The organism is Saccharopolyspora indica (assembly GCF_027853965.1).
GTDB classification, from domain to species: domain Bacteria; phylum Actinomycetota; class Actinomycetes; order Mycobacteriales; family Pseudonocardiaceae; genus Saccharopolyspora; species Saccharopolyspora indica.
On the sequence record NZ_JAQGLB010000002.1, the window covers coordinates 1 to 455,118 of the forward strand.

Annotated in this window: 427 protein-coding genes, 4 tRNA genes, 1 pseudogene and 4 riboswitches (1 of these 436 only partly in view); of the genes and pseudogenes, 278 read left to right on the forward strand and 154 right to left on the reverse strand. The window is 70.9% G+C overall.

The features are described from left to right. Positions 1-121 precede the first annotated feature (121 nt). From OU416_RS03835 to hutI, 3 genes are read left to right on the forward strand one after another with little or no spacing between them, the layout of a single operon-like run. The gene (locus OU416_RS03835; protein ID WP_270925417.1) at positions 122-1,324 is read left to right on the forward strand and encodes an allantoate amidohydrolase; all 1,203 of its coding nucleotides are present in this window, start codon (positions 122-124) and stop codon (positions 1,322-1,324) included. A 3-nt stretch (positions 1,325-1,327) separates the two neighbouring features. Then, positions 1,328-2,650 (forward strand): formimidoylglutamate deiminase, encoded by a 1,323-nt coding sequence (locus OU416_RS03840; protein WP_270925418.1) that lies wholly within the window; start codon positions 1,328-1,330, stop codon positions 2,648-2,650. 2 nt (positions 2,651-2,652) lie between these two features. Beyond that, positions 2,653-3,810, forward strand: coding sequence for an imidazolonepropionase (gene hutI, locus OU416_RS03845; protein ID WP_270925419.1), 1,158 nt, complete (start codon positions 2,653-2,655; stop codon positions 3,808-3,810). A 44-nt stretch (positions 3,811-3,854) separates the two neighbouring features. Here hutI and OU416_RS03850 read toward each other — a convergent pair whose 3' ends face one another. Next, positions 3,855-4,709: a hypothetical protein gene (locus OU416_RS03850; protein ID WP_270925420.1), complete on the reverse strand. Its 855-nt coding sequence runs from the start codon at positions 4,707-4,709 to the stop codon at positions 3,855-3,857. 169 nt (positions 4,710-4,878) lie between these two features. On the opposite strand from OU416_RS03850, the gene OU416_RS03855 reads away from it, so the two are divergent. After that, positions 4,879-5,844, forward strand: a complete 966-nt coding sequence (locus OU416_RS03855; RefSeq protein ID WP_270925421.1) for a zinc-binding dehydrogenase — start codon at positions 4,879-4,881, stop codon at positions 5,842-5,844. A gap of 101 nt (positions 5,845-5,945) precedes the next feature. On the opposite strand, the gene OU416_RS03860 is transcribed toward OU416_RS03855, so the two are convergent. Further along, on the reverse strand, positions 5,946-6,845 hold the full coding sequence (locus tag OU416_RS03860) for a LysR family transcriptional regulator (RefSeq protein ID WP_270925422.1): 900 nt from the start codon (positions 6,843-6,845) through the stop codon (positions 5,946-5,948). A gap of 86 nt (positions 6,846-6,931) precedes the next feature. Here OU416_RS03860 and OU416_RS03865 point away from each other — a divergent pair, with 86 nt between their 5' ends. From OU416_RS03865 to OU416_RS03875, 3 genes are all read left to right on the forward strand, one after another. Then, positions 6,932-7,282, forward strand: coding sequence for a DoxX family protein (locus OU416_RS03865; RefSeq protein ID WP_270925423.1), 351 nt, complete (start codon positions 6,932-6,934; stop codon positions 7,280-7,282). Positions 7,283-7,680: 398 nt separating this feature from the next. Then, positions 7,681-8,109, forward strand: coding sequence for a GreA/GreB family elongation factor (locus OU416_RS03870; protein WP_270925424.1), 429 nt, complete (start codon positions 7,681-7,683; stop codon positions 8,107-8,109). Then, on the forward strand, positions 8,106-8,795 hold the full coding sequence (locus OU416_RS03875; RefSeq protein ID WP_270925425.1) for a DUF1028 domain-containing protein: 690 nt from the start codon (positions 8,106-8,108) through the stop codon (positions 8,793-8,795). Before OU416_RS03870 ends, OU416_RS03875 begins: the two co-directional genes overlap by 4 nt. Position 8,796: 1 nt before the next feature. Here the strand turns inward: OU416_RS03875 and OU416_RS03880 are convergent, their stop codons facing one another. Genes OU416_RS03880 through tdh form a run of 3 tightly spaced genes read right to left on the reverse strand, consistent with a single transcriptional unit; the run spans position 8,797 to position 11,920 of the window. After that, positions 8,797-9,696: a LysR family transcriptional regulator gene (locus OU416_RS03880; protein WP_270925426.1), complete on the reverse strand. Its 900-nt coding sequence runs from the start codon at positions 9,694-9,696 to the stop codon at positions 8,797-8,799. Then, positions 9,693-10,880 (reverse strand): glycine C-acetyltransferase, encoded by a 1,188-nt coding sequence (locus OU416_RS03885; protein ID WP_270925427.1) that lies wholly within the window; start codon positions 10,878-10,880, stop codon positions 9,693-9,695. The genes OU416_RS03880 and OU416_RS03885 overlap by 4 nt, the downstream gene beginning before the upstream one ends. Continuing rightward, the gene (gene tdh / locus OU416_RS03890) at positions 10,880-11,920 is read right to left on the reverse strand and encodes an L-threonine 3-dehydrogenase (RefSeq protein WP_270925428.1); all 1,041 of its coding nucleotides are present in this window, start codon (positions 11,918-11,920) and stop codon (positions 10,880-10,882) included. The genes OU416_RS03885 and tdh overlap by 1 nt, the downstream gene beginning before the upstream one ends. Positions 11,921-12,185: 265 nt before the next feature. Here tdh and OU416_RS03895 point away from each other — a divergent pair, with 265 nt between their 5' ends. Continuing rightward, complete coding sequence (locus OU416_RS03895; RefSeq protein WP_270925429.1) at positions 12,186-12,809, forward strand: antibiotic biosynthesis monooxygenase; 624 nt, start codon at positions 12,186-12,188, stop codon at positions 12,807-12,809. Positions 12,810-13,005: 196 nt separating this feature from the next. Here the strand turns inward: OU416_RS03895 and OU416_RS03900 are convergent, their stop codons facing one another. The 9 genes from OU416_RS03900 to OU416_RS03940 all read right to left on the reverse strand — a co-directional run bounded on the left by OU416_RS03900 (position 13,006) and on the right by OU416_RS03940 (position 28,394). After that, a complete protein-coding gene (locus OU416_RS03900) occupies positions 13,006-13,551 on the reverse strand; it encodes a dihydrofolate reductase family protein (RefSeq protein ID WP_270925430.1) in 546 nt (181 codons plus the stop codon). 286 nt (positions 13,552-13,837) lie between these two features. Then, entirely contained in the window at positions 13,838-14,014 is a 177-nt protein-coding gene (locus tag OU416_RS03905; protein ID WP_093157878.1) for a DUF6104 family protein, read from the reverse strand. 262 nt (positions 14,015-14,276) lie between these two features. Then, positions 14,277-17,897 carry a multifunctional oxoglutarate decarboxylase/oxoglutarate dehydrogenase thiamine pyrophosphate-binding subunit/dihydrolipoyllysine-residue succinyltransferase subunit gene (locus tag OU416_RS03910; protein WP_372907213.1) on the reverse strand — a complete coding sequence of 1,207 codons (3,621 nt, stop codon included), beginning with the start codon at positions 17,895-17,897 and terminating at the stop codon, positions 14,277-14,279. A gap of 636 nt (positions 17,898-18,533) precedes the next feature. Continuing rightward, positions 18,534-22,244 (reverse strand): ABC transporter ATP-binding protein, encoded by a 3,711-nt coding sequence (locus OU416_RS03915; protein WP_270925432.1) that lies wholly within the window; start codon positions 22,242-22,244, stop codon positions 18,534-18,536. 142 nt (positions 22,245-22,386) lie between these two features. Then, the gene (locus OU416_RS03920) at positions 22,387-23,241 is read right to left on the reverse strand and encodes an ABC transporter permease (protein ID WP_270925433.1); all 855 of its coding nucleotides are present in this window, start codon (positions 23,239-23,241) and stop codon (positions 22,387-22,389) included. Continuing rightward, positions 23,241-24,239 (reverse strand): ABC transporter ATP-binding protein, encoded by a 999-nt coding sequence (locus tag OU416_RS03925; protein ID WP_270925434.1) that lies wholly within the window; start codon positions 24,237-24,239, stop codon positions 23,241-23,243. The genes OU416_RS03920 and OU416_RS03925 overlap by 1 nt, the downstream gene beginning before the upstream one ends. Before the next feature lie 107 nt (positions 24,240-24,346). Then, the gene (locus OU416_RS03930; RefSeq protein ID WP_270925435.1) at positions 24,347-24,877 is read right to left on the reverse strand and encodes a hypothetical protein; all 531 of its coding nucleotides are present in this window, start codon (positions 24,875-24,877) and stop codon (positions 24,347-24,349) included. A 584-nt stretch (positions 24,878-25,461) separates the two neighbouring features. Continuing rightward, positions 25,462-26,577, reverse strand: coding sequence for an alanine dehydrogenase (gene ald, locus OU416_RS03935; protein WP_270925436.1), 1,116 nt, complete (start codon positions 26,575-26,577; stop codon positions 25,462-25,464). 263 nt (positions 26,578-26,840) lie between these two features. Beyond that, positions 26,841-28,394: a PucR family transcriptional regulator gene (locus tag OU416_RS03940; protein ID WP_270925437.1), complete on the reverse strand. Its 1,554-nt coding sequence runs from the start codon at positions 28,392-28,394 to the stop codon at positions 26,841-26,843. A gap of 110 nt (positions 28,395-28,504) precedes the next feature. Further along, positions 28,505-28,599, forward strand: a riboswitch (glycine riboswitch). Further along, positions 28,600-28,697: riboswitch (glycine riboswitch) on the forward strand. Between the two features lie 54 nt (positions 28,698-28,751). Between OU416_RS03940 and gcvH the strand changes: the two genes are divergently transcribed. Together gcvH and OU416_RS03950 are read left to right on the forward strand one after the other, a co-directional pair. After that, positions 28,752-29,123 (forward strand): glycine cleavage system protein GcvH, encoded by a 372-nt coding sequence (gene gcvH, locus OU416_RS03945; protein WP_270925438.1) that lies wholly within the window; start codon positions 28,752-28,754, stop codon positions 29,121-29,123. 28 nt (positions 29,124-29,151) lie between these two features. Then, positions 29,152-30,504, forward strand: coding sequence for an L-serine ammonia-lyase (locus OU416_RS03950; protein WP_270925439.1), 1,353 nt, complete (start codon positions 29,152-29,154; stop codon positions 30,502-30,504). A gap of 111 nt (positions 30,505-30,615) precedes the next feature. On the opposite strand, the gene OU416_RS03955 is transcribed toward OU416_RS03950, so the two are convergent. Together OU416_RS03955 and OU416_RS03960 are read right to left on the reverse strand one after the other, a co-directional pair. Continuing rightward, positions 30,616-30,933 carry a DMT family transporter gene (locus OU416_RS03955; RefSeq protein ID WP_270925440.1) on the reverse strand — a complete coding sequence of 106 codons (318 nt, stop codon included), beginning with the start codon at positions 30,931-30,933 and terminating at the stop codon, positions 30,616-30,618. A gap of 17 nt (positions 30,934-30,950) precedes the next feature. Next, complete coding sequence (locus OU416_RS03960; RefSeq protein WP_270925441.1) at positions 30,951-31,691, reverse strand: SDR family NAD(P)-dependent oxidoreductase; 741 nt, start codon at positions 31,689-31,691, stop codon at positions 30,951-30,953. Between the two features lie 118 nt (positions 31,692-31,809). On the opposite strand from OU416_RS03960, the gene OU416_RS03965 reads away from it, so the two are divergent. Further along, a complete protein-coding gene (locus OU416_RS03965) occupies positions 31,810-32,430 on the forward strand; it encodes a TetR/AcrR family transcriptional regulator (protein ID WP_270925442.1) in 621 nt (206 codons plus the stop codon). Positions 32,431-32,558: 128 nt separating this feature from the next. Here OU416_RS03965 and OU416_RS03970 read toward each other — a convergent pair whose 3' ends face one another. The 3 genes from OU416_RS03970 to OU416_RS03980 all read right to left on the reverse strand — a co-directional run bounded on the left by OU416_RS03970 (position 32,559) and on the right by OU416_RS03980 (position 33,758). Then, on the reverse strand, positions 32,559-32,891 hold the full coding sequence (locus OU416_RS03970; RefSeq protein ID WP_270925443.1) for a DUF202 domain-containing protein: 333 nt from the start codon (positions 32,889-32,891) through the stop codon (positions 32,559-32,561). A 2-nt stretch (positions 32,892-32,893) separates the two neighbouring features. Continuing rightward, complete coding sequence (locus OU416_RS03975) at positions 32,894-33,283, reverse strand: YidH family protein (protein ID WP_270925444.1); 390 nt, start codon at positions 33,281-33,283, stop codon at positions 32,894-32,896. Between the two features lie 64 nt (positions 33,284-33,347). Further along, entirely contained in the window at positions 33,348-33,758 is a 411-nt protein-coding gene (locus OU416_RS03980; RefSeq protein WP_270925445.1) for an SSI family serine proteinase inhibitor, read from the reverse strand. A 297-nt stretch (positions 33,759-34,055) separates the two neighbouring features. On the opposite strand from OU416_RS03980, the gene OU416_RS03985 reads away from it, so the two are divergent. After that, positions 34,056-35,363 carry an MFS transporter gene (locus tag OU416_RS03985; protein WP_270925446.1) on the forward strand — a complete coding sequence of 436 codons (1,308 nt, stop codon included), beginning with the start codon at positions 34,056-34,058 and terminating at the stop codon, positions 35,361-35,363. A 12-nt stretch (positions 35,364-35,375) separates the two neighbouring features. Here the strand turns inward: OU416_RS03985 and OU416_RS03990 are convergent, their stop codons facing one another. The 4 genes from OU416_RS03990 to OU416_RS04005 all read right to left on the reverse strand — a co-directional run bounded on the left by OU416_RS03990 (position 35,376) and on the right by OU416_RS04005 (position 39,049). Next, positions 35,376-35,732: a VOC family protein gene (locus tag OU416_RS03990; protein WP_270925447.1), complete on the reverse strand. Its 357-nt coding sequence runs from the start codon at positions 35,730-35,732 to the stop codon at positions 35,376-35,378. Between the two features lie 166 nt (positions 35,733-35,898). Then, a complete protein-coding gene (locus tag OU416_RS03995) occupies positions 35,899-37,605 on the reverse strand; it encodes an AMP-dependent synthetase/ligase (RefSeq protein WP_270925448.1) in 1,707 nt (568 codons plus the stop codon). 231 nt (positions 37,606-37,836) lie between these two features. Then, positions 37,837-38,553, reverse strand: a complete 717-nt coding sequence (locus OU416_RS04000; protein ID WP_270925449.1) for a MerR family transcriptional regulator — start codon at positions 38,551-38,553, stop codon at positions 37,837-37,839. A 169-nt stretch (positions 38,554-38,722) separates the two neighbouring features. Further along, positions 38,723-39,049 carry a DUF4190 domain-containing protein gene (locus OU416_RS04005; RefSeq protein WP_270925450.1) on the reverse strand — a complete coding sequence of 109 codons (327 nt, stop codon included), beginning with the start codon at positions 39,047-39,049 and terminating at the stop codon, positions 38,723-38,725. 219 nt (positions 39,050-39,268) lie between these two features. Between OU416_RS04005 and OU416_RS04010 the strand changes: the two genes are divergently transcribed. The 6 genes from OU416_RS04010 to OU416_RS04035 all read left to right on the forward strand — a co-directional run bounded on the left by OU416_RS04010 (position 39,269) and on the right by OU416_RS04035 (position 44,962). Further along, entirely contained in the window at positions 39,269-39,607 is a 339-nt protein-coding gene (locus tag OU416_RS04010; protein ID WP_270925451.1) for a hypothetical protein, read from the forward strand. Between the two features lie 153 nt (positions 39,608-39,760). Beyond that, positions 39,761-40,351 carry a hypothetical protein gene (locus OU416_RS04015; RefSeq protein ID WP_270925452.1) on the forward strand — a complete coding sequence of 197 codons (591 nt, stop codon included), beginning with the start codon at positions 39,761-39,763 and terminating at the stop codon, positions 40,349-40,351. Between the two features lie 79 nt (positions 40,352-40,430). Beyond that, a complete protein-coding gene (locus tag OU416_RS04020) occupies positions 40,431-41,561 on the forward strand; it encodes a CaiB/BaiF CoA transferase family protein (protein WP_270925453.1) in 1,131 nt (376 codons plus the stop codon). Between the two features lie 210 nt (positions 41,562-41,771). Next, the gene (locus tag OU416_RS04025) at positions 41,772-42,914 is read left to right on the forward strand and encodes an acyl-CoA dehydrogenase family protein (protein ID WP_270925454.1); all 1,143 of its coding nucleotides are present in this window, start codon (positions 41,772-41,774) and stop codon (positions 42,912-42,914) included. A gap of 62 nt (positions 42,915-42,976) precedes the next feature. Then, positions 42,977-44,119 carry an alkaline phosphatase family protein gene (locus OU416_RS04030; protein ID WP_270925455.1) on the forward strand — a complete coding sequence of 381 codons (1,143 nt, stop codon included), beginning with the start codon at positions 42,977-42,979 and terminating at the stop codon, positions 44,117-44,119. A gap of 3 nt (positions 44,120-44,122) precedes the next feature. After that, positions 44,123-44,962, forward strand: coding sequence for an oxygenase MpaB family protein (locus tag OU416_RS04035; RefSeq protein ID WP_270925456.1), 840 nt, complete (start codon positions 44,123-44,125; stop codon positions 44,960-44,962). A gap of 175 nt (positions 44,963-45,137) precedes the next feature. Here the strand turns inward: OU416_RS04035 and OU416_RS04040 are convergent, their stop codons facing one another. The 4 genes from OU416_RS04040 to OU416_RS04055 are packed head-to-tail and all read right to left on the reverse strand — an operon-like array spanning position 45,138 to position 48,005. Beyond that, positions 45,138-45,722: a hypothetical protein gene (locus OU416_RS04040; protein ID WP_270925457.1), complete on the reverse strand. Its 585-nt coding sequence runs from the start codon at positions 45,720-45,722 to the stop codon at positions 45,138-45,140. Continuing rightward, entirely contained in the window at positions 45,716-46,489 is a 774-nt protein-coding gene (locus OU416_RS04045) for a hypothetical protein (RefSeq protein WP_270925458.1), read from the reverse strand. Before OU416_RS04045 ends, OU416_RS04040 begins: the two co-directional genes overlap by 7 nt. 23 nt (positions 46,490-46,512) lie before the next feature. Further along, entirely contained in the window at positions 46,513-47,682 is a 1,170-nt protein-coding gene (locus tag OU416_RS04050; protein WP_270925459.1) for a WXG100 family type VII secretion target, read from the reverse strand. Next, entirely contained in the window at positions 47,679-48,005 is a 327-nt protein-coding gene (locus tag OU416_RS04055) for a hypothetical protein (protein WP_093157835.1), read from the reverse strand. Before OU416_RS04055 ends, OU416_RS04050 begins: the two co-directional genes overlap by 4 nt. A 585-nt stretch (positions 48,006-48,590) precedes the next feature. On the opposite strand from OU416_RS04055, the gene OU416_RS04060 reads away from it, so the two are divergent. The 4 genes from OU416_RS04060 (at position 48,591) to OU416_RS04075 (ending at position 53,214) form a co-directional block, all read left to right on the forward strand. After that, entirely contained in the window at positions 48,591-50,078 is a 1,488-nt protein-coding gene (locus tag OU416_RS04060) for an FAD-linked oxidase C-terminal domain-containing protein (RefSeq protein WP_270925460.1), read from the forward strand. Continuing rightward, positions 50,078-51,319 carry an FAD-binding oxidoreductase gene (locus tag OU416_RS04065; RefSeq protein WP_270925461.1) on the forward strand — a complete coding sequence of 414 codons (1,242 nt, stop codon included), beginning with the start codon at positions 50,078-50,080 and terminating at the stop codon, positions 51,317-51,319. Before OU416_RS04060 ends, OU416_RS04065 begins: the two co-directional genes overlap by 1 nt. Continuing rightward, on the forward strand, positions 51,319-52,632 hold the full coding sequence (locus OU416_RS04070) for a (Fe-S)-binding protein (protein ID WP_270925462.1): 1,314 nt from the start codon (positions 51,319-51,321) through the stop codon (positions 52,630-52,632). Before OU416_RS04065 ends, OU416_RS04070 begins: the two co-directional genes overlap by 1 nt. A gap of 114 nt (positions 52,633-52,746) precedes the next feature. Beyond that, positions 52,747-53,214, forward strand: coding sequence for an HIT family protein (locus OU416_RS04075; RefSeq protein WP_270925463.1), 468 nt, complete (start codon positions 52,747-52,749; stop codon positions 53,212-53,214). Between the two features lie 39 nt (positions 53,215-53,253). Here OU416_RS04075 and OU416_RS04080 read toward each other — a convergent pair whose 3' ends face one another. Next, positions 53,254-53,703 (reverse strand): hypothetical protein, encoded by a 450-nt coding sequence (locus OU416_RS04080; protein WP_270925464.1) that lies wholly within the window; start codon positions 53,701-53,703, stop codon positions 53,254-53,256. Between the two features lie 199 nt (positions 53,704-53,902). Here OU416_RS04080 and OU416_RS04085 point away from each other — a divergent pair, with 199 nt between their 5' ends. Continuing rightward, on the forward strand, positions 53,903-54,136 hold the full coding sequence (locus OU416_RS04085; protein WP_270925465.1) for a hypothetical protein: 234 nt from the start codon (positions 53,903-53,905) through the stop codon (positions 54,134-54,136). 139 nt (positions 54,137-54,275) lie between these two features. Here the strand turns inward: OU416_RS04085 and OU416_RS04090 are convergent, their stop codons facing one another. Then, a complete protein-coding gene (locus OU416_RS04090; protein ID WP_270925466.1) occupies positions 54,276-54,659 on the reverse strand; it encodes a MerR family transcriptional regulator in 384 nt (127 codons plus the stop codon). Between the two features lie 120 nt (positions 54,660-54,779). Between OU416_RS04090 and OU416_RS04095 the strand changes: the two genes are divergently transcribed. From OU416_RS04095 to OU416_RS04105, 3 genes are all read left to right on the forward strand, one after another. After that, on the forward strand, positions 54,780-55,679 hold the full coding sequence (locus OU416_RS04095; protein WP_270925467.1) for an alpha/beta hydrolase family protein: 900 nt from the start codon (positions 54,780-54,782) through the stop codon (positions 55,677-55,679). Between the two features lie 845 nt (positions 55,680-56,524). After that, complete coding sequence (locus tag OU416_RS04100; RefSeq protein WP_270925468.1) at positions 56,525-57,739, forward strand: acetyl-CoA C-acetyltransferase; 1,215 nt, start codon at positions 56,525-56,527, stop codon at positions 57,737-57,739. A 14-nt stretch (positions 57,740-57,753) separates the two neighbouring features. Beyond that, on the forward strand, positions 57,754-59,967 hold the full coding sequence (locus OU416_RS04105; protein WP_270925469.1) for a 3-hydroxyacyl-CoA dehydrogenase NAD-binding domain-containing protein: 2,214 nt from the start codon (positions 57,754-57,756) through the stop codon (positions 59,965-59,967). 34 nt (positions 59,968-60,001) lie between these two features. On the opposite strand, the gene OU416_RS04110 is transcribed toward OU416_RS04105, so the two are convergent. From OU416_RS04110 to OU416_RS04135, 6 genes and pseudogenes are all read right to left on the reverse strand, one after another. Further along, the gene (locus OU416_RS04110) at positions 60,002-60,538 is read right to left on the reverse strand and encodes an MFS transporter (RefSeq protein ID WP_270926098.1); all 537 of its coding nucleotides are present in this window, start codon (positions 60,536-60,538) and stop codon (positions 60,002-60,004) included. 67 nt (positions 60,539-60,605) lie between these two features. After that, positions 60,606-61,100 (reverse strand): annotated as a pseudogene (locus OU416_RS04115) (MFS transporter); the annotation flags it as partial. 432 nt (positions 61,101-61,532) lie between these two features. Next, on the reverse strand, positions 61,533-62,750 hold the full coding sequence (locus OU416_RS04120) for a cytochrome P450 (RefSeq protein WP_270925470.1): 1,218 nt from the start codon (positions 62,748-62,750) through the stop codon (positions 61,533-61,535). Between the two features lie 16 nt (positions 62,751-62,766). Further along, positions 62,767-64,125, reverse strand: coding sequence for an MFS transporter (locus OU416_RS04125; protein WP_270925471.1), 1,359 nt, complete (start codon positions 64,123-64,125; stop codon positions 62,767-62,769). Positions 64,126-64,613: 488 nt separating this feature from the next. Continuing rightward, a complete protein-coding gene (locus tag OU416_RS04130; RefSeq protein WP_270925472.1) occupies positions 64,614-65,453 on the reverse strand; it encodes a hypothetical protein in 840 nt (279 codons plus the stop codon). A 114-nt stretch (positions 65,454-65,567) separates the two neighbouring features. Next, positions 65,568-66,182 carry a TetR/AcrR family transcriptional regulator gene (locus OU416_RS04135; RefSeq protein ID WP_270925473.1) on the reverse strand — a complete coding sequence of 205 codons (615 nt, stop codon included), beginning with the start codon at positions 66,180-66,182 and terminating at the stop codon, positions 65,568-65,570. Between the two features lie 83 nt (positions 66,183-66,265). Here OU416_RS04135 and OU416_RS04140 point away from each other — a divergent pair, with 83 nt between their 5' ends. Then, positions 66,266-67,762 carry a flavin-containing monooxygenase gene (locus tag OU416_RS04140; RefSeq protein WP_270925474.1) on the forward strand — a complete coding sequence of 499 codons (1,497 nt, stop codon included), beginning with the start codon at positions 66,266-66,268 and terminating at the stop codon, positions 67,760-67,762. An 82-nt stretch (positions 67,763-67,844) separates the two neighbouring features. Further along, on the forward strand, positions 67,845-68,543 hold the full coding sequence (locus tag OU416_RS04145; RefSeq protein ID WP_270925475.1) for a DUF6319 family protein: 699 nt from the start codon (positions 67,845-67,847) through the stop codon (positions 68,541-68,543). Between the two features lie 270 nt (positions 68,544-68,813). Here the strand turns inward: OU416_RS04145 and OU416_RS04150 are convergent, their stop codons facing one another. Then, entirely contained in the window at positions 68,814-70,055 is a 1,242-nt protein-coding gene (locus tag OU416_RS04150) for a M14 family zinc carboxypeptidase (protein ID WP_270925476.1), read from the reverse strand. Positions 70,056-70,261: 206 nt separating this feature from the next. Between OU416_RS04150 and OU416_RS04155 the strand changes: the two genes are divergently transcribed. Next, the gene (locus OU416_RS04155) at positions 70,262-71,338 is read left to right on the forward strand and encodes an MFS transporter (RefSeq protein WP_270925477.1); all 1,077 of its coding nucleotides are present in this window, start codon (positions 70,262-70,264) and stop codon (positions 71,336-71,338) included. A gap of 282 nt (positions 71,339-71,620) precedes the next feature. Beyond that, entirely contained in the window at positions 71,621-72,031 is a 411-nt protein-coding gene (locus OU416_RS04160) for a hypothetical protein (RefSeq protein WP_334270986.1), read from the forward strand. On the opposite strand, the gene OU416_RS04165 is transcribed toward OU416_RS04160, so the two are convergent. After that, positions 72,024-72,401, reverse strand: coding sequence for a hypothetical protein (locus OU416_RS04165; protein ID WP_270925479.1), 378 nt, complete (start codon positions 72,399-72,401; stop codon positions 72,024-72,026). The two genes, OU416_RS04160 and OU416_RS04165, sit on opposite strands and share 8 nt — an antisense overlap. Before the next feature lie 277 nt (positions 72,402-72,678). Between OU416_RS04165 and OU416_RS04170 the strand changes: the two genes are divergently transcribed. The 5 genes from OU416_RS04170 (at position 72,679) to OU416_RS04190 (ending at position 78,937) form a co-directional block, all read left to right on the forward strand. Next, positions 72,679-74,781 (forward strand): transglycosylase domain-containing protein, encoded by a 2,103-nt coding sequence (locus OU416_RS04170; RefSeq protein WP_270925480.1) that lies wholly within the window; start codon positions 72,679-72,681, stop codon positions 74,779-74,781. A gap of 100 nt (positions 74,782-74,881) precedes the next feature. Beyond that, complete coding sequence (locus tag OU416_RS04175; RefSeq protein ID WP_270925481.1) at positions 74,882-75,928, forward strand: CPBP family intramembrane glutamic endopeptidase; 1,047 nt, start codon at positions 74,882-74,884, stop codon at positions 75,926-75,928. Positions 75,929-76,008: 80 nt separating this feature from the next. After that, the gene (locus OU416_RS04180) at positions 76,009-77,370 is read left to right on the forward strand and encodes a serine hydrolase domain-containing protein (protein WP_270925482.1); all 1,362 of its coding nucleotides are present in this window, start codon (positions 76,009-76,011) and stop codon (positions 77,368-77,370) included. A gap of 125 nt (positions 77,371-77,495) precedes the next feature. Next, the gene (gene arfB, locus OU416_RS04185) at positions 77,496-77,927 is read left to right on the forward strand and encodes an alternative ribosome rescue aminoacyl-tRNA hydrolase ArfB (protein WP_270925483.1); all 432 of its coding nucleotides are present in this window, start codon (positions 77,496-77,498) and stop codon (positions 77,925-77,927) included. 65 nt (positions 77,928-77,992) lie between these two features. Further along, on the forward strand, positions 77,993-78,937 hold the full coding sequence (locus OU416_RS04190) for a patatin-like phospholipase family protein (protein WP_270925484.1): 945 nt from the start codon (positions 77,993-77,995) through the stop codon (positions 78,935-78,937). A 57-nt stretch (positions 78,938-78,994) separates the two neighbouring features. Here the strand turns inward: OU416_RS04190 and OU416_RS04195 are convergent, their stop codons facing one another. The 3 genes from OU416_RS04195 to OU416_RS04205 all read right to left on the reverse strand — a co-directional run bounded on the left by OU416_RS04195 (position 78,995) and on the right by OU416_RS04205 (position 81,850). Next, positions 78,995-80,473, reverse strand: coding sequence for a sodium:solute symporter family protein (locus tag OU416_RS04195; protein ID WP_270925485.1), 1,479 nt, complete (start codon positions 80,471-80,473; stop codon positions 78,995-78,997). Then, entirely contained in the window at positions 80,470-80,697 is a 228-nt protein-coding gene (locus OU416_RS04200; protein WP_270925486.1) for a DUF3311 domain-containing protein, read from the reverse strand. Before OU416_RS04200 ends, OU416_RS04195 begins: the two co-directional genes overlap by 4 nt. Positions 80,698-81,193: 496 nt before the next feature. Further along, complete coding sequence (locus OU416_RS04205; RefSeq protein ID WP_270925487.1) at positions 81,194-81,850, reverse strand: hypothetical protein; 657 nt, start codon at positions 81,848-81,850, stop codon at positions 81,194-81,196. A 468-nt stretch (positions 81,851-82,318) separates the two neighbouring features. Here OU416_RS04205 and OU416_RS04210 point away from each other — a divergent pair, with 468 nt between their 5' ends. Beyond that, a complete protein-coding gene (locus OU416_RS04210) occupies positions 82,319-83,383 on the forward strand; it encodes a S1C family serine protease (protein ID WP_270925488.1) in 1,065 nt (354 codons plus the stop codon). Between the two features lie 61 nt (positions 83,384-83,444). Here OU416_RS04210 and OU416_RS04215 read toward each other — a convergent pair whose 3' ends face one another. From OU416_RS04215 to OU416_RS04230, 4 genes are all read right to left on the reverse strand, one after another. After that, complete coding sequence (locus OU416_RS04215; protein WP_093357111.1) at positions 83,445-84,050, reverse strand: GTP-binding protein; 606 nt, start codon at positions 84,048-84,050, stop codon at positions 83,445-83,447. Positions 84,051-84,119: 69 nt separating this feature from the next. Continuing rightward, the gene (locus tag OU416_RS40265; RefSeq protein WP_372907210.1) at positions 84,120-84,701 is read right to left on the reverse strand and encodes a DUF742 domain-containing protein; all 582 of its coding nucleotides are present in this window, start codon (positions 84,699-84,701) and stop codon (positions 84,120-84,122) included. A 7-nt stretch (positions 84,702-84,708) separates the two neighbouring features. After that, the gene (locus OU416_RS04225) at positions 84,709-85,149 is read right to left on the reverse strand and encodes a roadblock/LC7 domain-containing protein (RefSeq protein ID WP_093160007.1); all 441 of its coding nucleotides are present in this window, start codon (positions 85,147-85,149) and stop codon (positions 84,709-84,711) included. Positions 85,150-85,183: 34 nt separating this feature from the next. Then, positions 85,184-88,099, reverse strand: coding sequence for a sensor histidine kinase (locus tag OU416_RS04230; RefSeq protein ID WP_270925490.1), 2,916 nt, complete (start codon positions 88,097-88,099; stop codon positions 85,184-85,186). Between the two features lie 795 nt (positions 88,100-88,894). On the opposite strand from OU416_RS04230, the gene OU416_RS04235 reads away from it, so the two are divergent. The 4 genes from OU416_RS04235 to OU416_RS04250 all read left to right on the forward strand — a co-directional run bounded on the left by OU416_RS04235 (position 88,895) and on the right by OU416_RS04250 (position 92,376). Continuing rightward, a complete protein-coding gene (locus tag OU416_RS04235) occupies positions 88,895-89,299 on the forward strand; it encodes a DUF485 domain-containing protein (RefSeq protein WP_270925491.1) in 405 nt (134 codons plus the stop codon). Beyond that, the gene (locus OU416_RS04240) at positions 89,296-90,864 is read left to right on the forward strand and encodes a solute symporter family protein (RefSeq protein WP_270925492.1); all 1,569 of its coding nucleotides are present in this window, start codon (positions 89,296-89,298) and stop codon (positions 90,862-90,864) included. The genes OU416_RS04235 and OU416_RS04240 overlap by 4 nt, the downstream gene beginning before the upstream one ends. Positions 90,865-91,043: 179 nt before the next feature. Beyond that, complete coding sequence (locus tag OU416_RS04245; RefSeq protein ID WP_270925493.1) at positions 91,044-91,655, forward strand: TetR/AcrR family transcriptional regulator; 612 nt, start codon at positions 91,044-91,046, stop codon at positions 91,653-91,655. Positions 91,656-91,734: 79 nt separating this feature from the next. After that, positions 91,735-92,376: a hypothetical protein gene (locus tag OU416_RS04250; RefSeq protein ID WP_270925494.1), complete on the forward strand. Its 642-nt coding sequence runs from the start codon at positions 91,735-91,737 to the stop codon at positions 92,374-92,376. Here OU416_RS04250 and OU416_RS04255 read toward each other — a convergent pair. Beyond that, entirely contained in the window at positions 92,373-92,915 is a 543-nt protein-coding gene (locus tag OU416_RS04255) for a MarR family winged helix-turn-helix transcriptional regulator (protein ID WP_270925495.1), read from the reverse strand. The two genes, OU416_RS04250 and OU416_RS04255, sit on opposite strands and share 4 nt — an antisense overlap. A gap of 57 nt (positions 92,916-92,972) precedes the next feature. Here OU416_RS04255 and OU416_RS04260 point away from each other — a divergent pair, with 57 nt between their 5' ends. Further along, positions 92,973-93,692: an SDR family NAD(P)-dependent oxidoreductase gene (locus tag OU416_RS04260; protein ID WP_270925496.1), complete on the forward strand. Its 720-nt coding sequence runs from the start codon at positions 92,973-92,975 to the stop codon at positions 93,690-93,692. Between the two features lie 64 nt (positions 93,693-93,756). On the opposite strand, the gene OU416_RS04265 is transcribed toward OU416_RS04260, so the two are convergent. Next, positions 93,757-93,829: transfer RNA gene (locus OU416_RS04265), tRNA-Arg, on the reverse strand. A gap of 201 nt (positions 93,830-94,030) precedes the next feature. On the opposite strand from OU416_RS04265, the gene OU416_RS04270 reads away from it, so the two are divergent. After that, positions 94,031-94,948, forward strand: coding sequence for a cation diffusion facilitator family transporter (locus OU416_RS04270; RefSeq protein ID WP_270925497.1), 918 nt, complete (start codon positions 94,031-94,033; stop codon positions 94,946-94,948). 39 nt (positions 94,949-94,987) lie between these two features. Here OU416_RS04270 and OU416_RS04275 read toward each other — a convergent pair whose 3' ends face one another. After that, positions 94,988-95,641, reverse strand: coding sequence for a DUF305 domain-containing protein (locus OU416_RS04275; RefSeq protein ID WP_270925498.1), 654 nt, complete (start codon positions 95,639-95,641; stop codon positions 94,988-94,990). Further along, on the reverse strand, positions 95,638-96,426 hold the full coding sequence (locus OU416_RS04280; protein ID WP_270925499.1) for a DUF3105 domain-containing protein: 789 nt from the start codon (positions 96,424-96,426) through the stop codon (positions 95,638-95,640). The genes OU416_RS04275 and OU416_RS04280 overlap by 4 nt, the downstream gene beginning before the upstream one ends. 210 nt (positions 96,427-96,636) lie before the next feature. Between OU416_RS04280 and argS the strand changes: the two genes are divergently transcribed. The 6 genes from argS to rho all read left to right on the forward strand — a co-directional run bounded on the left by argS (position 96,637) and on the right by rho (position 105,675). Continuing rightward, positions 96,637-98,298 (forward strand): arginine--tRNA ligase, encoded by a 1,662-nt coding sequence (gene argS / locus OU416_RS04285; protein ID WP_270925500.1) that lies wholly within the window; start codon positions 96,637-96,639, stop codon positions 98,296-98,298. A 65-nt stretch (positions 98,299-98,363) separates the two neighbouring features. Next, positions 98,364-99,782 (forward strand): diaminopimelate decarboxylase, encoded by a 1,419-nt coding sequence (lysA, locus tag OU416_RS04290; protein WP_270925501.1) that lies wholly within the window; start codon positions 98,364-98,366, stop codon positions 99,780-99,782. Further along, entirely contained in the window at positions 99,783-101,087 is a 1,305-nt protein-coding gene (locus tag OU416_RS04295; protein ID WP_270925502.1) for a homoserine dehydrogenase, read from the forward strand. Next, positions 101,084-102,166 carry a threonine synthase gene (thrC, locus tag OU416_RS04300; RefSeq protein WP_270925503.1) on the forward strand — a complete coding sequence of 361 codons (1,083 nt, stop codon included), beginning with the start codon at positions 101,084-101,086 and terminating at the stop codon, positions 102,164-102,166. The genes OU416_RS04295 and thrC overlap by 4 nt, the downstream gene beginning before the upstream one ends. Continuing rightward, a complete protein-coding gene (gene thrB / locus OU416_RS04305) occupies positions 102,163-103,077 on the forward strand; it encodes a homoserine kinase (protein WP_270925504.1) in 915 nt (304 codons plus the stop codon). The genes thrC and thrB overlap by 4 nt, the downstream gene beginning before the upstream one ends. A 732-nt stretch (positions 103,078-103,809) precedes the next feature. Then, positions 103,810-105,675, forward strand: a complete 1,866-nt coding sequence (gene rho / locus OU416_RS04310) for a transcription termination factor Rho (protein WP_270925505.1) — start codon at positions 103,810-103,812, stop codon at positions 105,673-105,675. A 142-nt stretch (positions 105,676-105,817) separates the two neighbouring features. Here the strand turns inward: rho and OU416_RS04315 are convergent, their stop codons facing one another. Then, positions 105,818-106,219, reverse strand: coding sequence for a hypothetical protein (locus tag OU416_RS04315; protein ID WP_270925506.1), 402 nt, complete (start codon positions 106,217-106,219; stop codon positions 105,818-105,820). A gap of 267 nt (positions 106,220-106,486) precedes the next feature. Here OU416_RS04315 and rpmE point away from each other — a divergent pair, with 267 nt between their 5' ends. The 3 genes from rpmE to prmC all read left to right on the forward strand — a co-directional run bounded on the left by rpmE (position 106,487) and on the right by prmC (position 108,911). Further along, positions 106,487-106,699 (forward strand): 50S ribosomal protein L31, encoded by a 213-nt coding sequence (gene rpmE, locus OU416_RS04320; RefSeq protein WP_093159964.1) that lies wholly within the window; start codon positions 106,487-106,489, stop codon positions 106,697-106,699. Positions 106,700-106,793: 94 nt separating this feature from the next. Continuing rightward, on the forward strand, positions 106,794-107,861 hold the full coding sequence (prfA, locus tag OU416_RS04325; protein ID WP_270925507.1) for a peptide chain release factor 1: 1,068 nt from the start codon (positions 106,794-106,796) through the stop codon (positions 107,859-107,861). 177 nt (positions 107,862-108,038) lie between these two features. Further along, positions 108,039-108,911 (forward strand): peptide chain release factor N(5)-glutamine methyltransferase, encoded by an 873-nt coding sequence (prmC, locus tag OU416_RS04330; RefSeq protein WP_270925508.1) that lies wholly within the window; start codon positions 108,039-108,041, stop codon positions 108,909-108,911. A gap of 151 nt (positions 108,912-109,062) precedes the next feature. On the opposite strand, the gene OU416_RS04335 is transcribed toward prmC, so the two are convergent. Beyond that, on the reverse strand, positions 109,063-109,932 hold the full coding sequence (locus OU416_RS04335) for an alpha/beta fold hydrolase (RefSeq protein WP_270925509.1): 870 nt from the start codon (positions 109,930-109,932) through the stop codon (positions 109,063-109,065). Between the two features lie 196 nt (positions 109,933-110,128). Between OU416_RS04335 and OU416_RS04340 the strand changes: the two genes are divergently transcribed. The 12 genes from OU416_RS04340 to OU416_RS04395 all read left to right on the forward strand — a co-directional run bounded on the left by OU416_RS04340 (position 110,129) and on the right by OU416_RS04395 (position 120,524). Then, positions 110,129-110,779, forward strand: coding sequence for an L-threonylcarbamoyladenylate synthase (locus OU416_RS04340; RefSeq protein WP_270925510.1), 651 nt, complete (start codon positions 110,129-110,131; stop codon positions 110,777-110,779). A 254-nt stretch (positions 110,780-111,033) separates the two neighbouring features. After that, positions 111,034-112,197, forward strand: a complete 1,164-nt coding sequence (locus OU416_RS04345; RefSeq protein ID WP_270925511.1) for a glycosyltransferase family 4 protein — start codon at positions 111,034-111,036, stop codon at positions 112,195-112,197. Continuing rightward, entirely contained in the window at positions 112,197-112,631 is a 435-nt protein-coding gene (locus OU416_RS04350; protein ID WP_270925512.1) for a hypothetical protein, read from the forward strand. The genes OU416_RS04345 and OU416_RS04350 overlap by 1 nt, the downstream gene beginning before the upstream one ends. A gap of 303 nt (positions 112,632-112,934) precedes the next feature. After that, entirely contained in the window at positions 112,935-113,714 is a 780-nt protein-coding gene (atpB, locus tag OU416_RS04355) for a F0F1 ATP synthase subunit A (protein ID WP_270925513.1), read from the forward strand. A 59-nt stretch (positions 113,715-113,773) separates the two neighbouring features. After that, positions 113,774-114,025: an ATP synthase subunit c family protein gene (locus tag OU416_RS04360; protein ID WP_093159944.1), complete on the forward strand. Its 252-nt coding sequence runs from the start codon at positions 113,774-113,776 to the stop codon at positions 114,023-114,025. 31 nt (positions 114,026-114,056) lie between these two features. Next, the gene (locus OU416_RS04365) at positions 114,057-114,611 is read left to right on the forward strand and encodes a F0F1 ATP synthase subunit B (protein WP_093357191.1); all 555 of its coding nucleotides are present in this window, start codon (positions 114,057-114,059) and stop codon (positions 114,609-114,611) included. A gap of 21 nt (positions 114,612-114,632) precedes the next feature. After that, positions 114,633-115,463 (forward strand): F0F1 ATP synthase subunit delta, encoded by an 831-nt coding sequence (locus tag OU416_RS04370; RefSeq protein ID WP_270925514.1) that lies wholly within the window; start codon positions 114,633-114,635, stop codon positions 115,461-115,463. Positions 115,464-115,535: 72 nt separating this feature from the next. Then, the gene (gene atpA, locus OU416_RS04375; RefSeq protein ID WP_270925515.1) at positions 115,536-117,182 is read left to right on the forward strand and encodes a F0F1 ATP synthase subunit alpha; all 1,647 of its coding nucleotides are present in this window, start codon (positions 115,536-115,538) and stop codon (positions 117,180-117,182) included. 4 nt (positions 117,183-117,186) lie between these two features. Further along, entirely contained in the window at positions 117,187-118,116 is a 930-nt protein-coding gene (locus tag OU416_RS04380; RefSeq protein WP_270925516.1) for a F0F1 ATP synthase subunit gamma, read from the forward strand. 1 nt (position 118,117) lies between these two features. Then, complete coding sequence (gene atpD / locus OU416_RS04385; protein WP_270925517.1) at positions 118,118-119,551, forward strand: F0F1 ATP synthase subunit beta; 1,434 nt, start codon at positions 118,118-118,120, stop codon at positions 119,549-119,551. A gap of 160 nt (positions 119,552-119,711) precedes the next feature. After that, positions 119,712-120,077, forward strand: coding sequence for a F0F1 ATP synthase subunit epsilon (locus tag OU416_RS04390; protein ID WP_270925518.1), 366 nt, complete (start codon positions 119,712-119,714; stop codon positions 120,075-120,077). Between the two features lie 12 nt (positions 120,078-120,089). Further along, positions 120,090-120,524 (forward strand): DUF2550 domain-containing protein, encoded by a 435-nt coding sequence (locus tag OU416_RS04395; protein ID WP_270925519.1) that lies wholly within the window; start codon positions 120,090-120,092, stop codon positions 120,522-120,524. Between the two features lie 88 nt (positions 120,525-120,612). Here OU416_RS04395 and OU416_RS04400 read toward each other — a convergent pair whose 3' ends face one another. Beyond that, positions 120,613-121,512, reverse strand: coding sequence for a LysR family transcriptional regulator (locus tag OU416_RS04400; RefSeq protein WP_270925520.1), 900 nt, complete (start codon positions 121,510-121,512; stop codon positions 120,613-120,615). Positions 121,513-121,582: 70 nt separating this feature from the next. Here OU416_RS04400 and OU416_RS04405 point away from each other — a divergent pair, with 70 nt between their 5' ends. Together OU416_RS04405 and OU416_RS04410 are read left to right on the forward strand one after the other, a co-directional pair. Next, positions 121,583-122,059: a GNAT family N-acetyltransferase gene (locus tag OU416_RS04405; RefSeq protein ID WP_270925521.1), complete on the forward strand. Its 477-nt coding sequence runs from the start codon at positions 121,583-121,585 to the stop codon at positions 122,057-122,059. A gap of 29 nt (positions 122,060-122,088) precedes the next feature. Further along, complete coding sequence (locus OU416_RS04410; RefSeq protein WP_270925522.1) at positions 122,089-122,559, forward strand: GNAT family N-acetyltransferase; 471 nt, start codon at positions 122,089-122,091, stop codon at positions 122,557-122,559. Positions 122,560-122,580: 21 nt separating this feature from the next. On the opposite strand, the gene OU416_RS04415 is transcribed toward OU416_RS04410, so the two are convergent. Then, a complete protein-coding gene (locus OU416_RS04415) occupies positions 122,581-123,153 on the reverse strand; it encodes a cob(I)yrinic acid a,c-diamide adenosyltransferase (RefSeq protein ID WP_270925523.1) in 573 nt (190 codons plus the stop codon). Positions 123,154-123,280: 127 nt separating this feature from the next. Between OU416_RS04415 and murA the strand changes: the two genes are divergently transcribed. The 5 genes from murA to ehuA all read left to right on the forward strand — a co-directional run bounded on the left by murA (position 123,281) and on the right by ehuA (position 127,630). Beyond that, complete coding sequence (gene murA, locus OU416_RS04420) at positions 123,281-124,537, forward strand: UDP-N-acetylglucosamine 1-carboxyvinyltransferase (RefSeq protein WP_270925524.1); 1,257 nt, start codon at positions 123,281-123,283, stop codon at positions 124,535-124,537. Between the two features lie 90 nt (positions 124,538-124,627). Continuing rightward, the gene (gene ehuB, locus OU416_RS04425) at positions 124,628-125,518 is read left to right on the forward strand and encodes an ectoine/hydroxyectoine ABC transporter substrate-binding protein EhuB (protein WP_270925525.1); all 891 of its coding nucleotides are present in this window, start codon (positions 124,628-124,630) and stop codon (positions 125,516-125,518) included. 12 nt (positions 125,519-125,530) lie between these two features. Next, positions 125,531-126,214: an ectoine/hydroxyectoine ABC transporter permease subunit EhuC gene (gene ehuC / locus OU416_RS04430; protein ID WP_270925526.1), complete on the forward strand. Its 684-nt coding sequence runs from the start codon at positions 125,531-125,533 to the stop codon at positions 126,212-126,214. Continuing rightward, positions 126,211-126,861 (forward strand): ectoine/hydroxyectoine ABC transporter permease subunit EhuD, encoded by a 651-nt coding sequence (ehuD, locus tag OU416_RS04435; RefSeq protein WP_270925527.1) that lies wholly within the window; start codon positions 126,211-126,213, stop codon positions 126,859-126,861. The genes ehuC and ehuD overlap by 4 nt, the downstream gene beginning before the upstream one ends. A 4-nt stretch (positions 126,862-126,865) precedes the next feature. Then, the gene (gene ehuA, locus OU416_RS04440; protein WP_270926067.1) at positions 126,866-127,630 is read left to right on the forward strand and encodes an ectoine/hydroxyectoine ABC transporter ATP-binding protein EhuA; all 765 of its coding nucleotides are present in this window, start codon (positions 126,866-126,868) and stop codon (positions 127,628-127,630) included. A 10-nt stretch (positions 127,631-127,640) separates the two neighbouring features. Here ehuA and OU416_RS04445 read toward each other — a convergent pair whose 3' ends face one another. From OU416_RS04445 to OU416_RS04455, 3 genes are all read right to left on the reverse strand, one after another. After that, positions 127,641-128,180, reverse strand: a complete 540-nt coding sequence (locus OU416_RS04445; protein WP_270925528.1) for an NUDIX domain-containing protein — start codon at positions 128,178-128,180, stop codon at positions 127,641-127,643. A gap of 46 nt (positions 128,181-128,226) precedes the next feature. Beyond that, positions 128,227-129,615 carry an HNH endonuclease signature motif containing protein gene (locus OU416_RS04450; RefSeq protein ID WP_270925529.1) on the reverse strand — a complete coding sequence of 463 codons (1,389 nt, stop codon included), beginning with the start codon at positions 129,613-129,615 and terminating at the stop codon, positions 128,227-128,229. A gap of 199 nt (positions 129,616-129,814) precedes the next feature. Continuing rightward, positions 129,815-131,224, reverse strand: coding sequence for an amino acid permease (locus OU416_RS04455; RefSeq protein WP_270925530.1), 1,410 nt, complete (start codon positions 131,222-131,224; stop codon positions 129,815-129,817). A 111-nt stretch (positions 131,225-131,335) separates the two neighbouring features. Here OU416_RS04455 and nucS point away from each other — a divergent pair, with 111 nt between their 5' ends. Continuing rightward, complete coding sequence (gene nucS, locus OU416_RS04460) at positions 131,336-131,995, forward strand: endonuclease NucS (protein WP_093160101.1); 660 nt, start codon at positions 131,336-131,338, stop codon at positions 131,993-131,995. 219 nt (positions 131,996-132,214) lie between these two features. Here the strand turns inward: nucS and OU416_RS04465 are convergent, their stop codons facing one another. Beyond that, complete coding sequence (locus OU416_RS04465; protein WP_270925531.1) at positions 132,215-132,997, reverse strand: SDR family NAD(P)-dependent oxidoreductase; 783 nt, start codon at positions 132,995-132,997, stop codon at positions 132,215-132,217. Between the two features lie 105 nt (positions 132,998-133,102). On the opposite strand from OU416_RS04465, the gene OU416_RS04470 reads away from it, so the two are divergent. Further along, on the forward strand, positions 133,103-133,654 hold the full coding sequence (locus OU416_RS04470; protein WP_333779618.1) for a TetR/AcrR family transcriptional regulator: 552 nt from the start codon (positions 133,103-133,105) through the stop codon (positions 133,652-133,654). Between the two features lie 3 nt (positions 133,655-133,657). On the opposite strand, the gene OU416_RS04475 is transcribed toward OU416_RS04470, so the two are convergent. Beyond that, positions 133,658-133,846, reverse strand: coding sequence for a hypothetical protein (locus OU416_RS04475; protein WP_270925532.1), 189 nt, complete (start codon positions 133,844-133,846; stop codon positions 133,658-133,660). A gap of 254 nt (positions 133,847-134,100) precedes the next feature. Here OU416_RS04475 and OU416_RS04480 point away from each other — a divergent pair, with 254 nt between their 5' ends. The 10 genes from OU416_RS04480 (at position 134,101) to OU416_RS04525 (ending at position 143,403) form a co-directional block, all read left to right on the forward strand. Then, positions 134,101-135,783 (forward strand): sodium:solute symporter family protein, encoded by a 1,683-nt coding sequence (locus tag OU416_RS04480; protein ID WP_270926069.1) that lies wholly within the window; start codon positions 134,101-134,103, stop codon positions 135,781-135,783. 16 nt (positions 135,784-135,799) lie between these two features. Further along, entirely contained in the window at positions 135,800-136,060 is a 261-nt protein-coding gene (locus OU416_RS04485) for a hypothetical protein (protein ID WP_270925533.1), read from the forward strand. A 111-nt stretch (positions 136,061-136,171) separates the two neighbouring features. Beyond that, on the forward strand, positions 136,172-137,155 hold the full coding sequence (locus tag OU416_RS04490; RefSeq protein WP_270925534.1) for a hypothetical protein: 984 nt from the start codon (positions 136,172-136,174) through the stop codon (positions 137,153-137,155). Between the two features lie 73 nt (positions 137,156-137,228). Next, entirely contained in the window at positions 137,229-138,743 is a 1,515-nt protein-coding gene (locus OU416_RS04495) for an aldehyde dehydrogenase family protein (RefSeq protein WP_270925535.1), read from the forward strand. A gap of 139 nt (positions 138,744-138,882) precedes the next feature. Further along, entirely contained in the window at positions 138,883-139,878 is a 996-nt protein-coding gene (gene dhaK / locus OU416_RS04500) for a dihydroxyacetone kinase subunit DhaK (RefSeq protein ID WP_270925536.1), read from the forward strand. A 13-nt stretch (positions 139,879-139,891) separates the two neighbouring features. Further along, the gene (dhaL, locus tag OU416_RS04505; protein ID WP_270925537.1) at positions 139,892-140,527 is read left to right on the forward strand and encodes a dihydroxyacetone kinase subunit DhaL; all 636 of its coding nucleotides are present in this window, start codon (positions 139,892-139,894) and stop codon (positions 140,525-140,527) included. Further along, entirely contained in the window at positions 140,527-141,201 is a 675-nt protein-coding gene (gene dhaM / locus OU416_RS04510; protein WP_270925538.1) for a dihydroxyacetone kinase phosphoryl donor subunit DhaM, read from the forward strand. The genes dhaL and dhaM overlap by 1 nt, the downstream gene beginning before the upstream one ends. Before the next feature lie 104 nt (positions 141,202-141,305). Next, positions 141,306-142,277 (forward strand): DUF3558 domain-containing protein, encoded by a 972-nt coding sequence (locus OU416_RS04515; RefSeq protein ID WP_270925539.1) that lies wholly within the window; start codon positions 141,306-141,308, stop codon positions 142,275-142,277. A gap of 21 nt (positions 142,278-142,298) precedes the next feature. Beyond that, positions 142,299-142,607 (forward strand): hypothetical protein, encoded by a 309-nt coding sequence (locus OU416_RS04520; RefSeq protein ID WP_270925540.1) that lies wholly within the window; start codon positions 142,299-142,301, stop codon positions 142,605-142,607. A 46-nt stretch (positions 142,608-142,653) separates the two neighbouring features. After that, on the forward strand, positions 142,654-143,403 hold the full coding sequence (locus tag OU416_RS04525) for an alpha/beta hydrolase (RefSeq protein ID WP_270925541.1): 750 nt from the start codon (positions 142,654-142,656) through the stop codon (positions 143,401-143,403). 47 nt (positions 143,404-143,450) lie between these two features. Here OU416_RS04525 and OU416_RS04530 read toward each other — a convergent pair whose 3' ends face one another. Both OU416_RS04530 and OU416_RS04535 read right to left on the reverse strand, forming a co-directional pair. Continuing rightward, positions 143,451-143,966 carry a GNAT family N-acetyltransferase gene (locus tag OU416_RS04530; protein ID WP_270925542.1) on the reverse strand — a complete coding sequence of 172 codons (516 nt, stop codon included), beginning with the start codon at positions 143,964-143,966 and terminating at the stop codon, positions 143,451-143,453. Between the two features lie 79 nt (positions 143,967-144,045). Next, complete coding sequence (locus OU416_RS04535) at positions 144,046-144,564, reverse strand: GNAT family N-acetyltransferase (protein ID WP_270925543.1); 519 nt, start codon at positions 144,562-144,564, stop codon at positions 144,046-144,048. 175 nt (positions 144,565-144,739) lie between these two features. Here OU416_RS04535 and OU416_RS04540 point away from each other — a divergent pair, with 175 nt between their 5' ends. From OU416_RS04540 to OU416_RS04550, 3 genes are all read left to right on the forward strand, one after another. After that, on the forward strand, positions 144,740-145,492 hold the full coding sequence (locus OU416_RS04540) for a 3-hydroxybutyrate dehydrogenase (protein ID WP_270925544.1): 753 nt from the start codon (positions 144,740-144,742) through the stop codon (positions 145,490-145,492). 119 nt (positions 145,493-145,611) lie between these two features. Continuing rightward, a complete protein-coding gene (locus OU416_RS04545; RefSeq protein WP_270925545.1) occupies positions 145,612-146,949 on the forward strand; it encodes an MFS transporter in 1,338 nt (445 codons plus the stop codon). Further along, positions 146,912-148,735, forward strand: a complete 1,824-nt coding sequence (locus tag OU416_RS04550) for a helix-turn-helix domain-containing protein (protein ID WP_270925546.1) — start codon at positions 146,912-146,914, stop codon at positions 148,733-148,735. The genes OU416_RS04545 and OU416_RS04550 overlap by 38 nt, the downstream gene beginning before the upstream one ends. Here OU416_RS04550 and OU416_RS04555 read toward each other — a convergent pair. The 3 genes from OU416_RS04555 to OU416_RS04565 all read right to left on the reverse strand — a co-directional run bounded on the left by OU416_RS04555 (position 148,732) and on the right by OU416_RS04565 (position 150,725). Continuing rightward, complete coding sequence (locus OU416_RS04555) at positions 148,732-149,046, reverse strand: hypothetical protein (RefSeq protein ID WP_270925547.1); 315 nt, start codon at positions 149,044-149,046, stop codon at positions 148,732-148,734. The genes OU416_RS04550 and OU416_RS04555 overlap by 4 nt on opposite strands. 8 nt (positions 149,047-149,054) lie before the next feature. After that, positions 149,055-149,387, reverse strand: coding sequence for a gamma-glutamylcyclotransferase family protein (locus OU416_RS04560; RefSeq protein WP_093357620.1), 333 nt, complete (start codon positions 149,385-149,387; stop codon positions 149,055-149,057). A gap of 90 nt (positions 149,388-149,477) precedes the next feature. Next, the gene (locus tag OU416_RS04565; protein WP_372907147.1) at positions 149,478-150,725 is read right to left on the reverse strand and encodes a tannase/feruloyl esterase family alpha/beta hydrolase; all 1,248 of its coding nucleotides are present in this window, start codon (positions 150,723-150,725) and stop codon (positions 149,478-149,480) included. Positions 150,726-150,888: 163 nt separating this feature from the next. Between OU416_RS04565 and OU416_RS04570 the strand changes: the two genes are divergently transcribed. After that, on the forward strand, positions 150,889-151,851 hold the full coding sequence (locus tag OU416_RS04570; protein ID WP_270925548.1) for an extracellular catalytic domain type 1 short-chain-length polyhydroxyalkanoate depolymerase: 963 nt from the start codon (positions 150,889-150,891) through the stop codon (positions 151,849-151,851). Between the two features lie 78 nt (positions 151,852-151,929). Next, positions 151,930-152,742: an alpha/beta fold hydrolase gene (locus OU416_RS04575; protein ID WP_270925549.1), complete on the forward strand. Its 813-nt coding sequence runs from the start codon at positions 151,930-151,932 to the stop codon at positions 152,740-152,742. Here OU416_RS04575 and OU416_RS04580 read toward each other — a convergent pair. From OU416_RS04580 to OU416_RS04590, 3 genes are all read right to left on the reverse strand, one after another. After that, positions 152,739-152,915 carry a hypothetical protein gene (locus OU416_RS04580; RefSeq protein WP_270925550.1) on the reverse strand — a complete coding sequence of 59 codons (177 nt, stop codon included), beginning with the start codon at positions 152,913-152,915 and terminating at the stop codon, positions 152,739-152,741. The two genes, OU416_RS04575 and OU416_RS04580, sit on opposite strands and share 4 nt — an antisense overlap. Positions 152,916-153,003: 88 nt before the next feature. Further along, positions 153,004-153,825, reverse strand: coding sequence for a MerR family transcriptional regulator (locus OU416_RS04585; protein WP_270925551.1), 822 nt, complete (start codon positions 153,823-153,825; stop codon positions 153,004-153,006). Positions 153,826-153,872: 47 nt separating this feature from the next. Then, the gene (locus OU416_RS04590) at positions 153,873-154,352 is read right to left on the reverse strand and encodes an Lrp/AsnC family transcriptional regulator (RefSeq protein WP_270925552.1); all 480 of its coding nucleotides are present in this window, start codon (positions 154,350-154,352) and stop codon (positions 153,873-153,875) included. A gap of 105 nt (positions 154,353-154,457) precedes the next feature. On the opposite strand from OU416_RS04590, the gene OU416_RS04595 reads away from it, so the two are divergent. Then, positions 154,458-155,660, forward strand: a complete 1,203-nt coding sequence (locus OU416_RS04595) for an amino acid permease (RefSeq protein ID WP_270925553.1) — start codon at positions 154,458-154,460, stop codon at positions 155,658-155,660. 55 nt (positions 155,661-155,715) lie between these two features. Here the strand turns inward: OU416_RS04595 and OU416_RS04600 are convergent, their stop codons facing one another. Further along, on the reverse strand, positions 155,716-157,677 hold the full coding sequence (locus tag OU416_RS04600; RefSeq protein ID WP_270925554.1) for a M protein: 1,962 nt from the start codon (positions 157,675-157,677) through the stop codon (positions 155,716-155,718). Between the two features lie 336 nt (positions 157,678-158,013). On the opposite strand from OU416_RS04600, the gene OU416_RS04605 reads away from it, so the two are divergent. The 3 genes from OU416_RS04605 (at position 158,014) to OU416_RS04615 (ending at position 161,831) form a co-directional block, all read left to right on the forward strand. Next, on the forward strand, positions 158,014-158,412 hold the full coding sequence (locus OU416_RS04605) for an SPW repeat domain-containing protein (RefSeq protein WP_270925555.1): 399 nt from the start codon (positions 158,014-158,016) through the stop codon (positions 158,410-158,412). A gap of 298 nt (positions 158,413-158,710) precedes the next feature. Beyond that, complete coding sequence (locus OU416_RS04610) at positions 158,711-159,355, forward strand: TetR/AcrR family transcriptional regulator (RefSeq protein WP_270925556.1); 645 nt, start codon at positions 158,711-158,713, stop codon at positions 159,353-159,355. A gap of 88 nt (positions 159,356-159,443) precedes the next feature. Next, positions 159,444-161,831 (forward strand): penicillin acylase family protein, encoded by a 2,388-nt coding sequence (locus OU416_RS04615; RefSeq protein ID WP_333779619.1) that lies wholly within the window; start codon positions 159,444-159,446, stop codon positions 161,829-161,831. Between the two features lie 16 nt (positions 161,832-161,847). On the opposite strand, the gene OU416_RS04620 is transcribed toward OU416_RS04615, so the two are convergent. Continuing rightward, the gene (locus OU416_RS04620; RefSeq protein WP_270925557.1) at positions 161,848-162,312 is read right to left on the reverse strand and encodes a carboxymuconolactone decarboxylase family protein; all 465 of its coding nucleotides are present in this window, start codon (positions 162,310-162,312) and stop codon (positions 161,848-161,850) included. Positions 162,313-162,391: 79 nt separating this feature from the next. On the opposite strand from OU416_RS04620, the gene OU416_RS04625 reads away from it, so the two are divergent. Next, complete coding sequence (locus tag OU416_RS04625; RefSeq protein ID WP_270925558.1) at positions 162,392-163,261, forward strand: sigma-70 family RNA polymerase sigma factor; 870 nt, start codon at positions 162,392-162,394, stop codon at positions 163,259-163,261. A 237-nt stretch (positions 163,262-163,498) separates the two neighbouring features. Here the strand turns inward: OU416_RS04625 and mce are convergent, their stop codons facing one another. Continuing rightward, positions 163,499-163,945, reverse strand: coding sequence for a methylmalonyl-CoA epimerase (gene mce / locus OU416_RS04630; RefSeq protein ID WP_270925559.1), 447 nt, complete (start codon positions 163,943-163,945; stop codon positions 163,499-163,501). 130 nt (positions 163,946-164,075) lie between these two features. Here mce and OU416_RS04635 point away from each other — a divergent pair, with 130 nt between their 5' ends. The 3 genes from OU416_RS04635 to OU416_RS04645 all read left to right on the forward strand — a co-directional run bounded on the left by OU416_RS04635 (position 164,076) and on the right by OU416_RS04645 (position 167,413). Then, on the forward strand, positions 164,076-165,080 hold the full coding sequence (locus OU416_RS04635; RefSeq protein WP_270925560.1) for a hypothetical protein: 1,005 nt from the start codon (positions 164,076-164,078) through the stop codon (positions 165,078-165,080). Between the two features lie 236 nt (positions 165,081-165,316). Beyond that, the gene (locus OU416_RS04640; RefSeq protein ID WP_270925561.1) at positions 165,317-166,504 is read left to right on the forward strand and encodes an acetyl-CoA C-acetyltransferase; all 1,188 of its coding nucleotides are present in this window, start codon (positions 165,317-165,319) and stop codon (positions 166,502-166,504) included. Between the two features lie 144 nt (positions 166,505-166,648). Beyond that, complete coding sequence (locus tag OU416_RS04645; protein ID WP_270925562.1) at positions 166,649-167,413, forward strand: hypothetical protein; 765 nt, start codon at positions 166,649-166,651, stop codon at positions 167,411-167,413. Positions 167,414-167,598: 185 nt separating this feature from the next. Here OU416_RS04645 and OU416_RS04650 read toward each other — a convergent pair whose 3' ends face one another. The 8 genes from OU416_RS04650 to OU416_RS04685 form a co-directional block, all read right to left on the reverse strand. Continuing rightward, complete coding sequence (locus tag OU416_RS04650) at positions 167,599-168,918, reverse strand: DNA polymerase IV (protein WP_270925563.1); 1,320 nt, start codon at positions 168,916-168,918, stop codon at positions 167,599-167,601. 144 nt (positions 168,919-169,062) lie between these two features. Further along, on the reverse strand, positions 169,063-169,482 hold the full coding sequence (locus OU416_RS04655; RefSeq protein ID WP_270925564.1) for a TipAS antibiotic-recognition domain-containing protein: 420 nt from the start codon (positions 169,480-169,482) through the stop codon (positions 169,063-169,065). A gap of 169 nt (positions 169,483-169,651) precedes the next feature. Further along, positions 169,652-169,837, reverse strand: a complete 186-nt coding sequence (locus tag OU416_RS04660; protein WP_270925565.1) for a hypothetical protein — start codon at positions 169,835-169,837, stop codon at positions 169,652-169,654. A 113-nt stretch (positions 169,838-169,950) separates the two neighbouring features. Then, positions 169,951-170,928 (reverse strand): ABC transporter substrate-binding protein, encoded by a 978-nt coding sequence (locus tag OU416_RS04665; RefSeq protein WP_270925566.1) that lies wholly within the window; start codon positions 170,926-170,928, stop codon positions 169,951-169,953. A 39-nt stretch (positions 170,929-170,967) separates the two neighbouring features. After that, positions 170,968-172,011, reverse strand: coding sequence for an ABC transporter permease (locus OU416_RS04670; RefSeq protein WP_270925567.1), 1,044 nt, complete (start codon positions 172,009-172,011; stop codon positions 170,968-170,970). Next, a complete protein-coding gene (locus tag OU416_RS04675; RefSeq protein WP_270925568.1) occupies positions 172,011-172,775 on the reverse strand; it encodes an ATP-binding cassette domain-containing protein in 765 nt (254 codons plus the stop codon). The genes OU416_RS04670 and OU416_RS04675 overlap by 1 nt, the downstream gene beginning before the upstream one ends. Continuing rightward, complete coding sequence (locus OU416_RS04680) at positions 172,772-173,815, reverse strand: class I mannose-6-phosphate isomerase (protein WP_270925569.1); 1,044 nt, start codon at positions 173,813-173,815, stop codon at positions 172,772-172,774. The genes OU416_RS04675 and OU416_RS04680 overlap by 4 nt, the downstream gene beginning before the upstream one ends. Next, a complete protein-coding gene (locus tag OU416_RS04685; protein WP_270926072.1) occupies positions 173,812-174,786 on the reverse strand; it encodes a LacI family DNA-binding transcriptional regulator in 975 nt (324 codons plus the stop codon). The genes OU416_RS04680 and OU416_RS04685 overlap by 4 nt, the downstream gene beginning before the upstream one ends. Positions 174,787-175,225: 439 nt before the next feature. Between OU416_RS04685 and OU416_RS04690 the strand changes: the two genes are divergently transcribed. The 3 genes from OU416_RS04690 (at position 175,226) to OU416_RS04700 (ending at position 177,461) form a co-directional block, all read left to right on the forward strand. After that, positions 175,226-176,623 carry a glycoside hydrolase family 47 protein gene (locus OU416_RS04690; RefSeq protein ID WP_270925570.1) on the forward strand — a complete coding sequence of 466 codons (1,398 nt, stop codon included), beginning with the start codon at positions 175,226-175,228 and terminating at the stop codon, positions 176,621-176,623. A 96-nt stretch (positions 176,624-176,719) separates the two neighbouring features. Further along, the gene (gene cutA / locus OU416_RS04695) at positions 176,720-177,037 is read left to right on the forward strand and encodes a divalent-cation tolerance protein CutA (protein ID WP_270925571.1); all 318 of its coding nucleotides are present in this window, start codon (positions 176,720-176,722) and stop codon (positions 177,035-177,037) included. Between the two features lie 76 nt (positions 177,038-177,113). Next, entirely contained in the window at positions 177,114-177,461 is a 348-nt protein-coding gene (locus OU416_RS04700) for a DUF3817 domain-containing protein (RefSeq protein ID WP_372907146.1), read from the forward strand. Positions 177,462-177,495: 34 nt separating this feature from the next. On the opposite strand, the gene OU416_RS04705 is transcribed toward OU416_RS04700, so the two are convergent. Continuing rightward, the gene (locus OU416_RS04705) at positions 177,496-177,996 is read right to left on the reverse strand and encodes a MarR family winged helix-turn-helix transcriptional regulator (RefSeq protein WP_270925572.1); all 501 of its coding nucleotides are present in this window, start codon (positions 177,994-177,996) and stop codon (positions 177,496-177,498) included. Positions 177,997-178,993: 997 nt separating this feature from the next. On the opposite strand from OU416_RS04705, the gene OU416_RS04710 reads away from it, so the two are divergent. Then, on the forward strand, positions 178,994-179,182 hold the full coding sequence (locus tag OU416_RS04710) for a hypothetical protein (protein ID WP_270925573.1): 189 nt from the start codon (positions 178,994-178,996) through the stop codon (positions 179,180-179,182). Between the two features lie 534 nt (positions 179,183-179,716). After that, positions 179,717-180,019: an MTH1187 family thiamine-binding protein gene (locus OU416_RS04715; protein ID WP_270925574.1), complete on the forward strand. Its 303-nt coding sequence runs from the start codon at positions 179,717-179,719 to the stop codon at positions 180,017-180,019. A 77-nt stretch (positions 180,020-180,096) separates the two neighbouring features. On the opposite strand, the gene OU416_RS04720 is transcribed toward OU416_RS04715, so the two are convergent. Then, positions 180,097-180,348: a hypothetical protein gene (locus OU416_RS04720; protein ID WP_270925575.1), complete on the reverse strand. Its 252-nt coding sequence runs from the start codon at positions 180,346-180,348 to the stop codon at positions 180,097-180,099. A 281-nt stretch (positions 180,349-180,629) separates the two neighbouring features. Here OU416_RS04720 and OU416_RS04725 point away from each other — a divergent pair, with 281 nt between their 5' ends. Further along, positions 180,630-181,601 carry a tetratricopeptide repeat protein gene (locus OU416_RS04725; RefSeq protein ID WP_270925576.1) on the forward strand — a complete coding sequence of 324 codons (972 nt, stop codon included), beginning with the start codon at positions 180,630-180,632 and terminating at the stop codon, positions 181,599-181,601. A 60-nt stretch (positions 181,602-181,661) separates the two neighbouring features. Here the strand turns inward: OU416_RS04725 and OU416_RS04730 are convergent, their stop codons facing one another. The 3 genes from OU416_RS04730 to OU416_RS04740 form a co-directional block, all read right to left on the reverse strand. Continuing rightward, positions 181,662-182,369 carry a tyrosine-protein phosphatase gene (locus OU416_RS04730; RefSeq protein ID WP_270925577.1) on the reverse strand — a complete coding sequence of 236 codons (708 nt, stop codon included), beginning with the start codon at positions 182,367-182,369 and terminating at the stop codon, positions 181,662-181,664. Between the two features lie 92 nt (positions 182,370-182,461). Next, positions 182,462-183,934: a neutral zinc metallopeptidase gene (locus OU416_RS04735; protein ID WP_270925578.1), complete on the reverse strand. Its 1,473-nt coding sequence runs from the start codon at positions 183,932-183,934 to the stop codon at positions 182,462-182,464. A 197-nt stretch (positions 183,935-184,131) separates the two neighbouring features. Then, positions 184,132-185,307 (reverse strand): neutral zinc metallopeptidase, encoded by a 1,176-nt coding sequence (locus OU416_RS04740; protein ID WP_270925579.1) that lies wholly within the window; start codon positions 185,305-185,307, stop codon positions 184,132-184,134. Between the two features lie 77 nt (positions 185,308-185,384). Between OU416_RS04740 and glgP the strand changes: the two genes are divergently transcribed. Beyond that, positions 185,385-187,934 carry an alpha-glucan family phosphorylase gene (glgP, locus tag OU416_RS04745; RefSeq protein WP_270925580.1) on the forward strand — a complete coding sequence of 850 codons (2,550 nt, stop codon included), beginning with the start codon at positions 185,385-185,387 and terminating at the stop codon, positions 187,932-187,934. 47 nt (positions 187,935-187,981) lie between these two features. Here the strand turns inward: glgP and OU416_RS04750 are convergent, their stop codons facing one another. Further along, a complete protein-coding gene (locus OU416_RS04750; protein ID WP_270925581.1) occupies positions 187,982-189,172 on the reverse strand; it encodes a Cmx/CmrA family chloramphenicol efflux MFS transporter in 1,191 nt (396 codons plus the stop codon). A gap of 116 nt (positions 189,173-189,288) precedes the next feature. Between OU416_RS04750 and OU416_RS04755 the strand changes: the two genes are divergently transcribed. The 3 genes from OU416_RS04755 to OU416_RS04765 all read left to right on the forward strand — a co-directional run bounded on the left by OU416_RS04755 (position 189,289) and on the right by OU416_RS04765 (position 191,100). Then, the gene (locus OU416_RS04755) at positions 189,289-189,888 is read left to right on the forward strand and encodes a TetR/AcrR family transcriptional regulator (RefSeq protein ID WP_270925582.1); all 600 of its coding nucleotides are present in this window, start codon (positions 189,289-189,291) and stop codon (positions 189,886-189,888) included. Further along, positions 189,885-190,343: an NUDIX domain-containing protein gene (locus OU416_RS04760; protein ID WP_270925583.1), complete on the forward strand. Its 459-nt coding sequence runs from the start codon at positions 189,885-189,887 to the stop codon at positions 190,341-190,343. Before OU416_RS04755 ends, OU416_RS04760 begins: the two co-directional genes overlap by 4 nt. 91 nt (positions 190,344-190,434) lie before the next feature. After that, positions 190,435-191,100, forward strand: coding sequence for an HNH endonuclease (locus OU416_RS04765; RefSeq protein WP_270925584.1), 666 nt, complete (start codon positions 190,435-190,437; stop codon positions 191,098-191,100). 12 nt (positions 191,101-191,112) lie between these two features. Here the strand turns inward: OU416_RS04765 and OU416_RS04770 are convergent, their stop codons facing one another. Then, positions 191,113-192,051, reverse strand: a complete 939-nt coding sequence (locus OU416_RS04770) for a GlxA family transcriptional regulator (protein ID WP_270925585.1) — start codon at positions 192,049-192,051, stop codon at positions 191,113-191,115. 69 nt (positions 192,052-192,120) lie between these two features. Between OU416_RS04770 and OU416_RS04775 the strand changes: the two genes are divergently transcribed. Further along, positions 192,121-193,065: an NADP-dependent oxidoreductase gene (locus tag OU416_RS04775; protein WP_270925586.1), complete on the forward strand. Its 945-nt coding sequence runs from the start codon at positions 192,121-192,123 to the stop codon at positions 193,063-193,065. A 1-nt stretch (position 193,066) separates the two neighbouring features. On the opposite strand, the gene OU416_RS04780 is transcribed toward OU416_RS04775, so the two are convergent. From OU416_RS04780 to OU416_RS04790, 3 genes are all read right to left on the reverse strand, one after another. Next, positions 193,067-194,227: a tetratricopeptide repeat protein gene (locus OU416_RS04780; protein WP_270925587.1), complete on the reverse strand. Its 1,161-nt coding sequence runs from the start codon at positions 194,225-194,227 to the stop codon at positions 193,067-193,069. 383 nt (positions 194,228-194,610) lie between these two features. Beyond that, positions 194,611-195,039, reverse strand: coding sequence for a rhodanese-like domain-containing protein (locus tag OU416_RS04785; protein ID WP_270925588.1), 429 nt, complete (start codon positions 195,037-195,039; stop codon positions 194,611-194,613). Between the two features lie 134 nt (positions 195,040-195,173). Next, complete coding sequence (locus OU416_RS04790; RefSeq protein WP_270925589.1) at positions 195,174-195,791, reverse strand: cysteine dioxygenase; 618 nt, start codon at positions 195,789-195,791, stop codon at positions 195,174-195,176. Positions 195,792-196,282: 491 nt separating this feature from the next. Here OU416_RS04790 and OU416_RS04795 point away from each other — a divergent pair, with 491 nt between their 5' ends. Both OU416_RS04795 and OU416_RS04800 read left to right on the forward strand, forming a co-directional pair. Beyond that, on the forward strand, positions 196,283-197,050 hold the full coding sequence (locus tag OU416_RS04795; RefSeq protein WP_270926074.1) for an ABC transporter ATP-binding protein: 768 nt from the start codon (positions 196,283-196,285) through the stop codon (positions 197,048-197,050). A gap of 203 nt (positions 197,051-197,253) precedes the next feature. Further along, positions 197,254-198,036, forward strand: coding sequence for an enoyl-CoA hydratase/isomerase family protein (locus tag OU416_RS04800; RefSeq protein WP_270925590.1), 783 nt, complete (start codon positions 197,254-197,256; stop codon positions 198,034-198,036). 112 nt (positions 198,037-198,148) lie between these two features. On the opposite strand, the gene OU416_RS04805 is transcribed toward OU416_RS04800, so the two are convergent. Then, entirely contained in the window at positions 198,149-199,258 is a 1,110-nt protein-coding gene (locus OU416_RS04805; protein WP_270925591.1) for a serine hydrolase domain-containing protein, read from the reverse strand. Between the two features lie 224 nt (positions 199,259-199,482). Between OU416_RS04805 and OU416_RS04810 the strand changes: the two genes are divergently transcribed. Both OU416_RS04810 and hrpA read left to right on the forward strand, forming a co-directional pair. Then, the gene (locus OU416_RS04810; protein WP_270925592.1) at positions 199,483-200,448 is read left to right on the forward strand and encodes a GbsR/MarR family transcriptional regulator; all 966 of its coding nucleotides are present in this window, start codon (positions 199,483-199,485) and stop codon (positions 200,446-200,448) included. A 98-nt stretch (positions 200,449-200,546) separates the two neighbouring features. Then, positions 200,547-204,488 (forward strand): ATP-dependent RNA helicase HrpA, encoded by a 3,942-nt coding sequence (gene hrpA, locus OU416_RS04815; protein ID WP_270925593.1) that lies wholly within the window; start codon positions 200,547-200,549, stop codon positions 204,486-204,488. 357 nt (positions 204,489-204,845) lie between these two features. Here the strand turns inward: hrpA and OU416_RS04820 are convergent, their stop codons facing one another. Continuing rightward, positions 204,846-205,688, reverse strand: a complete 843-nt coding sequence (locus tag OU416_RS04820) for a DegV family protein (RefSeq protein WP_270925594.1) — start codon at positions 205,686-205,688, stop codon at positions 204,846-204,848. Between the two features lie 284 nt (positions 205,689-205,972). Here OU416_RS04820 and OU416_RS04825 point away from each other — a divergent pair, with 284 nt between their 5' ends. Together OU416_RS04825 and OU416_RS04830 are read left to right on the forward strand one after the other, a co-directional pair. Continuing rightward, complete coding sequence (locus tag OU416_RS04825) at positions 205,973-206,755, forward strand: electron transfer flavoprotein subunit beta/FixA family protein (protein ID WP_270925595.1); 783 nt, start codon at positions 205,973-205,975, stop codon at positions 206,753-206,755. Between the two features lie 34 nt (positions 206,756-206,789). Beyond that, the gene (locus tag OU416_RS04830; protein ID WP_270925596.1) at positions 206,790-207,740 is read left to right on the forward strand and encodes an electron transfer flavoprotein subunit alpha/FixB family protein; all 951 of its coding nucleotides are present in this window, start codon (positions 206,790-206,792) and stop codon (positions 207,738-207,740) included. A 55-nt stretch (positions 207,741-207,795) separates the two neighbouring features. Here OU416_RS04830 and rnhA read toward each other — a convergent pair whose 3' ends face one another. Next, positions 207,796-208,254 (reverse strand): ribonuclease HI, encoded by a 459-nt coding sequence (gene rnhA, locus OU416_RS04835; protein ID WP_270925597.1) that lies wholly within the window; start codon positions 208,252-208,254, stop codon positions 207,796-207,798. 233 nt (positions 208,255-208,487) lie between these two features. Between rnhA and OU416_RS04840 the strand changes: the two genes are divergently transcribed. The 6 genes from OU416_RS04840 (at position 208,488) to mnmA (ending at position 215,256) form a co-directional block, all read left to right on the forward strand. Beyond that, on the forward strand, positions 208,488-209,708 hold the full coding sequence (locus tag OU416_RS04840; protein WP_270925598.1) for a glycosyltransferase: 1,221 nt from the start codon (positions 208,488-208,490) through the stop codon (positions 209,706-209,708). 136 nt (positions 209,709-209,844) lie between these two features. Next, positions 209,845-210,609: a GNAT family N-acetyltransferase gene (locus OU416_RS04845; RefSeq protein WP_270925599.1), complete on the forward strand. Its 765-nt coding sequence runs from the start codon at positions 209,845-209,847 to the stop codon at positions 210,607-210,609. Between the two features lie 41 nt (positions 210,610-210,650). Further along, complete coding sequence (locus OU416_RS04850; RefSeq protein ID WP_270925600.1) at positions 210,651-211,445, forward strand: lysophospholipid acyltransferase family protein; 795 nt, start codon at positions 210,651-210,653, stop codon at positions 211,443-211,445. A 48-nt stretch (positions 211,446-211,493) separates the two neighbouring features. Beyond that, positions 211,494-212,885 (forward strand): MFS transporter, encoded by a 1,392-nt coding sequence (locus OU416_RS04855; RefSeq protein ID WP_270925601.1) that lies wholly within the window; start codon positions 211,494-211,496, stop codon positions 212,883-212,885. Positions 212,886-212,929: 44 nt separating this feature from the next. After that, a complete protein-coding gene (locus tag OU416_RS04860) occupies positions 212,930-214,165 on the forward strand; it encodes a cysteine desulfurase family protein (protein WP_270925602.1) in 1,236 nt (411 codons plus the stop codon). 2 nt (positions 214,166-214,167) lie between these two features. Next, entirely contained in the window at positions 214,168-215,256 is a 1,089-nt protein-coding gene (gene mnmA, locus OU416_RS04865) for a tRNA 2-thiouridine(34) synthase MnmA (protein ID WP_270925603.1), read from the forward strand. 153 nt (positions 215,257-215,409) lie between these two features. Here the strand turns inward: mnmA and OU416_RS04870 are convergent, their stop codons facing one another. Both OU416_RS04870 and OU416_RS04875 read right to left on the reverse strand, forming a co-directional pair. Then, a complete protein-coding gene (locus OU416_RS04870) occupies positions 215,410-216,240 on the reverse strand; it encodes an alpha/beta fold hydrolase (RefSeq protein WP_270925604.1) in 831 nt (276 codons plus the stop codon). Continuing rightward, complete coding sequence (locus OU416_RS04875) at positions 216,237-217,517, reverse strand: FAD-dependent monooxygenase (RefSeq protein ID WP_270925605.1); 1,281 nt, start codon at positions 217,515-217,517, stop codon at positions 216,237-216,239. Before OU416_RS04875 ends, OU416_RS04870 begins: the two co-directional genes overlap by 4 nt. Positions 217,518-217,657: 140 nt before the next feature. Between OU416_RS04875 and OU416_RS04880 the strand changes: the two genes are divergently transcribed. From OU416_RS04880 to OU416_RS04915, 8 genes are all read left to right on the forward strand, one after another. Beyond that, a complete protein-coding gene (locus OU416_RS04880) occupies positions 217,658-218,179 on the forward strand; it encodes a TetR/AcrR family transcriptional regulator (protein ID WP_270925606.1) in 522 nt (173 codons plus the stop codon). Between the two features lie 38 nt (positions 218,180-218,217). Further along, positions 218,218-218,997 (forward strand): alpha/beta fold hydrolase, encoded by a 780-nt coding sequence (locus OU416_RS04885; protein WP_270925607.1) that lies wholly within the window; start codon positions 218,218-218,220, stop codon positions 218,995-218,997. 32 nt (positions 218,998-219,029) lie between these two features. Further along, the gene (locus OU416_RS04890) at positions 219,030-220,562 is read left to right on the forward strand and encodes a fatty acyl-CoA synthetase (protein ID WP_270925608.1); all 1,533 of its coding nucleotides are present in this window, start codon (positions 219,030-219,032) and stop codon (positions 220,560-220,562) included. 182 nt (positions 220,563-220,744) lie between these two features. Continuing rightward, positions 220,745-221,773 carry a methionine synthase gene (locus OU416_RS04895; RefSeq protein ID WP_270925609.1) on the forward strand — a complete coding sequence of 343 codons (1,029 nt, stop codon included), beginning with the start codon at positions 220,745-220,747 and terminating at the stop codon, positions 221,771-221,773. A gap of 236 nt (positions 221,774-222,009) precedes the next feature. Beyond that, positions 222,010-223,017 carry a DUF6461 domain-containing protein gene (locus OU416_RS04900; RefSeq protein ID WP_270925610.1) on the forward strand — a complete coding sequence of 336 codons (1,008 nt, stop codon included), beginning with the start codon at positions 222,010-222,012 and terminating at the stop codon, positions 223,015-223,017. Positions 223,018-223,068: 51 nt separating this feature from the next. After that, the gene (locus tag OU416_RS04905; RefSeq protein ID WP_270925611.1) at positions 223,069-223,746 is read left to right on the forward strand and encodes a hypothetical protein; all 678 of its coding nucleotides are present in this window, start codon (positions 223,069-223,071) and stop codon (positions 223,744-223,746) included. A 144-nt stretch (positions 223,747-223,890) separates the two neighbouring features. Continuing rightward, complete coding sequence (ligA, locus tag OU416_RS04910) at positions 223,891-226,068, forward strand: NAD-dependent DNA ligase LigA (RefSeq protein ID WP_372907145.1); 2,178 nt, start codon at positions 223,891-223,893, stop codon at positions 226,066-226,068. Positions 226,069-226,105: 37 nt separating this feature from the next. Further along, a complete protein-coding gene (locus tag OU416_RS04915; RefSeq protein ID WP_270925612.1) occupies positions 226,106-226,594 on the forward strand; it encodes a GNAT family N-acetyltransferase in 489 nt (162 codons plus the stop codon). Between the two features lie 131 nt (positions 226,595-226,725). On the opposite strand, the gene OU416_RS04920 is transcribed toward OU416_RS04915, so the two are convergent. Then, a complete protein-coding gene (locus tag OU416_RS04920; protein ID WP_170210517.1) occupies positions 226,726-227,379 on the reverse strand; it encodes an ACT domain-containing protein in 654 nt (217 codons plus the stop codon). A 303-nt stretch (positions 227,380-227,682) separates the two neighbouring features. Here OU416_RS04920 and gatC point away from each other — a divergent pair, with 303 nt between their 5' ends. Genes gatC through gatB form a run of 4 tightly spaced genes read left to right on the forward strand, consistent with a single transcriptional unit; the run spans position 227,683 to position 231,186 of the window. Then, a complete protein-coding gene (gene gatC, locus OU416_RS04925) occupies positions 227,683-227,982 on the forward strand; it encodes an Asp-tRNA(Asn)/Glu-tRNA(Gln) amidotransferase subunit GatC (RefSeq protein WP_270925613.1) in 300 nt (99 codons plus the stop codon). Then, complete coding sequence (gene gatA, locus OU416_RS04930) at positions 227,982-229,490, forward strand: Asp-tRNA(Asn)/Glu-tRNA(Gln) amidotransferase subunit GatA (RefSeq protein WP_270925614.1); 1,509 nt, start codon at positions 227,982-227,984, stop codon at positions 229,488-229,490. Before gatC ends, gatA begins: the two co-directional genes overlap by 1 nt. After that, the gene (locus OU416_RS04935; protein ID WP_270925615.1) at positions 229,487-229,684 is read left to right on the forward strand and encodes a hypothetical protein; all 198 of its coding nucleotides are present in this window, start codon (positions 229,487-229,489) and stop codon (positions 229,682-229,684) included. The genes gatA and OU416_RS04935 overlap by 4 nt, the downstream gene beginning before the upstream one ends. Further along, a complete protein-coding gene (gene gatB / locus OU416_RS04940) occupies positions 229,681-231,186 on the forward strand; it encodes an Asp-tRNA(Asn)/Glu-tRNA(Gln) amidotransferase subunit GatB (RefSeq protein ID WP_270925616.1) in 1,506 nt (501 codons plus the stop codon). The genes OU416_RS04935 and gatB overlap by 4 nt, the downstream gene beginning before the upstream one ends. A 158-nt stretch (positions 231,187-231,344) precedes the next feature. Here gatB and OU416_RS04945 read toward each other — a convergent pair whose 3' ends face one another. Next, positions 231,345-232,754 carry an FAD-dependent monooxygenase gene (locus OU416_RS04945; protein ID WP_270925617.1) on the reverse strand — a complete coding sequence of 470 codons (1,410 nt, stop codon included), beginning with the start codon at positions 232,752-232,754 and terminating at the stop codon, positions 231,345-231,347. A gap of 85 nt (positions 232,755-232,839) precedes the next feature. Between OU416_RS04945 and OU416_RS04950 the strand changes: the two genes are divergently transcribed. Next, a complete protein-coding gene (locus tag OU416_RS04950) occupies positions 232,840-233,430 on the forward strand; it encodes a TetR/AcrR family transcriptional regulator (RefSeq protein ID WP_270925618.1) in 591 nt (196 codons plus the stop codon). Here the strand turns inward: OU416_RS04950 and OU416_RS04955 are convergent, their stop codons facing one another. Next, complete coding sequence (locus OU416_RS04955; protein WP_270925619.1) at positions 233,431-234,588, reverse strand: PQQ-dependent sugar dehydrogenase; 1,158 nt, start codon at positions 234,586-234,588, stop codon at positions 233,431-233,433. Between the two features lie 261 nt (positions 234,589-234,849). On the opposite strand from OU416_RS04955, the gene OU416_RS04960 reads away from it, so the two are divergent. Further along, positions 234,850-236,397, forward strand: a complete 1,548-nt coding sequence (locus OU416_RS04960; RefSeq protein WP_270925620.1) for a BCCT family transporter — start codon at positions 234,850-234,852, stop codon at positions 236,395-236,397. A 226-nt stretch (positions 236,398-236,623) separates the two neighbouring features. On the opposite strand, the gene OU416_RS04965 is transcribed toward OU416_RS04960, so the two are convergent. Beyond that, positions 236,624-237,550: an alpha/beta fold hydrolase gene (locus OU416_RS04965; protein WP_270925621.1), complete on the reverse strand. Its 927-nt coding sequence runs from the start codon at positions 237,548-237,550 to the stop codon at positions 236,624-236,626. A 110-nt stretch (positions 237,551-237,660) separates the two neighbouring features. Between OU416_RS04965 and OU416_RS04970 the strand changes: the two genes are divergently transcribed. Then, positions 237,661-238,410 carry a DoxX family protein gene (locus tag OU416_RS04970; protein WP_270925622.1) on the forward strand — a complete coding sequence of 250 codons (750 nt, stop codon included), beginning with the start codon at positions 237,661-237,663 and terminating at the stop codon, positions 238,408-238,410. 118 nt (positions 238,411-238,528) lie between these two features. Here OU416_RS04970 and OU416_RS04975 read toward each other — a convergent pair whose 3' ends face one another. From OU416_RS04975 to OU416_RS04990, 4 genes are all read right to left on the reverse strand, one after another. Then, positions 238,529-238,939 carry a hypothetical protein gene (locus tag OU416_RS04975; protein WP_270925623.1) on the reverse strand — a complete coding sequence of 137 codons (411 nt, stop codon included), beginning with the start codon at positions 238,937-238,939 and terminating at the stop codon, positions 238,529-238,531. Positions 238,940-239,004: 65 nt separating this feature from the next. Continuing rightward, complete coding sequence (locus OU416_RS04980; protein ID WP_270925624.1) at positions 239,005-240,054, reverse strand: RNA polymerase subunit sigma-70; 1,050 nt, start codon at positions 240,052-240,054, stop codon at positions 239,005-239,007. A 234-nt stretch (positions 240,055-240,288) separates the two neighbouring features. Next, positions 240,289-242,133, reverse strand: coding sequence for a dihydroxy-acid dehydratase (gene ilvD, locus OU416_RS04985; RefSeq protein WP_270925625.1), 1,845 nt, complete (start codon positions 242,131-242,133; stop codon positions 240,289-240,291). A 148-nt stretch (positions 242,134-242,281) separates the two neighbouring features. Continuing rightward, positions 242,282-242,752 (reverse strand): PH domain-containing protein, encoded by a 471-nt coding sequence (locus OU416_RS04990; RefSeq protein ID WP_270925626.1) that lies wholly within the window; start codon positions 242,750-242,752, stop codon positions 242,282-242,284. 395 nt (positions 242,753-243,147) lie between these two features. Between OU416_RS04990 and OU416_RS04995 the strand changes: the two genes are divergently transcribed. The 13 genes from OU416_RS04995 to OU416_RS05055 all read left to right on the forward strand — a co-directional run bounded on the left by OU416_RS04995 (position 243,148) and on the right by OU416_RS05055 (position 256,724). Beyond that, entirely contained in the window at positions 243,148-244,977 is a 1,830-nt protein-coding gene (locus OU416_RS04995) for an acetolactate synthase large subunit (RefSeq protein ID WP_270925627.1), read from the forward strand. A gap of 7 nt (positions 244,978-244,984) precedes the next feature. Beyond that, positions 244,985-245,491: an acetolactate synthase small subunit gene (gene ilvN, locus OU416_RS05000; protein WP_093146719.1), complete on the forward strand. Its 507-nt coding sequence runs from the start codon at positions 244,985-244,987 to the stop codon at positions 245,489-245,491. Positions 245,492-245,547: 56 nt separating this feature from the next. Continuing rightward, positions 245,548-246,543 carry a ketol-acid reductoisomerase gene (ilvC, locus tag OU416_RS05005; protein ID WP_270925628.1) on the forward strand — a complete coding sequence of 332 codons (996 nt, stop codon included), beginning with the start codon at positions 245,548-245,550 and terminating at the stop codon, positions 246,541-246,543. 174 nt (positions 246,544-246,717) lie between these two features. Next, positions 246,718-246,963: a DUF397 domain-containing protein gene (locus OU416_RS05010; RefSeq protein WP_270926076.1), complete on the forward strand. Its 246-nt coding sequence runs from the start codon at positions 246,718-246,720 to the stop codon at positions 246,961-246,963. Positions 246,964-247,269: 306 nt separating this feature from the next. After that, positions 247,270-248,865: a phosphoglycerate dehydrogenase gene (gene serA / locus OU416_RS05015; protein ID WP_270925629.1), complete on the forward strand. Its 1,596-nt coding sequence runs from the start codon at positions 247,270-247,272 to the stop codon at positions 248,863-248,865. Between the two features lie 294 nt (positions 248,866-249,159). Next, positions 249,160-250,203, forward strand: a complete 1,044-nt coding sequence (locus OU416_RS05020; protein ID WP_093146716.1) for a 3-isopropylmalate dehydrogenase — start codon at positions 249,160-249,162, stop codon at positions 250,201-250,203. 132 nt (positions 250,204-250,335) lie between these two features. Beyond that, complete coding sequence (locus OU416_RS05025) at positions 250,336-250,782, forward strand: SRPBCC domain-containing protein (RefSeq protein ID WP_270925630.1); 447 nt, start codon at positions 250,336-250,338, stop codon at positions 250,780-250,782. Further along, complete coding sequence (locus tag OU416_RS05030) at positions 250,779-251,099, forward strand: ArsR/SmtB family transcription factor (protein ID WP_270925631.1); 321 nt, start codon at positions 250,779-250,781, stop codon at positions 251,097-251,099. The genes OU416_RS05025 and OU416_RS05030 overlap by 4 nt, the downstream gene beginning before the upstream one ends. 232 nt (positions 251,100-251,331) lie before the next feature. Next, a complete protein-coding gene (cimA, locus tag OU416_RS05035; protein WP_270925632.1) occupies positions 251,332-252,963 on the forward strand; it encodes a citramalate synthase in 1,632 nt (543 codons plus the stop codon). Positions 252,964-253,100: 137 nt separating this feature from the next. Continuing rightward, entirely contained in the window at positions 253,101-253,883 is a 783-nt protein-coding gene (locus OU416_RS05040; RefSeq protein ID WP_270925633.1) for a fumarylacetoacetate hydrolase family protein, read from the forward strand. 125 nt (positions 253,884-254,008) lie between these two features. Continuing rightward, positions 254,009-254,602 carry a TetR/AcrR family transcriptional regulator gene (locus OU416_RS05045; RefSeq protein ID WP_270925634.1) on the forward strand — a complete coding sequence of 198 codons (594 nt, stop codon included), beginning with the start codon at positions 254,009-254,011 and terminating at the stop codon, positions 254,600-254,602. Beyond that, positions 254,599-255,759 (forward strand): FAD-dependent monooxygenase, encoded by a 1,161-nt coding sequence (locus tag OU416_RS05050; protein WP_270925635.1) that lies wholly within the window; start codon positions 254,599-254,601, stop codon positions 255,757-255,759. Before OU416_RS05045 ends, OU416_RS05050 begins: the two co-directional genes overlap by 4 nt. A 44-nt stretch (positions 255,760-255,803) precedes the next feature. Then, positions 255,804-256,724 (forward strand): SDR family oxidoreductase, encoded by a 921-nt coding sequence (locus OU416_RS05055; protein ID WP_270925636.1) that lies wholly within the window; start codon positions 255,804-255,806, stop codon positions 256,722-256,724. On the opposite strand, the gene OU416_RS05060 is transcribed toward OU416_RS05055, so the two are convergent. Further along, on the reverse strand, positions 256,679-257,908 hold the full coding sequence (locus OU416_RS05060) for an FAD-dependent oxidoreductase (protein ID WP_270925637.1): 1,230 nt from the start codon (positions 257,906-257,908) through the stop codon (positions 256,679-256,681). The two genes, OU416_RS05055 and OU416_RS05060, sit on opposite strands and share 46 nt — an antisense overlap. A 104-nt stretch (positions 257,909-258,012) precedes the next feature. On the opposite strand from OU416_RS05060, the gene gltX reads away from it, so the two are divergent. From gltX to OU416_RS05090, 6 genes are all read left to right on the forward strand, one after another. Next, positions 258,013-259,512, forward strand: coding sequence for a glutamate--tRNA ligase (gltX, locus tag OU416_RS05065; protein ID WP_270925638.1), 1,500 nt, complete (start codon positions 258,013-258,015; stop codon positions 259,510-259,512). 162 nt (positions 259,513-259,674) lie between these two features. Continuing rightward, the gene (locus OU416_RS05070) at positions 259,675-260,424 is read left to right on the forward strand and encodes an HAD family hydrolase (protein ID WP_270925639.1); all 750 of its coding nucleotides are present in this window, start codon (positions 259,675-259,677) and stop codon (positions 260,422-260,424) included. Positions 260,425-260,587: 163 nt separating this feature from the next. Continuing rightward, positions 260,588-260,659: transfer RNA gene (locus OU416_RS05075), tRNA-Gln, on the forward strand. Between the two features lie 64 nt (positions 260,660-260,723). Next, positions 260,724-260,796, forward strand: a tRNA-Glu gene (locus tag OU416_RS05080). A gap of 712 nt (positions 260,797-261,508) precedes the next feature. Further along, a tRNA-Glu gene (locus OU416_RS05085) sits at positions 261,509-261,584 on the forward strand. Between the two features lie 275 nt (positions 261,585-261,859). Next, entirely contained in the window at positions 261,860-262,267 is a 408-nt protein-coding gene (locus OU416_RS05090) for a hypothetical protein (RefSeq protein ID WP_270925640.1), read from the forward strand. 86 nt (positions 262,268-262,353) lie between these two features. On the opposite strand, the gene OU416_RS05095 is transcribed toward OU416_RS05090, so the two are convergent. Next, positions 262,354-263,055, reverse strand: a complete 702-nt coding sequence (locus OU416_RS05095) for an IclR family transcriptional regulator (protein WP_270925641.1) — start codon at positions 263,053-263,055, stop codon at positions 262,354-262,356. Positions 263,056-263,143: 88 nt separating this feature from the next. Between OU416_RS05095 and leuC the strand changes: the two genes are divergently transcribed. The 3 genes from leuC (at position 263,144) to OU416_RS05110 (ending at position 266,106) form a co-directional block, all read left to right on the forward strand. After that, positions 263,144-264,547 (forward strand): 3-isopropylmalate dehydratase large subunit, encoded by a 1,404-nt coding sequence (gene leuC, locus OU416_RS05100; RefSeq protein WP_270925642.1) that lies wholly within the window; start codon positions 263,144-263,146, stop codon positions 264,545-264,547. A 25-nt stretch (positions 264,548-264,572) separates the two neighbouring features. After that, a complete protein-coding gene (leuD, locus tag OU416_RS05105; RefSeq protein WP_270925643.1) occupies positions 264,573-265,175 on the forward strand; it encodes a 3-isopropylmalate dehydratase small subunit in 603 nt (200 codons plus the stop codon). 232 nt (positions 265,176-265,407) lie between these two features. Beyond that, a complete protein-coding gene (locus OU416_RS05110) occupies positions 265,408-266,106 on the forward strand; it encodes an HU family DNA-binding protein (protein WP_270925644.1) in 699 nt (232 codons plus the stop codon). 670 nt (positions 266,107-266,776) lie between these two features. Here OU416_RS05110 and OU416_RS05115 read toward each other — a convergent pair. The 3 genes from OU416_RS05115 to cofC all read right to left on the reverse strand — a co-directional run bounded on the left by OU416_RS05115 (position 266,777) and on the right by cofC (position 271,007). Beyond that, positions 266,777-267,760 carry an NUDIX hydrolase gene (locus OU416_RS05115; protein WP_270925645.1) on the reverse strand — a complete coding sequence of 328 codons (984 nt, stop codon included), beginning with the start codon at positions 267,758-267,760 and terminating at the stop codon, positions 266,777-266,779. A gap of 39 nt (positions 267,761-267,799) precedes the next feature. After that, entirely contained in the window at positions 267,800-270,088 is a 2,289-nt protein-coding gene (locus tag OU416_RS05120) for an RNA degradosome polyphosphate kinase (RefSeq protein ID WP_270925646.1), read from the reverse strand. 256 nt (positions 270,089-270,344) lie between these two features. Then, positions 270,345-271,007 (reverse strand): 2-phospho-L-lactate guanylyltransferase, encoded by a 663-nt coding sequence (gene cofC / locus OU416_RS05125; RefSeq protein WP_270925647.1) that lies wholly within the window; start codon positions 271,005-271,007, stop codon positions 270,345-270,347. A gap of 112 nt (positions 271,008-271,119) precedes the next feature. On the opposite strand from cofC, the gene OU416_RS05130 reads away from it, so the two are divergent. The 4 genes from OU416_RS05130 to OU416_RS05145 all read left to right on the forward strand — a co-directional run bounded on the left by OU416_RS05130 (position 271,120) and on the right by OU416_RS05145 (position 275,137). Next, positions 271,120-271,896 carry a lysophospholipid acyltransferase family protein gene (locus OU416_RS05130; RefSeq protein ID WP_270925648.1) on the forward strand — a complete coding sequence of 259 codons (777 nt, stop codon included), beginning with the start codon at positions 271,120-271,122 and terminating at the stop codon, positions 271,894-271,896. Further along, positions 271,883-272,890 (forward strand): NAD(P)H-dependent glycerol-3-phosphate dehydrogenase, encoded by a 1,008-nt coding sequence (locus OU416_RS05135; protein ID WP_270925649.1) that lies wholly within the window; start codon positions 271,883-271,885, stop codon positions 272,888-272,890. The genes OU416_RS05130 and OU416_RS05135 overlap by 14 nt, the downstream gene beginning before the upstream one ends. Before the next feature lie 130 nt (positions 272,891-273,020). Then, positions 273,021-274,121, forward strand: a complete 1,101-nt coding sequence (locus tag OU416_RS05140; protein WP_270925650.1) for a cystathionine gamma-lyase — start codon at positions 273,021-273,023, stop codon at positions 274,119-274,121. Positions 274,122-274,654: 533 nt separating this feature from the next. Beyond that, complete coding sequence (locus OU416_RS05145; protein WP_270925651.1) at positions 274,655-275,137, forward strand: cysteine dioxygenase; 483 nt, start codon at positions 274,655-274,657, stop codon at positions 275,135-275,137. Positions 275,138-275,155: 18 nt separating this feature from the next. Here OU416_RS05145 and OU416_RS05150 read toward each other — a convergent pair whose 3' ends face one another. Next, positions 275,156-275,569 (reverse strand): GNAT family N-acetyltransferase, encoded by a 414-nt coding sequence (locus tag OU416_RS05150; protein ID WP_270925652.1) that lies wholly within the window; start codon positions 275,567-275,569, stop codon positions 275,156-275,158. After that, the gene (locus OU416_RS05155; RefSeq protein ID WP_372907144.1) at positions 275,566-276,243 is read right to left on the reverse strand and encodes a pyridoxamine 5'-phosphate oxidase family protein; all 678 of its coding nucleotides are present in this window, start codon (positions 276,241-276,243) and stop codon (positions 275,566-275,568) included. Before OU416_RS05155 ends, OU416_RS05150 begins: the two co-directional genes overlap by 4 nt. 45 nt (positions 276,244-276,288) lie before the next feature. On the opposite strand from OU416_RS05155, the gene OU416_RS05160 reads away from it, so the two are divergent. Together OU416_RS05160 and OU416_RS05165 are read left to right on the forward strand one after the other, a co-directional pair. After that, on the forward strand, positions 276,289-277,695 hold the full coding sequence (locus OU416_RS05160) for an aminotransferase-like domain-containing protein (RefSeq protein ID WP_270925654.1): 1,407 nt from the start codon (positions 276,289-276,291) through the stop codon (positions 277,693-277,695). 253 nt (positions 277,696-277,948) lie between these two features. Next, on the forward strand, positions 277,949-279,040 hold the full coding sequence (locus tag OU416_RS05165; RefSeq protein WP_270925655.1) for a D-alanine--D-alanine ligase family protein: 1,092 nt from the start codon (positions 277,949-277,951) through the stop codon (positions 279,038-279,040). 49 nt (positions 279,041-279,089) lie between these two features. On the opposite strand, the gene OU416_RS05170 is transcribed toward OU416_RS05165, so the two are convergent. The 3 genes from OU416_RS05170 to OU416_RS05180 form a co-directional block, all read right to left on the reverse strand. After that, complete coding sequence (locus tag OU416_RS05170) at positions 279,090-279,800, reverse strand: metallophosphoesterase family protein (RefSeq protein ID WP_270925656.1); 711 nt, start codon at positions 279,798-279,800, stop codon at positions 279,090-279,092. Between the two features lie 35 nt (positions 279,801-279,835). Beyond that, positions 279,836-280,378, reverse strand: coding sequence for a DUF3515 domain-containing protein (locus OU416_RS05175; RefSeq protein WP_270925657.1), 543 nt, complete (start codon positions 280,376-280,378; stop codon positions 279,836-279,838). 162 nt (positions 280,379-280,540) lie between these two features. Then, on the reverse strand, positions 280,541-280,774 hold the full coding sequence (locus OU416_RS05180) for an Lrp/AsnC ligand binding domain-containing protein (protein WP_093146694.1): 234 nt from the start codon (positions 280,772-280,774) through the stop codon (positions 280,541-280,543). 97 nt (positions 280,775-280,871) lie between these two features. Here OU416_RS05180 and OU416_RS05185 point away from each other — a divergent pair, with 97 nt between their 5' ends. Then, a complete protein-coding gene (locus OU416_RS05185; protein WP_372907143.1) occupies positions 280,872-281,837 on the forward strand; it encodes a thiamine-phosphate kinase in 966 nt (321 codons plus the stop codon). Positions 281,838-282,080: 243 nt separating this feature from the next. On the opposite strand, the gene OU416_RS05190 is transcribed toward OU416_RS05185, so the two are convergent. Beyond that, positions 282,081-283,415, reverse strand: a complete 1,335-nt coding sequence (locus tag OU416_RS05190; protein ID WP_270925659.1) for an MFS transporter — start codon at positions 283,413-283,415, stop codon at positions 282,081-282,083. 373 nt (positions 283,416-283,788) lie between these two features. Between OU416_RS05190 and OU416_RS05195 the strand changes: the two genes are divergently transcribed. Both OU416_RS05195 and OU416_RS05200 read left to right on the forward strand, forming a co-directional pair. Beyond that, the gene (locus OU416_RS05195) at positions 283,789-284,463 is read left to right on the forward strand and encodes a uracil-DNA glycosylase (RefSeq protein WP_270925660.1); all 675 of its coding nucleotides are present in this window, start codon (positions 283,789-283,791) and stop codon (positions 284,461-284,463) included. Positions 284,464-284,561: 98 nt separating this feature from the next. After that, positions 284,562-285,146 (forward strand): Rv1733c family protein, encoded by a 585-nt coding sequence (locus tag OU416_RS05200; protein WP_270925661.1) that lies wholly within the window; start codon positions 284,562-284,564, stop codon positions 285,144-285,146. 63 nt (positions 285,147-285,209) lie between these two features. On the opposite strand, the gene rpmB is transcribed toward OU416_RS05200, so the two are convergent. Further along, positions 285,210-285,401: a 50S ribosomal protein L28 gene (gene rpmB / locus OU416_RS05205; RefSeq protein WP_093146689.1), complete on the reverse strand. Its 192-nt coding sequence runs from the start codon at positions 285,399-285,401 to the stop codon at positions 285,210-285,212. 493 nt (positions 285,402-285,894) lie between these two features. Between rpmB and OU416_RS05210 the strand changes: the two genes are divergently transcribed. The 7 genes from OU416_RS05210 (at position 285,895) to OU416_RS05240 (ending at position 296,672) form a co-directional block, all read left to right on the forward strand. Next, complete coding sequence (locus tag OU416_RS05210; RefSeq protein ID WP_270925662.1) at positions 285,895-287,451, forward strand: DAK2 domain-containing protein; 1,557 nt, start codon at positions 285,895-285,897, stop codon at positions 287,449-287,451. A 273-nt stretch (positions 287,452-287,724) separates the two neighbouring features. Further along, the gene (locus OU416_RS05215; RefSeq protein WP_270925663.1) at positions 287,725-288,072 is read left to right on the forward strand and encodes a GntR family transcriptional regulator; all 348 of its coding nucleotides are present in this window, start codon (positions 287,725-287,727) and stop codon (positions 288,070-288,072) included. 37 nt (positions 288,073-288,109) lie between these two features. Continuing rightward, a complete protein-coding gene (locus OU416_RS05220) occupies positions 288,110-289,063 on the forward strand; it encodes a DUF1648 domain-containing protein (RefSeq protein WP_270925664.1) in 954 nt (317 codons plus the stop codon). 10 nt (positions 289,064-289,073) lie between these two features. Further along, positions 289,074-289,958 carry a CPBP family intramembrane glutamic endopeptidase gene (locus tag OU416_RS05225; RefSeq protein WP_270925665.1) on the forward strand — a complete coding sequence of 295 codons (885 nt, stop codon included), beginning with the start codon at positions 289,074-289,076 and terminating at the stop codon, positions 289,956-289,958. 82 nt (positions 289,959-290,040) lie between these two features. Then, entirely contained in the window at positions 290,041-290,493 is a 453-nt protein-coding gene (locus OU416_RS05230) for a DUF1648 domain-containing protein (RefSeq protein ID WP_270925666.1), read from the forward strand. A 47-nt stretch (positions 290,494-290,540) separates the two neighbouring features. After that, on the forward strand, positions 290,541-292,778 hold the full coding sequence (gene recG, locus OU416_RS05235) for an ATP-dependent DNA helicase RecG (protein ID WP_270925667.1): 2,238 nt from the start codon (positions 290,541-290,543) through the stop codon (positions 292,776-292,778). Positions 292,779-293,294: 516 nt separating this feature from the next. Further along, positions 293,295-296,672 carry a pyruvate carboxylase gene (locus OU416_RS05240; protein WP_270925668.1) on the forward strand — a complete coding sequence of 1,126 codons (3,378 nt, stop codon included), beginning with the start codon at positions 293,295-293,297 and terminating at the stop codon, positions 296,670-296,672. Between the two features lie 52 nt (positions 296,673-296,724). Here OU416_RS05240 and OU416_RS05245 read toward each other — a convergent pair whose 3' ends face one another. Further along, positions 296,725-296,919, reverse strand: a complete 195-nt coding sequence (locus OU416_RS05245; RefSeq protein WP_270925669.1) for a hypothetical protein — start codon at positions 296,917-296,919, stop codon at positions 296,725-296,727. 140 nt (positions 296,920-297,059) lie between these two features. Here OU416_RS05245 and OU416_RS05250 point away from each other — a divergent pair, with 140 nt between their 5' ends. Then, positions 297,060-297,593, forward strand: coding sequence for a hypothetical protein (locus tag OU416_RS05250; RefSeq protein ID WP_270925670.1), 534 nt, complete (start codon positions 297,060-297,062; stop codon positions 297,591-297,593). Between the two features lie 34 nt (positions 297,594-297,627). Here OU416_RS05250 and OU416_RS05255 read toward each other — a convergent pair whose 3' ends face one another. Then, the gene (locus tag OU416_RS05255) at positions 297,628-299,679 is read right to left on the reverse strand and encodes a HelD family protein (protein ID WP_270925671.1); all 2,052 of its coding nucleotides are present in this window, start codon (positions 299,677-299,679) and stop codon (positions 297,628-297,630) included. A gap of 169 nt (positions 299,680-299,848) precedes the next feature. On the opposite strand from OU416_RS05255, the gene rsmD reads away from it, so the two are divergent. From rsmD to OU416_RS05315, 12 genes are all read left to right on the forward strand, one after another. Then, positions 299,849-300,403 carry a 16S rRNA (guanine(966)-N(2))-methyltransferase RsmD gene (gene rsmD / locus OU416_RS05260; RefSeq protein WP_270925672.1) on the forward strand — a complete coding sequence of 185 codons (555 nt, stop codon included), beginning with the start codon at positions 299,849-299,851 and terminating at the stop codon, positions 300,401-300,403. Positions 300,404-300,473: 70 nt separating this feature from the next. After that, positions 300,474-300,956 (forward strand): pantetheine-phosphate adenylyltransferase, encoded by a 483-nt coding sequence (gene coaD, locus OU416_RS05265; protein ID WP_270925673.1) that lies wholly within the window; start codon positions 300,474-300,476, stop codon positions 300,954-300,956. Positions 300,957-301,286: 330 nt separating this feature from the next. After that, complete coding sequence (locus OU416_RS05270) at positions 301,287-301,703, forward strand: ribonuclease domain-containing protein (RefSeq protein WP_093146676.1); 417 nt, start codon at positions 301,287-301,289, stop codon at positions 301,701-301,703. Between the two features lie 210 nt (positions 301,704-301,913). After that, complete coding sequence (locus OU416_RS05275) at positions 301,914-302,648, forward strand: DivIVA domain-containing protein (RefSeq protein ID WP_270925674.1); 735 nt, start codon at positions 301,914-301,916, stop codon at positions 302,646-302,648. 149 nt (positions 302,649-302,797) lie between these two features. After that, entirely contained in the window at positions 302,798-303,373 is a 576-nt protein-coding gene (locus OU416_RS05280) for a YceD family protein (RefSeq protein ID WP_270925675.1), read from the forward strand. Between the two features lie 2 nt (positions 303,374-303,375). Continuing rightward, a complete protein-coding gene (gene rpmF / locus OU416_RS05285; RefSeq protein WP_010305807.1) occupies positions 303,376-303,558 on the forward strand; it encodes a 50S ribosomal protein L32 in 183 nt (60 codons plus the stop codon). Between the two features lie 14 nt (positions 303,559-303,572). After that, positions 303,573-304,316, forward strand: coding sequence for a ribonuclease III (gene rnc, locus OU416_RS05290; RefSeq protein WP_270925676.1), 744 nt, complete (start codon positions 303,573-303,575; stop codon positions 304,314-304,316). Between the two features lie 156 nt (positions 304,317-304,472). Beyond that, positions 304,473-305,360 (forward strand): bifunctional DNA-formamidopyrimidine glycosylase/DNA-(apurinic or apyrimidinic site) lyase, encoded by an 888-nt coding sequence (mutM, locus tag OU416_RS05295; RefSeq protein WP_270925677.1) that lies wholly within the window; start codon positions 304,473-304,475, stop codon positions 305,358-305,360. A gap of 196 nt (positions 305,361-305,556) precedes the next feature. Next, the gene (locus OU416_RS05300) at positions 305,557-306,789 is read left to right on the forward strand and encodes a bifunctional glycosyltransferase family 2/GtrA family protein (RefSeq protein WP_270925678.1); all 1,233 of its coding nucleotides are present in this window, start codon (positions 305,557-305,559) and stop codon (positions 306,787-306,789) included. Further along, positions 306,786-308,786, forward strand: a complete 2,001-nt coding sequence (locus OU416_RS05305) for an ArnT family glycosyltransferase (protein WP_270925679.1) — start codon at positions 306,786-306,788, stop codon at positions 308,784-308,786. The genes OU416_RS05300 and OU416_RS05305 overlap by 4 nt, the downstream gene beginning before the upstream one ends. A 180-nt stretch (positions 308,787-308,966) precedes the next feature. Continuing rightward, entirely contained in the window at positions 308,967-309,671 is a 705-nt protein-coding gene (locus OU416_RS05310) for a response regulator transcription factor (protein WP_270925680.1), read from the forward strand. Further along, positions 309,668-311,110, forward strand: coding sequence for a sensor histidine kinase (locus OU416_RS05315; RefSeq protein WP_270925681.1), 1,443 nt, complete (start codon positions 309,668-309,670; stop codon positions 311,108-311,110). The genes OU416_RS05310 and OU416_RS05315 overlap by 4 nt, the downstream gene beginning before the upstream one ends. 81 nt (positions 311,111-311,191) lie before the next feature. On the opposite strand, the gene asnB is transcribed toward OU416_RS05315, so the two are convergent. Continuing rightward, positions 311,192-313,012 (reverse strand): asparagine synthase (glutamine-hydrolyzing), encoded by a 1,821-nt coding sequence (gene asnB / locus OU416_RS05320; RefSeq protein WP_270926077.1) that lies wholly within the window; start codon positions 313,010-313,012, stop codon positions 311,192-311,194. A 367-nt stretch (positions 313,013-313,379) separates the two neighbouring features. Here asnB and kdpF point away from each other — a divergent pair, with 367 nt between their 5' ends. The 6 genes from kdpF to OU416_RS05350 all read left to right on the forward strand — a co-directional run bounded on the left by kdpF (position 313,380) and on the right by OU416_RS05350 (position 321,203). Then, the gene (gene kdpF, locus OU416_RS05325; protein WP_093146669.1) at positions 313,380-313,475 is read left to right on the forward strand and encodes a K(+)-transporting ATPase subunit F; all 96 of its coding nucleotides are present in this window, start codon (positions 313,380-313,382) and stop codon (positions 313,473-313,475) included. Continuing rightward, a complete protein-coding gene (gene kdpA, locus OU416_RS05330) occupies positions 313,475-315,136 on the forward strand; it encodes a potassium-transporting ATPase subunit KdpA (protein ID WP_270925682.1) in 1,662 nt (553 codons plus the stop codon). The genes kdpF and kdpA overlap by 1 nt, the downstream gene beginning before the upstream one ends. Next, positions 315,133-317,202, forward strand: coding sequence for a potassium-transporting ATPase subunit KdpB (gene kdpB / locus OU416_RS05335; protein WP_270925683.1), 2,070 nt, complete (start codon positions 315,133-315,135; stop codon positions 317,200-317,202). The genes kdpA and kdpB overlap by 4 nt, the downstream gene beginning before the upstream one ends. Positions 317,203-317,243: 41 nt before the next feature. After that, positions 317,244-317,846, forward strand: a complete 603-nt coding sequence (locus OU416_RS05340; RefSeq protein WP_270925684.1) for a potassium-transporting ATPase subunit C — start codon at positions 317,244-317,246, stop codon at positions 317,844-317,846. 145 nt (positions 317,847-317,991) lie between these two features. Then, complete coding sequence (locus tag OU416_RS05345) at positions 317,992-320,526, forward strand: sensor histidine kinase (RefSeq protein WP_270925685.1); 2,535 nt, start codon at positions 317,992-317,994, stop codon at positions 320,524-320,526. After that, positions 320,523-321,203 carry a response regulator gene (locus OU416_RS05350; protein WP_093357472.1) on the forward strand — a complete coding sequence of 227 codons (681 nt, stop codon included), beginning with the start codon at positions 320,523-320,525 and terminating at the stop codon, positions 321,201-321,203. Before OU416_RS05345 ends, OU416_RS05350 begins: the two co-directional genes overlap by 4 nt. Before the next feature lie 167 nt (positions 321,204-321,370). On the opposite strand, the gene OU416_RS05355 is transcribed toward OU416_RS05350, so the two are convergent. From OU416_RS05355 to OU416_RS05370, 4 genes are read right to left on the reverse strand one after another with little or no spacing between them, the layout of a single operon-like run. Further along, positions 321,371-321,823 carry a hypothetical protein gene (locus tag OU416_RS05355; protein WP_270925686.1) on the reverse strand — a complete coding sequence of 151 codons (453 nt, stop codon included), beginning with the start codon at positions 321,821-321,823 and terminating at the stop codon, positions 321,371-321,373. 6 nt (positions 321,824-321,829) lie between these two features. Next, positions 321,830-323,326 carry a putative T7SS-secreted protein gene (locus OU416_RS05360; protein ID WP_270925687.1) on the reverse strand — a complete coding sequence of 499 codons (1,497 nt, stop codon included), beginning with the start codon at positions 323,324-323,326 and terminating at the stop codon, positions 321,830-321,832. After that, on the reverse strand, positions 323,326-323,670 hold the full coding sequence (locus tag OU416_RS05365; RefSeq protein WP_270925688.1) for a hypothetical protein: 345 nt from the start codon (positions 323,668-323,670) through the stop codon (positions 323,326-323,328). Before OU416_RS05365 ends, OU416_RS05360 begins: the two co-directional genes overlap by 1 nt. After that, positions 323,670-324,089, reverse strand: a complete 420-nt coding sequence (locus OU416_RS05370; protein WP_270925689.1) for an SseB family protein — start codon at positions 324,087-324,089, stop codon at positions 323,670-323,672. The genes OU416_RS05365 and OU416_RS05370 overlap by 1 nt, the downstream gene beginning before the upstream one ends. 556 nt (positions 324,090-324,645) lie before the next feature. Between OU416_RS05370 and OU416_RS05375 the strand changes: the two genes are divergently transcribed. From OU416_RS05375 to OU416_RS05395, 5 genes are read left to right on the forward strand one after another with little or no spacing between them, the layout of a single operon-like run. Beyond that, the gene (locus tag OU416_RS05375; protein WP_270925690.1) at positions 324,646-325,017 is read left to right on the forward strand and encodes a hypothetical protein; all 372 of its coding nucleotides are present in this window, start codon (positions 324,646-324,648) and stop codon (positions 325,015-325,017) included. Then, a complete protein-coding gene (locus tag OU416_RS05380) occupies positions 325,014-325,625 on the forward strand; it encodes a DUF3558 family protein (RefSeq protein WP_270925691.1) in 612 nt (203 codons plus the stop codon). Before OU416_RS05375 ends, OU416_RS05380 begins: the two co-directional genes overlap by 4 nt. 9 nt (positions 325,626-325,634) lie before the next feature. Further along, complete coding sequence (locus OU416_RS05385; RefSeq protein ID WP_270925692.1) at positions 325,635-326,912, forward strand: hypothetical protein; 1,278 nt, start codon at positions 325,635-325,637, stop codon at positions 326,910-326,912. A 1-nt stretch (position 326,913) separates the two neighbouring features. Then, entirely contained in the window at positions 326,914-327,714 is an 801-nt protein-coding gene (locus OU416_RS05390; RefSeq protein WP_270925693.1) for an ESX secretion-associated protein EspG, read from the forward strand. A gap of 57 nt (positions 327,715-327,771) precedes the next feature. Then, complete coding sequence (locus tag OU416_RS05395; RefSeq protein WP_270925694.1) at positions 327,772-328,392, forward strand: nucleoside/nucleotide kinase family protein; 621 nt, start codon at positions 327,772-327,774, stop codon at positions 328,390-328,392. A gap of 5 nt (positions 328,393-328,397) precedes the next feature. Here OU416_RS05395 and OU416_RS05400 read toward each other — a convergent pair whose 3' ends face one another. Both OU416_RS05400 and OU416_RS05405 read right to left on the reverse strand, forming a co-directional pair. Beyond that, positions 328,398-328,589, reverse strand: a complete 192-nt coding sequence (locus tag OU416_RS05400; protein WP_270925695.1) for a hypothetical protein — start codon at positions 328,587-328,589, stop codon at positions 328,398-328,400. After that, positions 328,586-329,068: a hypothetical protein gene (locus OU416_RS05405; RefSeq protein WP_270925696.1), complete on the reverse strand. Its 483-nt coding sequence runs from the start codon at positions 329,066-329,068 to the stop codon at positions 328,586-328,588. Before OU416_RS05405 ends, OU416_RS05400 begins: the two co-directional genes overlap by 4 nt. Positions 329,069-329,210: 142 nt before the next feature. Here OU416_RS05405 and OU416_RS05410 point away from each other — a divergent pair, with 142 nt between their 5' ends. Together OU416_RS05410 and smc are read left to right on the forward strand one after the other, a co-directional pair. Then, positions 329,211-329,504 (forward strand): acylphosphatase, encoded by a 294-nt coding sequence (locus OU416_RS05410; RefSeq protein ID WP_270925697.1) that lies wholly within the window; start codon positions 329,211-329,213, stop codon positions 329,502-329,504. A gap of 240 nt (positions 329,505-329,744) precedes the next feature. Then, positions 329,745-333,383: a chromosome segregation protein SMC gene (smc, locus tag OU416_RS05415; RefSeq protein ID WP_270925698.1), complete on the forward strand. Its 3,639-nt coding sequence runs from the start codon at positions 329,745-329,747 to the stop codon at positions 333,381-333,383. A 52-nt stretch (positions 333,384-333,435) separates the two neighbouring features. Here smc and OU416_RS05420 read toward each other — a convergent pair whose 3' ends face one another. Further along, positions 333,436-333,969 (reverse strand): RICIN domain-containing protein, encoded by a 534-nt coding sequence (locus OU416_RS05420; RefSeq protein ID WP_270925699.1) that lies wholly within the window; start codon positions 333,967-333,969, stop codon positions 333,436-333,438. Positions 333,970-334,197: 228 nt separating this feature from the next. Continuing rightward, a complete protein-coding gene (locus OU416_RS05425; RefSeq protein WP_270925700.1) occupies positions 334,198-334,482 on the reverse strand; it encodes a zf-HC2 domain-containing protein in 285 nt (94 codons plus the stop codon). A gap of 110 nt (positions 334,483-334,592) precedes the next feature. Between OU416_RS05425 and OU416_RS05430 the strand changes: the two genes are divergently transcribed. Next, complete coding sequence (locus OU416_RS05430) at positions 334,593-335,276, forward strand: hypothetical protein (protein WP_270925701.1); 684 nt, start codon at positions 334,593-334,595, stop codon at positions 335,274-335,276. 43 nt (positions 335,277-335,319) lie between these two features. On the opposite strand, the gene OU416_RS05435 is transcribed toward OU416_RS05430, so the two are convergent. Both OU416_RS05435 and OU416_RS05440 read right to left on the reverse strand, forming a co-directional pair. Beyond that, positions 335,320-336,822: a sodium:solute symporter gene (locus OU416_RS05435; RefSeq protein ID WP_270925702.1), complete on the reverse strand. Its 1,503-nt coding sequence runs from the start codon at positions 336,820-336,822 to the stop codon at positions 335,320-335,322. Positions 336,823-336,830: 8 nt separating this feature from the next. Further along, on the reverse strand, positions 336,831-338,003 hold the full coding sequence (locus tag OU416_RS05440; protein ID WP_270925703.1) for an anhydro-N-acetylmuramic acid kinase: 1,173 nt from the start codon (positions 338,001-338,003) through the stop codon (positions 336,831-336,833). 142 nt (positions 338,004-338,145) lie between these two features. Between OU416_RS05440 and ftsY the strand changes: the two genes are divergently transcribed. Continuing rightward, positions 338,146-339,606: a signal recognition particle-docking protein FtsY gene (gene ftsY, locus OU416_RS05445; RefSeq protein WP_270925704.1), complete on the forward strand. Its 1,461-nt coding sequence runs from the start codon at positions 338,146-338,148 to the stop codon at positions 339,604-339,606. Between the two features lie 162 nt (positions 339,607-339,768). On the opposite strand, the gene OU416_RS05450 is transcribed toward ftsY, so the two are convergent. Both OU416_RS05450 and OU416_RS05455 read right to left on the reverse strand, forming a co-directional pair. Further along, positions 339,769-340,767: a hypothetical protein gene (locus OU416_RS05450; RefSeq protein ID WP_270925705.1), complete on the reverse strand. Its 999-nt coding sequence runs from the start codon at positions 340,765-340,767 to the stop codon at positions 339,769-339,771. Next, entirely contained in the window at positions 340,733-341,449 is a 717-nt protein-coding gene (locus tag OU416_RS05455) for a hypothetical protein (protein WP_270925706.1), read from the reverse strand. The genes OU416_RS05450 and OU416_RS05455 overlap by 35 nt, the downstream gene beginning before the upstream one ends. A 208-nt stretch (positions 341,450-341,657) precedes the next feature. Between OU416_RS05455 and OU416_RS05460 the strand changes: the two genes are divergently transcribed. The 23 genes from OU416_RS05460 to whiG all read left to right on the forward strand — a co-directional run bounded on the left by OU416_RS05460 (position 341,658) and on the right by whiG (position 364,145). Next, complete coding sequence (locus OU416_RS05460) at positions 341,658-342,347, forward strand: FadR/GntR family transcriptional regulator (RefSeq protein WP_270925707.1); 690 nt, start codon at positions 341,658-341,660, stop codon at positions 342,345-342,347. Next, positions 342,344-343,561: a CynX/NimT family MFS transporter gene (locus tag OU416_RS05465; RefSeq protein ID WP_270925708.1), complete on the forward strand. Its 1,218-nt coding sequence runs from the start codon at positions 342,344-342,346 to the stop codon at positions 343,559-343,561. Before OU416_RS05460 ends, OU416_RS05465 begins: the two co-directional genes overlap by 4 nt. 338 nt (positions 343,562-343,899) lie before the next feature. Then, on the forward strand, positions 343,900-345,231 hold the full coding sequence (locus OU416_RS05470) for an ammonium transporter (RefSeq protein ID WP_270925709.1): 1,332 nt from the start codon (positions 343,900-343,902) through the stop codon (positions 345,229-345,231). Then, on the forward strand, positions 345,228-345,566 hold the full coding sequence (locus OU416_RS05475) for a P-II family nitrogen regulator (RefSeq protein ID WP_093146645.1): 339 nt from the start codon (positions 345,228-345,230) through the stop codon (positions 345,564-345,566). The genes OU416_RS05470 and OU416_RS05475 overlap by 4 nt, the downstream gene beginning before the upstream one ends. A gap of 510 nt (positions 345,567-346,076) precedes the next feature. Beyond that, positions 346,077-346,637, forward strand: coding sequence for an AAA family ATPase (locus tag OU416_RS05480; protein WP_270925710.1), 561 nt, complete (start codon positions 346,077-346,079; stop codon positions 346,635-346,637). Positions 346,638-346,933: 296 nt separating this feature from the next. Further along, positions 346,934-348,661: a DEAD/DEAH box helicase gene (locus OU416_RS05485; RefSeq protein ID WP_270925711.1), complete on the forward strand. Its 1,728-nt coding sequence runs from the start codon at positions 346,934-346,936 to the stop codon at positions 348,659-348,661. A 376-nt stretch (positions 348,662-349,037) separates the two neighbouring features. Further along, the gene (ffh, locus tag OU416_RS05490) at positions 349,038-350,591 is read left to right on the forward strand and encodes a signal recognition particle protein (RefSeq protein ID WP_270925712.1); all 1,554 of its coding nucleotides are present in this window, start codon (positions 349,038-349,040) and stop codon (positions 350,589-350,591) included. Beyond that, the gene (locus OU416_RS05495) at positions 350,588-351,664 is read left to right on the forward strand and encodes a metal-dependent hydrolase family protein (protein ID WP_270925713.1); all 1,077 of its coding nucleotides are present in this window, start codon (positions 350,588-350,590) and stop codon (positions 351,662-351,664) included. The genes ffh and OU416_RS05495 overlap by 4 nt, the downstream gene beginning before the upstream one ends. 91 nt (positions 351,665-351,755) lie before the next feature. After that, complete coding sequence (locus OU416_RS05500; RefSeq protein ID WP_333779620.1) at positions 351,756-352,547, forward strand: CPBP family intramembrane glutamic endopeptidase; 792 nt, start codon at positions 351,756-351,758, stop codon at positions 352,545-352,547. A 90-nt stretch (positions 352,548-352,637) separates the two neighbouring features. Then, the gene (locus OU416_RS05505) at positions 352,638-353,372 is read left to right on the forward strand and encodes a CPBP family intramembrane glutamic endopeptidase (RefSeq protein WP_270925714.1); all 735 of its coding nucleotides are present in this window, start codon (positions 352,638-352,640) and stop codon (positions 353,370-353,372) included. Positions 353,373-353,551: 179 nt separating this feature from the next. Next, on the forward strand, positions 353,552-353,992 hold the full coding sequence (rpsP, locus tag OU416_RS05510; RefSeq protein ID WP_270925715.1) for a 30S ribosomal protein S16: 441 nt from the start codon (positions 353,552-353,554) through the stop codon (positions 353,990-353,992). Beyond that, positions 353,989-354,228 carry an RNA-binding protein gene (locus OU416_RS05515; RefSeq protein WP_093146638.1) on the forward strand — a complete coding sequence of 80 codons (240 nt, stop codon included), beginning with the start codon at positions 353,989-353,991 and terminating at the stop codon, positions 354,226-354,228. The genes rpsP and OU416_RS05515 overlap by 4 nt, the downstream gene beginning before the upstream one ends. A gap of 5 nt (positions 354,229-354,233) precedes the next feature. Beyond that, complete coding sequence (gene rimM, locus OU416_RS05520) at positions 354,234-354,764, forward strand: ribosome maturation factor RimM (protein ID WP_270925716.1); 531 nt, start codon at positions 354,234-354,236, stop codon at positions 354,762-354,764. Between the two features lie 59 nt (positions 354,765-354,823). Continuing rightward, entirely contained in the window at positions 354,824-355,618 is a 795-nt protein-coding gene (gene trmD / locus OU416_RS05525; protein WP_270925717.1) for a tRNA (guanosine(37)-N1)-methyltransferase TrmD, read from the forward strand. A gap of 187 nt (positions 355,619-355,805) precedes the next feature. Then, positions 355,806-356,162 (forward strand): 50S ribosomal protein L19, encoded by a 357-nt coding sequence (gene rplS / locus OU416_RS05530; protein WP_093146635.1) that lies wholly within the window; start codon positions 355,806-355,808, stop codon positions 356,160-356,162. Positions 356,163-356,369: 207 nt separating this feature from the next. Beyond that, positions 356,370-357,272 (forward strand): signal peptidase I, encoded by a 903-nt coding sequence (gene lepB / locus OU416_RS05535; RefSeq protein WP_372907139.1) that lies wholly within the window; start codon positions 356,370-356,372, stop codon positions 357,270-357,272. 7 nt (positions 357,273-357,279) lie between these two features. Beyond that, positions 357,280-358,032: a ribonuclease HII gene (locus tag OU416_RS05540; RefSeq protein ID WP_270925719.1), complete on the forward strand. Its 753-nt coding sequence runs from the start codon at positions 357,280-357,282 to the stop codon at positions 358,030-358,032. 33 nt (positions 358,033-358,065) lie between these two features. Further along, positions 358,066-358,389 (forward strand): DUF2469 domain-containing protein, encoded by a 324-nt coding sequence (locus tag OU416_RS05545; RefSeq protein WP_009943624.1) that lies wholly within the window; start codon positions 358,066-358,068, stop codon positions 358,387-358,389. Positions 358,390-358,860: 471 nt separating this feature from the next. After that, positions 358,861-359,262 (forward strand): YraN family protein, encoded by a 402-nt coding sequence (locus tag OU416_RS05550; RefSeq protein WP_270925720.1) that lies wholly within the window; start codon positions 358,861-358,863, stop codon positions 359,260-359,262. 1 nt (position 359,263) lies between these two features. Next, positions 359,264-360,781: a YifB family Mg chelatase-like AAA ATPase gene (locus tag OU416_RS05555; protein ID WP_270925721.1), complete on the forward strand. Its 1,518-nt coding sequence runs from the start codon at positions 359,264-359,266 to the stop codon at positions 360,779-360,781. After that, on the forward strand, positions 360,781-361,938 hold the full coding sequence (gene dprA / locus OU416_RS05560) for a DNA-processing protein DprA (RefSeq protein WP_270925722.1): 1,158 nt from the start codon (positions 360,781-360,783) through the stop codon (positions 361,936-361,938). The genes OU416_RS05555 and dprA overlap by 1 nt, the downstream gene beginning before the upstream one ends. 307 nt (positions 361,939-362,245) lie before the next feature. Then, on the forward strand, positions 362,246-363,220 hold the full coding sequence (locus OU416_RS05565) for a tyrosine recombinase XerC (protein WP_270925723.1): 975 nt from the start codon (positions 362,246-362,248) through the stop codon (positions 363,218-363,220). Next, positions 363,195-364,145 carry an RNA polymerase sigma factor WhiG gene (gene whiG / locus OU416_RS05570; protein ID WP_270925724.1) on the forward strand — a complete coding sequence of 317 codons (951 nt, stop codon included), beginning with the start codon at positions 363,195-363,197 and terminating at the stop codon, positions 364,143-364,145. Before OU416_RS05565 ends, whiG begins: the two co-directional genes overlap by 26 nt. A gap of 80 nt (positions 364,146-364,225) precedes the next feature. Here whiG and OU416_RS05575 read toward each other — a convergent pair whose 3' ends face one another. After that, on the reverse strand, positions 364,226-364,768 hold the full coding sequence (locus tag OU416_RS05575) for a M23 family metallopeptidase (protein ID WP_270925725.1): 543 nt from the start codon (positions 364,766-364,768) through the stop codon (positions 364,226-364,228). Positions 364,769-365,170: 402 nt separating this feature from the next. Between OU416_RS05575 and rpsB the strand changes: the two genes are divergently transcribed. The 6 genes from rpsB to OU416_RS05605 all read left to right on the forward strand — a co-directional run bounded on the left by rpsB (position 365,171) and on the right by OU416_RS05605 (position 370,371). Next, positions 365,171-365,989, forward strand: coding sequence for a 30S ribosomal protein S2 (gene rpsB, locus OU416_RS05580; protein ID WP_093146628.1), 819 nt, complete (start codon positions 365,171-365,173; stop codon positions 365,987-365,989). 183 nt (positions 365,990-366,172) lie between these two features. Further along, entirely contained in the window at positions 366,173-366,988 is an 816-nt protein-coding gene (gene tsf, locus OU416_RS05585; protein ID WP_270925726.1) for a translation elongation factor Ts, read from the forward strand. Between the two features lie 268 nt (positions 366,989-367,256). After that, positions 367,257-368,006 carry a UMP kinase gene (pyrH, locus tag OU416_RS05590; RefSeq protein WP_093344558.1) on the forward strand — a complete coding sequence of 250 codons (750 nt, stop codon included), beginning with the start codon at positions 367,257-367,259 and terminating at the stop codon, positions 368,004-368,006. A 101-nt stretch (positions 368,007-368,107) separates the two neighbouring features. Beyond that, positions 368,108-368,665 (forward strand): ribosome recycling factor, encoded by a 558-nt coding sequence (gene frr / locus OU416_RS05595; RefSeq protein WP_270925727.1) that lies wholly within the window; start codon positions 368,108-368,110, stop codon positions 368,663-368,665. Positions 368,666-368,701: 36 nt separating this feature from the next. Next, positions 368,702-369,547, forward strand: coding sequence for a phosphatidate cytidylyltransferase (locus tag OU416_RS05600; protein ID WP_093146624.1), 846 nt, complete (start codon positions 368,702-368,704; stop codon positions 369,545-369,547). A 92-nt stretch (positions 369,548-369,639) separates the two neighbouring features. Then, complete coding sequence (locus OU416_RS05605) at positions 369,640-370,371, forward strand: class I SAM-dependent methyltransferase (protein WP_270925728.1); 732 nt, start codon at positions 369,640-369,642, stop codon at positions 370,369-370,371. 69 nt (positions 370,372-370,440) lie between these two features. Here the strand turns inward: OU416_RS05605 and OU416_RS05610 are convergent, their stop codons facing one another. Then, complete coding sequence (locus OU416_RS05610; RefSeq protein WP_270925729.1) at positions 370,441-371,205, reverse strand: VOC family protein; 765 nt, start codon at positions 371,203-371,205, stop codon at positions 370,441-370,443. Between the two features lie 377 nt (positions 371,206-371,582). Here OU416_RS05610 and OU416_RS05615 point away from each other — a divergent pair, with 377 nt between their 5' ends. Further along, complete coding sequence (locus tag OU416_RS05615) at positions 371,583-372,053, forward strand: hypothetical protein (RefSeq protein ID WP_270925730.1); 471 nt, start codon at positions 371,583-371,585, stop codon at positions 372,051-372,053. Here the strand turns inward: OU416_RS05615 and OU416_RS05620 are convergent. From OU416_RS05620 to OU416_RS05635, 4 genes are all read right to left on the reverse strand, one after another. Next, positions 372,030-372,707, reverse strand: a complete 678-nt coding sequence (locus OU416_RS05620; protein ID WP_372907140.1) for a metal-dependent transcriptional regulator — start codon at positions 372,705-372,707, stop codon at positions 372,030-372,032. The genes OU416_RS05615 and OU416_RS05620 overlap by 24 nt on opposite strands. A gap of 61 nt (positions 372,708-372,768) precedes the next feature. Then, on the reverse strand, positions 372,769-373,644 hold the full coding sequence (locus OU416_RS05625) for a metal ABC transporter permease (protein WP_270925732.1): 876 nt from the start codon (positions 373,642-373,644) through the stop codon (positions 372,769-372,771). Further along, positions 373,641-374,393 carry a metal ABC transporter ATP-binding protein gene (locus OU416_RS05630; RefSeq protein ID WP_270925733.1) on the reverse strand — a complete coding sequence of 251 codons (753 nt, stop codon included), beginning with the start codon at positions 374,391-374,393 and terminating at the stop codon, positions 373,641-373,643. The genes OU416_RS05625 and OU416_RS05630 overlap by 4 nt, the downstream gene beginning before the upstream one ends. Then, complete coding sequence (locus OU416_RS05635) at positions 374,390-375,313, reverse strand: metal ABC transporter substrate-binding protein (protein ID WP_270925734.1); 924 nt, start codon at positions 375,311-375,313, stop codon at positions 374,390-374,392. The genes OU416_RS05630 and OU416_RS05635 overlap by 4 nt, the downstream gene beginning before the upstream one ends. 70 nt (positions 375,314-375,383) lie before the next feature. On the opposite strand from OU416_RS05635, the gene rlmN reads away from it, so the two are divergent. Both rlmN and OU416_RS05645 read left to right on the forward strand, forming a co-directional pair. Next, the gene (rlmN, locus tag OU416_RS05640; RefSeq protein WP_270925735.1) at positions 375,384-376,496 is read left to right on the forward strand and encodes a 23S rRNA (adenine(2503)-C(2))-methyltransferase RlmN; all 1,113 of its coding nucleotides are present in this window, start codon (positions 375,384-375,386) and stop codon (positions 376,494-376,496) included. 53 nt (positions 376,497-376,549) lie between these two features. Continuing rightward, positions 376,550-377,242, forward strand: coding sequence for a toll/interleukin-1 receptor domain-containing protein (locus tag OU416_RS05645; RefSeq protein ID WP_270925736.1), 693 nt, complete (start codon positions 376,550-376,552; stop codon positions 377,240-377,242). 450 nt (positions 377,243-377,692) lie between these two features. Here the strand turns inward: OU416_RS05645 and OU416_RS05650 are convergent, their stop codons facing one another. The 4 genes from OU416_RS05650 to OU416_RS05665 all read right to left on the reverse strand — a co-directional run bounded on the left by OU416_RS05650 (position 377,693) and on the right by OU416_RS05665 (position 379,379). After that, complete coding sequence (locus OU416_RS05650; protein ID WP_270925737.1) at positions 377,693-377,863, reverse strand: AbrB/MazE/SpoVT family DNA-binding domain-containing protein; 171 nt, start codon at positions 377,861-377,863, stop codon at positions 377,693-377,695. 209 nt (positions 377,864-378,072) lie between these two features. Next, entirely contained in the window at positions 378,073-378,444 is a 372-nt protein-coding gene (locus OU416_RS05655; protein ID WP_270926079.1) for a type II toxin-antitoxin system VapC family toxin, read from the reverse strand. A gap of 5 nt (positions 378,445-378,449) precedes the next feature. After that, the gene (locus tag OU416_RS05660; RefSeq protein ID WP_270925738.1) at positions 378,450-378,755 is read right to left on the reverse strand and encodes an AbrB/MazE/SpoVT family DNA-binding domain-containing protein; all 306 of its coding nucleotides are present in this window, start codon (positions 378,753-378,755) and stop codon (positions 378,450-378,452) included. 141 nt (positions 378,756-378,896) lie between these two features. Then, positions 378,897-379,379: a MarR family winged helix-turn-helix transcriptional regulator gene (locus OU416_RS05665; protein ID WP_270925739.1), complete on the reverse strand. Its 483-nt coding sequence runs from the start codon at positions 379,377-379,379 to the stop codon at positions 378,897-378,899. 56 nt (positions 379,380-379,435) lie between these two features. On the opposite strand from OU416_RS05665, the gene OU416_RS05670 reads away from it, so the two are divergent. Together OU416_RS05670 and OU416_RS05675 are read left to right on the forward strand one after the other, a co-directional pair. Then, a complete protein-coding gene (locus tag OU416_RS05670) occupies positions 379,436-379,888 on the forward strand; it encodes an SRPBCC family protein (protein ID WP_270925740.1) in 453 nt (150 codons plus the stop codon). A 171-nt stretch (positions 379,889-380,059) separates the two neighbouring features. Further along, positions 380,060-380,908, forward strand: coding sequence for an LLM class flavin-dependent oxidoreductase (locus tag OU416_RS05675; protein ID WP_270925741.1), 849 nt, complete (start codon positions 380,060-380,062; stop codon positions 380,906-380,908). A gap of 36 nt (positions 380,909-380,944) precedes the next feature. Here the strand turns inward: OU416_RS05675 and gabT are convergent, their stop codons facing one another. Then, entirely contained in the window at positions 380,945-382,264 is a 1,320-nt protein-coding gene (gabT, locus tag OU416_RS05680; protein ID WP_270925742.1) for a 4-aminobutyrate--2-oxoglutarate transaminase, read from the reverse strand. A gap of 102 nt (positions 382,265-382,366) precedes the next feature. Beyond that, entirely contained in the window at positions 382,367-382,966 is a 600-nt protein-coding gene (locus OU416_RS05685) for a hypothetical protein (protein ID WP_270925743.1), read from the reverse strand. Between the two features lie 185 nt (positions 382,967-383,151). Between OU416_RS05685 and OU416_RS05690 the strand changes: the two genes are divergently transcribed. The 7 genes from OU416_RS05690 to OU416_RS05720 all read left to right on the forward strand — a co-directional run bounded on the left by OU416_RS05690 (position 383,152) and on the right by OU416_RS05720 (position 392,303). Continuing rightward, a complete protein-coding gene (locus OU416_RS05690; RefSeq protein WP_270925744.1) occupies positions 383,152-383,739 on the forward strand; it encodes a TetR/AcrR family transcriptional regulator in 588 nt (195 codons plus the stop codon). 87 nt (positions 383,740-383,826) lie between these two features. Beyond that, entirely contained in the window at positions 383,827-385,278 is a 1,452-nt protein-coding gene (locus OU416_RS05695) for a PucR family transcriptional regulator (RefSeq protein ID WP_270925745.1), read from the forward strand. 14 nt (positions 385,279-385,292) lie between these two features. Continuing rightward, the gene (locus OU416_RS05700; RefSeq protein WP_270925746.1) at positions 385,293-386,702 is read left to right on the forward strand and encodes a helix-turn-helix domain-containing protein; all 1,410 of its coding nucleotides are present in this window, start codon (positions 385,293-385,295) and stop codon (positions 386,700-386,702) included. Between the two features lie 494 nt (positions 386,703-387,196). Continuing rightward, positions 387,197-388,609 (forward strand): purine-cytosine permease family protein, encoded by a 1,413-nt coding sequence (locus tag OU416_RS05705; RefSeq protein WP_270925747.1) that lies wholly within the window; start codon positions 387,197-387,199, stop codon positions 388,607-388,609. Between the two features lie 24 nt (positions 388,610-388,633). Then, complete coding sequence (locus OU416_RS05710; RefSeq protein ID WP_270925748.1) at positions 388,634-389,926, forward strand: flavin monoamine oxidase family protein; 1,293 nt, start codon at positions 388,634-388,636, stop codon at positions 389,924-389,926. A gap of 11 nt (positions 389,927-389,937) precedes the next feature. Beyond that, positions 389,938-390,879 (forward strand): agmatinase, encoded by a 942-nt coding sequence (speB, locus tag OU416_RS05715; protein WP_270925749.1) that lies wholly within the window; start codon positions 389,938-389,940, stop codon positions 390,877-390,879. Next, the gene (locus OU416_RS05720) at positions 390,879-392,303 is read left to right on the forward strand and encodes a gamma-aminobutyraldehyde dehydrogenase (protein WP_270925750.1); all 1,425 of its coding nucleotides are present in this window, start codon (positions 390,879-390,881) and stop codon (positions 392,301-392,303) included. Before speB ends, OU416_RS05720 begins: the two co-directional genes overlap by 1 nt. 93 nt (positions 392,304-392,396) lie before the next feature. On the opposite strand, the gene OU416_RS05725 is transcribed toward OU416_RS05720, so the two are convergent. Further along, a complete protein-coding gene (locus OU416_RS05725) occupies positions 392,397-393,269 on the reverse strand; it encodes an NmrA family NAD(P)-binding protein (protein ID WP_270925751.1) in 873 nt (290 codons plus the stop codon). Between the two features lie 45 nt (positions 393,270-393,314). Here OU416_RS05725 and OU416_RS05730 point away from each other — a divergent pair, with 45 nt between their 5' ends. Together OU416_RS05730 and OU416_RS05735 are read left to right on the forward strand one after the other, a co-directional pair. Then, complete coding sequence (locus OU416_RS05730; protein WP_270925752.1) at positions 393,315-393,686, forward strand: MerR family transcriptional regulator; 372 nt, start codon at positions 393,315-393,317, stop codon at positions 393,684-393,686. Between the two features lie 104 nt (positions 393,687-393,790). After that, positions 393,791-395,224 (forward strand): aldehyde dehydrogenase family protein, encoded by a 1,434-nt coding sequence (locus tag OU416_RS05735; RefSeq protein ID WP_270925753.1) that lies wholly within the window; start codon positions 393,791-393,793, stop codon positions 395,222-395,224. Positions 395,225-395,378: 154 nt separating this feature from the next. Here the strand turns inward: OU416_RS05735 and OU416_RS05740 are convergent, their stop codons facing one another. Continuing rightward, on the reverse strand, positions 395,379-395,663 hold the full coding sequence (locus tag OU416_RS05740; RefSeq protein ID WP_270925754.1) for a DUF2631 domain-containing protein: 285 nt from the start codon (positions 395,661-395,663) through the stop codon (positions 395,379-395,381). A 186-nt stretch (positions 395,664-395,849) separates the two neighbouring features. Next, entirely contained in the window at positions 395,850-396,122 is a 273-nt protein-coding gene (locus tag OU416_RS05745; RefSeq protein ID WP_270925755.1) for a GlsB/YeaQ/YmgE family stress response membrane protein, read from the reverse strand. A gap of 97 nt (positions 396,123-396,219) precedes the next feature. On the opposite strand from OU416_RS05745, the gene dxr reads away from it, so the two are divergent. From dxr to OU416_RS05795, 10 genes are all read left to right on the forward strand, one after another. Beyond that, positions 396,220-397,461, forward strand: coding sequence for a 1-deoxy-D-xylulose-5-phosphate reductoisomerase (gene dxr / locus OU416_RS05750; RefSeq protein WP_270925756.1), 1,242 nt, complete (start codon positions 396,220-396,222; stop codon positions 397,459-397,461). Then, positions 397,462-398,745: a M50 family metallopeptidase gene (locus OU416_RS05755; protein ID WP_270925757.1), complete on the forward strand. Its 1,284-nt coding sequence runs from the start codon at positions 397,462-397,464 to the stop codon at positions 398,743-398,745. A 347-nt stretch (positions 398,746-399,092) separates the two neighbouring features. Then, positions 399,093-400,241 carry a flavodoxin-dependent (E)-4-hydroxy-3-methylbut-2-enyl-diphosphate synthase gene (ispG, locus tag OU416_RS05760; protein ID WP_270925758.1) on the forward strand — a complete coding sequence of 383 codons (1,149 nt, stop codon included), beginning with the start codon at positions 399,093-399,095 and terminating at the stop codon, positions 400,239-400,241. 156 nt (positions 400,242-400,397) lie between these two features. Then, positions 400,398-401,234, forward strand: coding sequence for a GNAT family N-acetyltransferase (locus OU416_RS05765; protein ID WP_270925759.1), 837 nt, complete (start codon positions 400,398-400,400; stop codon positions 401,232-401,234). A gap of 126 nt (positions 401,235-401,360) precedes the next feature. Continuing rightward, positions 401,361-403,148 carry a penicillin-binding transpeptidase domain-containing protein gene (locus OU416_RS05770; protein ID WP_270925760.1) on the forward strand — a complete coding sequence of 596 codons (1,788 nt, stop codon included), beginning with the start codon at positions 401,361-401,363 and terminating at the stop codon, positions 403,146-403,148. 56 nt (positions 403,149-403,204) lie between these two features. After that, positions 403,205-403,477: a type II toxin-antitoxin system Phd/YefM family antitoxin gene (locus OU416_RS05775; protein ID WP_270925761.1), complete on the forward strand. Its 273-nt coding sequence runs from the start codon at positions 403,205-403,207 to the stop codon at positions 403,475-403,477. After that, positions 403,474-403,869, forward strand: a complete 396-nt coding sequence (locus tag OU416_RS05780; RefSeq protein ID WP_270925762.1) for a type II toxin-antitoxin system VapC family toxin — start codon at positions 403,474-403,476, stop codon at positions 403,867-403,869. Before OU416_RS05775 ends, OU416_RS05780 begins: the two co-directional genes overlap by 4 nt. A 72-nt stretch (positions 403,870-403,941) precedes the next feature. Next, a complete protein-coding gene (gene map / locus OU416_RS05785; protein WP_270925763.1) occupies positions 403,942-404,799 on the forward strand; it encodes a type I methionyl aminopeptidase in 858 nt (285 codons plus the stop codon). A gap of 7 nt (positions 404,800-404,806) precedes the next feature. Further along, complete coding sequence (locus tag OU416_RS05790) at positions 404,807-406,327, forward strand: cobyric acid synthase (RefSeq protein ID WP_270925764.1); 1,521 nt, start codon at positions 404,807-404,809, stop codon at positions 406,325-406,327. 63 nt (positions 406,328-406,390) lie between these two features. Continuing rightward, a complete protein-coding gene (locus tag OU416_RS05795) occupies positions 406,391-406,636 on the forward strand; it encodes a type II toxin-antitoxin system Phd/YefM family antitoxin (protein ID WP_270925765.1) in 246 nt (81 codons plus the stop codon). 179 nt (positions 406,637-406,815) lie between these two features. Here OU416_RS05795 and OU416_RS05800 read toward each other — a convergent pair whose 3' ends face one another. After that, positions 406,816-407,523 carry a FadR/GntR family transcriptional regulator gene (locus tag OU416_RS05800; RefSeq protein WP_270925766.1) on the reverse strand — a complete coding sequence of 236 codons (708 nt, stop codon included), beginning with the start codon at positions 407,521-407,523 and terminating at the stop codon, positions 406,816-406,818. Between the two features lie 88 nt (positions 407,524-407,611). Between OU416_RS05800 and OU416_RS05805 the strand changes: the two genes are divergently transcribed. Then, positions 407,612-408,874 carry a CynX/NimT family MFS transporter gene (locus tag OU416_RS05805; protein ID WP_270925767.1) on the forward strand — a complete coding sequence of 421 codons (1,263 nt, stop codon included), beginning with the start codon at positions 407,612-407,614 and terminating at the stop codon, positions 408,872-408,874. 206 nt (positions 408,875-409,080) lie between these two features. On the opposite strand, the gene gdhA is transcribed toward OU416_RS05805, so the two are convergent. From gdhA to OU416_RS05825, 4 genes are all read right to left on the reverse strand, one after another. Beyond that, positions 409,081-410,421 (reverse strand): NADP-specific glutamate dehydrogenase, encoded by a 1,341-nt coding sequence (gene gdhA, locus OU416_RS05810; RefSeq protein ID WP_270926080.1) that lies wholly within the window; start codon positions 410,419-410,421, stop codon positions 409,081-409,083. 191 nt (positions 410,422-410,612) lie between these two features. Next, positions 410,613-412,010, reverse strand: coding sequence for a mycothione reductase (locus tag OU416_RS05815; protein WP_270925768.1), 1,398 nt, complete (start codon positions 412,008-412,010; stop codon positions 410,613-410,615). A 14-nt stretch (positions 412,011-412,024) separates the two neighbouring features. Next, a complete protein-coding gene (locus tag OU416_RS05820) occupies positions 412,025-413,041 on the reverse strand; it encodes a VanZ family protein (protein ID WP_270925769.1) in 1,017 nt (338 codons plus the stop codon). Positions 413,042-413,184: 143 nt separating this feature from the next. Then, positions 413,185-413,730 (reverse strand): YbhB/YbcL family Raf kinase inhibitor-like protein, encoded by a 546-nt coding sequence (locus OU416_RS05825; RefSeq protein WP_270925770.1) that lies wholly within the window; start codon positions 413,728-413,730, stop codon positions 413,185-413,187. 153 nt (positions 413,731-413,883) lie between these two features. On the opposite strand from OU416_RS05825, the gene OU416_RS05830 reads away from it, so the two are divergent. From OU416_RS05830 to OU416_RS05840, 3 genes are all read left to right on the forward strand, one after another. Further along, the gene (locus OU416_RS05830) at positions 413,884-414,876 is read left to right on the forward strand and encodes a sugar kinase (protein WP_270925771.1); all 993 of its coding nucleotides are present in this window, start codon (positions 413,884-413,886) and stop codon (positions 414,874-414,876) included. Between the two features lie 83 nt (positions 414,877-414,959). Then, positions 414,960-415,871, forward strand: coding sequence for an NAD(P)-dependent oxidoreductase (locus tag OU416_RS05835; protein WP_270925772.1), 912 nt, complete (start codon positions 414,960-414,962; stop codon positions 415,869-415,871). A gap of 382 nt (positions 415,872-416,253) precedes the next feature. Further along, positions 416,254-417,060, forward strand: coding sequence for a S1 family peptidase (locus OU416_RS05840; protein WP_270925773.1), 807 nt, complete (start codon positions 416,254-416,256; stop codon positions 417,058-417,060). A gap of 291 nt (positions 417,061-417,351) precedes the next feature. Here OU416_RS05840 and OU416_RS05845 read toward each other — a convergent pair whose 3' ends face one another. After that, positions 417,352-418,251, reverse strand: a complete 900-nt coding sequence (locus tag OU416_RS05845) for a LysR family transcriptional regulator (RefSeq protein ID WP_270925774.1) — start codon at positions 418,249-418,251, stop codon at positions 417,352-417,354. A gap of 130 nt (positions 418,252-418,381) precedes the next feature. Here OU416_RS05845 and OU416_RS05850 point away from each other — a divergent pair, with 130 nt between their 5' ends. Further along, positions 418,382-419,608, forward strand: a complete 1,227-nt coding sequence (locus OU416_RS05850; protein ID WP_270925775.1) for an MFS transporter — start codon at positions 418,382-418,384, stop codon at positions 419,606-419,608. Here the strand turns inward: OU416_RS05850 and OU416_RS05855 are convergent. Further along, entirely contained in the window at positions 419,522-420,154 is a 633-nt protein-coding gene (locus OU416_RS05855) for a LysE family translocator (RefSeq protein WP_270925776.1), read from the reverse strand. The two genes, OU416_RS05850 and OU416_RS05855, sit on opposite strands and share 87 nt — an antisense overlap. Before the next feature lie 287 nt (positions 420,155-420,441). Here OU416_RS05855 and OU416_RS05860 point away from each other — a divergent pair, with 287 nt between their 5' ends. The 3 genes from OU416_RS05860 (at position 420,442) to OU416_RS05870 (ending at position 422,567) form a co-directional block, all read left to right on the forward strand. Beyond that, positions 420,442-421,248 (forward strand): S1 family peptidase, encoded by an 807-nt coding sequence (locus tag OU416_RS05860; RefSeq protein WP_270925777.1) that lies wholly within the window; start codon positions 420,442-420,444, stop codon positions 421,246-421,248. A gap of 136 nt (positions 421,249-421,384) precedes the next feature. Then, complete coding sequence (locus tag OU416_RS05865) at positions 421,385-421,996, forward strand: DUF4291 domain-containing protein (protein WP_270925778.1); 612 nt, start codon at positions 421,385-421,387, stop codon at positions 421,994-421,996. Between the two features lie 103 nt (positions 421,997-422,099). After that, complete coding sequence (locus tag OU416_RS05870; RefSeq protein WP_270925779.1) at positions 422,100-422,567, forward strand: GNAT family N-acetyltransferase; 468 nt, start codon at positions 422,100-422,102, stop codon at positions 422,565-422,567. Positions 422,568-422,615: 48 nt separating this feature from the next. Here the strand turns inward: OU416_RS05870 and OU416_RS05875 are convergent, their stop codons facing one another. Next, the gene (locus OU416_RS05875) at positions 422,616-423,473 is read right to left on the reverse strand and encodes an SDR family NAD(P)-dependent oxidoreductase (protein WP_270925780.1); all 858 of its coding nucleotides are present in this window, start codon (positions 423,471-423,473) and stop codon (positions 422,616-422,618) included. On the opposite strand from OU416_RS05875, the gene OU416_RS05880 reads away from it, so the two are divergent. Both OU416_RS05880 and OU416_RS05885 read left to right on the forward strand, forming a co-directional pair. Further along, on the forward strand, positions 423,356-424,012 hold the full coding sequence (locus OU416_RS05880) for a LysR family substrate-binding domain-containing protein (protein WP_270925781.1): 657 nt from the start codon (positions 423,356-423,358) through the stop codon (positions 424,010-424,012). The genes OU416_RS05875 and OU416_RS05880 overlap by 118 nt on opposite strands. 53 nt (positions 424,013-424,065) lie before the next feature. Continuing rightward, a riboswitch (cobalamin riboswitch) is annotated at positions 424,066-424,234 on the forward strand. A 33-nt stretch (positions 424,235-424,267) separates the two neighbouring features. Next, a complete protein-coding gene (locus OU416_RS05885; protein ID WP_270925782.1) occupies positions 424,268-426,283 on the forward strand; it encodes a putative cobaltochelatase in 2,016 nt (671 codons plus the stop codon). A gap of 175 nt (positions 426,284-426,458) precedes the next feature. On the opposite strand, the gene OU416_RS05890 is transcribed toward OU416_RS05885, so the two are convergent. Continuing rightward, positions 426,459-427,616, reverse strand: a complete 1,158-nt coding sequence (locus OU416_RS05890) for an MFS transporter (RefSeq protein WP_270925783.1) — start codon at positions 427,614-427,616, stop codon at positions 426,459-426,461. Positions 427,617-427,866: 250 nt separating this feature from the next. On the opposite strand from OU416_RS05890, the gene OU416_RS05895 reads away from it, so the two are divergent. From OU416_RS05895 to OU416_RS05950, 12 genes are all read left to right on the forward strand, one after another. Then, positions 427,867-428,277: a hypothetical protein gene (locus tag OU416_RS05895; RefSeq protein WP_270925784.1), complete on the forward strand. Its 411-nt coding sequence runs from the start codon at positions 427,867-427,869 to the stop codon at positions 428,275-428,277. Positions 428,278-428,328: 51 nt separating this feature from the next. Next, positions 428,329-428,823, forward strand: a complete 495-nt coding sequence (locus OU416_RS05900) for a DUF3558 domain-containing protein (protein ID WP_270925785.1) — start codon at positions 428,329-428,331, stop codon at positions 428,821-428,823. A 38-nt stretch (positions 428,824-428,861) separates the two neighbouring features. Further along, positions 428,862-430,334, forward strand: a complete 1,473-nt coding sequence (locus OU416_RS05905) for a PPE domain-containing protein (protein ID WP_270925786.1) — start codon at positions 428,862-428,864, stop codon at positions 430,332-430,334. Positions 430,335-430,409: 75 nt separating this feature from the next. Continuing rightward, entirely contained in the window at positions 430,410-431,198 is a 789-nt protein-coding gene (locus tag OU416_RS05910) for an ESX secretion-associated protein EspG (protein ID WP_270925787.1), read from the forward strand. Positions 431,199-431,340: 142 nt separating this feature from the next. Beyond that, positions 431,341-431,955, forward strand: a complete 615-nt coding sequence (gene cobO / locus OU416_RS05915; protein ID WP_270925788.1) for a cob(I)yrinic acid a,c-diamide adenosyltransferase — start codon at positions 431,341-431,343, stop codon at positions 431,953-431,955. Next, a complete protein-coding gene (locus OU416_RS05920) occupies positions 431,949-433,298 on the forward strand; it encodes a cobyrinate a,c-diamide synthase (protein ID WP_270925789.1) in 1,350 nt (449 codons plus the stop codon). Before cobO ends, OU416_RS05920 begins: the two co-directional genes overlap by 7 nt. Positions 433,299-433,647: 349 nt before the next feature. After that, positions 433,648-434,868 carry a precorrin-4 C(11)-methyltransferase gene (gene cobM, locus OU416_RS05925; RefSeq protein ID WP_270925790.1) on the forward strand — a complete coding sequence of 407 codons (1,221 nt, stop codon included), beginning with the start codon at positions 433,648-433,650 and terminating at the stop codon, positions 434,866-434,868. A gap of 155 nt (positions 434,869-435,023) precedes the next feature. After that, complete coding sequence (gene cbiE / locus OU416_RS05930; protein ID WP_270925791.1) at positions 435,024-436,226, forward strand: precorrin-6y C5,15-methyltransferase (decarboxylating) subunit CbiE; 1,203 nt, start codon at positions 435,024-435,026, stop codon at positions 436,224-436,226. A gap of 68 nt (positions 436,227-436,294) precedes the next feature. Next, positions 436,295-438,040, forward strand: coding sequence for a precorrin-3B C(17)-methyltransferase (gene cobJ / locus OU416_RS05935; protein WP_270925792.1), 1,746 nt, complete (start codon positions 436,295-436,297; stop codon positions 438,038-438,040). A gap of 649 nt (positions 438,041-438,689) precedes the next feature. Next, positions 438,690-440,117: a pyridoxal-dependent decarboxylase gene (locus OU416_RS05940; RefSeq protein ID WP_270926081.1), complete on the forward strand. Its 1,428-nt coding sequence runs from the start codon at positions 438,690-438,692 to the stop codon at positions 440,115-440,117. Positions 440,118-440,758: 641 nt separating this feature from the next. Then, on the forward strand, positions 440,759-442,558 hold the full coding sequence (locus tag OU416_RS05945; RefSeq protein WP_270925793.1) for a sensor histidine kinase: 1,800 nt from the start codon (positions 440,759-440,761) through the stop codon (positions 442,556-442,558). Beyond that, entirely contained in the window at positions 442,543-443,184 is a 642-nt protein-coding gene (locus OU416_RS05950) for a response regulator (RefSeq protein ID WP_270925794.1), read from the forward strand. Before OU416_RS05945 ends, OU416_RS05950 begins: the two co-directional genes overlap by 16 nt. Before the next feature lie 119 nt (positions 443,185-443,303). On the opposite strand, the gene OU416_RS05955 is transcribed toward OU416_RS05950, so the two are convergent. Beyond that, positions 443,304-444,209, reverse strand: a complete 906-nt coding sequence (locus tag OU416_RS05955) for a DMT family transporter (protein ID WP_270925795.1) — start codon at positions 444,207-444,209, stop codon at positions 443,304-443,306. A 91-nt stretch (positions 444,210-444,300) separates the two neighbouring features. Between OU416_RS05955 and OU416_RS05960 the strand changes: the two genes are divergently transcribed. Beyond that, a complete protein-coding gene (locus OU416_RS05960) occupies positions 444,301-445,155 on the forward strand; it encodes a LysR substrate-binding domain-containing protein (protein WP_270925796.1) in 855 nt (284 codons plus the stop codon). Positions 445,156-445,338: 183 nt separating this feature from the next. Here the strand turns inward: OU416_RS05960 and OU416_RS05965 are convergent, their stop codons facing one another. Beyond that, positions 445,339-445,608 (reverse strand): DUF1876 domain-containing protein, encoded by a 270-nt coding sequence (locus tag OU416_RS05965; protein WP_093146567.1) that lies wholly within the window; start codon positions 445,606-445,608, stop codon positions 445,339-445,341. A gap of 713 nt (positions 445,609-446,321) precedes the next feature. Here OU416_RS05965 and cobA point away from each other — a divergent pair. Next, complete coding sequence (cobA, locus tag OU416_RS05970) at positions 446,322-447,536, forward strand: uroporphyrinogen-III C-methyltransferase (protein WP_270925797.1); 1,215 nt, start codon at positions 446,322-446,324, stop codon at positions 447,534-447,536. A 44-nt stretch (positions 447,537-447,580) separates the two neighbouring features. On the opposite strand, the gene OU416_RS05975 is transcribed toward cobA, so the two are convergent. Both OU416_RS05975 and cobN read right to left on the reverse strand, forming a co-directional pair. Further along, positions 447,581-449,377: a bifunctional metallophosphatase/5'-nucleotidase gene (locus OU416_RS05975; RefSeq protein WP_270925798.1), complete on the reverse strand. Its 1,797-nt coding sequence runs from the start codon at positions 449,375-449,377 to the stop codon at positions 447,581-447,583. A gap of 210 nt (positions 449,378-449,587) precedes the next feature. Continuing rightward, positions 449,588-453,199 carry a cobaltochelatase subunit CobN gene (cobN, locus tag OU416_RS05980; protein WP_270925799.1) on the reverse strand — a complete coding sequence of 1,204 codons (3,612 nt, stop codon included), beginning with the start codon at positions 453,197-453,199 and terminating at the stop codon, positions 449,588-449,590. Between the two features lie 113 nt (positions 453,200-453,312). Then, positions 453,313-453,434, reverse strand: a riboswitch (cobalamin riboswitch). A 348-nt stretch (positions 453,435-453,782) separates the two neighbouring features. Here cobN and OU416_RS05985 point away from each other — a divergent pair. Beyond that, positions 453,783-454,991, forward strand: coding sequence for a precorrin-3B synthase (locus tag OU416_RS05985; protein WP_270925800.1), 1,209 nt, complete (start codon positions 453,783-453,785; stop codon positions 454,989-454,991). A 26-nt stretch (positions 454,992-455,017) separates the two neighbouring features. Further along, a protein-coding gene (locus OU416_RS05990) for a precorrin-8X methylmutase (RefSeq protein ID WP_270926082.1) crosses the window boundary here: on the forward strand, positions 455,018-455,118 show its 5' portion. It continues 526 nt past the right edge of the window; only the first 101 of its 627 coding nucleotides appear in the window; the start codon lies at positions 455,018-455,020; the stop codon falls past the right edge of the window.

Consider the following 455,118-nt stretch of genomic DNA (forward strand, 5'->3'; position numbering starts at 1 on the left):
GGCTAACCCGACGCCGCCAGCCGGGCGGTGGTCGGGTGAGGGGCTGGTCAATTTCGTACGAAATTGACCAGCACCCGGGTGACGGAGCTCGTGGTTTCGGTGCGTTCAGGAAGGGGTCGAGGTGGTTTCACCAGGTGCGTTGTTGGCGGCGATCGACGGGGTCGGCGCGGACCGGCGGCGGGGCGGGTTCTCGCGGCACGTCTTCGACGACGCCGAGCGGCAGCTGCGCGAGTGGTTCGTCGAGCAGGCCGAGCGGCGGGGCCTGCGGGTCACCACCGACCGCAACGCCAACATCTGGGCGTGGTGGGGCGAGCCCGGTGACGACGCGGTCGTGACCGGCAGCCACCTCGACTCGGTGCCCGGCGGCGGTGCCTTCGACGGGCCGCTGGGCGTGGTCAGCTCGCTGAGCGCCGTGGACCTGTTGCAGGAACGGGGTTTCCGGCCGCGGCGACCGCTGGCGGTGGTGGTGTTCGCGGAGGAGGAAGGCGGCCGGTTCGGCGTTCCGTGCCTGGGTTCGCGGCTGCTGGCCGGGACCATCGACGCCGACCGGGCCCGCGCGCTGCGCGACCCGAGCGGCGTGACCTTCGCCGAGGCGATGAGCGCCGCTGGCGCGGACCCGTCCCTGGTGGGCCGCGACGAGGAGGCGCTGCGGCGCATCGGGCAGTTCGTCGAGCTGCACGTGGAGCAGGGGCGCGGGCTGATCGACCTGGACCGGCCGGTCGCGGTGGCCTCGTCGATCCTGTCGCACGGCAGGTGGCGGTTCCGGTTCAGCGGCCAGGGCAACCACGCGGGCGCCACGCTGCTGGCCGACCGGCGCGATCCGATGCTGCCCGCCGCGGAGCTGGTGGTGGCCGCGCGCCGGGCCGCTGGATCGGTCGCCGACGGCCGGGCGACGGTGGGCAGGCTGGTGCCGACGCCGGGCGGCACCAACGTGATCGCATCCACTGTGGACGTGTGGTTGGACGCGCGGTCGCCGCAGGACGCGGGAACCCGCTCGATGGTGGCGGACCTGACCGGTGCGGCGCACGAGCTCGCCGCCGCCGAGGGCTGCGAGGTGGAGGTCGTCGAGGAGTCCTACGGCGACACGGTGCACTTCGATGCCGCATTCCGCGACCAGCTCAGCGGGCTGCTGGACGGCGCACCGGCGCTGGCCACGGGAGCCGGGCACGACGCGGGCGTCCTCGCCGCCGAGGTCCCGACCGCGATGCTGTTCGTGCGCAACCCGACCGGCATCAGCCACGCACCCGAGGAGCACGCCGAGGACGACGACTGCACCGAAGGCGCGCACGCGCTCGCGCGCGTCCTGGAACACCTGGCGGGCTGAGCGATGACGACGTACTGGTGCGAATGGGCCTGGCTGCCGCAGGGGCCGCAGCCGGGCGTGCGGTTCGAGGTCGAGCGGGGCCGGATCACCGCGGTGGCGGTCGACGTCCCGGCGGGAGGCGCCGAGCAGCTGCCGGGGATGGTGCTGCCGGGCCTGGCCAACGCCCACTCGCACGCCTTCCACCGGGCGCTGCGCGGCTGGCACACCGGCGCGCGCGGCACCTTCTGGACCTGGCGCGAGCAGATGTACCAGGTCGCGGCGGCGCTGGAGCCGGACAGCTACTACCGGCTCGCGCGCGGGGTGTACGCGGAGATGGCGCTGGCCGGGATCACCTGCGTCGGCGAGTTCCACTACCTGCACCACGCCGCCGGCGGAACCCGCTACGCCGACGCGAACGCGATGGGCGAAGCGCTGGCGCAGGCCGCGCGGGACGTGGGGATCCGGCTGACGCTGCTGGACACCTGTTACCTGGCAGGCGGTTTCGGTCGTGAGCTGGAGGGCGTGCAGCTCCGGTTCTCCGACGGGGACGCGGCGGGCTGGATGTCCCGGGTGGATGAGTTCACTGTGGACGAACGGATTCGCCTCGGTGCCGCGGTGCACTCGGTGCGGGCGGTGCCGGACGCGGCGATCCCGGAAGTCACCGGCTGGGCGCGCGGCAGGCCGCTGCACGTCCACCTCTCCGAGCAGCGCGCGGAGAACGAGGCGTGCCTCGCCGCGCACGGCTGCACGCCGACGCAGCTGCTGGAGTCCCACGGCGCGCTCGGGCCGGACACCACCGCCGTGCACGCCACCCACCTGAGCGCGGGTGACGTGGCGCTGCTCGGCGGCAGCGGGACCGGGGTGTGCCTGTGCCTGACGACCGAAGCCGATCTGGCCGACGGCATCGGCCCCGCACCGGCGTTGCGGGTCGCCGGGAGCCGGTTGTCGATCGGCAGCGACGGGCACTCGGTGATCGACCCGTTCGCCGAGGTCCAGGCGATCGAGTCCTACCAGCGGCTGGCCACCGAGACCCGCGGCCACTTCGCCGCCGGCGAGCTGCTCGACGCGGCCGCCGAAGCCGGCCACCGCTCCCTCGGCTGGACCGACGCCGGTCGGCTGGAAGTCGGAGCCCGCGCCGACTTCGTCGCGATCGACCTCGGCTCGACGCGCCTGGCCGGTGCCGCGCCCGAAGCGGTCCCGGCCGTCGCGCGGGCCGATGACGTGCGAGAAGTGATCGCCGACGGCGAGCGCATCGTGCACGACCGGGCGCACCGCGCCGTCGACGCCGCGCGGGAGCTCCGCGACGCGATCGCCGACCTGCGAGTACTAGGAGCGAGGACCAGCTGACGATGGCAACCACTGTTATTACTGGAATCGGCGAGCTGACCACCAACGACGAGGCGCTCGGCACGCTCGCCGACGCCGCCCTGGTCCTGGACGGCGACCGCGTCGCCTGGGTCGGCCCGGTGGCCAACGCGCCCGACGCCGACGAGCGGATCGACGTGGCAGGCCGCGCGGTCCTGCCCGGCTGGGTCGACAGCCACACCCACCTGGTCTTCGCCGGAGACCGCACCGCCGAGTTCGCCGCCCGCATGGCGGGCCGGCCCTACCAGGCGGGCGGCATCGCGGTGACCGTCGACGCCACCCGCGCGGCCACCGACGAGGAACTGGCCGCGAACCTGCGCGCCCACCTCGACGAAGCCGCCGCCCAGGGCACCACCTGCGCGGAGACCAAGACCGGCTACGGCCTGACGGTGGCCGACGAACTGCGCTCGGCGAAGCTGGCCGCCGAAGCCGACGAGGTGACCTTCCTCGGCGCGCACCTGGTGCCGCCGGGCACCGACGCGGACAGCTACGTGGACCTGGTGTGCGGGGAGATGCTCGACGCGGTGGCCCCGCACGTGGGCTGGTGCGACGTCTTCTGCGAGCACGGCGCGTTCGACGCCGACCAGTCCCGGCGGGTGCTGGAAGCGGCCAAGGCGCGCGGCCTGGGGCTGCGCGTCCACGGCAACCAGCTCCGGCAGGGGCCGGGCGTGCAGCTGGCCGTCGAACTCGGCGCGGCGAGCGTGGACCACTGCACCTACCTGAGCGAGTCCGATGTGGACGCGCTGGCGGGGTCGGGAACGGTCGCGACGCTGCTCCCCGCGTGCGATCTGTCGACCCGCCAGCCGCTGCCGGACGCCCGAGCGCTGCTCGAAGCGGGCGCGACGGTGGCGCTGGCCTCCAACTGCAACCCGGGCTCGTCCTACACCTCGTCGATGGCCTACTGCGTGACCACGGCGGTCCTGCAGATGCGGATGACCGTCGAGGAAGCGGTGCGCGCGGCGACCTTGGGCGGCGCGAAGGCGCTGCGCCGCGACTCTGGCGACGGCGCGGTCGGCGTGCTGCGCGAAGGGGCCCGCGCGGATGTGCACGTGCTGGACGCGCCGAGCACGACTTGGCTCGCCTACCGCCCCGGCGTCCCGCTCACCCACGCGGTCTGGCGGAAGGGGCGGCGAATCCGCTGATCAGAGCGGGTGCGTGACAGGAAGGTTCCCATGCTCGCACGGCATCACGGCGTGCCCGCGGACCGCTTCCGCGGCGGTGCGGCGATGAAGGGCCAGCACGCGAGGGCGCCGAGGAAGAGCGGGGTGAGCGCCGTCCCGAGCGTCCCGTCCAGTTGCCGGATCCAGTCCGGCGGATCCGGGTGGTTGTTGAAGACCAGCGGAACCCGCCACCAGGCCAGCGGCAGCACGTAGAGCGCCTGGCTCACCGCGCCGAGCGCCAGCGCGACCCGGGCGCTTCGGGTCCGCAGGGCGAGGTCGACGGCGTCGTCGGGGCTGAACGATCGCGTCGCCGAGCACCACAGCACCACGGCGACGGCCAGCAGGCCGGCAGCGGTCGCCAGCAGCGGGACGGCGATCGGGATGTCGAGCCTGGTCGTCGAGTGGACGGACGAAGCGTTGACCTCGGCGAGGGTGGACGTCGCGAGCTGTTGCGCCGAGAGGTCGAAGATCGCGGTGACGAGCGTGGTCAGCAGCAGGAGGCCGTAGACCGCCAGGGCCCACCTCGGAACGAGCGCGAACAGCGGACGCGCAACGGGTGGAGCGTGCTTGCGCGTCGCCAGCAGTTCGGCGATCGCCGCTGCGAGCAGGAGCGCGGTCGGGATCGAGGTGAACCGGTACTGGTCGGTCCCGGTCATCACGTGGGTGATCCACATCATCGCGGGAACGAGGAGCGGGTAGCAGGCCCACCGCAGCCGCCGGTAGCGCAGGGCCGTCGCGACCTGGGCTTCCGACGGTTCGGGCACGCCCCACTTGGTCACGAGCTTGCGCGCGCCCCGGCGGTCGAACCAGTAGATGGCGGCGAGCACCAGGACGAACAAGCCGTGGGCCAGTGCGATCTTGAAGGCGGTCAGCAGGGTCAACGTGCCCCTCCTCGGTGGCGGTGCCCCGGTGAGGCTAGTGATCAACTCGGGTTCGCGGGGCCGTATCGGGTGATCTCGTGCCGCGGTGGCGAGAACCTCCGGGATCCCCTTGATCTCCAGTTAAGTCGAGGTTGAAAGCTGGTCTCACCTACGGAGGACGGAGTCGGAAATGCGTGCGGTGGAAGTGACCCGGTTCGGTGGCCCGGAAGTGCTGTCGGTGGTCGAGGCGGCCGCTCCGGAGCCGGGGCCGGGACAGGTGGTGGTGCGGATGTCCGCAGTGGACGTCCTGTTCCTCGACACCCAGCTGCGCGGCGGGTGGGGAGAGGACTTCTTCGGGTTCGAGCCGCCGTACGTGCCCGGTGACGGAGTGGCGGGCGAAGTGGTCGCCCTCGGGTCGGACGTCGACCCGTCCTGGCTGGGGCGGACGGTCGTCGCCAGCACCGGCAACAGCGGCACCTACGCCGAATTCGTCGCCGTGGACGAAGCAGCGCTGCTCGCCGTTCCGGACGGGTTGAAGGCGCGGGAAGCGGTATCGCTGCTGCACGACGGGGCCACCGCGGTGTGGCTGGCCGAAGCCGCCGGTATCCGGCCCGGCGACCGCGTCCTGGTCACGACGGCGGTCGGCGGGGCCGGATCGCTGCTGGTGCAGCTGGCGCGCGCCGCCGGCGCCCAGGTCGTCGGCCTGGCCCGGGGAGAGGTGAAGCTGGAGCTGGTGCGCTCGCTCGGCGCGGACGCGGTCGACTACACCGAGCCCGACTGGGTCGAGCAGGTGCGCGAGCTGGCCGGTGGTGGCGTCGACGTCGTGCTCGACGGCGCCGGTGGCCGGACCGGCAGCGATGCGTTCCGAGCGGTCAACGACGGTGCCCGGGTCTTCACCTACGGCGCGCCCGGCGGCGACTTCGCCGAGCACGACGAAGCGGAGGCCGAGCGGCGCGGGCTGACCGTGGTCGGACTGCTCGACAGGCAGCCGGACGTCGAGGGGCTGCGGGGGATGGCAGCGCGCGCACTGGCGGAAGCCGCGGCCGGGCGGATCAAGCCGACCATCGGCCGGACGTTCCCGCTGGAGCGCGCGGCGGAAGCACACGCCTCCGTCGAGTCCCGCGCCACGCCGGGCCGGACGCTCCTGCTCGCCTGACCGGCGCGAAACGCCTGGTCAGGGGTAGTGCATGACAGGAAGGTTCCCATGCTCGCAACCGGTCGGCGGTGACAGGAAGGTTCCCATGCTCGCGGCTCTGCTCAGCCGGTTCCGGGGGTGTGGTCCCGGCAGCAGCGGACGAAGTCCTGGACGACCGGGTTGGTGTCGTCGGCCGGTGCCCAGGCGACGCCGACCCGGCTCGGGCCGACACCGGTGACCGGGCGGTAGGTGACGCCGGGGCGCGCGTAGAAGCGGGCGGAGGATTCCGGGGCGAGCGCGACGCCGTAGCCGTTGGCGATCGCGCTGAGCCAGGCGTCGGGCTGGTCGGTGACGGCGCCGATGCGGACCGGGTGGCCGCCGCGTTCCTCCACGGCCAGCCAGTGGTCCCGCCACCAGCCGGTCTCCTCGGGAGCTGCCACGAACGGTTCGTCGCGCAGGTCGTGGAACGCGAGCTCCTCGCGCGCGGCGAGCGGATGCGTCGAGGGCAGCGCCACCCAGCGGGGTTCGGTGAGCAGGACCGCCACCCGCAGCGCCTCCTGGCCCGGGAACGGCAGTCGCAGCAGGGCCACGTCGACGTCCCCGTCGGCGAGCCCGGCGGTCGGGTTCGACCACGACGCCTGCCGCATGTCGACCCGCCAGCCGGGGCGGAGCCTGCCGAACGCCGCGACGATCTGCTGGGTCGCCTCGTTGGCCGCGCTGGCCAGGAAACCGACCCGCAGGACGCGCGCTTCCCGGCTGGCCGAGCTCCGCGTTTCCCGCAGCGCCTCGTCCCAGCTGGCCAGCAGCTCGGGCACCCGCGCGGCCAAGGCGCGGCCGGGCTCGGTGAGGGCCATGCCGGTGCGGGAGCGCGTGAACAGCTGAACGCCGAGCAGCGCCTCCAGCTGCTTGACCTGCTTGGTCAGCGCGGGTTGGGAGACGAACAGGAGCTCCGCGGCGCGGGTCAGGCTGCCCGCTTCCGCCACTGCGGCGAAGTAGCGCAGCAGCCGCGTGTCGACATCCATGCCACCAGGTTATAGATGCAGGTATTGGACGCAACCAGCGCTGGTGGCGAGGCTGGGGGAGTCAGCTGCTGCGGAGGAGGAATCCAGTGCTCACGGCCTACCTGATCGTCACGTCGATCACGATCCTGCTCAACGCCGGGATCGCAGCCGCCGATCTGGCCCGGGCGAAGTTCGTCCTCGCCACCTCGTCGGCCGTGCAGGTCCCCGCGTCGTGGCTCCCGATGCTCGGCTCGCTCAAAGCCGCGGGGGCGCTCGGTCTCCTGCTCGGACTGCTGGGCGTCCGGTTCCTCGGCACCGCCGCGGCGATCGGGCTCGTCCTGTTCTACATCGGCGCCGTCATCGCCCACGTGCGCGCCCGCAAGTACGCCACGATCGTCGGTCCCGGGCTCTTCCTGGGCTTGGCCGCCGCGACGCTCGCCCTCGGCCTCGCGTCGTGAACGGCGGTTCGCGCGCGCGAAAGCACAGACCGGCGCGGTGACGGCTGGGCGGAACGGACAATCTCGATCACGTTTTTGTTCGGAGTGGACAATGGGCGCGTCTCCCGGCTCGGCCATCCTCGGAGTGGAACGCCGGTGTCGATGCACGGGAGGGCTGGTCATGCTCGGCGATATCGCAGCTGTCCGTCGTGACCGCCGCGTGCCCGGCCGGTCGTTCGCGGCCGGCTGTCCCCGGCCGGTGCGGAGCCGCGGCTCGCGGGAAGCGAAAACCACCTCCCGCTGAGCGCCCCGCCGATTCCGGCACCGCGGACCGAACGCCGCGCTCCTCGCCCGAGCCGCTGCGATGAATCCGGGTGCGACGTCGGACTTGCCACCGAACGATCGAAACCGAGGAAACGATGACCACTGCTCAACCCCGCTGGCTGACCAAGGAAGCCCACGCCCGGTTGCGCGCGGAGCTCGACGACCTGCTCGCCCGCCGCACCGAGAACGAGGGCGAGGAAGAAGCCCAGCGGCGCGCCCGCATCCGGGAGATCCAGGAGCTGCTGCGCGACGCGGTGGTCGGCGAAGCGCCGCCGGACGACGGCATCGCCGAACCCGGCATGGTCCTCACGGTCCGCTTCGAGGACGGCGACACCGAGACGTTCCTGCTCGGCGCGCGCGGCGGAGCCGATGACGACCTCGACGTCTACTCACCGGAATCGCCGCTCGGCGCGGCGCTTTCCGGAGCCAAGCAGGGCGAGCGGCGCACCTACCCGGTCCCGAACGGCGGCACGGCGGAAGTGACGCTCGTGCGAGCCGTGCCCCACGGACAACACCGCAGGTGAACGGCCTGTACGCGGGCACGTTCTCGATCGCCGCCTACGACGTGGCCGCCGGCTGCGCAGGCATCGCGATCAGCACGCGAATGCCCGCGATCGGGTCGCTGGCAGTGCACGTGCGCGCTGATCGCGGTGCCGTCGCGACCCAGGCGCTGATCAACCCGCTGCTCGGCACCGACGGGCTGGAGCTGCTCCGCACGCACTCGGCCGAAGCGGCGTTGCACGCACTGCTCGCATCAGATCCGGGCGCGGACTCCCGGCAGGTCGCGGTCGTGGACCGGCACGGCCGCGCGGCCGCCCACACCGGCCCGGAAACCCACCCGTGGCGCGGCCACCGGGTGGGCCCGGGCTACGCCGTCGCCGGGAACACGCTGGTGGACGCGCGAACGGCGGACGCCATGGCCGAGCAGTTCGAGGCCACCGCGGGCGAACCGCTGCACGAGCGGCTGCTCTCCGCGCTCGAAGCAGGTCAGCGGGCCGGCGGCGACCGGCGCGGGAAGCAGAGCGCCGCGCTGCACGTCAACACCGGCGCGCCGCACCCGTACCTCGACCTGCGGGTGGACGACCACCCGGAACCGGTCGCCGAGCTGCGCCGGATCCACGGGGTCGCCGAACGCGAACTGCTGCCGTTCGTGGCAGCCCTGCCGACCAGGGAGAACCCGCTGGGCGAGTTCGAGCGCCTGCTCGGCTGACTCACCGCTCGCCGTGGTGCTCCAGCAGCGCGTCGAGCACCACGCGCACCAGCGGGTGCTCGTCCCGCCCGCACTGGACAGCGGCGAAGACCCGACGGGTCGGTGCCTTGCCCGCCACCGGCCGCGACACCGCGCCGAGATCACCGGAGATCGCCGTGCGCGGCACCAGCGCCACCCCGGTGCCCGCCGCCACCAGCGCCTCGACCGCGCGGAAGTCGTCGGAGGTGTGCGTGATGTCCGGGACGAAACCCGCGTTCTCGCAGCACACCTGCGCCACCGCGCGGCACGGGTTGCCCGGCAGCGGCGCGATCCACTCGGCCTCCCGCAACTCGCCCAGCGCCACCTCCGGCGCGCCCGCGAGCGCGTGATCGGCGGGGAGCACGACGTCGAACGGCTCGGCGTAGAGCGGGAAGCGGGTCACCCGGCGCGCATCGGCGTGCAGCGTGGAGGTGTACTCCATCGAGATCGCGATGTCGATCTCCCCGGCGAGCAGCATCATCAGGCTGTTGTGCGCCTCGGCATCGCGCACCAGCACCCGCACGTCCGGTGCGCGACCGCGCAGCGCCACGATCGCCGGGGCCACCACCTGCGTGATGGCCGAGGCGAACGAGGCCACCTCGACGGTGCCCGCGGTGCCCTCCGCGCACGCGGCGAGGCTCGCCTCCGCCCGCTCCAGCTCGGCCAGCACCGCCTTGGCGTGCTCCACCAGCAGCTCACCGGCGGCGGTCAGCCGGACCCGCCGCCCCTGGCGCACCAGGAGCGGCTGCCCGACCTCGTTCTCCAGCGCGGTCAGCTGCTGCGACACCGCCGACGGCGTCAGGTAGAGGCGCTCGGCCGCCGCGCGCACCGTGCCGTGGTCGGCGAGCGCGCGGAGGATCAGCAGCCGCCGCGGGTCAATCACCCGTCGATGCTATCCATCGCGGCACGGGCCGCGACGAACGCCGCCACCGCCCGCTCCACGTCAGCGGCGGTGTGCGCGGCCGACATCTGGGTGCGGATGCGCGCCTTGCCCTTGGGCACCACCGGGTAGGAGAACCCGATCACGTAGACGCCCTCGGCCAGCAGCAGGTCCGCCATCCGGGCCGCCTCGGCGGCGTCGCCGATCATCACCGGGATGATCGGGTGCTCGCCGGGCAGCAGGTCGAAGCCCTCCTCGGTCATCCGCCGCCGGAACAGCGCGCTGTTGTCCCGCAGCTGCTGCCGCAGCTCCGGCTGCGAGGCCACCAGGTCCAGCGCGGCCAGCGAGGCCGCCACGATCGACGGGGCCAGCGAGTTCGAGAACAGGTACGGCCGCGACCGCTGCCGCAGCAGCTCCACGATCTCCGCCCGCCCCGACACGTAGCCGCCGCTGGCGCCGCCGAGCGCCTTGCCGAGAGTGCCGGTCACGACGTCGACCTTGTCGGTCACCCCGAACAGCTCGGGCGTGCCCGCACCGCTCGGGCCGGTGAAGCCCACCGCGTGCGAGTCGTCCACCACGACCAGCGCCTGGTACTTCTCGGCCAGCGCGCAGATCTCGTCCAGCGGCGCCAGGTAGCCGTCCATCGAGAACACGCCGTCGGTGACGATCAGCTTGCGCCGCGCATCGGAGTTCTCCTGCAGCAGCCGCTCCAGATCGGCCATGTCCCGGTTGCGGTAGCGGCCGCGGCGGGCCTTGCACAGCCGGATGCCGTCGATGATGCTCGCGTGGTTGAGCTCGTCGGAGATCACCGCGTCCCGCTCGTCGAGCAGCGTCTCGAACAGCCCGCCGTTGGCGTCGAAGCACGAGCTGTACAGGATCGTGTCGTCGGTGCCCAGGAACTGCGACAACCGCCGCTCCAGCTCCTTGTGCGGGGCCTGCGTGCCGCAGATGAACCGCACCGAGGCCATCCCGAAGCCCCACTTCGACAGGGCCTGCTCGGCGGCGGCCAGCAGCGCGGGGTGGTCGGCCAGCCCCAGGTAGTTGTTCGCGCAGAAGTTCAGCACCTCCGCGTCGGCGACGCCCACCCGGGCGCTCTGCGGCGACTCCAGCACCCGCTCGTCCTTGTACAGGCCTGCCGCGCGGATCTCGTCCAGCTCGGCGCGCAGCCCATCGGCGATCGTGTACATCAGGCGGAACCCTTCGCTGTCCAGTCGAGGATGATCTTGCCGCAGCGGCCGCTGCGGGCGGTCTCGAACGCCTCGGCGTGCTCGGTGTAGGGGAAGCGGTGCGTGATCACCGGCGTCAGGTCCAGCCCCGACTCCAGCAGCACCGACATCGAGTACCAGGTCTCGAACATCTCGCGCCCGTAGATGCCCTTGACGGTGAGCATCTTCAGCACCACGGAGCTCCAGTCCACCGAGAACTCCGCGGCGGGCAGCCCCAGCATCGCGATCCGGCCGCCGTGCGACATGTTCGCCACGGTCTCCCGCAGCGCGTCGGGCTGACCGGAGACCTCCATCGCGACGTCGAAGCCCTCGCTCATGCCCAGCTGCTGCTGCGCGTCGGCGAGCCGCGTCGCGGAGACGTCCACCGCCAGGTCGACGCCGATCTTGCGGGCCAGCTCCAGCCGGTGCTCGCTGACGTCGGTGATCACCACGTGCCGCGCCCCGGCGTGCTTGGCCACCGCGGCGGCCATCAGCCCGATCGGCCCGGCGCCGGTGATCAGCACGTCCTCGCCGACGACCGGGAAGCTGAGCGCGGTGTGCACGGCGTTGCCGAACGGGTCGAAGATCGCCGCCACGTCGGGGTCGATCTCACCGCGGTGCACCCACACGTTCTGCTCCGGCAGCACCGCGAACTCGGCGAACGCCCCGTTGTGGTGCACGCCGAGACCCTTGGTGTGCGCGCACAGGTGCCTGCGGCCCGCCTGGCAGTTGCGGCACTTCCCGCACACGATGTGGCCCTCGCCGCTGACGAAGTCGCCGACCGCGGCCCGGGTGACGGCGCTGCCGGTGGCCACGACCTCCCCGGCGAACTCGTGACCGACCACCAGCGGCGTCGGCACGGTCCGGGCGGCCCAGTCGTCCCACGACGCGATGTGCAGGTCCGTCCCGCAGATCCCGGTGCGCACCACGCGCACCACGACGTCGTTGGGACCCGGCGTCGGGTCGGGGACCTCGGCCAGCTCCAAGCCCGGCGCGGGCGAGGTCTTCACCAGTGCGCGCACGGTTCCTCCGCTCTCGATGGCTGTGTCGCCAACGGAGTCTGGCCCGGCCCCGGCGGGCCGTCCATCTCGACTTTCTGCACTGGCTGGTTAGCAGCGCTGCACAGCGGCCGGGCGGGGCTGCGAGCATGGGAACCTTCCTGTCATCCGCGCGGCGGCCGTGCGAGCACGGGAACCTTCCTGTCACCCCGATTGCGGGCTTGACCTCCACCTAGCTGGAAGTCCGAAGATGGCCGGGCAACCCCTCGCCGATCACGCGGAGCGTCCGATGAAGCCTGACCACATCGTGTTGCCGGAAATCACCCGAACCGATGTCGGCACGATCCTGGTGAGCCCGTGGCTGGTGGGCACGCCGGAGCGGCAGCGCGACGCGGTGGACGCGACGATCGCGGAGTGGAAGGCCGCCCCGTGGCCGGACGCCTTCCTGTCGCTGAACTGCTTCGTGAGCCTGGACGGTGAATCCGTCCTGAACTACGCGCAGTGGACCGACGACGAAGCGCACCGCGAGTTCGTCCGCACCTACCGGCCGACCCTGGTGCGCGGCATCGACGAGGTGGTCCCGGGCATCGAACGGCCGGGACTGGTCAGGTACCGCCTGCGCGGCAGCGTCGTCGTCGGCGGGCCGGACGGCGAGGTCGTCGCGGTGTTCGTCTCGGACGCCGACGGGTTCGAGAACGCGGAGCGGCTGGTGGCCGAGGCCCAGGCCCGGCTCGGGACTCCACCGGGCCTGCGGGCGGCGCACTTCCACATCAGCACCGACGGCAGCCGGGTCCTGGTCTACGAGGAGTGGGCCGACGAGAGCAGCGCGGCCGCCAGCCCCAACCGCGGCCGGGGCGCGGCCGCCGGCAACCTGTACCGGCTCCGCCGCAGCCTCACCCGCCACCACCGGTGACGCGAGGATGGGAACCTTCCTGTCACACGACCCCGGGGGAGCGAGAGCAAGGGAACTTTCCTGTCACGGGCACGCCAGGGGCGCGGGCGGAAGCGCCGGCGCGCCGGGAGGTGCGAGCAAGGGAACTTTCCTGTCACTCGCGCATCGGCTGATGTGAGGATGGGAACCTTCCTGTCATCCCGCCCGCGGAGCCCGGTCAGGCAGGCCGGTAGACCAGCAGGACGTTGCCGGACCGGAAGGTCGTGGTCCGCAGGAGTTCGAGCTGGACCTGGCCGCCCAGCGTCGAGAACGCCGAGACGCCTTCGCCCAGCAGGACCGGGAACACGATCATGCGCAGCTCGTCGACCAGTCCGAGCTCGAGCAGTCTCGCGGTCAGCTGCACGCTGCCGAACAGCGCGATCTCCTTGCCCGGCCGGTCCTTCAGCGTCCTGATCGTTCCCGGGGCGTCGCGGGTCAGCGTGGTGTTGTTCCAGTCCGCCTGCTCGAGGGTCGAGGACGCCACGATCTTGGGCACGCTGTTCATGAACTCGATGACCTCGGCGTCGTCCTCGGTCGCGTTCGGCCAGTGGGCGGCCAGGTTCTCGTAGGTCTCGCGTCCGAGCACCAGCGTGTCGATGTGGGCGTGCTGCCGGTTGGCGAAGTCGAAGAACTCCTGGTCGACGTCGTAGAAGTCGAATTCCCCGTTGGTGCGCTTGTAGTAGCCGTCGAGGCTGATCTCGATGAACGAGATGAGCTTGCGCATCGAAGCGGTCTCCTGTCGTGCGGGCTGAGCTCCGGCGAAACTGATTGCAAAATGCAATCACTCGGGAGATTAGCAAGGGACCCGCGCGGAAGACAATCAATTCGGGCAGGCCGGACGATCAGTGCTCAGCGGCGGCTCTTGCCGGTTACGAGCCCGGACTCACCAACGACCAGCGCACCCTGCCGCGCCTCGACCTGCTCAGCCCGTCACCGGCCTGAAGCGGAAACGAGCCCCGGCCGCCACTCGCGTGGTCGGAACGGGGCTCATCCGGCAGCTGCTCGCGCTGTCACTCGTCGTCGGCGTCGTCGCGGGCGAGGAACGTGGCCAGCCGCTCGGTGGCGTCCTCGAACTCGGGGTTCTGGTCGACGAAGGCGCGCATCCGATCGGCTACCCACGACAAGGTGACCGAGTCGTCACCGCGACGGTCCTCAAGCTCCTCGATGCCGCGGTCGGTGAAGTACACCGCTTCCTCCTAGGGGTTTTCGCGTTCTGGCCGTGGAATCGGGGTGGCCAGAACAGCAGAGTACGAAACGCGAATCCGGGTGCGGCGCGGGGAACCGCACCGCACCCGGGTGAGGAGAAAGGTACCCATGCTCCCGCCGCGGGGATGCACCAGGCTCCGCGATCCGGTGCTGCGAGCATGGGAACCTTCCTGCCACCCGCGCCCCTGACGTGCGAAAACGGGCCGCCGGTTCCGAAGAACCGACGGCCCGTTCAGCCGTGGATCAGGCGAAGGCGTTGCGCACGACCTCGGCCTGCTCGACCTCGTGGACCTTGGCCATACCGGTGGCCGGGGCGGCCATCGGACGACGCGAGACCCGCTGGAGCTTGCCGACCAGCTGCGGGAACAGCTCCGGCAGCGCCAAGCCCAGGAACGGCCAGGCACCCTGGTTGGCCGGTTCCTCCTGGGTCCACCGGACCTCGGTGGCGTTCGGGTACCGCTCCAGCAGCGCACCCAGCTTGCGGTGCGGCAGCGGGTACAGCTGCTCCAGCCGGACGACAGCCGTGTCGGTGATGCCCTCCTTGTCGCGGTGCGCGGCCAGCTCGTAGTAGAGCTTGCCGGTGCACATCACGATCTTGCGGACGTTCGCCGGGTCCGGCTGCGCCGGGTCGTCGATCACCGAGGTGAACTTGCCCTCGGTGAAGTCCTCGACCGGGCTGGTCGCGGCCTTCAACCGCAGCATCGACTTCGGCGTGAACACCACCAGCGGGCGGTGGATGCCGTCCAGCGCGTGCCGCCGCAGCAGGTGGAAGTAGTTCGCCGGGGTCGACGGCATCGCGACCGTCATCGAGCCCTCGGCGCACAGCTGCAGCCAGCGCTCGATGCGGCCGGAGGTGTGGTCCGGGCCCTGGCCCTCGTGACCGTGCGGCAGCAGCATGACCACGTCGGAGCGCTGGCCCCACTTGGCCTCACCGGACGAGATGAACTCGTCGATGATCGACTGGGCGCCGTTGAAGAAGTCGCCGAACTGCGCCTCCCACAGCACCAGGGCGTCCGGGTTGGCCACCGAGTAGCCGTACTCGAAGCCCAGCGCCGCGAACTCCGACAGCGCCGAGTCGTACACCAGGTACTTCGCCTGGTCGTCCGACAGGTTCTGCAGCGGCGTGTACTCGGTGTTGTTCTTGCGGTCGATCAGCACCGAGTGCCGCTGGCCGAACGTGCCGCGGCGGCTGTCCTGACCGGTCAGCCGGACCCCGCGGCCCTCCATCACCAGCGAACCGAACGCCAGCAGCTCGCCGAACGCCCAGTCGATGCCGCCCTCGCGGCCCATCTTGGCGCGGCGCTCCAGCACCGGCTTGACCCGCGGGTGCGGGGTGAAGCCCTCGGGCAGGTCGATCTGCGCCTCGGCGATGCGCTCCAGGGTCTCCCGGGAGATCGCGGTCGCCAGGCCGCGCGGCACCTGCTGCTCGGACTCCACCGACGGGCTCGGCGTCGGCGGGTGCTTCTCCAGCTCGCGGACCTCGTTGAACACGTGCTCCAGCTGAGCGGCGTAGTCCTTCAGCGCCTTCTCGGCCTCTTCGACGGTCATGTCGCCGCGGCCGATCAGGGATTCGGTGTAGACCTTGCGGACGCTGCGCATCTTGTCGATCGCGTCGTACATCTTCGGCTGCGTCATCGACGGGTCGTCGCCCTCGTTGTGACCGCGGCGCCGGTAGCAGACCATGTCGATCACGACGTCCTTGCCGAACGCCTGGCGGTACTCCACGGCCAGCCGCGCGACCCACACGCAGGCCTCGGGGTCGTCACCGTTGACGTGGAAGACCGGCGCGCCGATCATCTTCGCCACGTCGGTGCAGTACTTGCTGGAGCGGGAGTGCTCCGGCGCGGTGGTGTAACCGACCTGGTTGTTGACGATCACGTGCACCGTGCCACCGGTGCGGTAGCCCCGCAGCAGCGACAGGTTCAGCGTCTCGGCCACCACGCCCTGGCCGGCGAAGGCGGCGTCGCCGTGCAGCAGCACCGGCACGACGGTGAAGCCCTCCTGGCCCTTGTCCAGGATGTCCTGCTTGGCGCGGACGATGCCCTCCAGCACCGGGTCCACGGCCTCCAGGTGCGACGGGTTGGAGGTCAGCGACACCTTGGTCTCGCCGTCGCCGAACATCCGGAAGTACTTGCCCTCGGCGCCGAGGTGGTACTTGACGTCACCGGAGCCGTGCGCCTGACCCGGGTCCAGGTTGCCCTCGAACTCCCGGAAGATCTGCGAGATCGGCTTGCCGACGATGTTGGCCAGCACGTTCAGCCGGCCGCGGTGCGGCATGCCGATGACGACCTCGTCGAGCTCGTGCGCCGCGGAGGTGTCCAGCACCGCGTCCAGCAGCGGCACCACGGTCTCCGCGCCCTCCAGCGAGAACCGCTTCTGCCCGACGTACTTGGTCTGCAGGAACGTCTCGAAGGCCTCGGCCGCGTTGAGCTTCGACAGGATGTACTTCTGCTCGGTCGGGTCCGGCTTGGTGTGCGGCTTCTCGACCCGCTGCTGCAGCCACTCGCGCTCGTCGGGCTCCAGGATGTGCATGTACTCCACGCCGACGGTGCGGCAGTAGGAGTCGCGCAGCACGCCCAGCACGTCGCGGAGCTTCATGTGCTCCTTGCCCGCGAACCCGCCGACGGCGAACTCCCGGTCCAGGTCCCACAGCGTCAGGCTGTGCGACAGGACGTCGAGGTCCTCGTGCCGCCGCTGCCGGTAGTTCAGCGGGTCGATGTCCGCCATCAGGTGACCGCGGGTGCGGTAGGCGTCGATCAGCTCCAGCACGCGGGCGGTCTTGTCGACCGCGCCCTCCGGGATGTCCTGCGTCCAGCGCACCGGCTCGTACGGGATGCGCAGGGAGGCGAAGATGTCGTCGTAGAACTTGTCCTCGCCCAGCAGCAGCTGGTGGACCTTGCGCAGGAAGTCGCCGGACTCCGCGCCCTGGATGACCCGGTGGTCGTAGGTGGACGTCAGCGTCACGATCTTGCTGATGCCCATGTCGACCAGGGCCTTCTCGCTGGCGCCCTGGAACTCGGCCGGGTAGTCCATCGCGCCGACGCCGATGATCGCGCTCTGGCCCTTGGTCAGCCGCGGCACCGAGTGGTTGGTGCCCGACGGGCCGGGGTTGGTCAGCGAGATCGTGGTGCCCGCGAAGTCGTCCGCGGTCAGCGCGTTGTTGCGGGCCTTGCGGATGATGTCCTCGTAGGCCTGCCAGAACTGGTGGAACGTCATGTCCTCGCAGCCCTTGATGGAGGCGACCACGAGGTTGCGCGACCCGTCCTTGCCCGGCAGGTCGATCGCCAGGCCCAGGTTGACGTGCTCCGGCGTGACGGCCGCGGGCTTGCCCTTGGCGTCCTCGCCGTAGTGGCGGTTCATGTTCGGGTAGTCCCGCACCGCCCGGATCAGCGCGTAGCCGATCAGGTGGGTGAAGGAGATCTTCCCGCCCTTGTTCCGCTTCAGGTGGTTGTTGATGACGATGCGGTTGTCGAACAGCAGCTTGGCCGGCACCGCGCGCACGCTCGTCGCGGTCGGCACGGTCAGCGACTGGTCCATGTTCTTGGCGATCGCAGCCGCCGCGCCGCGCAGCGTCTTGACCTCACCGCCGGCCTGCGGCTCCTTGACCGGAGCGGCCTTCGCGGCCTGCTGCGGCGACGGCTTGGGAGCAGCGGCCGGCTTGCTCGCCGGAGGTGCGGTCGGTGCGGCGGTCGGGACCTGACCGTTGGTCCCACCGGCACGAGTCGCGGTGGTGGTCGGGGCCGCTGCAGCAGCGGCCGCAGCAGCGGTGTTCTCGGTGGCTGCCTGGCCCGGCTGGTAGTCGGCGAAGAATTCGTGCCACGCCGAGTCTACTGAAGTGGGATCTTGGAGGTACCGCTCGTACATCTCCTCGATCAACCACTCGTTGGGGCCGAACTGTGACGCAGGGCTGCTGGACACGGCTGGCGTTCGCCTCGATCCATATGCTCGTGATTTACAGACACACTCGGGTACCAGGCTAGCGGTCCGATTCGCGAGGTTGGCACACAGGACGGCCGTTCGGCTGACGACCTCGGTCACAAAATCGATCAGGAAAGCCCAGCTTGCGCCGGGAACGGCCCGGTTCGGCTCACGTGAAAGATCAATGGCCGCACAGCATGCCTCATTTGCGATTCGGCGTCGCTTGCCAGTACTCCATCTGGGTTGTCGCCCGTAACCAGTATGACGTTTCAACGACACGCTGTGTTCCCGGCCCGTGATCAGGTTTCCCGAATCCCGGAACCGCTCGGGTGATGCGTCTCACCAGCGGCAACACCAGTATCTCGCAGTCGCAGCGCTGTCGCGGACCGTGACAGGAAGGTTCCCATGCTCGCAACCCGTGCCGGCCGCGCTGGGGGAGCGGGCTGACAGGAAGGTTCCCTTCCTCGCGTGACCCCCGCGCGGGCCCGGCCGCACGAATGACAGGAAGGTTCCCTTCCTCACACGACCGCAGCGCGCTCCGGGCGGGCAGGTGACAGGAAGGTTCCCATGCTCGCAGCGCCGTCAGACGGTGCTGGAGGTGTCGGCGGGTGCGTGCCGGTCGTCCGCCGCTCGCCAGAGGCGCGCGTAGTGGCCGTCCTCGCCGAGGAGCTCGGCGTGGGATCCCTGCTCGACGATCCGGCCGTCGTCGACGACCACGATGCGGTCCGCGCGGGCCGCGGTCGCCAGCCGGTGCGCCACCACGAACGTGGTGCGCTGCGCGGCGAGCTGGTCACTGGCCGCGATCACCATCGACTCGGTGGCCGGGTCCAGCGCCGCGGTCGCCTCGTCGAGCAGCAGGACGTCGGGATCGACCAGTTCGGCGCGGGCCAGCGCGACCAGCTGCCGCTGGCCCGCGGACAGGCCGCGGCCGCGCTCGCCGACCTGCTGGCGGAAGCCGCTGGGCAGCATCGCGATCCCCGGCAGCGCCCCGACCGCCCGCGCCGCGCCCTCCACCTCGACCGGGTCGGCGCCCGGGCGCGCGTAGGCGATGTTGTCGGCGACGTCGCCGGTGAACAGGTGCCCCTCCTGCGGCACCACCGCCAGCCGCTGGTGGAACGCCGCCAGGTCGTAGTGGCGCACGTCGACCCCGTCGATCAGCACCGCGCCCTCGCTGACGTCGTAGAACCGCGCGATCAGCTTGATCAGCGTCGACTTGCCCGCGCCGGTGGCGCCGACCAGCGCGACCGTCTCGCCGGCGCGCACCCGCAGCGAGACGTCGCGCAGCGCGAACTGCTCGGTCCCGGCGTAGCGGAACGACACCGACCGCAGCTCGACCTCGCCGCTGAGCCGCTCGGGCACCGGCGCCGGATCGCTCGGCTCCGGCACGGAGGTCGGGGTGCGCAGCAGGTCACCGATGCGCCGCAGCCCGACCATGGCCTGCTGGTAGCCGTCGAAGACACCGGACAGCTGCTGCACGGGTGCGAAGAACAACCCGAGGTAGAGCAGGAACGCCACCAGCACACCCGGCGTCAGGTCGCCCGAGGCGACCCGCGCGGCGCCGACGCCGAGCACCGCGGCCTGGGCGATCTCGGACAGCAGCGCGACGAACGGGAAGTAGGTCGCGATGTAGCGCTGAGCGCGCAGCCGCGAACGGCGGTAGGCGTCGCTGCGCTGCGCGAACACCTTCGCCGCGTGCCCTTCGCGCCGGTGCGCCTGCGCCACCCGCATGCCCGAGACGTTCTCCTGCAGGTCCGCGTTGACCGTGCTGACCCGCTCGCGCGCCTCGGCGTAGGCGACCGACGAGACCCTGCGGAAGATCAGCGTCGCCACCAGCAGCACCGGCAGCACCGCCATCGCGACCAGGGCCAGCGAACCATCGGTGACCAGCAGCGCACCGGCGATGCCGAACAGCGTGAGCACGCTGACCACGAACGTCGCCAGCCCGGTCTGCAGGAACGTCGACAGGGCGTCGACGTCGGTGGTCATCCGCGTCATGATCCGGCCGGCCAGCTCGCGCTCGTAGTAGTCCAGGCCGAGCCGCTGCAGGTGCGCGAAGCTGCGCAACCGCAGCAGGTAGAGCAGGGTCTCCCCGGTCCGGGCGGTGACGACGGTCTGCAGCTTGACCACCAGCCACCCGGTGCAGACGATCAGCCCGGCCAGCGCGGTCGCCCACCACAGGACGTCGACGGTCCCGGTGCTGATGCCGCCGTCGATGCCCTGGCGCACCAGCGACGGCAGCGCGATCGAGGTCAGCGCGTCACCGGCCACCAGCAGCACGGTCAGCAGCAGGCCCCAGCGGATCGGCCGCAGCAGCCGGGACAGCTTGAAGTCCGGGTCGGGCGCGGTGGGGTCCTCGTCGCGCAGGTCCGGCCGGTCGGTCGCCGGGGGCAGCTTCTGGATGCCCTCGACCAGCTCCGGCGTCGGCGGCATCGGCCCGTCGGCCTCGGATTCGTCCGGTTCCGGCCACAGCTCCGGGGTGATTCCGGCGTCGTTCGAGGTCAGCGAGCCGTCGCGGCGGTCGTCGATGGAGTCGCCGGGACCGGACAGCAGCGCCTGGAACAGCTCGCAGCGCTGCGCCAGCTCGGCCTCGGTGCCGATGTCGACGACCCGGCCTTCGTCCAGCACGGCGATCCGGTCGGCGAGCGCGAGCGTCGAGCGCCGGTGCGCGATCAGCAGCGTCGTGCGCTGGGCGGTCACCGAGCTCAGGGTGTCGTGGATCGCCGCTTCGGTGGCCGGGTCGACGGCCGACGTGGCGTCGTCGAGCACCAGGATCCGCGGGTTCGACAGCAGCGCCCGAGCCAGCGCGACCCGCTGCCGCTGCCCGCCGGAGAGGGTGAGGCCCCGCTCGCCGACCTCGGTGTCGTAGCCGTCGGGCAGCGAGGTGATGAACTCGTGCGCTTCCGCCGCCTTGGCCGCGGCGATCACGTCGGCCTCCGAAGCATCGGGGCGACCGTAGGCGATGTTGCCGCGGATGGTGTCGGAGAACAGGAACGCCTCCTCGAACACCACCCCGACAGCGCTGCGCAGCGAGTCCAACCGCAGGTCGCGGATGTCGTGGGCGGCGGCGCCGTCCTCGGCGGGCCGGATCGCCACGCTGCCCGAGTGCACGTCGTAGAAGCGCGTCAGCAGCAGCGACACCGTCGACTTGCCCGAACCCGCCGGACCCACCAGCGCCACCGTCTCACCCGGCCGCACCTGCAGCGAAGCATCCGAGAGCACCGGTTGATCGCGGGTGTAGCCGAAGGTCACGCCGTCGAACCGCACCTCCAGCGGGCCCTCCGGCAACCGCACCGCACCGGGCTTCTCCTGCACCTCGGGCTGCGAGTCGATCAGCTCGTGGATCCGCTCGACACCGGCGCGGGCGAGCTGCGCCTGGATCACCACGCTCGACAGCATCCGGGCAGGCCCGCCGAGCATCGCCACGTACCCGGCGAAGGCCACGAACGTGCCCAGGCTGACCTGGCCCTCCAGCACCATCCAGCCGCCGAGCCCGAGCACCCCGACCTGGCCCGCCGACGGCAGCGCGGCCAGGCTCGCGGCCGGGGTGGAGGTCATGCGGGCGGCGCGCAGCCGCTCGCCGAACAGCCGCCGCGCCCGGCCCTCCAGCCGCCCGACCTCGCGCTCCTCCTGCCCGAAGCCCTTGACCACCCGGACACCGGTGACCGTCTCCTCGACGTGCTGCGCGATGTCGGCGGCGCGCTGCTGCGCCGACCACGTGGCCGGGAACAACCGCTTCTTGCTGCGCGCGGAGATCAGCGCGATCAGCGGAGCGACGATCAGCGAGACCACGGTCAGCAGCGGCGACAGCCACAGCATCGCGATGATCGCGAACAGCGCCAGCACAGCGGTCCCCGCCGCCAGCGGCACCATGGACAGCAGCCCGTTCACCAGCTGCAGATCGCTGATCGACCGCGACACCACCTGCCCGGTGCGCAACGCGTCCTGCTTGCCCCCGTCCAGCCGCTGCATCGCGCCGAACACCGCGCGCCGCAGGTCGTGCTGCACGTCGAGCGCCAGCCGCCCGGCGCTGTAGCGGCGGACGAACGCCGCGCCGAAGCGGAACACCCCGAGCACGAGCAGGACGGCCACGATCCACCACAACCGGTCGGTGGTGTGCGCGACGGCGTCGTCCACCGCCAGCTTGGTCAGCAGCGGAACCAGGGCCTCCAGGCCGACGGCGGTGACCGACGCGCCCATCGCCAGCGCCAGGGCGACCGGGTGCCGTCGACAAGCGGCGAAGAGGCGACGGATCCAACCGCCGGAGGACGGGCGGGGATTACCGGAGTCGCTCACGCAGCCAGGTTATGCCGACCCACCGACCACGCAGCTCGCCGAACCCCGCGGTGTGACCCCCGCCAACCGGTGGAGCACGGGAACCTTCCTGTCATCCTGCCCCACGAGCGGCTGGCAGGAAGGTTCCCGTCCTCGCACCGGCTCAGGCGATGTCGCGGCGGCGGCTCGCCCACCAGCCACCGGCGATGAACACGGCGGTGTAGGCCAGGAAGGTGAGCGTGCTCGCCCACCACGCGTGCCCGTAGTGACCGCCGAAGAACACGTGCAGGACCTCGAAGGCCACCCGCGGCACGTCCGGTTCGTCCGGCCCGGCCACCGCCGTGATGAACAGCGGCACCGCGAGGTTGGACACGATCCCGTTGCCCGCCGAGCCCGGCAGGTACGGGCCGACACCCGAGACGGGCGAGCTCACCAGCGCCATCGAGACGATGAACTCGACGACGAACTTGTAGACCAGCGGCAGGATGATCGCCAGCACCGCGTTCGCGACGAGCGCACCGAACCCGACTCCGAGCAGCGTCCACAGCACCATCGCGAGCACGCACGTGGCGCCGACGCTCAGCCAGTCGCCGATGTCGCCGAACTGCCCGATGTCCTGGCTGGCGCCGACCAGCCCGCCGAGGCTCGCGCACAGCACGTTGACCAGCCCGTACACCGCGCCGACGGCCGCCGCCAGGATCAGCTTCGCGATGAGCACCGCGCTGCGCGGATTGCTGGTCAGGAAGCTGGTCGTGATGGTCTTGTTCCGGTACTCGCCCGCGATGATCAGCGCCCCGAACAGGGCGCCGAAGATGGTGCTGAAGTTCGCCGACATGGCCACCGACAGCAGCGCCAGCGGCACCGGCCGGTCCAGCTGCTGGATGCTGTTGAGGAACCCGACGAAGCTGGTGCCCATCCACCCGGCGCCGAACCCGATCACCGCGACCGGGATGAGCAGCGCCCACCACAGGTTGGTCGTGAAGGTCTTGCGGAACTCCGCCTTGATCAGCGCGCCCATCACACGCTCCCCCCGAGTCCGCGCTGGTCGTCGGACGACTGCGGGCCGACTGGCCGCGCCCACGCCTGGGCCTCGGGCCCGGCCTGCGGGATGCCCGTGTACTGGCCGTTGGTGAGCTGGAAGAACAGCTGCTCCAGGCCGATCCGCTCGTCCTGCATGCCGTAGAGCGCGATCCCGGCGTTCAGCGCGATGTCGGCGACCGTGCGGGAATCCGCTTCGAGCACCGCCAACCGCCCGTCCGGCACGTACTCGATGCGGTAACCGGCTTCCTGCAGCTTCGCGGCCAGCGCGGCGCCGTCGGCGGCCTGCACCAGGGCGCGCGACTGCTGGGCGGCGCGCAGCTGCTCGATGCTGCCGTCGTAGACGCACTGCCCGCGGCTGATGACCACCAGCTGGTCCACGGTGTGCTCGATCTCCCGGAGGAAGTGGCTGGACATGAGCACGGTGCGGCCGCTCGCGGCGAAGGCCTTCAGGAAGTTGCGCAGCCAGGCGATGCCCTCCGGGTCGAGCCCGTTGGCCGGTTCGTCCAGCACGAGCACCTGCGGATCGCCGAGCAGCGCGGTGGCCAGGGCCAGCCGCTGCCGCATGCCCAGCGAGAACCCGCTGGGCTTGCGCTTCGCGGCGGGCGCCAGCCCGACGAGCTCGAGCGCCCGGTCGGCCTGCTCGTCCGGCACGTTCATGGCCGCCGCGTAGCAGCGCAGGTGGTTCTGCGCGGTGCGGCCGGGGTGGAAGCTCTGCGCGTCGAGCACGGCGCCGATGACCGATGCGGGGTTGGGCAGCTGGTGGAACGGCAGGCCGCTGATCGTGGCGGTGCCCGCGGTGGGCGTGACCAGGCCGAGGATCATGCGCAGCGTCGTGGTCTTCCCGGACCCGTTGGGACCGAGGAACCCGGTAACCGTGCCTGGCCGCACCGTGAAATCGAGGTCCTGGACCGCGTGCACCGGCCCGTAGCTCTTGCTGAGACCTCGCACGATGATCCGGCCGCTGCCGTCGTGCACACACCCTCCAACATCACCTGTTCACCCGACGCCGTCCATCCTGCCGGACGAAGTCGGGGAGCAGGTGCGGAGTGGTCGTTTTCCCGACCAGCTCACAACGGGTGCGGCTACGGCCACTGGATGCCGCGGTCGATCACCGCCGCGCGGTGGATCTTGCGGTGATCGGTTTCGAGGTGCCCGCCCACCGGTGGTTCGGGCGGCGGGCCGACGGTCAGGTCGGGGCGGATGAACTCGTCGGTGTCCCAGTCGCTGGGGCCGGAGCCGACCGAGGAGACGATCGGCTGCGGGATGACCGCCACGTCGGATTCCGCCTGGGCGGGCCTGCGGCTCATCCTCCGCCGCAGCGCGCTCAGCCGCGTCGAGCGGGCCGGCCGGCTCGACTGGTCGCCGATGAGCTGCCGGTGCGCGGTCAGCCACACCGTGCACGGCCACGGCCGGCTGCGCAGCGTCCCCTGGCACGACGGGCACCTGCCGTCCTCACCCGGCTGGTGCTCGTCGAGCAGCGCCCGCAACCCCGAGGTGAGCCGGTAGAGCTCGGCGCGGGCGAGCGGGAGGAGCACTTCGGCGTCATCGTCGGTCACCACCCGGTCGAGGTTGTCGAGCCGGTCGAGAACGGCCTTGCGTAACGGTGTGTCCACCACTTCGCCTCCCGTCGTAGCGCGTGCGGCAGACCGCTGAACGGGTCCACCGGGCTGGTCCTAACGGGTGACATCGGCAGTCGGGCGCCACGCCTGCACGGGCAGGGACTCGGGCTCACTCCATCGAGTGGTTATCGATTCGGCTCGAAAATGCCCGCCGAGTGGGTGCTCGCGTCGTCGGCAAATGGGCGATCGTGCCCTACACTGACGGTGGCGGCCTGCTCCCGGTGACCCCCAGGCTGGTTGAGCGGGCCGCCCCGTTCGGCTGTTTGAGGCCTCTTCGCATTCGACGCCCACCACGCCGCGCAACCACGTGATCGCTCCCCGCCCGACCGGCGCCCGCCCGGCCCGGGCGCTTCAGCCTGCCCGGCACCGCCTGCGATGCGAGCAAGGGAACCTTCCTGTCATCCGCACGCCCGTTGGCGCGAGGAAGGGAACCTTCCTGTCACCCGCCGCCGGTGGAGCAGGGCACCTTCCTGACGGTGGCGTGCGAGCAAGGGAACCTTCCTGTCAGCGGTGGCTGCCCGGAACGCGGCGAACCCCGCCACCGACGTGCGGTAGCGGGGTTCGCCCAGGAGATCCGGTCAGGACAGGACGTCGCTGATCGGGGTGCTGGTGCGGCCGTGCGCCTCGGCGACCGGGGCGTTGACGAGCTTGCCGTCGTGGGTGTTGAGCCCGCCCGCCAGCGCGGCGTCGGCGCGGCACGCCTGCTGCCAGCCCTGGTCGGCGATCCGCAGCACGTAGGGCAGCGTGACGTTGGTGAGCGCGTGGGTCGAGGTGTTGGGAACCGCGCCCGGCATGTTCGCCACGCAGTAGAAGACCGAGTCGTGCACGCGGTAGGTCGGGTCGTCGTGCGTGGTCGGCCGCGAGTCGGCGAAGCAGCCGCCCTGGTCGATCGCGATGTCCACCAGCACGCTGCCCGGCTTCATCTCCGACACCAGGTGGTTGGACACCAGCGTCGGCGCCTTCGCACCCGGGATCAGCACCGCGCCGATGACCAGGTCGGCGGCGCGCACCGCCTGCTCGACGGTGTAGCGGTTGGAGGTCACGGTGCGGATCTGGCCGTGGAAGTCGCGGTCGATCTCGCGGAGCTTGTCCACGTTGGTGTCCAGCAGCTCCACGTCGGCGCCCATGCCCATCGCGACGCGCGCGGCGTTGAGGCCCGCGACACCGCCACCGATCACCACGACCCGCGCCGGGTGCACCCCGGGCACGCCGCCCGGCAGCACACCGCGACCGCCGCTGGGGCGCATCAGCGAGTAGGCACCGACCTGCGGCGCGAGCCGGCCCGCGACCTCGCTCATCGGCGCGAGCAGCGGCAGGGCGCCGTTGGCGGTCTGCACGGTCTCGTAGGCGATGCCGGTGACACCGGAGTCCAGCATCGCGTCGGTGAGCTCCGCGGAGGCCGCCAGGTGCAGGTAGGTGAACAGCACCTGGTCGCGGCGCAGCCGCGGGTACTCCTCGGCGATCGGCTCCTTGACCTTGAGCACCAGCTGGCCCTCGGCCCACACGTCGTCGGCGCTGGGCAGGACCTTCGCACCCGCGGAGAGGAAGTCCTCGTCCGGGATCGAGGAGCCCGCACCCGCGTTGGCCTCGACGAAGACGTCGTGCCCGCGGCTGCTGAGCTCGTGCACGCCGGCAGGCGTGATCGCGACCCGGTACTCGTTGTTCTTGATCTCGCGCGGCACGGCGATCTTCACGGGGAAATCCTTTCGTCTCCTGCGTTGCGCACAACGATCCGCCGCCGATGCCGGGGGCGCATCATTCCCACGCGATGAGATTGCCCCGGCTCGTTTGTGCTCGCAGCACAAACCGCGCGCCGCCGCGAAACAGCGGCCGCACGATCGATGACAGGAAGGTTCCCCTGCTCGCATCGCCGAAGCCGGTGGCCGGGCCCGGGACGGCAGGAAGGTTCCCTTCCCCAGGTCAGCGGGCTGCCCGTGACAGGAAGGTTCCCCTGCTCTCAGCCGTGCTGGGCCCAGCGCTCGGCGAGCAGCTGGACGTGGAGGGCGGAGCGGACGTCGGGATCGTCCAGATCGATGTCGACGAGTTGGGTGAGCCGCTTCATCCGGTACCGGAAGGTGTTCGGGTGGACGCGCAGTTCCCGGCTGGCCTGCCGCGGATCGCCGGGGTGGCGCAGCCAGGCGCGCAGCGTCGCCAGGTATTCGGTGCTCTGGGTGCGGTCGTGCTCGCGCAGCGTCGCCAGCGGCCCCAGCGAGCCGATGCCCGCATCGGTCGCCGCGCCCGCCATGCGGCTGAGCACCAGCAGGTGCCAGTAGTCCTCGTACACCGCCACGCGCTCCTGGAGACGACCGGTGCGAAGCAGGCTGACCAGCTCTTCGGCCTGCGATCGCGACTGGTGCAGCTCGGCGACCGCGACCGCGGTGCCCACCGCGATCAGCGGTCGCGGGGACATGTCGTGCGAGGCGAGCGCGGTGCGCAGTTCCAGCCAGCCGCCTCGGTCGCGGTCGGGCACCACCGCGTAGAGCATGGCGCCGATCTCGGTTACCAGCGGGCGGCGCCCGATCCCGCGCGTGATCCACTCCCACAGCGCCAGCCGGTGTCCCTCGGCGGGACCGGCCGAGGCCGGCATCTCGATCGCGATCACCCGGTGCTGCTCGTTCGGGACGGCCAGCTCGTGGGCCGCGACCCGCCAGCCGTCGCCGCCTTCGAGCAGCAGCCGCACCTGCTCCGCGCTGTGCCGCCGCTCGGCGTCCGCGACGGCTCGCCAGCGCAGCAGTTGCAGCGCGACCAGCGGCGCGGTGTCGGCGAACGCCGTCGCACGCTCCTCCGAGACCTGGTCGGGCACCACCGCCCACATCGAGCCGAGCAGCTCGCCGCCCATCCTGATCGGCACGACCAGCCGGGGCAGCGTGCCGTCCTGCTGGGCGGGCACGAAGATCGCCGAGCTGCCCTTGCTGAGCTTGCGGAACGTGCCGCGCGCCCGGAACTTGGCCAGCACGTCGTCGGGCTGCCTGCGGCCCATGATCGTCGAGACGCGGGCGGGATCGGTGAGGTCCTGCCGGGCCGAGTAGGCCAGCACCTGGGAGTGCGCGTCCTCGATCGTGACCGGTGCGTCCACCACGTCGGCCACCGCGTCGGCGAGCCGGAACAGGTCGCCGACGCCGGAGCTGCGCGCGTCGGCCTCGTCGATGCCGGTCCGGGCCAGCGCCGCCCGGATCAACCAGACCAGCTGGGCCCACGCGGTCTCCGGCCGCACCTCGACCAGTGCGACACCGGACTCGGCGGCCGCGGCGACGACCCGCTCGTCATCGGAGACCGGCGGCTTCAGCAGCACCGCCGCCGCACCCTGATCGCCGCAGATGCGCACCAGCGCCGCCGCCTGCTCGCAGTCGGCGACGGCGACGCCCAGCACGAGATCACCGTCGACCACCGTCGGGTGCTGATCGGGCTCGGCGATGACCACGTCACCGACGCACGGGGTCGATTCCGGGACCGCCACCGCGCGCAGCAGCGTCGGCCCGACCCGTTGGACCAGCGCCCGGACGTCCAGCATCACCGGCCTCCAGAGAACATGCGGCCGCCTGGCGACCGGGGGAGGCATTGTGGCACCAGAGCGGCCCCGTTTATCGTTGCGGAGCAACTCGACAATCGCATACCGGCCGTCGACCCCGTGCGGGAGAGACCCTGCGCGCACCGCAGGGCGCCGAAGGAGCAAGACTCCCCACAAACTCTCAGGCACCCATGACCGTTCGGGCGAGGCAACTCTGGAAAGCGCGCGTCACAGCTGACGCGCCACCCACGGTGCAAGCCGCTGACCGGCGGCGAAGCTCTCAGGTCCCGAAACAGAGGGGGAGGCCCAGCACATTCCGGGCGCGCCCGCGCCCTCCAGACCGCTATGGAGCCTCCCACCATGTCCCTGCCCGAGAACCTGCGCTACACCGAAGAGCACGAGTGGATCGAGGACCGCGACGAGCTGGTCCGCATCGGCATCACCCAGCACGCCGCGGACGCGCTCGGCGACATCGTCTTCGTGCAGCTGCCCGAGGTCGGCGAGCAGATCGAGGCCGGGCAGACCTGCGGTGAGCTGGAGTCCACCAAGTCCGTGAGCGACCTGTTCGCCCCGGTCACCGGTGAGGTCGTCGCGGTCAACGAGGCCGTCGTGGAGGACCCGGCGCTGGTCAACGCCGAGCCGTTCGCCGACGGCTGGCTGCTGGAGGTGCGCGCCACCGGTACCGGTGCTGTGCTCACCGCGCAGCAGTACGCCGAACTGATCGAGCAGTAGCGGAGCCGGGCAGCAGCGGAGGCGATCAATGGCGATCAGTGTCTTCGACCTGTTCTCAGTGGGCATCGGACCGTCCAGTTCGCACACCGTGGGGCCGATGCGAGCGGCCACGCGATTCGCGCGGAGACTTCTCGATGCCGGCTTGATTCCGCAGGTCACAAGGGTCAAAGCGGAGTTGTTCGGCTCGTTGGGGGCCACCGGGCACGGGCACGGCAGCCCGAAGGCGGTGCTGCTGGGCCTGGAGGGCCACCACCCGGAGACCGTCGATCCGGCCGCGGTGGCGGACCGGGTCGCCGAGATCGGCGCGACGGGGCGGTTGCGCCTGGACGGCACGCACGAGATCCGGTTCAACTCGGACCGCGATCTCGTGATGCACCGGCGCAGGTCGCTGCCGGTGCACCCGAACGGGATGCGGTTCACCGCGTTCGCCGGGGACGCCGAGCTGGACAGCGCCGTGTACTACTCGGTGGGCGGCGGTTTCGTCATCGACGAGGAGGCGACCGGCGCCGACCGGATCAAACCGGACGAGACCGAGCTGCGGCTGCCGTTCCGCACCGGAGCGGAGCTGCTCGACCGCACGGCGGAGTCCGGGCTGTCCATCAGCGGCGTCATGCTGGCCAACGAGCTGTCGTGGCGCGGTGAGGACGCGGTTCGCAAGGAACTGCTGGACATCTGGCACGTCATGCAGGAGTGCGTGGACAACGGCTGCCGCAACACCGGCGAGCTGCCCGGCGGGCTGAAGGTCAAGCGGCGGGCCGCGGAGCTGGCAGCGGCGCTGACCGGCCAGGACGACCCGCTGGAGTGGGTCACCCTGTTCGCGCTCGCGGTGAACGAGGAGAACGCGGCCGGTGGCCGGGTGGTGACGGCCCCGACCAACGGTGCGGCGGGCATCGTCCCGGCGGTGCTGCACTACTACACCCGGTTCGTGCCCGGCGCGAACGACGACGGCGTGGTGCGGTTCCTGCTGGCGGCGGGCGCGGTCGGGGTGCTGTTCAAGGAGAACGCCTCGATCTCCGGGGCCGAGGTCGGCTGCCAGGGCGAGGTCGGTTCGGCGTGCTCGATGGCCGCGGCCGGGCTGGCCGAGGTGCTCGGCGGCACGCCGCGCCAGGTGGAGAACGCCGCCGAGATCGCGATGGAGCACAACCTCGGGCTCACCTGCGATCCGATCGGCGGGCTGGTGCAGATCCCGTGCATCGAGCGCAACGCGGTGGCCTCGGTCAAGGCGATCACCGCGGCGCGGATGGCGCTGCGCGGCGACGGCAACCACTTCGTCTCGCTGGACAAGGTGATCAAGACGATGCGCGAGACCGGCCGCGACATGAAGGTCAAGTACAAGGAGACCGCCCGCGGCGGGCTCGCGGTCAACGTCATCGAGTGCTGACCCCGGTGCGGGCGGTGCGAGCATGGGAACCTTCCTGTCACCGCCCGCGCCGTCGACGCGAGGATGGGAACCTTCCTGTCACCGGCACCGGTGGCAGGAAGGCCCCTGCGATCAGGCTTCGGCGAACTTGAGCCCGGCGATGCCGACCAGGATCAGCGCCAGGAACGCCAGGCGCGGCCACGTCGCCGGTTCGCCGAAGGCGAGCATGCCGGTGATCGCCACGCCGACCGTGCCGATGCCGACCCAGATCGCGTAGGCGCTGCCGACCGGCAGGTGCTTCAGCGCCACCGACAGCAGGCCGAGGCTGACCATGGCGACCGCGATTCCGACGACCGCCGGCCACAGCCTCGTCAGGCCTTCGGCGTGCTTCAGCGCCAGCGACCAGACGATTTCGAGCAGTCCGGCGATGACGAGGATGACCCAGGGCATTTCGGTGTCCTCCGGGTTCAGGCGTTAGCGCCGCCGTCGACGGTGATCGAGGTGCCCGTGATGCTGCGGCCGGATTCCCCGGCCAGGTGCGCGACGGTCGCCGCGATGTCGGCGGGGGTGGAGTAGCGGCCGAGCGCGGTCAGCGTCCGCTGGGCTTCGGCGCCCGCCCCGTCGGCCGGGTTCATCTCGGTGTCGGTCGAGCCGGGGTGGACCACGTTGGCCGTGATGCCGCGCGGGCCCAGGTCGCGGGCCAGACCCTTGGTGAAGCCGATCAGGGCGGACTTGCTCAGCGAGTACAGGCTCAGGCCGGGACCGGGAACCCGTTCGGCGAGATTGCTCCCGATGTTGATGATCCGCCCGTCCTCGGGCAGGTGGGCGATGGCGGCCCGCACGGCCACGAATGCCGCGCGCACGTTGACGGTGACGGTTTCGTCGAACTGGTCGAGGGTCAGCTCGTCGATCGTGCCGAACGGGAAGATTCCGGCGTTGTTGACCAGGACGTCCAGCCTGCCGAACTCGTCGACGGTCCGCTGCACCGCGTTCGCCACGGCTTCGGCGTCGGTGGCGGGTGCGGCGATCGCCAGGCTGCGGCGGCCGGTGCCCGAGATCTTCCCGGCGACGGCGTGAGCCCGCTCGGCACCGGTGTTGTAGGTGATCGCGACATCGGCGCCGTCGGCGGCCAGCCGTTCGGCGATCCCGGCCCCGATCCCGCGCCCGCCGCCGGTCACCAGAGCAACCTTGCCCGCTAAAGACGTCATGAGCACCCCTTTTTTCTGTATCGAACGATATATAAATGGGTAGCACGAGCTACCCTGGGACGTCAACGCAGACCGGGTCGGCGATGATGATCGCGCCGGAGTTCGCGAGGAGGACGAGATGCCGCCGCCAGGTCGACCGCGCAGCTTCGACCGCGCAGCCGCGCTGCGGGCCGCGATGGAGCTGTTCTGGGAAAGGGGCTACGAGGCGACGTCGCTGACCGACCTCACGACGGCGATGGGCATCAGCTCACCGAGCCTCTACGCCGCCTTCGGCTCCAAGGAGAACCTCTTCCGCGAGACGATCGCCCTCTACGGCAGTGACGACGAGGAGAAGCGCTCGCGCCTCCAGGAGTGCTCGACCGCGCGAGAGTGGATCGAGGCCAAGCTGCGCGACAACGCCGACGACTACGTGGACCCGGGCACGCCACGAGGCTGCATGGTCGTGCTCGCGGCGACCAACTGCAGCCCGGGCAACCAGCGCGTCCAGGACTTCCTCGCCGAATGCCGCAAGGGCGACCAGCAGGAGGTCCGCGCGCGACTGGACCGCGCGGTCGCCGAGGGCGACATCCCGGAAGGCGCAGATCTCGCGGCGATCGCCTCGTTCTACGTGACCGTCCTGCAGGGCTTGTCGATCCAGGCCCGCGACGGCTGCTCCCGCGAAACCGCGCACGCGATCATCGACTGCGCGATGTCGGCCTGGCCCGCTCTGGTCGGCGAGCCGCAGCAGCGGGCGGGATGACAGGAAGGTTCCCATCCTCGCAGGGCGTGACAGGAAGGTTCCCATGCTCGCGCTGCCGCACGGCGGGTCGTGGTGACAGGAAGGTTCCCATGCTCGCGGCCGTCCGCACCGGAGGCCGGTCGGCGGGATCAGGCGAAGATCACGAAGGCCAGCCCGGAGCAGCCCGCCAGCACCGCCAGCGCGCTTACCGCAGCTGGCAGCGCACCGCCGGGAAGCGGCGCTCGGTCGCGCAGGCGGCGTTCGCCGTCGAGGTGGCGGCGCCAGAGCAGCCAGCCGGTGGCGAGCCCGAGCGGCAGCGCCAGTGCCGCGCAGATCAGCGCCGCCAGCGCGCTCACGTGGCCCAACATCCGCAGCAGCACCAGCAGCCCGATGATGAACGCGAGCGTCGTTCGCAACCAGGCGAGCGTGGTGCGCTCGATCTGCAATCCCGGATCCCACGGGCCGTCGGGCCGGTGCACCACGATCAGATCCCGGTGATCAGCAGCAGGACGCAGGACGCCACCCCGATCACGCCCAGCCCGTACCCGAGCACCGGCGCCAGGCGCGGCGCGGGCAGCGGACGTCCCCGCCGGAGCGCGCGCTCGGTGGTCATCCACCGCGCGAAAGCCGTTGCGCTGCAGAGCACCCCGGTGAGCAGCAGCGCCACCGCCAGGGCGGTCCGGAGTGGATTCGGGTGGCCGGCGACGGCGTTGAGCGCTTCGACTCCGACGCCGCCCGCCATCAGCGCCAGCGCGGTGCGGATCCAGGCCAGGAAGGTGCGCTCGTTGGCGAGGGTGAACCGGGGATCCGGTTCGTCGCCCTGCTCGTAGAGCCGCTTGGGCCAACGCGAATGCTCTTCCCGGTCGGTTGCCATGAGCTCACCGTAACCCGGGCGCGGAACGCGCCGGGCCCCGCGCCGACGGGGCCCGGCGCGCTGCTCAGAAGGCGAACACCTTGCCGGTGGTGGCCTCCGCGATGCACTGGTTCGAGTAGGTCTCCTCGAAGACGACCGGCCGTCCCTGCCAGCTGCCGCGCGCGGTGTAGGTCACCGGCTTGTGGATGAAGTTGCAGGTGGTCTGCGCCTGGGTGAGCTGGGTGAGGTCACCGCTGACCGCGTTGAGCGTCTGGCAGGCCGCAGCGGCGTGCGGGTGCGTACCGCCCACCGGATGACAGCTCAGCACTGCGGTCCGCGGAGCCTCATCGCGGTTCTCGGTGCTGATCGTGAGGTTCAGGGTGCTCCAGTTCGCTTCCGCCGCGGGTTCCGCGTTGGCCAGCGCCGGGGCGAGTGCAGTGCCCGCGAGGGTGGCTGCGGCGAGGAAGATGCGGCCGGTGAGCCGTGTGTCAACCATTCTCGTCAGTCCTCCTGGGTTGGAGAGGCATTCCGCTCTCCTTTATCGCCGCAGCGGTCCGAAGCGCCGCACCTCGCTGCTCCGGACCACCGGAAAGGGGTTCGCCCAGGCAGGTCTGCTGTACGAACGGTCACTGAACAGGACATTTCGACGCTGCTCCACGTCGCTCGTCCGAGGGCCGATGCGCGAAAAGGTGGTGGACCTTTCGCGGATCACTGGCCATTGTGGTCCCGGGCCCGGGTCGTCGTGCGTCGCGACGACCGCTCTCGGGGGCCTAGGTGATGGACGGGAGACCAGATGGCTTCGGCACCCGCGGGCCCGGACCGCGTCGCGGTGCGCAAGGCCGCGTTCGCCAGCGCGGTCGGCAACACGATCGAGCTCTACGACTTCCTGATCTACGGCACCGCGGCCGCCGTGGTGTTCAACAAGCTGTTCTTCCCCTCCGGCGACCCGTGGGTGGGCGCGCTGCTGGCGTTCGCCACCTTCGGGGCCGGGTTCCTCGCCCGGCCGCTGGGCGCCGCGGTCATCGGGCACTTCGGCGATCTGGTGGGCCGCAAGCGGATGCTCGTGATCACCCTGAGCGTGACCGGGGTGTGCACCGCGCTGATCGGGTTGCTGCCCACCTACCACCAGGTCGGCGTGTGGGCGCCGCTGCTGCTCGTGACGTTGCGCGTGGTGCAGGGCTTCTTCCTCGGCGGGGAGCAGGGCGGTGCGGTGCTGATGGCGGTGGAGCACGCCCCGCCGCACCGGCACGGCTGGTACGGCGGGTGGACGTTCCTGGGCTCGCCGACCGGGATGTTCCTGGCCACCGGCGCGTTCGCCGGGGCCACCGCCATCTCCGGCGACCAGTTCCTCACCTGGGGGTGGCGGCTGCCGTTCCTGGTGAGCCTGGTGCTGGTCGGAGTCGGCCTGTACGTGCGGCTGCGGCTGGCCGAGAGCCCGGAGTTCGCGAAGATCCGCCAGCGCGGCGAGCGCGCCAGGCTTCCCGTCGCCGAGGCGTTCGCGCGTTCCTGGCGGCAGATCGTGCTCTCGGCCGGCGTCAACCTGGGCTTCAACACGTTCATCTTCATCCTGACCACGTTCCTGCTGACCTACGGCACCGAGAAGCTGGGCGCGACCCGCGACGTGATGCTGCTGGGCAGCCTGTGCGGATCGGCGGCGCAGATCGCCGGAATCCTGCTGTTCTCCCACCTCTCGGACCGTCTCGGCCGCACCCAGGTGATGCTCGGCGGCGGCATCTTCCTCGCGGTGTACGCGTTCCCGATGTTCTGGCTGCTGGACACCGCGGAACCGGCGCTGATCGTGCTGGCGATGACCCTGGGCTACGCGGGCTCGGCGGCGGTCTTCGGGCCGATGGCGGCCTTCTGCGCCGAGCTGTTCGCCACGAAGGTCCGCTACACCGGTGTGTCGTTGGGCTACCAGAGCGGCTCGGTGCTCGGCGGCGGGCTGTCCCCGGTGGTGGCGACGGCACTGCTGAGCTTCTCCGGCGGGGCGTCCTGGCCCATCGCCGCCTACCTGGTGGCCGGTGCGCTGGTCACGGTGGTCTGCCTGGTGATCACCGGAGAGCCGACGAGGTGGGCCGAGCCCGAGCCGGAGCGGGTGTGAGCCGCGGGGCCGTCAGATCGGCTGGGTGAGGTTCACCGCGTTGCCGTCCGGATCCTTGACGTGCGCGACGCGCTGGCCCCACGGCATGTCGTTGGGCGGCCCCTGCACCTCGCCACCCGCCGGAGCAACGCGTTCCAGCACTTCGTCGACGTCGTCGACGAAGAAGTTGAGCAGGACCCGGCCCGGCTCACCGGGTTTCGCCGCGTCGTTGTGGACCAGCCCCAGTGCGGCGCCGCGGACCTCCAGGCCGAGGAAGAAGACGGTGCCCTCGGCGGGCACGCGCGAGGTCTCCTCGGCGCCGAAGACCGCCCGGTAGAAGCCCTGCAAGCGGTCGATGTCCGAGGTGATGATGATCGGTTCGATGGTCATCGGAGTCCTCTGCGGTTCGCGCGGGCCACGGCCCGCGAACGGTCCTTCCGAACGGTGGACTCGCACCCGCGCCCGGAACTCATCGCCGGCTCCGCGGTGACAGGAAGGTTCCCATGCTCGCACCGGGATGACAGGAAGGTTCCCATGCTCGCACCGCGCGCCGCGGTCACGTGGCGTAGAGCTGATCGATGATGTCGGCGTACTTCTCGTGGATCACGCGGCGCTTGAGCTTCAGCGTCGGAGTCAGCTCGCCGCCCTCGACGCCCCACGGGTGGGCGAGCACCCGGTACCGCTTGACCTGTTCCGGCCGGTTCAGCCGGGCGTTCGCGGCCGCCACCGCAGCGGCCACTTCGGACTGGACCGCCGGGTGCTCGGCCAGATCGCGCAGGGAGCTGGCGGAGATGCCGCGTTCGCGCGCCCACTTCGGCGCCGCGTCCTCGTCGAGCACCAGCAGCGCGACCAGGTAGGGGCGGCGGTCGCCGAACACCAGCGCGTGGCCGAGCAGCGGATGCGCGCGCAGCGCGTTCTCCACCGCGGTGGGCGCGATGTTCTTGCCGCCGGCGGAGATGATCAGCTCCTTCTTGCGGTCGGTGATGCTCAGGAACCCGTCGTCGTCGAGGACTCCGATGTCGCCGGTGCGCAGCCACCCGTCGGGATCGGCGGCCGGGCGGATCACGCCGTCCGGTTCGAGGTAGCCGGCGCACACCAGCGGGCCGCGCACCAGCACTTCGCCGTCGTCGCCTATCCGCACCTCCACCCCGGGAACGGGGCGGCCCACCGTGCCGGGGCGGTTGGCTCCCGCGTGGTTGGTGGTGGCGCAGCCGGACGTCTCGGTCATGCCCCACAGCTCGAAGATGTCCACGCCGATGGTGCTGAACAGCTCCACCAGCTCGCGGTCGATCGGGGCGGCGCCGCTGGACGGCCACGTGGCGCGGTCGAGCCCGAGCCGGGATCGCAGCCGCCGCGCGGCTTGCGGGGTGCGTTGCTCGGGCGGGATGTCGCGCAGCGCGGCGGCGAGCTTCTCCCAGATCCTCGGGACCGCGAAGAACAGCGCGGGCCGGGCGCGGGCCAGCGTCGCGGGCAGCTGCTTCGGGTCGGCGCAGAAGTGCACGTGGGCGACGTCGTGGATGGCCGCGTAGATCCCCACCATGCGTTCGGCGATGTGCGCCAGCGGCAGGTAGCAGATCCGCGGTGCGTGCCGTTCGGCCCGCGTGGCCTGGTGCAGGGCCGCCGCGGCGAAGCAGATGTTGCGGTGGGTCAGCACCACGCCCTTCTGCTCGCCGGTGGTGCCGGAGGTGTAGAGGACCGCGGCCGGGTCCGCGGGGCGAGTCGCCGCCGAGGTCCGCCGCACCAGCTCGGGATCTTCGCGCAAGCGCTGCTCGCCGAGCGCCCGAAGCCGGTCCCAGGTCCGGAACCGCTCGTCGGCCGACACCATCACCTGCTCGTCGAGCACCGCGACGTGCTCGATGGCGGAGGCGTTGCGCAACGTCTTCGACCAGCGGCGCAGCTGATCGGCTCCGTCGAGCACCACGATCCTGGCGCGGCTGTGGTGGGCGATGTAGTGCACCTGGTCCTGGCTGAGCGTGGGGTAGAGGGTGCTGGGCACGGCGCCGAGGTGGGTGGCCGCCACGTCGATCAGCCAGTGCTCGACCCGGTTCGGCACCATGATCAGCACGGTCTGGCCGCGTTGCAGGCCGAGCGCGGCGAGTCCGGCGGCCAGTACCTGGACCTCCTGGTGAGCCTGCTCCCAGGTCAGCGTGCGGTCGCCATCGGTCAGCGCGGGCTGCTGGGGGAACTGCGCGACGTTGCGCGAGAACAACTGCGGGACAGTCGTCTCCAGCGCTGCGGACGTCCGTGCTTCCGAATCGCTCATCGCGGCTGAGCTCCCCTCGACGCACCCGGACGACGTGATGGCCGTCACGCGATGAAACCGCACGGGGGGCCGAGTTGGCCAGCTGCGGGGCCTTCAATCGCCCAGCAGGCTCAACGGTGCTCGCGTCGGGGCATCTCCGCTGGTGGCGGCCCGTGAGTGTTTCGGGGTGCCATAGCGCCCCAACCCGCTCACGGCTTCTGACCAGCGGAAACGGCGGCTGCTCGGTGTCGGTCAGACGTGGTCGCGGATGACGTCGTTGACGGCCCGCTGGAATCCGTTGACCAGCACCTGGATGGTCAACGGGCGCAGCTGGTCGGTCGTGGCGCGGACGCGTTCCCGCTCGTCCTCCGGGCGGCCGCGCTCGACGTAGGGGCGCAGCACGTTGGCGGCGAACAGCTCGCGCAGCTCGGTGGCGATCTGAGCGGTGTGCTGCTCGACGATCGCCTTCGCCTGCACCAGCATCTCCGACGGCAGGTCCAGGTCGAGGATCTGCAACCCGACGCCGAGCATCGCGGGGCTGGGCGCCCGCAGCGCGGTGGAACCCGGGATCCGCTGCAGGATGCCGAGGTCGATCAGCTGGTCGACCAGCTCGTCGTCCAGGTGCCGTCCGGCACGGCGGTCGAGCTCGTGACGTTCCAGGTCCTCGGCGTGCTCGTCGGTCCACGGAGCGATGAGCGCGCGTTGCAGCGCGAGATCGTCGGGGGAGGCGTCCTCGGGCAGCCGCGCCAGGTGGCGCTCGATCGCCGACAGCGTGAAGCCGAGCGCCTGGAGCTCCCGGATGAGGTCGAGGCGGGCCAGGTGATCGCCGCCGTAGAGGCCGAGCCGGCCGCGCAGGCGAGGTGGCGGCAGCAGGCCGCGCGAGGAGTAGAACCGGACGGTCCGCACGGTGACTCCGGCGCGGGCGGCCAGTTCGTCGATGGTGAGCTCTTCGTCCGCAGTTCGGAGCATGCCCGCAACGGTACTCCTCAACCGCTGTAACACCAACGCTGTCACATACGAGCCCGCCCGGCCCGTCCCACTCCTGCACCGTGGGATCGCGCAAGAACCGCGGGCGACGTCTGGACAACACCTGCACCGCCGCACATGAGAGGGCCTGCGGCGCCCTGCTCCTGCTGTCCTAGTCGCCGAGGACAGGCCCGACGATGCTGGCGATCTCGCCGGGCATCGTGATGACGACGAGGGTGGCGCCGAACATGGTCCAGCCCAAGATCACGCTGGTGAGCGCCAGGTCCCGGTTGCGGTAGCGACCGGGGTTGCGCTTGATCTGCCCCAGCGCGATGTGCCCGAGGATCGCTGCGATCACCCCGAACCCGACGGCACCCCAGAAGGTGAACAGGCCGAACACCAGGACGCAGATCGATGCGATGGCCAGGACGTTCTTGCGCGGTCCCGGTGCACGGCCCGGCATTTCCCGCGCGGCATGCTGTTCTTGCGCGTTGGCCACAACTCTCCTCCGCCGAGATCAATTCCAGTCGAGGTTAGGTGCGATCACCCGGGTGCGGGCAACGTCCTCGTTCGAGGGGCGCCGTCCGGACCACCACCCTTCTCGGTCCCCTGGAAGGGGTTCACCCGTTCGTCGGGTAACCGGTTTCGCTCCGTTCGCGATCAACGTTCGGTGGGGCGGTGATGGGCTGTCCCGGTTCCGTGAAGCGAGGATCGGATGATGCGGTGGTGGACCGCTGTCCTGCTGGGGGCATGCCTGGCGGGCTGCGGCTCGGCGTCGGCGGCTCAGCAGGTCGTCGACCAGTTCGTGCGCGATGGCCTGCCGGTGCCGAACCCGCGGGACAACACGGAGAAGAGCTGCCCGCAGCTGGGGTGCGAGCAGCTGATCACGACCGACGTGGTGTCGGTGTTGTCCTTCGTGGACGAATCGGCGGCGACGCGGTTCGCCGGACGGTTCGGCCCGGACGCCTTCAGCCGCGGCGTCATCGTCCTGCAGTACGCGGCCGCACGGACCCCGGAGGAGCTGCGGGTGCAGTTCGAATCGTCGTTGGTGGGATGAGCAGTACCGGCGGTTGGTTGTCCTCGGTTCCGGTCGGGGCGACTATTGGTGCGTCCGCCAGCGGTCGCCCGCATCCGGGATTTCCCGCATGTCACCACTTTTCCGGTGCGGTGCCCTTGACTTCGATCATTGTCGAGCTTTCAGGGTGGTGTCATGACTGATGAGCAGACCCGGATGCGGCCGGTCCAGGCCGCCGCCCACCACGACGACGCCCGAGCCCGGATCGACAGCTGGTGGCTGCTGCCCACGGCGGAAGAGGCGGACGCGGCGGCTCGCGGAGCCCTGGAGGTGATGCCCCGGGCCGACGGGTTGCTCCGCTTCTCGGTGCTGCGCTCCCCGGCCGAACCCGCGCTGTTCCTCCAATCGCTGTGGGTCACCGCCGCGGCGCGTGATCACTACGTCCAGCAGGTCGCGGCCGCCGCGAGGGCGTCGGTCGACGAGCGGGCCCCCGGCATCCAGCGGGACCGGGCGCTGACCGAGATCGTCGCCGAAGTCGTGCACTCCGATGCCGTCGCCGGGAAGTGGGTGACGCGGCGGCTTCCCGTCGTCGAGAGCGCTCAAGCGCGGGTGGACGAGGAGGTCGACCGGCTGCGCGGCGAGGACGCGCCAGGTCTGGTCCGCGCCTCGATCGGGCTCGCTCGTGGTGAGCGCGGCGAACCGGTCGAGGTCGTCGTGGTCGAAGAGCGGAGCGGGGGCGTGCTCGGCTACGAACCGGTCGGCGCCGTCGCACCGGTCAAGCCTTGACGTCTGTTACACCAGTTATGTAACACTAACTGCGTCGTGCTTCGTGTGTTGCGCGACACAGGCCGTCGAGAGGTGAGGCGTGACGCGAACAGGTGGACCGCTGGCCGGGGTCAAGGTCGTCGAACTGGCCGGGATCGGCCCGGCGCCGTTCTGCGCGATGCTGCTCGCCGACCTCGGCGCCGAGGTGGTGCGGGTGGACCGGCCGACGGCCTCCGGCGGCGAAGGCGACCTGCTCAACCGCGGCAAGCGGTCGGTGCAGGTGGACCTCAAGCACGAGCGCGGCGCGGAAGCCGTGCTCGCCCTGGTCGAACAGGCCGATGTTCTGCTGGAAGGACTGCGCCCCGGAGTCACCGAACGGCTGGGCGTAGGACCGGAGCAGTGCTGGGCGGTCAACCCGCGGCTCGTCTACGGGCGGATGACGGGCTGGGGCCAGCAGGGGCCGCTGGCGCCGACCGCGGGTCACGACATCGACTACATCGCCCTCACCGGCATGCTGCACGCGATCGGCCGCCAGGGCGGCCCGCCGCAGGTCCCGGCCAACCTGCTCGGCGACTTCGGCGGCGGGGCGATGTACCTGGCGGTCGGAGTGCTGGCAGCGCTGCTGGAAGCGCGCACCAGCGGCCGCGGGCAGGTCGTCGACGCGGCCATCGTGGACGGTGCCGCGCACCTCGGCACGATGCTGTTCGGGTTCCTGGGCACCGGCGGCTGGAAGACCGAGCGCGGCACGAACCTGCTGGACACCGGCGCCCCCTACTACGACGTCTACGAAACGGCCGACGGCGAGCACGTCTCGGTCGGCGCGCTGGAACCGCAGTTCTACGCCGAACTGGTGCAGCGGCTGGGCGTGGCGGAGGCGGTCCCCGACCGCGACGACCCGGCCAACTGGCCGCGGCTGCGGGAGATCTTCGCCGAGACTTTCCGGCAGCGCACCCGCCAGGAGTGGACCGAGGTGTTCGACGGCTCCGACGCGTGCGTGGCCCCGGTGCTGTCCATGACCGAAGCCGCCGAACACCCGCACGTGGCGGCCCGCGAATCCCTGGTGCGCCGCGACGGCCTGCTGCAACCGGCGCCCGCCCCGCGCTTCAGCCGCACCCCGAACCCCGAGCCGGGGCCGGTGGCGACGCCCGGCGCGGACACCGGAGCCGTGGTGCAGGACTGGAAGATCCCGCAGGACCTGCTCGACTCGGGCGCCTTCGGCTCACGGCGCTGACCCGGGGCGCGGCGGGGAGGTGACAGGAAGGTTCCCGTCCTCGCCTCCGGCAGCGCCGCGGCTCGGCGTGACAGGAAGGTTCCCATGCTCGCATCGCCGCGTGGGGCCGCTGACAGGAAAGTTCCCATGCTCGCGCCGCGGTGCGGGCGCGGTGACAGGAAGGTTCCCTTCCTCGCATGACCAGCACGGATCGAATGGAGGCGTGAACCGATGCGCAGGGAGTTGTTCGAGCCCGAGCACGAGGCGTTCCGCGAAACGGTGCGCACGTTCGTCAACAAGGAGCTCGTGCCGCACGTCGAGGAGTGGGAAGCCGCCGGAGTGGTCAGCCGCGACGCCTGGCTGGCGGCCGGCGCGCAGGGGCTGCTCGGCTTCGCCGTGGACGAGCGCTACGGCGGCGGTGGTGTCGACGACTTCCGGTTCAACGTCGTCTTCGACGAGGAGCTGGTCAACGCGGGCATCTCCGGCTTCGGCTCCCCGCTGCACAACGACATCGTCGCGCCCTACCTGCTCGCGCTCGCCACCGAGGAGCAGAAGCAGCGCTGGCTGCCGGGCTTCTGCTCGGGCGAGACGATCACCGCGATCGCCATGACCGAACCGGGCGCGGGCAGCGACCTGCAGGGCATCCGCACCAGCGCGGTGCGCGACGGCGACGACTTCGTCCTCAACGGGCAGAAGACGTTCATCACCAACGGCATCCTCGCCGACCTGGTGATCGTGGTGGCCCGCACCGATCCCGACGCCGGGCACGAGGGCATCAGCCTGCTGGTGGTGGAGCGCGGCATGCTCGGCTTCGAGCGCGGCCGCAACCTGGACAAGATCGGCCTGAAGTCGCAGGACACCGCGGAGCTGTTCTTCAACGACGTGCGGGTGCCCGCCACCAACCTGCTCGGTGAGGAGGGGCAGGGCTTCATCTACCTGATGCAGAACCTGCCGCAGGAGCGGCTGTCGATCGCGGTCGCCTCGGCGGCCGTCGCCGAGAAGGTGCTGGGCGCGACCAAGGAGTACTGCAAGGACCGCACCGCGTTCGGCCGGCCGATCGGCAAGTTCCAGCACGTCCGCTTCGAGCTGGCGGAGATGGCCACCGAGGTCGAGATCGGCCGCGTGTTCACCGACCGCTGCGTGCAGGACCACGTGCGCGGCGAGCTCGACATCGAGCACGCCGCGATGGCGAAGTGGTGGCTCAGCGAGCTGAACAAGCGCGTGGTCGACCGGTGCCTGCAGCTGCACGGTGGCTACGGGTTCATGGCGGAGTACCCGGTCGCCAAGGCGTTCCTGGACTCCCGCGTGCAGACCATCTACGGCGGCACCACCGAGATCATGAAGGAGATCATCGGCCGATCCATGGGGTTCTGACCGCCGCGAGTGCGCCATCGGGCTCTAGCCCGACGGCGCACTCGCGTGGCAGGTTCGATGCCATGGACTGGATCGTCGCTCCCGACGGGAACGGGCGGGCGCTGCCCGACGTCCTGCCGTCCCTGCTCGGCTCGCTGGGGGTGGCCGGGTTCACCGACACCATCGGATTCCCGGAGTGCCGGAACGCCGCGGTGCTGCTGGTCGACGGGCTCGGCCACGACCTGCTGCGCGACCACGCCGCGGACGCCCCGTTCCTGGCGAGCCTGCTGACCAGGCCGCCGCTGACGGCCGGATTCCCGACCACCACGGTCACCAGCATCACCTCGCTGGGCACCGGCCGGTGCGCCGGGGAGCACGGGCTCGTCGGCTACACCTTCGCCGAACCGTCCGGCGGCCTGCTGCACCCGCTGAGCTGGTCATCGCGCGGTGACCACCGGAGCCTGCTGGATCGCTGGCCGCCGGAGCAGGTGCAGCCGATGACGACGGTGCTCGAACGGGCCGCGGCGGCCGGAGTCGACGTGCGGACCGCGGTGCCCGCCGAGTTCGAGGGCAGCGGTCTGACCCGCGCCGCGATGCGTGGCGCCGAGTTCCGCGGCCAGCGCGCGTTCGGGGACCTGGCCGCGGAACTGCTGGACGCGCTCAACGCCGACGGCCCCGCGCTGTGCTACGGCTACCACGGTCACCTCGACCTGCTCGGCCACGTGCACGGACCGGGATCGCTGCCGTGGCGCCTGCAGCTGACCCAGCTCGACGGCCTGGTGGCGATGCTGGCCGACCGGCTGCCGCCGGGCGCCGTGCTGGCGGTGATCGCCGACCACGGCATGGTCGAAGCCGACCCCGCCACCGCGTTCGACGCCGACACCGACCCGGTGCTGCGGGACGGAGTCCGGTTGCTCGGTGGCGAAGCGCGGGCCCGGCACGTCTACGCCGAACCCGGTGCGCTCGCCGACGTGCTCGCCGCCTGGCGGGAGCAGATCGGCGATCAGGGCCTGGTGCTGACCGGTGAGCAGGCGATCGACGAGGGCTGGTTCGGCCCGGTGGTGGCCGACCCGGTGCGCCCGCGCATCGGCGACGTGCTGGCGGTCATGCGGGAGTCCGAGGTGATCCGGTCGGTGGCCGAACCGGGCGAGGCCGCGCTGCGCGGCCAGCACGGATCGCTGACCGCGGCCGAGCAGCTGATCCCGCTGCTGGTGCTGGGCGGTTGACCGGTGGACGAGGGCGTGTTCGGGCCGCGGACCGTGACCTGGCACCTGCACGCGGATCCGGCGATGTGGATCGCCGGGGTCTGCAGCCTCTACCTGCAAGCGCTGCACCCGCGAGCGGTGGCCGCCGTGGTGCAGAACTCGCGGTTCCAGGACGACCCGCTGGGACGGCTCCAGCGCACCGGCGACTTCGTCGCCACCACGACCTACGGCACCACGGCCGAAGCCGAGACGGCGGCGGCCCGGGTTCGCGGCGTGCACCGCAAGCTGCGCGGAACCGACCGCCGGACCGGCGAGCAGATCAGGCTCGACGAGCCGGAGCTGCTGCGCTGGGTGCACTGCGCGGAAGTCACGTCCTTCGCCGGAGTGGTGCGCCGCGCCGGGTTCCCGCTGACCACCGCCCAGCTGGACCAGTACTTCGACGAACAGCGCAGGTCGGCGGCGCTGGTCGGGCTGGAGCCCGCCGACGTGCCCGGCTCGAGCCGGGAGATGGCGGCCTACTTCGCCCGGATGCGCCCGCAGCTGCGCCGCACCGACGACTCCGACCTGATCTACCGCTTCCTGCACCGCCCGTTCGCGCCGTGGTGGCTGCTCCCGGTGAACCTCGGCTACCGGCCGCTCGGCCACCTGGCGTACTCGGTGCTGCCGGACTGGGCGCGCCGCATCCACGACCGCGCGGCCTACCCACCGCCGGTGGTCGCGGCCGGACTGCGCGGCTTCCGCACGGCGGGACTGGCAGTCCCGGACCAGCTGCGCTTCCGCTACCCGGGTGATCACGTCCAGCGCGCACTGGACCGGCTCGGTGCGGCGGCTTCGCCCACCACCGGAGTCCCCAGCGGCCCGTGACGCCTTGAAAGCATGGGAACTTTCCTGTCACCGGACTGCGAGCATGGGAACCTTCCTGTCATGCCGGCCGTGCGCGGGAGCAGGGGAACTTCCCCGTCGGCCACCGGCGAGCGACGTGGAGGATGGGAACTTTCCTGTCAGGCGAGCGCCGCGCCCGTCCTGGGCGGAGGCAGGATCACTGGCGGAGCAGCAGGTTGGAGCCGTCGGCGAAGTCGATCGAGACGAAAGGATCACCGTCGATCGTCCGCCCCAGCAGCACGTCGCGGATTCCGGCCACCGCGTTCGTCGGCTGCTGCCACCACGTGATCAGCGAGGTGTTCAGGCCGGGCAGCGGTGCCGGTGGCGGGATCTGGTGCGGGGGCAGGTCGACGAACCGGGCCGGGATGACCACCGCGATGCGCTGGTCTGTGGCCACCAGCCAGGCGTAGCCGTTTCCGGCGGTCAGCACGTCGGCGACCTGCACGGCGAGCCGACCGCCGTCGGCCGCGGTCGCCCAGCCGCGGATTCCCCGGTCGTGCACCCACTCGTCGCCGAGGTGGTCGCCGCGGGTGGTGAGCTCGGACGGCTTCAGGTAGGTCTCCGACACCGCTTGGGTGCACTTCGGCACCGGGTTGACCGGCGTGTGCGGAACGCTGGTCCGACCGGCCACGGTGGAGGCCAGATATCCCGGTCGGCGTTCGAAGATCCGGTGGAACGCCTCACCTCGCTGCAGCCAGCCGTGCTCGGCCACCTTCACCACGTCGGCCGGCCGGGCTACCACGACGATCCCCCAAGCGTGTTGCGGACGAGTGCGAGAACCCGGTTCGGGTTGGCCTTCGACGGCATCTGGAGCTCGAGCCGCGACTGATCCGCGAAGGTGATCTGCAGGTAGGTCCCGCTCCGGTCGTCCTTCTCGTAACCCGGCCGCCGGAATGCGCGCTCACCGACGTCGTAGCCGAGGACCTGGTTCAGGTCGATGCAGGCCTTCTCGACGACCTCAGGTGTCTGGACCTGCTCGCCGTGGTCGAAGAACCGTCCCTTGTTGTTGATCGTGCTGCTCATGGCGCCCGCGAAGTCGTCGGCGAACCTGCCGACGGGGCCCGTCGCCTGCATGATCTTGTCCATGCCCTTGTCGAGCCAGTCGCGGGAGCCTTCCGGGAGTTCGGCGACCTCCAGCAGCGCCAGCCGGGTCGGCGTCGCCACCAGGATTCCCGGCTTCTCGCCGGGAGACCTCTCACCGGAGGTGCCGCTCATCCGCACGGCCAGAGCATCGGCGTCGCGCGCCGAAACGATGGCCGACGGCGAGTTCCGGTTGTCGGCCTGCTCGTCGACCGAGTTGAAGACGGCGGAGACCCGCATCGAGAGCGCACCGGCCTGGAACAGCGCGCGGGACGCCAGTCCGCGCTTGCGCTTGCCGTGCTCGTCCAGGCCGGCGACCTCGAACAGCGGGATGTGGAACGGATCCGGGAAGGCCCACGTGATGGGCTCGCCCGGCGTGCACCACCAGGACCTGGCGCTCAGGACCAGGTGTTCCACGTTGTAGGTCATCCGCTATTCCGTCCGCATCGCGGTCAGGAGAAACCCTTCTCCTGCGCGGCTTTGCTCTCCTCCGGGGTGAGCTCACCGCTGATCCGCTGGTCCGCTTCGTCGTACATCGCCTTCGGGATCTGCTTGATCGCCTGTCCTTCAGCGGTCTCGATGGTACCTGCGGCGACGGCCTTGCCGATCGACGTCTCGCCGCCGAGCACCCCGCCGATCGCCTTGCCCGCGAGGTTGGCGGCCAGCGCTTCTTCGCCGGTCTTGTGCAGCCCCTGGCCCTTCATGAAGACGTTGCTGGTCTTGGAGGTGGCGAACTCGCGCAGGACCTCGCCGGTGTTGGGATCCTTCACCACCTCGGTCTTGCTCTTCGAGATCCCCCTGGTGAGCAGCTTGCCGAGCTTGCCGGATTCGCGGATCTTGTTGAGCAGCTCTTCGAGCTTCTTCAGCCACTTGTAGAGCTGGGCCTGGATCTTGGCGACCTGGGTGGCGATGCGGCCGCCGGTGATGCCGACCGACGCCGTCGTGGTCGCGCCCGCGGCGCCCACCGAGGCGCCTGCGGTGATCCACGACGCGGCGAGCGCGGCGAGCCACTGGACGATCAGGCTGATGATCAGCTCGGTCAGGATGTTGATGACGAGCTCGACGAACATGTCGAACATGTCCGCGATGCCGTCGAGGGTTTCCTTGAGCCCGCGGACGTCCTCGGCCAGCGCCTTGGAACCTTCGCCGAACTCGGTCATCTGCTTGCGGAAGGCGTCGCCGTCCTGGCCGACCCAGCTCTCGGCGGTCGCCTCAGCACGCTTGGGTTCCTGGTCGCCGACCTCGTCGAGCCACGACGCGACCTGCTCCCAGCCCTTGCCGGTGGCGCGCATCTGCTCGGGGTCGCCGATGGCCTGCTCGGCGATCTCGATCAGCGGGGTCATCACGATCGACACCAGGAAGCCGAGACCGTTGTCCAGCAGCGCTTGGCCCGGGTTCGACAGCAGCTCCATCTGCTCCTGGCGCGCCGAGATGACCGCGGAGGTCCACTCCGGGGCGGCGGAGCCGTCCGCGAGGTTGCCGCCGTTGGTGTTGATCGCCGCGTCCCGCATGCCGTAGGCGGCGTTGGCCGCGGACGAGCCGCGGGTCAGGGTCTGCTCGGCCCAGTTCTTGCGGGTGGCGTCGCCCTGGTTGAGCTCTTCGAAGGTTCCCGGCCCGCTCATCCCGCAAGTCCTTCCCCGGCCTTGTTCAGCATTTCGATGATCTGCTGCTCGGTCTCGTCGTAGTCCTTGACGGTGTCCTCGAGCGCCTGCTTGGTCTCGGTGAGGAACTGCTGGGCCTTCTGGGCCATCTCCTGGCAGCCCTGCAGCGTCTCGAAGTACTTGTCGCTGATGCCCACGGCGTTGCCGATCGGGCCGAAGCACTGGTCGTCGGTTCGCGCCTGCTCCAGCAGCTGGGCCAGCTGCCCGAACTTGTCGGCCAAGCTCTCCGAGCCGCTGCCGTGCCCGGACAACGTGCCGGGCGTCATCTTCAGCTCGCCACCCACGGTGTCCCCCTCGAGTAAGAACGTCTGATCGCCGAAGTCACCGGCTTCGACGTTGTTCGGGCGTTATCGGTTCCAGCCGATTTCGCGGAGTCCCGCCGTGCCGGTCCGGACGATCGCGAAATGATGTTCGAAACAGCCTACCTGGGGTTTCGGTGACATCAAGGGCACCTTCCCGCCTCTCCCATCGCAGAAGTGCGCATAGCGGATGTTTCGGCCGTTGCCCGGCGTTCGGGATGCGAGCATGGGAACTTTCCTGTCATCCGCACTCCCGGAGAGTGCGATCAAAAGGATTTCGCGGACATTCTCGGCAGTTCGGGTGCGAGCATGGGAACCTTCCTGTCACCTCCGCGCGGCCCGGGGGAGCGGTTCCGCTGGCTCCATCCGGCGGGTCGGCCTGGTGCGAGGATGGGAACCTTCCTGTCATCCGAGCGCGCGCCGGGCGGGTTTCGCGCGCTCGCTGGGGGCACAATCAGATCGTGCGGACAATCTTGTCCACCTCTTGTATCTATGTTGTGAACAACATAAGGTTCCGCCTTGAACGGAACGGGTTTTCCGCAGGGCGGAATATCTCCGGGAGGCTGAGCAATGCAGTCGACCAGCACCGAGACCGAGCGGCACGCGCTGGAACAGGTCGTCCACCAGTTCCGCGCCGCGCTGCCACCGGGCATGGTGATCACCGATCCGCAGCAGCTGCGCACCTACGAGTGCGACGGCCTGGCCAGCTACCGCGTCGTGCCCGCCGTCGTCGTGCTGCCGGAGACCGCTGAGCAGGTTCGCGACGTCGTCCGGATCTGCGCCGAGCACGAGGTTCCCTTCGTGGCGCGCGGATCGGGCACCGGGTTGTCCGGCGGGGCGCTCCCGCACTCCTCCGGCGTGCTGGTGGTGACCGCGAAGATGCGGCGGATCCTGGAGATCGACCTGGCCAACGAGCGCGCCGTGGTGGAGCCCGGCGTGATCAACCTCGACGTCACCAGGGCCGTCCAGGACCGCGGCTACTACTTCGCGCCGGACCCCTCCAGCCAACAGGTCTGCTCGGTCGGCGGCAACGTCGCCGAGAACTCCGGCGGGGCGCACTGCCTCAAGTACGGGTTCACCACCAACCACATCCTCGCGCTCGAAGTCGTCACACCCGACGGCGACGTGGTCGAGCTCGGCGGCCCGGCGCGGGAGACCGCCGGCTACGACCTGCTCGGCGCGTTCATCGGCAGCGAAGGCACCCTCGGCGTGGTCACCAAGATCACCGTCCGGCTGCTGCGCAAACCCGAGTCCGTGCAGACGCTGCTCGCCGGGTTCCCGTCGACCGACGAGGCCGGGGCGGCGGTGTCGGCGATCATCGCCGACGGCGTCACGCCCGCCGCGATCGAGATGATGGACGCGCTGGCCATCGAAGCGGCCGAGCAGGCCGTGCACTGCGGCTACCCGGAAGGCGCGGGCGCGGTGCTGGTCGTCGAGCTGGACGGCCCGGCCGCCGAGGTCGAGCACACCTTCGCCGAGGTGGAGCGGCACTGCGGGGCGCACGGGGCGTTCGAGATCCGGGTCGCCGCCGACGACCACGAGCGGGCGATGATCTGGAAGGGCCGCAAGTCCGCGTTCGCCGCGGTCGGCCGCATCAGCCCCGACTACATCGTGCAGGACGGGGTGATCCCGCGGACGGCGCTGCCCGAAGTGCTCGGCCGCATCGCCCGGCTGTCCGCCGAATCCGGGGTGCGGGTCGCCAACGTCTTCCACGCCGGCGACGGCAACCTGCACCCGCTGGTGCTCTTCGACGATTCCGAGCCCGGGGCCAACGAGCGCGCCGAGCAGGTATCCGGCGCGATCCTCGACCTGTGCATCGAGCACGGCGGCTCGATCACCGGGGAGCACGGCGTCGGCGCGGACAAGGTCAAGTACATGGGCCGCATGTTCACCGCCGACGACCTGGACACCATGCAGCGCGTGCGCTGCGCCTTCGACCCGGTCGGGATCTGCAACCCGGGCAAGGTTTTCCCGACCCCGAGGCTCTGCGGCGAGGTCCCCGGGCCCCGGCGCGGCGTGCACCCACTGACCGAAGCGGGATTGGCGGACCAGTTCTGATGCCCACCACGACCAAGGACGCGCTCGCCGCCGCGCTGGGCGCGGAGAACGTGCGCGACGCAGCCGAACCGGACGCGGTGTGCGGTGTCCGTCCACAATGGGTGGCCACGGTGGACAGCACCGAGAGCGCCTCGGCGGCGATGAAGGTGGCCGCCGAGCACGGGCTGCGGGTGGTGCCGAAGGGCTCCGGCAGCAAGCTCGACTGGGGCGCCGCACCAGCGGCCGTCGACCTGCTGCTCGACGTCTCCGCGGCGACCGGCATCGTCGAGCACGCGGCGGGCGATCTCGTCGTGCACGCCCTGGCCGGCACCCCGGTCGCCGAGGTCGGCGACACCGTGCGCGCCGCCGGTCAGCAGCTCGCGATCGACCAGCCGCTGCCGACCGCGACCGTGGGCGGCGTCGTGGCCACCGGCACCTCCGGCCCCTGCCGCCACCTCTTCGGCGGAGTGCGCGACCTGCTCATCGGCATCACCGTGGTGCGCGCCGACGGGACGGTGACCACGGCGGGCGGCAAGGTGGTCAAGAACGTCGCGGGCTACGACCTCGGCAAGCTCTACACCGGCTCCTTCGGCACCCTCGGCGTGATCACCGAAGCGGTGTTCCGCCTCCACCCGGTGGCCGCCGAACACCGCTGGATCTCGGTCACCACCACCGACCCGGCGACGGCAGGCGCCCTGGCCGACGAGATCCGGCACTCGCAGGCGGTGCCCACCGCGATCGAGCTCGACCGCGCACGGCCGGACGGGCCGATCGCGGTGTGCGCGCAGCTCGAAGGCCGCCCGGCGGCGACGCACGACCGGGCCGCGGAGCTGGCCGCGACGCTCGGCCACGGGGCGGAAGTGCTGGAACGAGCACCGGAGTGGTGGGGGAGCCACCCGTTCGAACCGGCCGGAACCGGCCTGCGCGTGGCCGCCGAACCCGCGAAGCTGCCGCAACTGCTCGCCGCGATCCAGGACGCGGCCGGCGGACTCCCGGTGACGACTCGCGGCGCCGCCGGGCTCGGCGTGCTGCACGCGGGCCTGCCCGCCGACACCGATCCGGCCGCGGTCGCCGAACTGGTCACCGCGCTGCGGGCCCGCTGCGAGTACGCGGTGGTGGAACGAGCACCGCGAGCCGTCCTCGCCGCGATCGACCCGTGGGGCCCGGTCGCGCCGGGACTGCTGACCCTGATGCGCCGGACCAAGGACCAGTTCGACCCGGAGCACCGGCTCGCCCCGGGCCGGTTCGTGGGAGGAATCTGATGACCGAGACCCGCCCTGGTGCCTTCGACGCCCACCACCCGCCGCAGCGCGAACTCGTCGACGACTGCGTGCACTGCGGGTTCTGCCTGCCGACCTGCCCCACCTACGACCTGTGGGGCGAGGAGATGGACTCGCCGCGCGGCCGCATCTACCTGATGAAGGAAGGCCTGGAGGGCGAGCCGCTGACCGACACCATGGTCGGGCACTTCGACGCCTGCCTGGGCTGCATGGCGTGCGTGAGCGCCTGCCCGTCCGGTGTGCAGTACGGGACGCTGATCACCGAAACGCGCGCGCAGGTGGAGCGGCGGCACGAGCGCGGCAAGTGGGAGCGCCTCATGCGCACCGCGATCTTCACCCTGTTCCCGTACCCGCGGCGGCTCAGAGCACTGCGCGGGCCGCTGGCGCTCTACCAGCGGCTGGGCCTGGGCAAGCTGGCCAAGAAGTCCGGGCTGATGGCGAAGCTGCCCGAAGGCCTGCAGGCGATGGAATCCCTGGCACCGCCGATCACCCGCGCACCCAAGCTCGGCCACCGGGTTCCGGCGCGGGGCAAGCGGCGCGCCACCATCGGGATGATCACCGGCTGCGTGCAGAGCGCGTTCTTCCCCGACGTCAACGCCGCGACGGCCCGCATCCTCGCCGCCGAGGGCTGCGACGTCGTGATCCCCCGCGCGCAGGGCTGCTGCGGCGCGCTCAGCGAGCACTCGGGCCGGGAAGCCGAAGCGGTGAAGTTCGCGCGCGACCTGCTCGACGTGTTCGAACGGTCCGACGTGGACTACGTCGTCATCAACTCGGCCGGCTGCGGATCGACGCTCAAGGAATACCCGCGCCTCCTGCAGGACGACCCCGAGTACGCGGCGAAGGCCGAGGCGTTCTCGGCCCGGGTGCGCGACATCGCCGAGCTGCTGGTCGAACTCGGCCCGGTCGCCGAACGCCACCCGCTCCCGGTCGAGGTCGCCTACCACGACGCCTGCCACCTGGCGCACGGCCAGGGCATCCGCTCCCAACCGCGCGAGCTGCTGCGCGCGATCCCCGGCCTGGAGATCCGCGAGATCAGCCGCGGCGAGCTGTGCTGCGGTTCGGCGGGCGTCTACAACCTGCTCCAACCGGAACCGGCGCGGGAACTGGGCGACCGCAAGGCCGACCACGTCCTGGCCACCGGGGCGCGCCTGCTGGTCACGGCCAACCCGGGCTGCTCGATGCAGATCCGCACCGCGCTGGAGCGCCGCGGTGAGCACCTGGCCATGGCGCACACGGTCCAGGTCCTGGACGCCTCGATCCGCGGCCTGGGCGTCGAGGCCCTGCTGCGCGACTGACCCGACGGCGGGGCCGGTGCGAGCCCCGCCGTCGCGACGTCCGCCGGTGCGAGCATGGGAACCTTCCTGTCACGGGTCCGCGAGCGGGGCCCGGTGACGACGAGGGGACGACCGTTGACCGATCAGGAAGGGCAGTCCGGCTGCCTGGCCTGCGACCTTTCCTCCGGCGCGACCCACCTCCCGGGCGGGCGGGTGCACGCGACCCGGTTCTGGGTGGTGGAGCACTGCATCGGTCCGCTCGGCGTCGGTGCGCTGGTGGTCAAGCCGCTCCGCCACGTCCTGCACATCGCGGAGCTGACCGCGGAGGAGAGCGCCGAGCTCGGGCCGCTCTTGCGGCGGGTGACTGCCGCGATCGAGGAAGTCCTGCGCCCGGAGCAGGTCTACGCGTGCCTGTGGTCGCACTCGGGTGGCGTGCCCGGGCACATCCACTTCGTCCTGCAGCCCGCCACCCGCGAACTGATGGACCAGTACGGCGCCTACGGGCCCGCGCTGCAGACGGCGATGTTCGCCGAATCCGACATGCCGGACGAGGCGGCGGTGTCCGCGATCTGCACCCGGTACCGGGCGGTGCTCGACGCTTGAGATGACAGGAAGGTTCCCATCCTCGCAAGCGCGGAACGGTCAGCTGCAGGACACCGGCAGGACGGCGGGCGCCGGGTCCAGCACGAACCGCTCACCGTCCCGGACGACGTTCCAGCCCGAGCAGAGCGCGGTGCCGTCCGCGGCGAACCTCGCCACCACGGCCTGCGCATCGCCGAACCGGACGAGATCGACGGTGGTGTCGCTCTTCCCGACCGCGTTCCACTTGCCGAGGTAGGCCTTGACGTAGTCGTCGTCGGAGCCCGAGCCCCGGGCGAAGGCGGCGAGGAGCTTCTGCGGATCCGCTGCCGCGAGCGCCGTCTCGACCTTGCCGCGGAGCTCTTCGGGGGTGGCCCCGCCGCGGTCGACGTTGTTCGGATCGGTGTAGATCTGCACCGAGATGAAGGTGAGCCATCCGGCGGTGACGGCGATCAGCACGCCGAACCAGAACCTCGACCTCGCGGAGCCCTTCCGCACGTCGGACCTGGTCATGCTCCACCTCCCCGCTCGGCCGGATCCCCGCCGCGGAGCCTACCGGGCGCCGCGCGCTGCGCGGCCTGTTCGCGCTGGTGGTGACGCCAAGCTCTCACTCCCGGACGACGTTCCGGCCCGCGAGGCCACCGGCCGAGCCGGTGCGAGCATGGGAACCTTCCTGTCACCCGCCCCTCCGCAGCGCCTGCCGGATCCGTCGGTGAGGGCAATCCCTCCCTCCAGCGGTGAGGGCCGGTCGAGGACCGCCGCGCGCGTCGAATCTGGTGACGGCCGCTCACCCCGTGACGGCCTCCACTTCGCCGACATCGCTCAGAAGGGCAAGTTCTCGATCTCGTTCGACCCCGCCGGGCACGTGACGACCTCTCCGTCGGCGGTGGGGGCGAGTCTGGGCGAGGGCGGTGTGGACGTGGAGCACGACTTCGGCATCAAGTAGTCGTCCGGTCGCCGGTCGCGCCTCGCACGATGCGGTGCGGCCGCCGACCAGCACCCGTCAAGCTCCCGCGACCGGCCCCAGGCGTTCGAGGCGGGCCTCCTCGCTCACCGCGAGCACACCTGCCGGGCCGGCGTCTCCGTCACGTTCGCCCGCCTCGAGGGCCGCAGTGCTGCCCGGTCCGCAGGTTCGCGGTGGCGTTGGTGATGACGCCGTCGAGCCGGTTCCGGGCGCTCACCAGCTCGCCGATCTGCCCGTCGATCCGGTCGCGCTCGGCCGAGAGCCGGTCGAGCAGCTCAGGCGTGGCTTCGCCGTCCACCACGCAGGGCAGCAGGTCCCGGATCGACTTGCTCGACAACCCGGCGGCGTAGAGCTGCTGGATGAGCTGGACGCGATCCGCCGCGCTGTCCGGGTAGTGCCGCTGGCCGCTGGGGCTGCGCTCCGCGATGAGCAGGTCTTGCTCCTCGTAGTACCGCAGCGCCCGAACGCTGACCTTCGCTCTGGCCGCGAGTTCCCCGATGCGCACCGCACCTCCAGGTGTGATCTCCGGCATTCGCCTTTGCCCCTGACGTCAACGTCAGGTCCTAGCGTATTCCGCGTCGGACCGGAGCCCGCGCGTTCGCGGAAATCTCGAGGAGGACTTGCCGTGCTCGAACCCGTCCCAGTCGTGTCGGTCCAGCCGGTGCTGCTGGAAGCGCCGGGCCGCGGCGAAGACCTGAAGGTGCGGATCTCCGCTCCGGTTCGCGGGAGCGGACTGCCGGTCGTCGTCTTCTCGCACGGCTTCGGCTCGTCGCACCACGGCTACGGCCCGCTGACCGACTTCTGGGCCGCGCACGGATTCGTGGTGATCCAGCCGACCCACCTCGATTCCAGAACGGTGGGGCTCGCCCAGGACGACCCCCGCACACCGCGGATCTGGCGCCACCGCGTCGAGGACGTGAAACTCGTCCTGGACCAGCTCGATCTGCTGGAAGCCGCCGTCCCCGGCCTCCGCGGCCGCCCGGACCGGAGCCGCATCGCGGCCGCCGGGCACTCCTTCGGCGGCCAGACGGCGGGAAACCTGCTGGGACTGCGCGTCCGGGACCCGGTGAGCGCAATGGCGGCGGACCTGTCCGACCCGCGGGTCAAGGCAGGTGTCCTGCTCGCCACGGCCGGCCGCGGTGGAGCCGACCTGACGCCGTTCGCGGCCGAGCACTTCCCGTTCATGAACCCGGACTTCGCGACCATGACGACTCCCGCCCTCGTCGTCGCCGGAGACGCCGACGACCTGCCGCTGTCGGTCCGGGGGCCGGACTGGCTCGCTGACCCGTACTTCCTCAGCCCAGGTCCGAAAAGCCTGCTCACCCTGTTCGGCGCGGAGCACTCGCTGGGTGGGATCGCCGGTTACGAGGCCAGGGAGACCACGGACGAGAACCCCGCCCGCGTCGCACTGCTCCAGCGCGTCACGTGGGCCTACCTCCGCCACTCCCTCGACATCGAAGACGAGTCTTGGAAAGCGGCGCAGGAGTCGCTGGCAGCCGCCATGGGGCGCATCGAATCCAAGTGACGGCTCCGGCAGGTCAGCGCGGGTTCCGCTCGGCCAGCTGGAGGGTGAGACCGTGCGGCTCCAGGTGCAGTCGCGGCCGTGGGCGCACAGCTGCGGGGCAGAGCCGGGCGATCCAGGCGAGGGACAGGTTCAGGTCCACGAAAGCGAGTTCGTAGCCGATGCACTTCGATTCCCCGGCCCCGAAGGGGAGCCAGCCTTCGGGGCCGGTGCGGGGCGCGCCCCTCCCACCTGCGCGGGTCGAAGTTCTCCGGGAGTGGGAAGAGGTCGGGACGGTGGTGCAGCACGTAGGGGGCTCAGCAGCACTTGCGCGCCTGCTGGGCCGCCGCGGGCGAGCGCACCACGTACGTCGGCGTCCGGCCGAACCGGAGTTCCACCACCTCGCCCAGGTGCGGCCAGCAGCCCCAGCGGATCGATGATCAGGGCTTTCAGATGGCCGAGCAGCGGCCGGCCACCTGGTGCCCTCAGGGCTTTTCGCCCTGCCCGGACGGTTTCGCTCCCTGTTCGATCGTCATGTCCCGAGAGCTGGCAGGCCCGCGCCCACCTGCGGAACGCCCAGTTCGCCGAACCGTTCGTACGGAGCACGGCCTGCACCCGGATGCCCGCGTCCATCCGTGCACGGTCCCTGCGCACCCGGCACCGGATCACCTCGCCCGGCATCTGGTGGTGACAGGAAGGTTCCCATGCTCGCACCGCGGGAACGGCGCGCTCGGTGACAGGAAGGTTCCCATGCTTTCACGCGGAGGACTGGAACCGGCCGAGATCGCGGTGCGGCAGCCATTGACTGTGACAGCATTGGTGTCACACTCTGAGTGGAGTACCTGCCGCAACGAGGAGGCACGCCGCACATGTCCGAGGCGTTCGTCTACGACGCGATCCGCACACCGCGCGGTCGCGGCAAGAAAACCGGGTCGCTGCACGGGGTCAAACCGATCAGCCTGGTCGTGGGCCTCATCCAGGAGCTGCAGCGCCGTCATCCCGAGTTGGATCCCGCGCTGATCGACGACGTCGTGCTCGGCGTCGTCTCGCCGGTCTCCGACCAGGGCGGCGACATCGCCAAGACCGCCGCGCTGGCCGCCGGGCTGCCGGAGACGGTCAGCGGCGTGCAGCTCAACCGCTTCTGCGCCTCGGGCCTGGAGGCCGTCAACATCGCCGCGCAGAAGGTGCGCTCCGGCTGGGAGGACGCCGTGCTCGCCGGCGGCGTCGAATCCATGTCCCGGGTGCCGATGGGCTCCGACGGCGGCGCCTGGGCGCTGGACCCCGAGACGAACTACGACACGGCGTTCGTGCCGCAGGGCATCGGTGCCGACCTCATCGCCACCATCGAGGGCTTCGACCGGACCACTGTGGACGCCTACGCCGCGGAGTCGCAGACCCGCGCCGCCAAGGCCTGGGCCGACGGCCGCTTCGCCCGCTCGGTGGTGCCGGTCAGCGACCGCAACGGCCAGGTCGTCCTGGACCGCGACGAGCACATCCGCGCGAACACCACCACCGACAGCCTCGGCGGGCTGAAGTCGTCCTTCGCCGACATCGGCGAGCTCGGCGGGTTCGACGCCGTGGCGCTGCAGAAGTACCACTGGGTCGAGCGCATCGACCACGTGCACACGGCGGGCAACTCCTCCGGCATCGTCGACGGCGCGGCCCTCGCCCTGATCGGCAGCGAAGCGCTCGGCGAGCGCACCGGTCTGCGCCCGCGCGCCCGCATCGTCGCCGCCGCGCTCAGCGGCGCGGACCCGACGATCATGCTGACCGGCCCCGGACCGGCCGTGCGCAAGGCCCTGGCCAGGGCCGGGCTGAGCATCGACCAGATCGACCTGGTGGAGATCAACGAGGCGTTCGCCGCCGTCCCGCTGAAGTTCATGAAGGAGTTCGGCGTCAGCCACGACAAGGTCAACGTCAACGGTGGCGCGATCGCGATGGGACACCCGCTGGGCGCCACCGGGGCGATGATCCTGGGCACCCTGATCGACGAGCTGGAGCGCCGCAACCAGCGCTACGGCCTGGCCACGCTGTGCATCGGCGGCGGCATGGGGATCGCGACGATCGTGGAACGCATCGGCTGAAGGACACATCACACATGAGCGAGCAGAACACCATCCGCTGGTCCTCCGACGCCGACGGCATCGTCGTGCTGACCCTGGACGACCCGCAGCAGCAGGCCAACACCATGAACGAGCGCTACCAGCGCAGCATGGACGAAACCCTGCAGCGCCTGGAGAACGAGCGCGAGAACATCTCCGGGGTCGTCATCACCTCCGCGAAGAGCACCTTCTTCGCCGGCGGTGACCTGCGCGAACTCGTCCAGGCGCGCACCGCCGACGCCGCGCGGGTCACCGAGACCACCACCGCCGTCAAGAAGCAGCTGCGCCGGCTGGAAACCCTCGGCGTCCCGGTCGTGGCGGCGCTCAACGGCACCGCGCTCGGCGGCGGCCTGGAGATCGCGCTGGCCTGCCACCACCGCATCGCGCTGAACGACCCCAAGTCCCGCTTCGGGTTCCCCGAGGTGACCCTCGGCCTGCTGCCCGGCGCGGGCGGCGTGGTCCGCTCGGTGCGGATGCTGGGCATCGCCGACGCGCTGCTCAACGTGCTGCTGCAGGGGCAGCGGCTGCGCCCGGAGAAGGCCGCGAAGATCGGCATCGTCGACGAGCTGGTCGACACTCCCGAGCAGCTGCTGACCCGCGCCAAGGAGTGGATCAAGGCCAACCCCGACTCGGCCCAGCCGTGGGACAAGCCCGGTCACAAGATCCCCGGCGGCACCCCGTCGAACCCGAAGTTCGCCGCCAACCTGCCCGCGTTCCCCGCGAACCTGCGCAAGCAGCTCAAGGGCGCCCCGCTGCCCGCGCCGAAGAACATCATGGCCGCCGCGGTGGAAGGCGCGCAGGTCGACTTCGACACCGCGCTGACCATCGAGGGCCGCTACTTCGTGGAACTCGTGTGCGGGCAGACCGCCAAGAACATGAGCAAGGCGTTCTTCTTCGACCTGCAGCACATCAACTCCGGCGGCAGCCGCCCGTCCGGGGAACCCACCTGGCAGGCGAAGAAGGTCGCCGTGCTCGGCGGCGGCATGATGGGCGCCGGCATCGCCTACGTCTGCGCCAAGGCGGGCATGCAGGTGGTGCTCAAGGACATCTCCCTCGAAGCCGCTGAGAAGGGCAAGGACTACTCGGTCAAGCTGGAGGAGAAGGCCATCTCCCGGGGCCGCTCCACCCGCGAGAAGTCCGATGCGCTGCTGGCCCGCATCACGCCCACCGACCAGCTGGAACCGCTGACCGGCTGCGACCTGGTGATCGAAGCCGTCTTCGAGGACACCAAGCTCAAGCACCAGGTCTACGGCGAGATCCAGGACGTCGTCGACGGTGACGCGCTGATCGCCTCCAACACCTCGACGCTGCCGATCACCGGCCTCGCCGAAGGCGTGCGGCGCCGCGAGGACTTCATCGGCCTGCACTTCTTCTCCCCGGTGGACAAGATGCCGCTGGTGGAGATCATCTGCGGCGAGCACACCAGCGACAAGGCACTGGCCCGCGCCTTCGACGTGGTGCAGCAGATCAAGAAGACGCCGATCGTGGTCAACGACAGCCGCGGCTTCTTCACCAGCCGGGTCATCGGCACCTTCCTCAACGAGGGCGTGTCGATGCTCGCCGAGGGCATCCACCCGGCGTCGATCGAGCAGGCCTCGGCGCAGGCCGGATTCCCGGCACCGGTCCTGCAGCTGTTCGACGAGCTCACCTTCACCCTGCCGCGCAAGATCCGCGACGAGAGCCGCCGCGCGGTCGAGGCGGCAGGAGGCACCTGGACGCCGCACCCGGCCGAGCAGGTGCTGGACCGGATGATCGACGAGTTCGACCGCAAGGGCCGCTCCAGCGGCGCCGGTTTCTACGACTACGCCGACGGCAAGCGCACCGGCCTGTGGCCGGGCCTGGCCGAGCACTTCGGCACCGACCGCGACCCGTCCGAAGTGGACATCGCGGACCTCCGGGAGCGGATGCTGTTCGTGGAGGCGCTGGAAACCGTCAAGTGCTTCGACGAAGGCGTGCTGCGATCGGTGCCGGACGCCAACATCGGCTCGATCTTCGGCATCGGCTTCCCGGCCTGGACCGGCGGTGTCGTGCAGTACATGAACGGCTACCCCGGCGGCCTGGCCGGATTCGTGGCCCGCGCCCGGGAACTGGCCGACCGCTACGGGCCCCGCTTCGACCCGCCCGCCTCCCTGGTGCGCCGGGCCGAAGCCGGTGAACCCTTCGACATCGGCGAACCGGACGAGGGGATCGTCTCCGCCACCGCGGCGTGACCCGCGCCGGGTGGGCGCACCGGCGCCCACCCGGCTACCCCTTGGTCGCGGCCGCGGTGATCGCACCAGCAACCCCGATGGCCACCGCGCTGAGCACGGCAGTGATCGACCAACCGAACCATTCGGCCGCTGCTGCGCCGAAGGCGGTGCCGAGACTTCCACCCACGAAGTACACGAGCATGTACGCGCTGTTGAACCGCGCCGGGGCCGCGGGGTCGATCGCGAGGACGATGCTCTGGTTGGCGACCTGAGCAGCGAACAGCCCGGCGTCGAAGAGCGCCAGGCAGACGAGCGTCACCGCGGTGTCCGCGAGCGCGAACCCGCCGACCGCCACGGCAGTCCCGGCCAGCGCCAAGCCCGCCAGCACGACGCGCCGGGCACCCACCCGGTCGGTCCAGGAACCCGCGGCCTGCGTCGCCGGAATACCCGCCAGACCAGCCAGGGCATACCAGCCGATCCGCTCCGCCGAATAGGAGAAGGGTGGCGCGGCAAGGGCTACCGCGAGCCCGGCCCACACCGCGCAGAACGCGAAGAACCACAGAGCGCCGCGGATGGCCGCGACCCGGAGCACGGCGTGCCGGCGCGGCCAGGTAGCCGAACTCGGTTCCACCCCGCGTGGCCGGGAACACCACCAGACAACACGCTGCGGCGAGCGCGCAGGCACCGGCGAACACGAGAAGCATTCCGCGCCAGCCGATCTCGTCGGTGAGCCACCCGCCGACGATCCGGCCCGCGAGAATTCCCGCCGAGATCCCAGCCGTCACCACGCCCAGAACCGTCGCGCGTCGATGCGGGGGAGCGAGCCGGCCCGCGACGGAGCTGAGGCCCGCGCCCACAGCCGAACAAGCTCCGACCACGCCGATCACCGACCCCAGCACCCACACGTTCCCCGCCGCAGCGCTCAACCCCGACGCGGCTGCCAGAACTCCGAACTGCGCTGCGAGAACGCGCCCAGGCGAATAGCGGTCGACCAGCGGCACGAGGAAGCTGAGCCCGACCAGGTACCCGACCGGCCCGCAGGCGAGCGCGAGCCCGACAGCGGCGACCTGGGAACCCAGCGAGACCGCCACCTCCGCGATCGCGGGCTGCAGCGGGTAGATGGTCGACGTCCCGAGAGCAGCCGCGAGCGACATGAACAGCACGACAGGACTGCGGAGCGGAGCCGGGACGGGTGCCTTGGCGAGAGGATCAGCGTTCACAGCGATCGACCGTATGAAGCGCCCCTGCTGGGAGCTGGCGGAATTTCGACGTCACCATCGCCCCGCGCGGCGGAACCGACGGTCAGCAACACGGCCCAGGCGAGACTCCTCCGCCAGGACGTCGTGGACGATCCCGCTTGGGCCGAACACCCTTGCCCCTCGCGCTCGTGGGCGTCAGGTGACAGGAAGGTTCCCATGCTCGCAGCCGGTTGGCGGTGACAGGAAGGTTCCTTTCCTCTGCCGAGACCAAGTGCTGTGGGACGAAGCGACAGTGCGGTCGGCGAACCCGGACGAGGGGACCGTCTCCGCAACCGCGGGCGTGACCCGCGCCGGGTGGGCGCACCGGCGCCCACCCGGCACCGCCCGTCAGAGCGTCGTCGATCGCCTCGGGCACCAGGTGACGGGCAGTTCGCGCACCCGGTAGAACACGGCGTTCTCCTCGAACCCCAGCTCCGCCGGTGGAACAGCCAACCGCAGCCCGGGAACGCGGCGCAGCGCGTCGAAGACGACCTGCAGCTCCAGCCGGGCCAGCGACTGGCCCAGGCACTGGTGAGCTCCGAACCCGAAAGCGACGTGGTGCCGCGCTTTCCGCCCGACGTCGAGAACGTCCGGCTCCGGAAAGGCCGAGGGATCCCGGTTCGCGGTGCTCTTCACCGCGATGACGCCCTCGCCCGCCCGGATGAGCTGCCCGCCGATCTCGATGTCGGCGCGCGCGACCCGGCGGGCCTCGGTGTGCGTGATCGAGAGGTAGCGGAGGAGCTCCTCGACCGCACCGGCGACCAGCGCCGGATCGCTGTTGCGGCGCACCAGCTCCCACTGCTCCGGGTTCGCCATCAGCGCGGCGAGCCCCAGCGCGATCGCGGACGCGGTGGTGTCGTGGCCTGCCACCAGCAACAGCTGCCCCGCCACGGCGATCTCCCGCAGCGACATCGCACCGGAGGCGTACTGCTCGACGGCCAGCCTGCTGAGCAGGTCGTCCGCCGGCTCGGCGGCCTTGGCCACGACCAAGGACTCCAGGTACGCGTTCAGCTCCTCGCTGGCGGCCACCGCGAGAGCCGGATCGGCCTGGTCCATGACCAGGGTCTGCGCGACTTCCTGGAAGAAGGCGCGATCGGCATAAGGCACGCCCAGCAATTCGCAGATCACCAGCGACGGAACCGGTAGTGCGAACGCTGCCACCAGATCGGCCGGATTCGGGCCATCGAGCATGCCGCTGAGCTGGTCGTCGACGATCCGCTCGATCCGCGGCAGCAGCCCGGCGATCTTCCGCACCGTGAACTCGGGCGCGAACAACCGCCGCTGCGCGAGGTGCTCCGGCGCGTCCATCTGCATCAACGTCCGCATCCGGGAATCGCGCGCCCGGCTCACCGCGTTCGTGTGCGGGAAACCGGGCTGTCCGGGATCGACGCTGACGCGAGGATCAGCGAGCAACGCCCGCACGTCCGAATAGCGGGTGACTACCCACGGCTCGCTGCCGTCCCACAGCTTCACCCGCGAAACCGGGGCTTCCCGGAATCGGCGGCTCAGCTCCGGCGGAGGGGCGAAAGGGCACCCCGCGGCTCGGGACATCGGGAACTCGGACATGAAGTCTCCTTTGGACTCAACTGCGGACGGTGGCACGCGAGCGGGAGGCGGTCAGCGGAGCGGCGATGAGCGCGGCAGCGGCGAGGATGCCGAAACCGACGGTCAGCGCGGTGGTGTAGCCGTGCACGCTCGCGACGTGGCTGCCTGCGTCCGGATGGGAGGCAGCGGCGCTGGTCGCGATGCTGTTGAGCAGGGCGGTGCCGAGCGCTGCCCCGATCTGCTGCGCCGCGTTGTAAGCGGCCGAGGCCGCACCCACCTCGTGACCGGCGATGCCCGCGGTCGCCAGGCTGGCGGTGGGCGGCAGGACGCAGCCGAGCCCAAGCCCGGTCAGCGCCAGAGCGGGGACCAGGTGCAGCGCGACGTTCGTGCTCTCCGGAGTCAACAACGTCAGCACGAACATCCCGGCGGCCGCGAGGATGAGCCCGGGCACGATGAGCGCGGCGGGAGCCCGCCGCTTCCCGGCGATCAGCGTCGAACCGACCACTGCGGCGACGGCGTTGATGATCAGCAGCAGCCCTGTCCGGACCGGCGACCAGCCCAGGACGGTCTGCGCGTAGTAACTCGTGAACAGGTAGAAGCCGAACATCGCGACGAACATCAGCAGGATCGAGATGAACGCCCCGCCACGAGCGCGATCGCGAACCACGTGGATGGGCAACAGCGGACGCGGAACCCGGAGCTCCACGACCACGAACCCGACGAGCAGCAGCGCACCGCAAGCCAGCAGCGCGAGCACCACCGCCGAACCCCACCCGCGTGACTCGGCTTCGCTGAACGCGAAGACGACCGAAGCGAAACCCGCGGTGGACAGCACCGCACCGGCGACATCGAGCCGCCCGCTGCTCGGCGGATCGCCCTTCGGCACGAACACCGCACCGGCCAGCGCGAGCGCGACCACCGGAACGTTGATGTAGAAGCACCACCGCCAGCCGGCGTGCTCGGTCAGCAACCCACCGGCGATGAGGCCGACCGCTGACCCCGCCGCCCCGACCCCGGCGAAAACCCCGAACGCGCGCCCCCGCTCCCGCGATCCGGTGAACGTGCTCGCCAGCAACGACAAACCAGCCGGAGCGAGCAGAGCGGCGAACGCCCCCTGCAGAGCCCGCGCTCCGAACAGCATCCCGGGGTTGAAAGCGAGACCACCGAGCGCGGACGCGACGCCGAACCCGACCAGCCCGACGACGAAACCGCGCCGGTGCCCCAAGACACCGCTCACCCGCCCACCGATCAACAACAACCCGCCGAACGCCAGCGCATAAGCGGTGACCGCCCACTGCCGATTGGCATCGGAAATCCCGAGCGCGCCCTGCGCGGAAGGCAGCGCGATGTTCACGATCGTCCCGTCCAGCACCACCAGCAGCTGAGCCGCGCTCACCACCGGAAGCGTCCACCACCGACGCGCGGAACAACGAGAAGTCCCGCCATTTCCCGAATTCATGAATTCGAGCCTGTCATTGAACTGACCCCGGAAACCTGGGCGCGCACGAGCAGCCCGTTCCAGCCGTCACAAGGCGGAAACTCGCAACCCGCACTTCAACCCCGAGGCGAGTTGTGCTCGACGAGTGACAGGAAGGTTCCCATGCTCGCGCGTCCGCCGCGCGGCTCTGGGCGCGGATGACAGGAAGGTTCCCATGCTCGCACCGGTCCGAGCTGACAGGAAGGTTCCCTTCCTCGCGGCGGAGCCGGGGCTGCCGGTGGGAATTCCGGCAGCGGGAGCGGCACCGGAAATCGTCCGGCGGAAAGCGGCGGACCGATTCGGGAAAGAACCCGGAAACCGCGGAATTGGTCCGCGTGAGATGGAGGCGAAAAGAAAGTGGCCCCGGATCTCAGGGATCCGGGGCCACTCGGTGGAGCGGGTCGGGCTCAGAGGGCGTCGGCGACCTTCGCGACCGTCGGGTACAGCACGCCGGTGATCTGGTGCACCGGCTTCGCCGGGACGCGGCTGGTGAGCTGGTTCGACAGCTCGCTGGCGCCACCGCCGAGGCCCTTGTTGAGCTCGGCCAACGGCGGGATCTTGCCCACCGCGGGCAGGAGCTCGTCGGGCTTGGGCAACGGCATCGGCTGGCCGGGGGAGTTGAGCGGGTTGCGCGCCAGCGTCGGCGCGACCACGCCCACCGGGCTGGCCACCGGCTCCGCCTCGAAGCCTTGCACGGCGGTCGCGTCGACAGCGGTGTCCACCGCGGAAACACCCTGGTGACCGGGCTTTCGGGGGCCGACTTCGGCGTCGAGCAGGGTGGCGTTCGGGGTCCGCTGGTGGAGCACGCCCAGGTGCTCGGGGGTCGCGGAAACGCCGATGGTCGGCCGGGTCTTGGTCATCCCGGTCAACCGGTTGCCCTCGGCGAAGACGTGGCTCAGCACCTGGTTCGGCTTGCCAGGTGCCAGCAGCGGACGGCCGTCCCGCAGCTCACCGGCCACCCCGTGCCCGGTGGTGATGATGTCCACGCCGACCTGCTTGACCAGGTTCGGCGAGCTCGCGTGCAGCTGCGCGTCCGCGCACGGGGCCTTGACGGGGTTGAACCCGGCACCCTTCTGCATCTGGCAGGCGTTGACCGGGGCGGTGAACCCGACCTGGTCCGGAATCGACGACAGGTCCGGCTTCGGCAGATCGGTGGTCTCCGCGGCGGAGGCGGCACCGGTACCGACTGCGGCGAACCCCGCGGCCACAACGGCTGCCTGTACTGTGCGCGTGGTCCAGGGGCGCAAGATCTGTTCTCCTAGGGTCGGATGCGTTGGTACAGCTGACTCGGTATCGGGAGACCCTGAGAAGATCTTGACCCCAGCGCGCCGGGGACAACCTGAACGAGTGAATTCAGGTGTTCAGCGGAGGTTCTGGGTGAGGCTCGGCGCGAACAGCGTCATCAGGTGCTCGGTCGCCTTCTCCGGGGTGACCTCGGGGCGCTGCTCCCGCCACAGCGCAAGCCGTTCGCAGGCGCCGATGATCGCCTCGGCGAAGGCCTCCAGCTGCTCGTGGTCGAGGTCGGGGCGGGCGGCTTTCAGCAGTCCGGAGGTGAAGTCCCGCTGCTGCAGCCGGATCGCTTCGAGCTCGGAGCTCACCGAAGCGCTGGGCACGGCGGCCTCGTTGCGCAGCAACGCCCAGGCCTGCGCGTGCTCGTCGCCGAACTTGAAGAACGCCAGCAGGCAGTTGTACATGAGCTGTTCCGGGCTCTCGGCGCCGGCGGCCGCGACGGTGCTGGCCTCGATGAGCTCCCGCTTGCACCGCTTCAGGCAGGCCAGCAGCAAGCCTTCCTTGGAGCCGAAGTACTCGTAGAGCATCGGCTTGGACAGACCGACCCGCGCCGCGATGTCGTCCATGGAGGTCGCCTGGTAGCCGTCGGCGGCGAACACCTCCTCGGCCACGGCCAGGATCTGCTGCTCCCGCTCAGCTCGCGACATCCGCTTGCGCCGGCCGGTTGATGCCTGCTGGGTCTGCACGAAATCAACCCTACCGCAAGTAACTTACTCGTAGTAACCTACTGCTGAGTAGATCAGTCGTGCCGGTGTCCGAGGAGGCCCTGATGGCGCAACGGCAGTCGAAGGACCAGCGCAGTTACCGAACGTCGGTGGTCATCGTGGGGACCGGGTTCTCCGGCCTGGGCATGGCCATCAAGCTCAAGCAGGCCGGGATCGAGGACTTCATCGTCCTGGAGAAGGCCGAGGACCTCGGTGGCACTTGGCGCGACAACACCTATCCGGGCTGCGCCTGCGATGTGCCGTCCCTGATGTACTCCTTCTCGTTCGAGCAGAACCCGAACTGGTCCCGGATATTCGCCAAGCAGGGCGAGATCTCGGACTACCTGCAGCACTGCGCGGACAAGTACCGGGTTCGCGACCACATCCACTACGGCGTGGAGTTCTCCGGTGCCGAGTACGACGAGGCCGCCCAGACCTGGCGCGTGAGCACCGCGGACGGCACCGAGTACGTGGGCAAGGCGCTGGTCTCCGGCGTCGGCGCCCTGCACATCCCGAGCTACCCGGAGCTGCCGGGCGTGCAGGACTTCGAGGGTGAGGTGTTCCACTCCGCCGAGTGGAACCACGACTTCGACCTGGAGGGCAAGCGCGTCGCGGTGGTCGGCACCGGCGCCAGCGCGATCCAGTTCGTGCCCCAGATCGCCAAGAAGGTCGCCAAGCTGCACCTGTTCCAGCGCACGCCCCCGTGGATCCAGCCCAAGCCCGACCGGCCGGTCCCCGAGGCGTTGCAGCGCCTGTTCCGCCGGGTGCCGCTGGTCCAGAGGGCGGCCCGGGCCGCCCTCTACTGGACGCTCGAGGCGCGCTACTTCGCGGTGTTCAACAAGCACCTCGGCAAGCTCTCCGAACACCTGTCGAAGCGCTACATCCGCAAGGCCGTCAAGGATCCCGAGGTGCGCGCCGCGGTCACCCCGGACTACTCCATGGGCTGCAAGCGGATCCTGCTCTCCAGCGACTACTACCCGGCGCTCAACCGCTCCAATGTGGACCTGGTGACCAGCGGTGTCGCCGAGGTGCGGAAGAACTCCGTGGTCACCGGTGACGGCCAGGAGCACCCGGTGGACGCGATCATCTACGGCACCGGCTTCCACGTCACCGACGCCTTCGACCACCTGACCATCGTCGGCCGCGACGGGCGCAAGCTCCAGGACGCGTGGCGCAACGGGATGGAGGCGTACCTGGGCGTCGCGGTCTCCGGCTTCCCGAATCTGTTCTTCCTGCTGGGGCCCAACACCGGGCTCGGCCACAACTCCGTGGTGTTCATGATCGAGTCGCAGCTGAACTACGTGCTCGGCGCCCTGCGCGGGATCTGCCGCGGCAAGGTGGCCCAGCTCGACGTCCGCCAGTCGGTGCAGGACGACTTCAACAGCGAGATCCAGTCCGAGCTCGGCGACGCGGTGTGGTCGGCAGGCGGCTGCCGCAGCTGGTACCTCGACGAGAACGGCGTCAACCGAACCATCTGGCCGGGCTTCACGTGGAAGTACTGGCTGCGCACTCGAAAGGTGGATCCTGCGGACTTCGAGATCACCACGGCGCGGGGTCGTTGAAGCTTCGCACGGACGTTCGATATAGTGGTGCGGTCACTGCCGAGCAGCCCCTCCGGGGCTCACCCTTGAGCAAGGTGTGGCCATGTCACCGCTGTCGTCCGACGAACTGCGCGAGATCCGCGACGAGCTGAACGCCGGAACCACGCCGACGGTGTGGTTCACCGGCTCCGCCATTGGTGTCCCGGAAGGACGCTCGGGCAAGGTGATCTCGCTCGGCGAACCGGCCGAGGGCGACTTCATCCAGGTCCGCCCGGCCGGTTCGAAGGACGTCCTGTCCTTCTCCGCGGCGGAGGTCACGAAGGTGAAGCCGCCGCGCAAGCGCGCCGCCGCGCCCGAGCCGGCGAAACCGGCCCCCAGCGCGGCGAAGCCCAAGACGGTGGGAGCGACCCTGCCCAGGGTGACGACCGCGGCGCAGGCGAAGCCCGCCCCGAGCGCGGCGAAGCCGGCCGCGGACGCGGCGAAGCCGAGTGCCGAGGAGAAGTCGGCGACCCGGCGCAAGCCGCGCCCGCCGAAGCCGGTCGGCGGAGCGACGGTGATCCTGACGGCCGACGATGACGGTCAGTGGAGCGTCGAGGTCAGCACGTCCAAGAAGCGGGTGCTGAAGCCGACCCCGGTGCAGGCCGGAGCGGTGGCGCAAGCGGCCAAGGAACTGCACGAGGACGTCGCGGCGGCGGTCGAGCCGCTGATCGAAGCTGCCCGGGAGCAGCAGCGGGCCCGGGTCGAACAGCTCCGCGCGGAACTGGCGGCGGCCGAAGCGGCCCTGGACGACCTCCGCTCCTGACCAGCCCGGCTCGCCGACGCGAGCATGGGAACCTTCCTGTCGCCGCTCCCGCATGCCCACGTGTCTGATGCGAGGAAGGGAACCTTCCTGTCATTGGCACGCCCGGTGACGTGAGGATGGGAACCTTCCTGCCATCCACGGCTAGGGTGCCCGCGTCTGGTGCGAGCATGGGAACCTTCCTGTCATCCGCGTGCCCGCCGGAGGCCGCGACCGGCGGAGCGGAGTCGCACCGCGCGAAGCAGTGCGAACTCCGCTCGCATCAGGACGGCATCACTCGATCTCGGTGATCGCGCTCTTGGTCTGCTGGCCGCGGTCGGTGGGCGGGATCCGGTCGTAGTCGGCCGGGTCGAGGTTGTCGACCTGCCCGCTCGCGATCGACGAGAGGATCCCGTCGAGACCGATGTAGACCGTGCGGGTCAGCATCCCCCGGTGCTGCTCACCGAGGTTCTGGGTCTGGCCGCGCACCTCGAACAGCACCGCGCCGCTGCCGTTGAGCTGGAACGAACCGAGGCCCGTGCCGGGCAGGTTGGTGTCCTGCGGGTACAGCGTGATGTTGCCGAAGTCGGGGTTCTGGTTGGCCGCCGCCTGCAGCGCGTTGTAAGCGGCCACGTTGAGCTGCTTGGAGTACTCGGGCCGGAAGGTGTCGGCGAACTCGGCGTACGCCGCGCCCTCGGGAGTGGCCGGATCGGCGACGAACTTGCCGGAAAGGCTCATCGTCACGAAGCGATCAGTGCCCGGGACCGTGTAGCAGGCTCCCTGGTGGTGCAGGTCGATGTAGGTGTCGACCGTCCCGAACTCGTCCCGCAGCGACCGGTACACGTCGCGCACTGCCTGCGTTTCAGGGCTGATGAACCAACCCGGCTGGTCGCTGGCGCCGGGGAAGTCCTGCGGCTGCGGCTGGTAGTCGAGGTTCGGGTTGTAGTCGCGGTTGATGTCGAAGCCCGGGCGCTGCGAGTAGTCGTCCCCCTGCCGCGGCTCGGTGTAGTAGTTCCACGGGGCCTGCGCGGTCGCCAGCTGCGGGAAGCGCGCCTGTGCTTCCTCCCACGTCATGTCGTTGCCGCGCCGGTCCAGCGCTCCGGCATCGGGGTTGATCTTCGGCATGGCCACGACGGTCAGCTGCTCGCGGATCTTCCTGGCGTGCGCGGAGTTCGAAGTGCCCAGGTAGTCGACCAGGTCCAGAGCCGCGTCCGGGCCGGTCTTCTCGTTGCCGTGGATCTCGGCGGTGATCAGCACCACCTTCGGTCCGGTGCCGACCCGGGCCAGCAGCATGTCGCGGCCCTGGTTGGATTCGCCGACCTTCTCCACAGCGACCCGGCCCGCACTGACGCGCTCGATCCGGTCGAGCTCGACCAGGAGCTCGTCGTAGCTGGTGAACTCCGAGATCGGGTTCTCCCGCGGCTCCTCGCTGCACGGCGGTGGCGCTGCCGAGCTCAGCGGTGCGGTGGCCGTGGCGGGGACGAACGCCGCTCCCGCGACCACGGCGGCCAGTGCCAGTACTCGCATCCGGTGCATCCAGAACTCCTTGCCGTTGCTGGGACGGCCTCAGCCAAACCGATCGCGATCAAAGCCACAATCGGCCAGCAGTGGACATCTCGGGCAGTGGGCGGGGATGGACAGATGGCCTGGTTCAGGCCTATCAAGTAGCGGTGCGAGCCTCGGTCGAACCACGTGAGCGGAACAGAACACCCCTGCAGCACGCCTCGTTCCGGTTGCTGCTGGTGGCAACGGTCGGTGGCTTCGCCGGGTACATCCTGCTGATGCCGGTGCTGCCGCTGTGGGCGGTGGTGGGTGGGGCCGGTGAGATCGCGGCCGGCGCGACGAACGCCGTCTTCATGCTGGTGACGGTGATCACACAGCTCTGCATGCCGTGGTTGCTCAAGCGCATCGACCACCGCATCGCCTTCGGCCTGGGCACGCTTCTGATCGGTCTGCCCACACCGCTTTACGCGCTGTCCAGCGACCTCTGGTTGCTGCTCGGGGTGTCCAGCGTGCGGGGCATCGGATTCGGGCTGCTCACCGTGACCGGTGCCGCTCTCGTGGCGGAACTCGTACCGGTCGAGCAGCGCGGCCGGGCGGCCGCTCTCTACGGGTTGTCGATCGGTCTGCCGAACGTGGTCTTCCTGCCGGTAGGGGTGTGGCTGACCCAGCAGATCGGATTCGCCCCGCTGTTCTGGATCGCGGGTGTGCTCCCGGTGGCCGCCACGAGCGTGCTGTTCGGCATGTCCCGCGTGCGGGCCCGTGAATCCGCGGGCAAGTCGAGCGCCACGACCTTCCCGCTCGTGCTGCTGCCGTCGTGGACGGTCATGACCGCGGTGGCGGTCGGCGCCGGGGGCATCATCGCCTTCCTGCCGCTGGCCATCGGCGAGTCGGTCGCCCCGGCGGCGCTGATGACCTTCGGCGCCGCCACGATGCTCGGCCGCTGGGGCGCGGGCCAGCTCGGCGACCGGCTCGGCCAGCACCGCATCCTGGTCCCGGCGGTGCTGCTGGCGGGGCTGGGCGCCGGACTGCTCGCGGTGGCCGCGTGGGGCACGGACCCGATGGCCCTGCTTGGCGCGGCCGCGTTCGGCTGCGGCTTCGGCGCGGTGCAGAACACGACCCTGGTGATGATGTTCGAACGAACCTCGTCCGGCGTGGCCAGCACGGCCTGGAACATCGCCTACGACGCGGGCCAGGGGGTCGGCTCGCTCGGCTTCGGCATCCTGATCGCCATGTCCGGCTACCCCCTCACATTCGTGATCATGGCAGTGCTCATCGGTGCCTGTGCGCCGCTGGCCTTCGGCCGCCGGCGTGGTTGAGAGGATGGGAACCTTCCTGTCACCGATGGCCGCACCGCCGTCTCCAGGCTGCGAGCATGGGAACTTTCCTGTCACAGCCGCACCCCGCGAGCGCGGGTTGCGAGCATGGGAACCTTCCTGTCATCCGCCCCTGGCGAAGGACCTGAACAGCCAGGAATGTGATTGCGAACACATCGCCCGTGATCTGTTGATGGAGGGGTGCAGGGGAGCGGCTTGCTGCCGTGAGCGGTGCGTGACGAAGCCGGAGGTTCCGTCTAGGCGCGAGCGCCTAGAATGCGAAGTGTGTTCCGCAGCCTCTTGACCCCGCGCTGGCTGCTTCTGCATGTGCTGTTCATCGCAGCCACGGTCACCACCGGCTTTCTGGCCGTGTGGCAGTGGGACCGCGCGCACGAGGCCGGCGGGAGTTTCCAGAACCTCGGCTATGCGCTGCAGTGGCCGCTGTTCGGCGCGTTCACGATCTTCCTGTGGATCCGCGTGGCGCGCATGGATCTGAGCCGGGAGCGGGAGGAATCTGCCCAGGAGGCCGAGGTGGACGCTTCCGCTGGGCAGGCGGTGGCGCAGCCGGAGGTGCGCCGGAAGCGGCCGCTGGTGCCGCCGCCGGCGCCGCGCGTCGATGCTGATGACGATCCGGAGCTCGCCGAGTACAACAAGTACCTGGCCGAGCTCAACGAGGCGGACCGGCGCGCTAGTTGAACGTGATGCCGCCGTTTATCTCACGGGCCTGAACCAGGTTCTTGACCTGCCCGTGGTTGAGGTTGACCACGCCGCCTTCGGTGGCCGAGATCGCGTTGTGCACGTCAGCGCCCTCGGCGCGCAGCTGCTCGGCGAACTCGGCGTCCTCCGCGCACACCTGGTCGAGCCGCTCGGCGAGCGCGGTGATCCGCGGCTGGTCCCCGCTCTGCTCTGCGGCTTCGAGTGCGGCCTTCGTCTCAGGATCGCGCTCCGACCTTCGCCGGATGAGTTCTTGCACCTTCGTCAGCGCGGCCTTCCCGGCCGCACCCAGCGCCGTCGCCGCTTGCCCGGCGAGTGCGGTGGCCAGCGAATCCAGGAATGGATCGGTCATTTCTCCTCCACGCGATCGACTTGGCTGGTCACCAAGTGTAGTGATCTCGACCGCCGGGGTGGGCGTGTTCGAGCTCGCTGGACCGTTCGGTGCATCGTCGGTTGGAACCACCGATGTGATATCAACGAATTGGCTGGCAGTGCAGAGGCGCAGGTGTCGACCGGGGCTGCTGATGCGGTCGTCGACGGGATGCTCTCCGGCTGGCCGGTGAATCGTGAGGCGGATTCCAGGTGGGCGCTTCGACCGGCGGTCGGTGGTCGAGCCGGGTGGACACTTGATGATTGGGGCAGGCGTGCGCAGCGGCGTGCTGTTGAAGATGTTCGGGTTGTGCGTCCTGGCCGGCGTACTGGTGGCGGCGTTACTGCTGCCGATGGCGACCGGCGCCGGGGCGATGGTCAACCAGACGACCGACGCCATGTCCAAAATGTCGAGTTCCCTTGCGCGGCAGGACATGCCGCAGGTGTCGACGGTCACCGACAAGGACGGCGAACCGATCGCCTACTTCTTCGACGACTACCGCGTCGAAACCGGCTCCGACGAGATCTCCGAATACATGAAAGCGGCGATCACCGCGGTCGAGGACAAGCGCTTCTGGGACCACGGCGGCGTCGACTGGCACGGCACGATGCGCGCGCTGGCGACCAACCTCAGCAGCGGTGAAGCGTCGCAGGGCGCATCGACCATCACGCAGCAGTACGTGAAGAACTACCTCGTGCACGTGGTCGCCGGCTCCGACAACCCGATCGAGGCCGAGAAGGCCAAGGAGACGACGATCGCGCGAAAGCTCCGCGAAGCCAAGATCGCCGTCGAGCTCGAGCGCACCATGACCAAGGAGGAGATCCTCACCGGATACCTCAACGTGGTGCCCTTCGGCAACCAGACCTTCGGCGTCGGCGCGGCCTCGCAGACCTACTTCGGCACCACACCGGACAAGCTGACCATCGCCCAGTCCGCGCTGCTCGCCGCGATCGTCAACGCGCCGGGATCGCTGAACCCCAACAGCAACCCCGAAGACGCGAAGCGGCGGCGCGACCTCGTCATCGACCTGATGACGGACCCCACCAACAACAAGTTCATCACCAAGGAAGACGCCGAGCGCGCCAAGCAGGAGCCGCTCAACACGCTGTCGCCGCTGGGGCGCCCGCCGAACGGCTGCGTCGGCGTCGGCGACGGCACCACCGACGGCTTCTTCTGCACCTACGTCGTGGACTACCTCGACAACCTCGGCATCGACCGGAAGATGCTGAAGACCGGCGGCTACACCATCCGCACCACGCTCGACCGCAAGTCCACCGACGCGGCCAAGGCCGCTGCGGAAGCCCAGGTGCCCACCCAGACCGAAGGCATCGCCAACGCCATGGCGGTCGTCGAACCGGGTCAGGAGAAGCACAAGGTGCGGGCGCTGGTCGCCAACCGTGACTTCGGCAACGACGCGAGCAAGGGGCAGACCGCTTACGACATCGTGAGCCGAGTGCAGCCGTTCGGCGCGGGCTCGGTCTACAAGGTGTTCACCGCTGCCGCGGCGATCGAGCAGGGCATGAGCATCCACGACGTGATCGACGTGCCCGCCTCCTACACCTCCCGCGTCTACCGCAACGGCAACGCGCCGTACACGGTCAGCAATGCCGACGGTGTGGCACCTGGGCCGCGGACGCTGCAGATGGCGCTCGCGACCTCGCCCAACACGGCGTTCGTGGCGCTCTCCGAACGTGCTGGCCTCGACAACGTCGTCGACATGGCAGCCCGCCTCGGGCTGCGTCGCGGGATGAACGGCGTGAACACCAGCGGCCAGAGCCTGAAGGCGGACGGATCCAACGGGCCGTCCCAGGCGGAAGCGATCAAGAACGGCAACCGCGGAGCGTTCACCCTCGGCTACACCCCGACCAGCGTCCTGGAGCTGTCCAACGTCGGAGCGACGATCATGAGCGGCGGCATGTACTGCCCGCCGACCCCGATCGAAGAGATCAAGGACCGGCTGGGCAACCCGGTTCCGCTCAACGAGGCGAAGTGCGAGCGAGCAGTGTCCCCCGAGGTCGCGGCGGCGCTGGCGCAGGGCATGAGCAAGGACGACACCGACGGCACCTCCCGCGCCGCCGCGCAGGAAGCCGGCTGGTCGCGGCCGATGATCGGCAAGACGGGAACCACGCAGGCGCACCAGTCGGCGGCGTTCCTCGCAGCCACGCCGCAGTTCTCGGGTGCGGTCCTGACCTACTCCGACGGTCGCATCCCGCAGGGCATCTGCGACGGCGGCGGTAGCGAGCCGCCGCGCCTCTGCGGCAAGAACGGCGGCAACATCTACGGCGGCAAGGTGCCGGCTCGAACGTGGTTCGCGGCGATGAACCGGATCCACGAAGGCCTACCGGTGGCCCCGCTGCCCTGAGGCCGAGGTAGCGCCTGCTGAAGCATGGGAACCTTCCTGTCACTCGTTGACGGGGAGGTTCCCTTCTTCGTGCCTGGACGACCAGGCCCGGTCTGAGAGCATGGGAACCTTCCTGTCAGGCGGCTGGCAGGAAAGTTCCCACGCTCTCAGCACTCAGCTTGGCCTCAGAAACGGTTGGCAGAATGCTTCCGTGAGCACCGAGCAAGATCGAGTCGATGTTCGCGGCGTTGTCAGCTTTGTCGTGATCGCATACCTGCCGGCGTGGCTGTTGACCTTGCCGCTGTGGCTTACCGGCGAAGGATTGTCGTGGTCCTGGGCACCGGTGGTGCTCCTCGTCATGATGTTCATGCCCGCAGTGGCCGCACTGGTGGTCAGCAAGTGGATAAGCCCGCGCCCCCACCCGCTGCGCAGCATCGGACTGACCAACCCCGGTGGCATCAAGAAGTGGTGGCCGCACGTCCTGATCGCTTGGCTGGGACCCCCGCTGGCCATGGTGCTCGCGCTCCTCGTCGGCTACCTGCTCGGGATCTACAAGGCCGACTGGACGGGCTTCTCCGGGCTGTCCGAGCAGTTCGGGACCGGCGTGATCGGTGCTGAGCCGCAGACCTCGCCGGGAACGCTGGCGCTCATCCAGATCGCCCAGGTATTCGGGCTGGGCTGGTTGCAGGTCATCCCTGCTCTTGGCGAAGAGCTCGGCTGGCGCGGATACCTGGTGCAGGCCCTCCTGCCGCTCGGACAGCCCGGGGCGTTCCTCACCACCGGCGTGCTCTGGGGACTCTGGCACGGTCCTGTGCTGATCCTCGGGTTCAACTACCCGACAGTTCCGATCGTGGTCGCGTTCATGATGATGATGTTCTTCTGCATCCTGGTCGGAACGCTGCTCGGCTGGCTCCGGCTGGCCACCGGAAGTGTCTGGCCGGCAGCGATCGCCCACGGCTTCCTCAACGCGGCAGCCGGCTTGACCATCGTCTTCAGCGAGGCCGGGCACGCGGTCGACAACGCCTCGGTCGGGCTCCTCGGCTGGACCGGCTGGATCGTCCTGGCCCTGCTCATCCTGGTGCTCCTGCTGCTCGGCAAGCTCCCGGTGCGATTCCAGGTGGAGAAGAGCGGAATATCCCGTGGCGTCAACCGCCGCAGCCGCCGATGATCTGGGGCGCAAGCATGGGAACTTTCCTGTCACCTGCCGCACGTCGATCCCACGACAGCGGTGGGTGAAAGCATGGAGGCATGTTGACGAGTCTGCTGCCCTCCACCCAGCGCGCCCTGCTGCGGCGCCTGGCGGTGGAGCAGAGCGAGAACCGGGTCCCCTCGCTGATCGCGGGGCTGGTCCGGGATGGTGAAACGATCTGGGTCGATTCCCGGGGCAAGGTCGGCGGGCGGCCTTCGAACACCAACACCCAGTACCGGATCGGTTCGATCACGAAGACGTTCGTCGCGGTGCTCGTGATGCGCCTGCGGGATGAAGGCCGGCTCGACCTGGCCGACAGGCTCGACGACTACTTGCCGGGAACCGCGATCGGCAAGCGCAGCATCGGTTCGCTGCTCGCGCAGTCCAGTGGGCTGACAGCGGAGCCGGCCGGCCAGTGGTGGGAACGGACGCCCGGAGGCGACGCAGCCGAGCTGCTCGCGGGAATCGATGAGAGCGCACTTCGCCCCACACCGAACCACGGCTTCCACTACTCCAACGTGGGCTTCGGCGTGCTGGGAGAGCTGGTTTCGCGGCTGCGCGGTGCCCCTTGGCACGAGGTGATGCAGCGCGAGATCTTGGCGCCGCTGGGTATGAAGCGCACCACTCTGGAACCGGTCGCTCCGCACGCCGAGGGCTTGGCCGTCCACCCGTGGGCGGATGTCGTGCTCTCCGAACCGGCAGAAGACGCGGGAGCAATGGCCCCGGCGGGCCAGCTGTGGTCGACGTTCGACGACATGGTCACGTGGGTGCGGTTCGTGGGCGGGGACACCGGCGAAGTGCTGCACCCCGACACGGTCCTGGAAATGCGCTCGCCCGGTTCGGTCGACGACGGTCCGGAATGGCGGGGCGGCTACGGGCTCGGGCTGCAGCTGATGCGGCACCGGGGACGGCGGCTGGCCGGGCACACCGGGTCGATGCCCGGATTCGTCGCGAACCTCTGGTCGGATCCGGACGACGCCACTGGCGTGATCTACCTGGCGAACACGACCTCCGGGATGAGCGGGACGTTCTCCACGGACCTGCTGGACCTGCTCGCCCAGCACGAGCCGCGAATCCCCGAAGCCTGGGAGCCCAGCGCGGACGTGGACATGCGGCTGCTGGAACTCACCGGTGAGTGGTACTGGGGCCCGAGCCCCTACGCGCTGCGGATCCGTCCAGATGGCCTGCTCGACCTCGCCCCGTCGAAGGGCCGGGGCCGGGCATCGCGGTTCCGCGCCAACTCGGACGGCACCTGGACCGGTCTGGACGGCTACTACGCGGGGGAAATCCTGGAGATCGGCAGGGATGCGGAGGGCATTCCCACCTACCTCAACCTGAACACGTTCATCTTCACTCGCACGCCGTACGCCAGCGAGGCCCCGGTTCCCGGAGGTGTGGCGGGCTGGCGTCACGGCCAGTGATCAGTCCCGCAGGGAGGTGGAGCATGGGAACTTTCCTGTCATCCGTGACAGGAAAGTTCCCATGCTCCGAAGCCCCTCAATGGGCTGGCGCGAGCAGGGCTGCGGCGTGAGGCATGCTGTTCGGTATGTCCGGAGACCTCCCCATCACCAGCCGTTGGCGCATCCCCGCGGCCGAGCTCTCCGAGCGCTTTTCGCGGTCATCAGGGCCCGGTGGGCAGGGTGTGAACACGACCGACTCGCGGGTCGAACTTTCCTTCGATCTCGCTAGGTCGACGTCGATGCCCGAATTCCTCCGGCAGCGAGCCGCGAACCGACTTGCGAAGCGGCTCGTCGATGGTGTGATCACGGTTGTGGCGTCGGAGAACCGTGCGCAGCTGGCCAACCGTCAGGCAGCCAGGCAGAGACTGGCCGCCTTGCTGGCGGACGCGGTCGCTCCGCCCGGGCCTGCACGGCGACGAACCAAGCCGACGAGGGGATCCCAGCAGCGGCGGCTGACCAGCAAGAAGCAGCGTTCCGAGGTGAAGCGTCAGCGCCGTCGGGGTGATCCAGGCGACTGATGAGCTGCCGATGTGCCACTAACGACTAGCCTCAACAGCAGAACGAGAGCGGAAGGGCACTGCTGATGCGCACAGCGTGGGTTTTGCCGGGCGGTTCCACTTTCGGAGCGATCCAGGCTGGACTGGTCTCCGCGCTTTTCGAAGCGGGTGTTGAGCCAGACCTGCTCGTCGGCACGTCGGCCGGCTCGCTCAACGCTGCCTGGCTGGCGGGCAACCCCTCGCCGAACGGTGCGGCGAAGTTGCGCGAAATATGGACTTCGATGCGGCGAACGGATGTCTTCCCCATCCAGCCGTCGCGGATCCTCGCGGGGAAACTCGGCTTGTCCAACCATGTGATGGGCAATCACGGTCTGGCCCGCTGGTTGCACAACAACCTCCCGTTCCGGCGGTTGGAGGACGCGCAGATCCCGGTGACCGTCACGGCGACCGACATCGACAGCGGTGATCCCGTTTACTACGAGTCGGGCCCGGCGTTGCCGCCGCTGGTCGCGTCGTGCTCGATCCCGGGGATGTTCCCGCCCGTGAAGATCGGTAACCGGTGGCTCGTCGATGGTGGTCCGGCGGTTTTCATGCCGATCAGCCGTGCCGTCGAGCGAGGAGCGGAACGCGTCTTCGTGCTGCCGTGCGGTGGAACGGAACGCTTCGAGTACAACCAGTCGAAACGCGGAATCGGTGCGATCGCGACCTGGCCGACGCCGAGGGTTCCACCGCGATCGGTGGGCGGGGTGAACGGTGCCGCACTCGGCGCGGCGATGCTGTCCGCGGCAAGACTGGACATGCAGTTGAACGCAACGCGCTGCGAGCTCTACATCGTCCCCGCCCCATCGGTGGTGGGTCTCTCGCCGTACTCGTTCGCGCACGCCAGCGCGCTGATCGATGCAGCTTGGGAGATCGCCCGCCGGTGGTATCCGTCCGCGAAGCCAGTCCCGGAAGGGCCAGTCGACATTGGCGGACACCCGATCGAGGACGGTCAGTTCGGGGTCTCCGACGTCGCCCCGGCGATGCCGTGACCTGATGCGAGCATGGGAACCTTCCTGTCACCCGGCTGCCCGGAAGGTTCCCGCGCTTCAGCTTCGGCCGGATCGAACCTCGGCGAGTTCGTCGACTGCCAGCCGTTCGGCAGGGGCTGTTGCCGGGCGAGCCAGGCTGACCAGCACGTTTACCGCGATGTTCGTCACTAGTCCGATCAGGCCGGCGTTGATGCCGAGCCACGGATCGTTCCCGGTGCTGACGAGCACCGCCACGACGACCACACCCACCACGAGTCCGCTCGCTGCTCCTGCGACCGTCATTCGCTTCCACAGCAGGCTGATCAGCACCACTGGCAGCAGCTGCGCCAAACCTTGGTAGGAGAGCACCGAGAGCTGTACCAGCGTGCTCGGCGAGATGAAGGTGAACAGCAAGGCGACCAAGCCGACGAGGAACGTCACCAGCTGCGCGAGTCGCTTCTGGTGAGGAGCGGTCCGCGGATGCACTCCCAGCACCGAACGGCCCCACATCGTCCCGATCACGAGCATGAAGACAGCCATCGGGACGATCGATGAGAGAGCTCCGGCGACACCGACCAGCCCGACCATCCACGCAGGCATGGAATCGACGACGAGCTCGAACATGGCGAGGTTCGAATCGCTCAATCCCGGAACCACGAACACCGCGGCCAGCCCCAGGAGGATGGGGACGAACAGCAAGACCTGGTAGAAGGGCATGATGATCGCGTTGCGCCGGAGCACACCGGGGTTCTTCGCACCGAGGTAACCGGCGACCGTCGTCGGGAAGATCGTGTAGACAACGCCGTTGAGCAGTCCCGTGGTGGCGAACCACAGCATCCCCAGGGACTCCTTGCCCTGGCCCGGCAGAACGAGCCATTGTGGACGTTCGGCGACGAGACGATCCAACATCGGGCCGATCCCGCCGAAGTAGTGCACGGGAACGTAGATGAAGACCGCCAGCAGGGTGATGATCACCAGGCTGTCCTTGAGGATCGACACCCATGCGCTGCCGCGCAGCCCGGAGAAGATGATGAACGCCTCGGTCACCACGAAGGCGATGAGGTAGCCGGTCCCCAAGCTGATCGTTCCGTAGCTGATCGTGGAGACGACGACGCCCATTCCCGTGATCTGGAGCTGGATGTACGGCAGCAGGAAGACGGTGGTCAGGACCGCCACAGCCGCGCCGAACCAGGGTGAGTCGAAGCGGAACGAAGTGATGTCGGTGATGTTGTGCAGGTTGTTGCGGTGGGCGTAGTGCCACAGGATCGGGCCGATGATGTAGCCGACGGCGAAGCCGATCGCCAGGTAGGCGGGCAAGTAGAACACCGGCATGCCGTAGTCGTAGGACCAACCCGCCGCACCGAGGTAGCTGAAGCTCGTGTAGGTCTCACCGGCCATGAGCACGAAGATCAGCACCACGCCGAGGCTCCGGCCGCCGACCGACCATTCGGCCAGGTTCGCCCGATCCCGCCCGCGTAGCGAGAGGAGGCCCAGAACGATCGTGCCGATCATGAACACGCCGAACACGCCGATGGAGACCACAGCGTTCGAGCTCATTCGGAATCACCCCGATCGCGATCCCTGTCAGCCCGCCACAGCGGATCCTTACGCGCCGCGAGCCAGATGCAAGCAGGGGTGAGCAAGGTTGCCACCAGCATCCAGAACATGAAGAAAGGCAGGCCCAGAACGACCGGATCGACCCTGTTGTACAGCGGAAGGGCCACCAGGTAGAGCAGGACCGGCCCTGTGAGCCACCACAGCGATTTGCGTTTCTTCAGCACTAGTCCCTCCGAGGACCGCATCCCAACACGGCGAGAAAGCTTCGACGGGTGACAGGAAGGTTCCCTTGCTCGCACCGCACCACGCCAGGGGACGTCGGGTTCGTCACGAAGTCTGCAACGGGAAGGACGGCGAAGCCAACCAGGCTCCTGGGACCGACTCGTCCTATCGGATGCATGCGTCGCGCAAGGCACGGTGCCCGGATGCAGCGAGACGGTTGACTGCGATGTGTCGACATCATCAGTCGTCAGAGCTGTTTCGGGCATGCGGTGGCAGAGGTCGCCGATGGGCACCGACGGCGACCACTTTCCCGCCCTGAACCGTCAAAGCAGGTAGTGGGTGATCGGCCTGCGGCTGGTCAGCCATGACTGTCCGTTCAGCTGTGACCAGCACTGGCCGTTGTCCGGTGGTATCCACGGCACCTCCACCGACTGCTGTCGATGCATGGCATCGTGCCTGCTGTCACCTCTGGGCACCAGACGTTTGTTGCCTGCAACCTCAAGCAGCAGTGCGTTGCACCGTGTTGGCTGGTCGTGCTGGACTCGCTGCGAGCCCGGGCAGAGGCGTCGTGCCGCCCTGAAAGGTGCGCAGGATCGCGCGTGGCACTGCTGTGCCTCGCCGGCAGCCGAGCTCCATTTCAGTGATCAGGTCGTTGAGCTTGCAGCGGGTCTCCTTGCGGATCGCGTCGTGGAGCAGTCGTTGGGTGAATGCCCGGGTGCGGAAAGTTCGGGCACCATCCATCACTGCCCGAACTGGCGGGGCTACCGGAATCCCGTTCACGTAGGTGGGTTCCGGAAGCCTGGTGGTGCGTTCGAATCGCGTACCGGTGTAGCTCTGGATCTTCCGGCCGTGCGGGATCAGCACGTGCACTTCCACGTCGTTGGGTGAGGTTGTGATCCCATGCAGGTGGGCAGCCACGAGGCCGGTGACCACGGCACCTGGACCGGCACGAAGCAGCGCAGCTTGGATGCGATCGTGAACCGTCGGCGGCCCAGGTGCGACCAGCACCACGCCAGGAGCGAGGCGCGTCCAGGGGCCGTCGGCGCGGGCACGTCGATACGTCGTTGACTGGGAGATCCCGAGCTTCTCGATTTCCACGACGCGGTACACCCGTCGCTGGAAACGCGATTCGATTGCGTTGGTCGTTTTCTGCATGCTCTGCAATATCCGACCTCCGCAGCTCATGGTCCGGGAGGTTTCTCGGTTCTGGTCCCGTGTCGGGCACCTGAATCCTCGATCGGTGAGCTATGAGGTGAGCATGGGAACCTTCCTCTCACCAGCCTGACAGGAAGGTTCCCATGCTCGGCCCGACTGCACACGTGGTCCTGGTTTGGGTGGTAATCAACAGCTTGAGCCAAGGTGGTTCTCAGGTTCGCGGGGCAGGCTCGGTGCATGACGACGAGCAGAGGCCCCGGCGAAATGCCGGAACACGGTGGTCCTGAGCGTGACTTCGCTTCGGGAGGGGGATCCGTAGGCGGACACGAGAGCGCTGCTGCGGCTCATCCGATTCCAGGTGTCTCTCCTGGCCAGCCGCTTACAGCTGAACGTCGACGGTGGGGAGCTCTGGTCGCCGTTGCGCTGGTGGCGGGCGTTATCGGAGGTGGCGTCGGGTTGGGCGGCGGGATGTTGCTCGCGGACTCGGGTAGCTCGTCGGCCGTGTTGTCCCAGCACGATCCTGTGACCGGAACTCAGGTGAATGCGGAGAACGGAACGGTGCAGTTCGCGGCGAGCAAGACCTCTGCGAGCACAGTGGACATCGCCGTTCGCTCGGGGCGTAGCGGTGCTGAAGGAACCGGTGTCATTCTGACTCCGGACGGCTACGTGCTGACCAACAACCACGTGGTCGACGGCGGCGGTCAGATCGCTGTCACACTGCCAGACGGAACGGTCAAGAGCGCGCAGGTCGTCGGCACGTCACCGTCCTACGACCTCGCTGTGATCAAGCTTGATGGTGCTACTGGACTCACCCCTGCTGAGCTCGGCAAATCTTCCTCCCTGACCGTCGGGCAGCAGGTGGTCGCCATCGGGTCTCCGCTCGGGCTGGAGGGGACCGTCACGTCCGGAATCGTCAGCGCCATGAACCGCACGGTGGAAGCCAAGGGCGACAACGGCCAGCCCGTCATCTACAACGGCATCCAGACCGATGCGTCGATCAACTCGGGCAACTCGGGCGGACCGCTGGTCAACTTGGACGGCCAGGTGATCGGGATCAACTCGGCCATCCTCTCCAGCGGGCAGAACTCGGGGAACATCGGATTGGGTTTCGCGATCCCGATCGACACCGCCAGCCGGGTGGCCAACGAGCTCATCAACGGCGGTGTGGCGACCAAGCCCCAGCTGGGAGTCACCGGAACCGACAGCGGCACCGGTGCAGCATCGGTCAGCTCCGTCGTATCCGGATCTGCAGCGGAGCAAGCCGGTATCAAGGCCGGTGAAACGGTCACCAAGGTCAACGGGCGCAACGTCAGCAGCTTCGCCGATCTCGTCGCCCAGATCAGCGCGAACGCACCCGGGGCGAAGGTCACCCTCACCGTGACCGATGCTCAGGGCAACAATCCGCGCGATGTCGAGGTCACCTTGGGCAGCCAGCAGGACAAGGCTCCGCAAACCACGGGCCAAACCGACTCCGGCTACGAACAGCAGGACCCCTACGGCTCACCTTACGGCTCGGTTCCCGGTGGGCGCTGAGCGTGCGCGAGCATGGGAACCTTCCTCGCGATGACAGGAAGGTTCCCATGCTTTCAGCCGTTCAAGCGGTGCGTTGGAGCCACCACTTCATGGCGTACTCGACGAGGGTGATGAGCGCCTGCTGGGTGGAGCCGCGGTTGCGGGCGTCGCACGTGACGATCGGCACGTCGGCCGGGATCGCGATTGCCTCGCGGACTTCTTCGACGCGGTGGCGCAGCATGCCGTCGAAGCAGTTCAGGCCGACGATGTAGGGCAGTCGGCGGTCTTCGAAGAAGTCGATGGCCGAGAAGCAGTCCGCCAGTCGCCGGGTGTCCACGAGCACCACGGCGCCGATCGCGCCGCGCACCAGGTCGTCCCACATGAACCAGAACCGCTGCTGGCCGGGTGTTCCGAACAGGTAGAGGATCAGGTCGGTGTCCAGGGAGAGCCGGCCGAAGTCCATCGCCACCGTGGTGGTGTTCTTGTTCGGGGTGGCGTGCAGATCGTCGATGCCGCTGCTCGCTTCGGTCATCACGGCCTCGGTCGTCAGGGGCACGATTTCCGACACCGACCCGACGAACGTCGTCTTGCCGACGCCGAAGCCGCCTGCGACGACGATCTTCGCCGAGGTCGCGGTTGTGGGCCTGGTGGTGGGGTGCCCAGGTCGAGATCGCGTTTCGGGGGTCATTTCTGCCAACCTCAGTTGTCGTGTCGAGCTGGTGTCCTGCGCTGCGCCACGAGGCCCGCGCCGGAGGAGTCAGAGTCGGCGGAGACCGCTCAGAACCCTCTCCATCAACATGAAGTGCGATGTGGTGCCGGATTCGCTGACCGTTTGGTGCACCGTGACCAGCCCCAGATCGGCCATGTCGCCGACCAGGACCTTCGCCACGCCCAGCGGAACACCGAGCAGCGCTCCGACCTCGGCCACCGATCGGGGGTGGCGGCAGATCTCGGCGATCGAGTGGTGCTCGATCCGCTGCAACCGGCTCGGGTGGCAGAACTCGCTGGTCGAGACGAGGGTTTCCAGTTCCAGGCGATAGTTCGAGCGAGTCCGCCCACCAGTCCAGGCGTACGGCCGGATGTAGGTGGCCGAGGTCTCCTCCTGCACTGGTTCAGCTGGTTGTGGTGCTTCTTCGGCCTCCCGAGGCCACGGCGGTTCCGGCACGGGGGGTTGTGCCGGGGCTTGCTGCTCCACCTGTTCTGGCGCGCGTTTGCGCCGACGGCCGCGTCGTCCGCTGTCGAGGGTGAACCGGTTGAAGACCTCGGCGAAGGCGTCCGCCTGGGGTGACTCGTGGTCGTCCCAATGGTGTCGCCCGGATGATTCCGGACCTGTGCTCATGCCGTCCTCACACTGACTGGCCAGTCATCACCCGACTTGATCCTTGCAGCTGAGAGCGCAGTTCAGGGGTCAGGATCTGTCCGACTCGTTCGACCAGCAACGCCATCTCGTAGGCGATGAGGCCCATGTCGCAGTGCGGTGCGGCGAGCACGGTGAGACATGAGCCGTCGCTGATCGCCATCTGCAGCATGAGGCCGCGTTCCATCTCGACCACGGTTTCGCTCACCGTGCCCGCTTCGAAGCACCTCGCCGCTCCTTGAGTCAGGCTGAGCAGTCCGGATGCGACCGCGGCGAGCTGATCGGCGCGATCGGTGGGAAGTTTCGCCGACGCTGTCAGCAGCAGTCCGTCCGCCGAGACCACCACGGCGTGCGCCACGCCGGGGACTCGCTCGGTGAAGTCGGTGACCAGCCAGCCGAACTGGCTCGGTTGGGAGTTGTTCGCGTTCATTGGCGTTTCCTGTCCTCCTCACTGACGCGGGTTGTCACAGCCGTTCGTCGGCCGAACGCTGCGGGTCGCGGAGGCTGTGCTTTCCCTCGCGGACCCCGCGTTGGAAGCTGGCCAGCCGACCGCGCATCATGTCGGCGTCGCGGCGAGGCTGGGCCACCTCGGTGACTGTTCCCGGGAGCAGTTGGGTTTTGGGGACCCGCCGGGGGAGCCCGGCAGGGGTGTGGTCTGAAACCTCCTGATCGCGCTGGGGAGCAGGAGGTTCGGCTTCGCTTTCCGCTGCCGTTGCCTGCTCGATGGCCGGGGCGGAGTTCTCCGGTTCCGCTCGCTGGCGGTGCCGACCGCGGCGGAGTCCGGCCTGGAAGCTGGTCAGCCGACCGCGTGCGACGTCCGGGTTCCGCTGCGGTCGAGGCTGTTCCGCCCCGGGAACCTCAGCGCTCCCGGCGACCAGGTTCGCCAGCGGAATGCGCTGCGGAAGCCCAGCGGAGGTGTGGTTGGTCGGCTCCGCCGCCGCGACCTCCTGAGCCCGCTGCCGCGCCTCGTCGCTGGCGAAAGCCCAGACCCGCCCGTTGCTGCCGTTGTGCGTCGGCTGCGAGGAAGGGAACTTTCCTGTCGACCCGGGTGACAGGAAGGTTCCCTTGCTCGCATCCCCGGGCGGCGGCCAGTGGGGGGTGGTGTGGTCGGCGGCGGGAGCCGCCTGGAACCAGGCCGAAGCGAGGTCGTCGAAGATCGGGGTGGGCTCTGCGGCACCGTTGGCAGAGCCGTCGGGCTGGGGTTCGTCCTGGACGTTGGCCACGTCGCGCTGTTCCGGGACCGGTTCTGCGTCGCGCGGTGGGCGGAGCAGGTGGTAGCCGTTGCGGATGGGGCTCGCCGCATCCTGTTCGGCCGCTTCCCAGTCGAACTCCTCGACGAGGGCATCGCTGGCGTGCTCGGGGTGGGTGGTGGCTCCGTTGGTCCTCGGCTGCGGCAGGTTCACCGCGTCCGCGAGCAGTTCCGGGCCGATGGTCACCGCCGCGCGCAAGCCCTTCCTCTCGGCGCCCGGGTGCAGTTCCACGTGGATGCCGTGGCGGGCCGCGAGGCGGCCGACCACGAACAGGCCCATGCGCCGGGACGTGGACAGCGTGAGTTCGCCGTCGGAGGCCAGCCGGGTGTTGGTCTCCGCGCGGTCGGGTTCGCTCATGCCGATGCCCTGGTCGACGATGTCGATGACCAGGGATCCGTCTCCGCGCCGGTGTCCGGAGACCGTCACCTGGGTGTGGGGCGCGGAGAAGTTCGCCGCGTTGTCCATGAGCTCGGCGAGCAGCCGCACCAGGTCGCTGGCCGCGTAGCCGACGATCTTGACGTCGGGCAGCGGCTGGACGATCACCCGCGGGTAGTGCTCGATTTCGGAGACCGCCGCGCGGACCAGGTCGGCGGGGCTGGTCGGTTGGGTGAAGCGACGCGCCAGGTCGGTTCCGGAGAGCACCATCAGGTTCTCGTTGTTGCGGCGCATCCGGGTGGCCAGGTGGTCCAGCTGGAACAGGGTGGCCAGCTGGTCGGGGTCTTCCTCATCTCGTTCGAGCTGCTCGAACAGGCGCAGCTGCCGCTCCAGGAGGCTTTGGCTGCGGCGCGAGACGTTGACGAAGGAATCGCTGTAGCTGCGGCGCAGTTCGGCCTGTTCGGCGGCGAGGTTGACCGCCTGGGTGTGCACGTCGTCGAAAGCGCGCGCCACGTCGCCGACCTCGTCGGCGGTGTTCACCGGCACTTGCTCGACCGGGGATCGCGGGGCGTGCCCGGCGCGGAGGTCGGCCACCGCGCTGGGCAGCTGGTGGTTGGCGGTGTCCAGCGCGCTGCGTCGCAACAGGTCCAGGGAACCGAGCAGGTGCCGGGCGACGGCCACCACGATGGCACCGGCGATCAGCAGCGCGGACAGCAGGATCACGGACTCGAAGCCGGCCAGGTTGCTGGCCCTGTCCTGCAGGTTGAAGGCGGTCTCGTGCAGCTGCTGGTCCAGCTGGCTGCCCAGCGCACCGAGTGCGCTCAGGGCGTTCAGCGACTGCTCGTGCCAGATCGCTGGCGAGACGAGGGCGGAGGAGAGCTGGGCGCGGGAGTTGTTGCGCTCGGCCATCGCCAGCTGCACCGAGGTCTCCCGGGCCGGGAACCGGGGGTCGGCGTAGAGCTGGTCGTAGGAGATGCGGTTCGGCAGGGAGGCCGCGGCGCGGAATTCCTTGGCCGCAGCGCTGCGGCGGGATTCGCTGGCGTCCAGTTGCGTCAGGTTGTCCTCGCTGAACTTGCCGCGAGTCAGTCCGGTGAGCAGCAGTGCCTGCTGGAGCTGGATCTCCTCCCGGATCTTGGCGAGTTCGTGCGCGCTGGTCGCGGGCGACACCAGCTGCGCGGACGAGATCTGGCTGAGCAGGGTGCGGTCCAGGGCGAGCAGGTCGCCGATGACCTCGGTGTAGGACTGGATCGCCTCGTCCGGGTCGAGCGTGTGGCGGAGCACCCGGTTCCGCGTCGGGGCGAGTTCGGCGATCTGCCGGTTCGTCTCCTGCCGGGCGAATCGCACCGCATCGTTGTCGGGGGCGGCGCGCAGGGCACCGCGGGCGGCTTCGAGTGCGCGGTCGGTGGCCGCGATGCGGTCCCTGACCTGCGGTTCGGCAGTTCGCCCGTGCACCAGGAAGTCGGTGGATTCAGTGCGTTCCCACTGCAGGTCCTGCACCGCGGTGCGCACTGCGGTGCCTGCGGTGACGATCCGGTCCATCTTGCCGTACTCGTCGGCTTGGGAGATCTGGCCGCGGATCTGCAGCACTCCCAGCACGAGTGCGAAGATCACCGGGACGAGCACGACGGCCCCGATCTTGACCGGGAGCTTCCAGTCGCGCCACCCGGTGATCCGTGCGGCGACCTTCGTGGTGGCGCGCGGCCACGTGGACGCCCGTGACACGTGCGTGGGCGTGTCCTCGAGTCCGCTGCTCACGACGCAGTCCTTTCCCGCGCCCGCCGGATGTTTCGTCAACCGACGGCGCGTTCGTGTGGTGGGCAGGCTGCGCCGTTCGGTTGGGGCGTGCGGCGGTTTCTCGATGGCTGGCGGCGCTGCCTGCGTTCGGGGTTTTCGCGGGTGGCCGGGTGCGGTCTTCGACGTCGGCGGCCGGGCAGCCTGCGATGGTTTCGGGGTTTCGCGGCTGGTATCGGGTGTTGTGCGCCGGGTCGTCGGTGGCAGAACACTACCGCATTCGGACGATCTTCCGTTTTGCGTGAATTTGGTTGCCTGACCAGCGAATATGCTCGGATCATGATCGTTTTTCCAGGCGTGGCGCGGGTTGTGAACACTGATCGTGTCCACTTCTGTGGTGCGCTCAAGTGCTTTAGTCACCCGATAGGGAGATGTTCCAGCTCAAGCGGCTTGTTGGGGTGCGCGGAGCTGCCCGGTTTTGGCTGTAATCTCAGGAAACCGCCTCTGTACTGCTGGAATGTCGTACGTCGAGCAGGTTTTCGTGTGCTGGCTGCTTCAGGATGAGGCAGTGAATCTTCAGAAGGCGCGAAATTTTGACCACATTCCGTGATCGAAGAGTTCATCAATGTGTGTGCTGTGTCGTTGTGGGGGTCGGTGGCCGCCGATTCGCTGGCTAGACTTCCGGGCCGGTTGGCATTGCGGGCAGTGCGGTCGTCGGCCCGGGCTTCGCGAATTCGCGGAACCGGTCGGCGGACGTGGGGGGACTTCGACACGTCGGTGGAAATCCGTGCCCACGCGAAGATCTGCTTGGAAGGACGAATGCCCAACGCAACCCACCTGCCGCAGGTGCCGCCCGCCGCGCCGGCGGCGACCTTCGGTCAGATCGACAAGTCCGCCGCCCGGCCTGCCGGGCCCCCCGACTACGCCGAGATCGCGCAGCGCCCCGAGTTCCACGAGCTGCGATCCCGGCTGCGCCGCTTCGTCTTCCCGATGAGCGCGGCCTTCCTGATCTGGTACCTCGGCTACGTCGTGCTGGCCGCCTACCTGCCGGAGTTCATGAGCATCCGCCTGATCGGCGAGATCAACATCGGGCTGGTGATGGGCGTCGGCCAGTTCGCCACCACGATCCTGATCATCGTCCTGTACCTGCGCTACGCCGCGCGGCACGTCGACCCGCGGGTGCGCGCGCTGCACCGGGACGTGACCGGGGAGGACCCGCGATGATCGGTGCCAACCCGGTGCTCAACATGAGCATCTTCGGCGTGTTCGTGCTGATCACGCTGTACGTGGTGTACCGCGTGAACAGCGGTGGCACCGCCTCCGACTACTTCGCCGCGGGTGGCCGGTTCACCGGTGCGCAGAACGGCATCGCGCTGTCCGGCGACTACCTGTCCGCCGCGTCGTTCCTGGGCATCGCCGGAGCTATCGCCATCTACGGGTACGACGGCTTCCTGTACTCCATCGGCTTCCTGGTGGGCTGGTTGGTGAACCTGCTGCTGGTCGCCGAGCTCCTGCGCAACACCGGCCGGTTCACCATGGGCGACGTGCTCAGCTTCCGGATGAAGCAGCGCCCGGTGCGCGCCGCGGCCGCGGTGTCCACGCTGATGATCTCGTTCGTCTACATGATCGCCCAGATGGCCGGGGCGGGCAGCCTCGTCGCGCTGCTGCTGGACGTGCACAGCGCCGGCGGGCAGGCGCTGGTGATCGCCTCCGTCGGACTGGTCATGGTGGTGTACGTGCTGGTCGGCGGGATGAAGGGCACCACGTGGGTGCAGATCATCAAGGCCGGCATGCTGATCCTCTGCGCCGCGATGCTGACCCTGTTCCTGATGGGCAAGTTCGGCTTCAGCATGACCTCGCTGATGCAGCACGCCGCCGACCGGAACCCGCTGGGCGACCGGATCTTCGCGCCGGGCGCGAAGTACGGCGAGAACGAACTGACCAAACTGGACTTCGTGTCGCTGTCGCTGGCCCTGGTGCTGGGCACCGCAGGCCTGCCGCACGTGCTGATGCGCTTCTACACCGTGCCGAACTCGCTGCAAGCGCGCCGCTCGGTGGTGTGGGCGACCGTGACCATGGCCGGTTTCTACCTGTGCACCCTGGTGATCGGGTTCGGCGCGGGCGCGGTGAACGGCACCGAGGCGATCCTCGCGGCACCAGGCGGGGAGAACTCCGCCGCGCCGTTGCTGGCCTTCCGCGTCGGCGGGACGGTGCTGCTGGGGATCGTCGCGGCGGTCGCGTTCGCCACCATCCTCGCCGTGGTCGCGGGGCTGACGCTGACGGCGTCCGCTTCGTTCGCGCACGACGTGTACGCCAACGTGCTGAAGCGCGGTGCTGCCGACCCCGATTCGGAGGTCCGGGTGGCCCGGTGGACGGCGCTGGTGATTGGTGCGGCGTCGATCGTCGGCGGGATCCTGGTCAACGGCCAGAACATCGCGTTCCTGGTCGGCCTGGCGTTCGCCTTCGCGGCCTCGGCGAACCTGTCGACGCTGCTGTTCTCGCTGTTCTGGAAGCGGTTCAACACCCGCGGCACGCTGTGGGGGATCTACGGCGGACTGAGCTCGTGCCTGGTGCTGGTGATCTTCTCGCCGGTGCTGTCGGGCACACCCGACTCGATCCTGCCGGACGTGGACTTCGCGTGGTTCCCGCTGAGCAACCCGGGCATCGTGTCGATCCCGATCTCGTTCCTGTGCGGAGTCGTCGGCACGCTGCTCGGCGGCCCGCAGAGCGACCCGCGGCGCACCGCGGAGATGGAGGTCCGTTCCCTCACCGGCATCGGATCGTCCTGACCTGCGGTTTCGGGGGTGGGTGACAGGAAGGTTCCCATGCTCGCAGCCGCTCCCGCCGCACTGTCGAGGTGTGGTCGGGCTTGAGCGCAGGGCCCGGAGGTGAAATGCCTCCGGGTCCTTTCGCCGCGTTTTGAGAAATGTGTGGACCGGGTGGTCCACACATGGCTATGGTGTGTGGCGTGGAAAAGCGGAGCATGCCTGCGGAGAGGTGGCGCGAACTCGTGTCGATCGCGGCCGCGGAGTTCGCCGACGTCGGTTACGAGCGCGCCTCGCTGAACCGGGTGATCCGTTCCTGCGGCATGAGCAAGAGCTCCTTCTACCACTACTTCGACTCCAAGCAGCAGCTGTTCGAGGCGGTCGTCGCGCACGTCGCGGCGACGGTGGCCGCTGACCTGGAGGTGCCTGAGCCAGCGGACTTCCAGTCCGATTTCTGGGGCCTGGCCGAGCGGTTCCTGCAGCGCCTGGTGATCGCAGCCGAGCGCGATCCGCTTTTCGTCAACTTCGGCCGGATCTGCTATCTGCCGGACGTACCAGCTGGTCAGGGCGGCCTTGCAGCGTCGGCTGCGGCGGTCGATGACTGGCTGCGGCGAACTCTCGCGGTCGGCCGGTCCGTCGGTGCGGTGCGGTGCGACATCCCATCCGGGCTCCAAGCTCACACCGCCATCGCAGTCCTCCGCGCGTTCGACGAGTGGATCCTGCGGAACCGGTCGGCGTTGGGATCTGGAGAGCTGCCCCTTCTCGTGCAGGCCCAGTTCGAGGCGGTGAAACGACTGCTGGGACCCGAGCAGTAGGGGTTCGCGCAAAGCTGGAACCACACCGATCGGATATAGGTACGTCCGATCAATTCGTGTTGCTTGAAGGAGGAGTGCTGTGCCGGCTGTTTCAGCTGAACCGGAAACGCCGGGAGACGTGGTCATCGAATGGCGGATCCCGTCGACTCCTCGTGGGGTCGGGGGAGTGCTGAAGCGGTTCATCGGGCCGGGCAGGACTCGGCTGGAGAACGTCGTGGAGGCGGTCGGCCAACTGCTGAACATGGCTCTGCTGGCGCTGTGCATCGCGTGGTTCGGCGGTTGGGGCGGGGCGGTGCTGCCGGACGTGGTTCTCGCGGTGATGGTGTTCGACCTGGTCGGCGGAGTGCTGACCAACGCGACCAATGCGGCCAAGCGCTGGTACCACCGCCCGGCACCGGGAATGCGCGGCAAGCGGCTCCTCTTCATCGCCTCGCACCTGCTCTACCTGGTCGCGGTGGTCTTCGTGCTCGATGCGGGAGGGTGGCGGTGGTTGCTGATCAACGCAGCTCTGCTGCTCGCTGCCGCAGTGCTCGTCGAGGTGGCGCCGTTGGAGGTCAAGCGGCTCGCGGCGGTGGGCCTGTACCTGGCTGCGGTGCTGGTGAACTTGACGTGGTTGCCGCTGCCCGCCGTGCTTGCCTGGTTCCCAGTCCTGTTCTTCCTGAAGTTGCTCGTCTGCTTCATGGTTCCGGAGGCGCCGATGTACCGGCGCGCAACGGCCTAAGTGGACTCCTGGCTTCTCGCGCTGAGCGAGGTTTCGAGCTCGGTGAGGACGCGGGAGAGGTATGCGTGGTCTTCCCCCGCGAGCGTTTCGATCAGCTCGGCTTCGTGGTCGAGCAGCTGCCGCACGGTGGACTCGACGAGGTCGTGCCCGGCGTCGGTCAGCCGGACGGCGACGGCGCGGCGGGACGCCGACGACGGTGACCGGTCGACCAGTCCGGCCTGTTCGGCTCGGGCGATGCGCTGCGAGATGGCTCCGGCGGTCACCAGCGTTCGGCGGGTGATCTCGCGGGTGGTCAGCTCGTAGGGCGGGCCGGCGCGGCGGATCACGCTGAGCAGGTCCAGCGTCGACGGGTCGATGCCCAGCCGGGCCAGGGTGCGGCGGCGTTCGTCGGCGAGGAGCTTCGCGATGCGCCAGATCGGCGTGATGATCTCGATGGATTCGGTGCGCGAGCCGGGCAGCTCGCGGCGCCAGGCCGCGGCTATGTCGGCCGAGGGCCAGGTCGAGGTCGAACCGAGCGGATAGCTCTCGGTGTTGGACATCGCGCACCTCCCAGCGCTACGTTTAGCGCTAAACGTATCAGATTCTCAGGAGTGCCAGTGAACCGAATTGTCCTCGTGACCGGCGGTAGCAGCGGCATCGGCAAGGCCGTGGCGAGCCGCTTCCGCGCCTCCGGTGACACCGTCATCATCACTGGTCGCGGTGCTGAGCGGCTGGCGTCCGCGGCGGCCGAGGTTGACGCCCGGCCGATCGCCTGCGACGCGTCGGACCCGCGGCAGGTGGCGGAGCTGGCGGCGGAGCTCGGCGACCACCTCGACGTGCTCGTCAACATGGCGGGCGCCAACACCGATATGCTGCGCGACGAGCCGGCGAACCTGGAGCAGCTCGCGGAGGCGTGGCACGCGAACCTGGACGCCAACCTGCTCAGCGCGGTGCTCACGACGACCGCTGTGCTCGACAAGCTGCAGCCCGGCGGCACCATCGTCAACGTCGGCTCCATCGCGGCCGAACACGCCTCGATCTCCTATGGCGCGGCGAAAGCCGCTCTCGCGGCTTGGAATGCGGGTCTGTCCTCAGAGGTTGGTCCGAAAGGGCTGACCGCGAACCTGATTTCGCCCGGCTACATCGAGGAGACGGAGTTCTTCCATGGCAAGCTCAGCGAGCAGCGTCGGACCGAGCTGATCGCTGCGACCCACAACGGCCGTCCGGGGCGTCCGGACGACATCGCCGAGCTCGCGCACTTCCTGGCGTCCGAGGGTGCTCGTCACCTCACCGGCCAGACCCTCCACGTGAACGGCGGTGCGCACACCACGCGATGATGCCGGTGAGCAAAAAGATCCGCCCCTGGTGGCGATTGCCGAACCAGGGGCGGATCTTCACGGGCGCCCTCGGCAGGACTCGAACCTGCGACACCTGCCTCCGGAGGGCAGTGCTCTATCCGCTGAGCTACGAGGGCTTGTCGCTGCGGACGATCGTTAGCTTAGCGCACCCGCCGGGTGGTCCTCGGCGGGGGGTGCCGAACGTGCTGCGGCGGGAGCTTCGAGTGCGAGCATGGGAACCTTCCTGTCAACCACCCCGGCGTCGGCCCTGGTCACCTTGACACGTGAAATCATGCGTACTTCACTATGTATAAGGCCGCGCTGTCGTAGGAGGGTCGATGGGTCAGGGCCACGGGCACGGTTCCGCAGCCGACGCGGTCAGCGCATCCGGGCGCTACGTGCGGCGGCTGGCCATCTCGTTCGCGATCCTGCTCGCGTTCCTCGTGCTGGAAGCGGTCGTCGGGTTCATGACGTCCTCGCTGGCGCTGCTGTCCGATGCCGGGCACATGCTCACCGACGTGCTCGGCGTGGGCATGGCGCTCGCCGCCATCACCGCCGCGCGGCGGCCGGTGGGGGACAAGCGGACCTTCGGGCTCTACCGCATGGAGGTGCTGGCCGCGCTCGCCAACGCCGTGCTGCTGTTCGGCGTCGCCGCTTACATCCTCTACGAATCGATATCCCGGTTCCAGGATCCGCCCGAGGTCGCCGGGGTGCCGATGATGCTCACCGCGGCCGCCGGGCTCGGCGCCAACCTCGTGGTGTTCGCGCTGCTGCGTCAGGGCGCCAGCGAGAGCCTGAACGTGCGCGGGGCCTACCTGGAGGTCCTCGCCGACACCCTCGGTTCGGTCGGCGTGCTGATCGGCGGTCTGCTCACCTGGCTGTTCGGCTGGTACCTGGCCGACCCGATCGTCGCCGTCGCGGTCGGCCTGTTCGTGCTGCCGCGCACCTGGAAGCTGGCCCGCCAGGCGCTGCGGATCCTCGTCCAGCAGGCCCCCGAAGGCATCGACGTGCGCGAGCTGCGCGCGGACCTGACCTCGCTGCCGTCGGTCACCGAGGTCCACGACGTGCACGTGTGGACCCTCACCTCCGGGATGGAGGTCGCTTCCGCGCACCTGACCACCGGGGCCGATGCCGACCACGGAGGGGTGCTGATCGCCGCGCAGCGCCTGCTGGCCGAGCGCTACCGCATCGAGCACGCGACGCTGCAGGTCGAGCCCGCCGAGTGCGCTAAGCGCTGTCAGGCGCTGACCTGGTGATCTGCAGGGCCGCGTGACAGGAAGGTTCCCATGCTCGCATCACAGCGGGCGGGCGCCGCGCTGGGCGAGCATGGAGCGCATGAGCTCGCTCTCGTTGCTCTGCGAGCCCAGCATGTTCTTCGCCAGCTCGCGCACCGCCGGGATGGTGGCGTGGCGGGCGCCGTAGTCCGCCATCGGGGCGCCGCCCTCGTGGTGGCGCAGCATCAGCTGCAGGAAGTAGACGTCGAAGTCCGGGCCGCGCAGCGCGTGCAGGTGGGTCATCTCCGCGCTGCTGGCCATGCCGGGCATCAGGCCGCCGGAGGACGGGCCGGTCGAGGCGGTGCCGTGGTCGTGGCCCTCCGCCGACATCCACTCCATCAGCGGGCCGACGGCCTGGGCCGGCTGGTGCCACAGGCCCAGCCAGCCCTGCATGCGACCGATCTGGTCGCGCTGGTTGGTCTCGATGTCGAAGGCCAGCTGCCGCACCGCGACGTCGGCGGCGCGCTCGCGGGCCAGCGTGGCCATGGTCACCGCTTGCTGGTGGTGCACGGACATGTCCTGCGCGAAGCCGACGTCGACCGGGGTCGGCTCGGGTTCGGCGCGGTCGAAGGACGGCACCCGGATCAGCAGTCCGAGCGCCGCCCCCAGCAGCAGCAGTGCCAGCGCCGCCGCGACGGCCACGAAGACGCGCGTGGCCAGCGGGCGTTCCGTCACGGCTGGCCCATCTCGCCGGCGTCCTGGGTCGCGCCGCGGCCGTCCATCGGGACCGCGTCCGGGCCGGGCGGGGTGCCGTCGAACTTCGGCGGGTTGTTCGTGTCGAACGCGCCCGGGTAGGCCTGGCAGGAGCCGCCGATCTCCGGGTAGACGCCGTTGTTGTTCAGCCGCAGCGCGGTGATGAACTGGTCGATGCGCGGGTCGTCGGCGCTGTCGACCTTGAGCTGGTGGCCCCACGACTGCAGCGAGATCGGGCTGTCCAGTCCCGGGTACGGCGACATCATCGTGTACTGCTTGCCCTCGGCGCGGACCTTGAGCCGCTCGATGCCGGCCTCGTCGACCTTCTCCGGGTTGTAGGCGATCCACACCGCGCCGTGCTCCAGCGAGTGGACCATGTTCTCGGTGCGCACCGCCTCCGGGTACACCACGCCCATGCAGTCCGCCCAGATGCCGTCGTGCGGGCCGCCGAACGGCGGGGAGTGGTCGTAGGCCACCCGCTGCGCCGGGGTGACGTGGATCTGACCCGGGTAGTCCACGACCGTGACGCCGGGGATCTTCTTGGACGGGTCCGGGTTCTCCGGGGACGGCTTGAACGGCTCGGCGGCCTTCTCCGCGGCCTCCTGCGCCGCGCGGACGTCGGCGGTTTCCGAGTACCTCATGAACGCGAAGCCGAAGACCACCGCAGCGAACACCGCTACGACGGTGACGCCCGAGATCAGCATCCAGGGGATTTGCCGCTGGTGCACCACGGCGCCGCGCACCGCTTTGCTCTTCCTGTTCGCCATGCTGTTCGCAAACCTCGTCTCAAGAACCACCGGGGGATCCGGCCCGCCAGTGTAGAGATTGCCGACGCCGCGAGAAGCCTTCCGGCCAATGCTCGCCACCACACGTTCTCACACCGCTGTGACCGGGTGATCACGCGGCGTGGTCTTGCCTGTTGGGACGTGGCCAACCCGTTGGCTGAGCAGCGCGGACACTTCCTTAGACTGCATAAGGTGACTCCCGCCGCGCTCGCAGAACTGGTCCGCAACACCGCCGTCGAGGTGCTCTCCGGCAAGCAGCTGGACACCTCCGTGCTGCCCGAGGTGGTGACGGTCGAGCGACCCCGCAACCCGGAGCACGGTGACTACGCCACCAACCTCGCGATGCAGGTGGCCAAGAAGGCCGGGGTCAAGCCGCGCGACCTGGCGACCTGGCTGGCCGAGGCGCTGACCGGCAAGGACGGCATCGACTCGGTTGACGTCGCCGGTCCCGGCTTCCTGAACCTGCGGCTGGCCGCCGACGCGCAGGGCCAGATCGTGCGCGAGGTGCTCACCCGCGCCGCCGACTACGGCGACGGTGACGGCTACGCCGGGCTGAAGGTCAACCTGGAGTTCGTCTCGGCGAACCCGACCGGCCCGATCCACCTGGGCGGCACCCGGTGGGCGGCGGTCGGCGACGCGCTCGGCCGGGTGCTGGCCGCGCAGGGCGCCGAGGTGACCCGCGAGTACTACTTCAACGACGCCGGCGCGCAGATCGACCGGTTCGTGCGGTCGCTGATCGCCGCCGCCGAGGGCGAGCCCGCCCCGGAGGACGGCTACGGCGGCGCCTACATCGCCGACATCGCCGCCGAGGTGCTCAAGGCCGAGCCCGCGGTGATGGAGCAGCCCGCCGAGGAGCGGCACGAGACCTTCCGCCGCATCGGCGTCGGCTTGATGTTCGACGAGATCAAGCAGAGCCTGCACGAGTTCGGCACCGACTTCGACGTGTTCTTCCACGAGGACTCGCTGCACACCTCCGGTGCGGTGGCGCAGGCGCTGGAGACGCTGAAGAAGTCCGGCCACGTGTACTTCGCCGACGGCGCCTGGTGGCTGCGCTCCACCGAGTTCGGCGACGACAAGGACCGGGTGGTCATCAAGAGCGACGGCGCGCCCGCCTACATCGCCGGTGACGTCGCCTACCTGCTGGACAAGCGCAACCGCGGCTTCGAGCTGTGCATCTACATGCTGGGCGCCGACCACCACGGCTACATCGCCCGGCTCAAGGCCGCCGCCGCGGCGCTGGGCGACGACCCGGCCGTGGTGGAGGTGCTCATCGGGCAGCTGGTGAACCTGGTGCGCGACGGCAAACCGGTGCGGATGAGCAAGCGCGCGGGCACCGTCGTCACCCTGGAGGACCTGGTGGAGGCGGTCGGCGTGGACGCCGCCCGCTACTCGCTGATCCGCTCCTCCGCGGACTCCGCGCTCGACATCGACCTGGACCTGATCACCAAGCGCACCAACGAGAACCCGGTGTTCTACGTCCAGTACGCGCACGCCCGGCTGTCGTCGCTGCAGCGCAACGCGGCCTCGCTGGGCATCGAGCGCGGCCCGGTGGACGACGCCGACCTGTCGCTGCTCACCCACGAACGCGAGGGCGACCTGATCCGCACCCTCGGCGAGTTCCCGCGCGTGGTGAACTCGGCCGCCCAGCTGCGCGAACCGCACCGGGTGGCCCGCTACCTGGAGGACGTGGCCAGCGCGTACCACAAGTTCTACGACGCGTGCCGCGTGCTCTACCCCGGCGACGACCAGGCCAGCCCGCTGACCATCGCCCGGCTTCAGCTGTGCGAGGCGACCCGGCAGGTCATCGCCAACGGCTTGGCGCTGCTGGGCGTCAGCGCACCCGAACAGATGTGAGAACGCGGCCGCACGTGCCGTGACGAATCGCCTGTCCAGCGGCAGGCTGCGCGAAGGAGCTCTAGATGCGCGCCCATCCCGCCGGGCCCCGGCACGCCGATGTCGTGCTGCCCGGCAACACCGCGGGACCGGTTCCGGCCACCGCTGAAGACGTCGACCGCCTGCACCCGCAGGTGTGGCCGCGCAACAGCGAGCGCGGCGCCGACGGCGTCGTCCGCTTCGCCGGCATCGACGTCCGAGACCTGGCGGAGCGCTTCGGCACCCCGCTGTTCGTGCTGGACGAGGACGACTTCCGGTCCCGCTGCCGCGACTACGCCGAGGCGTTCGGCGACCCGACCGCGGTGCACTACGCCTCGAAGGCGTTCCTGTGCACCGAGGTCGCTCGCTGGGTGGCCGAGGAGGGCCTGAGCCTGGACGTGTGCAGCGGCGGCGAGCTGGCCGTGGCGCTGCGCGCCGGGTTCCCCGCCGAGCGGATCACCTTCCACGGCAACAACAAGTCCGTGGCCGAGCTGGCCGCGGCGGTGGAGGCCGGGGTCGGTTCGGTGGTGCTGGACTCGTTCCACGAGATCGCCCGGCTGGAGCACATCGCCGCCGAGCGCGGCGTCCAGCAGCACGTGCTGGTGCGCGTCACGGTGGGCGTCGAGGCGCACACCCACGAGTTCATCGCCACCGCGCACGAGGACCAGAAGTTCGGCTTCTCGCTGGCGGGCGGGCAGGCCGCGGAGGCCGTGCACCGGGTGCTGAAGGCCGGTTCGCTGGTGCTGGCCGGGCTGCACAGCCACATCGGTTCGCAGATCTTCGACGTGGACGGCTTCGAGCTGGCCGCGCACCGGGTGGTGCGGCTGCTGGCCGAGCTGCGCGCCGAGCACGGCGCCGGCGCGCTGGCCAGCGCCACCACCGTGGACCTCGGCGGCGGGCTGGGCATCGCCTACACCGGTGACGACGACCCGCTGCCGCCCGACCAGCTGGCCACCCGGCTGCGCGAGATCGTCGGCAAGGAGGCCGACAACGCGGGCATCCCGGTGCCCAAGATCGCGGTGGAGCCCGGTCGCGCCATCGTCGGCCCCGGCATGGTCACCGTCTACGAGGTCGGCACCATCAAGGACGTCGCGCTGGGCGCCGAGGTGCACCGCAAGTACGTCAGCGTCGACGGCGGCATGAGCGACAACATCCGCACCTCGCTCTACGACGCCGTCTACGACTCCCGGCTGGTGTCGCGCAGCGCCGAAGCGCCCGCCGTGCTGTCCCGCATCGTGGGCAAGCACTGTGAGTCCGGTGACGTAGTGGTGCGCGACTGCTGGCTTCCGGAGGACATTGCTCCAGGAGACCTGCTCGCAGTGGCCGCCACCGGCGCCTACTGCTACGTGATGGCGAGCAACTACAACCGCCTGCCCAAGCCGCCCGTGGTGGCGGTGCGCGATGGTCAGGCGCGGTTGCTGCTGCGCAGGGAGACCGAGGACGACCTGCTCCGGCTGGAGGTGTGAGTGAACCAGGACCGTGAACCGATCCGGGTCGCGCTGTTGGGGTGCGGCACGGTCGGTACCGAGGTGCTGCGCCTGCTGCACGACCAACCCGACGAGTTCGCTGCCCGGACCGGGGCGCCGATGCTGGTCACCGGTGTCGCGGTGCGCCGGCCGCACAAGCACCCCGAGGTGCCGCAGCACCTGCTCACCACCGACGCGCACGCGCTGGTGGAGGGCGACGTCGACGTCGTGGTGGAGCTGATCGGCGGCATCGAGCCCGCCCGGTCGCTGCTGCTGACCGCGCTGCGGTCCGGCAAGTCGGTGGTGACCGCGAACAAGGCGCTGCTGGCCGAGCACGGCTCCGAGCTCTACGCCGCCGCGGACGCCTCCGGCGCCGACATCTACTTCGAGGCGGCCGTCGCCGGGGCCATCCCGCTGCTGCGGCCGCTGCGCGAGTCGCTGGCCGGGGACCGGATCAACCGGGTCATGGGCATCGTCAACGGCACCACCAACTTCATCCTGTCGGCGATGGACTCCACCGGTGCGGGTTACGCCGAAACGCTGGACGAGGCCGGCCGGCTGGGCTACGCCGAGGCGGACCCGACCGCCGACGTGGACGGCTTCGACGCCGCCGCGAAGGCCGCGATCCTCGCCTCGCTGGCGTTCCACACCCGGGTCACCGCCAGCGATGTGCACCGCGAGGGCATCTCGGCGGTCACGCCCGGCGACATCGCCGCGGCGCGCACCCTGGACCGCTCGGTGAAGCTGCTGGCGATCTGCGAGCGGGTGGTCGACGAGGACGGCACCGAGTCGGTGTCGGCCCGCGTGCACCCGGCGATGATCCCGCGCAGCCACCCGCTGGCGAGCGTCGGCGACGCCTTCAACGCGGTGTTCGTGGAGGCCGAGGCCGCCGGGCAGCTGATGTTCTACGGCCAGGGCGCGGGGGGAGCGCCCACCGCCAGCGCGGTGCTGGGCGACCTCGTCGCGGTGGCGCGCAACCTGGTGGTGGCGGGCAAGGGGCCCCGGGAGTCGGCGCACGCGCAGCTGCCGATGCGCCCGATGGGCAAGACCCCGACCCGCTACCACATCAGCCTCGACGTGGCCGACAAGCCGGGCGTGCTCTCGCAGGTCGCGGCCATGTTCAACGACAACGACGTCAGCATCTCGGTCGTGCGACAGCAGGGCCGGGGTGCCGAAGCCAGCCTCGTGGTGGTCACCCACACCGCCGCCGATGCGGCATTGAAGTCCACTGTGGACAAGATCGCGCAACTGCCGGTGGTGCGCGAGGTGGTCAGCGTGATGCGTGTGGAAGGTGAACCGTCTTGACGAACATCCAGGGTGCTGCGGTGCGGGCCGGCTGGCCCGGTCTGATCGAGGCCTACCGGGACCGGGTGCCGGTGCCGGAGGGGGCGCGCGTGGTGACCCTGCAGGAGGGCAACACCCCGCTGGTGCCCGCGCACCACCTGTCCGAGCTGACCGGCAGCACCGTCTACCTGAAGGTGGAGGGCGCCAACCCGACCGGCTCGTTCAAGGACCGCGGCATGACCGTGGCCATCACGCACGCGCTCGCCGCGGGCAGCAAGGCGGTCATCTGCGCCTCCACCGGCAACACGTCGGCATCGGCCGCCGCCTACGCGGCGCGCGCCGGTCTGACCTCCGCGGTGCTGGTGCCGCAGGGCAAGATCGCGCTGGGCAAGCTCGCCCAGGCCGTGGTGCACGGTGCGAAGATCCTGCAGGTCCAGGGCAACTTCGACGACTGCCTGGAGCTGGCCCGCAAGACCTCCGCCGAGCACCCGGTGACCCTGGTCAACTCGGTCAACCCGGTGCGCCTGGAGGGGCAGAAGACCGCGGCGTTCGAGATCTGCGACGTGCTCGGCCGGGCGCCGGACGTGCACTGCCTGCCGGTCGGCAACGCGGGCAACATCACCGCCTACTGGAAGGGCTACACCGAGTACGCGGGCGACGGCATCATCGAGCGCACCCCGCGGATGTTCGGCTTCCAGGCGGCCGGGGCGGCGCCGCTGGTGCACGGCCAGCCGGTGGCCAACCCGGAGACCATCGCCACCGCGATCCGCGTCGGCAGCCCCGCTTCCTGGCGCGGCGCCACCGACGCGAAGGACGCCTCCGGCGGGCTGTTCGCGGCGGTGACCGACGAGCAGATCCTGGCCGCCTACCGGCTGCTGGCCTCCCGCGAGGGCGTCTTCGTCGAGCCCGCCTCGGCCTCCAGCGTCGCCGGGCTGCTGGCCACCGCCGCCGACGGCAGGCTGCCCGCCGGCTCGGTCGTGGTCTGCACGGTCACCGGGCACGGCCTGAAGGACCCGGACACCGCGCTGTCCGGCATGGTCGAGGTCGAGCCGCTGCCGGTCGACCCCGGCGCGGTCGCCACCGCGCTGGAGCTGGCATGACCGGCCTGCCGGTTTCGGCCGTCCGGGTGAAAGTTCCCGGCTCGACGGCGAACCTCGGCTCCGGTTTCGACGCGCTGGGCATGGCGTTGTCCTTGCACGACAACGTTTCCGTGCGGGTGGTGGACGGGCCACCGGGATCGGCGAGCGTACAGGTCGAGGGCGAGGGCGCCGACTCGGTTCCCACCGACGAGCGTCACTTGGTGGTGCGAGTCGTCCACAAGACGTTGGCGGAACTCGGTTTCCCCGCTCCCGCGCTGCGGTTGCACTGCGAGAACAGCATTCCGCACGCGCGCGGCCTGGGCTCCTCGGCGGCGGCCACCGTCGCCGGGGTCGCCGCGGGCTTCGCGCTCGCCGGAATCGACTTGCGGGACAACGACAACGCCGAGCTGGCGCTGCACCTGGCCGCGGCCAGGGAAGGGCACGCGGACAACGCGGCGGCCAGCCTGCTCGGCGGATTCGTGGTGGCGTGGCAGGAATCCGGCCGGTTCCGCGCGGTCCGGATGCGACCGCACCCGGACGTGTCACCGATCGCCTTCGTCCCGCAGGCGCGGTCCGCCACCGACGTCACCCGCGGTCTGCTGCCGGAGCGGGTCCCGCACGCCGACGCCGCGTTCGCGGCCGGTCGCGCGGCGCTGGCCGTGCACGCGATGACCCGCGCGCCGGAACTGCTGCTGGCGGCGACCGCGGACCGGCTGCACCAGGACTACCGCGAATCGGCGTGGCCGGACACCATCGCGCTGGTCCACCGGTTGCGCGAGGCGGGCGTGGCGGCCGCGGTCTCCGGAGCGGGGCCGACCGTGCTCGCGCTGCCGACCGGCGGGGAGCTGCCCGCGGAGATTGCGCCGAACGGCTTCCAGGCGTTGCGCCTTCCGGTCGACGACGCGGGCGTGCAGATCGTCGAGCAGGTCTGACCCGGGGCGGTGAACGGGGTGGGAAAGCCCAGTTCACCGCCCCGCGGCGGGGGTCTTGCACGGAAGTGGTACAAAGGACGTGTCGCCGGTGGCGAGCAGCGGATTCGCTGGCTGGTCGTCGACGACACGATCTGAAAGGGCGTGCCACACGCCCGGGGGGTTGTTGCACCTGAACTACTGGGCGTCTACCCTCAAGGTCAATCAGTCACCGCGCCCAGGGTGCCGGTGCCGTATCCGGAACATCGTTTTCCGGAGCGCATCTCCCGCCGTGAATTGAACTCCACCCGCCACGGGTGAAGATCAACTTAGGCGGGTTCGGCGATCGCGGTGACCGAGGCAGGAGTTGTCAACTCAATTGAGTTCGCTTCGGGGCGATCGACGGTGTACGTCGTTGCCGTTGTCGGGGTGGGGGCCTTAAGTTCCAGGAAGTGGTCCCCGAGCAAGCATCCGGGGCGCCAACATGAGTCGGGGATTCCTGGGATGAGGCGGCAGGGCGTGCATCGGCACGTGTGGATCGGAGTGGATGCGTCGCACATGGACCACGCGAGCCGGGTGCCTCCCACTGCCCGGTGCTGCTGGTTCCCGAGCCAACGCCGAATTCGGTCGCGCCACGCGCGCAGGGATGCCGATCGGCGAGAGAGCTGGTAGCACACACCGGCCGCCCGCACTCCAGAGCGGGCGGGCAATCCGCTGGGTCGCGTAGGAGGCGCGGTCCGGTCAGGAAGGACATTCGTGAGCAACACCGAACTGTTGAGCAGCGAGGCGGCCAACGGCGCCTCTCCCGCTGGCCAGCAGGATTCCGAGGCCAACGGCACCCCGCGTCGACGGGGTGGGCTTTCCGGCATGGTTCTCGCCGAACTGCGCCAACTCGCGGGGGAACTGGGGATCGAGACCGGCGGTCTGCGCAAGGGCGACCTGATCGCCGCCATCAAGGAGAAGCAGGGCGGCACGACCGCGCCCCGCACCCGCTCCGCCAAGAAGGCGTCGGCCCGCGCCGAGGAGGCTCCCGCCGCCAAGGCGCACCAGCCTGCCCTCGACGAGGCCGAATCCGCGCCGGCGGCGCGCGAGGCCAGCACCGAGCAGGCCACCAACGGTGCCGCCCCGGCCCGCACCCGCTCCCGGCGCCAGCAGGCCGCCGAGACCAGCGGTGAGGGCGAGGACAACCGGCGCGGCGGCAACCGCAGGCGCCGCTCGTCCAGCCGTTCCGGCGCCGAGTCGGGTGGTGCCGAGGAGCAGCGCGGCGAGCGCAAGCAGGACAACCGCCCGGAGCGCGAGAACCGCCAGGAGCGGGACGGCAACCGGCAGGAGCGCGGCAACCGGCAGGACCGGGACCGCGACAACCGGCAGCAGGACGACGATGACGACGAGGGTGGTCGTCGGGGTCGTGGCCGCCGCTTCCGGGACCGCCGCCGCAACCGCGGCCGCGGCGAGGGCGGCGAGCCCGAGGTCCGCGAGGACGACGTGCTGCTGCCCGTCGCGGGCATCCTGGACGTGCTGGAGAACTACGCGTTCGTGCGCACCTCCGGCTACCTCGCAGGCCCGAACGACGTCTACGTGTCGCTGTCGCTGGTCCGCAAGTACAACCTGCGGCGCGGTGACGCGATCAAGGGCGTCATCCGGCAGCCGCGGGAGGGCGAGCAGCAGCGGCAGAAGTTCAACCCGCTGGTGCGGGTGGACTCGATCAACGGCCTGGAGCCGGACGCGGCCAAGAACCGCCCCGAGTTCCACAAGCTGACCCCGCTGTACCCGAACGAGCGACTGCGCCTGGAAACCGAGCCGCAGAACCTCACCGGGCGGATCATCGACCTGGTGATGCCGGTCGGCAAGGGGCAGCGCGCGCTGATCGTCTCGCCGCCGAAGGCCGGTAAGACGATGGTGCTGCAGGCGATCGCCAACGCGATCACCACCAACAACCCCGAGTGCCACCTGATGGTCGTCCTCGCCGACGAGCGTCCGGAAGAGGTCACCGACATGCAGCGCTCGGTGAAGGGCGAGGTCATCGCCTCGACCTTCGACCGGCCGCCGTCGGACCACACCACGGTCGCCGAGCTGTCCATCGAGCGGGCCAAGCGGCTCGTCGAGATGGGCCACGACGTGGTCGTCCTGCTGGACTCGATCACCCGGCTGGGCCGCGCCTACAACCTGGCGGCCCCGGCGTCCGGGCGAATCCTGTCCGGTGGTGTCGACTCGACCGCGCTGTACCCGCCGAAGCGGTTCCTCGGCGCGGCCCGCAACATCGAGAACGGCGGCTCGCTGACCATCTTCGCCACCGCCCTGGTGGAGACCGGTTCCACGATGGACACCGTGATCTTCGAGGAGTTCAAGGGCACCGGCAACGCCGAGCTCAAGCTCGACCGCAAGCTGGCCGACAAGCGCCTGTTCCCGGCGGTCGACGTGGACTCCTCCAGCACCCGCAAGGACGAGATCCTGCTCTCGCCCGACGAGCTGGCGGTCACCCACAAGCTGCGCCGAGTGCTGGCCGCGCTCGACTCGCAGCAGGCGCTGGAACTCCTGCAGGACCGGCTGCGCAAGTCGCGCACCAACATCGAGTTCCTGATGCAGGTCGCCAAGACCACCCCGGGCAAGGACGACGACTGATCCCAGTCGCCATCGGCGCTCGAACGGCAGGGCCCGCACCCACCCGGTGCGGGCCCTGCCGCGTTTCCGGGTGCTGCCGGGTGAGCATGGGAACCTTCCTGTCACCTGGATGACAGGAAGGTTCCCATGCTCGCAGCCGGGCTCAGACGTGCGAGCACTCCGCGTGATCGCGGTGCGCGCGGCGCAGCACGCCGATGAGCAGCGCGACGGAGACCGGTCCCACCACGAGCGCCGCCGCGACCGGCAGCGGCACCTCGTCGACGGCCAGCGCGCAGGCCACCAGCAGCAGCGGGTACGCGAACCGCAGGACGCGCCGCTGCCTGCGGGACCGCCAGCGGACGTGGCCCGCGGTGCCCGCGGCCAGCGCGGCGGCGAAGCCGAACAGCAGCGGCGCGGACAGGCCCACGTCCTGGTTCAGCGCCGGGTGCGGCTGCAGCAGCAGGCTCAGCAGCGCCGCCACCAGGCCGGCGCTGCCGAGGAAGAGCAGCGGGAGCAGCATCCACGACCGGAGCGCGAGCTTGCCCAACACCGAACACAGCAGCACGCGTAGAGGATGAACGCCCGATGCTGCCGCGGGCACCCTGACCGGCGGTCGGCGCGCCGGACGGTGCGTTTCGTGCGTTGGGCGGTTGCGCCAGGCGGTGCCAGGTGCTCGGAATACGTCGGCGACCGGTCGTGTTGAAGGGGCCGGACCGCCCTGCGGTGCAGGTCACGAGCTGCGGTCTGGCAGAATGCAAGGCTGATTCCGGCTCCGGTTCACCGCGCGGCAGCGGCCCCGCGGACCCGGCGGCCAAGTAGAGAGGACAAGCCGTTGAAGAGTGGCATTCACCCCGAGTACGTGGTGACGCAGGTCAACTGCGGTTGCGGCAACAGCTTCACCACCCACAGCACCCGCCGCAGCGGCCAGATCACCGTTGAGGTCTGCTCCAACTGCCACCCGTTCTACACGGGCAAGCAGAAGATCCTGGACACCGGCGGTCGCGTGGCCCGCTTCGAGGCCCGCTACGGCAAGCGCAAGAAGTAGCTGCGACGACGGCGCCCGCCCCGCGGACCACGCGGGGCGGGCGCCGTCGCTTGTTCTCGCGTCCGTTGTCCGCACAGCCAGTGAAGAGGGTCCAGTGGAGACGTCGAAGCTCGAATCGCTGCTCGCCGAGTACCGGGAGCTGGAGCAGCGGCTGGCCGATCCCGGCGTGCACGCGGACCAGGCGAAGGCCCGCAAGCTCGGCCGCCGCTACGCCGAGCTGAGCCCGATCGTGCGCACCGCGCGGGAGCTCGACCAGGTGCGCTCCGATCTGGAGGCCGCCCGCGAGTTCGCCGCGGAGGACGCCGCGTTCGCCGAGGAGGCCGAGCGGCTGACCGAGCAGGTCCCGGCGCTGGAGGCCAAGCTCACCGAACTGCTGCTGCCGCGCGACCCGCACGACGGCTCCGACGTGCTGCTGGAGGTCAAGTCCGGGGAGGGCGGCGAGGAGTCCGCGCTGTTCGCCGGCGACCTGCTGCGCATGTACCTGCGGTTCGCCGAGCGCCAGGGCTGGCGGGCCGAGGTGCTGGACGCCACCGAATCCGACCTCGGCGGCTACAAGGACGCCACGGTCGCCATCAAGGCCAAGTCGGGCGACACCAGCCCCGACGGGGTGTGGTCGCAGCTGAAGTTCGAGGGCGGCGTGCACCGCGTGCAGCGAGTGCCGGTGACCGAGTCCCAGGGCCGGGTGCACACCTCGGCGGCCGGGGTGCTGGTGTACCCCGAGCCGGAGGAAGTCGAGGTGGAGCTCGACGAGAAGGACCTGCGCATCGACGTCTACCGGTCCTCGGGGCCCGGCGGGCAGAGCGTGAACACCACCGACTCGGCGGTGCGCGTCACCCACCTGCCGACCGGCATCGTGGTGTCCTGCCAGAACGAGAAGTCGCAGCTGCAGAACAAGCAGCGCGCCATCCTGGTGCTCAAGGCCCGCCTGCAGGCGCTCGCGGAGGAAGAAGCCGAGCGGGAGGCCTCCGAGACGCGCCGCAGCCAGGTGCGCACGGTGGACCGCTCGGAGCGGATCCGCACCTACAACTTCCCGGAGAACCGGATCTCCGACCACCGCGTCAACTACAAGGCCTACAACCTGGACCACGTCCTCGACGGCGACCTGGACGCGGTGATCGCCGCCCTGATCGCCGCCGACCGGCAAGAACGCCTCGCGCTCTGAGACCGTCCGGCGAACTCGTTCTGCGGTGCGGGCGCGGTCTTGTGCACGGACCAATACGCGGCGAGCGGGCTGTACTCGCCAGGCGGCCGCTGGCAAGCGCCGAGGGCGGGCCGCGGCTCCGCCGCTTCAAGACAAAGACTGAAACCAGGATTAAATGCAGCCTCTAAGCTTGCCGACGTGACCCGACAGCCCCTGCGCCTGGCCATCCTCGAAGCGGAACGCATGCTCGCCGCAGCGGGTGTGGCCAGCCCGCGCACCGACGCCGAGCTGCTGGCCGCGCACCTGCTCGGGGTGGAGCGGACCAAGCTGATGATGGTGCCGCTGGTGGATCCACCGGTGGTCCAGGCGTTGCACGACCTGGTGCGCCGCCGGGCGGCACGCGTTCCGCTCCAGCACCTCACCGGCAACGCCTCGCTCGGTGCTGTGACGCTGGCGGTGGGGCCGGGGGTGTTCGTGCCCCGCCCGGAGACCGAGCTGCTGCTGGCCTGGGGCGAGAGCGTCCTCGAAGGCGTGGACGAGCCGGTCGTGGTGGACCTGTGCACCGGCTCCGGTGCGCTGGCGCTGGCGATGGCCAGCGCGCGCCCGGACGCCGCCGTGCACGCCGTCGAGAAGGACCCGACCGCGCTGTCCTGGGCCCGCCGCAACGCGGACCAGCAGGCGCAGGACGGCGCCACCCCGATCCGGCTGTACTCCGGCGACGTCACCGACCCGATGCTGTTCATGGAGCTGGAAGGCCTGGTCGACCTGGTCCTGTGCAACCCGCCGTACGTACCGGAGGGCACCCCGGTGCCGCCGGAGGTGCGCGACCACGACCCGCACGACGCGGTCTTCGGCGGCCGCGACGGACTGGACGTGGTGCGCCACGTGGTCGGCTGCGCGGCCCGCCTGCTCCGGCCCGGCGGCGGGGTGGCGATCGAGCACGACGACACCCACGGCGGCTCCGTGCCCGCGCTGCTGCGCGCCCGCCGCGTCCTCACCGACGTCCAGGACCACGCCGACCTGGCCGGTCGCCCGCGCTTCGCCACCGCCCGCCGCACCCAGCCGGAGTGACAGGAAGGTTCCCATGCTCACCCGGGCATGCCTCGGGTGACAGGAAGGTTCCCATGCTCGCAGCCGGTCGACGGTGACAGGAAGGTTCCCATGCTCGCAGCGCGGGCTTGCCGCGCCGGGGGACCGCGCTGACAGGAAGGTTCCCTTCCTCTCAGCGGTGGGTGTTGACGAACTCCCGGAGCAGGGCGTTGAACTCGGTCGGGCGCTCCCGGTTCGGCCAGTGGCCGGCGTCGGGGAGCACCCGCAGCATCGAGCCGGGGATCGCGCCCGCCGCGTCGCGGGCGGCCTGGACCGGCACGATGGCGTCGCGCTCGCCGTGGATCAGCATCACCGGGCACTGCAGCTGGGCGAGGTGGGGCAGGTGGTTGATGCGCATCGACCTGCGGCCGACCGCGTCGGCGTGCCAGTCGGCGAACACCGATCCGCGGGCGTCGGCCTCGGCGCGCACCTCGTCCACGATGGACTCCAGGTCGGGCACGGGCTGCCCTCCGGTGAAGAACAGCTTGGTCAGCGCGCGGCGCACGAGGGAGCGGTTGAGCCGCAACAGCTTCGCCGCCAGCGGCCCGGCGAAGCGGGAGCGCACCGCCAGGTGGGCGAGCGGGTGCATGCGCAGCCGGTGCTGCATCCCGGTGCTGTCCACAAGCACCAGTCCGCGCACCCGCTGCGGGTTGCGCAGCGCGAAGCCGGTCGCGATGCTGCCGCCCATCGACAGGCCGACCAGCACCGCCTGGGGCACCTGCCAGGCGTCCAGCAGCCAGCGCAGCACCTCCTCGAAGGTGCGCTGGTTGGCGCGTCCGCGCCACGGCATGCTGCCGCCCTGACCGGGCAGGTCCGGCACGAAGACCCGGTGGTCCTCGGCCAGCACCCCGATGGTGTGGCGCCAGCTGATCAGCGCGTTGTCCGGACCGCCACCGTGCAGCAGGACGATCGCCGGGCCGCTGGTGCCCGCCCGGAAGAACCGGATCCGGCCCGCCGGGAACTCGATGTGGTCGACCTCGACACCCTGGGGTGGGGCGGTCATCTTCTGCTCTCCTCGCGCTCGATCTGAATGCTGCCCGCTCCGGCAGACGTGCGGGGCCCGCCCGCGTTGCCGTGTTCGCGAGCACACTGGACGGATCTCGCTCCGGAGCCGCGGCGTTACTCGCTGCGCATCGTCCCGGACGGTGATCTGCTGCACCACTCGAACGGGCTGCGCGCGGGCGTGCCAGGATCAGGGTGTGAGCACCGTCTACGACTGCACTGTCCCGGACAGCCGCGAGCAGGGCCTGGCCGCCGCGGCCAACATCGTTCGCGCCGGTGGGCTCGCCGTGCTGCCCACCGACACCGTCTACGGCATCGGCGCGGACGCGTTCGACGCCAACGCGGTCCGCTCGCTGCTGGCCGCGAAGGGCCGCGGACCGGACATGCCGGTCCCGGTGCTGGTCGGCTCGTGGTCCACTGTGGATGGGCTGGTGATGTCGGTGCCGCAGCAGGCGCGGGCGCTGATCGAGGCGTTCTGGCCGGGCGGGCTGTCGCTGGTGCTGCCGCAGGCGCCGTCGCTGAACTGGGACCTGGGGGAGACCCGCGGCACCGTGAACCTGCGGATGCCGCTGCACCCGGTCGCCCTGGACCTGCTGCGCGAGGTCGGCCCGATGGCGGTGTCCAGCGCGAACCGCACCGGCCAGCCGCCGGCGTCCAGCGCCGCCGAAGCGCGCGAGCAGCTGGGCGATTCGGTGCAGGTGTACCTCGACGGCGGGCCGTCCGGTGATCCGGTGGCCTCCACCATCGTCGACCTGACGCAGGGCGCGCCGCGGGTGCTGCGCGAGGGCGCGGTGAGCCTGGCGCAGCTGTCCGAGGTGCTCGGGGTGGATCTGGAAGCGGATCGCTGAGTGCCTGTCGTGGTCGTACATCAGGAGGGGCACCCGCAGTCCGGGGTTCCGCTAGATGACCACTTGAGCAACACGACCACCAACAGGCGCTGATGTTCGACCCGGACCGGTGGTCGGCGGCGCGGCGGTGGCCGATAGCGTAATGACCCGGATCCGCCATGTGGAAGCGATGAGGAGCGCTGGGCTTGAAAACTCCGTTCTGGGGGCTGGACGTCGGCGACCCGCGACAGGGTGCGTGAGCCACCGGTATGGACATGGAAGCTTGGGCTCCCAACGGACTTCCCGCCCGTGAGTACCTGCTGGTGCTGCTCACCGCGGCGGCCACGACGTTCCTGCTGACCGGGTTGGTGCGGCTGCTGGCGATCCGCGTCGGCGCGGTGGCCTACCCGCGGCAGCGCGACGTGCACGTCGAGCCGATGCCGCGGATGGGCGGCGTGGCGATGTACGGCGGGGTGGTCGCGGCGATCTTCCTCGCCTCGAACCTGCCGGTGCTCTCGCGCGGCTTCGTCTACTCCAACGAGGCCTGGGCCGCGCTCGCGGCCGGCGGGCTGATCGTGCTGGTGGGTGCGCTGGACGACCGCTTCGAGCTGGATTCGCTGACGAAGCTGGCCGGGCAGGTCACCGCCGCCGGGATCCTGGTGATCGCCGGGGTGCAGTGGTTCGTGCTGTGGGTGCCGTGGGGCGGCACCGAGGACTCGGTGGGCCAGGTGCTGATCTTCAGCAGCAACCAGGGCCAGCTGCTGACCGTCCTGCTCACCGTGACGATGATCAACGCGATGAACTTCGTCGACGGGCTCGACGGGCTGGCCTCCGGGATCGGGCTGATCTCGGCGACCGCGACGTTCGTGTTCTGCCTGAGCCTGCTGGACCGGCAGAACGGCGACGTCAACGCCTACCCGCCCGCGCTGATCGCGGCCGCCATCGCGGGCGCCTGCCTGGGCTTCCTGCCCTACAACTTCCAGCCCGCCCGGCTGTTCATGGGCGACTCCGGGTCGATGCTGATCGGCCTGATGCTGGCCACCGCCAGCACCTCGGCGTCCGGCCGGGTGCTCAACTACCCGGACGTGGACCCGACCGACACCATCGGTCTGCTGTCCCCGCTGCTGGTGGTCGCCGCGGTGCTGTTCGTGCCGCTGCTGGACCTGATCATGGCGGTGGTGCGGCGCACCAAGGCGGGCAAGAGCCCGTTCCACGCCGACAAGATGCACCTGCACCACCGGCTGCTGGAGATCGGGCACTCGCAGCGCCGCGCGGTGCTGCTCATCTACCTGTGGGCGGCGGTCATCGCCTTCGGCGCGGTGTCGTTGACGCTGTTCAACGTCGTGGTTGTGGCGTGGGTCGTAGGCCTCGGGGTGCTGCTGGCGGCTATCATTTCGGTGATTCCACGTCTGAGAGCCCGAGCCGAACGAGAGTCCTGATGAGCGCTGCCCCCGATCCGCACGGCGCGTCCGTGCGCAAGCTCGCGAACGCGATGCTGCGCACCGCGGTGGTGCCCGGGGCGGTGACGGTGGTGCTGGGGATGCTCGTGGCGGCTCTGCTCGCCGGGACGAGCGGCCTGGTCAGCGCGCTCATCGGCGGTGCGGTGGCGTTCGGGTCCTCGCTGCTGACGATCTGGATGATGCACGCCGCCAGCCGGTTGCCGGTGAAGATGGAGATGGCCCTGGTGCTCGGCAGCTACAACGTCAAGGTGTTCCTGCTGCTGGCCGTGATGATGACCCTCGGTGGCGTCGAGGGCATCCACCGGATGTCGCTGGCGCTGACCATGCTGGCCTCGTTCGTGGTGTGGGCGAGCGCCGAGGCGTTCGCGTTCAAACGAGCGAAGATCCCCACCATCATCGTGTCGGGCAGCTGAAGCGCCGCGTCCAGCTGTATCGTTTCGAGCACCGTCGCCAGGCGTGACGAGCGCACCTCCGGCGTTGGGCCGGACGGGTGTGGCGACCGGCATGTCGGGTGGCTACTTACCCGCTGGTATCGTCCCGGTCCAGAAGCCTTCCTCGCACGGCGATGGCCCGGAGTTCCGCTGGAGTTCCCGTGGCTGCACCTGGTGGGGAGGGCCCCTCCGCGTGCCAGATCGCGTATCGGGTACGTTAAGTGCAAAACGTGACGATTCCCCCGGTGGAGTGAAGCGCCGCCGGGAGAACCGGAAGGAGCCCAGTTGGGCGCGCTGATGCTGGCTGAGGGCGGAACGTTCCAACCGCCGGGTGCCGATAGCTTTGTCCTTCCGCCGATCTTCGGCGGAGTCACCAAGCCGATGGTCCTCGTCGTGCTCTCGGCGATCATCGTGGGCGCCTACTTCGTGATCGCCACTCGGAACCTGAAGCTGGTCCCGAGCAAGGGTCAGTTCGTGGCGGAATTCTTCTACGAGTTCAGCCGCAACAAGATCGCCCGCGAGCAGATCGGCGCCAAGGACTTCAAGCCGTTCGTGCCGCTGATCTTCACGTTGTTCACGTTCGTCCTCGTGAACAACCTCTTCGGACTCATCCCGATCGTCCAGTTCCCCACGATGTCGCGCATCGGATTCCCGCTCGCGCTGGCCGCCGTGGTGTACCTGGTCTTCCACGGGGCGGGCTTCGCCCGGCACGGTTTCTTCGGCTACTTCAAGCACATCATGTTCCCCCCCGGCGTGCCGAAGCCGATCTACGTGCTGCTGGCGCCGATCGAGTTCCTGCAGAAGTTCCTCTTCCAACCCGCTGCGCTGGCGGTCCGGGTGTTCGCGGCCATGTTCGCCGGACACCTGATGCTGCTGGTGTTCATCCTCGGTGGCGAGTTCCTCCTGCTGGAGGCCAGCGCGCTGATGAAGCCGGTCTCGGTGGTCGGTTTCCTCTTCGCCATCGCCATCACGTTCATCGAAGCCCTGATCCAGGTGCTCCAGGCGTACATCTTCGCGCTGTTGGCCGCCAACTTCATCGGCGCGGCGTTGTCGGAAGGGCACTGAGAAAGACCACGACCTCCGATCCGCAATTCCCCTGCGGACCGAGTTGAAAGGTAATCAAAGTGAGCAACATCGTTCTTGCGCAGGCCGCCGAAGCCGCCAACATCAACGCTGGTCTGGCCGCTATCGGCTACGGCCTGGGTGCCATCGGTGCTGCCATCGGTGTGGGCATGATCTGGGCCGCGGTCATCAGCGGCACCGCCCGCCAGCCGGAGGCCGAGGGCCAGCTCCGTGGCATCGCCTACGTCTCCTTCGTCCTGGTCGAGGTGCTGGCGCTGATCGGTCTGGTCGTCTTCTTCATCGCCATGGGTTGATATTGACTCTGACGCGTTGGGAGACGTTGTGGTGAAGACGCAGATTCTGGCAGCGGCCGGTGAGCACAACCCGATCATCCCGGAGATCTCCGAGGTGATCGTCGGTGGCATCGCGTTCCTGCTGCTGCTGTTCGTGCTCTGGAAGTTCGCGGTCCCGCAGTTCGAGAAGACCTACGCCGAGCGCAGTGAGCGGATCGAAGGCGGGATCGCCCGGGCGGAGGCCGCGCAGGCCGAGGCCCAGCGGACTCTGGAGCAGTACAAGGCACAGCTGGCCGAGGCTCGTGCGGAGGCGGCTCGGATCCGCGACGACGCCCGCGCTGAAGGCCAGCAGATCCTGGAAGAGATGCGTGCCCAGGCACAGGCCGAGTCCGAGCGGATCGTCAGCCAGGGCCAGGCCCAGCTGGCGCACCAGAAGGCGCAGATCGTCGCCGAGCTGCGGTCGGACCTCGGCCGCCACGCGGTCGAACTGGCCGGTCGGGTGGTCGGCGAGTCCCTGGAGGACGAGGCCCGTCGGCGGGGCACCGTCGACCGGTTCCTGGACGAGCTGGAAGCCGCTTCGGCTCCGGCTGAATCTTCCAAGGCCTAACCGAGTGAAAGGCGCTGAGAGTTGAGCACCCTCGTGAACGCCGCGAGCCGAGAAGCGCTGGCAGCCGCTGAGCTGCAGTTGCTGCAGGCCACGGACGGGGCCTCGGCCGCGGAGATCACCGGGCTCGCCGATGAGCTGTTCGGCGTGGCCGCTCTGCTGGGCCGGGAGTCCACGCTGCGGCGGGCGCTCGCCGACGCCTCCGTCGACCCGCGGTCCAGGGAAGACCTGGTCCGCGGGCTGCTGGCGGACAAGCTCGGTGCGCGGTCGCTGCCCGTGGTCGTCGAGGCCGCCCGGTCCCGCTGGTCGGGGCCGAAGGACCTGGTCGACGGGCTGGAGCGGTTGGCCCGCACCGCGCTGCTGGTGCAGGCCGAGCGGGCCGGCCGGCTCGACGCCGTCGAGGACGAGCTGTTTCGGCTCGGCCGGATCATCGGCTCCCAGGTGGACCTGGAACGGCTGCTGTCGGACCCCACCGGGGACGAGGCGGGCAAGCACGCGGTCGTCGACCAGCTCGTCGAGGGCAAGGTCGAGCCGGTGACCCTGACGCTCGTCCGCCAGCTGGTGGCCCGGCCCCGCGGCCGGCGGGTCAGCGAGGGTCTGGAAGAGCTGGCCGAGCTGTCGGCGAAGCGCCGCGAGCGCTCGGTGGCGCACGTCCGCTCCGCGGTCCCGCTGAGCGACGAGCAGCAGCAGCGGTTGTCGCGCGCCCTGCAGCGGATCTACGCGCGGCCCATCGCCCTGCACATCGAGGTTGACCCCGGGGTCGAGGGCGGGCTGCTGATCCAGATCGGTGATGAGGTCATCGACGGCAGCATCACGGGACGCCTGCAGTCCTTGCGGCGCGACCTGGCCAACTAGCCGAGTGCGCGTGTCGACCACGCGTCGAACACCCACACCCTTCCAAGAACGAACCGAGGGCAGGAACGAGACATGGCGGAGCTGACGATCTCGTCGGACGAGATCCGCAGTGCGATCGAGAAGTACGTCTCCAGCTACTCCCCGGAGGTCAGCCGCGAGGAGGTCGGGGTCGTCACCGATACCGGTGACGGCATCGCCCATGTCGAGGGTCTGCCTTCGGCGATGACCGAGGAACTGCTGGAGTTCCCCGGCGGCATCTACGGTGTCGCGATGAACCTGGAAGCTCAGGAGATCGGTGCGGTCATCCTGGGTGAATCCGAGAAGATCGAGGAGGGCCAGGAGGTCAAGCGGACCGGCAAGGTCCTCTCGATCCCGGTCGGCGACGGCTTCCTGGGCCGCGTCGTCAACCCGCTCGGCGACCCGATCGACGGGCTCGGCGAGATCGCTGCCGAGGAGCAGCGCCCGCTCGAGCTGCAGGCGGCCACGGTCGTCGAGCGCAAGGGCGTGCACGAGCCCATGCAGACCGGCATCAAGGCCATCGACTCGATGACCCCGATCGGTCGCGGCCAGCGTCAGCTGATCATCGGTGACCGCAAGACCGGCAAGACCACGGTCGCGGTCGACACGATCATCAACCAGAAGCAGGCCTGGGCCAGCGGTGACCCGGACAAGCAGGTCCGCTGCATCTACGTCGCGATCGGCCAGAAGGGCTCCACGATCGCCGGCGTCAAGCGGTCCCTCGAGGACGCCGGGGCGATGGAGTACACCACCATCGTCGCCGCGCCGGCCTCCGACTCGCCGGGTCTGAAGTGGCTGGCGCCCTACGCGGGCTCGGCCATCGGCCAGCACTGGATGTACCAGGGCAAGCACGTCCTGATCATCTTCGACGACCTGACCAAGCAGGCCGAGGCGTACCGCGCGATCTCGCTGCTGCTGCGTCGTCCGCCGGGCCGCGAGGCGTACCCCGGTGACGTGTTCTACCTGCACTCGCGTCTGCTGGAGCGCTGCGCGAAGCTGTCCGACGAGATGGGCAAGGGCTCGATGACGGGTCTGCCGATCATCGAGACCAAGGCCAACGACGTGTCGGCCTACATCCCGACCAACGTCATCTCGATCACCGACGGCCAGTGCTTCCTGCAGTCGGACCTGTTCAACTCGGGTCAGCGCCCGGCCATCGACGTCGGTATCTCGGTGTCGCGAGTCGGTGGTTCCGCGCAGATCAAGGCGATGAAGAACATCACCGGTTCGCTGCGCCTGGACCTGGCCCAGTACCGCGAGCTGGAGGCCTTCTCGGCCTTCGCCTCCGACCTGGACGCCGCGTCGAAGGCCCAGCTGGACCGCGGTGCCCGGCTGTACGAGATCCTCAAGCAGGGCCAGGGCGAGCCGCTGCCGGTCGAGGAAGAGGTCGTGTCCCTCTTCATCGGCACCAAGGGCCACCTGGACTCGGTGCCGGTCGGCGACGTGCGCCGCTTCGAGGCCGAGTTCCTGGCGCACATGCGGCGCAGCCACGCGACCACGCTCAAGGACATCGTCGAGACCGGCAAGCTGTCCGACGACGGCGAGAAGGTCATCGTGGACGCGGTCGAGGACTTCAAGAAGCAGTTCACCGCCTCGGGCGGCGGTTCGGTGGTGCCGAGCGAGCCCGACGCCGAGGCGCTGGCCGCCGACGAGGTGGGGCAGGAGACCGTGAAGGTCAACCGCCCCGCGCCGAAGAAGTGACGTTATGGCTCAACTTCGGGAACTCCGGAACCGGATCCGGTCGGTCAAATCGACCCGGAAGATCACCAAAGCGCAGGAGCTGATCGCTACCTCGCGCATCATGAAGGCGCAGGCCAGGGTGGAGGCTTCGCGGCCCTACGCCACGGAGATCACCAACGTCCTGTCCGCGCTGGCCGACGTGAGCACGTTGGACCACCCGCTGCTGACCGAGCGCTCGAACCCGAAGCGCGCCGGCGTGCTGGTCGTGACCAGCGACCGGGGTTTCTGCGGTGGCTACAACGCCAACGTGATCAAGGCGGCCGAGGAGCTGCAGTCGCTGCTGCGCGAGCAGGGCAAGGAACCGGTGCTCTACGTCGTCGGCCGCAAGGGCGAGGCGTACTACCGGTTCCGCCAGCGGGAGGTCGAGGCGAGCTGGACCGGGTTCAGCGACCGCCCCGAGTACTCCGATGCGGCCGAGATCGGCGAAACGCTGGTCAAGGCCTTCCTGGCGGGTGCTGACGACTACCTCGACGACGGTGGTGCGGACGGTAAGCTGGGTGTGGACGAGCTGCACCTGGTGCACACCGAGTTCGTCTCGATGCTCACCCAGCGGCCGTCGGTCCGGCGGGTTGCTCCGCTCGAGGTGGAGTACTCCGACGAGCCGGCGAAGAAGTCGCTCAAGTCGGCATACGAGTTCGAGCCGGACGCCGAGACGCTGTTCGCGGCGCTCCTGCCGAAGTACATCAAGACCCGGCTCTACTCGGGTCTGCTGGACTCGGCGGCGGCGGAGCACGCGGCCCGGCGCACGGCGATGAAGTCGGCGACCGACAACGCGGACGAGTTGATCCGCAACCTCAGCCGCCAGGCCAACGCGGCCCGCCAGGCCCAGATCACCCAGGAAATCAGCGAGATCGTCGGCGGTGTCGAGGCGCTCTCGTCCGCAGGAAGTGAGTGACATGACTGCTGCTGCTACTGCCACCAGCACTGGCACCGGCCGCGTCGTCCGGGTCCTCGGCCCGGTGGTGGACGTCGAGTTCCCGCGCGACCAGGTGCCGGACCTGCTCAACGCCCTCACGGTGGACATCACCGCCGAGGGCATGGCCAAGACCCTGACGCTGGAGGTCGCCCAGCACCTGGGTGACAGCGTCGTGCGGACGGTCTCGATGCAGCCCACCCAGGGCCTGGTCCGCGGCGTGACCGTGACCGACTCCGGCGCGGGCATCTCGGTGCCGGTCGGTGACGTGGTCAAGGGTCACGTGTTCAACGCGCTGGGCCACTGCCTGGACGAGCCGGGCTACGCGGCCGACGCCGAGAAGTGGAGCATCCACCGCAAGGCGCCGAGCTTCGACCAGCTCGAGGGCAAGACCGAGATGCTGGAGACCGGCATCAAGGTCATCGACCTGCTCACCCCGTACGTGCAGGGCGGCAAGATCGGCCTGTTCGGCGGCGCCGGTGTGGGCAAGACGGTGCTCATCCAGGAGATGATCCGCCGAGTCGCCAAGAACTTCGGTGGCACCTCGGTGTTCGCCGGTGTCGGCGAGCGCACCCGTGAGGGCAACGACCTCTGGGTGGAGATGGACGAGTCCGGCGTGCTGGCCGACACCGCGCTGGTGTTCGGTCAGATGGACGAGCCGCCGGGCACCCGCATGCGGGTGGCGCTGTCCGCGCTGACGATGGCGGAGTACTTCCGCGACGTGCAGAACCAGGACGTGCTGCTGTTCATCGACAACATCTTCCGGTTCACCCAGGCGGGCCAGGAGGTGTCGACCCTGCTGGGCCGCATGCCGTCCGCGGTGGGTTACCAGCCGACGCTGGCCGACGAGATGGGTGAGCTGCAGGAGCGGATCACCTCGACCCGCGGCCGCTCGATCACCTCGATGCAGGCGATCTACGTGCCGGCGGACGACTACACCGACCCGGCCCCGGCGACCACCTTCGCCCACCTGGACGCGACCACGGAGCTCTCCCGCGCGATCTCGCAGAAGGGCATCTACCCGGCGGTGGACCCGCTGTCGTCCACCTCCACGATCCTCGACCCGGCGATCGTCGGCGAGGAGCACTACCGGGTGGCGCAGGAGGTCAAGCGGATCCTGCAGAAGTACAAGGAGCTGCAGGACATCATCGCCATCCTCGGCATGGACGAGCTGTCCGAAGAGGACAAGGTGACGGTGCAGCGGGCGCGTCGCATCGAGCGCTACCTGTCGCAGAACTTCTTCGTGGCCAAGCAGTTCACCGGCCAGGAGGGCTCCTTCGTCTCGCTGAAGGAGACCATCGAGGCGTTCGACAAGCTGTGCAAGGGCGACTTCGACCACTACCCGGAGCAGGCCTTCCTGTCCATCGGTGGTCTGGACGACCTGGAAGCGGCGTACAAGAAGCTCACCGAGAAGTGAGCGACGGCCCCCGCGGGGGCCGGCACGAACCGGCGACGGGGTCGAGGTCCGAGAAGGCCTCGGCCCCGTTTGCCAGCAAGGCATTCCCTGCCCGGCCAGTCACGATCGCCCTGGTGGCACCGGATAGACTGCGGGCACACACCCGACAAAGGAGACGCGCGTGGCCAACATGTCCGTCCAACTGGTCGCCGTCGAGCGCCGCCTGTGGTCCGGGGAAGCGACCGCCGTGGTCGCGCAGACCACCGAGGGAGAGATCGGCGTTCTCCCGGGGCACGAGCCGCTGCTCGGTGAGCTGATCGAGGGCGGTGTGGTGCGCATCACCACCGCCGAGAAGGAGACCGTGACCGCCGCGGTCCACGGCGGGTTCCTGTCGGTCACCTCGGGCGGGGTGAGCGTGCTGGCGGAGTCCGCGGAGCTGGCCGACGAGATCGACGTGGCGCAGGCCCGCGAGGACGTCAAGAGCGCGGATGAACAGGCCCGAGCACGGGCGTTGAGCCGATTGCGAGCCGCCGGCCACTCGGCCTGATCCGGGCCTCGCATGGGCTCCCCGGTCGTGTGGTTCGTGGTGGCGTTGGGGCTGCTGCTGCTAGCAGCCCTGATCGTTGCGGCACTGGCCTGGCGTCGGCTGCGGGAACTGCGCGTCGGTGGCATCGACGTGGCGTTGCGCGCCAGCAAGGACGGTGGCCGGGGTTGGCACCTGGGGGTGGCGCACTACCGGGGTGAGGAGTTCACCTGGTACCGGGTGCTGAGCCTGCGGTCGGGGCCGAACTGGGTGATCAACCGCCGGGACGTGGAGATCGCCCGCCGCCGGGAGCCGACGGTGTCCGAGGCCTACGCGATGCCCGCCGGTTCGACGGTGCTGGACCTGACCGGTCCGGACCTGGAGCTGGCGATGGGCCGCGACGCGCTGACCGGGTTCCTGTCCTGGCTGGAGTCGGCGCCGCCGGGCCGTTCGGTGCCGTGGGCGTCCTGAAGTCGAATCGAAGAGCGTTGCAGCGGGGTCCGGTGTCCGGGCCCCGCTTTTTCGTGCGCGGGGTGACAGGAAGGTTCCCATGCTCGCATCAGCGGCACAGGTCCTCGCTGATGTCGTGGAGCAGCTGGAGGAACACCTCGATCAGCGGCGCGTGCCTGGTGCTGGTCGGCACGGCGGCGTGGATGCGCCGGTGCAGTCCTGACGCGAGCGGGTGGTGGGTGGTGCCGGGAGCGCCGGTGATGGCCAGGCGCGGAATGAAGGAGACGGCCACTCCGGCGGACACCACGGCTTCGGCGACGGCGTAGGACTCGAATTCGAACGCCACTCGCGGCGCGAAGGCCTCGGCGCGCGCGGCGGCTTCCAGTTGTCTGCGGTTCGGGAGGTCGGGCGGGGCGCAGGCCCAGGTGTCCTCGCGGAAGTCGGCGAGCCGCGGCGCGGTGTTCCCGGCGCGCGGGTGGCCGGTGGGCAGCACGGCGTGGATCGGGTCGTCCAGCAGGTGCACGAGGCGAACGCCGGGTGGTGCCTCCAGCGGCTCGCGGTACTCGCCGACGAGCGCGAGGTCCAAGCGGTGTGCGGCGACCCGCTCGATGCCTTCGACCGGGCCCAGGTCGACGACGGACAGCTCGGAGGCGGGGTGGCGGTGGCGCATCGCGGCCAGCGCTTCTGGCAGCAGGGCGAGGCCGGCGGTGGGGAAGGCGCCGAGGCGGAGCCGGTTGCGGTGCTCGTCGCGGAAGCGCTGGGCGTCGCTGGTGGCGTCGTGCAGCGCTGCGGCGATCCGTTCCGCGCGCTCGGCCATGCGAGCGCCCAGCGGGGTCAGGCGGACGCCGTGGGGGAGCCGTTCGACCAGCTGTGCGCCGACCTCGTCCTCCAGGCGGATCAGCTGCTGCGACACCGCTGGTGGGGTCCTGCCGAGCTGTTCGGCGGCGCGGGTCACGCTGCCGTGTTCGCGCAGCGCCAGCAGGACGAGCAGCCGGGACGGGTCGAGCATGAAGGTTCACTTTACGCGTCGGAAGAATCCGTAACTGGATGTGAAGGGCTGGCCGGGAAAGACTGGAGGCGTGATCGAGCAGGTCAGCTACACCATCGAAGCAGAACCCATCGACAGCCCGGCAGCGCAGCAGGCGCTCCGCGCGTACGTCGCCGAGCTGGACAGCCGCTTCCCGAACGGGTTCGACACCTCCCGCGCCGCCCCGCCGGCCAAGACCGACTTCGTCCCGCCCGCCGGGGTGTTCCTCGTGGTGCGGGCCGGCGGACAGGTGCTCGGCTGCGGAGCGCTGCGCACCGGGCCGGGTGGAATCGGGGAGATCCGGCGCATGTGGATCGCTCCGGAACTGCGCGGGCGGGGTGCCGGGCGGGCGCTGCTCGCCGAGCTGGAGCAGCAGGCCCGGGGGCTGGGCTGCGACCGGATCCGGCTGGACACCGCGGCCGAGCTCCGCGAGGCGCGCGCCCTCTACGACTCGGCGGGCTACCAGGAGATCCCGGCCTACAACGACAACGAGTACGCGCGGCACTGGTACGAGAAAACCCTGCGGTGATCGGCTCGGCGCCGAACTACGCTGCGGTGGTGCGCATCGAGATCGTCGGCTACGACCACCCGGATTCCGCGCGGCTGATCGACGTCCTCCAGCAGGAGTACGTCGATCGCTACGGCGAGGAGGACGGCACCCCGGTCGAACCGGTCGAGTTCCGGCCGCCGCAGGGGCTGTTCCTGCTCGGCTACCTCGACGATCGACCGGTCGGTTCGGGCGGCTGGCGCGCCCGCGAGGGCGATGAGCCAGGGCTGCGGGACGGCGACGCCGAGATGAAGCGGCTGTTCGTGGTGTCCGGTGCGCGCGGTCGCGGCCTGTCGCGGCGGCTGCTCGCCGAGCTGGAGCACACCGCCGCGATGGCAGGCCGCAAGCGCATGGTGCTGGAGACCGGTGCGCGGCAGCCGGAGGCGATCGGTCTCTACACCTCCGCCGGCTACACCGAGATCGACACCTTCGGCATGTACCGGGACGACCCGCTGAGCCGCTGCTTCGCCAAGGAGCTCTGAGGACAGCTACGCCGACAGGCCTCAGGCGTTGCCGCCGGGCTTCCAGAGCACGTCGCCGCCCGGGTTGGCCACCCGCGCCAGGATGAACAGCAGGTCCGACAGCCGGTTCAGGTACTTCGCGGGCAGCGGTGAGGTGCGCTCCCCGTCGGCTTCCTGCAGCGCCCACGCCGAGCGCTCGGCCCGCCGGGCCACGCACCGCGCTTGGTGCAGCAGCGCACCGCCGGGAGTGCCGCCGGGCAGGATGAACGAATCCAGCTTGCCCAGCCGGGAGTTGAACTCGTCGCACCAGCCTTCGAGCCGGTCGACGTAGTCCTGGGTGACCCGCAGCGGCGGGTACTTCGGGTTCTCCGCGATCGGGGTGGACAGGTCCGCGCCCACGTCGAACAGATCGTTCTGCACCGCTCGCAGCACCGCGACGACGTCCTCGCCGAGCTCGGCGGTGGCCAGCGCCACGCCGAGCACCGAGTTCGTCTCGTCGACGTCGGCGTAGGCGACCAGCCGCGGATCGGTCTTGTGCACCACGGAGTTGTCCGACAGCCGGGTCGTGCCCGAATCCCCGGCGCGCGTGTAGATCTTCGTCAGGTGGACGGCCATGCGGACAGCCTATGCGGATGTGACAGGAAGGTTCCCATGCTCGCACCGCGGTGACGGGAAGGTTCCCGTGCTGGCGTCGCGCACCCGCCCCGATGGCGGTGGTGGGCGGGCCGTAACCTCGATGCTCGTGAGTGAGCACTTCCGGGTACACGGCGGAGCGCGTCTCGTCGGCGAGGTCGACGTGGTCGGGGCTAAGAACAGCGTGCTGAAGCTGATGGCTGCCGCGCTGCTGGCGGAGGGCACGACGACGATCGTCAACTGCCCGGAGATCCTCGACGTTCCGCTGATGGCCGACGTGCTGCGCAGCCTCGGTTGCGAGGTGTCGATCGACGGCGGCACGGTGCGCATCACGACTCCGGCGGAGATCAGCCACGAGGCGGTGTCGCCGTCGATGGGCAAGCTGCGCGCCTCGGTGTGCGTGCTGGGGCCGCTGGTGGCCCGCTGCCGTCGTGCGGTGGTGACGCTGCCCGGTGGTGACGCGATCGGTTCCCGGCCGCTGGACATGCACCAGAACGGTCTGCGGCAGCTCGGCGCCACCAGCCACATCGAGCACGGCGCGGTGGTGGCCGAGGCGGAGAACCTGCGCGGCGCCCAGATCTGGCTGGACTTCCCGAGCGTGGGGGCGACGGAGAACATCCTGATGGCCGCGGTGCTGGCCGAGGGCACCACGGTGATCGACAACGCGGCGCGCGAGCCGGAGATCGTCGACCTGTGCGTGATGCTGCAGCAGATGGGCGCCAAGATCGAGGGCGCGGGCACCTCCACGCTGACGGTGCACGGGGTGTCCTCGCTCAAGGCGGTCGAGCACCGCGTGATCGGCGACCGGATCGTGGGTGCGACCTGGGCTTTCGCCGCTGCGGCCACTCGCGGTGACATCACCGTGCGCGGTGTCGATCCGCGGCACGTCAACCTGGTGCTGGAGAAGCTGCGCAGCGCCGGTGCCGAGGTGACCACTGCTGAGGAGAGCTTCCGGGTGGTCATGCGGGGTCGTCCGAACGCGGTCGACTTCGTCACGCTGCCCTACCCGGGTTTCCCGACGGACCTGCAGCCGATGGCGCTGGCGCTGTCCGCGGTCGCCGACGGCACCTCGATGATCACCGAGAACCTGTTCGAGTCCCGGTTCCGGTTCATCGAGGAGCTGGTGCGGATGGGCGCCGACGGGCGCACCGACGGCCACCACGCGGTCGTGCGCGGCCTGGACCGGCTGTCGAGCGCCCCGGTGTGGGCGACCGACATCCGCGCGGGTGTCGGCCTGGTGCTGGCCGGCCTGTGCGCCGACGGGATCACCGAGGTGTGGGACGTTTTCCACATCGACCGCGGCTACCCGAACTTCGTGGAGAACCTGCGCGGCCTGGGCGCGGACATCGAGCGCGTGACCGACTGACCTCACCCCGGTCCGCCATGTGATGCAAACCATAGCGGATGGCCTGACCATGGGCGGTGACCCTGCTCCCGGCTCGAAGGGGCGATGGTCATGGCGAGCAGTGGGTGGACGCGTCGCGAGTTCCTCAAGGGATCCGGTGTCGCCGCAGGTGCACTGGTTCTCGGCGGATGCACCCGGACCGGCGGCGGCGCGGGAGGTGACCCGCTCGAAGAGGCCCGCCGGTCGGGCACCGTGCAGGTCGGCATCGCCGGGGAAGCGCCGTACGGTTTCACCGACCAGACCGGCCGGGTCACCGGTGAAGCGCCCGAGGTCGCCCGCGCCGTGTTCGGCAACCTGGGCGTCGGCACCGTGCAGGCTTCGCAGGTCGACTTCAACCAGCTGATCCCGGCGCTGAACGCGAACAAGTTCAGCGTGGTCGCCGCGGGCATGTTCATCACTCCCGAGCGCTGCAAGAACGCGGCGTTCTCCATCCCGGACTACGTCGCGCCCACGGCGTTCCTGGTTCCTCGCGGAAACCCGGAAGGCATCGCCACTTTCGAGGACGTCGTGCGCAAGAAGCTCACCCTCGCTGTCCTCAGCGGTGCCGTGGAGAAGGACTACGCCCAGCGCCTGGGCGTGCCGGACTCGCAGGTGCAGCCCTTCGACTCCCAGAACGCGCTGTTGCAGGCCGTGGTCAACCAGCGCGTCCAGTGCGCTGCGCTGACCAACATCTCGCTCAACGACCTGGTGCAGAAGAACCCCGGTGCCCAGGTCGAGTTCACCAGGGGCTTCACCCCGGTGATCGGCGGGAAACCGGAGGTGCAGGCGGGTGCGTTCGTGTTCCGCCCGGCCGACACCGGGCTGCGCGACGCGTTCAACGCCGAGCTGAAGAAGCTCCAGGACAGCGGCGAGTGGGTGCGCATCGCGAGCCCGTTCGGGTTCACCCGGGAGAACCTGCCGCCGCCCGGGGTCACCACGGAGGCGTTGTGTGCCGGTAGCTGACCGGGAGGTGGCATGTTCGAGAACTTCTCGCACTTCCTCCGGGTGCTGGCGCAGGGCGTACCGGCGACGTTGGTCGCGACGCTGGGCGGCACAGCCCTGTGCATCGCGCTGTCGTTGATCGCCGGGCTCGGGATGGTCTCGCCCCGGCGGTGGGTTCGGGTCATCGCGCGCAGCTACGTCGAGGTCTGGCGCGGCACCTCGGAAGTGGTGCAGCTGTTCTGGATCTTCTTCGCCTTGCCGCTGCTGGTCGGCTTGGAGCTGCTGCCGATGTGGGCGGGGGTTCTGGTGCTGGGCCTCAACCACGGCGCTTACGGCGGTGAGATCGTGCGGGGCGCTGTGCAGGCGGTGCCGCGGGAGCAGCACGAATGCGCGGTCGCGTTGAGCTTCACCCGGTCGCAGCGGATGTGGCGGGTGATCCTGCCGCAAGCGGTGGTGGAGATGATCCCGCCGTTCACCAACCTGTTCATCCAGCTGTTGAAGAGCAGCGCCCTGCTGTCGCTGATCTTCGTGCACGACATCACCTATCAGGGCCGCGATGTCCTGGAACCCAACTTCACCGGCCAGACCGCGCTGATCTACGCGCTGATGCTGGCGCTGTACCTCGTGCTGGCGGTGCTGATCACGACGGTCATGCGAGTTCTCGAACGGCGGGCGGCGGCAGGCGTGGGGCGCCGGGTCGCGGGGCGATCTAGATGATCTGGGACTGGGAGTTCACCAGCCGGGTCGTCCCGGACGTCCTGCGCGGTCTGCTGGTGACCTTCGAGGCCACCGTGCTCGGTTCGGTCGTGGCGTTCGCGCTGGGCCTGCTGCTCGCCCTGCTGCGGCGGTCGCGGATCCGGGCGGTCAGCCGCGCGACCTGGCTGTTCATCGAGTTCGTGCGCAGCACCCCGCTGCTGGTGCAGCTGTACTTCCTGTTCAACGTGCTGCCGGGCGTCGGCCTGCGGTTCTCGTCGCTGACCACCGGTGTGATCGGGCTCGGCGTGCACTACGCCTGCTACGCGGCCGAGGTCTACCGCGCGGGGATCGACGGGGTGCCGCGCGGGCAGTGGGACGCGGCGACGGCGCTGAGCCTGCCGGCCTACCGCGTGTGGACGAGCGTGGTGCTCCCGCAGGCGATCCCGCGCGTGCTCCCAGCACTGGGCAACTGCACGATCTCGATGTTCAAGGAAACGCCGCTGCTGCTGGCGATCGGCGTGCTCGATCTGGTGGGTGCGGCGCAGGAAGCGGGATCCGACGCCTACCGCTACGTCGAGCCGCTGACCCTGGCCGGTGTCTGCTTCCTGCTGTTGAGCTACCCGGCGTCGCTGCTGGTGCGGAGGTTGGAACGCCGTGTCGGGAGCTGAGGAGATGATCCGCTTCGACCGGGTGGTCAAGCGGTTCGGCGACAGCGTGGTGCTCGACGAGCTCGACTTCGCCGTTCGGCCCGGGGAGCGCGTGACGCTGATCGGGCCGAGCGGATCGGGCAAGACGACGATCCTGCGGCTGCTGATGACCCTGGAGCGGGTCGACGGCGGCACCATCCACGTCGGTGACGAATGCCTGACGCACGTGCGCCGGGGCGAACGCCTGGTGCCTGCCGACGAGAAGCACCTGCGCGAGGTGCGCAAGCGCATCGGCATGGTGTTCCAGCAGTTCAACCTCTTCCCGAACATGCGGGTGCTGCGCAACGTCACCGAAGCGCCGGTGCGCGTGCTGGGCCTGCCGGTGGCGGAAGCGCAGCAGCGGGCGCGAGACCTGCTGGAGGTGGTGGGCCTGGCGGACAAGCTGGACGCCTACCCGACGCAGCTGTCCGGCGGCCAGCAGCAGCGGGTGGCGATCGCCCGCGCGCTGGCGATGCAGCCGGACGTGCTGCTGCTGGACGAGATCACTTCGGCGCTGGACCCGGAGTTGGCCGCCGAGGTCCTCGACGTGCTGCGCGATGTGGCGCGGACCAGCGACATCACGATGCTGTGCGTGACGCACGCGATGAAGTTCGCCCGCGACGTCTCGCACCGGGTGCTGATGTTCGATCAGGGGCGGGTCCTGGAGGACAAGTCACCGCGGGAGCTGTTCGAGCGCCCGGAGCACGAGCGGACCCGCCGGTTCCTGCGGTCGGTGCTGGAGGAGGCCTGACCGTGGCCGCTCACAACGGGTTCCGGCGCTCGTGCAGGAGCAGGAGGGCGTAGGCGGCGATCGACTGGGCGTCGGTGATCTCGTCGGCGGCGACCATCTTCTCGAACTCCGCGCGCGCGAACCAGGCGGCGCGCATGTCCTGCTCCTCGTGCTCCCGCTCGTGCGCGCCGGAGGTCAGGCCGGTCGCCAGGAACACGCGCCCGCGCTGGCTGGACATGCCCGGTGCGACGTCCAGGGTGCCCAGGTCGACGAGGTTCGCCGCCCGCAGGCCCGTTTCCTCGCGCAGTTCGCGGGCGGCGAGTTCGATGGGGTCGACGTCGAGCCGACCCGGCGCGGTGCCCTGCGGGAACTCCCAGCGGCGCAGGCCCAGCGGGTAGCGGTACTGCTCGACCAGGTGTAGTCGGTCCCCGTCGAGCGGGATCACCAGCGCGAAGTCGGGTTTGTCGACCACCCCGTAGATCCCCTCGGACCCGTCGGCCCGGCGCACCCCGTCCTCGCGCACCGACATCCACGGATTGCCGTACACCTCGCGGCTGCTCATCTGCTCCATGTGGTCATGGTGCCGGAACGCGGGCGCGCGAGGTCGACGCGCTCGCTCAGCTCGCGAGCGCGTCCACCGGGCCGCGCGGTCTCGGCAGCCACTGCTCGATGAGCGCGCGGTGCTCGACCGGTCTTGCACGACCACCTGGTCGCGGTGTTCGCGCCAGATCCACCGCTGGTGGCGGGATGAAGGCGGGCAGCCCGTCCCGCACGGTGATCTCCCACCGCTGGCTGTGCACCGTGCGGTGGTGGTGGCCGCACAGCATGACCATGTTGGACAGCTCGGTCGACCCGCCGTCCACCCAGGACACGATGTGGTGCGCGTCGGGCGTGCCTGGAGGCCGGTCGCACCCGGGGAAGGCGCACACGCCGTCCCGCTGCAGCAGCGCTGCGCGGATGTGGACGGGCGCGGTGCGCTTGGTGCGGCCCACGTCGAGGGGGAGCCCGTCGCCGTCGAGGACCATCGGCAGCACCTCGCAGTCGCAGGCGATCCGGCGGACGTTCTCGGCGGTGATCGGCTGGTCGGTGGCGTCCAGGGAGCCGGGCATGCCCTTTCCACCGGTGCGGTCGAGGCCTCGTTTGAGGTCGTCGAAGTCGATGGTGATCGCGAGGTGCGGACGCTGGCCGCCGGCTCGCGGCATCGCATCGGAATCCGCGGCCAGGTCCAGGAGCGCGGCGAACGCATCCGCGTTGCGCTGGCCGGCGGTGCGGATGTCCTTCTCGCGGCCGGCTTCCGGGCGGGACGCGTCAGCGATCTCGGATCGGGGAGCGGCCAGCGGTTCCACGAGGGCGGCGAACTTCGCGCCGGTCTCGCGGCCGAGGCGGGCCTTGATCACCATCATCCCGTCGCGCGCCGTGGCGTAGTGCAGCTCCCGCGCCTCGTGCTGGGCCGCTTCGTCCCGGTGCGCCCCGTCCTGGTCCAGCAGGTAGCGGAGGCGTTCGGCGATGATCGCCAGCTCGCGCGGCGACATCTGCCGGGCCCACCCGGCCAGCATCGAATCGATCTCCGCCAGCATGGCGCACCGCGCGTGCACCGGGAGCTTCTTGATCGCGGAGACGATCACGTTCGCGTGTTCCAGGCCGATCGCTCCCTCGGCCATGGCGGCCGCCGTCGCGGGCAGGTCGGCGGTGATCGGTTCGCCGTGCGACGTCGTGCGGGCCTCCACCTCGCGCGCCACGGTGACGCGTGCCTTGGCGTCGCGGTAGTCGATGTTGAGCAGTCCGTGCAGCCAGGCGGGCATCGACCGCGCTCCGTGCTGCCCGAACAGGCCGCGGTGCTCGGCTTCGGCGATCAGCTGGAGCTGCTCGAACGCGGTAGCCCGCATGGACTCCTCGAGGTGCTCGATCCGGGCGACCACTTCGGCATCGGTCCACGACACCGCCGCCGACCGGGTGCCAGAGCTGGCTCCCTCGGCTGCATCGCGCACGTCGATCAGTGGTGTCATGCACCCATGATCTCGAATCGAACACCCGTTCGCACGCTCTTTATGGTCGCCTGATCAGGTGAAAGGGCGAAGTGGAACGTGAAAAACGTTGCAAGCCAAGGCTGATCCCGTCATCGGAGGTCGGGCGCCAGGGCGCGCGAGGATGGGAGCCTTCCTGTCACCTCCGGCACGCGGGCGTGACAGGAAGGTTCCCATCCTCTCAACCGGCCGCGGGCCCGCTGCCGTTCAGCTTGGACTTGCGGCGGCCGTAGCCGAAGTACACCGCCAGCCCGATCGCGGTCCAGATCGCGAAGGTCACCCAGGTGACGGTGTCCAGGCCGAAGATCAGGTACGCGCACAGCGCGAGACCCAGCAGCGGGATCCACGGCATCAGCGGCGTCCGGAAGCTGCGCGGGAGCTCCGGGCGGGTCCGGCGCAGGACCAGGACACCGATGTTGACCAGGCCGAACGCGACCAGGGTGCCGATGCTGGTCGCCTCGGCGAGCTGGTTGAGCGGCACGACCGCGGCCAGCAGCGCCACCACGACACCGACGACGACGGTGTTGCGCGCGGGCACCGCGCGCTGGTTGACCTTCGACAGCATGCCCGGCATCAGGCCGTCGCGGGACATCGAGACCAGGATGCGGGTCTGGCCGTACAGGACGGTCAGCACCACCGAGGCGATGGCGATCACCGCGCCGAAGGCGAGCACCACCGACGCCCAGCCCTGGCCGGTCACGATGCGCAGCGCGGTGGCCAGCGAGGCGTTGGAGCCGGAGAGCACGTCGACGCCGACGGCGCCCACCGCGGCGAAGGCGACCAGCACGTAGATCGCGGTGACGATGGCCAGCGACAGGATGATCGCGCGGGGCAGGTCCCGCTTCGGGTTGCGGGCCTCCTCGCCCGCGGTGGAGGCCGCGTCGAAGCCGATGAAGGAGAAGAAGACGGCCGACGCGCCCACTGAGATCCCGGCGAACCCGTAGGGGGCGAAGGGCGTCATGTTGTCCGAGTTGAACGCGGTGATCGCCACGGCGACGAAGAACACCAGCACCGCGATCTTGAGCAGCGTGGTGATGGTGGTGACCCGCGCGCTCTCCCGCACGCCCCGCAGCAGCACGGACATCGCGAGCAGCACGATCAGCGCGGCGGGGACGTTGACCACGCCGCCCTCGCCGGGCGGCGCGGAGAGGATGTCCGGGATGGTGACCCCGATGGTGCCCTGCAGGAACTCGTTCAGGTAGCCGCCCCAGCCGACCGCGACCGCCGCGACCGACACGCCGTACTCCAGCAGCAGGCACCAGCCGCAGATCCAGGCGACCAGCTCGCCGAGCGTGGCGTAGGTGTAGGAGTAGGCCGAGCCGGACACCGGGACGCTGCCCGCGAGTTCGGCGTAGGACAGGGCGGAGCACAGCGCCGCCAGTCCGGCCAGCACGAAGGACACGACCACTGCGGGGCCGGCGGCCGGAGCGGCTTCGGCCAGCACCACGAAGATCCCGGTCCCGAGCGTCGCGCCGACCGAGAGCGCCACCAGTGGGACCAGACCGAGGGTGCGGCGCAGCTGGGTGTGCGAGCCGTCGTCGGCGAGTTGCTCAGCGGGTTTGACGCGCAGCAGGGTTCGGGCGAATGACACGAGGCGTAACGGTATCTCGCCCAGCGGGAACATCGAGGTCCGACCTCGCCCTACCGGCGGGTTGCCCCGGGGGTGCTCGACTGCTGGATCGACGCCCGTACGCTGTGCCGGGTGCGACTCGTCATTGCCCGCTGCCAGGTGGACTACGTCGGCCGACTCACCGCGCATCTGCCCATGGCGCAGCGCCTGCTGCTGGTGAAGGCCGATGGTTCGGTGTCGGTGCACTCCGACGACCGGGCCTACAAGCCGTTGAACTGGATGAGCCCGCCCTGCTGGCTGATCGAGGATCCCGGCGTGTGGACGGTGCAGAACAAGGCCGGCGAGAAGCTGGTGATCACCCTCGACGAGATCATGCACGACTCCAAGCACGAGCTGGGCGTCGAGCCAGGGCTGGTCAAGGACGGCGTCGAAGCGCACCTGCAGGAGCTGCTAGCCGAGCACGTGACGACGCTGGGCGAGGGGTGGTCGCTGGTCCGCCGCGAGTTCCCGACCGCGATCGGCCCGGTGGACCTGATGTGCCGCAACTCCGACGGCGCGAGCGTGGCGGTGGAGATCAAGCGGCGCGGTGAGATCGACGGCGTCGAGCAGCTGACCCGCTACCTGGAGCTGCTCAACCGGGATCCGCTGCTGGCCCCGGTCACCGGCGTGTTCGCGGCGCAGCAGATCAAGCCGCAGGCCCGCACCCTGGCCGAGGACCGCGGCATCCGCTGCGTCGTCCTGGACTACGACAAGCTGCGCGGCATCGAGCCGGACGAGTACCGGCTGTTCTGACTGTCCCCGCCTCTCCGCGATTCACAGTGGTGGTCGCGTTCGGGATCGACTCGCGTTTCGCGGCTTCTTGTGGCTGGGTTGCGTCACGGTCCCCTGAGGTGCGGTTGAGCAGGACTCCGTTGACACGAGGGTCATGCCCGTCCTGCCAGGAGCCGGGTGTTGTTCCTGGTGAGCGGGAACCTCCCGGTCGTCGGTGACAGGGAGGTTCCCGTGCTCGCATCAGGCCGTCTTGGTCGCGTTGCCGTCGACGAGGTGGTCGGCGCCCGCGGTGCTCGCCGCGTGCGGTGAGGCGAGGAAGGCCACCAGCGCCGCGACTTCGGCCGGGTCGACCAGGCGCCCGGTGGTCATGCCCGCTTCCGCCGGGAGCCGGGCGAGCAGTTCTTCCAGCGGGATGCCGAGGGACTGCGCCAGCTTCGCGCCGTGCCCGTCGGGGCTCTCCCAGAGCGCGGTGCGGGTCGGGCCGGGGGAGATGGTGTTGACCCGGACGCCGCGCGGTCCGACTTCGGTGGCCAGTGCCTTGCCGAAGGCGGTCAGCGCTGCTTTCGCCGTGGTGTAGGGCATCGGTCCGGCGTGCGGTTGGCGGGCTCCGTTCGACGAGATGTTGATGATGGCGCCTTCGCGGCTCAGCAGGCTCGGCAGCGCCGCGCGGGTGGTGCGGACGGCGCTGAAGAAGTTCAGCTCGAAGGTCTGCTGCCACTGCTCGTCGGTGAGGTCGGTGAATCCGGCGAGCAGGTCGCCGTCGCCGCCGCCGACGTTGTTGACGAGCAGGTCGAGCGGTCCCGCTTCGGCGATCGCCCGGTCGACCAGGCGCTGCGGGGCGTCGGGGCCGGAGAGGTCGGCGGGGATCCCGATGGCGCCCGTCGCCGCCAGTTCCGGCGAGATGGTGCGCGCCGTCGCGATCACGCGCATGCCTTCTGCGGTGAGCGCGGAGGTGGTGGCCAGGCCGATTCCGCGGCTGGCGCCGGTCACGAGGGCGGTCTTGCCGGAAAGTCGCAGGTCCACGCCTGCCTCCTTTATTGCGTCTGTGGTGACGCAGTAGACGATATAGACGCAACATCAATGTTGCAACTAAGGGGCGAGCTGGGACGCTGCTGTAGTGTCCGTCCGGTGACGCGAGCGATGCGGGCGGACTCGGAGCGGACGGTCCAGGTGATCCTGGAGGCCGCCGAACGCGTGATGCGTGCGGACCCGGCCGCCTCCATGGGGCAGATCGCCGAGGCCGCGGGCGTCGCGCGCACCACGGTGCACCGCCGGTTCGCCAGCCGGGAGGCGCTGGTGGAGGCGATGGCCGTCTGGGCCGCCGAGCAGTTCCGCGATGCGGTCGCGGCGGCGCGTCCCGACAGCGCTCCGCCGCTGGTCGCGCTGCACCAGGTCACCGTCAACGTGCTGCGGGTGAAGGCCGACTGGGGGTTCGCGATGAGCCGGACCGCCGTCGGCGAGGGCGAGTGCATCCACGAAGAGGTGCGGCAGGCGTGCGTGCGGCTCTTCCAGCGCGCCAAGGACTCCGGAGCGCTGCGCGCCGACGTCGACGGGGAGTGGGCGCGGCGGGTCTACTACGCGCTGATCCACGAGGCGGTCGAGATCGGGCAGGGCGGTGACGACGTCGACGAGCTGGCCGCGCGCGTGGTCGACACCCTGCTGACGGGCGTCGGCGCCTAGGGATCAGGTGCGGTCGGGTCCGTTGTGGGCCCGGCAGGTGTTCAGGTGGAACGCCGACCACGGGACGATCAGGTCGGTCAGGTGCCGCAGGAATCCGCCCGGCCGCCCGGGCGCGGAGCCGGTCTCCTCGGTGGTGTCGATCGGATCCTCGGCGAGACTGGCGGCGATCGCCAGATCGATTCGGGCGTTCACAGCTCCTCCCCCTCGGCCGCTGCGCGTGTGCCAATCGCGACGGTACCGGTCACGATCCGTTGTCCGTGCGTCGCGCTCCGCGATATCACTCGCATGGCCGCGCTGCGCGGCGCGGATGATCGATTCAGTTGCGGGATCCAACGAATTGATATCGGTCCGGTGTGAGCTGGGGCACTGTGCGGTACTGTCCGGCTTCGGTTGCCCGGTGGTGGTTGTCGTTGGAATTTGTTGGGTCTGGAGGTGGGGTGGCGGTGCTGCTAGCCCAGGGTCGGCTGTTGGACGCGAATGCCGTTGATTATGTGTTGTTGGCGTTGTACTTCGTGTTTGTGCTGGGTATTGGTTATGTGGCGCGGCGTGCGGTGTCGACGAGTCTGGATTTTTTCTTGTCGGGTCGGGCGTTGCCTGCGTGGGTGACGGGGTTGGCGTTCATCTCGGCTAATCTGGGTGCGATCGAGATCATTGGTATGTCGGCCAATGGTGCGCAGTACGGTATGCCGACGATGCATTATTTCTGGGTTGGTGCGGTGCCTGCCATGCTGTTTTTGGGTGTGGTGATGATGCCGTTCTACTACGGGTCGAAGGTTCGTAGTGTTCCGGAGTTCATGTTGCGGCGGTTCGGTCGTGCGGCGCATTTGGTGAATGGTGTGTCGTTCGCGGTGGCGCAGGTGTTGATCGCGGGGGTGAACCTGTTCTTGCTGGCCAGCATCGTGAATGCGTTGCTGGGGTGGCCGTTGTGGGTGTCGGTGTTGTGCGCGGCGGCGATCGTGTTGTCCTACACGGCGTTGGGCGGGTTGTCGGCGGCGATCTACAACGAGGTGTTGCAGTTCTTCGTGATCGTGGCGGCGATGTTGCCGTTGACGATCGTGGGGTTGGTGAAGGTCGGTGGGGTTCAGGGGTTGGTGGACAAGATCTCGGCGGGGCCGGGTGGTGCGGAGCAGCTGTCGGCGTGGCCGGGTACGGAGTTGACGGGGTTCGCCGATCCGGTGTGGAGCGTGGTGGGGTTGGTGTTCGGGCTGGGGTTCGTGCTGTCGTTCGGGTATTGGACGACGAATTTCGTCGAGGTGCAGCGGGCGATGGCTTCGAAGAGCATGTCGGCGGCGCAGCGGACGCCGATCATCGGGGCGTTTCCGAAGATGTTCATCCCGTTCATCGTGATCATTCCGGGGATGATCGCGGCGGTGGTGATTCCGGAGCTGGGCGCGTACAAGCAGGCGGGTGCGCCGGAGGGTGCGGGGGTCAGCTACAACGATGCGATCTTGTTGTTGATGCGGGATCTGCTGCCGAACGGGATTCTGGGGATCGCCCTGGCGGGGTTGCTGGCGTCGTTCATGGCGGGGATGGCGGCGAACCTGTCGTCGTTCAACACGGTGTTCACCTACGACATCTGGCAGTCCTACGTGGTGCGGGACCGGGATGACCGGTATTACCTGAACATGGGGCGGTGGGTGACCGTCGGGGCGACGGTGGCGGCGGTCGGGACGGCGTTCATCGCGTCGGGTTATGCGAACCTGATGGATTATCTGCAGCAGTTGTTCTCGTTCTTCAACGCGCCGTTGTTCGCGACGTTCATCCTGGGGATGTTCTGGAAGCGGATGACTCCGCACGCCGGGTGGGCGGGTCTGGTTGTGGGCACGGTGTCGGCGGTGGTGGTGTTCGCGATGGCCGAGACCGGGGTGCTGGACCTGCCGGGTCAGGGCGCGAGTTTCGTGGGCGCGGGTGTGGCGTTCGTGGTCGACATCGTCGTGAGCGTGGTGGTCAGCCTGGTGACGCGGCCGAAGCCGGAGGCCGAGCTGGCGGGTCTGGTGTATTCGCTGACGCCGCGGTCGGCGCGGCAGGCGGCCACCAGCGGTGAGGACGCCGGCTGGTACCGGCGGCCCGGACTGCTGGCCGGTATCGCCCTGGTCCTGGTCATCGCCCTCAACATCATCTTCGCCTGACCGAGGAGGTCTTCCCATGCCAGGTCGCGGTTCCGGCCACACCGCGGGTGCCTTCGACATCCGCTCCGTCATCGCGCTGCTGTTCGCCATCTACGGCGCCGTGCTCGTCGTCGTCGGCGTCGTGCAGCCGCACGCCGAGATCGAGAAGTCGGCGGGCGTCAACATCAACCTGTGGGCGGGCGTCGGGATGCTCGTCTTCGCCGCGGCGTTCGTCGCCTGGGCCCGGCTGCGCCCCATCGCGGTGCCCGACGAACCCGCCGAAACCGGCGAGCAGTGATCGCACGGCCGGTGCCGGCGTCCGCGCGCTGGGAAGCGGGCGCCGGCACCGCCGCGGCCGAACAGCCGGTTCCCGTCCCGGGGGCGCGGACCGATCGCTAGTGTGATCGGCGTGTTCCGACGCGTTCCCCTGATCGCCGCGCTGCTCAGCGCCTTCGCCGTGGCCGGTTGCGCTTCGCCCGGGGTCGAGCCGACCGTTTCCGAGCGGCGGACCGTCGATCTGCCCGACATGAACGTGGACAAGCCGGGGCTGCTCGACCCGGCCTTCGCGCCCGAGCGGCTGCGCGGGGTGGACGTGTGCGAGACGCTGCGCGCCACCGGCCTGGAGCAGTACGGCACGCCCGCCGCCTTCCGGCAGGAGGGTTTCGGGACCTGCGCCAATTACATGAAGAACCACGACGGCGAGGAATTCACCGTCACCCTCTACTTCGACGACGGCGTGACGGACCCGAGCAGCCATCGCATCGGCGGGCTGCCCGCCACGGTCAGCGACAACGGCTCCGGGTCCTGCTTCGTGAGCGCGGCCTACGCCGGTGCCGACACGCGCCTGTTCGAAGAACCCCGCGGCCTGACCATCCAGCTCGCCACCGAGCAGAGCGACGTCTGCTCGCCCGCGGTGCAGATGCTGACCGACGCCGTCGAGGTGGTGCGCACCAAACCACCGGTGAACCCGCGGGCCTCGGGCGGGCTGGGCGGTTTCGACCCCTGCCAGCTCGCCGACCCGGCAGTGCTGCGCGACGCGATGGCGGGCGGCACCCCGGACGCCAGCGGCGGCCGCGGGCTCTACGAGTGCGTGTGGTCGGCGGAGAACAGCGTCGTGGCGAAGGTGAGCCTGCAGTTCGGCACCATGGAGAGCACCGAGGTGCCGCCGAACGTGCCGCCGCCCCCGCCGGTCGACCTGGGCGGGGCCCCGACCAGCGTGGTGGTCACCGCCGATCCGCCGGGCTGCGCGATCGAGTGGGAGCACCGCAAGGGCGACGGCGGCAGCGAGTTCGTGCACGTCGCGATCTCGAACATGAAGCGCATCCCGATGGATCCCTGCGTCAGCGCGGCGAACCTGGCGCGGCAGGTGCGGGCGAAGCTGCCCGCGGTGTGACGGTCCCGGCCGACCCCCTGGGTTCCGTAGGCTGCACGATGACAACGACCGACGTAAAGGTGGGAGGCCGGCCATGACCCAGACCGCCCGAGGCGACGTCGAGATCCAGTCCGCGGCCAGCGCGGAGTCCTCGACGTTCGAATCGATCGACCCTCGCACCGGAGAGGTCGTGGGGCAGCACCCGATCCACACCGCGGCGGAGGTCGACGATGCGGTGGCGGCAGCCCGCGCGGCTCAGCACGCCTGGGCCGAACTCGGGTTCTCCGGCCGGAAGCAGCAGCTCGACAAGTGGCGCAAGCTGCTGGCCAAGCGGGTGGACGAGCTGGCCGGGCTCATCTGCGCGGAGACCGGGAAGCCGCTCGACGACGCCAAGCTCGAACTGGTCCTGGTGATCGACCACCTGCACTGGGCGGCGGCCAACGCCGAGAAGGTGCTCAAGCGCCGCAAGGTCTCGTCGGGCTTCCTGATGTCCAACCACGCGGCCACCGTCGAATACCTGCCGTTCGGCGTGATCGGCGTGATCGGCCCGTGGAACTACCCGGCGTTCACGCCGATGGGCTCCATCGCCTACTCGCTGGCCGCGGGCAACGCGGTGGTGTTCAAACCCAGCGAGCTCACCCCCGGTGTCGGTCAGTGGCTGGCCGACAGCTTCGCCGAGGCGGTGCCGGAGCACCCGGTGTTCCGGCTGGTGACGGGCTTCGGCGAGACCGGGGCGGCGCTGTGCCGGTCCGGGGTGAACAAGGTGGCCTTCACCGGCTCCACCGCCACCGGCAAGCGGGTGATGGCCTCCTGCGCCGAGAACCTGGTGCCGGTGCTGGTCGAGTGCGGCGGCAAGGACGCCCTGATCGTCGACGCCGACGCCGACCTGGCCGCGGCGGCCGACGCCGCCGTCTGGGGCGCGATGTCCAACGCCGGGCAGACCTGCATCGGCGTGGAGCGGGTGTACGTGGTGGACGCGGTCGCCGACCGCTTCGTGGAGATGATCACCGAGCGCGCCGGGAAGCTGCGGCCGGGCGGTGAGCCGAGCGCCAACTTCGGGCCCATCACGATGCCCTCGCAGGTGGACGTGATCCGCAGGCACATCGACGACGCGCTGGAGCGCGGCGGCCGCGCGCTGGTCGGCGGCGAGCACTCGGTGCGCCCGCCGTTCGTGGAGCCGGTGGTGCTCACCGACGTGCCGGAGGACTCCCTCGCGGTCACCGAGGAGACCTTCGGGCCGACCATCGTGGTGCGGCGGGTCCGGGATGTCGACGAGGCCGTGACCCGCACCAACGGCACCCGCTACGGGCTGGGCGCGACGGTGTTCTCCCGGGCCGGGGGCGCGGAGCTGGCGCGTCGGCTGCGCTCCGGCATGGTCGCGGTGAACTCGGTCGTCGCCTTCGCCGGGGTGCCCTCGCTGCCGTTCGGCGGTGTCGGCGATTCCGGGTTCGGCCGGATCCACGGCGCCGACGGGCTGCGCGAGTTCACCCGCCCGCAGTCGGTCACCCGCCTCCGGTACCGGAGCCCGCTGAACCCGATGAGCTTCGGCCGGTCGAAGGGCACCATCCGGCGCATGGTGCGGTTGGTCAAGTTGGTGCGCGGGCGCTGATCGACGCGCCGTTTCCGCTGGGCTTGCGCCGGGGGTGACAGGAAGGTTCCCTTGCTCTCGCACCCCCAGCCGGGCGCGGGGGCGGCGGACACCGAGCACACGGCGCGGCGGTGAGCGGCGCAGGCAAGGAGGCCAGCGGGTGAAGAAGATCATCAACGATCCGGCGGCAGTGGTCGCCCAGTCGTTGCAGGGCATGGCCGCGGCGCATCCCGACGTGCTGCGGGTGCGCACCGATCCGGCGGTGGTCGTGCGCGCGGACGCACCGGTGGCGGGCAAGGTCGCGGTGGTCTCCGGAGGCGGTTCCGGGCACGAGCCGCTGCACGGCGGGTTCGTCGGCGCCGGGATGCTGGCCGCGGCGGTGCCGGGCGCGGTGTTCACCTCGCCGACCCCCGACGCGGTGCAGGCCGCGATCGAGGAGACCAACGGCGGCGCTGGCGTGCTGCTGGTGGTCAAGAACTACACCGGCGACGTGCTCAACTTCGAGACCGCCGCGGAGCTCGCCGGGCTGGACGGCGTCGACGTGCGCAGCGTGATCGTGGACGACGACGTGGCGGTGAAGGACTCCACCCACACCGCGGGCCGGCGCGGCGTCGGCGGCACCGTGCTGCTGGAGAAGATCGTCGGCGCGGCGGCCGAGCAGGGCGCCGACCTGGACCGCTGCGAGGAGCTGGCCAGGCGGGTCGTGTCGCGGGTGCGGTCGATGGGCATGGCGCTGACCGCGCCGACGGTGCCGCACGCCGGGCAACCCAGCTTCGACCTCGCCGACGGCGAGATGGAGATCGGCATCGGCATCCACGGCGAGCCCGGCCGGGCCAGGGTGCCGCTGACCTCGGCCGACGACATCGTGCGGCAGCTGCTCGAACCGATCCTGGAGGACCTGCCCTTCACCTCAGGCGACGAGGTGCTGCTGTTCACCAACTCGATGGGCGGCACCCCGCTGCTGGAGCTCTACCTGGCGCACGGCATCGCCGAGCGGTTGCTGGCCGAGCGCGGCATCCGCGTGCGCCGCCGGTTGGTCGGCCCGTACATCACGAGCCTGGAGATGCAGGGCATGAGCCTGACCCTGCTGAAGCTGGACGATGAGCTCACCGAGCTCTGGGACGCGCCGGTGCACACCGCCGCGCTGCACTGGTGAGGGAGAACGCCGGATGGGTTGCACTGCACAAGACGTGATCGCGGCGCTGCGCGCGGGGGCGGCCACCGTCACCGAGCACCGCGACGAGCTGATCGAGCTGGACCGCGTGATCGGCGACGCCGACCACGGGGAGAACATGGCCCGCGGTTTCCGCGCGGTGGCGGCGAAGATCGACACCTCCGCGCCGGAAACGCCCGGCGCGGTGCTGAAGTTGTGCGCCACCGTGCTGATCTCCACCGTCGGCGGCGCCTCCGGCCCGCTGTACGGCACGGCGTTCCTGCGCGCGGCGGCGGCCGTCGGCGATGCCCCGGAGCTGGACGGCGCTGCGGTGGCCAAGGCCGTGCAGGCCGGGCTGGAAGGCGTGGTCGCCCGCGGCCGCGCGGAGGTCGGGGACAAGACCATGGTCGACGCGTTGACGCCTGCGGTGGAAGCGGCGAAGAACGCCGCGGAATCCGGTGAGGGCCCGGCGAAGGTGCTGGCCGCGGCGGCCGAAGCCGCCCAGCAGGGCGCCGAGGCCACCGAACCGCTGGTGGCCCGCAAGGGCCGTGCGTCCTACCTGGGGGAGCGCAGCGCCGGGCACATCGACCCGGGCGCGCGGTCGACCGCGCTGCTGCTGTCCGCATTCGCCGAAGCCGCGGGAGGCCGCTGATGAACGCCGGACTCGTCATCGTCTCGCACAGCGCCCGGCTGGCCGAAGGCGTGGTGGAACTCGCCCAGCAGATGGCGCCCGACGTGCGGGTGATCGCCGCCGGTGGACTGCCGGACGGCAACATCGGCACGGACTTCGAGAAGGTCTCGGCCGCGCTGTCGGACGCCAACACCGGGCAGGGCGCGGTGGTGCTCTACGACCTGGGCAGCGCCCAGATGATCGCCGAGCTCGCGGTGGAATCGCTCGGTGACCCCAGCACCGCGCTGGTCGTGGACGCGCCGCTGGTCGAAGGAGCGGTCGCCGCAGCCGTCGCCGCGCAGGGCGGTGCGCCGATGGCGGCGGTCGGCCGGGCCGCGGAGGCCGCGGCGGAGGGCGGCGAACTCGCCGAACCGGGCGCGCCGGAGACCGGTGAGATCCGCGAAGAGCTGGAGCTGACCAACGAGGTCGGGCTGCACGCGCGGCCGGCGGCGCTGCTGGCGCGCAGCCTCACCGGACTGCAGGCCAGCGTCAAGCTCACGCTCGGCGACAACGAGGCCGACGCGGCCAGCGTCCTCGGCGTGATGGGGCTGGGCGCCCGCAAGGGCGACCGGATCGTCCTGCACGCCAGCGGTCCTGACGCGGGGCAGGCGGTGGAGCGCATCCTCGACCTGGCCAAGCGCAACTTCGACGAATAGCCCGCCTCGGGAAGCTGCGAGCATGGGAACCTTCCTGTCACCGATGACAGGAAGGTTCCCTTGCTCGCAGCTGGATTCCGCGGGCGCCGGGTTAGGGTGGATCGATGTCGCCGCGTCTCCGCCACCGAGGCATGCTGCTGCTGTTGGTCCTGCTGGTGGCGGGGTGCACTCCGGGCGGCTCGCCGCAGGCGCCCGCCGCGCCGCAGCAGGACGAATCGGGCACGGCCCGGGCCTCGCTCGGTGATCTGCGCACAGTGGACCCGTGCACGCTGACCGACCCCGCCGCGTTGCGGGAGTTCGGCCCTGCGGAGAACGCCGGCACCGTTTCGCTCGACTACTGCCTGCTGCACGTCAAGCTCGCGAACGGTTCGCTGGTGCAGCTGGCCGTCGGCGAGCTGGGACCGGCACCGGACCCGCGGGGAAACCCGGTGGTGCCGCGCGGTTCGCTGCGAATCGTGCAGGACGCGCCGCTGCCCGGGCACTGCACCCGGCAGATCCTGTTCACCGACGGTCTCGCGCTGCGGGTCAGCGCCGACCTGCTGGCGGGCGATCCGGCCTCCGGGCTGTGCGGCATCGCCGAAGCCGGTGCGGAGGCGGCCACCGCCGCGCTGGGGCAGCGCCGCGTCGGGCACCGGGACTTCCCGGCGAACTCGCTGGCCCTGGTCGATCCGTGCGAGGTGCTGGATTCCGCCGTCGTGCAGCAGGTTCCGGGCCTGGAATCAGCCCAGGGGCGGCCGAGCCCGGCCGGGCACCAGTGCGCTTGGGGCGAGCAGGTCGCGGATTCGCCGCGCGTGCAGCTCACCCACACGGCAGGCGATCCGCCGCAGGTGCTGCACGGGGCCGCCGTCGAGGAGGAGATCGCCGGGCGGCGCACCGTCATCAGCGTGGTCGGCGGCGACCCGCAGCTCCCGCTGTGCTCGGCCGAGACCGCGCACCTGCCGTTCGGCGCCACCGGGCAGGTCGAGGTCGCGCAGCTGGTGGTGGCCGTGCCTGGGATGACCGGGATCGACGCCTGCGAGTTCGCCCGCGGGCTCGCCGGGCAGGCTTGGCCGCACCTCCCGCCGCTCGCCCCGTAGCCGGACCGTTACGGTTGTCGCGTGCCCAGACGCAATCGCCCGCAGCGCCGCCCGGCGGCTGACAGCAGCCAGCGCGCGATGGGCACTGCGTTCGGCGCGTCCCGGGTCGAGCACGGCCCGGACGGCGAGTGGATGGTGCGCACCGTGCCCGCCGCGCAGGCCACCAAGGTCTACCGGTGCCCCGGCTGCGACCACGAGATCCGGCCGGGCATCGCGCACGTGGTGGCGTGGCCGAGCGCGGCGCACGGCGGCGTCGAGGACCGGCGCCACTGGCACAACGGCTGCTGGAACGCGCGAAGCCGCCGCGGGCCGACGCGACGCTGGTCGTAGCACGTCACACCATGCCGGCCACCCGTCCGTGGCAGGATCGGGGGCGATGAGCACCGAGATCCGCGCCAACACCGTGCTGCCTGCCCGCCGCGAGCAGATCACCCTGCACACCGCCGACGGCCTGCAGCTGATCGGCGAGCTCGCGCTGCCGGAATCCCGGCCGCCGCGGGCCACGCTGGTCTGCCTGCACCCGCTGCCCACCCACGGCGGCATGATGGACTCGCACATCTACCGCAAGGCGGCGTTCCGGCTGCCCGCGCTGGCCGACTTCGCGGTGCTGCGGTTCAACACGCGCGGCACGGCCAGCGAAGCGGGCCGCAGCGAGGGCAGCTTCGACAGCGGCAACGCCGAGCGCTTCGACGTGGCGGCGGCGCTGGAGTACGCCGAGTTCCACGACCTGCCGAACGTGTGGCTGGTCGGCTGGTCCTTCGGCACCGACCTGACGCTGGTGCACGGCCTGGACCCGCTGGTCGAGGGCGCGGTGCTGATCTCCCCGCCGCTGCGCTGGAGCACCGAGGAGCACCTGCGCGCCTGGGCCGACTCGGGCAAACCGGTGCACGCCCTGATCCCGGAGTTCGACGACTACCTGCGCCCCGACGAGGCCCGGCAGCGCTTCGCCGCGATCCCGCAGGCGGAGGTGACCGGCTTCCCGGACACCAAGCACCTGTGGGTCGGCAAGGCCGAGGACGCGCTCGACGCGATCGTGCGGACCATCGCCCCGGACGTGCCGACGCCGCTGCCGCGCACCTGGGACGGGCCGTCGGAGACCCGGCAGGTCACCATCGTCAGCTCCTGAACGCGCTGGTCAGGTCGGCGGGTGACAGGAAGGTTCCCATGCTCGCATCAGCGCGCGGGTAGCCGGAACAGCACTTCGGGCCTGCCGTCGCGGTGGCGTTCCAGGACCAGCGCGAACCCGAGCTTCTCCGCGACCCGGATCGACGGCGCGTTGTCGGCGTCGGTCACGATCACCACCGGCCGGTCGGGCCGGTTGCGCTGCGCCCAGCTCAGCGCGGCCCCGGCCATCTCGGGCGCGTAGCCGTGGCCCCAGGCGCTCGGCCAGAGGCGGTAGGCGAGGTTCAGCACCGGTTCGCCCTCCTCCACCGAGTGCCGCACGCCGCCGAAGCCGATCACCTCGGCGGTCCCGGCGAGCCGGATCGTCCAGTAGCCGATGCCGTCGACGGCCCAGTTCTGCCGGAAGTTGACGAACAGCTCGCGCGCCTGCTCCTCGGTTCGCCGCGACCAGCCGTCGTGCGGGTATGCCTCCGGAGCGGAGTGCACCGCGATGAACTCGTCGGCGTCGGTGGGCTCGAGGCGGCTCAGCACGAGCCGTTCGGTGCGGATCTCGTCGGGTTGGATCACGCCGTGAACGGTAGCCCGCCACCCCGGCATCGAGCAGCCGGTTTTCGGGGCGGGTGACAGGAAGGTTCCCATGCTCGCATCAACCCGGGGGTGCGAGCCGGAACACCAATTCGGCGCATCCGTCGCGTTCGCGTTCCGCGCTGAGGGTGAACCCGAGCTTCTCGGCGAGCCGGATCGACGCCGCGTTGCCGACGTCGGTCGTGATCACCACCGGCCGGTCGGGCCGGTGATCTCGCGCCCAGCTGATCGCGGCCCGGGCCATCTCCGTCGCGTAGCCGTTCCCCCAGGCGGTCGGGAAGAACCGGTAGAAGAGGTTGAGCACCGGGTCGTCGTCTTCGTCCTTGTGCTGGACGCCGCCGAAGCCGATCACCTCGGCGGTCGCGGCGAGCCGGATCGTCCAGTAGCCGATGCCGTCGGCGACCCACTTCTCGCGGAACCAGTCGAGCTGTTCGCGGGCCTGTTCCGGATCGCGCCGGAACCTGCTGTCGTGCGGGTAGGCCTCGGGCAGGCCGTGCATGGCGATGTAGGCGTCGGCGTCGGTGGGCTGGATGCGGCTCAGCGCGAGCCGTTCGGTGCGGATTTCATCAGGCTCGACCACAACGCGAACAGTAGTCCGCGGCCCCGCCGCTGAGCAGCGGGTTTTCGGGGTGCGTGACAGGAAGGTTCCCATGCTCGCAAGCCCTGCGCATGGTGCTCGCAGCTACTGAAACGCCAATGCTTGTGTCCGGTGAACACATAGTCGGCCGGTGTGCTGAGCCCTAACGTCCTACGGCATGAGTGACAACGGGCACGCCGGGCGGACGGCCATGGTGACCGGCGCGGGCAGCGGGATCGGGCGGGCGTGCGCCCGGGCGCTCGCCGCCGCCGGGGCGCAGGTGCACGTCGTCGATCTCGACCGGGCGGCCGCCGAGCAGGTCGCCGCTGAGGTCGGTGGCCGGGCGCACGTGGCCGATCTCGCCGATCCCGGCGCGGTCGACGCGCTGCCCGCTGCGGTCGACGTCCTGGTCAACAACGCGGGTTTCCAGCACGTCGCCGCGCTGCCGGAGTTCCCGCTGGACACCTTCACCCGCATGCAGCAGGTGATGGTGACCGCCCCGTTCCAGCTCGTGCGCAACGCGCTGCCGCACATGTACGCCCGGGGCTGGGGGCGCATCGTGCACGTCTCCAGCGTGCACGGGTTGCGCGCCAGCCCGTTCAAGGCCGGCTACGTGACCGCCAAGCACGCGATCGAAGGTCTGTCCAAAGTGGTCGCGCTCGAAGGGGCCGCGCACGGGGTGACGAGCAACTGCGTCAATCCCGGCTACGTCGACACACCGCTGGTGCGCGCGCAGATCGCCGATCAGGCGGCCGCGCACGGCATCGACGAGTCCGAAGTGGTCGAAGACGTGCTGCTGCGGCGGGCCGCGCTCAAGGAGCTCATCGACCCCGCGCAGGTCGCCGAGCTCGTGCGCTGGTTGTGCGGGGAGCACGCGGCGCACGTCACCGGGGTTTCGCTTCCGATGGACGGCGGCTGGACCGCCGCCTGAAAGGCATGTGCACCCGTTCTGCGTGGCGGTGCAAGAGCCGAGAGCGGGCTGAACGCCTCCGGCGTTTCAAAGACCAAGACCAGAATCACAACAGGCACTGACACGAAGGAGTGTTCGCCTTGGCCAGCAACAGACCCGGCAACGCGCGGGGCGGCTCGATCGCGCGGGTCGTCGGTGCCAGCCTGATCGGCACCACCGTGGAGTGGTACGACTTCTTCCTCTACGGCTCGGCCGCCGCGCTGGTGTTCAACCAGCTGTTCTTCCCGGAGGCCGATCCGCTCACCGGCACGCTGCTGGCGTTCACGACCTATGCGATCGGTTTCCTGGCCCGGCCGCTGGGCGGTTTGGTGTTCGGGCACTTCGGCGACCGGGTGGGCCGCAAGAAGCTGCTGGTGGTGAGCCTGCTGATGATGGGCGGCGCCACCTGCGCGATGGGGCTGCTGCCCACCTACGCCGCGGTGGGCGCGCTCGCGCCGGTCCTGCTCACGCTGCTGCGCCTGGTGCAGGGGTTCGCGCTCGGCGGCGAGTGGGGCGGTGCGGTGCTGATCGTCTCCGAGCACGGCGACGACCGCCGCCGCGGGTTGTGGGCGTCGTGGCCGCAGTGCGGTGCGCCGGGCGGCAACCTGCTGGCCACCGCGGTGCTCGCGGTGCTGGCCGCGACCCAGTCCGATGCGGAGTTCCTGGCCTGGGGCTGGCGGGTTCCGTTCCTGCTGTCCGGGGTGCTGGTGGTGATCGGCCTGTGGATCCGGATCGCGGTCAGCGAATCGCCGGTCTTCCTCGACGCCCAGCGCAAGGCCGAGCGGCGCAGCGAGCACGTGCCGGTGGTGGCGGTGTTCCGGGACCACTGGCGCCAGGTGCTGATCACCATCGGCTCGCGGATGGCCGAGAACGTCTCCTACTACGTGCTGACCGCGTTCATCCTGGTCTACGTGACCGGCCCGCTGGAGCTGCCGAAGTCGGTGGGGCTCAACGCGGTGCTGATCGGCTCCGCGCTGCACTTCGTGACCATCCCGCTGTGGGGTGCGCTGTCGGACCGGGTGGGCCGCAAACCGGTGTACCTGTTCGGCGCGGTGGCGATGGCGGTGTGGGGGTTCGCGTTCTTCGCGCTGCTGGACACCCGGTCGCCGTGGGTGATCGTGCTGGCCACCAGCGTCGGCCTGCTGCTGCACGGCGCGATGTACGGGCCGCAGGCGGCGTTCTTCGCCGAGCAGTTCGCCACCCGGGTGCGCTACACCGGGCTGTCCGTCGGCGGGCAGCTGTCGTCGATCGCGGCGGGTGCGCTGGCGCCGATCATCGCGGTGGCGCTGCTGCAGAGCTTCGGCAGCACGGTGGCGGTTTCGGTCTACGTGCTGGCGATGTGCGCGCTGACGGTGTCGGCGGTGCTGGTGGCGCGGGAAACCGCCGGGAGTTCGCTGCACGATGACGCCACCGAGGAGCAGGCCGCGGTGCCAAGATGAGCGGGTGAACGACGACGTGGTCCAGCTGCTCGAACTGCTCGCCGGTGGCGCGGGCAGCGAGCAGCTGGCGCACGTCGCGGTCGAGAACCCGCGGTTGGGCCGGGCGAGCGCGCTGGCGCTGCGGATCCACAGCACGCTCTCCGCGCACCGCCGCCGGGAGACCGAGCTCAGCGCGCTGTTCGACACCGCCAGCGACCTGGCGCGGCTGCGCGACACCGATGCGGTGCTGCGCTCGATCGTGCGCCGGGGCCGCACCCTGCTCGGCGTGGACGTCTCGTACCTGAGCCTCAACGACGAGGCGGCCGGGCGCACCTACATGCGGGTCACCGACGGTTCGGTGTCGGCGCTGTTCCAGAAGGTGACGCTGGGCATGGGGGAGGGCTTGGGCGGGCTGGTGGCGCAGACCGCCCAGCCGTACGCGACGCGCGACTACTTCGGCGACGAGCGCTTCCGGCACACGCTGCCGATCGATTCGGCGGTCCGCGACGAGGGGCTGACCGCGATCCTGGGCGTGCCGCTGGCGCTCGGCGACCAGGTCATCGGCGTCCTCTACGCCTCGGACCGCACCCGCCGCGAGTTCACCCCGGACGAGATCGCGCTGCTGTCGTCGCTGGCCGACCACGCCGCGATCGCGCTGGACAACGCCGCGCTGCTGGAGGAGATCAGCGAGCAGAGCGCCGCCCTGCGCCGCGCGGAGGAAGCCCACGACCGGCTCATGGACCTGGTGCTCCGGGGCGCTGCCGTGCCGGAAGTGGCGGCCGCGGTGGCCGACGTGCTGCACGGCGAGATCGGCCTGTTCGACGCCGAAGGCGCCGAGCTGACCAACGCCGACCCGGTGCCTCCGGTGCCGCCGGCGGCGGCCGTCGCGGCCTCGCGGGCCAGCGGACGCGCGATGTCCACATCGGACGGGTGGGTGTGCGCGGTGCAGGCCGGGCCGGAACTGCTCGGCAGCATCGTGCTTTCCGGCCGCGGTGATCTGGTGGACGCCGACCGCAGGCTCTTCGAGCGCGCCGCGGTCGTCACGGCGCTGCTGCTGATGCTGCGCCGGTCGGTGGCCAAGGCCGAGGACGAGGTGCGCGGTGAACTGCTGACCGACCTGCTCACCGCGCCCGAGCGCAATCCCGGCGCGCTGCTGGCGCGGGCCGAGCGGTTGGGCCTGGACCTGGCCCAACCGCACGCTGTGCTCATCGCCCACGCCGAGCGCGTGCCGCGCACCCGGCTGGCCGTGGCCGCCGGCCGCTGCGCGGCGCTCGCCGGGATCCACGCGGAGGAGGTCGTGCTCCTGGTCCCGGCCACCGATCCCGGCCCGCTGGCAGCCCGCACCGCCGAGACCCTGCGGTCCGCAGTGGACGGTCCGGTCACGGTGGGCGCTTCCGGCCCGGCGCACGGCCCGCGGGAGATCGCGGCGGCGCACGCCGAAGCCGCCCGCTGCCTGCGGGCGCTGCTCGCGCTGGGGCGGATCGGCGAGGGCGCGTCGATGGACGGTCTGGGATTCCTCGGCGTGCTGCTCGGCGAGCAGACCGACCTGCCCGGATTCGTGCAGCGGACCATCGGGCCGGTGCTCGACTACGACGCCCGCCGGGGCACCGAGCTGCTCGCGACGCTGCAGGCCTACTTCGCGGCCGGTGGCAACCTCACCCGCGCCAAGGACGTGCTGCACGTGCACGTCAACACCGTCGTGCAGCGGCTGGACCGCATCGGCTCGCTGCTCGGCGCGGACTGGCAGGCGCCGGAGCGGGCGCTGGAGATCCACCTCGCGCTGCGCCTGCACGTCCTGCAGGGCTAGTGGCCGGACCGGGGGAGCCCGGCGTCGACGACGGCCCGGCGGAACCGGCCGTCCCAGGCCTGCCAGACCTCAGCGCTCAGCACGCCACCGACCTGGAGCCCTGATGGCTCGACCGAAGCCCACAGGTGCTGCTCGGCGTCGTCGTCCGGTGCGAACCACCTCGCGAGATCGGGCGACCCGGGCTGCCAGCCCGGCAGGTCGCGGTAGATCCGGCCCAGCGCCGCCCAGTCCGCGTCGGTGAAGTCCGCCCAGAACAGGCAGTAGACCCGCGCCACGGGCTCGGCGTCGGCGGTGTCGTAGAACCACTCCACCGCAGCGGTCAGCTGAGCGCGTAGACCCAGGCGGTGCGCCCGGAGCGCAGCGGCACCTCGACCCGGCGGTAGGCGTCGACCTCGTAGTCGTCGGCCGCGGCCAGCTGCTCGTCGGTCAGCGTGAAGACCGTTCCCGGCACCTCGGCGCCGGAGCTGCGGTCGGGGATGAGCGCCGGGTGCACCGCCGAACCGCTGAGCTCGACCACCCGCGGGTCCTCGATGCGCACCTCTCCCAGGCGGTGACCGGTCACGGCGTCGGACTCGCCGGGAACCTCGCCCCCGAACACCGATCGCTGGACCTCGGGCTGGCGGAGCGTGCCGTAGGAGAAGAGCAAGTGCATGGCACAAGTCAATCAGCCGCGGCATTCCCGCTGGTCACGGGGGTGGGTGACAGGAAGGTTCCCATGCTCGCACCGCACCGCCCGGTGGTTTCAGCCGCGCAGCCAGGCGTGCAGCTCGTCGAAGGAGTCGCGGAACTGCGGGGCCAGCGGGCGCAGTCCGGGGAACTCGTCGACGAGGCCGTCGGTGTGGTTGCCCGCCTCGATCCGGCGGTAGCGGTGCAGGTCGCCGCGGCCGGTGGCGGCCACCATCCCGGCGTAGACGTCCGAGCTGCGGCTGATCGGCAGCAGCGCGTCCAGCGTTCCGTGCAGCGTGATCAGCGGTTTGCCGATGCGCCCGGTCAGCGCGATCCGCTCGACGGCGCGGTGCACCTCGGCGGGCCGCGCGGCGTAGTCGTAGTCGGCGTCGCAGTCCGGGGTGCCGCTGCGGCAGAACGGGATTCCGGCCTGGCGGTCGCCGTCGAAGCCGGGGTCGAACTCCTCGCGGTAGATCCGCTGCGTCAGATCCCAGTAGACGCGGTGGTGGTAGTCCCAGAGGAACTGCGATCCCGGTGCGAAACCCGCGGCCAGGACGGCGCGTTCGTCACCGGCCGGGTGGGCGCGCAGCGCGGCGGGCAGGAACGTGAACAGGTTGTCGCGCTGCGTCCACAGCGTGCCTTCCCAGTCGATTCCGCCGTCGTAGAGCCACGGCCGGTTCTCCAGCTGCCAGCGCACCAGGTAGCCGCCGTTGGACATCCCGGCCGCGATGGTGCGCGACACCGGCCTGCCGTAGTGGCGCCAGGCCGTGATCTTGGCGGCGGTGGTCAGTTCGGTGACCCGGTGGTTCCACTCGGCCACGGCGTCGCCCGGCCGGTCGCCGTCGGTGAAGAACTCCGCGCCGGTGTTGCCCTTGTCGGTGGCGGCGAAGGCGTAGCCGGCGGCCAGCACGTGGTCAGCGATCGCCCGGTCGTTGGCGTACTGCCTGCGGTTTCCCGGTGATCCGGAGACGACCAGGCCGCCGTTCCACCGCGCGGGCAGGCGCAGCACGAACTGGGCGTCGTGGTTCCAGCCGTGGTTGGTGTTGGTCGTCGAGGTGTCCGGGAAGTAGCCGTCGATCTGCCTGCCCGGCACCGCTGCCGGGGCGGGCAGGTCCGAGGCGGTCAAGCCCGCCCAGTCGGCCTGCACCGTGTGCCCCGAGGCGAGCGTCCCGGTCGTCGTCAAATCCGCCAGGCACGCCGAATCCTGGTGCACGGCACCGGGAACCCGCACGTCGGGGCCGCAGCTGCGCGCGGCGGAAGCGGTCGGGACGAGCAACGCGCCGGCGAGCAGACCGGCGGACAGCAACGTGATTCCCCTGCGCACGGCGCACCTCCTCGTGTTCGCCCGGTCACGGTAGGGGCGCGGGCAGCGGTCCGGACATGTGGGCGTGGCACACAAATCCGCCACCGGGAGTAGGGCCGTCCACTGTGGATAGGGCGTCGAGCCCGGCCCTACCGTGGTCGGAAACCACGAGGAGGTGGTTCGGATGCGCGTGTTCTCCCTGGTCCTGGCCGTGCTGCTGGCGACGGTCGTCGCAGCACCGGCGGCTTCGGCGGCCGAACTCCGGGAAGTGACCGGATTCGGCGGCAACCCCGGCGCGCTGCGCATGTTCGAGTACGTCCCCGACGGGTTGCCGGAAGGACGCCCGGTGGTCGTCGCCATGCACGGCTGCACCCAGGACGCCGCGGGCTACGGCACCGGCGCGGGCTGGGTGGAGCTGGCCGAAAGCGCGCAGTTCACCCTCGTCCTGCCGCAGCAGGAGCAGGCCAACAACGCCAACCGGTGCTTCAACTGGTTCCAGGCCGGCGACACGGCGCGGGGCAGCGGCGAGGCCGAGTCGATCGCGCAGATGGTGCAGCGCGCCATCGCCGACACCGGCGCGGACCCGGCGCGGATCTACGTCACCGGGTTGTCCGCGGGCGGGGCGATGACCGCTGCGCTGCTCGCAGCCTACCCGGACGTGTTCGCCGGGGGCGGTGTCGTCGCCGGTGTGCCCCACGGCTGCGCGTCGAGCATGATCGACGCCTTCACCTGCATGAACCCGGGCAAGGACAAGACGCCCGAGCAGTGGGGCGATGCGGTGCGCGGCGCGAGCTCGCACCAGGGGCCGTGGCCGACGCTGAGCATCTGGCACGGCACCGCGGACTACACCGTGGCTCCGGCGAACCAGCGCGAACTGGTCGAGCAGTGGACGAACGTGCACGGCATCCCGCCCACCCCGACCTCCACCGGCACCATCGCGGGCTACCCGCACGAGAGCTACGCCGACAGCTCCGGGCGCACCCTCGTCGAAACCATCACGATCACCGGGATGGGGCACGGTCAGCCGATCGATCCCGGCAGTGCTGACGGACAGTGCGGGCAGGCGGGCGCGTACCTGCTGGACGTCGACGTTTGCGCCGCCTGGCATCTCAGCAGGTCGTGGGGCCTGCCTGCCGGGGTGGGTTGACAGGAAGGTTCCCATGCTCGCAGAACCCCGCCGCGCGGCCGGCCCGCGTGGTGGGGTCGGGTGCGGCACGATGGTGCGGTGCACTACATCGAATCGGGTGGCGGAACGCCGCTGGTGCTGCTGCACGCGTTCCCCGCGGATGCGCGGATGTGGAACCCGGCGCGCGCCGGGCTGGACGAGCAAGCGCGGGTGATCGCCCCGGATCAGCGAGGCCTGGGCGAGAGCCCGCTGAACGGTTCGTGGGCGCAGAGCTCCGAGGGGCGTGACGGCGACTGGGCGGCCGAGCACCCGAGCATCGACGCGGCAGCCGCCGACGTCCTAGCACTGCTCGACCGGCTTGAGCTGCCGGAGGTCGTGCTGGGCGGCTGCTCGATGGGCGGCTACGTCGCGATGGCTGTGCTGCGGGCGGCGCCTGAGCGCGTTGCTGGGCTGCTGCTGGTCGACACGAAAGCTGTTGCGGACAACGACGAGCAGCGCGCCAACCGCCTCAACGCCGCAGACCGCGCCGAGCGCGAAGGCACGAGCGGCTGGCTGGCGGAGGGCACGCTGCCGAACGTCCTCGGACGCACTACGCGCGAGCAGCGCCCAGAGGTGCTCAAGCACGTTCGGGAGTTGATCGACGCGCAACCGCCGGAGGGCGTCGCTTGGGCGCAGCGCGCGATGGCGAGCCGTCCGGACAGCACTGATGCGCTGCGGGCGTTCACCGGGCCTGCGCTGGTGGTCGTGGGCGCGGAGGACTCGCTCACTCCTCCGGAGCACGCCCGCGCGCTCGCGGACGTGCTCCCAGGAGGTGAGCTCGTGACGTTGCCGGGTGCTGGGCACCTGCCGCCGGTCGAGACGCCGGAGGAGTTCGCCGGCGTCGTCCGACCGTGGTTGGCCGAGCTGGGCTAGTCGTCCTTGGCAGGACGGCGCGAGTCCTGCTCGTTCGGTTTCGCCTCGCTCCGCCGCATCTCGTCCGCCATCTCGCTGGGCAGCACGAAGTACTCACCCGACTTCCGCCTGGCCCGGGCGCTGCCGTCACCGGTTCGGGACTCCTGGTCCGCCATCGACGTGGTCCTTTCCATGGGCGCAATGCCTGCAACCACCCTCCGGAAGTAGAGCGGGAGGACCACTGGATCGATGACGCTCGACCCGGCTGAACAGCGGAAACGATTAGCCCGGGCGGACCGGCAGCTGGATCTCGGTCACCATCCCGGCCGGGTCCTCCGGGCAGGCCAGGGTGACCTCGCGGCCGGTGTCCGTTGGCTGGCGGCCGGTGGCCTCCATCCACTGCAGCAGCGCCTGGTACGTCGGCAGGCAGTCGTCCATCGGGCCGCGGTGCACGATCGTCGCCGCCTGCGGGACCGCGGGCAGGTCCACCACGGCGAACTCCAGCGCCGGGTCCGGTTCGACGTTGACCGGCAATCCCGCGTGCACCGTGGTGATCTCACCGTCGTCGCTGTCCACGTAGTAGGCGGTCGCCGGGCCGACCGGCACCACCCCGGCGCGCTCCAGCGCCGCGGACAGCTCGGTGTAGAGGCCCTGGATCACCGGGCCGATCGACTGCGGATCCATCGTCCGCGCCGTGCCCGACACCTCGGCGAGGCGCACCGCGGGCAGGGATTTGATCGTCACTTCTTCGGTCGGCATGGTTCCCTCTGCTTCGATCATCTGGAGCCGCGCCCGCACGTCGGCCAACCGGGCGGTGTCCGCCTCGATCCGGTTCTGCAGTTCGGCCTGCCGCAGGGCGAGCATGCCGCGCAGCTGCTCGGCGCTGAACCCCTCGTCGAGGATCTGCTGCACCTGCTGCAGGGTGAACCCGAGCTCCTTCAGCGCGACGATCCGGTTGAGCCGGGCGAGCTGGGCCGCGTGGTAGGCCCGGTGCCCGGTCGACCGGTTGACGTGCGCGGGTGGCAGCAGCCCGATGGCGTCGTAGTGGCGCAACATCCGGACCGACACCCGCCCGTGCCTGGCGAAATCTCCAATGCTGAACATGACACCTCCGGTTTAGGACCTGCCACCGTGTCAGGTGCAAGGGGAGATCAGGACCAGTGCTCCAGCGGCATCGGGCCGCGGCTGAGCACCGTGCGGATCGCGAACGTGCTGCGCGCGTCGGTGACCGGTTCGATGGCCAGGATCTGGTCCAGCAGCACCTGCTCGTAGGCGGCGAAGCTGGGCACCACGGCCTCGACGAGGAAGTCCGCTTCACCGGAGACGACGTAGCAGGCGACCACCGCGGGGATGGCGGTCAGCGCCGCTTCGATCTGCCGGGAGGTCTCCCGGGAGTGCTGGTCGACCTTCAGCGAGATGAACGCGGTCAGCCCGAGGCCGAGCCGCTCCCGGTCCAGCTCGGCCCGGTAGCCGGCGATGACGCCCGCGGATTCCAGCGCCTTGGTGCGCCGCAAGCAGGACGACGGGGACAGCGACACCGCCTCGGCCAGCTCGACGTTGGCCATCCGGCCGTTGTCCTGCAGCTCGCGCAGGATGGCGCGATCCGTCCCGTCCCAGTTGTGCTCCGGCATGATCCACCACGATTCGACGTTGTTCGCGCACGACATTGCGCGGGGAGGTTCTGGCACGGCGAAGTTTGCCATCGCGTGCCGCGGTGTTTCGCACATTCTGGCGTCATGCCGAACTCCTCTGCGCAGAACATGTCGAGCGCGCGTGGCGCTGCGCTCTACATCGGGGCCTTGCTGGGCCCCAGCCTGCTGTTGCTGCCCGGCCTCGCCGCCGCGCTCGCCGGACCCGCGTCGATCGTGGCCTGGAGCGGCCTGCTGGTCCTCTCCGGCCTGCTGGCCTGGGTGTTCACCAGCCTCGGCACCCGCATCCGGGGCGGCGTGGCCGAGTACGCGGCGGCGGGCCTCGGCACGCGCACCGGGCGCGCCGTCGGCTGGTGCTTCCTCTCCGGGGTGGTGGCGGGCGCTCCGGTGGTGTGCCTGATCGGCGGCGGCTACATCGCGGACCTGGTGGGCGGCGGGAAGACCGCGAAGCTGGTCGCCGCGGCGGTCCTGCTGCTCACCGTGGTCGCGCTGACCCTGTGCGGCGCGCGCAGCTCGACGGCCGTGCAGCTCGTGCTCGTCGCGGTGCTCGTGCTGCTGGTCGCGGTGGCGGTCATCGGCTCGGCGCCCGCCGCGCGAGCGGCGAACTGGGTGCCGTTCGCACCGCACGGCTGGACCTCGATCGGCGCGGCGGGATCGGTGCTGATGCTGTCGTTCGTCGGCTGGGAGGCCATCGCCCCGCTCACCGGCCGGCTGCGCGACCCGCGAACCCAGCTGCCGCGGGTGATCGGGACGGCGTTCGCGATCACCACGGTGATCTACCTGGCGCTGGCGGCGGCCGCGATCTCGGTCCTGGGAGCCCGGGCGGCGGGCGATGCGCCGCTCGCCGACCTGCTGAGAGCGGCGGTCGGCGCGGCAGGCCCGGCGATCGCCACGACCGCGGCGGTCACGCTCACCCTCGCCGCGACCAACGCCTACCTGACCAGCGCGGCGGTGCTGACCGCCGAACTGCGCGGTCCGGCGAGGTCGAGCTGGGGGCTCCAGCTCGCCGTCCTCGCAGCGGGCCTGGTGCTGCTCGGCGCGGCGGCAGCGGACCTGGTGAGCACGGCGCAGCTGGTGTCGATCCCGACGACGCTGTTCCTGGTGGTCTACCTCTGCTGCACCGCGGCGAGCGCGCGAGTCCTGAGTGGACCGGTCCGGGTGGCCGCGGCGGTGGCGTGCGCGGTGGTGCTCGGCGTGCTGGCCTTCAGCGGGTGGGCGCTGCTGGTGGCGCTGGCGGTGGCGATCGGGGCCGCCGTCGTGCCGGAGCGGCGGTTGGCGCCGGCCGGTTGAGCAGTGCCGGATCCGGAGCTCCGCTCGGGAGCTCCGGATCCGGGAGCGGTGCTGCTCAGCGGCGCTGCTGGCCGCCGGTGGTCTGGGAGCGCTGGCCGTTCTTGGCGTTCTTCTCCGGGACCGGTAGCTGGATCCGGCGGGTCGGCTCGTCGTGCGAGCCGGACGAGCTCTGGGCGTCGGGCGAACCCTGGGAGCCGGACTGGGGCTTCGCCTGGGAACCGGACTGGGGCTTCGCGCCCTGGTCCCGGACCAGCTGGATCTGCTCCGTCGGCCCGTCGTCCGCGGCTTCGCCGCTCGACGACGGCTTGCCGCCCGCCTGGCCGCCTCCCGGCTTGCCGCCCTGCGCCTTCGGCTTCGCCTGCTGCGCGGGCTTTCCCTGCTGCGCAGGCTTTTCCGGCTGCGCCTGCCCGGCGGGCTTCGGCTGCTTCGCCTCCGGCTTCGCGGCCTTCGCCTGTCCTGCGGTGCTCGCCTGCTTCGCAGGCTCACCCGCCTGTCCCGCGGTGCTCGCCTGCTTCGCAGGCTCGCCCGCTGCGGCCTGCGGCGCCTTCGTCGCCTCGACCTTCGCCTCCGGCTTCGCGGCCTTCGCGGGCTTCGCCGCTTCGGGCTTCACGTCGCGGCTGTCCTGGGCCAGCGCTTCTTCGGCGTCCTTGCGGGCCTGTTCGCGGGCTTCGACCGCCGCTTCGCGGAGCTTCTCCTCTTCGGCGTCCTCCTGGTCGAGGCGTTCGAGGAGGGGCGTGGTCTGGCCGAGCATCTCGGCCGCGTCGCGGAGCTTCTTGGCGACCGCGTCGCGGAGCTGGGTGAGCGAGTGGACGTGCTCGTCGGCGTTGGACAGGCGCCGCTGGACCTCTTCGGTGGTCGAGCCGAGGCGGATGCGGGCGTCTTCGCGGGCCGCGGTGACCAGGCGCTTGCTCTCGCGGGTGGCGTCGTCGATGAGGCGGGTCGCCTCGTCGGTGCACTCGCGGACCATGAGCTCGGACTTCTCGGTCGCTTCGCGGACGAGCCGCTCGGCTTCCTGCTTGGATTCCCGGATCCGCTTGTCGGCGGCCTCGGTGCTCTCGCGCTCCAGCTTCGCGGCGGCTTCCTTGCTCTCGCGCTCGCGCTTGTCGGCGGCCTCGATGCTTTCGCGCTCGCGCTTCGCGGCCGCTTCGGTGCTCTCGCGCTCCAGCTTGTTCGCCGCTTCGGTGCTCTCGCGCTCGCGCTTGTTGGCGGCCTCGGTGGATTCGCGGGTGAGCTTCTCCGCCTTCGCGGTCGCCTCGCTGACCATGCGGTTGGACTGGTCGGTGGCTTCGCGGACCCGGCGGTGGGCCTCGTTGGTGCCTTCGCGCAGGCGGCGGTTGGCCTCGTCGGTGGCCTCGCGGACGCGGCGCTCGGCCTCGGACTTGCTGGTGGCCTCCTGCTCGGCCAGGGTGCGCATGGATTCGCTGCGGCGCGCGGCCATCGCGATCTCGAAGTCCTCCTCGACCTGCGCGCGGCGGGCCTCGGACTCCTTGTCGGCGCGCTTGCGGTTCTCCTCGGCCTCGCGGGTGATCCGCTCCGCTTCGGACTTGGCCTTGTCCATCAGCGAGCGGTGCTCGGTCTCCATCTCGGAGCGCCGGCTGTTCACCTCGGCGAGCAGCCGCTCGTAGCGGGTGCGCAGGTTGGTGGCCTCGGCCTCGGAGCGCGCGCGGATCTGGGCCGCGTCGTTCTCGGCGCGGCCGCGGATCTCGTTGGCCTCGTCCTGGGCCAGCCGCAGCATCCGCTGCAGGCGCTCGCTGAGGCCTTCCAGCGTCGTCGGCGGCTTGGCCAGCCGGTCGACCTGGCCGCGCAGGTTCTCGATCTCGGAGCGGGCCGACTCCAGCTGCTTGGACAGGTCGTTGGCCTGGGAGACGGCGGCGTCGCGATCCGCGCTCAGGATGCGGATGTCGGCGTCGAGCCGCTCCAGGTGCTCATCGACCTGGGCGCGGTCGTAACCGTTCTTGCGAACGAGGTCGAAGCCCGATCCAAGAGGTAGCAAGTCGCGGTCGTCGGCAAGGCCCATGGCCACCAAGCTACCTGGAAGACGACGTTGTTGTGGGAGGTGTGGCGCGTATCAGCCGGATTTTCCGCACCGCCCGGACGGCCCCGGCGCCCAACTCCCAACCCCGCCAACCGAAAGCTCCGCCACCTGGCCGAACGCCGCTCGCGCCGTGACGAACCAGACAAACGGCGGGCTCCGGGCCGGACGCGTCCGCCGAACCCTCCTGGTCGCCCGTCCGGGGCCGCCGCGCGGGCCGCCGCCGGAGTTCCGCTGCTCACACCGCCGGGCGAACCGGTCGCCGGTACGTCTTGACCGGCTGGCCAACCAAGCGTGCAATGGAGTTGTTGGTCGTGCTCAGTGGAGGTGATCGACGTGGCCGACAGGTCTAGCTCTTCGACTGCGAAGCCGTGGGTTCGCTGGCAGGACTGGGCTGCCGTGGTGCTGGGCGCCTACTTGATCATCGGCACCCTGTGGACGCCGACCAACGGGTCGGCGATGTCCGCGATGATCGTGCTGGGCGCGCTGCTGGTGCTGGCCAGCGTGTGGTCGTTGGCCATGCCCGGCTCGATGACCAGCGAGTACTGCCACATGCTGCTCGGCGCGCTGCTGTTCATCTCGCCGTGGGTCCTCGGGTACACCTCGCTCATGGGCGCGTCGTGGACCTCGTGGATCGTCGGCGTGCTGGCGGTCCTGGCAGGCGCGGCAGCCTTGCCGGAGGCCAACGCGGCACACCGCGGTATCGCCGGTCAGCACTGAATTACCTGTTGGTGGCCGGTCTGCGTGGCGGTGCGGGTGGCGGAACCTGAGCGCTTCCCCGGACTGCGGGTGCCCCTCCTGATGTATGTCCGATACACGGCGGAGGGGTCGTCCTCGCCAGGAAACCGCTCAGAACCCGCGGCGGTGCCAGCTGCGCAGGTGGCCCAAGCGGCTGGCGCTGCTCACAAGGCGCGGACGGCATTCGCCGACAGTGTTTGACGGCGGCGCTCGCGCGCGGCCTGGGAGTAACGTCCGGGCCGCGCGTGTGGCGGTGCGCAGGCGGCGGGAGGTCGGGTTGATGGCGCAGGCTCGCGGCTCCGGCGCACGGGGGTCCACTTCGGACTCCGGGCGGCCGGCGGACGACGGTGCCTCCGCGCGGGAGCGGATCCTGGCGGCGGCCGGCGAGCTGTTCGCCGAGCACGGTTTCGAGGCCACCCCGACGTCGCGGATCGCGGAGCGGGCCGAGGTGCCCAAGGGCCTCATCCACTACTACTTCCGGCGCAAGCAGGACCTGCTGACCGCGCTGGTCGACCGGTTGCCCGACGATCCGGTGCTCTCGGAGCGGGTGGTGGTGCGCGGTGACGTCGCGGGCAGCCTGCGCGGGCTGGTGCGCGAGCTGGACGCCCGGCTGGAGGCCTCGCCGCTGCTCAGCCACCTGCTGTGGCGGGAGGCGGACACGCACGTCGCGGTCCGGGAGGCGCTGCAGCAGCGGTTCCGGCACGTCGTCGAGCAGATCCGCGGGGTGATCGAGCTGGCGCTGCCGCCGGGGCGGGTCAGCGGTGACGTCGACACCGCCGCGCTGCTGCTGGCGCGAGTGGTCAACCACCGGCATTCGCTCGTCAGGCACGGCGCGCACGACGACGAGCTGGACCGCGAGATCGGGTTCATCGCCCGTGCGCTGGAATCGGGCATCGGCAAGCCGAGGAAGATCAAACCCGCCTGAGCACCACATATCTGAATTCTCTTCACTCTTGTGAAAGATCGTTGCGCGCGCTAAAAACTCCTGCAGTCGGTCGATGCGGGAGGTTGCGGTGGGCGTTGGTCAGGTGCGGTTCTCCCGGCGGCAAGGACTGGTGGCCATGGCGGCCGGGATCGCGGGAGCGGGTGTGCTGGCGGGTTCCGGTGCCGAAGCGGCGTCCGATCCGGTGAAGTACCGGGTGCGCGGCCTGCGGGAGCCGGTCGAGCTGATCGAGGACCGCTACGGCGTTCCGCACATCTACGCCCGCAACGAGGACGACGTCTTCCTCGCGCAGGGCTTCAACGCCGCCCGCGAGCGGCTGTTCCAGATCGACCTGTGGCGGCGCCGCGGCCTCGGGAAGCTCGCCGAAGTGCTGGGCCCCGACCACGTGCCGCAGGACCGCGCCACCCGGTTGTTCCTGTACCGGGGCGACATGGACGTGGAGTGGGCGCGCTACTCCGAGGACGCGCAGCGCATCGCGACCCGGTTCACCGCGGGCATCAACGCCTACCTCGACTGGCTGGACGAGCACCCCGAGCAGCTGCCCGAGGAGTTCGGCATCCTCGGCTACCGGCCGGCCCGCTGGGCGCCGGAGGACGTGGTGCGCATCCGCAGCCACGGGTTGACCCGCAACCTGACCAGCGAGGTCAAGCGCGCCCAGGTCGCCTGCGCCGCCGGGGTCGACGCCGACCAGGTCCGGCAGGGCCTGCAGCCGGAGCACCGGACGGTGGTGCCCGAGGGCTTCGACCCGTGCGCGCTGCCCGACGACGTGCTGGCCGTCTTCGACCTGGCCACCCAGGAGGTGGAGTTCGCCGAGGGCCGCGTCCGCAAGGCGGTGGTGCGCGATCCGGCGACCGAGGGCAGCAACAACTGGGTGATCAGCGGTGCGCGCACCGCCACCGGGCGGCCGATCCTGGCCAACGACCCGCACCGCGCCTACTCGGCGCCCTCGCTGCGCTACCTGGCGCACCTGTCCGCGCCGGGCCTCGACGTGATCGGCGCGGGGGAGCCCGCGCTGCCGGGGATCTCCATCGGGCACAACGGAACCGTCGCCTTCGGGCTGACCATCTTCCCGATGGACCAGGAGGACCTCTACGTCTACGAGCTGGATCCGGCCGACCGCCGCCGCTACCGCTACCAGGGCGGCTGGGAATCGATGTCGGTGCTGCGCGAGGAGGTCGAGGTGCGCGGGGAGGCCGCGCGCACCGTCGAGCTGGCCTTCACCCGGCACGGCCCGGTGATCCACGTCGACGAGCAGCGCGACCTCGCCTACGCGGTGCGCACCGGGTGGCTGGAGCCGGGCATGTCGCCGTACTTCGGCAGCGTCGCCTACATGCGGGCGCGCAACTTCACCGAGTTCACCCGCGCGATGCGCAACTGGGGTGCGCCGACGGAGAACCAGGTGTACGCCGACGTGGAAGGCAACATCGGGTGGGTGCCGGGCGGGCTGGCGCCCGAGCGGGTCGGCTACGACGGGCTGCTGCCGGTGCCCGGCGACGGCCGCTACGAGTGGAACGGCTTCCGCTCCGGCGACGACCTGCCGCGCAGCCTCAACCCGGAATCCGGGTTCATCGCCACCGCCAACCAGTTCAACCTGCCGCCGGAGCACCAGGGCCTCGGGCTGGGATACGAGTGGACGAACCCGTTCCGGCACCAGCGGATCGTCGAAGTGCTGTCCCGGCAGCACCGGCACACCATCGCCGATTCGCAGGCGCTGCAGAACGACCAGCTGTCCATCCCGGCCCGCAGGCTGATCGCCCTGCTGTCCGAAGTGGACAGCGGCGAGTCCGATCTGCGCCGCGCGCTGCGGCTGCTGCGCGGCTGGGACGCGGTGGAATCACCGGGCTCCGGCCCCGCGGCGCTGTTCGAGGTGTGGTTGTCCAAGCACCTCGGGCCGGGATTCGTGCGGGCCGCGGTGCCGCGAGCCGCCGAGATCATCGCCGATGCCGACACCCTGGTGCTGCTCGGCGAGCTGGAGAACCCGGGCCGGTGGCTGCCGGACGCGGCGGCCCGCGACCGGCTGCTGCTGGACACGCTGCGCACGGCCTACGCGGAGGTGCGGGAACGGCTCGGCCGCGGCGAGGGCTCCTGGCAGTGGGGGAAGCTGCAGCACAGCTTCTTCCAGCACCCGGCGTCGGCGGCGTTCGGCGAAGCCGACCGAGCCCGCTTCGACGTCGGCCCGCTGCCGCGCGGCGGCTCCGCCGACACCGTCAACCAGTCCTCCTACCGGACCAGCGACTTCCGGCAGCTCAACGGCCCGTCGTTCCGGATGGTCCTGGACGTGGGCGACTGGGACTCCTCGGTCGCGGTGAACACGCCCGGCCAGTCCGGCGACCCGGCCAGCCCGCACTACCGCGACCTGGCCGAGCGGTGGCGGACCGGGGAGTACTTCCCGCTCGCCTACAGCAGGCAAGCGGTGGAGCTCATCGCCGAGCGCCGGATGCAGCTGCTGCCGGGCTGAGCCGGTCCTGAGCGGATCATTCCCAGCTGGGCTGGTCGGCGCGCTCCCGGATCGGGACGTTGATCCGGTTGAACAGGTTGAGCGTGCCGATCATCAGCAGGATCGCGGAGAGCTGCTGCTCGTCGTAGTGCTCGACCGCCGCCGCCCACAGCTCGTCCGGCACCGCCTCCTCGGAGCGGTCGGCCAGCCGGGTGATGGCCTCGGCCAGCTGCAGCGCGACGCGTTCGGCGTCGGTGAAGTACGGGGCCTCCCGCCACGCGGCCAAGGTGACCAGCCGCTCGTCGGTCTCCCCGGCCGTGCGGGCCTCGCGCAGGTGGCCGACCAGGCACGGGGCGCAGCCGTTGAGCTGGCTGACCCGCAGCCCGATCAGCTCCAGCGTCCGCTTCGGCACGCCACCGGAGTTCGTCGCCTTCAGCAGGCGCTGGATGCCGGCCATCGCCTCGGGCAGGATCATCGCGGGGTTCTTCATCCGGGGTTGCACGTCGCCTCCAGGGTTGTGTCACACCGGCCCGGTTCCGCCGGTCATAGCTGTGACCCCGGGCGACGGAGGAATGTGACCGATGGACGCGGAATTTCTGGCCGAGCAGTTCGAAACCCACCGCACGCGGCTGCGGGCGGTGGCCTACCGGATGCTGGGCTCGCTGAGCGAGGCCGACGACGCGGTGCAGGAGACGTGGCTGCGGCTGAGCAGGTCCGGCGGCGATGAGATCGGCAACCTCGGCGGCTGGCTGACCACCGTCGTCGGCCGGGTGTGCCTGAACATGCTGCGCTCCCGCACCACCCGCCGCGAGGAACCGCTGGAGACCCGCGTGCCGGACCCGCTGGTGACCGGTGTCGACACCGTCGACCCCGAGCAGGAGGCGCTGCTCGCGGACTCGGTGGGGCTGGCGCTGCTGGTGGTGCTCGAAACGCTGGCCCCGCCGGAACGGCTCGCGTTCGTGCTGCACGACCTGTTCGCGATGCCCTTCGACGAGATCGCGCCCATCGTCGGGCGCACCCCGGCCGCGACCCGCCAGCTGGCCAGCCGCGCCCGCCGCCGGGTCCGGGGCGTTCCGGCGCCCGACCCGGACCTGGCGCGGCAGCGGGAGGTCGTCGACGCCTTCATCGACGCGGCGCGCGGCGGTGACCTGGCCGGGCTGGTCGAGGTGCTGGCCCCGGACGTGGTGGTGCGCTCCGATCCCGGCGGCCACCGCCCGGGCACCCTGCGGCGCGGCCCGGACGAGGTGGCCCGGGGCGCGACGCTGTTCGCCACGTTCGCCGAAGAGCTCCGGCCGGTGCAGGTCAACGGTGCCGCCGGGGCGGTCGCGATCGTCGGCGGGCAGGTGGTGTCGGTGGCGGCGTTCACCGTCGCGGGCGGCAAGGTCGTCGCGCTGGACATCCTCGCCGACCCCGACCGGCTGAACCGCCTGGATCTCTCGTTCCTGGAGTGAGTCCGCAGAGCCTGTTGGTGGTTGATTTGCCCAGGTGGTCGCTTGGCGGAACCTGAGTGCTTCCCTGGACTGCGGGTGCCCCTCCTGATGTATGAACGAATACACGGCGGAGGGGCCGTCCTCGCCTAGAGAGCCACCCAGTGGCGGGCCACCGTACCCGCGGGTGGTCGACCTGCATGCGTACTCGAAGCGGCTGCCGCCGCTTATCAGGCGCGGACGGCTGCGCCGACAGTGTCCTCAGTGGACCTCGGCGGGCTCCACGAGCTCGACGAGCACGCCGCCGGCGTCCTTGGGGTGCACGAAGTTGATCCTGCTGTTGGCGGTGCCGCGGCGCGGCTCGTCGTAGAGCAGCCGCAGGCCCTTGGCGCGCAGCGCGGACATGGCGGCCTCGACGTCGGTCACCCGGAACGCGAGCTGCTGCAGGCCGGGGCCGCTGCGGTCCAGGAACTTCGCGATCGCCGAGTCCTCCCGCAGCGGCGCGAGCAGTTGCAGCTGCGTCGCGCCGGTCGCGTCACCGGGGGCGCGCAGCATCGCCTCGTGCACGCCCTGCTCCTCGTTGACCTCGGAGTGGGTGACTTCCAGGCCGAAGGTCTCCCGGTGGAAGGCGATCGCCGCCTCCAGGTCCGGGACCGCGATGCCCACGTGGTCGACCGCGGTGACCAGGCCGTTGAGTTCTGCTCGCATGCCCGCACCCTAACCGCGGCCGTTGGCTGGGAAAAGCGTGGAAAACGGAAGATCGAATTGCCCCGATGGGCGGAGTCAGGTGACCTTGCTTCGCACGAACATGTGGCTGATTCACATGAGAGGGGCGCGCATGGAAAGAAGGCAACGTGGACCGGCCCGCAGATCCGCAGTGCTGCTGGCCTCGATCGGACTGGTGCTGGGACTCGGCGCACCGGCCCTGGCGGCCGGCGGCGACGGCGTTCCCAGCGGCGGAGGAGGCGACAACCCGACGGCCGACGACCTGCGCCGCGACCGGGCCTGGGTCCGCCTCGGCGACCTGAAGTTCGGCGCGGAACCCTACGAAGCGGTGAGCTCGGCGGCCGCCGATGCGGCGGGGAAGGCGTCCTGCGAGATCAGCGCCGCCGACGCCACCGACCTGGTGCTCTCCCCGACCTGGCCGGAGGTGTCCGGCTCCGGTGACTCGCCATCGCCGATGACGCTGTCGCGCTACGACGACCAGACCTCCCTGGCCGACCCCGAACAGCGCGACGAGGGACTGTTCTTCAACCCCGGCGTCGGCATCTGGCAGCTCGACTCGGCAGGCCTGGGCGCGGAGGAGACCGCGGCGACCGCCATCGATTCGGTCGGCGCGGCGGGGAAGATGGCCCCGTACATGGTCGGCAAGTACTGCAAGGCGGTCGACGGCGGCGCCACCGCGGCGCAAGCCCGTGCGACCGCGTGGACGGACTGGCACGCCTGCGACCAGGGCGCCTGCGAGTCGATCTACCAGCGGCTGAAGACCGACGGCGTGGTCAAGGACGCCACCGTCGACCGCTACGGCGGAGCCGAGATGCGCACCTGCACCTACGAAGGCGCCGAGTACGACTGCCTGTACGTCGACCCGGCCTCGGCGCAGGGCGAGGACGCCTGGACCGTGCCGGACTACGGCCCCGCGCCGGTCCCGGACCCGTTCTACGTCTTCTCCTACACCAAGTCCGGCACGGACTACGAAGTCCGCTACTGGCTCAAGGAGGACTCCGGCGCGTCCACCGACGTGGTGGCCTCCCGCGAGCTCGGCGTCAACGCCCGCACCAAGCTCTACTGGGCGGCCGATTCCGGGCTCTGCGACACGACGACCGGTTCCGGCAACTGCTGAGACGGCTTGATTCCGCGCTCGCCCGGCGGGGCTGCTCGCCGGGCGAGCGCGTTCCGCGTTCTGGCACTGCGGGCCGGGGGCGGTGCGAGGATGGGAACCTTCCTGTCACCCCACCCGTATGGCAGTCGTCACACGCGGCACGGGGTGCCATCGCGGGTATGGTCCCGGTGGTGCGCGCCGGGTCATGATGGTGTCGGTGCGGCGCGACGAGGCGTGGCGGAGACCGGGAGGTAGTCGTGAGCAGTTCGGTGATCGTCGCTGGTGCGCGGACCCCGATGGGGCGACTGCTGGGGTCGCTCAAGGACTTCTCCGGCGCCCAGCTCGGCGGCTTCGCGATCAAGGCCGCGCTCGAGCGCGCCGGCGTCCGCCCCGACCAGGTCGAGTACACGATCATGGGGCAGGTGCTGACCGCGGGCGCCGGGCAGATCCCCGCGCGGCAGGCCGCGGTCGCCGCCGGGATCCCGATGGACGTGCCCGCGCTGACCATCAACAAGGTGTGCTTGTCCGGGCTGGACGCGGTCGCGCTGGCCGACCAGCTGATCCGCGCCGGTGAGTTCGACGTCGTGGTGGCCGGCGGGCAGGAGTCGATGACCCAGGCCCCGCACCTGCTGACCGGCTCCCGCGAGGGCTTCAAGTACGGCGACGTGCAGATGCTCGACCACATGGCCCACGACGGCCTGTTCTGCGCGTTCGACCAGGTCGCGATGGGTGTGTCCACCGAGAAGCACAACGCCCGCCACGCGGTGACCCGCGAGGAGCAGGACGCGTTCTCGGCCCGCTCGCACCAGCGCGCGGCCGCCGCGGCCGAGAAGGGGATCTTCGCCGAGGAGATCGTCCCGGTGGAGGTGCCGCGCCGCAAGGGCGACCCGGTGGTCGTCGACACCGACGAGGGCGTCCGCCCCGGCACCACCGCCGAGTCCCTGGCCAAGCTGCGCCCGGCGTTCGCCCCCGACGGCACCATCACGGCCGGTTCGGCGTCGCAGATCTCCGACGGCGCGGCGGCGGTCGTGGTGATGAGCAAGGCCAAGGCCGAAGAGCTCGGGCTGAGCTGGATCGCCGAGATCGGCGCGCACGGCGTCGTCGCCGGCCCGGACGCCAGCCTGCACGAGCAGCCCTCCAACGCGATCAAGGCCGCCTGCGCCAAGGCGGGCATCGACGCCGCGGACCTGGACCTGGTGGAGATCAACGAGGCGTTCGCCGCGGTGGGCATCGTCTCCGCCCGCGCGCTGGGCCTCGACGAGGAGAAGGTCAACGTCAACGGCGGCGCGATCGCCCTCGGCCACCCGATCGGCATGTCCGGTGCGCGGCTGGCGCTGCACCTCGCCCTGGAGCTCAAGCGCCGCGGCGGCGGGGTCGGCGCGGCCGCGCTGTGCGGCGGCGGCGGTCAGGGCGACGCCCTGATCCTCAAGGTGCCGGCGGCCTGACGAACTCGTCTACCTGCGGCGGCGCGAGCGCCGAGGACGGGCTGCGCCGCCGCCGGACGAGAACCCTGAGATCTCCCGGAGGACAACCCCGAAATCCGCCCCGAACCATGATCGACTAGATCGGCCGGGGCTACCCTGGACGGCATGAAGTGGCTTCCAGGCGGATGGGACCGTGCCGACCGGGTCGAGAACCGGGAGCGGCAGACAGTGCCTGCCGGCCCGATCGTCGGACGTGGCACCGCCCGGTACACCTCGGAGCGCCCCGAGATGCAGGAACCGACCACGCGGGTGCAGCCGGGCGCCGGGCACCGGCCCGTCGTCCTCGGCGCTGAGGCGCAGGACGTCGACGTCAGCGCCAGCAGCTTCCGGACGCTGCTCATCGGCGGCGGCATCAGCGGGCTGTTCACGGTGCTGATCGCGGCGACGCTGGTGAACAAGGGCAGCACCGTCGGCCTGTGGATCTGGCAGCTCGTCTTCGGCGTGATCTTCCTGTGGTTCATCAACGGCTCCCGCGGCATGTTCAGCGGCCGCGGCTTCCTGATCGACCGCAGCGGTTTCTACGTGCGCACCTACGGCCAGGTCTTCGGCGTGCCCTGGGCCGAGATCAAGGCCGCGGGCATCGGCGCGCTGCCCTGGATCGAGAACCGCCGCCCGGTCTCGCCCGAGCGCCGCAAGGCGCTGGAGATCTACCCGGCCGACCCGGGCTTCGCCGCCCGGCACCCGGAGCTGGAGCGCTGGCGGGTGACCGAACCGGCGTCGATGCCCGGCATGCCCGACGAGCGCTACCGGTTCCACCTGCCGCCGTTCAGCCGGGTGCCGAAGACCCTGGAGGCAGCGGTGCAGGACATCGCCCCGCAGAAGTGGGTCGGCCACTACCGCCGCCAGCTGCCGAAACCGCGGCAGGACTGAACTCCTGCCGCTCGCCCTGCGTGGCGGTGCGGGTAGCGGAACCTCAGCGTCCGCCTGGACTCCGGGCGCCCAGTCTCTTGCATGACGGGGTCACTCCGCCCATCCCTCTGGGGTTCCTCCCGGCCGCCGTGTACTGGTCGGCGTTTCAAAGACGAGGACTGAACCCGCTCCCAAAGCCTGCGGAATCACCAGCCGAGGCTGTCCGCCGGGTCCGCCGCGCTCAGCTGCGGGTCGTCGATGGCGAACGTCCGGGCCACCCCGCGCCCGGTGGCCGCGGTCTCGAACCGCACCGTGACCCGGCCGTGCCCGGCGCCCTGCACCCAGCCGTGCCCGAACTCCGCGTGCGCCGCGTCGTCACCGGCCCGCCACTGCCGGACCTCCGGCTCCGGGTCGGGCCGGGACACCGGCTGCGGCGCGGATTCCGCCGGATCGTGCTCGTCGGCGGGGTTGCCGAACAGCGGTTCCTGCTCGGAGGTCGCCAGCCCCGAGTAGGACACCCCGACCAGCCGCACCGGCGTCCCCGGCGGCACCGCGATCGGCAGCAACCGCCGCGCGGCGGCCGAAAGCGCGCCGAAATCGCTGGTCGCCGAGGTGAAGGTCTCGGCGCGGCTGATCGTGGTGAAGTCGGAGTCGCGGACCTTGATGGTCACCGTGCGCGCGGCCCGGCCGGAGGACACCAGCCTGCGGTGCGCCGACTCGGCGACCCCGAGCACCTCCGACTGCAGCTCGACCCGGTCGGTGATGTCGACGTCGAAGGTGGTCTCGGCGCTGACCTGTTTGGCCTCGGCCCGCTCCGCCACCGGCCGCTCGTCGATGCCGTGCGCGAGCCGGTGCAGCTCGGTGCCGTGCGCCTGCCCCAGCAGCGAAACCACGTCACCGAGGTGCAGATCGGCGAGCTCGCCGATGGTGTGCACCCCGATGCGGTGCAGCTTGGACTCGGTCACCGGCCCGATGCCCCACATCTTGCGCACCGGCAGCGCGGACAGCAGCTCCAGCTGCTCCTCGGCGGGCACCACCAGCATCCCGTCCGGCTTGGCCAGGTCGGAAGCGATCTTGGCGAGCTGCTTGCCCGGCCCGGCGCCGATCGACGCGGTGACCCCGACCTCGCGCTGCACCCGAGCGCGCAGCTGGGTGGCGAAGTGCTCGACGCGCTCGGTGGACGCACCGGCCAGCTCAGCGGGCTCCATGAACGCCTCGTCCACCGACACCTGCTCGACGACGTCGGACACCTCCCGCACGATGCCCAGCACCCGCTGGCTCACCAGCTGGTAGACGCGGAACCGCGGCGGCAGCACCACCGCCACCGGGCAGCGGCGACGGGCCTCGGCCATCGACATCGCCGAACGCGCCCCGTACTCGCGGGCCTCGTAGCTGGCGCCTGCCACGGTGCCGCGCGGACCGAGCCCGCCGACCAGCACCGGACGGCCCCGGACGGTGGGTCGGGTCAGCTGCTCCACGGATGCGAAGAACGCATCCATGTCCACGTGCAGCACCCACCTCCGCATGGCGACCATTCAACGGGATCGCCCTGACAGTCGCCGCCGCAGGTGGAGCGGGGTGCGAGCATGGGAACCTTCCTGTCACCGAGCCCGCGCCGGGCCGCTGCGAGGATGGGAACCTTCCTGTCACCGCGCCCCGGAAAGCGCAGGTCAGCGGAGGTTGGCCCAGGCGTAGGTGATCATCGCCTCGCGGAGGTAGTCGGCCATGCCCTTGGGCTTGCGGCGCTCGATGCGGCGGCGGAACTTCGGCTGGTTCACGTACATCTCGGCCAGCCGCAGGTAGGAGGCCCGGTCCGGGGTCCAGAAGTTGCCGATCCAGCGGCAGTGCTCGCCGACGACCTGCTGCGTGCGGGGATCGTTGCTGGGCACACCGGTGGCGAACAGCTCGGCGATGCTGGAGCTGATCCGGTTCCAGTCCTGGCCGATGCGGTGCGCGATCGCCTGCCGCTGCTGCGGGGTGACGGGGCCCTTGACGCCGGCGGGCATCATGTTCCCGATCAGGGCGGTTCCGTCCTCGACGGCCTCGGCCTGGTCGAGACCGGGATTCCCAAACACCTTGTCCGGCTGCACGGCGTCCCTTCCTCCAAATCCGCGCGGGTGCGGGCACTCCGACAGAGCACAGGCAGTGATCATCGCTCCACGATTTCGCTAACGATGTTCATCTGCCCGTGGCACATTAACGGAGCAATGCGGGCACCGCGGGTGATTGTGAAGATCCGCTACCGGCCTGTGACGCCGATCAATCCCGCCGCTCGGAGCCGGTGTCGTCGCGCTCGCCGGAGTCGGCCTGCGCGGGCGGCGCGAGGTAGACCACGCCCCGCTCCAGGTCCAGCGGGCCACCCGGATCGTGCCCCTGCGAGATACCGGTCTCGTCGCCCTCGTGCTTCAACTTGCGCCCGGGGAGGATTTCACCGAAGGAAGCCATGCCCCCACGGTAGCCGCGCACCGGGCGGCCCGGTGACAGGAAAGTTCCCATCCTCGCAACGCCCGGCGGCACGCGAAAGCCCCGGACTCCGGGGTCCGGGGCTCGGTCCGCGATCAGCAGCTGGACTTGTAGAAGTACTGGCTCTGCTGCTCCATGTTGTCGCGGGTGATCGCGATCATCTCGGTCTTGGTCTCGGGCTCGACCGGCTCGCCCTTGATCGCCGCGATCGCGCGCTGGACGCCTTCCGCGCCGATCTTGCCCGGGTTCTGCGCGATGAGCGCCTGGACCCGGCCGTTGCGCAGGTCGTCGACCTGCTTGGGGCTGGCGTCGAAGCCGACCAGCTGCACCTGGCCCGACTTGCCCGCGTTGGACAGCGCGGTCGCCGCGCCCTCGCCGGTGTTGAGGTTGGTGCCGAACACGCCCACCAGGTCGGGGTTGGCGGCCAGCGTCGCCGAGACGATCTGGGCCGCGGTCGCCGGTTCGTTCTCGGTGTACTGGGTCGGCAGCAGCTTCAGGTTCGGGTGCTTGGCGATCTCCTCCTCGAAGCCCTTGGCGCGCTCGTCGGTGGTGGAGGTGCCCGCCTTGGTGTTCAGCGCCAGCACCGATCCCGGCTTGTCGCCGACCAGCTGCACCAGGGTCTGCGCGGCGAGCTGGCCGCCCGCGTAGTTGTCGGAGGACAGCGAGGTGACCGCGATCGAGCGGTCCTCCAGCGCGGTGTCGACCTCGACGACCTGGATGCCGTTGGACTTGGCCTGCTGCAGCGGCGCGGCCAGCGCCTTGTCGTCGGTCGGGGCGATGATCACCGCGCCGGGCTTGGTGCTGACGATGCCGCCCAGGATCTGCGACTGCTCGGCCTGCTCGAACTTCTCCGGGGCCTGCACGTTGATCCGGTAGCCCGCCGAGGCGGCCGCTTCCTGCGCCGCGCACTCGATGGAGACGTAGAACGGTTCGCCGCGCATCCCGGTGATCAGCGCGAGGTCCTTGTTGTTCGGGTCGGTCTGGCCGCCCCCGGTGTCGCCGATCTGGCCGGACCCGCAGCCCGCCAGCAGCAGGGCCGCGCCCACCGCGAGCACCGTCTTGCGAGTTCTCATCCGAATCACCCTCCACACGCCGTTGTGGGTCGAAGAACTTCAGCGGCTGTTGCGCGCACGTCGTCGGCGCTGGTCCAGCCAGACCGCCGCGACGAGCACCGCGCCGACCGCGATCGGTTGCCAGAACGGCCGCACCCCGGCCATCACGAACCCGGCGTCGAGCACTGCCGGGATGAACACGCCGATGACGCTGCCCAGCACCGTGCCGATGCCGCCGAACAGGCTGGTGCCGCCCAGCACGACCGCCGCGATCGCGTTGAGGTTGTCGTTGCTGTGCCCGCTGATCGTGGTGGTGCCGAAGTAGGCCAGCGACATGAAACCGGCCAGCCCGGCGAGCACGCCGGTCAGGGTGTAGACGGCGATGAGGTGGCGGGTGACCTTGATCCCGCTGCGGCGGGCGGCTTCGGCGTTGGAGCCGATCGCGTAGGTGTAGCGGCCGAAGGCCGTGGTGTGCAACAGCCAGATCGCCAGCAGCGTGACCAGCGCGGCCAGGATCACCAGGTTCGGCACGATCCCGAACGACGTCCCGGTGCCGAGCGTGGTGCGCAGCGTGCTGGGCACGGTGCGCACGTCGATGCCGTTGGTGAGCAGCTGAGCGGCACCGAGTGCCGCGCCGAACGAGCCCAGCGTGACGATCAGCGCGGGCACGCGGGCCACGGCGACCAGCAGCCCGTTGAGCACGCCCCACAGCGCGCCGCCGACCAGCGCCACCACCAGGCCGATCGCGATCACGCCCCAGCCCGCATCCGTGGCGTCACCGCCGCTGAGCCCCTCCATGGTCATCGCCGAGACGACACCGGAGAACACCAGCACCGAGCCCACCGACAGGTCGATGCCGGAGGTGATGATCACGAACGTCATGCCGACCGCGAGCATCAGCAGCGGCGCGGCCTGCACCAGCAGGTTCTGCGCGTTGAACAGGGTGAGGAAGGCGTCCGGGCGCAGCGCGCCGAACAGCACGCACAGCGCGATCAGCACCAAGCCGGTCCACAGCGTGTTGGAGGACGCCAGCCGCGCGCCGGCGCCCTTGCCCCGCGGCGCTTCCTCCACAGTGGACTTCTGGGTTTCCTGCTGGGTGGGCATCAGCTCGCGTCCTCCTGCGCCAGCGCGCCGGTCATCGCACCGACGAGGTCTTCCAGGGTCGCCTCGGCGGCGTTGAACCGCGCCACCCGGCTGCCGAGGCGCAGCACCTCGACCCGGTCCGCCACCGACAGGACCTCCGGCATGTTGTGGCTGATCAGCACCACCGCGATGCCGTTGTCGCGAACCCGGCGGATGACCTCCAGCACGCGTTCGCGCTGCACGACGCCCAACGCGGCGGTCGGCTCGTCCATGAACACCAGCTTGTCCGCCCACGCCACCGACCTGGCCACCGCGACGCTCTGCCGCTGACCACCGGACAACGACCCGATCGGCACGGTCAGATCCGGCAGCGAGACCCCGAACTTGGCGAACTGCTCGGCGGCCTGCGCGCGCATCCCAGCCTTGTCCAGCATGCCGAGCTTGCCGAGCAGCCCTGGGCGCCGCAGCTCCCGGCCCAGGAACAGGTTCGCGGCCGGATCCAGGTCCGGGGCGACCGCGAGGTCCTGGTAGGCGGTTTCGATGCCGTGCGCGCGAGCGGTGGCGGGCGAGTCCAGCACCACCGGTTCACCGGCGACCCGGATCTGCCCGGAATCCGGTTGCTCCACCCCGGAAAGGCATTTGACCAGCGTGGACTTTCCTGCCCCGTTGTCGCCGATGAGCGCCACCACCTCGCCGGGGTGGACGGTGAACGACGCGCCCCGCAGCGCCTCCACACCGCCGTAGCGCTTGACCAGGTCGCGGGCTTCCAGCAGTGGTTCGGTCATATCCGGCTCCCAGCGGAGGGTGGGCGGCAGTGCACCAGGGTGAGATCGCCTTCCAGCTGAGCGGCCCCGGCAGCGTGCGGGATCACCGCCGTGCTCCCGCGCCGCAGCGTGAGATCGCCGCCGCTGTCCGTGCGCAGCTTCCCGCTGCCCGACAGCGCGATCAGCACCCCGAAGGAGGGCTCGAGCTCGACCGCGCCGTGCAGCCGGTCGGCCCGGAAGAACGGCGCGGCGTCGTCGGCCAGCAGCCCGACCCGCGCCGCGTCCTGGTCGGCGGTGCGCTTGATCAGAGACGCGAGCGCGGCATCGCCGAAACCGCTCCGGTTGAGCGTTTGCAGCGCGGTCCGCTGGTCCATGCCCAGGAACGCGCTCTCGGCGTCGCTCAGGAAACCCCGCCACTCCAACGTGATGGAGAAATCGGTCGGCTGCTGCAGCTCGACGATGAACACGCCCTCGCCGATCGCGTGCGGGGCGCCGGCGGGCACGTGCACGGTGTCACCGGGCCGCACCGGGATCTGGTTGAGCGAGCTCAGCATCGCGGAGGAGTCCTGGGTGCTCACCCAGTGCTCGACCACCTCGGGAGCCACGTCGTCGCGGAAACCCAGGTACACCACCGGGTTCGCCCCGCTGGTCCCGACCACGATCCACGCTTCGGTCTTGCCGAACCGCGAACCCAGGTGCTGCTGGGCGAAGCCGTCCGAGGGGTGGCAGTGCACCGGCAGCCGCTGCCCCGCGTCGAGCAGCTTGACCAGCAGCGCCGTGCTGTCGCCGAACGCGGCCACGTGCTCGGAACCCAGCCACCGCTCGGGAGCTTCGCGCACCGCGTCGCGCAGCCAGCGCCCGTCGGGCAGCCGGGACAGACCCGATTCGGGCTGCCCGAACCGCGTCGTGGTGGAGCCGACCCAGTCCTCCGGGCCGAACTCGCGATCATCACCACCGCCGCGCAGCGCCGCGATGGACGCGCCACCGCGGTAGAACTGCTTCGGCTGGTTGGCGGGCAGGACGACCGCTCGCGCCGACTGGTCATCGTGGACAGAACTCACCGTGCAACCTCTCCAGAACCTCGGGCCAGCAGCTGGGTGGGGACGACGATCCGACGCGGCGGGGAGCGGTCGCCGTCCAGCCGCGAGAACAGCAGCTCGGCGGCCGACCGGCCCAGCGCGCTGGTTTCGTGGGTGACCACCGTGATCGGCGGATCCAGCAGATCGGCGAGCTCGAAGTCGTCGAAGCCCACCAGCGCCGGCCGGTCGGGCCGACCCGCCAAGGCGCGCAGGGCGTGGATGGTGATCCGGTTGTTGCCGGTGACCAGCGCGGTCGCGCGCCGCAGCGTGGTGCGCAGCGCCTCGGCCACCGACTCGTCGGTGTGCGGGCCCATCAGCACCAGATCGGATTCGAACGGAACCCCGGCCCGGGCGCAGCCCTCGCGGAACCCGCGCAACCGCTCGGCGGCGGTGTGGATCTCCGGCGCGTCGCCGAGGAATGCGATCTCCCGGTGCCCGTGCTCGGCCAGGTGCTGCGCGGCCAGCGCGGTGCCGCCGGAGTTGTCGATGAGCACGGCGTCGGCGTCGAGGTTGCCCGGCGGGCGGTCCACGAACACCACCGGGGTGCCCGCGTTGATCTCGTGCGCGATGTAGCCGTGCTGGTGACCGGCGGGAACGACGATCAGCCCGTCGACGCGCCGCGCGCAGAACTCCAGCACCAGCTCGCGCTCCCGCGCCGGGTCCTCATCGGACGAACCGGTGAGCACCTGCTTGCCGTGCGTCCGCGCGACTTCCTCCACCGCGCGGGTGAGCACCGAGTAGAACGGGTTCGCGAGGTCTTCCAGGACCAGGCCCAGCGTCCCGGTCCCGGTGCCGCGCCGGAGGTTGCGGGCGCTGAGGTTGCGCCGGAACCCCAACTGGTCGATCGCGGACAGCACGCGCTCCGCCGTGGCCGGGTGCACGCCGCTCTCGGCGTTGACCACCCGCGACACGGTCTTGATGCTCACGCCCGCCAGCCGCGCCACGTCGCTCATGGTGGCGCGCCGGACGTTCCCGGAGTCAGACAACGTTGTCATGGCGAGCGGCATTGCACCCCACCGCGGAACCCGCTGTCAATGCCGCCGCGCGCCATTGCTGCCACCCGGCCCCGCAACGGCAACCGATCGGCCCAATCCGGCGGGCGGGATGACAGGAAGGTTCCCATGCTCGCACCGCCCGCCTGCCCCGCGGCGCCAGGAGTGACAGGAAGGTTCCCGTGCTTCAGGTCAGGAGCGGTGCGGGTGACAGGAAGGTTCCCATGCTCGCAACCGCGGCACCCGGGTCAAGGCGGCGGACGGTGGCAGCCCGCACCGCTGATCGGCATCGCGCCGTGTCGAAACCGGACAGGAACAGCGGGCCGCATTGACCTCGACGACGCGGGCCGCAACGGTGAACCGCGCGGCTTGACAAGGTTGTCCAGTTGAGGAGGCGGCGATGCTCGGAGGCGTGTCCCGGAGAACCGTTCTGCGGCTGATGGGCGGTGCGGCCGCCGCGGGAGGACTGCTGGCGGCAGGACCGGCGGCGGCGTCGGCCGGCCGGAACTGGAAGCCCGCCGCCGACTCCGTGCGACGCGAATACCTCTGGGCGTGGCAGCACTACGTCGACCGCGCGCTGGGCGCCGACCACATCAAGCCGATCTCCGGCGGCCGCGAGGACTTCTTCGTCCAGGGCCGCTCCATCGGGCTCAGCCTGGTGGAAGCCGTCGACACCCTGTGGCTGATGGAGGCCGACGACGAAGTGGCGCTGGCCGTGCGGTGGATCGAGGACAACCTGAGCTTCGACATCGACGCGCCGTTCCAGGTCTTCGAGACCAACATCCGCATGGTCGGCGGCCTCGCCGCCGCCTACCACTGCACCGGCGCGCCCCGGCTGCTGGAACTGGCCGTGGACGTCGCCGACCGGCTGCTGCCCGCGTTCACCGAATCGCCGACCGGGCTGCCCTACCGCTACGTGAACCTGGCCACCGGTGAGGTCAGCCGCCCCGAGACCAACATCGTCGAGGTCGGCACCTACATCGCCGAGTTCGGCGTGCTGTCGGAGTGGACCGGCGACCGCCGCTACTACGACCTGGCCAAGCAGGCCATGCGCGTGGTCCACGACAAGCGCACCGAGCTCGGCCTGCTGCCGCACGACATCCACGCCGAAACGGGGGAGTGGCGCAACCGCCAGGCCACCGTCGGCCCGCCCGGCGACTCCTACTACGAATACCTGTGGGACGGCTACGCGCTGTTCGGCGACGAAGAGCTCCGCCGGTGGTACGACACGCTCACCGACGCGATCCTCGCCCACCAGGCCGAACGCCGCGACGGCCTGCTGTGGTTCCCGCAGGTCGACGCCTTCACCGGCGAGGTCCTCAGCCGCGAGCAGAGCGTGCTGGCCGGGTTCTACGCCGGACTGCTCGCCGAATCCGGCCGGATCGACGAAGGACGCGCCTACCACGACGCGTTCAACACCGCGCAGGAGAAGTTCGGGGTCATCCCGAACTCGCTCGACTACGCCACGATGTCGGCCGCCGACCCGGGCAACGCGCTGCGCCCCGAGTTCGCCGACGCGGCCCTGATGCTGTGGCTGGCCACCGGCGACGAGATCTTCCGGGAGCGGGCGAAGACCCACTACGACAACATGCTCCGGACCTCGAAGACGAACTACGGCTTCGCCGGCCTCACCGACGTGACCGCGAAGCCACCGTCCCAAGAGGACAGCTGCCCGGGCTACTGGTGGTCGGAGCAGATGAAGTACTACTGGCTGCTCTTCTCCGGCACCCCGCGGTTCGACTACCGCGACAACTACCTGAGCACCGAGGCGAACCTGCTCCGCGGAGCCCGCCGCTGACGCCGGATGACAGGAAGGTTCCCATGCTCGCACCGGGCCCGGCGCGCTTTGGAGCATGGGAACCTTCCTGTCACGGCGCGCCGATACGCTGGGCGAATGGCTGATCATGTGCTGGTCGTGACCACCACCGACTCCGAGGAATCCGCCGCCTCGCTGGCCCGGGGCGTCGTCGAGGCCGCGCTGGGCGCCTGCGTGCAGGTCGTGCCGATCCGCAGCTTCTACGTGTGGGAGGGCGCGGCGCAGGACGACCCCGAGTGGCAGTTGCAGATCAAGACCTCCGCCGCCCGGCTGCCCGCGCTCGTCGCGCACCTGAAGGCCGAGCACGGCTACGAGGTGCCGGAGATCATCGCGACCCCGATCGTCGGCGGGAACCCGGAGTACCTGTCCTGGGTCGACGAGCAGACCCGGCCATAACGGACCGGCGGTGGGGTGAGCCGCATCACCCTGCACACTCGGGTGCAGTGCCGGTCTAGACGGAAGTGGGGTCGACGTGCCGCGGACTTATGCCGGGTGGTTCCGGTTGGTGGCGATCGCCGAGGCGTTCTCGTGGGTGGGGCTGCTGGTGGCGATGGCGTTCAAGTACGGCCTGGACATGCCGCTCGGCGTGACCGTGATGGGCTGGGTCCACGGGGCGATCTTCACCGCCTACGTGGTGGCCTGCCTGGTCGTGTTCAGCCCGCTGCGCTGGCGGTTCGGCGTGCTGGTGCTCGCGCTGGTCGCGTCGGTGCCGCCGCTGGCCACGGTGTGGTTCGAGCGCTGGGCGAACCGCCGCGGCCTGCTGACCGAGTCCGATTCGGACGAGCCGACGTTCTGGGGCCGGGTCCGGCAGATCAACTAGTCGGCGTGGTTCCCGCCGCGCCGGAGGAGTTCGCTCAGAAGTCGCCTGCGGCGTGGCGGACCTTGCCGAGCAGCTCGGTCAGCTGCTGGGTCTGCCGCTCGGTGATGCCGCGCAGGCCGAAGTCGATCTCGGTGACCGATTCGGTGGCCTTCTTCATCAGGTCCCGGCCGTCCTCGGTGATCTCCACCAGGGTGGTGCGCCGGTCGGTGGGGTGCGGCACCCGCCGCACCAGGCTGTCCTGCTCCAGCCGGTCGACGATGTTGGTCACGCTGGTCGGGTGCAGCTGGAGCCGGTCGCCCATGACCCGCATCGGCAGGCTGCCGCGCCGGGAGAAGGTCAGCAGCACCAGCGCCTCGTAGCGGGCGAAGGTCAGGTTGTGCGGGCGGAGCGCGCTGTCGACCGCGGACTGCAGGATCTGCTGCACCCGCATGACGCTGGTCACCGCGGCCATCGTCGTCGACGGGCCTACCCGCTCGGCCCAGATCTCGGCCGCGCGCGCGATGGGGTCGAAGGGCAGCGGACTACGGGTGCTCATGGTGTCCGACGCTAGCAGCGGTTACCGGCCGGTTGTGGGCTGTGGTGCCGGGACCGGTGGGATCGGCGACAGCGGGGGCGGTCATCGCGCATGATCACATCGGCTGGCGGCCACCGAGATGCCATGCGGCGCAGGTGGGGTGCGAACGGCGCCCGGTGCCGCTTGCCGCGGTCGTCGTCGCACTCGGGCCAAGACGCCCACAGCCCGGCGAGGTAGCAGGCGAACGACGTGGCCGCGGCGTCATCGACGGCCGCGAACGCGGGATCGACCCACGGCGCGCCGCAACCGGAGGACGGCGAGGACACAGGTTCCCCGACGTCCATCGACGCACAAGGCGTCGGGGCCCGCGATGACAGGACCCCGACCGCGCTGCTCATGTTTCTCACCAGGGGTTGATGTCTTCGTCGTTGTGGCTGCCACCCACGCATTCGAGGGCAAGGCCGTCGAATTCCACGTAACCACCTCCGGCCTCGCACTCGCCGCCAGTGACCGCTGCACTGGCGAACCCGGCAGACACCACGAGCGCAGCGGCAGTCAGGGTTGTCGAGATCGCGGCACGAAACACTGCCACAGGCCCGGTTGGCCGATGCCACCGAAGAAGCAATGAGTGCCGGATTCTTGCCGCAAACGGCGTCACTCGATAGATATTCACCCATACCATCAAACGCCCTGGGCCGGATTGGCGGCAGTTGACATAAGCGTCCGCGAGTGACGTCGACGCCACCGCCCCATAGACCCGGGGTCTTTGAAAGAGGAAGTCCCCGCCGGGCGCTCGGACTCCTGGTAGCCGAGGAAGGAGCGCACGCGTCTGAGTGGAGAGCGGGCGGGGCGACTAGTGCCGCACGCCCTGATATCTGCGGGCGTCGTGACTCATCGCTCAAACCTCACTGAGCCTTTTCTGCTGGGGCAGGTCCGTCGATCGAGTGGCACCCGTTCAGTTCGCTCCGGAGTGGGACGACAAGAGGGGCGACAGTTTTCGATGAGGTTGGAGAGAGACATGCCGTCCCCTCAGTTCCGGTCCTCCGCAAATGTCGTCAAGGCCGACGATCGCTCTGTGACGGTGGAAATGAAGCCCGAGGGCGAGCTTCCGCGCACGGTCGTACTGCTCAACGCGGAATCGAAGGAACAGGTCGCGACCTACACCATTGACGAAGCGTCTGATTACGACTGGGGCGGCATTCGCTAGGGATCTGACGAGCCGGAGCGGCGTGGGCATTGCTATCGCCGCTGACTTCTGAGGAACCGGGTAAACGCGAAAGGCCCCGCCTCCTGATCTGGGAGGCGGGGCCCTCGGTTTACCGGCACGATCGACAGGCCGACTGAAGGCCGTCCGGACGCGCGGTGTTCTGCCCGAACGCAGTGGTGGGGGGCGGGAGCGGTCGATCGTGCGGACCCGCTCGCCGCGGGCCAGCTCTGCCGCGACGGCGGGGCGGAACGCGGTCTCGTTGCCTCGGCTAGCGAGGCCTTGGTGTCCATGAGCCGTGCCTGGGTGCGAACGGGCTTTCCGGTGACCGGATCCTTACCCTCGATCGTGTCCAGAACGAGAGCGGTGATGTTCAGGCTTTCGCAGGTCAGGCGGTCGACGTGCCGGGTGGCCAGCGTCGAGGCGCGGCGCTCGCGGGTGTCGTCCAGCCACGTGGGATCGGCGACAGCGAGGGCGTCCGTGGCGCATGATCGCATCGGCCGGCGGTGCCGGCCGGGAGGAACAGGAGGAGCAGACGTGCTGGTGGCGTTCAGCGTGGCCCCGAGCGGGGCAGGCGACAGCGACAGCGTCAGCGAAGCGGTGGCGGCCGCGGTGAAGGTGGTCCGGGAGTCCGGTCTGCCGCACGAGACGACCTCGATGTTCACCACGATCGAGGGCGAGTGGGACGAGGTCATGGACGTGGTGAAGCGCGCCACCGAGGCGGCCTCGGCCGGGGCGCCGCGCACCAGCCTGGTGCTCAAGGCCGACATCCGGCCGGGCCACACCGGCCAGCTGAGCGCGAAGGTGCGCCGGGTCGAGGAGCACCTGCGCGAGCGGTGAGGCGCGCAGCACAACGCGAACCGGGGGCGGCATCGAGTTCGATGCCGCCCCCGGCCTCAGCTCAGGGCTGGTGACCCTCAGAACTTCGGGTGGTCGACGACCGGCGCGTTGACGCACTGGTTGGCCTGCGGCGACAGCACCGGAACGACAGCACCGATCACGGCGACGTTGTTGCCGCACAGCTGCACCGGAACGACGCTGGCGTTGTTGTCGTCGAGCACGTTGATGCCGTTGTTGTCGGCGCTGTCCGCGAACGCGGCGGTGCCCAGGGTCACGACGCCGAGAGCGGCGGCACCGGCGACACCGGCAACACGGGTAGCAATACGCACTGTTTCGTACCTCTCGTTGAACTACTTGCAGGAGGTCCACCAAACGGAGGCCCCGAAGACCCGCAGGGAACCAACCGTCCCCGTGGGCTCTGCCAACACATTCGGAGCCGGAGGCCGCCGAGCTTGAGAGGTTCCGTGCCGTATCCACTCCTTAGAGGGAAGTTGTTCACTGCTTCGAGTTGATCTGTGGGCATCTCGGCGTGTCGGTCTTGGCGAGGCTTGATCGCTGACTGCGAAACATCCGCCGCCCTGCCACCGCACCGTCGGTGCAACGTGTCAGGATGGAGGACGTGACGAGGCCGGATCCACGCCAGAACGCAGCAGCAATGTCCGCGATGGCGGGCGCAGTCGACCTGTCGGCTCTGAAGAGCCGCGCCGAGGCCAATGCGCGCGCAGCCGCGCAGCCGGCCGCTGGTGGTGACGGCGGAGCCGCACCGGCGAGCGGGGCGGTCATCGACGTCACCGAGGCCGACTTCCAGGCCGAGGTCGTCGAGAAGTCCTTGCAGGTGCCGGTGATCGTCGACCTGTGGGCGACCTGGTGCGGGCCGTGCAAGCAGCTCTCCCCGGTGCTGGAGCGGCTGGCTCAGGAAGCCGGCGGCGCGTGGGTGCTGGCCAAGATCGACGTCGACGCCAACCCGCGCATCGCGCAGCTGTTCCAGGTGCAGTCGGTGCCGATGGTCATCGCGATCGCCGGCGGCCAGCCGGTGGACGCCTTCTCCGGTGCGCTCCCGGAACCGCAGATCCGGCAGTGGATCGACGAGCTGCTCAACGCGCTGCGCGACCAGCTGCCCGGCATCCGCGCCGCGGAGCAGGGCGGGGCCGCCGAGCCCGTCGAGGAGCCCGAGGACCCGCGGTTCACCGCCGCCGAGGACGCGCTGGAACGCGGCGACTACGCCGCCGCCGAGGACGCCTACCAGAAGATCCTGGACAGCGAGCCGAACAACGAGCAGGCCAAGGCCGCGTTGTCGCAGGTCCGGTTCACCGCGCGCGCCGAGCAGGCCGATCCGGCCGCGATCGAGCGGGCCGACGCCGCTCCCGATGACATCGACGCCCAGCTGGCCGCGGCCGACGCCGAGCTGGCCATCGGACGCGTCAAGGAGGGCTTCGACCGGCTGATCGGCAGCGTCAAGCGCACCTCCGGCGACGAGCGGGACCGCGTCCGCCGCCACCTGGTCGAGATGTTCGAGGTCTTCCCGGAGGGCGACGAGCGCGTCAGCGCCGCCCGCCGGGCGCTGGCCAGCGCCCTGTTCTGAGCCACGGCTCGCGGCCCGCCACCCGAGTGCGCCTCGGGCGGCGGGCCGCGTCGTTCCCGGTCAGGTGAGCATCCGGTCGCGCAGCGCGGCGAGGTGCTCCTCGGTGACCCCGGCGGAGCGGAGGTAGGCCGCCATGTCGCGGGAGCCGACCACGTCCGCGATCACCTCGGGCTCGGACGTGCCGTGCTCGGCGATCGAGCTGTGCACTCTGGGCGTGTCGTCGGGCAGTCCGGCCGCAGCGCACAGCTCGGCGCGGCGGACGTGGGTGAGCGCGTAGTCGGCGGCGATGTCGGCCGCGCCGACGCCGACCGCGGCCAGCAGGACCAGGGAGATCAGACCGGTGCGATCCCGGCCGCTGCTGCAGTGCACCAGCACGCCGCCCGGCCCGGCTTCGGCGATCGCGGTCAGCACCTCCGCGACCTTCCGCGGGAACCGGTCGAGGAACGCCCGGTAGTACAACGGCGTGCAGGAGAGCGCGTTGTCCCAGCGCGTCCAGAACTCCGAGTCGGCGTGGTCGTCCAGCTGCACCGCGACGCCGGTCAGCCCGGCCGGGCGCCGTGCGGTGCTCGACTCACCTCCGGTGAGGTCGACGATCGTGCGCACGCCGTGCCGCAGCAGCGAAGCCCAGCCGTCGCCGGTCAGCCCGGCCGGGTCGTCCGAGCGGACCACCGCGCCCCATTTGGTGTTGCGGCCGTCCTCGGTGCGGAGACCGCCGAGGTCCCGGGTGTTGAAGCAGCCGTCCCAGAACAGTTGCCGTTCAGCGTTCATGATCGTTGGACGCCGCTCTCGCATCCGGGGTTGTGCGCTGGGAAGCGAACAGCGCCGCCCCCTGGCCCGGGGACGGCGCTGCTGATCGGACGTCAGGTCGCGCTGTACTTGGTGCTGCAGGGCGCCATGCCCTCCTGGACGCCGATGCGGAACGCCTCCACGCGGGCGAACCCGACGGGTACCTGCTTGCCGTTGACGTCGGCCGCGATCAGGCTGTTCTCGCCGAGCAGCGCGGCGACGCCCTCGTCGATGTCCTCGGCCACGACCCGCAGGCTGCCGACCGGGTTGCGCTTGCCGATCGGGTCCTCCACCAGCAGCCCGCTCCAGGCGCCGACCATGCACGCCGTGCGCAGGCCCGCGGCCGGGTCGTCCAGCGGCAGCCCGGCGGCCTTCTGCACCGACAGCACGTACCGCGATGCCACCTGGGCGTAGGCGGCGAAGTCGCCGTAGCCGGACTCGGCGTCCTTGTTCGGCGGCGTGGCGATCTTCTGCAGCGCCGCGACGTCGAGCGCGATGGTGTTGGTGGACTCGCAGTAGGTCGCCGGCGCGGTGGGCTTGCGGCCGCGGCAGGTGGACTGGTCGGTGGTGATGCTCGGCGGCTCCGCGCCGGTGTCGCGGAAGACCTCCTGCAGGCTCTTCTCGACGGCGCTCAGGCCCTTGTCGTCCACCGGCAGGTCGGTGTCCTGCTCGGTCTTCCACGAGCCGAACAGCGTGGTGCGCTTGGAGACGTCGTCGAAGTCCATCTGCCCGCAGCGCTGCGGGCCCTCGTCGAAGCCGTACTGGAAGGCGGTGACCCGGTCGAAGGCGCTGCCGTGCGCGTTGCTGCCCTGGAAGTCGGACTTGCCCGGCGCGTCCCGGATGAAGCTCAGCACGCCCATGACCTCGTTGAGGCCCTGCCCGGTGGAGATCTGGAAGTACTTCGAGGAACCCCCGGCGACGTGCCGGAAGTAGGCGCCGGTGAAGCAGTCGGCCTGCTGCTCCAGCACGATCACCTGGTCGTTGCTGGTGGCCGTGCGAGCCCGGTGCTGCACGGCGTGCCCCATCTCGTGGGCGAGCACGGCCACCACGGCCATCGGACCGAAGCTGTTGTTGAGCTCGGGGAGCAGCGTGCCGCGGTCCCACGCGATGAGGTCGTCCGGCGGGCAGTAGAAGGCGTTGACCACGCCCGCGGTGTTCTCCCCGCACACCTGCGCGCCGGGACCGCCGGCGTCGTAGGAGACCAGGCGCTTGACCGGCGCGAACCGCTTGCCCGGGAACGCCTTCGGGAAGACCGCGGCCCAGAAGTCGTCGATGTCGGCGACGGCGTTGCGGGCCAGCTTGTCCATCTCACCGTTGTCGGTGCCCTCGACGGACAGCGGCGCGTCCGGAGCTCCCGGCTTCGGGCCGCTGGGACCGTTGCTGACCGGCAGCCCGGCGACCTCGGTGGTCGAGTAGCTGCCCATCGTGGTCGGGGTGCCGCTGATCTGCTGCGCGCAGCCGGCGACCAGCGCGATGCACGTGACCGCGGACAGCGCGGTGCCGAGGACCCGCCTCCGCCTTCGGTTTCCCGTCGATACCCGTGCCACTGGCGCGCCCCATCCTGCTGCAGATGCCGAACTCCGCGCACCGGACGTCCTGCGCCACCCGGTGCCCGGAGCAGCCTATCGGTTGGCTGATCGGCCCCACGGCGATCTGGCCGGATCCGGGAGTGACAGGAAGGTTCCCATGCTCGCACCGGGTGGCGGGGCGGTTGACAGGAAGGTTCCCATGCTCGCAAAGGCGCTCAGCCGCAGGCGGCGGCGCCGCCGAGCGCTCCGTCGCGGAAGGCGGTGATGCGGTCGAACCCGGTCAGCTGGTCCGTGCCCTGGGCGTCGCGGGCGGTGTCGGCGGAGTCGAGCACCACGGTCACGGCCTCGTCCAGATCACCTTGCGTCAGCCCGGGTTGCGCCGCGGTGTACGCGCCGGTGAGGCAGGCGATCTGCTTGCTCGCGTCCGCGCCGGTCGTCGGGCGGCCCAGGCCTGCGTTGGCGGTCAGCGCGTACTTGGCGGCGAGCAGAGTGGTGACGGCTTGGTCGCCGATGCCGGTGTGGGCCTCGGCGAGCGCGGGGCGGTCGAGGGCGAGCGCGGGCGGTTTCCACTGCTCGCCGACGAGCTCGCTGAAGTACTCCGAGATGCTCTCAGTGCGCAGCGCTTCGTCCAGCGGGAGGTTGGGGCCGTCGGGCGGCAGTGCGCTTAGGGGCGTCTCGGTCACCTCGGTGCAGCGGCGCGGGCCGTTGGCGTAGCCGTCCTGGAACGCCGTGACGCGCTCGAAGGCGCTGCCGTGCGCTTCGGTGCTGTTGGTGCTCACCGGGTCGCGGAAGAGCGTGATCGCGCGCAGCGCTCGGTCGAGCTGCTCGTCGTTGATGCGCAGGCGTTCCGAGCGTCCGTCGGTGACTGAGCGGACGTAGGCGCCCGCGAAGCAGTCAGCCATGGCTTCGAGGCGCACGGGTGCTGCGTCGGCGTCGATCCCCGCGCGCTTCTGCACGGCGTGACCGATCTCGTGCGCGAGCACCACCACGACCGAAGCGTCTCCGTAGCGCTCTTGAAGCACCGGGAGGAGTGCTGTGCGGTCCCAGGCGATGGCGTCGACCGTGGCGCAGTAGTACGCGTTGCCCTCCAGATCGCTCACCTTCGCCGAACAGGGCGGGGCGGTGCCCGTGCCGTTGGTGTCGACGGAGAAGAAGCCGCCGTCGAGGTTGCGCCACGACGTGCCGAACACCGCCGGGTACTGCTCGTTCCAGTAGTCCTGGACGTCGGTGACGACGGTGGCGGCCAGGCGGTCGGTGCCGCCGTGATCGGTGCCGTGCACGAACGCCGGGTCGACGGTGTGTTCGGCCACAGGCGGCGGTTCCGGGGGCGCTGCCGCGCACGAGCCGATGAGCAGCAAGATCATCATCGTCAGCGGTGTCCACGCGCGCACAGCGGCAAGCTTCCCACCCGCTGCGGCGGTTGGTACGTCCGCACGTGCGGCACCGGTCCGGTATATGGTCCGCTCCCGTGAGAGCCGTCCACCGTTTCACCGTGCGCGCCCACCTGCCCGAGCCGCTGAGCGCCCTCGGCACGTTGGCGACCAACCTCCGCTGGGCCTGGCACCCGCCGACGCAGGACCTGTTCGCGGCGGTCGACCCGCGGGTGTGGTCGGCGGTCGGCGGCGATCCGCTGCGCCTGCTCGCCGAGGTGCCCGCCGACCGGCTGCGGCAGCTGGCCGGGGACGAGGACTTCCTGGCCCGCACCCGCGCCGTCGCCGACGACCTGCGCCGCTACCGGACGGTGCCGCGCTGGTACCAGCAGCGGCAGGACGAGGGCGCCGCGCTGCCCGACTCCATCGCGTACTTCTCCATGGAGTTCGGTCTCACCGAGGCGCTGCCGAACTACTCCGGTGGTCTCGGCGTGCTCGCCGGGGACCACCTGAAGGCCGCCTCCGACCTGGGCGTGCCACTGATCGGCGTCGGACTGCTGTACCGGTCGGGCTACTTCCGGCAGTCGCTGTCGGCCGAGGGCTGGCAGGTGGAGCACTACCCGGTGCTGGATCCGCGCGGCCTGCCGCTGGAGATGCTGACGGCCGAGTCCGGTGAGCCGGTGCTGGTGCGGGTGGCGATGCCCGCCGGGCGCACCCTGCACGCCCGGATCTGGAAGGCGCAGGTCGGCCGGGTGCCGCTGCTGCTGCTGGACAGCGACCTGCCGGAGAACGACGACGACCTGCGCAGCACCACCGACCGGCTCTACGGCGGCGACGCCGAGCACCGGATCCGCCAGGAGATCCTGGCCGGTATCGGCGGCATGCGCGCGGTCCGGGCTTACTGCGAGCTGACCGGGCACCCGCAGCCCGAGGTGTTCCACACCAACGAGGGCCACGCCGGTTTCCTCAGCCTGGAGCGGGTCCGGGAGCTGCAGGAGGGACCGGGGCTGCAGTTCGACCAGGCGGTGGCGGCGGTGCGCGCCGGGACGGTGTTCACCACGCACACCCCGGTGCCCGCCGGCATCGACCGGTTCCCGGTGGACCTGGTGCGGCACTACTTCGGCGACGGCTCCGCGCAGGCGCTGCTGCCCGGGGTGCCGACCGATCGCGTGCTGGCCATGGGTGCCGAGGACAACCCCGGCATGTTCAACATGGCGCACATGGGCCTGCGGCTCGCGCAGCGCGCCAACGGGGTGTCGGAGCTGCACGGCGAGGTCATCCGCAAGATGTTCCGCGGGCTGTGGCCGGGTTTCGGGCTGGAGGAGGTCCCGATCGGCTCGGTGACCAACGGCGTGCACGGGCCGACCTGGTCCGCGCGGGAGCTCGGCAAGCTGCTCGGCGAGTCCGAGATGGACAGCGGGGCCGGGCTGCGCGGGATGGAGCCGGTGAGCGATTCGCTGCTGTGGGAGCTGCGCTGCTCGCTGCGCCAGCGGCTGGTCGACGAGGTGCGCCGCAGGTTGCGCGCCGCGTGGTTGCGGCGCGGTGCGTCGGACCTGGAGCTGGGCTGGTGCGATTCGGTCTTCGACCCGGACGTGCTGACCATCGGTTTCGCCCGCCGGGTGCCGACCTACAAGCGCGCGACGCTGATGCTGCGCGACACCGACCGGCTGCGCGAGCTGCTGCTCGACGCCGACCGGCCGGTGCAGATCGTGGTGGCGGGCAAGTCGCACCCGGCCGACGAGGGCGGCAAGGCGATGATCCAGCGGATCGTGAAGTTCGCGGATCAGGCCGACGTGCGGCACCGCATCGTGTTCCTGCCCGACTACGACATGTCGCTGGCCCGCTACCTGGTGTCCGGTTGCGACGTGTGGCTGAGCAACCCGGTGCGGCCGCTGGAGGCCTGCGGCACGTCGGGGATGAAGGCGGCGCTCAACGGCGGGCTGAACCTGTCGGTGCGCGACGGCTGGTGGGACGAGATGCACGACGGCCACAACGGCTGGGCGATCCCCAACGCCGATGGCGTCAGCGATCCCAACCGGCGCGACGACCTGGAGTCCGCGGCGCTTTACGAGCTGATCTCCGAGCACGTGGCCCCGATGTTCTACGAGCGCAACACCGACGGCGTGCCGGGCAAGTGGATGTCGATGGTGCGCCACACCCTGGCCACGCTGGGCCCGCGGGTGCAGGCGTCCCGGATGATCCGCGAGTACGTCGACCACCACTACGCCCCGGCGGCCCGGTCGATGCGCGCCATGACCGCCGACGACTTCCGCGGGGCGCGGGAGATAGCCGACTACCGGGCGCGGTTGCAGGCGGCGTGGACCTGGGTCCGGGTCAGCGACACCGAGATGTCGGTGGACGACGGGACGCCGCTGCTCGGCGGGCAGGTGACGGTGCGGGCCAGGGTCGACCTGGCCGGCCTGGATCCGTCCGATGTGGACGTCGAGGTGGTGGTGGGCCGGGTCGACGACTCCGACGTGCTGCACGACTTCATCGCGGAGTCCATGAGCCCGGCCGCCGACGGCCGCTACGAGGCCGCGGTGACGCTGCCGCACGCCGGGCCGGCCGGCTACACGGTCCGGGTGCTGCCGCGGCATCCGCTGCTGTCCGGGCCGGCCGAACTCGGCAAGGTCGTCCTCGCCGGGTGACCGTGAGCGCTTCGGGGTGTCCCAGCACCCCGAAGCGCTCACAGGGGTCAGACCGCGGCCCGGGCGCGCGGTGCGGTGCCCGGCTGCGCGGTCCGGTGCTGCAGGTAGCCCGCCCACACCGTGGTGAGCAGGGCTGCCGCGCCGATCGCAGCACCGACCCACGCCACCGACGCGAAGCCGAGGCCTGCGCTGATGGTCAGGCCGCCCAGCATCGGCGCGAGCGTGTTGCCGATGTTGAAGGCCGAGGTGTTGCCGGCGCCGACCAGCGTCGGCGCACCGGGCGCGAGGACGAACACCCGGGACTGCAGCGCCGGGTTGGTGACGAACCCGCTCACGCCCAGCGCGAAGACGAGCACCGTGGTGACCAGCACGTTGTCCCCGACCACCGCGAGCAGCGCGGAAGTCAGCACGAGGACGCTCAGGCCGCACAGCAGGGTGCCGACCGGGTGCGCCTGCGCGGTCCGGCCGCCGATCGACATGCCGAGCAGCGCACCCACCCCGAACAGCGCCAGCTGGGCCGGAACCCACTGCGCGGACAGCCCGGTCACGCCGGTCAGCAGCGAGGCCAGGTAGCTGAAGGTGACGATGACCGAGCCGAAGGTCAGCGCGGTGATCACGTAGGACAGCCACAACTGCGGGCGGGCCAGCGCGCGCAGTTCGGCTGCGGCGCTGCGCGCTTCGCCCTGCGCTTCAGCGCTCTCGCGGATCGTGAGGAGTGAGCAGACCAGGCTGATCGCGGTCAGCGCGGCGACTGCCCAGAACACCGCGCGCCAGCCGGCGGACTGGCTGAGCAGCGTGCCCGCGGGCACGCCGACGATGGTGGCCAGCGTCAGCCCGCTGGCGATGACCGCGACGGCCCGGCTCCGGGCGTTCGGCGCGACGAGCCCGACCCCGGTCGCCACCGCGACGGCCCAGAAACCGGCGTAGGACACCGCGCTGACGATGCGGGTGGCGAACAGGATCCAGTAACCGGGGGCGAGCGCGCCCGCGACGTGCGCACCGATGAAGACGAGCTGCAGCGCCACCAGCGTGGTCCGGCGCGGCCAGCGCATCGTGGCGATGGCCAGCAGCGGGGCGCCGACGACCATCCCGACGGCGAACGCGGAGATCAGCAGACCCGCGTCCGGGATGGAAACGCCCAGGTCGGAGGCGATGTCGGGGAGCAGTCCGGAGAGCATGAACTCCGAGGTGCCCTGGGTGAAGATCCCCAGGGCGAGGACGTAGATGGCGAGCGGCACGGGGCCTCCAGTGCGGCGGTGTCAGTTGCGGGCCCGACGCTAACAGCATTTTGAAGCGATCGATTCAAAAATGTGAGGTTTTCGTCCAACCGCTTCAAAACGGTTAGGGTGGCGGTATGGCCAGGCCGCGGAAGTTCGACGAAGACCGCGTCATCGACGCGGCGATGGACACCTTCTGGCGCCGCGGGTACGAGGCGACCTCCACCCGCGACCTCAGCGAGACCACCGAGCTCGGTCCGTCCAGCCTCTACAACGCCTTCGGCGACAAGCACCGGCTCTACCTGCGCAGCCTGCGCAAGTACCAGGAGACGGCCACCGTCGAGCAGGTGGCGCTGCTGCGCGCCCCGGGGCCGGTCGCCGACCGGCTGCGGAACCTGCTGACCACCGGGATCGACATCGACCTCTCCGGCACCGGCCGGCCGGGCTGCTTCGCCATCAACGCCGCCATCGAGCGCGCCGCGGACGACCCGGACGTCCGCGAAGAGGTGCGGCGGAACTTCGCGACGGTGGAGGAAGCGCTGCGCGAGGTCCTCGCGGAAGGTCAGCGGTCCGGTGAGATCGACCCGGCCCGCAGCGCGGAAGTCCTGGCCCGCCAGGTGCTCAGCACGTACTACGGCCTGCGCGTGCTGGCCAGGGCCCAGCCGGATCGCGCGGCGCTGCTGGACGTGGTGGACACCCTGCTGGAATCCTGCGCGGGCACCGGACGTCGGCAGTGAGCGGCGGCAGGGTCCGGGTCGCGGTCTACGTCACGAGAACAGCTTCAGGAGCCCCGGAACTTCTCGTGTTCGATCACCTGGACGCGCCCGAAGCCGGGACGCAGGTTCCCGCGGGCGGTGTGCGGGCCGGAGAGCTGCTGACCGCGGCGGCGTCGAGGGAAGTCGCGGAAGAAACGGGCGCGGAAGTCGAGCTGGGGCAGGCGCTGGCGGTGCAGCAGCGCCCGCATCCGCACACCGGCGAGCCGCGGGTCACGGTGTTCTTCCACGCTCGCACCTCCGAGGTGCGGGACGGCTGGGTGCACGAGGTCGCGAGCGGGGACGGCGACGACGGGATGGTGTTCCGGTGCCGGTTCGTCCCGCTGGCGCGGCCCGGTGAACTGGCCGATCACCAGGGCGAGTTCCTGCACCTGATCGAACGAGGTGAGGGGTTCGGGCCTGCTGGGCCGATTGCGTGATCTTGAAATTGAACGACTGCTCCCGCCCGCCCATCCCCGATAGCTTCGACGATCGAGTGTCTCCGCACGTCGATCTGGGGGTCGTTGCGAAGTGGTCGAACTCGTCGATGCCGTGCTGAACCTGGTTCAGCTCGCCGTGGTCGGTTTCGTGGTGGTCGCGGGGGTTTCGCTCTGGCGGCGCAGCTGGCCGCGGACCCCGTCGTTCGCGCGGCCGCGAGGCACGAGCGGCGAGCAGCTGCGTCCCGACGGCAACGCCGATTTCTTCCACGACCGGGGATTCCTGTTCCTGCGCCGCTGGTTCTTCGTCGGGACGGGCTGCCCGCCGGTGCGGATCGACCGGCAGCGCATGGCGGCGATGCACGCGGCGCAGCGCACCGGACCGGTGCGCGTCGCGTCCTCCGGCAACCGCACCTGGTGGTGGTTCGAGGACGGCTTCTACTGGGAATCGGGCGGATACTCGGTCGAGGACGTCCTCGCGCTGATCCGCGACAAGCAGCGCCGCGACAAGGCGAAGCTGGACCGGGCGCACCTGCGCCTCAACACCGAGCGGCGGACGCCCGGACGCCGCACCGCGATCCCGCGCGAGGTCAAGAAGCGGGTCTTCGAGCGGGACGGCGGGCGGTGCGTGGAATGCGGCACGGACTTCGAGATCCAGTACGACCACGTCATCCCGGTGGCGCTCGGCGGCAGCTCGACCGAGGACAACCTGCAGCTGCTGTGCGCGCGCTGCAACCAGGAGAAGGGTGCGGACCTGTGAGTCAGGAGCCGCTCAGACCCCGGCGCGGAAGGTGCGGCGGTAGGCCAGCGGAGCGACACCGATCGCGGCGTGGAGGTGCTGGCGCAGCGAGGCCGCCGTGGCGAAGCCGACCTGCGCGGCGATCTCGTCGATCGGCAGATCGCTGGACTCCAGCAGGTGGCGGGCCCGGGCGACGCGCTGCTGGGTGAGCCACCGGCCCGGGCTGACCCCCACCTCATCGCGGAACCGGCGGGCGAACGTGCGGCCGCTCATCCGCGCGTGCTCGGCGAGATCGGCGAGCGACAGCGGCAGCTGCAGGTTCGCCAGCGCCCAGGTTCGGGTCGCGGCGGTGCTGGACTCCGCCGGGTCGGGCACCGGGCGCTCGATGTACTGGGCCTGGCCGCCTTCCCGCCACGCCGGCACGACGCACGTGCGGGCCACCTGGTTGGCGACCTCGCTGCCGTGGTCGTTGCGCACGACGTGCAGGCACACGTCCACGCCCGAGGCGGCGCCCGCCGAGGTCAGCACGTCGCCGTCGTCGATGAACAGCACGTCCGGATCCAGCCGGACCGCGGGGAACAGGCGGCCGAACAGATCGGTCAGCTGCCAGTGCGTGGTCGCCGGGCGGCCGTCGAGCATCCCCGCCGCCGCGAGCGCGAACGCGCCCGTGCAGATCGACACGATGCGGGTGCCCGGCCGGATCATCGCGAGCGCGTCGGCCACCGCCTGCGGCAGCTCGCCGACGAGCAGGGACATGTCGTAGGGCGGGATCACCACGGTGTCCGCGGTGCGCAGCAGTTCCGGGCCGTGCTCGACGGTGATCGCGAAGTCGGCGTCGCTGCGCACCGGCCCGCCGTCGACGGAGCAGGTGAGGACCTCGTAGCGGCCGCAGGCACTGCCGAACACGCGCTGGGGAACGCCGAGCTCGAACGGGTACACCCCGTCGAGCGCCAGCACCACGACTCGATGCATGGCACGATCCTATCGAATGTTGGCATTCATGCCATTTCGATGCGGGCGCGGATCCGGCAGCCTCGAAGCATGAGCGAAACGATGCGCGCGATCAGCCAAGACGAACTCGGCAGCCCGGAGGTGCTGCGCGAGGTGGAACTGCCGCGCCCCGAACCCGGCCCGAGCCAGGTGCTCGTCCGGGTGCGCGCGGCCGGGCTCAACCCGACGGACTGGAAGCACCGCGCCCAGCAGCTGTTCCTGGGCAAGCCGCCGTACGTGCTCGGCTGGGACGTCTCCGGCGTGGTGGAGGCCGTCAGCGCCGGTGTCACCCTGCACAAACCGGGCGACGAGGTGTTCGGCATGCTGCCCTACCCGCACGGCGTCGGCTCGCACGCCGAGTACGTCACCGGTCCGGCGCGCGCGTTCGTCCCGAAGCCGTCCGAAGTGGACCACGTGCAGGCGGCCGCGATTCCGCTGGCGGCCCTGACGGCCTGGCAGGCGCTGGTGGACACCGCGCAGGTGCAGGCCGGGCAGCGGGTGCTGATCCACGCCGCTGCCGGTGGTGTCGGGCACTTGGCCGTGCAGATCGCCAAAGCGCGCGGCGCGCACGTGATCGGCACGGCGAGCGCGGGCAAGCACGAGTTCCTGCGCGGCCTGGGCGCCGACGAGCTGATCGACTACCGGGAGGTCGACTTCGCCGACGCGGTCAGCGACGTGGACGTGGTCCTGGACACCATCGCCGGCGACTACCGCAGCAGGTCGCTGCGCACCCTCCGGCCCGGCGGACTGCTGGTCTCCATCCTCCCCTACGCCGGGGAGGAGCTGGCGGCCGAAGCCGAGGATCTGGGAGTGCGCGCCGAAATCCTGCTCGTCGAAGCCGACCAGGCGGGCATGCGCGCCATCGCCGAACTCGTGTCGACAGGGCGGTTGCGCGCCGAGATCGCCGGGACTTTCCCGCTGGCGGAAGCGGCGAAGGCGCACGCGCTGGGCGAAACCAACCGCACCACCGGAAAGCTCGTCCTGACCGTGGACTGAATCACGCCACGGAGAGCCGTTGGCGGGTTTCGGCGACGCGCGGCGACCACGGGGCCAGCTCCTCGGCCTTGCCCAGCGCTTCGCGCGCGGCGGCGTTGTCGTGGCAGGCCATGTGCGCGCGGGCCAGCGTGACCAGGTCGTCGGCGCGGGAGAGCGGGGTGTGGTTGTAGTCCGCCCCGGTCTGCGCGAGGCGGACGGCCGACTCCGGATCGCCCTCGATCAGCGCCAGCAACGCGTTGCTGCCGCTGAGCTCGAACTCGGGGTAGCCGAGCTTGACGGCGTCCTCGAGCGCCTTCTTCGCGGTCGGCAGCAGCGATTCGGCGGGCAGCTGGCCCGCCTCGACGGCCTTGAAACCGAGACCCGCCAACCCGGCGAGCAGGTAGGACATCTTGCGCGGCGGGAGATCGCCGTTCTCCGACAAGTGCTTCAGCAGCAGCAGAACCCCGGGCGCGTACTCGCCGCGCGCCTCCAGCACCGAAACCTGGCACGACATCGTGGCGTTCAGCCCGGGATGCTTCTCGGAGAGCTCGTCGGCGTAGGACTGCGCCTGGTCGACCTCCCCGCGGCGCAACGCCTCGTAAGCGCGAGCGGCCAGCGGCGCGGCGATGAACTCGGAGCGTTCGACCCCGTCCAGGCGCGGCAGCGAGAAGAGCAGCCAACCCGTCGAGGTGGTCAGCGGAACCCGCCGCGGCCAGAGCTTGTAGAGCATCAGCGGAGTGACGGCGACGGTGAACCCGCGCCAGAACGCGGAATCGGCCAGCGACCAGCCGCCGACGACCACCGCGACACCGACCACCGCCGACAGCAACCCGGCCAGCCAGCAGCGCAGGATCACCGGCGACCGCCACGGGCCGATCTGGGCGCGCAACGTGATCGGCAGCGCTCGCACGGTGAACGTCACGCGCTTGGGAGTCCACGACGCGACTTCGCGCATGGCGCCGAAGATCACGTGCCGCACCCGCAGGCCGAAGACGACGGCCCCGGCGATCAGCCCGAGCTGCGTGATCATCGGCAGCAGCACCACCCCGGCGAGAGCGCCTGCCAACGACACGGCGGTCCCGGTGAAACCGGTGCCCGCGATCGCCTCTACGAGAGCAACGGCGACGGCTCCGGCGAACCCGGCCAGCACCCACGGGCGGAAGAACAAACTCTGCGCTTGCACAAGGTCGGAAGCGTACGGGACGCAGCAGGTGCCCATACCCCTTTCACCCAGGACCGCCCCGGCGACGCCTTGCGAGCATGGGAACTTTCCTGTCACCCCGAGACCGACGGAAGGCGAGCAAGGGAACTTTCCTGTCACTCCAGGAGCAGCTCGCGGGCGAGGAAGGGAACCTTCCTGCCACCTCCGAGGCGGTGCGAGCATGGGAACTTTCCTGTCATCCCAGAGCCGGCGACAGTGGCGGTGGGAACCTTCCTGTCACCGATTCCCCGCGGTCCGCTGCTGCGAGGAAGGGAACTTTCCTGTCATCTCCGGGGCGCGAGGATGGGAACCTTCCTGCCATCGGTGACAGGAAGGTTCCCATCCTCGCGGTGCGTCGCCGGGGGTCAGCCGACGGCGGTGGTGACCGGCAGTCCGGCGGCCTTCCAGGCGCGGAAGCCGCCGGCCAGGTCGGTGGCCCGGCGCAGGCCGAGGCCCTTCGCCTGGGCCGCGGCGAGGCTGGAGGCGTAGCCCTCGTTGCACACCAGGACCACCGGGCGGTCCGGGTGCAGGCCGTCGAGGCGGTGGCCGCCGGCCGGGTCCAGGCGCCATTCCAGGACGATGCGCTCGACGGTCAGCGCGCCGGGGATCTCGCCTTCGGCGAGCCGGTCGGACTGCGGCCTGATGTCGATGATCAGGCCGCCGTCCTGCTGCAGGGCCAGCGCTTCCCGCGGCGAGACCCGAGCCAGCTTCTCGCGGGATTCGGCCAGCAGGTGGTCGATGCCGAACGGACCGGGCGGGATCCCCGGTGGGCGTTGGGCCGGGATGGTGGTCACTGGCCCGCCTCTCCGCGATTTTCAGTGGTGGTTGCGTTGGGCTTTGTTCTCGCGTTGTGCGGTTTCTTGTGGCTGGGTTGCATCACGGTCCCCTTAGGTGCGGTTGGGCAGGATTCCGGTTGGCACGCGGAGCGTCATCCGTGTTCCTTCGGCAGTTGGGGCGCGCGCTGGGGTGGGATCGGCGGTACCTCGGACAGGTCCGAGTAGTAGTGGACCGGCAGCAGTGGTGGTGAGTAGGCGTGCACGCTCGCCGAGTTCACCGAGCTGACGTTGCGGACCTGGTGGGCGCGGCCGCTGCCGAACCCGATGCTCGCCCCGACGTCGTGGTGCGAGGTGCGGATCGGGCCCGCCGGATAGCGGTAGTCCTCGCGGAGCGCACCGAAGAGCACGGAGAACGAACCGGACGCCCCGCCGTGGTCGTGCGGTGCGGTGCCCTGGCCGGGAGCCCAGGACAGCAGCCACAGCTCGACTCCGGCGGTCAGGCCGAGCTTGGCCCACCAGCGGTTCTCGTCGTCGACGCGGACGATGTCGAGCAGCGGTCCGGTCAGTTCGGAGGTGACCAGGCTGGTCAGGTCGCGCAGTTCGCGGGGCGTCCACAACTGGTGGTCCGGGCGGATCAGGTCGCGCAGCAGGGGGAGGTCGAGGGCGGGGTGCAGTTCCGCCGTGCCGGGTTCGGGCACGGGTTCGGTCGGGGTGTACTCGGACAGGTGGGCGGTTCGCAGATCGGGCCGGTGCTGCTGCACAGCGCTCATGGCGTGTCTCCAGTTCGTGTCTTGCGGAGAGCGCGGCACGACACGACCCGCCCCGCATCGGAAGCGGGGTGGTTCAGCGGTGGGGTGATTCGTCGTCGAGCCGCGCGAACGGACCTGGAAAGCGGTTGACCGCTTCAGCAACAGGCGGCGGTGACGACCCGGAACAGGTCGATCACGCGATCGCGGGTGAGCAACGAATCGGACACGTCAGCGATCGTGGCACGGTGGGGTCGGCCGCGCCAGCAGCGGCAGCACCTTCCCGAATGCTGGGCGGCACGGTTTGCCGAGCCCTGGACGTGTGTCACCCGGCCGAGCGAGCGCTGGGTGCTCCCGCCCGCAACCTCCGTGGCTGCGGACGGAACAATGGAGAGCGGAGCGGACCGGCCGACGGCCTGCGGCGGTCGGCGGATCGAGACGAACCGGGCGCGCCACGACCAGGCGCTGCGGTCAGTGACAGCGGGGAGGCAGACGTGGACGACCTGGTCATCCGGATGGATGGCGTCGGTGTTCGGCGGGGGAAGACCACGCTGGTGGCCGACGTGAACTGGTCGGTGGAACTCGACGAGCGCTGGGTGGTGCTCGGACCCAACGGCGCGGGCAAGACGACGCTGCTGAAGATGGCCAGCACCGAGATGCACCCGAGCGACGGCACCGTCGACGTGCTCGGCGAGCGGCTGGGCAAGACCAACGTCTTCGAGCTGCGGCCCCGCATCGGGCTGTGCTCGGCGGCCTTGGCCGCCCGCGTCCCCGGCGACGAACTGGTTCGCGACGTCGTGGTCAGCGCCGGCTACTCGGTCCTCGGCCGGTGGCGCGAGGAGTACGACGACCTGGACACCGACCGCGCCGCGGAGCTGCTCGAACTGCTCGGCGTCGCGCACCTGGCCGACCGCGAGTTCGCCACGCTGTCCGAAGGGGAGCGCAAGCGCACCACGATCGCGCGCGCCCTGATGACCGACCCCGAGCTGCTGCTGCTGGACGAGCCGGCGGCCGGGCTCGACCTGGGTGGCCGCGAGGACCTGGTCGCGCGGCTGTCCGCGCTGGCCATGGATCCCGACGCGCCGGCTTCCGTGCTGGTCACCCACCACGTCGAGGAGATCCCGCCAGGCTTCACCCACGGCCTGCTGCTCCGGGACGGGCGCATCGTCGCGCAGGGACTGCTCGACGACGTGCTCACCGAGGACAACCTGTCCAAGACCTTCGACCAGGACCTGGAGCTGCAGCGCAGCGGCGACCGGTTCTTCGCCCGCCGGCGCGGCTGAAAGCCCGTGCCAGGCCACGCCTTGCGCGGCGGCCGGGGCTTTCGCGCCGGGCATGCATCAGGAGGGGTGGCCGCCCAGGTTCCGCTGAGCGGCCACCCGCGTGAAGCAACCACCAGCGGACTCTGAGATCCGCGACACAGCAGTTGCGGCGCTGGGCGCGATAGCCTGCCCGCGAGGTGGCGGTTCGACGAGGAGGATGCCGCGTGGGCGAGTTCGTCAGGCTTGAGGTGGACGGCGCGATCGGGACGATCCGGCTGGATCGGCCCAAGATGAACGCGCTGAACCGGCAGATCGAGGTCGAGCTGCGGGAAGTCGCGCTCGAAGCCGCCGAGCGCGACGACATCCGCGCCGTGATCGTCTACGGCGGGGAGAAGGTCTTCGCCGCAGGCGCGGACATCAAGGAAATGGCCGAGATGTCCTACGCCGACATGGCGAGCAAGGAGCAGCGCGGCCTGTCCGATGCGATGAGCCAGGTCGCCGCGATCCCGAAGCCGACCGTCGCCGCGCTCACCGGGTACGCCCTCGGTGGCGGCTTCGAGCTGGCCCTGAGCTGCGACCGGCGCATCGCCGCGGACAACATCAAGGTCGGGCAGCCGGAGATCCTGCTGGGCGTGATCCCCGGCGCCGGGGGCACGCAGCGGCTGGCGCGGCTGATCGGGCCGAGCAAGGCGAAGGACATCATCTACACCGGCCGGTTCGTCGACGCGCAGGAGGCGCTGTCGCTGGGCATGGTCGACGAGCTGGTGCCCGCCGACGAGGTCTACGCGGCCGCGCGCCGGTGGGCCGAGCAGTTCACCAACGGTGCCGCGCGTGCCCTGGCCGCGGCCAAGGCCGCGATCGACGGCGGGCTGGACCTCGACCTGGCCAACGCTCTGAAGCTGGAGACGCACCTGTTCGCGGGCACCTTCGCGACCGAGGACCAGAAGATCGGCATGCGCTCGTTCATCGAGAACGGGCCGGGCAAGGCGAAGTTCACCGGCAACTGAGTCCGGTGGGCCGCGCTGCGCGGCCCACCCCGCTCAAGTTTGCCCCGACGCCTCGGCGAACGTCGTTCGCCGAGGCGTCGGCGTTTCTCGCCCTGGCGGTGGTGCGCTGCGGTCACCGCGAATCGCCCGGCCGGAGCTCTGCCTGGAGCACATCGGTGAAGATGCCGATCGGGTCGTCCCAGCCGCCGGTCGTCCAGTCGCCGTTGACGTTCGTCGTGATGAACCGCCTTCCGTCGCGGGTGCCGTAGGCGTACGACCACGAGCCGAAGATCGCGCCGCCCATGCCCCAGGCGATCGTGCCGTCCGGGAGCGTCACCGATGAGACGCCCAGACCGTATGTGGTGCGGGGAATCCAGTTCTCGGTGGCGACCGCGGTGAACATCTCCCGCTGCTGTTCCGCGGCGATGAGCCGGCCGCCGAGCAGCGCTCCGAAGAACTCGTTCAGGTCGCCGGCCGTGGAGATCATGCCTCCCGCTGCCCAGAACGGTGTCGTGTCCATCTCGGTGACGTCGTAGATCTCGGCACCGGGGTCCGGCTGGTGCAACTTCGTGTAGTGCCGGGAGTGCGGGCCGCGCAACGACTGGTCGTTCCCGCGCGGCAGGTACGTCCCGTCCAGGCCGAGCGGGTGGGCGATCCGCTGGGCGATCTCGTCGGCCAGCTCCCGGCCCGTCACCCGCTCGACGAGCATTCCGGCGAGGACGTAGTTGGTGTTGGAGTACGCCCAGCTCGCGCCGGGTTCGAAGTCCGCGGCGCCGGACATGGCGATCTGCACGAGCTGTTCGGGTGTGTAGCTCTCGCGCTGGCTCAGCGCCTCCTGGTCTCGGGTGTAGTCGAAGATCCCGCTGGTGTGGTTGAGCAGCTGCCGGACGGTGGTCCGGCCGCCGTCGTGGCCGTTTCCGCGGACGGCACCGGGCAGCTGCTGCGCCACGGTGTCGTCCAGGCCCAGCTTCCGCTCGGACACGAGCTGCAGCACCACCACGGCCACGAACGTCTTGGTGATGCTCCCGATGCGGAACCGGTGCTCCGGCAGGCGCGCACCACCGGACTCGGTGTCGGCCACGCCTGCGGAGCCGAACCAGCGCAGGTCGCCGCTGCGGGCCTCGGCGAGGATGCCGGGGACACCGCCCTCGGTCACCGCCCGGTCGAGCAAGCGCTCGACCGCGGTGTGGTCGCTGGCCGTTGATGGCGGTGCCTGGGCAGCTCGGGGAACGGGTTTCGTCATGGTCGACGCCTCTGCTCGATTCGTTTCGGTCGAACGGACGCTACGTCTCGATTTCCAGTTGGAGAAAGGCATATGGCCGGGAAAGTCGCTCTGGGTCAATGATTTACCGGGATTCGTTGCAATGAGATGGTGCCGAACGCAACCCCGGTTGAGCGGTCGTTGCAATGGGGTGTCGGTGATTGCAAACTGGGATCGATCATCGAGTCGAACGGAGGCGGGCGCGGATGCCAGGAGGCAGGCTGACCCAGCTGGACCGTCGGCGTATCGCAGCCGGGCTGGCGGAGCGCCTCGGGTACGCCGAGATCGCCCGGCAACTGGACAGGCCGACCTCCACCGTCAGCCGCGAAGTGGCGCGCAACGGCGGCCCCGACCGCTATCGAGCGGACTACGCCCACCTGGCCACCGAACACCGAGCGCGGCGGCGCAAGTCGGCGCGAACCCCGCACAATCCGGGTGAAACCGCTGCGCACGGGCGTGATCCCGAGGCAGTGCACGGCTTCGTGGAGCAGTTCGCCGCGCTGATGGTCCGGAGCGGACTGCCGAGGATGGCGGCCCGGGTGCTCGCCTGCCTGGTCACCACCGACTCCGGGGCGCTCACCTCCGCCGAACTGGTTCAGCGGCTGCGGGTCAGTCCGGCGTCGGTCTCCAAGGCCATCGGTTACCTCGAAGGACTGGAAGTGATCAGGCGGGAGCGTGACGCGCGGGCACGTCGCGAGCGGTACTGCATCGATGACGACGTGTGGCACCGCACCTGGCTGGTGAGCACTCGAAAGCAGGCCAGCTGGGCGGAGACGGCCGCGCGGGGAGCCGAGGTCTTCGGCACCGGCACGCCGGCCGGAGCCCGCCTGACCAGCATGGGCGGGTTCTTCGCGCGCGTTCGCGACAGCATGGCCGGTGACCGCGCGGACGGTGCGATCGGCGACGCCCGCACCGTGCTCGCCGCGCTCGTGCACGCGGACGATCCGCTCACCGCCGATGAGCTGGCCAAAGCGCTCGGCTGGCCGCTGGACCGGGTCTCCGGCGCCCTCCGGACGGCCGGAGAACACCCGGACATCAGCGATCCGGTCGTGCTCCGGAGCGCTGGGAGCGGTGCGTACGCGGTTGTGACCAGGGACGACCGGCTCAGTGCGGCGCAGCGCGAGGCGGTACGCCGTCTCAGCCAGGGCAGGCCTGGCACCGGGCACCGCTGATCGAGATCCCCGGGGCCGCTGGTGTGTTCGGCGTCCGGTGTGAGGTGGCGAAAATCAGCGGCAGGGGTGACGGTGCCTTCTCTATGCTTGTCCGGAGTATGGGTACGTCTGTGAAATCTCCGCTCGCTGATCTGCGGGACCGCTTGCCCGAGCTGATGCTGCACGACCAGCGTCGGCTGCGTCGCCGCATCGAGGGGGCGCGCAAGATCCGCGACCCCAAGGCCTTGCAGTCGGTCACCGAGGCGATCACCGCTGAGGTCGAGACCGCGGAGCTGCGCATCGAGAACCGGCGCGCCAACGTACCCGAGGTCCGCTATCCGGAGAACCTGCCGGTCAGCCAGCGCCGGGACGATCTGCTCGCCGCCATCCGCGATCACCAGGTGGTCATCGTCGCTGGTGAGACGGGCTCCGGTAAGACGACCCAGCTGCCCAAGATGTGCCTGGAGCTCGGCCGTGGCATCAAGGGCGTGATCGGGCACACCCAGCCCCGCAGGCTGGCGGCCCGCACCGTCGCCGAGCGGGTCGCCGAGGAAACCGGCACCGAGCTCGGCAGCGCGATCGGCTACCAGGTGCGGTTCACCGAACGCGCGGGCGAGGACACGCTGGTCAAGCTGATGACCGACGGCATCCTGCTCGCCGAGATCCAGCACGACCGGCTGCTGCGGCGCTACGACACGCTGATCATCGACGAGGCGCACGAGCGCAGCCTGAACATCGACTTCATCCTCGGCTACCTCAAGCAGCTGCTGCCGCGCCGACCCGACCTGAAGGTGATCATCACCTCCGCGACCATCGACCCGGAGCGCTTCTCCCGGCACTTCGACGACGCGCCGGTGGTCGAGGTCTCCGGCCGCACCTACCCCGTCGAGGTGCGCTACCGGCCGCTGCTGGACGACTCGGACGAGTCCGAGGACGTGGTGCGCGACCAGACGCAGGCGATCTGCGAGGCGGTGGACGAGCTCTGCGCGGAGGGGCCCGGCGACATCCTGGTCTTCCTCAGCGGTGAGCGGGAGATCCGGGACGCCGAGGACGCGCTGCGGCAGCAGAACCTGCGCAACACCGAGATCCTCCCGCTGTACGCGCGGCTGTCCGCCGCCGAGCAGCACCGCGTGTTCCAGCCGCACCCCGGCCGCCGGATCGTGCTGTCCACCAACGTGGCCGAGACGTCGCTGACGGTGCCGGGCATCAAGTACGTCATCGACCCGGGCACCGCGCGCATCTCCCGGTACAGCTTCCGCACCAAGGTGCAGCGGCTGCCGATCGAGCCGGTCTCGCAGGCCTCGGCCAACCAGCGCAAGGGCCGCTGCGGCCGGGTCTCCGAGGGCATCTGCATCCGGCTGTACTCCGAGGCGGACTTCCTGGCCCGCCCCGAGTTCACCGACCCGGAGATCCTGCGCACCCACCTGGCCTCGGTGATCCTGCAGATGACCTCCCTGGGGCTCGGCGAGATCGAGTCCTTCCCGTTCCTGGAGCCACCGGACCGCAGGCAGATCACCGACGGCGTCAACCTGCTGCAGGAGCTGGGCGCGCTGGACAGCGCGAAGACCGAGCTGCACAAGCGGCTCACCCCGGTCGGGCGCAAGCTCGCGCAGCTGCCCATCGACCCGCGGCTGGCCCGCATGGTGCTGGAAGCCGAGCGCAACGGCTGCCTGCGCGAGGTGCTGGTGGTCGTCGCGGCGCTGTCCATCCAGGATCCGCGCGAGCGACCGACCGACAAGCAGCAGACGGCCGACCAGAAGCACGCGCGCTTCGTGGACAAGGACGCCGAGTCCGACTTCATCACCTACCTCTCCATGTGGCGGTACCTGCGGACGCAGCAGAAGGAGCTGTCGTCCAACCAGTTCCGCAAGCTGTGCCGCGCGGACTTCCTCAACTACCTGCGGGTGCGCGAGTGGCAGGACCTCTACGGCCAGCTGCGGCAGATGGTCCGGTCGATGGGCATGACGCTCAACGACCAGGAGGCCGACGCGACGCGGATCCACCAGTCGGTGCTGGCCGGTCTGCTCTCGCACATCGGGCTCAAGGACGTCGAGAAGAAGTCCGGCCAGCCGGGCCGCGGCGCCAACGAGTACCAGGGCGCCCGCAACGCCAAGTTCGCCGTTTTCCCCGGTTCCTCGCTGTTCAAGAAGCCACCGCGCTGGGTGATGGCCGCCGAGCTGGTGGAGACCTCCCGGTTGTGGGCGCGCATCGTCGCGCGAGTCGAACCGGAGTGGGTGGAGCGGCTCGCGCAGCACCTGGTCAAGCGCAGCTACAGCGAACCGCACTGGGAGAAGGACCGGGCTGCCGTGGTGGCCACCGAGCGGGTCACCCTCTACGGCGTTCCGCTGGTGGTCGGCCGCAAGGTCAACTACGGCCGCATCGATCCGGAGCTCTGCCGCGAGCTGTTCGTCCGGCACGCGCTGGTCGAAGGCGACTGGGAGACCCGGCACGCGTTCTTCCGCGAGAACCGGGCGCTGCTCGACGAGGTCGAGGACCTGGAGGAGCGCGCGCGTCGGCGCGACATCCTGGTCGACGACGAGACCCTGTTCGAGTTCTACGACCAGCGCGTCGGCGCCGAGGTGGTCTCCGGCAGGCACTTCGACTCCTGGTGGAAGAAGGCGCGCGGCGAGCAGCCCGACCTGCTCAACTTCGAGAAGTCGATGCTGATCAACCAGCAGTCGGCGGCGGTCAGCGACCGGGACTACCCGGACACCTGGCCGCGGGGCGGACTCCGGTTGGCGCTGTCCTACCAGTTCGAGCCGGGTTCGGACGCCGACGGCGTGACCGCGCACATCCCGCTCCCGGTGCTCAACCAGGTCGACCCGAGCGGGTTCGACTGGCAGATCCCCGGGCTGCGCGAGGAGCTGGTCACCGCGCTGCTGAAGTCGCTGCCGAAGGCGCTGCGCCGGAACTTCGTGCCCGCTCCCGATTTCGCCAAGGCGGTGCTGTCCCGGATCGAGCCGATGACCGCTCCGCTGCTGGAGAGCCTGCAGCAGGGCCTCAAGCAGATGACCGGGGTCGCGGTGCCGGGCACCGAGTGGGACCTGGACAAGGTGCCGGACCACCTGAAGATGACCTTCCGGGTGGTGGACGGCAAGGGGCGCAAGCTCGCCGAGTCCAAGGACCTGGACGCGCTGAAGCGGAAGCTGAAGCCGAAGCTGCGCGCGGAGATCTCCGCTGCCGCCGACGACATCGAGCAGCGCGGCCTGCGCTCCTGGAGCTTCGGTGCGCTGCCGCGCACCTTCGAGCAGCAGCGGTCCGGGCACGCGGTGAAGGCCTATCCGGCGCTGGTCGACGATGGCGACAGCGTCGCGGTGCGCATGTTCGACACGCAGGAGGAGCAGCGCCGGGCGCTGTGGGACGGCACCCGCAGGCTCCTGCTGCTGAACCTGCCCTCGCCGGTGAAGTCCATCCAGCGCGGCATGAGCGGCACCACCCGACTGGTGCTGGGCGGCAGCCGGTACGGCGACCTCAACGCCGTGCTGGAGGACTGCGAGCGCTGCGCCGTCGACAAGCTGATGGCCGACAACGGCGGGCCGGTCTGGGACGAGGCGGCGTTCGCCGCGCTGCAGGACAAGGTCCGGGCGCAGCTGGGCGCGGTCACCGTCGACGCGATGTCCAAAGTGGAGCAGGTCCTGGTCGCGGCGCAGCGGGTCGAGTCCGCGCTCGCGGACCGGGCCAAGGTGCTGCCCGCCGAGTCCTACGCCGACATCCGGGCGCAGCTGGACGCGCTGCTGCACCCCGGCTTCGTGACCGCGGCCGGGTTCGCCCGGTTGCCCGACCTGGTGCGCTACCTGCGCGCGATCGAGCAGCGGCTGGACAAGCTCCAGTACCACCCGCAGCGCGACCGGGACTGGATGTACCAGGTGGACGAGGTCGAGGAGCGCTATCGGGACCTGCTGGCCGGGGTGCCGCAGGGGCGTTCCCCGAGCGAAGCCCTGCAGCACGTCGGCTGGATGATCGAGGAGCTGCGGGTGAGCCTGTTCGCGCAGGCGATCGGCACGGCGTACCCGGTGTCGGTCAAGCGCGTCCATCGCGCGATGGACAAGCTGTCGGCCTGAGGCGGTCAGCAGGCGCAGCACGGTGGTGGGCGACATGGGGTTCCTCCGGAAGATCGGTTTCGGGTGAGCGGTCGCGGCGCGGAAGCGGAATGTGATCGCTTCGCGCCGCCCCGAAATCGAGTATCCGGAGTCGAACGCCTGTTTGCATCACTCGATGGAGTGGGAACTTCCCGGAAATCGCCGGGAATTTGCTGAAATCCCTTCGGAATTAACCGGTTTCGCAATGCCGACCTGAACGGCGGGCGCCTTCAGGGCCTGGTTCGTGGCGCGGCTTCAGCCGTGTCCGCGCGAAATGGGCTCGCGGGCGAAAGGCGAGCAGCGCGGAGCCGTTGTCCGCGGGGGTGTTCGGCGGTGGGTTCAGGCGGGGGAGACCGTCACGCCGAGCGCGCCCGGTCCGGCGTGGGCGCCGAGTATCGCGCTCGTCTCCGCCACGGTGGCGCGGCGGATCTGGGGCAGCTGCGAGCGCAGCTCGTCGAGCACCTGCTTGGCGCGGTCGGCGAACTCGAAGTGCTCGACGCCGATGTCGACCGGGCTGTTGCCCGCCCGCTGGACCGCCGTGCTCACGGCCTTCTTGAGCGCGCGGTCGGTGCCGATTCCCTTGGCCTGCTGGTCGATGATGCCCTCCTTGAGGGCCAGCACCGGTTTGATCGACAGCGCTTGGCCGAGCCACGCCTGCGCCCGGCCGATCCGGCCGCCGCGCTGCAGGTATTCCAGCGTGTCGACGTAGAGCAGCTGCATCGTGCTGCGCAGGCGCCGGTCCAGCACGCTCATCACGCCCTGCGGAGTCGCGCCGGAGGCGGCGGCTTCGGCCGCGGCGATCACCGAGAAGCCGAGGCTGAGCCCGACCAGGCGTGAATCGACCACGTAGACCGGGATGCCGATCTCCGCTGCCGCGGTGCGCGCGGAGTCGCAGGTGCGGGACAGGCCTTCGGAGATGTGCACCGAGATGATCGCCTCGGCGCCGCCTGCCACCGCGTCGCTGTAGTTCCAGAAGAAGGCGGGCGCCGGCGGTTCCCCGGTCGCCACCGGGGTGCCCTCGCGCATCGCCTCCGCCAGCTGGGCGTGCGGCACCCGGCGTTCGTCGTTGTGCTCCTCGCCGACCTTCAGCTCCAGCTGGACGACGGAGATGCCCAGCTGATCGGCGACATCGAGTGGGATGGAAGCCGTCGAGTCGGTCACGATGGCGACGCGTTGCCTCATGCGGTTCAGGCTACTAAGCGGTAAACATTCTTCATATCTGCCCCGCGAAGGTGTCCGTATCATTCCGTTCGGATCGCGGCGGAAAAGGTGAGTACTGTCACGTGCGGGGCCCGGCCGAACCGCCGCTACCGGCCGGTAACATCACCGGTGGTTGGCATCACTGTGCTTTTCCACGAGGGGCATGGCAAGGTCAACCTACCCGGGCCGCACAGCGCCGGGTCCGCAAGCAAAGCCGCTGGAGGGCCAGCGAGCGCCGTCAGTCCGCAGGAGGTCGAAGAGGGCCCATGAACATCGTCGTCCTGGTCAAGCAGGTGCCCGACACGTATTCCGAGCGGAAGCTCAAGGATGCGGATCACACGTTGGACCGCGAATCGGCTGATGCGGTTTTGGATGAGATCAACGAGCGCGCGGTTGAGGAAGCGCTGTTGATCAAGGAGGCGCAGGGCGGTGAGGTGACCGTTCTGTGCATGGGCCCGGACCGCGCCACTGATGCGATCCGCAAGGCGCTGTCGATGGGTGCCGACAAGGCCGTGCACCTGTCCGATGAGGCGTTGGCGGGTTCGGATGCTCCGGCGACCGCTCGTGCGCTGGCGAAGGCGATCGGCACCGTCGAGGGTGTCGACCTGGTGATCGCGGGCAACGAGTCGACCGATGGCCGCGCGGGTGCGGTTCCGGCGATGGTGGCCGAGGTGCTGGGCTGGCCGCAGCTGACTTACGCGCGCAAGGTCACCACCGACGGCTCCAACGTGCAGATCGAGCGCGAGACCGACGCGGGTGTGTTCACCGTCGAGGCGGGGCTGCCCGCCGTGGTCAGCGTGACGGAGAAGATCAACGAGCCGCGGTACCCGTCGTTCAAGGGCATCATGGCCGCGAAGAAGAAGCCGGTCGCGGTGCTGTCGCTGGCCGATGCCGGGATCGACGCCGCTGAGGTCGGGCTGGCCAACGCCGCTTCGCAGGTCGTCGAGTCGGCGCCGAAGCCGCCGAAGTCCGGTGGTGTGAAGGTCACCGACGAGGGCGAGGGCGGCGTGCAGGTCGCGGAGTTCCTGGCCGGCGAGAAGCTGCTCTGAGTCGTTCACGGGTTTTCGAGGAGGCATAGTTTTCATGGCTGAGGTTCTGGTCCTCGTCGATCACGTGGACGGCGAGGTTAAGAAGGTCACCTACGAGCTGCTGACCGCGGCGCGCCGGATCGGTGAGCCGTCGGCGGTGGTGGTCGGCGAGCCGGGCACCGCGGGCAAGCTGTCGGAGTCGCTGGGCGCTTATGGTGCGGCGAAGGTGTACGCGGCGGAGTCGGCCGAGGTGGGCCAGTTCCTGGTGACGCCGCAGGTCGACGTGCTCGCCGCCCTGGTGGGCTCGGCGTCGCCGGCGGCGGTGCTGGTACCGGCGTCCATCGACGGCAAGGAGATCGCCGGGCGTCTGGCGATCCGGACCGGCTCCGGTCTGCTGTCGGAGGTCGTGGACCTGGACGCCGAGGGTGTCGGTGCGCACTCGCTGTTCGGTGGTACCTATGACGCGAAGGCCAAGGTCACCAAGGGTGTTCCGGTGATCACGGTGCTGCCGGGCAGCATCGAGGCCGAGCAGGCCGCGGGCGCGGCGGCGGTGGAGTCGGTGGAGGTTCCGGCCGCCTCGGGCGCGAAGATCACCGGTCGTCAGCCCGCGGAGGCGGGGGACCGTCCGGAGCTGACCGAGGCCAACATCGTGGTCTCCGGTGGCCGTGGTGTGGGTTCGGCGGAGTCGTTCGAGGTCGTGGAGAAGCTGGCTGACAGCCTGGGTGCTGCGGTGGGTGCTTCGCGTGCTGCGGTGGACTCGGGTTACTACCCGCACCAGTTCCAGGTCGGGCAGACCGGTAAGACGGTGTCGCCGCAGCTCTACATCGCGTTGGGCATCTCGGGTGCGATTCAGCACCGGGCGGGCATGCAGACCTCGAAGACGATCGTGGCGGTGAACAAGGACGCCGAGGCGCCGATCTTCGAGATCGCCGACTACGGCGTGGTGGGCGACCTGTTCAAGGTCGCACCGCAGCTCACCGAGGAGATCACCAAGCGCAAGGGCTGAGCCCAAGACGCGGAAGAGGGCGGGTCGCACCGAGGTGCGGCCCGCCCTTCGCGTTTCAGCCCTCCCGGGCCTCGTCGCGACCGCGGCAGGCGAGGCGGTCGGCGCGCTCGTTCTCGGGGTGGCCGTTGTGGCCCTTCACCCACTGCCACTGGACGTCGCCGTGGCGCGCGCACTCGGTGTCCAGGCGCTGCCACAGATCCGCGTTCTTGACCGGCTTCTTGGCCGAGGTCAGCCAGCCGTTGCGCTTCCAGCCGCGCATCCACTCGGTGATGCCCTTGAGCACGTAGGTGCTGTCGGTGTGGATGCGCACCGAGGGCATCGGGCGGGTCAGGGCGGCGAGGCCTTCGATCACCGCCATGAGCTCCATCTTGTTGTTCGTCGTAGCGGCGTCCTTGCCGTAGAGCTCGCGTTCGTGGTCGCCGTAGCGCAGCACGACGCCCCAGCCGCCCGGCCCGGGGTTCCCACTGCATGCGCCGTCGGTGTAGAGGTCGACGCGCTCGGTCGTTTGCTGCATGTCCCGGAATCTAGCCGTCGCCGGATCGGGCCGGAGCGGCGAGGCGGCGCGCATGTGACAGGAAGGTTCCCATGCTCGCAGCCTCTGGGCGGCAGGGAGGTTCCGCTGCTCGCGGGCCGCTGGATGACAGGAAGGTTCCCTTGCTCGCAGCCCGGCGCGCGGCGGGAAGGTTCCCCTGCCCGGCCGGGAAATCGGGTGCGCCGAGCCCGGGAGCGGTGGCATGCTCGAACGTCGTGCGGATCCTGTTCACGACTGCGCCCGGTTACGGGCTGACGTTCCCGATCGTCCCGTTGGTCTGGGCGGCCAGAGCCGCGGGGCACGAGGTGCTGGTGGCGACCACCGGTGAGATGGTCGACGCCGCGGCGCGGGCCGGGTTGCCGGTGGCCGACGTGCTGCCGGGGCACGACGTGTGGCAGGAGCTGATCCGCGCCACCGGCTCCCAGGAGCCGACACCGGAGTTCGAGCGGTTCCTCGCGGTGCGGGGGCTGACCGAGGCGTACGAGAAGCTGCCCAAGGACGCTGGCCCCTTCTCGCTGTTCACGTTGACGATGACGCAGGGCAGCATCGAGGTGGGCCGGGCGTTCGGCGCGGACCTCGTCGTGCACACCACCGACCACCCGACGGGCCGGTTGACCGCGGTCGCGCTGGGGGCGCCGGTGCTGGAGGTCGGCAACCGGGTGTCCTGGTCGTCGCGGGACGGGAGCTTCCGGACCGGGCGGAACTTCTACGACGACGATGAGCTGTCCCTGATGCTGCGGGCCCAGCTGGGCATCCCGGACGGGCCACCGGAGGTGATCGCGCGGATCGATCCGCGGCCGCCGAGCATGGGCGGGCTGGTCGGCGACGAACCGGACCAGGTCGACGGGCTGCTGTGGTGGCCGATGCGGTTCGTGCCGTTCAACGGTGGTTCGGCGGTGCCGGAGTGGGCGCTGCGGCGGCAGGACCGGCCGCGCATCGGTGTCACGCTGGGCACCGTGGTGCCGGTGATGTCCGGCACGAGCAGCCTGTCGGTGGTCGTCGAGGCGCTCGGCGACTTCGACGCGGACGTGGTGCTGGCGGGGCGCGAAGCGGATCTCGCCGATGTCGCTCCGCTGCCGGACAACGTGCGGGCGGTGGGTTTCCTGCCGCTGTCGGCGTTCCTGCCGACCAGTTCGCTGCTGGTGCACCACGGCGGGTCCGGGACCACGGCGGCCGCGCTGCACCACGGCGTTCCGCAGCTGGTGCTGCCCGCGTTCGCGGACAACCCGATGTCGGCCGAGCGGGTCGTGGACCGCGGCGTCGGGCTGTCCCACGATCCGACCACAGTGGACGTCGAGGTGGTGCGCGCCGCGGTCCGCAAGCTGCTGGAGGAACCTGCCTTCGGCGATGCTGCGCGCGAGGTGAGCGCGGAGATGGCGACCCAGCCGAGCCCGGCCTCGGTGCTGGAGCGCGCGTTGGCCGCCCTCCCCGGGTAACCCGCTCGTCCGGTTGTGCCGCAACCGGTCGTTCGGGGCAGTGTTCTCCTCCTGCACCAGGGATTCACCGAAAGTTCCTGCCCCGTGTCCTCGTCCGGAGTGTTGGGCGTTCGCCGCGCGGCGATACACCTTCGGCATGTCCGAGACGCAGCTGCTGGCCAGCGCCGCACCGAACGCGGCGGCCGACGTCCACTACTCGCTGCTGGTGGCCAGAGACTCCGACGAAGTGCACGCCGCGCAACGCCTGCGCTACCAGGTGTTCGCCGAGGAGATGGGGGCCACGGTCACCGGTCGGGAGTTCGGCGTCGACCGGGACTCCTTCGACGACCACTGCGACCACCTGATCGTCCGGGAGGACAACTCCGGGGCGGTCGTCGGGACCTACCGGATGCTTCCGCCGGGCCGGGCGGCGGAAGCCGGGATGCTCTATTCGGAAACCGAGTTCGACCTGTCCGCGCTGGCTCCGCTGCGTTCCTCGCTGGTGGAGACCGGCCGCTCGTGCGTGCACCCGGAGCACCGCAACGGGGCCGTGATCGGCCTGGTGTGGACGGGGATCGCGCGGTACATGCTGCTGCACGGGCACCGGATGCTCGCCGGCTGCGCGTCCGTGCCGCTCGACGACGGCGGTGTGCTGGCTTCGCACGTGTGGAACGCGGTGTCGGCGAAGCACTACGCGCCCGAGGAGCACCGCGTGCACCCGCACCGGCCTTGGGAGCCGATCGACGTCACCGGCCGCGCTCAGCTGCCGCCGCTGCTCAAGGGGTACCTGCGGTTGGGTGCGCAGGTGTGCGGGCGCCCGGCGCACGATCCGGACTTCGACGTCGCCGACTTCTTCGTGCTGCTGGATCTGGACCGCGCGGACCAGCGCTACCTGCGGTTCTTCCTGGGCGATGCGGCATGAACCACCCGTGGATGCCGGTTTCGCCGTGCGGTGACCAGTGCATGCCGCCGCGGGACCGCGATGACGAGGTCGGCCTGCTGCACCTGGTCCTGCGCCTGGGCGGGGTCGTCGGGCTGCTGCTCGGCGGGTGCGTGCTGGCGCTGGTGCTGCCGGTGCTGGGCCCGGTGCGGCGGCAGCAGGCGATGGTGGCGTGGTTCCGGGCGCTGCTGCGCGCCTTGGGCATCCGGATGGTGCTCGACGGCGGGATGACCGCTGGTGGTGCGCTGGTGGTGTGCAACCACGTGTCGTGGCTGGACATCGTCGCGCTGCAGGTGCTGTGCCCGATGCGGATGCTGGCCAAGGTCGAGGTCGGGTCGTGGCCGGTGCTGGGTTCGCTGGCCGGGCGGGCGGGCACGGTCTACATCGACCGCGAGCGGTTGTCGGCGCTGCCGGGCTCGGTGCGGACCATCGCCGACGAGCTGCGGGCCGGTGCGGTGATCGGCGCTTTCCCGGAGGGCACCACCTGGTGCGGTCGGGAGATCGGGACGTTCCGGCCGGCGGTCTTCCAGGCCGCGCTCGACGCCGGGGCGCGGATGCAGCCGGTGGCGCTGCGGTTCCGCGACCGGGCGGGCCGGTTCACCACGGCGGCGGCCTTCCTCGGGGAGACGACGCTGGTCAGCTCGGTGCTGGCGGTGGCCCGCACCCGCGGGCTGGTGGTCGAGGTGGTCGTGCTGCCTGAACTGCACGGCAGCGATCGCCGGGAGCTGGCCAGGCGGGCTCGGGAGTCGATCGCGACGGCCAGCGGGGCGACGTGCGGGCACCGCCTCGAACAGCCCGGGCACGACCTCGCCGCGTGAGCTCGACTGCGCTGAAGGGGGAGTCTTCCCAAGATCGCTGGACCTCCAGTGCGGTGGAGGGTGCAGGCTGGCCGGGTGGCCACTGCCGAGACATCTCGAAGTGTTCTGTGGAATCCGCGACGTCGCACCTTCACCGCGGGTCTGGTCCTGGTCATCACCCTCGTCGCCTTCGAGGCGATGGGACTGGGCACCGCGCTGCCCACGATCGTCGCCGAGTTCGGCGCGCAGCACTGGTACTCCTGGCCGTTCACCGTCTTCCTCGCCGCGAGCGCGATCGGGACGGTGATCGGCGGCCGCCTGTCCGACCGCCGCGGCCCGGCGGTGCCGCTGCTGCTGGCGCTGCCCACCTTCGCGGTCGGGCTGCTGGTCGCGGGCTTCGCGACGAACATGCTGGTCCTGCTGGTGGCTCGGGTGCTGCAGGGGCTGGCCGGTGGCGTGCTGATCGTCGCGCTGTACGTGATGATCGCCCGCGTCTTCCCGGAGGAGCACCGCCCGGCCGCGTTCGGCGCGCTGTCCTCGGCGTGGGTGGTGCCCGCGCTGGTCGGGCCGGTGGTGTCGGGCGCGCTGACCGAGCAGGCGAGCTGGCGGTGGGTCTTCCTCGGGCTGGCTCCGCTGGTGTGCATCGGCGCGGTGATGCTGGTGCCCACGGCGCGCCGGTTCGGTGCGCGCTCGGCGGATCCGCCGGTGCCGCGGCCCGGGTTGCCGCTGGCCGCGGTGGGTGCGGCCGGTGGTGTCGTGGCGTTGAACTGGGCGGCGCAGGACCCGTCGTGGAGCTCGTTGCTCGTCGGTCTGGTCGGGGTCGCGGCGCTGGTGCCCTCGCTGCGCCTGCTGCTGCCCAAGGGCACCTTGCGCGCCCGGCCGGGGATTCCGCGGATGGTGCTCTCGCGGGGATTGCTCTCCGGCCTGTTCTTCACCGCGCAGGCGTTCGTCCCCTTGGCGTTGACCGTGGTGCACCACTACTCGCCGACGACCGCGGGCGTGCCGTTGACGGTGGGCTCGGTCGGTTGGACCGCCGGGGCGCTGTGGCAGAGCAGGCAGCGGGACCTCCGTCGCGAGCGCGTGGTGGCGGCCGGGTTCGCGCTGGTCGGCACCGGCATCGCCGGGCTCGCGCTGAGCCTGCCCGCGTGGGGCCCGCACGGGCTGGTCTTCGCGTGCTGGTTCGTCGCCGGTTGCGGGATGGGCATCGGGGTGACCAGCACCTCGGTGCGGGTGCTGTCGCTGTCGGCGGAGGGCGAGCGCGGGTTCAACTCGGCCGCGCTGCAGATCTCGGACATGCTCGGCCAGGCCGCGCTGGTCGGCCTGGGCGGCGTGGTGGTCGCCGCGCTCGCCACCTCGGCGAGCCCGGCGAGGGGTGTCGCGCCGCTGGACCTGGCGCTGCTGGTGGCGGCGCTGCTGACGGCGTTGGCGCTGGTGCGCGCGACTCGCAACCGGACGTCCTGACCAGCGGCTTCCGCTCGGTCGGCCTGCATTACCCTGGATGAGCGATGACCTACCTCGACCACGCTGCCACCACACCCATGCGGCCAGGGGCAGTCGCTGCGCTCAGCGAGGCGTTGACCCGGATCGGCAACGCCTCGTCGCTGCACACCTCGGGCCGCCGGGCGCGGCGCGCGGTGGAGGAGTCGCGGGAGGACATCGCGGACGCGCTGGGTGCCCGGCCGTCCGAGGTGCTGTTCACCGCGGGCGGGACCGAGAGCGACAACCTGGCGGTCAAGGGGATCTTCTGGGCCCGCCGGGCCGAGGACCCGGCGCGCCGCCGCATCCTGGCCTCGATGGTGGAGCACCACGCGGTGCTCGACGCCCTCGAATGGCTGGCCGAGCACGAGGGCGCCGAGATCACCTGGCTGAGCGTCGACGAGCACGGGCGGGTGCGCCCGGAGGTGTTCGAGGCGGCGCTGGCGGAGAACCCGGGCGACGTGGCGCTGGCCACGGTCATGTGGGCGAACAACGAGGTCGGCACGGTCAACCCGGTCGCGGAGCTGGCCGTCGTCGCCCAGCGCCACGGGGTGCCGCTGCACACCGATGCGGTGCAGGCCATCGACACCCTGCCGGTGGATTTCGCCGCTTCGGGAACGTCCGCGCTGACCATGACCGGGCACAAGGTCGGCGGCCCGTACGGGGTGGGCGTGCTGCTGCTGGGGCGGGACGTCAAGTGCACGCCGGTGCTGCACGGCGGCGGTCAGGAGCGCGAAGTGCGCTCCGGCACGCTCGACACCCCTGGTGTGCTGGGGCTGGCCGCTGCGGTCCGGGAGGCCGTCAACGCTCGCGAGTCGCACGCGCCGAAGCTGGCCGCGCTGCGTGAGGAGCTGATCAGCGGAGTGCGTCGCGAGGTTCCGGACGTGCTGCTCAACGGTGATCCCGGGGACGGCGTCGTCGGCGGTGGGCCTTCGCGGCTGCCCGGCAACGCGCACTTCACCTTCCCGGGCTGCGAGGGCGACAGCCTGCTGATGCTGCTGGACGCCAAGGGCATCGAGTGCTCCACGGGGTCGGCGTGCACCGCCGGGGTCTCCCAGCCCAGCCACGTGCTGCTGGCGATGGGTGCGGAGCCGGAGGCCGCGCGGGGTTCGCTGCGCTTCTCGCTGGGGCACACCTCGACGGCGGCCGATGTACAGGCACTCACCGAGGCCATCGGGCCGGTGGTGCGACGAGCGCGTAGCGCCGGTCTGGCCGGGTTGCGCCGATCTTCGGCGGGGCGAACGGCCACCGCCACGGAGGTGTGAGCGTGCGAGTACTGGCAGCCATGAGCGGTGGGGTGGACTCCGCGGTCGCCGCGGCGCGCGCGGTGCAGGCCGGGCACGACGTCGTCGGGGTGCACCTGGCGCTGTCGGCCAAGCCCGGCACGCTGCGCACCGGCGCCCGCGGGTGCTGCACGATCGAGGACTCCCACGACGCGCGCCGCGCCGCGGACCTGCTGGGCATCCCGTTCTACGTGTGGGACTTCGCGGAGCGGTTCACCGAGGAGGTCATCGAGACCTTCGTCGGCGAGTACGCCGCGGGACGCACCCCGAACCCGTGCCTGACCTGCAACGAGAAGATCAAGTTCGAGGCGCTGCTGGACAAGGCGATGGCGCTGGGCTTCGACGCGGTCTGCACCGGCCACTACGCCCGGCTGTCCATCGTGGACGGTGTGCCGGAGCTGCGGCGCAGCCGCGACGAGGGCAAGGACCAGTCCTACGTGCTGGCCTCGCTGACCGCCGAGCAGCTGCGGCACTCGATGTTCCCGCTCGGCGACTCGCTGAAGTCCGAGGTGCGGGCGGAGGCCGCCGAGCGCGATCTGGCGGTGGCCAAGAAGCCGGACAGCCACGACATCTGCTTCATCCCGGACGGCGACACCCGCAAGTTCCTGGAGGGCAAGCTCGGCCAGACGCCGGGCAAGCTGGTCGACGCCGACACCGGCGCGGTGCTCGGCGAGCACACCGGGGTGCACGGGTTCACCATCGGTCAGCGCAAGGGCCTCGGCATCGACGCCCCGGCCGCCGACGGCCGCCCGCGCTACGTGCTGTCGCTGGAACCGGTGTCCGGCACCGTGAAGGTCGGCGCGGCGGAGCGGCTGTCGGTGACCGAGATCGACGCCAAGCGCCCGATCTGGCCGTCCGAGCAGCCGCTGCCCGGTCCGGTGGAGTGCGTGATCCAGGTCCGCGCGCACGGCGGCACCGCGGAGGCGGTCGCCGAGGCCGACGGCGACGGCATCCACGTCCAGCTCCGCCAGCCGCTGCGCGGCGTGGCGCCGGGCCAGGCGATCGTCCTGTACCGACCGGACGCAGCCGGTGACCTGGTGCTGGGCTCCGGGATCATCGCCGCGACCCGTTGAGATGGCTTGATTCCAGGCTCGTTTTGCGTGGCGGTGCGAGTTGCGGGGGTGGGTTAAGCGCTGCGCGCTTGCGGCAGCTCGTGCTGTTGTGCGCTGCTCCTCGCGGTTGCGGCACGTAGAACGAATCGATCGTCTGGGCGGCAGCCCGTGAGTTCAGGTCGCGATGAGGTCGGCGAGTTGGCCGGGCTGTCCTTCCGTGATCAGATGACCTGCTGACGGGAGCACGCTGAGCGGCAGGCCCAGGGTGCGCCGCGTGGCAGCGGCCAGGGGACGGCTGGGGAAGTAGCGGTCGTGGTCGCCGACGGCGACGATCCGGTCCACCGCCCGGTCGGCCACCAGGGCCGGGGCGGGGTCCAGGCTCGATCGGGCGTGCCGGGCGATCAGCGTCATCCACTCCACCAGCTCCGGCCGGGGGAGGTCGCCCGGTGCGAGCATCGTGGCGAGCAGCCGGGCGCTGTCGGCCGGGCGGCGGCGGAGCAGCCAGGTCGAGGACGCCGCGAGGATGCCGGGTGTGATCCGCGCGCGGACCAAGCCGCCGGGCGACAGCAGCACCTGCCGCGATACCAGCGGTGATGCCGTGGCCAGCGCGATCGCCGCGCCCAGCGAATGGCCGACGAGGACGACCGGGGATTCGGAGACCTGGTCGATCACCTCCGCCAGCCACCGCCCGTACCAGGAATGCCGTTGCGGTGCGGGGATCCGCCGACCGTCGCTGAGGCCCGGTTGGCCGGGGAGGTCGACCACGACCACGCGGCACCGCTCGGCGAGCGCGGTCGCCAGCGGCAGGCAGGCGGCCGCGCAGAAGTTGGTCCCGGGCACGAACACCGCGGTCTGGGCTCCGGTGCCCGCGGTGACCAGGTGCGTTGAGGCGCCGGTGACCGAGATCAGCTGGCGTTGGTGCGGCACGGGCCATGCGTCGAGCTGGTCGGCGCACCACCGCTGGATCGCCTTCCGGCCCTGTTCGCCGCGGTAGATGCGGGTCATGCCGCGGGGCCTGGCAGGTCGATCGCGTTGGCCGCCCGTTCCAGGTTCTTGGACAGGCCCGCGGTGGTCGGCAGGTGGTGCATCAGGCGGAACATCTGGTTGCGCAGCCACAGGCCGGTGCTGGTCTTCGGGATGAGCATCCTCCCGCCGTCGTTGACGAACTGCTGGTTCTGCGTCACGAAGTTCCGCATCCGGTGTTCGTAGCCGCGGAACGCCGCGCGGTGGTCGCCGTTGGCCGCGTGCAGTTCGCGCGCCAGCACGTAGGCGCCGACCAGCGCCAGGCTGGAGCCCTGGCCGGACAACGGGGACGGGCCGTACCCCGCGTCGCCGACCAGCGCCACGCGACCGCGGGTCCAGCTGTCCATCCGGATCTGGGTGATCGAGTCGAAGTAGAGGTCCGGCGCGCTGCGGGCGGCTTCGAGCAGCTGCGGCACGATCCAGCGCTCGTTGCGGAACGCCTTGTCCAGCAGCGCGAGCTGGGTGCCCGGGTCGCGGTGGTCGAAGCGCAGCCGCGGGGACGCGAAGGCGAGAATCGCCTTCGCGCCGCGGTCGGCCTTCGACCGGTACAGACCGGCGAGCCTGCCGGGCGTGTTGTGCAGCACGGCCCAGCGGTCCAGGTCGAGGAAGTTCTCCGTGCTGAAGATCGAGATGTGGTAGCCCAGGTAGCGGGTGAAGCCCGACTCCGGGCCGAACACCAGGTCCCGGACGTTGGAGTGCAGCCCGTCCGCGCCGATCACGAGGTCGAACTCGCGGGGCTCGGCCCGCTCGAACGTCACGCGGACCGCGTCGGCGTCCTGCTCGATCGCCGCGATGGAGTCGCTGAAGAGGTGCTCGACGCCATCTGTTCGTTCGTGCAGGATCCGGCCCAGCGTGCCGCGCATGATCTCGACGTCACCGGGGCTGTTCATCAGCTCGCCCGTGCGCACGTCGGCCAGCGGGCGGCTGCGGGGGCCGAGGACGGTTATGCCCCGCATACCGGTGCAGGCCTCCCGGATCTGGGGCAGGACGCCCATCCGCTCGGCGACGGTGATCGCTGCACCGCGCACGTCGATCGCGTAGCCACCGTCGCGGATCTCGGGCGCCCGCTCCACGACCGTCGGGTGGAAGCCGTGTTCGCGCAGCCAGAACGCCAGCGCCGGCCCGGCGATGCTGGCTCCGGAGATCAGGACGGTGCCGCCTCTCCGGGATTTTGCTGTCCCGCCTCTCCGGGATTTTTCAGTGGTGGTTGCGTTCGGCGTTGTTCTCGCGTTGTGCGGTTTCTTGTGGCTGGGTTGCATCACGGTCCCCTGAGGTGCGGTTGGGCAGGACTCCGGTTGAGACAAGGGGGCGTCTGAGGCCACGGTAGACCTATTGCTTACCGGTCGGCAAGTAACTTACCGGTCGGCAAGCACTAGGATCCTCGGTGAGGAGGACGCCGATGCCGAGGACACGGGTCGACACCAGCGCGGAGATCCGCGCGGTCGCCGCCGAGCTGTTCGCCCAGCAGGGGGTCGAGAAGACCAGCCTGCGCGAGGTCGCCGAGCAGCTCGGCATCACCAAAGCGGCGCTGTACTACCACTTTCCGTCCAAAGCGGACCTGGTGCGCGGCATCGTGCAACCGCTGCTCGACGACGTGGAGACGCTGCTGGCCGAGAGCGAGGGCAGCGATGCGACGCGATTCCTGACCGACTACTTCGACGCGGTGCTGCGCCATCGGCGGGTGCTCCAGCTGGTCATCCGGGACGTGGGGGCGTTGGCGCAGCTCGGTCTGGTGGAGCAGATGCTCAACTGGCGCGAGCGGATCTACCACGTGCTGGTGAGCGCCGACGCCACGCCCGCGCAGATCGCCAAGGCGACGGTCGCGATCGGCGGGCTGCAGGACTGCGCGCTCACCGAAGGTCCGGTGGAGGACTTCCGCGACGCGGCGCTCGCGGCGGCGATCGCCGCGCTGCGCAGCTGAGCTTGCCTCGTCGCCAGCGGTGACGACATGATCACCGCATGATTCACGTGACCGAGCGGGGAGATGGCGAGCGCGCGGTGTTCGTGCACGGCTCGGGTTCCTGGGCGACGCACGACGCGTTCGGCTTCGGTGCGCAGCTCCCGCTCGCCGAGGACTTCCGGATCGTGCTGCCGGATCGGCGCGGCTACGGCGGCAGCCCGGACGTCGAGCGCAGCGACTACGCGCAGGACGCCGAGGACATCGCGGAATTGCTCGACGGCGGCGCGCATCTCGTCGGGCACTCCTCGGGCGGTGTGGTCGCGATGCTCGCGGCGACGCTCGCTCCCGGCTCTGTGCGGTCGTTGACGCTGATCGAGCCCGCGTGCTTTCAAGTCGCTGCGGACGCGCCACTGGTTGCTGCGGCTCTAGAGCGCAACCGGACAGCTGTCGCGTCGGTGCCACCGGATCTCCCGGACGCCGATCTGGTGCGCCTCAACTTCGAGTCGGTCGGCTTCGAAGCACCCGAGCCCACCCCGGAACTGGCGCGCGCCACGCGGACCGCGCTGAACGAGTTCCCGGCCTGGGAGGCGCAGATCCCGCTCGACCGCCTCGGTGCGTTCCCGAAGCTGGTGGTCACCGGTACCTGGGAGAACGCGCCGCAGGCCTACCGGGAGCACGGCGGCGAGCCGATCATGCAATGCGCTCAGGTCACCGCCGAACGCATCGGTGCGGAGCTGCTGCGGGTGGACGATGCGTCGCACTGGCCGCACAGCCAGCGCGCGGACGTCGTCAATGCGGCGCTGCGCGAGTTCTGGAAAGCAGGTGCGTTGCGCGGTTAGTGTCTGGGACCACCCGCGCCGATGGAGGCCCCATGTCCGATCTTCGCGCCAGCACCGTTGCCGATGTCCTGCGTCGCAGCGCCGCACGGGTTCCGGACCGGGTCGCGCTCCGGTTCGTCGACGGCGCCGGGCGGGAGTCGGAGTGGACCTACGCCGAGCTCGACGACGCGGTCAGCCGCGCCGCAGGAGTGCTGCTGGCCGCGGGCGCGAGCAAGGGCGACCGGATCGCGGCCTACGGCAAGAACTCCGACGCCTACCTGATCGGGTTCCTCGCCTGCGCGCGGGCGGGGCTGGTGCACGTGCCGATCAACTACAACCTGACCTCCGGCGAACTCTCCTACCTGCTGGCGCAATCGGAGAGCCGCATCGCGCTGGTCGACCCCGCGCTGGTGGGCGAACTCGACCGGGTCCGGGCCGGAACCCAGGTGCAGCGCGTGATCCCGCTGCGCGGCGACGAGGATTCGCTGCTGGCGCAATGCTCTGGAGGACCTGTTCCGGAACTCGACGTGGAGGTCTCCGACGACGACCTGGTGCAGCTGCTCTACACCTCGGGCACGACGTCGCTGCCCAAGGGCGCGATGATGACGCACCGCGCGCTGCTGCACGAATACCTGTCCTGCCTGGCGGCGCTGGACTTCGCCGAGGACGACCGGCCGCTGCACGTGATGCCGCTGTACCACTCCGCGCAGATGCACGTGTTCCTGCTGCCGAACCTGATGATCGGGGCCACCAACCGGCTGCTGGAGGTGCTGGAACCGGGCGAGGTGCTGCGGCGGATCGAGGCCGAGCGGATCAGTTCGTTCTTCGCCGCGCCGACCGTCTGGGTCGCGCTGGCCAATCACGCCGATTTCGCCGAGCGCGACCTGGATTCGCTGCGCAAGGCCTACTACGGTGCCTCGATCATGCCCGGTCCGGTGCTGCGGCGGCTGCGCGATCGGCTGCCCGGACTCGGCTTCTACAACTGCTTCGGGCAGTCCGAGATCGCGCCGCTGGCCACCGTGCTGCGACCCGAGGAGCACGACGAGCGGCCGGATTCGGCCGGGCGGCCGGTGCTGTTCGTGGAGGCCAAGGTCGTCGACGAGCAGGGCGCGGAGGTCGCGCCGGGGGAGTCGGGCGAGATCGTCTACCGGTCGCCGCAGCTGTGCACCGGGTACTGGAACAAGCCCGCGGAGACCGCCGAGGCCTTCCGCGGCGGCTGGTTCCACTCCGGTGACCTGGTGCGCCGCGACGAGGCCGGGTACGTCTTCGTGGTGGACCGGATCAAGGACGTGATCAACACCGGTGGAGTGCTGGTCGCCTCCCGCGAGGTGGAGGACGTGCTCTACGCCCACCCGGCGGTGGCCGAGGTGGCGGTGGTCGCGGTGCCCGATCCGAAGTGGATCGAGCGGATCGCCGCGGTGGTGGTGGCCAAGGCCGAGGTGACCGAGGCGGAACTGGTCGCGCACGCCCGCGGGCAGCTGGCCGGGTTCAAGGTGCCCAAGGAGATCCACTTCCTCGACGACCTGCCGCGCAACAGCTCCGGCAAGCTCCTCAAACGCGTCCTCCGCGACCAGCTCGCCCATTGAGGTCCGTTTCCCCTGTTCAGTGCCCGTGAGTGGTTTGTGGGGCTATAGCACCCCAAAGCACTCACGGGTCACGACCAGCAGAAACGGAGCCGAGGAGGGCGAAATCGCCGCGCCCCGAGGTCTTGCCGCCGCGGTCTGCCGCCCGGTCGCCCGCGCGGGCGCGGGCTGTCGATAATGGCGGGGTGACTGACGCAGCTTGGGGTCCGGGGATCGCCACCGCCATCGGGTCGATGCCCGGCACGGATCCGGTGGAGACCGCGCGCACCGTGGTCGGGGAGCTGCCCGACCTGGCGCCGTTCCCGGAACTGCCGGGCCGCGGCGTCGGCGCCGACGTCCTGGGCCGGACCGCCGGTCTGCTGGTGGACCTGGCGGTCGAAGTGGTGCCCTCCGGCTACCGGGTCGCGGGCCGCCCGGGCCGGGACCAGCAGCGCGCGGTCGACCTGCTGCGCTGGGACCTGGACGCGGTGGAGCAGGCGGTCGCCGAGAAGGGCGCACCGCGCGCGGTGAAGGTGCAGGCAGCTGGCCCGTGGACGCTCGCGGCGGGCATCGAACTGCACCGGGGGCACCGGGTGCTCACCGACCACGGCGCGCTGCGCGACTTCACCGCGTCGCTGACCGAAGGGCTGCGCGAGCACGTGGCGCAGGTCGCCGCGCGGACCGGCTCCCGCGTTGTCGTGCAGCTCGACGAGCCGATGCTTCCCATGGTGCTGGCGGGCGCCCTGCCCACGCCGTCCGGCTACGGCAAGGTCCCGGCCGTTCCAGCGCCCGAAGTGCAGAGCCTGCTCGGCGAAGTGATCGAAGAACTCGGCGCGGCAACGGATTCGCCGGTGATCGTGCACTGCTGCGCCCGCCGCCCACCGGTAGCGCTGCTGCGCCGCGCGGGTGCGGGTGCGATCGCGCTGGACGCCACCGGGCTCGGCGACGTCACCGGTGAACTGGCCGACGAACTCGGCGAGGCGTGGGAAGAAGGAACCACGCTGTTCCTCGGCCTGGTCCCCAGCACCCAACCGGTGCAAGACGCGCTGCGCGCTTTCGCGCAGCCCGCGTTCGACCTCGCCTCCCGCCTCGGTTTCGCCCGCAAGGCCCTCGCCGAGCGCAGCGTCCCGACCCCGACCTGCGGCCTCGCCGGCGCGACCCCGGCGTGGTCCCGCCGCGCGATCAACCTCACCCGAGACCTGGCGAAGCTCTTCGCCGACGAAGCCGCGCAGTAGCGAAGCCGCAGAGCTGAGCCTGGTTGCGTTGAAGTCCTGCGCGGGGACGGCCGCACCGCCGCCGCGCAGGACGTCCTGCCGTCCCGGGTTCGACCATCGACTTGATCCGAGTGGCGCAATTGACGTCACCGGGTGGAGTCCTCTGTGGACTTCGGTGGGTGATCGGTGGGCAGGAGTTGCTGAGTCTTTTTCCGATTCGGCGGTGAGGGCCTTCGTACGCTGGTAGGAAGGGGGTCGTGGGCAGCTACTGCGTCAGCGAGATCGAGCGCGCCGGGTGGGTTCGGCGCAGCATCATCCAGGAAGCGGCGTGCCTTACTTTCGTGCGCGGTGGCAATCTCGACCAGGTGGCCGAGGCGTTCGGGGCGATCGTCGCGTGCGATCGGGAGCTCGACGTCGACGAGTTCTGCGAGGAGGCCTTCGCCAACCAGGAGAAGCACCCGATGATCGCGCTCAAGCAGCTCGGCGACTGGGTGCTGGTCGTCGAGGACGGCGGTCACCAGGGACGGCGGCCCGAGGTGCTGCGGCGAGCCGCGGAGACCGAGGCCGTCTCGGCGTTCTGGGACGGCAGCGGCCTGACCCGCTTCTCGCACGCCGTCCACGGGCAGGTGAGCACCGCGTTCGAGGCGGTGCTGCCGGAGATCCGGGAGGGCACCGATCCCGACGCGCTGGAACAGCTGCGCGCTGATCTGCCCTGGTCTCAGGCCGATCCGGTGGCGCTGGTGCTGGCGCTGGCCGGGCGGATCACCGGGTTGCCGCCGAGCCCCGGCTGGCTGGCCGGACGGCTCCGCACCTTCCCCGTTGCACCGTGGCCGGACGACCTGGTCGCGGTGCCCGATCCGCTGGAGCACGTCGCCGGGTACCCGGTGGAGCTGATCTCCGCGCTGCGCTCGGCCGGCGACCGGCCGCTGCGGCAGGCCGCGGCAGCCGTCGCCCGGCAGGTGATCGTGACCGCCGACTGCGTCGACCACCCCGTGCTGCGCCGCACCGCGTGCTCCTTGAGCACCGGAGCCCCGGTCGACCACGGCGAGCTCACCGCCGCGGTGCGGGAGCTGTCCTGGCAGAGCGTCCGCAGCCGGCCGTGCAGCAAGATCCGCGCGCACCTGCGGGCCGCGGAGGCGGTGCGGCTGGCCACCCACGGTGACCCGCTGACCGCGCTGACCGGGGTGCTGGGCGCGGCGCGGCAGGTGCGCGGCCTGGAGATCGGCGAGCTGGCGGGCATCGTCGCCGCCGAGCTGGCGGGGTGAGTCCGCCCGTTCGCCCGCGGGCCGGACGGCGCGACCGGCACAATGGGGAGCATGTTCAGGTTCCGCCGCCGCCGTGCCGCTGAAGAGACCGCAGCCGAACCGGTCGACGTGCCCGCCGAGGCGGCCGCTCGCGCCGAGGTGTTCTGGCAGCGGTGGGACGACCTGCTGCCCGAGCTCGCCTCCGCGCTCGGCGACAGCGAGCCGCAGCGCGTCGAGAACCTGGTGGCCGACATGGTCGCCTCGGTGCACCCGAACCTGACCTTCGCCATCGAGCACGGCGAGAAGGCCGTGTACGCGCTGGTGCTCAGCGGCCAGGCCGACCCCGAGCTGCGGCCCTACACCGATGCCTGGATCGCCGCGGCCCCGCAGCAGGACACGCTGTGGGAGTACCACGACTCGGTGCCGCCGGTGCCGGACCCCACCGAGGTCACGGTGAACCTCCGCGGCGAGAAGTACCCGCTCGGCGAGGTGCGGGTGGCCGCGCAGGTCGACGAGGCCGAAGGCGTGGTCGACGTGGCCGTCTACCACCCCGGGTTCGGGGCCCTGGAGGACAAGGCGCGGCAGGCGCTGACCTTCCTGCCGCTGGACGCGACCCTCGGCGAGCGCCTGGCGGCCGACCGCCTGGGCCGGGTGGAGACCGCGGAGCGGGAACCGGAAGGCGCGATCGGCCTGCTGGAACTCCGCGAACTGGTCCGCGACCTGGACCGCACCACCACCCAGGAGCCCTGACCGCTCCGGGGCGGTGTCAATTTCGTGCGAAATTGACCGTCACCCGGGTGAACGTCAATTTCGCACGAAATTGACCGCTTCTCCTGCCCTGCGGTCGGCGAGGCGATGCGTGCCGTTGTCGGGGACGCTCGCTAGTCTCGGGGCGTGACCAGCAAGGACGTGGACGACCGCAACCCGGACAACGGCGCTGAGGCGAACGTGCCGACCGACCCCGCCGCCGACCGGGCGGCCGAGGGCGTCGAGGACGTTCCCGCCGACGTGCGCGAGCGCTACGCGGAACTCGCGGAGGAGGTCCGCGGCCACCAGTTCCGCTACTACGTGCTCGACTCGCCGACCGTCTCCGACGGCGAGTTCGACGAGCTGTTCGCGCAGCTGCAGCGGCTGGAGTCCGAGCACCCCGCCCTGCAGGCGCCGGACTCTCCGACGCAGGTCGTCGGCGGCACCTTCTCCACCGAGTTCACCCCGGTCGCGCACCTGGAGCGGATGCTGAGCCTGGACAACGCGTTCAGCGCCGAGGAGCTTCAGGCCTGGGTCGAGCGGGTGGAGCGCGAGATCGGCGGCGACGCGCACTACCTGTGCGAGCTGAAGATCGACGGCCTGGCGATCAACCTGCTCTACCGGGACGGGCGGCTGGAGCGGGCGCTGACCCGCGGTGACGGCCGCACCGGCGAGGACGTCACGCTCAACGTGCGCACCATGGCCGACGTGCCCGAGCAGCTCACCGGCACCGACGAGTACCCGGTGCCCGCCCTGGTCGAGGTGCGCGGCGAGGTGTTCTTCCGCGTCGACGAGTTCGCCGAGCTCAACGCCGGGCTGGTGGAGGCGGGCAAACCGCCGTTCGCCAACCCGCGCAACGCCGCCGCCGGCTCGCTGCGGCAGAAGGACCCGCGGGTGAGCCGTTCCCGGCCGCTGCGGATGATCTGCCACGGCCTGGGCAAGCGCGAGGGCTTCGAGCCGCAGCGGCAGTCCGAGTCCTACGCGGCGCTCAAGGCGTGGGGGCTGCCGGTGTCCCGCCACACCGTGGTGCTGTCCACTGTGGATGAGCTGACCAAGCACATCGAGTACTGGGGCAAGCACCGCGACTCCGCCGAGCACGAGATCGACGGCATCGTGATCAAGGTCGACGAGGTGCCGCTGCAGCGCCGCCTCGGCACCACCTCCCGGGCACCGCGCTGGGCGATCGCCTACAAGTACCCGCCCGAGCAGGCCACCACGAAGCTGCTGGACATCCAGGTCAACGTCGGCCGCACCGGCCGCGTCACGCCGTTCGCGGTGATGGAGCCGGTGAAGGTCGCCGGATCCACGGTGTCGATGGCGACCCTGCACAACGCCGACGAGGTGCGCCGCAAGGGCGTGCTGATCGGCGACCGCGTCGTCATCCGCAAGGCGGGCGACGTGATCCCCGAGGTGCTCGGCCCGGTGGTCGACGTGCGCACCGGAGACGAGCGCGAGTTCGTCATGCCCGCGACCTGCCCGGAGTGCGGCTGGCCGCTGGCGCAGCAGAAGGAGGGCGACGTCGACCTGCGCTGCCCGAACGCCCAGGGCTGCCCCGGGCAGCAGCGCGAGCGGCTGTTCTACCTGGCCAGCCGCAAGGTGCTGGACATCGACGCGCTCGGCTTCGAGGCCGCCGGCGCGCTGCTGACCGCCGGGGTGATCGACGACGAGGGCGACATCTTCGACCTCGACGAGGCGAAGCTGCTCAAGACCCCGCTGTTCACCACCAAGGAGGGCAACCTCTCGGCCAACGGCGCCAAGCTGCTGGCCAACCTGGACGTGGCCAAGGAGAAGCCGCTGTGGCGGGTGCTGGTGGCGTTGTCCATCCGGCACGTCGGCCCGACGGCGGGGCAGGCGCTGGCCCGCGAATTCGGTTCGCTGGACCGGATCGAGGCCGCCTCCGAGGAGGAGCTGGCGGCCGCCGACGGGGTCGGCCCGACCATCGCCACCGCGGTGCGCGAGTGGTTCGCGGTGGACTGGCACCAGGAGATCGTGCGCAAGTGGCGGGCCGCCGGGGTGCGGATGGCCGACGAGCGCGACGAGTCGATCCCGCGCACCCTCGAAGGCATGTCGATCGTGGTCACCGGCACCCTGCAGACCTTCTCCCGGGACGAGGCCAAGGAGCTGATCATGGCGCGCGGCGGTCGCGCGGCGGGGTCGGTGTCGAAGAAGACGGCGTTCGTGGTGGTCGGCGACTCGCCGGGGTCGAAGTACGACAAGGCGATGCAGCTCAAGGTGCCGGTGCTCGACGAGAACGGCTTCCGCGTGCTGCTCGACGACGGTCCGGAGGCGGCGGAGGCGGTCGCGCTGCCCGCCGAGGAGGAATGACCGGCCGCTGTCGGTGGGCGTGGGCAGGATCGGCGGCATGACGACAATCCGAGTGGCCCGGCCGGAGGAGTACGCGGCGATCGGCGAGATCGCCGTCCGGGCCTACACCGAGGCGGCCGCCCTGCCCACCGACGTCGACTACGCATCGGTGCTGCGCAACGCGGCGGACCGCGCGGAGAAGGCCGAGCTGCTGGTCGCCCTGACCGGCGACGAGCCGCTCGGCACGGTCACCGTGGTCCGCCCCGGCACCGCCTACGCGGAGGTGTCGCGGCCCGGTGAGCTGGAGTTCCGCATGCTGGCGGTGACGCCGCAAGCGATGGGCAACGGCGTCGGCCGGGCACTGGTCCGGGCGGTGATCGACCGGGCCCGCGAGCAGGGCCTGGAACGCGTGGTGCTCTGCGTGAAGGACACCTCGACCTCCGCGCAGCGCCTCTACCGGAGCCTCGGCTTCGAGCGCTGCCCGGACCGCGACTGGAAGCCGGTCCCGGACGTCAGCCTGCTGGCCTTCGCGCTGGAGCTTCTGTAGTTCCGTTTCCGCAGTTCAGTGCCCGTGAGTGTTTTGTGGGGCTATAACACCACAAAACACTCACGGCCCACGCGCTGCTGAACCGTGCCCACTGCCGAAGGAGCGCGCGGCGCCACCGCGCGGCGACGGGATCAGCCGTCGAGGACGACGGAGACGATTCCTGCGAGGTGGGCGAGGCGGGCGAGTTCCGCGGCGCGGAACATCGGGCCGCCGGGGCGGCCTGCCAGCAGGACGCGGTCGGGCTTGCCGATGGGCGTCGCGGCCAGCTCGGTGCCCAGTTCCTGCCAGGTCTGGGGGACCCAGGTGTCGTCGCCGTCGAGGATCGCCGCGCGCGGCAGCGGCAGCCACGGCAGCTCCAGGTAGCCCTCCTGCGGGGCCGAGGTGCTCGCCGCCAGCTGCTCCGCGCCGCCCGAGCGGTGCCCGAAGACGATCGCCCAGCCGGAGCGGATGATCTTGGGGACGCCCTCGGCGAAGATCTGCAGACCGCGGCCGGGCTCGGCGGCGATCTCCTCGACCAGTTCGAGCTCGCGGTGGGTGTCCAGCACGCCCGCGTAGGGGCGGACCGCGTCGACGGTGACGCCTTCGACGGATTCGGCCGCGGTGATCAGCACGTCCGGCAGGCGCCCGGAGGGCAGCTCCACCACCAGGTCGTCGATCGCCACGCCGCCGACCCGCTCGACGACGTCGACGCTGAGGATGTCCGCACCGATCTCGCCGAGCGCGCTCGCCACCGAGCCGAGATTGCCCGGCCGGTCCGGAATCTGCACCCGGATGAGGAAGGACACCGGACTCAACGCCTCCAGTTTCGTGCGCGACACCTCGCCGGTCGCGCTGCTCCTAGGCGCACGAGGCCGCACTCCAGCGGCTCCTCGTACGAGGAACTGGCCCTGAAATTGTGGCAGACGCGGGTGACTAGCGGTGTCACCGCCGTCCACGCAGTGGAACGATCGACGGTTCCCGAAGGTTCCCGCGGGCGATGTCCTGTGCGACATGTCGCGTACGCGAACAACCCCAGGACATGTCGTGGTGGCCTGGTCAATAGACTGAGCGGTACCCGTGAAACCGGACATGACCAGGGAGCCTTCGCAGTGTCCAAGATCTCCCGCGACGAGGTCGCGCACCTCGCCGGCCTGGCGCGGCTGGCCGTCACCGAGGCCGAGCTCGACACCTTCGCCGGCCAGCTGGACCAGATCCTCGATGCGGTGGCCGAGGTGGGCGAGGTCGCTGCGGACGACATCCCGCCGACGTCCCACGCCGTGCCGGTGACCAACGTCTTCCGCGAGGACGAGGTGCGGCCGGGCTTGACGCGCGAGCAGGCGCTCGCTGCCGCGCCCGCCGCTGAAGACGACCGGTTCCGCGTGCCGCGGATTCTCACCGAGGAGGCCTGATGACGACCGCATCTGGCGGCAGCCTGACCGGGCTGACCGCGTCCGAGCTCGCCGCGAAGCTGGAGGCGGGTGAGGTCTCGTCGGTCGAGGTGACGCAGGCGCACTTGGACCGGATCGCCGCCGTCGACTCGGCCGTGCACGCGTTCCTGCACGTCGACACCGAGGGCGCGCTGGCCGCGGCCCGCCGCGTCGACGAGGAGCGCGCCGAGGGCCGGGCGGCCTCGCCGCTGGCCGGTGTGCCGCTGGCGCTCAAGGACGTGTTCACCACGACCGACATGCCCACCACCTGCGGCTCCAAGATGCTCGAGGGCTGGGTCCCGCCGTACGACGCGACCGTGACCAAGCGGCTGCGCGAGGCGGGCGTGGTCATCCTCGGCAAGACCAACATGGACGAGTTCGCGATGGGCTCGTCGACCGAGAACTCCGCCTACGGCCCGACCCGCAACCCGTGGGACCTCAACCGCATCCCGGGCGGTTCCGGTGGCGGGTCCTCGGCGTCGCTGGCCGCGTTCGAAGCGCCGCTGGCCATCGGCACCGACACCGGCGGCTCCATCCGCCAGCCGGGCGCGGTGACCGGCACGGTCGGCGTCAAGCCCACCTACGGCGGGGTGTCCCGCTACGGCCTGGTCGCGTTCTCCTCGTCGCTGGACCAGCCGGGGCCGTGCGCCCGCACGGTGCTCGACGCCGCGCTGCTGCACGAGGTGATCGGCGGGCACGACCCGCTGGACTCCACCTCGATCGCGCAGCCGGTGCCCGCGGTCGTCGCCGCTGCCCGCGAAGGCGCCTCCGGCGACCTCAAGGGCGTGCGCGTCGGCGTGGTCCGCGAGTTCTCCGGTGACGGCTACCAGGCCGGCGTGCAGCGCGCGTTCGACGCCGCGGTGCAGCAGCTGTCCGCGCTGGGCGCGGAGGTCGTCGAGGTCTCCTGCCCGCACTTCGCCTACGCGCTGCCCGCGTACTACCTGATCGCGCCGAGCGAGTGCTCCTCGAACCTGGCCCGCTTCGACGCGATGCGCTACGGCCTGCGCGTCGGCGACGACGGCGAGCACAGCGCCGAGGAGGTCATGTCGCTGACCCGCGAGGCCGGTTTCGGCCCGGAGGTCAAGCGGCGCATCATGCTCGGCACCTACGCGCTGTCCTCGGGCTACTACGACGCCTACTACGGGCAGGCGCAGAAGGTGCGGACGCTGATCACCCGCGACTTCGACGCCGCCTTCGAGCAGGTCGACGTGCTGGTCTCGCCGACCACCCCGACCACGGCGTTCGAGATCGGCGAGCGGGTCGACGACCCGATGGCGATGTACCTCGCCGACCTGTGCACCATCCCGTCGAACCTGGCGGGCAACGCCGCCATGAGCGTCCCCTGCGGACTGTCCGATGAGGACGGTCTGCCGGTCGGGCTGCAGATCATGGCCCCGGCGATGGCCGACGACCGGCTCTACCGGGTCGGGGCGGCGTACGAGACCGCGCGCGGTGCGCTCCGCGTGCCCGAGCTGGAGGTGGCGGTATGAACCCGAAGTTGAAGGCGGCGTTCCAGCTGGCCTCGGTGCTGTCCGCGGCGTTCGGCCTGCGGGCGAGCATCCGCGCGGCGCGGGAGAAGAAGGACAAGCTGGAGCTGGCGGACGCGATCATCACCGCGGCCGGGCTGATCACCGGCACCGCGCTGGCGGTGCGCGCGCTGCGCAAGGAGGAGGACGAGAAGTGACCTCCGTCGCCGAGATCATGGACTACGACGAGGTCCTGGCCCGGTTCGACCCGGTGCTCGGCCTCGAGGTGCACGTCGAGCTGTCCACGAACACGAAGATGTTCTGCGGCTGCGCCAACGCTTTCGGCGCGGAGCCGAACTCGCAGGTCTGCCCGGTGTGCCTGGGCCTGCCGGGTGCGCTGCCGGTGGTCAACGCCAAGGCCGTGGAGGCCGCGATCCGGATCGGTCTGGCGCTGAACTGCCAGGTCGCGGAGTGGTGCCGGTTCGCCCGGAAGAACTACTTCTACCCGGACATGCCGAAGAACTTCCAGACCTCGCAGTACGACGAGCCGATCGTGCACGACGGTTACCTCGACGTGGTGCTGGACGACGGCGAGACGTTCCGGGTCGACATCGAGCGCGCGCACATGGAGGAGGACACCGGCAAGTCGCTGCACGTGGGCGGCAGCACCGGTCGCATCCACGGCGCGGTCCACTCGCTGCTGGACTACAACCGCGCCGGCGTGCCGCTGATCGAGATCGTCACCAAGCCGATCACCGGTGCCGGTGAGCGCGCTCCCGAGGTCGCCCGCGCCTACGTCACCGCGCTGCGGGACCTGCTGCGCGCGCTGGACGTCTCGGACGTGCGGATGGATCAGGGCTCGCTGCGCTGCGACGCGAACGTGTCGCTGATGCCGAAGGGCAGCACGGAGTTCGGCACCCGCACCGAGACGAAGAACGTCAACTCGCTGCGCAGCGTGGAGCGCGCGGTGCGCTTCGAGATGCAGCGGCACGGCGCGGTGCTGGCCTCCGGCGGCTCGATCCTGCAGGAGACCCGGCACTTCGACGAGTCCACCGGCTCCACCTCGGCGGGCCGCCGCAAGGAGACCTCCGAGGACTACCGCTACTTCCCGGAGCCGGACCTGGTGCCGATCGCGCCGTCCCGCGAGTGGGTCGAGGAGCTGTCCAAGACCCTGCCGGAGCTGCCGTGGGAGCGCCGCAAGCGCGCCAAGGAGCAGTGGGGCCTGTCCGACGAGGAGCTGCGCGACCTGGTCAACGCCGGTGCGCTGGAGCTGATCGCCGAGACGGTGGAAGCCGGGGCGCAGCCGGGCGACGCCCGTTCCTGGTGGGTCTCCTACCTCGCGCAGCAGGCCAACACCCGCGGTGTTGAGCTGGCGGACCTGGACATCACCCCGAAGCAGGTGGCCCGGGTGATCGCCCTGGTCGCCGACGGCAAGCTGACCAACAAGCTGGCCCGCCAGGTCGTCGACGGCGTCCTGGCAGGCGAGGGCGAGCCGGACGAGGTCGTGGCCGCCCGCGGCCTGGAGGTCGTCTCCGACGACTCGGCTCTGCAGAAGGCGATCGACGAAGCCCTGGCCTCCCAGCCGGACGTGGCGGACAAGATCCGCGGCGGCAAGGTCCAGGCGGCGGGCGCGATCGTCGGCGCGGTCATGAAGGCCACCAAGGGCCAGGCCGACGCCAAGCGGGTCCGCGAACTCGTCCTGGCGGCCTGCGGCCAGTAGTTCTCCCGCGTGAAGGGCACCTTTCGCCAAGTATGTTGGCGAAAGGTGCCCTTCGTGCTTCTCACCGAAGCCGCCAACCGGGAGCTCATCACCCGATCGGTTTGAGGTGAAGGGCACCTTTTAGCAAGTTACTTGCTAAAAGGTGCCCTTCACCGGGGTCAGCGGGTGATGCGGGCGATGTGGCCGTCCGGGCGGATCAGCACCTGGGTGCCGGGGGTGACGTCGTAGGTGGCTTGGGCGGTTCCGCCGGGGTCCAGCAGGGGGCCGGTGGGGGAGATGCGGTGGGCCTGGACGTTCGCGGGGACTGCTGGGGGTTCGGCGTCGAAGGAGAGGTGGGTCCAGTGGGGGCCTCGGAAGAGGTCGAAGAGGCGGAGCTGCTCGCCGTTCTCGTCGCGCAGCGGTGAGTCGGGGGCGCGGTCTCCGGCGCGGACGGCGCCCGGGTCGGGGCGTTCGTCGTGGGAGAGCGGGCTGTTCCGGTAGGTGATGTTCAGCTGGTGGGTCTCCGGGCCCCGGCGGTGCGCTTCGGCGTGGCCTTCGACGTGGCGTTGGAGGAGTTCCGCGCTGAGGCCGAGGACCGATGCGGCGACCGGCAGGCGCTCCAGCTCGTAGCTGTCGAGGAGGTCGGCGCTGCCGTCGGCGAGCTTCCAGCCCAGGTTGTAGGCGTCCTGGACGCCCGTGTTCAGGCCTTGGCCGCCGGTCGGCGGGTGGACGTGCGCGGCGTCGCCTGCGAGGAAGACGCGGCCCTGGCGGAACCGCCGCGCCATGCGGATGTTGGGCCGCCACACCGTGGACCAGGTCAGGTCGTGCATCCGCAGGTCGCCGCCCGAGTGCTCGTCGAGCTGCGCTTGCAGGGCCGCCAGCGTCGCGGTCTCGACGCTGGCGGGGAGCGGGGCGGCGCACTGGAACGCGTCCGTGCCGGGCAGCGGCGTCAGCGCGATGCCCCGGGCCGGGTCGTCGGCGGAGCCGAACCAGTGGCCGCAGCTGCGGTCCAGGCCGGTCACCTGCACGTCGCCGAGCAGCATGCGGATGCTCTCGTCCGTCTCGCCGGCGAACTCCACGCCCAGCGTCTTGCGCACCGCGCTGCGCCCGCCGTCCGCGCCGACGAGGAACGCCGCCCGAACCGTTCCCGTGCTGAGCCTGGCCGTCACGCCTTCGGAATCCTGGTGGAAGTCGAGGAGTTCCGCGCCCTGCTCGACGCGCACGCCGAGTTCGGCCAGCCGGTCGCGCAGGATCTCCTCGGTGCGCCACTGGGGCAGCACCCACGGGTTCGGGTGCGGGACGGCGGGCGTGGGTTCGGCGAGGTCGACCATCCGGCGCTCGCCCACGTACTTGCCGCCGACGTGGGCGCGGATCGGGAACGGCGGCGCTCCGCTGCTGAGGACTTCGTCGAGCACTCCGAGGTCGTCGAACACCTCCAGCGTCCGGGGTTGCAGGCCGTCGCCGCGCGATCCCGCGAACGGCGAGGTCGCCGCGTCGACGATCCGGAAACCGACACCGCGCCGGGCCAGCTCGATGCCCAGCGTCAAACCGGTCGGGCCCGCGCCGGCGATCAGCACTCGGGTGTCCATGCGCGCTCCTAGGTGAATCAAAATTCAGTGAATTTAGGTTCAGAATGGAGCTTGCTAGCGTTCCTGTCAAGGAACGGGAGGTGCGATGGCGGACAGCCGCAAGGCCAGGGCCGCGGAGACCGAGGCCGCGCTGAAGGCGGCCGCGCAGCGGGTCTTCGACCGGGTCGGCTACCTCAACGCCAAGATCACCGACATCACCGCCGAGGCCGGGCGGGCCGCCGGGTCGTTCTACAACCACTTCGGCAGCAAGGAAGCCCTGCTGGAGTCACTGCTCGCGGACATGATCGAGGCCAGCGACCGGGCGGTCGAGGCCGACGCCGCGCACGACCCGGACTTCGCCAAGCGCGCGGCGATCCGCTGGCACGTCGCGCGGTACTGGCGGTTCTTCCAGGACAACGGCACCCTGATCGTGGCGCTGGGGCAAGCGGCCCAGGTGGACCAGCAGTTCGCCGACCGCCTGGCGAAGCTGCTCGAGCCGGACCTGCAACACCTGGCAGGCCACTTCGCGGGGGTCTCGGACCGCCCGGGTGCCACCGCGCTGGCAATCTCGGGGCTGTGGCAGCAGTTCGCCCACGCCAAGCTCGTCCAGCGGCACCCCGCGACCGCCGGCCTCACCGACGACGAGGCGATCGACCTGCTGACCGACCTGACCGACCGCGGGGTGAACGGGGCCTGATCAGTCCTTGCCCGCGGTGCCGCCGGTCGGGGGTTCGAGGCGGATCACCCGGTCGTCGCTGGAGATCGGGGCGCCGCCGTCCTTGTTCGCGGTGCCCAGCCAGATCAGGCCGTCGGGGGCGAGCGCTGCCGCCGAGAAGCGGCCGTAGGTCTTCTCCATCACCTTCGTCGGCTGGCCGGTGACCGTGCCGTCCGCTGCCGGGCTCAGGGTGTAGAGCGCGGCGGCGTCGCGCAGGGCCACCACCACGTTCGCCGGGTCGGCGGCGCAGCCGGTGACACCCGGGCGGTCCGCCCACGTCCACGACGGCGCACCCAGCGGTTCGCCGAGCTTGAGCCGGAACAGCGCGTCCTTGTCGGCCAGGCGGTCGGTCACCCAGTACATGCCCAGGGCGGGCGTGCCGCAGAGCCCGGCCGGGTCGGTCAGGCCGGAGACCACGACCGAGGACTTCGGGTCCGGGTTCCCCTGCGCGGGCTTGCCGAAGCCGTCGATGCGCAGCAGCTTCCCGGCCATCGACTGCGGGTTGGTGGCGTTGCCGGGGTTGCCCGCGTTGCCGGTGGCCACCAGCAGCGCGCCTTGGCCGTCGGTCAGCAGCGCACCGGAGTTCCCGCGCGGACCCTTGGGGATGCCGGTCAGCACCGGCTTCGGCCGGTCGCCCGCCGCCACCCGCACGACCTGGTTGTCGCTGCCGGTCGTGACGTAGGCGTAGAACAGCTCGTCCTCGTGGTAGGTCGGGGACAGCGCCAGCCCGGTGAGGCCTCCGCCGCTGCTCGCGTCGACCGGAATCCTCGCCAGCTCAACGGGTTTCGCATCGCGCGCCACCCGCAGCACGCGGCCGGTGGCGCGTTCGCCGACCAGCGCCGCGCTGCCGTCCGGCAGCACCGCGATCGCGCCGACCGGATCCAGGCAGGTCGCCACCACGGCCGGGTCGGGATCCTCGCAGCCCACCGGCTGGGCCGGCTTGCCCGGCTCGGTGCCGGTCTGCGGCGGCGGCGCTTCGCTCTCGAAGGACGGCTGCGGGCCGGCCTGCGGCTCCAGCGACGGCGGGTCGCCCCACGGCCTGGTGTGCTCGTCCGGGAACTGCGCGCAGCCCGCCAGCAGTGTGCCGAGCACCACGGTCGTGCTCAGCAGGACTCGACGCATGCGATTCGGGGCTGCCACGACGACCGAGCCTAACGGCCCGCCGGTGAACCCCCGGTGAGCCTGCCCGACCGTGTTCCCGGTCATGCTCGGGCGGGGTGGTTTCGACCGGTTCGGCACCGGCGGGCTAGCGTCTCGTAGTTCGTTGGCGCCGACCTGGAAGGTTCATCCTCCGCAGAAACGATCGGCTTCGGCCGATCCGCACAGGCGCCGTTCTCCTCTCGTTCCGGAGTCGCAGTTGCGCCTGCTCAGGCGCCCTGCACCCGAGAAGATTGGTATCCCGTGACTTCGACGAGCACGGAAATCCCCGAAACCGGCGAGCGACGCCCCCGGGCCGACCTGGTGGTGTCCGCGCTCAGCGGTGGCCTGCTCACCGCGTTCGTCGTCACCGCGCTGCTCGCGCCGGAGGCGACCGGCAACGCGGTGTCCACCGCGTTCGCCGCGTGCGCTGCCTGGTTCGGCCCGTACTGGCAGGTCCTGCTGCTGGCCACCTTCGCGATCGCGGTCGTGCTCGGCGCCTCCCGCTACGGGCGGGTCCGGCTCGGCGGCGACGTCGAACCCGAGTTCGGCACCTTCAAGTGGCTGGCCATGATCATGTGCACGCTGCTCGCCGCCGGTGGCGTGTTCTGGGCCTCCGCCGAGCCGGTCTACCACTACGTCGACCTGCCGCCCGCCTACGCCGACGTGGCGCCGGGTTCGGCCGAAGCGGTCACGGTGGCGCTCGCGCAGAGCTTCTCGCACTGGGGATTCCTGGCCTGGGCGGTCCTCGGCACGCTCGGGGCGATCGTGATGATGCGCGCCGCCGAGAAGGGCCTGCCGCTGCGGCCGCGCACCCTGCTGCACCCGGTCTTCGGCGAGCGCATCCAGCACCACTGGCTGGGCACCGTCGTCGACGTCATCTGCATCATCGCCGTGGTCGCGGGCACCGTCGGCCCGATCGGCTTCCTGGGCATGCAGGTCTCCTACGGCATGTCGACGATGTTCGGCACGCCGGACACCTACCCGATGCAGGTCGCGATCATCCTCGGTCTGACCGCGGTCGCCGTCATCTCCGTCATCACCGGCGTGGACAAGGGCATCCAGCTGCTCAGCCGGTTCAACGTGTGGCTGGCGGTCGCGACGATGGCCGCGATCCTGGTGCTCGGGTCGGCGGCGTTCGTGGTGGACGGCTTCCTGAGCGGGTTCGCGCGGTACGTGCAGGACTTCGTGCCGATGTCGCTGTACCGCGGGGACGGCGAGTGGCTGGGCAGCTGGACGGTGTTCTTCTTCGGCTGGTTCATCGGCTACGCGCCGCTGATGGCCATCTTCGTCGCGCGGATCTCCCGCGGTCGCACAGCTCGCAACCTGATCGGCTTCACCGCCGGTGTGGCACCGGTGGCCACCGCGCTGTGGTTCACGGTGCTGGGCGGCACCGGGGTCATGCTGGAGCAGCGCACGCCGGGTTCGGTGTCGGGGCCGCTCGACGAGTCCGGGCTGCCCGCAGCGCTCGTCTCGATCGCCCAGCAGCTGCCGTGGGGAGGTGTGCTCGGCGTGGTGCTGCTGGTGCTGACGACGACGTTCGTGGCCACCACCACCGACTCCATGTCGCTGGCCATCGCCACCGCCGGGACGAGCAGCGGGGAGCCGAACAAGCTCTCCCGCGCCTTCTGGGGCCTGCTGATGGGTGTCGCGGCGATCGCGCTGATCGCGGTCGGCGACAGCGGGGTCAGCGCGCTGCAGTCGTTCATCGTGGTCACCGCGGTGCCCGCCGGTTTCGTGCTGCTCCCGACCCTGTGGGCGGCGCCGAAGGTGCTGCGGGAGATGGCCGCGGAGCAGGGCATCACCCGCTGACTTCGAGGGTGCGCGGCTCGTTTTGCGTGGCGGAACCTGAGAGGCTTCCTGGACTGCGGGTGCCCCTCCTGATGTATGTCCGATACACGGCGGAGGAGCCGTCCTCGCCAGGAAACCTCTCAGAACCCGCGGCGGTTCAAGCTGCGGGGGGCGGTGTGAAAACGCCTTCGGCGTTTGCCCGACGCAAGCGTCCTGTCCCGCAGGCGGGAAGCCGATCCGCGAGCTCTCAGGCCCGTTCCGGCAGCGGCAGGCGGATGCGCGGGACTCCCGGCGGCGGGGGATCGATGCCCAGCCTCGCGCATTCCACCGCCTCCACCCGGTGCAGCAGCAGCGACAGCTCCTCGCGCACCGCGTCCGGTGCCTCGAACGGCAGGAAGTGCGACGTCGGCAGCGTTCGCACGCGTGCTTGGGGGAGTTCGGCCACCGCGTGCGCGAGGCTGCTGACGTCGGCCAGCACGTCGTGCGCACCGGCGAGCACCGTGATCGGGCAGGACAGGCCGGACACCCGGGCGCGGGCCGAGGAGCTCCACGCGAGGCTCAGCTCGGCGTGCCACCGCCAGTCGTGCTGCAGCAGCAGGCGAATCGCCTCGGCGAGGCCCGATCCGTCGGCATCTTCCCGCAGCAGCCCCGAGTTCTGCACGAGGCGGCCGGGGAGGTTGGCGTAGGGCAGGTTCGCGGTGATGGCTTCGAAGAAGTCGCCCAGCAGCCGCAGCGACGTCGAGCCGCCCAGCGCGAGGAGCCGGCGAACGGCGTCCGGGACGCCGACGGCGCGCAGCAGGGCATCCGTGCCGAGCGTCGGCGGGCCGGTCAGCAGCAGCAAGCCGCGCACCCGGTCCGGGAAGCGCCGGGCGAGTTCGACCGCCACCACCGTGCCGCCGGACCAGCCGACCACGACGCCGGTTTCGGCTCCGGCCGCGTCGAGCGCGGCGATCGCGTCCGCCGCGTGATCACGCGGGGTGGTCGCGCCGGTGCGCCGCGGTGACCAGGTGATCGTTCGCGTGGCGGAATCCACCGGGAGCAGCTCGGTGGCCGCCACGAGCTCCGGACACCGCAGGAGCATCGGCCGCGCGGCGTCACCGGCTTCCGCCCATTCCCGGAAGCGCAAGCCGCTACCAGCGGAAACATCGAAATCACGGAACACCCGCCGCGTCATCGGACCATTCTGCCGCACGCACCGGACGGGGTCTCGAAGCAGTTACGTGTCGAGACGGTTTTGCCGAAGGGGTCGCACGGTGGGGTGAACATGCCCTAGCCTCGTCCGGCGTGAGGACTCACGACGATCGCCCCGGCGGTGCGGGCGGCTACCCCGACGATCGCAGCTACGGTGCGCACGCCCAACAGCCAGGGGCGGGTGCGCAAGGTGCCCGGAGCACGCAGAGCCTCGGCTCGTCGAAGTACGACTACTACGACGACGAGGACGGCTACAGCGACGCCGAAGCCACCTCGCTGGTGGATCCCCGCGGGCGCGACGATGAGGCGTACTACGACGACCTCGGTCGCACCCGCAAGCCGTTCGGCTGGAGCGGGAGCACCGACCTCGGTCTGCTGATCCTGCGGCTGGCGCTCGGCGGGCTCTTCCTGGTGCACGGCGCGCAGAAGCTCTTCGGCGTGCTCGGCGGCCCCGGTCCGGACGGTTTCGCCCAGGCGCTGGCCAAGATGGGCTTCGAGCAGAGCGCCGTGCTCTCGCTGGTCACCGGCGGCACCGAGCTCGGCGCGGGTGCGCTGCTGGTGCTCGGCCTGTTCACCCCGCTGGCCGCGGCCGGCGTCGTCGGCGTGATGGCCAACGCGATCTTCCTCAAGCTCGGCGCCGGTTTCTTCAACAGCAGCGGTGGTTTCGAGTTCGAGGCGACGCTGCTGGTGCTGGGCCTGGGCCTGATGTTCACCGGCCCCGGCCGGGTGGCGCTGGACTACGGGCGGGTGTGGTTCCGCCGCCCGCTGGCGTTCGGCTTCATCAGCCTGATCATCGCCGCCGGTGCGGCGGCCGCGGTCCTGCTGGTGTTCCACCGGCCCTGACCGAAGACCGAAGCGGGGGCGCGCACGCGAAGTGCGCGCCCCCGCTTGCTGCCGTGAGCGTTTCGGGGCGCTATGGCACCCCGAAACGCTCACGGCCTTTGACCTGCGGAAGGCGTGCTCAGCGGATTCGGGTCTGCTCCGCGTGATAGCCGCCGCCCGGCCAGACCCAGTCGCCGGCGAGGTGGTCGCCGTCGGCGCTGAACCGGGCGCGGTAGTGGGCGGGCGAACCCTTCTCGCCGCCCCAGATGATCAGCTCGTCGCCGTCGATCTCGTAGACGTAGTCGAAGGTTTCGCCGTCGGCGCCGTAGAACCGGGACTTGAGGTCGGCGCCGGGTTCGGTGGCGCCGAAGGGCTTCTCGCGGCCGATGATCTCGATGCCGCGCACCCGGTGCCCGTCCTGCTCGATGTCGATCTCCTGGTGCAGGAAGTGCCCGCCCGGCAACCACGAGTAGGTGATCTGGCCGGTGGCGCCGCCGCTCACCCGCCAGGTGCCGACGAGCCGGTCGAGGCAGCGAATGGTGTCGTCCATGGGATTTCCGCCTTTCAACGAGGTCTTCTGCTGGTGTGACGGTCCCTCGGCGGAAAAGGAATCGGTCAGCTCGGCGGCAGCACCAGCGGCAGGCCCGCCGCGGCGAACCAGCGCGGTTCGAAGGAGGTGATCGCGGTGATCCGGCCGTCGTCGACGCGCAGCACGTCGAGCACCTGCGCGCGGAACTCCCCGGCGAGATCCCGGGTCTGCTCGGCGGTCGGGCGCTGCACGTAGTGCGCGACGGCGGGCTGCCGGTTCACGCTGGTGAGCACGCTGCGCCACGAACCGAGGTGCCACGGCGAATCCGGGTCGAAGACCTGGCGGGCGAAGTCCAGCAGCGGGCCGCGGCCGACCAGCCAGGCCGGGTGCGGTGGCATCGTCTGCCGCACGTCCTCGGCGAGCAGCCCCGCGAGGACATCCAGGTCGGCCCGCTGGTGCGCTTCGACGTACCGCCGGAGCAGCGCGCGCTCGTCGGCGCTCGGTTCCGCGGACTGCGTCCAGTCCTCCCGGTTCTGGGGCAGCTGCTGCTTCAACGTCGCCCGCGCCCGCTGCAGCGCGCTCTTCACCGAGGCCACGCTGGTCTCCAGCAGCGCAGCGGTTTCGGTGGCGGGCCAGCCCAGCACGTCGCGGGTGATCAGCACGGCCCGCTGCCGGGCGGGCAGCTGCTGGATCACGGCCAGGAACGCGAGTTCGACGGTCTCCCGCGCGACCGCCACCGCGGCGGGCTCCTGCTCGGCGTCGGCGACCGGCTCCAGCAGGTGGTCCGGAACCGGTTGCAGCCAGGGCACTTCGGGCGGCGGCGACCCCGCTCCGGCCAGCGGCGGAACCCGGTAGGCGGCGGCCACCCGCTTGTTCCGGTCGATCAGGTCGAGGCAGGCGTTGGTGGCGATCTTGTACAACCAGGCGCGGAACGTCGACCGGCCCTCGTAGGTCTCCCGCCGCCGCCACGCCCGCAGCAGCGCCTCCTGGACGACGTCCTCGGCATCGTCGAACGAGCCGAGCATCCGGTAGCAGTGCACCTGCAGCTCCCGGCGGTAGCGCCCGGTCAACTCGCCGAACACAACCTGGTCGCCACCCACCGCCGCGGCCACCAGCGCACCGACCTCGTCCGACACCACCCACCTCCTGGAACTCCACCGCAACACTAGTTCCCGAAGACGACAGAACGGGCCGCACCAACACTCGCGAGCCCGCTCCCTCAATCAGATGAGCGACGAAGGGCACCTCCCACCAAGCTAGTTGGCGAAAGGTGCCCTTCACCCCGGTATCGATCGGGTGGCGGACCCCGGTGAAGGGCACCTTTCAGCAAGTTACTTGCCTAAAGGTGCCCTTCACCGGGGAGAGAACGCTCACTTGTTGACGTCGCGGACCGCGCCGTAGGAGGCGGAGGTGGCGAGGCGGGCGTAGGCGCGCAGGGCCGCCGTGACCTTGCGCTCGCGGCCCACCGGGGTCCACGGCTGCTCGCTGGCGTCCATCTTGGCGCGGCGCTCGGCCAGGACCTCGTCGGAGACCAGCAGTTCCAGCTTGCGCTCGCGGACGTCGATGAGGATCTGGTCGCCGTTGGCCACCAGGCCGATGGTGCCGCCGTTGGCGGCCTCGGGGGAGATGTGGCCGATCGACAGGCCCGACGAGCCACCGGAGAAGCGGCCGTCGGTGATCAGCGCGCACTTCTTGCCCAGGCCGGAGCCCTTCAGGAACGCCGTCGGGTGCAGCATCTCCTGCATGCCCGGCCCGCCTGCGGGACCTTCGTAGCGGATCACCAGCACCTCGCCGGGCTGGATCTCCTTGTTCAGGATCGCCGAGACGGCCTGCTCCTGGCTCTCCAGCACGCGCGCCGGGCCCTGGAAGTACCAGAGCTCCTCCTCGACGCCCGCGGTCTTGACCACCGCGCCCTCCTCGGCGAGGTTGCCCTTGAGCACGGCCAGCCCGCCGTCGGCGGTGTAGGCGTGCGCGACGTCGCGGATGCAGCCGCCCGCCGCGTCGGTGTCCAAAGAGGACCAGCGGTTCTCGGTGGAGAACGCCTTCGTGGTGCGCACCCCGCCCGGTGCGGCGTGGAACAGCTCGATGGCCTCCGGCGACGGGGACTCGCCGCGGATGTCCCACTTGTCCAGCCACTCGGTGAGGCTCGCGCTGTGCACCGAGGAGACGTCGCGGTGCAGCAGGCCCGCGCGGTCCAGCTCGCCCATGATCGCCGAGATGCCGCCGGCCCGGTGCACGTCCTCCATGTGGTAGTCGGAGTTCGGGCTGACCTTCGACAGGCACGGCACGCGGCGGCTGGTCTCGGCGATGTCGTCGAGGTCGAAGTCGACCTCGCCCTCGATCGCGGCGGCCAGCGTGTGCAGCACCGTGTTGGTGGAACCGCCCATCGCCATGTCCAGCGCCATGGCGTTCTCGAACGCCTTCTTGTTCGCCACCGACCGCGGCAGCACCGACTCGTCGTCCTCGCCGTAGTAGCGCTTGGCGATGCGCACCACGGTCCGGCCCGCCTCCTGGAACAGCGCGCGCCGCGCGGCGTGCGTGGCCAGCGTCGAGCCGTTGCCGGGCAGCGCCAGGCCGAGCGCCTCGGTGAGGCAGTTCATCGAGTTCGCGGTGAACATGCCCGAGCAGGACCCGCAGGTCGGGCACGCGGAGCGCTCCACCTCGCTGAGCCCGTCGTCGTCCACCGCGGAGTTCGCCGACGCGGCGATGGTGGTGATCAGGTCGGTCGGGGCCTGCGCCACGCCTTCCACCACGACGGCCTTGCCCGCCTCCATCGGCCCGCCGGAGACGAACACGGTCGGGATGTTCAGCCGCATCGCGGCGTTGAGCATGCCCGGCGTGATCTTGTCGCAGTTGGAGATGCACACCAGCGCATCGGCCTGGTGGGCGTTGACCATGTACTCCACCGAGTCGGCGATCAGCTCGCGCGAGGGCAGCGAGTAGAGCATCCCGCCGTGGCCCATCGCGATGCCGTCGTCCACCGCGATGGTGTGGAACTCCCGCGCCACGCCGCCGGCCTCGCGGATCGTCTCGGCCACCACGTCGCCGAGGTCGCGCAGGTGCACGTGCCCGGGCACGAACTGGGTGTAGGAGTTGGCGATGGCGACGATCGGCTTGCCGAAGTCGTCGTCGGTCATGCCGGTGGCACGCCAAAGCGACCGCGCGCCAGCGGCATTTCGTCCATGAGTAGTCGTCCGAGAGCGCAGCTGAGGCATATCCACCTTCTCGTTCGGGAAGAGCGCATTTCACCCGGCGCGGATGTTCGGTGGTGTCAGCGCAGAACGCGCGCGGCGACTTCCGCTGGGGACATCCGTCACCGAGGGACGCGCCTTGTGGGCGCGGGGAGTGGCGGTGCCGCCGAGATTACTCCTGCGATTCCGGGTTGGGGAGGCGCCCACCGCTCATCACCGACAGGCGGGGCAGGTCGCGCACCCGCACCGCGGGCATGGTGATCTCCTTGCCGGAGGTCAGGACCGCCTTGAGCCAGCGCTTCTCGTCCAGGCGCAGCGAGGTGACCTCGTCCCACCCGAACCGGCCGCCGCCCAGCGCCGTGCGGACCTTGACCTGGTCCTGGCTCACGGTGGTGCGGGTGCGCAGGATCCACCAGGCCAGGCCCAGCGGGATCAGGTAGACCAGCAGGCCCCACGGGTACGCGGCCCAGGCCAGCGGGGTGGCGCAGACGAGGATGGCGAGCACGGCGAGCAGCGATACCGGGGTGATCCGGAAGGTAAGCGACTTCGGGAGCTCGGGGCGCTTCGGCTGCTCGGAGCTCGCCGGGGCGTTGGCGGCCTGGTCGTTTTCGGGCTGCTCGGGCTGCTGCGGGGTCTCGCTCACGCTGTCGATGGTCTCACCTGCGGTTGCGCGGCCGCCAAGGTCCCGTGGTCCGGAGCGCGCGGATCCCATCACGGCCATGACACGACCGGGCGCGGCGTACGTCACACGGAGGGCTGGCGGAGTGCTGCTGAACTGCGGATACGGCGTCCCGGACGGCGGTGCCGGGCGTTCTGGGTGTCCACCATGCGGGAGGATCGTCCCGCATGGTTTGACGGAACGGAGTGCGTTGATTAACGTCCTTGCCATGCTGCGACTGCACAACATTCTCGTACTTCCCCGGCGCGTCGACGCCTAGGAAGTTCGCAGCGTCGACGCGCCAACCCTCGTGGGGCCATTTGTGGTCCGCGGGGGTTTTTTCGTGTCCAGCCCAACCTACCGACCTTGAGGCAGACCCGATGACCAGCGCCAACACCAGGCAGAATCCGGTCCCGGCGCCCCCGCCTGGACGCCGTCCGAAGCCCGCACCGCCCAGCGGTGCCCCAGTGAAGGTGACCGGTGCGCAGGCACTGGTGCGCTCCCTGGAATCCGTGGGCTGCGAGATCGTCTTCGGCATTCCGGGCGGCACCATCCTCCCCTCCTACGACCCGCTGCTCGACTCGCAGAAGGTCCGGCACGTGCTGGTCCGCCACGAGCAGGGCGCCGGGCACGCCGCCACCGGCTACGCCCAGGTCACCGGCAAGGTCGGGGTGTGCATGGCCACCTCCGGGCCGGGTGCGACCAACCTCGTCACCGCGCTGGCCGACGCGCAGATGGACTCGGTTCCGGTGGTGGCCATCACCGGTCAGCAGAGCACCGCGTTGATCGGCTCCGACGCCTTCCAGGAAGCCGACATCTGCGGCATCACGCTGCCGATCACCAAGCACAACTTCCTGGTCACCAACCCCGACGACATCCCGCGCACCATCGCCGAGGCGTTCTACATCGCCGCCAGCGGCCGCCCCGGCCCGGTGCTCGTCGACATCCCCAAGGACGTCCAGCAGGCCACCACCTCGTTCGCCTGGCCGCCGGAGATGAAGCTGCCCGGCTACCGGCCGACCAGCAAGCCGCACGGCAAGCAGGTCCGCGAGGCGGCCAAGCTGATCACCGAGGCGCAGCGCCCGGTGCTCTACGTCGGCGGCGGTGTGATCAAGGCCGACGCGCACGCCGAACTGCGCGAACTGGCCGAGCGCACCGGCATCCCGGTGGTGACCACGCTGATGGCGCGCGGCGCGTTCCCCGACTCGCACCCGCAGCACCTGGGCATGCCGGGCATGCACGGCACGGTCGCCGCGGTCACCGCGATGCAGCGCGCCGACCTGCTGATCGCGCTGGGCGCCCGCTTCGACGACCGGGTCACCGGGCAGCTGGAGTCGTTCGCGCCGGAGGCCAAGGTCGTGCACGCCGACATCGACCCGGCGGAGATCTCCAAGAACCGCCACGCCGACGTGCCGATCGTCGGTGACTGCAAGGACGTCATCGCCGAGCTGATCGAGGCGGTCGGCGCCGCCACCACCGAGCACGGCACGGCGGACCTGGCACCGTGGTGGGCGCAGCTCAACGACTGGCTCGAGCGGTTCCCGCGGGGCTACGAGTGGCCCGCCGACGGCAGCCTGTCGCCGGAGTACGTCATCGAGCGGCTGGGCAAGATCGCTGGGCCGGAGGCCATCTACGCAGCGGGCGTCGGCCAGCACCAGATGTGGGCCGCGCAGTTCATCGACTACGAGAACCCGCGCACCTGGCTGAACTCCGGTGGCCTGGGCACCATGGGCTACGCGGTGCCCGCCGCGATGGGCGCCAAGGCGGGTGCGCCGGACGCGGCGGTGTGGGCGGTCGACGGCGACGGCTGCTTCCAGATGACCAACCAGGAACTGGCGACCTGCGCCATCGAGGACCTGCCGATCAAGGTCGCCATCATCAACAACGGCAACCTGGGCATGGTCCGGCAGTGGCAGAACCTGTTCTACGCCGAGCGCTACTCGCACAGCGACCTCGGCACCCACAAGCACCGCATCCCGGACTTCAAGCTGCTGGCCGAGGCCTACGGCTGCGTCGGCCTGCGGTGCGAGTCCAAAGAGGACGTCGACAGCGTCATCCAGCGCGCGATGGAGATCAACGACCGCCCGGTCGTGATCGACTTCGTGGTGGGCGCCGACGCCCAGGTGTGGCCGATGGTGGCCGCCGGGACCAGCAACGACGAGATCATGGCTGCGCGCGACGTCCGCCCGCAGTTCGAGGACGAGGAGTGAGCGCGCGATGAGCCGACACACGCTCAGCGTGCTGGTGGAGAACGTTCCGGGCGTCCTGGCCCGGGTGTCCGGCCTGTTCTCCCGGCGCAGCTTCAACATCGAGTCGCTCGCGGTCGGCCCGACCGAGCACCCGGAGATCTCCCGGATGACGATCGTGGTCCAGGTCAGCGACCAGCCGCTGGAACAGGTCACCAAGCAGCTCAACAAGCTGATCAACGTGATCAAGATCGTGGAGCTGGACACCGAAGCGGCGGTGCAGCGGGAACTGCTGCTGGTCAAGGTCCGCGCCGACGCCTCGGTGCGCAGCCAGGTCCTGGAGACGGTGCAGCTCTTCCGCGCGAAAGTGGTGGACGTCTCCCCTGAGGCGCTGACCATCGAGGCCACCGGAACCGCCGATAAGCTCGACGCGTTGCTGCGAATGCTGGAACCCTACGGCGTCCGCGAAATGGTGCAGTCGGGCACGATCGCGATCGGTCGTGGACCGCGCTCCATAACGGCCACTGCAGTGCGCTGAACACCCCCGCCACAGGCCGCAAGACGAAGACGTTCGAAAGGAATAGCTGAACTCCCATGGCAGTTGAAATCTTCTACGACGCGGACGCCGACCTGGGTATCGTGCAGGGCCGCAAGGTCGCCGTCATCGGTTACGGCAGCCAGGGCCACGCCCACGCGCTGAGCCTGCGCGACTCGGGCGTCGACGTGCGGGTCGGCCTGCCGGAGGGCTCCAAGTCCCGCGCCAAGGCCGAAGAAGAGGGCCTGAAGGTGCTGACCCCGGCCGAGGCCTCCGCCGAAGCCGACCTGATCATGATCCTGGCGCCCGACACCAAGCAGCGCGAGATCTACGCCAACGACATCGCGCCGAACCTCAAGCAGGGCGACGCGCTGTTCTTCGGCCACGGCTTCAACATCCGCTACGGCCTGATCCAGCCGCCCGCCGACGTCGACGTCGCGATGGTCGCGCCGAAGGGCCCGGGCCACCTGGTGCGCCGCCAGTTCGTCGACGGCAAGGGCGTGCCCTGCCTGATCGCCGTGGAGCAGGACGCCTCCGGCAACGCCCAGGCGCTCGCGCTGTCCTACGCCGCGGCCATCGGCGGTGCCCGCGCCGGCGTCATCAAGACCACCTTCAAGGAGGAGACCGAGACCGACCTGTTCGGTGAGCAGGCGGTCCTCTGCGGTGGCGCCTCCGCGCTGGTGCAGACCGGTTTCGAGGTGCTGGTCGAGGCCGGCTACCAGCCGGAGATCGCCTACTTCGAGGTGCTGCACGAGCTCAAGCTGATCGTCGACCTGATGTGGGAGGGCGGCATCGCGGGTCAGCGCTACTCGATCAGCGACACCGCCGAGTACGGCGACCTCAGCCGCGGCCCGCGCGTGATCGACGCCCACGTCAAGGAGTCGATGCGCAAGATCCTGGCCGAGGTCCAGGACGGCACCTTCGCCAAGGAGTGGGTGGCCGAGGACGAGGCCGGCCGGCCGAACTTCACCAAGCTGCAGGCCGAGGGCAACGCCCACCAGATCGAAGAGGTCGGCAAGAAGCTCCGCGCGCTGATGTCGTGGACCAACAAGTGAGCTGACGCCGCTCCCACGGTTTTCGGCGGCGCGCTACCCGCGCGCACTGCCGATGCGAACGGCCCGGTGCACCCCACAAGGGGCACCGGGCCTCGTGCCGTTGTCGCGCCCCGGCGGGGTTTTCCCGTTTTACCAGGGGTGGGATCGTCGCTGCGGGTGAGGTCTACAGTACGCATCGTGAGTGAGAACGAGATCGTCGACGACAAGGCGCACATCCGCCACAAGCTGGACTTCTCCGACGCGGAGTGGATCACCAGCACCGACGACCCAGACGAACCCGGCGTGGAGATCGCGTTCGTGGACGGCTACGTCGGCATGCGCAACGGCGCGGACCAGGACGGGCCGGTGCTCGTCTTCACCCCGGAGGAGTGGGACGCCTTCGTCGCCGGTGCCAAGGACGGCGAGTTCGACGAGCCGTGACGGGTGGGCTGCGCGGGTCGCTCCGCGCAGTCCCCGCCGATTTCCCGGTCGCGCAACCGCGGGTGCACGGACAGTCCGAACCACTAGTCCGATTTAGTGGCAATTCACCCCACCGGTCTCGTGCTGTCCTATTCGCACCTGGGCTGATCTGCGATAATGCTGGTCAACCGGATTATCCGGGCGGATTGTTCCGAACCGGTGATCCGGGCAACACCCTTGTGAACACTTTCTCAATCTCCCGTTAAACTCCCCACCCGTCCGGGCACATCGCCGTGCCGACCGTGATCTTCCACCTGGAGTTCGCCCGTGACCAACGCAAGCCGTCCTGTCGTCCTGATCGCCGAGAAGCTGGCTCCGTCCGTGATCGACGCCCTGGGAGACGGTGTCGAGATCCGCAACGTGGACGGCACGGACCGGCCGGCGCTGCTCGACGCCGTCGCCGAGGCCGACGCGCTGCTGGTCCGTTCCGCCACCAAGGTCGACGCGGAGGTGCTGTCCGCGGCGAAGAAGCTCAAGGTCGTCGCCCGCGCCGGGGTCGGCCTGGACAACGTCGAGGTGCCCGCCGCCACCGAGCGCGGCGTGATGGTGGTCAACGCCCCCACCTCCAACATCGTCTCGGCCGCCGAGCACGCGATGGCCCTGCTGCTGGCGGTGGCCCGCAACGTCCCGCAGGCGGACGCGAGCCTCAAGGGCGGCGCGTGGAAGCGCAGCTCCTACGGCGGTGTCGAGCTCAACGGCAAGACCGTCGGCGTGGTGGGGCTGGGCAAGATCGGCCAGCTCTTCGCGCAGCGGGTGGCCGCGTTCGGCACCAAGCTGATCGCCTACGACCCCTACGTCTCGGCCGCCCGTGCCGCCCAGCTCGGCATCGAGCTGGTCTCGCTGGACGAGCTGCTGACCCGCGCCGACGCGATCTCCATCCACCTGCCCAAGACCGCCGAGACGCTGGGCCTGATCGGCGCCGAGGAGCTGAAGAAGGCCAAGCCCGGGCTGCTGATCGTCAACGCCGCCCGCGGTGGCCTGATCGACGAGGACGCGCTGTACGACGCGCTGCGCAACGGCCAGATCGGCGGCGCGGGCATCGACGTGTTCAAGACCGAGCCGACCACCGAGAGCCCGTTGTTCGAGCTGGACAACGTGGTCGTCACCCCGCACCTGGGCGCCTCCACGGCGGAGGCCCAGGACCGCGCGGGCACCGACGTGGCCCGCTCGGTGCGGCTGGCGCTGCGCGGCGACTTCGTGCCGGACGCGGTCAACGTCCAGGGCGGTGCGGTCGGCGAGGAGGTCCGCCCGTACCTGTCGCTGACCCAGAAGCTCGGCCAGCTGCTGGCCGCGCTGCTGGGCACCACGCCGAGCTCGGTGACCGTCGAGGCGCGCGGTGAGCTCGCCGACGAGGACGTCTCGGTGCTGCAGCTGGCGGCCCTGCGCGGCGTGTTCGCCGGCGCGGTGGAGAACCAGGTGACCTTCGTCAACGCCCCGCAGCTGGCCGAGGACCTGGGCGTGCAGGTCGAGGTCGAGACCTCGCCGGAGAGCCCGAACCACCGCAGCGTGGTGACGGTGCGCGCCGGGCTCGCGGACGGCCGCACCGCGCGCGTCTCGGGCGCGCTGTCCGGCTCGAACCTGGTGGAGAAGCTGGTGGAGGTCAACGGCCGCAACTTCGACCTGCGCGCCGAGGGCAACGTGCTGCTGCTGGAGTACCCGGACCGCCCGGGCGTGATGGGCAAGGTCGGCACGCTGCTCGGCGAGGTCAGCGTGAACATCGAGGCCGCCACGGTCAGCCAGACCACCGACCGCTCGGACGCGGTCATGCTGCTGCGCGTCGACCGCCCGGTCGAGCAGGGCGTCCTGGAGCCGATCGGCGCCGCGGTCGGCGCCCGCATCGTCCGCACGGTGACGTTCGAGTAAGGAGTTTTCCGCGAAGCGCGGGGTGTGCCGGGAGCGGCGCGCCCCGCGCTTCTGCTTTGGGCGGATCGGGCCGTTACTGCTCGGTCAGGTGAAGGCGGGGGCGGTCCGCGATGTGGGATCCGCCCAGAACCGCAGCAGGGACCGAGGGTCCTCTCACTCTTTCGGGGGTCCCACAGTTCGGGAGGCTTCATCCACTTGGTGGGCCCGGCATCCCGCTCGCCGCTCCCGTGCCGGTAGCCTTCGGCTCAACAGTTCGAGCCCCGCAGGTCGGGGTGGTTCTCGGGAGGTGTGTAGATGCGGCTCGCTGTGATCCCCGGCGACGGGATCGGGCCGGAGGTGATTGCCGAGGCACTCAAGGTCCTCGGTGAGGTGGTGCCGGATACCGAGATCACTCGATACGACCTGGGGGCCGCGCGCTGGCACGCGACGGGAGAACTGCTGCCCGAGTCCGTTCTCGGTGAGCTCCGGCAGCACGACGCGATCCTGCTGGGCGCGGTCGGCGACCCGTCGGTGCCCAGCGGCATCCTGGAGCGCGGCCTGCTGCTGCGGCTGCGCTTCGAGCTCGACCACCACGTGAACCTGCGCCCGGCGCGGCTCTACCCGGGTGTGAAGAGCCCGGTGGCCGACCCGGGTGAGATCGACATGGTCGTGGTGCGCGAGGGCACCGAGGGTCCGTACGCGGGCAACGGTGGTCTGCTGCGCAAGGACACCACGCACGAGATCGCGACCGAGGTCAGCATCAACACCGCGTTCGGCGTGGAGCGCGTCGTGCGCGACGCGTTCGCCCGCGCCGCCGCCCGGCCGCGCAAGCACCTGACGCTGGTGCACAAGACCAACGTGCTCACCCACGCCGGCTCGCTGTGGTCGCGCGTGGTGGAGGAGGTCTCGCTGCAGTACCCGGACGTCACCGTGGCCTACCAGCACGTGGACGCCACCACCATCCACCTGGTCACCGACCCGGGCCGGTTCGACGTGGTCGTCACCGACAACCTGTTCGGCGACATCATCACCGACCTGGCCGGTGCGGTCACCGGTGGCATCGGGCTGGCCGCCAGCGGCAACATCGACGCCACCCGCCGCAACCCGAGCATGTTCGAGCCGGTGCACGGCAGCGCGCCGGACATCGCCGGGCAGGGCGTGGCCGACCCGACCGCCGCGGTGCTGTCGGTGGCCATGCTGCTCGACCACGTGGGCCTGGCCGAGGCCGCCAAGCGGGTCGAGGCGTCGGTGGCGTTCGACCTGGCCACCCGCGACCACTCGGCGCCGGGTGCGACCTTCGCCATCGGCGACCGGCTCGCGGCCCTGGTCTCCTCCCGCGAGGTGGCCCCGCAGGCCTGATAGCTGGAGCGCGAGAAGGGCGTCCCGTTCCGGGGCGCCCTTCTCGCTCGATCGATGTGCAACTCACGGGTTGCTCCTCGGCGGATCGTGTGCAACCGTGGAGTTGCACAGTCGACGCGATTGGGAGTGGTCATGGTTTCCGACCGGATCGAGCGCGAGATCGTCATCGAGGCCCCCGTCGAGCGGGTGTGGGCAGCCCTGCTGGAACCCGAGTTCTGGCTCGGGGAGGCGGACCCGACCGGGGTGGAGGTGCGGGAGGGCGGTCGGCTGGTGTCCGAACACCCCGACTACGGCGGCAGCTTCCCGCAGCTGATCGAGAAGATCGACCCGAACCGCTACCTGGCCTACCGCTGGGCGAGCGGATTCCCGAACGCGGAGCCGGATTCGGACAACTCCACGCTGGTCGAGTTCACGCTGACCGAGGAGAGCGGCACGACCCGGCTCCGCGTGGTGGAGAGCGGCTTCGCCGGGCTCGTCGCATCGGAGGAGCAGCGGCGGAGCTCCTTCGAGGACAACACCGGCGGCTGGCGCGAAGTGCTGGACGAGTTCAAGCAGAAGGTGGAGAAGCAGCAGGCGTGACCGAGCACAGTGGTGTCGACGAGGTGCTGGCCGCGCTGGCGGACCCGACGCGGCGGCAGCTCGTCGACCTGCTCGGCGAGCGTGGTGAGGCGACCGCGACGACGCTCGCCGCCGCGCTGCCGGTATCCCGCCAAGCGGTCGTCAAGCACCTGGCGGTGCTGGAGGGCGCAGGACTGGTGACCTCGTACCGAGCCGGGCGCGAGGTCCGCTTCGCGATCCGTTCCGAGCCGCTGGAGGCGACCGCCCGCTGGCTCACCTCCCGCGCGGCTCAGTGGGACCGCCGCCTGGCCGCGATCAAGCGCCGCGCCGAGTCCTGAGCGAGGGCGTCGCCGGTCCGGATGGTGGGAACTCGTAGCCATCTGGTGGTCCGGTGCTGCGTTGTGGCAGCATGGGGACGTGGCTTTCCGCAGTGTGATCATTATTGGCGAGCGCGCCGGGTAGACGACTCCGCACCCCGGCGCGCTGACCTCTCGCATCCTGCGGGGGGTCTTTTTTGTTGCCTGCGCCCGCCGCACCCACCCACCTCCGACGCCACCGGGAGAAGATCCAGTGACCCGCACCCAGCCCGCCGGCACCCCTCTGGGCGACGATTTCCACGTCTACGACACGACCTTGCGGGACGGCGCGCAGCGCGAGGGCATCTCCTACTCGGTCACTGACAAGATCGCCGTCGCGCGGCTGCTGGACTCGCTCGGCGTCGGCTTCGTCGAAGGCGGCTGGCCCGGCGCGCTGCCCAAGGACACCGAGTTCTTCCACCGCGCCGCGGAAGGAGAGCTCGAACTCCGGCACGCCGCGCTGGTCGCCTTCGGCTCCACCCGCCGGGCCGGGGCCAAAGTGGACGAAGATCCGCAGGTGCGGGCGCTGCTGGACTCCCGCGCGCCGGTGGTGACCCTGGTGGCCAAATCGGACCGGAGGCACGTCGAACGCGCGCTGCGCACCGATGTGGCGGAGAACTGCGCGATGGTCGCCGACACGGTGCGGTACCTCGTGGGCGAAGGACGGCGGGTGTTCCTCGACGCGGAGCACTTCTTCGACGGCTACGCCTTCGATCCCGACACCTCGCTGCGCGTGCTGGAATCCGCGGTTCAAGCGGGCGCGGACGTCGTGGTGCTGTGCGACACCAACGGCGGGCAGCTGCCGCTTCAGCTCGCCGAGACCGTCGGCGAGGTCGTCGCGCGCACCGGGTTCCGCCTCGGAATCCACTGCCAGGACGACACCGGGTGCGCGGTGGCCAACAGCGTCGCCGCGGTGCAGGCCGGTGCCACGCACGTGCAGTGCACCGCCAACGGCTACGGCGAGCGGGCGGGCAACGCGGATCTGTTCGCGGTGATCGGGAATCTGGCCGCCAAGCTCCGGATGCCGGTGCTGCCGGAGGGAAAGCTGCGCGAGCTCACCCGGACTTCCCACGCCCTCGCCGAGATCGCCAACCTGGCGCCGGACACGCACCAGGCCTACGTCGGGCAGTCGACCTTCGCGCACAAGGCGGGACTGCACGCGAGCGCGATCAAAGTGGACCCCGAGCTGTACAACCACATCGATCCCGCCGTGGTGGGCAACGGGATGCGGGTCCTGGTCACCGAGATGGCCGGGCGGGCCAGCCTGGAGCTCAAGGGCGCCGAACTCGGCCTCGACCTGTCCGCCGCACCGGACGCGGTCACCGGCGCGGTCCGCCGGGTCAAGGAGCTCGAAGCGCGCGGCTGGTCCTTCGAAGCCGCGGACGCCTCGCTGGAACTGCTGCTGCGCGGCGAGATGGCGACCAGCACCGGCGCCGATCCGGTGGAGGCGCCGTTCGAGCTGGAGTCCTACCGGGTGGTGCTCGACCACCGCTCCGACGGCGAGGTGATCGCCGAGGCGACCGTGAAGGTGCACGTGGCGGGGGAGCGGGTCATCGCGACCGCCGAGGGCAACGGCCCGGTCAACGCGCTGGACGCGGCGCTGCGCGAAGCGCTCGTCCCGCACCTGCCGTGGCTGGAGTCGGTGGAGCTGGCCGACTACAAGGTCCGCATCCTCACCGACGCTCCCGGCACCGACGCGGTGACCAGGGTCCTGGTGGAATCCCGCGACGGCGAGGAGGAGTGGACCACGGTCGGCGTCCACGCCAACATCGTCGAAGCCAGCTGGCTGGCCCTCTGCGACGCCCTGGTCTACAAGTCCACCCGGCAGGCCCTCACCACCACCTGACCGGCTCCGTCACCCGGGGCGGCGTCAATTTCGTACGAAATTGACCGGGGCCGGGGTGACGGCGGGGGCGGAGGCGGGGTGGATGGCCGGGGATAGGCTTTCGGCGGAGAGTCCACAGTTGATCGCGGAGGTTCGTCTTGCGCTTGGCACGTGTCGCCCACTCCTCCGGGGTGTCCTTCGTGGCCCTGGAGCCGGATCCGGCTGCGCCGAAGGAGAAGGTGCTCGCGGTCGAGATCGACCAGCACCCGTTCGGCGATCCCACCTTCACCGGGCGCAAGTGGCCGATGGCCGATGTGCGGCTGCTCGCCCCGATCCTGCCCACGAAGGTCATCTGCATCGGCAAGAACTACGCCGACCACGCCAAGGAGATGGGCGGTGAGCCGCCGGCCCAGCCGGTGATCTTCATGAAGCCGTCCACCTCGGTGATCGGCCCGAACTCGCCCATCAAGCTGCCGCCGAACTCGGAGCGGGTGGACTTCGAGGGCGAGCTGGCCGCGGTCGTCGGCCAGCCGTGCAAGGACGTCCCGGAGGCGCGCGGCACCGACGTCCTGCTGGGCTACACGATCGCCAACGACGTCACCGCGCGCGACCAGCAGCAGGCCGACGGGCAGTGGACCCGGGCCAAGGGCTACGACACGTTCTGCCCGCTGGGGCCGTGGATCGACACCGAGGTGAACCCGGCGGACCTGGCCATCCGGACCGAACTGGACGGTGAGCTCAAGCAGGACTCGCGGACCTCGCTGCTGCTGCACGACGTCGGCGCGCTGGTGTCGTGGATCTCGCGGGTGATGACGCTGCTGCCCGGCGACGTGATCCTCACCGGCACCCCGGCGGGCGTCGGCCCGATGCGGGACGGCCAGAAGGTCTCGGTCTCCATCGACGGCCTCGGCACCCTCACCAACCCCGTCCAGCAGGCCTGACACCGGGTTTCCAGCACAGCGCGAAGGGCGTCCGCCGGTCGGCGGGCGCCCTTCGCGCTTTCTCGAACGGGTGAGCTGGATCATCTGCCGCCGCGGAGCCCGGCCGGGTCGGTTATCTTGGTCGAGTGACTAAGTTAGTCGATCGACCAAGTTCGGACCGCGGTCGGCGGAGGCGCGAGGAGCTCGTCGCGGCGGGGCTGTCCCTGCTCGTCGAGGGCGGCTGGGCCGCGGTGACCACGCGGGCGGTGGCGGCACGCGGCGAAGCCAACGCGGGACTCATCCACTACCACTTCGGCGGGCTGCCCGGCCTGCGCCTGGCGGTCGCCGAACGAGCGGGGGAGGAGGCCATCGCGCCCGTCGTCGACGCGCTGGTGGACTCGCCCGACGCGCGCTCGGCGATCGAGGCGATGGGCGCGGCGATCTCCCGCGTCGCGGCCGATGACCAGGTGGTCCGGCTGGCGGTCGAACTGGTCTCCGGGACGAGGCAGGACCCGGCGCTCGGCGAAGCCCTGCGCGCGAGCATGCGGGAAGCGCGCGAGCGGATCGCCGACTGGCTCGGGGGCTTGCGGCCGGAGTGGACGCCGGAGCGGCGGGCTGGAGCCGCCACGCTGGTCGTGGCGCTGCTGGACGGGATGATGCTGCACCGCGAGCTCGACGAGGACCTGCCCGTCGATCCGGCGCTGACGGTCCTCGGTGAGCTGATCGGAGCCGGGGAGTGAGAGTCCTGATCTCCGGCGGGGGAATCGCCGGCCTCACCGCCGCGTACTGGTTGCACCACCACGGTCACGAGCCGGTCGTGGTCGAGCGAGCGCCGCGCGGGCAGTTCGGCGGCTACGGCATCGACTTCTTCGGCACCGGCCACGACATCGCCGCGCGGATGGGGCTGATCGACCGGCTCGCCGCGCACCAGCTGCCCACCGAGGACATCCGCTACGTCGACGCGCGGGGACGGCTCCGGTCCAGGCTCGAACGGCGACTGCTGGAGAAGGTGATCGGCGGCCCCTATCTCGCGCTGATGCACGCCAGGCTGGAAGAGGCGCTGGCCGATGCCGTGCGGGGCCGGGTCGAGATCCGCCACGAGCAGCGCATCGCGGCGGTCGGGCAACGACCGGACGGCATCGACGTCGTCTTCGCCGACGGCGCGGCGGACAGCTTCGACCTGCTCGTCGGCGCGGACGGCGTGCACTCGGCGACCCGCGAGCTGGTCTTCGGCCCCGAGAGCCGCTTCGCCCGGCGCCTCGGCTACACCATGGCCTGCTACCCGGTGCCCGACAGCTACGGGCTGGGGCCGCGGCGCATCCACTACAGCGAGCCCGGGCGCCAGGTCGTGCTCTACCCGACCGACACCCCGGGCGAGCTGATCGCGCTCTTCCTCCACCGCACCGCCGACCAGACCGCACCTCCGCGCGCCGAACGGCGTGCGGCGCTGCGCGATGCGTTCGACGGGATGGGGTGGATCACGCCGGAGCTGCTCGCAGCGGCACCCGAGGACATCTTCGTGGACGGCCTCACCCAGATCCGGATGCCGCGATGGCACCGCGGCCGCGTCGCCCTCATCGGCGACGCCTGCGCCGCGATGACCCTGACGTCCGCGCAGGGCGCATCCATGGCGATGGCCGGTGGGTACCTCCTCGCCGAAGCGCTGCACCGGCACGACGCCCGCACGGCCGCTTTCCGCGCCTGCGAAGCACGACTGCGCCCCGCCGTGACCCTGCGCCAGGACCACGCCCGCAGCTTCGCGCGCTTCCTCGTCCCGGCGACGCGCGCCGGACTCGCCGTCCAGGGAGCGGTTTCCCGCATCGGCATGCGCGACGCCTTCGCCGGGCTGCTCCGCCGCGGATACGGCGACACCACCAGCATCCTCGGCGGCGCGTGAGCGCTTCCTCGTCCACCAACCGACCACTACCGGGAAGGAACCCGATGAAAGGCGATCAGAAGCGAGTTCTCGTCGTCGGAGCGACGGGCTACGTGGGCCGCCACATCGTCGCGCGGCTGCACGAGGACGGCTACCGCGTTCGCGCGGTGGTCCGCGACGAGGAGCGGGCGCTGGCCCCCGGCGCGTACGGTGCGCCCGCTCTCGCCGAGCGCGTCGACGAATGGGTCGTCGCACGCGGCGGCCGGGCGGACGTCGACGCGGCGGTCATGTCGGATGTGGACCACGTCGTGTCGGCCCTCGGGGTGACCCGGCAGAAGGCGGATCCCTGGGAGATCGACTTCCTGCTGAACCTCCGCTACCTGGAGCTCGCGGAGGAAGAGCGAGTGGACTCGTTCCTCTACGTCGGAGTCATGAACGCCGCCACCGGGACCTCGATGGTGAGCCGCTCGAAGCACGCGTTCATGGAAGCGCTGCGCCGAGCCGACGTGGGGCCGCAGATCGTCAACCCGTCGGGCTACTTCTCCGACCTCACCGAGATCTTCGACCTCGCCCGGCGCGGAATGGCGTTCGGACTGGGCGACGGGCACGTTCGCCTGTCACCCATCCACGGTGCCGATCTCGCGGAGTTCTGCGTCTCCAGGCTTCGCGCGGGTGCGGGCACCTGGGACGTCGGCGGGCCGGAAGCGCTCAGCTACCGCGAGATCGTGCAGATGGCGTTCGACGCGGCAGGCCGCAAGCCCCGGTACGTCCGGGTGCCCGGCGCGCTGGCGTCGTCGGCCGTGTGGGCGGCCGACCGGCTCAGCCCGCGCGCCGGCTCGCTGACGCGGTTCTTCCTCGAGGGCATGCAGACCGATTCCGTCGGCGTCCCGTTCGGAACGCGCACCCTCCGGGACTACTTCGCATCGCTGTCGGACCAGCTTCAGCGCAGCGCCGAGCGCGGCGGGCGCTCGCGGACCGCGCCGTAGGCGAGGACGTAGGGCGGGATCTTGCGCAGCCACGGGAGTTTCGAGGCCGCTCGGATGGGCAGCGGGAGGCGCGCGGTGCCGCCGAAGTCGATCTCGCCGTGCAGCGCGGGGCCGACCACGTTGTCGTGGATCACGCGCTGGAGCCGCTGGATCAGCACGGTCGTCGGCCACCGCCGCCGCTGCACCGCCGCCACGTGCTTGCGCTCCAGGCGTCCTTCGCGCAGCGGGTCGGCCAGGTAGCGCGCCGCCGCGACCGCGTCCTGCACCGCCAGGTTGATGCCGATCCCGCCCACCGGCGACATCGCGTGCGCCGCGTCGCCGATGCACAGCAGACCCGGCACGTGCCACTTGCGGAGCCGGTCCAGCGTCACGTGCAGCACCTTGACGTCGTCCCAGTCCGCCACCAGCTCCCGCCCGGCGAGCCAGGGGATCCGGCGCACCAGGCCCTCGTTGAACTCCTCGATCGGCCGGTTCCGGCCCTCCGCGTCGGTTCCCTTGGGGATGATCGCGGCCACCTGGTAGTAGTCGCCGCGGTCGATCATCGCGAGGAAGGTGCGGTCGCGGATCAGCCCGATGGCGCCCGCCGGGTCCTCCGGCAGGCGCGGCACCCCGAACCACCGGACGTCCATCGGCGTGGGGAAGTCCTGCAGGCGCAGCTCGGGCATCGTGCGCACGAACGACTTGCGGCCGTCGCAGGCGACCGTGATGGTGGCGCGGATCTCGCCGGTGCCGCCGTCGGCCGTGCGGTAGCGAACACCGTTGACCCGGCCGCCTTCGCGGATCAGCTCGGTCGCCTCGGTGTTCATCCGCAGCGCGAAGCCGGGTTCCTGCTTGCCCGCGTCGGCGAGCATGTCCAGCAGGTCCCACTGCGGGACCATCGCGATGTAGTTGTACTTCATCTTCAGCCGGTTGAAGTCGCCCAGGGTGAACAGCTCGCCGGTTTCCCCGACCGGCACCGAGACCCGGTTCAGCCTGCGGTGCGGGAGTTCCTCCAGCCGCTCGGCCAGGCCGAGGTCGTCGAGCAGGTGCAGGGTCGTCGGGTGCACCGTGTCGCCGCGGAAGTCGCGCAGGAAGTCGCCGTGCTTCTCCAGCACGGTCACGTCGACGCCCGCGCGCGCCAGCAGCAGGCCCAGGACCATGCCCGCCGGGCCGCCGCCCACGATGCAGCAGGTGGTTCGCTCCATTGCGATCCCCTCCAGTTTTTTCAACGCCTGTTGAATAAGTTCAGCATGCTCCTCCGGGACGTGCCCGTCAAGCGCCGCCGCCCGGTGGCTACGCTGGATGTGTTATGAGCACGCCAGAAGCAGCAGCAACAGCAGCCGACGCCAGGCCCGTCCGGGCCCGGTTCTGCCCCTCGCCGACCGGCACCCCGCACGTCGGCCTGATCCGCACCGCCCTCTACAACTGGGCCTTCGCCCGGCACAACAAGGGCACCCTGGTGTTCCGCATCGAGGACACCGACGCCGCCCGGGACAGCGAGGAGTCCTACCAGGCGCTGCTGGACGCGCTGCGCTGGTTGGGCCTGGACTGGGACGAGGGCCCCGAAGTCGGCGGCCCCTACGGCCCCTACCGGCAGAGCGAGCGCCGCGACATCTACGCCGACGTCGCGCAGCGCCTGCTCGCCGCCGGTGAGCTCTACGAGTCCTTCTCCTCGCCCGAGGAGGTCGAGGCCCGGCACAAGGCGGCCGGCCGCGACCCCAAGCTCGGCTACGACAACTTCGACCGCGAGCTCACCGAGGAGCAGGTGGCCGCGTTCCGCGCCGAGGGCCGCAAGCCGGTGCTGCGGCTGCGGATGCCCGACCGCGACATCTCCTTCACCGACCTGGTGCGCGGCGAGATCACCTTCCCCGCGGGCAGCGTGCCCGACCCGGTCCTGGTGCGCGGCAACGGAGATCCGCTCTACACCCTGACCAACCCGGTCGACGACGCCATGCAGCGCGTCACCCACGTGCTGCGCGGCGAGGACCTGCTGTCCTCCACGCCGCGGCAGATCGCGCTCTACGAGGCGCTGCAGCGCATCGGTGTCACCGACTTCACGCCCGAGTTCGGCCACCTGCCGTTCGTCATGGGCGAGGGCAACAAGAAGCTCTCCAAGCGCGACCCGCAGTCCAACCTGTTCCACCACCGCGACCGGGGTTTCCTGCCCGAGGGCCTGCTGAACTACCTGGCGCTGCTGGGCTGGTCCATCTCCGAGGACCGCGACGTGTTCAGCCTGGACGAGATGGTCGAGGCCTTCGACATCGGCCGCGTCAGCTCCAACCCGGCGCGCTTCGACCAGAAGAAGGCCGACGCGATCAACTCCGCGCACCTGCGCGCGCTGGCGCCGGACGACTTCGTCGAGCGCATCGTGCCGTACCTGATCAACGGCGGGGTGCTGCCCAGCGAGCCGACCGAGCAGCAGCTGGGCATCGTGCGCGCCGCCGCGCCGCTGGTGCAGGAGCGGCTCGTGGTGCTCTCCGACGCCGTCGGCATGATGGCCTTCCTGTTCGCCGGCGACGAGTTCACCCCGGAGCAGGCCTCCGCGGACAAGGCGCTCGGCGAGGACGCCAAGCCGGTGCTGGAGGCGGCCATCAACGCGCTCAGCGCGCTGCCGGAGTGGACCACGGCGGCCATCGAGCAGGCGCTGAAGGACGCCGTCGTGGACGGCCTGGGCATCAAGCCGCGCAAGGCCTTCGCACCGGTTCGCGTCGCCGTCACCGGCCGCACCGTGTCGCCGCCGCTGTACGAGTCGATGGAACTCCTGGGGCGCGAGGTCTCCCTCGCCCGCCTGCGCAAGGCCCTGGGCTGAACCAGTCGCGCCCCGCCGGAGCTCTTCCGGCGGGGCGCGCTGCGTGACGGAGGTGGTCGCGCTCACCCCGGATGCCGACTGACGTGCCCAAGCGGAAATGGGCCGACAGGATCACCGTGTTGGCCGAATCGGACGCAGCGGGTGAGCGCCTAGCCTCTCGGGGTGACATCCGCGCCCAAGCCTCCCGCCACCCACGCACCCGGACAGCTCAAGGCCGTGTGCCTCGACGTCGACGACACGCTGCTGGACGGTCAGCGCGCGTCGCGACAAGGCCTGCGGGAGCTCGTCGGCACCGACCGCGCCTGGCCGGTGTGGGAGCGCACCACCGACGACTTCTACGCGCGGTTCGTCAGCGGCGAGCTCGACTTCGACACGATGTGCGTCCAGCGCACCAAAGCCTTCTTCGCCGCCTTCGGCGAGCGGATCGACGACACCGAAGCCACCCGCCGCGAGAGCATCCGCATGGCCGCCATGCAGCGCGCCTGGAGCCTCTTCGACGACGCCCGCCCCTGCCTGGACTGGATGCGCGACAGCGGCCTGCGGCTCGCCGTCATCACCAACGCGCCGAGCACCTACCAGCGCAAGAAGATCGCCGCCGTAGGCCTCGCCGACGCCTTCGACGTGCTCGTCATCTCCGGCGAGGTCGGCGTCGCCAAACCCGACCCGCAGATCTTCGAAGCCGCCTGCGAGGCGCTGGGCCTGCCGCCCGGCGAAGTCGCCCACGTCGGCGACCGCCTCGACACCGACGCCCTGGGCGCCGCCCGGGCCGGCCTGCACGGCATCTGGCTCAACCGCGACCACCGGGCACCGGCGACCACCGAGGTGCCGACCATCGCGAGCCTGCACGAACTCCCCGAACTCCTCGTCGGCGACCTGCCCGCCGTCCCGGCGGTGCCCGAGCTGATCCCCTGAAGACCCGCCGCAACCGCCGCGACCTGCGACGATCCCGTTAACCCACCCCCCATTTCAGGGCCCTCCGAGCGATGGTCTAATATTCTTACCAACGCAGCGGACAGCAGTCCGGAAGCCGAACTCCCCGGAGATCGGAAAAAGGGCAACTGGCCGCGCGGCACCATGGGGTATGGTGTAATTGGCAGCACGACTGATTCTGGTTCAGTTAGTCTAGGTTCGAGTCCTGGTACCCCAGCGAGCAGATCGCAAACGTGACTAAGGGAGCTCTCCCGGCGTCGAAGTAGTGATCTCTCAAGCGTGGTCCCGTCGTCTAGCGGCCTAGGACGCCGCCCTCTCAAGGCGGTAGCGCGGGTTCAAATCCCGTCGGGACTACAAGGGTGGGAGGGCCCTGTCTGCGTGTTGCAGACAGGGCCCTTTCCGTATTTGTATTGGGGGGCCGAGCCCCCCACGCCCCCCACGGTGCGGGGGTTGCTTATCGGGTGCTCCTTGCGTGGTGTGCGTACCCGGCCTGGGTTCTGGACCAGCTTTTCGGCTTGGCTTGGGGTGGTGGGCTGGCCTGGGTTCTGGGCCAGTCTTTCGGCTTGGCTTGGGGTGGTGGGTCGGTCTGGGTTCTGGGCCAGTCTTTCGGCTTGGCTTGGGGTGGTGGGTCGGCTTTCGGCCTGTGGTGGGGTTCTGGGGTGGGTGGTGGTTGTTGGTCGTGATCGCGTGCTGTATCCACTGCTGTTCGGGGGTGGGGAACCTCCGCGATTTCGGTTGAAATCGGATGGGGTTGCCGCGGGTTTCGTCGGAGGCGTGACGAAGCCGATTTCAATTGAAATCGCTACACCGCGCGACGCAACCACCTACCGCTTTGAACCCGACCCGGCCTCGGACTCCACTGCACCTCTGCTCCCGACCCCGCTCCGGTGTCGCCGCCGATCGGTTGGTGGGGCGCTTCCTGCCGATTGGTTGGTGGGCGTGTCGCTCGTGGTTGTGGTGGTGTCTCGGTCTGTTCTCCCTGGCCTGGTTGTGCTGGGGTTTTGGCTCTTTCGGGGGGTGGGGTTCGGGTGGGGTTTTGGGTGCTGTAGAGTTCTTCTCGTAGCGCGGTCCCGTCGTCTAGCGGCCTAGGACGCCGCCCTCTCAAGGCGGTAGCGCGGGTTCAAATCCCGTCGGGACTACCAAGGGGAAGCCCCACTCGTGAACTTCACGGGTGGGGCTTTTTCACGTCTTGGGGGCGCTCTTCGCGGGGGAGGGTGGGGTTGTGGTGGAGATGGAGTTGTTGCCCGGGATCGGGTTGGGGTTGGGCGATGAGGTCGTCCGGTTCGGGGATTGCGCCGGGGCCGTTCGGGACGTTCTCTCGGGATCGGTGCCGGTTCACTTCGCGAGGCAGTGCATGGCGCCTGGGCTTGGTGACTACTGCGAGCTTCGGCATGCTCACGACGCTTGGGTCTTCGGGGTGCTCTTCCAGCCATCGTGGAACTTCTTCGGCGCTGCCGACGGCGTCACGGTGAGCGTGGCCGGTGGTGGGCCCGGGCGGAACGGGGAACTCGCGCGCATCGAGATCTGCCGGGACCGGGACGCCGGGGAGGCGATCGCCGTGGCCTGGGACGGGATCGACCTGTTCGGGCACTCGTGCGCGGACGTTCTGCCGGTGCTGCCCGGTGGTCGCGAGCCGGTTCTCGCGCCCGACGGGTCAGTCGGCGTGGTGGTGGAATCGCTGGGGCTGCAACTCCTCCGGCCCGCGACCCGTGAGCACTGGGAACGGCTGGTCCTCTTCAGCGGCTCCACCGGGTGGGCCGACTGCTGTCCGGGGATCTGCGCGTGCGCCGCCGGCGGTGACTGGGGAGCGGGGATCTTCAAGTAGCGCGCCCGGTTCCGGGCGCGGATGGTGGGGATCTCACCGGTTCCGCGGGCGGTGCGGGGGTTCTGGCCCCGCACCGCGCTCGCGCGTCACAGGCGGTTCTGCAGGGCTTCCGCCGCGGCGAGGAGGTCTGCCGCCCAGCGGGCGCCCGGGCGGCGGCCCATCCGGTCGATGGGGCCGGAGACCGAGATCGCCGCCACCACCGTTCCCTGGGAGTCCTTCACCGGGGCGCTCACGCTCGCCACTCCCGATTCCCGCTCCGCCACGCTCTGGGCCCAGCCCCGGCGGCGGACCTCCATGAGGGTTCGTTCGCCGAAGACCGCTTCCGACAGGACCGCTCGCTGGGTCGCCGGGTCCGCCCAGGCCGCCAGGACCTTCGCTCCCGAGCCCGCCGTCATCGGCAGGGCCGTGCCCACCGGGACGGTGTCGCGGAGACCGCTGGGCGGCTCCGCGGTCGCGATGCACAGGCGCTGCAAGCCGTCCCTGCGGTAGAGCTGGACGCTTTCGCCCGTGATGTCCCGGAGTTTGGGCAGTACTGTGGTCGCTGCCTCCAGCAACGGGTCCACCGCTCCGCCGGCCAGTTCCGCCAGCGCCGCACCCGGGCGCCAGCGCCCGTCCGAATCCCGGCGCAGGAGGCGGTGCACCTCCAGGCCCACCGCCAGGCGGTGCGCGGTCGCCCTCGGCAGGCCCGTGCGGCTGCACAGTTCCGCCAGGCCGCACGGTTCGTTGGCAACGGCCTGCAGAACGGCCACTGCCTTGTCCAGTACTCCGATGCCGCTATGCTGTCCCACGTACCGATACTAGCTTCCCGATATCTGGGAAGTCCACTCTGTGGGAAGACCCGTTCCGGGGTCTCGGCAGGCTCGACTGGGAGCAGCGATGGGAAAAACGCTCGCGGAGAAGGTTTGGGATGCGCACATCGTGCGCCGCGGTGAGGGGCACGAGCCGGACCTGCTCTACATCGATCTCCACCTGGTGCACGAGGTCACCAGTCCGCAGGCCTTCGAGGGGCTGCGGCTGGCCGGCCGCCCGGTGCGCCGCCCCGACCTGACGCTGGCCACCGAAGACCACAACGTGCCCACCACCGGGATCGACCTGCCGATCGCCGACCCGGTGTCGCGCACCCAGGTCGAGACCTTGCGCAAGAACTGCGCGGAATTCGGCATCCGGCTGCACCCGATGGGCGACGCCGAGCAGGGCATCGTGCACGTCGTCGGCCCGCAGCTCGGGCTGACCCAGCCCGGCACCACGGTGGTCTGCGGCGACAGCCACACCTCGACGCACGGCGCGTTCGGCGCGCTGGCCTTCGGCATCGGCACTTCCGAGGTCGAGCACGTGCTGGCCACCCAGACGCTGCCGCTGAAGCCGTTCAAGACCATGGCCATCAACATCGATGGCGCGCTGCGTCCGGGAGTGACCAGCAAGGACGTGATCCTGGCCGTGATCGCCAAGATCGGCACCGGCGGCGGGCAGGGCTACGTGCTGGAGTACCGCGGCGAAGCGATCCGGCAGCTGTCCATGGAAGCCCGCATGACGATCTGCAACATGTCGATCGAGGCGGGCGCGCGGGCGGGCATGATCGCGCCGGACGAAACGACTTTCGAGTACCTGAAGGGGCGTCCGCACGCCCCCGAGGGCGCCGAGTGGGACGCCGCCGTCGAGTACTGGCGGACGCTGCGCACCGACGACGACGCCACTTTCGACGCAGAGGTCACGCTCAACGCCGATGAGCTCACGCCTTTCGTCACCTGGGGCACCAACCCGGGCCAGGGCCTGCCGCTGGGCGAGCGGGTGCCGGACCCGGAGCGGATCGCCGACGAGGGCGAGCGCTTCGCCGCGGAGAAGGCGTTGGCCTACATGGGCCTGGAGCCGGGCACGCCGCTGCGCGAGGTCTCGGTCGACACCGTGTTCCTGGGCTCGTGCACCAACGGCCGCATCGAGGACCTGCGCGCCGCCGCCGACGTCCTGAAGGGCCGCAAGGTGGCGCAGGACGTCCGGATGCTGGTGGTGCCGGGCTCGATGAAGGTCCGGGTGCAGGCGGAGTCCGAGGGGCTGCACGAGGTTTTCACTGCCGCGGGCGCGGAATGGCGTTCGGCCGGTTGTTCGATGTGCCTGGGCATGAACCCGGACCAGCTCACCCCCGGCGAGCGCAGCGCGTCGACCTCCAACCGCAACTTCGAGGGCAGGCAGGGCAAGGGCGGCCGCACCCACCTGGTCTCCCCGCTCGTCGCCGCGGCCACGGCCGTGCGCGGCACCCTGTCCTCGCCCGAAGACCTCGACTGAAACCCACCCACCAGGAGCAGTGACGATGGAACCGTTCAAGACGCACACCGGGGTCGGCGTCCCGCTGCGCCGGTCCAACGTGGACACCGACCAGATCATCCCGGCGGTCTACCTCAAGCGGGTCTCGCGGACCGGCTTCGAGGACGCCCTGTTCGCCGCCTGGCGGGGCGACGAGGACTTCATCCTCAACCAGGAGCCGTTCCGCGCCGGCAGCGTGCTGGTGGCCGGGCCCGACTTCGGCACCGGCTCCTCCCGCGAGCACGCCGTGTGGGCGCTGAAGGACTACGGCTTCCGGGTGGTCATCTCCAGCCGCTTCGCCGACATCTTCCGCGGCAATTCGGGCAAGCAGGGGCTGCTGGCGGCCCAGTGCGAGCAGTCCGATGTGGAACTGCTGTGGAAGCTGCTGGAGAACGAGCCCGGTACCGCCGTGACGGTGGATCTGGAGCAACGGACCGTGCACGCCAAGGATCTCACCGTGGCGTTCAGCATCGACGACTACACCCGCTGGCGGCTGCTGGAGGGCCTCGACGACATCGGGCTGACCCTGCGGCACGCCGAGACGATCGACACTTTTGAGCGGGCGCGGCCCGGCTTCAAGCCCGCCACGCTGCCCGCTCCGGCAGGCTGACAGCGGCACCCCCGGGTGGCGGATTCCTTCTGCTGCGCAAGGAGAATCCCGTCACCCGGGGCACAACTGAACAGTTGCTCCACGAGCACATCGGCCCCGTTGCCCGGAGACGAATGCCCGCGCCCTGAACGAAAAAATGGGGCGTGGCGATTGGCATTTGTTTATCCGGGGCTTTACCGTTGACATTGAGTCGGCCCAACGGGGCCGTTGTTGTGTCCTGGGAGGGACTGAAGTGAACAAGGCCCAACTCATCGAGGCTCTGGCAGAACGCCTCGGAGACAAGAAGACCGCCAGCCAGGCTGTGGAAAACGTCGTGGACATCATCGTTCGCAACGTCAACAAAGGCGAGAAGGTCAACATCACCGGCTTCGGGGTTTTCGAGAAGCGGGCCCGCGCCGCTCGTACCGCTCGCAACCCGCGCACCGGTGAGTCCGTGAAGGTCAAGAAGACCAACGTTCCCGCCTTCCGCGCCGGCACCCAGTTCAAGGAAGTCGTGGGCGGCCAGCGGAAACTGCCGCGCCAGTCCTCGGTCAAGGCGGCCACCACCCGCGGTGCCACCACCCGGACCGCGACCGCCACCAAGGCTGCCGCCGGCACCAAGGCCAAGGCCACCGCCACGCGCGCCACCGCGACCAAGACCGCCGGTCGCACGACCGCGAAGGCCGCCACCACCAAGGCGACCGCGACCAAGGCCGCGCCGAAGGCCGCCGCCAAGGCGACCGCGACCAAGGCCGCGCCGAAGCGGGCCACCAAGGCCACCACGGCCAAGGCGACTCCGGCCAAGGCGACCACCGCCAAGGCGACTCCGGCGAAGGCCACCACCAAGCGGACGAGCACCGCCAAGGCCAGCACCGCCAAGACGACCGCGGCCAAGACGACCCGTCCGGCGACCAAGAAGGCGACGACCACTCGCAAGTCCACCAAGAAGTGAGTGCTCGCCCCAGCAGCGAGCACCAGTGGACCGAGCGGGCGGTCATCTGACCCGGACACCGGGACGAGGTGCCGCCCGCTCTTCGGCCAGGTTGCCCCCCGACCGCCTGCGGCGGGGAGGCGATTCCGCCGACGTGCGCGGCGTCCGCACACCGACGCCCGCTCGTGGTGCAAACGGGGTTGAGCGGGCCGTAGCCGCCGGAAAACCGGTCAGCTGCGCCCTGCCACCCGGTGGGCGGCGCGCAACGCCCACATGGCGCGATCAGCGCCGAACAGCGGTGCGCAGCCGCTGAATTCCGGAGCCGGGGCGTCGGCGAACCGGACGCCGACGCATCCGACCCCGAAACCGGACGGATGAACTTCCCCCGGGAAACCGTGCCCGGCGGCGCGAGCAGCGCCCGCCCGGCAATGCGGTTGTCCGGGCGAACGCCGCTTCCGGCCCGGACCCCGTTGAGAGTCTGTCGGCGAATGCCGTCCGCGCCTGTGCAAGCGGCGGCAGCCGCTTTGACCACCTCAGCAAAGCAACCACCGGCGGGTTCTGAGTGCTTTCCTGGCGAGCACGGCCCCTCCGCCGTGCATTCGGTCATACATCAGGAGGGGCACCCGCAGTCCGGGGAAGCACTCAGGTTCCGCCAAGCGACCACCTGAGCAACGCAACCACCAACAGGCATTCAGGCGATCGGGTCCGGGAGGTAGTTCGCGGCCGCCAGGCGCAGCGGCGCGGCGCCGTTGTCGCCCGCCGCGCGGCGGAACGTCAGGGTCCAGACGCTGCCCTTGCGGCTGGCCACCTCGCCCAGCCCGGTCACCCCGCCGGAATCCGCCAGCCGGGTCACCAGGTCCGGGATCACGCCGCCCTGGCTGCACACCAGCGCCGGCCCGGTTCCGGCCGCCACCCGCAGCATCCGCGCCACGGCCGCGTCCGGGTCGGCGAGATAGCCCTCCTCGGAGAACAGCGGCTCGGTCCCGATCCGCGTTCCCAGGTCCGCCGCGATGGGCGCCACCGTTTGCTCGCAGCGCAGTCGCGGCGCGGAATAGACCCGGACCGGCCCGAACAGCGGCAGCAGTGAATGCAATGCGTCGCGCTGCCGCTGTCCCGCTTCGGTGAGCGGGCGCAGCACGTCGTCACCGGACCAATCGGATCGCTTGCCCGCTTTGGCGTGCCGGACGAGCAATACCGTCGGCGATTCCGCGGGCAATTGCTCGAAGGCGTCCAGCACCCGCCCGTCGTGCGGATAGCTGACCAGTTCGCGCGCTTCGGCGACGGGCAGCCAGCGGAGTTCGTCCACTTCGTCGTTGCGGGCGAAGGAGCCGCCGCCGGCGCGGGCGGCGAAGTAGTCCACGACCTTCGGCGCGGTTCCGCCCGGGGCCGGGACGTCGTAGCCGATCCGGGTGAGGAAGCGGGAGAGCACGCAGGAGAACCCGGTCTCCTCGGCGACCTCGCGGGCCGCCGCGTGCGCGGGCAGCTCACCGGGATCGAGCTTGCCCTTCGGCAGCGACCAGTCGTCGTAGCGGGGGCGGTGCACCACCGCCACCTCCGGGCCGCCCGTGCCGTCGCGCCACAGCACCGCACCGGCGGCGCGCACGGTTCGGCCCGGAGCATCAGTCGGTTCGCCGTCGATCTGTTCGGTAGCCGGCTGGTTCTCGGTCACGCTCATCGTCCTAAAGCACTCTCGGCGTTCGGTCCGTCAAACTGCCTACGAGACCTTCGCCCCGTGCATGCGCAACATCTCCACCTGGTGGTCGCGGACCTGCTCACCGCTGCGCGGCGAGGCCTCCCAGTCGCCCTTGGCGTTGAGCACCCAGCAGCGCGTCGACGGGTGCAGCGCGGAGTCGAGCATCGCGTTCAGCTGGGCGGTCAGCTTCGGATCGGTGACCCGGACCTGGGTTTCGATCCGGCGGTCCAGGTTCCGGTGCATCATGTCGGCGCTGCCGAACCAGTGCTCGTCGATCCCGGTGAAGTGGAACACCCGGGAGTGCTCCAGGAACCGGCCCAGGATGGAGCGCACCTCGATGTTCTCGCTGAGGCCCTCCACGCCCGCCTTGAGCGAGCAGATGCCGCGCACCACGACCTGGACCGGCACACCGGCCAGCGAAGCCCGGTACAGGGCGTCGATGATCTGCTCGTCGACCAGCGAGTTCACCTTCATCCGGATGCCGCACGGCAGGCCCTGCCGGGACCGCTCGATCTCGGCGTCCACCCGGTCCACGATGCCGTTGCGGATGCCCTGCGGGGACACCAGGATCCGGCGGTACTCGCCGTGCCGGGCGTAGCCGGTGAGCACGTTGAACAGGTCGGTGAGGTCGGCGCCGATCTCCGGGGAAGCGGTCAGCAGCCCCAGGTCCTCGTAGATCCGCGCGGTCTTCGGGTTGTAGTTGCCGGTGCCCAGGTGGCAGTAGCGGCGGATGGTGGAGCCCTCCTGGCGCACCACCAGCGCGGTCTTGCAGTGCGTCTTCAGCCCGACCAGGCCGTAGACCACGTGCACCCCGGCGCGTTCCAGGGTGCGCGCCCACTGGATGTTCGCCTGCTCGTCGAAGCGGGCCTTGAGCTCCACCAGCGCGACGACCTGCTTGCCGGCCTCGGCGGCGTCGATGAGCGCGTTGACGATCGGCGAGTCACCGGAGGTCCGGTACAGCGTCTGCTTGATGGCCAGCACGTGCGGGTCGGCGGCGGCCTGCTCGATGAACCGCTGCACCGAGGTGGAGAACGAGTCGTAGGGGTGGTGCACCAGCACGTCGCCCTCGCGCAGCGTGGAGAAGATGCTCTTGGGCGTCTGGCCCTCGGCGAAGGCCGGGTGCGTCGCGGGCACGAACGGCGCTTCCTTGAGGTCCGGCCGGTGCAGCCGGTCCAGCTGGAACAGGCAGGACAGGTCCAGCAGGCCCTTGACCTCCACCACGTCGTGCTGGTCGACCTCCAGCTCGCGCAGCAGGAGCTCGAGCATGTTCTCGCTCATCGTGTCGGTGACTTCCAGCCGCACCGGCGGCCCGAAGCGGCGGCGCGCTAGTTCCCGTTCCATGGCCTGCAGGAGGTCCTCGTCGCGGTCCTCCTCGACCTCCAGGTCGGCGTTGCGGGTGACCCGGAAGATGTGGTGCTCGGCGACCCGCATGCCGGGGAAGAGCTTGTCCAGGTGCGCGGCGATGAGCTCTTCCAGCGGCAGGAAGGTGGCGCGCTCGGTCTCCCGGTCGGATTCCACCCGGATCAGCCGCGGCACGTTGTCCGGCACCTTCACCCTGGCGAAGCGCCGCAGCCCGGCGTCCGGGTCGGCGACGGTGACCGCGAGGTTCAGCGACAGCCCGGAGATGTACGGGAACGGGTGCGCCGGGTCGACCGCGAGCGGCGTGAGGACCGGGAAGATGTGGTCCTCGAAGTAGCGGGTGAGCTTCTGCTGGTCGGGCGTCTCCAGCTCCGACCAGTTCTGGATGCGGACGCCGTGCGCCTCGAGCTCGGGCAGCAGCTCGTCGAGGAAGACCCGGCTCAGCTTCTCCACCAGGTCCTGGTTGCGGGCCGCGATGCGGGTCAGCTGCTCGTGCGGGCTGAGCCCGTCGGCGCTGCGCACCGACAGCCCGGTCTCCTCGCGGCGCTTCAGGCCCGCGACGCGCACCATGTAGAACTCGTCCAGGTTGGACGCGAAGATCGCGAGGAACTTCGCGCGCTCCAGCACCGGCTGCGACGTGTCCTCGGCGATGGCCAGCACCCGGGCGTTGAAGTCGAGCCAGGACAGCTCGCGGTTGAGGTAGCGGTCCTCGGGCAGGTCGGTGGAGGCCGCCGCGCGCGTCACCGCGGGTGGTGCGGAGGGGACGCGGGCACCTTCGGTGTTCGTGCCGCCGTTTCGCCGCGGCGCCGCCGGGGTGGTGGCGGCGCTGGGATCACCGGCACTCCGCGCCTGGCGCGGGGCGCGACGGGTGGACCGGCCACTGGTGCTTCGCTTGGCGGGCTTCTCGGCCCGGCCGGTGCTGTCGGTGCTCACCCGCCCATTGTCGCTCATCGAACCGGTTCAGCCGATGTCTGTGAAAAGAGTTCATGGTCGTTTCGCGTTGTCGTCGTTCCCACTCCCGCGGATTCCCGCGGGAAGTGGTTTCCGCCACCCGGCGCGGCCGGGCGGCGATCGGCACCGATGCTTAGGCCGAGCGCCTGTTTCGGCAGGTGATGGCCCGTGAGCGTTTTGTGGTGCTATGACCCCCCAAAACACTCACGGGAACTGAGCAGGGGGAACGGAGCCGATATCGGTGCTGCGCCGGGCGCTAGGCGATCGCTGCCTTGGTGCGCGGGCCGAGACCGAGGGCGGTCGCGGTGCGCAGGTCGGCTTCGGTGTCGACGTCGCAGCGCAGCGAGTCCCACGGGCCGAGGAGCGGTTTCGCGCCGGATTCGGCGTGCGCGCCGGCCGAACCGGAGCCGAAGCGCGGGTCGAGCGGGCGCCCCGGCGCGGCCAGCAGCAGCGTGGTGCCGGTGCCGTGGTGGTCCGGGCAGAACGAGCGGTCCGCCCCGGCCGAGCGGATCGCCGCCGCGAGGTCGTCCGGCCGGAGCGCGGGCAGATCCGCTTGCAGCGCCCCGACCCTGGACACCCGCGACCGGAGCGCGGCGTCGCCGTGCCGCAGCGCCGCGTTGAGCCCTGCTGCCGGGACGTCCGCGAGCACCTCCACGCCCGCGGCGGTGAACTCGGCGGTCAACGCCGGATCGGAGGTGATCACGACGACACCGGCCACTCCGTCGGCGCGCCGCGCGGCGGCCACTGTGTCCAACGCCACGGCCATGACCAGCTCGGCGTGCGCCGCCGGGTGGCGCGCGCCCTCGCCGAGCAGCCGCGACTTGGCGAGGTGCAGCGGCTTGATCGGGACGATGAGGTGCACCGCAGGGCAGTCCTGCTGCGAGAACCGGCGGTCCGGCCGGTCGTTGTTGGCGGTCACGCCTCCATCTTCCCGGCACGCCCGACGCGGCCGCGGAACCGACTCGTTGCCGGGACCCGGGCCGGGGCGGGGTAACTTTGCGGGCGCTCGCGAGGAGAGATGAGGAGATGCCGTGGCGGAACCGAAGAGCCTCCGGCGCCAGCGGAGGCAGAGCAGCGAGAAGGCGCGGGGCATGGGCAAGTTCTGGCTCGGCCTGGCGCGCGCGGTGTTCTACCCGCTGACCGGTGCGCTGGCCCGCACCGAGGTGCGCGGGCTGGAGAACATCCCGGCCGACGGACCGGCGCTGCTGGTGCTCAACCACGTCTCCCACCTGGACCCGGTGTTCGACGCGGTCACCGTGCACCGCGCCGCGCGGGTGCCGCGCTTCCTGGCCAAGCACACCCTGTGGAACGTCCCGGTGCTCAAGAACGTGCTGGTCGGCGTGGAGCAGATCCCGGTCTACCGCGGCACCGCCGACGCGCAGAAGAGCCTGCGGGACGCGCACCAGGCGCTGGAGCGCGGCAAGACGATCGTGATCTACCCGGACGGCACCATCACCAAGGATCCCGACGGCTGGCCGATGACGCCGAAGGTCGGGGTGGCCCGGTTGGCGCTGGCCCACGACATCCCGGTGATCCCGGCGGCCCGCTGGGGCACCAAGGACGTCTACGACCACTACGAGAAGCGCTTCCGCCCGTTCCCGCGCAAGACGGTGAAGTTCGTCTTCGGCGAGCCGTTGGACCTCTCGGCCTACCGCGGCATGGAGCACGACGGGCAGGCGCTGCGCGAGGTCACCCACCTGGCCATGAACCGGGTGCGGGACCTGCTCGGCGAGATCCGCGGCGAGGAACCGCCCGCCGAGTTCTACAGCTCCGCGCGCAAGAAGCGGGGTGACGATGGCGCGGCCTGAGCGGATCGCGGTGCTCGGCGCGGGTTCCTGGGGCACCACCTTCGCCAAGGTCCTCGCCGATGCGGGCAGCGACGTCGTCCTGTGGGCGCGCCGCGCGGAGGTCGCCGAGGCGATCAACGAATCCCGCTGCAACACCGGATACCTGCCCGGAGTCCGCCTGCCCGAGTCGTTGCGGGCCACCGACGACGCGGCCGCCGCGGTGCACGACGCCGACGTGGTGGTGCTGGCGGTGCCGAGCCAGACGCTGCGCGAGAACCTCGCCGGCTGGCAGCCGCTGCTGCCCGCGGACGCGACGCTGGTGAGCCTGGCCAAGGGCGTCGAGCTGAGCACCCTGAAGCGGATGAGCGAGGTCATCGGCGAGGTCGCGGACGTGCCGATGGAGCAGGTCGCGGTGGTGTCCGGGCCGAACCTGGCCAAGGAGATCGCCGCCGAGCAGCCGACCGCGACCGTGGTGGCCTGCGCCGACCACGACCGCGCGATCGCCCTGCAGCACGCCTGCTCCACGCCGTACTTCCGGCCGTACACCAACACCGATCTGATCGGCATCGAGATCGCCGGTGCGTGCAAGAACGTGATCGCGCTGGCCTGCGGGATGGCGGTCGGCCTCGGCTTCGGGCACAACACGATGTCCTCGCTGATCACCCGCGGCCTGGCCGAGACCACGCGGCTGGGCGTCGCGCTCGGCGCCGACCCGATGACCTTCGCCGGGCTGGCCGGGCTGGGCGATCTGGTGGCCACCTGCATGTCGCCGCTGTCGCGCAACCGGACCTTCGGCGAACGGCTCGGGCGCGGCGAGACCCTGGCGCAGGCCCAGGAGGCCGCGCACGGCCAGGTCTCCGAGGGCGTGAAGTCGTGCTCGTCGATCCGCCAGCTCGCGGCCCGGCACGGCGTGGAGATGCCGATCACGGACGTGGTGCACCGCGTCTGCCACGAAGGCCTCCAACCGGGCCCGGCGGCAGCGGAACTCCTCGGCCGCGAGCGCAAACCGGAGTGAACGAGAACTTCCAGGCTCGTTCTCGCCGCCGCAGGTGGCTCGCCGCGACTGCGGTCACCGGCGAAGATGAACAGGTCCGATGGCGGGCGTGGCGATGGAAAACGGCGAATCGACTAGGTGAGTGGTGAGCATGTCGGAATTCGGCGACGGCACGCGGTGCGTGCGGGGCGGGCACCCGGAACCGGTCGGCGGAACGCCGATGCTGCCGGGGCCGGTGTTCGCCGCGCCGTTCCACCTCGGCGAGGACTTCCAGGGCGGGGACTTCTACGGCCGGGCGGGCAATCCCACCTGGCGGGCGCTGGAAGCGGCGATCGGCGACCTGGACGGCGGGCACTGCCTGCTGCTGCCCTCGGGCATGGCCGCGATCAGCACCGTGCTGCGCGCGGTCCTGCGCCGCGGTGACGCGCTGGTCGTGCCCAGCGACGGCTACTACGCGACGCGGAACTTCGTGCGCGACGAGCTCACCGAGCTGGAGCTGGACGTCCGGGAGATCGGCACGCCCGGCCCGTGGACCGACGACGTCTTCGCCGGAGTCCGCCTGGTGCTGCTGGAAACCCCGTCCAACCCGGGGCTGGACGTGTGCGACATCGCCGAGCTCGCCGAGCGCGCGCACCGCGCGGGCGCGCTGCTGGCGGTGGACAACACCACGGCGACGCCGCTGGGGCAGCGCCCGCTGGAACTGGGCGCGGACATCGTCATCGCCAGCGACACCAAGGCGCTGGCCGGGCACAGCGACCTGCTGATGGGGCACGTGTCGGTGCGCGACCCGGAGCTGGCCGAGCGGCTGGTGCGCGCGCGGACGCTGTCCGGCGCCATCCCCGGACCGTTCGAGACCTGGCTGGTGCACCGCAGCATGGGCACGCTCGACCTGCGCCTGGCGCGGCAGGCCGAGAACGCCGCCGCGCTCGTCGCCGCGCTGCGGGAGCACCCCGCGATCACGGGGCTGCGCTGGCCGGGTTCGCCCGGCGACCCGTCGCACGAGCTCGCCCGGCGGCAGATGCGCCGCTGGGGCGGGGTGTTCCGGTTCGAGCTGCCCGGCGCGGCGGCGGTGGACGAGTTCGTCCGGCGCAGTCGGCTGGTGGTGGCGGCGACCAGCTTCGGCGGCCTGCACAGCACCGTCGACCGTCGCGCGCAGTGGGGCGACCCGGTGCCGGAGGGCTTCGTCCGCTTCTCCGCGGGCTGCGAGGACCCGGCGGACCTCGTCGCCGACGTCCTCCAAGCCCTCGCCTGAACCGCCTCTCCGCGATTCACAGTGGTGGTGACGTTTCGGGGTGATCTTGCGTTGTCGGGGCTTCTTGTGGCTGGGTTGCGTCACGGTCCCCTGAGGTGCGGTTGGGTGGGGCGCGGGACTGAGTTCGGCGATGTCGTCCTGGGTGGGGTTGTGCGGTGGTTCTGCCGGTAGCTGACCGGGCGTCCGCGGTGTCAGTTCTGGACAGAGCTGACACCTCACCCCTGCTGGACCTTGCCGGGCCCTGCCCGGGGGTTGGTCAATTTCTCGCGAAATTGACCGCCACCTGGGTGGCGGCGGCGGGGGTGTGGGGTGGGGCACACTCCGTGGTGTGAGATCTCGCCGGGGTGAGTTGACGTGACCTCGGCCGGACTGGTTGAGTTCTCGGCATGTTGTTGCGCGCCATGACCGGTCGGCGGGGTCACATCGACCTCCACCGCGTTGCCAGCGCGCTGTGTTCTTCGTGTTGATCGATCCCCGGTAAACACCGGGCATCCGCATGCCCGGAAAACCTCGATCCCGAAGGACTCGCACCCGTGTTCGCCGTTCCGCCGAATACCCTGGCCGTCGCTGCCGACCTGACCACCGCGCACCCGGTGCGCATCGCCCGGGAGCTCGCCGCCGACCGCGGTTCCTGGACCCACCTGCTGCGCTACGACCCCGATCAGCGCTGGTTCGGCCTGCTGGCCCGCACCGAGCACTACGAGGCGTGGCTGCTGAGCTGGCTGCCCGGCCAGCGCACCGAGCTGCACGACCACGGTGGCGCCACCGGTGCCTTCACCATCGTCGCGGGCGACCTCACCGAGCGCGTCGTGCGCGGCGGGTCCACCGAGGTGCTGCACCAGCTGACCGCCGGGCAGTCCCGCGTGTTCGGCCCCGACTACGTGCACCAGGTGACCAACGCCGGGCCGGACCCGGCGGTGAGCATCCACGTCTACCGCCCGGTCCGGTCGTCGATGACGACCTACACCCACGACCCGTTCACCGGCCTGCGCCCGGTGGGCACCCGCTCCGCCTGAGGACCGTCTACAGCGGACTCACCGGGCCTTGGTGAAGTGGAACGACGAGATGTCGAAGCCGGACGTCAGGTAGCGGCGGTGCGCCTCGTGCCGGTGCGTGCCGGAATCGAGGTGCACCTGGTCGGCACCGATCCGCCGCGCTTCCTCGTCGATCCACGCCAGCAGCGCGGCCGCGTGCCCCTGCCGCCGCGCGCTCGACGCGGTGACCAGGTCGTCGACGTAGACGTGGTGGCCCCAGGCGAAGCACAGCCCGGCACGGAATCCGGCGACCGCGGCCACCTCGTCGCCGCTGTACGCGGCGATCATCCGGTAGCCCTGCGCCTGCTGCTGCTCGGCCTGGGCCAGGAAGTCCTCCAGCGAGCCGATGTCCGGGCGAAGTTCGCGCAGGACCGGGTAGGCCGGGGTGAAGTCGTCGAGCTCGTGCACGGTCACGCCGGGTACCTCCGCTCCAGCACGTGCGCCGGGATCTCGAACGCCGGCGCCAGGTCGTCGGACGGTTCCGGCGCGCCCCACCTCGTTTCCAGCGGCAGGACTCCGGCCCACGCCTTGTCCGCCTCGACGTCCTCGGGTTCGTCGTTGGGGCCTTCGCCGCGCATCTTCACCGCGGCTTCGGTCAGGTCGAGCGCGATGACGGCGGTCGCGGCCAGCTCCCGCTTGTTCGGCTGCCGCGCGTGCTCCCAGGAGCCCGGGGCCAGGTGGTCGGTGATCACCTGCAGCGCCCGCCACTTCTCGTCGGGGTCGGTGATCTGGCGCGGGCGGCCGTGGATCACCGCGGACCGGTAGTTCACGGAGAAGTGGAACGCCGAGCGCGCGTAGACGATGCCGTCGAGGTGGGTCACCGCCACGCAGATCTCCGTCTCCTCGGCCGCCTCCCGCAGGCTCCGCGCTCCCGTGGAGCCGTGCAGGTAGAGCGTGTCGCCGCTGCGGCCGTAGCCGGTGGGCAGGACGCGGGGCGCGCCGTCGACCACCACGCCGAGGTGGCAGATCAGACCGGCGTCGAGCACCGCGTGCAGCTCGTCCCGCTCGGTGCGGGCGCGCTTGCTGCTGCGGCGGATCGTGGACCGTTCGGTGGGGGAGAGCTGTGAGGTCACGGACATCAGGGTCATCCGGCAAGTGGCATGATAGAAGTGCCAATCCGGGAGAATTTCCAAATGCCACATGCCGTGCCCGCGAGCTCGCCGCTGCTGGAGCTCGCCATCGATCTCCGCCGCGACGACCCGCGACCGCTCGCCGTCCAGCTCGCGGACGCGCTCCGGCACGCGGCGACCATCGGCCAGCTGCGCGGCGGCGACCGGCTGCCGTCGACCCGCGCGCTCGCCCGGCACCTGGTGGTCAGCCGCACCGTCACGGCCGCCGCCTACGAGCAGCTGCACGCCGAGGGGTGGATCGCGGGCAGGCGCGGCTCGGGGACCTACGTCACGACGAGCCCGCCCGGTGCGCTGGTGCCGGGGCCGGACGGCGGGGCCCGGGTCGCGGGCGAAGCTCCGGGGCCGAGCGTGGTGCTGACCGCCGGTGTGCCCTGGGCCGAGGGCATCGACCGGGCGGCGTGGCGGCGGGCGTGGCGCGCGGCGGCCGACGTGGCTCCGGACTTGAAGCGGCATCGAGCGGGCGTGCCCGCCTACCGGGAGGCCGTCGTCGAGCACCTGCTGCGGCACCGCGGGCTCGTGCTGGGCGGGCTGACCGCCGACAACGTCCTGGCCACCGGGGGCACCACCGCCGCGGTCATCGAGCTGGCGTCCGCGGTGCTGGAGCCGGGCGACGCCATCGCGGTGGAGGAACCCGGTTACCAGCGCGCGGTCGGCGCGTTGAAGTCGATCGGGGTGCGGGTCGTCCCGGCCCGGGTGGACCACGCCGGGATCGTGGTCGACGCCATCCCGGAAGGCGTGCGCGGGGTCTACTGCTCCCCGGCGCACCAGTTCCCGATCGGCGGCCGGTTGCCCGCGGAGCGCCGGATCGCGCTCGTGGAGCGTGCGCGCGCCGAGGGGTGGCTGATCGTCGAGGACGACTACGACGGGGAGCTCCGCTACGACGTCGCGCCGCTTCCGGTGCTCGCGTCGATGGCGCCGGACGTCGTGGTCCACCTGGGCACCACGAGCAAGATCATCTCGCCGACGCTGGGCGTGGGCTGGATGCTCGCCCCGGACCGGGTCGCCGCGGCGGTGGTGGAGCGCCGCGAGCTCACCGGCACGAGCCCGGCGCCCGCGGGCCAGCGCGTGCTGGCGGAGTTCGCCCGCAACGGAGACCTCGGCAGGCACCTGCGCCGTTTGCGGCGTGAGCTCTCCCAGCGCCGGGCGCTGGTGGTGGAGGGCCTGACCGCCGAGGGCGTGGAGGTGTTCGGCGACCGCGCGGGCGCGCACGTGGTGCTTCCGCTGCCGGACGCGGAGGCCGAGCAGCGGGTGGTCGCGGCGGGGGCGGAGCACGGGCTGGTCCTCGACGGCCTGCGGCGGCACCACTGCGGCCCGCAGCAGTGGTTCGGCCTCGCCCTCGGATACGCCGCGTGCTCCAGGGACGACCTGGTGAGAGCACTGCCGATCGTCGCCGCGCTCTGCCGTCCCTGAGCCCTTCGCGCGTCCTGGCGACGGGCGTGACGCGATTTCAATGGAAATCAGACGTCCGATTTCCATTGAAATCGCGGAGGTCCCCCGCGCCGACGACGGAGCCGACGACACGCCCCGGCGTGTCCGGCGTCCGACACGCCGGGGAGGAGGTGCGTGCGGAGCGCATCGGGGTGGTCGCGGAGGGTCGTTCGGGTGATCCGGGCGGGCGCAGGTTGTGAAACGACATCATGGCTGGGCAGGTAGGGTCCGGCGCATGACACAGCGCAAGACCCGGGTGGCGGTCGTCTTCGGCGGCCGCAGCACCGAACACGGCATTTCCTGCGTGTCCGCAGGCAGCGTGCTCGCGCACCTGGACCCGGACCGCTTCGAGATCGTGCCGGTCGGCATCACCCGCGAGGGCGCCTGGGTGCTGGGCACCGACGACCCGGAGCAGCTGGCGATCCGGGACCGCCAGGAGCCCGCGGTCGAGGCGGGCACCGCCATCGCGCTGCCCGGCGACCCCACCAAGCGCGACCTGGTGCTGCTGGAGCCGGAGCGGGGCGGCGAGGTGCTCGCGGCGGTCGACGTGGTGTTCCCGGTGCTGCACGGCGCGTTCGGCGAGGACGGCACCATCCAGGGCCTGCTGGAGATGGCCGACGTGCCCTACGTCGGGCCGGGTGTGCTGTCCAGCGCGGTGTCGATGGACAAGGAGTACACCAAGAAGCTGCTGGCCGCGGAGGGCCTGGCGGTCGGCCGCTACGAGGTGCTGCGCCGCGACCAGTCCACACTGGACGACGCGCGGCGGGAGCGGCTCGGGCTGCCGGTGTTCGTCAAGCCCGCGCGCGCCGGGTCGTCGCTGGGCATCAGCAAGGTCACCGACTGGGCCGATCTGGACGCCGCGATCGCCGAAGCGCGGCGCACCGACCCCAAGGTGATCATCGAGGCCGCGGTGGTCGGCCGCGAGATCGAGTGCGGCGTGCTGGAGTTCCCGGACGGCCGCATCGAGGCCTCGCAGCCCGCCGAACTGCGCGTGACCGGCGAAACCGACTGGTACGACTACGAGTCCAAGTACCTCGACGACGTCACCGAGTTCGACATCCCGGCCAAGATCGGCGACGACGCGATCGAGCAGCTGCGCTCGGACGCGGTGCGCGCCTTCCGCGCGCTGGAGTGCCAGGGCCTGGCCCGGGTCGACTTCTTCCTGTCCGAGGACGGCGAGCTGATCGTCAACGAGGTCAACACCATGCCGGGCTTCACGTCGATCTCGCTGTACCCGCGGATGTGGGCGCACAGCGGCGTGGACTACCCGACCCTGCTGACCACCCTCATCGAGACGGCGATCACCCGCGGCACCGGCCTGCGCTGAGCCCCGGACGGCCCCGGCTCTCCACCGCGGAGACCGGGGCCGTTGCGCGTCACGCGGCGTGGTGGAACGTCGTGGTGACGGCGCCGTCGTCGTCGATGCGGTGCAGGGCCATGCCGGGCGGGCTGTCGCTGGACATGAGCGGGCGGCGGTTCGGGGCGACGCCCAGTTCGGAGGCGACGCCCGGAGCTCCGAGCACCGGCACACCGGCCAGCGAGGACACCAGCGGCGTGTGCACGTGCCCGGACAGCACGGCCACCACGCGCGGGATCCGCTCGATCAGCCCGGCCAGCGCTTCGGGGTTGGTCAGCGGAATCGCGTCGACGTAGGAGTGCCCGATCAGGACCGGCGGCTGGTGCACCGCGAGCACCACCTGGTCCGCTCCCTGAGCCGCGGCTTCGGCGGTTCGCGCGGTGTCCTTGCGCAGGAAGCCGTGGTCCTCGCCGGGCACCACGACGTCCAGCCCGATCACCCGGACCTGTCCCGCTTCGACGACCGGGCAGCGGTCCTGCCGCAGCTCGGCGCGCAGCGTCGCCGGGTCGTCGTGGTTGCCCGGGATGGCGATCCACGGCGGCTGGTCGCGCATCACCTCGGCGAAGGCCCGGTACTCGGCGGGCTCGCCGTGATCGCTGATGTCGCCGGTGGCCACGACGGCGTCGGGGCGGCGCGCCGCGGACAGGTCGAGCACCCGCCGCAGCCGTTCGGCAGCGGCGGGGTCGTCGGTCAGGTGCGGATCGCTCACGTGGAGCAGGGTGACGCTCATGCGCCCCGAAGCTAGTGGATCGCCGGGCCGCTGCGTCAGGGGAAGACGGGTTGCTTCGGCAGCTTCTCGCCGAGGATCGCCGAGAGGTCCTGCAGCGGACCGGTCCCGGTGCCGCCGGGGACGCTCAGCGCGACGTAGACCGGGCGGTCGACCGCCAGGTACGAGGTGTCGCCGCCCTGGTTGATCTCCAGCCAGCTCACGCCGGAGACGTCGACCAGCTGCGCGGTGGGCGTCAGCTCGGCGGGCGCGTCGATGCCGCAGCGCACCGTGATCGGGTCGTGGTCGCCATCGCCCCACGCGATCGTCGCGGGCGGTGCGGGCTGCGCCAGCGCGCGGCGCGGGACCAGCGCGTCGCCGACCTTGAGCTCGCGCGGCAGCGCGCCGACGACCGCCGCGCACTCCGGCGACTCCGCCTCGGGCGCGGGGATGGGGGCGAGGGCCAACGGGCCCGTGCGGCGGGCCTGCTCGGCCGCTTCCGCCGCTTGCTGCTCCTGCCGAGCGCTGTACCAGCCGTACGTGCCGATGCCGGCGACCGCCAGGGCGAGGAGCGCGCCGAGCGTGATCGCCACGATCAACACCGGCCGGGGCACTCCGGTCGCTGATTGGTGAACCACGCCGTCCACTACAACACGACCGCCATCGGTGCTGGGCACCGGCCTGGCGGTCGGTCCTGCGGTGAAGAGCACCCTCGGATCCCGTTGAGCCGTTGCCCGCACGGGACCGGAGGGTGCTCGTCAGATCTACAGGTGCACCACGGGACAGGTGAGGGTCCGGGTGATGCCTTCCACGTTCTGGATCTTGGCGACGACCATCTTGCCGAGCTGGTCGACGTTGTCCGCTTCGGCGCGCACGATCACGTCATACGGACCGGTGACGTCCTCGGCGCTGAGGACTCCCTGGAAGTCCTTGATCTCGCCGGCCACCGCAGCTGCCTTGCCGACTTCGGTCTGGATGAGGATGTAAGCCTGAACCACGGCGTGCCCCTTCGTCTTGCCGATGTGCTCGGGGTAGGAAACTGGCAGAAAGCTACCCCATCGGACCGAGCGGATGCTCAAGGAAGGAAGGTCCCAGTTGGGTCCTGATTCATCACAGGACGCACAGACCGTTTCCCAGTTGGGTGAGTTCGGTCTCATCGGTCGAGTGACATCGGGCCGGGTTCAGTCACCCGGCACCGTGCTCGGTCCGGGGGACGACGCCGCGGTCCTGGCGGCGCCCGATGGGCGGGTGGTGGCCACCACCGACGTGCTGGTCGAGCAGGTTCACTTCCGTCTCGACTGGTCCACGCCGCACCAGGTCGGGCGCAAGGCCGTCGCGGTGAACCTCTCCGACATCGCCGCGATGGGCGCGGTGCCCACCGGTCTGCTGGTCGGGCTCGGCTGCGCCCCGGACCTGCCCGCCAAGGTCGCCGACGAGCTGCTGAGCGGCATGTGGGAAGAAGCACAGCAGCTCGGCATCGGCATCATCGGCGGCGACATGGTGTCGGCGACCTCACTGACGATCTCGGTCACAGCGCTCGGCGACCTGCAGGGCCGGGAGCCGGTGACCCGCGCGGGCGCGCGCCCCGGCGACGTGGTCGCGGTGGCCGGCCGGCTGGGCTGGTCGGCGGCCGGGCTGGCCGTGCTGGGGCGCGGCTTCCGCTCGCCGGTCGCGGTCGTGGGCGCGCACCGCGTCCCGGAGCCGCCGTACGCGGCGGGCCCGCAGGCGGCGCTGGCCGGGGCGACGTCGATGGTGGACACCTCCGACGGGCTGCTGGCCGACCTCGGCCACATCGCGGCGGCCTCGCAGGTCGCCATCGACGTCCGCACCGAGCAGGTGGAGGTTCCGCAGCGGCTGACCGAGGTCGCCTCCGCGCTCGGAGCCGATGCCCGGCACTGGGTGCTCACCGGCGGCGAGGACCAGGCGCTGGCCGCGACGTTCCCGGCGGGCCAGGGCCTGCCGGAGGGTTGGCGGGAGATCGGCGTGGTCGCCGAAGGCGAGGGCGTCACCGTCGACGGAGCGGAGTACGAAGGCCCCATCGGCTGGGAGCACTGGCGGTAGGAGTGCGTTCCAGGCTCGTCGTGCGTGGCGGTGCTGGTGGCGGAACCTCAGACGCCGCCTGACTGCGGGATCTCCTCCTGATGTATGCCGACGGCGTCGGAGCTGTCCTCGCCAGGCGACGTCTGAGAACCCGCGGCGGTGCGAGTTGCGGGGGTGGGCTAAGCGGCTGCGCCGCTTGCAAGCGGATTCGGAATGCGAAAGGGCCCGGTGCGCCGCAGCGCACCGGGCCCTTCTGCGATGTCGTCAGCTCGTCGCGGACTTCGCCGCGGACGGCGCTTCCTGCATCAGCGGCTGGCGTGCGGTCTCCTTCATCAGCAGGATCGGCACCAGCGCCACCAGTGCGGCCGCCATCAGGTAGTACGCCGGGAACATGGTGTTCCCGGTGCCCTTGACGACCGCGTCGTTCACCAGCGGCGCGGTGCCGCCGAAGATCGCGGTGGAGAAGTTGTAGCCGATGCAGAAGGCCGCGTAGCGGACCTTGGTCGGGAACATCGCCGGCAGCGTCGCGGCCAGCGGGCCGATCAGCTGCACGTGCCCGATCGCCAGCAGCGCCAGACCGCAGATCGTGGTGAGCACGGTGCCCTGCGCGATCAGCATGAACGCCGGGATCGGCAGGACCAGGAAGCAGATCGCCGCGGACAGGAACAGCGGTTTGCGGCCGATCCGGTCCGACAGCGCGCCGATCGGCGTGATGATCACCATCATGAACACCACGGTGAGCAGCAGCGGGACCAGCACCTGGTACTCCTGGCCATCCTCCACGTGGAGGGTGTCCTTCAGGTAGGTCTCCATGTAGGTCAGGATCGTGTAGTTCGCGATGTTGATCAGAACCACGATGCCCATCAGGATCAGCAGCTGCCGCCACCACTCCTTGACCAGGTCCTTCAGCGGCGACTTGGCGACCTGGTGGGTCTCCTCCAGCTGCTTGAACGCCGGGGTGTCCTCCAGCTTGCTCCGGAGGTAGAGCCCGACGCCGCCGAGCGGACCGGCGATCAGGAACGGAATGCGCCAGCCCCAGCTCTCCATCGAGCCGCTGTCCAGATTCAAGATCAGGATCGTCGGCACCAGGGCGCCGAGGCCGAATCCGGCCAGCGTTCCGAATTCCAGCCAGCTGCCCCAGAAACCGCGCTTGCGGTCGGGTGCGAACTCGGCGATGTAGGTGGCCGCGCCACCGTATTCACCACCGGTGGAGAAGCCCTGCAACAAGCGGCACAGCAGCAACAGCATCGGGGCGAAGATCCCGATGGCGTCGTAGGTCGGCAACAATCCGATGACGAATGTGGAGCCCGACATCAGCAAGATGGTCAGGGCGAGTACCTTCTGCCGCCCGATTCGGTCGCCCAGCGGCCCGAAGAACAGGCTGCCCAGCGGCCGGAACAGGAACGAGATGGCGAAGACGCCGAAGGCGGAGATCGTCTCCAGCGGCCCGGGAAAGAACTGGTGACCGATGTAGACCGCGACGTAGGCGTATACGCCGAAGTCGTACCACTCCGTGCAGTTTCCGATTGCGGCGGCGCCGACTGCGCGGCGCAGCAGTGACCGCTGTTCGGGCGATGTTTCGGTTTCCTGCGAAGTCATGAGTTTGCGGCCCACCTCCGGGTCATGCCGTCCACGGCCGTGGTCGATCGACAACTTCGCCAGAACCTAGCCCAGTGGCCACTTGTAGGCCACCAAATGGACGTGATCGACGCATTCCGATGGTATTTCCTTTATGTCGCCGAGCACCGTTCCGGCGGTCGGAACCATGCTCCACCGGGTCGCGGATTTGACACCCGAATTCGCCGGATGACTAGCGGAAATGACGCGTTCGTGTGACGGCCGGTCACCGGCGTGCGCAATATCGCACCAAGTGTTACTTCGATCGTGTGTGACGTGCATCACGTTGACGGGTTGGCGGGTGGATCTCGGGGGTGCCGCCGGTCGATCTCGGCGGCTCGCTAGGGTGCTCTGCATGACCGCGCGTCCACTGCACGAACTCGTCGAGGCCGGGTGGGCGGAGGCCCTCGCTCCCGTTGCCGACAAGATCAAGGAGGCGGGCGAGTTCCTGCGCGCCGAGGTCGCCGCGGGGCGTCAGTACCTGCCCGCGCCGGAGCACGTGCTGCGCGCGTTCCAGCAGCCGTTCCACGACGTTCGGGTGCTGATCGTCGGGCAGGACCCGTACCCGACGCCCGGCCACGCCGTGGGCCTGAGCTTCTCGGTCGCCCCGGGCGTCGCGCCGCCGCGCAGCCTGGTCAACATCTACCGCGAGTACACCGAGGACCTGGGGCACCCGCTGCCCACCAGCGGCGACCTCACGCCTTGGGCCGACCGCGGTGTGCTGCTGCTCAACAGGAGCCTGACCGTCGAGCCCCGCAAGCCCGGATCGCACCGCGGCAAGGGCTGGGAGCAGGTCACCGCGCAGGCCATCCGCGCGCTCGCCGCCCGCGAGACGCCGCTGGTGGCGATCCTGTGGGGCCGGGACGCCCGCGACCTCCGCCCGCTGATGCCGGGCGTGGACTGCGTCGAATCGCCGCACCCCAGCCCGATGTCGGCCGACCGCGGCTTCTTCGGGTCGCGGCCCTTCAGCCGGGTCAACGAGCTGCTGGCGGCCAAGGGCGTCGAGCCGATCGACTGGAAGCTCCCGTAACACCGTTCACGCAGGTCGCGGCGTATGGATTTCGCCGCCGCCCAGTCGTACATTGACCCTTGCCGGGGAAGTTGCGCTCGGGTGGAAGAAGGCTCGTCATGGGAGCCGACCGGAACACCAGCGGCCTGCGGTGCCTGATCCGCAGGGCGTTCCCGGGTGCCAACCCGCTGCGCCGTCGCACCGATCTCTTCGAGCCCATCGCGCTGCTGCTCGTCGTGCTGATCGCGGTGGTCACCGCGGTGCTGGCCTTCTCGGTGGCGCAGAACGAGCTGAACACCCGCCTGGCCGAGGTCGAGCGGCAGCAGGCGAGCAGGCACCAGGTGGTGGCGACGGTGGTGGCCGAGCTGCCCAGCAGCACGACGACGCACCGCCCGGTCGCGGTGCGCTGGGGCCAGCCGCCCGACGAGCGCTTCGCCGTGCTCGACCTGCCGGCCAGGGTGCCTGCCGCGGGCACGATCCCGGTGTGGCTGGACGATCGCGGTCAGCCGACCGGGCCGCCGCTCACCAGGAGCGATGCGACCGAGGCGGCGGGCCTGGCGGGAGCGGGCGTCCTGCTCGGATCGGCCCTGGTCACCACGCTCGCCGTGCTGCTCTCCCGCGCGTGGATCCAGCACCGCAGACTGCTGGCCTGGGAGGCGGAGTGGGCCGAGGTGGAGCCCCGCTGGCGGCACCGCACCTCGTGAGCGCGGGCACAGCAAAAACCCCGAGGTGCGTGTGACCTCGGGGTTCTTGAACGCTGTGCGACTTCAGCCGCGGACGACCTTGCCGGCCTTCAGGCAGGAGGTGCAAGCGTTGATGCGCTTGCGCTGCGAGAGACCGATCTTGGCGTGGACGGTCTGAATGTTCGGGTTCCACCGGCGACGAGTCTTCCGGTGGGAGTGCGAGACCGAGTTGCCGAAGCCTGGTCCCTTGCCACAGACGTCGCAGACGGCAGCCACGTCAGACACCCCTTACTTTGCTTGACGGTTACAGCGATGAGAGCCACGCAAGGACACCCACTTGCGTGAGAGCTTGCTGTCGCCGTTGGCGGCGGCCTGAGCCCGGAGAATCCGGTCGCCCTGGGTCATCGCCACCCTGGGACCGGATCAGTGTAGCCCACCCCCGACGCCCCCTCCGGCGGTGGGGGAGCATCGCCGCGGCCAGCGACTAGTCGCTGCCTGCCGACCGCAACCGCGACGGTCGACTGGTCGCGGTCCGAGAGGGGGCGCATGCGCCGCAGGCGCATAACCCACCCTCGGCGCTGGCACCGCCGCGGGTTCTCAGCGTTCGCCTGGCGAGGACAGCCCGAGCGCCGTGTGTTGGTCATACATCAGTCCGGGATCCCGGAGTCCAGGCGGGCGCTGAGGTTCCGCCACCGGCACCGCCACGCAGGGCGAGTCCGGAATCACTTCATCTAGTCTCGGACGAATCCGATCGTGCGAGGAGGTCCGGTTGTTGCGGACGCTGGATGCGGCGGCGGCCCGGCGCTGGGCGGACCTCGCCCTGGCGGCGCTCGTCGCCGAGCGCGCGGCGATCGACCGGATCAACGTCTACCCGGTCGCCGACGGGGACACCGGCACCAACCTGCTCCAGACGATGCGGGCCGCGGTGGCCGAGCTGGACGCGGCCGCTCCCGACACGCTCGGCGGTGTGCTCAGCGCTCTCGCCCGAGGCGCGCTCGGCGGTGCCTGCGGGAACTCCGGCGTGCTGTTCTCGCAGGCCGTGCGGGGTATGGCCGAGCAGCTGAAGGACGTGACGGCCGCGGACGGGTGCGATCTCCGCGCGGCGCTGACCCGGGCCGACGAGCTCGCTCGCGAAGCGCTCGCCGAGCCGGTCGAGGGCACTGCGCTGACGGTCCTGCGCGCTGCGGCGCGCGGTGCGGCCGGGTCGGACCGGCTGGACGTGGTGGTGCACAACGCGACCCGTGCGGCCATCGACGCCCTGGCCGCGACGCCCGCGCAGCTCTCCGCGCTCTCGGCCGCGGGGGTCGTCGACGCCGGCGGGCGGGGATTCGTCGTGGTGCTCGATGCGCTGCACTCGGTCGTCCGGGACGGCGAGCGGCTCGCCCCGGAGGCTCCGCTGCCCGGCGAGCCGGGTGTTCTGGAGCACGAATCGCAGTACGAGTACGAGGTCATGTACCTGCTCGGCGACACCGATCAGCAGCGGGCGACGGCGCTGCGCGAGGTGTTGTGCGGGCTCGGCGACTGCGTGTCGGTGGTCGGTGACGGGGCTGGTGCGTGGGCGGTGCACGTGCACTGCGACGACATCGGTGCGGCGATCGAATCGGGCATCGACGGCGGGCGGGTCCGCAACATCAAGGTGACCCGGTTCGCCGACCAGCGGGCGGCGTTCGCGCGCGAGGCCGCGGTGCTGGTCTGCGCGTCCGGCGAGGAGCTGGGGCGGCTGTTCGCCGCGGAGGGCGCGGACGTGCTCGTCGCGGGGCCGGAGCAGGCCGCCGCCCGGCTCGGCGCGGCCGTCGAAGCGACCGGGGCGGCGCACGTGGTGGTGCTGCCGAACGATCCGGACACCGCGGCGCTGGTGGAGCGGGCGGCCGGGGAGCTCGACGGCGGCCCGGACGTGGTGGTGGTGCCCACGGCCTCGCCGGTGCAGGGCCTCGCCGCGCTGGCCGTGCACGACCCGACGCGGCGTCGGGCCGACGACCAGGTCGCGATGGCCGAAGCCGCCGCGGCGACCAGGCGCGGGGAGCTGCGCGTCGCCGACGCCGAGGCGCTGACCTGGGTCGGCCGCTGCCTGCCGGGAGACGTGCTCGGGCTGATCGACGGCGAAGTGGTGCTGATCGGCGACGACGTGCCCGCGGCGGCCCGTGACCTGGCGGCGCGGATGCTCAGCACCGGTGGCGAGCTGGTCACCGCGCTGATCCCCACCGATGCCCCGGCCGGCCTGGCCGAGGCCCTGGCCGACCACCTCCGCCGGGCTCACCCGGAGGTCGAGCTCGCCGACTACCCGGCGGGTCACCTCGACGCCCTCCTGCTCCTCGGCGTCGAGTAACCAGAGCACCCTCTGGCCCGTTTCGGCTGGTGATCGACCGTGCGCGTTTCGGGGTGCCATAGCGCCCCAAAGCACGCACGGGGCTTGGTCGGGGTGTGGCGATTTCGCGCGAAATCGCCATCCGCCAGGCGTGGGGCTTGACGGTTTCGCGCGAAATCGCCAACGGGCCCCACCGTGTCCGGGCACGACTGCGCAGGTCAGGTGTCCTTTTTTGCGCTGTTGTGCGGAGGTGGTGGTGGGCAAGAAATGAATGGTGCTAGTGTCATTAGCATCATGTTGCTCTCGTTGGACTTGTACGACGAGCGTCCGCTGCACGAGCAGGCCGCGGACGCCATCCGGCGCGCCATCGCGGCCGGTGAGGTCGCGCCTGGGGACCGGCTGCCGCCGGCGCGGGACCTCGCGGTCGCGATGCAGATCAACGCCAACACCGTGCTCCGCGCGCTGCGCGAGCTGCGGGAAGAAGGACTGCTGGAGTTCAGGCGCGGGCGCGGTGTCACCGTGCTGCGCCGCCCGGATCCCGAGGTGGCGCTGCGGCAGAAGCTCCGGGACCTGCTGGACGAGGCCGGGCGGCACGGCTACGGGCCGGACGTCGTCGTCGAGTGGATAGCAGCCGAGAAGTAGGACCGCAGATCCGCTGCGGAAGACCTCTGGAGGCGAGATGACCTACCGCACCCGATTCCTGGCGGCCTCAGGAGCTTGGACGGTCGCCGTGGCCGCGGCGCTGCTGGCCGGGAGTTTGGCCGTGCGGGACCGCCTGCCCGATCCGATGGCCTCGCACTGGGGTTTCTCCGGTGCTCCGGACGGTTCCACGGCCTTCACCGCTCTCTTGGTGTTCGAGCTGGTCAGCTGGCTGGTCATCGCGGTGATCGGGATCGTCTTCGGGGTGCTCGGCGTGGCTCGGCGAGCGAGCCGGGCGACCGCGTCGGCGATCCTCGGGGCCGGGGCGGCGTTCGTCGTCGGCATGTCGGTGGTGACCACCTCGGTGAACCTGGACGTCGCCGACTGGCGGCAGGCGAGCCCGCTGCCGGTCTGGCTGGTGCTCCCGGTGCTCGCCGCCGCGGCGCTGGGTGGCTGGCTCGGCTGGTGGCTGGGCAACCGCGGTCCGGACGCCCGGCCCGCGGGCGACGGCGAGGTCGCCGAGCTCAAGCTGAAGCCGGGCGAGCGCGCGGTGTGGGTGTCCTCGGTGAGCAGCCCGACGATGCTGGTCATCGGCGGGATCGCGGTGCTGTTAGCGGTCGTCCCGATGATGCTGCAGGTCTGGGCGGCCACCGTGGCCTTCGTGCTGGCCGGGCTGCTCCTGTTCGCGCTCTCCTCGGCGCGGGTGCAGGTCGACGAGAACGGCGTGCACGCCTCCTTCGGCCCGCTGCGCCGGCCCGTCCGGCGGATCCGGCTGGAGCAGATCGAGGACGCGCGGGTGGAGACCCGGCGGGCGCTCGAGGTCGGCGGCTGGGGCTACCGGGTGCTGCCCACCAGCACCGCGATCATGCTCCGCGGCGGCGAATGCCTGGTCCTCCGGCTGACCTCGGGCCGGAAGTTCTACATCAGCGTCGACAACCCGGAGCGCGGTGCGGAACTGGTCAACGCGCTCATCACCGAACGATCCGCGCTCTGAGGGGGAAACCGTGAACCGTCGTGACCTGTGGGTGTTCCTGGCCGTCGCGCTGGGCGGTGCGTGGCTGATCGCCGCGCCGCTGTGGCTCGGCCTCACCAGCTCGATCGGGCTCATCGCATCCGCCATGATGCTCACGCCCGCGCTGGGCGTGCTCGCCGTGCGGCTGCTGGATCGCCGGACCCCGGCCCGCGAGTGGGCGCGGGAGACCGGCCTGACCTTCGGCCCGCGCCCGAAGCGGACCGTCGTGCTGCTGCTGGCCGCGTGGTTCGGCACCGTCCTGTTCAGCGCGGTGGCCGTCGCGGTGAGCGCGGCGCTCGGGTTGCTGGTGCTCGACCTGGAGGAGTTCAGCCTGCTCGCCGCGACGATGGGCGAGCTGGGCGCGCCCGTCGGCGTCGGGTCGGTGGTGGCGGTCCAGCTGGTGGCGATGGTCCTGATCGCCCCGCTGATCAACTCCGTGCTGGCCTTCGGCGAGGAGTGGGGCTGGCGGGGCTGGCTGCTGCCCCGGCTGGCCGAGCGCGGGGCGTGGCCCGCGCTGCTGATCTCCGGGGTGATCTGGGGCGTGTGGCACGCACCGCTGACGCTGCTCGGCTACAACTACGCGAACCTCGGCCCGTGGGCGGCGCTGGTGTTCACCGGCACCTGCGTGCTCCTCGGCGTCCTGCTGGGCTGGCTGCGGTTGCGCTCGGGCAGCGTGTGGCCCGCGGTCCTCGCGCACGGGGCGATCAACGCGTCGGCGGGGTTGCCGATGTTGCTGGGCTCGGCCGCGGCACCGCCGAACCTGGTCGTCGTCGGGATGACCGGCGCGGTCGGGTGGGTGCTGATGGCGCTGCTGGCCGCGGCGCTGCTGCGCCGGTGGCCGGTCGCGGACCGATCCGAGCCGGTCGCGGTGGCCTGACCTGGGCAGCCGGTACTGTCGACACCGGTCGTCGAGTCGCACGGGAGGCGGCGTGGGTGTCCGGAGGCGGTACCTCTGGTTCGTGGCTGGCTGGACGCTGCTCGTCGCGCTGCTGATGATCGCGATCCCGCTGGCCCTGAGCTCCCGGCTGCCCGACCCGATCGCCGTCGAGTGGACGTTCTCCGGAGAGCCGGACGACTCCAGCCCGCTCCGCGACTTCCTGTTCGGCCAGCTCGTGTGGTGGCTGGTGGTCGCCGCGGTCTGGAGCGTGTTCGGGCTCGGCGGCGTGCTGAAGCGCCGCGGCCTGGCCTGGGCCGGGGCGGCGCTGGGCGTGTTCGGTTCGACGATGCTCGGCACCGTGGTGCTGACCGCGCTGGCCAACCTGGACGCCCCGACCTACCGGGACGCCGTGGACCCGCCGGGTTCGGGCTGGCTGCTGCTGGCCGGTGCCCTCGCGGGCTGGCTCGGCTGGCGGCTGGGCAGCCGGGGCGCGGAGGCACCACCGACTGATCGCGACGTCGGTGCGGTCCGCTAACTTGCGGAGACCGGACCGGTGACGACGCGCGTGGCGGAGGACCAGCAGTGACCACATTGGACGCGAAGCTCGACCGGGTGCTCGGCGCCAAGTCCGCCAAGGCGCTCGATTCGGCGCTGGGCCTGGAGACCGTCGGCGATCTGCTGCGCCACTACCCGCGCCGCTACGCCGAGCGCGGCGAGCTCACCGCCATCGCGGGCCTGGAGATCGGCGAGCACGCCACCGTGCTGGCGAAGGTCGAGCGGGTCACCAAGCGCACCATGAAGTCCCGCCGCGGCACCATCGTCGAGGCCCGCATCACCGACGGTCACCGGTCGCTGAGCTGCACCTTCTTCAACCAGGCCTGGCGGGAGCGGGAGCTGTTGGTGGGCCGCCGCGGGATGTTCGCGGGCAAGGTCACCTCCTACCACCAGCAGTTGCAGCTCGCGCACCCCGAGTACCAGCTGTTCGACGACGCGGCGACCGATCTCGGCTCGGCGGCCGAGGAGTTCGCCTCCGCGCTGATCCCGGTCTACCCGTCGGCGCAGGGCCTGCCGTCGTGGTCGCTCGCGCAGTGCGTGTCGCAGGTGCTCGACGTCTGGGACGGCACCGACGACCCGCTGCCCGCCGAGCTGCGCGACCGGCTGGGGCTGGCCGACCTGGAGTCGGCGCTGCGCAAGATCCACCGCCCGAAGAACTTCGCCGACGTGGCCAAGGCGCAGGACCGGTTGAAGTGGGACGAGGCGCTGTCGGTGCAGCTGGTGCTGGCCCAGCTGCGCGGATCGACCAAGGCGCACCCGGCGCCGGTCTGCCCGCGCCGCGACGACGGCGTGCTGGCCGCCTTCGACCAGCGGCTGCCGTTCGAGCTGACCAAGGGGCAGCAGGAGATCGGCGAGCAGGTCGCCGCCGACCTGACCGTCGAGCACCCGATGAACCGCCTGGTGCAGGGCGAGGTCGGCAGCGGCAAGACGATCGTGGCGCTGCGCGCGATGCTGCAGGTGGTCGACGCGGGCAGGCAGGCGGCGATGCTCGCCCCGACCGAGGTGCTGGCCGCGCAGCACGCCCGATCGCTGCGCGAACTGCTCGGCGACCTGGCCATGGCGGGCGAGCTCGGCGGGGCCGAGAAGGCCACCCGCGTCACGCTGCTGACCGGTTCGCTCGGCGCCGCGCAGCGCAAGAAGGCGTTGCTGGAGGCGGCTTCCGGCGAGGCCGGGATCGTGGTCGGCACGCACGCGCTGATCCAGGACCGGGTCTCCTTCGCCGACCTGGGCCTGGTGGTGGTCGACGAGCAGCACCGGTTCGGCGTGGAGCAGCGCGACGCCCTGCGCGCCCGCGGTGGCGAGGAGGCTTCGCCGCACGTGCTGGTGATGACCGCGACGCCCATCCCGCGCACCGTGGCGATGACGGTCTACGGCGACCTGGAGACCTCGGCGCTGCGGGAACTCCCGCAGGGCCGCTCGCCGATCAGCACCAGCGTCGTGCCGGTGGCGGAGAAACCGGCCTGGCTGGACCGCGCGTGGGCGCGCATCCGCGAGGAGGTGGCGGCCGGGCACCAGGTCTACGTGGTGTGCCCGCGCATCGGCGACGACGAGGAGAGCTCGGGCAAGGGCAAGAAGAAGGCCCGCAAGACCGCGGTGGACGACAGCGACGAGGGCGGCGAGGAGCCGCCGCCGGAGGACGGCGAGGAGCGCCGTCCGCCGCTGGCCGTGCTCGACGTGGCCGAACAGCTCGCGGCCGGGCCGCTGTCGGGCCTGCGGCTGGGAATCCTGCACGGGCGGCTGCCCGCCGACGACAAGGACGCGGTGATGCGCGCCTTCGCCGCCGGCGAGGTGGACGTGCTGGTGGCGACCACCGTCGTCGAGGTCGGCGTGAACGTCCCGAACGCCACGGTGATGGTGATCATGGACGCCGACCGGTTCGGCGTCAGCCAGCTGCACCAGCTGCGCGGCCGCGTCGGCCGGGGCAGCGCGCCGGGCCTGTGCCTGCTGGTCACCGAGGCCATGGGCGGCACCACCACCCGCGAGCGGCTGGACGCGGTCGCCTCCACCACCGACGGCTTCGAACTGGCCCGCCTGGACCTGGAACTGCGCCGCGAGGGCGACGTCCTCGGCGCGGCCCAGTCCGGCCGCAAGTCGGGCCTGAAGATGCTCTCCCTCCTCCGCGACGAGGACGTGATCGCCCAGGCCCGCGAAGAAGCGGCCCAGGTCGTCGAAGCGGACCCGACCCTCGCCGCCCACCCGGGCCTGGCCCGCATGGTCGCCGAGGTGGTGGACGCCGAACGAGCGGAGTACCTGGAGAAGACGTGACGGCCCTGAACGCGGTGCGGCCGCGATCAGCGTTCACGGCCGTCCCGGCGGTGCCGGGCTTCGTCGATTTCGCTTGAAATTGGCGGCCTCGCCACCGCAGGCTCCGTCGACAACGCTGCCAATTTCAGGCGAAATCGCTACCCCCCACGAGGCGACCACCTACCGCTTTGAACCCAAACCCAAACCCAGCCCCGCACCTCACCGCACGCCTCCTCGCCGAGTCCGCCCGGTATCACCACCGATCCCGAGGTGCGGATGAGTTCGCCGAGGCGGATCGTCAGACCGTCCAGCCGCTGATCCCCGGCGGCGCCACGGCTGGGCCGGAGTATGTGATCGAAAATTGCGCGAGGTGAAAGTATCTCGGTTTTTCTTTTGGTCCAGACCTTGTGCGATCTCGGAGTTTGGGCAGGTCATGGGGCTTTCGAGGTGTCCATCACTCGAGAGGTTCTCCCGGAAGGGGGAATTTTCGCGGTACTGTGCTCGCACTGACCGACACCCGCCAACCGAGGAGCCGGTATGTTCCGCAAGGTTCTCGTAGCGAACCGCGGTGAGATTGCGATCCGCGCGTTCCGCGCCGCTTACGAGCTGGGTGCGGGCACCGTGGCGGTGTTCCCGCACGAAGACCGCAACTCGCTGCACCGCTTGAAGGCCGACGAGTCCTACGAGATCGGCGAGCCCGGGCACCCGGTCCGCGCCTACCTCTCCGTCGAGGAGATCATCAAGGCCGCGCGGCAGGCCGGCGCCGACGCCGTCTACCCCGGTTACGGGTTCCTGTCCGAGAACCCCGAGCTGGCCAGGGCCTGCCGGGAAGCCGGGATCACCTTCGTCGGTCCCAACCACGAGATCCTGCAGATGACCGGCAACAAGGCGACCGCGGTCGCCGCCGCCCGCGAGGCCGGGGTGCCGGTGCTGGACTCCTCGGCGCCCTCGCGCGACATCGACGAGCTGCTGACCGCCGCCGAGGAGATGACCTTCCCGGTGTTCGTCAAGGCCGTCGCCGGTGGCGGCGGGCGCGGCATGCGCCGCGTCGACGAGCTCGGCGGGCTGCGCGAGGCGCTGGAAGCCGCGATGCGCGAAGCGGAATCGGCCTTCGGCGACCCGACGGTGTTCCTGGAGCAGGCGGTCATCAACCCGCGCCACATCGAGGTGCAGATCCTCGCCGACGCCGCGGGCAACGTGATCCACCTCTACGAGCGGGACTGCTCGGTGCAGCGCCGCCACCAGAAGGTCATCGAGATCGCCCCGGCCCCCAACCTCGACCCGCAGCTGCGCGACCGGATCTGCGCCGACGCGGTGGCCTTCGCCCGCAAGATCGGCTACGTCAACGCGGGCACCGTGGAGTTCCTGGTCGACGAGCAGGGCCGCCACGTGTTCATCGAGATGAACCCGCGCATCCAGGTCGAGCACACGGTCACCGAGGAGGTCACCGACGCCGACCTGGTGCAGTCGCAGCTGCGCATCGCCGCCGGCGAGACGCTGGAAGACCTCGGCATGACCCAGGACGCGATCCGGCTGCGCGGCGCCGCCCTGCAGTGCCGCATCACCACCGAGGACCCGGCCAACGGATTCCGCCCGGACACCGGCATGATCAGCGCCTACCGCTCGCCGGGCGGCGCGGGCATCCGGCTGGACGGCGGCACCGCCTTCGCGGGCACCAGCGTCAGCGCGCACTTCGACTCGATGCTGGTCAAGCTCTCCTGCCGCGGTCGCGACTTCGCCACCGCGGTCGCGCGGGCGCGGCGCGCCGTCGCCGAGTTCCGCATCCGCGGCGTCTCCACGAACATCCCGTTCCTGCAGGCCGTGCTGGACGACCCGGACTTCGCCGCTGGCAAGGTCACCACCTCGTTCATCGGCGAGCGCCCGCACCTGCTGACCGCCCGGCACTCCGCCGACCGCGGCACCAGGCTGCTCAACTACCTCGCCGACGTCACCGTCAACCACCCCAACGGATCGCGCCCGACCACCCCGGACCCGGTGTTCAAGCTCCCGGTCACCGACCTGTCGGTGCCGCCGCCCGCCGGTTCCAAGCAGAAGCTGGTCGAGCTCGGGCCGGAGGGCTTCGCGAGCTGGCTGCGCGAGTCCAAGGCCCTCGGCGTGACCGACACGACCTTCCGCGACGCCCACCAGTCGCTGCTGGCCACCCGGGTGCGCAGCAAGGACCTGCTCGCCGTCGCGCCGCACGTGGCGCGGATGACGCCGGAGCTGCTGTCCCTGGAGTGCTGGGGCGGCGCGACCTACGACGTGGCGCTGCGGTTCCTCGCCGAGGACCCGTGGGAGCGGCTGGCCAAGCTGCGCGAGGCGGTGCCCAACATCTGCCTGCAGATGCTGCTGCGCGGCCGCAACACCGTCGGCTACACGCCCTACCCGACCGAGGTGACCGAGCACTTCGTGCAGGAGGCCACCGACACCGGCATCGACATCTTCCGCATCTTCGACGCGCTCAACGACGTCGAGCAGATGCGCCCGGCGATCGAGGCGGTGCGGGCCACCGGGAAGTCGGTCGCCGAGGTGGCGCTGTGCTACACCGCCGATCTGTCCAACCCGGACGAGAAGCTCTACACGCTGGACTACTACCTGCGGCTCGCGGAGCAGATCGTCGACGCCGGTGCGCACGTGCTGGCCATCAAGGACATGGCCGGTCTGCTGCGCCCGCCGGCCGCGGCGAAGCTGGTGACCGCGCTGCGCCGGGAGTTCGACCTGCCGGTGCACCTGCACACCCACGACACCCCGGGCGGCCAGCTGGCCACCTACCTGGCGGCCGTGCAGGCCGGCGCGGACGCGGTGGACGCCGCGACCGCGTCGATGTCGGGCACCACCTCGCAGCCCGCGCTGTCCTCGGTGGTCGCGGCCACCGACTACACCGAGCAGGCCACCGGGCTGGACCTGCAGGCGGTGTGCGACATGGAGCCGTACTGGGAGTCGGTGCGCAAGATCTACCAGCCGTTCGAGGCGGGGCTGGCCTCGCCCACCGGCCGGGTGTACAAGCACGAGATCCCCGGCGGTCAGCTGTCCAACCTGCGCACCCAGGCGGTGGCGCTCGGTCTCGGCGACAAGTTCGAGGAGATCGAGGCGATGTACGCCGCCGCCGACCGGATCCTGGGCAGGCTGGTCAAGGTCACGCCGTCGTCGAAGGTGGTGGGCGACCTGGCGCTGCACCTGGTCGGCGCGGGCGTGGACCCGGCGGACTTCGAGAGCGACCCGCGCAAGTTCGACATCCCGGACTCGGTGATCGGCTTCCTGCAGGGCGAGCTCGGCGAACCGCCCGCGGGCTGGCCGGAGCCGTTCCGCACCCGCGCGCTGGAGGGCCGCACCGCGGTCCGCCGCGTCGCGGAACTGTCCGAAGAGGACCGCGCCGGGCTGGAATCGGACCGCCGCGGCACGCTGAACCGGCTGCTGTTCGCCAAGCCCACCAAGGAGTTCACCGAGCACCGCGAGGCCTACGGCGACACCTCCCTGCTGCGCAGCAAGGACTTCTTCTACGGCCTGCGGCCGGGCGAGGAGTTCCCGGTCGACCTGGAGCCGGGCGTGCGGCTGCTGATCGGCCTGGAAGCGATCAGCGAGCCCGACGAGCGCGGCCTGCGCACGGTGATGGCGACGCTGAACGGCCAGCTGCGGCCGATCCAGGTCCGCGACCGCTCGGTGGCCACCGACCTGCCGGTCGCGGAGAAGGCCGACCGGGGCAACCCGGGCCACGTGCCCGCGCCGTTCGCCGGCGTGGTGACGCTGTCGGTCGGCGAGGGCGACGCGGTGGAGGCGGGCCAGACCATCGCCACCATCGAAGCGATGAAGATGGAAGCGGCGATCACCGCCCCGTCCGCCGGGCAGGTCAAGCGCCTGGCCATCGGCAAGGTCCAGCAGGTGGAAGGCGGAGACCTGATCATCGAACTGGGCTGATCATTCGCACGAGCGGGCCGTCCCACCAGAGGGGCGGTCCGCTCTTTGCGTTTCAGGCGCCGCGGTCTTCCGCCTGGTGCACGGCCTCCGGCGCCGCGCGCTCGTCGCGCAGCCTTCCCGCAGGGTGTGCCTCCATTTCGGCGAGTTTCGTGACCTCCCGGGCCAGGAGTTCTTCCACTGACATGCCGCTTTCCGCCGCGAGGCCCTCGGCCAGCTGAAAGTCGGCTTCATACAGGGTGATCGTCAATGTTGACAGGGGCATAGCAGCACGATGGCAGGCGCGCCGGACCTGATTTCTGCGTGGACGCGATGGATTGCACCTTCGGGTGAACTGGGCAACCGAGGTGGGTGGTCCGGACGTCTTCATGGCGTTGGCAGGTGAATGCGATGGGCTGGGGGTTCGTGATGTGGAAGTTGCCGATGGGGTGGGCGGTCGTGGTCGCGGCCGGGCTGGTGCTGGCCGGGGGTTCGGCGACCGCGGATCCCGCTTCGGACGTGCGGGAAGTGGACTGGCCGAACGCCGAGTTCGTCGTTCCTGCGGTCGGGCCGTGCCCGCAGCAGGTGGTGGACTTCACCGGTGGGGCGGCTGAAGCGGGCGGCTGGGTCTACCGGCTCACGCCGGAGCGGCAGGTCGAGTTCGCCGACGTCACCGGGGAAGGCGTGGTGGACGCGCTGATCCTGGTGGAGTGCGGACCGCCGAACTCGGAGTACTCGCGGGCGCTCGTCGCGATGACCGAGGGGCCGCAGCCGCTGGGCACCGTGGTCAGCCCGTCGGTGTGGACCCAGGTTCCGGACGGGTTCACCGTGCACGACGGCGAGATCTCGGTGCGGATCGAGGACTTCGACACCGGCGGAAGCTGGACGGAGCGCTACCGCTGGGCGCAGTCGGCGAGGGCTTTCGTGCGCGTCGACGGGTCGTGAGCGGCGATGGTTGTCCACCGCCGCTCACGAGCGGTCATGCGGGCTTGAGCACCGTGAGGAGCTGGGTGGCGCGGCTGAGGGCGACGTAGAGGGCTCGGCGGCCGGTGCTGGACTCCGCGGCCAGGCCGTCCGGGTCGATCACCACCACCGCGTCGTACTCCATGCCCTTGGCCTCCAGGCTGCCCACCACCCGGACCCGCTCCGCGTCGAAGTCCGAAGTGGACAGCCACTCGCGGACCTCGTCGCGGCGGGCCATCGTGGTGATCAGCCCGATGGTGCCCTCCGCGGCCGCCACCAGCTCCGCCGCGGCCGTGCGCACCGCCGCGGGCAGCTGCTCGGCGGGCATCTCGCGCACCGCGGGCTCGACGCCGGTGGTGCGCACCGCCACCGGCAGGTCGTCGGCGGGCACCAGGTCCCGGACCGCGTCCGCGGCCAGCGCGAAGATCTCCGCCGAGTTGCGGTAGTTGGTGCGCAGCGTGAAGCGGCGGTGCGTGCGCTGCGCGCTGAGCGCTTCCCGCCGCGCGGCCGCCGCCTCCTCGGCGTCCGGCCAGGACGACTGCACCGGGTCGCCCACGATCGTCCAGCTCGCGTGGCGGCCGCGGCGGCCCACCATCCGCCACTGCATCGGCGAGAGGTCCTGCGACTCGTCGATGACCACGTGCGCGTACTCGTCGTAGTTGACCGCGCGCTTCGACTGCTCCTGCTCGCCCTCGGCGCGGCGGCGCTTGGGCGGCGCCCCGGCCAGCACCCGCAGCTCGTCGATCAGGGCGATGTCGGCGACCGTCCACTCGGTCACCTCGCTCCAGGACTTCGCCAGCAGGTCGACCTCCTCTGCCGACAGCAGCCTGCGCGCCGCCTGCGACAACCGCGCCGGATCCGACAGCCAGCGCAGGACCTGCATCGGGTACACCGCGGGCCACCAGGCGACCAGGAAGCGGTGGAACTCGATGCGGTCGCCGATCTCGGCGATCAACCGGTCCCGGTCGGGCTGGAACTCCTCGTCGGCGGCCTGCTTCGCCTTCTGCCACAGGGCTTCCAGCAGCGCGTCGGCCGCCCGCATCCGGTTCCGGTTGGGCTGCCCGCCCTTGTTGTGCAGCGTGCGGCGGATCCGCTTCAGGTCGTCGGCCTGCAGCTTGAGCACCGTGCCCCGGTAGAACATCTGCAGCAGCTCGGGCGCCTCCGGCGGCGGCAGCCGCAGCGCGCGGCGCAGCACCTTCACCATCCGCGAGGAGCCCTTGATCTCCGCGGTGCGCGGATCGTCGATCTTGGCCGTGCCGATGCCGTCCAGCACCTCGCCGAGCGCGCGCAGCTCGACGTTGTGCTCGCCCATCGACGGCAGCACCCGCGAGATGTAGGACATGAACACCGGCGACGGGCCGACCACCAGCACGCCCGGCCCGCCGAGCCGCCGCTGGTCCCGGTAGAGCAGGTACGCGGCGCGGTGCAGGGCGACCGCGGTCTTGCCGGTGCCAGGACCGCCGGTGATCTCGGTGACGCCGCCCTCGGGAGCGCGGATCGCGTCGTCCTGCTCCTTCTGGATGGTCGCGACGATGTTGCGCATCGAGTCGCCGCGCGAGCGGGTCAGCGCCGCCATGAGCGCGCCATCGCCGATCACCCGCATGTCGCTGGGCGCGCGCTCCGGGTCCAGCAGGTCGTCGGAGACGTCCACGACCTGCTCGCGCGAGGAGCGGATCACCCGGCGGCGGATGACGTCCAGCGGCTGCTCCGGGGTCGCCTGGTAGAAGGCCGCGGCCAGCGGGGCGCGCCAGTCCACCAGCAGGTTCTCGAACTGCGGGTCCCGGATGCCCAGCCGGCCGATGTGCACCGCGTCGCCGCCCGCGAAGTCCAGCCGGCCGAACACCAGCCCCTCGGACTCGGCGTTGAGCGCCTGCAACGTCCGGTTGGCGTGGTGGAGCATCACGTCGCGCTCGTTGAGCGCTTCGGGCGTCGCTTCCCGGCCGTACTCGTAGCTCTTGTCGCGCATCGCCTCGGCTTCGGTGCGCAGCTCGTCGAGACGGGTGTAGACCCGGTCGACGTGCTGCTGCTCGACCGCGATCTCGGCCTGCTTGATGGACGCTTCGGACACCTGTGTCTTTCTCCCCGTCTGGCGCAGTGGGCAGACCAATCAGCCTACGCCCGTGGCGCCACCGGGCTAGCCGCTCCCGGGAGCGTGGAAGCTGCGGGCACCGGCGTAAAATCACCGCGAACGAGCCCCGCCGGGCGGTGCCCCGCCTGCCGTGCGCCACGATGGACGGGTGACGCGGATCGTGGCCGGAAGCGTGGGCGGGCGGCGCATCGAGGTGCCCCCGAAAGGCACCAGACCCACCTCGGAGCGGGTGCGGGAAGCCCTGTTCAGCGCGCTGGAATCGGCGATCGACCTCCCCGGCGCGCGAGTGCTCGACCTCTACGGCGGCTCCGGTGCGCTGGGCCTGGAGGCGCTGTCGCGCGGCGCTGAGCACGCGACCTTCGTCGAGCACGACCGCCGCGCCGCGGGAATGCTGCGCCGCAACGCCGCCGCACTCGGCTTCAGCGACGTCCACGTGGCCCAGGCGAAGGCCGAAACGCTGCTGAGCACGCCGACCGACCGGCCCTTCGACGTGGTCTTCGCCGACCCGCCCTACGACCTGCCCCAGGACAAGCTGCACCAGGTCCTGACCGCGCTGGCCGGCAACGGCTGGACGGCACCGGGCAGCCTGGTGGTCGTGGAGCGGGCGGTCCGCAGCGGCGAACCGGACTGGCCCGCGCAGCTGCGGCCGCTGCGCACCAAGCGCTACGGCGACACCGCCGTCCACTGGGCCGAGCACGAGTAGGTCGGCCGCGCCGGTGAGGCGCACCACGTCGCCGTGGGGATCGCGCTGGTGGCTGCTACCGTCCGATTCCATGAGGCGTGCCGTGTGTCCAGGCTCCTACGACCCAGTCACCAACGGTCATCTGGACATCATCGAGCGCTCGTCGAAGCTGTTCGACGAGGTCGTCGTCGCCGTGCTCATCAACAAGAGCAAGAAGAGCCTGTTCTCCGTCGAGGAGCGGCTGGACATGCTGCGCGAGGTCACCGAGCCGTGGCCGAACGTGCGCATCGACGCCTGGCACGGCCTGCTGGTCGACTACTGCAAGACCAACGGCATCGGCGCGATCGTCAAGGGCCTGCGCGCGGTCAGCGACTTCGACTACGAGCTGCAGATGGCGCAGATGAACCAGCAGCTGTCCGGGGTGGAGACGATGTTCATGTCCACCAACCCGCAGTACAGCTTCCTGGCCAGCTCGCTGGTCAAGGAGGTCGCCACCTACGGCGGCGACGTCTCCAACCTCGTCCCGCCGAAGATCGAGCAGCGCCTCCGCGAACGCCTGGCCGAACGCGCCTGAATGCCTGTTCGTGGTTGTTTTGCGCGGCGGTGCGGGTGGCGGAACCTGAGTGCTTCCCTGGACTGCGGGTGCCCCTCCTGATGTATGAACGAATACACGGCGGAGGGGCCGTCCTCGCCAGGAAACCACTCAGAACCCGCGGCGGTGCGAGCTGCGTGCGCACTCAAAGCGGCTGACGCCGCTTGTACAAGCGCGGACGGCTACGCCGACAGCGTCCTCGGAGCCGGTTGGGCCATTCGCATTAACCCAGGTCGCACGATGGTGGCGGGGACACTTCGGGTTCACGTCAGTTTCAGCAGGTGATCACGGTCGGCGTCTAGCGTGCGGCCCATGATGCGGATCACGTCGAAGACAGTGCAGCTGCTGCTGGTCGGGCTGCTCGCCGTAGCGGGCCTGGTCGGCTTCCAGACGAGTGCCGTCTCCGCGCCGGTGGCCGTGCAGGCCCCGTGCGGCGACACGTCCGAGTTCCAGAAGGTCAACCTCTCCGAACTGCCGCCCGAGGCCACCGACACGGTGAACCTGATCAAGAAGGGCGGCCCGTACCCGTACCCGCAGGACGGCACGGTGTTCCAGAACCGCGAGGGCATCCTCCCGGACTGCGAGACCGGCTACTACCGCGAGTACACGGTGGAGACCCCGGGCAGCGACGACCGCGGTGCCCGCCGCTTCGTGGTCGGCGAAGCCGGCGAGTACTTCTACACCGAAGACCACTACGAGAGCTTCAAACTCACCAACGTCGACGCCTGATCCACGTTGCGGAACGCCTCCCCGGGAACCGCCGGGGAGGCGTTCCTCGTTTTCACCGGTAGGGGTGGGCTTGACACGCGGGTGCCGGAATTCCCCCGTCCCGGTGCCCGGCGCGGGCAGACTGGGGGAGCGGAGCGGCCCGTGATCACCGGTCCCGGGGAGTTCTGAGATGCTTGCCGCTGCGGCGGCTACGACGGCAGGGAGATCAAGGTGTACCGGGTGTTCGAGGCCCTCGACGAGCTGGTCACGATCGTGGAAGAGGCGCGCGGCGTTCCCATGACCTCGGGGTGCGTGGTGCCCCGCGGCGACGTGCTGGAGCTGCTCGACGACGTCCGGGACGCGATCCCGCAGGAACTGGACGACGCCCAGGACGTGCTCGACCACCGGGACGACGTCGTCTCCACCGCCGAGGCCAAGGCGGACAAGTCCGTCACCGACGCCCGCAACGAGGCCGAGCGCACCCTCGCCGCCGCCCGCGCGGAGGCCGAGCAGCTGCTCGCCGACGCGCGCGAGCAGGCCGACGAGCTGATGGCCGACGCGCGCGGCCAGGCCGAGCAGGCGGTGAACGCGGGCCGCCGCGAGTACGAGGACTACGTCGGCCGCGCCCAGTCGGAGGCCGACCGGATGGTGCAGGCCGGGCGGGCCGCCTACGAGCAGTCGGTGCACGAGGGCAAGTCGGAGCAGGCCAGGCTGGTCGCCGACACCGAGGTGGTGCAGGCCGCCAACGCCGAGGCCAAGCGCATCGTCGACGAGGCCAACGAGGACGCCGAGCGCCTGCGCACCGAGTGCGACGCCTACGTGGACTCCCGCCTCGCCGACTTCGAGGACCTCCTCGGCCGGACCCTGCGCACCGTCGGCAAGGGCCGCCAGCAGCTGCGCAGCCCGGTCGGCGCCCCGTTCGACTACGAGGAGTGGGGCTCGGGCAGCGGCGCCGCGGCGAACTGATCCGGGCCTGCTGTCGTTGCCGGTAGCGGGTCGCGTACCCTGGAAAAGCTGGCTTAGGACGGCGTGCCGGTCGCCTCGTGGCACCGGCGCTCGCGTCGTCCGCCGATGCCGCGAAACTGCCCGCTTGAATTAACCACCGAAACTTTGTGATGTCTCAGAACCATGATGCGCGCGCCGCGCAGCAGGTCGGCCCCTGGGTGATCGACACCAGGGAGATCGGCCACCGCGCTGGTAGCAGCCATGCCTACAGGCGCAGTGCCCCGGCACCGGCCGGGTTCGGGCTGGACATGATCAAGGTGCCCGAGGGCGAGCCCGTCGAGCTCGATCTGCTGGCCGAGTCGGTGGTCGAGGGCGTGCTGGTGTCGGGTACCGCCGTGGCCCACCTGGCCGGTGAGTGCGTCCGGTGCCTGGACCCGATCTCCGAGGAGCTCGAGGTCGAGGTGCGGGAGCTGTTCGCCTACCCGGACAGCGCCACGGACGTCACCAGCGACGACGACGAGGTGGAGCGGGTCGTCGACGACCTGGTCGACCTCGAACCGGTGGTGCGGGACGCGATGCTGCTGTCGCTGCCCTCGGCTCCGTTGTGCTCGCCGGACTGCCAGGGGCTGTGCTCCGAGTGCGGCGTGAAGTGGGCCGAACTCGCCCCCGATCACACGCATGAGACCATTGACCCTCGCTGGGCCGCGCTGCAAGAGCGGTTCGGCGGGACCGAGGAGGAGAACTAGTCGTGGCCGTCCCGAAGCGCAAGATGTCCCGGGCCAACACCCGTCACCGCCGGTCGCAGTGGAAGACCTCGGCGCCGACGCTGGTGCAGTGCTCCAACCGCGCCTGCCGCGAGCAGAAGCTGCCGCACGTGGTCTGCCCGGCCTGCGGTCAGTACGACGGCCGCCAGGTCGTCCAGCCCGCCTGATCGGCGGCAGCGCAGTGGGGGGAAAGCAGCCTCGGGTCCGGAAGATCGACCGGGCTCCGCTGTTGGCAGCGCTCGGCGTCGAGCTCGACGCCGAGCTGCTCACCCTTGCTCTGACCCACCGCTCGTACGCCTACGAGAACGGCGGCCTGCCGCCGAACGAGCGGTTGGAGTTCCTGGGTGATGCGGTGCTCGGACTGGTGATCACCGATCGCCTGTACAACGACCACCCGGAACTCGCGGAGGGGCAGCTCGCGAAGCTGCGCGCCAGCGTGGTCAACATGCACGCGCTGGCCGGCGTCGCGCGCGGCCTCGGTGAGGGCGGCCTCGGCGAGTACCTGCTGCTGGGCAGGGGCGAGGAGCTCACCGGCGGCCGGGACAAGGCGAGCATCCTCGCGGACGGCCTGGAAGCCGTGCTCGGCGCGGTCTACTTGGCCGAGGGCATCGACGTCGCGCGCGACGTGGTGCACCGGCTGTTCGAGCCGCTGCTGGTGGAAGCGCCGCAGCGCGGTGCGGGCCTGGACTGGAAGACCAGCCTGCAGGAGCTGACGGCCTCGGCCAGCCTGGGCGTCCCGGAGTACCGCGTCGAGGAGCAGGGGCCGGACCACCGCAAGGAGTTCAGCGCCTACGTGGCCGTCGGCGGGCAGACCTACGGCCGCGGTGATGGCCGCACCAAGAAGGAAGCCGAGCAGAAGGCCGCCGAGGCGGCCTGGCGCCAGCTCTCCCAGCAGAACGGCGAAGGCACCGAGTCCTCCGCCTGATCTTCTCCTGCCTCGCGGCGCGGATTCTCAGCGCCCGCCTGGCCGTGACATCTCCGGGACCCGGGGCTGTCCTCGCCAGGCGAACGCTGAGACCGCGCCGTCGGCATTTCCAGGGCCGCCTGTCGCGTTCGCGCGGGCGTGGTCGAAGATGTTTTCGTGCCCGAGTTGCCTGAAGTCGAGGTCGTCCGGCGCGGTGTCGCCGAACATGCGATCGGCCGGACGGTGTCCAGCGTCGAGGTCCTGCACCCGCGCGCGGTGCGCCGCCACGTGCCCGGCCCGGAGGATCTCGCCGGACGCCTGGCCGGCCGGGTCCTGAGCGCGGCGCGGCGCCGCGGCAAGTACCTGTGGCTGGAGCTCGGTGACGGCGAGCCCCGCACCTCCGGCGGCGAGGCGCTGGTGGTGCACCTGGGGATGAGCGGTCAGCTGCTCGTGCAGCCCGCCGAGGTGCCGGACGAGAAGCACCTGCGCGTCCGCTTCCGGTTCGCCGACGGCGGGCCGGAGCTGCGGTTCGTCGACCAGCGCACCTTCGGCGGCCTGCACCTGGCCGATCTGGTCGAGGTCGACGGGCTGGCGCTGCCCGAACCGATCGAGCACATCGCGCCCGATCCGCTGGAGGAGTCCTTCGACCTGGACCGGCTGGCGGAGCGGTTGCGGGCGCGGCGCACCGGGATCAAGCGCGCGCTGCTGGACCAGAGCCTGGTGTCCGGCATCGGCAACATCTACGCGGACGAGGCGCTGTGGCGCGCGAAGCTGCACTGGGCGCGGCCCACGGCGACGCTGACCCGGCCCAAGATCCGGGAGCTCTTCGACGGCGTCACCGAGGTCATGCAGGACGCGCTGCGCGCGGGCGGCACCTCGTTCGACGCCCTGTACGTCAACGTCAACGGCGAGTCCGGCTACTTCGACCGGTCGTTGGCGGTGTACGGGCAGCTCGACCGGCCGTGCCCGCGCTGCGGTGCGCCGATCCGCCGCGACGCCTTCATGAACCGCTCCTCCTACACCTGCCCGGTCTGCCAGCCGAAACCCCGCAACGCCCACCTCTGATCGCTCAGCCCCGTCGCCAGGTGGGCCGCGATTTCAATGGAAATCAGACGTCTGATCTCCATTGAAATCGCGGAAGTTCTCCGTGCCGGGGCGCTCCTCGGGGCCTGGCTCCCAGGCAGTTCCCAGGTTCTGTCGACGGTGCTCGCACCTCCTTCCGGCTTCATGGTTCGCGAAGCCGGAAGGAGAGGTGGTGGAGATGAGCGCCGTGCCGCAGCTCGACGTCGGACGTCGGGTGCCGCACCGGACCGCGACGGTCGACGTCGTCATCCCGGTGCACAACGAGGAACGCTCGCTGCCCGGGTGCCTGCAGGTGCTCGGCGAGCACCTGGCCGGGGGTTTCCCGTTCGCCTGGACCATCACGGTCGTCGACAACGCCAGCAGCGACGGCACGTTGCGCGTCGCGCAGGAGCTGGCCGCGTCGATGGACCGGGTACGGGTGCTGCACCTGGACCACAAGGGCCGCGGGCTGGCGTTGCGCACCGCGTGGGGCTGCAGCGACGCCGATGTCGTGGTGTACATGGACGTCGACCTGTCCACCGGGCTGGACGCGCTGCTGCCGCTGGTCGCGCCGCTGGTCAACGAGCATTCCGACCTGGCCGTCGGGTCGCGGCTGGCGAGCGGCTCGCGGACCGTGCGCGGTGGCAAGCGGGAGCTGATCTCGCGGTGCTACAACGCGATGGTGCGCTGGACGCACGGTGCGCGGTTCACCGATGCGCAATGCGGTTTCAAGGCGGCGCGCACCGATGTGGTCAAGCCGCTGCTGCCCGCGATCCGGGACGATTCCTGGTTCTTCGACACCGAGCTCCTGCTGCTGGCCGAGCACAACGGCCTGCGGGTGCACGAGGTGCCGGTGGACTGGGTCGAGGACGTCGACACCCGGGTGAACGTGCCGCGGACCGCGGCCGACGACATCGCGGGCCTGGTGCGGGTCGCGCGGGCGAAGGTCACCGGCGCGGCGAAGGTGCCCGGCCTGCCGCGGCGGCCGGAGCCGAGGGCGGCGCACCCGCAGGCCGTGCTGGCGAAGCGGGAGAACGGACTGCTGTGGCAGCTGGTTTCGTTCGGCGCCATCGGATTGGTGTCCACTGTGCTCACCTCGGTGCTCTACGCGCTCCTGCGCACCTGGTGGCCGCCGCTGCTGGCGAACCTCGTGGCGCTGATCGCCACGACCTTGTGGAACACCGAGGCCAACCGCAGGTTCACCTTCCTGCGGCAGTCGAGTTCGTCCGGGCGCGTGCACCTGCAGGGGCTGGTCGTGTTCGCGCTGTACTACCTCGTGACCTCCGGTGCGCTGCTCGGTCTGCACGCCTGGCAGGCAGATCCGTCGCGGTGGCTTGAAGTACTAGTGCTGGCGGGATCTTCGGTGCTGGGTACGGCGTTGCGGTTCGTGCTGCTGCGCTCCTGGGTGTTCCGGTCCGGGGAGGCGTCATGACCGCCGTCCCGGTCGGGGCGCGGGCGCGCCGCTGGGAACCGTGGGCGCTGGGCGCGATCTGCGGTGTCGCCGCGCTGCTGTACCTGTGGGGGATCGGGAGTTCGTGGGGGAACTCGTACTACTCGGCCGCCGTGAAGTCGATGTCGCAGAGCTTCGAGGCGTTCTTCTTCGGCTCCTTCGACCCGGTCGGCGTCGTCACCGTGGACAAACCGCCGATGGCCCTGTGGTTGCAGGTGCTGTCGGTGCAGGTGTTCGGGTTCAGCCGGTTCGCGCTGCTGTTCCCGCAGGCCGTGGCGGGCGTCGCGGCGGTCTTCCTGCTGCACCGGGCGGTTCGGCGCTGGGCGGGTGAGCACGCCGCGCTGCTGGCCGCGCTGGTGCTGGCGCTGACCCCGATCACCGTGGTGATCAACCGCGACAACAACCCGGACACCCTGCTGGTGCTTCTCGTGGTCGCGGCGGCTTACGCCATGACGCGGGCTTTCGACGCTCGGCGGGCCACCGGCTGGGTCGCGCTCGCCGCTTTCCTGGTGGGCTGCGGCTTCCTGACGAAGATGTTGCAGGCGTGGATGGTGCTGCCCGCGTTCATCGTCGCCTACCTGCTGGGCAACCGGGCCGGGTGGGCGCGTCGGCTGCTGGATCTCGGGGTGGCCGCGGTCGTGCTGCTGGTGAGCTCGTTCTGGTGGGTGGCGGTGACCGCGCTGTGGCCGTCGCCGAAGCCGTTCATCGGCGGCAGCGAGGACGGTTCGGCGTGGGACCTGATCTTCGGCTACAACGGGTTCGGCCGGATCCTGGGGGAGGGCGGCGGTCCCGGCGGTGGCGGTGGTTTCTCCGGTTCGGCGGGATTGCTGCGGATGGCCAACGAGCAGCTCGCCGGGCAGATCAGCTGGTTGCTGCCGCTGTGCGCGCTGGTGCTGATCTCGGTGCTGGTGACCGGGATCCGGCACCGCCCGGTGGATCGCGCGCAGCTCGCGGGCTGGGTGCTGTGGGGCGGCTGGCTGGTGGTCATCGGCCTGATGTTCAGCTTCGCCCAGGGCATCATGCACCCCTACTACACGACGATGCTGGCACCCGCGGTCGGCGCGGTGACCGGCGCCGGGCTCGTCCGGTTCTGGCGCTGGTACCGCGCACCCGGCCTCCGGGGATGGCTGCTGCCGATCGGTGTCGCCATCACCGCGGCGTGGGCGATGGCCGTGGTCGCGCGCGACCTGAGCTGGCACGCGTGGGCGGGATATTGCGCTGTTGGCACGGGAATCGTCGCACTGGTCGTGCTGCTGCTCGGGCGGCGAGGACGGGAGCGGCTGGCGAAGTCCGGCCTGGCGCTGGGTTCGGCCGCGATCCTGCTGGTGCCCACGGCGTGGTCGGCGATCGCCGCGGTGTCCGGCGAGACCGGCATGGGCGGCACGAACCCGATGGCCGGGCCCGAGACCGGCATGGGCGGCCCCGGCGGCCGGATGCGCGCCGACGGCATGCCACCGCACGACGGCACGCTGCCGCCCGGGACGGGCGACGGCCGCAGGCCGCAGCGCATCCAGATCGGTCCCGGCGGCGCGACGTCGCTCAGCGCTGAGCAGCGAAAACTGGTCGACTACGTCCAAGCGCAGGCCGGTGATCTGACGGTGCCGCTGGCGATCGAGGGCGGCTCGATGACGGCGTCGTCCTACCTCATCAACTCGGATCTGACGGTGATCGGCATGGGCGGCTTCAGCGGCGGCGACAACGCGCCATCGGTGGCCCAGCTGACCGAGTGGAAGCGATCCGGCGAACTCGGCTACGTCCTCCTCGGCGGCGGCCCCGGAGGCGCACCCGGCCCGAACGGCACCCCGGACGACCGCCAGCCCCCGGACGGCGCGCAACCGCCAGGAGGCCCCGGCGGCCAAGCGCGCACCGACCGCCAGGAGTGGGTCGAGCAGAACTGCACCCCGGTCGACCCGGCGGCGTGGGGCGGCGCGGCGGACGGCCTGGAGCTGTACTCCTGCGGCTCGGCAGGAGATCGCTGAGTTAGAGCCCGTGAGTACTTTGTGGTGCTATAGCGCCACAAAGTACTCACGGGTCCCCACCTGCGGAGCGGGCACCGGCGCGCGGCGGGTGAGACCGGAATCGCGCTGCGCGCGCAGCGGTGGTTGGGTTCCCAGGGTTCGTCCAGGTTTTTCCCAGGTTGGGCGGGGAGGCTGGTTGGCGTGGCTGATTCCGGTGGAGCTCGGGTGCTGGTCGTCGACGACGAGCCGAACATCCTGGAACTGCTCACCGCCGCGTTGCGGCTGAGCGGGTTCGAGGTGCGCGGCGCGGCGACCGGTGCTGATGCCTTGCGCGCGGCGGCGGAGTTCCGGCCGGACATCGTCGTGCTCGACGTGATGCTGCCGGACCGGGACGGGTTCTCGGTCGCCACCGAGCTGCGCGCGGGCGGCGACACCGTCCCGGTGCTGTTCCTGACCGCGCGGGACGCCGTCGAGGACCGGATCGCGGGGCTCACCGCGGGCGGCGACGACTACGTCACCAAGCCGTTCAGCCTGGACGAGGTGGTGCTGCGGCTGCGCGCCATCCTGCGCCGGGTGTGGCCCGCGCAGGCCGCCGACGCGAAGCTGCGCTACCACGACCTGGAGCTGGACGAGGACAGCTACGAGGTCCGCCGCGCCGGGCGGCTGGTCACCCTGTCGCCGACCGAGTTCAAACTCCTGCGCTACCTGCTGATCAACGCCGAGAAGGTGGTCAGCAAGGTGCAGATCCTGGACCGGGTGTGGGACTACGAGTTCGGCGGGGACAGCCGGATCGTGGAGTCCTACATCAGCTACCTGCGGCGCAAGATCGATTCGTCCGCGCCGCCGCTGATCCACACCATCCGCGGCGTGGGCTACGTGCTGCGGTTGCCGCCGGAGCACCGATGAGCATCTTCCGCACGTTGCGCGGGCGGCTGGTGCTCGTGCTGCTGAGCGCGCTGGTGCTCGGCCTGCTGGCGATGGGGCTGACCAGCACCGCCCTGCTGAGCCGGTCGCTGATCGCCCGCACCGACGACCGGCTGGCCGAGCTGTCCGGGCCGTGGGAGCGCGGCGCGCCACCGCCGGACCCGACGCGCGCCCCGCCGGAGCACGGCCCGGGGCGCGGGGAGCTGCCCACCGACTTCCGGGTGCTGGTGTTCGATCCCGGGCACGGGCAGCTCGGCGGGGTGATCGGGAGCCCGGAGGGCGATGTCGGCGGGCCGCTGCTGGTGGATCCGGCGCGCGGGCCCGAGATCGGGACGGTGCCGGACCGGGCGGGCGGTGCGGACTGGCGGGTGCGGACCGTCGCGCTGCCCAGCGGTCGCGTCGCCGTGCTGGCGCTGTCGCTGGCCGGGGTGGACGCCACGGTGCGGCAGCTGGTCGTCATCGAGCTGGTGGTGGGCGGCGTAGTGCTGGTCGTGCTGGCGGCGGCGGCCGCGGTGACGGTGCGGCTGAGCCTGCGGCCGCTGGACCGGATCGAGCGCACCGCCGACGCCATCGCGGCCGGGCAGCTGGACCGGCGCGTTCCGGACCGGGATCCGCGGACCGAGACCGGGCGGCTCGGCTCGGCGCTGAACGCGATGCTCGGCAGGCTGGTGGACGCCCTGCAGCAGCGGGAGCACTCCGAGCAGCGGCTGCGGCGGTTCGTCGCGGACGCCTCGCACGAGCTGCGCACGCCGCTGACCTCGATCCGCGGGTTCGCCGAGCTGTACCGCCGCAGCGACCAGCACCCGCCGGAGGACGTGCGGACGATGATGCGCCGCATCGAGTCCGAGGCGGTGCGCATGGGCGGCCTGGTCGAGGACATGCTGCTGCTGGCGCGGCTGGACCGGGAGCGCACCGTGGACCTGGTCGAGCTCGACCTGGTGCCGCTGGTGCAGGACGTCGTCGATGACGCGCGAGCGCGCGATCCCGACCGGGAGATCACCTCGCGCGGCCCGGAGCGGCTGCGCGTGCTCGGCGACGGCCCGCGGCTGCGGCAGGTGCTGACGAACCTGGTGAGCAACGCGCTGTTGCACAGCACGCCCGGCTCACCGATCACCGTCGAGTTGGCGCCCGGTTCGGCAGGCGGGGGAGCGCTCGCATCAGCGGGAGCGGAGCTGGCGCCGGACGCTCCGGTCGCGGTGGTGTCGATCGCCGACAGCGGCCCGGGCATCGCTGCCGAGCACGCGGGCCGGATCTTCGACCGCTTCTACCGGGTGGACGACGGCCGCACCCGCGAGTCGGGCGGTGCGGGGCTCGGCCTGGCGATAGCGGCGGCCCTGGCCGGAGCGCACAACGGCTGCGTGGACCTCCGCGCGAACCCGGCCGGAGGCTGCACCTTCCGCCTCCTGCTGCCCCTGGCGTGACGGGAAGTGTTTCCGCAGGTGGTGGGCCCGTGAGTGCTTTGTGGGGTTATAGCACCACAAAGCACTCACGGGCCCATCTCGTCAGAGCTTGATGGTCGGCCGATGGATATCCACCCAGGCCGCCATGTCGAGGGCCCGCTCGAAGGTGAAGCGGGTCGGCGTGTCGATGTGCTCCGGGTCCAGCGCCAGCGCGTCGCGCAGCCACTGGCCGTCGAGCAGGGACAGCGCCTCGTCGTCCGCTGCCACCAGGTCCGCCACCTGTCGCTGCAGGGCCGCCGCGTACTTCGGGTCCTGCGTGGACGGGTACGGGCTCTTCACCCGCTCCACCACCGACTTCGGCAGCGCGTCCGCGGTGGCGTGGCGCAGCAGGCTCTTCTCCCTGCCGTCGAAGGTCTTCAGCGACCACGGCGCGTTGTAGACGTACTCGACCAGCCGGTGGTCGCAGAACGGCACCCGGACCTCCAGGCCGACCGCCATCGACATCCGGTCCTTGCGGTCCAGCAGGATCCGGACGAACCGCGTCAGGTGCAGGTGGCTGATCTCCCGCATCCGCCGCTCGGCGGCGCTCTCCCCGTCGAGCACCGGCACCGCCGCGATCGCCTCGCGGTACCGGTCGGCCACGTAGGAGTCCAGGTCCAGCACGTCGCGCACGTGCGGGGCCAGCACGTGGTCGTGCGAACCGCGCACCGAGGCCATCCACGGGAAGGTGTCGGCCGCGCGGGCCTCCGGGTCGTGGAACCAGCGGTAGCCGCCGAACACCTCGTCCGCGGATTCGCCGGACAGCGCCACCGTGGAGTGCTGCCGGATCGCCTTGAACAGCAGGTACAGCGACTGGTCGATGTCGCCGAGCCCCATCGGCAGGTCGCGGGCCCGCACGGTGGCCCGCCGCGCCTCCGGGTCGGCCAGCGCGTCGGGGTCGAGCACGATGTCCTGGTGCGCGGAGCCGACGTGCTCGGCCACGTCGTGCACGTAGGGCGTGTCGGGCGTGGCGCGCAGCTCGTCGGGCACGAAGTTCTCCGCCTGGCCGGCGAAGTCCACCGCGAAGCTGCGCACCTGCTCGCCGCTGCGGCCCAGCTCGATGCCCGCCAGCGCGGTGATGGCGCTGGAGTCCAGGCCACCGGAGAGCAGCACGCAGCGCGGCACGTCGGCGATCAGCTGCCGCGCGACGATGTCGTCCAGCAGCTCCCGCACGCGGCGCACCGTGCCCTGCTGGTCGTCGGTGTGCTCGGCGGCGCGCAGCCGCCAGTAGGTGCGCTCGCGCAGGCCGGTGCGGTCGGCGGTGACGACGGTGCCGGGCTCGACCTCGCGCATGCCCGCCCACACCGCCTGCCGCGGCGTCTTGACCGGCGTGAACAGCTCGCGCAGCCCGTCGGCGTCGACGACCTTCTCGGCCAGCGGGTTGGCCAGGATCGCCTTGGGCTCGGAGCCGAACAGCACGCCTTGCCCGGTCGGGTAGTAGTACAGCGGTTTGATGCCCATCCGGTCGCGGATCAGCAGCAGCTGCTCGGTGCGGGCGTCCCAGACGGCGAAGGCGAACATGCCGTTGAGCCGCTCGGCGACCTGCGGGCCCCACTCCAGGTAGCCGTGCAGGACGACCTCGGTGTCGCTGTCGGTGGTGAAGCGGTGGCCGCGGCGGCGCAGTTCGTCGCGCAGCTCGGTGAAGTTGTAGGTCTCGCCGCTGTAGACGATCACCACGTCGCCGTCGGGTGAGGTCATCGGCTGGGTGCCGCCGGGCAGGTCGATGATGGCCAGCCTGCGGTGGCCGAGCGCGGCGTGCGGTGCCACCCAGGTGCCGCGGGCGTCGGGGCCGCGGCAGGACATGGTGTCGCACATCGCGTCGATCGCGCGTCGTTCGCGGGTGAGGTCGCGCTGGAAGTCGATCCAGCCGGAGATTCCGCACATGGTCCGGACTCCTTCGCCGTCGGGATTGGTGGCCCACGGGTTCCCGGTGGAACCGTTATCCATGCTAAGTAGATCGTTGTATCAGTGAAACCAGATGACCGGGTGAAGTCGGCCACGCACAATCCGTGCACAGCGGTCGAAACCGTGCATCAAGAACGCGTCAACGCGCTGGTGAGCGGCATCAAGGTGCCGTCATGGGTCTCGACCGGGGGCGGGGCCGGGGACTTCGCTGAACGCGGGTGGTCGCCGGACCCGGCGACCCGGATTCGAGTGAGGAGTGCGCAGCGGTGGCTGATCTGGCCTACGCCGTGTTGTTGATCGGCGGGTTCCTCGTGCTGGCCCTGACTTTGCGCGGTTTGGAGCGGTTGTGAGCGCATTGCTGGCCAACGTCGCCGGAGGCGTGTTGGCCCTGCTGTTGATCGGTTACCTGTTCGTCGCTCTCGTCCGGCCGGAGAAGTTCTGATGAGTTCGTTAATGGTCGGCCTGGTCCAGGTCGGCCTCCTGATCCTGGCCATCGCAGCGGTCTACCGGCCGCTCGGTGACTACCTGGCCCACGTCTACACCAGCGAGAAGCACTGGCGCGTGGAGAAGGTGATCTACCGCCTGGTGCGCGTCGACGGCGACGCCCAGCAGCGCTGGACCACCTACGCCGCGGGCGTCCTCGGCTTCTCCGCCATGTCCATCGCGCTGCTCTACCTGTTGCAGCGCCTGCAGCCGCTGCTGCCGCTGAGCTTCGGCCGCGGCGCGGTGGAGCCCGCGGTGGCCTTCAACACCGCGATCAGCTTCGTCACCAACACCAACTGGCAGTCCTACGTGCCGGAGCAGGTCCTCGGGCACGCGGTGCAGATGACCGGGCTGACCGTGCAGAACTTCGTGTCGGCCGCGGTCGGCATGGCGGTCGCGATCGCGCTGGTGCGCGGCTTCACCGCGGCGGGCACCGGGCGCATCGGCAACATCTGGGTGGACATCACCCGCGGCTGCACCCGCGTGCTGCTGCCGATCGCGGCGGTCGGCGCGGTGCTGCTGGTCGCGCTCGGCGGGGCGATGAGCCTCGCCTCGGGCATCGACGTCATCGGGCTGGACGGGCAGGCGCACACCATCGCCACCGCGCCGATCGCCAGCCAGGAGGCCATCAAGGAGCTCGGCACCAACGGCGGCGGCGTGCTCAACGCCAACTCGGCGCACCCGTTCTCCAACCCCGGTGGCATCAGCAACCTGCTGGAGATCTTCCTGATCCTGGTGATCCCGCTGGCCCTGACCCGCACCTTCGGCACCATCGTCGGCGACCGCCGCCAGGGCCGGGTGCTGCTGGCGGTGATGGTGTCGATCATGGCGGTGATGACCGCCGTCGTCTGGTGGGCCGAGAGCCACCCGAACGGTCCCGCCTCGCTGGCCGCCGGTGGTGCGCTGGAGGGCAAGGAAGCGCGGTTCGGGCTGTTCCTGTCCGGGCTGTTCGCCGTCGCCACCACCGGCACCTCCACCGGCGCGGTCAACTCGATGCACGACAGCTACACCGGGCTCGGTGGTCTGGTGCCGCTGCTGAACATGCTGCTCGGCGAGGTCGCGCCGGGCGGTGTCGGCGCCGGGCTGTACGGCATCCTGGTGCTGGCCGTGATCGCGGTCTTCCTGGCCGGGCTGATGGTCGGCCGCACCCCGGAGTACCTGGGCAAGAAGCTCGGGCGGCGGGAGGTCACCGCGGCGGCCGTCTCGATCCTGGCCATGCCGACGGTGGTGCTGCTCGGCGCGGGCACCGCGCTGGCGCTGCCGTCCACATCGGACGCCATGACCAACAGCGGGGCGCACGGGCTCTCCGAGGTCCTCTACGCCTTCGCCTCGGCGGGCAACAACAACGGCAGCGCCTTCGCCGGACTGACCGTCACCAGCGACTTCTTCCAGATCGCGCTGGGGCTGGCGATGCTGTTCGGCCGGTTCGTGCCGATCCTGGCGGTGCTGATGCTGGCCGGTTCGGTCGCCGCGCAGCAGCGCACGCCCGCCACCGCGGGCACCCTGCCCACCACCGGTCCGCTGTTCGCCGGACTGCTCGGTGGCACCGTCGTCCTCGTCGCGGCGCTGACCTTCCTGCCCGCGCTCGCCCTCGGCCCGATCGCGGAGGCCCTCGCATGACCACGACACTGGAGAAAACCCAGAGCTCGCCGCAGGAAACCGGCCCGCGCAAGCTCGCCGCCGGTGCGTTCAGCCCGCGCCAGCTGTGGAGCTCGCTGCCGGAAGCGCTGCGCAAGCTGAACCCGAAGCACCAGCTGGCCAACCCGGTCATGCTCGTGGTGTGGGTCGGTTCGGCGCTGACCACGGTGCTCGCCGTGTTCGACCCGAACGTGTTCAGCATCGCGGTGGCCGCGTGGCTGTGGTTCACCGTGCTGTTCGCCAACCTCGCCGAAGCCGTCGCCGAAGGTCGTGGCCGGGCGCAGGCGGAATCGTTGCGGCGCACCAAGACCGAGGCCGTCGCGCGGCGGCTGGTCGACGGCGTCGAGGAGCAGGTGCCCGGCACGGCGCTGCGCGTCGGCGACCGGGTGGTCGTCGAGGCGGGCGAGGTGATCCCCGGCGACGGTGACGTCGTGGAGGGCATCGCGACCGTCGACGAGTCGGCGATCACCGGCGAATCCGCCCCGGTGATCCGGGAATCCGGCGGCGACCGCTCGGCGGTCACGGCGGGCACCACGGTGCTGTCGGACCGGATCGTCGTGCAGGTCACCGCCAAGCCCGGCGAGACCTTCGTGGACCGGATGATCGCGCTGGTCGAAGGCGCGCAGCGGCAGAAGACGCCGAACGAGATCGCGCTGACGATCCTGCTGTCCACGCTGACCATCATCTTCCTGCTCGCGGTCGTCGCGCTGCAGCCGATGGCCGGCTACTCCGGTTCGCTGCTGTCGGTGATCACGCTGACGGCGCTGCTGGTGTGCTTGATCCCGACCACCATCGGCGCGCTGCTCTCGGCGATCGGCATCGCGGGCATGGACCGGCTGGTGCAGCGCAACGTGCTCGCCAAATCCGGGCGCGCGGTGGAAGCGGCGGGCGACGTGGACACCTTGCTGCTGGACAAGACCGGGACGATCACCTTCGGCAACCGGCGCTGCACGGAACTGCTGCCGGTCGACGGGGTGACGCCGCGCGAGCTGGCAGAGGTGGCGCGGCTGTCCAGCCTCGCCGACCCGACGCCCGAAGGCACCAGCATCGTGGCGTTCTGCGCCGAGCAGTTCGGGCTGCCCGCGCAGGCGCAGGGCGCGGAACTGCGCGCCGAGGAGGTTCCCTTCACCGCGCAGACGCGGATGAGCGGCATCGACATCGACGGCCGCGAGATCCGCAAGGGCGCCACCAGCGCGGTCCGCGCCTGGGCGGGCGGGGTTCCCGGCGAAGTGGTGGAGCTGACCGACGGGATCGCCGCGCAGGGCGGCACACCGCTGGTGGTGGCCGAGCGCAGCGGCGGAACCACCCGGGTGGTCGGGGTGATCCGACTGTCCGATGTGGTCAAACCAGGGATGGCCGAGCGGTTCGCCGAGCTGCGCGCGATGGGCATCCGCACCGTGATGGTGACCGGTGACAACGAGCTCACCGCCAAGGCCATCGCCGCCGAGGCCGGCGTCGACGACTACCTCGCCGAGGCCAAGCCCGAGGACAAGATGGCGCTGATCAAGGCCGAGCAGGAGGGCGGGCGGCTGGTCGCGATGACCGGCGACGGCACCAACGACGCGCCCGCGCTGGCCCAAGCCGACGTCGGGGTGGCGATGAACACCGGCACGGCGGCGGCCAAGGAAGCCGGGAACATGGTCGACCTGGACTCCGACCCGACCAAGCTGATCGAGATCGTCGAGATCGGCAAGCAGCTGCTGATCACCCGCGGCGCGCTGACCACCTTCAGCATCGCCAACGACCTGGCCAAGTACTTCGCGATCCTGCCGGCGATGTTCGTGGCGATCTACCCGCAGCTGGACGCGCTGAACGTCATGCGGCTGGCCACGCCGACCTCGGCGATCCTGTCCGCGGTGATCTTCAACGCGCTGGTCATCGTCGCCCTGATCCCGCTGGCGCTGCGCGGGGTCCGCTACCGGCCGACCACCGCCAGCGCCCTGCTGCGGCGGAACCTGCTGGTCTACGGCTTGGGCGGCATCGTCACGCCGTTCCTGGGCATCTGGCTGATCGACCTGCTGATCCGCTTCATCCCCGGCATCGGCTGAGCGGTCCTCGCGACCGCACCGGAACATCTTGAGAGGCACCGATGAAGAGCACGTTGTTGCGGCAGACCCTGGCGGGCCTGCGGCTGCTGCTGGTGGCCACGGTCGTGCTGGGCGTGGCGTACCCGCTGGCGATCTGGGGGATCAGCCGGATCCCCGGCCTGCAGGCCAACGCCGAGGGTTCGCAGATCGTGGTGGACGGGCGGGTGGTCGGCTCCTCGCGGATCGGCGTCGACCCGGTCCCCGCCGACCCGGCGAACGACCCGTACTTCCACACCCGCCCGTCGGCATCGGCCGAAGGACCGCTGGGGCCGGGCGACCCGTCGACCACCGGCGGCACCAACCACGGCGGAGCCAGCGAGGACCTGCTGTCCGCGGTGCAGGAGCGCCGCACGGCGATCGCCGCCCGCGAGGACGTGGCGCCGGAGCTGGTTCCCGCTGACGCCGTGACGGCATCGGCCAGCGGCGTGGACCCGGACATCAGCCCGGCGTACGCGCAGCTGCAGGCCCAGCGCGTGGCCCGCGTCACCGGGCTGCCGCTGGAGGAGGTCCGGCGCCTGATCGCGGAGAACACCACAGGTGGGGTGATCGCCGAGCGGGTGGTCAACGTGACGACCCTCAACGTCGCCGTCCACCAAGCCCGCTGACCAGGTCCTGGTCAATTTCGTACGAAATTGACCGTCACCCGGGTGAACGTCAATTTCGCGAGAAATTGACCGGAGCCCGGGTGACGGGGCGGCGGTCCGGTGGGACCGTCCGCTATTAACAGCAGGTCGTAGGAGACTGGGGAGCGTGGCGGAGAACGGACGACGGCGCGGCGAGCTGCGGATCTACCTCGGAGCGGCTCCGGGCGTCGGGAAGACCTACGCGATGCTCAACGAGGCGCACCGCAGAGCCGGGCGCGGGACCGATGTGGTGGTCGGCTTCGTGGAGGACCACGGCCGGGCCAAGACCGCCGCGCTGCTCGACGGCCTGGAGGTCGTGCCGCGGGCCGCGATCGAGCACCGCGGCGTCGCGCTCACCGAGATGGACCTCGCCGCGGTGCTGGCCCGCAAGCCGGAGGTGGCCGTCGTCGACGAGCTCGCGCACACCAACGTGCCCGGTTCCCGCCACGAGAAGCGCTGGCAGGACATCGAGGAGCTGCTCGACGCCGGGATCACCGTGCTGTCCACGGTGAACGTGCAGCACCTGGAGAGCCTCAACGACGTGGTGGAGGCGATCACCGGCATCCGCCAGCAGGAGACGGTGCCGGACGAGGTGGTGCGCCGCGCCGAGCAGATCGAACTCGCCGACATCACCCCGCAAGCGCTCCGCCGCCGCATGGCGCACGGCAACGTCTACGCCGCCGACCGGGTGGATGCCGCGCTGGGCAACTACTTCCGCACCGGCAACCTCACCGCGCTGCGCGAACTGGCGCTGCTGTGGCTGGCCGACCAGGTCGACGTGGCGCTTCGCCGATACCGCGCGGAGCAGAAGATCACCGACACCTGGGAGACCCGCGAGCGCGTCGTCGTCGCCGTCACCGGCGGCCCGGAGAGCGAGACGCTGATCCGCAGAGCGCGCCGCATCGCCGCTCGCGCGGGCGCGGAGCTCCAGGTGGTGCACGTGCTGCGCAGCGACGGCCTCGCGGGCTCTTCGCCCAGCGGTGTCGCCCGCGCCCGCAAGCTCGCCGACGCGGTCGGCGCCAGCTTCCACACCGTCGTCGGCGACGACGTCCCGGAGGCGCTGCTGGAGTTCGCCCGCGCCGCCGACGCCACGCAGCTGGTCGTCGGCACCTCCCGCCGCTCCCGCTGGGCGCGCGTGTTCGACGAGGGCATCGGCGCGGTCACGGTGCAGAAGTCGGGCGCCATCGACGTGCACATGGTCACCCACGCCGAAGCCGGTGGGCGGCAGCTGCTGAAGAAGTTCGCCCGCAACCCGCTGTCCACGGCGCGGCAGTTCTGGGGCTGGGCGCTCTCGGTGCTGCTGCCCGGCGCGGTCACGGCGGTGGCCTACACCGCCGGTTTCGACGCGCTGTCCACGGACGTCGTCGGCTACTTCCTGGCCACCGTCATCGTCGCGCTGGTCGGCGGGATGGCGCCGGCGATCGTCGCCGCACTGCTCTCCGGCGGCCTGCTGAACTTCTTCCTGACACCGCCGCTGTACACGCTGACCGTCGCCGAACCGCAGAACCTGGTGACGGTGATCGCGATGATGATCGTCGGCATGGTGGTCGCGTTCACCGTCGACCGCGCGGCGCGGCTCGCCGAGAAGGCCAGCGGCGCGCGCACCGAGGCGGCGCTGCTGACCTCCTACGCCCGGACCGTGCTCACCCACCCGGATCCGCTGGCGCGGCTGCTGGAGAAGGTGGTGGAGAACTTCGGCCTGACCTCGGCGGCGCTGCTGGAGCGCACCGACGACGGCTGGCACGTCGCCGCCGCCACCGGTGCCGAGCGGTGCACCCGGCCGGAGGAGTCCGATGTGGACATCGAGGTCAACCAGGACGTGCACCTGGTGCTCCGGCGCCCGGGCCGCCGCCCGCTCCCGGCGGCCGACCGCACCGTCCTGGAAGGCGCGGCGGGCCAGGCGCTGATGGCGTTGCGCCAGCAGCGGATGGCCGCCGAAGCGCAGGAGGCCCAGCGGCGCGCCGACGCCACCCAGCTGCGCACCGCGCTGCTGTCCGCGGTCGGGCACGACCTGCGCACCCCGCTGGCCTCGATCAAGGCCTCGGTGAGCAGCCTGCGCGCGCCCGACCTCCAGCTCTCCGCGGCCGACACCGCCGAGCTGCTGGCGGGCGTGGAGGAATCCGCGGACCGGCTGACCGACCTGGTGGGGAACCTGCTCGACTCGTCCCGGCTGGCCACCGGCGCGATCGCACCCCGGCTGCGCCCGGTCGGCTACTACGAGGTCGCGGCCAGAGCGCTGGCCGGCCTGGACGGGCAGCAGCACGTCGACGTGGAGATCGACGAATCGCTGCCCCCGGTGCTGGCCGACGTCGGACTGCTGGAGAGGGTGGTGGCCAACGTGGTGCAGAACGCGCTGAAGTACGGCCGCCCGCACGGCGGCCGGATCGGCGTCCGCGCCAGCGAGCACGCCGCCCGCGTGGAGCTGCGGGTGGTCGACCACGGGCCGGGCCTGCCCGAAGGCGCGGCGGAGACGGTGTTCGCGCCCTTCGAGCGGCTCGGCGATCTCGGTGACACGGGCCCGGCAGGGGTCGGGCTGGGGCTGAGCGTGGCGCAGGGGTTCATGACGGCCATGGAAGGCACGATCCGCGCCGAGGACACCCCCGGCGGCGGCCTGACGATCGTGCTGTCGCTGCCTGCGGCGGACGGACAGGGGAGACGATGACGAAAGTCCTGGTGATCGACGACGAACCGCAGCTGCTGCGCGCGCTGCGGATCAACCTGAGCGCCCGCGGCTACGAGGTGCTCACCGCGGTGGACGGCGCGGCGGCGCTGCGGGCCGCGGGCGAGGGCAAGCCCGACGTGGTGGTGCTCGACCTCGGCCTGCCGGACATGGACGGCAGCGAGGTCATCGCGGGCCTGCGCGGCTGGACGACGGTGCCGATCATCGTGCTCTCCGCCCGCACCGACTCCACCGACAAGGTGCTGGCGCTGGACGCCGGAGCCGACGACTACGTCACCAAGCCCTTCGGCATGGACGAGCTGCTGGCCCGCCTGCGCGCGGCGGTGCGCCGCGCCAGCACCAGCGGCGCGGTCGACCAGCCGGTGGTGGAGACCGCGACCTTCACCGTCGACCTCTCGGCGAAGAAGGTCCTGCGCGACGGCGCGGAGATCCACCTGACGCCGACCGAGTGGGGCATGCTCGAAGTCCTGACCCGCAACCAGGGCCGCCTGGTGGGCCAGAAGCAGCTCCTCAAAGAGGTCTGGGGCCCCCAGTACGCGAACGAGACCCACTACCTCCGCGTCTACCTGGCCCAACTCCGCCGCAAGCTCGAACTGGACCCCAGCCACCCCAAGCACCTCATCACCGAACCCGGAATGGGCTACCGCTTCGAGCTCTGACCGCCAGGTGAAGGGCACCTTTTAGCAAGTAACTTGCCTAAAGGTGCCCTTCACCTACCACCGGATCGGGTGCTCAGCGGGTCGCGGCGTCGGCTTCGATCTGGGGCACCGCCTCGTCGAACGCGCGGCGGAACGATGCGATCTCCCCTGGTTGCCCGGCACTGCGTTCACCGGGCGTGGCTGGTCCCGAAGGCGGTGGTCCACGCATGGCTGTGCGGGTTCTGCCATTCCTGGTGCCAGAGGAACTGTTCCTCCCACGAAGTGGCAAGCGACCAGATGTCGCGTTCGTGGTTCAGGACGTGGGCTTCGCCAGCGGGTGCTGCCCCGAAGGTCGGGTAGCTCCGCAGGTGATCCGGGCTGCACGGATGCTCCGGAGTGCCGTGCCAGGCGTCGCGGCGTGCTCCCGCGACGAGCAGCATCCACCGGTGCCCGAACAGCTGTCGCCGCACGCCCATCAGGCCGCGGAACAGGTCAGGGCCAGCGGCGCCGACCTCGGGGCAGGACGACCCCTCGGAGCTGATCCAGACGTGGACTTCCTGGCCGACGCGGCCCCACTCGACCACGCATGACTGAGCTTGCCGCTCCGGGCCGAACCCCAAGACGGTGCGCGTGTTCTCCACTGCTGATCAACCCCTGCCTTTCAGCTGGTCCAGGTAACGAGCTGTGTTGAGCCACTCGTTCTCCAGTTGTTGCCTTCTGCCGGGGCTCAAGTCCGGGTCCTTCAGCAACCGGTCGTAGTTCGCCAGTTCCTGGTTCGCCCGGCTGATCTCCTCCAGCCGGGCTGCGTGGTCTTCGAGGTTCACCGGCGGGCTGTCCGGAACCGGGTCCGGCGGCAATTGTGGTGGGCCGTTGCCGTCGTCGAGCCAGCCTTCCGGGATGTCTTCGTCGGCCCAGTCCGGCAGCTTCTCGCCGCGGGGTTCCGGGGCCGGGGCCGGTGGGGGTTCCGGGTCGGGCAGCGGGTCGGAGCCCTTGGGGCCGAATTCGTGGCCGTCCCACGGGTTCGGGGCCGGTGGTTCCGGGCTGCGCGGTGGGGGCGCGGAGTCGAGGTCGGCCCAGGGCGGCGTGTTGTCCGGGGCGTGGCGGCCCACGTCGCCGACCCGGTCGGCCGTGCGGGCTGCGTCGGTCACGCCGGAGAGCGCGTCGGCGCCCTTGGCGACCTTGGTCGCGATTCCGGTGCCGCCGACGATGCTGGCCACCGCGTCCGGGGCCATCGAACCGAGGGCCTTGGCCGGGTTCTGCTTCCAGCCGTCCACGTCCACCACGGTTTTCACGGCCTGGTAGGGATTCTCGACGACCGATTGGAGAGTGGTGGTCGCGGCTTCGTTGAACTTCGCGTAGCCCTCCGGGTCGACGAGTTCCATGCCGGGCGTGGAGTAGTAGTACGCCTTGCCCAGGCCGACGCCGAGTCCGGCGACGCCGGTCACCATGCCGACGGCGCCCTCGACCACACCCGAACCGAAGTCGTAGAGGGTGTCGCCGACGGCCTGGATGCCGTCGACGAGATCCGCCAGCAGACCGGGCTTCTCCGGTGCTCCGGCGCAGGCCTTGAAGATGATGTCCGCCGCGCGGTCCCCGGCTGCCTGCACCGCGGCTTTGGCCGCCTCGATCTCCTGCTGCGCACGGGCGCGGGCTTGCGCACCCGGATCCACGAAAGCGCCGGGCTGCGCACCGGAACCACCCGCGTTGTAGGCCTCGATGGCCGCGTTGTGCTTGCGGGCGGCCGCTTGCGACACCTCGATGGATCGGTCGAGCTCTTCCTTCGCCCGTTCCGCGCGCGGTTTCTCGGTCGCCAGCACCTGCTGGTAGTCCACGACCGCCTGGCCCGCGTCGGTGAACGAATCGGCCGCTTTGAGCCAATCGCCGGGGGCCTTCTCCAGGTAGTTGGCCCGGAACGCGTCACCGGCCTGCCCGGTCCAGCCGTCGGAGTCGATGGATTTGATGCCCTGGCCAGCGCGCTCCAGCGCCGAACCGAGCTTGGACAGGTGCTCGCCGATCTCGGCGGTCGTGGCGGGATCACCGGGGATGACGTCCTGCGGGCCGATCCCGGCCAGCTGACCGAGCTTGTGCAGCTCGTTGCCCGCCGAGTTCAGGTCTTCGGAGAAGGTGCTCTGATTGCTCACCATCAGCGGCCACCGAACTTCTGCAGCTCCGCGGCTGCCTGAGCGTCCATCTGGTGGTAGGCGGCGCGCGCTTCGCCGAGCGCGCCCACCGCGGCCTGGCCGTCCTCGACCAGGTAGCGCATGCCCGGGTCCCAGACCTGGCCGAAGGCCATGATCGCGGCGCCCAGCTTCTGGTGACCGACGTGTGCCGCCGAGTCCCAGACGTACTCCGCGAGCCCCATGCCCTGCGCGGCGGCCGCGGACATGCCCCAGCGGGCCATCTCGCCGAGCTCGGCGATCGCCTGCTGGACACCTTCCTCCGCGCCCTGCAGCGCGGTCATGTCGACGCGAAAACCGTCGTGTGCCATCACTTCCCGCTTTCGGTGAGTGCGATCTCGTCCGGTACGAGGCCGGCGACCGGACCCAGCGCGGTGCTGTGCCCGGTGCCCGCGTCGATGACCAGGCCGGTACCCCTGGGCAGGGCGGGCAGGACCTGGTCGAGCAGTTCTGCCCCGGTCAGCTCCGCGTAGCGCACCGCATCCGGGCCGCGGCCGGATTCCCGGTAGAACCCGGCCAGCCGGGCCTCGGTGGTGAACGCGCCGAGCCAGGACAGCTCGCCGTCGCGTGCCGCGAGCACCGCCACGCCACCGTCCTCATCGGACACCGGCGTGAACAGCGAGGTGCCGCGGAGCACTTCGCCGAGGCGCTCGACCGAGATCCGGTCGGTGCGGAACGCGTGCAGCGCGCCGATGAGGTCGGCGGCCGGATCGCGCGGGGTGAAGAGCACGCCGCTGAGGCGTAAAACCCCGGCAGAGCGCGGAAACCCGATTCCCGGGCGTGCCTGTGCAAGCGTCATGGTGCCACGCCTCCCCAACGTGGACAATGAAGATCAACGGGGTGGACCGTACCGAGTGGACACATCGGCCGAGTCGATCTCCGACTTGTTCACCATGTCGCTTGAATCACCGGATTTATTGCTCCTTTCGGCGGTAAAGGGGCGGGTTTCATGAGGTTCTCCTCATTCTTCGTCCGCGCCGGATCCGTTGCCGGAGATCAATTCTCGAATTCGAGAACGCGTTTCCCGCCGCGGTCGGCGAAATGTGCGATCGGCGGAGGGTCGTCGTGGCGGGCAAACACCGCTGGAGCTGCGATGGGAGGGGCTTTTGTCGGGTTCCGGTTCGCTCTCTCGGGTTCGGTTCGGCGGTCGTCGCATTCGCGATTGCGCATTGCCGCGTTGGGTTCCTGTGAAGTTCTCGCGAGTTGGTGACGGGCGGTGAACGCCGCTGCTAGGGTCGGCGGACGAAACGGTGATCACCAAGCCGCTAACCTGGGGGTTTCCCGCGATGACGACGCCAGCACCGCCGCCACCGCCGCCGGCTCCGGGCGGCGGCCAGACCCTCACCGTGAACCGGGACAACGTCCTGGAAGTCCGCAAGGTGATCCTTTCCGCGGCCGAGGGTGCGAAGAAGAAGCTCCGAGACCTGAGGCCGAGCCTGATGGTCTCCGCGCCCGGTTACGACAAGGTCAGTTCCACGGCGGCGGCGGTCTGGACGGCCAACCTGGTCGGCAACCCGGATTCGCACTACTCGCGCCTGCAGCAGTACGTGGACAACGTCTTCGAGCTCGGGCGCCAGCTGGAAGAAGCGGCCAAGCAGTACGGGTACACCGACGAGGAGATCGTCGCGTCCTTCAACGTTCAGCAGGGGCAGATGTGAGTGTTTCGTCGCGCGTTCGCCGGTCCGGCGGGCTGCTCGGGCTGACCGCCGCCGCGCTCTTGGTGGCCGGCTGCACGGTGAACGGACCGGATCCGGTGCCTGCCGGTGAATCGACGGCCACCAGCGCCGAACCGGAGCTGCCGAAGCGTCCCGCGGAGCTCCCGGTCGCCGGCGCGCAGGATGCGGAGATCTGCACCTGGCTGACCGGGCAGCAGATGACGCAGCTGCAGGTCGCCCGCCCGGCACCGGTGGAGAAGAACGGCGACAACTACAGCGGTTGCGGATACCTGAGCGATGGAACCGGGGTGAGCACGGGCCTTTCGCTGCGGGTCGTGCCGCAGGGCATCGAACCTTTCCTGGAGAAGGTCAGCAGCGCGGAGGGTTCGCGCCGGACCTTCGACGTCAACGGGTTCGGCGCGGTGCAGAGCCAGATCGCCGGTGCGGAACGGCTGGGCTGCGACGTGTTCGTCGACGCCGCCGAGGGCCAGACGCTCTGGGCGTCGCTGGCCCTGCTCACCGGGGGTGACGAACTGGACAACGAGCAGATGTGCGAGAAGGCCGCGCAGGCCGCTGGGGCGGCCGTGACGAGCTTGCAGGCCAAGGGCTAGGGGGACGTTGTGACGAGCATCGATCCGATCCGCGACATCCGGTTCGAGGGGATGGACATCCCCCAGCTCCAGGAGTGGATCACGCAGGTCAAGCAGGGGCGCGGCACGGAGTCGATGCAGTCCGCGGTGCGGGCGCTGGACGAGTGCGTGCAGGTCGTCGTCGACCTGGACGACACCCTGCGCCGGGAGCTCGGCAAGCTGCAGATCGCCTGGGAGGGCAACGCGGGCGACCTCGCCGCCGCCGCGACGCAGCAGCAGGCGGTGTTCATGTCCGACGCCCCGGACCCGCTGCGGGCCTCCGCGCAGAGCGTCGACGAGCAGGGCCGCGGCTACGAGTCGGCTCGTCACACCCTGCCGAACAGCGACGAGCTGCGGCAGAAGCAGTCGGAGAACGCCCTGGAGTGGGCTGGTGGCGCTTTCGGCTACGAGAGCGACTACGACAAGGAAGCCAAGCAGGTCGACGCCAACAAGAAGGCCGCCCAGGCGGCTCTGGCGTCCTACCGCGACACCTCGGTGGAGCAGGCGAACACCTACCAGCCGCTGCCGGAGATGCCGCCCGCGACCGTGACCGCGCAGTCGGCCTCGTCCAGCGGGATGCCCAGCTCGGGGCTGGGATCGGGCGTCGCCGCGGCCGGCGTGATCGGCGGTTCGGCGCAGCCCGGTGTCGGTTCGCCCGGCGTGGGCACGCCCGGGACGCCGGTGCCCGGCGGCGGGTTCGTGGTCGGGGGCGGCGATGCCCGCCCCGGCCAGGGCCGTCCCGGTGAGCCTGGCGTTCCGCTGCGGCCCGGGGAGCGCCCCGCGGACCGGAAGAAGTCCGAGATCGACAAGGGCGGCGAGGCGGACCCGACGCCGGAAGCGACCGGTGACAGCGGTGGCGTCAGCGCCGGAACCGTGCTCGGGATCGCTGCCGGTGGTGCGGCTGTCGCAGGCATCGGTGCGTACGCGGCGAGCCGTGTGCTCGGCGGCCGCGGTGCCCCGGTGCCCGCGGGAGGGCCGGCGCCCGGCGGGTCCGTGGCGCGCGGCGGCAGCGTCGGCGGTGGTCCTGGCGACACCACGGCGGGCAAGGCCGCGGGCAACACCCCGGGCAGCAGGCCGGGATCGGGCTCGCTGATGGGCCCGGCCGCGACTCGCGGCGAGAAGCGCAGCGAGGACGCCGAGCACGAGAACAAGTACGTCGCCGAGGAGACCCCGTTCGACGACGAGCGGCTGGTCGCCCCGCCGGTGCTGGGCGGGGACGAGCGCAACGACGAACCGCCCGCCGAGCCCGAGCCGAAGAAGCAGGACTGACGTGCGCCCTGGAGCCGAAGCCGATCCGATCGTGCTGTCCACATTGGAATTCGATGTGGTCTGCGAGGCGGAGAAGCTCACCGAGCACCGGCACATCGTGCTCGACGTGCCGAGTCCCGGAACGACCTACACCGAGCGGGCCGAGCTGGTGTCCGAGGCGTGGGCGTCGTTGCGCGCCAAGCGCCTCGCCGAGGCCGCCCGCGACCGGCTGGACGTCGACTTCGCCGACCTGGTCGGCCTGCTCGACCGACCGCAGCGCAGCGTGGACGTGCGGATCTGGGCGGACCGCTCGATCCGCGCGCTGGCCTCGGCGAACGGTTCGGCCGGCCTGCTGACGATCGTCGACGCCGACGTGGTGGAGCTGACCGCGATCCGCGGCGGCTCGCTGGCCGAGGCGGCGGTGTCGGTGGCGGGCAACATGCCCGCGGGCCCCGGCCGCGCGGTGAGCCTGCCCAACGACGTGCTCCGCAAGGCCAGCGACTACGCGGGCCCGAACAACCCGCTGGAGTTCAGCGACGAACTGCGCATGCTGGGCATCCCGCCGGACGACGCGGCCGACGTCGCGCACATGGCCAACGGCATGGGCATCCGCGGCCAGTTCGGGGTGGAGGCCAGCCGGAACCGAGGCCGCCCGGAGCGCGCGAACCGCGTGGTGGCCTTCCACGACACCGACCACGGCCGCTACCTGCACGTGGTGCGCTCCAGCGGCGACGGCCGCCGCTGGAGCACGATCGCCCCGGCGGACAACGCCCGGATCGCCGAGTACACCAGGGAGCTCCTCGCGGAGATCTGGGAGGACTGAGGCGTCGTCCCCCGCCGCCGGGCCGCGACCGTAGCCTGGGTGCCGGGAGGTGGCGGTGTGGTCGGGTATGCGGAACTGGTGGCGCGGGCTCGGGCGCTGGCCGACAGCGGGCAGCGGCGGGTCCTGGGGATCGCCGGGGCTCCCGGGGCTGGGAAGGGGACCGTTGCCGAGCGGGTTCTGGGGGAGCTCGACGGCCGCGCCGTGATCGTGCCGATGGACGGGTTCCACCTGGCGAACGCGCAGTTGCGGAGCTTGGGGCGGCAGGACCGCAAGGGCGCGCCCGACACCTTCGACGCCGCCGGGTACGTGTCGCTGCTGCGGCGGGTGAAGGACGCCCGCGAGACGGTCTACGCGCCGGAATTCCACCGCGAGGTCGAGGAGTCCTACGCCGGGGCCATCGCGGTGCCGCCGGATGTTCCGCTCGTCATCACTGAAGGCAACTACCTGCTGCTGGACACGCCGCCGTGGTCCGAGGTGCGCGACCTGCTCGACGAGTGCTGGTTCCTGGCCCCGGACGACGGAACGCGCGTGCAGCGGCTCATCGCCCGGCACGTCTCGCACGGCCGGACGCGGGCGGAAGCCGAGGAATGGGTGCGGCGCAGCGATGAGGCCAACGCGGCACTGATCGCGCCCACCCGGGCGCGCGCCGATCTGGTCGTCGTCGGCGATCCGCGCTGAGGAGGTCAGGGCCGTTCGGCGAGCTCGGCGCGCACGTCGTCCGGGATGCGCCCGGTGTGGTCGATCGGCGTCCACTGCTCGCTGCGGACCCACTGCGATCCGCAACCGCGGCAGGCCAGCAGCGGCAGACCGCCCAGCTGCTTGCGGGTCCGGTGCCAGGAGCACAGGGACCGGCAGGCGTGCACGGCCAGCGTCATTCCGGGTCGCCCGCCGGGTCCGAGTGGGTGGTGATCGTCGACGTGGGCGGCTCTGTCGTCGGTTCCGTCGGAGGCGTGGTCGGCCGGGAGGTCGACGTCGGCGTCGGGTCGGGTTCCGGGTCCGGTCGCGACCCGGTGGGCGTCGGAACCGGTGGCTGCTCGGGCGGCGGCGCCACGTCGCTCGATGGGGTCCGGGACGTGCTGGTCTCCGCGCTGCTGGTGCTGGTGCTCTCCTGCGAGGTCTCCTCGCCGCTGGTCGGCGGAGGCGGCAGCAGCGACGGGACCGACGTCGTCGTGCCGGGGCGGGAGGTCGCGGTCGGCTTCAGCGAGAAGTCCGGGGTGGCCTCGGTCTGCTGCTGAGCACCGGCGACCATCGCGGCCGTCGTCGCGAACACCGTGGCCACCACGATGCCCGCCGCGGCCAGCACCACCAATCGCTTCGGCCGGGCGTCCGGGTCTTCCACCTGCAACGGGTCCATCGGTGTCCCACTCGTCGGCGCTTCGAGCGGTCGTGCACCGGATGTCCCGAGAACACCGGCCTCCGCCGAATCGCGGCGGATCATACCGGCTCGGGCCGACCCGGTGGACGCGCTGGGGCGTGCACCGGGGCCGTGCGGCATCATGCCGGGCGTGACGGATTCCGGAGCCGCGCGCCTGACCGCCTGGGTGCACGGGCATGTGCAGGGCGTGGGTTTTCGCTGGTGGACGCGGTCGCGGGCGCTCGCGCTGGGGCTGGTGGGCAGCGCCACGAACCTGCCCGCGAGCCGGGTGGAAGTGGTGGCCGAAGGACCGCGCGAAGCGTGCGAGCAGCTCCTGGCGGCGCTGCGCTCGGGCGAGACGCCCGGCCGCGTCGACTTCGTCGCCGAGCAGTGGTCGGAGCCCAAGGGCGGCCTGACGGGATTCGTCGAACGCTGACCCCGGCCGATACGTTTGCGCTGGTCAAGTGCCGTGAGCGGTTTGTGGTGCCATAGCCCCCCAAACCACTCACGGGCCATCACCTGCTGAAACGGGTCGGTGTACCGAGGCATCGGTGTTGCTCTCCGCCGTCGGTGACTCCCGGTTCGTCAGCGGTTCTGCGTGGTCGGGCCGGGCGGCAGAGGTAGGCTCGGCCGGACGTGACCAGGGGTACCAACCACGGGAAGGTCGATCGCAGCCGTGCACCTGAAGAGCCTGACGCTGAAGGGGTTCAAGTCCTTCGCCTCGGCCACCACGCTGCGCTTCGAGCCCGGCATCACCTGCGTCGTCGGGCCGAACGGATCCGGCAAGTCCAACGTGCTCGACGCGCTGCGCTGGGTGATGGGCGAGCAGGGCGCCAAGGACCTGCGCGGCGGCAAGATGGAGGACGTCATCTTCGCCGGCACCGCGGGCCGCGCCCCGCTGGGCCGCGCCGAGGTCACGCTGACCATCGACAACACCGACGGCGCGCTGCCCATCGAGTACACCGAGGTCTCCATCACCCGGCGGATGTTCCGCGACGGGGCCAGCGAGTACGAGATCAACGGCAGCTCCTGCCGGCTGATGGACGTGCAGGAGCTGCTCTCCGACTCCGGTATCGGCCGCGAGATGCACGTCATCGTCGGGCAGGGGCAGCTGGCGTCGATCCTGCAGGCCAAGCCCGAGGAGAACCGCAGGCTCATCGAAGAGGCCGCTGGCGTGCTCAAGCACCGCAAGCGCAAGGAAAAGGCGCTGCGCAAGCTCGACGCGATGCAGGCCAACCTGACCCGGCTCACCGACCTCACCGGTGAGCTGCGCCGCCAGCTCAAACCGCTCGGCAAGCAGGCCGAGATCGCCCGCAAGGCCCAGACCGTGCAGGCCGACCTGCGCGATGCCCGGCTGCGCCTGATCGCCGACGACCTGGTCACCGCGCGCGCCGACCTGGCCCGCGACGAGGCCGACCAGGAGACCGCGCGGGCCAAGCGCGCCGAGGTCGAGCGGGCTCTGCAGTTCGCGCAGTCCGAGGAGAAGACGCTCGAAGAGCAGGTCGCCGCGGACGCGCCGCGCCTCAACCGCGCGCAGGAGACCTGGTACCGCTTGTCGGCGCTGGAAGAGCGGCTGAACGGCACGCTGCGGCTGGCCGTGGAACGGCACCGGCACCTGACCGCGCAGACCGAGGAGCAGCGGTCGGGCCGCGATCCCGATCAGCTGGACGCCGAGGCCGAGGAAGCCGCCGAGCAGGAGATCGAGCTGCGCGAACAGCTCGAAGAAGCCCGTGAGGCCCTGCACGAGGTGGTGCAGCGCCGCTCGGAGCTGGAATCGGCGCTCAAGCAGGCCGAACAGGCCCACCTGGCCGCGGTCCGGGCGATCGCCGACCGCCGGGAGGGCGCGGCGCGGCTGTCCGGGCAGGTCGAGTCGCTGCGCGGCAAGGTCAGCGACACCTCCGACGAGATCGAGCGGCTGTCCGACGCGCTGGAGGAAGCCAGCGCCCGCGCCGAGGAGGCCGAGCGGGCGCTCGCCGACGCCGAGGAGGAGAGCGGCGGCTACGACTCCGACGACGCGGGCTTGCAGGAGCGCCGCGAAACGGCCGCCGAGGCGCGCGATGCCGCGCGAGCCCGGGTGGAGGAGCTGGTCAAGGCCGAGCGGGCCGCGGAGCGGGAGATCGCTTCGTGGAAGGCCCGCGTCGAAGCGCTGTCGATGGGTTTGCAGCGCAAGGACGGCGCGGGCGCGCTCATGGCGGCCGGTGACCGGGTGCCCGGGCTGCTCGGCTCGGTCGCGGCGCTGCTGACCGTGGAAACCGGTGCGGAAGCGGCACTGGCGGCGGCGCTCGGCGCGGTGGCCGATGCCGTCGCGGTGCGCGGCGTGACCGATGCGGTGGCCGCGCTGGAGATGCTCCGCGCCGACGAAGCGGGCCAAGCGGGGCTGCTCATCGGGACCGCGGCGGACCTCGACCGGTCGAGCTGGCCGCAGCTGCCCGGATCCGCCCGCTGGGCGGCCGACCTGATCTCCGCGCCGGACGGCCTGCGCGCGGCGGTGAACAAGGCCCTGGACCGGGTCGCCGTCGTCGATTCCCTGGCCGAGGCGGGCGAAATCGTCCAGCGCCACCCGGAAGTCCGCGCGGTGACCGCGGGTGGCGACGTGCTCGGCGCGCACTGGGCGATCGGCGGTGGCGAGAGCCGGCAGAGCGCCATCGAGGTGCAGGCCGCGGTCGACGAGGCCGAGCGCGAGCTCGCCGCGGCCCAGCGCCGCGCCGAACAGCACTCGGCCGCGCTGGAAGGCGCACGGGCGGAAGAGGAATCCCGCCGGGCCGAGGTCCGCGCCGTCCAGGAGCAGATCAACGACGCGAAGGTGCAGCGCGCCCGGAGCACCGAACGGCTCTCCAGCCTCCAGCGCGCGGCCCGCTCGGCGGCGGCCGACGTCGATCGCGCGCGCGATCAGCGGGTGAAGGTCGAGCAGTCCCGCGAGCAGTCCCTGGTCAAGCTCGCCGAGCTCGAAGAGCGGCTGCGCGTGGTCAAGACCGAGCAGGACGAGGCAGCCGAGCCCGACACGGCCGATCGCGACCGGTTCAGCGCCGAGCTCAGCACCGTGCGCCAGCAGGAGATGGACGCCCGCCTGACCCAGCGCACGGCCGAAGAGCGCGCCCGTGCGGTGCAGGGACGCGCGGATCAGCTGCGTCGCGCAGCGCGGCACGAGCGCGAAGCGCGGGCCCGCGCGGAGGCGGCGCGCAAGGCGCGGGAACGCGCAGCGCGCGTGACGCAGGCCGTGGTCTCGGGCTGCGAGACGGCGTTGGAGCGCATCGCGCAGTCGTTGCGCGCCGCGACGGAGGAGCGGGACGTCGCGCAGGCCAAGCAGAGCGAGCACGAGCAGGCGCTCGGCGCGATCCGGGCGCGGGTGCGGGAGCTCAGCGGTGAGCTGGAGAAGCTGACCGACGCGGTGCACCGCGACGAGGTCGTGCGCGCCGAGCAGCGGCTGCGCATCGAGCAGCTGGAAACCAAGATCATCGAGGACTTCGGGATCGGCCTCGACGACCTGGTGGACGAGTACGGGCCCACCGTGCCGATCCCGCCGGGCCCGGCCGAGATCGCCGAGTACGAGGCGGCCAAGGAGCGCGGCGAGGACGTCAGCGCCCCGCCGCCGGTGCCGTTCGACCGCGCCACCCAGGAGCGCCGGGCCAAGCGCGCCGAGAAGGACCTCTCCCTGCTGGGCAAGGTGAATCCGCTCGCGTTGGAGGAGTTCGCCGCGCTGGAGGAGCGCTACAAGTTCCTGTCCACGCAGCTGGAGGACCTCAAGGACAGCCGCCGCGACCTGCTCAGCGTGGTCAAGGAGGTCGACGAGAAGATCCTGGAGGTCTTCTCCTCGGCGTTCGAGGACGTGGCGCGGGAGTTCGAGACGGTCTTCAAGGTCCTGTTCCCCGGCGGCGACGGGCGCCTGACGCTCACCGACTCCGAGGACATGCTGACCACCGGCGTCGAGGTCGAGGCGCGCCCGCCGGGCAAGAAGGTCAAGCGGCTGTCGCTGCTGTCCGGTGGCGAGAAGTCGCTGACCGCGGTGGCCATGCTGGTGTCCATCTTCCGCGCCCGCCCCTCGCCGTTCTACGTGATGGACGAGGTCGAGGCGGCGCTGGACGACACCAACCTGCGCCGCCTGATCACCCTGCTCGACCAGCTGCGCACCACCTCGCAGCTGATCATCATCACGCACCAGAAGCCGACCATGGAGATCGCCGACGCGCTCTACGGCGTGACCATGCGCGGCGACGGCATCACCCAGGTGATCTCCCAGCGCCTGCGCGGAGATGCGGAACCGGACCGGGCTCCGGACGCGCCCGCCGAAGGCGACGTCGCCGCCGTCCTGGACTAGGCGGCGCACGGCACCGGCGCGGCCGGGAGACCGCGCCGGTGCCGACGGACCGTCAGAGCGTGTCTTCGACCTTGATCTGGCCGCGCTGGACGACCCACTTCTGGTTCTTGTTGCTGTCACCGCAGCGCCAGAGGTGCACCAAGTCGCCGTTGTTGCGGGTGCTGCTGGCGTCCAGGCACATCTCCTTGCCGGTGCCCAAGGTGTCCTTGACGACCAGCTGACCGCCGCGGAGGACCCACTGCTGGTTCTTGTTGGTGTCTCCGCAGCGCCAGATGTGCACCTTGTCGGCGTTGTTGCGGGTGCTGCCCGCGTCCAGGCACATCTCCTGCTTGGTGCCGATGGTGTCGACGATCCTGATCTGGCTGCCGTCGATCAGGAACTGCTGGTTCTTGTTCGTCTCCCCGCACTGCCAGAGGAACGACTTGTCGGCGTTGTTGCGGGTGGTCCCCACGTCGAGGCACTTGCCGCCCGCCGCGGCGGACTTCTCCTCGGCGGCGGTGGCGGGAAGCGCGACTGCGGCGGCGAGGGTTGCTGCGGCGGCTCCGACGACCGCGAAGCGGGCAAGAGCAGTACCGAGATGGCTCACTTCGGTTCCCTTCCTGGGTGACCGGGATGCGGATTTCCGCCCCGGTGCGAGAAGTCACTCCGTGTGACTGGCGGGAGGTTATGAGGCGTCGTCGGTGGCGCGCCCGCGACACGGCACGACGAACCCGGGATTCACACGACGGCGGAGTGACATCGGGGCGAAAAACCGCGTGAGCGCGCGTTTTTCGACTCGGCGAGAGGCGCGCTGGTGCGGGCCCCGGCTGCCTGCTCAGGCGGTGATGCCGAGGGCGTAGCCGACGCCGAAGGCGATCAGGGCCGCGACGGCGGCGGTACCCGCCACCACCGGCCAGCCGGGGCGGTGGTTCACCCGCCGCGGCGGAATGCGTTGCGGTGCAGCGCGGTTCCACAGCTCCGGCCGGCCCAGCTCAGCGCGGCAGCGCTCGCAATCGGCCAGGTGCGTGCGCATCACGAGCCACTCGACGTCGTCCAGCGATCCCGCGGAGTAGGCGTTGAGCTTGGCCCGGAATTCGGCGTGCTCGTCCTCGTGCACCATCGACCCCCGTCCCCAGTGCGTTCGTGTGGTTAATCGTCCCAGCGGAAGCGGTGCTGAAGGGGGCGACCGGTCGGTTTCGGCGTGGAGATCCGCGTGCGGGAGGATGTTCGGTGGACCGGCAACCGCGCGCGGCGTCCACCGGAGCTCAGGAGGAGACCATGACCAACCCCTACGGCCCGCCGCCAGGCCAGCAGCCGTACCCCCAGCAGGGGTATCCGCAGCAGGGTTACCCGCAGTCCGGCCCGATGCCGATGCAGCAGCCGATGGCCCCGCAGGGCCATCCGCAGTCCGGCCCGATGCCGGCGGCGCCGCAGGGCTATCCGCAGCAGGGCGGTTACCCGCAGCAGCAGGGCTACCAGCAGCCGGCCCCGCCGCAGCCGCAGATGGCACCGCCCGCGCCGGGCATGGCACGAGTGCTGATCGACTGCTCGTACCACTGGATCACCTGGGCCTTCATGCTCTTCAAGCCGCAGGTCACCATCAACGGCCAGCCCGGCCCGATCCTGACCTGGGGCAAGACCCCGGTCGACCTGCCGCCCGGCCAGTACCAGATCCAGGTGCACGTCAACTACCTGTGGAAGCTGGGCTACGCGAGCGCGGTGATCCCGCTGACCGTCGGCCAGCAGCAGGACGTCTACTACAAGGCGCCCGCGTTCCCGTTCATCGACGGCGCGGTCGGGCCGACGCCGCAGGACGCGCCCGGCACCGGAATCGCCATGGGCATCTTCTTCGGCAGCATCGGCTTCGCCGTCCTGATGATCCTCATCTCGATCATCACCACCGCCACGATGTGAATCCCCTGCCGGGGTCGGTTCGACGTCGAACCGACCCCGTGGCTCACGGCTTGTCGGCGTGCTCGACCTCGGGTTCGGCGGCCGGGTGGCGCAGCGACAGCAGACCGCCCACCACCAGCGTCACGAGCACGCCCAACGGCGTGTACCAGGGGAAGGCCAGCGACGACTCGCCGCCCTCGCCGTCCGGGAACTGCACCCCGAACACGAAGACCAGCACCACCGCGATCGTCGCGCAGAAGGCGATCGTGGCGTCCGCCTGCCGGGCGCGCTTCACCAGCAGCCCCAGCAGGAACGCGCCGAGCAGCGCCCCGTAGGTGTAGCTGGCGATGCTGAGCCCGACCTCCACCACCGGGTTGTCGGTGCTGCTGAACATCGACGCGAACACCACGAACACCACGGCCCAGACCAGCGTCCAGAGCTTGCCCATCCGCAGCACGGCCGCGTCGTCCAGCTTCCGCTTGGCCAGCCGCTGGTAGAGGTCGCTGACGGTGGAGGTGGACAGCGAGTTCAGCGACGAGGCCAGGGTGCTCATCGCGGCGGCCAGGATCCCGGCGATGAGCAGCCCGGACAGCCCCGGCGGCAGGTCGTTGACGATGAACGTCGGGAACAGCTCGTCCTTGCTGGCCATGCCCAGCTCGGCCGGCGCCGCACCGCGGAAGAACGACCACAGCATGGTGCCGATCAGCAGGAACAGCGCGAACTGCAGGGCCACCACGAAACCGCTGGCGATCAGCGCCTTCTGGCTGTCCCGCACGTTCCGGCAGGCCAGCAGCCGCTGCACCATGAGCTGGTCGGCGCCGTGCGAGGCCATCGCGAACACCGCGCCGCCGAGCACCGCGGTGAGGAACGCGTACTGGTCGGTGACGATCGACGAGGTGAAGTCCAGCAGCTGGAACTTGCCCGCCTCCAGCGCGGTGCCGAACCAGTCCGACGGCAACTGACCGGCCAGCACCACCGCGGCCACGATCGCGCCTCCGACGTAGACGACCATCTGGATCGCGTCGACCCACACCACCGCCTTGATCCCGCCGAGGTAGGTGTAGATCACCGTCAGCACCGCCAGGACCAGCACGATCTGCCAGTACGCCAGGTCGATGCCGAAGGCCGCCAGCATCACCTTCACCGGGATCGCGGTGGCGAACAGCCGCAGCCCGTCGGCCAGCAACCGGGTGATCAGGAACGTCACCGACGCGGTGCCCTGCAGCCCGGCGCCGAACCGCTGGCCGAGGAACTCGTAGGCGCTGACCAGGTTCCCGGCGAAGTACTTCGGCAGCAGCACGAAGGCCACCACGACCCGGCCGATCAGGTAGCCGATGGCCAGCTGCAGGTAGGTGAAGCTGCCGAGGTAGGCCACCGTCGGCACGCTGATCACCGTCAGCGTGGAGGTCTCGGTGGCGACCACCGAGAAGCACACCGCCCACCAGGGCAGCTGCCTGCTGCCGACGAAGTAGTCCTGGGAGCTCTTCTGCCTGCCGCCCAGCAGCAGTCCGAGCACCGGCATGGCGACCAGGTACAGGCCGATCACGGCCAGGTCGAGTGATCGCATGCTGCCTCCTACGCGGTGTCACCGGGCTGCACGCGCAGCCGGGTCGGCGGGTGGACGGCCGGGGCGGGCAACCGCAGCGGTCCGGCTCCAGGGGTGATGCTGCCCAACAACCGGGGCCCGGCGGCCCCCGTGGTGCCCGGCGTGTTGCCGGAAGTGCCGTGCCAGGTGAGGAACCCGAGCAGCGCGGTGAGCAGTGCTTCCTTGCTGTCGGACGGTAGTCCGAGCTCGTCGCTGACCAGCACGGGTACCTCCAGCAGGCGGCGCAGCGCGGCGAGCAGGACGGGATTGCGCACCCCGCCGCCGGAAGCGACGACCCGGACGGCTCCCGCCGCGCGGCACGCGTCGGCGACGGTGTGCGCGGTCAGCTCGGTCAGCGTGGCCAGCAGGTCGGCGTCGGCGATGTCCACCTGGGCCAGCGCCCGGTCCAGGTAGGCGACGTTGAACCGCTCCTTGCCGGTCGACTTCGGCGGCGGCAGGCGGTAGTACTCGTCGGCGAGCAGCACGTCCAGCAGATCGGCCCGCACGGTCCCGCCCGCGGCGATCGCACCGTCGGTGTCCTGCGGTTGCCCGCTCACCCGGGCGGCGGCGAGGTCGATCAGCGCGTTGCCGGGGCCGGTGTCGTAGGCCAGCGGCCGAGCACCGCCGACCACGGTGATGTTGGCGATGCCGCCGATGTTCAGCGCCACGCCGGGCCCCGGCTCGTCGGCCAGCCACAGCGCGTCCAGGACACCGGCCAGCGGAGCGCCGTGCCCGCCGGCGGCGACGTCGCGGGCGCGCAGGTCCGACACGACGGGCAGTCCGGTCGCCTCGGCGATCCACGCGGGCTGCCCGATCTGCAGCGTGCCGCGCGCCCGGCCGTCCTGAACCCAGTGGTAGAGCGTCTGGCCCAGCGACGCGACGAAGTCCGCGCGGCCGTCCGCGAGCTCCAGCCCGACGCCCGCGGCGGTGGCGAAGTGCTGCCCGACGAGGGTGTCGAGGCGGCACAGCTCCGCAGCGCTGCACGGCGCGGGCGGCAGCGCCGCCAGCAGGTCCCGGTGCAGGTCGGGGGGATAGGCCACCGTCGTGCTGCCCAGCGGCCGGAGCTCCAGCACGTCGCCGTCCAGCCGCAGCTCGGCCGCGGCGACGTCGACGCCGTCCATCGACGTGCCGGAGATCAGCCCGAGCACTCGCCACCAGTTCACGTATGTGGTCTATTGCACAGTCAATGACAAATGCAAGCGTCGAAGAAGTTTTGTTGGTTATTTGCCCACTGCACCGCTTCAGCGAACCGACCCGTCCGGGGCGTGTGCCAGCGCCGGAATCAGCAGGTGGGAGGATGGGCGCGTGACCACCTCTACCGTGATTCTGATCATCGTCGCCGTGGTGCTGGTGCTGGCGATCGCCGTGATCGCCGGTGTGGTGCTGAACCGCCGGCGCCGGATCAGCCTGAGCGAGCAGGACGACAGCACCGCGCCGACCGAGCCCGTCAAGGGCGGCGGCTACCGCGCGGACGGCGGGATCAGCCTGTCCAGCGGCGGCACCACCACGGCCGCCCCGCCGGAACATCCCGCGGGCGAGCGCACCGAGGTGGAGGGCCAGCCCGGTGTCGGTGACGACGCGGCGGTCCCGCGCGACACCGAGCGCCGCGGCATCGTCGACGTCGAGCTCCCGGACGGCGGGACGACGACGGAGGAGCCGCCCGCCGAGGCGCCTGCGAAGCCCGAGACCGCTGAGAAGCCTTCGGCGCCCGAGGCCCCGGAGAAGCCCGAGGCACCTGCCGAGCCCGAGGTGCCCGCGCAGGAGCGCGTCGAGCCGGTGCCCGAACCGACCCCGGCGGAGCCGGAAGCGGCCGAGGAGATCGAGGAGATCGAACCGACGGCCGGCCGCCTGGAGAGGCTGCGCGGTCGCCTGTCCCGCTCCCGGTCGACCTTCGGCCAGGGACTGCTGGGCCTGCTGGGCGCGGGTGACCTCGACGAGGACTCCTGGGAGGAGATCGAGGACACCCTGCTGCTGGCCGACCTGGGTGCGGCCACCACGACCGAGATCACCGAGCGCCTCCGCACCGAGATCGCCTCGCGCGGCGTCCGCACCCCGGAGCAGGCGCGCGCCCTGCTGCGCGAGGTGCTGGTGGACGCCCTCGGCCCGGACATGGAGCGCGCGGTGCGAGCGCTGCCGCACGGCGACCCGGCCGACGGCGGCAAGCCCGCGGTGGTGCTGGTGGTCGGCGTCAACGGCACCGGCAAGACCACCACGACCGGCAAGCTGGCCCGGGTCCTGGTCGCCGACGGCCGCACGGTCCTGCTCGGCGCGGCCGACACGTTCCGCGCGGCGGCGGTCGAGCAGCTGGCCACCTGGGGCAACCGGGTGGGCGCCGAGGTCGTCCGCGGCAAGGAGGGCGCGGACCCGGCGAGCGTGGCGTTCGAGGCGGTCAGCCGTGGCTCGGACACCGCGGTGGACGCGGTCCTGGTCGACACGGCGGGCCGCCTGCACACCAAGACCGGCCTGATGGACGAGCTGGGCAAGGTCAAGCGCGTGGTGGAGAAGAAGGCCCAGGTGGACGAGGTCCTCCTGGTCCTGGACGCCACGACGGGCCAGAACGGCCTGACCCAGGCCCGCGTCTTCTCCGAGGTGGTGGACGTGACGGGCATCGTCCTGACCAAGCTCGACGGCACGGCCAAGGGCGGCATCGTCTTCCAGGTCCAGCGAGAGCTGGGAGTCCCGGTGAAGCTGGTCGGCCTCGGCGAAGGCCCGGACGACCTGGCCCCCTTCCAACCGGAAGCCTTCGTCGACGCCCTCCTCGACTGACCCCCGCCACGACGGCCCCGCACTCCGGTGCGGGGCCGTCGTGCTGTCCGGGGCCTGCCGGTGGAAACGCGGTCTTCGGTGTCGGTGGCGCGGCTTAGGTTGAGGCCGTGAGCGGGATCGAGTACGTGCGGGGGGACGCGACTGCTCCGCAGGGCAAGGGCGTCAAGGTGATCGCTCACGTGGAGTTCCGGCCTTCCTCATTCGCTCCAGCCGAACCCGCCGTCGGATCGCGTGGACTGCGGGCGGGAGGATCACGACCAGCACGGCCAGCGCCGACCAGTGCAGGTCGTACTTGGGTGCGTCGCCGAGTTTCAGCGCGAACACCGTCGCGAGAAGGGCTGAAGCGAGAACTGCGCAGATCAGGTTCCACCTGAGGATGGCCCTGTTGCCCCGGTCCGGGAGGCTGATCAAGAGGGCTGCTCCGATGAACAGGGCGACCATGAATGCCGCGCCAAACACCGGCCAGCCGAGGTAGTCGCCGATGTCGTAGACCAGCAGGTACACACCGGACTCCTGCGGGGCGCACGTGTAGTCCTGCCTGCTCCCGTCGGAATTCTGGTAGACGCAGTGGCCGTTCCGTCGCCCTGCGAAGTAGCCGAGCCAGCACAGAAGCGGGAGCGTCGCGATGACACCGACTGCGGTGACTGCGTCGGTCCACTTCTCGGGAGTTCCGAGTCGGCGCAAGAGGCTGTGCAGGAGAATGCCGCATGCGGTCGATACCGATCCTGCCAGCAGCAACGTCGTCGCGGTGACAGACCGGAGTCCGACGCGTCCTTCGAGTTGCAGGAGGTGGAGCGCTCCTCCCGTGAGAACTAGCGCCAGTTCCACGAAGAGGACGATTCTCGTGCTGCGGGAGAGCGGGTTTCGTCGCCCGACGGGTTGCTGTTCTTCGGGGCCGGATGAGCCCTCGCCTTCGGCAGGCTCGCTTTCGCGTTTGTGGTACTCCAGCTGCCTTGCGCGGAGAGTGTTCGCAGTCGCCGCGCAAAGGCCGGCAACGGTGTTGAGCAAGAGGAACAGCGGGAGGTGGTGAAACGCCCAGAATCCTACGATCTGCGCGCAGAACGACAGCACGCCCAGCGTCAGAAGAGCGGCCTGGAGAGGTGTCCGCTTCGGTTCCGGGCGGAGGCTATTCACCTTCACCTCGTTCGGTTGACTGATCACGTTGGCGCTTCCAGCGGAAGCAGGTGATCAGGCCCAGTGCGCTGGTGGCCGTCGCGGTGAGGACGATCCAGAGGCGTTCGGGCCGGGCGGTGTTGGCCAGGTTCACCGCGAACTGGATCGCGGGCACGAATGACCAGAGGACGCCGGAGATCAGGTACCAGCGCAGCGGAACCGTTCTGCGTCGTTTCGTCCGGCCGAGCACGTATCCGATCCCGGTGAACGCCACGATGACCGCCGCGGCGGCCAGCAGCGCGAGCCCGAGGTGGCCGCCGTCGGGCGGGACGATGCCGGGGGTTCCCGGAGCCCGTTCGCGGCACGACGTCAGTCCGAAGAATCCGTCTGGGCGCTCGACGATGCAGGTCTGGTGGGGATCCCTGATGAAGATCAACAGCCGCCACAGCGGCGGGAAGAGCGCGAGACTGCCGACGACAGCGATAGCCGCGGCCGGTTTGTCGTTGAGCCCCCGTCGGCGCAGCACGATGTGGCCGAGCATTCCGCAGACCATCGCCAGCCAGCCCGCCAACTGCCAGGTGCCGGCCGGCGGTGGCGCGGGTTCGCTGGCCAGGTTCTGTTCCAGGAGGTATACGGCACCCCAGGCCAGGGTCGCCGCCACGTAAAACCGGAAGAAGATCTTGGGATTGCCCTGGTGAGGGGGTTGCTCGGGGCTCGTCCGGATCGGCACTACGCGCTCCTCGTGGAGTGGTCGCGTCGTCTCTCGGGCAAGGGCGTCTCCGGGCTGGTGATCAAGCTGGCAGCTCGAACAGTATCCGTTTTGTCCTGGTGATGGACCATTTGCCGGGATGGTCGCGGTGATTGGTGGTGTGTCTCACCGGGTGGAAAATTTGTCTGACGACTGACGTATCGAATACCGTCTGGCGGGAGGTTTCGGGATGCGGGTTGTCGGACGGCGGTCTTCCGTCGACGAGGTCATCGCCGCGCTCAGCGCGCAGTTGGCGCAGGGCGCTTGGGCGCCGGGAGAGCGGATACCCACCGAGCAGGAGCTGGTGTCCGAGCTCGGCGTGAGCCGGGCCGTCGTCCGGGAGGCTGTTCGGGCGTTGGTGCAGCTGGGGTGCTTGGAAGCCCGGCAGGGCGCCGGGACGTTCGTGGTGTCCGCGGCCGATCCGACGCCGATGCTGCGGCAGCTGCGGCTGGCCGCGCTGCGCGATGTCTTCGAGGTGCAGCTGGCCTACGACGTGCAGGCCGCGCGGCTGGCGGCGCAGCGGCGGGAGGACGCCGACGTGGAGCGGTTGCGCGAGCTGCTGGACCGGCGCGACCGGGCCGCGTCGCCGGAGGAGTTCGGTGCCGCCGACGTCGAGTTCCACTCCGCGGTGGTCGACGCGGCGCGCAACCCGCTGCTCACCGAGATGTACCGCTACCTGCGCGAACGCCTCCGCGAGAGCTTGGTGGCGCTGCGCGCGGACAACGCGCTGAACGAGGGCGGCCCGGCTACCCACCGCGCGCTGTTCGACGCGATCGCCGACCGCGATCCCGAAGCCGCCGCCCGGGCCGCTCAAGCCGTGATCGAACCGTGCCTGACGTCGCTGCGGGGCGTCGTCGACGAGAGGGGAACTGCGCAGTGAGTACCGGAGTCCAGCAGGCGCCCGAGCGCGCTGCGGGCAAGGCCGCGGTCGCCACCATGGTGCTGATCGTGCTGGTCGCGCTGGCGCTGCGACCGCCGTTCACCGCGGTGGCGCCGCTGCTGGAGCGCATTCAGCAGGACCTCGGGGTGTCGAACACCTTCGGCGGGGTGCTGACCACGCTGCCGGTGGTGTGCCTGGGCGTGTTCGCGTTCGTCGCGCCGGTGCTGCGGCAGCGGTTCGGCGACGAGAAGGTGGTCGTGGGCTGCCTCGTGGTGCTGGTGGTCGGCAACTCGCTGCGAGCGCTCGGCTCGACCTGGACGCTGCTGGCGGGCACCGTCGTCGTCGGAGCCGCGATCGCGGTGGCGAACGTGGCGCTGCCCGGCCTGATCAAGCGCGACTTCCCGGACAACATCCCGGTGATCACGGCCGCGTACACGGTGTGCCTGACGCTGGGCGGCGCGTTCGCGGCCAGCATCGTGGTGCCGGTCGGCAACGCGCTGGGCTCGGCCTGGCAGGCGCCGCTCGGGGTGCTCGCGGTTCCGGTGCTGGTGGCCCTGGTGATCAGCGCGTTCGTCCTGCGCCGCGGTTCCGGTGCGCCGCCGCAGCCCTCGAGCCCGGGGGTGCTGTGGCGCACCCCGCTGGCCTGGCAGGTCACCGCGTTCATGGGCTTGCAGTCGGCGATGGCCTACGTGGTGTTCGGCTGGTTGCCGACCATGCTGCAGGGCCGGGGCATGAGCGCTGAGCTGGCCGGGCTGGCGCTCGGCATCCAGGCGGCCGTGCAGGCCGTCGGGTCCCTCGCGGTCCCGGTGCTGTGCCGCCGGTTCCGCGACCAGCGGCCGATCTCCGTGACGCTGGCCGTGTGCATCGCGCTCGGGTTCACCGGAATCCTGGTCGGCCCGGTGGCCGCGGTGTGGCCGTCGGTGATCCTGCTCGGCATCGCGCAGGGAGCGTCGTTCGGCCTGGCGCTGACGGTGATCGGGCTGCGCTCGCCGGACAGCGACACCGCGGCCGCGCTGTCCGGGATGGCGCAGGGCGGCGGTTACCTCATCGCCGCGACCGGCCCGCTGCTGATCGGGCTGCTGCACGACCTGGCGGGCAACTGGACGGCTCCGCTGGCTCTGCTGCTGGCCTGCTGCACCGCCTGGTTGATCTCCGGCCTGCTCGCCTGCCGCCACCGCCAAGTGCCGTCCGTGCAACACCCAAGTGCCAGTTAGTGGTTGTTTTGCGTGGCGGTGCGGGTGGCGGAACCTGAGTGCTTCCCTGGACTGCGGGTGCCCCTCCTGATGTATGTCCGATACACGGCGGAGGGGCCGTCCTCGCCCAGGGAGCCACCCAGTGGCGGGCCACCGTACCCGCAGCGGTGCAAGCTGCGTGCGTACTCAAAGCGGCTGCCGCCGCTTACTCAGGCGCGGACGGCTACGCCGGCAGTGCCCTCACAACACGCGCTTAACGCGCCGTGAGGCTGATTTCACCGCGCTGAAACAGCAGGACGGATCGCCCGAAACAGCAGCTCCCGATGATGCGGCGCAACTCGGTTCGCACGGGAGGCGATGTGAATTCAGGCGACACCGCGTGGGTGCTCGTGAGCGCGGCCCTGGTGCTGCTCATGACCCCTGGTCTGGCGTTCTTCTACGGTGGCATGGTGCGCTCCCGCGGCGTGCTCAACATGCTGATGATGAGCCTCGGCAGCATCGGTGTGGTGGGCGTGCTGTGGGTGCTCGTCGGCTACTCCACGGCGTTCGGTTCCGACGTGGGCGGCGTCGGCCTGCTCGGCAACCCCGCCGAGTTCTTCGGGCTCGGCTCGCTGCTCGGCGAGGACCAGCTCTCCGGCACGATCCCGACCCTGGCCTTCGTCGGCTTCCAGGCGATGTTCGCGATCATCACGGTGGCGCTGATCTCCGGCGCGATCGCCGACCGCGCCCGCTTCGGGCCCTGGCTGCTGTTCGCCGCGCTGTGGGCGGTGGTGGTGTACTTCCCGGTCGCGCACTGGGTCTTCGCCTTCGACACCACCGACGACGCGGGCAACGTGACCGCGGTCGGCGGCTGGATCGCCAACCGGATCGCCGCGATCGACTTCGCCGGCGGCACCGCGGTGCACATCAACGCCGGTGCCGCGGCGCTGGCGCTGGCCCTGGTGCTGGGCAAGCGCACCGGCTGGCCGAAGGACCCGGGCAAGCCGCACAACCTGCCGTTCGTGGTGCTCGGCGCGGCGCTGCTGTGGTTCGGCTGGTTCGGGTTCAACGCCGGTTCCGCGCTGGCCGCCAACACCACCGCCGCGATCGTCCTGGTCAACACGCTGGTGGCCACCAGCGCCGCGATGCTCGGCTGGCTGCTGGTGGAGCGCGTCCGCGACGGCCACGCCACCACGCTCGGCGCGGCATCGGGCATCGTCGCCGGGCTGGTCGCGATCACCCCGGCCTGCTCCTCGGTGACCCCGCTGGGCGCCATCGCGATCGGCGCCATCACCGGTGCGGCCTGCGCGCTGTCGGTCAGCCTCAAGTTCCGCTTCGGCTACGACGATTCGCTGGACGTGGTGGGCGTGCACCTGGTCGGCGGTCTGCTGGGCACCCTGCTGATCGGCCTGTTCGCGTCCTCGGCCGCTCCGGCCGGCGTGGACGGCCTGTTCTACGGCGGTGGGCTGGACCAGTTGTGGCGGCAGGCCGTCGGAGCGGTCGCGGTGCTGGTGTACTCGTTCGTGCTCAGCCTGGTCCTGGCGCTGCTGGTGAAGGCGGTGGTCGGCTTCCGGGCCGGTGCGGAGGACGAGGTCGTGGGCATCGACGAGACCGAGCACGCCGAGGCCGCGTACCACTTCGGCGACCGCGGCTCCACCCGCCGCGCCCCGGCGGGCGAGGCGGCACGCGAACTGGAGGACAGCCGCGCATGAAACTGGTCACCGCGATCGTGCAACCGTCCAAGCTGGACGATCTGAAGGAGGCGCTGGCCCGGCTCGGGGTGCTGGGCATGACGGTCAGCCAGGCGCAGGGCTACGGCAGGCAGAAGGGCCGCACCGAGGTCTACCGGGGTGCCGAGTACCCGGTGGACTTCATCGAGAAGCTGCGCGTCGAGGTGCTGGTCGAGGAATCCGCCGTGGACGAGGTGGTGGACGGCATCGTGCACGCCGTCCGCACCGGCAACGTCGGCGACGGCAAGGTGTGGGTGACCGCGGTGGACACCGTGGTCCGCGTCCGCACCGGCGAGACCGGACCCGAGGCGATCTGACCCGTGCCTGCTCGGAGGGCGTCTCCGGCCATGTGGCCGGAGGCGCCCTCGCGGCTTTCGTGAGTGATTTCCCGACCAGGTGCGGGCCGAGGTGAGTAGCAATACGCAGCCGCACTCAGGGGGCTTCACGGTCTCGCCGGGCCGCTCCGGGCGGCAGACTTCTCAGTGCGACGAGGAAGTCAGGGGGGAACCGGAGGGGGCACCCGCCCGCACTGGGGGTCGGGCGGGTGATTCCGGGCCTGGCGATCGCAACGGGGGACCCGCGCGGATGGCAGGGGAAGGGCCGTCCGGGCGGACTGGGAAGTGCACCAGGGGGATGGTGCGGGAGGCGGCTCGCAGGGGAGGCGGGCCGCCTCCTTCCCGTTCCGGGAGCGGCGGCCACCAGGCCGGATGAAAAAGCCTTAATCGAGACCGCGTTTCGCCGCCGCGGCGCCCGGGGCCGGACCTGCCGGGCAAGATCGACCGACGCGTAATCTAGTGCTCGTCGTGGACATACGGGACTCACCACCAGTGGTCGCAAACCCCCCGCCGACCGTGCGCGTCGGCCGCCGATCCCTCGTCGTCCTGGCCGGGCTGCCAGGCGCGGGCAAGAGCACGGTGCTGGGCAAGATCCGATCGGACGCAGGCATCTCGGCGCTGGACTCCGAGCAGGTCCGCGCGCGCCTGCGCGAGGTCCTGCCCGCCCGGCTGCCCTACCGCTACTACCGGCCGGTGGTGCACCTGGTGCACCGGAGCCGCATCGCCTGGTACTGCCTGACCGCCGCCGGGCCGGTCGTCGCGCACGAGCCCGCCACCCGGGCCACCACCCGCGCCATGCTGGTGGTCTTCGGCCGGCTGAGCGGGCGGCAGCGGGTGCTCGTGTGGCTGCACGCCGATCCGCGCGACGCGCTGGCCGGGCAGCAGCAGCGCGGTCGGCTGATCCGCAGCACGTCGTTCCAGCGGCACGTCCAGCGCGCGGACCGGATGTACCGGAAGCTGCGGGCGGGCGAGGTGCCGCGGGGCTGGCAGCAGGTGCGGTTGCTGACCCGCGACGAGGTCGCTCACGGGCTCCGGCTGGACGTCCGGGCGTGATGTGCGTCCCGTTGTGCCGGGGCGGCGCGGCGGGCCCGGAACTCGATCGCTAGGCTGGATTGCTGGTGCGGCGACCAGCAGGTCGCCGTTCCTGGCTGAGAATCATCGAGCTGCGGGTGACTGGCAACAGGGTGTGCGTCCAGCGGAACGCGCGGTTCGACAAGCGCAAGCGACAGCCCCGTGGTCGGGCAGAACCACCGCGCCGACCCCTCGCCCCCACCTAGGCGGGCAGTACCGGGCCGTTTCCGCGATCCATCAGCCCCCTGTCGACCCCACCGAGGAGACCCGCGTTCAGCATGCAGACCTTTGACGAGCTCGACCTCGACCCGCGCGTCCGCCAGACGCTGACCGAGATCGGCTACGAAACCCCCTCCCCGATCCAGGCGCAGACGATCCCGCTGCTGCTGGAAGGGCGGGACGTGCTCGGTCTGGCGCAGACCGGCACCGGCAAGACCGCCGCGTTCGCGCTGCCCATCCTGTCCCAGCTGGACCTCAAGGCCACCGGCCCGCAGGCCCTGGTGCTCGCCCCCACCCGCGAGCTGGCCATCCAGGTCTCCGAGGCCTTCCAGCGCTACGCCGCGCACCTGCCCGGCTTCCACGTCCTGCCGATCTACGGCGGCACCGGCTACGGCCCGCAGCTGGCCGGCCTGCGCCGCGGCGCGCACGTCGTGGTCGGCACCCCCGGCCGGCTGATCGACCACCTGGAGAAGGGCTCGCTGGACCTCACCGGGCTGAAGAACCTGGTGCTCGACGAGGCCGACGAGATGCTGCGGATGGGCTTCATCGAGGACGTGGAGCGGATCCTGCAGGCCGTGCCGGAGAGCAGGCAGGTCGCGCTGTTCTCCGCGACCATGCCCGGCGCGATCCGCAAGATCAGCCAGAGCTACCTCAACGACCCCGCCGAGATCTCGGTCAAGACCAAGACCAGCACGGGCACCAACATCGCCCAGCGCTACGTGCCGGTGCGCGGCTCGAACAAGCTGGACGCGATGACCCGGATCCTCGAGGTCGAGTCCTTCGACGCGATGATCGTGTTCGTCCGCACCAAGCAGCTCACCGAGGAGCTCGCGGAGAAGCTGCAGGCCCGCGGCTTCAACGCGGCGGCGATCAACGGCGACATCGCGCAGGCGCAGCGCGAGCGCACCATCGGCCACCTCCGGGACGGCAAGATCGACATCCTGGTGGCCACCGACGTCGCCGCCCGCGGCCTGGACGTCGAGCGCATCTCGCACGTGCTCAACTACGACATCCCGCACGACACCGAGTCCTACGTGCACCGCGTCGGCCGCACCGGCCGCGCCGGGCGCAGCGGTGAGGCGATCCTGTTCGTCTCGCCCCGCGAGCGGCACCTGCTGCGCGCCATCGAGCGGGCCACCCGCCAGCAGATCCAGCAGATGGACCTGCCGACGATCGACGCGGTCAACGACCGCAGGCTGGCCAAGTTCGCGCAGAGCATCACCGACACCCTGGCCAAGGGCGGCCTGGAGGTGTTCCAGGAGCTGGTGCGCGAGTACGAGCAGACCCACGACGTGCCCGCCGCGGAGATCGCCGCCGCGCTGGCCGCCATGGCCCAGGGCGACCGCCCGCTGCTGCTGGAGGCCGAGCCGGAGCCGCCGCGCCGCGAAGGCCCGACCTTCCACCCGAACAGCTCCGACACCGAGACCTACCGGGTCGAGGTCGGCCGCCGCAACCGGGTCACCCCCCGCGCGCTGGTCGGGGCGCTGGCCAACGAGGGCGGGGTGCCCAGCAAGTACATCGGGCACATCGACATCCGCAACGAGCACACGCTGATCGAGCTGCCCGCCGACCTGCCGGAGGAGCTGCTCAGCAAGCTCCGCAACACCCAGGTGGCCGGGCGCGGCCTGCGCATCAGCCGCGCGGACGGCGAGTTCATCAGCCGTCGTCCCCGCCGCCCCGCCCGGGACGGTGGGCCGCGGGACCGCGGCGACCGCCGCCCGCACCGCAAGGGCCAGCGCTCCCCGCAGTCGCGCGGTCCGCGACGCGAGGACTACCAGCGCAGCTGACCGAAGTCCGGCGAACCCCGGGTGGCCCGTGCCACCCGGGGTTGCGCCATTTCCGCGATTTCGTTCGCTTTGGCCGCAGCCGCGAAGCGCAGCGCAACAACGGCATGAGCTGCCGCATGCGCCGCAGGCGCATAACCCACCCTCGCAACTCGCACCGCCGCGGGTTCTCAGAGGTTTCCTGGCGAGGACGGCCCCTCCGCCGTGTATTGGTCATACATCAGGAGGGGCACCCGCAGTCCAGGGAACCTCTGAGGTTCCGCCACCTGCACCGCCACGCAGAACAAGCCTGGAATCAATCGCTTGGTCCGCACCGGGCCCTGGGCTTGGCCAGTTACCCTCGCATAGGTAATCCATCGACTCTGGAGACCGTGAACCCGTGTTCGACACTCTCTCCGACCGGCTCACCTCGGTCCTGACGAACCTGCGCGGCAAGGGGCGGCTGTCCGACGCGGACATCGACGCCACCGCGCGGGAGATCCGCATCGCCCTGCTCGAAGCAGACGTGGCGCTTCCCGTGGTGCGCAGCTTCATCAAGGGTGTCAAGGAGCGCGCCAAGGGCGCCGAGGTCTCGCAGGCGCTGAACCCGGCGCAGCAGGTCATCAAGATCGTCAACGAGGAACTGGTCACCATCCTCGGCGGCGAGACCCGGCGGCTGGAGTTCGCCAAGACCCCGCCGACGGTGATCATGCTCGCGGGTCTGCAGGGTGCCGGTAAGACGACGCTGGCGGGCAAGCTCGCCAAGTGGCTGTCCGGGCAGGGCCACACGCCGCTGCTGGTGGCCTGCGACCTGCAGCGCCCGAACGCGGTGAACCAGCTGCAGGTGGTCGGCGAGCGGGCCGGGGTGCCGGTGTACGCGCCGCAGCCGGGCAACGGGGTCGGCGACCCGGTCGAGGTCGCCCGCACCAGCATCGAAGAGGCCCGCCGGGCCCAGCACGACGTCGTCCTCGTCGACACCGCCGGCCGGCTGGGCATCGACGAGGAGATGATGAAGCAGGCCGCCGACATCCGGGATGCCATCACCCCGGACGAGGTCCTGTTCGTGCTCGACGCGATGATCGGTCAGGACGCGGTCAACACCGCGGAGGCCTTCCGCGACGGCGTCGGCTTCTCCGGCGTGGTGCTGACCAAGCTCGACGGTGACGCCCGCGGTGGTGCCGCGCTGTCGGTCCGCGAGATCACCGGCCAGCCGATCATGTTCGCCTCCAGCGGCGAGAAGCTGGAGGACTTCGACCTCTTCCACCCGGACCGGATGGCCAACCGGATCCTGGGCATGGGTGACATGCTCACCCTCATCGAGCAGGCCGAGCAGGCCTTCGACCAGGAGCAGGCGGAGAAGGCCGCGGAGAAGCTGGGCAGCGGTCAGCTGACCCTCGAGGACTTCCTCGAGCAGATGCAGGCGGTGCGCCGGATGGGCCCGCTGCAGAACCTGCTGGGCATGCTGCCGGGCGCCGGTCAGATGAAGGACCAGCTGGCCAACTTCGACGAGAAGCACCTGGACCGCATCCAGGCGATCATCCGCGGCATGACGCCCGCCGAGCGGGCCGACCCGAAGATCATCAACGCCTCCCGCAGGCAGCGCATCGCGCGCGGTTCCGGGGTGGCCGTCAGCGACATCAACGACCTGGTCAACCGGTTCTTCGAAGCCCGCAAGATGATGCAGCAGATGGCGGGCGGCTTCGGCTTCGGGGGCGGTGGCGGCAGCAAGAACCGCAAGGGCAAGAAGGGGAAGAAGGGCAAGAAGGGTCGCGGCCCGACGCAGCCCAAGGGCATGCGCGGCCTGCCCGGCGGCTTCCCCGCCATGCCCCCGGGCGGGATGCCCGGGCTGCCTCCGGGCGGCCCCGACCTGTCCAAGCTGGAGGGCGGCATGAACGACCTGCCCGCCGGCTTCGACCCGTCGAAGCTGAACTTCGGCAACGGCAAGAAGAAGTGACCGCGCTGCACCTGCGCGGGGTGCTGCTGCCCGACGGCGCGCACCGCGACCTGTGGGTCCGCGACGGCCGGATCAGCCTCGACGAGGTGCCGGGCGCCGAGACCGTCTTCGACGGCGGTTTCGTGCTGCCCGGCCTGGTCGACGCGCACTGCCACATCGGCATCGGCCCGGACGGCCCGGTGGAGCTCGACGAGGCGGCCGCGCAGGCCGAGCTCGACCGCGACGCGGGCACCCTGCTGGTCCGCGACTGCGGCGCGCCCATCGACACCCGGCCGCTGCAGGAGCGCGAGGACCTGCCGCGGATCATCCGCGCGGGCCGCCACCTCGCCCGCCCGAAGCGCTACATCCCGTACCTGGCCGACCAGCTCGACCACGAGGAGCAGCTGCCCGCCGCGGTCGCCGAGCAGGCGGCCTACGGGGACGGCTGGATCAAGCTGGTCGGCGACTGGATCGACCGCTCGGTGGGCGACCTGGCGCCGCTGTGGAGCGACGAGGTGCTGACCGAGGCGATCGCGACCGCGCACCGGATGGGTGCCCGCGTCACCGCGCACGTCTTCGGCGAGGACGCGCTGCCGGGCCTGATCGCGGCGGGCATCGACTGCATCGAGCACGGCACCGGGCTCACCGACGACACGATCGAGCTGATGGCCCGGCACGGCACCGCGCTGGTCCCGACGCTGATCAACATCGAGAACTTCCCGTCCTTCGCGGCCGCGGCCACCAAGTACCCGGCCTACGCCGCGCACATGACCGAGCTCTACGGGCGGGCCGACCGCACCGTGGCGAAGGCGATCGAAGCGGGCATCCCGGTCTACGCGGGAACCGACGCGGGCGGCGGCATCGCGCACGGCGTGCTGGCCGACGAGATCATCGCGCTGCACCGCGTCGGGATGTCCACCGAGCAGGCCATCGGCGCGGCGTCGTGGCAGGCCCGCGAGTGGCTGGGCTGGCCGGCCCTGGAGCACGGCGCCCCGGCGGACCTGGTCTGCTACGCCGAGGATCCCCGCAAGGACCTCGCCGAGCTGCGCAACCCCCGTCGCATCGTCCTGCGCGGCAACGTCGTCGGCGCTTGACGATCTCCGAATCGCCAGGTCAGCGCAACGATGTGTGATCGGCGTCGAACCCGTTGAACACTTAGGGTTGAAGCGTCGAGGGGAGCTCATCGTGGGGGAGCAGCCGGAACGGGAATCGCCCGGGAACCGGCCGGCGGGCAACGCCGTCGGCCCGCACCCGAGGTTCTGGGAGGCCCAGCTGGAGGCCGCGCGGCGCGGCTCGCTGGCGTGGGGCCTGGCCGCGTTCTTCATCGGCTACGGCGGCTACTACCTGGTCGGGCTGATCCTGACCGCGGTCCAGCCGGATCGGCGCAGCGGGTTCGACCCGACGACGCCGCCCAGCACCGGTCCGCTGCTGCTGCTCGCCTTCGCCCCGAACATCCTGCTCGGCCTGGTGCCCGCGGTGTTCTCCTGGTGGTGCGGCCGCGGCCTGCGCGCGGACTTCGGCATCGTGCCCAAGCGGCGCGACTTCAAGGTCGGAGTGCTCTGCGGACTCGCCGCGCTGTTCGGTTCCCTGCTGCTGACCCTGGTGATCGTCGCGATCTCCGGGCCGCCGCCGGAAACCGACCTCGCCCGGCTGATGCAGGGCGAGCGGACGTTCTGGCTCTTCCTGTTCGCGCTGTTCGCCTTCCTCGGCGCGCCGCTGACCGAGGAGCTGCTGATGCGCGGTGCGCTGTGGGGCGCGCTGGAGCACTACCGCATCCCGCGCTACGCGATCCTGGTCCTGACCTCGATGATCTTCGCGCTGATCCACCAGGAGGTGTGGCGCACGCCGGTGCTGTTCGTCGGCGGCCTGGCGATCGGCGCGGCGCGGATGATCACCGGCCGGGTCGCGACCAGCATGATCGCCCACGCCACGAACAATTTCCTGCCCGCTCTCCTGCTGTTCGCCGTCGCCAGGTGAAAACCGGTGCCGCGCGTTGATCGGCTGGGGGTAACCTGACGGCTCGCCGGTCTGGGGCCGGCCATGCCGATCGGCACTGCGGAGACGCCCGTGAACGAAGCGCACCAGCCGGGGGAGACCCCGGAGCGGCCGACCCCACCCGCCCGCACCCACCGGTGGGGGCTCGGCGCGTTCTTCCTGACGCAGGCGGTCTTCGTGCTGGTGTCGGTGCTGCTGGCGGCGGCCTTCGGCAGCCCGGACGGCAGCACGCTGGTGATCATGCTGATGCTGCCCACGGTGCTCGCCGGGGCGCTCGCGGTGCTGATCACCGTGGTGCGCGGCAACGGCCCGCGGCTGGACTTCGGCCTGGAGTGGCGCTGGTCGGACGTCACGACCGGCCTGGCCATCGGCGGCGTCGGCCTGGTCACCACGACGATCGCGACCATGCTGTGGGTGCGCTGGGTGGGCGAGGACAACGCCCAGTCGACGGTGAGCGGCCTGCTCGACGGGGTCGAGCTGCCGCCGGTGGTGGCGGTGGTGATCTTCCTGCACATCTGGCTGATCGCGCCGCTGTGCGAGGAGCTGCTCTACCGCGGCCTGCTCTGGGGCGCGATGGAGCGGATGCGCTGGGGCCAGCTCAACGTGTTCGTGCTCAGCACGGCCGTCTTCGCGATCGGCCACCTGGAGCCCGAGCGCACGGCGTTGCTGCTGGTGATCGCGATCCCGATCGGCGTGGCCCGGATGGTCACCGGACGGCTGACCGCCAGCGTGGTCGCCCACCAGGTGAACAACTTCCTGCCCGCGCTCGGTCTGCTGCTGATCTCCCTGGGCCTGCTGCCGGCCTGATGCGCCACCCCGGAGCTGCCGCGACGGGCGGATCTGGCAGAATGGTTAGCTGTTCGCCGCGAGGGGTCCCTCTCACCGCTTGTGGCCGTTTTTGACCTACGAGCATTCCGAATCGCAGCCCCACGCGGTCCGGTGTGCTCTCCGGAGCACGAACGAGAGTCTGAGGAGCACCAGCACCCGTGGCTGTGAAGATCAAGCTCGCCCGGATCGGTAAGATCCGTGAGCCGCACTACCGCATCGTCGTCGCCGACGCCCGCACCCGCCGCAACGGCCGGGCCATCGAGACGATCGGGCAGTACCACCCGAAGGAGAACCCGAGCGGCATCGTCGTCGACTCGGAGCGGGCGCAGTACTGGCTGAGTGTCGGGGCGCAGCCGACCGACCCGGTGCGCAACATCCTGGAGATCACCGGCGACTGGCAGAAGTTCAAGGGCCTGCCGGGCACCGAGGGCACGCTGAAGGTCGCCGAGCCGAAGCCGAGCAAGCAGTCGCTGTTCGAGGCCGCGCTGGCCGCCGCGGGCGAGGAGCCCACCGTCGAGGCCACCACCCCGAAGAAGAAGGGTGGCAAGAAGGCCGAGGACAAGGCCGAGGAGCCGAAGTCCGAGGAAGGCCAGGCGTGACGGTCCTCGCGGACGCGCTTGAACACCTGGTGCGCGGCATCGTCGACAACCCCGACGATGTCCGCGTTCAGCTGCTCACGACCCGACGCGGTCGCACCCTCGAGGTGCACGTGAACCCCGACGACCTGGGCAAGGTCATCGGCCGCAGCGGTCGCACCGCGACCGCGCTGCGGACGGTGATGTCCGGCATCGGCGGTCGCGGCATCCGCGTCGACGTGGTCGACACCGACCGCTGAGCACCATGGCTGAACCCGAGATCCTCGCCGTGGGGCGCATCGTCCGACCGCACGGTGTGCGGGGAGAACTCGTCGTCGAGGTGCTCACCGACAGCCCTGAGCTGCGGTTCGTGCCCGGCTCCGTGCTCGGGACGCAGCGCCGCGGCGAGGACCGCGGGCAGAACCTCACCGTGGCAGCCGCCCGGCCGCACGCCGGGCGGCTGCTGCTGCGAGCCGAGGGCGTCGACGGCCGCGAGGCCGCCGAGGACCTGCGCGGCGTGCTGCTGACCGTCACCACGGACGTCCTCGAACCCACCGAGGACCCGGACGAGTTCCACGACCACCAGCTGGTCGGGCTGCGGGCCGTCGAGCCCTCCGGGACCGAGATCGGTGAGGTCCGCGAGGTCATCCACACGCCGGCGGGCGAACTGCTGGCGCTGCGGACTGCCGACGACCGCGAGGTCCTGGTGCCGTTCGTGGTCGAGATCGTGCCCGAGATCGACCTGGCCGCCGGGAAGCTGGTCGTGGACCCGCCCGAGGGTCTGCTCGACGAATAACTCCAGCCGAGCCATCCGCCCTCGCCATCAGGCGGGGGCGTTTCCGTTTCGAGGGCACATTGCGCATCGACGTCATCACGATCTTCCCCGACTACCTGAACCCGCTGCGGGAAGCGCTGCTGGGCAAGGCCATCGAGCGCGACCGGATCGCGGTCGGCGTGCACGACCTGCGGGACTGGACGCACGACGTGCACCGCGCGGTGGACGACAGCCCCTACGGCGGCGGCCCCGGCATGGTGATGAAGCCCCAGGTCTGGGGCGAGGCGCTGGACGCCGTCTGCGGTACCGGTGAGGCCCCGATGCCGCGGCTCGTGGTGCCCACGCCCGCAGGCAGGCCGTTCGACCAGCGCACCGCGATCCGCTGGTCCGCCGAACCGTGGCTGATCTTCGCCTGCGGCCGGTACGAGGGCATCGACCAGCGGGTGATCGACGACGCGGCCACCCGGATGCCGGTGGAGGAGGTCTCCATCGGCGACTACGTGCTGGTCGGCGGTGAGGTCGCCGCGCTGGTGATGATCGAGGCGGTGGCCCGCCTGCTGCCCGGCGTGCTCGGCAACCCGCTGTCGGCCGAGCAGGACTCCTTCTCCGACGGACTGCTGGAGGGGCCCTGCTACACCCGTCCCGAGGTCTGGCGCGGGCACGCCGTGCCGGACGTGCTGCGCTCCGGGAACCACGCCGCGATCGACCGCTGGCGGCGGGACCAGGCGCTGGCCAGGACCTACCGCAGGCGCCCGGATCTGCTGGCCGCGCTGCCGGAGGGGGACCTGGATAAGGCCGACCGCGCGCAACTCGATAAACTGCGGGCGTCGGAACATTCCGACGAGTCCCGGAATGCCGGAGAAGCGCCTCGCTGACCCCGTCGGCGGGGGCGGTTGAGACACCGAAAAGCGGATCTGGCACACTGGAACGGTTGACACAGCCGGACGATGTCCGGCGTGCGTTAAGCAAGTTCACCCCGTGTCAGGCGGTGCCCACCAGTAGGTCGGGTCATCGACATGCGAGAACACGGGTGCCTTCGACACGGATGAGGACGGACCACCGATGAACACCCTGGACGCGTTGGACGCCCAGTCGCTGCGTTCCGACATCCCGGCCTTCCGGCCCGGTGACACGCTGAAGGTCCACGTCCGCGTCATCGAGGGTTCGCGCGAGCGTACTCAGGTCTTCCAGGGCGTGGTCATCCGCCGGCAGGGCGATGGCATCCGGGAGACCTTCACCGTGCGCAAGGTTTCCTTCGGTGTCGGTGTGGAGCGGACGTTCCCGGTGCACACCCCGAACATCGCGCAGATCGAGGTCGTCACGCGCGGTGCTGTTCGGCGGGCGAAGCTGTACTACCTGCGCGACCTGCGCGGCAAGGCGGCGAAGATCAAGGAGAAGCGGGAGACCGCCGCTTCCTGATCGGACGGACTGAGAACAGCCCGGATGCCCAGCATCCGGGCTGTTCCTTTTGTTCGCGGCATTGCACCTTCGGGTGATCAATGCCGGTCCGAGCCCGCTTCCGGCGCTGGGCGCGGCGGAAAATCGCAGCTCGTTCGGGCTCTCCGAAGCGGGGGAGCGCGACGGCACCCGCCGCGGTTCCAGTAGCCTGGCCGGGTGGCCGACGTCATGCGCAGCGGATCAGCGGAGGAGCCCCACGAGGCGGAGCACCACAGCGGTGCCCCGCAGGACTCGGAGGAAGGCTCCCGCGGCCGCAAGCCCAAGAACAAGAAGAAGGGCTCGTTCTGGCGCGAGCTGCCGATCCTGATCGTCACCGCGCTGGTGCTGACGGTCCTCATCCAGGCGTTCATCGCGCGGGTCTACGTGATCCCGTCGCAGTCGATGGAGCAGACCCTGCACGGCTGCACGGGCTGCAACAACGACCGGGTGCTCGTCGACAAGATCACCTACCGGTTCTCGGATCCGGAGCCGGGCGACGTCGTGGTGTTCCGCGGCCCGCAGCCGTGGGTGCAGAACGAGTTCCAGGCCGAGGAGCCCACCAACCCGGTGGCCGGCTTCTTCCAGGGCGTGGCCTCGCTGCTGGGCTTCGGCGCTCCTGACGAGAAGGACTTCGTCAAGCGGGTGATCGCGGTCGGCGGCCAGACGGTGGAGTGCTGCGACGCGCAGAACCGGGTGCTGGTCGACGGCAAGCCGCTCAACGAGCCCTACCTGTACTGGGAGCCGGGCCGCGGGGTCGGCCAGGACGAGTTCAGCGCGGTGACGGTTCCGCCGGGGCACCTGTGGGTGATGGGCGACAACCGCAACGACTCGGCGGACTCCCGGGTGCAGGGCAACGGCGGCGTCAACGGCGCGGTCCCGGTGGACAACGTGATCGGCAAGGCGCAGTTCATCGTGCTGCCGCCGACCCGCTGGCAGGGCATCGACGACCCCAACCCGCAGGCGGACGCGCTGGGCGCCCCGGCCTGGCAGACCGGGGTGCCGGTCGGGTTCGGGGTGGCCGCGGCGTTCCCGACGGTGTGGCTGGGTCGTAGGCTCGTCGGTGTGGTGAGCAAGCGACGAGCCTCGGAGTGACGTTGACGTGACGGTGGCGGAGTTCCGGCCGCCGAGGTCGGTGATCCGGCGCAGCAGCGGCAACTGGGCCCTCCAGCGCGCGCTGGACCGCCGCGGCCTCGGGCCGGTGGCCGGGGTGGACGAGGCCGGGCGGGGTGCGTGCGCCGGACCCCTGGTGGTGGCGGCGTGCGTCCTGAAGCCGGGCGACGACCGGCGCTTCGACGGGCTGACCGATTCGAAGGCGCTGTCCGAGGCGGAACGCGAGCGGCTGTTCGACATCGTCACCTCGCGGGCGCTGAGCTGGTCGACGGTCGTGATCCCCGCTGAGGACGTCGACGCGCTCGGCATCCACGTGGCCAACCTGGAGGGCATGCGGCGCGCGGTCGCCCGGCTCTCCGAGCACCCCGGCTACGTGCTCACCGATGGGTTCCGGGTGCAGGGTCTGGCCACGCCGAGCGTGGCCGTGCTGAAGGGCGACCTGGTGGCCGCCTGCGTGGCGGCGGCATCGGTGCTGGCGAAGGTGACCCGCGACCGGCTGATGGCCGAGCAGCTGCACCTCGAATTCCCGGTCTACGGGTTCGACGTGCACAAGGGGTACAGCACACCGCTGCACTCGACGCGGCTGAAGAAGCACGGGCCCTGTCCCGAGCACCGCTGGTCCTATGCGAACGTGGCGGCGGCGGCGCACCGGCACGGGATGCGCTCGCCGCGCGCGGTGAGCAGCAAACCCGGGCTGTTCGATGCTTCTGAGGGGGAAGTGGTGGACAATGAGGTGTTGTAGTCCGATCGGCAACGCAGAAGGGCTCGCACAGCGATGAGCGCCGAGGATCTCGAGAAGTACGAGACCGAGATGGAGCTGCAGCTCTACAAGGAGTACCGCGACATCGTCGGGCAGTTCACCTATGTCGTGGAGACCGAACGGCGCTTCTACCTGGCCAACGCGGTGGACGTGCAGGTGCGCAACTCCGACTCGGAGGTCTACTTCGAGGTGGCGATGTCGGACGCGTGGGTGTGGGACATGTACCGCCCGGCGCGATTCGTCAAGAACGTGCGCGTGATCACGTTCAAGGACGTGAACGTGGAAGAACTGGACAAACCGGATCTCCGGCTGCCGGAGAGCGGCCCGTTCGGTTCCTGACCCCGTGTCGATAGCTCGGGCGGTCGTCGTGCGGCGACCGCCCGAGCTTCGTTTTCAAGCCCGTCGTGCGCGGGTCCCAGCGCTTCGCGCGGGCCGTCCTGGTCCGGGGAAGCGTCGGGGCTGGGTCGATCGGATTGTGCTTCGTCGGCGTGTCGGGCTGTCATTCGTCGCTTAATACGCGGAATCAGTTTCGTCTTCCTGTGCTGTGAATGCGTTCGGGATCCGGATTTCGCGGATCTTTCTTCGTGTTTCTTCGCATTCCCACTCGTCCGAGTGATCGGAGTTGTCCACAGGGGATTCGGTTATCCACAGATTTCCGATGGGTACTGGTGATCGGCGGATTTTGCGGGCAACGTGGAGTCATCCACTCGTGCCCGGATCCGTTGGTGCGCTGCGGGAAACCCGCTCGCGACGCCGCGCGGTGCTGCCCGGGTGCGGGAATTTCCGCAACACCAGACCGAGGAGGAACTCGTGCGCCGAAAGAAGATCGTGGGACCCCTCAGCGATGCCTGCACCGGGGACGGCAGGAATGCGCTGGGGCTCGCCGGGGAGCGGTTGGCCGCCCAATTGCTGGAAGGCCGTGGAATGACGGTGCTGGACCGCAATTGGCGGTGCCCGCAAGGAGAGCTCGACATCGTCGCCGCGGACGGCGACACCGTGGTGTGCTGCGAGGTCAAGGCGCGCTCCGGGACCGACTACGGCGGACCGGTCTACGCGCTCAACCAGGAGAAGGCCATGCGCATCCGCAGCGTCGCGCGGTCGTGGCTGGCCGAACGGGAGCTGGTGGGCTGCCCGGTGCGCTTCGACTTCGTCTCGGTGCTGTGGCCACCGGGCAGATCACCGCACCTCCGGCACCTCAAGGGGGTGTTCTGAAGTGGCGCTGCGACGGACCTGGGCGGTCGCGCTGTTCGGTGTGGACGGTGCGCTCGTCGAGATCGAAGCGGACGTGCGCAACGGCGGCCTGCCGTCGTTGCAGCTGCTCGGCCTGCCCGACACCGCGCTGCAGGAGTCCAAGAACCGCGTGCGGGCGGCCATCCAGAACTGCCAGGAGGACTGGCCGGCGAGCTGCGTGACGCTCGCGCTGTCCCCGGCCGCGCTGCCCAAGGCCGGGACCTCGTACGACCTGGCGCTGGCCTGCGCGGTGCTGGCCGGGGCCGAGCTGGTGCCGCCGCACCGGTTGGCGGGCACGGTGCTGTTCGGGGAACTGGCGCTGGACGGCCGGATCCGCCCGGTGCGCGGCCTGCTGCCCGCGCTGCTGGCCGCGCGGAAGGAGGGCATGCGCCGGGCGGTCGTGCCGGTCGACGGCCTGGCCGAAGCGCACCTGGTGGAGGGCATAGAGGTGCTGGGCGCTGCGCACCTGCGCGAGGTGGTGGCCTGGTTGCGCGAACTCGGCGAGCTCGCCCGCTATCCGCCGCCGGTGGACGATCCACCGGTGGTGGAGGCGCCGGATCTGGCCGACGTGCTCGGCCAGCCCGAGGCGCGCTGGGCGCTCGAGGTCGCCGCGGCGGGTGGCCACCACCTGCTGATGGTCGGACCACCGGGCACCGGCAAGACCATGCTCGCGAAGCGGTTGTGCGGACTGCTGCCGGAGCTGAGCGGGCAGGAAGCGCTGGAGGTGACGGCGATCCGGTCCGTGGCCGGGGACCTCGCCGACTCGGCGGCCCTGGCGCGGGTCCCGCCGTTCGTCGCGCCGCACGCGTCGCTGTCCATCCCGGCGCTCGTCGGTGGTGGCACGGGGCTGGCCAGACCGGGCGCGGTCAGCAGGGCGCACCGCGGCGTCCTGCTGCTGGACGAAGCCTGCGAGCTCGGCCCCAAGCGGCTCGAAGCGCTGCGCACGGCGTTGGAGGAAGGCGAGGTCCGGCTGGCCCGGCGGGACGGAACCCTCCGCTATCCGGCGCGGTTCCAGCTGGTGCTGGCCACCAACCCGTGCCCGTGCGCGCCCGCCCGGGATCTCGACTGCCAGTGCCCGCCGCAGGTCCGGCGGCGCTACCTCGGCAAGCTGTCCGGTCCGCTGCTGGACCGGGTGGACCTGCGGGTGCGGATGCGGCCGATCACGGCGATGACCGTGCACAGCGGTGCCGAGCCGGAGAGCACCGCGGTCGTGCGCGAACGGGTGGCCCAGGCGCGGGCCGCCGCGCGGGAGCGGTGGTCGGCGCACGGCTGGCAGACCAACACGGAGGTACCGGGGCCGGTGCTGCGGCGTGACTTCGCGCTGTCGCCCGAGGTCACCGGGCTGCTGGATCGCGGTTTGGAGGTCGGTGCCATCACCGCCCGCGGTGCGGACCGGTGCCTGCGGGTGGCGTGGACGCTGGCCGACCTCGACGGCAAGGAGCGCCCCGACGCCGAGCACGTGGCGGCGGCGCTGGAGTTCCGGGACAGGAAGGCGGCGTGATGGAGAACTGGGTGAGGATGAGCGAGAAGGGCAGGCACGCGGTGCGGTTGGCGAGGGCCTTCCTCGCCGCGATCGCCGAGCCGCCGGCTCCGGCGCTGGCCGGTTTCGTCGCCCGGCGCGGCGCGTGCCGGGCGGTGGAGGTGATCCGGCGGGGGAAGGCCCCGCCGGATGTGCTGGCCGAGATCGAGGCCAGGTATCAGCACGTGTCCGCCGAGCAGCTGCTCGAAGCGACCGAGGCGGCCGGAGCCCGGCTCGTCGTGCCGGAGGAGCCGGATTGGCCGGGCGGCGCTGTCGAGAACCTCTCCGGTGCGCGGGAGGTCGGGCTCCCGGAGGTCGCCGAACCGATCGCGCTGTGGGTGCGCGGCCGGGCGGACCTGGCCGCGGTGCTGGACCAGGCCGTCTCGGTGGTCGGTGCGAGAGCTGCCTCCGGTTACGGCGAGCACGTGGCCGCGGAGTTCGGCCACGGACTCGCCAACGCCGGGTTCACGGTGGTTTCCGGTGCGGCGTACGGCATCGACGGCGCGGCGCACCGGGGCGCGCTGGCCGCCGGTGGCCGGACGGTGGCGTTCCTGGCCTGCGGGGTCGACATCGACTACCCGGCGGGGCACAGCCGCTTGCTGCGCGCGGTGGCCGAACAGGGTTCCGTGGTCAGCGAGTACCCGCCGGGCACCGCGCCGCGCAAACACCGGTTCCTCGTGCGGAACAGGCTGATCGCGGCTGCCGGGCGGGCCACGGTCGTGGTGGAGGCCGGTGCGCGCAGCGGTGCGGGCAACACCGCGAACACCGCCGATGCCCTGGGCCGACCGGTGCTGGCGGTGCCCGGCCCGGTCACCGCGAAGAACTCGGTGGGATGCCACGGGATGGTGCGTTCCGGGCAAGCCGTCCTGGTCACGAGCGTCGAGCAGGTCCTGGAGGCGGTCAGTCCCCTCGGCGTTCCGGGTTCCGTCGAGGTCGTCGGCACGCGCCGCCGGACCGATGGGCTGCACCCGCGCGCCCAGCGCCTGCACGACTCGCTGCGCGGCATGGCGGGAGCCAGTGCGGACGACCTCGCGCGCGACTGCGGCCTGCCGCTGGGCGAAGTGCGGGCGCTGCTCCCGGAACTGGAGCTGTCCGGGTTCGCGGTCCGCACGGATCGGGGGTGGTCGATCGCACGCTGAGATCGCCCGTTCGGCACAGCGCGGGCCGGGCTGTCGGGACTCGGGAGGTGTTCTGCCGGTCGGGACCGTGATCGCTTCGGGGCGCCATCGCGACCCAACGTGATCACGGGTTCCTACCTGCGGAAATGGCTAGGTGCACCGGAACTGCGCGGCCTCGGGGCGGGCGTTCGGCGGATGTCGTCGCCCGGAAACCCGCGCGGTTCCGTCACCGGTGTCGTCGTGCGCAGCGGGGCGGGAAGCGCCGAGTGATCATGATTCGGCGTGGCGATGCTTGACCGGTGGGGTCGCAGGGGCCAGCGTCTGAGTCATGCCCCGTGCCCGTTCCACCGAACCGCGAAGACCCGATTTCCGCGCGGTCCGGGCAAAACTGCCCGAACCGCTGGGTGCGGCGGTCGACGGGTTCGAACGGCACCTCGCCGCCGAACGCGGACTGTCGGTGCACACCGTCCGGGGTTACGTCGGCGACGTCGTCTCGCTGCTGGATCACCTGTCCGGGGCATCGGATCGGGAAACCCTTGCTGAGCTGGACATCTCCGTGCTCCGCGAGTGGTTGTCGGTGCAGCACGCCCAAGGCGCGAGCCGGTCGACGATGGCCCGGCGGACCGCGGCCGCCCGGACTTTCACGGCGTGGGCGCTGCGCTCCGAGCTGCTGTCGAACGACCCCGGGCCGCGGCTGGCAGTGCCGTCCAAACCGCGGAAGCTGCCCGCGGTGCTGCGCACCGACCAGGCGAGCGCGGCGATGCAGGCCTCCGCGGCGGGAGCCGAGCAGGGCGATCCGGTAGCCCTGCGTGATCACGCGGTGCTCGAGCTCCTGTACGCCACCGGCGTGCGCATCGCCGAGCTGTGCGGATTGGACGTCGACGACGTCGACCGCGAACGACGGGTGATCCGCGTGATCGGCAAGGGTGACCGGGAACGCGTTGTGCCGTTCGGCCTACCCGCGGATGATGCGCTCGGCCGGTGGGTCACCGCTGGACGGCCGAAGCTGGTCCGGGCCGATTCCGGCGCGGCGCTGTTCCTGGGTGTCCGGGGTGGACGCCTTGACCCGCGTACGGCGCGGCGGAGCGTGCACGACGCCGTCGGAACCGTTTCCGGTGCACCGGACGTCGGGCCGCACGGCATGCGGCATTCAGCGGCGACCCATTTGCTGGAAGGCGGTGCGGACCTCCGTAGCGTTCAGGAGTTGCTTGGTCACGCTACGCTCGCAACGACCCAGCTTTACACCCACGTGACCGTTGAACGGCTGAAGGCGATCCATGACCGAACCCACCCCCGTTCCTGACCACGCCGGGGGCGGCGCCGACACGGTGGCCGCGAGACCGAACTCGGCGCCGGTGACTGCCCGTGATCAGGGCGGCGCGACGAACGGCCACGCCCCCGAGTGCGTGCGCCGCCAAGGAGTGCCCCCGGCGGCCGAGGCAGCGGCAGGCGGGGACCAGCGCCGCGCCGACGGCGTCGAAGCGGGCATAGTCGCGCTCTGGCAGGCGTTCGGCGAGCGGCGCGACCAGGAGCTCCGCGATCGCTTGGTGCTGCACTACGCGCCGCTGGTCAAGTACGTAGCGGGCCGGGTGGGCACCGGGCTGCCCTCGCACGTCGACGTCTCCGACCTGATCCAGTCCGGCATCTTCGGCCTGGTCGACGCGATCGAGAAGTTCGAGCCCGAGCGCGGCCTGAAGTTCGAGACCTACGCGATGCAGCGCATCCGCGGGGCGATCCTGGACGACCTGCGGGCTCAGGACTGGGTGCCCCGGTCGGTGCGCAGCCGGGCCAGGGACGTCGAGCGGGCGCTGGAGCGGCTGGAGGCGAAGCTGCAGCGCACCGCCACCGATGCCGAGCTGGCCGCCGAACTGGAGCTGTCGCTCGACGAGCTCCGCGAGCTGTTCGCCCAGCTGCAGATGACCAGCGTGATCGCGCTGGACGACCTGATCGGCGCCGGACCCATGCAGGCATCGCTGGCCGAGACGCTCCCCGACGATCGGGCTGAAGACCCGGTGGCGGCCCTGGTGGACCGGGACAGCCGCCGTCAGCTGGCCGAAGCGGTGAAGCGCCTGAGCGAACGCGACCGGGTGGTGGTGACGCTCTACTACTTCGAGAACCTGACGCTGGCCGAGATCGGCAAGGTCCTCGGGGTGACGGAGTCGCGCGTCTGCCAGCTGCACACCAGGGCGGTGCTCCGCCTGCGCACGAAGCTCACCGAGGCGGGCTGACCGCGTTCGCACGTCGATCGGCTGTGCGAGGCGACCGGCCGGGGGCGGCGATCTCCCGGATCTCGCCGCCCCCGGGCCGGTCAGTCCCAGGGGAGCAGGCGGACGTGGCCCATGCCCAGCAGGCGCAGCGGGTTCAGGTAGGTCAGGTGTTGGCGGGCTCCCCAGTGCAGGCAGGCCCGGGGCGGCTGCGCCGTGCACTGCGGGTGCCCCGGCTCCAGGTCGCCGATCGGTTGGCCCCTGGCGACCTGGTCGCCGACCGCCACCGCAGGGCGGACCGGTTCGTAGGTGGTGCGCAATCCGGTTGCGTGCTCGACCGACACCAGGTCGCGGCCGGCCACCGGCCCGGCGAACACCACCAGGCCATCGCCCGCGGCGAGCACCGGCTGGCCGACCTCGCCGACCAGGTCCACCCCGCGGTGGCCGGGGCCGTAGGCGTGTTCCGGCGCCTCGAACGGGCGGACGACAGCGGGCGGTGGAGCCAGCGGCCAGCCGAACTGGCCTTCGGAGGTCTTCGCGGTCGGCGGTGGCGCGGAGTGCGCGGTCGGTTCGGGTGCCGCGGTCAGGCCGATCGCGGCAGCGGTGAAACCGCCGCACAACAGGGCTGAAACGATCAACGGTCGCATCCACCCACAGTGGCCGCGCGTCGCGACGGGCGACAGGGGGAAGCAGAAATCTGTGGACAAACCAGGCCGCTGTGGACAACTCGCACTCCACGATCGGGTCAGCTGGTGCGTCCAGTACACTGATGGCGCGGTTTCGTGTCCGCACGGACCGACTTCGCGTGCCCGCACGCACGCCTGCGCAGGTGGCCGGACCGACAGGTCGGCGACCCGGTGGCTCAGTACCGAGTTCAACACCTCGGTCGCTGCTGCCCGGGCGGGCTGCCGGTGCCCCGTGGTCCCGAGCTCCTCGTGAGCCGGGTGGGGTGGCCGGGCGGGCACCAGGGCGACGGGTCACCCGGCTCGTCGCGGCAACCGAATCGCGCGCCACCCGGCGCGCCCGACTCACGAGGTGCGAATCTGGCCATGGCCGTCGTCACCATGAAGCAGCTGCTCGACAGCGGCGTGCACTTCGGGCACCAGACCCGTCGCTGGAACCCGAAGATGAAGCGCTACATCTTCACCGAGCGCAACGGCATCTACATCATCGACCTGCAGCAGACGCTGTCGTACATCGATGCGGCGTACGACTTCGTCAAGCAGACGGTCGCGCACGGCGGAACGATCATGTTCGTCGGCACCAAGAAGCAGGCGCAGGAAGCGATCGCCGAGCAGGCCCTGCGGGTCGGCATGCCGTTCGTCAACCAGCGCTGGCTGGGTGGCATGCTCACCAACTTCCAGACCGTCCACAAGCGTCTGCAGCGTCTCAAGGAGCTTGAGACCATGGAGCAGACCGGGGGCTTCGAGGGTCGCACCAAGAAGGAAATCTTGATGCTGACCCGCGAGAAGGACAAGCTCGAGAAGACCCTCGGCGGTATCCGCGACATGAGCAAGGTGCCCAGCGCCGTGTGGATCGTGGACACCAAGAAGGAGCACATCGCCGTCGGCGAGGCCCGCAAGCTGGGCATCCCGGTCGTCGCGATCCTCGACACCAACTGCGACCCGGACGAGGTCGACTACCCGATCCCGGGCAACGACGACGCGATCCGCTCCGCCGCCCTGCTGACCCGCGTGGTCGCCGACGGTGTCGCCGATGGCCTGATGGCCCGCAGCGGCCGCACCAACGGTGCCCCGGAGGGCGAGGAGAAGCCGGCCGGCGGCGAGCCGCTGGCCGAGTGGGAGAAGGAGCTGCTGGCCGGTTCCGGCCAGGCCGCCGAAGGCGGCGAGCAGCCCGCGCAGTCCTGATGCGCCGCGCCCCGCGTCCGCTCGTCGGGCGCGGGGCGCGATCAGGCTGACTTCCAGTCACACTTGCGGGTGTGATTGCCCGAGCTGGGCACGCCGCCCCGCCGAGCGGATCGGACGCCGCGGGGACGCTGCCCGCCTGCAAGACCTTCGAAGCTGCGTAACAAGAGGGACGGATAACGCACGATGGCGAACTTCAGTGCGGCCGACGTCAAGCGTCTTCGCGAGCTGACCGGCGCCGGAATGATGGACTGCAAGAAGGCGCTCGACCAGAACGACGGCGACTTCGACAAGGCCGTCGAGAGCCTCCGCATCAAGGGTGCCAAGGACGTCGGCAAGCGCGCCGAGCGCGCGACCGCCGAGGGCCTGGTCGCCGCGGACGGCGGGGTGCTGATCGAGCTGAACAGCGAGACCGACTTCGTCGCCAAGAACGACGAGTTCATCGGCCTGGCCAACAAGATCGCCGGTGCGGTCAGGGAAGCCGGTGCCGGTGACCTGGAGAGCGCGCTGGCCGCGCCGCTCGACGGCAAGACCGTCGCCGATGCGATCCAGGAGCTGTCGGCCAAGATCGGCGAGAAGCTGGAGCTGCGCCGGGTCGCCAAGTTCGACGGCGCCGTGGCCACCTACCTGCACCGCCGCTCCACCGACCTGCCCCCGGCGGTCGGCGTGCTGGTCGAGTTCACCGGTGACAACGCGGAGGCCGCTCGCGCCGCCGCCATGCAGGTCGCCGCGCTCAAGGCGAAGTACCTGCACCGCGACGAGGTTCCGGAGGAGATCGTCGCCAACGAGCGGCGCATCGCCGAGGAGACCGCGAAGGCCGAGGGCAAGCCGGAGAAGGCCCTGCCGAAGATCGTCGAGGGTCGCCTGAACGGCTTCTTCAAGGAGAACGTCCTGCTGGACCAGCCGTCGGTGCAGGACAACAAGAAGACCGTCAAGGCGCTGCTGGACGAGGCCGGCGTGACGGTCACCGGCTTCGCCCGGTTCGAGGTCGGCCAGGCCTGACCTGCTGCTGAGGGCGGCCTGCCGGGACCGCACCCAGTGGTGTCCCGCCTGCTCATCCGCTGAGCAGGCCGGCTCGGCAGCCGCCAGACGCGGTTTCGGCGCCCCGCCTTCGTTGGAAAGGCGGGGCGCTTTCGCAAGAGGGCGGTCACCTGCGGGTTCTCATGCGCGTTCTCGGCGGCGTGGCCCGGCCGAGAAGGCGCATGAGGTTCCGCCAGGTGCCCACCAGCGCGAATTGACCACAGACCGAAAGACCTCGCAGGAGGAATCAGTGACCGACGAGGGCCCAACGCAGCGCGGTTACGGCCGGGTGCTGCTCAAACTGGGCGGTGAGATGTTCGGCGGGGGCGGCGTCGGGATCGACCCGAACGTGGTCGGCACGGTCGCCCGGCAGATCGCCGAGATCGTCGCCGACGGGGTCGAGGTGGCCATCGTGATCGGCGGCGGCAACTTCTTCCGCGGCGCCGAGCTGCAGCAGCGCGGGATGGAGCGGGCTCGCGGCGACTACATGGCCATGCTGGGCACCGTGATGAACTGCCTGGCGCTGCAGGACTTCCTGGAGCGCGAGCACGGCATCGACACCCGCGTGATGACCGCGATCACCATGGGCCAGGTGGCCGAGCCCTACATCCCGCGTCGCGCGATGCGGCACATGGAGAAGGGCCGCGTGGTGATCTTCGGCGCGGGCACCGGGATGCCCTACTTCTCCACCGACACCACCGCGGCGCAGCGGGCGCTGGAGATCGGCTGCGAGGTCGTGCTGATGGCCAAGGCCGTCGACGGCGTCTACACCGCGGACCCGAAGACCACGCCGGACGCGCAGCTGTTCGACAGCATCACGCACCGCGAGGTCCTGGAGCGCGGCTTGAAGGTCGCCGACGCGACCGCGTTCAGCCTGTGCATGGACAACCACATGCCGATCCTGGTGTTCAACCTGCTGCAGGAGGGCAACATCGCCCGCGCGGTCGGCGGGGAGAAGATCGGCACGCTGGTCAGCACCCCCGCCGCAGCGTCGGCCTGATGGTGCTGGATCCTGATCTGGTCGCGGGCCCGCCGTGGGGCGGCGGCGCACCGCGGGCGACACTTGCAATGTCCACCGGTCGGCAGACTTAAGGAGCAGCCGTGATCGACGAAGCTCTTCTCGAAGGCGAGGAGAAGATGCAAAAGGCGGTGGAGCGGGCCAAGGACGAGCTGGCCACCGTTCGCACCGGCCGCGCGAACCCCGCGATGTTCTCCGGCATCGTCGTCGACTACTACGGTTCGCCGACGCCGTTGAACCAGCTGGCCAGCGTTTCCGTGCCGGAGGCGCGGCTGGTGGTCGTCAAGCCCTACGACGCCAGCCAGCTGGCGGCGATGGAGAAGGCCATCCGCGACTCCGACCTGGGTGTGAACCCGTCCAACGACGGCCAGCTCATCCGGATCCAGATCCCGCAGATGACCGAGGAGCGCCGCAAGGAGATGGTCAAGCTCGCCAAGCAGAAGGGCGAGGACGGCAAGGTCAGCGTGCGCGGCATCCGTCGCAAGGTGAAGGAAGAGATCGACCGCATCGTCAAGGACGGTGAGGCCGGTGAGGACGAGGGCACCCGGGCCGAGAAGGAGCTCGACAACCTCACCCACCAGTACACCGCCAAGATCGACGACCTTGTGAAGCACAAGGAATCGGAACTGCTCGAGGTCTGAGTGGTGACGGCCGGCCAATGCGAAGGTGAGTCCGGAATGCCCGCTGGCGCCCCGGACCCGCCTTCGCGCCCTTCCCGGGCCGGACGCGATCTCCGTGCCGCGATCGGCGTCGGGGTAGTGCTCGGCGCCGCGATCATCCTCTCGTTGCTGATGGTGCGCTTCGTCTTCATCGGCATCGTCGCCGCCGCGGTGGCGGTCTCCAGCGTCGAGCTGGCCAACGCGCTCAAGCGCGGCTCCGGCACCCGGGTGTCGCTCGTCCCCGTGCTGGTGGGCGGGCAGGCCATGGTGTGGTTGTCCTGGCCGTTCGGGCTGCGCGGCGCGCTGGTCGCCTTCGCGATCACCGTGCTGGCCTGCCTGGCGTGGCGGTTCCGGCACGGCGTCGACGGCTACGTGCGGGACGTGACCGCATCGGTGTTCACCGCGGCCTACGTGCCGCTGTTCGCCGCGTTCGCCGCGATGCTGGTGCGCCCGGAGGACGGGGCGTTCCGCGCGCTGTGCTTCATGATCGGCGTCGTCGCCTCCGACACCGGTGGTTACGCCTTCGGCGTCCTGTTCGGCAAGCACCCGATGGCCCCGAAGATCAGCCCGAAGAAGTCCTGGGAGGGCTTCGCCGGATCGATGCTGGTCGGCGTGGGTGCGGGGGCGCTGTCGGTGACCTTGATGCTCGGCGGCGAGTGGTGGGAGGGCATGCTCTTCGGCGCTGCCCTGGTGTGCACCGCGACGCTGGGTGACCTGATGGAATCGCTGATCAAGCGGGACCTCGGCATCAAGGACATGGGCAACCTGCTGCCCGGCCACGGCGGCCTGATGGACCGGATGGACTCGCTCCTCCCGTCGGCGGCCGCGGCCTGGATGATGCTCTTCTGGCTGGTCCCGTCGTGAACCGTGGTCTGACGAGCTCGTCGTGCTCGGCGGTGCGGGTTGCGTGGGTGGGCTAAGCGGCTGCGCCGCTTCGACGACGAGGACGGGCGTTGATGCGCGCCTGGCGGAAGGCGGCTCGGCCGCAGGTCACGCCGAGCCCGAACATCTGGCACTGGCCGGAGCTGTTCGAGACCGAGAACCGGGCCCAGGACGCGACCGGTGCGCTGTGGGACGCGCTGCGCGAGCGCTGCGACTGGGCCGGTCGGGACGTGGTCGACATCGGCTGCGGCGACGGCTTCCACCTGCCGCTGTTCGCCGCTGAAGCGCGCACTGTGATCGGCATCGAGCCGCACCAGCCGCTGGTGGAGCGGGCGCGCCACCGGATGGCGGGCACGCCCGGCGTGGACGTGCGGCAGGCTCCCGCCCAGCAGTTGCCGCTGGCCGATGCCAGTGCGGATCTGGTGCACGCCCGCACCGCGTACTTCTTCGGTCCCGGCTGCGAGCCGGGCCTCGCCGAGGCGGAGCGGGTGCTGCGACCGGGCGGCGTGATCGCGATCGTCGACCTGGACGCGGGCCGCCCGCCGTACGGCGACTGGATGCGGGCCGATGCGCCGCAGATCGATCCGGCCGCGATCGAGTCGTTCTTCCAGCGCCACGACTTCGACAGCACCTCGGTGGACACCGAGTGGCGCTTCGACGACCGGGCATCCCTCGAAGCGGTCCTGGGCATCGAGTTCTCCGCGAAGGTCGCCGCCCGCGCGGCCCGCGAAACCCCGGGCTGCACGCTCCCGGTCGGCTACCGCCTCCGAACCCGCCGCAAGCCGACCACCCTCCTGGCCCCCTGACTCGAGCTCAGTCACCCGGACCCGCGTCAATTTCGTACGAAATTGACCAGGCCCGGGTGACGGAGCTGGTCACTCGCCGGTGCGCTGGGCGGTGTCGATGACGAAGAACGTCGCGCCGACGACATCGCGGAGCAGGGCGACGCGGCCGTGCGGGGAGTCGGTGGGTTCGCGGAGGACCTCGCCGCCGAGCTGCACCGCCTTCGCGGTCGCCGCGTCGGTGTCCTGGTCGGGGTTGACCTGGAAGTACAGCTGCCAGTGCGCGGGCACGTCCTCGGGCAGCGAGAGGCTGGTCTCGAAGCGGCCCGCCGTCGGCTGGTCGTCGACGTACCAGACCGTGTAGTCGAAGCCGTCGCCCGGTTCGCCGATCTGCTCCTGGCGGTAGCCCAGCAGGTCCGCGTAGAACGGGTCCGCCGCGGAACCGTCGCGGGTGTGCAGTTCGGCCCAGCAGAGCATGCCTGCGTGGTCCCGGCCGAAGGTGCCGTTGGGCGGTGCCTGCCACAGGCCGACCGGCGCCCCGGTGGGGTCCTCGGCGACCAGGAACATCTCGTCCGCGGGCGTTTCGGTGGGCGGGACCAGCACCTTCCCGCCCAGGGCCCGGATGCGCTCCACCGCGTGGCGGACCGAACCGCACTCCAGGTACAGCGTCCACGTGGTCGGCACGCCGGTCTGGGGCGGCAGCACTCCGGCGACCGGCTTGTGCTCCTTCATCGCGATGTTGTAGTCCGGCCGCTGGACCCAGTGCCAGCCGAACAGGCCGGCGTAGAAGTCCCGGGTCGCGGACAGCTCGTTGGTGGCCAAGTCCACCCAGGCAGGCGCGCCCACTTCGATGGTCACTGGCAATCCCGCCTCTCCGAGTTTTTCAGTGGTGGTTGCGTCCGGGGTCGATCTCGCGTTGTGCGGTTTCTCGTGGCTGGGTTGCGTCACGGTCCCCTGAGGTGCGGTTGGGCAGGGCTCCGGTGGACACAAAGGCATCGCTCCGCCGTTCCCCCTGAGGGTGACCGGCGTTCGGGCCGGGAAAACCCCTGCGGCCGATCAAGATCGCGGTCCTCACCCGGTGGCGCTACCCCTCGGTGCCTTTACCGCAATCGAACGCCCCCGAATGACGCCTTGATCCTGGACCTCCCACGTGATCGACTAGAAGTGGTCACTCAGCGTGCGTATATGCACGTGGAGTGCCCGATCGTGCAAGCACCCGGGTTACAGGAGCAGCCATGGCCAACCGCGCGGCGAAGCCGGTCACCGCGGGCTTGAGCCGGCTTGCCGAGCTGGACCGCCGGGAGCGCAACCGGATCATCCAGCAGCTGTGCGAGCAGCACCCGGCCTTCCGCTCGCTGCTGAAGCAGGTGTCGATCGCCCGCGGCGTGGCCTTCGGGTCCGGGCTGGTGCTGGCCGTCGCGGTGATGTTCCTGGTGCAGAACGCGCCGGTGCTGTGGGTCTCCGGTCTGGTGTTCATCGGGCTGGCCGGGTTCTGCTACGTGGCGGTGGCGCTGACCGACAGCCGGTTCGACCTGCTGCTGGCGGTGCTGGGCGCGCACCGGACCGACGAGCTGCACGGCAGGCTGGTGACCGAGCAGGTCTACGGCGAGGAGTGCGCCGAGCAGCCGGAGCGGGCTCGGGTGGTGACCGCCCGCTCGGTCGGGCCGCGGCTCACCGACGGTTCACCGGTGCACGCTGATCGATAGCGCCGCGGCGATCTCGCCGCCCACGAAGTGCGTTTCGTCGTGCGGGGGCTCGCCGACGCGCACCACCAGCGGCCCGCCGAACGGCTTGCGCTCCACGAGCTCGATGCGCGATCCCAGCGTCATGCCGTGCTCGGTGAGGTAGCGCAGCAGTTCCGAATCGGTGTCCCAGACCCGCGCGATGGTGCCGACGGTGCCGGGATCGACCTGGTCGAGCAGCTTCGTCGCGGGCTTCTCCATCCGGCCGTCGGCGGTCGGGATCGGGTCGCCGTGCGGGTCGTGGGTGGGGTTGCCGAGCTTGGCCGCGATGTGCGCGACGAGCTCGTCGGACACCGCGTGCTCCAGCGCGTCGGCCTCCCGGTGCACCGCGTCCCAGCTGTAGTCCAGCTCCTCGACCAGGAACAGCTCGATCAGCCGGTGGCGGCGGAGCACGTCGTGGGCCAGGCGCCTGCCCTCCGGGGTCAGCTCGACGCTGCGGTACCGGACGTGGGTGACGAGGCCGAGCTGGGCGAGCTTGTTGATCATGCCGGACACCGATGACGGGCTCAGCCCGAGGCGCTGCGTCAGGGTCGCGTTCGTGACGGGCACGCCTCGTTCGCTGAGCCCGTAGATCGCCCGGAGGTAGTCCTCGACGGACGGCGACGGACGCTCGGCCATACTCGTCATACTTTCACGATACGGGCGTCGGGGATGCCTTCGTGAAGGTGGTGTTTCGAGGTCAGGCCCGCACGGCGGAACCGGCCACCCCGCGCCGGCGCACCGCCCGGGCGATCAGGCCCTGCTCCGGCGCACCGAGGTAGACCAGCGCGAACACCAGGGTCTGGCACACCACGATCATGCCGCCGGTCGAGGTGTCCAGGTGGAAGCTCAGGTAGGTGCCCAGGACGCTGCTGAACACCGACAGCGCGGCGGCCACCGCCAGCATCCGCGGAAACCGCTTGGTCAGCAGGAAAGCCGTGGCACCCGGCGTGATGAGCATCGCGGTGACCAGGATGACGCCGACGGCCTGCAGCGCCACGACGACGGTCAGCGCCAGCATCGTCAGCAGCAGCGCGCCGATCCGCCGCGGGTTCAGCCCGACCGCGTGCGCGTGCGTGGGGTCGAAGGCGTAGAGCGTGAGGTCGCGGCGCTTGACCAGCGCCACCGCGAGCACGATCGCCGCGATCACCAGCACCTGCAGGATGTCGGAGTCGGTGACGCCGAGGACGTTGCCGAACAGGATGTGGTTGAGGTCAACCTGGCTCGGGATGCGCGAGACCAGCACCAGTCCCAGCGCGAACAGGCCGGTGAACACCACGCCGATCGCGGCGTCCCCCTTCAGCTTGGTGGTGCTGCGGACGCCGGCGATCAGCCCGACGGCGAGGCTGCCGAACAGGAACGCGCCGAGCGAGAAGGGCAGTGCCAGCACGTAGGCGAGCACCACGCCGGGCAGCACGGCGTGCGAGACCGCGTCGCCGAGCAGCGACCAGCCGATCAGCGTGATCCAGCAGGACAGCACGGCGCACACCAGCCCGGCGGCCAGGCTGACCAGCAGCGCCCGCTGCATGAAGCCGAACTGCAGCGGCTCGGTGAGCCACTGGACGATCTCGTTCACCTGGTCTCCTGGGTGCTGCTCTGGGCGACGGCGGTGTCGACGCCGAAGGTGCGGGCGAGGGTGTCCGGGGACAGGACTTCGTCGAGCGGCCCGTGCGCGATCACCCGCTGCTGGAGCAGCACCGCTTCGTCGCACAGCGCCGGGACGCTGGCCAGGTCGTGGGTGGAGATCACCACCGTGCGGCCCTCGGCGCGCAGCCCGCGCAGCAGGTCGCTGATGGTCGCCTCGGACTTCTTGTCCACCCCGGCGAACGGCTCGTCGAGGAACAGCAGTTGCGCCTCCTGCGCGATGCCGCGCGCGACGAACGCGCGTTTGCGCTGGCCGCCGGAGAGCTCGCCGATCGGGTTGCCGGCCAGCTCGGTGAGCCCGACCCGCTCCAGCGCGGCGCGGACCGCCGCCTTGTCCCGCTGCTTGGGGCGGCGGGTGAGGCCCAGGTGCCCGTAGCGGCCCATCATGACCACGTCCGCCACGGTCACCGGGAAGGTCCAGTCGACGGCCTCGGACTGCGGCACGTAGGCGATCAGCCCGTCGCGCCGGGCCTGCCGCTGGTCGCGGCCGAGCAGCCGGATGTCCCCGGAATCCGGGCGGACCAGGCCCATCAGCGCTTTGAACAGCGTCGACTTCCCGGAGCCGTTCATGCCGAGCAGGCCGCAGATCCGTCCCGGGGCGATGTCCACCGACACGTCGTCGAGCGCCAGCGTCTCGCCGTAGTGGACGGTCACGCGGTGCGCGCTGATCGCGAGGTTCACCGCGCACCCCGCAGGCCCGCGACGATCGCCTCGGCGTCGTGGCGCAGCAGGTCCAGGTACGTCGGCACCGGGCCGTCCGGGCCGGACAGCGAGTCGACGTAGAGCTCGTCGCCCAGCCGCGCGCCGGTCTCCCGCGCGACCTGCTGCTGGGCCTTGTCGTTGACGGTGGACTCGCAGAACACGGTGGGCACTCCGTTCTCCCGGACGAATTCGGTGGTCGCCTTGATCTGCTGCGGGGTGCCTTCGGAATCGCTGTTGACCGGCCACAGGTAGGCCTCGCGCAGGCCGGCGTCGCGCGCCAGGTAGGAGAACGCGCCCTCGCAGGTCACCAGCGCGCGGTGCTCGTCGGGCAGGGCCGCCAGCTCTTCGCGCAGGTACCGGTCGATCTCGTCCAGCCGCCGCAGGTAGGCGTCGGCGTTGGCGCGGAAGGTCTCGGCGTGCGCCGGGTCGAGGCGGATGAACGCGTCGCGGATGTTGGTGACGTAGATCGCCGCGGTGCGCGGCGACATCCAGGCGTGCGGGTTGGCCTTGCCCCGGTACTCGCCGCCCTGGATCGGGATCGCCTCGATTCCGCTGGTCAGCGTCACGTGCTCGGCCTCGCTGCGCTGCACGAACTTGTCGAACCAGCGCTCCAGGCCGAGCCCGTTGTCCAGGACGAGATCGGCTTTGGCGGCCCTGAGCATGTCGCTGGGGGTGGGCTCGTACTCGTGGATCTCGGTGCCCGGCTTGGTGATCGACTCCACCGCGATCGCGTCCCCGGCGACGTTGCGGGCCATGTCCGCGATCACGGTGAACGTGGTGACCACCTGCTTGCGGCCGTCGTCGGGCTGGCTGAAGCCGGTCCCGCAGGCGCTGAGCAGCAGGAATGCCGCCGCGACGAGAGACGTGTTTCGGAGACCTGCGGACCGGGATTTCGCCACGCCGAAAACTGTACCGCGAGCGGTGGCCGCCACCAAGGTCGTCTCCGGGCGTGGGAAGATGGACGGCGCTATGTCTGCGACCTCCCTGCCACTCGTCTTCGACGCCCCGCGCCGCGGTATGCCCCCGCGGCACCTCGCCGACCTCTCCGCCGACGAACGGAAGGCCGCCGTCGTCGAGCTGGGGGAGAAGCCGTTCCGCGCCAAGCAACTGGCGCACCACTACTTCGGCAGGCTCAACGCCGATGTCGAGTCGATGACCGACATCCCGACGGCCAGCCGCGCCAAGCTCGGCGAGAGCCTGCTGCCGCCGCTGCTCACCGAGATCCGCCACCTGGTCACCGACGACGGCACGACCCGCAAGTCGCTGTGGCGCGCGCACGACGGCACGCTCGTGGAGAGCGTGCTGATGCGCTACCCGGACCGCGCCACCGTCTGCATCTCCAGCCAGGCCGGCTGCGGCATGGCCTGCCCGTTCTGCGCCACCGGCCAGGGCGGCCTGCAGCGCAACCTCTCGACCGCCGAGATCGTCGACCAGGTGCGCTCGGCGGCTGCCGCGATGCGCGACGGCGAGGTCCCCGGCGGCCCCGGGCGGCTGTCCAACGTGGTGTTCATGGGCATGGGCGAGCCGCTGGCGAACTACCGCCGCGTGATCAACGCGGTGCACCGCATCTGCGACCCGGCGCCGGAAGGCCTGGGCCTCTCGCAGCGCTCGGTGACCGTCTCGACGGTGGGCCTGGTCCCGGCGATCAAGAAGATGACGGCGGAGAACCTGAACGTGACGCTGGCGGTGTCGCTGCACACGCCGGACGACGAGCTGCGCGACACGCTGGTGCCGGTGAACAACCGCTGGAACGTCGCCGAGGTCCTGGAAGCCGCGCGCGGCTACGCCGACCACACCGGCCGCCGGGTGTCGATCGAGTACGCGCTGATCCGCGACGTCAACGACCAGCCGTGGCGCGCGGACCTGCTGGGCAAGCTCCTGCACAAGCACCTCGGCCAGTTCGCGCACGTCAACCTGATCCCGCTGAACCCGACGCCGGGCAGCAAGTGGGACGCCAGCCCGAAGCCGGTGGAGCGCGAGTTCGTCCGCCGCGTCCGCGACGCGGGCGTCTCCTGCACGGTCCGCGACACCCGGGGCCAGGAGATCGCCGCGGCCTGCGGCCAGCTCGCCGCCGAGGAGTGAGCCGCTGAACGAAAACGTCTGATCGCCTCCCCGCTCTCGGTATCGTGCCGAGGTTGAACGTCGACCACTGCGTCGGTGAAGAGCTGGGGAGCGCGATGCCGGACGAGTTCGAGTACGGACCCGTTGTCGTGAGACAACCTGGGCAGGATCTGCGGATCGGCTATTGGGACAACGACGAGTACGACTGCGATGACGACTGCGATGACGACTGCGGTGTGGATTGTCTGAAAGCAATCGTGTACTACGGCGATCCGCCGTTCTCCGCTATTTCGCGCTACTACTTTGTGGACCCCTCGTGCCTATCGCCGATCGATACTGATTCGCTCTGGAGCAGACGGGAGCGGCTCCAGCGGATCATGGCGGATCGAGTGTTCGCGAAGCGCAAGGGCAGGCGTCGGGCTTATTCGTACAAGCAGTTGTACGAGTTCTCCGTTGAGCTGATGTTCGTCAACAACCTGCTCGCCGATCGGATGGTGAGCGCCCGCATCAACGAGGGGAAGGTCGGCGGTCGCCGCGTCTTCATCTCGTACTCGTCATCGGATCATCAGGCCGCCACGTGGCTTTCGGTCGACCTGGCGAACGAAAGCCACCTCCCGTGGCTGGACGAGTGGGAGATCAAAGCGGGTGAGTCGATTCCGAACAAGATCGCGCGCGGCATCGAGGAGTGCGATCACCTGCTGGTTCTGCTGAGCCCCAAGTCGGTCGGCTCCGGGTGGGTCGAGCGGGAGTGGTCGGCGAAGTACTGAGCGGAGGCGGCGGACGGGGGTGTCGCTGTGATCCCGGTGCTGCTCGAGGATTGCGAGATACCGACGCTTCTCCGCGTCAAGAAGTACGTCGACCTCCGGAGTGACTACAGCGCAGGGCTTGAGCAGCTCTTGGAAGCGCTCGTGCCCTGACCGGCTCCGCCGGTGCCGGGGTGCCTGTCGATGGCTGACCGAGCGGGTGGGCGTACGTGCGGTGTGCACGTGACCGGTGGGTCGCGTGTGAACTAAATGAACACAACGGTGACTGCGGGTCGACCGGTGGTCCATGATCTGCGCTGCTGGACGCGACACGGTCATCGAGGACTTCTTCGCGCGGTACCGCGCCGGTCCAGACCTGGATCTGCGTCCTGTTCGGACGGAGGTCCGAGCCCGGCCGGTGCGCGCCGCGAACCGCCCCCCGAGCGGCGCGCACCGGCTGTGCGGCTGAAACCGTCATTCCACGACCGCGGGTTTGCCGAACAGCTCCTCGGCGACCGGTGCGCCGGGCAGGACCGCCGGGCGCATCTCGACGACGATCTGCCCGTCATCCTCGTAGGCGACCAGCGGCATCCCGGGTTCGATCCCGGCGGCTCGCATGATCGCCCGGGGGAGGGTGATGCGCATTTCCCCGTCTGCGGTGATCTCTGTGCACTCCGCGCTTCTCACGAGCGACATGCTGGTGCCAGCCGCAGGCGAGGATCAAGCTCCGTCACACCCCTGTGGAGTTACTCCGGGCACCAGCCAGCGCCCCGGCGGCCAGACCGATGAGCCGTTGGCCGACAGATGCCAGATCGCATGCCGACCGGATCGGTATCGCGAAGCGCGATGCGTGGTCAGCGCAGCAGTTCGACGGACACGCCCACATCGATGTCCCGCCACGCCTTGTCCGCTGTGAGAACCGGGGCGTTGAGCCGGATGGCCAACGCGAGGCAGGCACGATCCCCCAGGGATAACCCGGCGAAGCGAGTGCGTGCCCACAGCTCGCCGGCCAGCAGCGCATCTTCGGCCGTGAACGGCTCGACTGCCACGCCGAACGTGCGCAAGCGGTTGCACGTGCGTTCGGCATCCGATCCGTGGTGCGTGAGCTTCTGGGCGAATTCCGACCAGTTGACCGTCGACATCGTCGCTGTGCCGATGATCGCGTGGACCTCGTCCGCACCGGTTTCGTCGTGCAGCCAAGCCATGATCGCCGAAGTGTCCAGCACGGTGGTCAACGGCGACCTCCAGCGGATTCGTCGGCCTCGTCGGCTTCGGCCGCGGCCGCTGCACGGCGATCCGCGATCAGCTCGTCCACGGCCGATCCGCGGCCACGCCACGTCGCTGCGACGTCACGCCGGATGCGCTCTCCGAGCTGTTCGCGCGTTTCGATCACCACGCGACCGTCCTCGACGTAGACCGCGAGTGGTGTTCCCGGTTCGATCCCCACGGCGTGCCTGATCGAAGCAGGGATGGTTACCCGGCCTTGTCCGTTGGCCGTGATCTCAGTGCGTGTCCCACGTTCGTCAGCCAGCGCCATGCCGCCAGCATGGATGACGAGCGGGTGCGCGGCAAGGTCAGAAATCCTCGGAGGTGACATGTTTCAAGATTAGTGTCACAAGGAGGAAATATGTGTCACGCCGGGGTGTGGTTCATCAGCTCGTGTGTTCGGGATCGCGGGTCAGGGCAGTTCGGATTCGAGGCGGCGCTGCAGTTCGCGGAGGGTTTCGCGGGCGAGGTCGAGCCTTTCCGGGTCGAGGCCTTCAGTGGTGCGCAGGGCCAGCTGGGTGTAGGCCGCTTGCATCCTGCGCAGTGCGTCCCGGCCGGTCGGGGTGACTTCGAGCAGCTTGGCCCGCTGGTGCGCGGGGTTGGGCTGGTAGCAGGCGAGTCCGTCCTCGACGAGCAGGTCCGCGACGCGCTGAACGCTCTGGCGCGTGTGGCCGAGGTGGCCCGCGATGGTGCCGACCGGGGCGGCTTCGTGCTCGACCTCGGCGAGGACCTGCCAGCGCGCCAAGCTCTGGCCGGTGGGCCGGGCGATGCCGTTGCCGATCGCCTCGACGACGTTGGCGAGCCTGCCGACCTGGTCGATCAGTGCGGCGTAGGCATCGCAGGCTTGATCGCCGTTCTTGACAGCATGCTGTCGTATCGCTAGCTTGTCGAACACGACAGCATGCTGTCATGCAGTGATTCCGTTCGCAACGGGTGAACCAGGAGATCCGCATGCCTTCCGCGCCTCGCCCACTCCTGATCTCACGCGAGATCACCATCGCCGCACCGCCGTCGGCGGTGTTCTCGGTGCTCGCCGATCCGCACCGCCACGCCGATTTCGACGGTTCGGGCACCGTGCAGAACGCGGTCTCGGGCCCGCACCGGTTGAGCTTGCACGACACGTTCAAGACGGCCATGAAGCTGTTCGGTGTGCGCTACCGGATCGTCAACACGGTCGTGGAGTTCGAGGCGGACCGGCGCATCGCCTGGTGCCACTCCGGCAAGCACCGCTGGCGCTACGAACTCCACGAGGTCGACGGCGGCACGAAGGTGACCGAGACCTTCGACCTCTCCACCTCACCGGTGCGCGGACTGCTCGTGCGCACACCGTGGCCCCGCCGGAACGCCGAGGGCATCGAGAAGACCCTGCTGCGGCTCAAAGCACTGATCGAGAACCGCGCCTGAACCCCACCAGCAGCGAGACCTGTGGCCGACCGCATCGTCGCACCGGCACTCGAATTGCCGCGGCACCTCACCACAGCGCCGGAAGTGCTCATCGCCGACATCCGGGAGTTCTTCCGCTCCCTCCCGGGCGAGGCCTGACTCGAGTTCACCCCACCGCAGAGAGGAATCGCAGTGCAGATCGGCATCGGACTTCCGAACCAGGTGCGTGATGTCACCGCATCGACCATTCCGCGCTGGGCAGCTCGGGCCGAGGAAGCGGAGTTCTCCACCCTCGCCACGACCGGGCGCTACGCGTACCCGGGTGTGAGCGACACCGTAGCGCTCGCGGCCGCTGCGGGGGCGACCACGACGATCGGACTGCTCAGCGCGGTTCTGCTGGCCCCGACGTGGCCCGGTGCCTTGCTGGCCAAGGAGATCGCGGGCATCGACGGCGTCTCCGGCGGCCGTCTCACGCTGGGCGTCGGCGTCGGGTCGCGCGAGGACGAGTTCACCGTGCCCGGGCACGGGCTGGACGGTCGCGGCGCGCGGCTGGAATCCGACCTGGCGACCTACCGCGAGGTCTGGAGCGGCGAGCCGGTCGGCGGCGGGCCGAACCCGGCCGTGCCATCGGGAACCCGGCAGGTGCCCGTGCTGTTCGGCGGGTACTCCACTGCCGCGCTGAACCGCATGGTGCGCTGGGGCGAGGGCTACATCGGCGGTTCGCTGCCGCCGACCGTGACAGCGCCCAGCTTCGAGGCGGCGAAACGCGCTTGGCGGGAGGCAGGTCGCCGGGGTGCCCCGAAACTCGTCGTGCTCGCCTACTTCGCACTGGGCGACGCCGAGGCCGGCCGGGCGAACATCCAGGACTTCTACCGGCTGGCCCCCGAGCACATCGCCGCCAACGCGGTGCTCTGCACCACCCGGGAGGCGATCGAGCGGTCCATCGCGCAGTACACCGACCTCGGTGTGGACGAGATCATCTTCGTTCCCGCCACGGACGATGTCGACGAGGTCGCCCGGCTCGCCGACATCGTCAGCTGAACGACCGGCCGGCGCCGGAACAGCGTCGCGCAGGCCTCAGCTGCTCGTGTGCTCGCGGATCGCCTCCTCCAGGACTTCGAGGCCTTCGGTCAGGAGGGCGTGGTCGATGACCAGGGGCGGGAGCAGGCGGATCACGTTGCCGTAGGTGCCGCAGGTGAGGATCACGACGCCTCGGGCGTGGCAGGTCTTGGCGATCTTGGCGGTCAGCTCCGGGTCCGGTTCGGTCGTGCCCGGCTTGACGAACTCGATGCCGATCATCGCGCCGCGGCCGCGCACGTCGAGGATCGCTCCGGTGGCCAGGGCTCGCAGCCGGGGGAGCACCAGGTCGCCGATGGCGCGGGCGGCTCCGGCCAGGTCTCGCTCGCGCATCGCGTGGATCGCGCCGAGCGCGCCTGCGCAGGCGATCGGGTTGCCGCCGTAGGTGCCGCCCAGGCTGCTCGGCGGCATGGCGTCCATCAGGTCGGCGTGTCCCGTGACCGCCGCCAGCGGCAGGCCGCCCGCGATGCCCTTGGCGGTGGTGATCAGGTCCGGCACCACGTTCTCGTGGTCGCAGGCGAACCAGGCGCCGGTCCGGCAGAAGCCGGTCTGGATCTCGTCGGCGATGAACAGCACGCCGTTGTCGGCGCACCACTTCGCGATCGCGGGCAGGAAACCCGGTGCGGGCTCGATGAACCCGCCCTCGCCCTGGATCGGCTCGATCAGCACCGCGGCCACCTGGTCGGCGCCGAGCTGCTTGTCGATCCGCTCGATGGCCTCGCGCGCGACCTGCTCGCCGGGGCGGCCGTCGCGCGCCGGGTAGGACATCGGCACCCGGTAGACCTCCGGGGCGAACGGGCCGAAGCCGTGCTTGTACGGCACGGACTTCGCGGTCAGCGCCATGGTCAGGTTGGTGCGGCCGTGGTAGGCGTGGTCGAAGGCCACGATCGCCGGGCGGCCGGTGGCCCGGCGGGCGATCTTGACCGCGTTCTCCACGGCCTCGGCGCCGGAGTTGAACAGCGCGCTGCGCTTCTCGTGGTCGCCGGGTGTCAGCGCGGCGAGCTCCTCGCAGACCTGCAGGTAGTTCTCGTAGGGCGTCACCATGAAGCAGGTGTGGGTGAACTCGGCGACCTGACGCCGCACCGGCTCGACGACCTCCGGCGCGGCGTTGCCCACGTTGGTGACCGCGATGCCCGAGCCGAGGTCGATCAGCGAGTTGCCGTCGACGTCGTGCAGCACCCCGCCCGCGGCCTCGGTGATGTAGACGGGCAGCACGCTGGACACGCCGCCTGCCACCGTCGCGGCGCGGCGCCGCTGCAGCTCGCGGGAGTTCGGTCCGGGGATCTCGGTGCGCAGAACGCGCGCCTGGGCGGTGGTCACGGGGCCTCCTGGTCGTGTCGTACTGGGACCAGACTCGGTGGGAGGTGCCGATCCGAACAGGTGCCGATCTGGTTAGCCCGGGTGCGCGGATTGGACACAATGTCAGGCGGTGGCCGACGTTCTCGCCGGCTCGTCGCGCTGCTTCCGCAGCACGACGCTCAGGCGGATAGCGGAGACGAGGAAGAAGAGCCCGCCGAGGGTCGCGTAGCCGGCCACGCCGGCGATGTTGCCGTTGCCCTGGAACGCCTGAGCCAGGAAGGACACCCCGGCTAGGACCGAGATGCCGCCGCTGAGGATCTGCGGCACCTGGCCGCCGGAACGTCGCTGCCGAACGGCGGCGAGGAGCTGGGGAATGCCGGACCCCACGGCCCACGCACCCCAGACCCCGAGCGCGGCGGGGACGGACACCGTCGATGCCACGCCGAGCGCGATGGCGACGATGGCGCTGACGGCCACGTTGACCCACTCCGCCGCCCGCGTGCCGGGCGCGCGGTGCGGAGATCGCAGCTGCCACAGGACGGCGGCCGCGTCGAAGAGCGGGTAGATGACCACGAGGGCGGTGAGCGCCGGCCCCGCGGTCGTCGAGGTCGCGAACAGCAGCCCTGCCCAGACGACGGCGAACGCGAAGCGGATGAAGTACAGGCGGCGCAGCGCCGCGCTGAACGTCGCCGCGAGGCTCGAGTCGATGGCGGACGTGGTCATGGAAATTCCTCTCGTTGGGCCTCGCGGGCTCAGCCGACGGCGGTCGTGACGAAGACGGGCACGGGTCCGCGCGCGGCGAGTCCCTCCTCGGCCAGCCGAAGTAGAGTTACTAGTTCGTCTACATCGCATAACCTAGACTGCCACTCGGTGTCGGCGCAACAGCCGGACCGAGGCGGAAGGACGACATGCACACCGACAGCACGGAACCGGCGACTCGTACCTCGTCGGGCTCCGTTACCCGGGCGCGGATCCTCGGCGCCGCGAGCGAGCTGTTCTACTCCCACGGCATCCGCGCGACGAGCGCCGACCGCATCATCGAGAAGGTCGGCATCACGAAGGTCACCTTCTACCGCCACTTCCGCACCAAGAGCGAGCTGGTGGTCGCCTACCTGGAAGAGCAGGCCGCAGCGGAGCGGGCGTGGATGCGGAGCGTGCGCCGCGAGAGCGACCCGGCGGGGACGTTGCGGGCGCTGGCCGCCGACATCGGCGCCGCGAGCTGCCGTCCGGGATTCCGGGGGTGCGCGTTCATCAACGCTGCGTCGGAGTTCGCCGACCCCGACGACCCGGTCCGCCGCGCCGTCGACGCGCACCGCCGGTGGATGCACGGAGAATTCGCCGAAATCGCCGCGGAAGCGGGGGCGATCGACGTCGACTCCACGTCGAGGCAGCTGATGATCCTCCGGGACGGAGCGATGGTGAACGGGTACCTCGACGACCCGAAGCCCGTCGACGAGTCGCTCGCCGCCGCGTTCATCTCGGTCATCGGGCTGTGACGACCTCCGGGTGAGGCGCCGATCCGGGCAGGTGCCGTTCTGGTTAGCTCGGGTGCGGGGAGTGGACACGATGTCGGGAGGTGGCCGGTGCCGTTGACGTTGCGCGACCTGGTCTCGGACACCGCGCTGGGCCTCACCGCGCGTGCCGGGGAGCGGGCGCTGGACCGGCCGATCGCGTGGGTGCACACCAGCGAGCTCGCCGATCCGGCACCGTTCCTGGAGGGCGGCGAGCTGCTGCTCACCACCGGGCTCGCGCTGGGCGCCGAGGACTGCGCCGCGCTCGTCGAGCGGTTGACCTCGGTGGGCGCCGCGGCGCTGGGATTCGGCGTCGGGTTGAGCCACCGGGCGATCCCCGCCGAGCTGGTGGACGCCGCCGAGCGCGCCGGGCTGCCGCTGCTCGAAGTGCCCCGGCCGACGCCGTTCATCGCGATCAGCAAAGCGGTTTCGCACGCCGTCGCCGCCGACGAGTACGCGAGCCTGCGGCGCACGAGCCGCGCGCAGCACGAGCTCGCGCAGGCAGCGGGCACGACCAACGGGATCAACGCGCTGGTGCGCAAGCTCGCGCGGCTGCTCGACGCCTGGGTGCTGCTGCTGGATCCCAGCGGGCGGCTGCTGCACAGCGCGCCGGTCGCAGCCGGTTCCCGGCTGGGGCAGCTGACGTCCGAAGTGGACAAGATGCGTGCCAGGCGGGGTCTGGCCGCGGCCGGTTTCCCGCTCGGCGACCAGGAAGTGAGCATGCAGGCGCTGGGCGGCCGGGCGCGCGGTTTCCTGGTCGTGGGCCGCGACGGGCCCTTCGCCACCACCGACCACCACGTGATCAACTCGGCGGCTTCGCTGCTGACGCTCGCACTGGAGCAGGTCGAGGCGCTGGGTGCGGCGCGCCGGCGGCTGCGATCGGGATTCCTGGAGCTGATGCTGCGCGGCGAACCGGTGCGGGACGTGTTCGGGGATCTGCACGCCGAACTCCCGCCCGAGCCGTTCCGGGTGGTGGTGCTGCTGGGTGCGCGCGATCGCGACGAGCTGGTGGCCAGGCTGGGTGCCGACCAGCCGAGCGCGCCCGTCTACCTGGCCGAACGCGGTGACGCGGTGATCGGACTGGTCGCCGACGACGCGCTGGACTGGATCACCGCCCAGCCCGGACTCGCCGTCGGCGTGTCCGAACCGTGCACCGCGGCCGGGCTCGCCGGAGGATTGCGGCAGGCCGAGCAGGCCGCGCAGGTGGCCAAGCGCGGTGACGCCGCGGTGCGGTTCTCCGAGCTGGCCGGGCGCGGGTTGCTCGACCTGGTGCCCGCGGGTGATGCGCGGGCCTTCGCCGAGGCCGTGCTCGCGCCGCTGCGGGACCAGGAGGTGCTGATCCGGTCGTTGCAGGCCTGGCTGGCGCACCACGGCCAGTGGGATCCGGCGGCCAGCAGGCTGGGCGTGCACCGGCACACCTTGCGCAACCGCGTGCACAAGGTGGAGGAGCTGCTCGGGCGCAGCCTCGACCAGCCCGGCGTGCGCGCGGAGCTGTGGCTGGCCCTGCAAGTGCTCGGCGCGTGAGGTGAGGTGTTGCGGTGCTCGTCGACGATCTGCTGAACCTGCCGGAACTCGACCTGCGGGTGCGGGTGCGCGGCCGGGTGGACCGGCCGATCCGCTGGGTGCACACCATCGAGATCCAGGCGCCGGGGCGTTTCCTGCGCGGTGGCGAGGTGGTGCTGACCGCGGGTGTGTGGCGCACGGCCGGGATCACCGCGGAGGCCTTCGTGGCCGACCTCGTCGCGGCCGACGTCGCGGCCGTCGGGTTCGGCCTGGTGCCACCGGAGGCGCAGGTGCCCGAGGAGTTCGTGGCCGCCGCGCGCGAGCACGGGCTGACCTGCTTCGTGGTTCCCGTCGAGGTCGCGTTCCTGCAGATCGTGGAGGCCTTCGTCAGCACCAAGCGGGCGGAGTGGGAGCGCCCGCTGCGCCGCCACCTCGCGCAGCACGACGCGATCGTGGCCGCGCTGCGGATCGACCGCGGCGTCGGCACCGTGGTCGGCACGCTGGCCAAGCAGCTCGGCGAGCCGGTGGCGGTGCGCGTCGCAGGCGCACTGGTGGCCGGGGAGGCGCCGACGCCGGACCACCCGTTGCCGCTGGTGGGCGAGGGACTGGCGGAGGCGGAGCTGCTGCTGCCCAGGCCGCTGGGCGAACTCGACGTCGAGCAGCAGGCGGCCGTGGTGCAGGCCATGCCGTTCATCGCGCTGGAGATCGAGCGCACGCGAGCGGTCCGCGCGACGGAGCTGCGCTACGCGTGGGAGCTCTTCGAGTGGGTCCACAGCGGAGCGGTGGGGATCGAGACCGTCCGCACGCGGCTGCACTCGCTCGGCCTGCCGCCGGACGGTCCGATCGCCGCGGTCGTGGTGCGCACGGCCAGCCCGGACGCCGTGGCGCTGCGACTCGGCGACCTGCTGGGCACCGATGGCGTGGCGGCCCAGCGCGGCAGCGATGTCGTCGCGTTCGCACGGGTCGCCGACAGCGCGGCCGACCTGGCGCGGCGGATCCACGACTCGCTGGGCAGCGGCTCGCACGTCGGTGTCGGCAAGCCGGGCAGTGCCGCGGAGCTGCGGGTGAGCCTGCTGCAGGCGGCGCACGCCGCTGAGGCGGTGTCGTCGCGGAGCGGACGTGGCTGGATGACGCACGAGCAGCTGAGCAGCCCGGCGCTGCTGCTCTCGGCGCAGGACCCGGAACTGCTGGCGGCCACCTCCCGAACGCTGCTCGGCCCGGTGCTCGACCACGACGAGCGGCGCGGCAGCGACCTCGTGCCGTCGCTGGAGGTGTACCTCGACGCGGGCGGCCGCTGGCAGGAAGCGGCGCAGCGCCTCCACGTGCACATCAACACCCTGCGCCACCGCATGAGCCGGGTCGAGGAGCTGACCGGCCGGAGCCTCTCCAGCACGGCGGACCGGGTGGACCTCTTCCTCGCCCTCCGCGCCCTCCGCCAGTCCTGACCGGACTCCCGCGAGCACTTCCGAGTGAAGAACGCCCAAAACCCCGATCATGCCCCCCACCTGCGCAAACACGATCCGTGTGGCGGGCGGGGCGTCAATTTCGTACGAAATTGACCGTCACCCGGGTGAACGTCAATTTCGTACGAAATTGACACCCCTTCCTCAAGGGCGGGGTGCGCGTCGGACGATCGTCTTCGGGGATTGTGCGATCCACCAACGTCGGAGGGGGACTTCGGAGGATCGGTGACTACCTCCGGTCGGTGACCGGGGCCACGCTGTGTTCCGGTGCCGCGCGGCCACCAGATCCCGAGGAGGTCGACGAATGAACCCCTCGTGTCGAGTCCTGCTCAACCGCACCTCAGGGGACCGTGATGCAACCCGGCCATAAGAAACCGCAAAACGCGAGATCGATTCTGGGCGCAACCACCACTGAAAAACGCGGAGAGGCGGGACTGCCCTCAGAACCGAGACCGGCCGCGCCCGTCGCCATCGAGGTGCACGGCGTCGACACCATTCCCGATGCCGACCGCACCGGGCGGCCGCGCGACATCGCCGGGATCCTGCTCGGCTCGAACCTGTGCCTCGGAGTGGTCATCTTCGGCTGGCTGCCCGCCTCGTTCGGCCTGGAGTTCTGGCCCGCCGCGACCTCGATGATCGCCGGGACGCTGCTGGGCACCCTGCTGGTGGCACCGCTGGCGCTGGTGTCGCTGCGCACCGGTACCAACCTGTCCACCAGCAGCGGCGGGCACTTCGGGGTACGCGGGCGGCTGATCGGCTCGGTCATCGGGCTGCTGCTGTCGCTGGGCTACGCGGCGCTGACGGTCTGGACCGGCGGGGCGGCCGTCGTCGGCCCGCTGCACCGGATGTTCGGGCTGCCCGACGACGGGGTCAGCCACAGCGTCACCTACGCGGTGCTCGCCGTCCTGTCGGTGCTGGTCGCGATCTTCGGCTACCAGCTTTTGACCAGGCTGAGCAAGTGGGTCGCGCTGGGCACGCTGGTGCTGATGGCGGCCGGGATCTTCGCCTACGCCGACCGGTTCCAGACCGGCCCGGTCACCGACTCCGGTTACCTGCTCGGCGACTTCTGGAGCACCTGGGCGTTGTCGGTGGTCGCCGCCGGGCTCAGCGGGCCGATGGCGTTCATCACGCTGCTCGGCGACTACAGCCGCTACGTCTCGCCGCGCCGCCACTCCGCCCGCAAGGTGTTCGCCGCGACCTGCGCGGGCATGCTGCTCGGGCTGCTGATCCCGCAGCTGTTCGGCACGTTCACCGCCTTCGCCTCCCGCGCCGCCGACGACTACGTCGGCCCGCTGGTCGCCGCCGCACCGCTGTGGTTCCTGCTGCCGCTGCTGCTCAACGGGGTGTTCGGCACCATCGGCAACGCCGGTGTGCTGATCTACAGCATGGGGCTGGACCTGGATGCGATCGTGCCGCCGCTGTCGCGGGTCAAGGCGACCGTCCTGACCTCCGCGATCTCCACCGTGCTGGTGTTCCTCGGCTACTTCGCCTGGGACGCGCAGGACGCGGTGACCGCGTTCGTGCTGCTGCTCACCGCGGTGGGCACGCCGTGGGCGGTGATCACCCTGATCGGCTTCGCGCAGTGCCGGGGCGTGTACGACCCGGACGCGCTGCAGGTCTACAACCGCCGCTCGCGGGGCGGCATCTACTGGTACGCGGGGGGCTGGAACCCGCGGGCCGTCGCGGCCTGGGGGATCGGCTCGCTGGTCGGGCTGCTGGCGGTGGACACCGCGCTGTACAAGGGGCCGCTGCTGGCGCTGACCGGCGGCATCGACCTGAGCTTCGTGCTGGCGGCCGCGGTCACCGCCGCGAGCTACCTGCTGCTGGGCATCGGCAGTCCGCAACCGGTGCCCGCCGAACCCGGCGTTCGGGCAACCGCGAACGTCTGATCTCCGAATGAACGAGGAAGTGCAATGGATCGTCACGACGTGGTCGTCATCGGTGCCGGCTTCGCCGGGCTCACCGCCGCGCGCGACCTGCGCGAAGCGGGCAAGGACGTGCTGGTCCTGGAGGCCCGGGACCGCATCGGCGGCTCCACCTGGTACCAGCCGGACGTGTTCGACGGTGTCGGGCTGGAGATGGGCGGCACCTGGATCGTCCCGCAGCAGACCCACGTGTGGGCCGAGGTGCAGCGCTACGGCATCCCGGTGGAGGACAGCGAGCTGCCCGGCCGGATGACCTGGTCCGACCGCGGCACGGTGCTGGACACCCTGCTGCCGGTGCCGCCGCAGGAGTACGAGCAGCTGGAGCACGCCGTGCGGGCGCTGATCGCCGACGCGTCCCGGTTCGACCCGCTGCGGCCGCTGTCCGAGCAGGACGTCGCCGACCTCGACGTGCCGATCCGGCAGTGGGCCGAGAACGCCGGTCTGACCGGCAACGCCAAGGAACTGATGATGTCCTGGTTCTGCGGCTGCGCCAACGCCAACGAGGACACCGGTTCGGCGCTGGACATCCTCCGCTGGTGCTCCTCGATGGACAGTTCGCTGTGGGGCATGGTGCAGGCCAGCGTGCTGGGCTTCACCTTCACCAACGGCACCGCGTCGCTGGCGCGGGCGATCCTGGCCGACGGCGGCGCGCAGTTGCGGCTGTCCAGCCCGGTGCGCGAGGTCGAGTCCGACGACGAGGGCGTCACGGTCACCTACGACGGTGGGGTGGTGCGAGCGGACCGCGTGGTCATGACCACGCCGGTCGGCGTGTGGCAGGACATCGAGTTCTCCCCGGCGCTGCCCGCCGACAAGCTGGCGATCTCCCGGGAGAACCACGCCGGGCAGGGCCAGAAGGTCTGGGCGCTGGCCCGCAACGTGCCCGAGGACATCAGCGGTTTCGGCTGGGGGACCAGCTTCGACTACGTCGGCGCGATGAAGACCACCGAACGCGGTGTGGTGCTGGTCTGCTTCGCCCCCGAGCACGACCGCGTCGACGCCGCCGACCTCGCCGACGTGCAGCGCGCGGTGCGGGAGTTCGCCCCGGAAGCGGAAGTTCTCGACGCGCACTCGCACGCTTGGGTGCACGACGAGTACTCCAAGGGCACGTGGGCGACGTTCCGCGCCGGGCAGTTCGCCGAGTACGAGCTGTGCGTGGGCCGGACCGAGGGGCGGGTGCACTTCAGCGGTTCGCACACCGCGCGCCGCTGGCGGGCCTTCATCGACGGTGCGATCGAGTCCGGCAAGCGCACCGCCGCGGAGATCCTGGCGGCCGAGCAGTGAGGAACGAGAACATGAACGATCCGATCGGTCCGGTCGACGCCACGCGCGTGCCGCGCTACGGCGGGGACACCACGTTCGCGCGGCTGCCCCGGCTCGCCGACGTCGCGGACGCCGACGTGCTGCTCTGGGGCGTGCCCTTCGACACCGGCGTCAGCTACCGGCCCGGCGCCCGGTTCGGCCCCAACCACGTGCGGCAGAGCTCCCGGCTGCTGCGGCCGTACAACCCGGCGATGGACGCCGAGCCGTTCGCCGCCAGGCAGGTCGCCGACGCGGGCGACGTAGGGGTGAACCCGTTCGACATCCAGGAAGCGATCGGCACCATCGAGAGCAGTGCGCGGGAGCTGTCCGGCACCCGCCGCACGCTGCTGACCATCGGCGGCGACCACACCATCGCGCTGCCGCTGCTGCGGGTGCAGCACGAGCGGCACGGGCCGATCGCGGTGCTGCACTTCGACGCGCACCTGGACACCTGGGACACCTACTTCGGCGCGCCGCACACGCACGGCACCCCGTTCCGCCGCGCCGCCGAGGAAGGCCTGATCGACTTCGAGCACTCGATGCACGTCGGACTGCGCGGCCCGCTGTACTCGAAGCTCGACCTCGACGAGAGCGAGCGGCTGGGCTTCGCGGCGGTGCACTGCCGCGAGTTCGCCCGGACCCCGCTGGACACCATCATCGAGCGCGTTCGCGCCCGCCTCGGATCGCGGCCGGTGTACCTGTCCATCGACATCGACGTGCTGGACCCGGCGTTCGCGCCCGGCACCGGGACTCCCGAGGCCGGTGGGCTGTCCAGTCGCGAGCTGCTGGAAGTGGTGCGCGGGCTGGCCGACCTCAACGTGGTCGGCGCGGACCTGGTGGAGGTCGCCCCGGCCTACGACCACGCCGAGATCACCGGCATCGCCGCTGCTCACGTGCTCTACGACCTGCTCTGCATCCTGCCAGGAGGACGCTGATGCGCCGGATCCGCAACATCATCGACGGCCGGGCGGTGGACGCCCGCAGCGGCCTCACCACCGATCTGGTCGACCCCTGCACCGGAGTGGTCTTCGGCACCGCACCGCTTTCGTCCACTGAGGACGTCGAGCAGGCGTACGCGGCGGCCCGCGCGGCCTTCGCGCAGTGGCGGCGCACCACGCCCGCTGAGCGGCAGCGGCTGCTGCTGCGGCTGGCCGACGAGATCGAGCGGCGTGCCGAGGAGTTCGTCGCGGCGGAGGTGGAGAACACCGGCAAGCCGGTGGCCGCCACCCGCAGCGAGGAGGTCGATGCCGCCGTCGACCAGATCCGGTTCTTCGCCGGTGCGGCGCGGGTGCTGGAGGGCACCGCCGCCGCGGAGTACGCGCCAGGGCACACCTCCTACGTGCGGCGGGAACCGGTCGGCGTGGTCGGCCAGGTGGCGCCCTGGAACTACCCGCTGCTGATGGCGGTGTGGAAGATCGCCCCGGCGATCGCGGCGGGCAACGCGGTGGTGCTCAAGCCCGCCGACACCACGCCGGTGTCCGCGGTGCTGCTCGCCGAGGTGGCGGCGGAGATCCTCCCGCCCGGTGTGCTCAACGTCGTGTGCGGCGACCGGGAGACCGGGCAAGCCGTGGTCGCCGACTCGGCCGCGGCGATGGTGTCGATCACCGGGTCCACCCGCGCGGGCAGGCAGGTGGCCGCCGCGGCGGCCGAGGACGTCAAGCGCGTGCACCTGGAGCTGGGCGGGAAGGCACCCGCGCTGGTGTTCGCCGACGCGGACTTGAAGGCCGCGGCGGTGGGCATCGCGGCCGCGGGCACGTTCAACGCCGGTCAGGACTGCACCGCGGCGACCAGGGTGCTGGTGGAGCAGTCCGTGGCCGAGGAGTTCACCCGCCTGCTGGTCGAGGAGGTCAGCGCCCTGCGCCCCGGCCCGCCGTCCGATGTGGACGCCGACTTCGGGCCGCTGAACAACGCCGCCCAGCTGGCCCGCGTGCAGGGCATCGTCGACCGCCTGCCGGAGCACGCCCAGGTGCTCACCGGTGGCGAGCGGATCGGTGACGAGGGCTGCTTCTTCGCGCCGACGGTGCTCGCCGGTGTCCGCCAGGACGACGAGCCGGTGCAGGAGGAGATCTTCGGCCCGGTGCTCACCGTCCAGCAGTTCGCCGACGAGGCGGAAGCCCTGGAGCTGGCCAACGGCGTGAGCTACGCCCTGGCCGCCAGCGCCTGGACGCGCGATCACGGCCGGGCCCAGCGCTGCACCGCGGACCTGGATTTCGGCTGCGTCTGGGTGAACGCCCACATGGTCCTGGTCGCGGAGATGCCGCACGGCGGCTTCAAGCACTCGGGCTACGGCAAGGACCTCTCCCGCTACGGCTTCGAGGACTACACCCGCATCAAGCACGTGATGCACAGCCACACCTGACGGCCAGGTCTGCGCAGGTCAGGGCCCGTGAGTGCTTTGTGGGGCCATAGCACCACAAAGCACTCACGGGCGACCACCTGCGGAAAACGCTGATCAGTGGAACTCGGCGGCGTGGTCGGCGGCCCACTGCGCGAACGTTCGGGCCGGGTGGCCGGTGAGGTGTTCCACGCTGCCGGTGGTGCGAGCCGACTCCAGCCGGTGCTCGGAGGCGGCGATCAACGCCTCCACCAGCGCCTCGGGGCGGCCGTCCGCGAGCATCCGCGATCGCGCGAGGTCGGTGCGGACCGGCTCGAAGCGCAGTCGGCGCCCCAGGGCCGCACCGAGCTGCGCGACCTGATCGGCGCGGCTGAGCACTTCCGGCCCGGTGAGCACGTGGGGCCCGCGGCCGAACCGGTCGGCGAGCAGGACGGCCAGCGCCGCATCAGCGACGTCGCGCTCGTCGACGACGGCTGTTCGCGCGATGTCCGGCCCGGCCACGACATCGCCCGCGCGCAGCTGCGCGGCCCAGCCGCGGACGTTGGACGCCATCGTCTCGCTGCGCAGCACCACCGGACGCAGCCCGGCGTCGACGAGCAGCGCTTCCACGTCCGCGTGCACTTGGACGATCGGGTCCGTCTGCCGAGCGCGGTCGTCGTCGATGGCGGAGGACGAGAGGTAGACGACGCGCGGAGCTGCGCGGACGAGCTCCGGCAGCACGGCACGGGCCGGAGCCGCGTCGAGCAGCGGCCAGACCAGCAGGACCGCGTCGACGCCGCTCAGCGCAGTGCGGAGAACAGCTGGGTCGGTCAGGTCGCCGACCACCGGCTCCACGCCGGGACGCTCGTCCACCGGGTGCCTGTCGAGGCACCGCACCCGCGCGCCGCGGGCGACGAGGCGGTCGACGACCGCGCGCCCCAGGTTGCCTGCTGCGCCGGTGACGAGGATCAGATCGTGGGAAGTGCCGGTGCGGTGCGGGGATTCGGTCATGCTGGGCAAGCTATGGGTTCAGGTCGACATGAAGGCAAGGCCGAAGTGCGGACGATCGGAGAAGCAGCCGCCGAGCTCGGGATCGAGGCCCACGTGCTGCGCCACTGGGAGCAGGTCGGAGCGCTCGAGGCGCGCCGCGACAGCAAGGGCTACCGGATCTACGACGACGCCGCGCTGGAACGGGCCCGCACCGTGCTCAAGCTGCGGCGGGTCGGGCTCTCCCTGCCGGAGGTCATCGCTGCCACGGCGCCGACGAAGGACGCGGCGCAGGCCGTGGTCGCGGCGAAGATCGCCGAGCTCGAGAGCGAGGTGGCGTCCAGGCGAGCGGCCATCGTCTTCCTCCAGCACACCGTCGAGTGCCGCCACCGGTACCTGGACGAGTGCCCGGACTGCGCGACGTTCGCCCGCGAGCCGTGACGGTTTGGACAGCTGCGGCCGTGGCTGTGTACGGATTGGCAGTGCGGGCAGATCGGTTCCGGCCGTAGCGTCTGGGCAGGATCTGAGACGACAGGAGGCAGCCGATGTCATCGGTCATCGGGAACTGGGTCGCGGGCGAGCGGGTCATCAGCGACGCGACGTTCGACGTGCGGCACCCCTACGACGGCTCGGCGGTCGCCACCACGTGCTACGCCACCGACGCCGACGTGGAGCGCGCCGTCGCCGCCGCGGACGCGGTGCGCAAGGAGTTCGCCACCACGCCCGCGCACGTGCGGGCCGCCGCGCTGGACCACGTGACCCGGCGGCTCGAAGAGCGGGCCGAGGAGATCGCGCAGCTGATCACCGCCGAGAACGGCAAGCCGATCAGCTGGGCCCGCGGCGAGGTGGCCCGCGCCGTCTCCACCTTCCGGTGGGGCGCGGAGGAGGCCCGCCGGTTCTCCGGCGACCTGCAGCGGCTGGACACCGATCCGGGCGGAACCGGCCGGATGGCGCTGGTCCGCCGCGTCCCGCGCGGGCCCGTGCTCGGCATCGCGCCGTTCAACTTCCCGCTCAACCTGGTGGCGCACAAGGTCGCCCCGGCGCTGGCCGTCGGCGCGCCGATCGTGCTCAAGCCCGCGCCGAAGACACCGCTGTCCGCGCTGGTGCTGGGCGAGATCCTGGCCGAGACAGAGCTGCCCGCCGGCTCCTGGTCGGTGCTGACCACCAGCAACGACAAGGCCGCCGAGCTGGTCACCGACCCGCGGCTGCCGGTGGTCTCCTTCACCGGCTCCGGCCCGGTCGGCTGGGGGGTCCGCGACGCCGCACCGCGCAAGCACGTGACGCTCGAACTCGGTGGCAACGCCGCGGTCGTCGTCGACCAGACCTGGGCGGACCTGGACTTCGCCGCGGACCGGATCGCGACCTTCGCGATGTACCAGGCCGGGCAGTCGTGCATCTCCGTGCAGCGCGTCTACGTCCACCGCGACAGCTACGACGACCTCGCCGCCCGCGTGGTGAAGGCGGTGGAATCGCAGGTCACCGGCGATCCGAAGGATCCGGCGACCAAGGTCGGCCCGATGATCAACGAGGACGCCGCAGCGCGGTTGGAGGCCTGGGTCGGCGAGGCCGTCGACGCGGGCGCCGAGGTGCTCACCGGCGGCTCCCGCGAGGGCGCCACCTTCGCCCCGACCGTGCTGGCCGGCGTCCCGGAGGACGCGAAGGTCTCCTGCGAGGAGGTCTTCGGCCCGCTGCTGGTGCTGGCGCCGGTGGACTCGGTGGACGAGGCGTTCGAGAAGGTCAACGCCTCCCGCTACGGCCTTCAGGCCGGGGTGTTCACCCGCGACCTGCAGCTGGCCTTCCGCGCCGCGGCGGAGCTGGAGGTGGGCGGCGTGATCATCGGCGACGTGCCCAGCTTCCGCGCCGACCAGATGCCCTACGGCGGGGTGAAGGAATCCGGGGTCGGCCGCGAAGGCGTGCACGCCGCAATGCTCGACCTCACCCAGGAGCACGTCACGGTCCTCACCGGCATCACCATCTGAAACGCGACGCACGGAGCTTCTGCCCGGTGAAGGGCACCTTTAGGCAACTTACTTGCTAAAAGGTGCCCTTCACCGGGCACCTGATCGGGTTCACCGCCCTGAAACGCAGAACGCCGCTTCCGGGATCCGGAAGCGGCGTTCTCGTGCTCTCGCGTCAGCGGCGCCAGGCGGTCTTGCGCCGGCGCAGGTCGATCAGCAGGCCGACGGCCAGGCCGACCGCGATGATGACCAGCCACATGTCCTCGGTCTTGAACTGGCCGCCACCGCTGAGGATGCCCTGGTGGTTGCCGACCAGCATGATCAGGCACGCGAAGACGGAGAACCAGCCGGCGAACTGCGTCGCCTTCGGGAAACCGCCGTGCCAGCCCCACTCGACCGACGGTTCATCGGCCGGGTCGATGGCCTGGCCGGGCTTCTTCTCCAGCTCGGTGGTCGCCACGTTCCCCTCCTGGTGCCACGCCCGGCCGCGCGGGCCGGATGATGATGCTCGAAGTGCGGACCACGGACCAGTGATCCACCTACCCATCCTCGCACACGCCGTCGATGCGGTGACGTCCGCCCGTCTCGGCGCGAGCAGCGAAAAGGGTGCCGCGGAAGCCCCTTCCGCGACACCCCCAGGGGCGCGTCAGCCGTGCGATGCCGACTTGCGGCCGATGATCGCCCGGTAGCCGCCCAGCACGATCAGCGAGCCCACGACGGCCAGGATCCAGGTGCTCAGCGACCAGAACCGGTCGATGCCCACCCCGAAGATCCAGTTGCCGATCAGGCCGCCGACGAAGGCGCCGACGACCCCGAGCAGCATCGTGACGAGGATCCCGCCGCCGTCCTTGCCAGGCATGATCGCCTTGGCCAGCGCACCCACGATGAGTCCGAGAACGATCCATCCGATGATTCCCATGGCCGACCTCCTCCGTGCAACGTCCTATGGCCAGATCGTGACCCCGGATGGTGATTTGTGCACCGCGAGCGACTTCCCCTCACCTCCTTCGGGGACAATGGCGGTGATGCACGCCGACACCCCGAAACAGAGCGCTCCCGGCCCGCGCACCGTCCTGGTGCTCGGCTCCACCGGTTCCATCGGCACCCAGGCACTGGACGTGATCAGGAACAACCCGGACCGCTTCCGGGTCACCGGCCTGGCCGCGGGCGGCAGCGATCCGCTGACGCTGGCCGCGCAGGCGATCGAGTTCCAGGTCCGGACCGTGGCGGTGGCCGACAGCAGCGTCGTCGAAGACCTCCGCCTCGCCCTCCGAGCCGAAGCCGAGTCGCGCGGTCCGAGCGGCGCCCCGCTGCCCGACCTGCTGACCGGCCCGGACGCGGTGACCGACCTCATCGAGTCCACGCCCGCCGACGTGATCCTCAACGGGGTCGACGGCTCCCGCGGCCTCAAACCGACCCTGGCCGCGCTGGCCACCGGCTCCCAGCTGGCGCTGGCGAACAAGGAATCGCTGATCGCGGGCAGTTCGCTGGTGCTCGACGCGGCCGCGCCCGGGCAGATCGTGCCGGTCGACTCCGAGCACTCGGCGCTCGCGCAGTGCCTGCTCGGCAACCGCTCCGACGAGGTCGAGAAGCTGGTGCTGACCGCCTCCGGCGGGCCCTTCCGCGGCCGCAAGCGCGACGAGCTGGTCGACGTCACGGTGCAGCAGGCGCTGGCGCACCCGACCTGGTCGATGGGCAACGTGGTCACCATCAACTCGGCGACCCTGGTGAACAAGGGCCTGGAGCTGATCGAGGCGCACCTGCTGTTCGGCATCGGCTACGACCGCATCGAGGTGGCGGTGCACCCGCAGTCGATCGTGCACTCGATGGTCACCTACGCGGACGGCTCGACGATCGCCCAGGCAAGCCCGCCGAACATGCGCATCCCGATCGCGATGAGCCTGGAGTGGCCGCGCCGGGTGCCCGGGGCCGCGCCCGCGCTGGACTTCTCGAAGGCGCAGGAGTGGACCTTCGAACCGGTCGACGACGAGGCGTTCCCGGCGATCGAGCTGGCCCGCGCGGCCGGTTCCGGCGGCGGCTGCCTGCCCGCCGTCTACAACGCGGCCAACGAGGAAGCGCTGGCGGCTTTCGTGGACGGCCGACTCGGCTTCACCGGAATCGTGCAGACTGTGGGTGACGTGCTCGCCGGGGCCGACCAGTGGCGGTCCGCGCCGTCGAGCTTGGACGAGGTCTTCGCGGCCGAGGCCTGGGCGCGGACCAGGGCCAACGAGTTGGTGGCCGCGGGGAAGGCGGAGTAAGTGCTGGTCGTCGTTGGCATCTTGATCTTCTTCTTCGGGCTGCTGTTCTCCATCGCGTGGCACGAGCTGGGCCACCTGGCGGCTGCGAAGCTGTTCGGGATCAAGGTCACCCAGTACATGGTCGGCTTCGGCCGCACCATCTGGTCCCGGAAGAAGGGCGACACCGAGTACGGGATCAAGATGATCCCGTTCGGCGGCTACATCCGGATGATCGGCATGTTCCCGCCGAAGAAGGACGAGAAGTACGGGCGCACCGCCTCCTCCGCTCCGTGGCGGGCGATGATCGAGGACGCCCGGCAGATGTCCGCCGAGGAGATCACGCCCGAGGACGCGCACAAGCAGTTCTACCAGCGCAGCCCGTGGAAGCGGATCATCGTGATGGTGGCCGGGCCGGTGATGAACCTCATCCTGGCGGTCATCATCTTCGCCGGGATCCTGATGGGCCACGGCATGCTGACGCCGACCACCACGGTCTCCGCGGTCAGCGAGTGCGTGCTGCCCGCCAACGCGCCGGTCACCGACCGCTGCCCGGCCGACGCGCCGCCCTCCCCGGCCGCGGCGGCGGGCTTCCGGCCCGGCGACCGGATCCTGGAGTTCAACGGCAAGCCCTACACCACCTGGGAAGACCTGCAGCTGGCCATCCGCAGTTCGACCGGCCCGGTGCCGGTGGTGGTCGAGCGCGCCGGGCAGCGCGTCACGCTGACCCCGGACCTGATGCAGAACCAGATGCCGAAGATCGGCTCGACCAGCGAGTACGAGACGGTCGGCTTCCTCGGGCTCACCCCGACGCAGGTGCTGGTCAAGCAGGACATCGGCGGTGTGGTGAGCACCATCGGCGGGTTCGTCAGCCTCACCGCGGAGAAGGTCGTCGAGCTGCCGCAGCGGGTGCCGGACCTGGTCTCGGCGATCTTCGGCGGTGAGCGGCACGCCGACTCGCCGGTGGGCATCGTCGGCGCGAGCCGGCTGGGCGGCGAGGTGCTGGCCTCCGACGAGATCGGCGTGGACGCCCGGATCATGCTGATGTTCAACCTGCTGGCCGGGGTGAACCTCTCGCTGTTCGTGTTCAACATGCTGCCGCTGCTGCCGCTGGACGGCGGGCACATCGCCGGCGCGCTGTGGGAGTCGATCCGCCGCGGCTTCAACAAGCTGTTCCGGCGGCCGGACCCGGGGCCGTTCGACACCGCGCGGCTGATGCCGCTGGCGTACGCGATCAGCCTGATCTTCATCGCGTACTCGCTGCTGGTCCTGGTCGCCGACGTGGTGAACCCGGTGAAGCTCTTCTAGTGGGTTTCCGCTGGTCAGGTCCCGTGAGCGGTTCGGGGTGCCATAGCGCCCCGAACCGCTCACGGGCACTGCGCGCGGACCGGGCGCAAATGGGCACCGACGGGTGAAGGGCTGCGGCCGTGCAGACGTGGGCTCAGCGGGGCCGACGACTCGCTCCGCGGCTTGGGCGAACGGGTGATGGTGACCAGGTGGAATTGGGCTGAACACGACCTTGACTCACCGGGACGATCACGCAACGTGATCCGTCCTACCACCGTGACGTCCGGCCGGATGAACGCTCGCCGGTATCGTGGAGCGCAGGCGGTGGCAGCCGCCGAAGAACACCAGATAGAGGTGGAGAGGTTTCGATGACCGTCGATCTGGGCATGCCCGCGGCCGTGGCGCCGGTGCTCGCGGAACGGCGCAAGACCCGGCAGTTGCAGGTCGGAGCGGTCGGTGTGGGCAGCGAGTCGCCGATCTCGGTGCAGAGCATGACCACGACCGTCACCGCGGACATCAACGCCACGCTGCAGCAGATCGCCGAGCTGACCGCCTCGGGCTGCGACATCGTGCGGGTGGCGTGCCCGAGCGCGGACGACGCGGAGGCGCTGCCGGCGATCGCGAAGAAGTCGCAGATCCCGGTCATCGCCGACATCCACTTCCAGCCGAAGTACGTCTTCGCGGCGATCGAGGCCGGGTGCGCCGCGGTGCGGGTCAACCCGGGCAACATCAAGAAGTTCGACGACAAGGTCAAGGAGATCGCGCAGGCCGCCAAGGACCACGGCACGCCGATCCGGATCGGCGTCAACGCCGGTTCGCTGGACCCGCGGCTGATGCAGAAGTACGGCAAGGCCACTCCGGAGGCGCTGGCCGAGTCGGCGCTGTGGGAGGCGAGCCTGTTCGCCGAGCACGACTTCCACGACCTGAAGATCTCGGTGAAGCACAACGACCCGGTCGTGATGGTGCGCGCCTACGAGATCCTGGCCGAGCAGTGCGACTACCCGCTGCACCTCGGCGTCACCGAGGCCGGCCCGGCGTTCCAGGGCACGATCAAGTCCGCGGTCGCCTTCGGCGCGCTGCTGCGGCAGGGCATCGGCGACACCATCCGGGTCTCGCTGTCCGCGCCGCCGGTCGAGGAGATCAAGGTCGGCACGCAGATCCTGCAGTCGCTGAACCTGCGCCCCCGCAAGCTGGAGATCGTGTCCTGCCCGTCCTGCGGCCGCGCCCAGGTCGACGTCTACAAGCTCGCCGACGAGGTGACCGCCGGGCTGGAGGGCATGGAGGTGCCGCTGCGGGTCGCGGTCATGGGCTGCGTGGTCAACGGGCCGGGCGAGGCCCGCGAGGCGGACCTGGGCGTCGCCTCGGGCAACGGCAAGGGGCAGATCTTCGTCAAGGGCGAGGTCATCAAGACCGTGCCCGAGCACAAGATCGTCGAGACGCTGATCGAAGAGGCCATGCGCATCGCCGAGGACATGGAGCCCGCCGACGGTGACGCTCCGGTCGTGACGGTCGGTTGAGCCCGCTAGATCGGCCGTCCCCGGTTCGGGGGCGGCCGATCGTCTGCGTTCACCGCGCCCACCGGGCTGCTCCGAATGGGTGAGCGAGGGTTGTCCGGGAGCAACGCCTCCCGGCCGGGGGAGTTGCGCGGACGGCGTTTCTGGCAGTCTTGGCAGGTGCTCAAGCTAGCCGGTGCACGGCTGTTGGAGGAGCGGGACGCGATGCTGGTCCGCTCCGTGCTGGATTCCGCGCCGGTCGCGGCCTGCATGGTCGCCGCGCGGGTCGAGGAGGCGGGCATCCACCCGCTGCGCCTCGGCGGCGAGCTCTGGGGCTACGGCAGCAAGCTGACCGGCATGTGCTTCTCGGGCGCGAACCTGATCCCGCTGCGCGGCGGACCGGACGCGATGCGCGCGTTCGCCGACCGGGCGCTGCGCCGTCGCCGGGTCTGCTCCTCGCTGGTCGGGCCGACCGAGCAGGTGCTGGCGCTGTGGGACGAGGTCGCGGCGCAGTGGGGCCCCGCGCGCGACATCCGCGCCGAGCAGCCGCTCATGGTGCTGGCGGAATCACCGCGCATCGCCCCGGACCCGCTGGTGCGCCAGGTGCGACCGGACGAGCTGGACCGCTACCTGCCCGCGGCGATCGCGATGTTCACCGAAGAGGTCGGCGTGGACCCGTGCAGCGACGGCGGCGCGGCGAGCTACCGGGCGCGGGTGGCCGATCTGATCGCCACCGGCCGGGCGTTCGCCCGCTTCGAGGGCGGCGAGGTGGTGTTCAAGGCCGAGATCGGTGCCATGTCGCGCACCGTCGGCCAGATCCAGGGCGTCTGGGTGCACCCGGACCGGCGCAGCACCGGGCTGGGCACCGCGGGCACCGCAGCGGTCGCCGACCGCCTGATCCGGGGCCTCGGCCGCACCGCGAGCCTGTACGTCAACGACTACAACGTCGCCGCCCGGCTGGCCTACCGCAAGGTCGGCTTCCGCCGAATCGGCTCCTTCTCCACCGTCCTCCTCTGACCCTCCCGCGTTCCGGCCCCGGTGAAGGGCACCTTTAGGCAAGTAAGTTGCTAAAAGGTGCCCTTCACCGGGGCCGGCGGGGGAAGTGGGGGTGGAGGAATCGGAGGGGTTGGGCATACTCGCGGCATGGTTTCCAAGCGGATCTTCGCCGGGATCGCCGCTCTGCTGCTGGTGCCGTTGGCGGCTTGCAGCACCGGGCCTTCGGAGGAGGACGTCGCGACGGCCTTCGTGAACGCCGTGGCGGCCGGGGATGCGGCCGGGGCCGCTGCGCAGAGCGACAACCCCGAGCAGGCTCGGCAGGCGGTGGAAGCGGTGCGGCGCAGCATGGCCCCGGAGGCCGTGCGCGCGACGGTCCGGGAAGTCGCCGATGACCAGCAGGGCACGCCGACCGCGAAGTACGACCTGTCCTGGGACTTCGGGGCGGGCAAGGTCTGGGAGTACCCGAGCGAGCTCAAGCTCGTCGAGGGAGAGCAGGGCTGGAAGGTCCGCTGGGCGCCGAGCGTGCTGCACCCGAAGCTCCAGCCCGGGCAGAACCTGGCCTTCCGCGAGCAGCGCCCCGACCCGGCGCCGGTGCTCGACCGCGACGGCGCGGAGATGATGCGGCCGGAACAGCTCGTCACGGTCAGCCTCAGCGCGCAGGAGGCCGGAGACGTGCCGAAGGTGGCGGGCGCGCTGGCCGACGCGCTGGGCACCATCGAACCGGCGATCACCCAGCAGTCCATCATGGACGGTGTCGGTCGCACGCCGCCGGGTCAGCCGTACGCGGTGGTCACCCTGCGGCAGGGCGACTACGAGCGGGTCCGGTCGCAGATCTACGAGCTGCCGGGAGTGCGCTTCCCGGCGCAGACCCGACTGGTGGCCGGTGAGCGCGGCTACGGCTCGCAGGTGCTGGCCGGGGTGGTGCGCAAGGCCGACGAGCAGGTCGCGGCCAACGCCGGTTGGCGGGTCGTCGCGGTGGACGCGGCGGGCAACGAGGTGGCCGAGCTGCACAACGTCGCCGAGCGGCCGGTCGAGCCGATGACGGTGACCCTCGGCGACCGCACGCAGCGCGCCGCCGAGCAGGCGGTGGACCAGATCCCGCAGGCCTCGATGCTGGTGGCGGTGCAGCCCTCCAGCGGCGAGGTGCTGGCGGTCGCGCAGAACTCCGCGGCCGACGCGCAGGGCCCGGTCGCGCTGTCCGGGCAGTACCCGCCCGGCTCCACGTTCAAGGCGGTGACCGCGACGGCCGGGCTGGAAGCGGGCGCGGTCGACGCGAACACCGTGGTGGAGTGCCCGGCCAAGAAGGCCTTCGACGGCCGGGTGCTGCCCAACGACAAGGAGTTCGACCTCGGCCGGGTGCCGCTGCACACGGCCTTCGCGCGGTCCTGCAACACCACGTTCGCGCAGCTGGCGGTGGACCTGCCCGCTTCGGCGCTGACCGACTCCGCGCACCAGCTCGGGCTGGGCGTGGACTTCGACATGCCGGGCGCGACCACGATCACCGGCAAGGTGCCGCCCGCCGACACCGTGGTGCAGCGGGCGGAGAACGGCATCGGCCAGGGCACGGTGCTGGCCAGCCCGTTCGGCATGGCGCTGGTCACCGCCTCGATCGCGAACGGGCGGATGCCGGTGCCCACGCTGATCCGCGGCCTGCCGACCAAGGCCGACGCCACCCCGCAGCCGCCGTCACCGCAGTCCCTCGACCAGCTCCGGCAGATGATGCGCGAAGTGGTCACCGAGGGCACCGCGACCGGGCTGGCCGGTTCCGGCGAGGTCCGCGGCAAGACCGGCACCGCGCAGTTCGGCGACGGCACCCGCTCGCACGGCTGGTTCGTCGGCTACCGCGACGACGTGGCGTTCGCGGTGCTGGTCACCGACGCGGGCTCGTCCGGGCCGGCGGTCGACGCGGCGCGGCGGTTCCTGTCCGCGAGCTGATCGCTTCACGTGTTCGGGTGATCGCAAGGCGTGATCATTGTGCTACGTTGTAGCGCATGGAGCGGATCGGTGTGCGCGAGTTGCGGCAGAACGCGAGCCGGTACCTGAAGCGGGTCGCCGCAGGCGAGTCGATCCTGGTGACCGATCGCGGTCGCACCGTCGCGGTGCTGGCTCCGCCCACGCGTGACCAAGCCCTGTACGACGAGCTCGTCGCGGCCGGGGAGCTGGTGCCCGGCGACGGCGGCGAGCTACCCGGACCGTTGCCCGCAGCGCCCTCCCCGAGCGTGTCCGACCGGCTGCTGCGCAGGCGTGAACAGGAGCGGTTTTGATCTACTTCGATTCCTCCGCGCTGATCAAGCTGATCGCCCCCGAGCCGGAGAGCGCGGCGCTGAGCCAGTGGATCCGCGAGCACTGGGAGCACCCGAGGGTGACCAGCGCGCTGTCGAAGGTCGACGTGCTGCGGACCTTCCGCGAGATCGGGCCGCACGCCGTGGACCTGGCCTCGATCATCATCTCCAAGATCGACCACCTGCCGGTGAAGCAGGACGTGCTCGACGCGGCCAGCGAGCTGCAGGCCCAGGTGGGGCCGGTGGACGCCATCCACCTGGCCTCCGCCTGCAAGATCAAGGACGGCCTGGTGGCCTACCTGTCCTACGACCCGGCGCTGCTGGCCGCGGCCGAGGAAGCGGGTCTGGCCACCGCATCACCGGGCGCGAACTGACCGGGTGACCGGGGAAGAGCCCCGACCGTCACCGCGCTGAGCCCGGTGCCGGGGCGCGGTTAGAGTGTGGGCATGCCGGTTCGAGCTCCGTTGCAGCCAGGCGTGCAGACGCCGCGCCGCCCTGTCCCCGCGCACATCGAGCGTCCCGAGTACGTCGACAAGCCGGCTCCCAAGCGCGGCACCGACCCCGACGTGCAGACGCCCGAGATCATCGAGGCGATGCGGGTCGCGGGCAAGCTCGCGGCGCAGGCGCTGGTCGAGGCGGGCAAGACGGTGCAGCCGGGCGCGACCACCGACCAGGTCGACGCGGTCGTGCACGAGTTCTTCTGCGACCACGGCGTGTACCCGTCGACGCTCGGCTACCGGGGCTTCCCGAAGTCCTCCTGCACCTCGCTCAACGAGGTGATCTGCCACGGCATCCCGGACTCGACGGTCATCGAGGACGGCGACATCGTCAACGTCGACGTCACCGGCTTCGTCGGCGGCGTGCACGGCGACACCAACGCGACGTTCCTGGCGGGCGAGGTCTCCGAGGAGGTGCGGCTGCTGGTCGAGCGCACCCACGAGGCCCTGATGCGCGGCATCAAGGCGGCCAAGCCCGGCCGCCAGCTGAACGTGATCGGCCGCGTCATCGAGTCCTACGCAAAGCGCTTCGGCTACGGCGTGGTGCGCGACTTCACCGGCCACGGCATCGGCCGCTCCTTCCACAGCGGCCTGGTGATCCTGCACTACGACGAGCCGTCGGTGCAGACCGTCCTGGAACCGGGCATGACCTTCACCATCGAGCCGATGATCACCCTCGGCACCCACGAGTACGACATGTGGGACGACGGCTGGACGGTCACCACCAAGGACAAGAGCTGGACGGCCCAGTTCGAGCACACCATCCTGATCACCGAGGACGGCAACGAGATCCTGACGCTGCCCTGATCCGCCGGTGAACGCGCTGTTGGTGGCCGGGACCACCTCGGATGCCGGGAAGAGCGTCGTCACGGCCGGGATCTGCCGGTGGCTGGCGCGCAGCGGCGCCCGGGTGGCCCCGTTCAAGGCCCAGAACATGTCCAACAACTCGGTCGTCACCCCCGATGGCGGTGAGATCGGGCGGGCTCAGGCGGTGCAGGCCGCGGCGTGCGGGATCGAACCCTCGGTGCGGTTCAACCCGGTGCTGCTCAAGCCCGGCAGCGACCGCAGCTCGCAGGTCGTGGTGCTCGGGCGGGTGGCGGGCGAGGTGACCGCGATGTCCTACCGGGCGCGCAAGGCCGCCCTGCTGGACACCGTCGTGGCCACGCTGGAAGGGCTGCGGGCCGAGTTCGACCACGTCATCTGCGAGGGCGCCGGGTCGCCCGCCGAGATCAACCTGCGGGCCAACGACATCGCGAACATGGGGCTGGCGCAAGCCGCCGGGCTGCCGACCGTGGTGGTCGGCGACATCGACCGCGGTGGCGTGTTCGCGCAGCTCTTCGGCACCCTCGCGCTGCTGGACGCGGCGGACCAGGCCCTGATCGCCGGATTCGTGATCAACAAGTTCCGCGGCGACCCGGCGCTGCTGGAACCTGGGCTGGACCAGCTGCGCGAGCTGACCGGGCGCCCGGTGCACGGCGTGCTGCCGTGGGCCGAGGAGCTGTGGCTGGACGCCGAGGACTCGCTGTCCTACGCCGCGGACGGGGTCGTCGGGCGGCCCGCTCCGCCGCGGGGCGGGCAGTGGCTGCGGGTGGCGGTGCCGCGGCTCCCGCGGATCTCCAACGCCACGGACGTCGAAGCGCTGGCCGCGGAGCCGGGCGTCGCGGTGCGCTTCGTCACCGAGCCGTCGCGGCTGTCCGACGCCGACCTGGTGGTGCTGCCCGGGTCCAAGTCGACCGTCGCGGACCTGGCGTGGCTGCGCAGCAGCGGGCTGGCCGACGCGATCCGCGCGCACGCCCGCGCCGGGCTGCCGGTGGCCGGGATCTGCGGCGGTTTCCAGATGCTGACCCGGCGCATCCACGACGAGGTCGAATCGGGAGCGGGAGCCGTCGACGGGCTCGGGCTGCTGGACGTGGAGATCGAGTTCGCGGCGTCGAAGACGCTGGCGCGGCCCAGCGGTCGTGCGTTCGGCGAGCCGGTTTCCGGCTACGAGATCCACCACGGGTTGCCCCGCCGCCGCGGTGAGCTCGAACCGCTGGTCACCACCTCCGACGGGCAGCCCGAGGGCGGCATCGCCGGTTCCGCGCTCGGGACGCACTGGCACGGGCTGTTCGAGAACGACGGCTTCCGGCGGGAGTTCCTGCGCTGGGCGGCCCGGCGGGCCGGGCGCGACGGCTTCGAACCGGCAGGTGACACGGTGTTCGCCGACATCCGCGCCGGGCAGCTCGACCTGCTCGGCGACCTGGTGGTCAAGCACCTGGACACCGACGCCCTGCGGCGGCTGCTCGACGGTGGCCCGCCCGCCGGGCTCCCGACGCTGCGCCGCGGCGTCGGCTGAGTCCCGCCGCGAAACCTCGGCAGATGCGGGATTTCGCGCTGTGACGCGGGTAACGTCGTCGGCATGGCTGCCGAATTTTCCGTTGACGAAGCACGCGAGCGGTTGGTCGAGCTGCTGGACCGCGCCGAGTCGGGGGAGGAGATCGTGATCACCCGGTTCGGTGCGCCGTCGGTCCAGCTGCTGCCCGCGCAGGGGCGATCGGCTGGTGGCGGCTTCGCCACCGGGGTGATCGCGGCGTCCTGGGTGGCGCCGGTCGGCGCGGAGGCCTTCGACGTCGGAACCGACTACTGGCTGGACTCCTCGGCCTGAATGCCTGTTGGTGGTTGCGCTGCTGGGGTGGTCGCTTGGCGGAACCTGAGTGCTTCCCTGGGTTGCGGGTGCCCCTCCTGATGTGACCGATACACGGCGGAGGGGCTGTCCTCGCCAGGAAAGCACTCATAACCCGCGGCGGTGCGAGCTGCGTGCGTGCCCGAAGCGGCTGACGCCGCTTACTCAGGCGCGGACGGCTTCGCCGACAAGCTCTCAGGTCCCATCTGGGCGAGCAGCTCGTCCAGGAACCCGCCCGCTTCCTCCGCCGCCCGCCGCGGGTCGCCGTCGCGCACCGCGGTGAGCAGCGCTGTGTGCGAGACGTGCTGCTCCGGCGGGATCTCGGGGTTGAAGGTGGTCGCCACGCTGGAGGTCACCGCTTCGCGGATCCCGTCGTAGAGCGAGATCAGCACCGGGTTGTGCGAGGCCGCGACCAGGATCCGGTGGAACTCGGTGTCGGTGGTGACGACCGCTTCGCTGTCGCGGTTCTGCACCGCGGCGTCCCGCTCGGCCAGGCAGGCCGACATCTGCCGCAGCTCTTCCTCGGTGCGCGCCCGCGCGGCCAGCCGTGCGCCTTCGACCTCCAGCGCGCGCCGCACCTCCAGGATCTGGCGCAGCTCCGGCCCGCACAGCTTGCGGACCGCGCCGGAGATCTCGTTGGTGGCGCGCACGAACGTGCCGTCGCCCTGGCGGACCTCCAGCAGTCCGGCGTGCGAGAGAGCGCGCACCGCCTCCCGGACGGTGTTGCGCCCGACGCCCAGCGCGGCCACCAGTTCGGCCTCGGGCGGGATCTTCTCGCCGAGCGGCCATTCCCCGGACGTCACGAGCTGGCGGATCTGGGCGATGACCTGATCGACCAGCCCGGTCCGTTTGGCGGTGACCAAAGGCACTGACAGGTCCTTTCGTCCAAACATCCTACGTTTGACATACTAGGTCGTGATGTCCAGCGAGTCACGTACCCAGCACGTCCCTGACCATGTGGCTGACCAGGATGCCACCCGACTCCCCGCCGATGTGCACCCGGACGCGCTCACGCGCGAGAACGACGGCGCCGCCGAAACCGTCAACCCGAACCGGCATCTCGCGACCGCCGGTGGCGGTCTGCTGCTCGCCGGCGTGGCGCTCGCGGCGGCGAACATGCGCCCTGCGGTCACCAGCCTGGCGTCGGTGCTCGGTGAGGTGCGGGACTCGCTCGGCGCGTCCAGCACCTGGGCGAGCGTCGTGACGTCGGTGCCCACGCTGTGCTTCGGCGTGGCGGGCATCGGTGCTCCGCTGCTGGCGCGGCGGATGGGCATCAACAAGGTCATCGCGTTCTCGCTGGCGGTGCTGACCGCCGCGATGCTGGTGCGGACGGTCGGCGGCACGTGGACGGTGCTCGGCGGCACGGTCCTGGTGTGCGCGGCGATCGCGATGTGCAACGTGCTGATCCCGGTGGTCGTCAAGGAGTCGTTCCCGACCAAGGTCGGGATGGCCACCGCGCTCTACACGACGGCGATGGCCGCGGGCGGTTCGCTCGGCTCGGCGCTGACGCCGTACCTGAACTCCGCCACCGGCAGCTGGCGGCTCGCGCTGGCCACCTGGGCCGTGGTGGCCCTGGCCGCGTTGTGCGTGTGGGTGCCCGCCACGGCCCGCCGCTCATCGGCGCGCCAGGTGACGGCCTCCACCGGGCCTCGGCGGTCGCTGATGCGCAGCCCGCTGGCGTGGGTGATCACCGGGTACTTCGCGCTGCAGTCGCTGGTCGCCTACGTCGTGATGGGCTGGCTGCCCGAGGTGTTCAAGGGCGCCGGGATGGACAGCACCACCGCGGGCATGCTGCTCGGCCTGCTGCTGCTGGTCGGCGTGCCGATCAACATGATCCTGCCGCCGCTGGTGACCAAGACCCGCAGCCAGTCCGCCTGGGCCGTCGGGCTCGCGGCGCTCAACATCATCGGCATGCTCGGCCTGCTGCTGGCGCCGATGAGCATGCCGGTGGTGTGGGCGGTGTCGATCGGCATCGGCATGAGCGCGTTCCCGCTGGCGCTGGTGCTCATCTCGCTGCGCACGGCCAACGCGGCCGACACCGGCTCGCTGTCGGCGATGTCGCAGAGCATCGGCTACCTGATCGCGTCCTTCGGCCCGTTCCTGTTCGGCGTCCTGCACGACGTGACCGGAGCCTGGTCGGCCTCGCTCGTGGTGCTCCTGGTGGTGGTAGCGGTCCAGTCGGTGTTCGGCGTCATCGCCGGCCGCCCCCGCACGGTCTGACCCCGATCGGGGGAGGAGCGAAGGGCACCTTTCACCGACTAACTTGGTGAAAGGTGCCCTTCACCTTCTCCGACCACCTTCTGTGCCCGTGTGGCGATGCATGGGCGAAGGGCACCTTTGACCTGCTTAGTTGGTCGAAGGTGCCCTTCGTCTGGTCTTGCGTGCGGGACTCGGCGGTTGCCCTGGTGACCGTCGAGTCCCGCTGATCAGATCAGGCCGAGACGCAGCATCGCGTCCGCGACGTTGGTGAAGCCGTTGATGTTGGCTCCCGCCACGTAGTTGCCCGGCATGCCGTACTCCTCCGCCGTGGCGTAGCAGCGGGCGTGCACGTCCTTCATGATCTGCTCGAGGCGCTGCTCGGTGAACTCGAAGCTCCAGCTGTCGCGGGAGGCGTTCTGCTGCATCTCCAGCGCCGAGGTCGCCACCCCACCCGCGTTCGCCGCCTTGCCCGGGCCGAAGGCGACCCCGGCCTCCTGGAAGTTGCGCACCGCTTCGGGAGTGGTGGGCATGTTCGCGCCCTCACCCACCGCGATGCAGCCGTTGGCGATCAGCGCCGTCGCGTCGTCGGCGCCGAGCTCGTTCTGGGTGGCCGAGGGCATCGCGACCTGGCACGGCACCTCCCAGACGCTGCGGTCCGAGACGAACTTCGCGCCCGGCCGGCGCTCGGCGTAGGCGGCGATCCGGGTCCGCTCGACCTCCTTGAGCTGCTTGACCAGCTCGACGTCGATGCCGTTCTCGTCGTGCACGTAGCCGGAGGAGTCCGAACAGGCGACCACGGTGCCGCCCAGCTGGTGCACCTTCTCCATCGTGTAGATCGCGACGTTGCCCGAGCCGGACACCACGACCTGCTTGCCCTCGAAGGACTCGCCGCGCGCCGCCAGCATCTCCTGCACGAAGAAGGCGCAGCCGTAGCCGGTCGCCTCGGTGCGCACGCGGGCGCCGCCGAAGGAGAGGTGCTTGCCGGTCAGCACGCCCGACTCGTAGCGGTTGGTGATCCGCTTGTACTGGCCGAACAGGTAGCCGATCTCGCGGCCGCCCACGCCGATGTCACCGGCGGGCACGTCGATGTACTCGCCGATGTGCCGGTGCAGCTCGGTCATGAAGCTCTGGCAGAAGCGCATGATCTCGCGGTCCGACCGGCCCTTGGGGTCGAAGTCGGAGCCGCCCTTGCCGCCGCCGATGGGCAGGCCGGTGAGCGCGTTCTTGAAGATCTGCTCGAAGCCGAGGAACTTCACGATGCCCTGGTAGACCGACGGGTGGAAGCGCAGGCCGCCCTTGTACGGGCCGAGCGCGCTGTTGAACTCCACCCGGAAGCCGCGGTTGATGTGCACCTCGCCGCGGTCGTCCTCCCACGGCACGCGGAAGGTGATCTGGCGCTCCGGCTCGCAGATCCGCTCGATGATCTTCTGGTCGGCGTACTCGGGGTGCTTGTCGATGACCGGGCCGATGCTCTCCAGCACCTCGCGGACGGCCTGGTGGAACTCGGTTTCGCCGCGGTTGCGCTGGACAACGTTGTCGTAGACCGGCTCAAGACGTGCGTGCAGCACTAGTGGGACTCCTTCGTTCAACGGGACTCCGACGTGTTGCACCCCCAGGGCCAGAGCACAACTATCCGGTCCAGAGAACCTCCCGGTCTGGAACGGATCAAGATGATGCCGAACACATCACGCGAGCTGCGACGCTCGCGTGACGTGCGGTGACGATCAGGTATTCGGTTGTGGAACTCCGCCCGCCGACCTCAGTTCAGCGGCAGGTTGAGCAGGGCGTTCTCGATTAGCTCGGGCATGCCGGGGTGGATCCAGTACTGGCCGCGGGCCATGCTGCTCGCGTCCAGGCCGAACTGCATCGCCTGGATCAGCGGCTGGATCAGGGTCGGGGCCTGCGGGCCGATGATGTGCGCGCCCAGCAGCTGGCCGGTGTCCGGGTCGGCGAGCAGCTTGGCGAAACCGGTGGTGTCCTCCATCGCCCAGCCGTAGGCGATGCCCGCGTAGTCCTGGACCGACGTGACGTACTCGACGTCGCGCTCCTGGGCCACCTGCTCGGTCAGGCCGACCGAAGCGATCTGCGGTGCGGAGAACACCGCGTGCGGGACGAACCGGTGGTCGGACTCGATCGGGGTCTCCGGGTGCAGCAGGTTGTGCTGCACCACGCGCATCTCGTGGTTGGCGACGTGCTTGAGCTCGTGGTCGGAGCTGATGTCGCCCATCGCCCACACGCCGTCGACCGAGGTGCGCTGGGTGGCGTCGACCTTGATCTTGCCGTTGCCGGTGAGCTCCAGCCCGCCCTCGGCGGCGTCGAGGAGGTCGGCGTTGGGCACCCGGCCGACCGCGATCAGCAGCGCCTCGGCCTCCACCACCTCGGCGCCCTCCGGGCCCTCCAGGTGCAGGCGCACCAGGTCGCCCTCGCGCTCGACGGAGATCTCCTTGCGGTTGAGCCGCAGGTCCCAGCGCTGGGCGGCGAGCTCGGTGAAGCGCGCCGAGACGTCGGTGTCCTCGCTGCGCAGCACCCGGCCGGAGCGGCCGATCATGGTCACCTCGACGCCGAGCGCGGAGAACACGTGCGCGAACTCGGCGCCGACGAACCCGGTGCCCATGATGATCATCCGGCGGGGCAGCCGCTCGAGTCGCATCACGGTGTCGCTGGTGTAGTGGTCGACCTCGTCCAGGCCGGGGATGGCCGGGATCGCCGGACGCCCGCCTGCGGCCACCACGAACCGGTCGGCGGTGATCGTCTCGGGGCCGTCCGCGGTCTGCACCGTCAGCTGCTTGACGCCGGTGAACCGGGCCGTGCCCGAGTAGAGCGTGACGTTCGGGTTGTCCTCGGCGCGGTAGCGGCGGCCGCCCGCGGCGATCGGGTCGATCCGGCCGAAGATCCGGTCCCGGACGTCGGGCCAGCGCACGTCGCGCAGCTCGAGGTCGACGCCGAGCTTGGCGCCGCTGCCCGGAGCGCTCGCCACGTCCGCGGTGTGCACGAACATCTTCGTCGGGATGCAGCCGACGTTCAGGCAGGTGCCGCCGTAGGCGTCGTTGGGGCCGATGCCCTTCTCGACGATGGCGACGTCCCAGTCGGCGAACCGGTCGTCGAGGATCGAGTTGCCGGAGCCGGAACCGATGATCACTAGGTCGAAGTGGCGCACTGGTCCATCCTGCCTCACGTCGAGCGGGCCGCGGTCGGCGCGCGCTGGCTTTGTCTGGCGTCGATCACTTCCAACCCGGCGATCCGCCCGGTGATTCCGCGGTGATCTCCGGTGTTCGTCACGCCCCAGGCGTGCACCGCGCACCACAGGACCCCCAGCGCCACATCCGCTTCTCCGAGCACACCGGTGCACACGCCTTGAACCGCGGCGAAGCCGCCGAGCCCGGACGTCCAGCGCAGCAGCGCCGCGACCGCCGGGCGGGTGGGTGCGCGGGCGCGCAGGCAGACCGCGTGCTGGCCGAGCGAGCTGCCACCGCTGACGAGCATCGCGGTCAGCAGCACGGCGGCGGGCGCGAACCAGAGCGCCGTGGCCTCCCACCAGGCGTTCGGAGCCGTTCCGGTCAGCCAGAGCACCAGCTCCGCGACACGTGCGCCTGCGATGCCCAGCCACCAGAGCAGGAGCAGGTCGCAGCTCATGCCCAGCAACCGGCGCGACGCGCTGACCGGGCGCGGCACCGCTGGTCGGTCGCGGGCAGCGGTGGGCACGCGGCGCAGCAGCGGCGCGCCCAGCGTGCCGAGCACCGCGCCGGTGGTGTTGGCGATGATGTCGTTGACGTCGAACACCCGGTACGGCGCCGGGAGCAGGAACCACATCCCGGTGAGCTGGGTCAGCTCGACGAGCACCGACGCGGTGCCGCCGACCAGCGCGGCCGCGACCGGGCCGCGCCGCAGCAGTGCCCCGAGCGGGACGAAGAGCGCGATGTTGCAGGCGAACTGCTCCAGCACCGCTGAGTCGCGGAGACCGGCGAACGGCCGCCACTGCGGTTCGAAGCCGGTCCCGGCGCCAGGCAGCGGCAGCAGCACGTAGCAGGCCAGCGCGGTCGCGTAGAGCAGCGCGGCGAAGCGCAGCAGCGCGACGCCCGCGCGGAGCTCGCCGTGCCGCCGGTGCTCGGCGGCGACGAACGGCGCGAACAGCACCGCCGCCAGGCCGGTGGCGACCAGCACGGCGAACGAACCCGGCAGCACGTTCATCTCGATCTCCTCGTCCGAGAACCTCCCCGCTTATAAAGAGGCGCGAAGGCCCGTTTCAGATACATCTCGATCGAGTGATCGCCGGGCGCGAAAAAGCCGCGCCCGCCCCGGGATCCGGGCGAGCGCGGCTCAGGTTCTCGGTATCAGTGCTGGTAGGTGGGGGTGATCACGGCGCGGGCCAGGGTGTGGAAGGCCAGGTTGAAGCTGATCACCGCCGGGCTGGCCGTGTCGTCCGGGCCGAGCTTCTCGGTGTCCACCGCGTGCACCACGAAGTAGTAGCGGTGCGGGCGGTCGCCGGGCGGCGGGGCGGCGCCGCCGAAGGCCCGCTCGCCGAAGTCGTTGGCCACGTGGAAGGACCCGGCCGGGATGCCGTGGCCGTTGCGGTTGCCCGCGTCGGTGGCCAGCTCGGTGACGTCGGCCGGGATGTCGGCCAGCACCCAGTGCCAGAAGCCGCCCGGGATCGGCGCGTCCGGGTCGAAGCAGGTCACCACGAAGCTCTTGGTGGCCTCGGGGAAGCCCGACCAGCGCAGGTGCGGCGAGAGGTTCTGCCCGCCGGCGCCCATCCCGTCGAAGACCTGGGCCTGCGGCATCGGCCGTCCGTCGGACACGTCGTCGGAGGTGACGTCGAAGCCCGGGACCGCGGGCAGCAGCGAGTACGGATCGGGGTCGATCGGGCGCTCCAGACTCATTGCGAGCAACCTCCATTCCTGGGACTGAGGACGATCAACGGTCAGCTTAGGGATTGCCGCAGCGGCGGGCTCGGGTGCCGCGCTCAGCAGTGTGATTGCGTCTGCTGCAACGGGAGTGTGTATTCCGCACAATCCTCGATAGGCTGGGCGGCGATGACGTGGCGGATCGAGGAGGCGGACGTGGTGGAGCCGGGCCCCGAGGTGCTGTGCTTGGGGGAGACGATGTCGCTGGTCTCCCCGGCCGACCCGGTCCCCCTGGAGCAGGCACCGGTCTTCACGCTCTCCGCGGGCGGCGCGGAGTCCAACGTCGCCATCCACCTGGCCGCGCTGGGGCACCGGGTCGGCTGGGCGAGCCGGGTCGGCGACGACCCGCTGGGGCGCCGCATGGTCGCCGCCATCGCCGCGGCAGGCGTTGACACCGGCCTGGTCGAGGTGCGGGCGGACGCGCCCACCGGCGTCTACTTCAAGGATCCCGGCCCGCACGGCACGCGGGTGCACTACTACCGCGCCGGATCCGCGGCGTCCACGATGGACGCGGACTTCCTGCCCGACGAGCCGCTCGACGCGCCGCGGCTGCTGCACCTGTCGGGCATCACGCCCGCGCTTTCAGCGGGCTGCGACCGGCTGATCCGCCACCTGCTCACCCGCCACCGCCGAGCCCGGATCACCTTCGACGTGAACTACCGACCGGCGCTGTGGCCGGTCGAGCGGGCCGGGCCGGTGCTGCGCGAGCTCGCCCAGCTCGCCGACACCGCGTTCGTCGGGCTGGACGAGGCGACCACGCTCTGGGGCGTGGAAACCCCTGAAGACGTGCGGGAAGTGCTGAACCGGCCGAGCGTCGTCGTGGTCAAGGACGGCGCCATCGCCGCGCACGCGCTCGGATCCGAGACGGTGACCGTGCCCGCGCCGAAGGTCGAGGTCGTCGAGCCGGTGGGGGCCGGGGACGCCTTCGCCGCCGGGTACCTCTCCGGCGTGCTGCGCGGCGCCGACGTCGCGCGCTGCCTTCGGCTCGGGCACCTGCTGGCCGCGCACAGCCTGCTCAGCACCGAGGACCACACGACATCGCCGGATCGCGAAGACCTGGAGCGGTGGCTCGACTGCGACGAAACGCGTTGGCGCGCACTGAGCTTCAGCTCCCGGTCCTGACGCGCCGGGGGTGGTGGCAGTGGCCACCGGACCGGCGTTGGAAGATGCCGAGCAGCTGCCGAGCGTTCCCGAATGGAGTAGTCGTGAAGGTCCACGTTGGTCCGGTCGCCCAGCCCGAGCTGGAAGCCGCCGTCGTCGCGGCCGGTGCCGAGCTCGGCCCGGCCGCCGACGCCACCGCGCTGATCTGGTTCGGCGGTGAACCGGCGCGGTTCGCCGAGCTCGACCACGCCGCCCTGGAGTGGGTGCAGCTGCCGTCGGCGGGCGTCGAGCACTGGGCGGCGGCCGGTGCGCTGCGGGACGGTGTCACCTTCACCTCGGCGGCGGGTGCCTTCGCGCGGACCGTCGCCGAGCACGCTTTGGGCCTGATGCTGGCCGGTGCGCGCCGGATTCACCTGATGGCGCGCGCTTCGGAGTGGTCGCGGCCGGAGGGGATGCGCGGCGTCGCCGGCGCCACCGTCGGCATCATCGGCGCCGGCGGCATCGGCGGTTCGCTGATCGAGCTGCTGCGGCCGTTCGGCGTGCGGGTGCTCGCGGTGAACCGGTCCGGCAAGCCCGTGGACGGTGCGGCCGCGACCTGGCGCTCCGACGACGTCGAAGGCGTCCGCGAGCTGCTCGCCGAATCGGACTTCGTGGTCGTCGCCGCGCCCGCCACGGCGGCGACCGCGCGGCTGATCGACGCCGCAGCGCTGGCCCGGATGAAGCCCGGTGCCTGGCTGGTCAACGTGGCGCGCGGGCCGCTGGTCGACACCGAGGCGCTGGTCGCGGCGCTGGACGCGGGGCGCATCGGCGGTGCGGCGCTGGACGTCACCGATCCGGAACCGCTGCCCGACGGGCACCCGCTGTTCCAGCACCCGCGGGCGATCATCTCGCCGCACACCGCCAACCCGAAGTCGCTGATGATCCCGGCGCTGGCCCGCCGAGTCGAGGAGAACGTCCGGCGCAGGCTGGCGGGCGAACCGCTCCTCGGCGTCGTGGACCGCACCGCGGGCTACTGATCGCATTCCGGCGGTCGGGCAGCAGCGCGCCGGGCATTCGATTTGTCCATATTGGAGCGGCGGAATCGGTGGTCGGCAGCTCCGGCATCCGGAATCGCGGAAGGCCTATCGGAGGATTGACAAACCTCCGGGTGTCATGAGTGGGAATACGCAATTCCCGGCGGTGGAAAGACCTTGCGCATTAAAGTCCTATTTGGACAGTTCAGGTCCGCCATTCGAGTGGATATTTTCCGGAATTTCCACTCGAACGGGTTGTGCAGGTTGGTGCAACTGTATCCAACAGCGGGTCGTGATCCTCTTTCTAATGGACACTTTGGTCGAGCCGGAGACGGCGGGTCGAAACCGCGACCTGCCGGGAGGCTCCGGGGGAGGAGGCAACGACATGGCGGACACTCGGAGCCGGGTGTGGTCGGTGGCCGGATTGCTGGCGGCGGCGACGTTGTCGTCGGGACTGCTGGCCCCGGCGGCCGGTGCGGCGGAATCCGGAACCGCGGGGACCGCGGCGCCCCCCATCGTCGGGGGTGAGCCGGCCAAGATCGCCGACCACCCCTGGGTGGTGTACCTGACCGACGCCCAGGGCAACCAGTTCTGCGGCGGCACCGTCGCCAAGGCCAACAAGATCATCACCGCGGCGCACTGCGTCAGCGGGGACAAGCCCGAGGCGGTCCAGGTCGTCGCGGGCCGGGAGAGCAAGCAGAACACCGATGGCACGGTCGCGAAGGTGACCGGCATCTGGGTGCACCCGCAGTACCAGGACGCCAACAGCGGTTCGGACGTCGCGGTGCTCACCCTCGGCCAGGACCTGCCGCAGCAGCCGCTGGCGGTGGCGTCCAAGGACGACTCGGCGCTCTACGAGGCGGGCAAGACAGCCGGTGTGCTCGGCTGGGGGGCCACCGCGGAGGGCGGCGAGGCGTCGGAAACCCTGCAGAAGGCGGAGGTCCCGCTGACCAGCGACGCCGACTGCCAGAAGGCGTACCCGCAGTACAAGGCGGAGGCCATGGTGTGCGCCGGGTTCCCGGAGGGCGGCGTGGACAGCTGCCAGGGCGACTCGGGCGGACCGCTGGTGGTGGAGAACAAGCTGGTCGGCATCGTCTCGACCGGCAACGGCTGCGCCCGGCCGAACGCACCGGGCATCTACACCCGCGTGGCCGCCTACCACGACGACGTGCAGCAGCAGCTGGACTCCTGATCCGCTGAGGATGCGGCCGGGGCGCGGCGGGAGCGCCCCGGCCGCGTTCCTCTGTTTCCAGACTCGTTCTGCGTGGCGGTGCGGGTAGCGGAACCTCAGGGGCTCCCTGGACTGCGGGTGCCCCTCCTGATGTATGACCAATACACGGCGGAGGGGCCGTCCTCGCCAGGAAGCCCCTGAGAACCCGCGGCGGTGCAAGCTGCGAGGGTGGGTTATGCGCCTGCGGCGCATGCGGCAGCTCATGCCGTTGTTGCGATAGCTTCGCGATCGCGGCTCAAGAGAAGTCAACTGCTAGGCCAGGCGCAATCGCGGGCCGAGCTCGCGGGCGAGGCTGGTGGTCAGCGACCGGAACGTCCGCACCGCCGGGCTCCGGTCGTCCGAGCGGGTGGCCAGCACGCTGTGCTCGGGCGGCGCGTCCAGCACCGGCACGCAGACCGTGCCCGGCCACGGGTAGTACCGCTGGAAGGACTCCAGCGCGGAGCCGGCGCCCCGCCCGGCGGCCGCCGTGGTCAGCACCTCGTGCGGGGTCACCGCGTGCGACCGGCTGCGGTGCGGGGACAGCCCGCCGCGCGCGTCGGCGAAGTAGAGGTAGTCGCTGAACTGGCGCGGGGTGTGCTCGGGGAGGCTGACGTAGGGCAGTTCGAGCACGTCGTCGAGGCGCACGGCCGCCGCGTCGGCCAGCTCCCAGGACGCGGGCACCACGACGATGCGCCGCTCGGTGGTCACCACGTCCACGGCGATCCGCTCGTCCACCGGGGCCGGTCGCACGAACGCCACGTCGACCCGGTTCTGCACCAGCGCCGAGACGTGCTCGGTGAAGTCCAGGGCGACGAACTCGACCGGTACCTCCGGGCAGGCCCGCTGGAACGCCTGCACTGCGGCGGGCGTGAGCTCGGCCGAGCCGTTGCTCATGACGCCGACCCGCAGCACCTGCGCCGCCTCGGCCTCCGCCACGTCGGCCATCGCCGCGTCCAGCGCGGCCAGCAGGCCGCGGGCGTGCCCGACGAACCGCTCACCGGCCGGGGTGAGCCGCACCGGCGAGCGTTCCAGGAGGTGGACGCCGAGGTCGTGCTCCAGCTGCTTGATGTGCGCGGTGACGGACGCCGGCGACCGGAACAGCCGCTCGGCGGCCTTGCCGAAGTGTCCTTCCTCCGCGACCGCCAGGAAGGACGTCAACCGACGCAGGTCCATACCCGCAGCGTACGAAGCGCGGGCGCCGGAATCGCGGGGGAATCTCCGCGCGAGGCGAGGATCACGGCCGCGTTCACGAATCCTGAACGGCTGGTGCGGTGGTACACCCCGGCGGCTTAGAACGACTGCTGTGCAGAACAAGTGGTTGCCCGCAGCGTTCCTGATGACCGCGGCGGGCTGGGGTGCGAATCAGTTCTCGCCGCTGCTGGGCGCCTACCAGCACGACCTGGGACTGTCCGCCAACGCGACGACGGGCCTGCTCGCGCTCTACGTGGTCGGCCTGCTGCCGGGCCTGCTGCTCGGCGGCCCGCTGGCCGACCGGCGGGGACGGCGCCCGGTCGTCCTCGCCGCGGTCGTGGTCAACGCCGTGGCGACGGTGGCGCTCATGCTCGGCGTGGACCTGGCCGCCTGGCTGGTGGTGGGGCGGTTGCTGACCGGCCTGAGCACGGGTGCGGTGCTGGCCGCGGGCAGTGCGTGGGTCCGGGAGCTGTCGCACCCGCCGTTCGGGACGGCGGTCGAGGACGGTGCCGGTGCGCGCCGGGCCGGGGTGATGCTCTCGATGGGCTTCAGCGTCAGCGGTCTGGTGTCCGCTCTGATCGCGCAGTGGGGGCCGCATCCGCTGGTCATCGCGTACCTGCCGCACCTGCTGCTGTCCGCGGCCGGTGTGGTGCTGGCGCTGTCCTGCCCGGAGACGCGCTCCGCCGGGAGCGATTCCGGAGCGCGCGGCGGTGGGATCGGGGATCCGCGGTTCCGGCGTCTCGTGCTGCCCGTCGCGCCGTGGGTGTTCGTCGGGCCGACGGTCGCGTTCGGGACGCTTCCCGGCCTGGTGACCAGCGACCTGCCGGGTCTTGAGACGGTCTACGCCGGTGTCACCGCACTGATCACGCCGGGGCTCGGGGCGGTCGTGCAGCCGATCGCGCGCCGGGTCGCCCAGCGCGGCGAGCGCGTTCCGGCCGTCGTCGGGCTCCTGGTGCTCGCGGCCGGGCTCGCGCTGGCGGCGGCCTCGGTGCTGTGGGAGATGCCGTGGTGGGCGCTGGTGGCCTGCCTGCTGATGGGCACCGGGTACGGGTTCAGCGTGACCTTCTGCCTGACCGTGGTGGGCCGGATCGCCGGGCCTGCCGGGCTGGCCCGGCTCACCGCCGTGTTCTGGTGCATCGCCTACCTCGGCTTCTGCACGCCGTTGGCGATCAGCCTGCTCGCCCCGGTGGCCTCGGCGCAGGTCCTGCTGCTCGTGCTGGTCGGCCTCGCGCTGATCACCTGCGCGGCGGTGTCAGCCGGCGACCAGCCCGACCGAGATGGTCAGGAACGCCGCCGCGCTGACCACATCCAGCGACTTCGAGACTCGGGGGTTCTGTAGCCGGTCGGCGATCTTCGCGGCGCCGAGCACCATCGAGGCCTCCCAGACCAGGGCCAGCACCAGGAACACCACGCCGAGCATCACCAGCTGCAGCGCGGGCTGCGCGGCGGAGCCCACGAACTGCGGCAGGAAAGCCAGGCTGAACAGCAGCATCTTCGGGTTGGTGAGGTTGCTGAACAGGCCGCGCAGGTAGGGGTTGGAGTTGTCCACCGGCGGTCCGCTGAGCGTGCCCTCGGCGGTCTTCTTCCTGGTCAGCCACAGTCCGCGCAGGATCGAGACGGCCAGGTAGACCAGGTAGGCGGCGCCGATCCACTTCAGCGTGGACAGCACTGCGGGGTGGCTGGTGACCAGGGCGCCGAGCCCGGAGATCACCAGCGCCACCTGCAGGATGCTCGCGGTGTGGATCCCGGCCAGCGCGAGCATTCCGGCCCGGCGACCGCGGTTGAGCGAGGTCCGCAGCAGCAGGAAGACGTCGACGCCGGGAGTCAGCACGACCACCACGCTCGCCACCAGGAAGGCGGGCAACGGGGTCAGGTCCACGAGCACGGTTCCTCCTCCAGGGCAGCACAAAGGTGCTGATCACTTGATCGGGTTGGATCTGTCACCTGTTCAGGCGCAGTTCGCGGACCCGGTGCAGGGAGGTGCTCCGGGTCCGTGGCGACGCGGGAAGGATGAGCGGCGGTCGACAGTGACGCACTCCGTAAAATTTCCCGGTGTCATCTATCTTAACGAAATATTTTCCTGAAACCGTGTGAGTTGCGCCTCGTAATGTTCCGGTGCCCGAGTGACTACGGTGTGCCGTCGGCAAGATCGGCGACAGTGGGAGGCCCGACGTGGCGCGTGGCAGGACCGGAACCGCAGTGCGGCGGCTCGTGATCACCGGTGCGGTGGCGGCGCTGGCCGGGATGCAGCCGTCGGCGGCGGGCGCGGCGGAAGACCCGCAGGCGCGGGTGCTCGGCGGCACCGAGGCCACGACCGAGGAAGCCCCGTGGCTGGTCGCCCTGGCCGACGACCAGGGCCGCCAGTTCTGCGGCGGCACGCTGCTGACCCCGGTGAAGGTGGTCACGGCTGCGCACTGCATGCAGGAGCCGCTCACCGGCGGCCCGCGCGAGCCGCAGCGGCTGCGCGCGATCGCCGGCCGCACCGACCTGAGCACCGCCGACGGCACGGTCGCCGAGGTGGACCGGGTCTGGGTGCACCCGGGCTTCCGCGGCTACACCAGCGGCGACGACGTGGCGGTCCTGACGCTGCGCCGGCCGATGCCCCAGCCGCTGCTGGAGGTGGTCGACCAGGGCGAGACCGAGCCCTACCGGCCCGGCACGGTCGGCCGCGTCTACGGCTGGGGCAAGACCAGCGAATCGGGACGGCCGTCGACGACCCTGCGCGCGGTGGACGTCCCGGTCACGACCGACGAGGCCTGCCGCGCCGCCTACCCGAACTACGACCCGCGGAGCATGTTCTGCGCCGGAGTGCCCGAAGGCGGCCGCGACGCGTGCGCCGGGGACTCGGGCGGCCCGATCGTGGCGGACAACCGCCTGATCGGGGTCGTCTCCTACGGCACCGGTTGCGGCCGGCCGAACACGCCGGGCGTCTACACCCGCCTGTCCAGCTACGCCGACGAGCTCGCCGCGCAGCTCTGAGAGCACTGTCGGCGGATGCCGTCTTGGAGTGCGCACGCAGGTTCCGCCAAGCGACCGTCCGCGCAACGCGACCACCAACGGGCTTCGGTGGGAAAACCGGTTGAAGCGCCGCTCGGCCTGACGGAGGCTGAGCGGTGTGAAAGATCGGGAAAGCACCGAATATCGCGCCGTCCGGGCGCAGCACACGGCGACGTCCATCACGGTCTACCAGGCCTACTCGGCGGAGATCGCCGACGCGGCCTTGGCGGCCGGGACGTTCGCGCCGCCGTTCAAGCGCGAGCGCATGACGTGGATCAAGCCGTCGTTCCGGTGGATGGCCTACCGCTGCGGCTGGGCGACCAAGCCGAACCAGGAGCGCGTGCTCGCCGTCGAGATCACCCGCGAGGGCTTCGAGCGGGCGCTCGAGCACGCCAGCCTGAGCCACTTCGAACCGGACACCCACGGCACCCGCGAGCAGTGGGCGGAGCAGCAGCGGACGAGCCCGGTCCGGGTCCAGTGGGACCCGGAACGAGACCTCCACCTCCGGCCGCTGGGGCACCGCTCCATCCAAATAGGACTCGGCGGCGAAGCGGTGCACCACTACGTGGACGACTGGATCGTCGCCCTCACCGACGTGACCCCGGCGATGCGCGAGACGGCGGAGCTGGTGGCGGCAGGAGACCTCGAAGCGGCCCGGGCGAGCCTGCCGAAGGAAGACCCGTACCCGCTGCCGGAGAACATCGCCCGCCGCCTCGGTGCCACCGGATGACCACGAGCCCGCGTCGGGACTGCTCCCGCCGGGGGAGTGGCGTTGACTACTCCGGTGCAGGTGAATGCGGGTTTCGAGACCCCGTTGTGATATCCAAGTAGGGATGACCCTCCAGCCGCTCGCGACCGCCGTCCACCGCGCCTACACCGCGGACCTGGACGCCGAGGACTTCTACCGGATGCTGCGCCTGCGCGTCGACGTGTTCATCGTCGAGCAGGAGTGCCCGTACCCGGAGCTGGACGGGCGCGACCTGGAGGCGACCACCCGGCACTTCTGGATCGACTCCGCCGACGGGTACGTCCTGGGCTACCTGCGGCTGCTGGAAGATCCCGACGGCACGTTCCGGATCGGGCGGGTGTGCACCGCCAAGTCCGCGCGCGGGCTCGGCCTGGCGCGCAAGCTGATGCGCGCCGCCGTCGCCGAGGTGCAGCACGCGCCCGCGGTGCTCGCCGCGCAGACCTACGCCACGGAGTTCTACCGCTCCTTCGGGTTCGCCGAGGACGGCGAGGAGTACCTCGAGGACGGCATCCCGCACATCGACATGCGCCGGGAACCGCGCCGCCGGGCGTAGCTCGCGTTCGGTTCCACGACAGCGGCCCGAAAAGCGCCCGCCGCCGCGTCATCCGGCGTCGAACGCCGTGTCGCGGGGGACCTCCTCCCACGCGGCGAGCTCGTCCCGCACCGAATCCAGGTGCCCGACGAGGGCGTCGACCGCGTCGCCGCCGAGAGCGAGCCGCAGCGGGGTGTTCTCGGTGTTCAGCGCCAGCTGGATCGCCGCCGCGGCTTTCGCCGGATCCCCGGGTTGCGCGCCGTCGCCGCCCCGCACCGCGTTCCTGGTGGCGCCGACCTTCTCCGCGTACACCGGGTTCTCCGCGGAGAAGTGGGCCGCGCTCTTGCCGAACAGGTTGGTGCGGAAGGCACCGGGTTCCACGATCAGCACCTTGATGCCGAACGGCGCCACCTCGTCGGCCAGGCCCTCGGACAGCTGCTCCAGCGCCGCCTTGGTCGCGCTGTACGCGGAGAACCCGGCGAAGGACAGCTGCCCGCCGAGGCTGCTCATGTTCACGATCGATCCGCTGCCCCGCTCCCGCATCTGCGGCAGCAGCGCCCGGGTCAGCCGGGCCGGGCCGAACACGTGCAGCTCGAACAGGTCGCGCAGTTCCTGGTCGGTGGTCTCCTCGAACGCCCCGACCTGCGTGCGCCCGGCGTTGTTCACCAGCACGTCCACCCGTCCGTAGCGGGCGAGCACGTCGGCGGCCACCGCGTCGACCCGCTCGCCGTCGGTGACGTCGAGGGCGATCGCCTCCACCCGGTCCGGGTGCGCGGCGACCAGGTCGGCCAGCGCCCCGGTCCGGCGGGGTGGAGGACGCGAAGGCCGCCGAGCAGCACACCCTGGTGATCGGCATGTCCACCAGCCCGGGCCGCGGGTTGCTGCCCGCCCTGCGGACCCGGCTGGCAACCCTGTGCCCGAGCGCACGACCCGTTCTGCGGCAGGTCGGCTGGGCCGACCCCAGCGCCGGACTGGCCGACGGATCCAGCGATGTCGCGTTCGTCTGGTTACCGCTCCCCGACGGTGATCGCTACCGGTACGAGGTGGTGGCCCGGGAACCGCGCCTCGTGGCGCTGCCGCACGATCACGCCTCGGCGGCCCGTGCCGCAGCCGATCCCGATGGCGCGGTGGACTTCGCCGATCTCCTCGACGAGCCGTTCCTCGCGTTGCCGCCCGAGGCCGGGCCGCTGCGGGACCACTGGTTGGCCTTGGACGCGCGGGGTGGTCGCGCACCCCGGATCGGCGGGGTGGTGGCCAGCGCGGAGGAGACCCACGAGGCGGTCGCCAACGGACAGGGGGTGGTGCTGCTGGCAGCGGGCAACGCGCCGATCGTCGTCCGGGACGAGGTGATCGCAGTCCCGGTCCGCGGCATCTCCCCGTCGCGCCTGGCGGTGGCCGCCCGCGAGGACGACGACCGGCCGGCGGTGCTGGCCTACCTGGCGGCGGCGAAGATCGGCGCCCGCTAGTGGTGCGCGTCTCGCCCGGTTGGTCCACCGCGCCGGGTCTGCGACGATGCTCCATGATCCGAATGCAAGGGGTGCGGCAGGAAGCCGGTGCGAATCCGGCACGGTCGGCGCCACTGTGACCGGGGAGCGGCCCTCCCCCGAGAGCCACCGGGGCGACCTGGGAAGGCCGGAGGGGCGCGGAGATCCGGGAGTCAGGACACTGCACCCCCTTGTTCCCGCCACCGGGGCGTCCGCACCCCGAGGAAGGAACCCGGCATGACCGCTGTTCCGCGCTTCCCCTTCTCAGCCGTCGTCGGCCACGACGATCTGCGGCTGGCGCTGCTGCTCAACGCCGTGCACCCGCGCATCGGCGGCGTGCTGGTGCGAGGTGAGAAGGGCACGGCGAAATCCACCGTGGTGCGCGCGCTCGCCTCGCTGCTGCCGCCGCTGGACGTGATCGCCGACTGCCGCTTCGGGTGCGCCCCGGCCGGCCCCGACCCGCAGTGCCCGGACGGGCCGCACGACTCGGCCGCGGCGCAGCGCCCGGCGCAGCTCGTCGAACTGCCGGTGGGCGCCACCGAGGACCGCCTGATCGGTTCGCTCGACCTGGAGCGGGCGCTGACCGAGGGCGTCCGCGCCTTCCAACCCGGTCTGCTCGCCGCCGCCCACCGCGGCGTGCTCTACGTCGACGAGGTCAACCTGCTGCACGACCACCTGGTCGACCTGCTGCTGGACGCCGCCGCGATGGGCCGCGCGCACGTCGAGCGGGAAGGCGTTTCGATCTCGCACGCGGCGTCGTTCCTGCTGGTGGGGACGATGAACCCGGAGGAGGGCGAGCTGCGGCCGCAGCTGCTCGACCGGTTCGGCCTCACCGTGCACGTCGCGGCGTCGCGGGAAGTCGCGACCCGCACCGAGGTGGTCCGCCGCAGGCTGGCCTTCGAAGCCGACCCGGCCGGGTTCGCCGCGAAGTGGGCCGAGGCCGACGCGGAACTCGCCGAGAGCATCCGCATCGCGCGCGACCGGGTCTCGCAGGTGGAGCTGCCGGACGCCGAGCTCCGCCGGATCTCCGCGCTGTGCGCGTCCTTCGACGTCGACGGGATGCGCGCCGACCTCGTGCTCGCCCGCACCGCGGTCGCGCACGCGGCCTGGCGCGGAGCCGACGCGGTCGCGGCGGAGGACGTCGAGGCGGCCGCCCGGCTCGCACTGCCGCACCGGCGCCGCCGGGACCCCTTCGACGAGCCCGGCATGGCCGAGGACCAGCTGGAACAGGCGCTCGCCGAGGCGGCGGAGCACGCCGAGGACGACGGGCCGGAGCCGCCGGAAGGGCCGGACGGCCCGGACGGTGGCGGGCAGGCTCCGACGGAGCCGACGGAGCCGTCCGGCGGAGGCGGCGCGGAGGAGCGCAGCGACGGGCGCGCGCCGGCGGACAAGGCGCCGGCGGCGCCGACGCCGGCGTTCCGGGCGCGGCTGCTGGAGGTGCCGGGGCTCGGCGACGGGGCGCCGGGACGGCGCTCGCGATCGCGGTCGCGGAGCGGCCGGACGACTCGCGCATCCACAGTGGAGGGACATGGCATTCACGTGGCGGCGACCTTGGCGGCCGCTGCGCCGCACCAGGTCGCGCGGGGGCGCAGCGGTCCGGGCCTGGTGCTGCGGTCCGACGACCTGCGGCGCGGCATCCGGGAAGGGCGCGAGGGCAACCTGGTGCTGTTCGCGGTGGACGCCTCCGGGTCGATGGCCGCCAGGGAGCGGATGTCCGCGGTCAGCGGCGCGGTGCTGTCGTTGCTCCGGGACGCCTACCAGCGGCGGGACAAGGTCGGGGTGGTGACGTTCCGGGGCGCTTCGGCGGAGCTCGCCCTGCCCCCGACGTCCTCTGTGGACATCGCGGCGGCCCGGATGCGCGGGCTGCGCACGGGCGGCCGCACCCCGCTCGCCGACGGGCTGCTGCAGGTGCAGCGGGTGGTGCAGCGCGAGCAGCTGCGTGATCCGCAGCGCCGCGCGCTGGTCGTGCTGCTCACCGACGGGAAGGCCACCGTGGCGGTGGATTCCGGGCTGAGCGGCCGGGATCGGGCGCAGCGCGCGGTGGCCGACGCGCTGCGGGCCGCCGAGCTGGTGGCCGGGACCGGCGCCGCGTCGATCGTCGTGGACTGCGAGAACGGGATGGTCCGGCTGGGCCTGGCAGCCAAGCTGGCCGCCGCCCTCGGTGGTCCGTGCCTGCGGCTCGAAGAGCTCTCCGCGGAGAACGTCGCGGGCGTGGTCCGGGCTGTCCGGGATGAACGCCCGCAGGCCGCTTGATCTCGTTTTGGTTACGAGATTGCAGATTGCGAGTACCGACCCACTGGTCGGATTGGTACGGTGACTGCCGTCCACCTGACCCCCAGGGGTGGACTTGCGAAGCGCCCCCGCGCTCCCGGCGACCCCCAGGCCGGTCGAGTGCGGGGGCTCTTTTTGCGCCGGATTTCCGCAGTTCTCACGCGGGCGAGGTGCGCGACCGGTAGTGGCGGTGGCAGGCGGCCGCGGTGATCAGCAGCGGGACCGCGACGGTTGCCGCGGTGCCGAAGAGCAGTGCGTAGGAGCCGTTTTCGGCGAAGGGGCCTGCTGCTGCCGCTGCCGTTGCGCTGCCGAGGAACAGGGCGGAGGCGAACAGCGCCATCGCCAGGCCGCGGGCTTCGGGCACCACCGAGGTGGCCCAGGTCTGCAGCGACGAGTGCATGAACGACCAGCCGCCACCGAGCAGCAGCGCCGTGACCACCACCGCCGCGATGTCGGTCCGCAGCGCCACGACCAGGTAGCCCGCCGCCATCGAAGAACCACCGATCGCGATCAGCTGCCACACCGCCAGCCGCCGCCCCAGCGCCTTGACCACGCGGGAGAACACCCACACGCCGATGCCGTAGGTGGCGGCGGCCAAACCCGCCACGGCGACGTCGACGCCGCGGTGCACCAGCGCCGACGGCAGGAACGTCAGGATGCCCAGCAGCACCGCGCCTTCCACGAAGACCAGCCCGAACACCAGCAGCGCCCAGCGATTCGTCAGCACCGTGGTCAGGTGCTTGCGCACGCCGCCGACCTGAGCGCGCTCGGGCTCGGGGAGCCTGCCGATCAGCGCGGCGCACAGCACGGCGCACACCGCCGGGATCGCGAAAACCACCCGCCAGTCCAGGAAACTCGCGAGCACGCCGCCGACCGCGGTGGCCATGGCGGTGCCCAGCGCCGAGGCGGCCATGAGATCGGAGAGCGCGCCCTGCCGCAGCTCCGGGGAAACCGTGTCGCCGACGTAGGTCAGCGAGGACGGAACGATGGCGCCCATGCACCCGCCCGCGATCGCGCGTGCGATGACCAGCGCGACCAGGTTCGGCGCCAGCGCGGAGGCGATGCCCGCGACCGCCGCGCCCAGCAGCGTGCCGCGCATGACGACGATGCGCCCGAACCGGTCCGACAGCATCCCCCACACCGGCTGCATGAGGCCGTAGGCGAGGAAGTAGCCGCTGGCGGCGCCGACGGCCGAGGCCAGCGGGACCTGCATCCCGAACGCGATCAGCACCAGCATCGGAGCGGCCGAGAAGCGGTCGAAGTTGGAGATGAGGGTGGCGGCGGAAAGCACCAGAGGTGGCCTGGTGGACGACATCGGACGACTCCTCCGGTGTGGGGCCCGTCCATGTTCGCGGACGCGCGCGCCGCGAGATCAGTGATCTAGACCACTTCGGGGTCGTGGTGAAGCGCGTTGCCTCCTCGGGTGGAGCGGGGGTTGCTCCGTTGGGGTGCGATTTGCGCGGTGGGTTGCTAAATCGCCTCGGACTGACCTACGCGCGAGGAAGCTGGTGCTAGGTTCTGATCCGTTTGAGGACGGGCCGGACATACCTGGGGGTGGTGCTCCGATGGCGGAGGCTTTTGGTTCGGTGGGCGGGGCGATCGGAGGACTCGCTGCGTCGAACGACGCGATGCAGGGAATCATCAGCGCGTCCAACAGCGGTTCGTTCACGGTCACGCCCGAGGCGGGCGATGAACTGATCAAGATCTTCGAGAATCTCGAGGACGAGCTGCGGAACATGGATTCCGACCTCGACGCGCTGTCCAGGAAGACACCGCTGGGTGACAGTCCCGCCGGGCAGGCGATCGCCACGTTCAACAACGAGGTCGCAGCCGGTCAAGACGGTCGTTCTTACCAGGAAATGATCAAGCAGATGCAGGACCGGGTGCCACAGGTGATCGAGGCGATCAAAAAGGGCATTCAGCTGTACCAAGAGGTCGATGAGGGCAACGCTGGCAGCGTCAGCGGGCTGAACTAGAACGGAGTTCATCAAGTGCGCAGGACGATGTTGCACTCTGCCGTTGGTGTCGTGGCCGGGGTGCTGCTGCTGTCGGCATGCGGTTCGGGCGCTACGACGCCTCCGGCCGAGCCTTCCACGGGCGAGCAGGCGACTTCCGAAGCGGCGAGCCCCGTTGGGAACCTGGATCCGTGTCAGTTGCTCACCGATGACGACGTGGCGCCCTTCAGCCCGAAGAAGGCCGGGGAACGTCGTGATGTGGCCGGTTCACCTGGTTGCCGCTGGACCCTCGATGCGGGACTCATCGCGGTCGCTGTGCACCCGGACAGGTCTCTGGATCAGTTGAACATCGATGGCGAGCAGGTGGAAGACACCACGCTCGGTGGACGACGGGCGAAACTGGTCAAGCCGGCTGCGGGCGAGGGCAAGTGCGAGCTCCTCGTCGAGATCAGCGATTCAACCGCTGCCGGGATCTCCGCGAACATGGATGACGACAACAACGAATCGGCTTGCCAGGTGGTGAACCAGGTTTCGCCCTTGGTCGAGGCCAAACTTCCGAAGAGCTGAAGAAGCAGTCGAGAACTTAAAAGGAATTGGGGGAAGTCATGACGTCGCCGCCGGGTGGTGGAAACGAGTACATCGCCGATGTCGAGCACCAGGCGTACGAGCAGGGGCAGGAGAAGTATTCGGGCGTCTCCGACGTCTGGCTGGTCGGTGATGCGCTGAACCGGGCCCTCTCGCAGTCCTATGCCGAGCAGGAAGCCGCGAAGTACGGGCAGGAGCAGGCGCAGACGCTGGCTTCCGATCAGGAACTGCGGGACAAGCCCGGAGCTCTCGGCAACACCCACTACCTCTCCTTCGAGCACAAGGAGATGGATCGGTTCGTCAAGGAGAACTTCGATCCGACCGCGGTGCACGACGTCGGCCGCATCTACCACGGGCACGGCGCGAAGTTCCTGGACTTCGCCGACCAGATCAGCAAGGCGGCGGGGAAGACGGAGCAGACCTGGCAGGGGGAGGCCGGTGATGCGATGCGCAAGCAGGTCGGGCAGCTGGCCCAGCACATGTCGCACTCCGGGAACGCCGCTCAGCTGACCGCCAACCAGATCGGCATGCAGGCCGAGGCCGGGGAGCGGGCCAAGAACTCGATGCCCGAGGTCGTCGAGTTCGACATGAAGCAGGAGCTCAAGAACTACTTCTCCGATCCCAACCCGTTCACCGCGATCAGCCGGGCGAACGACATCGTGGAGAAGCAGGAGAAGAGCCAGGCCGCGCACGCCGAGGCCGCCCAGGTCATGTCGACCATGGAGGGCGACTTCGGGCAGGCCGCGGCGCAGACCCCCGCTTTCGTGCCCGCGCCGCGGGGACCGGAGGAGGTCGGGCCGCCGCCGGAGTCCCGTCGGCCGATCGGGTCGGTCGACCCGTCCACCAGCGTTTCGAACACGCCCTCCAGCACCCAGTCCGCTTGGGCGAGTCCGACGGGGCAGGGCAGCGGATCCGGCAGCTCCTCGGTTCCGCCGCCGCCTCCGTCGCCCAGCCAGACGAACGCCGTGTGGCAGCAGACGCCCACGGGCTCTGGTGGCGGGTCCGACACCCGGTGGAATCCGCAGACCGGGCAGTGGGAGCGGCGCAACCCCTACAACGGGAACTGGGCTCCGCTTCCGCCTGGCCAGCAGCGGCCCGGGCCCGGTGGCGGCCTGGGACGACCGGGCGGTCCGCCCGGCGGTTCCGGTGGCATGGGCCGTCCCGGTGGTGGCGGCGGTGCTGGTGGTGCCGGCCGGCTCGGTGGCATGGGCGGTGTCGGTGGTGCCGGCAACCAGCTCGGTGCCGGTGGTCGTGCCGGTGTCGGCGGGCTCGGTGCCGCGGGCAGCGCCGGGGTCGGCGGCGGTGCTGCCGGTGGCGCCGGTGCGGCCGGTGGTCGTGGTGGTGCCGGGATGGGCGCTGGGGCCGCGGGTCGCGGTCAGGGCGGCAATTCCGAGGAGGACAACGAGCACGAGAGCAAGTACGTGCTCGACACCGACGAGGCTTGGGACGACCTCGGGCTGCCGAAGGTCGCACCGCCGGTCTTCGGCGAGTAACTTCAACTGTTCCGCTCGATTTCCCGGGAAAACCGATGTTTTTCCGGGAATCGACGCGTGCCCACAGGGGGAATGGTGATCAATTCGTTCACTCTGTCCGCCGAATCGGTGGACATCCTCAGCGAGGACCTGCGGCTCAACCTGCGGCAGCCTCCGTTCGAGATCCCGCACTTCAGCGCCACGCTCGACGAGCGCGCCCGGCTCCGCAAGAGCGTCTGGGCGGATCTGGAGCAGCGCCGCCTCGCCGATCGCGGCCGGGCCGAGCCGGAGCTCGAACAGGCGTTGAACCTGCTGCACCGCTCGGAGGTCTCGGTGGCGGTGACCTCCTACGACGGCCGGTCGGACACCGTCTTCCGGGCTCGCGTGGTCGCGGGCGGGCGGACCGGAGTGGTCGCGATCCAGGACGAGCGGGGCGTGCGGGTCGAGTTCGTCGACGTCCGGGGGCTGGCGCGGGTCTGCGTCGGGCTGCTGCCGGAAGCGCCCGCGGGCAAGCTCGACACCGCCACCATCTCCGTCGCCGGTGAGCAGAAGCCGCGGCCCGAACCCAACGCCGAACCGGATTCCTGGCTCGCCGCCGCGCAGCCCGGCACTTCCGGTCGCGGTGGCGGGGACATGCGCAAGGTGGAGCGGATCATGGCGCTGCCGGTGCGCGGCGTCGGCTACTTCGTGGTGACCGGGGTCGACGCGGGCGGCAAGCAGGTCCGGCTCCCGGCGGTCGGCTGGCGGGACACCGAGGAGGGCCGCTACAGCGTCACCACCCGCCAGAACCACGACGGCCAGCGCTGGAACACCTTCAGCCCGGCGGACAAGCCGCGGCTGGCCCGCTACCTCGACGAACAGCTGGCGGCGTTCCGGCAGCGGTGAGGGGCCCGTGAGCGTTTCGGGGCGTGATAGCACCCCGAAACGCTCACGGACCCACCTGCGCAACCGGCGCCCGCCCGCGCAACCCGCCCCTGCGCCGGGCTGCTGCATCGGGGCCCGCGACCGAATTGGTTAGGGTCTGGGCATGCCTCAGGGACAGCCTTCCAGCGTGCCGAACGACGGACTCACCACCCGCCAGCGCCGCAACCGGCCGCTGGTCGTGGTGCACACCGGTGAGATGAAGGGCAAGTCCACCGCCGCGTTCGGGCTCGCCCTGCGCGGCTGGAACCAGGGCTGGTCGATCGGCGTGTTCCAGTTCGTCAAGTCCGCGAAGTGGCGCGTCGGCGAGGAATCCGCGTTCCGCGCGCTGGGGCGGTTGCACGAGGAGACCGGCGAGGGCGGCCCGGTCGAGTGGCACAAGATGGGCGAGGGCTGGTCCTGGGCGCGCAAGAAGGGCAGCGAGGAGGACCACGCCGCCGCCGCGCTGGAGGGCTGGCGCGAGATCGCGCGCCGGATCAGCGGCGAGCAGCACGGCATGTACGTGCTCGACGAGTTCACCTACCCGCTGCACTGGGGCTGGATCGACGTCGACGAGGTGGTCGCCGCCCTGCGCGACCGCCCCGGCCACCAGCACGTCGTGATCACCGGCCGCTACGCGCCGCAGGCGCTCCTGGACGCCGCCGACCTCGTCATGGAGGCCACCAAGGTCAAGCACCCGATGGACGACGGCCAGAAGGGCCAGAAGGGCATCGAGTGGTGACCGGTTCCGCCCGGGTGGTGATCGCGGCGCCGGCTTCCGGGCAGGGGAAGACGACCGTGGCGACCGGGTTGCTCGGGGCGCTGCGGCAGCGCGGGACCGATGTCGCGCCGTTCAAGGTCGGGCCGGACTACATCGATCCCGGCTACCACCGGATCGCCGCCGGGCGGCCGGGGCGGAACCTGGATCCGGTGCTGGTCGGGGAGGAGCGGATCGGGCCGCTGTTCCGGCACGGGGCGGCGGAGCTGTCCGTGGTGGAAGGCGTGATGGGGCTGTTCGACGGCCGCATCGGTTCCGGTGACGGGCTGGCGGCCGGGTCCACCGCGCACGTGGCGCAGCTGCTCGACGCGCCGGTCGTGCTGGTGGTCGACGCGCGGGGGCAGAGCCACAGCCTCGCCGCGCTGCTGCACGGCTTCCGCGGCTACCGGCCTGAGGTCCGGGTCGCCGGCGTGATCCTGAACCGCGTCGGTTCGCCGCGCCACGAGGAGGTGCTGCGCGATGCCGCGGCGGCCGCCGGGCTGCCGGTGCTCGGTGCCATCCCGCGCGCCGACGACCTCGCCGTGCCGTCCCGGCACCTCGGGCTCGTCACCGCTGTCGAGCACGGCACGGATGCGGTCCGCGCGGTCGACGCGATGACGGAAATCGTTGCCAGGTCGGTGGATCTCGACGCCATCGCCGAGATCGCGCGGTCGGCGCCGGAGCTGCCGGGGCCCGCCTGGAACCCGCGGGACGAGGTGGCGCCGCAGGGTTCGCCGGTGATCGCGGTGGCCGGTGGCCGGGCGTTCACCTTCGCCTACGCCGAGCACGTCGAACTGCTCGAAGCCGCTGGTGCCCGGATCGCCGTCGTGGATCCGCTCAACGACGAGCGGCTGCCCGAGGGCGCTGCGGGCTTGGTGCTGCCGGGCGGGTTCCCGGAGCAGCACGCGGCCGAGCTGTCCGCGAACATCGCGCTGCGCCGGGAAGTCGCCGCGTTCGCCGCCGGCGGGGCGCCGGTGCACGCCGAGTGCGGCGGGCTGCTGTACCTGGCCCAGGAGCTGGACGGGCATCCGCTGTGCGGGGTGCTCGACGCGCGGGCGCGGATGTCGCCGCGCCTGACGCTCGGTTACCGGGACGCCGTGGCCGCTGCCGATTCCGCGCTGTTCGCGGAAGGTTCGCGGGTGAGCGGGCACGAGTTCCACCGCACCGTTCTGGAACCCGCCGCCGGAGCCCCCGCGTGGTTCTGGCGGAGCGGCGCGGGACCGCAGCGCGAGGGCTTCGTCGACCGCGGCGTGCACGCCTCCTACTTGCACACCCATCCCGCCGGGCAGCCCGGCTCCGTCGAGCGGTTCGTGGCGCGGTGCGCGTGATCAGGACGGCAGGGTGGGCTTCGCCACTCGATGCTCTGGGCCCGCACGGTCGGCCTAGCGCGGTTACCGAACGAGGTCGTGCTGCTCGCCGCTTCGATGCAGGTGATCACCGGTTCGAGGCCCTGCGGCACGGCCGCATCACGTGCCGTGACAGGCGCTGCGCGGGACGTGACCGCGCTGGGGGAGGGGCCGTGGCCACGCGGTACGGTCAGGGCCTGCGAAAGCGGGCGGCGGCCCGGTGAGCCGCGTGCCGAGCGCCGGGCGCCCGCGCCCGCTGTCCGAAGTGGACGACGCGCCGCATTCGTCCACTGTGTTGGGACTTCCAGCCCGAGGCGGAAGAGGAGATGCGATGGTGACTGGCCGGATCTCGTTCATCGGTGCCGGTCCGGGCGCGGCAGACCTGATCACGGTCCGCGGCGCGCGGCGGATCGCCGAAGCCGACGTCGTGGTGTGGTCGGCGAGCGCGGTCGCGCCGGAGTGCATCCAGGAGCACGCCCGCAGCGACGCCGAGCTGATCGACTCCTCCCGCCTGACCCGCGAGGAGGCGCTGGAGATCTACCGCCGCGCCGAGCGGGACAAGCTCAAGGTCGTGCGCGTGCACTCCGGTGATCCGTCGATGTGGAGCGCGGTCCAGGACCAGCACGACGTGTGCTCCCGGATGAACGTCGACGTCGAGATCGTGCCCGGTGTCGCGGCGTTCTCCGCGGCGGCCGCCGCGGTCGGCCGCGAGCTGACCGCGCCCGATGTCGCCCAGTCGCTGGTGGTGACCCGCCTGGAGGGCGGCCGGACGCCGACGCCCGCGGGCGAGGAGGTGCGCGAGTTCGCCAAGCACGGCACCACCATGGCGCTGCACCTCTCCGCCTCGCGCACCGCGCAGCTGGTGGAGGAGCTGCGCGCCGGCGGCTACCCCGATGACACCCCGGTGCTGGTGGCCTACAAGGTCAGCTGGCCCGACGAGCTGCTGGTGCGCACCACGATCGGCGAGCTGGAGAAGACCGTCAAGCAGCGCAAGCTCTGGCGGAACGCGCTGTTCGTCGTCGGCAAGAGCCTCGGCGGCTCCCGCGCGAACTCCTACCACTTCCGGCGCGCGGAACCGGTCGCCCGGCGCCCGCTGCGCCCCAGCGCTCCGCGCCGCCGCAGCGCCGAGCCCGGTGCGGCGAAGCCGCGCGGCACCAACGGGGTCAAGGACTCCGACGTGGCCTGGTGGGCGGTGCGCGACTGGCAGGAGAGCGCGCGCGGAGCGGCGCGGGTGGCCGCGACCCGCTCGGTGCCGCGGGTGGACGCGGCGCAGTCGCAGCTGTTCGCCGAGGAGGCCGAGCCCGCGGAGGCCGCCGAACCGGCGGTGAGCGAGCAGCCCGTCGCCGTCGAGGCCGCGCCGAAGTCGCGGCGGACCTCCGCGGCGAGCACCACGACGACCAGGGCCACCGCGAAGGCCACCCCGGCCAAGCGGACCGCGACCAAGACGGCGAAGACCACCGCGGCCAAGCGGACGAAGACCGCGACGGCGGCGAAGGCCAAGCCCGCCGCGAAGCGCAAGCCCGCGGCCGAGCCGGATGAGCAGGGCGAGTGACTCGATGCGCCGCGTCCGAAGTGGACGCGGCGTGTGCGCACCGGTTCCGGGAGCCGGAGGCAGCAGTATGGGAGCAGTTCAGCGAGGTGTGCGGCCGCCGGTCGCGCGTTCGGGGTGGAGCGCGCGGTCGCGGCTGCCGAGGTGAGGTGGGTGACGTGGCAGTCACGGTGATCGGGATCGATGGCGGCGCCCTGCCCAAGGGCGCGGAGCAGGAGCTGGAGTCGGCTCGGCTGGTGGTCGGCGGCAAGCGGCACCTGGACGCGCATGCGCCCGAGCACGCGCGCAGGCTGGAGCTGGGCCCGCTGGAACCGGCGTTGAACGCGCTGTCCGCGCTCTCCGGCGATGAGCACGGCGTGGTGCTCGCCTCGGGTGATCCCGGTTTCTTCGGCGCGGTGCGCGCGCTGCGCGAGCGCGGCATCCGGTGCACCGTGCTGCCGTCGACCTCCAGCGTGCAGCAGCTGATGGCCCGCGTCGGCCGCTCCTGGGACGACGTGGTGGTGGTCAACGCAGGCGGCCAGGACCTCGGCCGCGCGATCAACGTCTGCCGCGCGCGCCCGGCCGTGGTGGTGCTGACGACCGCGCCGAAGGCCGGACCGGCGCAGATCGGCTCCGGGCTGACCGGCTGGCGGCGCACCATGGTGGTCGCCGAGGACCTGGGCGGGCCGAACGAGTCGATCGTCACCCTGGACCCGGCGGAAGCGGCCAAGCGAACCTGGCGCGAGCCGAACATCGTGCTGTCGCTGGCCGACCTGGACGACGTGCCGCACCGCGGCTGGATCGCCGGTGGTGAGCCGGTGCCGCCCGCCACCGGCTGGGCGCTGGCCGAGGACGAGTTCTCGCACCGCGACGGGATGATCACCAGCGCCGAGGTGCGCGCGGTGGCGCTGGCCAAGCTCGCGCCGCGGCCGGGAACGCTGGTGTGGGACGTCGGCGCGGGTTCCGGCTCGGTGGCCGTGGAGTGCGCTCGGCTGGGCGCGGCGGCGATCGCGGTGGAGTCCGACGAGACGCAGGCGGTGCGGCTGATCACCAACGCGGCCGGGCACGGCGTGGACGTCCGGGTGGAGGAGGGCGAATCGCCGCAGGTGCTGCGGAACCTGCCCCGGCCGGACTCGATCTTCGTCGGATCCGGCGGCAGCGAGGTCGTCACGGCCTGCGCGCACGCCGGAGCGGCCCGCGTCGTGGTGGCGCTGACCGCGCTGGACCGGGTCGGAGCGACCCGCGACGCGCTGCGCTCGGCGGGCTACGAGGTCGAGGGCGTCCAGCTCTCCGCGGCCCGCCTCGCGGAACTCCCGGACGGGGCGTCCCGCCTGGAGGCGGCGAACCCGGTCGTCCTGATCTCCGGCTGCAAGAAGCAGTAGCCGCCACCGCCGCTCACGACGGATGGGAACATGCGGGTGAGCGGTGTCGGCCAGGCAGGGGAGCAGCAGTGATCGGTCTGTTCGCGGTGACCGCGGCGGGACGGCGGGCCGCCGCCGAGCTCGCCGGGCGGCTGGGACCGGACGCGGTCGTCGCCGACGGGCCGATCGGCTCCGCCGCGCGGCGGCTCTGGGACCACCTCGACGCGGCGGTGTTCTTCCTGGACAGCGGGTCCGCCGTGCGGCTGGTCGCTCCGCTGCTGCGCGACGAGCGCACCGATCCCGGCGTGGTCTGCGTCGACGACGAGCGGCGCTTCGCGATCGCGCTGGCGGGCACGCAGGCCGGTGGGGCCGACTCGCTCGCCGAGCAGGTGGCCGACGCGCTCGACTGCCAGCCGGTGGTCACCACGGCCACCGGCGGCGCGGGCACCACGCCGCTGGACGAGCTCGTCGAACAGCTCGACGCCACCGTGGACGGCGACCTGGTCGGCTGCGGTACGGCGGTGCTCGACGGGCTGCCGGTGCGCCTGGTCAACCCGCACGGCTTCCCGCTGCCCGCCCTGCCGCCGAACGTGTCCCCGGACGTCGAGCGACCGCTGTGCACGGTGGTGATCGACGACCGCAGGCCGACCGAGGTCGAGGAGCAGACGCTGCGGCTGATCCCGCGCACCCTGGTGGTGGGCGTCGGCTCCGCGCGCGGCATCTCGCGCACCGCGGTGACCGAGACCATCGCCCGCCTGGACAGCGAGCACGGCCTGGACCCGCGCGCGATCCGGGCGATCGCCAGCGTCGACCTCAAGGCCGAGGAGAGCGGCATCCTGGAAGCGGTGCAGGACCTCGGGTTCTGGCACTCCGCGGACGGCGGTGACGAGCTGTCGCTGCTGACCTACCCGGCCGAGGTGCTGGCGGCCGTGGAGGTGCCCAACCCGAGTCCCGCGGTGCGGACCGCGACCGGTACGCCCAGCGTGGCGGAGGCTTCGGCGCTGCACGCCGCCGCCGAGCTCGGCTTCGGCGCGCCGGTCGAGCTGGTCGCCCCCAAGATCAAGGGCGAGGGCGTGGCGGTGGCCGCCGCCCGGATCCACCCCAGGGGCCGGCTGGCGCTGATCGGCATCGGGCCCGGCGCGGCCGACCTGCGCGTGCCGCGCGCCGACGTCGAACTGCGCCGCGCCTCGGTCGTGGTGGGCCTGGACCAGTACGTCGACCAGGTGCGGCACCTGCTGCGCCCGGGCACCGAGGTGCGGGCCACCGGGCTGGGCGAGGAGGAGGCCCGGGCCGTCGAAGCGGTCGAGCTGGCCCGCGAGGGCCGCGCGGTGGCGCTGATCGGTTCCGGCGACGCCGGGGTGCACGCGATGGCGAGCCCGGCCCTGGAGAAGGCGGACGTCGACATCGAGGTCGTCGGGGTGCCGGGCGTGACCGCGGTGCTGGCGGCATCGGCCCTGCTCGGCGCGCCGCTGGGCCACGACCACGCGCTGATCGGCCTCTCCGACCTGCGCACGCCGTGGGCGGTCATCGAGCGCCGCGTGCGGGCGGCGGCCGAGGGCGATCTGGTGGTCTGCCTCTACAACCCGCGCTCCGAGCAGCTGGCCCGGGCCCTGGAGATCCTGGCCGAGCACCGCCCGGCGACGACCCCGGTCGGCGCGGTCCAGCGGGCGACCCGCACCGGCCAGCGGGTGTGGTGCGCCCCGATCAGCGAGTTCGACCCGGCGGAGGTGGACATGTCCACCACGGTCGTCGTGGGCTCCTCACAGTCCACAGTGGTCGGACACCGCATGGTCACCCCGCGCGGCTACCGCTGGATGGCCACCGACACCCCCTGACCTGGCGATTGCGGGTATCTGGACGAGATGGTCCGTGTGTCCGAGGAAGCGGGACTTTACGAGTTGCCGGCGGACTTGCGGATCGAGCGGTTGGCCGACCCGGAACAGGGAGGCTTCAGCGCTGATCGAATGGTGGTGAACCTCCGCGATTTCGGTTGAAATTGGATTCTCGGCACCGCAGGATTCGTGGAGAACGCGGCAAATCCAATTTCAATTGAAATCGCTGCACCGCTCAAGGGGGCCACCCGCCGCTTTGAACCCGAACCCAGCCCCCGCCTCGCCGCGCCGTTGATGGCTGGGTCTCCCCGGTATCACCGCTGAACCCTTCGGCGTTGATACCGGTCGAACGTCACGAGGTGCAGTGCGGCTGGGCACGGGGTCGGGTCGGGTTCGAAGCGGCGGGGGTTGCCTTGGGTGGAGGGCAGTTTTGCCTGAAATCGCCCCGCGCACGACGCAACCGCCCACCGCGATGCACCCAACCCAGCCCCGTGAGCCGCACACCACGGGCTCCGTCACTCCGCCAACCCCACCTCGGTGCCACCGCGCAGCGGGCGTTCGGTTCCGGGAGGACGCCCTGGCCCGACTGACGCCCGCTGGACCACTGGTCGCCGCCGAGTGTCGGTGGCAGGCTGGCGGGGTGAGCGGGCACATGTCTCCGGAGGAGTTCCGGGCCTTCGGCAAGCAGGTCGTGGACTGGGTCGCCGACTACTACTCCGGCGTCGAGTCGCATCCGGTCCGGTCGCAGGTGCGGCCGGGCGAGGTCCGGGCGCAGTTGCCCGCGCATCCTCCTGAGCAGGGCGAATCGTTCGACGCGGTGCTCCGGGATCTCGACGCCGTGCTGGTTCCCGGGGTGACGCACTGGCAGCACCCCAACTTCTTCGCCTACTTCCCGGCCAACGCCAGCGGTCCGTCGATCCTCGGTGATCTGCTCTCCAGCGGTCTGGGCGTGCAGGGCATGGTGTGGGCGACCAGCCCGGCCTGCACCGAGCTGGAGACCGTCGTGGTCGACTGGATGGCCGAGCTGCTCGGGCTGCCCGAGCACTTCCGGACCGACGCGGCCGGTGGTGGCGTCATCCAGGACTCCGCGTCGAGCGCCGTGCTGGTGGCCTGCCTGGCCGCGCTCCAGCGCTGCGGCGGCGACGTCGCGAAGCGGGGCATCACGCGGCGGCACACCCTCTACGTCTCCGAGCACACCCACTCGTCTTTGGAGCGGGCAGCGCGCATGACCGGCATCGGGGCGGACAACGTCCGGGTCGTCGCCGTCGATCCGGAGACGCTCGGCATGGATCCGGCGCACCTGGACGCCCTGATCGCCGAAGACCTCGCCGCCGGCGCCGTGCCCACTATGGTGTGCGCGACCATCGGCACCACTTCGACCACCGCGATCGACCCGGTCCGCGCCATCGGCGAGGTGTGCCGGGCGCGCGGGATCTGGCTGCACGTCGACGCGGCTTACGCGGGCGTCGCGGCGGTGTGCCCGGAACTGCGCTGGATCAACGACGGCGTCGCGGAGTTCGCCGATTCCTACTGCACCAACGCGCACAAGTGGTTGCTGACCAACTTCGACTGCAGCCTGCTGTGGCTGGCCGACCGCGGGCCGCTGATCGACGCGCTGTCGATCCTGCCGGAGTACCTGCGCAATCCCGCCACGGCTTCCGGCGAGGTGATCGACTACCGCGACTGGCAGGTGCCGCTGGGGCGCCGCTTCCGGGCGCTGAAGCTGTGGTCAGTGCTGCGCTGGTACGGGGCCGCCGGGCTGCGCGAGCACATCCGCACCGGGGTGGGGCTCGCGCAGGAGTTCGCCGGCTGGGTGCGCGAGGACCCGCGCTTCGAGCTGCTGGAACCGCACCCGTTCGGGCTGGTGTGCTTCCGGCCGCGGTTCCCGGAGCTCTCCGCCGAGGAGGCGGGCGAACGCACGTACCGGCTCATGGAGTCGCTGAACGAATCCGGGGAGCTGTACCTGACGCACACCAAAGTGGACGGTCGGACGGTGCTGCGGCTCGCGATCGGCGCGCTGCAGACCGAGCGCAGGCACGTGCTCGCCGCGTGGAAGCGCATTCAGGAGTCGGTCGGCTGATCTGCCCGCCACCAGGGCGTACCCGATCAGCACGAGCAGGTGCGCGGGCCGCTCACCCGCTCCGGCGGCGTGCAGCGCCTGGATCGCGGCGCCGGACGCGGTGAGGTGGAAACCCGGGATCAGCCCGGGCAGCAGCAAGATCGCGGCGAGCAGCGGGCGGTTCGCGCACAGCAATCCGACCGCCAGCACGGCGAGTGCGGACAGCGAACCCGCCACGAGCAGCGCGGACGCCTCCGCCGGAGTGGTGGCGCGGGCTGCGGCGAGCAGCACCACCGCGAGCGCTGCCAGCAGGTGCGCGGTGAACCGGGCGATCGGGTCGGGGCCCGGCCGCGCCGCGAGCGCGATGGCCGCGGTGGTCAGCGCGATGCCCGCGGCGAAGTCGCCGAGCACGGCCGGACCGCAGAGCGCGATCAGCGGGGTGCGGGCCAGGGCGGCCAGTTGTGCCCCGGTGCGCCGGAGCAGGTCGCTGGTGCGGAAGTCCGCCTGGTCCCGCGAGTTCGGGGAGGGCATGGCGGTGACGTTAGGCTCGCACCGGACCCGGCGGAATGCGGTTGGCTGCCGGTGCGGGGTGGAGATAGCTCCACCCCGGTTCGGCAACCAGCTGCAAGGTCAACGCCGTCGCCGCGGAAAAGAATCGGTGCATGCGAATCAGAACTGCCGGGCGAGGCCTGGTGATCGCGCTGCTGGCGCTGCCGGGGCCGCTGCTGTTCACGGCCTACGCGTTGGCGCCGTTCGTGTCGATGCTGGGAATTCCGGCCCTGGGCGAGCGGATCGTGGCGTGGTGCCGGGCCGCCGTCGACCTGACCCGCCGGTTGTCCGGTGACTGGTGCGAGGCGCCGGTCGAATCGTCGTACCTCCCGGCGCCGTCCGAGCCGCAACCGGACGCCGAGGGCTGGTACCGGCACGACCGGATGGTCTACCGGACGCCCCGCGTGCCCCGGTACCTGCGGCGGGTGGAGTGGGTGTCGGAGGACCCGGCGACCGGGCAGGACCTGAGCTGGCTGCTGCTCAACACGGTCGTCGGCCCGGTGCTGGGGCTGCTGTCGGTCATCGGCGGGCAGCCGGTGCTGCGGCTCTACGGGCGGTGGACGCGCTCGCGGCTGGGCCCGGTCGAGCCGACCGGGTGGCGGCTGTGGGTCCGCGGAGGGGTGCAGGCGCTCTGGCGGTTCGCGCTGCTCGTCCCGCTGGCGGTCCTGAACCTGATCTGCGGTGCGCTGGTGGCCGTCCTGTTCGTGCTCGCCCACGTGCTCGGGGTGCACCTGTGGTGGCCATGGTGCAACGTGCTCGCGCAGCGGCTGGCCGGGCTCGGTCGGCAGCTCGCCGGGAAGTGGTCGCAGACGCCGGTCGAGGAGCTGTACAAGCCGCTCGTCGAGCCGGTGCCCACCGCCGACGGCCTCTACCGAGCTGGTCGTGAGCTGAAGTCCTCGCCGCGCGCCGCGCTGCGGCGTGCTCGCTACCGGCGTGCGATGACCGATCCGGCGACCGGGCGGGATCTGCTGTGGCTGCTCGGCGACGGCCCGGTCACCGCGCTGCTGCTGGCGCCGGTCGCCGTGCTGAGCTGGATCTTCCTGTGGGGACTGTGGATTCCGCTCTGGGTGCGGGTGGGCCGCTTCTTCGCGGAGTTCGGATCGCCGTGGGAGCAGGTGTGGGCACCGGCGAAGTGGCTCGCGGACGCGCCGCTGCTCGGGATGCCGCTGGGACTGCTGTCCGGTGCCGGTGTGCTGGCCCTCGCCCCGCTGCTGCTGCGCCTGCACGGCCGCTGGACGAAGTTGCTGCTCGCCCCGACCGAGAGCGCTGAGCTGGCGCAGCGGGTCCACCGGCTCGCCGAGACCCGCGCCGACGCGACCGAGGCCGAGGACGCCCAGCTGCGGCGCATCGAGCGCGACCTGCACGACGGCCCGCAGGCCCGGCTGGTCGCGCTCGGGCTGAAGCTCTCGGCCGCCGAGCAGCTGATGGACCACGACCCCGTGCGCGCCAAGGAGCTGCTGGGCGAGACCAAGGCGGATTCGGCCCTGGCGCTGGCCGAGCTCCGCTCGCTGGTCCGCGGCATCCGGCCGCCGGTGCTGACCGAGCGCGGGCTGGTCGACGCCGTCCGCGCGGTGGCGCTGGACCTGGTCGTGCCGATCGAGGTCGAGGCCGACGTGCCGGGCCGGTGCCCGTCGGCGATCGAGACCGCCGCCTACTTCGCGACGCTCGAACTGATCACCAACGCGATCAAGCACAGCGGAGCGGGGTCCATCCGGGTCGAACTGGGCTACGCGGAGCCGGTGCTGCGGGTGGTGGTCACCGATGACGGCCGGGGCGGTGCCGCGCCGGAATCCGGTGGCGGGCTGACCGGAATCCTGCGCCGCATCGGTACGTTCGACGGGACCTTGCACCTGAGCAGCCCGCCCGGTGGACCGACCGCGGCGACGATGGAGATCCCGTGCGCGTTGTCCTAGCCGAAGACCTCTTCCTCCTCCGCGACGGGCTGAAGACGCTGCTCACCGCGCACGGCTTCGAGGTGGTGGCCGCGGTGGAGACCGGGCCGGAGCTGGAGCGGGCGCTGGTCGAGCAGCGCCCGGACGTGGCGGTCGTCGACGTCCGGCTGCCGCCGACCCAGACCGACGAGGGCCTGCGGGCCGCGTTGTCCGCGCGGCGCGAGATCCCCGGCCTGCCGGTGCTGGTGCTGTCCCAGCACGTCGAGCAGCTCTACGCGCGGGAGCTGCTGGCCGACGGCGCCGGTGGCGTCGGCTACCTGCTCAAGGACCGGGTCTTCAACGCCGACCAGTTCGTCGACGCGGTGCGGCGGGTCGCCGCCGGCGGCACCGCGATGGACCCGGAGGTGATCGCGAAGCTCGTCGCCCGCCGCACGACACCGCTGCAGCGGCTGACCGGGCGGGAGAACGACGTGCTCGCGCTGATGGCCGAAGGCCGCTCCAACGCGGCGATCGCCCAGCAGCTGGTGGTCAGCGAAGGCGCGGTGAGCAAGCACATCGCGAGCATCTTCGGCAAGCTCGACCTGGCCACCTCGCAGGACTCCAACCGCCGGGTCCTGGCCGTCTTGGAGTACCTCAGGGTCTGCTAGCGGCCGCTCCGGGCAGTTTCCGGCAGAACCGCCGCCTGCCCGCGCCCCGGGTGTTCGGGCAGTTTCCGGCAGAACCGCCGTGCCGCACGACATGCCGAGGGCGGGGGTTCGGGAGCTGGTCAAACCGTGACCTGCTCGTGCGGTCGTGCCGCGGGTTCCGGGGCCTTCCGGTCCGGGCGAGTGCCGAGCAGGCAGGCCGCGGCGCCGAGGGCGATGCCGAGCACGACCGCGGGCGTCGGGGTCTCGCCGAGCAGCGGCCAGGCCAGCAGCGCCGCACCCGGCGGGACGGCGCTGAACAGGGAGCTCGCCCGGCTCGCCCCGCCGACGGCGACCGCCCGCAGGTAGCAGGTGGTGCCGAGCACCGAGCCCACCAGCACCAGCCACACCAGAACCGCGGAGGCCTGCGCCCAGTGCACGTCCTGGCCGTGCTCGAAGAGCGCGAACACGCCGACGGCGGCAGCCGCTGCCGCCGACTGCACCGCTCCGCCCGCTCGCGGGTCGATCGGACCGCAGAACCGCTGCTGGTAGAGCCCGCCAGCGGAGAACCCCAGGAGCCCGATCAGGGCGAGCAGGATTCCCGGGTTCAGCGTGCCTTCGGCGAGCACCTGGCCGCCGAGGGTGATGACCACGGCGAGCACTCCGAGGACGAGCCCCGCCACGCGGGCCCGGCTCAACCGCTCCCGCAGCAGCACGGCCGCGAGCGCTGCGGTGAGCACCGGGTTCATGGCGATCACCAGCGCGGTCACCGAAGCAGGCACGCCGACGCTCATCGCGCCGTAGCAGCCGCCGAACTGCGCGCCGTAGGTGAGGATCCCGGCGACGGCCGTGTGCCCCAGCCGCCTGCCGCGCGGCCAGGCCGCGCGGGAGACCACCGCGATCACCGCGAGCAGCGCGGCGGCCGCCGTCAGGCGCACGGTGGTCAGCAGGAACGGGGGAGCGGCGGCGACGCCGAGCTTCCCGGTGGGGAACCCGCTGGCCCAGATGAACACGATCGATGCTGCCAGCGACAGCGGGATGCTCTTCATGATCCCAGGTTCGCCCTGGCCCCCGGTCCGCGTCCAACGATGATAAGTGATCGCGATCGATCACATCTGCTGATCGGTTATGGTGTGGGGCATGAGCGCTGTGCTGGACGTGATCGCGTTGCGGAGCCTGGTCGCGGTGGCCGACTGCGGCGGGTTCCACCGGGCTGCCACCGCGCTGTCGCTGACGCAGTCCGCGGTCAGCCAGCACGTGCGCAAGCTGGAGCGGGTGGTGGACCGGAAGCTGGTGGCGCGGGAGGGGCGGCAGGCGCGGTTCACCACGGCGGGCGAACTGCTGCTGGCCGAGGCCCGGCGCATCCTCGAAGTGCACGACTCGGCGCTGCGCAGGCTCGGCGCTGAAGAGCCCCGCACGCTCGTCTTCGGCTCCACCGAGCACGCGGCCGACCGGCTGCTCCCGGAGCTCGTCGCCCGGCTCCGCGTGGCCTTCCCGTCGTGGGAGGTGCGGTTCCGGCTCGACCGCACGGCCCGGCTGGCGGACGCGGTGGACCGCGGCACCATCGACATCGCGCTGCTGATCGACTACCTCGACGGCGGGCACAACCGCGAAGCCGGGCAGTTCGAGCTGGAGTGGTTCGCCGCGCCGGACTGGGAACCGCCCGCTCCTGACGCGCCGTTCCCGATGGTGGTCTTCGACGAGCCGTGCGTGACGCGGCGGCTCGCGGTCGGCGCGGTGACCGGGCTCGGCAGGCAGCCGGACCTGGTGTGCGAGGCGGCCGACCTGGCCGGGGTGCTCGCGGCGGTGCGCTCAGGGCTCGGCGTGGCGCTGCTGCCCTCGGTGAAGCCGCGGCTGGAGGGGCTGGTGGTGCGCGAAGACCTCCCGCGCCTCGGCCCGGCCCCGCTGCGCGTCCGGGCCCGCCCGGGCCTGGACGAACCGGTCGCCCGCCAGGCCGCCGAAGCGGTCCGGGAGGTGCTCAAGGTCCACACCTGAGGCTCCGCTCCCACTGGCCCCGTGAGTGTTTTGTGGTGCTATAGCGCCACAAAACACTCACGCCCCGCCACCAGCGGTGACGGGGCGTGGAGTGCGATTTCGCGCGAAATCAGCGGTTCGCGTGGGGCGAGCCGGGCGATCTCGCGCGAAATCGCCCGGGAGCCCCGCGGCCGGGCCGCGCGGTCAGGCGGGCAGGTGCACTCGGCGGTGCAGGCGTTCGCCGATGTCCGTCGCCGCGTTGTCCAGCAGCTTGTGCGCCAGCTCGAACAGGGCGCGGGCGATCGCGATCTCGTCGCCGATCTGCGGTACCTCCGGGTCGTCCGGGTGGCGTCGCGCGGTGCCGTGGCCGTGCAGCGCCTGACCGGACGGCGTGGTGAAGCCGACGTCGGCGGTGGTCTTCGCCCCTGCCTCCACTACCTGCAGGTTCAACGTGATGGTGTGGGTCTCGTTCATGGTCGCCTCCTGGTCCCCGTCGGCCCGCGGGTGCAGGCACTTCAGGTCGCCGTAGCCCCAGCATGCGCGTGCTCCCCGCCCGGCGAAACACCGATGTTCATCCATTCGAAGTACCCCTCGCGGGAGGGGCCGACACGTTCCGCCCGGAGCCGCGATCCGCTGCTCCCGGACTCCGCGGTTCCGGCCGGACGTCGCCCGGGCGGGGTGACCGGAATCACCGGGGTTTTGCCGGTGCTGCCGGGAAATGCCCCGTTCGTCCACGATGGACGATCGGGATCCGGGTGCTGCCGGTGGGGCAGTGACGTGTTGCGCGCCGCAGGCGTCGTTCGGCTATCTGAATCCGGCCGCTTTCATGGCAGGATGGTCGCCAACCGCGCTCTGGCGGACGCCGCACTGCAGGTGACCGGCGGCCACGGCCCGTGTCAGCGGGCGCTGTGCGGTCAGGCCGGTGATCGTGAGCCACGACGAGGTGGCCTACCACGCACTTCGAGTGCCAGGCCTCGACGCGCCGGGGCGAAGCCGAAGCACGACATGGACAACGGACATGACACCCCTTGTGTCAACCCGAGTCCTGCTCAACCGCACCTCAGGGGACCGTGATGCAACCCAGCCACAAGAAACCGCGAAACGTGAGTTCGACCCCGGACGCAACCACCACTGAAAAACGCGGAGAGGCGGGCAGCGGAGAGGCGGAACAGGGAGAGGCGGGCAGCGTGACCGAGCACCACTACTTCGCCGGTCTGGACCTCACCGGGAAGCGGGTGGTGGTCGTCGGAGCGGGCACCGTCGCGCAGCGCCGGGTGCCACGGTTGATCAACTCCGGTGCGCGGGTCGAGGTCATCGCGCCCGAGGCGACGCCGGCGGTCGAGGCGATGGCCGACGCCGGCGAGCTGACCTGGCACCGGCGCACCTACGCCGCCGGTGACCTGACGGGCGCTTGGTACGTGGTGGCGTGCGCGACCGGCAGCGAGGTGAACGCGGCGGTCGCGGCGGAGGCCGAGGAGAACCGCATCTTCTGCGTGCGAGCCGACGACGCCTCCCGGGGAACCGCGGTCACCCCGGCGGTGGCCCAGCACGGCGGACTGCTGCTCGGCGTCCTGGCGGGCGGTGAGCACCGGCGCTCGGCGGCGGTGCGCGACGCGCTCGTCGAGGCGCTGCGGACCGGTGTGGTCGACGAGTGCTCCGAGCCGCCCGCGGCCGGTGTGGCGCTGGTGGGCGGCGGCCCCGGCGATCCCGACCTGATCACGGTTCGCGGCCGCCAGCTGCTGGGCCGTGCGGACGTGGTGATCACCGACCGGCTGGCGCCGCGCGAGCTGCTCGAAGAGCTCGGCCCGCACGTGGAGGTGGTGGACGCCTCGAAGATCCCCTACGGGCGCGCGGCGAACCAGGACGTCATCAACTCGCTGCTGATCGAGCACGCCAAGGCGGGCAAGTTCGTGGTGCGGCTCAAGGGCGGCGACCCTTACCTGTTCGGGCGCGGTTTCGAGGAGCTGCTGGCCTGCGTCGAAGCGGGTGTCGCTGTGACCGCGGTTCCCGGGATCACCAGCGCGTTCGCGGCCCCGTCGGCGGCCGACGTGCCGGTGACGCACCGCGGTGTCGCGCACGAGGTCGTGGTGGTGTCCGGCCACGTCGGCCCGCACGACGAGCAGTCCCTCGTGGACTGGCCCGCGCTGGGGCGGTTGCGCGGAACCATCGTGCTGATGATGGGCGTCAAGCGGATCGCGGAGTTCGCGGCGGTCCTGACCGAGCACGGCCGCGATCCGAAGTCGCCGGTCGCGGTGGTCCAGGAAGGCACCACGCGCAACCAGAAGACGCTCCGCACCACGCTGGGCGAGGTCGCGGAGGCGATCCGCGAAGCCGACGTCAAGCCGCCCGCGGTCATCGTCATCGGCCCGGTCGCCGACCTGGCGCCCGAATCGCGCCGGTAGCTCCCCGCCGCGCGGGCGCTGGACGCCCGCGCGGCCCGAGCTGGCTACGGCTTGGCCTGGACCCGGTCGAGCGCCGGAGGGGCGAGCGGGGCCTGCGCGCGCAGGTACCCGGCCAGCGCGTCGGGGCCGGAGTAAGCCGTCCGGTGCTGGTCGCGGGCGTCGAACAGGGCGGTGAACCCGGGGACGGCGCGCTGGGGCACGAAGTCCTTGGACAGCGTCGCGATGCGGTAGGTGGCGTTGGGCTTGAGCGGCTTGCCGTCGATGCGGACCTGCCCGAAGGCGATGCGCTCGCCGACAGGTGCCGCGGGGTCGTAGCGGTACTCGACGTTGTTCGAGACCGCCAGCGGCTGGAAGGTGGTGGAGCCGTCGTCGGCCTGCTGCCACTGGCTCTCCAGCAGCTGGGCGATTTCGCGGCCGGTCAGCTCACCGCTGGTGAGCGCCGCCCCGAAGCCGCCCTTCTCGTGGATCACACCGAACATCAGCTCGTCGAAGAGCACGCGGCCGGGAGCATCGGCCGGGTTGCCCGCGGTCGGCGCGTGGGTGATGTCGCGCAGCAGCGTCTTCGGCATCACGATCCCGATGTCGGCACCGCCGTCCCGCTGCGCTGCCCACCGGAACGCGTCGGCGGTGGCGTTGCCGAGGCTCGACTCCTCCGCGTCGGCGGAGGTGCGGGTGAGGTCACCGGCGATGTCGGTGACGGGCTCGTTCTTGCGCTGCGCCAAGCGGTCGCGCCAGTGCTGGGCCATCCGGAGGACCTCGGGATCCGGGGTCGCGGTGCGGGTGTTGGCGTGGTTGGTGGAGGTGGTCCGGTCGCGCAGGACGTCGCCGGTCGCGGGGTCCAGCTGCAGGTCGATCTCGTTGATGAGGCGGCCGTGGTTGGCGGCCTCGACGACCGGGCGGGGGTCACCCGCGGGGTCGGGCAGCATGCAGTTGCCGAGGGCGTGCCAGTGCCCGGTGATGATGGCGTCGACGGCGGGTGAGATCTGCTCGTTCATCTCGACCATCGGCCCGGTGGGGTTCGTGCAGTCGTTGTAGAAGTCGCCCGCCTGCGAGAAGCCCTCGTGGACGACTGCGACGATGGCCTGCACGCCTTGGGCCTGGAGCTCGGCGGCGTACCGGTTGATCGCCGCGGCTTCCGGTTCGAACCGCAGCTGGCCGGACGGCCAGTACGAGAGCCCTTCGCCGGGTGTGCCGCTCGTGGTCGCGTGGATGAAGCCCACGGGCAGCGTTCCGCCGCGCCCGTCGTCGACCTGCTCGACGTGGTACGGCTCCGCGATCAGCTCACCGGTGGCGCCGTCGGCGACGTTCGCGGAGTAGTAGTCGAAGTCGGCTCCGGCGAACTTCTCGCCGGTGGAGTCGGTGAAGCAGAGGTCGCGGTCGGGGCGGCCCTCGCAGGTGCCGTCGGCCATGTGGCGCAGGTAGTCGAGGTCGCGGTCCAGCTCGTGGTTGCCGATCGTCGAGAACTGCAGGCCGATGTGGTTGAGGTACTCGATCGTCGGCTCGTTCCAGAAGTACGCGGTCTCGGCGGGCCAGCCGGAGAAGTCGTCCCCGGCCGAGAACAGGATCGAGTTCGCCTCGGGCAGGGCGGCCTGGTCGCGGAGCCGCTCCAGGTGGGCTGCCAGGTAGGCGCCGCCGCCGACGGTCTGGGGCGCGTCACCGGCGTGGGCGCCCGGCACCGTCGTGGTGTGGTCGCCGAAGTAGCCGTGGAAGTCGGTGATGGACAGCAGCTGCACCGGGACGGTCGCCGCGCCGTCCGCCACGGCGGGCGATGCCGAAGTCAGGACGAGGCCTGCGGAGATCGCGGTGACCAGTCGATGCCATCGACTGCGGGCGTGGGACATGGGGCTGCGGCTCCTTGGACGAGGTGAGTGGCCGCTGAGGACGCGCCATGCGACGTGACACCGGGCGACGGCCGATGCGAGTGTTGTTCCGCGATGCGAACACCGGGTGACGCACGAGCGACCGGAGCCGGAAATCCTTCCCGCCTCGTCCGCGGGAATCTGGAAGAACGCGCTGCACGAAGCCCTGGGGTTCCGTGCAGCGCGCGGGGTTCAGCGCTGGGGGCCGTCCTCCAGGTCGCCCTCGGTCTGCAGGTAGACCTCCTGGAGGGCCTGCAGGGTGTCCGGGTCGGGCTCCTGCCACATCTCGCGGTTGGCCGCTTCCAGCAGGCGCTCGGTGATGCCGTGCAGCGCCCACGGGTTGGACTCGGTGAGGAACTTCTGGTTCTCCTCGTCCAGCACGTAGGTCTCGGCCAGCTTCTCGTACATCCAGTCGGCGACCACGCCGGTCGTCGCGTCGTAGCCGAACAGGTAGTCCACCGTCGCCGCGAGCTCGAAGGCGCCCTTGTAGCCGTGCCTGCGCATCGCCGCCAGCCACCGCGGGTTGACCACGCGGGCCCGGAACACCCGCGAGGTCTCCTCGGTCAGCGACCGGGTGCGGATGGAGTCCGGGCGGGTGCTGTCGCCGATGTAGGCGGCCGGGGCCTTGCCGGTCAGCGCGCGGACCGTGGCGATCATCCCGCCGTGGTACTGGAAGTAGTCGTCGGAGTCGGCGATGTCGTGCTCGCGGGTGTCGGTGTTCTTCGCCGCCACCGAGATCCGCTTGTAGGCGCTCTCCATGTCCGCGCGGGCCGGTGCGCCGTCGAGTTCGCGGCCGTAGGCGAAACCGCCCCACACCGCGTACACCTCGGCCAGGTCGGCGTCGTCGCGCCAGTTCCGGCTGTCGATGAGCGGCAGGATCCCGGCGCCGTACGCGCCCGGCTTGGAGCCGAAGATCCGCATGGTGGCGCGGCGCTCGTCGCCGTGCTCGGCGAGATCGGCCCGGGCGTGCGCGCGCACGAAGTTCTGCTCGTCGGGCTCGTCGAGGGCCGCGACCAGCCGCACCGCGTCGTCGAGCAGGGCGACCACGTGCGGGAAGGCGTCCCGGAAGAAGCCGCTGATGCGGACCGTGACGTCGATGCGCGGGCGGGCCAGCTCGTCGAGCGGGATCACCTCCAGCCCGTTGACGCGCCGCGAGGCCTCGTCCCAGGTCGGCCGCACGCCCAGCAGCGCCAGCACCTCGGCGATGTCGTCACCGGAGGTGCGCATCGCGCTGGTGCCCCAGACCGACAGCCCGACCGAGCGCGGCCACTCGCCGGTGTCGGCGCGGTAGCGGTCGAGCAGGGATTCGGCGATGGCCCAACCGGTTTCCCACGCCAGCCTGCTGGGCACGGCCTTGGGGTCGACGGAGTAGAAGTTGCGGCCGGTGGGCAGCACGTTGACCAGCCCGCGCAGCGGCGATCCGCTCGGCCCGGCGGGCACGTAGCCGCCTTCGAGGGCGTGCAGCGTCGCGCTCATCTCGTCGGTGGTCGCAGCGAGCCGCGGCACCACCTCGGTCGCGGCGAACTCCAGCACCGCCACGACGGCGTCGCTGTCCTCGCCGAGGACCTCCCGGCACACCGCGGGAACGGCGTCGAGCGCCCAGCCGCGGTCCTCCATGCCCTGGACCAGGGCGTGCGCGCGGGTTTCGACGTCGTCGACCTGCTCGCGGGCCGCGCTGCCGTCCTCGGCGAGCCCGAGCGCTTCGCGCAGGCCGGGCAGCGCGGCGCTCTGCCCGCTCCACATCTGGCGGGCCCGCAGCATCGCGAGCACCAGGTTGACCCTGGCCTCGCCGGTCGGCGCGTCGCCGAGCACGTGCAGGCCGTCGCGGATCTGGGCGTCCTTGACCTCGCACAGCCAGCCGTCGACGTGCAGCAGCATGTCGTCGAACTCCGCGTCGTGCGGCCGCTCGTCCAGCCCGAGGTCGTGGTCCAGCTTCGCGGCCTGCATCAGCGTCCAGATCTGGCTGCGGATCGCGGGCAGCTTCGCCGGGTCCATCGCGGAGATGTTGGCGTGCTCGTCGAGCAGCTGCTCCAGCCGCGCGATGTCGCCGTAGCTCTCCGCGCGGGCCATCGGCGGCACCAGGTGGTCGACCAGGGTGGCGTGCACCCGGCGCTTGGCCTGGGTGCCCTCGCCGGGGTCGTTGACCAGGAACGGGTAGATCAGCGGCAGGTCGGCCAGCGCCGCGTCCGGGGCGCAGGAGGCGGACATGCCCGCGGTCTTGCCCGGCAGCCATTCGAGGTTGCCGTGCTTGCCCAGGTGCACCATGGCGTGCGCGCCGAACTCGTCGATCAGCCAGCGGTAGGCCGCCAGGTAGTGGTGGCTCGGCGGCAGGTCCGGGTCGTGGTAGATCGCGATCGGGTTCTCGCCGAAACCGCGCGGCGGCTGCACCATCAGCACGACGTTGCCCGCGCGGATCGCGGCGAGCACGATCTCGCCGTCCGGGTCCTGCGAGCGGTCCACGAACAGCTCGCCGGGCGGCGCTCCCCAGTGCTGCTCGATCGAGCCGCGCAGGTCGTCGGGCAGCGTCGCGAACCACTCCGCGTAGCGGCGGGCGGGGATGCGGACCGGGTTGCCGCTGAGCTGCTCCTCGGACAGCCAGTCGCGGTCCTGGCCACCGGCGGCGATCAGCGCGTGGATCAGCGCATCGCCGTCCTGCCCGGCGACGCCGGGCAGCGCGTCGGGACCGTCCACCGGGCCGACGTCGTAGCCCTGCTCGCGCAGCGCCCGCAGCAGGCGGACCGCGCTGACCGGGGTGTCCAGGCCGACCGCGTTGCCGATCCGGGAGTGCTTGGTCGGGTAGGCCGACAGCATCAGCGCGAGGCGCTTGTCCTGCGGCGGAACGTGCCGCAACCGGCCGTGCCGGACCGCGATGCCCGCGACGCGGGCCGCTCGCTCGGGGTCGGCGACGTAGACCGGCAGCCCCTCGGCGTCGTTCTCCTTGAACGAGAACGGCACGGTGATCAGTCGGCCGTCGAACTCCGGCACCGCCACCTGCGTGGCCATGTCCAGCGGGGACAGGCCTTCGTCGTTGTCCTCCCACGCGGCGCGGCTGCTGGTCAGGCACAGCCCCTGCAGGATCGGGATGTCGAGTTCGGCGAGCGCGCCGACGTCCCATGCCTCGTCGTCGCCACCGGCCGAAGCGGTGGCGGGCTTGGTGCCGCCCGCGGCGAGCACGGTGACCACCAGCGCGTCGGCCTTGCCCAGCTGCTCGATCAGCTGCGGGTCGGGCGTGCGCAGCGAGGCGCAGAACAGCGGCAGGGCCTGCCCGCCGGCGTCCTCGATCGCATCGCACAGCGCGTGCGCGAAGGCGGTGTTGCCCGCCATGTGGTGCGCGCGGTAGTAGAGCACCGCGACGGTCGGGCCGTCGGTGCGCCGCTGCGTGCGCTCCAGCACGCCCCAGGTGGGGGTCTCGGCGGGCGGCTCGAAGCCGTGGCCGGTGAGCAGGATCGTGTCGGAGAGGAATCGCTGCAGCTGGGCGAGGTTGTCCGGGCCGCCGTGCGCGAGGTAGCGGTGCGCTTCGGCGCACACGCCCGCCGGGACGGTCGAGCACTCCATCAGCTCGGCGTCCGGCGCCTGCTCGCCGCCGAGCACGACCACCGGTCGCGGTCCGGCCAGCAGCGCGTCCAGGCCCTCCTCCCAGGCCCGGCGGCCGCCGAGCAGCCGCACCACGACGAGGTCGACGTCCGCCAGCAGCGGCGGCAGGTCGTCCACGCCCAGCCGGGCCGGGTTGCCGAGCCGGAACCCGGCGTCCGCGGCGCGGGCGCTGAGCAGGTCGGTGTCCGATGTGGACAGCAGCAGGATCATGCGGGTCGCTCCTCGGGTCGGCGACCGGCGTCGCTGGACCAGGGCGCGCGTGCGCAGCGCATGACGGCACCTCTCTCGGGGTCCTCGCCCCGGTTGGCAGGTCGCGGCGACCGGAGTCTCCTGGCTCCCGGATCAGCGCTCACTCCGCCTTCCCGTCCGATGTGGACAGTGGCATCATGGAGCTCGCTCCCCGGTGACAGTGGCGGGACCGCGCCGGATTCGCACCGGCTTCCTCCACACGTCGCCGCTGGGTGTTGCGACCACTCTCCGCAACGAGGCGATCTTAAAGCCTATTGTGGTTGTTTTCCATGGGTGGTCGCTTGGCGGAACCTGAGTGCTTCCCTGGACTGCGGGTGCCCCTCCTGATGTATGACCGAATACACGGCGGAGGGGCCGTCCTCGCCAGGAAAGCACTCAGAACCCGCGGCGGTGCGAGCTGCGTGCGTACTCCAAGCGGCTTCGCCGCTTATAAGGCGCGGACGGCTACGCCGACAGTGCTCAACGTCAAGGCGCGTCACCATGATGCGCGTCGCACCCGGCTGGGTTTGCGTCCGCAACTACCCCGGTCCGTAGTATCAGCCGGGTGTTGAGACCGGAGCGGGATGGCTGTCCCGGAGCGTTGCGCGTGCACCAGGCCGCCGATGGCGGATTGGCCCGCATCCGCATCCCGGGCGGCTCGCTCACCCCCCACCAGGTCCGAGCGCTCGCCGAGTCCGCGGCGCTGGGCGACGGCGGCCTTGAGCTCACTTCCCGGGCGAACGTGCAGGTCCGCGGCCTGCCCGCCGGAGCGGAGCAGGAACTGGCCGCGCGGCTGCGCGAAGCCGGGCTGCTGCCCTCGGCGACGCACGAGCGGGTCCGCAACATCATCGGCTCGCCCTCCGCGGACGGCCGCGAGCTGATCGACGTGCGGGCGGTGGCGGCCGAACTCGACGAGGCGCTCTGCGCCGACCCGGCCCTGGCCGGGCTGCCAGGGCGGTTCCTGTTCGCGGTCGACGACGGCAGCGGCGACGTCAGCTCGCTCGGTGCCGACGTCGGGCTGCGCGCGCTGAGCGCGGACACCGCGGCGCTGCTGCTCGCCGACGTGGACTCCGGGATCCGGACGTCCCTGCGGCAGGCCGCCGGAGCCGCCATCGCCGCGGCGGAGGCGTTCCTGGCGGAGAAGGCGGCGCAGGGCTGCTCGGCGTGGCGGCTGGCCGAACTCGACGGCGGCGCGCGGCGGATCGCCGAACGGCTGGGCGGGGCCGCCGCGGCCGCGCCGGTGTCCGCGGTGCCGCCGACGCATGCGCAGGTCGGACGCGTGCTCCGGCCCGACGGGACGGTCTCCGCGGTGGCCGGAGCGCCACTGGGCCGGTTGGCGCCGGAGCAGGTGGATATCATCACCGCCGCGTCCGAGGCCGCGGGCGAGCTGCGCCTGACGCCTTGGCGGACCGTCGTCCTGCCCGGCGTGCGACCGGACGAAGCCGACCGGTGGTTGCCGGCGCTCGGCGCTCGCGGACTGCTCGTGGACCCCGCTTCAAACGGGGTCGGCGTGACCACGTGCGCCGGTCGGCCCGGGTGCGCGAAGTCGCTGGCCGACGTCCGCGAGGACGCCCGGCGCGCGGCACCGGCCGGTGCCCTGCCGGTGCACTGGTCGGGGTGCGGGCGGCGCTGCGGACGGCCGCCGGGACGCGTCGTGGAAGTGCTGGCCACCGGTGCCGGCTACGAGGTCGGTCTCGACGCAGCGACGTGGACCTCGGCGTCCGATGTGGACCAGGTATCCGCCGCGCTCGGCGCGGCACGGAGGAATGTGTGAACGACAACGCTGCCCGCTACCGCGGGGTGCCCGAATACGTCCGGGAAGGCGCGGAGATCTACCGCCGCTCCTTCGCCACGATCCGCGCGGAAGCCCGGCTGGACGGCCTGCCGCCGGAGGTCGCCGG

What these genes read in the sequence shown, in the direction of transcription:
- OU416_RS03840 (WP_270925418.1), top strand. Translation starts at nt 1,328, where the DNA reads ATGACGACGTACTGGTGCGAATGGGCCTGGCTGCCGCAGGGGCCGCAG.
- hutI (WP_270925419.1), top strand. Translation starts at nt 2,653, where the DNA reads ATGGCAACCACTGTTATTACTGGAATCGGCGAGCTGACCACCAACGAC.
- OU416_RS03855 (WP_270925421.1), top strand. Translation starts at nt 4,879, where the DNA reads ATGCGTGCGGTGGAAGTGACCCGGTTCGGTGGCCCGGAAGTGCTGTCG.
- OU416_RS03860 (WP_270925422.1), bottom strand. Translation starts at nt 6,845, where the DNA reads ATGGATGTCGACACGCGGCTGCTGCGCTACTTCGCCGCAGTGGCGGAA.
- OU416_RS03870 (WP_270925424.1), top strand. Translation starts at nt 7,681, where the DNA reads ATGACCACTGCTCAACCCCGCTGGCTGACCAAGGAAGCCCACGCCCGG.
- OU416_RS03885 (WP_270925427.1), bottom strand. Translation starts at nt 10,880, where the DNA reads ATGTACACGATCGCCGATGGGCTGCGCGCCGAGCTGGACGAGATCCGC.
- OU416_RS03895 (WP_270925429.1), top strand. Translation starts at nt 12,186, where the DNA reads ATGAAGCCTGACCACATCGTGTTGCCGGAAATCACCCGAACCGATGTC.
- OU416_RS03900 (WP_270925430.1), bottom strand. Translation starts at nt 13,551, where the DNA reads ATGCGCAAGCTCATCTCGTTCATCGAGATCAGCCTCGACGGCTACTAC.
- OU416_RS03910 (WP_372907213.1), bottom strand. Translation starts at nt 17,897, where the DNA reads ATGTACGAGCGGTACCTCCAAGATCCCACTTCAGTAGACTCGGCGTGG.
- OU416_RS03920 (WP_270925433.1), bottom strand. Translation starts at nt 23,241, where the DNA reads ATGGGCGCGCTGATCAAGGCGGAGTTCCGCAAGACCTTCACGACCAAC.
- OU416_RS03940 (WP_270925437.1), bottom strand. Translation starts at nt 28,394, where the DNA reads ATGCTGGACGTCCGGGCGCTGGTCCAACGGGTCGGGCCGACGCTGCTG.
- gcvH (WP_270925438.1), top strand. Translation starts at nt 28,752, where the DNA reads ATGTCCCTGCCCGAGAACCTGCGCTACACCGAAGAGCACGAGTGGATC.
- OU416_RS03950 (WP_270925439.1), top strand. Translation starts at nt 29,152, where the DNA reads ATGGCGATCAGTGTCTTCGACCTGTTCTCAGTGGGCATCGGACCGTCC.
- OU416_RS03955 (WP_270925440.1), bottom strand. Translation starts at nt 30,933, where the DNA reads ATGCCCTGGGTCATCCTCGTCATCGCCGGACTGCTCGAAATCGTCTGG.
- OU416_RS03960 (WP_270925441.1), bottom strand. Translation starts at nt 31,691, where the DNA reads ATGACGTCTTTAGCGGGCAAGGTTGCTCTGGTGACCGGCGGCGGGCGC.
- OU416_RS03965 (WP_270925442.1), top strand. Translation starts at nt 31,810, where the DNA reads ATGCCGCCGCCAGGTCGACCGCGCAGCTTCGACCGCGCAGCCGCGCTG.
- OU416_RS03975 (WP_270925444.1), bottom strand. Translation starts at nt 33,283, where the DNA reads ATGGCAACCGACCGGGAAGAGCATTCGCGTTGGCCCAAGCGGCTCTAC.
- OU416_RS03980 (WP_270925445.1), bottom strand. Translation starts at nt 33,758, where the DNA reads ATGGTTGACACACGGCTCACCGGCCGCATCTTCCTCGCCGCAGCCACC.
- OU416_RS03985 (WP_270925446.1), top strand. Translation starts at nt 34,056, where the DNA reads ATGGCTTCGGCACCCGCGGGCCCGGACCGCGTCGCGGTGCGCAAGGCC.
- OU416_RS03990 (WP_270925447.1), bottom strand. Translation starts at nt 35,732, where the DNA reads ATGACCATCGAACCGATCATCATCACCTCGGACATCGACCGCTTGCAG.
- OU416_RS03995 (WP_270925448.1), bottom strand. Translation starts at nt 37,605, where the DNA reads ATGAGCGATTCGGAAGCACGGACGTCCGCAGCGCTGGAGACGACTGTC.
- OU416_RS04000 (WP_270925449.1), bottom strand. Translation starts at nt 38,553, where the DNA reads ATGCTCCGAACTGCGGACGAAGAGCTCACCATCGACGAACTGGCCGCC.
- OU416_RS04010 (WP_270925451.1), top strand. Translation starts at nt 39,269, where the DNA reads ATGCGGTGGTGGACCGCTGTCCTGCTGGGGGCATGCCTGGCGGGCTGC.
- OU416_RS04015 (WP_270925452.1), top strand. Translation starts at nt 39,761, where the DNA reads ATGACTGATGAGCAGACCCGGATGCGGCCGGTCCAGGCCGCCGCCCAC.
- OU416_RS04025 (WP_270925454.1), top strand. Translation starts at nt 41,772, where the DNA reads ATGCGCAGGGAGTTGTTCGAGCCCGAGCACGAGGCGTTCCGCGAAACG.
- OU416_RS04030 (WP_270925455.1), top strand. Translation starts at nt 42,977, where the DNA reads ATGGACTGGATCGTCGCTCCCGACGGGAACGGGCGGGCGCTGCCCGAC.
- OU416_RS04045 (WP_270925458.1), bottom strand. Translation starts at nt 46,489, where the DNA reads ATGACCTACAACGTGGAACACCTGGTCCTGAGCGCCAGGTCCTGGTGG.
- OU416_RS04050 (WP_270925459.1), bottom strand. Translation starts at nt 47,682, where the DNA reads ATGAGCGGGCCGGGAACCTTCGAAGAGCTCAACCAGGGCGACGCCACC.
- OU416_RS04060 (WP_270925460.1), top strand. Translation starts at nt 48,591, where the DNA reads ATGCAGTCGACCAGCACCGAGACCGAGCGGCACGCGCTGGAACAGGTC.
- OU416_RS04065 (WP_270925461.1), top strand. Translation starts at nt 50,078, where the DNA reads ATGCCCACCACGACCAAGGACGCGCTCGCCGCCGCGCTGGGCGCGGAG.
- OU416_RS04070 (WP_270925462.1), top strand. Translation starts at nt 51,319, where the DNA reads ATGACCGAGACCCGCCCTGGTGCCTTCGACGCCCACCACCCGCCGCAG.
- OU416_RS04080 (WP_270925464.1), bottom strand. Translation starts at nt 53,703, where the DNA reads ATGACCAGGTCCGACGTGCGGAAGGGCTCCGCGAGGTCGAGGTTCTGG.
- OU416_RS04100 (WP_270925468.1), top strand. Translation starts at nt 56,525, where the DNA reads ATGTCCGAGGCGTTCGTCTACGACGCGATCCGCACACCGCGCGGTCGC.
- OU416_RS04105 (WP_270925469.1), top strand. Translation starts at nt 57,754, where the DNA reads ATGAGCGAGCAGAACACCATCCGCTGGTCCTCCGACGCCGACGGCATC.
- OU416_RS04120 (WP_270925470.1), bottom strand. Translation starts at nt 62,750, where the DNA reads ATGTCCGAGTTCCCGATGTCCCGAGCCGCGGGGTGCCCTTTCGCCCCT.
- OU416_RS04140 (WP_270925474.1), top strand. Translation starts at nt 66,266, where the DNA reads ATGGCGCAACGGCAGTCGAAGGACCAGCGCAGTTACCGAACGTCGGTG.
- OU416_RS04145 (WP_270925475.1), top strand. Translation starts at nt 67,845, where the DNA reads ATGTCACCGCTGTCGTCCGACGAACTGCGCGAGATCCGCGACGAGCTG.
- OU416_RS04150 (WP_270925476.1), bottom strand. Translation starts at nt 70,055, where the DNA reads ATGCACCGGATGCGAGTACTGGCACTGGCCGCCGTGGTCGCGGGAGCG.
- OU416_RS04165 (WP_270925479.1), bottom strand. Translation starts at nt 72,401, where the DNA reads ATGACCGATCCATTCCTGGATTCGCTGGCCACCGCACTCGCCGGGCAA.
- OU416_RS04170 (WP_270925480.1), top strand. Translation starts at nt 72,679, where the DNA reads ATGATTGGGGCAGGCGTGCGCAGCGGCGTGCTGTTGAAGATGTTCGGG.
- OU416_RS04175 (WP_270925481.1), top strand. Translation starts at nt 74,882, where the DNA reads ATGGGAACCTTCCTGTCAGGCGGCTGGCAGGAAAGTTCCCACGCTCTC.
- OU416_RS04180 (WP_270925482.1), top strand. Translation starts at nt 76,009, where the DNA reads ATGTTGACGAGTCTGCTGCCCTCCACCCAGCGCGCCCTGCTGCGGCGC.
- arfB (WP_270925483.1), top strand. Translation starts at nt 77,496, where the DNA reads ATGTCCGGAGACCTCCCCATCACCAGCCGTTGGCGCATCCCCGCGGCC.
- OU416_RS04190 (WP_270925484.1), top strand. Translation starts at nt 77,993, where the DNA reads ATGCGCACAGCGTGGGTTTTGCCGGGCGGTTCCACTTTCGGAGCGATC.
- OU416_RS04195 (WP_270925485.1), bottom strand. Translation starts at nt 80,473, where the DNA reads ATGAGCTCGAACGCTGTGGTCTCCATCGGCGTGTTCGGCGTGTTCATG.
- OU416_RS04205 (WP_270925487.1), bottom strand. Translation starts at nt 81,850, where the DNA reads ATGCAGAAAACGACCAACGCAATCGAATCGCGTTTCCAGCGACGGGTG.
- OU416_RS04210 (WP_270925488.1), top strand. Translation starts at nt 82,319, where the DNA reads ATGTTGCTCGCGGACTCGGGTAGCTCGTCGGCCGTGTTGTCCCAGCAC.
- OU416_RS04215 (WP_093357111.1), bottom strand. Translation starts at nt 84,050, where the DNA reads ATGACCCCCGAAACGCGATCTCGACCTGGGCACCCCACCACCAGGCCC.
- OU416_RS40265 (WP_372907210.1), bottom strand. Translation starts at nt 84,701, where the DNA reads ATGAGCACAGGTCCGGAATCATCCGGGCGACACCATTGGGACGACCAC.
- OU416_RS04225 (WP_093160007.1), bottom strand. Translation starts at nt 85,149, where the DNA reads ATGAACGCGAACAACTCCCAACCGAGCCAGTTCGGCTGGCTGGTCACC.
- OU416_RS04235 (WP_270925491.1), top strand. Translation starts at nt 88,895, where the DNA reads ATGCCCAACGCAACCCACCTGCCGCAGGTGCCGCCCGCCGCGCCGGCG.
- OU416_RS04240 (WP_270925492.1), top strand. Translation starts at nt 89,296, where the DNA reads ATGATCGGTGCCAACCCGGTGCTCAACATGAGCATCTTCGGCGTGTTC.
- OU416_RS04255 (WP_270925495.1), bottom strand. Translation starts at nt 92,915, where the DNA reads ATGTCCAACACCGAGAGCTATCCGCTCGGTTCGACCTCGACCTGGCCC.
- OU416_RS04270 (WP_270925497.1), top strand. Translation starts at nt 94,031, where the DNA reads ATGGGTCAGGGCCACGGGCACGGTTCCGCAGCCGACGCGGTCAGCGCA.
- OU416_RS04280 (WP_270925499.1), bottom strand. Translation starts at nt 96,426, where the DNA reads ATGGCGAACAGGAAGAGCAAAGCGGTGCGCGGCGCCGTGGTGCACCAG.
- lysA (WP_270925501.1), top strand. Translation starts at nt 98,364, where the DNA reads ATGCGCGCCCATCCCGCCGGGCCCCGGCACGCCGATGTCGTGCTGCCC.
- thrB (WP_270925504.1), top strand. Translation starts at nt 102,163, where the DNA reads ATGACCGGCCTGCCGGTTTCGGCCGTCCGGGTGAAAGTTCCCGGCTCG.
- OU416_RS04335 (WP_270925509.1), bottom strand. Translation starts at nt 109,932, where the DNA reads ATGACCGCCCCACCCCAGGGTGTCGAGGTCGACCACATCGAGTTCCCG.
- OU416_RS04345 (WP_270925511.1), top strand. Translation starts at nt 111,034, where the DNA reads ATGGAAGCTTGGGCTCCCAACGGACTTCCCGCCCGTGAGTACCTGCTG.
- OU416_RS04350 (WP_270925512.1), top strand. Translation starts at nt 112,197, where the DNA reads ATGAGCGCTGCCCCCGATCCGCACGGCGCGTCCGTGCGCAAGCTCGCG.
- atpA (WP_270925515.1), top strand. Translation starts at nt 115,536, where the DNA reads ATGGCGGAGCTGACGATCTCGTCGGACGAGATCCGCAGTGCGATCGAG.
- OU416_RS04380 (WP_270925516.1), top strand. Translation starts at nt 117,187, where the DNA reads ATGGCTCAACTTCGGGAACTCCGGAACCGGATCCGGTCGGTCAAATCG.
- atpD (WP_270925517.1), top strand. Translation starts at nt 118,118, where the DNA reads ATGACTGCTGCTGCTACTGCCACCAGCACTGGCACCGGCCGCGTCGTC.
- OU416_RS04395 (WP_270925519.1), top strand. Translation starts at nt 120,090, where the DNA reads ATGGGCTCCCCGGTCGTGTGGTTCGTGGTGGCGTTGGGGCTGCTGCTG.
- OU416_RS04400 (WP_270925520.1), bottom strand. Translation starts at nt 121,512, where the DNA reads ATGCTCGACCCGTCCCGGCTGCTCGTCCTGCTGGCGCTGCGCGAACAC.
- OU416_RS04415 (WP_270925523.1), bottom strand. Translation starts at nt 123,153, where the DNA reads ATGGCCGTCCACCTGACGAAGATCTACACGCGCGCCGGGGATTCGGGC.
- ehuB (WP_270925525.1), top strand. Translation starts at nt 124,628, where the DNA reads ATGGCGAGCAGTGGGTGGACGCGTCGCGAGTTCCTCAAGGGATCCGGT.
- ehuC (WP_270925526.1), top strand. Translation starts at nt 125,531, where the DNA reads ATGTTCGAGAACTTCTCGCACTTCCTCCGGGTGCTGGCGCAGGGCGTA.
- ehuD (WP_270925527.1), top strand. Translation starts at nt 126,211, where the DNA reads ATGATCTGGGACTGGGAGTTCACCAGCCGGGTCGTCCCGGACGTCCTG.
- ehuA (WP_270926067.1), top strand. Translation starts at nt 126,866, where the DNA reads ATGATCCGCTTCGACCGGGTGGTCAAGCGGTTCGGCGACAGCGTGGTG.
- OU416_RS04445 (WP_270925528.1), bottom strand. Translation starts at nt 128,180, where the DNA reads ATGGAGCAGATGAGCAGCCGCGAGGTGTACGGCAATCCGTGGATGTCG.
- OU416_RS04450 (WP_270925529.1), bottom strand. Translation starts at nt 129,615, where the DNA reads ATGACACCACTGATCGACGTGCGCGATGCAGCCGAGGGAGCCAGCTCT.
- OU416_RS04485 (WP_270925533.1), top strand. Translation starts at nt 135,800, where the DNA reads ATGCCAGGTCGCGGTTCCGGCCACACCGCGGGTGCCTTCGACATCCGC.
- OU416_RS04495 (WP_270925535.1), top strand. Translation starts at nt 137,229, where the DNA reads ATGACCCAGACCGCCCGAGGCGACGTCGAGATCCAGTCCGCGGCCAGC.
- dhaL (WP_270925537.1), top strand. Translation starts at nt 139,892, where the DNA reads ATGGGTTGCACTGCACAAGACGTGATCGCGGCGCTGCGCGCGGGGGCG.
- dhaM (WP_270925538.1), top strand. Translation starts at nt 140,527, where the DNA reads ATGAACGCCGGACTCGTCATCGTCTCGCACAGCGCCCGGCTGGCCGAA.
- OU416_RS04515 (WP_270925539.1), top strand. Translation starts at nt 141,306, where the DNA reads ATGTCGCCGCGTCTCCGCCACCGAGGCATGCTGCTGCTGTTGGTCCTG.
- OU416_RS04525 (WP_270925541.1), top strand. Translation starts at nt 142,654, where the DNA reads ATGAGCACCGAGATCCGCGCCAACACCGTGCTGCCTGCCCGCCGCGAG.
- OU416_RS04540 (WP_270925544.1), top strand. Translation starts at nt 144,740, where the DNA reads ATGAGTGACAACGGGCACGCCGGGCGGACGGCCATGGTGACCGGCGCG.
- OU416_RS04550 (WP_270925546.1), top strand. Translation starts at nt 146,912, where the DNA reads ATGACGCCACCGAGGAGCAGGCCGCGGTGCCAAGATGAGCGGGTGAAC.
- OU416_RS04560 (WP_093357620.1), bottom strand. Translation starts at nt 149,387, where the DNA reads ATGCACTTGCTCTTCTCCTACGGCACGCTCCGCCAGCCCGAGGTCCAG.
- OU416_RS04570 (WP_270925548.1), top strand. Translation starts at nt 150,889, where the DNA reads ATGCGCGTGTTCTCCCTGGTCCTGGCCGTGCTGCTGGCGACGGTCGTC.
- OU416_RS04580 (WP_270925550.1), bottom strand. Translation starts at nt 152,915, where the DNA reads ATGGAAAGGACCACGTCGATGGCGGACCAGGAGTCCCGAACCGGTGAC.
- OU416_RS04585 (WP_270925551.1), bottom strand. Translation starts at nt 153,825, where the DNA reads ATGTTCAGCATTGGAGATTTCGCCAGGCACGGGCGGGTGTCGGTCCGG.
- OU416_RS04590 (WP_270925552.1), bottom strand. Translation starts at nt 154,352, where the DNA reads ATGCCGGAGCACAACTGGGACGGGACGGATCGCGCCATCCTGCGCGAG.
- OU416_RS04595 (WP_270925553.1), top strand. Translation starts at nt 154,458, where the DNA reads ATGCCGAACTCCTCTGCGCAGAACATGTCGAGCGCGCGTGGCGCTGCG.
- OU416_RS04600 (WP_270925554.1), bottom strand. Translation starts at nt 157,677, where the DNA reads ATGGGCCTTGCCGACGACCGCGACTTGCTACCTCTTGGATCGGGCTTC.
- OU416_RS04610 (WP_270925556.1), top strand. Translation starts at nt 158,711, where the DNA reads ATGGCGCAGGCTCGCGGCTCCGGCGCACGGGGGTCCACTTCGGACTCC.
- OU416_RS04625 (WP_270925558.1), top strand. Translation starts at nt 162,392, where the DNA reads ATGGACGCGGAATTTCTGGCCGAGCAGTTCGAAACCCACCGCACGCGG.
- mce (WP_270925559.1), bottom strand. Translation starts at nt 163,945, where the DNA reads ATGCGAGCAGAACTCAACGGCCTGGTCACCGCGGTCGACCACGTGGGC.
- OU416_RS04635 (WP_270925560.1), top strand. Translation starts at nt 164,076, where the DNA reads ATGGAAAGAAGGCAACGTGGACCGGCCCGCAGATCCGCAGTGCTGCTG.
- OU416_RS04645 (WP_270925562.1), top strand. Translation starts at nt 166,649, where the DNA reads ATGAAGTGGCTTCCAGGCGGATGGGACCGTGCCGACCGGGTCGAGAAC.
- OU416_RS04650 (WP_270925563.1), bottom strand. Translation starts at nt 168,918, where the DNA reads ATGCGGAGGTGGGTGCTGCACGTGGACATGGATGCGTTCTTCGCATCC.
- OU416_RS04660 (WP_270925565.1), bottom strand. Translation starts at nt 169,837, where the DNA reads ATGGCTTCCTTCGGTGAAATCCTCCCCGGGCGCAAGTTGAAGCACGAG.
- OU416_RS04665 (WP_270925566.1), bottom strand. Translation starts at nt 170,928, where the DNA reads ATGAGAACTCGCAAGACGGTGCTCGCGGTGGGCGCGGCCCTGCTGCTG.
- OU416_RS04670 (WP_270925567.1), bottom strand. Translation starts at nt 172,011, where the DNA reads ATGCCCACCCAGCAGGAAACCCAGAAGTCCACTGTGGAGGAAGCGCCG.
- OU416_RS04675 (WP_270925568.1), bottom strand. Translation starts at nt 172,775, where the DNA reads ATGACCGAACCACTGCTGGAAGCCCGCGACCTGGTCAAGCGCTACGGC.
- OU416_RS04685 (WP_270926072.1), bottom strand. Translation starts at nt 174,786, where the DNA reads ATGAGCGACGTGGCGCGGCTGGCGGGCGTGAGCATCAAGACCGTGTCG.
- OU416_RS04690 (WP_270925570.1), top strand. Translation starts at nt 175,226, where the DNA reads ATGCTCGGAGGCGTGTCCCGGAGAACCGTTCTGCGGCTGATGGGCGGT.
- cutA (WP_270925571.1), top strand. Translation starts at nt 176,720, where the DNA reads ATGGCTGATCATGTGCTGGTCGTGACCACCACCGACTCCGAGGAATCC.
- OU416_RS04705 (WP_270925572.1), bottom strand. Translation starts at nt 177,996, where the DNA reads ATGAGCACCCGTAGTCCGCTGCCCTTCGACCCCATCGCGCGCGCGGCC.
- OU416_RS04710 (WP_270925573.1), top strand. Translation starts at nt 178,994, where the DNA reads ATGCCGTCCCCTCAGTTCCGGTCCTCCGCAAATGTCGTCAAGGCCGAC.
- OU416_RS04725 (WP_270925576.1), top strand. Translation starts at nt 180,630, where the DNA reads ATGGAGGACGTGACGAGGCCGGATCCACGCCAGAACGCAGCAGCAATG.
- OU416_RS04730 (WP_270925577.1), bottom strand. Translation starts at nt 182,369, where the DNA reads ATGAACGCTGAACGGCAACTGTTCTGGGACGGCTGCTTCAACACCCGG.
- OU416_RS04755 (WP_270925582.1), top strand. Translation starts at nt 189,289, where the DNA reads ATGGCCAGGCCGCGGAAGTTCGACGAAGACCGCGTCATCGACGCGGCG.
- OU416_RS04770 (WP_270925585.1), bottom strand. Translation starts at nt 192,051, where the DNA reads ATGCATCGAGTCGTGGTGCTGGCGCTCGACGGGGTGTACCCGTTCGAG.
- OU416_RS04775 (WP_270925586.1), top strand. Translation starts at nt 192,121, where the DNA reads ATGAGCGAAACGATGCGCGCGATCAGCCAAGACGAACTCGGCAGCCCG.
- OU416_RS04790 (WP_270925589.1), bottom strand. Translation starts at nt 195,791, where the DNA reads ATGAGCGCTGTGCAGCAGCACCGGCCCGATCTGCGAACCGCCCACCTG.
- OU416_RS04795 (WP_270926074.1), top strand. Translation starts at nt 196,283, where the DNA reads ATGGATGGCGTCGGTGTTCGGCGGGGGAAGACCACGCTGGTGGCCGAC.
- OU416_RS04805 (WP_270925591.1), bottom strand. Translation starts at nt 199,258, where the DNA reads ATGACGAAACCCGTTCCCCGAGCTGCCCAGGCACCGCCATCAACGGCC.
- OU416_RS04810 (WP_270925592.1), top strand. Translation starts at nt 199,483, where the DNA reads ATGCCAGGAGGCAGGCTGACCCAGCTGGACCGTCGGCGTATCGCAGCC.
- hrpA (WP_270925593.1), top strand. Translation starts at nt 200,547, where the DNA reads ATGGGTACGTCTGTGAAATCTCCGCTCGCTGATCTGCGGGACCGCTTG.
- OU416_RS04820 (WP_270925594.1), bottom strand. Translation starts at nt 205,688, where the DNA reads ATGAGGCAACGCGTCGCCATCGTGACCGACTCGACGGCTTCCATCCCA.
- OU416_RS04825 (WP_270925595.1), top strand. Translation starts at nt 205,973, where the DNA reads ATGAACATCGTCGTCCTGGTCAAGCAGGTGCCCGACACGTATTCCGAG.
- OU416_RS04830 (WP_270925596.1), top strand. Translation starts at nt 206,790, where the DNA reads ATGGCTGAGGTTCTGGTCCTCGTCGATCACGTGGACGGCGAGGTTAAG.
- rnhA (WP_270925597.1), bottom strand. Translation starts at nt 208,254, where the DNA reads ATGCAGCAAACGACCGAGCGCGTCGACCTCTACACCGACGGCGCATGC.
- OU416_RS04845 (WP_270925599.1), top strand. Translation starts at nt 209,845, where the DNA reads ATGTCCGAGACGCAGCTGCTGGCCAGCGCCGCACCGAACGCGGCGGCC.
- OU416_RS04850 (WP_270925600.1), top strand. Translation starts at nt 210,651, where the DNA reads ATGCCGCCGCGGGACCGCGATGACGAGGTCGGCCTGCTGCACCTGGTC.
- OU416_RS04860 (WP_270925602.1), top strand. Translation starts at nt 212,930, where the DNA reads ATGACCTACCTCGACCACGCTGCCACCACACCCATGCGGCCAGGGGCA.
- OU416_RS04870 (WP_270925604.1), bottom strand. Translation starts at nt 216,240, where the DNA reads ATGACCCGCATCTACCGCGGCGAACAGGGCCGGAAGGCGATCCAGCGG.
- OU416_RS04875 (WP_270925605.1), bottom strand. Translation starts at nt 217,517, where the DNA reads ATGCAACCCAGCCACAAGAAACCGCACAACGCGAGAACAACGCCGAAC.
- OU416_RS04880 (WP_270925606.1), top strand. Translation starts at nt 217,658, where the DNA reads ATGCCGAGGACACGGGTCGACACCAGCGCGGAGATCCGCGCGGTCGCC.
- OU416_RS04885 (WP_270925607.1), top strand. Translation starts at nt 218,218, where the DNA reads ATGATTCACGTGACCGAGCGGGGAGATGGCGAGCGCGCGGTGTTCGTG.
- OU416_RS04890 (WP_270925608.1), top strand. Translation starts at nt 219,030, where the DNA reads ATGTCCGATCTTCGCGCCAGCACCGTTGCCGATGTCCTGCGTCGCAGC.
- OU416_RS04905 (WP_270925611.1), top strand. Translation starts at nt 223,069, where the DNA reads ATGTTCAGGTTCCGCCGCCGCCGTGCCGCTGAAGAGACCGCAGCCGAA.
- OU416_RS04915 (WP_270925612.1), top strand. Translation starts at nt 226,106, where the DNA reads ATGACGACAATCCGAGTGGCCCGGCCGGAGGAGTACGCGGCGATCGGC.
- gatA (WP_270925614.1), top strand. Translation starts at nt 227,982, where the DNA reads ATGACGACCGCATCTGGCGGCAGCCTGACCGGGCTGACCGCGTCCGAG.
- OU416_RS04935 (WP_270925615.1), top strand. Translation starts at nt 229,487, where the DNA reads ATGAACCCGAAGTTGAAGGCGGCGTTCCAGCTGGCCTCGGTGCTGTCC.
- OU416_RS04945 (WP_270925617.1), bottom strand. Translation starts at nt 232,754, where the DNA reads ATGGACACCCGAGTGCTGATCGCCGGCGCGGGCCCGACCGGTTTGACG.
- OU416_RS04950 (WP_270925618.1), top strand. Translation starts at nt 232,840, where the DNA reads ATGGCGGACAGCCGCAAGGCCAGGGCCGCGGAGACCGAGGCCGCGCTG.
- OU416_RS04965 (WP_270925621.1), bottom strand. Translation starts at nt 237,550, where the DNA reads ATGACGCGGCGGGTGTTCCGTGATTTCGATGTTTCCGCTGGTAGCGGC.
- OU416_RS04975 (WP_270925623.1), bottom strand. Translation starts at nt 238,939, where the DNA reads ATGGACGACACCATTCGCTGCCTCGACCGGCTCGTCGGCACCTGGCGG.
- ilvD (WP_270925625.1), bottom strand. Translation starts at nt 242,133, where the DNA reads ATGCCTCAGCTGCGCTCTCGGACGACTACTCATGGACGAAATGCCGCT.
- OU416_RS04995 (WP_270925627.1), top strand. Translation starts at nt 243,148, where the DNA reads ATGACCAGCGCCAACACCAGGCAGAATCCGGTCCCGGCGCCCCCGCCT.
- ilvN (WP_093146719.1), top strand. Translation starts at nt 244,985, where the DNA reads ATGAGCCGACACACGCTCAGCGTGCTGGTGGAGAACGTTCCGGGCGTC.
- ilvC (WP_270925628.1), top strand. Translation starts at nt 245,548, where the DNA reads ATGGCAGTTGAAATCTTCTACGACGCGGACGCCGACCTGGGTATCGTG.
- OU416_RS05020 (WP_093146716.1), top strand. Translation starts at nt 249,160, where the DNA reads ATGCGGCTCGCTGTGATCCCCGGCGACGGGATCGGGCCGGAGGTGATT.
- OU416_RS05025 (WP_270925630.1), top strand. Translation starts at nt 250,336, where the DNA reads ATGGTTTCCGACCGGATCGAGCGCGAGATCGTCATCGAGGCCCCCGTC.
- OU416_RS05055 (WP_270925636.1), top strand. Translation starts at nt 255,804, where the DNA reads ATGAAAGGCGATCAGAAGCGAGTTCTCGTCGTCGGAGCGACGGGCTAC.
- OU416_RS05060 (WP_270925637.1), bottom strand. Translation starts at nt 257,908, where the DNA reads ATGGAGCGAACCACCTGCTGCATCGTGGGCGGCGGCCCGGCGGGCATG.
- gltX (WP_270925638.1), top strand. Translation starts at nt 258,013, where the DNA reads ATGAGCACGCCAGAAGCAGCAGCAACAGCAGCCGACGCCAGGCCCGTC.
- leuC (WP_270925642.1), top strand. Translation starts at nt 263,144, where the DNA reads ATGGGAAAAACGCTCGCGGAGAAGGTTTGGGATGCGCACATCGTGCGC.
- leuD (WP_270925643.1), top strand. Translation starts at nt 264,573, where the DNA reads ATGGAACCGTTCAAGACGCACACCGGGGTCGGCGTCCCGCTGCGCCGG.
- OU416_RS05115 (WP_270925645.1), bottom strand. Translation starts at nt 267,760, where the DNA reads ATGAGCGTGACCGAGAACCAGCCGGCTACCGAACAGATCGACGGCGAA.
- OU416_RS05120 (WP_270925646.1), bottom strand. Translation starts at nt 270,088, where the DNA reads ATGAGCGACAATGGGCGGGTGAGCACCGACAGCACCGGCCGGGCCGAG.
- OU416_RS05135 (WP_270925649.1), top strand. Translation starts at nt 271,883, where the DNA reads ATGGCGCGGCCTGAGCGGATCGCGGTGCTCGGCGCGGGTTCCTGGGGC.
- OU416_RS05140 (WP_270925650.1), top strand. Translation starts at nt 273,021, where the DNA reads ATGTCGGAATTCGGCGACGGCACGCGGTGCGTGCGGGGCGGGCACCCG.
- OU416_RS05155 (WP_372907144.1), bottom strand. Translation starts at nt 276,243, where the DNA reads ATGACCCTGATGTCCGTGACCTCACAGCTCTCCCCCACCGAACGGTCC.
- OU416_RS05160 (WP_270925654.1), top strand. Translation starts at nt 276,289, where the DNA reads ATGCCACATGCCGTGCCCGCGAGCTCGCCGCTGCTGGAGCTCGCCATC.
- OU416_RS05165 (WP_270925655.1), top strand. Translation starts at nt 277,949, where the DNA reads ATGACACAGCGCAAGACCCGGGTGGCGGTCGTCTTCGGCGGCCGCAGC.
- OU416_RS05170 (WP_270925656.1), bottom strand. Translation starts at nt 279,800, where the DNA reads ATGAGCGTCACCCTGCTCCACGTGAGCGATCCGCACCTGACCGACGAC.
- OU416_RS05190 (WP_270925659.1), bottom strand. Translation starts at nt 283,415, where the DNA reads ATGACTTCGCAGGAAACCGAAACATCGCCCGAACAGCGGTCACTGCTG.
- OU416_RS05195 (WP_270925660.1), top strand. Translation starts at nt 283,789, where the DNA reads ATGACCGCGCGTCCACTGCACGAACTCGTCGAGGCCGGGTGGGCGGAG.
- OU416_RS05200 (WP_270925661.1), top strand. Translation starts at nt 284,562, where the DNA reads ATGGGAGCCGACCGGAACACCAGCGGCCTGCGGTGCCTGATCCGCAGG.
- OU416_RS05215 (WP_270925663.1), top strand. Translation starts at nt 287,725, where the DNA reads ATGTTGCTCTCGTTGGACTTGTACGACGAGCGTCCGCTGCACGAGCAG.
- OU416_RS05220 (WP_270925664.1), top strand. Translation starts at nt 288,110, where the DNA reads ATGACCTACCGCACCCGATTCCTGGCGGCCTCAGGAGCTTGGACGGTC.
- OU416_RS05240 (WP_270925668.1), top strand. Translation starts at nt 293,295, where the DNA reads ATGTTCCGCAAGGTTCTCGTAGCGAACCGCGGTGAGATTGCGATCCGC.
- OU416_RS05250 (WP_270925670.1), top strand. Translation starts at nt 297,060, where the DNA reads ATGGGCTGGGGGTTCGTGATGTGGAAGTTGCCGATGGGGTGGGCGGTC.
- coaD (WP_270925673.1), top strand. Translation starts at nt 300,474, where the DNA reads ATGAGGCGTGCCGTGTGTCCAGGCTCCTACGACCCAGTCACCAACGGT.
- OU416_RS05270 (WP_093146676.1), top strand. Translation starts at nt 301,287, where the DNA reads ATGATGCGGATCACGTCGAAGACAGTGCAGCTGCTGCTGGTCGGGCTG.
- OU416_RS05280 (WP_270925675.1), top strand. Translation starts at nt 302,798, where the DNA reads ATGTCTCAGAACCATGATGCGCGCGCCGCGCAGCAGGTCGGCCCCTGG.
- OU416_RS05300 (WP_270925678.1), top strand. Translation starts at nt 305,557, where the DNA reads ATGAGCGCCGTGCCGCAGCTCGACGTCGGACGTCGGGTGCCGCACCGG.
- OU416_RS05305 (WP_270925679.1), top strand. Translation starts at nt 306,786, where the DNA reads ATGACCGCCGTCCCGGTCGGGGCGCGGGCGCGCCGCTGGGAACCGTGG.
- OU416_RS05315 (WP_270925681.1), top strand. Translation starts at nt 309,668, where the DNA reads ATGAGCATCTTCCGCACGTTGCGCGGGCGGCTGGTGCTCGTGCTGCTG.
- asnB (WP_270926077.1), bottom strand. Translation starts at nt 313,012, where the DNA reads ATGTGCGGAATCTCCGGCTGGATCGACTTCCAGCGCGACCTCACCCGC.
- kdpA (WP_270925682.1), top strand. Translation starts at nt 313,475, where the DNA reads ATGAGTTCGTTAATGGTCGGCCTGGTCCAGGTCGGCCTCCTGATCCTG.
- kdpB (WP_270925683.1), top strand. Translation starts at nt 315,133, where the DNA reads ATGACCACGACACTGGAGAAAACCCAGAGCTCGCCGCAGGAAACCGGC.
- OU416_RS05340 (WP_270925684.1), top strand. Translation starts at nt 317,244, where the DNA reads ATGAAGAGCACGTTGTTGCGGCAGACCCTGGCGGGCCTGCGGCTGCTG.
- OU416_RS05350 (WP_093357472.1), top strand. Translation starts at nt 320,523, where the DNA reads ATGACGAAAGTCCTGGTGATCGACGACGAACCGCAGCTGCTGCGCGCG.
- OU416_RS05360 (WP_270925687.1), bottom strand. Translation starts at nt 323,326, where the DNA reads ATGGTGAGCAATCAGAGCACCTTCTCCGAAGACCTGAACTCGGCGGGC.
- OU416_RS05365 (WP_270925688.1), bottom strand. Translation starts at nt 323,670, where the DNA reads ATGGCACACGACGGTTTTCGCGTCGACATGACCGCGCTGCAGGGCGCG.
- OU416_RS05375 (WP_270925690.1), top strand. Translation starts at nt 324,646, where the DNA reads ATGACGACGCCAGCACCGCCGCCACCGCCGCCGGCTCCGGGCGGCGGC.
- OU416_RS05400 (WP_270925695.1), bottom strand. Translation starts at nt 328,589, where the DNA reads ATGACGCTGGCCGTGCACGCCTGCCGGTCCCTGTGCTCCTGGCACCGG.
- OU416_RS05405 (WP_270925696.1), bottom strand. Translation starts at nt 329,068, where the DNA reads ATGGACCCGTTGCAGGTGGAAGACCCGGACGCCCGGCCGAAGCGATTG.
- OU416_RS05410 (WP_270925697.1), top strand. Translation starts at nt 329,211, where the DNA reads ATGCCGGGCGTGACGGATTCCGGAGCCGCGCGCCTGACCGCCTGGGTG.
- OU416_RS05425 (WP_270925700.1), bottom strand. Translation starts at nt 334,482, where the DNA reads ATGGTGCACGAGGACGAGCACGCCGAATTCCGGGCCAAGCTCAACGCC.
- OU416_RS05435 (WP_270925702.1), bottom strand. Translation starts at nt 336,822, where the DNA reads ATGCGATCACTCGACCTGGCCGTGATCGGCCTGTACCTGGTCGCCATG.
- OU416_RS05460 (WP_270925707.1), top strand. Translation starts at nt 341,658, where the DNA reads ATGCGGGTTGTCGGACGGCGGTCTTCCGTCGACGAGGTCATCGCCGCG.
- OU416_RS05475 (WP_093146645.1), top strand. Translation starts at nt 345,228, where the DNA reads ATGAAACTGGTCACCGCGATCGTGCAACCGTCCAAGCTGGACGATCTG.
- OU416_RS05485 (WP_270925711.1), top strand. Translation starts at nt 346,934, where the DNA reads ATGCAGACCTTTGACGAGCTCGACCTCGACCCGCGCGTCCGCCAGACG.
- rimM (WP_270925716.1), top strand. Translation starts at nt 354,234, where the DNA reads ATGGCTGAACCCGAGATCCTCGCCGTGGGGCGCATCGTCCGACCGCAC.
- rplS (WP_093146635.1), top strand. Translation starts at nt 355,806, where the DNA reads ATGAACACCCTGGACGCGTTGGACGCCCAGTCGCTGCGTTCCGACATC.
- lepB (WP_372907139.1), top strand. Translation starts at nt 356,370, where the DNA reads ATGCGCAGCGGATCAGCGGAGGAGCCCCACGAGGCGGAGCACCACAGC.
- OU416_RS05545 (WP_009943624.1), top strand. Translation starts at nt 358,066, where the DNA reads ATGAGCGCCGAGGATCTCGAGAAGTACGAGACCGAGATGGAGCTGCAG.
- dprA (WP_270925722.1), top strand. Translation starts at nt 360,781, where the DNA reads ATGGAGAACTGGGTGAGGATGAGCGAGAAGGGCAGGCACGCGGTGCGG.
- OU416_RS05565 (WP_270925723.1), top strand. Translation starts at nt 362,246, where the DNA reads ATGCCCCGTGCCCGTTCCACCGAACCGCGAAGACCCGATTTCCGCGCG.
- whiG (WP_270925724.1), top strand. Translation starts at nt 363,195, where the DNA reads ATGACCGAACCCACCCCCGTTCCTGACCACGCCGGGGGCGGCGCCGAC.
- OU416_RS05575 (WP_270925725.1), bottom strand. Translation starts at nt 364,768, where the DNA reads ATGCGACCGTTGATCGTTTCAGCCCTGTTGTGCGGCGGTTTCACCGCT.
- rpsB (WP_093146628.1), top strand. Translation starts at nt 365,171, where the DNA reads ATGGCCGTCGTCACCATGAAGCAGCTGCTCGACAGCGGCGTGCACTTC.
- tsf (WP_270925726.1), top strand. Translation starts at nt 366,173, where the DNA reads ATGGCGAACTTCAGTGCGGCCGACGTCAAGCGTCTTCGCGAGCTGACC.
- OU416_RS05600 (WP_093146624.1), top strand. Translation starts at nt 368,702, where the DNA reads ATGCCCGCTGGCGCCCCGGACCCGCCTTCGCGCCCTTCCCGGGCCGGA.
- OU416_RS05605 (WP_270925728.1), top strand. Translation starts at nt 369,640, where the DNA reads ATGCGCGCCTGGCGGAAGGCGGCTCGGCCGCAGGTCACGCCGAGCCCG.
- OU416_RS05615 (WP_270925730.1), top strand. Translation starts at nt 371,583, where the DNA reads ATGGCCAACCGCGCGGCGAAGCCGGTCACCGCGGGCTTGAGCCGGCTT.
- OU416_RS05620 (WP_372907140.1), bottom strand. Translation starts at nt 372,707, where the DNA reads ATGGCCGAGCGTCCGTCGCCGTCCGTCGAGGACTACCTCCGGGCGATC.
- rlmN (WP_270925735.1), top strand. Translation starts at nt 375,384, where the DNA reads ATGTCTGCGACCTCCCTGCCACTCGTCTTCGACGCCCCGCGCCGCGGT.
- OU416_RS05650 (WP_270925737.1), bottom strand. Translation starts at nt 377,863, where the DNA reads ATGCGCATCACCCTCCCCCGGGCGATCATGCGAGCCGCCGGGATCGAA.
- OU416_RS05660 (WP_270925738.1), bottom strand. Translation starts at nt 378,755, where the DNA reads ATGGCGCTGGCTGACGAACGTGGGACACGCACTGAGATCACGGCCAAC.
- OU416_RS05670 (WP_270925740.1), top strand. Translation starts at nt 379,436, where the DNA reads ATGCCTTCCGCGCCTCGCCCACTCCTGATCTCACGCGAGATCACCATC.
- OU416_RS05685 (WP_270925743.1), bottom strand. Translation starts at nt 382,966, where the DNA reads ATGACCACGTCCGCCATCGACTCGAGCCTCGCGGCGACGTTCAGCGCG.
- OU416_RS05690 (WP_270925744.1), top strand. Translation starts at nt 383,152, where the DNA reads ATGCACACCGACAGCACGGAACCGGCGACTCGTACCTCGTCGGGCTCC.
- OU416_RS05710 (WP_270925748.1), top strand. Translation starts at nt 388,634, where the DNA reads ATGGATCGTCACGACGTGGTCGTCATCGGTGCCGGCTTCGCCGGGCTC.
- speB (WP_270925749.1), top strand. Translation starts at nt 389,938, where the DNA reads ATGAACGATCCGATCGGTCCGGTCGACGCCACGCGCGTGCCGCGCTAC.
- OU416_RS05720 (WP_270925750.1), top strand. Translation starts at nt 390,879, where the DNA reads ATGCGCCGGATCCGCAACATCATCGACGGCCGGGCGGTGGACGCCCGC.
- OU416_RS05725 (WP_270925751.1), bottom strand. Translation starts at nt 393,269, where the DNA reads ATGACCGAATCCCCGCACCGCACCGGCACTTCCCACGATCTGATCCTC.
- OU416_RS05735 (WP_270925753.1), top strand. Translation starts at nt 393,791, where the DNA reads ATGTCATCGGTCATCGGGAACTGGGTCGCGGGCGAGCGGGTCATCAGC.
- OU416_RS05745 (WP_270925755.1), bottom strand. Translation starts at nt 396,122, where the DNA reads ATGGGAATCATCGGATGGATCGTTCTCGGACTCATCGTGGGTGCGCTG.
- dxr (WP_270925756.1), top strand. Translation starts at nt 396,220, where the DNA reads ATGGCGGTGATGCACGCCGACACCCCGAAACAGAGCGCTCCCGGCCCG.
- ispG (WP_270925758.1), top strand. Translation starts at nt 399,093, where the DNA reads ATGACCGTCGATCTGGGCATGCCCGCGGCCGTGGCGCCGGTGCTCGCG.
- OU416_RS05770 (WP_270925760.1), top strand. Translation starts at nt 401,361, where the DNA reads ATGGTTTCCAAGCGGATCTTCGCCGGGATCGCCGCTCTGCTGCTGGTG.
- OU416_RS05775 (WP_270925761.1), top strand. Translation starts at nt 403,205, where the DNA reads ATGGAGCGGATCGGTGTGCGCGAGTTGCGGCAGAACGCGAGCCGGTAC.
- map (WP_270925763.1), top strand. Translation starts at nt 403,942, where the DNA reads ATGCCGGTTCGAGCTCCGTTGCAGCCAGGCGTGCAGACGCCGCGCCGC.
- OU416_RS05795 (WP_270925765.1), top strand. Translation starts at nt 406,391, where the DNA reads ATGGCTGCCGAATTTTCCGTTGACGAAGCACGCGAGCGGTTGGTCGAG.
- OU416_RS05820 (WP_270925769.1), bottom strand. Translation starts at nt 413,041, where the DNA reads ATGAACGTGCTGCCGGGTTCGTTCGCCGTGCTGGTCGCCACCGGCCTG.
- OU416_RS05825 (WP_270925770.1), bottom strand. Translation starts at nt 413,730, where the DNA reads ATGAGTCTGGAGCGCCCGATCGACCCCGATCCGTACTCGCTGCTGCCC.
- OU416_RS05830 (WP_270925771.1), top strand. Translation starts at nt 413,884, where the DNA reads ATGACGTGGCGGATCGAGGAGGCGGACGTGGTGGAGCCGGGCCCCGAG.
- OU416_RS05840 (WP_270925773.1), top strand. Translation starts at nt 416,254, where the DNA reads ATGGCGGACACTCGGAGCCGGGTGTGGTCGGTGGCCGGATTGCTGGCG.
- OU416_RS05845 (WP_270925774.1), bottom strand. Translation starts at nt 418,251, where the DNA reads ATGGACCTGCGTCGGTTGACGTCCTTCCTGGCGGTCGCGGAGGAAGGA.
- OU416_RS05870 (WP_270925779.1), top strand. Translation starts at nt 422,100, where the DNA reads ATGACCCTCCAGCCGCTCGCGACCGCCGTCCACCGCGCCTACACCGCG.
- OU416_RS05885 (WP_270925782.1), top strand. Translation starts at nt 424,268, where the DNA reads ATGACCGCTGTTCCGCGCTTCCCCTTCTCAGCCGTCGTCGGCCACGAC.
- OU416_RS05890 (WP_270925783.1), bottom strand. Translation starts at nt 427,616, where the DNA reads ATGTCGTCCACCAGGCCACCTCTGGTGCTTTCCGCCGCCACCCTCATC.
- OU416_RS05895 (WP_270925784.1), top strand. Translation starts at nt 427,867, where the DNA reads ATGGCGGAGGCTTTTGGTTCGGTGGGCGGGGCGATCGGAGGACTCGCT.
- OU416_RS05905 (WP_270925786.1), top strand. Translation starts at nt 428,862, where the DNA reads ATGACGTCGCCGCCGGGTGGTGGAAACGAGTACATCGCCGATGTCGAG.
- cobO (WP_270925788.1), top strand. Translation starts at nt 431,341, where the DNA reads ATGCCTCAGGGACAGCCTTCCAGCGTGCCGAACGACGGACTCACCACC.
- cobM (WP_270925790.1), top strand. Translation starts at nt 433,648, where the DNA reads ATGGTGACTGGCCGGATCTCGTTCATCGGTGCCGGTCCGGGCGCGGCA.
- OU416_RS05940 (WP_270926081.1), top strand. Translation starts at nt 438,690, where the DNA reads ATGTCTCCGGAGGAGTTCCGGGCCTTCGGCAAGCAGGTCGTGGACTGG.
- OU416_RS05945 (WP_270925793.1), top strand. Translation starts at nt 440,759, where the DNA reads ATGCGAATCAGAACTGCCGGGCGAGGCCTGGTGATCGCGCTGCTGGCG.
- OU416_RS05955 (WP_270925795.1), bottom strand. Translation starts at nt 444,209, where the DNA reads ATGAAGAGCATCCCGCTGTCGCTGGCAGCATCGATCGTGTTCATCTGG.
- OU416_RS05960 (WP_270925796.1), top strand. Translation starts at nt 444,301, where the DNA reads ATGAGCGCTGTGCTGGACGTGATCGCGTTGCGGAGCCTGGTCGCGGTG.
- OU416_RS05965 (WP_093146567.1), bottom strand. Translation starts at nt 445,608, where the DNA reads ATGAACGAGACCCACACCATCACGTTGAACCTGCAGGTAGTGGAGGCA.
- OU416_RS05975 (WP_270925798.1), bottom strand. Translation starts at nt 449,377, where the DNA reads ATGTCCCACGCCCGCAGTCGATGGCATCGACTGGTCACCGCGATCTCC.
- cobN (WP_270925799.1), bottom strand. Translation starts at nt 453,199, where the DNA reads ATGATCCTGCTGCTGTCCACATCGGACACCGACCTGCTCAGCGCCCGC.